This is a genomic window from Sphingomonas sp. Root241, assembly GCF_001428865.1.
GTDB lineage: Bacteria > Pseudomonadota > Alphaproteobacteria > Sphingomonadales > Sphingomonadaceae > Sphingomonas.
Window position 1 is genome coordinate 57,672 of sequence record NZ_LMIV01000003.1, and the last position, 395,072, is coordinate 452,743.

Here is a 395,072-nt window from a genome sequence, read left to right on the forward strand (position 1 = left end):
TCGCGCTCCATTCGGCCGCGCGCGGGATCGGCAGTTTCGGCATCCTCCGCGCCACCCTCGGGGTCAGCGAGGCGGGCAACTGGCCCGGCGCGGTCAAGGTCAATGCCTTGTGGTTCCCTTCATCCGAGCGCGCGCTTGCACAGGGCATCTTCAATTCGGGCGCGGCGATCGGCGCGATCATCGCGGCGCCATTGGTCGCCCTGCTGTTCGGCCAGTTCGGCTGGCGGGCTACGTTCGTGGTGGTCGGCCTGCTCGGCATGCTCTGGCTGCTGCCCTGGTTCTGGCTCTATCGCGGCGACCCCGGCGCGCATCCCTGGCTGAGCGAGGCCGAACGCGCGCATATCGCCGGCGACGGCCAGCGCCACGCCGACGCCGGTCCAGCGCCGCGGCTCGGCGAGCTGCTCCGCCACAAGCAGAGCTGGTCGATCATCGTCGCCCGCTTCTTCCTCGATCCGGTGTGGTGGCTGTTCGTCTCCTGGCTGCCGATCTACCTCGCCGAGACCTTCGGGTTCGACGTCCAGAAGATCGGGCTGTTCGCCTGGGTGCCGTTCGTCGGCGCGATGTTCGGCAGCCTGTTCGGCGGCTGGCTGGCGGGCCGGCTGATCCGGTCGGGCTGGAGCGTGCTCAAGGCGCGCAAGGCAGTGATCACGCTGGGCGGAGCGATCATGCTGCCTGCGCTATTGCTAACCATTCGCGCCGCGGACCCACTCTACGCGGTGCTGCTGATCGCCGCAGTGCTGTTCGGCTTCCAGGTCGCGATCAACAACATCCAGACGCTGCCGAGCGATTTCTTCGGCAGCGGCGGCGCGGGCTCGCTCGCCGGCTTCAGCGGCACCGCGGCAGTCGCGGGTACGCTGATCACCACCTGGCTCGTGCCGGTCATGACGCGGCACGGCTACGCATCGATCTTTGCGCTGGCGGCGGCGATCGTGCCGCTTTCGGTGCTCGCAATATGGTTGCTCGGAGGGAGGACCGCGCCGGTTCCGCTCGCCGGGCGGGTAAAAGGGATGGAAGAATGAAGTTCAAGGACAAGGTCGCATTGGTCACCGGCGGCGGTCGCGATATCGGGCGTGCGGTCTCGCTGCGGCTCGCCGCGGAGGGGGCCAAAGTCGCGATCAACTATTGCAATGACCGCGCTTCCGCCGAAGCGACGGCGCGCGAGATCGAAGCCGCGGGCGGCACCGCCGCGGTGTTCCAGGCGGATGTGAGCAAGGCGGATCAGGTCGCGACGCTCGTCGCCGGCGTGCAGGCGAAATTCGGCGATCGCATCCATGTGCTGGTCAACCTCGCCGGCGGCATGGTCGCGCGCCGCAAGCTCGAGGAGATGGACGAGGCCTTCTACGACCAGGTCATGGACCTCAACCTCAAATCGGTGTTCCTCGTCACGCGCGCAGTGAAGCCGCTGATGGGAGGGGGCGGCGCGATCGTGAACGTCTCTTCGCTCGCCGGGCGCGACGGCGGCGGCCCCGGCGCGTCGCTCTATGCGACTTCGAAGGGCGCGCTGATGACACTGACCCGCGCCTGGGCGAAGGAGTTCGGGCCCGAGGGCATCCGCGTCAACGCAGTGTGCCCGGGGCTGATCGGTACCAGTTTCCACGACATCTTCTCGAAGCCCGAGGGCCGCGCCGCGGTGGCGGCAAACACGCCGCTGCGCCGCGAGGGGCATCCGGATGAGGTAGCGGACGCGATCGCCTATCTGGCATCGGACGAGGCGCGCTTCCTGACGGGCGTGAACCTCGACGTGAATGGCGGGCTCGGTTTCTCATGATCCGCGGGCTGCTCGGCCTCGCCTGCGCATTCGCCTTGCCCGCGAATGCGCAGGAGCGCGCACGCACCGATGCGCCGCCGCTCCAGCCCTACAAGATCATCCTGATCGGCGATTCGACGATGGCGCCGCACAGCGGCTGGGGCTCGGCTTTTTGCGGCGGCCACGTGAAGTCGTCGGTCGCATGCCTCAATCTCGGGCGCGGCGGCCGCAGCACGCGCAGCTATCGGGCGGAGGGATCCTGGGACATCGCGCTCGCCGAGGCGGCGATCCCGGGCTATCGGGCGCGCTACGTCCTGATCCAGTTCGCGCACAACGATCAGTCGAGCAAGCCCGAGCGCTGGACCGACGAGAAGACCGAATTCCCGGCCAATCTCCGCCGCTTCGTTGCCGAGGTGCGCGCGGCGGGCGCCGTGCCGGTGCTGCTCACGCCGCTGACCCGGCGGATGTTCAAGGACGGCAAGCTCGACAACAATCTCGCCTCATGGTCGGACGAAGTGCGCAAGGTTGCCGCGGAGATGAAGGTGCCGCTGGTCGACCTCAATGCGCGCAGCGCGGCGGCGGTGAGCAGGCTGGGTGCGGTGGAGGCGACGAAGCTGGCGCAGGAGCCGCCTGATCCGCAGGAACTGGCGGCTGCCCGGTCGGGCACCACCTTGCCGCCCAAGCCGGCGCCGCAGGGCGATCCGCCGCCTCCGGCCGGTACGCAGGGCGCGCGCGCCACGGTCGTCCGCAAATTCGACTATACGCATGTGGGAGAGGCGGGGGCGGATCTCTTCGCGCGGCTGGTTGCGCAGGATCTCGCCGTCGCCGTGCCGGAACTGAGCGGACAGCTTCTTCCCTGAAGCTGCCGGGTTGTGGGTAGAGAACCCATTTAAGCTGTCAATTTTGACTAGGCTGTATCGACATTCAACTCTTTCCCCCTCCCTGTGAGGGAGGGGTTAGGGGTGGGTAAGGAAAGCCGGGCTCGATGCCCGGCCTTTCCTTCTTCTCGAGCCGCTCGATGGGCTCGCTGACGCTCGCACCCACCCCCTGCCCCTCCCTTGCAGGGAGGGGAGTTGCGCGGCTGAATGTCGATCCGTCCTGGCAGGCTACTCCCCATTTCGTCATCCCCGCTTTCGCGGGGATGACGCGGTTTGGATATGAGGCCTCAATCTGTCGCGATCAGGCGAATTCGGCCATCCTGCCGCTGCCGCCGAACACTTCCACCTTGCCGCCGCTGGCGCGGCGCCGCTGGAGCCAGTCCTTGAGCAGCTCGGCGCAGGTGTGATCGATCGCCGAACAGCGCGAGAAGTCGATCCGGACCGGCGCCTGGCGCGGCAGGCGATCGAGCCGTTCGGACAGCTTGGGCAGCGCGAGGAACGTCGCCGCGCCGTCCAGCGCCAGCGTATGGCCTTCCGCTTCCTCGCTCTGCTCCACCCGCAGACGCAGACGCCGGAAGTGCGGCAGCAGCTCGATCATCGACAGCGCGATACCGACCAGCACGCCGGTCAGCAGGTCCTCGACCACCACCAGCGTGAGCGTCACTGCCCAGATCATCGCCGGCAGCACGCCATAGTCGCGCAGCAGATGCTTGGCATGGCTGAAATTCACCAGCCGCGCGCCGGTGACGACCAGCACCGCGCCGAGCGCGGCCATCGGGATCTCGCGCAGCAGCCAGGGCAGCAATGCGACGAAGCCGAGGATCCACACGCCGTGGAGCATGGTCGAGAGCCGCGTCGTGGCGCCGGCCTGGACGTTGGCCGAGCTGCGGACGATCACGCCGGTCATCGGCAGCGCGCCGGCGGCACCGCACAGCAGATTGCCCACGCCCTGCGCGCGGAGCTCCTTGTTATAGTTGGTGCGGACACCGTCGTGCATGCGGTCCACCGCCGCCGCGGAGAGCAGGGTCTCGGCGCTGGCGATGAAGGCGATGGCGAAGGCCGCACCGATCACCGAGGGGCTGAGCAGGATCGCGAAAGTACCAGCATCGGGCAATGCGATCGCCGCGGCGATATTCTCCGGCACCACCACGCGCGTGACGTCGAGGCCGAGTCCGAAGGCAAGCAGGGTGCTCGCCATCACGCCCATCAGCGCGCCGGGGACGAGCTTGAGCGCCGCCGGCCGCCATTTCTCCCAGCCGAGCATGACGCCGATCGTCACCAGCGCAAGCGCGAGCGCGATTTCCGCCGCCGCCATGTTGGGCGACAGGCCGAGCAGGCGCCCGGGCATCGCCGCGAGATTCTCGAGCCCGCTGGGCAGCGGCTTCGAATCGAACAATACGTGGAACTGGCCGATCACGATCAGCACGCCGATGCCGGCGAGCATGCCGTGGACGACGGCGGGCGAGATCGCGCGGAACCAGCCGCCGAGGCGGAACACGCCGGCGACGACCTGGATCAGTCCAGCGAGCATCAGGATCGGGCCGAGCGCCGAGAGACCCTGGTCGCGGACCAGCTCGAACACGATAACGGCGAGGCCGGCGGCCGGGCCGCTGACCTGCAACGGCGAACCTGCCAGCGCACCGACGACGATGCCGCCGATGATGCCGGTGATCAGGCCCTTTTCGGGCGAGACGCCCGATGCGACGGCGATGCCCATGCAGAGCGGCATCGCGACGAGGAAGACGACGATCGAGGCGGTTAGGTCCCGAACGTTCCAGCGGGCCTTGGCTTCCGGCTCGGCGCTCGCCGCGTTGGCGAAAGCGGTACTCATTCCGCCGCCTCCAGCCGCTCGGACGCGAGGCGCGGCGAAGCCGGCAGTGCGATCGGCAGCGGCGCGTCCTCGTGCATCGGCTGGAACTGGTTGGTGACGCCGTCCAGCGCGAACACCTGACCGGCGCCGATGTCGAAGAACCAGCCGTGCAGCGCGATCTCGCCGCGCGCGATGCCCGCCGCGACCGACGGGTGGGTACGCAGATGATTGAGCTGCGCGACGACGTTCTCGAGGCTGATCGCCCGGACGCGTTCGCCGTTTTCCATCTCGGGATAGGCTTCGTTCACCACCTGCTCGGCTGCGCAGCTATGCCTCAGCCAGGCGGCGACGTTGGGCATCTTTTCGAGGCCCGCCGGGTTGGCCACCGCCTTCATCGCGCCGCAGTCGGAATGACCGCAGACGATGAGATCGCGGATTCCCAGCACCATCACGGCATATTCGACCGTGGAGGTCACGCCGCCATTCTGCATCGCATATGGCGGCACGATGTTGCCCGCGTTGCGGCAGACGAACAGATCGCCGGGCGCGGCCTGCATGATATGTTCGGGCACCACGCGCGAATCCGCGCAGGAGATCATCAGCGCCTTGGGGCGTTGTCCGTCGGATGCCAGTCGGGAGTAGAGGTCGCTCTGGTGCGGAAAATCCTGCTTCGCGAAGCTCAGCACGCGTCCCATCAATTCGTTCACGATTCCGTACTCCTTGCCAGCTCGCACTACGGCGAGCGTCAGGAGGGGAGTTAGGGGCCGTGTTTTGCTGCGGCGCAGCTTGCCTGTAAGGAATTGTTGCCCGGCGGCGGGCTGTTTCAGGTGAGCGGCAGGCGGATCTCTGCGCTCAAACCGCCGCTGCTGCGATTGCGTAAAGTGAAGGTGCCGCCTTCGGCCTCGATTGCGCGGGCGACGATCGAGAGGCCGAGCCCGAGACCCAGCGTGTCCCTCGTCCGCGCCTGGTCGAGACGGACGAAGGGCTGCATCACCGTTTCGATCGATTCGGCGGGAATGCCCGGGCCGTCGTCCTGAACGCGCAGCACGATCTCGGTTTCGGTGCCCCGCAGGACGATCGACACGTGCTCGGCATGATGGACGCCGTTCTCGACCAAATTGACCAGAGCCCGCTTGAGCGCGCCCGGCCGGACGGCGCGTTCGAGATGATCCGGGCCGTTATAGCGCACGTCGCCGCCACGATCGCGGGCGTCGTCGGCCACCGTCTGGCAGAGTGCGGCGAGGTCGACGCGGACGCGCGGCTCGGCTTCGTCCTCGCCGCTCAGATAGGCGAGCAGCGATCCGATCATCGCTTCCATCTCGGAAATGTCGGACTGGATCGCCTTGTGGGTCTCGGCATCCTCGACCGCATCGGCGCGCAACCGCAGCCGCGCGAGCGGCGTGCGCATGTCATGGCCGACCGCGGCGAGCGCCTGGGTGCGGTCCTCGATCAGCCGGTGGATGCGCGCCTGCATGCGATTGAACGCGCGGATGACGCGGCGCAGCTCGCGCGGGCCCGCCTCGGCCAATTCCTCGGGCTCGTCGCTGCCGACGCGCTCGGCGGCCTGTGCGAGCTGGCGCATCGGCAGCAGGGTCCTGCGCACCAGCACGCCGCCGATCAGGATGATCAGCACCGCGGGCGCGAGCCCGAGCAGGATGCGGTCGAACGAGAAGCTCAATTCGTGCACCGGCTCGCGCGTGGCGAATTGCATCTTGCTCCCGTCGGGCAGCATGACGCTGCCCTCGATCACCGCTTTGCGGCCGTTGCCCACCAGCCGCAGGTGCGGATTGGCGCCGGCGAGGCTCGGCTCCCATTCGACCACCTGCTTGTGGATGCGATCGAGGTTCGGCGCGATCCGCAGCCGGGTGGGCAGCGTCGTGCTCCAGCGGACTTCGTAGCGGCTGGTCGTAAGGTCCGCGGCCAGCGCGGCGCGCCCTTCGGGGGGCTCCTCCGCCAGCAGTTTCCGGGCGATCACCAGATGCTCGGCGAGCCTGCGTGCCTCGTCGTCGCGCACCGAGAGCTGGCTCGCGCGCTCATAATAAAAGGTGCTGGCGCCGAACTCGATCAGGATGGCGAGCAACAGGATCGCGAAGACGCGCCCCATCAGCCCGAGCGAAGGGCGCAGCAAACGCTTCAATCGCGGGTCACCGCCACGTTCAGCATGTATCCGACGCCGCGCACCGTGACGATCGGCGCCTTGCCGTGCGCGTCGGACAGTTTGCGGCGCAGTCGGCTGATCAGTACGTCGACGCTGCGATCCGAGCTGTCTCCCAGCCGCATGCGCGAAAGCTCGATCAGCCGTTCGCGCGCGATCACGCGCCCTGCATTGTCGCAAAGGCTGACCAGCAGGTCGAATTCGGCGCCGGTCAGCTCGACGATCGCGCCGCCCGGCGATTTGAGCTCGCGGCGGGGCAGGCTGACCGTCCAGCCGTCGAATTGCAGCCGTCCCTGCACCTGATGCGAAGGCGAAGGCTCGGAACCGTTGCCGCGGCGGAGCACGGCGCGGACGCGCGCGATCAGCTCGCGCGTGCCGAACGGTTTGGCGAGGTAATCGTCCGCGCCCAGCTCGAGCCCTATCACGCGGTCGGTCTCGCTCGCTTTGGCCGAAATGAAGATGATCGGCACGCGGCTGCGTTCGCGGAGCATGCGGCACAGGTCGATGCCGCTGGTTCCGGGCAGCATGATGTCGAGGATGACGAGATCGACCGGCGACGCGTCGAACGCCGCCCACATCTCGGCCGCGGTCGCCACCGGACGCACCCGATAGCCATGCTCCTGCAGCGCGCGCGCAGTGAGCGTGCGCAGCGGCGGATCGTCTTCGACCAGGATGATCGACGGCGGGACAACGGACTGATGAAGCATCATCCCCGAAACTAGGGGGCTCGGCGCGCGGGAACAACCCTTGCACTGCAGCATGACACCCTCAGCAACGTTTCCTTACGTTCGCGCGAAGCGGGAGCAATACGCCCCGCCTAGATGAATCCTCGACACGATGTTTAGAGGAGACAAGGAATGTTGCTTGCAGCCCTGGCGATGATCACCTTCGCGGAAACCGATGCCGCGCCGAAGCCGGTCCAGTACCGCAGCCACGAAGTCTCGGTCGGATTGAAGGCGGGCTGCAAGGTCCAGCAGGTCCACACGCCGGCCGGAAAGATCGGCAATCATCCGGCAATCCTCCGCTGCCCCGCACCCGTCGAAGGTCTCGCGAGCAAGACGGCCGGCCGCTGAGGCGACCCACTTATCCTCGTGACCTGCCCTGCGGCAGGAAGGAACCCAGATGCTCTTTGCCCTGCTGCTCGCCCAGACGGCGGCGCCGCTCGAACTCACCTGCGTCGGCGGCGGCGCGGCGAACAAGGCCGATACCGAGACGGTCTATGGCGCCGAGAATAGCGGCAACAGCGCGTGGCCGACGATGCACGAGCGGCGCCGCGAAGGCTTTCGCGATCGTGTCGAGATCCGGATCGATGGCGAACAGGGCCGGATCCGCTTGCCGCAGGCTATGGTGGCAGCCGGCGGCGACGGCTGGTTCAGGCTCGGCGATTTGAAGCTGAGCGAGCGGACGCTCACCGCCGCCGCGGCAGTCGATCTGATGAACAACCCGCAGGTCCGTATCGATCGCGCGACGGGCGCCATCCGTATCAGCGGCGCCGCGGGCAATTATGACGGCGTCTGCCAGGGCGGTCCGACTTCGTAGCGCCACCGCCGCGGAGGATTGCGGATATCCCTCGGCGGCGCACTCAAAATGCGGCTTGAGCGCATGCGCGAATTGCTGGAGGAGGCCGGTCGATCTTCGCCTGACAGGGAAACTCCATGCCTTCCGGACTTGTAGCGCTGCTGGACGACATTGCCGGCATCACCAAGCTCGCCGCCGCCTCGCTCGACGATGTCGGCGCGGCCGCCGGCAAGGCCGGAGGGAAGGCTATCGGCGTGGTGGTCGACGATACCGCGGTGACGCCGCGCTACGTCATCGGCCTGTCGCCCCAGCGCGAATTGCCGATCATCGCCAAGATCGCGGCGGGATCGCTGCGCAACAAGCTGCTGATCCTGTTGCCCGCCGCATTGGTGCTGAGCGCCTTCGCGCCCTGGGCGATCACGCCGCTGCTGATGTTGGGCGGCGCGTTCCTGTGCTTCGAAGGCGCCGAGAAGGTGCTCGAGGCATATAGCGGGGAATCGCATGCGGAAGTCGAGACCGTGCCGATGGAAGCGGCCGAGCTCGAGCAATCGAAGGTAAAGGGTGCGATCCGCACCGATCTCATCCTGTCGGCGGAGATCATGGCGATCGCGCTGGCCGATGTGGCGGAATCGCCGATCCTCACCCAGGGCGTCGTCCTCGCGATCGTCGGCATCGGCATCACGATCGGCGTCTATGGCGTGGTCGGGCTGATCGTGAAGATGGACGATATCGGCCTGCACCTCGCCGAGCGCCGCAGCGCGGCGACGCGCGCCATCGGCCGCGGGCTGGTCAAAGCCATGCCGGCGCTGATGGAGTTCGTGTCGATCGTGGGGACCGCCGCGATGATCTGGGTCGGCGGCGGGATCCTCATCCACGGGCTCGAGGTGCTCGGCGTCCACGAGCCCGCCGGCACGATCCATCACGCGGCCGAGGCGGTGATGCACGCCACGGGAAGCCTCGGCGGCATCGCGGGATGGCTCGTCACCGCGATCGCCTCGGGCCTGTTCGGCCTGTTGGTCGGCGGCGTGCTCGCGTTCGGCCTGCACAAGATCCGGCATTAGGGCGGGGCATCTATTGGAACGTCACCCCCGCGAAAGCGGGGGCCCATCTCCGACAGTTTCCGCAAGCGCACCGGTGCATTTTGCCGCTCGCTCGGGAGATGGGTCCCCGCTTTCGCGGGGATGACGGAATTTTGAGGATGCCCTCAACGTGGTCAGTCAGGCCCGATCTCAGACATTGAAGCGGAACAGCATCACGTCGCCGTCCTGGACGACATATTCCTTGCCTTCGGAGCGCAATTTGCCGTGGTCGCGCGCGCCGGCCTCGCCCTTGAACTGGACATAATCGTCATAGGCAATCGTCTCGGCACGGATGAAACCGCGCTCGAAATCGGTGTGGATCTCGCCCGCCGCCTGCGGTGCCTTGGCGCCGACCTCGACGGTCCAGGCGCGCGCTTCCTTGGGGCCGACGGTGAAGAAGGTGAGGAGATGGAGCAATTTATAGCCCGCGGTGATCACGCGGGCGAGGCCGGTCTCCTCCAGCCCCAGCTCGGCGAGGAACTCGCCGCGATCCTCGGGCGGCATCGTCGCGATCTCGGCCTCGATCGCGGCGGAGACGACCACTGCCTCGGCGCCCTCGGCCTTCGCCTTGGCGAACACCTTGGCCGATAGTTCGTTGCCGTTCGCCGCGTCTTCCTCGTTGACGTTGCAGACATAGAGGACGGGCTTGCCGGTCAGCAGCTGTGCCTGGGCGAAGATCCGGGCCTCCTCGGCGTCCTTGGGTTCGGTCAGCCGTGCGGGCTTGCCCTCGCGCAGCAGGTCGAGTGCCTGGCCGAGCACCGATGCGGCGATCTTCGCCTCCTTGTCGCCCTGCTGGCCCTTCTTGATGTAATTGGGCACGCGCTTCTCGAGGCTCTCGAGGTCGGCGAGCATCAGCTCGGTCTCGACGGTTTCGGCATCCGCGATCGGATCGACCTTGTTGTCGACGTGCTGGATATCGTCATTCTCGAAGCAGCGCAGGACGTGGACGATCGCGTCGACTTCGCGGATGTTGCCGAGGAACTGGTTGCCGAGGCCTTCGCCCTTGCTCGCGCCGCGCACCAGCCCGGCGATATCGACGAAGCCGAGCTGCGTCTCGATGATCTTGGCCGACCCGGCGATCTCGGCGAGCTTGTCGAGCCGCGGATCGGGCACCGCGACGTTCCCGACATTGGGCTCGATCGTGCAGAACGGATAATTCGCCGCCTGTGCCGCGGCGGTCTCGGTCAGCGCATTGAAGAGCGTGGACTTGCCGACGTTCGGAAGCCCGACAATGCCGCAGCGAAAACCCATGGAAGTCTTATCCTGTGTTGAAGGGCCGGACGTCGCCGGCGAGTTGCCGGCTCGATAGGCGCAAAGCGCGGCGGTTTCCAGTACGGAGCAAGCGCGCGTGGAGGACGCCACGCGCGCCGCGACGGCAAAGCGATGCGGGTGAGCCGCGTCGGCTACGTCATGGCAATGTATCGCTGCTTGACGCGGCCCCGTTCATCTGGGGTACAGGGGCGCCAAGCCTTTTCGGCATGTTCGAGTATTCAAGGAGCAGGGAATGATTCGCCGTCACATGATCATGAGCGCCGCCGCGGCGACGCTGGCGCTTGCAAGCTGCGGCGGCAACGATCCGACGCCTACCCCTTCGCCCACTCCGACGCCCACGCCGACGCCGACTGCGTCGCCGACCTATACTGCGTTCCCGTTGGCGGCCGCGGCGTCGTTCAACACGATCAACGCCTCGACCAGCTATACCGGCGATCCGGCGGGTGCAGTGGTGCTCGGCGCCGCCGCCACCGAGGTGGGGCTGTCGAGCCGCGTCAGCCTGGCGACCAGCAACGCGATCGCCACGGCGACCTATGTGATCAACGAGAATGGCGAGGAATCGCGTTTCGTCAACGCCAACGTCACCGTCCAGCCGGCGCCGGCAGTGACCGAGTTCGTGTTCCGAACCACCGACGCGGCGACTGCGGGCAAATTCTCGCAGCTCGAATTCCTCAACAACACCATCCCGTCGCAGGTGACCAGCAACGCCAATCTGCAGCTGGCCAATCTCAGCTACGCCAATTGGTGGCGCGGCGATTCCACCACCGGCGCCAAGCGGATCACCACGTCGGTATTCGGTTATCAGACCGTGCTGACCGACGTGCCCAAAACAGGCACCCAGGCCTATACTTCGACCGTCGTCGGCCGACTGGTCGGCGTCAACGGCGGCGTCACCACGGTTGCGCGTGTCGGCGGCACCGTCACGGTTTCGGTCAACTTCTCGACCGGCCTCGTCGATCTCACGCTGACGCTCAACCAGACGCCGGAAGGCGGCGGCGCCACGACCGCTTACGGAACGTTCACCGCGCAGGGCGCAATTCCGACCGGGCAGAACCAGTTCCAGGGCAGCTTCACCGGCAGCGCGACGCTTTCGGGCACGCTCACCGGTGGCTTCTTCGGTTCGCAGGGCAAGGAGATCGGCATCGCCTTCGCGGGTGCGGGCACGGTCGGCGGAGGCAACCAGCGTCTCGTCGGCGTGGTTGTCGGCAAGAAGTAAGGCCTGCCTTTACAAGACGTGGAAGGGGCTCCGGGAAACCGGGGCCCCTTTTCCGTGGCCTTGGGCCGTATCGACAGCCATTTCCCTCTCCCGACGGGAGAGGGTTGCGCAGACTTGGTCTCTGCACAGCCGAGACTAAAGTTGAGGGCTCATACTAAAACACGTCATCCCCGCGAAAGCGGGGACCCATCTCCTGAGCGAGCGGCAAAACGCACCGGTGCATTTGTGGAAACTGTCGGAGATGGGTCCCCGCTTTCGCGGGGATGACGGTAACGGGCTGCGATGGACGCGGTACAGCTGCTATGAATCAACGGCTCGTATAGGTTCTCACCCTAGTCCTGCAGCCGCAGCGCGATTTCGCTCATGAAGCGGGCGTCGTTGCCGCCCGCCAGCCACGCCGCTTCCGCCGCGATCGCGCCCAGCATGTCGGTGAGCGGCTCGATCTCCGCCTTGGCATAGTTGCCGAGTACATAGCTGGTCACCCGGTCCTTGTGCCCGGGATGGCCGATGCCGATCCGCACGCGGCGGAAGTCCGGGCCGATATGCGCGTCGGTCGAGCGCAGGCCGTTATGCCCCGCGGTGCCGCCGCCCATCTTCACCTTCACCTTGAAGGGGACGAGATCCAGCTCGTCGTGGAAGACGGTGATGTCGGCCGGGGTCAGTTTGTAGAAGTCCATCGCCGCGCGCACGGCGCGGCCGCTCTCGTTCATGAAGGTGCCGGGCTTGAGCAGGATCAATTTGTCGGTGCCGATCCGTCCTTCCTGCGTCCAGCCCTGGAACTGCTTCTTGGGCGTCGAGAAATCATGCACCTCGGCGATGGCGTCCACGGCCATGAAGCCGACATTGTGCCGGTGCATCGCATATTGCGGGCCTGGATTGCCCAGGCCGACCCAGAGCTGCATGCATCAAACCCCAAAAAGAAAATCGCCCCCGCACCTAGGGCGCGGAGGCGATTTTTTGAACTGCGAAGTTCGCTTGGGCGATTACTCGCCTTCGCCCTCGGCCGCAGCTTCTTCGGTTGCGGTCTCGGTGTCGCCTTCGCTCGACTTGAGCGCCGACGGGGCCACCACGGTCGCGATGGTGAAGTCGCGGTCGGTGATCGCCGAGGTCGCGCCCTTGGGCAGGGTCACCGCCGAGATGTGGATCGAATCGCCGACTTCGACGCCCTTGAGCGAGATCTCGATCTGGTCGGGGATCTCGGCCGCGTCGCACACCAGCTCCAGCTCGTGACGGACGACGTTGAGCACGCCGCCGCGCTTGATGCCGGGCGCTTCTTCCTCGTCGGTGAACACGATCGGCACGTTGACGTGCACGCTGGCATGCTCGGAGATGCGCAGGAAATCGACATGGATCGGACGATCGCTCACGACGTCGAAGGCGACGTCCTTGGGCAAGGTGCGCTCGCCATTGACCATCACGACCGAGTTCATGAAGTGGCCGGTCATCAGCAGCTTCATCAGCTCGCGTTCGCTGACGTGGATGCCAACGGGGTCTGCCTTGTTGCCGTAGATAACGGCGGGGACGCGGCCTTCACGACGAAGCGCCCGGGAGGCTCCCTTGCCAGCCCGGTCGCGCGTCTCGGCCGACAGCGTAAGCGATTCGCTCATGTGTCGTTCCAATGCGCTAAAGTGTTTCAGTTCCCATGCCGGACAGGCCTCCAGGGATGACCCTGTCGCAGCAAGCGCGCGCCTCTAGCCGAAAGGGGGCGCAAAGGCAAGGTCACCAGTTCCTCCCCGGCACGGGGAGGGGGACCCCCGCCGAAGGCGGTGGTGGAGGGGGCTCTCCACCACCGAATTCCTTTGTGGCGCTCCCCCTCCACCAGCCTGCGGCTGGTCCCCCTCCCCGTGCCGGGGAGGAATTTCGATCACACCAGTTCGGGCAGCAACTCGTCGAGCTTGTCGAGGCTCTGGCTCCAGCCTTCCTTCATGCCCTTGAGCGCCGGGATCATCCGCTCGCTCACCTGCGTGACGAGGGTGGTCATGTGCATCAGCGTCCCGCCGCCTGGAGCATCCTCGAACACGAAGGTATCCTCATGTTCGATTCCCCAGCTCCCGTCGTCTTCCTGGAAGGCGCGCAGCACGAAACGCATGCGGTTCGGGCGGTCGACTTCGAGGAATTCGCCATAGACCGGGTTGGTGCCGAAGGGCTCCGGGCCGCGCATATCGATGCGGATCTTGCCGCCCGGGCGCACGTCGGTTTCGCAGACCGGCGCGTCGAATTCGCGCGGGCCCCACCAGCGGGCGAGATGCTCGGCCCTGGTCAGGCAGTCGAACACCAGTTCGCGCGGCGCGGCGAAGGTGCGGACGATCGTCATTTCAGTGCCCACACCGGGTTCGGTCACAGTCATTTCTTCTCTCCTTCTTCCTGCAGTCGCTTCAGATACAAATCGAGGTCGTCGAACTTCTCCTCCCAGAAGCGGCGATAGGCATCGAGCCATTCGCTCGCCGCCTTGAGCGCTTCCGGCTCGAGCTTCGCCGGGCGTTGCTGCGCCGTGCGGCCGCGCGAGATCAGCCCGGCGCGCTCGAGCACCTTCAGATGCTTGGTCACTGCCGGCCCGCTCATCGCGAAGGGGCGGGCGAGTTCGCCCACCGAAGTCTCGCCGCGCGCCAGCCGCGCGAGGATCGCGCGCCGGGTCGGATCGGCCAAGGCCGCGAATGTCGCGCTCAATGCGTCGGGTGTCGGGCTCATATAACCTCCTAGTTAGATAACCTATCAGTTAAATAACGGGGAGAGTCAAGCCTCCACGCATCACATGCGTGATTTTTTTGGAAATGGGGGTGATCGGAGAGAGGAGCGGCTGCGAGGCTTAGTAGCGGACGCGTTCCGCCTTGAGCCCGCGCTTCGCCAGCTCCGCCTGCACTGCCGCCGGTCCGGCGAGATGTCCCGCGCCGACCGCGACGAACACGACGCCCGGCCGCTTCATCCGCTCGCTCAGCCACGCCGCCCATCGGGCGTTGCGCTTCGCCAGCAGCGCGTCGGCCAGTTCGGGTGCGCGGCCGAGATCCTCGTTCATCATCCGCGCCAGCCCGTCGGCATCGCCCGCGCTCCACAATGCGACCATGCGGTCGATCGTCTCGCCCGCTTTGGGCAGATCGTCGATCGTATCGATCAGCAGCGCGCGCTGCGCCGCCAGCGGCAGGCGATCGAAATAGCCGAGCTGCTCGCGCGCGGTCTCCAGTCCGGTGACGGGCTTGCCCGCCGACTTCGCCGCCGCGGTCAGCACCGCCTCCGCACCGTCCTTCTCGTCATAGCCGAGCTGCCGCAGCGGCGCCGCCGAGAGCATCGTCGCCGCCAGCCACGGTTCGGCGCGATCGAGCGCGCCCGGCGCCAGCCCAATCTCGGGCAGCGCGGCCCGGAACTTCGCCGCCTCGGCGGGCGGAAGCTGGTCGGGCAGGGAAGGCCCCGCGGGCGACATCCCCAGCTCGCTGACCAGCGCCTGCATCTCGGGCTGCTCCGGCATCACCAGCTCGAGCACGAGTTCGTTGCTGGCGTCGAACGCGGACTTCACGCCCTCGTCGAACCAGCTCAGCCCGGGCTTGAGCATGTGCACCGTGCCGAACAGATAGATCGTCGTGTCGGCGTCCCTGACCACCCACAAGGCAGGATCGGCGTGGTTCGCCGGCTTCTCCGGCCCCTTCGCCTCGCACCCGCCCAGCGCCAGCAGCGCCGCTCCGATCAGCCATTTCCGAAACATCGCGCGACAGGAGGCGATCACTGCATCCTTGTCAACGTGGGCGCACCACGCCAAAGCACCGCGCATATGTCCGAACCCCTAAGCTTCCAGCGCATGATCCTGAAGCTCCACGATTACTGGAGCGAGCGGGGCTGCGTGATCCTCCAGCCCTACGACATGCGCATGGGCGCCGGCACCTTCCATCCGGCGACGACGCTCAAGGCGCTCGGCCCCGATCCGTGGAACGCGGCCTTCGTCCAGCCCTGCCGCCGCCCGACCGACGGTCGCTATGGCGAGAACCCGAACCGGCTGCAGCATTACTACCAGTACCAGGTGATCCTGAAGCCGAGCCCGCCCGATCTGCAGGAGCTCTATCTGGGCAGCCTCGCCGCGATCGGGATCGACTTCACGAAGCACGACATCCGCTTCGTCGAGGACGATTGGGAATCGCCCACGCTCGGTGCCTGGGGCCTCGGCTGGGAAGTCTGGTGCGACGGGATGGAAGTCACCCAGTTCACTTATTTCCAGCAGATGGGCGGCTTCGATTGCAAGCCGGTGGCGGGCGAACTCACCTACGGGCTCGAGCGCCTCGCCATGTACATCCAGAACAAGGACAGCGTGTACGACCTCGCCTTCAACGACGCGGGCGTCAGCTATGGCGACGTGTTTCTCGAGAACGAGAAGCAGATGTCGAAGTGGAACTTCGAGATCGCCGACACCGAGGCGCTGTTCGATCTGTTCCGCAAGGCCGTCGCCGAATGCGAGAACTGCCTGAAGGCCGAGCTGCCGATCCCCGCGTACGAACAGGCGATCGAGGCGAGCCACGTCTTCAACCTGCTCAACGCCCGCGGCGTGATCTCGGTCGCCGAACGCCAGGCCTATATCGGCCGCGTCCGCGATCTGGCGAAGGGCTCGTGCGAAGCGTGGATGGCGAAGAACGGGTGGGCGGCGTGATGATCATACCAAGCCGCCAGACGAAGAAGAATTTGTTCACGCAAAGGCGCAAAGGCGCGAAGCGTGGCCTCCGCCGCGTCAGCGGCTTCCCAAATCACGCCCGTGCGAGGTCGCATGCGATCATTAAGGCGGCTGACGGCGTCGTAAAGCGTGCACTCTTGGCGCCTTTGCGCCTTTGCGTGAACCAATCTTTCTTCTTTGGCGCCTCAGCGCCTTCGCGTGAACAACTATGACCGAAGACTTCCTTCTCGAACTGCGCTGCGAGGAAATCCCCGCGCGGATGCAGGAAAAGGCGCGTGCCGATCTGGCGTCGCTGTTCGAAGCGCGGCTCAAGGCGCTCAACCTGCCGTTCGAGGCCATCGAGAGCTACGCCACCCCGCGCCGCCTCGCACTGATCGTCCGCGGTGTCGCCGAAACCACCGCGGCGATGACCGAGGAGCGCAAGGGTCCCCGCGCCGACGCGCCCGACGCCGCGATCCAGGGCTTTCTCCGCTCGACCGGGCTCACCCGCGAGCAGCTCGTCGCGCGCGACGACGGCAAGGGCGGGCAAATTCTGTTCGCCGTGATCGAGCGGCCGGGCATGGTCGCGGGCCCGGTGCTCGCCAGCGCGATCAGCCATGTCATCCACGCTTTCCCCTGGCCCAAGTCAATGCGCTGGGGCGCGGCGTCGCAATCGACCGAGAGCCTGCGCTGGGTGCGCCCGCTGCAGGGCATCATCGCCTTGCTCGGCGACAAGCTGGTCCCGGTCGAGATCGCGGGGATCAAGAGCGGCACGCAGACCGTCGGCCATCGCTTCCACCATCCCGGCGTGATCACGATCGGGTCGGCAAACGACTATGTCGAGAAATTGCGCGCCTGCCACGTCGTGGTCGACGGCGCCGAACGCCGCGCGATCATCGCGGTCGGCGCCACGATGGCCGCACGGAAAGCGGGCCTCACGCTGGTCGAGGACGAAGGGCTGCTGTTCGAAAATGCCGGGCTCACCGAATGGCCGGTGCCGTTGCTCGGCCGTTTCGATCCCGAATTCCTCTCGGTCCCGCCCGAAGTGATCCAGCTCACCGCGCGCGTAAACCAGAAATACTTCGTCTGCCGCGACGCCGACGGCAAGCTCGCCAACGCCTTCGTCTGCACCGCGAACATTGACGCGAGCGACGGCGGCGCGAAGATCGTCGAAGGCAACCAGAAGGTGCTGGCGGCGCGTCTGAGCGATGCGCGGTTCTTCTACGATACCGACTTGAAGGTGCCGCTCGAGGAGCAGGCGAAGAAGCTCGAGAAGATCGTCTTCCACGAGAAATTGGGCACAGTGGCGGACAAGGTGGATCGCGTGGCGAAGCTCGCGCGCTGGCTGGTGGAAGAGGGCATCGTCACAGAAAAGCCCCTCCCCTTCAGGGGAGGGGTTGGGGGTGGGGCCTCGCCGTCTCACCGAGACCCTTCGCCCGAGGACAGGCCCCACCCCAACCCCTCCCCTGAAGGGGAGGGGCTTAATTTGGCAGACCTCGCCGAACGCGCCGCGCGCCTCGCCAAGGCCGATCTCGTCACCGGAATGGTCGGCGAGTTCCCCGAGCTCCAGGGCCTGATGGGCGGCTATTACGCCGCCGCGCAGGGCGAGGACCCGCAAGTCGCAGAAGCGATCCGCGATCACTACAAGCCGGTCGGGCAGGGGGACGACGTCCCGACCGCGCCGGTGACGGTGGCGGTGTCGCTGGCGGACAAGCTGGATACGATATGCTCGTTCTTCTTTGAGGAAATGCCGCCTACGGGCACACGCGACCCTTACGCGCTGAGGCGTGCAGCATTGGGCGTGATTCGCGTTGTTCTTGATACCCGCACGCGACTTCCTCTTGGCGGCGTTGTTGCCAATACGGTTGGCCGCGTCGCTGCCATGCAGATGGGACGATTGGCTCGCGAGAAGGTCGAAGCATTAATCTCCGCCATGGAGGAATTAGAGGGGCCGCTTTCCCCTTCAGACCGCGCCGATATTCTTGAACATTATGGAGACCATCTCCGGAATCGCGAATTTGCTGAACGTCTTCTGCAGGAGCCGTTCGATAGAACTAAAGCGCAGGTTGCAGACTTCTTCGCCGATCGCCTCAAAGTCCAGCGGCGCGAAGCCGGCGTCCGCCACGATCTGATCGACGCGGTGTTCGCGCTCGGCGGCGAGGACGATCTCGTCCGCCTGCTCGCCCGCGTCCACGCGCTGCAGGCGTTCGTCAGCACGCAGGACGGCAAGAACCTCCTCGCCGGCTACAAGCGCGCGGCGAACATCCTCAAGAAGGAAGGCTATTCTCCTCCCTCTCTCCGCTTGCGGGGAGAGGGCCGGGGAGAGGGGGACTCTTCCGCGAGCCTTTCGCCCGAGGATATGCCCCTCTCCCCGGCCCTCTCCCCTGAAGGGGAGAGGGAGTTTGCGCTGTCCTACACGCCGGAACCCGAGGAAGCGGATCTCGTCGCAGCCCTCGCCGCGGCCGAGCCCAAGGCAAGCGCAGCGATCGAGCGCGAGGATTTCGAAGCCGCGATGGCCGCACTCGCCACGCTCCGCGCCCCGATCGACGCCTTCTTCGACAAGGTCACGGTCAACGATTCCGACCCGGCAAAGCGGGAAAACCGGCTCAACCTGCTCGCGCGGATGCGTGATGCAGTGCACAAAGTCGCCGATTTCTCGAAGATCGAAGGCTGATTTATCCGACTTATTGCGCAGACGGAACGGCACGATTTTGGCTAGTCTTTACGAACCTTTGGCCATCCGCCGCGCGTCTGGAACCTGACAACGCAATCAGAGCTTCCGCCTTGTTCGCAGTCGCGGTAGGCGCCTCCCGTCCCGGGGCGGCGCCTCCAGCATAAGGATCAGGGATGACGCAGTACGTATACCGCTTCGGCGGTGGGGTTTCGGACGGCGGCAACGGCGACAAGAACCTGCTCGGGGGCAAGGGCGCCAATCTCGACGGCATGGCCTCAATCGGCTTGCCTGTCCCCCCCGGCTTCACGATCAGCACCCCCGTCTGCGCACTCTATTACGATTCCGGCGAGTCCTTTCCGGACAGCCTCAAGGCCGAAGTCGCCACCGGCATCACTCATATCGAGGGCGTGACGGCCAAGAAGTTCGGCGACCCCGCCGATCCCTTGCTCGTCTCCGTCCGCTCGGGCGCCCGCGTGTCGATGCCCGGCATGATGGACACCGTCCTCAATCTCGGCCTCAACGACGCGACCGTGCAGGGCCTCGCCGCCACTTCGGGCGACGATCGCTTCGCCTGGGACAGCTATCGCCGCTTCATCCAGATGTATTCGGATGTCGTCCTCGGGCTCGATCACGGCCGCTTCGAGGAAGCGCTGGAGATCGCCAAGGAAGATAACGGCTTCAGCCTCGATACCGAGCTGAGCGCCAAGGACTGGCAGAAGCTCGTCGCCGAATACAAGGCCATCGTTGAGGAACTCTGGAGCAAGCCCTTCCCGCAGGACGTGCACGACCAGCTCTGGGGCGCGATCGGCGCGGTGTTCGGATCGTGGCAGTCCGAGCGCGCCAAGGTCTATCGCCGCCTCAACGACATCCCCGGCGACTGGGGCACCGCGGTCAACGTCCAGGCAATGGTGTTCGGTAATATGGGCGAGACGTCGGCCACCGGCGTCGCCTTCACCCGCGATCCCGCCAAGGGCGACAACGCTTATTATGGCGAGTTCCTGATCAACGCGCAGGGCGAGGACGTGGTCGCCGGCATCCGCACGCCGCAATATCTGACGCGGGCCGCGCGCGAGGCGGCAGGGGCCAAGCCGCTGTCGATGGAAGAAGCGATGCCCGAGGTCTACGCCCAGCTCGCCGGCGTCTTCGAGACGCTCGAGACCCATTATCGCGACATGCAGGACATCGAGTTCACCGTCGAGCGCGGCAAGCTCTGGATGCTCCAGACGCGCAGCGGCAAGCGCACCGCGAAGGCGGCACTCAAGATCGCAGTCGACATGGCGAACGAAGGCCTGATCACGCAGGAAGAGGCGATCCTGCGCGTCGATCCGATGGCGCTCGATCAATTGCTCCACCCGACGCTCGATCCCAATGCCACGCGCGACGTGCTGACCAAGGGCCTGCCGGCCTCGCCGGGCGCCGCTTCGGGCTTCGCCGTGTTCGACAGCGACACCGCCGAGAAGCGCGCCGCCGCGGGCGATTCGGTGATCCTCGTCCGCGTCGAGACTTCGCCCGAGGACATTCACGGCATGCATGCGGCCAAGGGCATCCTCACGGCGCGCGGCGGGATGACCAGCCACGCTGCGGTGGTTGCGCGCGGCATGGGGCGGCCCTGCGTTTCGGGCGCGGGGACGCTGGCGATCGTCGCCAAGGAGAAATTGTTCCGCGTCGGCGGGCGCGAAGTGCGCGAGGGCGACACGATCACGATCGACGGCGCCACCGGCGAAGTGATGTTCGGCGCGGTGCCGACCGTCCAGCCCGAGCTGTCGGGCGATTTCGGCACGTTGATGGTCTGGGCCGATACCAAGCGCCGGCTCAAGGTCCGCGCCAATGCGGAGACGCCGCTCGATTGCCGCACCGCGCGCGAGTTCGGTGCCGAGGGCATCGGTTTGTGCCGCACCGAGCATATGTTCTTCGAAGGCTCGCGGATCACTGCGGTGCGCCAGATGATCCTCGCCTCGGACGAGAAGGGGCGCCGCGCGGCGCTCGACAAATTGCTGCCCGAGCAGCGCAGCGATTTCGTCGAGATCTTCGAAGTGATGGCGGGGCTGCCCTGCACGATCCGCCTGCTCGATCCGCCGCTCCACGAATTCCTGCCCCATGAGGAAGCCGAGTTCGAGGAAGTCGCCAAGGCCGCCGACATCGACGTCGAGACGCTGCGTCGCCGCGCTGCCGAGCTCCACGAGTTCAATCCGATGCTCGGCCATCGCGGTTGCCGCCTCGGGGTGACCTATCCCGAGATCTACGAGATGCAGGCGCGCGCGATCTTCGAGGCGGCGGTGCTGGTCGCGGAGAAATCGGGCGCGGCGCCGATCCCCGAAGTGATGATTCCTTTGGTCGCCACGCGGCGCGAGCTCGAGCTGATGAAGATCGTCGTCGACAAGGCCGCCGAGGCCGTGTTCGCCGAGAAGGGCCGTCGTATCGAGTACCTCGTCGGCACGATGATCGAGCTGCCCCGCGCTGCGCTGCGTGCGGGCGAGATTGCCGAAATCGGCGAATTCTTCAGCTTCGGCACCAACGATCTGACCCAGACCACTTTGGGCGTGAGCCGCGACGATGCCGCGCGTTTCCTGACCACCTATGTCGAGAAGGGCATCTATGCCCGCGATCCGTTCGTCAGTCTCGACGTCGAGGGCGTGGGCGAGCTGATCGCGCTCGCGGCCGAACGGGGCAGGGCGACGCGGCCCGGGATCAAGCTCGGAATCTGCGGCGAACATGGCGGCGATCCCGCCTCGATCGCGTTTTGTGAGGCGACCAGCCTCGATTATGTCTCCGCCTCCCCCTACCGCGTGCCTATAGCCCGCCTGGCAGCCGCCCAGGCGGCCCTCAAGGCCTGATAATCCTCCCATGCTCCGGCCTTCGCCGGAGCTCTGCGGGATTTCAGTAAGGGTCCACCGGCCCGGTCGGCGTTACGGGGGTTACCGCGCGCAGGCGGGCATTCTCCGCCTCCAACTCGCGTAAGCGCCGCTGTGCCTCGCGCAGTTCGGCGCCGGTCTCGTCGCGATAGGTGCGGTGGCGCAGCTCTTCGTCCTGATAGCGCTCGCGCCACTTGCTGCGGCCCGAGCGCGCGGCGAGGCCGAAGAAGAATCCGGCCAGCAGCGTGATGCCCAAGGCGATGAACTGCGTGACGGTGTCGAAAGGCAATCCCTGCATCGCTCGATCTCCTCATGGCCCCGCGCGCGGGCTGACTCGTCCGCAACGTCTATGCCACCGTAACGATCGAAACGGGAATTAGTGCATCAGGGCGTCGTTGATCGAGCAGGCCGCAGGGCCGAGGATCACAATGAACAGCACCGGCAGGATGAACAGGATCAGCGGCACCGTCATGATCGCGGGCAGGCGCGCGGCCTTTTCCTCGGCGCGCATCATGCGCTCGTTGCGGAATTCGCTCGAGAGGACGCGCAGCGCCGAAGCGAGCGGGGTGCCGTATTTCTCGGTCTGGATCATGGTCGTGACCACGCCGCGGATCGCATCGAGATCGATGCGGTTGGCAAGATTCTCGAACGCCATGCGGCGATCGGTGAGGAAGCCCAGCTCGATCGCGGTCAGCGAGAATTCCTCGCCGAGCTCGGGATAGGCCTTGCCGAGTTCCTTTGAGACGCGGGCGAAGGCGGCGTCGACGGTGAGGCCCGCCTCGGCGCAGATCACCAGCAGGTCGAGCGCGTCGGGAAGCCCCTTGCGGATCGCGTGGCTGCGCTTGGTGATCTTGTTTTTCAGATAGATGTCCGGCGCCTTGTAGCTCAGGATGAAGCTGACCGCGACGAGGCCATATTTCTTGAAGGCGCTCCAATCGAGGAACATGTCGGTGCCGTAGACCATGTACAGGATCGGCCCGCCGATCACGATCGGCAGGACCAGTCGGCCGAAGATCACGGCGACCGCCCATTCCTTGCGGCGGATGCCGGCCTGGAGCAGCTTGGTTTGCGCGACCTGGATCTGGCTCTCCTGCAGCACCTTCATCGAAGACAGCAGCGAGCGAATCCGGTCGGTCGTCTCGTTCTTCTGGACCAGCTTGGCGCGGCGCTTGGACGTCGAGGCGGTGATGCCTGCCTTGAGCTGTTCGCGCCGGTCGTTGAGCGCCTTGACGCGCTTCGCCATCGGATCGCGCACCGTGGTGGCGGTGTAGATCGCGAAGAAGACCGCGGAGGCGGCGACGGCACTCAGGAGGGTCGCGACCCAGAGGACGTCGACGCCGAGCAAAGTGGGGCCGGTGGGCGTTGTCATCATCAGATCTCGAAATTGACCATCTTGGCCATGATGAAGGCGCCCAGCGCCATCCAGATGAGCCCACCGCCGCCGGCGATCATCAGGCGCTCATCCTTGAAGAAGTTGGCCATGTAGTTGTTGTTGATGAACCACACCATGGTGAACACGATGAACGGCAGGGATCCGACGATCAGCGCCGAAGCCTTGGATTCCGACGACATCGCCTTGATCTTGAGCTTCATCTGCGCGCGCTTGCGCAGCACGTCGGCCAGGTTGCCCAATGTCTCGGCAAGGTTGCCGCCCGTCTCGCGCTGGATCGCGATAGTGATGGTGAAGAATTGGAATTCAGGCGTGCCGAGCCGGTCCGCGGTTTCCTGCAGCGCGGCGTCGAGGGTGCGGCCGATCTTCATCTTGTCGGACACCGAGCGGAACTCCTCGCCGACCGGGCCGGCGACTTCCTGGCCCACGACACCCATCGTTTCGGTGATCGGAAGACCCGAGCGCAGGCCGCGCACGAGCAGTTCGATCGCGTCGGGGAATTTCGCTGTGAACTTGGTGATGCGGCGCTTGATGAAGAAGCTTACCACCTTGTGCGGCAGGCCGATGCCAAGGAACAGCGAGAGGAACAGCGCCAGCCAGATCGGCGCGCCGTTGAGATAGAGCAGCGCGCCGGGCACGATGATCAGCCCCAGCGTGATCATGCCGTACTGGCTCAGCGTCCAGCTCTTGCCGGTCATGTTGAGCCGCTTCTGGAGCAAGGCAGGATTGGGCAGGAAACGCGAGGCGGCGAGGTCCATCCCCGTTGCGCTCCTGGCGGTAACGCGTCGGATCTGCGCTTCCATCGCCGCTGCGCCGGCGCTGCCCGAATGGCGCTCGCGCACTCCGGTCAGGCGCCGCGCACTTGCGCGCGCGGCGTTCGGCCCGGAAAAAGCGAGCACCATCAGCGAGAGCACCATGAAGGTGCCCCCACCAAGCATCAAAACCGGCAGCAGTTCCACGCCGACGTGCCTCCGAACCCGTTAACCCGCGCAGCCTAGGCGCGGATTGGTTACTTCTTTGCCTTTGACGGCATCTTGACCTTGATCTTGTCGAACAAGGAGCTGCCCTTCGATCCCTTGGCGGGCGTGGCCTTGTCGTCACGCTCGCCGGAATCGGTGATGACGGTGATCCGCGTTGCGAGGTCCGCCAGCGGTGCCAGCGACTTGGCCGATTTGCCCGCTTCGGCGAGCGGTTTGCCGAGCTTGGCGGCCTGGGCCGCGAATTTCTGCTCGAACGGGATCAGCACGTCGATCTTGCGCTCGATCGAGCCTTCGAAGTCCTTGCGGCTGATCTCGAGCACCGCCTGCGGCTGGACCTTGTTGGCGACGACGATGACCTGGGTCTGCGGCGCGTTCGACTTGAACCAGCTGAGGATGCGGATCGCGTCGCGCGCGGCGGCGAGCGTGAGCTCGGTGACGAGTACCGCAACCTGCACGTCGGTGATCAGATGCGGATGGTTGACCAGCATGTTGCGCGGCAGATCGACCACGGTGCATTCATACGCCCCGCGCATCTCTTCCTGCAGCTGATAGAATGCGGCGCCGTCGGTCAGAACCGGGGCGTTGATCGGCGCCTCGGCCGAGAGCACGGCGAGCCGATCCGAGGCCTTCACCATCGCGCGCTCGATGAACAGGCCGTCGATGCGGCTCGGATTCTCGATCGCATCGGTCAGGCCGCGGCCGGGCTCGAGATCGAGCGCGAGCGCCCCGGTGCCGAAATGCACGTCGAGGTCCAGCAACGCGGTCGTGCGCCTGTGCTTGTCGCTCAGCAGCCACGCCAGCGAAGTCGCGATCGTCGATGCGCCGCAACCGCCGCGCGTGCCGATCACCGCCACCGCGCAATGCGGCACGTCGCTGCCCGGCTCGGCGAGCTTGGGCGCGTTGAGCGCGGCCTGCGCTTGGGAAAAGGTGTCGCGCAGTGCGTCCGGGTTGAGCGGCTTGAGCAGATAGTCATGGATCCCGCTCGCGACGAGGTCACGATACAGGCGCACGTCGTTGACCTGTCCCGATGCGATGACGATCGTGCCGGGCTCGCACACTTCGGCGAGAGCGTTGATGTCGTTGAGCGGATCGCCCGATTCGGAAAGGTCGACGAACAGCACGTTCGGGCTCGCCGAGACCGACAGGGTCTGTACGGCGTTGCGCAGCCCGCCCTTGTTGACCTTTTCGGGCGACCAGCCGAGCTCGACCGCGATCGGGCGCAGCGCCTCGGCCGTCGCCTCGTCGCAGACGAAGGCGACGAACGGCTCGCGATGGCCGGTACGCGAGGGATTGAAGGGCGCGTTCACTTGGTGCCTCCGTCGGTCTTCACGGTGCCGCCGCTGCCCGAGGGCTTGGCGCCACGTAATGCATTGATCGCCTTGTTGCCGGTCATCTGATCGCTGACCGGCGAACCGGAGGCGCCACGGACCAGATCGCCGGGATCGGCGACCATCGCGGCAAGATTGCTGTTGGTTGCGCAGCCGTAGTTGGAGCTGGTGCTCGCCGAGAAGTCAGGCGCATAGACGCGCGAATAATCGGGGCAGTTGGGAACGCTGGCGGTCATCCGCGTGACCACCACGCGCACGGTACCCGGGGCGATCTGCCCGACCGTGACCGGTGCCTGATCCGACAGGATCAGGCCGTATTGGTTTGCCTGCGCCGCGATCTCGTCACGCGCGCTGGTGCCGTTCCCACCGTCGTCGATCGCTACGCGATCGCCGTAGCGAAGCCCCATCGACTGAAGCCAGCCTGCGAGCCGCTGACCTTCGCCGCGTGCAAGCCCGTTGCCCGCGGTCTGGACGTCGAAGACGTAATCGTTTCGTTCGACCACCGGCTGATACACCGAGTCGACGCCGCCATTATAGGTCCCGCACGCGCTGAGCAGCGCGATCGGAGCCAGGAGGAGGGGAGTGAAGCGCGACAACATTGCGATCTCCTCAGGACATCAGAAGCCGAAGCCGGGGACAGCGGAGCCACCCTTTTTCGGCTTGGACGGGGCGGGCGCAGCCTTGGGAGGCTGCCTGACCGGATTGGCGGGGACGGGCATCGCCGGCCCCGGCGCGAACGCTCCGACCGCCGGCGTCGCACTGCTGGGCGCCATGGTCGGCTTGGGCCGGTCGCCGCCGGTGTCGCCGGCGCTCAGCTGGCCGCCGAAGATCCGTTGAAAATCGTTGGGTGCGCGATAACCGTCGGTCGGCAGCACGATCTGGTTCGCGTTGACCGGCTTCACCAGATACGGCGTGATGACGATCATCAGCTCGGTCTCGTTGCGCTGGAAGCCGTTCGAGCGGAACAATGTTCCCAGGATGGGGACGTCGCCCAATCCGGGAATCTTGCTGATCGAGTTGTTGTGGGTGTTCTGCAGCAGGCCGCCGATCACCATGCTTTCGCCCGAACCCAGCTCGACCGTGGTCTCGCTGCGGCGCGTGCTCAGCGCAGGGATGATGGTGCCGTTGAACTGAACGGCGCCGGACGACGAAAGCTGCGAAACTTCCGGACGGACGCGAAGCGAGATACGGCCATCTGCCAGCACGGTTGGCGTGAAGGCCAGGCTCACGCCATATTGCTTGAATTCGATCGACACCGCGCCGAGCGCCTGGGCGATCGGAATAGGGATTTCGCCGCCGGCCAGGAAGGTCGCGGTCTCGCCCGAGAGCGCCGTCAGGTTCGGCGTGGCCAGCACGGTCACCTGGCCCATCGTCTCGCCCATGTCGATTGCGGAGAGCACGTCCATGCCGAACAGCTTGCCCGCCAATCCGAGGGTCGAGAAATCGTTGCCCTTGGCGATGTTCGTCACGTCCGTGGCGCGCGGATTGAGGAACTGGCCGGTCGACGGATCATAGGGTCCTTCGATGTAGCCGCCGTTCGGGGTCGGAATGCGCGCGATCGGGAAACCGGCCAGCTGGCCGGCGGTGAAGGCGCCGGGGTTGCGCCCGGTGGCTACGCCGAAGGTGAAGCCGCCTGTCTGGTCGCGGGTCGCGATATTGACGCCGACATTCTTGGCGAAGCTGCGGTTCACTTCGGCGAAGCGCACCTGAAGGTTCACCTGCAGCGGCGTCGCCGTCTTGAGGCGATTGATAACGCCGATCTTGAGCGGCGTCGCCGGATCGGAGATGTTGATGCCGGGGTTGAGCAGCGAAGTCACCAAGCGCTGGGCCTGCTCGCTGTCGTCCGGAGACGCGACCGTTCCGGTGAGCACTGCGATCTGCCCGACGGTGGTCACCTTGATGTCCGCATCGGGCATCGCCGCCCGCATCATGCGATCGATCGAAGTGATGTTCTGGCTCACCCGGACGTTGGTCGAATAGACCACGGTGCCGCTGGCGGTGGTCGCGAAGATCGTCGCCTCGCCGTTTTCCTTGCCGAACAGATGGATCTGGCGCGGGTTGGCGACGTACACGTCGGCCACCCCCGGATTGGAAGTCCATACGTTGGCGACGTTGGCGGGAAGCGTGATGAGCTCGCCCTGGCCGACCGAGAGAAGAACCTCGCTGGTCGGGCGCTGTGCGCCGACCGGAAGATTCCCTACGCGTGCCTGTGGGCGCGACTGGGCCATCACTTGGGCGGGCAGGCTCATCGCCAGGGCCGCCGTCACCGTGGCGCCAAGCGCCCGGTTCAGGAGTGTGTTGCTGCGCATCTAGTTCTTACCCCCGACCTCAATCTCGGTCACAGCGTTGCCCCGGGCAACATTGACCACCGGCCCCTTCTTGACGGGCACACCCCCCGGATAACTGCCGGGCATCGGCTGTGCGCCGCTGCGATCGCTGGACTTGCCGGGGACCGTGCTGCGCTGAAAGCGCGACACGTCGGCGCCAGTGGCGAAGCCGCCAGCACCTTCCATCGGACGGGCCGCGACACGCGCCAGCATTTCCTTTTCCTTCTTGGGATCGCCATCGGTGGGCACGTCGACCTCACCGCTGGCGATCGCCTGCTCGAGATCGCTTTGGTTATCGGCGATCGATCGCAGCGACAGCGAGAGCGAACCGACGGTCTGCGCAACGGCGAGCTTCTCGGCGATCTTGGGCGTCGCCTCGACGGTAACCGTCGAGAACGTGTTGACGACGGTATTACCCTTGTCGTCGGTCTGCTTGTCGGTCTTCTGGTCGGTGGCGAGCACCCGCAGGTTGCGCAGGATCGTCTCCGATGCCTTGAGCGGCGGACCATCACCGCCGCCGGCGACCGTCTGGGTCAGCACCAGGTCGATGCGATCGCCCGGGAAGACGAAGCCCGACACATTGGCACCTTGTGCGGACACTGGAACCGTGACGGCACGCATGCCGGGCCCGAGCGCAGCGGCGAGGAAGCCGCGATCGCCGGGCTTGACCAATGCACCCTGCGTGATCGGCTGGCCCGCGGGAATGGCGAAACGGACGACGGTGCCCTGCAGCTTGGCGGGCTCGGACTCGCCTTTGATGTAATAGGCGCCTTCGATCAGTTCCTTCGGCCAGGCGACGAACTTCACCGACGTGGCGTCGAGGATCGTGCCCACCGGAAGCGCGCGCGTGGCGACCATCACTTCGGTGGTGTTCTGCGGAGCAGCAGCTGGAATGGCATTTGCGACGGGCGCTGGCGCACCCATCAGGATGTTGCGTGCCATGAACGCCGTGATCGCTGCGACCACGAGTGCGCCTACGAGCAGAATGAGCTTGCGTGCATCCATTTCGCTTCAAGCCTTTTCAATTACATCGCCGGTTGAGTTGCTCCGGCGTTAAGCATCACGTGAACTGGTTAAGAATCGGTTCGCGAAGAACGAGCAGTGCCGAAATGGCGATCGCCACTCCGTACGGAGTCTCCGGGACGATGCCGCGCTTGCGTGCCGCACGGGCCCCGACGAGCAGCAGCACGCCCAGGCCAGTGACGAGCGCCATCGCCACGATCGCAGTTGCGATGGGCTGGCCGAGCAGCGCGCGCGCGACGCTGAGCCGGCTCGAATAGACGAGCGCGACCGCCGCCGCGGCGGCCGCAAGGATGGGTGCGATCGTGCGCCACGGCAGTTTGCGGAGCCCGCCGCTGAGCTGGGTCCAGCGGTCGGCGACCATGACGATCGTCAGCGCACCGCCGACCAGCGACATCAGCACCAGCATGTAGATCAGGGGCTGTACCGGCAGCCACAGCGCCAGCGCGCCGAGCATCTTGACGTCGCCGCCGCCCATCTGTCCGATCGCGAAGGCGCCGATGAAGAAGATGAAGACGATGCTGGCCACGCCGATTTGGGTGGCGACGTCCGGCCACAGGGCCAGCCCGTTGGCCCACCACCAGGCGGGCGCGAGCAACGCGATCGCCGCGTTCTTCCAGTTGGCGATGTTGCGCGAACGCGCGTCCTCGATCCCGGCTGAGACCAGAAGCAGGCCGAGCGCGCCCAGCAGCAAGGTTAGAAACACATCCCCCATCCCGCCTAAGGCCTAGACGACATGGCTTATCAAAACGTAACCAGCCTCCATGGCAACTTCCCTTAAGGACCGCCGCGCCCTTCCTGCCGGCGCCCGCATCGATCATTGGGCCGCGCCGGACGGCTGGAAGCATCGGGTGTTCGACTGGCGCGCCGAGGGGCAGGCGACCCGAGGCTCGATCCTGTTCCAGGGCGGCCGCGGGGACATCTTCGAGAAATATCTCGAAACCTTCGCGCACTGGCATGCGGCAGGCTGGAACGTCACATCGTTCGACTGGCGCGGGCAGGGCGGCTCGGGCCGGCTAACGCCCGCGAAGAATTGCGGTCATATCGAGGATTATGGCGACTATATCCGCGACCTGACGGATTTCTGGGCGGCGTGGGAACCGGCTAATCCGGGCCCGCGAGCGGCGATGGGGCATTCGATGGGGGGGCATCTCGTGCTGCGCGCGCTGGTGGAAGGCGCGATCCGGCCCGACGCCGCGGTGCTGGTAGCGCCGATGCTCGGCTTCAAGCCCGGCATCTTCGGCCCGTTCGCCGAGCGCGCCGCGCGCTTCCTCGGAGGCCTCGGCGACACTGCACGGCCCGCCTGGAAGGGGAACGAGAAGCCCTACACCACCGAGACCCGCGCCTCGCTGCTCACGCACGATCCCGATCGCTATGCCGACGAGATCTGGTGGCAGACCGAGCATCCGGAAATCCTCACCGGGCCGCCGAGCTGGCGCTGGGTGATCGAGGGGTTTCGTTCGATGCGCGAACTCGCCGCCGATCCGCGGCTCGAAGCGATGCGCGTGCCGACCTTGGTGCTGGTTGCGGAAAAAGACGGGCTGATCGACGGCAAATCCGCGCTCAAGATCGCGCCACGCCTGCCCGATGTCCGCCTGATCACCTTCGGCAAGGAGAGCGCACACGAAATCCTCCGGGAAACCGAGGCCGTGCGTGACCGTGCGCTAAGCGAGATCGATGCCTTTCTCGACGCGAGGGCAGCGGCGCGGTGAAGCGCTACGATATCGCCATAGTCGGCGCGGGGATCGCCGGCGCGAGTCTCGCCGCCGAAGTCGCGCCGCATGCCAGCGTGCTGCTGCTCGAGGCCGAGGATCGCCCCGGATATCATTCCACCGGGCGTTCGGCAGCCTTCTGGTCCGAGACGTACGGCGGGCCTGACATCCAGCCGCTCACCACGGCGTCGGGGCCGCTGCTAGCGGCGGGCGGGTTCCTCGAACCGCTCGGATCGCTCCATATCGGCCGCACCGAAGAGCGGTCGGCAATCGATGCTTTCCTCGTGGAGTTCGAAGGCTCGGGCGTCGAGCTGCGCGCGGTCGATCCGCGCGATATGCTTCCAGGTCTGCGCCCCGAATGGACGCTCGGCGTATACGAGCCGACTTGTGAATATATCGATGTCGGCGGGCTGCATGGGGCATATCTCGCCGCCGTTCGTCGCGCCGGAGGCGAACTCGCCGTCTCGGCCAACCTCGAAGGCGCGACGCGCGCGAATGGCCGTTGGTTGCTGGACACGCGCACCGGACGATTCGAGGCCGACATCCTCGTCAACGCCGCCGGTGCCTGGGCGGACCCGGTTGCGGCGATCGCAGGAGCCAGGCCGCTCGGCATTCAGCCCTATCGCCGCACGATGCTCCAGCTCCGCACCGATCCTGCGCCGCCCGAACATTGCCCGCACGTCGCGCATATCGGCGGCAGCTTCTACTTCAAGCCCGAGGCAGGCGGGCGGCTGTGGCTCAGCCCGCATGACGAGACTGCCTGCGATCCATGCGATGCCGCGCCCGAGGAACTCGATGTCGCGATCACGATCGATCGCTTCGAGCATGTCGTCGACTGGCGCGTCGCGGCGCTCGAGCACAAATGGGCGGGCCTGCGCAGTTTCGCCCCTGATCGGCTCCCGGTCTACGGCTTCGATCCGGCGGTCCAGGGCTTTTTCTGGTGCGCGGGACAGGGAGGCTTCGGCATCCAGACCGCACCCGCCGCGGCGAAACTTGCGGCGGCGTTGCTGCTCGGCAAACCGCTGGGCGCAGAAGTCGCTCATCTCGACGCAGGTCGATACGCGCCCCGGCGATTCTGATCCATGGTTGCGGCTCCGCAACGAAACAACGGAGGGGCTCATGGCGCACAAATTCGTGATCGAGCAGAACAAGGCGGGCGAGTATGTCGCCAAGTTCAAATACAATGCCGAGACGATCTTCTGGACCGAGGGCTACACGTCCAAGGCGTCGGCAAAGAATGCGATCGAGTCGATCCTCAAGAACGGCCCGGACGCGCCTGTCGACGAGGGGTGACGCCGGCAGGCTGCGCGATTGCCGTTACGGAAACGGGCAGTTGATCGGAAACTGAGGATTTCTGCAGCTTTCCGATGAATTCGCTCGCTGCGAATCGCGTCCGGTGGTACTTTGTGGACCATGCAAGGTACTGCGCGCCCATATCAATTTCCCATCGATGTCTCCCGCGACGACATCGACTTCATGGGCCACGTCAACAATGCCAGCTATCTGAAATGGGTGCAGGAGGCGGTGATCAGCCACTGGCGCGGGCTCGCTCCGCCCGAGGCGGTCGCCCAGCATCTCTGGGTCGCGCTCAAGCACGAGATCACCTATCGCCGCCCGGCCTTTCTCGACGATGATGTCGTCGCGACGGTGTTGCTGGAAAAGGTCCAGGGCGCGCGCGCATTCTACGAGACAGTGATCAAGCGCGGATCGGAAGTGCTCGCGGAGGTCAAATCGAGCTGGTGCTGCCTCGACGCCGAGACACTGCGCCCGGCGCGGCTGGCGCAGAACGTGATCGAGCGCTTCTTCACCAAGCCGGACTGAGACGCCCGCGGCCCCAGGATAGTTGAAGCCGGCCGAAACATGCCAAGGCAAGGCTGCCCAGCCGCCGGACACGCTGCTAGCTCCAATATGGCATCCACACGTTTCTCAGGCGCATCAGGGCCTCGAGGTAGAAATAGTCGCCCCAGATGCATGCCTCGTCGACTCCCGCGCCGTTCGGCATGTGGTATACCGCATGCAGCAGCAGTGCGTTCGATCCCTCGATCGGTGCTGCATATCCGTGGCCAAGGGATTGGACGATGCGCCACGCCCATGCGGCGTAGGTGTCACGCCGCACGTCCGAAACAGGCAGCGCCTTCACCAGTTCGAGCAGTCCGCATGCCGCGATCGTGGCCGCGGAGCTGTCGCGGGGGGTGGTGGTGTCGTCGGTGAAGACGAGGTCCCAGCAGCAGATCCCATCCGCGGGAAGGCGATTGAGGAAGTAGTTCGCAAGCCGCGCGGCGAGTTCGACATAGGCTTTGTCGCCCGTGTGCAATCCGCCCAGTGCGAAGCCGTAGATGCCCCAGGCCTGGCCGCGGGCCCAGCAACTGTCGTCCGAAAACCCCTGATGCGTGCTGCCAAAACGCGGCTGGCCGGAGGCTGTATCGATGTAGAAGGTGTGGAAGGTCGACGCATCCGGCCGCACCAGATAGCGCGCGGCCTGGCGCAGGTGGCGGGTGGCCGCATCCCCGAAGCTCGGATCGCCGGTCTCCCTGCCGGCCCAGAAGAGCAGCGGCAGATTGAGGTTGCAATCGATGATCATGCGGCCGCGCTGGGCCGGATCGCGCATGTCGCCCCACGCCTGGATGACGTTCGCGACACCGTCGAACCGCCCGAGCAACAGCTTCGCCGCCTCCAGCCCCGCGGCGCGCCCGGCCTCGCTTCCGGTGAGCTGATGCGCGGCGCATGCCGACAACGTATAGAGGAAGCCGAGGTCGTGATGATCGACATTGACCCGCCGTTTCACGCGATCGAGGAACGATGCGACATTCTCGTCGGCCGCCGCGCGATAGGCGTCGCGCCCGGTCATCTGCCAGGCGAGCCAGAGCATCCCGGTCCAGAAGCCGTTCGTCCATTCGACATTGTCGATCGGCGCATAGGTTCCGCTTTCGCTGGAAGGCGCGGGGAAGTGGTCCCTGAACTGCGGCATCGTCCTGTCGAGCCGGGCCAGCGCCTGCGCGATCAGCGCGTCCAGTTCGGCGGGCTCGGAAGGGCGCAGCTCCAGCGTCGCGAGCGGCTCGTCTGCGATCTCGTTCATCGGGCGGCCGATCCCAGCGGGCGCACGTCGGCGCCACCCGATGGATCGAGCGGCGCGACGGTCGGCGGCTCGGTGGCGGACGATGCCCGACCGGTCTCCCGCGGCGTCGGTGACAAGGCGAACCACGACACGGTCCAGAAGACCAGCGCCATCGCCGCTATCAGGAAGTAGGTGTTCTGGAACCCGAGACGGTCATAGCCGATTCCGGCCAGCGGGGAGAGGATGGCGAGCCCGAGGGAATGCCCGAAGCTGACGCCCACCATGTACACCGTCGCGGCATGCCGTGCTTCGAAATGGTAGGCGATGTACCGGAAGAGCGAGACGGCGAGGATCGGCAATTCGATCGCGTGCATCATCTTGCACGCCGAAATGGTGGCGGGGCCGATCGCCAGTCCCGACGCCGCGATGCGCAGGATCATGATCGCCGTGGCGATCATCAGGCCTCGCGTGGCGCCGATGCGCCGAACCAGGAAAGGCGCGAGGAACATGCCGCCGGCTTCCACGAATATCTGCGCGGAATTGAGATAGCCGAACATCGCGTTCCCCGCCTCGGGCGTCGGGAACAACGACGAGAAGTAGAAGGGGAATTGCTGGTCGTAGACCAGATACAGATTGGTCACGCCCAGGATGAGCACCATGAAGCCCCAGAATTTGGGCTGCGTGAAGAGAACCGCCGAATCCCGCGGTGTCAGCCGATCCGCGAGCAATTGCTCGCCGGCGTCCCTCTCCACGCGCGCGGCCGCCAGGATCGGCAGCAATACGATGCCCGCGACGCTGGCCAGGACGAAGTTGATGCCCGGGTCGATATTGTACAGCTCGCCGGAGAACATGGCCGCGCTGGCGAAGCCGAGCGAGCCCCACAGGCGCACCCGGCTATACTCGAACCCATATTTGCGGCCCACGCGATCGACATAGCTTTCGAGCGCATAGCTCCCGGCGATGAAAGTGACGCCGAGATAGATGCCGCCGATCACTGCGCCGATCACGATGTTCCACCGCAGCAGCGGCGCATAGACGAAGCTGAAGAACAGCCCCGAGAGCACGACCAGCAAGGCGATGGCGGCGGGCACGACCCGGCGAAGGCCCATGCGGTCCGAGAGGTAGCCGTAGAGCGGCTGCGCGCACATGGCGCCAATGAAGTTCGCCGAGAAAACCGTTCCTGCCTCGACGCCGTTCAGACCGAGCCCGCGCGTCAGCCAGATGGACAGCAGCGACATGGTCATCGCCTGCGCGAAGAAGAAGCAGAACAGGAACGCGCTCAGCGCCGCGTAATTGCGCCTCGTGTCACCCATCGCGGCTTCCTCTCTTTCTGTTATCGATATCATATATGCCGCGCGCAGCGGCTCGGGGCAAGCGCGAAGCGATTGACCATGGATGAATTTCTGTTATCGATATCAGAAGGGTGTGCCCTGTGAGCACGCCTCAACGATAACAGAAGGCTGGGTGCTAACCAATGGCGAAGAGAGACGAGCCGGATAGCGGCAACGGCTCCAAGCGGAGCAGCGTCACCATCCATGACGTCGCGCGCCATGCGGGCGTTTCGTCGATGACCGTCTCTCGCGTGATGAACGGCGGCAAATATGTCAGCAAGGAGATGCAGCGAAAGGTCAACGCTTCGATCGAGGCGTTGAGCTATTCGCCGAACCTCACCGCGCGCAGCCTGAAGAGCGATGTCCGCATCGGGGCGCTCTACACCAATCCGAGTTCGTCGAATCTCGGCGCCTTCCTGATGGGTGCCTTTCGTCAGAGCGGCTCCAGCGGGTGCCAGTTCATGATCGAGCCGGGCGTCACCGAGGAGGAGGCGCTGGAGGGGCTCGAACGGTTGATCGAAGCCGGCATTGGCGGGATCATCCTTCCACCGCCTTTGTGCGACTCCGCTGAGATGCTCGCGAGAGTCGCGGCCGCCGGCGTGCTTCCTCTGTCCTTCGCCACCGCGATCCCCCGCGAGAATATTTCGGCGATCGTCGTCGACGACTATAAGGGCGCGTTCGACATGACTCGTCACCTGATCGCGGCCGGGCATCGGGCGATCGGGTTCATTCAGGGCGACCCCCACCATTCGCCCTCGCAGAGGCGGGAACAGGGCTTCCGGGCAGCGCTTGCGGGTGCGGGGGTCCGGATCAAGCCCGAGTGGATCGTTCCGGGCCTCTTCACCTACAAGTCCGGTCTCGACGCGGCGCATCAGTTGCTGGGCATCTCGCCTCGCCCGACGGCGATCTTCGCGAGCAATGACGACATGGCCGCTGCCGTATCCGCCGTCGCCCAGGGAATGGGCCTGTCGGTGCCGCGGGACCTGAGCATCGCGGGTTTCGACGACGCCCCCGTCGCCTCGACCGTCTGGCCCGAACTGACGACGATCAGGCAGCCGATCGCCGACATGGCCGCCACCGCCGTGGCGATGCTCGCCGAGCAGGTGCGCCAGGTCCGCAGCGGCGGTGACGGGAAAGCCAGTCATGTACGGGAAATGCTGACGCTGGTGGAACGCAACTCCACCGGACCTGCGCCCGAAACCCGCGAGTGAGCGCCGGGGAGGGATCTGACGCGGCTCCCGGGGATCCTATCAAGGGGGGGAAGGCTTTGCAGACCTGCTCGCTGATTGAGACGCGACCCCTTGGATGAGAGTTCATATTCCTCCCGCCTCACCCGGCGTTGAGCGGCACTTATATACTTAACGGACTAGATGCAGATTCGTAACCGATATGGCGACGGGCCGGCACTCTCGAATTGATATAAGCTCGGAGGCGTTTAGCCTTCTTCCGAGCTTGGAGTGGCTTGAGGTGTAGCCGGAAATTCTGGAAGCGGCGGAAGCGCTACTCGACGCTTCTGAAGGTCCAGGAGTAGAGCCATCGACTGTCGAAACGATGCTGCAGCTTGTGTTCGCGTCTCATCGCTTTCCGTATGCTGAATAAGCCAGCGATCCTTGAAATAGATCGCCACTTCATTTGCTTCCTTGGCCAGCAAGTTCAGGCGGTCATAGAGGCCCTGCAAAGCGGCGGCGGATATCAGCACTTCGTCAACGTTCGTGCGCCTTTGTGGTGTTTCAGCGACCTCCGCATCGGGATGCACCAAGCGGACGTGGATAACGCCATCTCGCAGTTTTTTATGATCGCCCACGTGAGTCAGGGTCTGCTTCACAAGGTTCTGTGTTTCAACAGGGATCGTGCCGTCAAATAAGCACACCGACGCTCGGATAATTCCAAGCTTGGCATCCATCCCGTTCACCCGGCCGGAAACCTCCAACCACATACTAGGATGCAGTTCGAGAGCCATGCCTAGCGCAGCGTCTATTGCGCCTTCCAGCCAGTTCCACGCTAAGCTGATAGCCCCGATCAGTTGCAACCGCTTGGCATCGACATCGGTTAGGAAATCGAATTCCTGATAGACACGATTAGATTCTGTGGAGCGACGGCGCATGAGGCCTCCGATGGAAAACGAAGACTAGAAGAACAGCCAACCAGACCAACAGCGGGACGAACTGTTGCGCCGTGCTCCCGCGACTCCCCCGATCAGCAATGAGGATATCCTCAAGCGCTCGAAGGAGTCTCACTGAAAGTATCGCTTGCGCCTCGTGCCTATTGGACGCGGCGTTTCGTAGATTTTAGAAAGCGAGCGTATCAGGTTGCCGGTAAGCCAACCGCGACGTCCTCACCCCTAAAGCGGCTCGAACAGGATCGCCTGGCCGCCGCTCGGCGCGAGCTCGAGCTCCAGCCGGTCCGAGGCGTGGACATCGCGGCTGGAGATCGCGACGGGCGTCTCCCTCGGTTGCGCCGCCGGGGGGCCGTCCGAGAACATGGTTGCGCGCCATCGGCCCTGTCCGAGGAAATCGAGCGGTATCTGGAGGTTTCGTGCCGCTTCGTTGGTCATGGCGCCGAGGAACCAGCGCCCGCCACGCCGCCGCGCGACGGCAACATGCTCGCCGATCGCGCCTCCGAGCGCGACGGTCTCGTCCCAGCTCGTCGGGCATGCGTCGAACCAGCGCAGCTCGGGCCAGGCGGCGTCCGACGCATATTTGTCCGGCGCGTCGTACCAATAGAGGAAGGTGAGCGGATTGTAATAGACCGCCGCCATCGCGAGCTGATGCGCGTTGGTCGTCTGGTTCCGCTCATGGGCGTAGCAGATCGTATAGTCGATCGGCCCCGCGAGCGCGCGCGTGAAGGGCAGCGTGACGTTGTGCCGGGCGGTCGGGAACTGCTCGTTGCCGCGTACACCCTCGAGCGCGATATAGTTGGGCAGCGTGCGCTCCAGACCCGCCGGTCTCAGATTGTCATGGAGGTTCACCATCAACCGGTGACGCCCGCAGCGCTCGATCAGGTTGTAGATGAAATCCACATCTTCCTGGCGGCCTTCCCAGACGAAGCCGAACTTGATGCCGGCCACGCCCCAGTCGCGATAGGTGCGGACGATCGCGTCGAGCTGCCGCATCGCGGGTACGCGATCCACGTAGAGGATCATCCCGATCCCTTTGGCCTTCGCCGCGGCGATGATCCGCGCCATGTCGAGCCCGGCGATCGGTACGGTGGCGTCGCTCGGATCGGTGCCGTCGCCATACCAATGGGCGTCGAACTCGACGAACTCGAGCCGGCGTTTCGCTGCGAAGTCGATACAGGCGAGCGCGCGCTCGGTGGTGTACGGCTTGCGGATGCGGAAGGCGCGGCCCGGGCGCACCCAGGAGACGTCCCCGAGCCGGTTGGGCGTCGCGAGCGACTGGACCAGCCCCGCCCGCTCGAGCAGCTTGGCCGGGCTGAGCGATATCAGCACCACGCGCCACGGCGTCTCGAACGGGGCGTCCACGGCAAAGACGGGAGCGGCGTGCGTGTCGCCCGGGCCGGAATAGCCAGTGGCGCGCCCCGGGAAGCGCATGAGGTGCGTGACGATCGTGTCGCGCCCGGCCCCCTGGAACATGGTCCGGGGATAATGGAGCCGATCCGCCTCGCAGACGCTGAGGGCGATGCCCTGCGGCGTCGCGACATGGAGTGGGGGGTCCGCCAACGGGCCCTGGTCGGTGCTGGCGGTGAGGTCCGGATGTGGGGGCGGGACGAGCGCCTCCGGTGCCGACACCGCATATTCGCCTTCGTCCCGGCTGCTCCACACGCGCGAGCCGCTGGGGAAGCGCAAATGCGTGGCCTCTCCGCCGAGGCGAAAGGCCCGTGGTGCCAAGAGGACGTAGCGCACCGCCACGCCGTGGTCGTGCGCGGCGAGGCGAATGGCGAATTGCAGCGCCCGGTCCGGATCCTCGAATACGATTTCGAGCTCGTTCCGGATGCCGTCATAGATTTCGGCGATTCCGTAAGGCGGGCGCCAGCGCTCGCCGCGCCGGTGCATGCGGTGGCGCAGGTATCGCGCGCCGGGCCCGAGCGATTTCCCTTCGTGGAGGATCAACGCCAGCCGGGATGTTTCGAGGACGGGCATGCCGTCCATGCTCGCCGACCAGCAGGGGAAGGGCTCCGCGGCATGCGGCAAGGCTAGCGCGGCGCGAATCCTCCCATTCGGCGAACGGACCTCCAGCAGCCGCGCCGGGCGGACGGTCGCGGCAGCGTCACCCGCCGCCGTCGCAGCGATGGCGCCCGAAATCAATTCGCGTCGACCGATCAGCATCCCATCTCCTCTCCCCCGCCGCGTTTCGCGATCATGGGTATCAACTATCTCTTGCGCAGGCACGCCGGACGCGTCATTCTGGTATCGATAACAGACGTACTGGATACGGCAAGTCGCAAAGAGGGGATGGGCAGAAATGTCAGCTGGCCAACTGGACGGGCGGAGTATGAGGCGGGGCATTCGACTGCTCGCGGCGCTTTGGGCGGCGCAGGTCCCCGCGGACGCACAGCCGAACGACGGGCGCTGGTTCCCGGATCGCGGCGACGGAACCTATGCCAATCCCGTCCTGGCCGGCGACTATTCCGATCCGGATGTCGTGCGCGTCGGCGACGATTTCTACCTGACGGCGTCTTCCTTCACCAATGCTCCGGGCCTTCCGATCCTGCACTCGCGCGACCTGGTGAACTGGACGCTGATCGGCCATGCCCTGCCGGCCGTCCCGCCCGTGGCGCATTTCCGCACGCCGCGGCGGGGCGGCGGAGTCTGGGCGCCGGCGATCCGCCATCGCGGCGGGCGTTTCCTGATCTATTATCCGGATCCGGACTTCGGGATCTTCGTGCTGACCGCCGCCGATCCGCGCGGCCCCTGGTCCGCGCCCAAGCTCGTCGACGCGACCAGGGGGGCGATCGATCCCGCGCCATTCTGGGACGACGACGGCACCGGCTGGCTCGTCCATGCCTATGCGGGCAGCCGTGCGGGCATATCCAATATGATCGTCCTGAAGCGGCTCAACGCGGACGGCACCAAGACGGTGGGGAAGGCGCGCACGATCATCGACGGCGCCACGCTGCCGCCCGTGGCGACGAGTCTCGGCCTTCGCCCCTGGCAGACCACCGAAGGCCCCAAGCTCTACAAGCGCGGCGGCTGGTATTATGTGTTCGCTCCCAGCGGCAGCGTGAAGGGGGGATGGCAGGGCGTGTTCCGCAGCCGACGCATCGAGGGTCCCTATGAGGGGCGCAATGTCCTCGACCAGGGCGCGACCGAGATCAATGGACCGCATCAGGGCGCGTGGGTCACGACGCCGTCGGGCGAGGACTGGTTCGTGCATTTCCAGGATCGCGACAGCTATGGCCGCGTCGTCCATCTGCAGCCGATGCGCTGGCGCCAGGGATGGCCGGTCATCGGCGCCGATCCCGATGGGGACGGGCGGGGCGAACCCGTGCTCCAGCACCAGAAGCCGAATGTGCACCCGCAGCCGCGAACCGCGCCGGTGGCCGACGACGCGTTCGAGGGGCCGCTGTCGCTCGCCTGGCAATGGAACAGCAATCCGGGCGAGGACTGGTGGTCGCTGGTCGCCGGCAGGCTGCGCCTCAAGTCGATAAGTGGCTCGGCCAACCTCTACGAGGCGGGCAATCTGCTGTCGCAGAAGCTGCCGGGGCCGGCTTTCACTGCGACGACATTGCTCCGGTTCCGGCCGCTCCGGGCGGGAGAGCGTGCGGGACTGGCGATAATGGGGCAGCGTTACGCGTGGATCGGACTCGAGCGGCGCGGCAACGAGACGCAGCTCGTCCAGGGATGGCGCGACGGCGTCGAGCCCGCGATGGCCGAGCAGCGCAGCTTCGGGCCGGTGATCGCCGGCAGCGCGCCGATATGGCTGCGGCTTCAGGCGGAACCCGTGACGGTGCAGGTCGCCCCACCCGGATTCGAGCCCTATTGGCCGTCGATGCTGCGCGAGACGCACGCGCGGGTGCGGTTCAGCTACAGCCTCGACGGCGAGCATTTCGTCGCCTTCGGTCCGGCGTTCGAAACCCGGCCGGGCCGCTGGGTCGGCGCGCAGATCGGCCTTTTCGCGCAGGCGCAGGATGGCACGCCCGCCAGTGTCGCGACATCGGTCGGCTTCGCCGACTTCGACTCGTTCGGGATAACGCGATGACGCATGCGCGAATCTGCACGATGCTGCTCTGCGCCCCGCTTGCGCTGGCCTGCCTTCCAGCGGCGGCGCAGACGGCCGATGGCGGGCTGCGCATCCACGAACCGCCTGCGGGCAAGGCGTTCTGGTCGTACCTCAACGACGATTTCACCGTTCGGGTGCGCATTCCGGGCGGCGTGTGGCGCGATCTCTACGAATATGACGTGAAGGTCGATCTGGATCGGCCGCAGGATGCCTCGATGGTGTTCTTCGACATCGCGGGCCCGGTCGAGGTCGCGGTGAAGAAGAACAACGGCGACGTGCGTCGCGTTCAGGTCCGCCCGGACTCCGCCGGGGTGCGCGCGAAGCTGGTGGGCAACACCGCCTATTTCCGGCTCGAGAAGCCCACGAACATCTCGGTCGAGTTCGACGGCGACCGGCTGCACAATCTGCATCTCTTCGCCAACGCGCCGGAGCCGGAGCTGCCGCCGCCGGGGCCGGGTGTCGTCTATTTCGGTCCGGGCGTCCATCCGCTTCCCGAGGGGCAGAAAACGTTCCGCATTCCTTCCAACACCATCGTCGTGCTTGCCGGCGGGGCGCTCGTGCAGGGCAATATCGAGATACGCGACGCGGAGAATGTGCGCATCGTCGGTCACGGCATCATCGATCACCCGCAAGAAGGCATCACCATCGCCAATTCGCGCAACGTAACGGTGGACGGGCCGATCGTCCTCAATCCGAACCATTATACGCTTCTGTGCGGCCAGTCGGCGGGCGTCACCATCCGCAACCTCAAATCGTTCAGCGCCGCCAGCTGGAGCGACGGGCTGGACTTCATGAGCTGCTCCGACGTCCGCGTCGACGGCGTCTTCATGCGCAATTCGGACGATACGATCGCGATCTACGGCGGCCGCTGGGATTACAAGGGCGACGCGCGCCATTACCGGATCGCCAATTCGATCCTCTGGGCCGATGTCGCCCATCCGATCAATATCGGCCTGCACGGCACTCCCGATGCTGCGGAGGTGCTCGAGGATATCGAATTCCGCAATATCGACATCCTTGGCCATGACGAGGACGACCGCGACTATCAGGGCGCGATGGCGATCACCGACGGGGACAATAATCTGGTGCGCGACGTTCGCTTCGAGGACATCCGGATCGACGATATCCAGGAAGGGATGCTGTTCAACTTCCGGGCCGTGTTCAACGCAAAGTACAGCCACGCCCCAGGGCGCGGAATCGAGAACATCACCCTCCGCAACGTCCACTTCAAGGGCGGGGACATCAATCGTCCCGTCATCGCCGGCCATTCGGAGGACCGCCGCGTTCGCGGCGTCAGAATCGAGAATGTCACCGTCGGCGGCAAGCGGATCAGGCGTTCCGACATCGATGTCGGGCCGTTCGTGGACGATCTCGTCGTCCGGTAGCGGCGCGAGGACTCGGGCTCGCAACAGGAATCCACATTGCGGCCGCCCCCGGGAAAATACGGAGCACGTGACGATTCACCAAGAACCCTGTTGACATATTCTGTTATCGATATCAGAAGTTCTGCTACCGATAACAGACCGGCGGCCGAACGGGCCAGCCAGGCGGGTAGGGAGAGCGGATTCTGCGGAGGTGATGAACCTCCTCTCCCGACTCTCGGCTGGACAGGGAGATTAGGAGAGGATCATGAGAACGCTTTCTAAATTGGCCGCCGCGCTTTTGTGCACTTCAGCTGCCGTCCCGGCCTGGGCGCAGGATGTTCCGCAGCCGGCGGACGCGACGTCGGGGCAGGAGACGGCAACGGATACCGACGCGATCGTCGTCACCGGAATCCGCGAGAGCCTGCAATCCGCCGCGCAGCGCAAGAAGAACACCAATGAGGTGATGGATACGATCAGCGCCGAGGATATCGGCAAGCTGCCCGACAACAATGTCGCCGCCACGCTCTCGCGCGTTCCCGGCGTGCAGGCCTATCGCTTCGGTGGCGAATCGGCATCGCCGGTCGGGCAGGGCAGTGGCCTCACGATCCGCGGCCTTTCGGGACAGACCTCGTCGCAGGTCGACGGACGCGCCTTCATCACCGCGGGCGGCCGCGAATTCAACGTCGAGGGCGCCAGCCCCGGCCTGGTCGCCGGCATCGACGTCTACAAGAATCCCTCCGCCGAACACATCGAGGGCGGCATCGGCGGCCTCATCAACATCCGCACGCGCCGGCCACTCGATTTCACGGGCACCGTCGTGTCGGGCTCGGTCGGCGGTCGCTACAATGATCTCGGCAAGAAGGTGGAGCCCGAGCTTTTCCTGCTGGGCTCGAGCCGGTGGAATGTCGGCGACGGCGAGATGGGGCTCCTTCTCGTCGGATCCTGGTCCCGCAGCTTCAACCGCGGCGACAACAATCCGGCCGGCGGCGGCACGTCGATCCGGCGGGCGATCCGCGGCAACAGCCCCGAATATGCCGCCAATGTCGGCACCGGGCTCAACCTCAACTCGGCTTATGTGGGCAGGTCGGACGTCGTCTATCTCGCCGATGTCGCCAATCCCTTGGCGCTCTCGGCCACCGATCGCGGCAATCTCGTCTCGACCGTGACCGAGGGGCACAACGTCTTCCAGGAAGATTATCTGCGCACCCGCAAGGGGCTGGCCGGGTCCTTCCAGTACAAGCCGACGCCTCGCCTCGAATTCTATATCGACGGCAACTACACCTATTACCAGTATCACCAGAACTACCGGTTCCTGAACATCGCCAACTCGCGCTATGTCCAGAATGCCGCGACCGTTCCGTTCACGATCGACGAGATGCTCGCCAACCGGAACAGCAACGGCGGCACCAACGAGCTCCTGTCGGGTACGCGTCTTGCCTCAGGCACCTTCCTCGGCTCCACCGCCGCCTCGATCGGCGGCGACGAGAAGAGCGACTATATCTCTTATCTGCTCGCCGGTGGCGTGAAGTGGCAGGTGACCGACGAGTTCGACGTCCATTTCGACTATTCGTACGTCAAGGCCGACCGCTCGACCGACAATCGCTCGGTCACTGCCGCCAGCCGTGCCGGCCTGGCGTGGGACGTCACCCGCGACCTCACGACCAAGCCCGCGCAGCTCGGTATTTCGGGTCCCGACCTCGCCAGTCCCGCCAACTGGGTGTTCAACAACTATTCCAATGGCAACAACCAGGCATGGGACGACAAGTCGGGGGCCGCCGCGCTGGATCTGCGCTATCGGCCGCGCGATTCCTTCATCAAGGCCCTGAAGGTCGGCGCCCGCTATTCGGTGCTCGAAAGTCAGTACAACAATTATTCGTTCGGCCGGAACCTGACCACCGACGGCGCGTCGCTCGCCCCGAACCAGTCGAACGGGATCGCGATCCTGCCTTATGCGGACATGTTCGAGATCGCTCCGTCCAATTTCATGAACGGCGCGATGGGCTATAGCGGCGGCTATCTGACCTTCTCGCCCGACGCGCTGCTCGGCGACAATGTGCGCGCACGCTTCCCCAATGCGGGAATCCTTCCCGAGGACAATCTCGCGGAGAATCTGCTGAGCCGTCGCTACATCCGCGAGCGGACCTATGCGGTTTACGGTGCGGCGGACTTCGCGTTTCTCGACGATCGGATCCAGGGCAATATCGGCGTCCGGGCCGTCCGCGCGGAAGGCTTTGCACGCGCCATGGTCAACTCGCAGGCGTCGCCCACTTCGCCGGTCGTCATCGTCCCGAACGAGAGCGACTCGTCGCGCTGGGATGTGCTGCCGAGTGCGAACCTCTCATGGCGCATCACGCCGGATACGATCCTGCGTCTCGGCTACGGCAAGGGGATCACCCGCGCCAGCACCGACGCACTGAACCCGGCGATCTCGGTGAACACCGTCACGGGCACCGGCAACAAGGGCAATCCCGATCTCGGGCCGCAAAAGGCGGACAATTTCGACATCTCGCTCGAGCATTATTTCTCGCCGGTCAATTATGCCGCGGTCGCCCTGTTCTACAAGAACGTGAAGGGCTTCTTCAGCGGCATCTCCCAGTGCGAGACGGTGCCGACCTATCCGGCCTATACCGGCACCGCCGCCAACAACTGCACCGGCGGGCAATATTACATCAATCAGACGGTGAACGCGCAGAACGGCTGGGCCAAGGGCGTGGAGGTCTCGGGTCAGACGTTCTTCGACTATGATTTCGTGCCGAAATTCCTGCACAATTTCGGCGTGTCGGGGTCGTTCACCTATGTCGACACCAAGAACCCGCTGATCCTGAACGGGATACTGACCGACACGCCGCAGCCCTTTACCTCCAAATATAATTGGACGGCCTCGGGCTTCTACGAGGACGACGTCCTCACTGCGCGCGTGGTCTATACCTATCGCTCGGAGTCGATCCTGTTCAACGTCGCCGGAAACCCGATCGACGGGCGCTATATCCGCCCATTCGGGCTGCTCGACGCATCGGTGAGCTTCAAGCTCATGCCCGAGCTGACGTTGTCGCTGAATGCCGAGAACCTCACCAAGGTCGCGGCCGATCGCTTCGTCGGCGAGCCGGGCATGACCACCGGGATCGAGCGCCAGCATTTCTACAACGGCCGCAATTTCAGCGCGGCATTGCGCTTCCGTTTCGGCAATTGATGCGATTGTCCTTTTTCGAGGCGTGAAGCGGAGCTCGACTCCCAAACCTCGGGCGCAAGGCGGGCTGCGATCGATGATCGCAGCCCGTTTTCTTTTGGGGCGAGATCTCCGGAAGCAGCTCGCCGATGCCGATCGACATACCAGACCGTCGGCAGGGAGTAGGTCGGGGAACTCATACTAAAAACACGTCATCCCCGCTTTCGCGGGGACGACGAAATAGGGGCAGCCTGTGAGACAAATCAACAGGTTGAACGGTTTCTCAATCTAATAGTCGACGTAATAATCCTTGGGGAAGGCCTCGCCGCCAAAGGCCTTTTTGGTCGTCCATGGCAGGTCGGGCGCGGTCCAGTAGCTGTCCTTTGCGGGAAGGCCCAGCGCAATGAGGCTCTCAGCGGCGATATACATGCTGCCAGCGTTCGAGTAGATATCGCCGAGCGTCGGCTGATGGCCGGCGAAGCCGATCGTGAGATAGCCTTTTCCGTCGAAGTTCGAGGGATTGCGGAAGATCGCGCGTTGCGCCGCGAGCGTCGCCGAGCGGACCTGGCCTTCGGGCAAGGATTTGGGGAGCTTCTTGCGCCAGGCGAGCAGCCCCAGCGGCTGGAAGACGGCCGTGCGATAGGTGAGCGACCGCCCGATTGGCGCATAGCTGCCGTCCGGTCCGATCAGCCGCTCGAGATGCTCGCCGAACCGCTGCATCCTTCTGTATGCCTGCTCGAGCAGTTCCGGCGCATTGAGTTTGTTGAACCTGGCGCCGGTCGCGACGAGCACCTCGAGGATTTCCACGAGCATGGGGTGGATCACATAGGAATTATAGTGATCGAAGTGGAAGCGCGGCCCATCGGCATACCAGCCGTCGCCCACATACCATTCGTTGATCTTGCGAACCGCGAGGTCGATCCGGATCGGGTCCCACTGCTCGCCGATCGAGAGCAGGAACGCCTCGTTCATCGCCGCGAAGAGCAGCCAATTGGTGTAGGGCGGCGGCACCCGGCGCAGGCCCTGGATTTCCTGCACCACCCGTTGCCTGGTAGTCGCATCGAGCGGATCCCAGAGCTGCTTCGGCGCGCGCAGAAAGGCATTGGTGAAATAGGCCGAATCGACGAGCGGCTGGCCTTCGGCTTTCCATAGGAGATAGTCGGGGCTCGCCGGATCGACCGAGTGCGCGTAGCTGGCGATCGCCTGCCGGCGCAGCTTCGCGCGCAGCCGCCCCTCGGGCATATCGTCATCCGGAAGCGCCAACCAGGGCGCGATCCCGGACATCAGCCGCCCGAAACATTCGAGATACGCCACCTTGGGATTGCGCCCGTCCCAGGTCGGACTGAGCTCCGGCGTGAAGGCCGCGTGCAGCCGACCTTCGGACATCGGGCCCAATACCGGTTCCGCCATGGCGGCGAGGATTTCGAGCATATAGCCCCGGTCGCCCGCGCCGCGGGCGGCGGGCTTGCGCTGCGCGGCGGCGATGCCCGGCGCCGTCGCGGCAAGGGTTCCGGTGGCAAGAGCGGAGGCGAGGAAACGGCGGCGTTCCATTGGGCGTATGTCCTTGCTGGTGCGCGCGATCAGCGCGGCAAGCGGAAGTCGAGCGGCTCTGCGGCGGCGTAGCGATCCCAGGCTTCACGGCTGCGGAAGCCGCCTTCGCCCAGGCTCCAGGCCGAGCCGGAGTAATAGACGAACGGCTTGCCCGGCGTGACTCGCAGCAGCACGAGGTGATTGTCGGCATCCTGTCGTATCTCGGCGATCATCGCCGGATCGACCCGCAACGCGACCGCCATGCGCCCATGGCCCCGATCCTCGGGTCCCCACCAGGAGAGCAGGCCGCGCGCGCGGTCGACGGTCAGTTCCCCGCCATCGCCGGTGGTGCGCTTGCCGATGCCGATGCCCACGAGCAGCGGCTCGGGCTTGTCGGATCGGATCGTCGACACCATCCGCGTAAAATGCGTGCCGAGCGGAAGGGTGAACCGCCGCTTCTCCCATACCTTGCGGGTAACATCGACTGGCCAGGCGGCATAGTCGACTTCGAAGTCGGCGACGTTCGGTCCGTTCTTCAGGATCCGGTAGCTGCGATAGTTGCGCGAGGTCCACAGCTTGTTGTCGAACCAGATGCCGAGGCCTCCGGCGCCGCGTCCGGTGCCGACATTGTAGAAGTCGAGTCCCTCGCCATGATATGCGTGCTGGTCGCCTGTGCGCAGCTGCCGGTCCATGAAAGGCCAGACCACGTTCTTGCCCCAGCTGTCGATTCCCGACCCGGAGGGCGGCTCGGCCGCCTCCAGTGCATGGCCGTAGATGCGATGCGCGGTGCGATCATTCTCCCAGAGGAGATCGCCGTACCGATAGTCGGCAAGCACGACTGCCGCCTTTGGCGACCGGTCGGCCGCGGGCGGCAGCGGACTTGCGATCGGCGGCATGTCCTGGGCGAGACTCGTGCCGGCGAGCAGCACGACGGTCGCCGCGGCGCAAAGCCGGCGGTTCATTGCAGGCTCTCAGCCGCTGCGGGCCTGGCTTTGTCAGGCGTGGTGCCGTCGCCTGCGAAGGGCGTCAGCGTGAAGCCGTAGCGTATCGGCTTCAGCGGGACGCGGTATTGCGGCAAGGGCCGCCCGCCGGCGTCCCAAGCATTGTCCCCGCCGACGCCGGACTGGATCGCGTCGATCATCAGCGAAACCTCCCCATGCGGCACGATGTCGGTGCTCCGCCGCGTGCCCGGGGGACGGCGGGAGAGATCGTCATAGGGAAACGCCAGCGCGTTCATCGACAGCGGCGCATCGCCACCGACGCGCAGCCCGCCATGGCCCGGCTGGAGCAGCTCCATCCAGCGGACGTCCACTTTGTTGCCGGTTTCCTGGGGGCGCATATAATCGTGCGGCTGATCGGCGATCCTGCCCCGCCACAGCCCCAGCGGCGCCCCCGTCTTGCGGTCTTGGTAGCTTTCGTGCGGGCCGCGGCCATACCAGGAGAGCGTGTCGATGCGCGTGGGCATCGAGAAGAACATCCCCACGCGCAGCGGATCGGGCAGGTCCGGCTTGAGCGGCGTGAAATCGCCTTCGATCCGGACCGATCCGTCGCCCGCCATGCGATAGCGGGAGACGAACGTGGCGGCACCGTCGCCAACCGAATAATGGACCGTCACCTCGGCCGCATCGGCGCCGAGCCGGCGCGCCGTGATATCCGTCACGATGCGCTCCGCCGAAGCCCGTTTCCACAGGCCGTGCGATTTCTCGAGCCCCGTGCCGATATCGTTGTCGGTCAGCGCGCGGTAGAAATTGGGCGCGCCACCCTGGAGAAGGGGTTGTCCGTTGACGGAATAGCGCTCGATGAGGCCGGTCTTGCGGTCGAGGACCAACTCGGCGCCCGGGGCTGCGAGGCGGATTTCCCCCTGGCTATCGGTGAGCGTGAGGTTGCCCGAGAGCGCCGGCGTGCTCGCCGGCTCCCGCCCGAGCACGAATTGCTCCCATCCGATCACCGTCGCGGCGTCCACTGCGGGAATTGCCCCGGCCTTGGCGCGGGCGCTCACCGTCAGCACATATTCGGCGCCGGGCCTGCGGGCGAAGGATGGCAGCGCCAGCGCAGCCGTCTCGTGGCCCCGCGCCGGTGTGTGGAGTGCCGGAAGCTGCCCCGTCGCCACCGGCACCCCGTCCTCCAGCACCTCGAAGCCGAAATCGTAGTCCGACAGGTCGACGAAGTCATGCCGGTTGGTGATCGTCACCGTGCCGGCCGCGGCGTCGAAGTTCGAGAACTGGATCGGCGAATAGACCTTTCGGATCTCGAACAAATGCGGATTGGGCGTGCGGTCGGGCTGGTACAGGCCGTCGCCGAACTCGATGTCGCCGCCAGGATTGGGCCCATATTCGCCGCCCGTGCCCCAATATCGGCGGCCGTCGGCAGTGTATCGATACATGGATTGATCGACCCAATCCCAGACGAACCCGCCCTGGAGCTTGTCGGGATGCGCGTAGATCGCGTCCCAATATTCCTTGAGGTTGCCGCCCGAATTGCCCTGCATATGGGCATATTCGCACTGGATCATCGGCTGGCGGAACGCCCAATTCTCCGCATAGTCGATCATCTTTTCGACGCTGTCGTACATCGGCGCATAGATGTCGGCATAGTCGTTGGGCCGGTGATCGGACACGCCGGCCCAGGTTCCCCAGCCGAGATAGCTGACGAGACGCGCCGGATCGCGCGCCTTGACCGCCGCAGCCGCCTTGTTGAAGTTCGGTCCGATCCCCGCCTCGTTGCCCAGGGACCAGAAGATGATCGAGGGGTGGTTCTTGTCACGCTCGACCATGTTGGTCACCCGGCTGACATGGGCTCCCTCCCATGCGGGATCGAAGCCGATCTGATAGCGCCCGCGCACCTCCGGATGCTTGTTCGCCCAGTCCATGTAACCATGGCTCTCGATATTCGCCTCATCCATCACATAGAGCCCGTATTTGTCCGCGAGCTCGTACAGGCGCGGATCGTTCGGGTAATGCGAGGTGCGCAGCGCATTGATGTTCGCGCGCTTCATCAACTGGATGTCGCGCTCCATGGATTCGTAAGAGATGACGTGGAACGTCTCGGGATCATGCTCGTGGCGGTTGACGCCGCGTATCGTGATCGGTCGGCCGTTGACGCTGACCAGGCCGTTCCTGATCTCCACCGTGCGAAAGCCGATGCGGCTGTAGGTCGACTGGATGATCTTGCCCTTGGCGTCGTACAATTCGACGAGCAGCATGTAGAGATTCGGGGTTTCCGCGGTCCATGGCTTCACGTCGGCGATGGTCGCCGCGAGAGTCACCGTCCGCTCCCCGGTTCCGGCGGATACCGGCTTCGAGATCTCGGCGATTTGCCGGTCGCCGTCGAGAAGGATGGCCTTGGCGACAGCCGCTTCGCGGCCGGGAGACACCGCCACATCGACGGCCAGCTTCCCGTTTCGATACTGCGCATCCAGCCCGGCATGGACGAAGAAGTCGCGGACGCGGGTTTTGGGAGCGGCCATCAGGAAGACCTCGCGCTCGATCCCGGAGACGCGCCAGAAGTCCTGATCCTCGAGATAAGACCCGTCCGACCAGCGGAAGACCTGGATCGCCACCGTGTTCCTGCCGGGGCGCACGTAGCGCGTCACATCGAACTCGGAAGGAAGCTTGGAATCCTCGGAATAGCCGACCTTCTCGCCATTGACCCAGACGTAATAAGCCGAGCCCGCCGCGCCGATGTGCAGGATCACGTCCGAGCCGTTCCAGTTGGCGGGCACCTCGACGTCGCGGCGGTAGGAGCCGACCGGATTGGTGGCATGCGGAATGAGCGGCCGGTTCGCCGGAAACGGATAGGTGATGTTGTTGTAGCGCGGCTGGTCATAGCCTTCGGTCTGCCAGTCCGCCGGCACCTTGATCTCCTTCCACTTCGAAACGTCGAAGGAAGGCTGTTCGAAGCCGGTCGGCAGTCGATCGGCGCTCGGGGAAAATGAGAATTTCCATTGTCCGTTCAGCGGCAGGAAGCGTTCGGATTTCGTACGGTGACCCGCCACTGCCTTCTCTCGAGTCTCGAAAGGAAAGCCGGTCGCACGCGCCGGCAGCTTGTTGGTGGCGTATACGGCCGGATTTTCCCAATCGGGCCGATCGGGGGATATCTGCGGTTGAACCGGCGGTGCGGGATCCTGGGCCGGGAGCGCGGACGGGATTCCCGCAAGGAGGAGTGCCGTAAGTGCGCGGATTGATCGCATAAATCCTCTTCCCGCCGGTCTGAAGCCGGATCGACTAGCATCTTCATTGGTGATACGGACGCGTAGCTTCCGGAGATTAGTATGACAAGTCAAGTTGAGAGCAGGCAGAAGGCAGCTGGCGACTCGACTGAGGAGGGCGGCAGGACCGGCTCGCTGACCGATGAGTTGTTCGCGAAGCTCGAGGCCCGCATCCGTTCGGGCGAGCTGAAGGCGGGCACGCGACTGCCGCCGCAAAAGGAGATCGCGCTTTCGGAGAATGTCAGCCGCACCGTGGTAAGGGAGGCCGTGGCCCGGCTTTCCGCTCACGGGCTGACGGTTTCACGCCAGGGGGCGGGGGTCTTTGTCGCGGAATCGGCGGAGTATCGCGCTTTCCAGATCACACGCGACGAACTTCACGAACTCGCGGACGTGATCAAGCTGCTCGAGATGCGTCTGGCGGTCGAGACGGAGATGGCCGGTCTTGCGGCGGCTCGTCGTACAACTGCCGATATCGGGGCGATCCGCGAAGCGCTCGAGCGCATGATAGAAGTGGGCGACGACCCGTTGGCGTCCGCGGAGGCCGACAGTGCTTTCCATCTCGCGATCGCGCATGCGACCCAGAATGAATATTATGTCCGCTTCGTCGAGTTCCTCGGGCTGCGCCTCGTGCCGTCGCGAAGTCTTTACCTCGGCGACAAGCCGGAGGAGGTCCACCAATCCTATGCGGCCAAGGTCCTCGCCGAACATGAGGCGATCGTCGATGCGATCGTCCGGATGGATTCGGCCCGGGCCCGCGAGGCAGCGCGCCAGCACATGCACGAAAGCCTCACGCGCCACTCGACGCTAAGTGCAGCTCTGCGGATGAAGGGGGCTTCGCAAGGCGAGGCGACGCATTCAGACTGAGCGACTGCCAAGGTGGCCGCCCGTTGCGGATGCATCAGCGTGTCTCTTGAGTGTTGTCATACCATTCTCTTGCTGGCGTCGTCGGCTAATGCATCCGGCAAGCTGCCAAGAAATGCCCGAATTCCCTCTAAAGCCGGCATTCATGTCACGTGCTCGATGGCGGGTAATCGTCTGCTGATTGACGCCGGCTCGGCAACTTGTCATATAACTCTCGGCACGCACGGCTGACCGTGAACGTGGTGGGAGAGGTAAAATGGGGAAGAACATTCTTACGTGCGCCGTCTCGGCTGGCGCTCTCATCGTGATGCTCGCCGGCGCGCCAGCCTTTGCGCAGGCCGCGGATCCGGCCCCCGCGACGCCGCAGGACGCACCCGCGCCCGAAGCGCAGGACGAAGCGGGCGCCGCAGATGATATCGTCGTCACCGGCTTCCGCGGCAGCCTCAACAAGGCCGTCGAGCTGAAGCGCGAATCGATCAGCTTCCGCGATTCGATCGTCGCCGAGGATATCGGCAAGTTTCCCGAAGCGAACGTGGCCGACTCGCTCCAGCGTATTCCGGGCGTCATCCTGTCGCGCGACGGGGCCTCGAACGAAGGCCAGCGGATCAGCATCCGCGGCCTCGGCTCCGATTTTACCGTCACGACGATAAACGGCGCGCCCGTCCGCACGACTTCGGCGCAGAACGTCGGCAGTTCGAGCCGCGACTTCAACTATGACGTGTTCCCGTCCGAACTGTTCGGCCGGGTGGACGTGTACAAGTCGCCGCTCGCCAATCTCGAGGAAGGCGGCATCGGCGGCGTTATCGACCTGCAGACGCCGCGTCCTTTCGACAACAACGAGCGGGTGATCCGCTACACGGCGCAGGCCAATTACAACACCCAGTCCAAGGAATGGCGTCCGCGCGGCTCGCTGCTGCTGAGCGATACGTGGGGCAATTTCGGCGCGTTGTTCGGCGTGGCCTATGCCAAGAACGTCAATCAGCGTTCTGGCTTCCAGTCGACCGGCGGCGGCACCAGCGGCTACAATTCGTCTGCGCTCGGTAGCCGTCCCTATCATGTGCCGCCGGGAACGACGCTGCCCGCGAATACCAGCGGCCCGTTTAATTTCGAGCTCAACCTCGACAGCCCGCTGGCCAATCTGGGCGGTCTCACGCGCTCGCAGGTGGAAAACGGCTATCTTCCGCGCTTCTATCGCATCTACGCTTCCAACACCGAACGCGAGCGCCTCGGCTTCGTCGGGTCGCTTCAGTACAAGAGCGACCGTTTCGAAGCGAGCATCGACGGCATCTTCTCCGAGCTGACCGATCAGACCGACGAGTTCACCTTCGGCGTACCCGTGCGCAACTCGCGGACGGTTGCGGGCACCACCAGTGCCCCCGGCACGGGAACCAATTCCGGCCTGATCCCGCTCGACGTGCACCTCGATGAATACAACAATCTGTACGGCACGTTCGGGAACTCGAGCATCCTCACCGAGAGCTTCTACCGCGACACGAAGACCAAGTTCAAATACGGCATCGTCCGGGCGTCCTATGCCGTTACCGATACGATGAAGCTCTCGGCGCAGGCGAATTTGAGCGAAAGCAAGGCGGTCTATTCCGAGAACCGGATCGTCTCGAACATCTACGGCATCACGACGACCTTCGATCCGACCGGAAACGTTACCTACCCGACGATCAGCTCGCCCGTCGACTTCACCAATACGGCGAACTACCGGTCACCCTCACTCGGCTTCGCGATCAACGACGAGCTCGACAAGGAAAAGACTGCCCGGGCAGTCCTGGACTGGACCCCGATCGATAGCGGAGACCAGCTGCTTTCGCTCAAGCTGGGCGGCAGCTACGTGTCGACCACCAAGCGGGTCCAGCGGCAGGACGGCAGCAGCATCGCCTCGACGCGCGCAATTCCGCAAGGCGGCACCTTCGCGACCAATCCGACGGGTGTCTTCGCGAACATGGATCCCTTCGTCCAGTTCGGTGAATTGGCCAATGGCGGCAACTCGGGATATCCGTCGCAATTCGCGACCTTCTCACGCGATTTCGTGATGAATGTCCTCGACGCAAACGGCGCCAACCGGGCGGCGATTCCCGCTCTCAACCAGGCCTTCTCCGCCGAGGAGATCGTCAAGTCCGCCTTCTTCGAGACCAGCTTCAAGTTTCCGATCGCTGGTCATCCGCTGCGCGTCAACTGGGGCGTTCGCTTTTCGGATACCCGAACGCTCATCGACAATTATCAGACGGGCCCCGGCGGCGTCGGATTCGTTCCCGCAAAGCGCGAGGGCGGCTATCAGAACTTCCTCCCGTCTGCGAACCTGACGTTCGATATCACGCCGAAGTTCGTGTTGCGGGCATCCGCGGGCCAGACGATCACGCGCGGCTCACTGGCCACCATCGCGGCGGGCACCCGGGTGCCGAACATATTCAACCCCGCCGTCACTGTCGGCAACCCGGACCTGCGGCCCCAGCTCGCGAGCACCTACGATGCCGCGCTCGAATGGTACTTCGCTCCCGGCGGACTGCTCAGCGCCGGCGTGTTCCAGAAGAATATCGTCGATCGTCCTTTCTCGGTGGTGGAACGTGTCCCGTTCGGCACGTTGGGCATACCCTCGAACCTTTTCAATTGCGCTTCGCTGGGCGCTGGAGCTTGTCCGCCCGCTCTCGGCGGAAGCACCATCGATCCCAACTTCCTGTTCGATCGTACGATCACGGTGAACCAAAGCGAGCTGAAGCTTAAGGGTCTTGAGCTGGCCTATCAGCAGAACTTCACGTTCCTGCCGAAGCCCTTCGACGGCCTGGGCATCACCAGCAGCTTCACGCTGATCGATCAGCAGGGTGACGACTTCGTTCTGAGGAATGGCGATCGCATCTCGATGCAGGGCGTTCCTGACTATGCGTACAGCGTGACGGCGTTCTACGAGAAGGGCCCGCTTTCGATCCGCGGCTCGTATAATTACCGTGCGAAGACCGGCCAGAACTCGCAGAATACAGGCAACGACCAGGTTCCCTATCTCGCTCCGCAGGGGTTCCTCGATGGGACGATCAGCTACAAGCTCAATGATCTCTTCGAGTTGCGCATCGACGCGCTGAACATCACGAACGAGAATGTCTACTTCTACTACGAAAACCCGACCCAGCCGGACGGCAACGGCCAGAGCCGTCGCGATAATTCGTACTTCAATGGAACGACGATCTCGTTCGGCATTCGCGGCAGGTTCTAGGCTCCCCCTTAGGAGCGCCGGGCTCACGTCCGGCGCTCCTGCTTTTCCCAGGAGCAGCTGGCAGATGCCCAAAATCCATGCCGCGCCGGGCGATCTCGAGGAAATCGAATGAAACGGTCCGCACTCGCCGCAGCATTGCTGCTGGCAATCCCCTCGCCGACGTTCGCCCAGCCAGTGCCAGCCGCGACGCAGGCATCGGCGCTCGATGCCGCGGTTCGTCTCGCGGACTGGCAGCTCGGCCGCATGGGCGGTTCGGGCGTATCGCGCGTGACATCCGAGACCCGCAAGCCCCGGGCCTGGGAGCAGGCGGTATTCTGGGTCGGGATGACCGCGCTGGCCGATGCCGGCGCGCCGCCGCGGATCCGTCAGGCGATCCTCGACATGGGGCGTGCGAATGCGTGGACCCCGGGGGAGAAACCCTATTTCGCGGACGACCATGCGATCACGCAATCCTATCTATGGTCGGCCCGAAATGGCGCCGGGCCAGCCGCGCGGCTCCCGACCAAACGGGTCTTCGATCAGGTTGTGGGCAAGCCGGCCGCGGTATCGCTGGCATTCTACGTCCCGCCCGAGGGCTATGGCGCGGCCGAATGCCTGACGCGCTGGTGCTGGTGCGATGCGCTGTTCATGGCGCCGGCGGCGTTCATCGAACTTTCGCGCCAGACCGGTGACCGGCGCTATGCCGACTTCGCACTGCGTGAATTCTGGGCGACGACCGCTTTCCTCTACGACCCCGCGGAGCGTCTCTACTATCGGGACAGCCGCTTCTTCGAGCGCCGCGACGCCAAAGGCCGCAAGGAGTTCTGGAGTCGTGGGAATGGCTGGGTGTTCGGAGGAATGGCGCGGATCATTCCCCTGCTCCCCAAGGGATCCCCGGATCGCCGCCGGATGGAGGCGCTGTTCAGGGACATGGCGGAGCGCATCAAGGCGCTGCAGAAGCCGGACGGCTATTGGGCCCCCTCGCTGCTGGCGCCCGAAGGCTCGCCGCCCGAGACGAGCGGGACGGCGTTCTACACGTATGGTCTCGCCTGGGGTATCAACGCGGGCCTCTTGCCCAGCCGCGAATACGAACCGGTGGTGCGCCGCGGCTGGTCGGCGCTCGGCCGTGCCATCCAGCCGGATGGCAGGCTCGGCTTCGTCCAGCAGGTGAGCGACCGTCCCGAGAAGGTCGAGGCCACCGACACGCAATATTACGGCGTCGGTGCCTTCCTCCTCGCGGCTACCCAGATGGCCGCGCTCGACAAGCGCAGTCGGTGACGGTCGGGGGATCGACCTTGTTTCAGAAGACCTATTACGCGGCCCACCCGGAGATGATGGCAGGCGCCTCGAACGGGGACCTGCGTGACCGGCATCTCGTTACGGGCCTCTTCCGACCCGGCGAGATCGTGCTGACCTATTCGCATGGCGAGCGCTTCGTGATCGGGGGCGCCGTTCCCGCAGGGCAGGTTCTTCGGCTCCCGGATCATACCGAACCCCAAAGCGCCGCCGGGCACCCGTTGCTGGAGCGCCGCGAACTGGGAATTGTGAACATCGGCAAGGGGGGCGGCACCGTATGTGTCGACGGCGAATCCGTTCAGCTCGCGAAATACGAGGCGTTGTACGTGCCGATGGGTTCGCGCGAGGTCACCTTCTCGGGAGACGGCGCGCGCTTCTACCTGCTCTCCGTGCCGGCACACGCGGCCTTTCCTCTTCGCAAGATCACCGCGGCCGATGTCGAGCCGCTTCAGCGCGGCAGCCTCGAGACTTCGAATGCGAGGACCATCTATCAATTGCTCCTGCCGCACACCTGCCAGAGCGCATCGCTCTGTATGGGTCTAACGCGCCTCGATCCCGGTAGCGTCTGGAACACCATGCCGCCGCACGTCCATGAGCGGCGCTCGGAGATCTACCTCTATTTCGACCTCGAAGATGATAATCGCATCTTCCATTATATGGGCCCGCCCGACGGTCTCCGGCACATCGTGATGGGGAATGAAGAAGCCGTCATCTCGCCGCCCTGGTCTGTCCATATGGGCGCGGGAACCAGCAACTACGCCTTCATCTGGGCGATGGCGGGCGAGAATCTCGACTATAACGACATGGACATCGTGGACATCTGCCAGTTGTCATGACGGCACGACGTCAAGGCGTTGCTTCTTTCCCTCTCCCCTTGTGGGAGAGGGAGGGAGCCGACGAAGTCGGCGGAAGGAGCATCAGGTAAACAGCGCCCCGCGCTGTTTAGCCCATGCCGGGGGCATGGGCGGCCTGATGCTGGGGAGTGAGACTCACCCCCTCATCCTTCCCACTCGCTGCGCGAGCGGGCCCATTCCTTCTCCCACAAGGGGAGAAGGAGCTTTGTCCGCATCCCACCAAGAGAGGACGTCCGCCAGAAACGGCGCGGGTGCGTCCTCCGGTCGTCCGGCAGGTTTGAACGTGTTCCTAGTTTCGGCCCTGACGGTTAGGGATCGAATTCAAGAGGAACGGCATCCCAGAGCGGAAAATGAAAACAACTTCGTTTATTATTGCGAAGCGACGGTCTTAGTGAGAGTTTCGGCGCACGGTGCGGGCGGTTTCGTTTCACCGGAACACAAATCTGATGGACCGCGACGAAGCGGCCGTTGAGAATGCGATCGCTCGCGTGGAGACGATCGAGCGAAGGGAGAGACCTGATGGGTAGATTGTCGATTGCGGGCCTTTGCCTTTTGGCACTGATGACCACGCCGGCCCTGGCCGGCCAGAAAGCAACAGCACCCAACACGCTCACGGCCAGCGAACGCGCCGAAGGCTGGCAGCTGCTGTTCAACGGCCAGGATCTTAGCGGTTGGCGCTCATTTGGCGGCGGCGCGGCATCGCCCAACTGGGCGGTGCGCGACGGAGCGCTCGTTCTGACGTCGAAAACCGGCGAGATGAGCGGAGGCGACCTCGTCACCGCCGACAGCTACGGCGCCTTCGAACTGACGCTCGACTGGAAGGTCGAGCGCGGCGGCAACAGCGGCGTGTTCTACCTCGCCCGCAACGCGCCCGGGACAAGGAACATCTACGAGACCGGAATCGAGATGCAGGTCCTCGACAATGCCGGCCATCCCGACGGGAAGATCCCGTCCCACCGCGCCGGTTCGCTCTACGATATCACGGTGCCGCCGCTGAGCGCGGCACACCCCGCCGGGACCTGGAATCATGCGCGGCTACGTGTCGAGCAAGGCCGCATTCGCCAATGGCTGAACGGCACGCTGACCGCCGACGTGCCCTTCGGGAATGACGCTTGGCGCAAGCGTGTGGCGGCGTCGAAGTTCGCCTCGATGCCGCTGTTCGGCACGTTTCCGAGCGGGGTGATCGGCCTCCAGGATCATGGCGAGCCGGTCGCGTTTCGCAACATCAAGATCCGCAGGCTCGGAGCGAGCGCCCGATGACGGCGGCGGCGTTGGATCCGGCGGCAGCCACCGCAGATGTCATCATCGTCGGCTCGGGTGCTGCGGGGGGCATGGCGGCCTATAGCCTGACCAAGGCGGGCCTGCGCTGCCTGATGCTCGAGGCAGGTCGCGACTATGACCCCCAAGCCGAGGTCAACATGATGGCGCCCGAGAGCGACGCTCCCCTGCGTGGGGCGGCCACGCCTGACAAGCCGTTCGGCTATTTCGACGCGACCGTGGGGGGCGGTTGGGAGGTTGACGGCGAGCCCTACACCATGCGCGAGGGCACGGACTTTCGCTGGTACCGCTCGCGGATGTTGGGCGGGCGAACCAATCATTGGGGCCGGCACGTGCCGCGATGGGGCCCGTACGACTTCAAGCCCTTCTCGCGGGATGGGCTGGGAGTGGATTGGCCGATCGGCTATGACGATATCGCGCCGTTCTACGACCGTGTCGAACGGATGATCGGAGTCAATGGCGGGCGGATCGAGCTCGAGAACCACCCCGATTCGGCGCCGGGCTGCCTGATGCCGCCGCCCAAGCCTCGCGTCCCGGAAATGCTCCTCAAGGCGACGTGCGAAAGCATGGGGATTCCGGTGCGGACCGCGCACACGGCGGTGATCACGCGCGACATGCCCGACAAGGTCGCGCCGCGCAGTGCCTGCTTCAACGCGACGCCGTGCACCCGCGGCTGCACGATCGGCGCGATGTTTCAGACCACGACGTCGTTCCTGCCGATGGCGAAGGCCACCGGCGAGCTGACGATCGTCACCGATGCGATGGTCTCGAAGGTGACGATGGCGAGCGCGGGTCGCGCCGCAGGGGTCGAATATGTCGATCGCAAGACTGGCGCCCGCCACCAGGTTCAAGCGCGGGCAGTAATCCTGGCGGCGGGAACCTGCGAGACGACGCGGCTGCTGCTCAATTCCGGCGACAAGCCCGCCGGCCTCGCCAACGCCTCTGGCCAGCTCGGCCGCAATCTCACCGATTCGACCGGCGCGTCGTTTCGAGCTTTCGTGCCCGCGCTTGCTGGGCGGCCGCGCTACAATGAGGACGGCATCGGCGGGCAGCACATCTATATTCCGTTCTGGCTGTACCAGGAACAGAAGCGTGGCGAGCTGGACTTTGCGCGCGGCTATCATTTCGAGATCGGCGGCCGGTTCGGCATCCCGCCCGCTGCGGCTCTGCCGCGTGTTTGGGGAGCGGGGTTGAAGAAAGCAGTCCGTACCGCCTCGGGCGCAACGATCGCGATGGTGCTGCGCGGCGAAATGATCCCCAACAAGGACACGTTCTGCGAGATCGATCCGGGCGTGAAGGACCGGTTCGGCATTCCGGTACTGCGCTTCGCCTTTCGTTGGTCGCAGCACGAGCTGAACCAGGTCGCGCACGGGCAGCGAACCGCACGCGCCGTGTTCAAGCGGATGAACGCCACGCCCCTCGATCCCGAACTGCCACCTGAAAAGCTCATCACCGCCGGCGGCGAGATCATCCACGAACTGGGCACCGCGAGGATGGGCGCCGATCCACGTTCCTCGGTAGTCGACAGCTATGGCCAGACCTGGGATGTCGGCAATCTGGTGCTGATGGACGGCGCGATCTTCGCCTCGGGCGCGCACAAGAACCCGACGCTCACCATTCTCGCGCTGGCGTTGCGTGCATCCGAGCGCCTCGCCGCTCGCTTCAAGTCAGGAGCAATCGCATGACACCGTCGCGCCGCGAGACGCTGCAGTGGATGATGACCGCCGCGGCGCTATCGCTCGCCCGCTGGACGCCGCCCGCGATGGCGGCAGGGCAGGGCACTCCGCCGCCGTTTGTCGTCGCCGACTGGCCTGCCACACTGCCCCCGCCGCCGTCCGCGCAGGGCTATGGCCGCGATCCGGATCTCATGGCGCCCAAGGTGCCGTGGCCGCTGACGCTGAGCGAGGCGCAGCGCGCGACGGTCGATCTGCTGGGCGACTTGATCCTGCCTGCCGACGAGCAGTCCCCGGGAGCCGGCAAGCTCGGCGTCGGGGCGTTCGTGGACGAGTGGATCAGCGCGCCTTATCCGACCCAGCGGAAGGATCGGGAACAGGTGCTCGGCGGGCTGATCTGGCTCGACGCGCAGAGCCGGGCACTGCACAAGACTGCGTTCGATGCGATCACCCCGGCCCAGCGCGCCGGACTGCTCGATGCGCTGACAGTCACCGCGCCCGCCGCCGGGATGGCGAGGCCGGTCGCGTTCATGGACACGCTACGCCATCTTTTCGTGCTCGGATTCTACAGCCTGCCCGAAGGCAAGGCGGACATGGGCTTTATCGGCGACCAGCCGACGCCAGGCGACTATCCCGGTCCGAGCCCCGAGGCGCTGGCGCACTTCAAAAACATACTCGCTGGACTAGATTTGCCGGTCTCGTAATTCTCGACGCCTGGCGAAGGTGCCTTGGCTTTGGTGGCGCCAATATGGTCGGGAATCGTCCAAGTTGTGGTCTAAAACCGGACAACTTATGGTGTGGTTCCCACCCGCTGGGCCAGGGCGGCGTCGCTGGCGAGCTTGTCGGCGCGCTCGTTATCGGGGTGGCCGGCATGGCCCTTGACCCACACCCATTCGACGCGGTGCGGCTTCGATGCCGCGAGCAGTTCCTGCCAGAGTTCGGCATTCTTGACGGGCTTCTTGTCCGACGTCCGCCAGCCGTTCTTGAGCCAGCCGTGGATCCATTTGGTGAGGCCGTCCATCACGTAACGGCTGTCGGTCGACAGCGTGACGCGGCATGGGCGCTTGAGTGCCTTCAGCCCCTGGATCGCGGCCATCAGCTCCATGCGGTTGTTAGTGGTGTGGGGCTCGCCGCCCGACATTTCCTTCTCGACGCCGCCCATGCGCAGCACCACGCCCCAGCCGCCGCGCCCGGGATTGCCCTTGCACGCGCCGTCGGTGGCGATCTCGACATGCTGAAGCTCGGTCACGCGAAGACCGCCGCTCCATTTTCGGCGTAGAAATCGAGCCGGTGCAGATAAGCGAGCGGATCCTTGCGGGTGACGAGCGCGTCGGCGGGCGTGTTGAGCCAGTCCCACATGCGGGTCAGGAAGAAGCGGATCGCAGCACCTTCGGCCAGCACGGGCAGCGCCGCGCGCTCCTCGGGAAGCAATTCGAAATTCGACGCATAGCCTTCGACCAACCCCGCGCCGACCGCAGCGTCGTATCGCGCGCCGGCGGCATCGAATGCCCACGCACCGTGCATCACAGCCAGATCGTACGCGCGCACTTCGGTGCAGGCGAAATAGAAGTCGATCAGCCCGGTGACACGATCGCCGAGCATCAGCACATTGTCGGGGAACAGATCGGCATGGATCGCGGCGCGCGGCAGGTCGCGCGGCCAGCTTGTCAACAATTTGTCCAGAGCCTTGTCCACATGATCGTAGAGGCCAGGCCGGATCGCGTCCATTTCGCGGCCGCACCGCTCGAACAGCGGCCGCCAGTCGTCGGGGCCGAGCGAATTGGGGCGTTCGAGGGTGAAATCGCGCAACGCCTCGTGCATCCGGCCCATCGCGGCGCCGGCGGCGTGCGCCTGTTTCGGCGTGGGGTGCGAGACCGACACGCCCGACAGGAACTGGATCAGGCAGGCAGGGCGGCCCTCGATCTCGTGGATCGTCCGGCCTTCGAGATCGGGCACGGCCGGTGGGACCGGCAGGCCGCGATCGGCGAGGTGATCGAGCAAGGCGAGGAAGAAGGGCAGGTCGTCGGCCGAGACGCGCTTTTCGTACAGCGTCAGGATGAAGCGGCTCTTGGTCGTGTCGACGAGATAGTTCGAATTCTCGACACCCTCGGCAATGCCCTTGGCCGAAACCAGTTCGCCCATGTCGAAGCGCGCGAGAAAGTCCGCCAGTGCCTCGGCGGAGACTTGCGTATAGACGGCCATCAGGCGGCTTCGAGGCCGCGGGGCAGCTTGAAGGCGATGTTCTCGGCGACCGTCTCGACTTCGCGCTCGGACACCTCGAAACGCGTTCCGATCCGCTCGACGACCTCGCGCACCAGCAATTCGGGCGCCGAGGCGCCGGCGGTGATGCCGACCTTGCGCACGCCCTCGAACCAGGCGAAATCGATATCGTCGGCGCGCTGGATCAGCGTCGAACGCGTGCCGTTGCGCACCGCCACTTCGACGAGCCGCATCGAATTGGACGATTTGGGCGATCCGATCACCAGCACCATGTCGACTTGCTCGGCGAGCGCCTTGACCGCGCTCTGGCGGTTCGACGTCGCATAGCAGATGTCGTCGGCGCCGGGCGCGAGGATCGCGGGGAAGCGCCGTTTGAGCACTGCGAGCACTGCCGCCGTGTCATCGACGGAGAGCGTCGTCTGGGTGAGGAAAGCGAGGTTCTCGGGATCGCCGACAACCACCGCTTCGGCATCCGCGACGGTCTCGACCAACGTCATCGAGCCTTCGGGCACCTGGCCGAAGGTGCCGATCACCTCCGGATGCCCGGCATGGCCGATGAACAATATGTGCCGTCCCGACGCGACCAGCCGTTCGGCCTGGCGGTGGACCTTGGAAACCAGCGGGCAGGTGGCGTCGAGATAGGAGAGGCCACGCTCGGCGGCCTTGGCCGGGACCGCCTTGGGCACGCCGTGCGCCGAGAACACCACCGGCACGCCGTCGGGTACCTGGTCGAGCTCCTCGACGAAGATCGCGCCCTTCGCCTTTAGGCTGTCGACGACATATTTGTTGTGGACGATCTCGTGGCGCACATAGACCGGCGCGCCATATTTCTCGATCGCCAGCTCGACGATGCGGATCGCGCGGTCGACGCCCGCGCAGAAGCCGCGCGGCGCGGCGATGAGCAGTTCGAGCGGCGGTTTGGCGGTCGCGTCCATGGCGAAGCGGGCTCTACGCGATTGCTTGCGCGGGCGAAAGGCGGTTCCTATGGTGCCGCCGTTTCCGGGCCTCGCTTGTGCGCGGCCCGTTGTTCCGTCTGAAAGGTGTATCGCCCGTGTCGCTCGCCAAGCTCGCCGTTCCCATCATGATCCTGCTGGCCGCCGGCGGCTGCTCCCGCACCGGCGAGATTACCGAGGGCGGCATCTCCGCAGTCCGCTCGGCCTGCCCGCATGTCGGGATTCCCGCCGGCACCGGCGACGTCACCTTGTTCAACCCGGCGACCAGCCGCGAGGCGACGGCGATCGACGTGACCGCGGTGCTCACCAACCTCCAGTCGACCTGCGACGAGACCGGGCCGCAGATCCAGGCCAATCTGACCTTCGACATACTCGCCCGCCGCAACCAGCCCGGGCCGGCGCGCGACGTGACCTTGCCCTATTTCATCACCGTGGTGCGCGGCGGGACCTCGGTCACCGCCAAGCGGGTAGGCCAAGTGACCGTGCGCTTCGCCGACGGGCAGATTCGCGCACAGACCACGGGTCAGGCTACGGCCAGCATCGATCGCGCGGCGGCGACGCTGCCCGAGGAGGTGCGCAAGCGGCTGACCGAAAAGCGCAAGGCGGGCGATCAGGCCGCGGCGATGGACCCGCTGGCCGATCCGGCGATCCGCTCGGCAGTGCTCTCGTCCACTTTCGAGGCGCTGGTCGGCTTCCAGCTCACCGAGGATCAGCTGAAGTACAACGTCACGCGCTGACCTGTTTCCCCTCCCTCCAAGGGAGGGGTTAGGGGGTGGGTAAGAAAAGGCCGGGCTCGATGCCCGGCCTTTTCTTTTGTCGAGCCGCGGTGAAGGGCTCGCTGCGCTCGCACCCACCTCCAGCCCCTCCCTTGCAGGGAGGGGAGTCTGTGGAGCGGCTAGCGGCAGAGTTTCGCGATTGACTCGGATCATCACGACAGCCAAGGCTGCGCGTGTCGATGGCGGGCAACCGGCATAGGCACGCGCGGGAGAGTGGTGGTCCTTCGAGGGCCGCCCGCCGAAGGAGCAACCGCCCCGGAATCTCTCAGGCACCAGGGACCGCGCGCGCTGTGACACTCTGGAAAGCGCCGCCGAAGAGGCGGCCACCGAAGGGGTAAGCGGATGCTCTCTGAAGAGAGTGGCGCGAAAGCTCTCAGGTTCCGTGACAGAGGGGGCGAGGGACTTTGCCGCGCATGTGCGTGGTTCAGTATCTCGTTCAGCCTCGCGCGGAGTATCTGGAATGAGCCACGACCCCATCGAAGACGGCGAAGAAGCGCTGGAGCTCCTGCAACTCCCACTCGACAGCTGGCACCGCGCGCGGGGCGGGCGGATGGTCCCGTTCGCGGGCTATGAGATGCCCGTCCAGTATGAAGGCATCATGGCCGAGCATCTTTGGACGCGCGAGCATGCCGGGCTGTTCGACGTCAGCCATATGGGCCAGCTCACTTTCTCCGGCGAAGGTGTCGAGGCCGCGCTCGAGGCGCTGATGCCGGCCGACATCCAGGCGGCGAAGCTTTCCCACCCGGTCTATTCGCTGCTGATGGCGGAGAATGGCGGCATCCTCGACGATCTGATGCTGACGCGCCTCAAGGAAGGCGAGGTCTACATGGTCGTCAACGGCGCCTGCAAATGGGACGACATCGCCCATTTCCGCGAGTTCCTGCCCGACGAGATCGGCATGAACCACATGGAAGACCACGCTCTCCTCGCCCTCCAAGGGCCCGAGGCAGTGACGGCGCTCCAGCGCGTGATCCCCGGCGTCGAGAACCTCGTCTTCATGCAGGGCGCGCCGTTCCAGTGGCAGGGCCACGATTTGTGGATCAGCCGCTCGGGCTATACCGGCGAGGACGGCTTCGAGATCTCGGTTCCGGTCGAGGGCGTCGAGGCGCTCGCCGACGCGCTCACCGCGCAGCCCGAGGTCAAGCCGATCGGCCTGGGCGCACGCGATTCGCTGCGGCTGGAGGCCGATCTGCCGCTCTACGGCCACGATCTCGATACCGAGACCACGCCGATCTCCGCCGCTCTGGGCTTCGCGATCAAGAAGCGCCGGCGCGAAGGGGGCGGCTTCCCCGGCCATGCGCGCATCATGATCGAGCGCGAGCAGGGGCCGATCGTCAAGCGCGTCGGGCTGATCGTCGAGGGCCGCCAGCCGGTGCGCGAGGGCGCCGCGGTGGTCGACGCCGAGGGCACCGAAGTCGGCAAGGTCACCTCGGGCGGCTTCGCGCCCACAGTCCAGAAGCCGATCGCCATGGCCTATGTGCCGACCGCGCTCGCCGTGCCCGGCACGCGCATCACGCTCGCCCAGCGCGGCAAAGTCCATCACGCGGAGGTCGTCCAGATGCCCTTCGTCCCCCATCGTTATGTCAGGAAGGGAAGCTGACTCATGCGTTATTTCACGGAAGATCATGAGTGGATCCAGGTTGACGGCGATGTCGCCACCGTCGGCATCACCGACTATGCGCAGAGCCAGCTCGGCGACATCGTGTTCGTAGAGACTCCCGAAGAGGGCAAGACCGTGAGCAAGGGCGACGATGCCGCGGTGGTCGAGAGCGTCAAGGCGGCGTCCGATGTTTACGCGCCGGTCGCCGGCACGGTGATCGAAGGCAATGCCGCGCTCGCCGACAACCCTGCGCTGGTCAACGAGGACCCCGAAGGGGAGGGCTGGTTCTTCAAGCTGACGCTGGCCGATGCGGGCGAGCTCGACAGCCTGATGGACGAGACTGCCTACCAGGATTTCGTGAGCAAGCTTTAACTACGTCATCCCGGCGAAAGCCGGGATCTCGTGCCGCTCGGCGCGACCTTGCGAGCGTCGCGCCTGCCGCCTGAGACCCCGGCTTTCGCCGGGGTGATGGTTTCAGGGAATTGTAATGCGCTATTTGCCCCTTACCCAATCGGACCGCGAGGCGATGCTCGCCACGATCGGTGCCCGGTCGATCGACGACCTCTTCGTCGACGTACCCGAAATCGCCCGGCTCGATGGTCCGATCCACGGCCTGCCCAATCACGCGAGCGAGCTCGCGGTCGAGCGGCACATGTCGGCGCTGGCCAGGAAGAACCTCGCCGCGGGCGACGTGCCCTTCTTTCTCGGCTGCGGGGCGTACAGGCATCATGTGCCGGCGTCGGTCGATCACATCATCCAGCGCGGCGAGTTCTTGACCGCCTATACGCCGTATCAGCCCGAGATTGCGCAGGGCACGCTGCAGGTGATGTTCGAATTCCAGACGCAGGTCGCACGGCTGCTCGGCTGCGACGTGGCGAATGCGTCGATGTACGACGGCTCGACCGCCTGCTGGGAAGCCATCACGATGGCGCGGCGGGTGACGAAGCGCGGCAAGGCGATCCTCTCGGGCGGGCTGCACCCGCATTACGTGTCGGTCGCGAAGACGATGGCCAAGTTCACCGGCGACCAGCTGGTCACCTCGCTGCCGACCTTCTCGCCTGAGCCCGACACGCTGGACCTGATCAATTCGATCGATGACGACACCAGCTGTGTCGTGGTCCAATATCCCGACATCCTCGGCCGGATCGAGGACATGAGCGCGCTCGCCGAGGCATGCCACGCGAAGAAGGCCTTGCTGGTCGCGGTGGTGACCGAGCCGGTGGCGCTGGGGGCGATTCGGTCGCCGGGCGAGATGGGCGCGGACATCGTCGTCGGCGAGGGCCAGTCGATCGGCGTCGGGCTGCAGTTCGGCGGGCCCTATGTCGGGTTGTTCGCCTGCTCGGAGAAACTGGTGCGGCAGATGCCGGGGCGGTTGTGCGGCGAGACCGTCGATGCCGAGGGCAAGCGCGGCTTCGTGCTGACGCTGTCGACCCGCGAGCAGCATATCCGCCGCGAGAAGGCGACCTCGAACATCTGCACCAGCTCGGTGCTCTGCGCGCTGGCGATGTCGGCGCACATGACCCTGCTGGGCGAAGCAGGCCTGCGCCGGCTCGCCGAACTCAATCATGTCGCGGCGAGCGCCGCCGCCGACCGGCTCGCCGAAGTCGATGGCGTCGAACTGGTCACCGACCGGTTCTTCAACGAGTTCACGCTGAAGCTCTCGAAGGAAGCACGCCCGGTCGTGCGCACCCTCGCGGACAAGGGCATCCTGGCCGGCGTGTCGCTCGGCCGGCTCTATCCGGATGCGGCGGAGCTGCAGAACGGGCTCGTCGTCGCAGTCACCGAAACCACCACCGAGGAGGACGTCGAGACGCTTGCCTCCGCGCTCGAGGAGGCGCTGGCATGACCTTCCTCTCTTCCGTTCGCCCTGAGCTTGTCGAAGGGCTGTTTTCCTCTCTCTACCGCCTCGCAGAAGAAGGACGGGGCTTCGACAAGCTCAGCCCGAACGGGGTTGGTGCGGTCCGCAATCAAGAGGCGCTGGCATGACGATCAACCGGAGCGGCTGGCGCCCCACCACTCCGCAGGCCGGCGAGGCCTCGGGCGAGACCTTCACCGGCAACCGCGCGCTGATGCTCGAGGAGCCGTTGATCTTCGAGATCGGTTCGACCGAGACCACCGGTGTCGACTTCGCGGAGGCGCCCTCGGGCAAGTCGCGCCTGGGCGGGCTCGAACGCTCGAAGGCGATCGGGCTTCCCGGCCTGTCCGAGCCCGAGGCGGTGCGGCATTACACCCGCCTCAGCCGACAGAATTACGCGATCGACCTCGGACTTTTCCCGCTCGGCTCGTGCACGATGAAGCACAATCCGCGATTGAACGAGCGGATGGCGCGGCTGCCCGGTTTCGCCGATCTCCACCCGATGACGCCGGTCGATGCCTGCCAGGGCGCGTTCGAAGTGATCCATCAGCTAGCGCATTGGCTGGTGACGCTGACCGGCATGCATTCGGTGGCGATGAGCCCCAAGGCCGGAGCCCATGGCGAACTCTGCGGCGTGCTGGCGATCCGCGCGGCGCTCGACGCCAAGGGCGAGCAGGCGCGCAAAGTGCTGCTGGTCCCCGAGAGCGCGCACGGCACCAATCCCGCCACGGCGGCGTTCGCGGGTTTCTCGGTCGAGGACATTCCCGCGACCGAGGCCGGCCGGGTCAATCTCGAAGCGCTCAAGGCGCGCCTCGGCCCCGACGTTGCCGGCGTGATGATCACCAATCCCAACACTTGCGGCCTGTTCGAGCCCGACATGCGGGCGATCTCGGACGCGGTGCATGCGGCGGGCGGCTATGTCTATTGCGACGGCGCCAACTTCAACGCGATCGTCGGCCGGGTCCGCCCGGGCGATCTCGGCATCGATGCGATGCACATCAATCTGCACAAGACCTTCTCGACTCCGCATGGCGGCGGTGGGCCGGGTTCGGGGCCGGTGGTGTTCTCCGAAGCGCTGACACCCTATGCGCCGCTGCCGTTCGTCGAGAAGCAGGGCGATCATTTCGCCTTGGTCGAAGAAGAGACCGCGGGCGAGCACCATGCGTCGAGCTTCGGCCGGATGGTCGCGTTCCATGGCCAGATGGGCATGTTCACGCGCGCGCTGACCTATATCCTCAGCCATGGCGCCGACGGCCTGCGCCAGGTCGCCGAGGATTCGGTGCTCAACGCCAATTATATCCTGCGCTCGATGGAGGATGTGCTCGACGCGCCCTTCGCGAAATCGGGTCCGTGCATGCACGAGGCGATCTTCAGCGATAGGGGCCTGCCCGAGGGATTCTCGACGATCGATATCGCCAAGGGGCTGATCGACGAGGGTTTCCACCCGATGACGGTCTATTTCCCGCTGGTCGTCCACGGGGCCATGCTGGTCGAGCCGACCGAGACCGAAAGCAAGGCTACGCTGGACCAGTTCATCCACGCCTTCCGTTCTGTGGCCGAAAAGGCTAAGGGCGGCGATCTCGCGATCAAGACCGCGCCGCATTTCGCGCCGCGCCGGCGACTCGACGAGACGCTCGCCGCGCGCAAGCCGGTGTTGGTCTACAAGGAGCCCCAACGGGCGGAAGCGGCGGAATAGCCGCGCAGGAGTTTGAATACCGAATGACGTATAACGATACTTTCCGTGACCGCGCCGGACGCTCGGCCGATGCCAAGAAGGCGCTGCTCGAAAAGCTCAAGGCCGCTCCCAAGCTGAGCGAGGAAGAGCTGGCCGAGCGCAAGGCGGCGCGCCTCGCCCGTGAAGCCGCGGTGGAAGCGGAGCGCGAAGCGAAGCTGGCGGCGATCGAGGCGCAGAAGGCGGCGGTCGAGCAGGCCAAGGCGGATGCCGAGGCGGCGCGTCTCGCCGAAATCCGCGCAGCCGAAGAGCGGGCTGCCGCCAAGCTGGCCGAAAAGGCCGCGGCGGCCGAGGCGGCCAAGGCCAAGATGGCCGCGGCGCTGACGCTTCCTCCGCGCGGCAGCGACAGCCGCTATCCGGCGCGCAAGGGCGGCAAGTAACGGCCTCGGCCATGCCGGTCTGACCAGCTCTGGCACAAGCGGCGCCCGCTATGGCCCGCTTGCCAAGTGCCGCGCGCTCGCCAAAACAGGGCGTCATGAACGCCGCGCATCCGCAGTCCGACTGGCTTCGCCTCGCGATCCCGATCGTCATCCTTATCGCCGTCATGGCCTTTCGGATGCGGCGGATGAGTCGCGAGCGGCCGCTCAAGATCGAGCGGCTGTGGATCGTGCCGGCGATCTATATCGTGGTGGCCGCGGTCGCTTATTGGGCGCACCCGCCGGTGGGGTTCGCCTGGCTCTGGTGCCTGATCGCGCTGGCGGCGGGTGTGGCGCTGGGCTGGCAGCGCGGCCGGATGATGCGGATCAGCGTCGATCCGGAGACGCATGAAGTGTCGCAGCGCGCATCGCCCGCCGCGATGCTGCTGATCCTCGTGCTGATCCTGGTCCGGACAGGTGCGCGCGAGATGGCGCCCGGAATGGCGCTCGACGTGATGACGCTGACCGACGTGCTGGTCGCCTTCGCATTGGGGCTGCTGGCGACGCAGCGGCTCGAGATGTGGCTGCGCGCGCGCAAGCTGCTCGCCGCGGCGCGCGGCGCATGAGCATGCGGCGCCATGCCCCCGCCACCTTGCGCAACCGCGAGCCGATCGCGGCGGTGCTCGCCGAAACGCTCCCGGCGCGCGGGCTGGTGCTCGAAGTGGCGAGCGGGAGCGGCGAGCATGCCGCCTTCTTCGCCGAACGCTTCCCCGATCTGACGTGGCAGCCGAGCGATCCCGACACCGACGCGCTGGCCTCGATCGCCGATTGGTGCGCGGGGCTGGCCAATGTGCCGCCTCCGCTGGCGCTGGACGCGGCGGAAGCGGCGTGGCCGGCGACGGCGGCGGACGCGATCCTCTGCGTAAACATGGTACATATCAGCCCGTGGGAAGCGACGCTCGGGCTGATGGCAGGGGCGGGGCGGTTGCTCACGCCGGGCGCGCCGCTGATCCTCTACGGGCCCTATCGCCAGCGCGATGTGCCGACCGCCGAATCGAACGAGGCATTCGATGTCTCGCTCAAGAGCCGAAACCCGGCCTGGGGGTTGCGGCATGTCGAGGACGTCTCGGCCGCTGCGGCGGCGTGCGGTCTATTGCTCGAACGCATCGTCGCGATGCCGGCGAACAATCTCAGCCTGGTGTTCCGCCGCGAATCATGAGGCGGCGGCGTCGCTCGCCCCTTCGGTGTTGCGCAGGTGGAGCACCCGCTCGCGCCACACGATGTAGAGCCCGCTGGCGATGATGATCGGCGCACCGAGCCAGGTCCAGGGCGTTGGCCAGGCGCCGAAGATCAGCCAGCCGTAGAAGGTGCCCCAGATCAGGCTCGAATAGTCCATCGGGATGACGGTCGAGACCGGCGCGAATCGGACCGAGGCAGTCAGGGCGAGCTGGGCGACGCCGCCGACGAGCCCGATGCCGATCAGGTTCGCCCAGGTCAGCCAGTCATGCGATTGGAGCTGGAAGATATAAGCGACGCCAAGCGGGGGCAGCGACAGGACGGAGAACCAGAAGACGGTGGTGCCGGCGCTCTCGGTCTTGCCGATCTGCCGGAGCGTGATCGCCACGATCGCGACGAACAGGGCGGCCATCAGCCCGACAAAGGCGCCGAACAGCGGGAATGCGCCGCTCCCCGGCTGCGCGACGACGAGCACGCCGGCAAAACCGATCACCACTGCGCCCCAGCGGTGCCAGCCGGTCTTCTCGCGAAGCACCAGCGCGCCGAGCAGGGTCGCGAAGATCGGCACGGTGAACTGGAGCGTGGTCGCTTCGGCGAGCGGCAGCAGCAGCACCGCGCCGAACGTGAAGACCATGCCGGTGAGCCCGATCGCGGTGCGGGTGACATGCGCGCCAAAGCGCTGGGTGCGGATGGAGCCGAGGCCGGGGCCGGCCATGATCCAGGCGGTGACGATCGGCACCGCCCAGAGCTGACGGTGGAACATCGTCTCGACCAGGGTCGCGCCGCGCGTCTCGGCGAGCTTGATCAGCGCCGACATGGTGGAGAGGCAGGCGATCGCGAAAAGGCGCAGTGCCAAGCCCTTGAAGGCGCTATCTGTTCTGGAGGATGCCACGCGGTCCGGTTAGGGGGCGGTGCTGCGGCACACAACCCTGCGCTTGCCCTTATTCGCGCGATGTCATCCAGCGCCACCCCTTGACCCCTCCGCGACAAGGAGGGGAAATTGACGGTGATCCCGACCCAAGGCACCCGCAGTCAGAAAATCCCTGGAAATGTAGGATTTGTTCTGAAAGATGCTCGCGGATGGGCAAGCAAGCGGCCTCTCCCTCATGCGATCGATCTCCTGACACGGGCGAAGGTTGTCACCCGTGTAAACGGCGATTCGTGTCAACCGTGTCAATTGACACGCCCCGCCCGCGCACCCGCCATTGCGGGCTTCGAGCGCGGGCCTTAGAGGCACGGCCATGATCAAGCACGCTCTCAACGTCACTCGCGAAGCCGATTTCGCCGCATGGTACCAGGCCGTCATCTCGGAGGCCGATCTGGCCGAGGAGAGCGGGGTGCGCGGATGCATGGTCATCCGGCCATGGGGCTATGGCATCTGGGAACGCATCCAGCGGCTGCTCGACGATCGCATCAAGGCGACCGGCCACGAGAATTGCTATTTCCCCTTGTTCATCCCGCTCTCGTATTTCGAGAAGGAGGCCGAGCATGTCGAAGGCTTCGCCAAGGAAATGGCGGTTGTCACCCATCACCGGCTGAAGAGCGACGGCCATGGCAAATTGGTGGTCGATCCCGACGCGAAGCTCGAGGAGCCTCTGGTCGTCCGGCCGACTTCGGAGACGGTGATCGGCGCGGCCTTTTCGCGCTGGATCCAGTCGTGGCGCGATTTGCCGGTGCTGATCAACCAATGGGCGAACGTCGTGCGCTGGGAGATGCGCACGCGGATGTTCCTGCGCACCAGCGAGTTCCTCTGGCAGGAGGGCCATACCGCGCATGCCAGCGAGGCCGAGGCGCGCGAAGAGACGCTCAAGATGCTCGAAGTCTATCGCGGCTTCGCCGAGGATTGCCTCGCGATGCCGGTGGTCGCGGGAGAGAAGCCCGAGAATGAGCGCTTCCCGGGCGCGGTCTCGACGTACAGCATCGAGGCGATGATGCAGGACGGCAAGGCGCTCCAGGCAGGCACCAGCCACTTCCTCGGCACCACCTTCTCGAGCGCGCAGAACATCAAGTTCCAGAATGCCGAGGGGCAGCAGGAACTGGCGCAGACTACGAGCTGGGGCGTTTCGACCCGGATGATCGGCGGCGTGATCATGGTGCATGGTGACGATGACGGGCTGCGCGTGCCGCCGCGCGTCGCGCCGTGGCAGATCGTGATCGTGCCGATGCTGCGCGACCAGCCCGAGGACGCGGAAATCATCGAATATTGCAAGACGCTCCAGCAGGAGCTGGCGGTGTTCAGCGTGTTCGGCGAGCCGGTGCGCGCGTTGCTCGATCTGCGCCCGGCCAAGGCCGCGACCAAGCGCTGGGGCTGGGTGAAGAAGGGCGCGCCGATCGTGATCGAAGTCGGCGGGCGCGACGTCGCCGGCGGCAACGTCTCGGTGATACGCCGCGACCGGCTCTACCGCGAGGACGGCAAGCTCGACAGCGCAGTGGTGGCGCGCGGGCAGCTGGTCGACGAGGCGACGCAGATGCTGGAGAGCATCCAGCAGGCGCTGCACGCCCAGGCGCGCGAGCGGATGGATAGCAATATCCGCCGCGACATCAGCGACTTCGCTGCGCTGGAAAAGGCGTTCGAGGGTGCGAAGCCGGGCTGGGTCGAAGTCAATTGGTCGAAGCCGAGCGGCGCCGAGCTCGACAAGGTGGTCGAGCGGCTGAAGGCGTTGAAGCTCACCTTCCGCAACGTGCCGGGCGACGCTGCGCCGGCGGAAGGCGCGTGCATCTTCACCGGCGCGCCCGCGGTCGAACGCATCCTGGTCGCGCGTGCCTACTGACCTTCCCGTCCCCTGTGCCCCCATCGTCATCCCGGCGAAGGCCGGGATCTCAGGCGATGGCGCGGGGAAGGAGCCGCACGAGATCCCGGCTTCCGCCGGGATGACGGCGTATTGATGCGCGCGCTTTTCTCCACTCTCCTCTACCAAGAGCCACTCGGCGACGATGCGCTGATCGAGGAGCTCGAGGCCTCGTGCCTCCAGCTCGCCGAGGACGACAAAGCGGGGCGCGGTTGGGCGAAGGAGCATGGCTATCAGGGCTATACGTCCTACGCGTCGCTGAACGACCTGCCGATCCGCGATCCCGCGTTCGCAGATCTCAAGCGGCTGCTCGACAGGCACGTCGCCAAGTTCGCCGATGCGTGCGGGTTCGAGCTGGGGGGCAAGAAGCTCAAGCTCGACAGCCTTTGGGCCAATGTCCTGAACGGCGGCGGCGGGCATAGCGGGCATGTCCATCCGCACAGCGTGATCTCGGGGACGGTCTACATCGCGCTGCCGGCGGGATCGCGCGGGCTGCAGCTCGAAGATCCGCGGCTGCCGATGATGATGGCGGCACCGCCGCGGCGTCCCGATGTGGCCGAGGCGCTGCGCAGCTTCGTCGAAGTGGTGCCCGAGCCGGGCACGGTGCTGCTGTGGGAGAGCTGGCTGCGGCACGAGGTGCCCGCCGGATCGGGCAAGGGCAAGAGGATCAGCGTAAGCTTCAATTATCGCTGGTGACGGGGAGGGGACATGGTCGATCGACGGACGGTGCTTGCCGGCGCGCTGATGCTGCCGATGGCGGCGCGGGCGGAGGACAGCTGGGACGCGATCGTCGATCCGCGCACCGACACCCTCGGCAAGGCGCTGGAGCAGGCCGCGGCGGCAGGCGGGCGGCCGTTCCGGATTCTCGTGCGCGAAGGCGTGCTGATCGAGAAGCTGACGATCACCGTGCCCAACGTCACGATCGTCGGCAGTGGGCAGGGGACGATACTGAGCTTCGGCACTTATGCGGGGCTGAAGCATCCCGACGGTAACAACTGGGGCACGTTCCGCACCGGAACGCTGACGATCGCGGCACCGGGAACGACGCTGCGCAACCTGACCATCCGCAACAGCTTCGATTATGTCGGCGCCAAGCGCGACAATGCCGGCAACGGCGCGCAGGCAGTCGCGCTGGTGATCGGGCGCGAGGCGGACCGGACCCTGGTCGAGCATTGCTGGCTCGAAGGCTATCAGGACACGCTCTACGTGCAGGGCCGCTCGCGGATCGCCGATTGCCGGATCGTCGGCGGAGTCGACTTCATCTTCGGCGGAGCGGCGGCATGGTTCGAAGGCTGCGAGATCGTCACGCGCTTTGTGCCGGGCGCGACCGAGTTCGGCTTCCTCACTGCACCGAGCACGCCGCAGGATCAGCCCTTCGGATTGGTCCTCTCGCAATGCCGGCTGACGCATGAACGTGGCGTGCCACCGCGTTCGGTATGGCTCGGCCGGCCCTGGCGCGCGGGCGGCAACATGGCACTGACCGGCCAGTCGGTGTTCCTGAACTGCTGGATGGATGCGCATATCCGGCGCGAGGGCTGGACGTGGATGGGCTACAAGGGGCCGGGCGGCGAGCAGCGCCGGCTGACCCCGCAGGAAGCGCGGCTGTTCGAATATCGCAGCCGCGGGCCCGGAGCCGGGCCGGCTTCGCCGACGCGGCGGATGCTGAGCGTGGCCGATGCGGCGAAATTCACCCGCGCCAACGTGCTCGGCGATTGGGACGGGGGTGCATAAAGGCTTGCTTTGCGTTAGCTTTCGCGGCGGGGGCGATTGGAGGAAGCGATGTCTCGCATGACCTTGTTCGCCGCGGCGCTGGCGGTATCCATCCCGGCCGCGGCACTCGCACATCATGGCTGGAGCTCGTATGACGAGACCAAGCCGATCACCGTCACCGGCAAGCTGCAAAGCGTCGCCTGGACCAACCCGCATGGCAGCGCGACGATGCGCTGGCAGGGCAAGCAGTGGCATGTCGTGCTTGCGCCGGTCGCCCGGATGGAGGCGCGCGGTCTCAGCTCGGCGATGATCGACAAGGGCCAGACGGTGACGCTCACCGGCTATGCCCGCAAGGACGGGACGGCCGAGATGCGGATCGAGCGCATCAAGGCGGGCGGCAAGACGGTCGAGCTGCGCTGAGGCGTGGAAGCGGCGCTGCTCGCTTTTGCCCAGTGGCTTGACGCAGTGGGCGTGGGGCCATGGGCGCGCGGCGGCGCCTGGGCCTATCCGCTGGTCAACAGCCTGCATCTGCTGGGGCTGGTGATGCTCGTCGGCGGGATCGGCGTGGTCGATCTGCGGCTCGCTGGATTGTGGCGCGACGTGCCCGCCGCGGCGCTGTCCCGCGCGCTGACCCCGGTGGCGCTGGGCGGGCTGGCGCTGCTGGTACTCAGCGGCACCGTCCTGTTCGCTTCGGACGGCATGGCGCTGGCGCGTTCGGTGACCTTTCACCGCAAGCTGGTGCTGATCGCGCTGGCGCTCGCCAATGCCCTGCTGTTCCGGCTGGTCTGGCAGCGGCGGGTGGAGGCGGGCGGCGAGGTGCCGCCGCTGATCGGGCGGACGAGCGCGCTGGCGTCGTTGCTGATGTGGCTGGGTGTCGGGACGTTGGGGCGGCTGATCGCCTATAGCTGAGCCCGGCTCAGCAGATAACGAGAGTCAGTGCGCGCATCAGGCCGCGGTCGATCGGTGCGTCGAAGCGGCAGCCGATATGGTTGCCGTCGTTCCAGATCACCGTGGCGGAGACCGGCAAACTGTCCTTGAGGCGCAGCCAGACGCGTTCGCCTTCGGGATGCTCGCTGGTGCAGGCGAGGCGGCAGCCATAGACCGAGAGATCCCGCAATATCGCCTCGATCGAGACGTTGCCCTGCTTGCGCACAGTGGCATGCGTCACGGTGATGCGATGCCGCGGCTCGCTGCGCTGTTCGACCAGCGCAGGTCCCACTGTCCGGAATTGCGATAGCCGCGTCGCCATAACCCTCCTGCCCCCTGCAGAGTGCTAAAGGCGGAGTTATCAACAAATGGTTAAGCGAATGTTGCGGCCCAATATTTGGCGAATGCATCGCGCTCGGCGGCGGTCATGTGGAGGCCGAGCTTGGAGCGGCGGAACAGCACGTCCTCGGGGGTGCGCGCCCATTCGCAGGCGTGCATCCACCGCGCTTCAACTTCGGTGAGACCGGCGCCGAGGGGTGCGCCCATGCCCGCTTCGTCATGGATGTCGTGGAGCATCTCGCCGAGCTGACTGCCATAAGCGTGCGCCATCCGCCGCGAGCGATCCTCGCCGAGAAACGGCCAACGCGCGCGGACCTGCGCCAGATGTCGATCGAATCCGGCGATGGCGCCGCCGGGGAAGACGCGGGCGCGGGTGCGGCAGCGCGGCTCGATGCCGAGCAGCGGGCCGATCTTCTCCATCGCCTCTTCGGCGAGCGCGCGCGCGGTGGTGATCTTGCCGCCGAAGACCGAGAGCAAGGGAGCGCCTTCGTCGTCGAGTTCGAGGACGTAGTCGCGGGTGACCGCCTGTGCCTTTGTTGCCCCGTCGTCGTGCAGCGGGCGGACGCCTGACCAGTTCCAGGCGACATCGGCGGGGGTGGTCTGGCGCGTGAAATAGCGGTTCACTGCGTCGCAGAGATATTGGATTTCCTCGGGAGAGCAGACCGCGTCCTCTGGGCGCTCGACCGAAACGTCGGTCGTGCCGATCTCAGTGAAGCCGCCTTCATAGGGGATCGCGAAGACGATGCGGCGATCGGGCTGCTGGAGGATATAGGCATGATCGCCCTCGAACAGGCGCGGGACGACGATATGGCTGCCCTTGACCAGCCGGACTTGCGAGCGAGTCTCGATGGCGAGGCTGTCGAGTAAAGTTCGCACCCATGGGCCGGCGGCGTTGACGAGGCAGCGAGCCTCGACAACGCGGCCGTCGGAGAGCTTTGCCTGCCAGAGGTCGCCGGTGCGGACTGCGGAGATCAGCGCGGTACGCGTCGCGATCTCGGTGCCGTGCGCGGCGGCATCGCGGGCATTGGCGAGGGTGAGCCGGGCATCGTCGACCCAGGCGTCCGAATAGACGAAGCCGCGATGCTCGCCGGCGAGCGGATCGGTGAAGGCAGTGTCGGAGGGGTGGAGGCTCCGCGAGCGGGGCAGCGAGGATTGGCCGGCCAGCAGGTCGTAGAGGTAGAGTCCGGCACGGACCATCCACCAGGGGCGGACCGCATGGGCGTGCGGCAGCACGAAGGTCATCGGGCGGATCAGATGCGGCGCGGCTTCGAGCAGGCGCTCGCGCTCATGGAGCCCCTCGCGCACCAGCCGGAACTGCCAGGTCTCGAGGTACCGCAGCCCGCCATGGATCAGCTTGGTCGAGGCGGAACTGGTATGGCCGGCAAGGTCGTCCTTCTCGACGAGCAGGATCGACAGCCCGGCGAGCGATGCCTCGCGGGCGATCGCGCAGCCGTTGATCCCGCCGCCGACGATGAGGAGGTCATAGGGCACGGTATCAAGTTACGCAGTTGGACAAGTCGCCGCGAGTCCCTATCTTCAGGGCCAATGACAAAATCAAAGACACGAACGGGTCTGCCCACCAGGGAGCAGATCCTCGATTTCATTTCCACATCGCAGACACCTGCCGGCAAGCGCGAGATCGCCAAGGCGTTCGGGCTGCACGCGCAGGACAAGATCGCGCTCAAGTCGCTGCTCAAGGACATGGCAGACGAAGGGCTGATCGACAGCGCCCCCGGCCGCGCCTTCCACAAGATGGGCGGGGTTCCCAAGGTGACCGTGCTGCGGATCACCGACGCCGATGGCGACACGATCTGGGCAGTGCCCGAGCGCTGGGAGGCCGAGGGCATTCCGGTGCCGCGGCTCCGCGTCCGTGAGCGCGGCAAGCGCGGCGCGCTGGGTCCGGGCGACCGAATCCTCGCGCGGACCGAAGAGGCCGGCAACGGCTGGATCGCGCACCCGATGAAGAAGCTCGCGCGCAGCGAGGAGCAGATACTCGGCGTCGTTCACGAAGAGGGCGGACGGCTCTACCTCCAGGGCGTCGAGAAGAAGGACCGGCATAGCTATCCGATCTCGGAGCGCAACGGTGCCGAGCCGGGCGATCTCGTCCTCGCCAACAAGGCGGGCAAACCGCCGCGCATCTTCGCGCACGTCACCGAGCGGCTGGGCGATCCCTTCGCGCCGCGCAGCTTCTCGTTGATCGCGATCCATCGCCACGGCATCCCCAATGTCTTCTCCGACGATCTGCTGGCGGAGGCCGAGCGGATATCGAAGCAGCCGCTGGGCGAGCGCGAGGATCTGCGCGACCTGCCGATCGTCGCGATCGATCCGGCCGATGCGCGCGACCATGACGATGCCGTCTGGGCGACGCCCGACGACGATCCGAAGAACGAAGGCGGCTGGAAGGCCGTGGTCGCGATCGCCGACGTCAGCTTCTATGTCCGGCCGGGCTCGGAACTCGACCGTGAGGCGCGCAAGCGCGGCAATTCGGTCTATTTCCCCGATCGCGTCGTGCCGATGCTGCCCGAGATCCTCTCGGCCGAAGTCTGCTCGCTCAAGGAGGGCGAAGACCGCGCGGCGCTGGCGTGCCACCTCCAGGTGGGCAAGCACGGCGAACTCAAGTCGTGGCGCTTCAGCCGCGCAGTGGTCAGCCTCGCGGCGAACATCGCCTATGACGACGCCCAGACGATCATCGATGGACCGAAGAGCGAGCGGGCCTTGCTCGACGATCGATTCGCCCCCGGCGCGGAGAAGCGTGGCGCGATCGAGCCTGCGCTGCGCCACCTCTGGGACTGCTGGCGCGCGCTCAACAAGGCCCGCGAGAAGCGCGAGCCGCTCGATCTCGATCTGCCCGAGCGGCGGATCGTGCTCGACGAGATGGGGCGCATTCTGTCGGTTGCGCCGCGCGAGCGCCTCGATGCGCACAAATTGATCGAGGATTACATGATCGCGGCGAACGTCGCCGCGGCCAAGGCGCTCGAGGCGAAGAAGGCGCCGGTGATGTACCGCATCCACGAGCCGCCGGCGCGCGAGAAGCTCGTCGCGCTCAAGGAGTATCTCAAGACCTACGACATGGAATTCGCGCTGGGGCAGGTGATCAAGCCCGCCACGTTCAACCGCATCCTCGAACAGGTGGGCGAGGCGGACTTCCGCGACGAAGTGATGCAGCAGGTGCTGCGCAGCCAGACCCAGGCCTATTACGGGCCCCAGAATGCCGGGCATTTCGGGCTTTCGCTGGGCAGCTATGCGCACTTCACCTCGCCGATCCGGCGCTATGCCGATCTGATCGTCCACCGCTCGCTGGTCGATGCGTACAAGCTCGGGCCAGGCGGGCTCACGCCCGAGGAAGCCGGGTCGATGGAGCGGATCGGCGAGAGCATCTCGACGCTCGAACGCCGGGCGATGGAGGCCGAGCGCGAGACCGTCGATCGCTATGTCGCCGCCTATCTCTCGGCGCATGTCGGCGAAGTGATGGATGCGCGGATCACCGGGGTGCAGAATTTCGGCTTCTTCGCGACGATCGACGGGATCGGCGGCGACGGGCTGGTGCCGGTGCGCGATCTCGGCACCGAATATTTCCGCTACGACGAAGCGAGCCAGCGTCTGATCGGCGAGGATACCGGCGAATTCTTCGCGATGGGCCAGCGGCTCAAGCTGCGGCTGGCCGAGGCGAACCCGATCTCGGGCGCGCTGCGTTTCGAGCTGCCCGACGGTTCGGCGTCGAGCGGCGGTGGGCGCGAGGAGCGGGGCAGGGGACCCAAGCGCGTGATCAAGCATCGCGGGCGGCCGGCGAACATCCGGCACCAGGGGCGCAAGCGATAGGCTGTTGAGGCCGAGCGGCTTTCGTGTCAGCCTCCGCGCTTGATGCGGGGAGGGCGATCGTGATTGCAGCGTCATCGGTTCCGTCGATCGTCGCAGGCCTCGTGTCGCGCGCGCGCCGCAAGATTGCTTCGCATTTCTTCTTCCATCACGCGATCGATGCCGAAGACGCGGTCGCCTATGTGCCCCAGAGCCCTATCGAGCGGCGCCAGTTCGAGCGGATGCGGGGCACGGGCGTAATCCGCGAAGCGAGCGCCGGGCGCTACTGGATCGACACCGCCGCCTATCAGGCCGAGATCGACGCACGGCGGCGCAAGCTGGTGCCGATCGTGATCGTCCTCGCCGTGATCATCGCCGGGCTGATCCTGTTGGGCTATCGCGGCTGAGCGGGCGAAAGGTCAGATAGACTTCAGCCACGAGACTCCCCTCCCTGCAAGGGAGGGGCTGGGGGTGGGTGCGAGCGTAGCGAGCCCATCGAGATGCTTGGGAGAAGAAGGAAAGACCGGGCATCGAGCCCGGCTTTCCTTACCCACCCCTAACCCCTCCCTAAAAGGGAGGGGAATTTGAATATCGGTACGCCCAGTCCCTGTCTTCTGAAGGGCGCGCGTACGCGTCAAAGCGCGTTTGACCGGCCTTAACTTGACTCCTTTGGCCGAAACGCGATTCATTTTGTAACATTCTTGCGCACAATTCTCGCGCAATCCAATTTATCCACCAGATTGAAAGAGCGGCGGCGACGAGCCGACCGGCCGATCCCAGCACTCGAAATCCTACATTGCAAGCGCGGTCATTCGATCGTGAAAGTCAGCCCCGCATGTGCCTCGAGCCGCTTCCTGAGCGGCTCGGCCATCAGCGCGCCGGGGGTCCAGATGCCGCCTTCGCCCGCCACGTCGTGGATCAGGCAGAGCGCGCTTTCGGCGATCATCTTGCTGGTCGATCCATAGCCCGGATCGCGATCGCCCTTCACGCTTGCGGTGAGGCGCTCGCCCGACGGCATCTCGGCGATGAAGGCGATGTCGTAATAGCCGGTCTCGCGCTCTTCCTTGCCCGGGCCTTCGCCGGGGGCGGGGCCCTTGTCCGAGTTCATCGGGTTCATCTTGGCGATCGCCTCGGCCGCGGCCTTGCCGATATCGCCGATGCCGGGCGCGACCATCATCTCGTCATATTGGAAATCCTCGCCATAGGGATGGCCGGCGAGGAAATTGGTGCGGTGGACGTTCTTGGTGTTGATCACCGCCATCATGAACGGCGCGACCCAGCCGCCCACGGCTTCGTCATATTCGGGCAGCACGCCCTTGGGCTGGCTAGGTCCCTCGAAGCCGGGGGTGAGCGCGAAGGGATCGATCAGCGCCTTGAACACCGCGGGATCCTTCATCGCCGCGGCGGCGGTCGCCTTGCCGCTGGCGAAGGTGCCGCCGGAGAAGGTGCCCTTCATCGCGCGGACCCGGCCCTTCACGCGCGGCGCGGGCTTGCCGAACTTCGCGATCGCCGCCTGCTCGACGGTCCATACGCCAAGATCGAACGGGATCGAATCGAAGCCGCACGAGAAGACGATCCGCGCGCCGCTAGCCTTGGCGGCGTCCTGATATTTGCCGATCATTTCGTGCATGAAATTGGGCTCGCCGCACAAATCGACATAGGCGGTGCCGGTCTCGACACAGGCCGCGAGCAAGGGCTCGCCATAGAGCTGATAGGGACCGACGGTGGTGATGACGACCTGCGCGCGGGCAGTGAGTGCCTTCAGCGCGGCGGGATCGTCGGCATTGGCGGTGAGCAGGGGTGTGTCGGCGGGCGCGCCGATCTCGTCGCGGACTTGCTCGAGCTTGGTCAGCGAACGGCCGGCCATCGCCCATTTCACTTGGCGATAGTTCGCCGCGAGATATTCGGCGACGAGGCGGCCGGTGAAGCCGGTGGCGCCATAGACGATGATCTCGAACTCGCGGTCGGCCATTTCTCTCTCCCGTTATGCTTCGTCGTCAGCATACCCGATCTTCTGAAATGGGAAAGCCGGCTGCTTTCGGCGCGGGCGCTTTCTCCCGAGCCGGGTCAGACCGCGTCGTTGAACTGCAGCGCCGCGAGTCGCGCATAGAGGCCGCTCGTGCCGACCAGCTCGGCATGGGTGCCGGTCTCGACGATGCGGCCTTCGTCCATCACGATGATCCGGTCGGCGGCGCGCACGGTGGCGAGCCGGTGCGCGATGACCAGCGTGGTGCGGTTCTCCATCAATCGCTCGAGCGCGTCCTGGACGAGGCGTTCGCTTTCGGCATCGAGCGCCGAGGTCGCCTCGTCGAGCAGCAGGATCGGGGCGTCGCGGAGCAATGCGCGGGCGATCGCGATGCGCTGGCGCTGGCCGCCCGAGAGGCGCGCGCCGCCTTCGCCGAGGAAGGTGTCGAGCCCCTGGGGAAGCTCGCGCAGGAAATCACCGGCATTGGCGGCCTCGGCCGCGGCCCAGATCGCCTCGTCGCCGGCGTCCCATGCGCCGTAGCGGAGATTGTCGCGCGCCGAGGCGGCGAAGATCACCGTCTCCTGCGGCACCATCGCCATGCGAGCGCGGACCTCGGCCGGATCGGCCTGACGGATGTCGACGCCGTCGATGCGGACCACGCCCGCTTCGGGATCGTAGAAGCGCTGGAGCAACTGGAACAAAGTCGATTTGCCCGCGCCCGACGGCCCGACCACCGCGACCGTCTCACCGGGGCGAATGTCGAGCGAGTAATCGGCGAGGACCGTGGCCTCTGGGCGCGTCGGATAGCGGAAGGTGACATGCTCGAAAGCGACCGCTCCCAGCGGCGGTTGCGGGAGTGGCACGGGATTGGCGGGCGCGGCGATGTCCGGCTGCTCGCGCAACAGCTCGGCGAGGCGGCTGGCGGCGCCGGAGCCGCGGAGCAGTTCGCCATAGACTTCGGTCAGCGCGCCGAAGGATCCGGTGACGAGGCCGGCGGTGATGACGAAGGCAGTGATCGAGCCCCCCGAGATGCGGCCCTCGGCGACGCCGTACACCGCGTCCCACATGATCAGCGTGATCGCCGTGAAGAGCAAGCCGATCACGGCGGCGGTCATCACCGCGCGCAGCCCGAACCGGCGCTTGGCGGCGGCGAAGCTGCGCGTGACGGCGCCTTCGAAGCGCTCGGCCTCGCGCTTTTCCTGCCCAAAGGCCTGGACGATACGCATCGCGCCGAGAGTCTCGGAGGCGATCGAGCCGATATCGGCGACGCGATCCTGGCTCGAGCGCGAGAGGGCGCGGACGCGGCCGCCGAGCCAGACGATCGGCAGCACGATCACCGGGATGCCGACCAGCAGGAAGGCGGCGATCTTGGGCGCGAGCGTGAACAGATAGACGATGCCGCCGACGCCGGTGAGCAGGTTGCGCAGCGCGGTCGAGACGGTGTTGCCGACGACCATTTCGACGATCGCGGTGTCCGAAGTGAGCCGCGAGGCGATCTCCGACGGGCGGTTTTCCTCGAACCATTTGGGGGGCAGGCGCAGGAGGTTGCGGTGCACCGCCATGCGGATGTCGGCGACGGTGCGCTCGCCGACCCAGGAGACGAAGAAGAAGCGCACCGCGGTGGCGATCGCGAGCACGAGGACGACGAGCAGCAGGCCCTGGAAATAGACGCTGATCGTGCTCGTATCGGCACCCTTGGCGAAGCCGTTGTCGACGATCTGCTTGAAAGTGCGCGGGATCCACAAAGTCGCGACCGACGAGGCGATCAGCGCCAGCGTCGCCACCGCGAGCTGGAGCGGATAATGGCGCGTGAAGCTCCAGACGACGAGCAGGTTGCTGAGCTTGCGCCGCGATTGCGGAGCGGGCGCCGGGGCGGGATCGGACATGGCGCGCGGCCTAGCGCGATTGGCGGAAGAGGGGAACCTTCTCTTGCGCCAGCGCCCCGTCCGGAAACGGCATTGGGAACTCATCTCATATTTGGAAGATTTGGTATGACAACGTTGCACCGCAGCACGGCGCGATCTATTAGTCTGATAAGTCGCCGCCGTTCCAACGGGTGACGGTGGAAGGAATTTGATGCTCTACGACGCGTACGAGATTCAACGGTCACTCCTCGCCGGCGCCAGTGCCTGGGCCAATTTCTCCGCGGGGCTGCTCAACAATCCGGCCAATCCCTTTGCCTATTTCGGTGGCGGGCCCGTGCTCGCCTCGGCGCTCGAAGTGTTCGCGCACGCCTCCGCTCCGCGCGGCAAGCCGGATTTCGGGCTCGACTTCACTACGATCGACGGCAAGCAGATCGAAGTGCACGAGGAAATCGTGCTGCGGATGCCGTTCGGGCAATTGAAGCGCTTCGTCCGCCAGGGCGTGGAAGGCGGCCCCAAGCTGCTGATCGTCGCGCCGATGTCCGGCCATTATGCCACGCTGCTGCGCGGCACGGTCGAGCGGATGCTTCCCACGGCGGACGTCTACATCACCGACTGGCGCGACGCGAAGCTGGTGTCGCTCTCCGAGGGGCGCTTCGACCTCGACGACTATGTCGATTATCTGATCGCCTTCCTCGAGCATATCGGGGCGGAGGGCGATCCGCGTCCGCACATGCTGGCGGTGTGCCAACCCTCGGTCCCGGCCTTTGCCGCAGCGGCGCTGATGAGCGCGGACAAGCATCCGAATCGTCCGAAGACGCTGACGATGATGGGCGGGCCGATCGACACGCGCGAGGCGCCGACCGCAGTCAACACCCTGGCGACCGAGCGGCCGCACAGCTGGTTCGCGCAGAACGTGATCGCCACGATCCCGGCGACCTATGCGGGCGCGGGGCGGCGGGTCTATCCGGGCTTCCTGCAGCTCGCGGGGTTCATGACGATGAACCTCGGCAGCCACATGGTCAGCCATTGGGAGATGTTCAAACACCTCGTCCAGGGCGACGGCGAAGGCGCCGATTCGACGATGAAATTCTACGAGGAATATCGCTCGGTCTGCGACATGACCGCGGAATTCTATCTCCAGACGATCGACGTGGTGTTCCAGGCGCATTCGCTGCCCAAGGGTGAAATGCTGCACCGCGGGCGGCGGGTCGATCCTTCGGCGATCACCGATGTCGCGATCCTCGCGATCGAGGGCGAGCGCGACGACATTTCGGGGCTCGGCCAGACCAAGGCGGCGCTGACCATCGCGGACAAGCTTCCGGCGAAGCTGAAGAAATACCACATGGCGCCCGAAGTCGGCCATTACGGCATCTTCAACGGCTCGAAGTGGCGGACGAAGATCGCGCCGGTGCTCGAAAGCTGGATCGCCGCGCACGGCTGATCGCCGCGAGATCTAGTCTTGGTAGCCGAGCTGGGCGAACGTGCTCTTCAGCCAGAAGAACGACCCGGCGGCGCAGATCGCGATTATGGCGAAAAGCACCCAGCCTGTGGGCGTGAGCGTCTGCCGCTCGGCATTGCGATAGGGCAATTTGTCGCCGGCGATGAACAGAAACAGGCCGAAGACGAGCGTGAGCGGCACGAGGGCGAATATCTCGAGATGGTAGCGCACCTCGGGCACTTGTGCGCGGGCCGCCTGCAGCGGCAACCAGATGCCCCACCAGCCCAGTGCTATACCAACCGCAGAGAACAGAAGCCCGGCCAGCCGGTTCCGAAGATCAGGATTCATCGTTCTCACTCCCCTCGAACGCCGTTCGTAGAGCCGAAGCATGACAGGATGAAGCGTGTTGGCAACGGGGCCAGCTCAATCATATGCGGTGACCAAAGCGCTCCAGGCGAGGATCGCGAGCAGGCCCCAGATCATCAGCACGATCAGCACGCCACCCCAGCTCACCGGGCGTCGCGTGGCGATCTCGGCCGCAGCGCGGTGCTCGGCGAACTGCTCCCGCGGGATCATCTTCTCGAACAGCCACACCCCGATCGGGATCAGGATCACGTCGTCGAGCAGCCCGAGCACGGGGATGAAATCGGGGATCAGGTCGATCGGCGACAGCGCATAAGCGGCGATCAGCAGGCCGAGCAATTTGGCGTATAGAGGCGTCCGCGGATCGCGCGCCGCGAGCCAGACGGCGTGCGCTTCGGTGCGGATGCGGTGCGCAAGCGAGGGACCCATGGCGATGGAATCGCGCGCAAAAGGGACACTGGTCAATCCACAATCGTCATCCCCGCGAAAGCGGGGACCCATCTCCCGGGCGCGCCACAGATACAACAGTTGTTGCAGGTTGCCGCTTCTGCACGAGATGGGCCCCCGCTTTCGCGGGGGTGACGGTGTGGGGATCAACTCTCAGCGGTGGTGCCGACCACCGCGTGGCTGCCTTCCTCGCTGCCCCTGATCCTGCCGCCGAACAGCATCTTGAGCGCGCCGGAGACCGACATGTCCGTCTCCCACAATTCGGCACTGTCGATGTCGAAGCGGAGCAAGGCGAGGTTGGGATCGTCCTTGCCCCCGGGGAACCACGCCTCGACATAGCGGCTCCACAATTTGTCGATCATCGCGAAATCATTGTCGACGCGTGCGGTGCCGGCGAGGCAGGCGAAATAATCATGCCCCTTCGACACGAACTGGGCCATGGCCGGGCCGCCCTTCGCCAGCCGGTTGTCCTTGCCGACGAAGAAGAAGAGAGTGTCGACCTGATCCTTGTCGAGCTGGGCGGTGAGCGGGATGCTGTGTCCGCCGTCCATCAGCCCGATCATCACGAAGGGGCTGTCGTCCAGCTTCGACCAGAGATCCTTCTTGAGTTGGGCGGTGTCGACCATGGTGCGCTCCCGGATTGCGTTCGGGAGAGTAACGGCGTGGACGTTCAGGCGTTCCCGAGTGCGGCCGCGGCGCCGAGCAGCTCCAGATCGGTGCGGTTGACCAGCGAGACGGGAACTTCGGAGAGCTGGCGCCGGAACGCGGCCTTGGCTTCCATGCGGCGGCGAAAGCCGGGATCCATCAGCTGCGGATGGAGCGCGCGGGCGATCGCGCCGGTGAGGAAAACGCCGTCCCACGCGCCGTAGGCGAGCGCGAGATCGCCGGCGAAGCTGCCGAGATGCTCGACGAACATGCGGACCACCGCGGTGCTCACCGGATCGCGGCCGATGTTGCGCGTGACGTCCTCGGGCTTTTCGAGCTTCTTGCCGCCCGACAGCGCCTCATAAGCGAGCAGCAGGCCGGGCGCGCTGAGCAACGTCTCGATGTCGAAGGTCATGCCCTTCGACGTGCAATATTGGGCGAAGGTACGTTCGTCGGCAGTAGTCGCGGCGAACGACATATGGCCCGCCTCGGTCTGGAGCGCGTTGAGCTTGCCGCCCGCGGTGACCAGCGCCGCGACGCCGAGCCCCGTGCCGGTGCCGATCACGACATAATTGCCGCCCGCTTCGACCAGCCGCGGGGGCGGACCCTGGAGCGGCGTGAAGGCAGCGGTCGGCAACATGGTCAGCGCGAGCGCATTGGCGGCGCATTCGTTGAGCGCACGCGGACGGATGCGGAGCACCGCCTCGACGCCCGAGAGCGAGATGTACCAGCGGCTGCCGGTGAGGTTGATCAGGTCGCCACGGACGGCACCGGCGACGGCGAGTACGCTCGGCAGGCGGGCTTCGCGCAGCCCGACGTCGCCGAGATAGGAGACCAGCGCGCTGGTGAAAGTGGGGTGCTCGGCGGTCATGAATTTGCGTACGTCGCGCGGCGTCAGCCCCGCGTCGCCGCCGGTCAGGCCAAATCGAACCGATTGGCGGCCGATATCGGCCACCAGCGCCAAGTCTTCAGCCATGCGCGGCCCCTCCTGTGATTGCCCCTTTTTGTAGGGACTTTGAAGCTGATATCGCTAACATTTGTTACAGAAACAACAATGATGTTAGTCGGCAGCGCCGGCGTAAACCTCGAAGGGGCTCGTTTGTTGCGCAAGCCGCGTCGCATGCGCAGGAATCCGGGGCAGGTTGGTTGCGGGGTACCGTCGGCGGCACCCCGCCCGGCGAGTCACAGGACCTCGAACAGCCCCGCCGCGCCCATGCCGCCGCCGATGCACATCGTCACGACGACGTATTTCGCGCCGCGGCGCTTGCCTTCGATCAGCGCGTGGCCGGTCATGCGTGCGCCCGACATGCCGTAAGGATGGCCGATCGAGATCGCGCCGCCGTTGACGTTGAGCAACTCGCCCGGGATGCCGAGCTTGTCCTGGCAATAGAGCACCTGCACCGCGAAGGCCTCGTTGAGCTCCCACAGGCCGATATCGTCCATCTTCAGGTTGAAGCGTTCGAGCAATTTGGGGATCGCATAGACCGGGCCGATGCCCATCTCGTCGGGCTTGGTGCCGGCGACGGCCATGCCGACATAGCGGCCGAGCGGAGTCAGGCCGCGCTTCGAGGCGAGCGATTCCTCCATCAGCACCGAGGCCGAGCTGCCGTCCGAGAGCTGGCTGGCATTGCCGGCGGTGACGGTGCCGTTGGGGAGGACCGGGTTGAGGCCCTTGAGTCCCTCGAGCGTGGTGTCGGCGCGGTTGCCTTCGTCCTTCGAGAGCGTGACTTCCTTCTGCGAGACTTCCTTGGTCTCCTTGTTGGTCACGTTCATCGTCGCGGTAACGGGGACGATCTCGTCGTCGAACTTGCCCGCGGCCTGCGCGGCGGCGGTGCGCTGCTGCGACCTGAGGGCATATTCGTCGCAGCGGTCACGGCCGATGCCGTAGCGCGCGGCGACGACTTCGGCGGTCTGGAGCATCGGCATGTAGATGTCGTTGTGCATCGCCAGCAATTCGCGATCGGGCTCGACGCGCATCGCCGGGGTCTGGACGAGGCTGATCGATTCGACACCGCCGCCGATCGCGATGTCCATATTGTCGACGATGATCTCCTTGGCCGCGGTGGCGATCGCCATCAGGCCCGAGGCGCATTGCCGGTCGACCGACATGCCGGCGACCGAGACGGGCAGGCCGGCGCGAAGCAGCGCCGTGCGCGCGATGTTGGCGGCCTGGCTGCCTTGCTGAAGCGCGGCGCCGAAGACGACGTCCTGGACCTCGGCGGGATCGATGCCTGCGCGCTCGACCGCTGCACGAATCGAATGCGCGCCCAGCGTGGGGGCGGGGAGCGCGTTGAACGCGCCGCGATAGGCGCGGCCGATCGGGGTGCGGGCGGTGGAGACGATGACTGCGGAGCGCATTTTTGTTCCTCTCAGACGTAAATGAGCGCGATCCATTCGGCGATCAGCGCGGGTTTTTCCTCGCCCTCGATCTCGAGGGTATATTGCTGAACCTGTTCCCAGACACCGGGCTTGCGCTCGGTGAACTTCAATAACTTGAAACGCCCGCGAACGCGTTTGCCGGAGCGGACGGGAGTCAGAAAGCGAACCTTGTTCCCTCCATAATTGACGCCCATCTTCACACCTTCAACCTTCGGCGTGTCGGTCTTCGCGGCGAGCATCGGCATCAGCGACAGCGACAGGAAGCCATGCGCGATCGTACCGCCGAACGGAGTTTGCGCGGCCATTTCGGGGTTCACATGGATGAACTGGTGGTCGCCGGTCGCCTCGGCGAACTGGTCGATCATCGCCTGCGTGACCTCGACCCAGTCCGACACGCGTTCGGTGCCGATGCTTTCGGCCATCTGCTGGACGCTGATCGTATCCACCGAGATTGTTCTCCCGCGCAAATTCCTGAGTGGCGCAGCTCCATCTAGTGAACCCGGTGGGCCTATCGCAAGCGTCACTTGACCGAAAATTTGAAAATCCTGACTGACGTAGCGTCTACGCTCGCATAATCATCGCAAAGCGGCATCGTATCGCCGAACCCAATATTCTAAAGCCGTTGCTTGCCCGCCCCCGGCGGACCAGAGGTTGGCGACGCGGCGATGCTTTCGCTTGACGAAGCCGGCAACTGAAGTTCCAATTCCGAGTGGCCGGCTTGCGGCCGAGAGGGGGACGGGGCATGCGAAACTGGGGGAGCAGCGCGGCGGCGCTGGCGGTGATGTTGTGCGTGGCGGCACCAGCGGTGGCGAAGGATACGCCCAAGGCCGAGGCCCGGGCTCTTCCGCCCGCGATGGCTGCGCTGGAGAAGAGCCTGCACCCGCAGACCGGCGACGTGCGCATCCCCGAGGCCAAAGCGGTAATGCATCTGGGCGACCGCTATTATTTCCTGCCCGCCGCCGACGCGAAGCGCGTGCTCGTCGAGGGCTGGCACAATCCGCCCGAAACCGCCGAGGGCGTGCTGGGCATGGTGCTCGCCAAGGATACGACGATCTTCGACAATGTCTGGGGAGCGGTAATCACCTATGAGGACACCGGGCACGTCGCCGATACCGACGCGCAGAGCCAGGATTATGGCACCGTGCTCAAGGGCATGCAGGACGGCACCGAGTCGCAGAATCCGGAGCGCAAGCAGGCGGGCTATCCGGCGATGCATCTGGTCGGATGGGCGCAGCCGCCGGCCTATGATGCCGGCAATCACGCGCTGATCTGGGCCCGCGAACTCGCGCTGGAAGGCGATCCGGTCAACGGGCTCAACTATGACGTGCGGCTGCTCGGGCGGACCGGCGTGCTCAGCCTCAACATGCTCGCCTCGATGAAGGATCTCGGCGACGTCCGCACCGCCGCGCAGAGCTTCGGCCGCTCGGTGAGTTTCGAGCCCGGCGCGGCCTATACCGACTTCAACGCGTCGACTGACAAGTCGGCCGAGTACGGACTGGCCGGGCTGGTCGCGGGCGGCGTCGCGCTGGGCGTGGCCAAGAAGATCGGGCTGCTGGCGATCATCCTCAAATTCGGCAAGGTGATCCTGATCGGATTGGCGGCGTTCGGCGCGGCGGCGCTGGGCTTCTTCCGGAAGTTCTTCGGCCGCAAGGACGGGGACGAAGGCACGATCTAGCGGCCTTGGCCGCCGCCGTTGACGTGAAGGATGTTGCCGTCGGGGTCCCTGAACCAGATCGCGCGGAAATCGCCCTTCACGTGCACGCCGTCGCGGACTGCGTCGAAGCCTTCGGGATATTCGTCGAGGGTGACGCCCTTGGCGCGCAGATCGGCGGCGATCGCCTCGACTTCGCCGCCCGCGTCCCAGACCACGGCATTGGCCTGGTTCGTGCCGGCATAGGCGCTCTTGTAGACATTGAGCCGGGTGCCGCCGGTGTGGATCGCGAACACATCACCATGATCCTCGGCGAGCGGCAGGCCCAGTGTCTCGGTGTAGAAGCGTTTGGCGACCGCCACGTCATGGCACGGCACGATCGCGGAGCTGTTCCAGTCCGAGAGCATGGTCATTCCTCCTTGCCCTGCAACGGCGGAAAGGGGCGTTCGGGTGCAATCAGGTTGAGCTGGGTCGGATAGGCGAAGGTGATCTTGTGATCGCGGAAGCGCGCGAGGATCGCCGCGGCAACCTTGTCGCGGGCTTCGGGCGGGAAATCGATGCCCTGCGATTCGAACTCGACGTCGTAATCGAGCCCGGTCGCGCTGAAGCCGGTGATCCCGCCATGGTTGATCTTGTAGCCCGAGCTTTCCACCGCGTCGCGGAGCAGTTCGGGGAGCGAATCCACCACTTCGGGCGGCGTATCGTAGCCGAGGTTGAAGATGAACTTGAAGCGATTGCGGATGCGATCGCTGGTGTTGAGGATCTCGTTGTCGAGCAGCTTGCGGTTCGAGACGATGCGCAGTTCGCCGGCGGCACCGCGCAGCCGGGTGGACTTGAGGCCGATCTGCTCGACCACGCCTTCGCTCGATCCGAACTTGATGTTGTCGCCCAGGCGGAAGGGGCGATCGAAGATGATCGACAGCGCCGCGATGAGGTCGCCGAAGATGCCCTGCGCCGCAAGGCCAATGGCGATGCCGCCGATGCCGAGGCCGGCGACGAGGCCGGTGACGTTCACGCCGAGATTGCTGAGCACCATCACCAATGCGATCGCGAACAGCACGATCGTGACCAGCAGGCGGATGATGCCGAGCGCGCTGGCGAGGCCGGTCCCGGCATCGTCGCCGTGCGTGCGGTGCTCGACCAGCCCGAAGATGACCTCCCGCACCCAGATCGCAGCCTGGAACACCGCGGCGATGGTGAAGAGGAACTGGATGGTGGCTTCGACCATCGGCGGGGCGCCGGCATATTTCGACACCAGGCACAGCGCGACCATGATGATGAAGAAGTTGCCGGTCTTGGCGACTGCGCGCCCGAATATCGAATACCAGTTCGCCACGCCTTCGCCGCGCCTGCACAGCCGCACGCCCCAGCCGCGCGCCGCATAGAGCGCGACGACGATGGCAGTGGCGATGGCGGCGGCGATCAGGATGTTGAGCCAGTGCGACTGGACCCAGACCGACGAATCGCGAACCAGGGCTTCGGTCTGGGTCTGAATGTCGACTTCCGGGAGGATCGGGGCTTTGTTGGTGGTCATGCGATGCTCAGGCTGCCTTGGCTCGGGGAGCGGCGACGTCTTCGAGAAGGGCGATCAGTCCGCGTTCGTAACGGTTCAGGTAGCGGGTGGCTCGCGGCAGGTGCAAGCGTTCGCGAAACGCGGCCTGTGCGTCCTTGTCTTTGGCGAGTTCGATCAGCCGCGGATGGACATAGGATTTGCGCGCGATCGCCGGCGTATTGCCCAGCGCCTCCGTCACTGGATCGAGCATCGCCTTGATGCCGAGATAACCGTCGGCGGACGCGAGCGCCGCGAATGCGATGACGCTCGCGCCCCAGGTGCGGAAATGCTTGGCAGTGAAATCGTCCGCCATCGCCTCGCGGATATAGGCGTTGACGTCGGTCGAGGTGACCGGATGCGTCTCGCCGGCATCGTCGATCCAGCGGAAGAGATGCTGGCCGGGCAGATCCTGACACCGTTTGACGAAGGCGGAGAGCGTGCGATCGGTGATCGTCATCACGCGCAGCTTGCCCGATTTGGCGCGGAACTGGAGCTTTAGCGTCTGGCCCTTCACCTTCGCGTGGCGCTTGCGCAGCGTCGTCGCGCCGAAGCTTTTATTCTCCTGGGCATAGGCCTCGTTGCCGACGCGGATCGTGCCGAGATCGAGGAGACGGACGACCGCGGCGACCGCTTTCTCCTTGCACAGCCCGCGCAGTTTGAGATCGGACTCGACGCGCTCGCGCAACTTGGGAAGGTGGTGGCCGAAGGCAGCGCAGCGATCGTATTTCGCCGCCTCCTGCGCCTCGCGAAAGCCGGTATGGTAACGATATTGCTTGCGGCCCTTGTCGTCCCAACCGACCGCCTGGATATGGCCATTGGGATCGGGGCAGAACCAGGCATTGATATAAGCGGGGGGCAGGCCGACCCGGTTCAGCCGGTCGATCTCGTCGCGATCGGTGATCCGCTTGCCGTCCGGGCCCCAATAGCCCCAGCCGTGGCGCACCTTGCGCCGGGTGATTCCGGGTTCCTGATCATCGACATAGACGATGGCGTCGAGCGTCATCGGGCCTCCTCGCTTGTCGCGTTGAATGCGCGGAGCATCGCTTCGTTCCGGAAGCCGCGTATCGCCGCGTTCAACCGTGCGGTGATCCACTGCCTGCAGGTTGAACTTGCCGCGGACGCCTGAGGGTCAGACCGTTCACCCGGCGCTGCGCGGGGCGCTCCACCCAATGGTAGAGCGCCGCCGAGCTGGCGAGTACCAGCACGAGATACGCCGCGATCAACGGCGCGCCGACCGCATGCGTGTCGTCGACGAAAGCGAGCTTGAAGGCGAACCAGAGCAGGAAATGACCGAGATAGGTCGCGTAGCTGATCTCGCCGAGATAGTGGAGCGGGCGGCCTTCGAGCGGGTTGCCCGGCTTGCCGGCGGTCAGCGCGAGGCCGAGGAGCAGGGCGGCGAACGCGGCGGGGACGGCGAGCGTTTCGGGAAGGCGGCCGGCGATCCAGCCGGCGAGCAGGACCAGCGCCGCCGCGTTGCAGGCGATGGTGGGCAAGCGCCAGGTTTCGCGCCAGCGCATCCACAAGGCGGCGACCGCAGTGCCGCACGCGAACTCGAGCACGCAGCGGATCAGCCCCAGGCGCGGGATGTCGAGACCCAGGGTCGTCTCGCCGCGCATTGCGAAGACAGTGTGGAGCAGCACCAACAGCGCAGTGATCGCGGCGAGAATCGCGGGGGTGGGCACGCGGCGCCAGTCGATCGCGAGGACGAGCAGCGGGAACAGCAGATAGGCAGCGAGCTCGCAGGAGATCGACCAGGCGGGGTCGTTCCATGACAGCGTGGAAGTGAAGCCCCAATTCTGCAGGAGCAGCACGTGAAGCGGCAGTTCGGCGAGCGGGAAGTGCGGCGCATCGCGCCCGGTCGCGAGCAATATGAAGGCGAGGAGCAGTCCGAAGCCGAGCATGAACAGATGCAGCGGCCAGATGCGGGCGATCCGGCGCTTGAGGAATTCGGGAACCGCGGCGAGCCCGCCGGCCCGCAGCCGCTCCGACCAGCTCATCCAGATGACGAAGCCCGACAGCAGGAAGAAGAAGTCGACCGCCAGATACCCCTTGGCGAGCACTGCCGCGGCGGGCGCGGGCAGTCCGGCGATCGACAGGCGGATGTGGAAGAGCACGACGAACCACGCGGCAATGCCGCGTATCGAAGTCAGCGCCCGCAGCTCGGTCTTCACGCGGTGGCGACCCGGGCCTTGCGCAGCGGGCGCCACGCACTCTCGGCACGTTTGCGGCCGCAATAGGTGTCCAGCCCGATCTGCGCGCCGATCAGCATGTAGACGAAAGGCTGGAAGGCGATCGCGATGAACACCGCGCCGAGCAGATAGATGATGTGCGCGCTCTGCAGCGCCGAGGCGAGCGGGCCGATCCATTCCTGTCCGGGCTCGGGCTTGCGATAGCGGCGGCGGAGCACTTCCATGCGGAACAGCCCGGCCAGATTGATCAGCAGCCAGATGGCGAGGCCGGGATAGCCCTGTTCGCCGAGCATTTCGAAATAGGCGCTGTGATAGGCCCGGGCCTTGTCGACCTCGAGGCTGCGATCGACCTTGGCCGAGCCGCCATCCTCCTGCACCGCGACCTTTTCGTAGCGGATCTGGTTCTGGCGATAGGCCTCGAAGCCGCCGCCCAGCGGGCGCGTCTTCACATAGTCCATCGTCCACTTCCACACCGCGATCCGAGTCGAGGCCGAGGCATCGGCCTGATAGGTCTTGATGGTCTCCATCCGCTCGGTGAAGGCGGAGGGGAGGAAGGGCACGGCGACGAGGCCGATGCCGCCGAGCGCGGCGAGATAGACGAACTTGCGCTTGGTATCGCGGATCATCAGCAAGGCGAGCAGGCCGATGCAGAGCAGGCCGGTGCGCGTCGAGGTGCCGACCGGGATCAGCAGGCAGGCGAAGATCAACGCATAGGAAAAGGCCTTCACGCGCCAGTCGGGCGCGAAGATCGTGCCGTAGCGGGTGAACCAGAGGATCAGCGGGATGATCGCGATCGCCACGGTGGAGATGGTCGAGCCTTCGTAGAGACCCGAATTGTTGGTCACCATCAGGTTCAATTCGCCATAGCCGCCGCCCGAGCCGAGCGTCTTGATTCCGCCGACGATGATGATCGACGCGGCGGAGAGGACCATGAACAGCAATAGCGATTCGATGCGCAGCCGGGTGCGCAGCGTGAGCGGCAGGAAGGCGGCGAAGGCGAGCGCCTTCCACACCCATTCCCATTTGTCCTTGGCCTCGATCGGGAAATCGGCGTGGAGCGTGGTGTAAAGGCAATAACCGAGCAGCAGCACGATCAGGAACTGGCGCGGGGCGACGCGAACGTCCTTCTTGTCGTCGAACGCCAGCCAGCCGGCCACCGCGAGCGCGACCGCGAGCATCGAGATCGGGACCGAATTGAGCAGCAGATAGGTCAGCCGCTGCGGCGAGACGATATCGATATAGGCGTAAGCGAGCACGAACAGGAACGGGCGGCGAAAGCCCGTCGCCAGCAGTGCCGCGAGGAATGCGATGAAGGCGAGATCACGCACCGGGCTTGCCCCAGCGGCTCTTCTTCGGGCCGGCGGGCGGATCGTTCGGACCCGATTCGTGATCGAGGTCGGGGCGGCGCAGCAGCAGGAAGGCCGCGAGCAGCATCAGCCCATGCGAGAGCCCGAGCGATAGATTGTCGATCATGTCCGCCCGCGCGCTCCTTCTTGGGCGCGGGTGTAGTGCGGTTGGGTTGACGCGGCGTAAACTAGGGGGCGGGTTCGGCTATCGGTGGTTAGCCGCGAAAGTCACACTAGGGTCACACTGCCTGCATGGTTCTGGCCGGCCGTATTTCCTGCGCAGGCGATCCAGGATGAGGTGGACCAAGCAGCATTATACTCCCGCTTTCGCGCGAGCAGGATGAGAGGGGCGTTACGATGTCAAAGAGCTAGAGGAGGCTGTCAGGCGAAATCCTACATTGCAAGCATGTCTGCAAATGGGTGGGAAGCGGAACGGCGGCTTTCGGTCCTGCTCGACTGAAAGCTGCCTTCCCCATGGCAGCATTCGAGCATGATCATCAATCGGCGGATCCCCCCTTCTTCCTCTGTTGACCATACTTGCTCTGGCGGCCTGTCAGCGCGCGCCGGACCACCCATCACGAATGGGTAAAGCGGCGCCCACCTTGTCCATGTTGCACTCAATACTGCGTTGCGGAACTGCACATGGCGCTTTGCCCTTCACCACATTGTCGAGCGTCCTCGACTCTTGGCCGCCGCCGTGGCGCCTCTGTCTTACTCAGCGAAAAGCCGCCGCGCTGCCTCAGAACCGGAACTGTGCGCCGAGATAGAATTGTGCGCCGGTGTGACTGTAGACGAACGTGCTGTCGCGATCGGAGTCGATATACTGACGATAGGGCCGGTCGAACAGGTTCAGTCCCTCGAAGCTCAGCTTGATCTTGTCGGTGAGCTGATACGACACCGACAGATCGAAGATGAGCGACTTGTCGACGCCCTCGAGGTCCTGGAGCGGATTGTTCGCCGGCAACGCGATGATGTACGGTCCGCGATACGAGCCCGAGATGCGCGCGCTCAGCTTGCTGTCCTCATAATAGAGCGTGCCGTTGAAGGCATCGCGCGAGAGGCCGAGGAGATCGCGATCGGTCGTGTTGCTCGAACTCGCTGCAAGGAAATAGGTGATCGTCGATTTCACGTGCGTGTAGTTCGCCAGCACGCCCAGATTGCGGAGGAAGCCCGGCAGGAAGGTGAAGGCGTGCTGGTAGTTGATCTCATAGCCTTCGAGCGGCCCGCCCGGCGTGTTGCGCGCCTGGTTCACCGTGAACACCGAGACGTTGGGATCGAGGCCGCTATTGGCCAGCAGGCTCAGCGGCAGTCCGGTCTGGGCGAAGGTCATCTGCAGCGCCTGGTTCTGGATATAGGACTGGATGTCCTTGCGGAAATACGCCGCCGAGAGCAGCGAATTGGGTGCGAAATACCATTCGATCGCGGCGTCATAGGTGGTGGCGCGGATCGGCTCGAGCAGCGGGTTGCCGCTGTTGACGCTGGGTGTGCCGCTGATCACGACATTGGCGCCGGGGCTCAGGAAGCCGAGTTCGGGCCGCGTGATCACCTTCGCCACGGCACCGCGGATCAACAGCTTCGAAGTCAGGTCGGCGACCACGTTGAGCGACGGCAGCCAGTCCTCATAGCTGTTCTGCACCGTCACGAACTGCCCCAGCGATGTCGAATAGCCGGTCGAATCGAGCGAGGTGCGGGCATAGCGCATGCCGACATTGCCACGGATCGGCGCGCCCGCGGCGGACAAGTCGAAATCCACCTGGCCAAAGGCCGAGACGACGTCCTCGCGCACCCTGCGCGTGCCACCGAGATTCTGGATGAGGGCGAAATCGCCGGTGTAATTGTCCAGCCCGTAGCGCTTGGCGAAATCCTGATAGTTGATCGCGACCCATGAGCTCGGGAACACGCCTTCGCGCATGCCCTCGCCGAAGCCCTCGACCAGATGCGTCATGCCGGCGAGGTCGGACGGACTCACGGTCGGCACGAGGAAGTTGTTGGCGCGCTGATACGGCAGGATGCTGAAGTCGAACCGATCGAAATGCACGCCGCCCTTCAGCGTGAACCCCTCGGCCGCCCTCCACTTGAAGCTGCCCTCGACCATCTTGTTGACATTGTCGATGAACGACGGCGCGGCGCGGATCTCGGCGCTGCCGGGCGCCAGCGTGAACTGGTTCGGATCGGTGACGTCGAAGCCGAAGCCGATCGTCGGCTGGTTGCGGTCCTCGCGAAAATCGATGGTCTGACGCGTGTTGTTGCGGCCGAACAGGAAGGTGGTCTGCTCGGTCTGGTCGTAATTGGTGCTCGCCTTGCCCGCGAGCAGGTTCAGCCGCAGCCGGTCGGTTACGTCGAACTTGCCGTAGAGCGAGTATTGCGTGAAGCGGCTGCGGAAGCGATCATATTGGGTGTCCGAACGCACGTCGACGCCGTCGAACACGCCATAATCGATGTCGTAGACGGTCTGACCGAGATTCACGCCCTGGGTGTGGCTGACGCCCGCCTCGCGCAGGATAGCCTCGCGGATCGCGGTCTGCGGCTTGCCGAAGTTCGGCGAAGCAATCGCGCGCGCAAAGGAGAAGCCCTCGAGCCAGTTCTCCTCGCGAAACACCTTGTAATCCGAATAGAGCAGGTCCCCGCCGATCTCGATGCCGGGCGCGGGCTCCCATTGCACTGATCCGGTAATTCCGAGGCGCTTCTGGTCGTGATGGAAGCGCCCGTAGCGCGGCAGCCGTGGCAGAAAGACGGTGGACCGATTGACCAGCCCATAATTGGTGTCGTTTGCCGCGGGGCGCGGCACGCCCGTCGCGCAATCGCTGGCGGTCGTCCCCTGGCCGGGGTTGAGCGCGGGTGAAACCGGTGTCATGCCGACGGGAGAACAGAAGCCGCCGTCCACGGTGGCGGGGTTCCAGCCGCCCGAGCCGAACTGGTCCTCGTAATAGTTGCGGCGGCTATAGGCCGCGGAGGCGAGCACGCCGATCCGACCGATCCCGGTCTCCCAGGTGTTCGCGATCAGACCGCTGAACTTCGGATCGATATTCTTCGCGAGCGTATTGTACCCGGCCTGCGCACCGAGCGCCAAGGTGAAGCCCTTGTAATCGAACGGCCGGGCGACGTTCAGATCCACCGTCGCGCCCAGCGAACCTTCGATCGTCTCGGCGTCTGCGGTCTTGCGGACGACAAGATTGTTGAACAGCTCGGAAGCGAAGACATTGAAGTCGAACCCGCGCCCGGTGTTGGTGCCGCGATCGGACGTGGTCGCGCCGGAAATGGCCTGCGCCTCCATTCCGTTGATGCGTACGCGCGTGAAGCTGCCCGAGAGGCCGCGAACCGTGATCGCCCTGCCTTCCCCTCCGACGCGATTGATGGAGACGCCGGGTATGCGCTGGAGCGATTCAGCCAGATTATTGTCCGGGAAGTCGGCAATGTCCTCCGCCTTGATCACGTCGATCGCCGAGGTCTCTGCGCGCTTGGCGTTGAGCGCGCTGCCGAGGCTCGCGCGGAAGCCCGTAACTACGATCTCATTTTCCTGCGTCTCGGGTTCTGCCGCCGGAGCCGCGGCGGCGGGCGCATCGGATTGCGCGCTTTGTGCGGCCGCCGAGTTGGTCGCGAGCAACAATGCCAACGGAGAAGCTCCGCAAATCAGCGCGGCATATGCGATCCTGGCTTTAGACATCCTCATCTCTCCCCTTTTGTGCCGCGTAAGCCGTGGCGCGGCTCCGCGTTTCATTTTTCGTAACTACGTCCCACAATATGGCGAACAGGAAATGTCTGATCAATCCGGTTTCGGCGAGGAGGGCGAGAATTGCGGTCTGCTACCAATTTGCCACGCGCTGAAGGGCAGGGCCGTGTCTGAAGAAGAAAATGCCACCCCGCCGCGACGGCGGCCCTACTATCCGCGCTTCTTCATGCAGAAGACGCTATTCTGACGCGTGCGAGCGCTCGCGATTTCCAGGAACAGCCTGGCAGGCAGGCTCCCTCCCGAAGTCACGACTTCCTTTGCTGGCGGTGACCGCTTCTGGGCAGATTCTCCATGGCTCGAAATGTCTGCTTGTGGGGCGGAAGCCGCCAGTCCGCTTTTGGTCTCGGTCTTCGCTCGGACATGAGTCCCGGTTGACGCACCGTTAAGTGCTCTCGTGGCAGAGCGGGCGCATGCGGATTCTCCATATCCTCGATCACGGGCTGCCGCTCCAGAGCGGCTATACCTTCCGTACCCGGGCGATCCTGAAGGCGCAGATCGCGCGCGGGTGGGAGGTGGCGGCGGTCACCGGGCCGCGGCACGGCGCGTTCGATGCCGATGAGGAGACGGTCGACGGGATCCGGTTCCACCGTACCCCGCCGGTCGCCGCGGGGCCGCCGGTGATCGGCGAGCTGCGCGAAGTCGCGGCGTTCGCGCGGCGGATCGAAGCTGTGGCGTGTGCGTGGCGGCCGGACGTGCTCCATGCCCATTCGCCGGTGCTCGACGCGATGGCGGCGCAGCGAGTCGCCGATCGGCTCGGCCTGCCTTTGGTCTATGAGATTCGCGCGTTCTGGGAGGATGCCGCGGTCGGCAACGGCACCGGGCGCGAGGGCAGCCTGAAATATCGCGCCACCCGCGCGCTCGAGACACGCGCGGTCCGCAAAGCCGATGCGGTGGCGGTGATCTGCGAGGGATTGAAGGACGACCTCGTCGCGCGCGGAGTCGATCCGGGCAAGATCCTCGTCTCGCCCAATGGCGTGGACCTGAACCTGTTCGGCGAGCCGCTGCCTTATGATCCCGCGCTGGCGGAGCAGCTCGGCGTGGCGGGGGCCGAGACGATCGGGTTCATCGGCAGCTTCTACGATTATGAAGGGCTCGACGTGTTGATCGAGGCGATGCCCGCCTTGGTCGCGGCGCGGCCAGCGATGCATCTGATCCTGGTGGGCGGGGGCCCGATGGAAGCCGCGCTGCGCGCGCAGGCGGCGGCCTCGCCTGTGGCGGAGCGAATCCGGTTCATCGGCCGCGTGCCGCACCAGGAGGTCGAGCTTTATTACAGCGTGATCGACGCGCTGGTTTATCCGCGCAAGGCCATGCGGCTGACCGAGCTGGTGACGCCGCTCAAGCCGCTCGAGGCGATGGCGCAGCGTCGGCTGGTGGCGGCATCGGACGTGGGCGGGCACCGCGAGCTGATCCGCGACGGCGACACCGGAACGCTGTTCAAACCCGACGATCCGGCGGCGATCGCGACCGCCTTGTCACGCCTTTTCGCCGATCGCGACCAATGGGAGGCGCGGCGGGCACGGGCGCGCGCGTTCGTCGAGGAGGAGCGTAACTGGGCTGTCAATGTCGCCCGGTATCAATCTGTTTACCAAAATCTTGCAGAGTCGAATCCCATGAAGGACTCGCGCGCATCTACGGTGAACGCATGAACCTGCCGATCGCCCCCATGATCGCCGGCGTGCTCGGCGGCGCCGTGGCGCTCGGCGCGCTCATCGTGCCGATGCCGGCGCTCGAAGGCCTGGTGATGGGCAGCGGGTTGCCCGCCGTCATCGCCGCCGCCGAACCGCCGCTCGGCTTCACCGCGCGCTTCATCATGGCGTTCGGCGCGGGGGCGTCGACCGCATTATTCAGCTGGTTCGCCTTGTTCGTGCTGCTCGGTTCGCGCACCGTGACGATCGGCGATGGCGAAGAGATCGACCCCGATGCGGTGCTGACGCCGGTGCTTCGCCGCGCCGACGCGCATCCGGATGCGCCGCCACGTCCGCCGCTGCTCGCTACCCGTGATCTCGGACGGCCGTTCGACGCGTTCCGCACGCCGGCCGATATCGTGAAGATCCATGTCGAGGAAATGGACATGGTCGAGGAAATAGCGGCGCCGGTCACCGAGCCGGCCGTCGCGCCGGTCGAACAACCGCTGCCGGTCGACCTCGATCAGCCGCTCGCCGCGTTCGATCCCGATGCGATGCCCGAAGTGCCGCTCGCCGCGCCGGTCGCGCTGCCGCCGCTCAGCCGCAGCTCGAAGCCGCCGGTGTTCGACGAGACGGAGCGCTTCGAAGTGTTCGAATTGCCAACTCCGGTCCGTCCGGAGCCCCGGCCGATATCCCTGGTATCGCGCGAGGACGCGATCACTCGCCCGGAGACCGAAGCTTCGGTGCACGCGCTGCTCGAACGGCTCGAGCGCGGGGTGCTCCGCAGGAGCTTGACCCCTGCGCCGGCGCCTTCGCCCCGCGTCGAGCGCCGCGCGCGGGAACGCGGGCTCGAAGACGCGCTTGTCACGCTACGCAACATGGCCCGCCGGGCTTAACGTTCCTCCACGGTCAGGGCCTCGAGCGCGACCGTCACTCGATCGCCTTCGCGAGACATGCGCGTGATCACCAGGTCCGCCAGCAGATAATTGCGGAACGCGAATTCGACTTCGCTCAGACCCGCCAGCCAGCAATCGAGCCTGGGGCTCGCCGCGGCGGTGAGCGTCAGGCTGTGCCGCGCGCCGGTGAAGGTCGCGCTCGCCCAGCGCGTCCAGTCGCTCGCGACGACGGCCACCGGACAGCCCGCCGCCTCGGCAGCGGCGAGCAGCGCGCGCTCGAGCAAGGTGGCTGCGTCGGGGCCGCGGCTCATCGTCCGGCTCCCTGCGCGGCGAGGAACGCTTCCAGCCGCGCTTCGGTGAGCGGACGCAGCTCGCGGCCGTTGCGCAGATCGCGCACCAGCCGTGGGTCGCCGATCGCCAGCCGGCCGAACTTGGTGGCGGGCATGTTGGTCCGCCGAAGGAATTTCTCGATTTTGCGATGCACCGACATCGGGCCCTTCTCCTACGCGAGTCGCTGAACTATGATCCTGTTTTGTTCCTCAAATCCTACTTGTCTAGGAAAATTCCTACGGCTATGAGAACGAGCATGGAACCGGGTGCGCAACGCGCGGCGCTGGAGGCGCTGATGGCGGAGCAGGGCGTCAGCTTTGCCGAATTGTCGCGCGTGATCGGGCGCAACGCCGCCTATCTGCAGCAATATGTCCGCCGCGGATCCCCGCGTGAGCTGGCCGAGCGCGACCGGGCATTGCTCGCGCGCTTCCTCGGGGTGCCGGAGGCGCGGCTGGGCGGGCGCGAGGCCGAGGGGCTGACCGAGATCGCGCGGCTCGATGTGGGTGCTTCGGCGGGTCCGGGCCGGCTGGCCGAGGACGAGGCGGCGCGGCGTCCGGGCGCGTTGTCACAGGCCTTGCTGCGGCAATTGGGCGTGCGCGCCGCGGCGGCGTCGATGATCCGAGTCGAGGGCGATTCGATGGAGCCGACCTTGTCCGACGGCGACGAGATCCTTGTCGACCGGGACCGCCGGGAGGTGCGGGGGAAAGGCGGGATCTTCGTGATCCGCCTCGATGGGGTGCTGATGGTCAAGCGGCTGCGCGCGGCGGTGGGCGGCATCGAAGTGATCAGCGACAACCCGGCCTGGCCGGTGCGGATTTGCGCGGGGAGCGAAGTGGAGATCGTCGGGCGAGTGGCCTGGCTGGGGAGGGCGCTGGTCTAGGTCGAGTATACAACCTATTGATTTAACTGACGGACTGACCTCTCTCTTCGTCATCCCCGCGAAGGCGGGGACCCATCTTCGATGGTTTCCACGAACGCGCCGGTGCATTTTGCCGCTCGCTCGGGAGATGGGTCCGCGCTTTCGCGGGGGTGACGGATCTTGAATATGAGTCCCCAACCGGGGGGGCCGTGCCGAGGAGTGGTTGGCGCGGGGGATCGCCGCGCGCTAAAGCCGCCCGGCATGAAGATATTCTTCGACGGGGGATGCCGGCCCAATCCGGGCGCGATCGAAGTCGCGGTCGTCGCGGGCGGGCGGGCGACTATCCTGCGCGACCTTGGCGAGGGCACCAGCGCGGATGCCGAATGGCTGGCATTGATCCACGCACTGGCGATCGCGCAATCGCTCGCCGCGCCGGGTTTCGTCCTGCTGGGCGACGCCGCGGATGTGGTCGCCAAGGCGAATGGCGCAGTGAAGTGCCGCGGCGCCGCGCTTGCCCATCTCGAGCGGTTCCGCGCGCTGGCATCGGCCGGGCCGCCGCCGCGCATGCGCTACGTCAAACGCTCGCAGAACCTCGCCGGGATCGCGCTCGCAAGGCTGCACGGGCGATGACGCTGATCCTGTTCAACAAGCCCTATGATGTGCTGTGCCAGTTCACCGACGAAGGTTCGGGCCGGCCGACTTTGGCGGATTTCATCCAGGTGCCGGGAGTCTATCCGGCGGGGCGGCTCGATCGCGATAGCGAGGGGCTGCTCCTGCTCACCGACGACGGGAAGTTGCAGGCGCGGATCGCCGATCCAAGGTTCAAGCTGCCGAAATCCTATCTCGTGCAGGTCGAAGGCGATGTGGCCGAGGCCGCCCTCGCATCGCTGCGGCAGGGCGTCCGCCTGAAGGACGGTATGACTCGCCCCGCCGAGGCCGAGCGCATCGCTCCGCCTGCGCTCTGGCCGCGCGATCCGCCGGTGCGGTTCCGCAAGACCGTGCCCGATTGCTGGATCAGGCTGACGATCCGCGAAGGGCGCAACCGGCAGGTGCGCAGGATGACCGCCGCGATCGGCCATCCGACCCTGCGGCTGGTGCGCTGGAGCATCGGCGACTGGACGCTCGACGGAGTCGCGCCGGGGGAATGGCGGGAGGCTGGCGCTTAGCCTAGCGGGTCCGCGTCCGATCGATCAGCCACACGGCAACCAGCAGCACCAGCCCGACGCCGAGCCCCGCGACGAAGCCGATCGAGGCCTCGCCCCGGCCGGCGCCGATGATGGTGCCGGCGAGCAGGCTGACCGCGAGCAGGAAACCGCCGGCCATCGGCGTGCGGGAGGGAGGATTTGCCATGGGCGGGCCTTAGCGGGTCGTGCGGCGCGGCGCCACTGTTGGACTTAATGGTTAGCGGCGCTTCACCTTGCTGAGCCGCGAAAGCTTTAGAATCGCTGGGGTAAAGGAGAGCGCATCGAGTCTCAGGACGCGTGCAGCCGGAGTATCCATGGAATATCTGCCCTATCTCGGAGATGCGCGCGAAGTCGCCGACGCGGACGAACTGATCCGTTCGTTCGGACAGGATGCCGGCTCCGAAGCGGCGGCACGCGCCGATCGCAGCCGCGATCTCGGCAACCACATCCATTTCTGCCGCTGGCGCCAGATCGAGCGGCTGGTGCTGCTGATGTCGATCCCGCGCGCGGTGGGGACGGTGCACTAGGGGGCTCTACCAATGCGCCGGAACGGAGCCGAAACGCCGCTCGGGGGTTAAGGTTGTCCCTTCCAAGGATGCCCCGGCCCACGAATGACGCTTCCCCAAATTCTGTCGGTCGTCGTTCTCGCCGGCATGATGCTGCTCTTCATCTGGGGACGATTTCGCTACGATCTCGTCGCGATCATGGCGCTGCTGGCGGCTCTGGCGCTGGGGATCGTCAAGCCCAAGCACGCCTTTAGCGGCTTTTCCGACGACATCGTGATCATCGTCGGATCGGCGCTGGTGCTGTCGGGCGCGGTGCAGCGATCGGGAGTGATCGAGAGCGCGATGCTGGTGCTCCAGCGGCGCGTGCGGCGGGTCCGTTCGCAATTGCTGCTGCTCTGCGCGAGCGTGGGATTCGCCTCGGCGCTGGTCAAGAATATCGGCGCGCTGGCGATGATGATGCCGGTGGCGTTCCAGATGGCCAAGCGCTCGGACAGGAGCCCTGCGGTTTTCCTGATGCCGATGTCGTTCGCGTCGCTGCTCGGCGGGTTGATCACGCTGATCGGCACCTCGCCCAACATCATCGTCAGCCGCGTGCGCGAGGAGATGACCGGCGAGCCGTTCGAGATGTTCGACTATGCCCCGGTGGGGCTGGGGCTCACGCTTGTCGGGCTGATCTTCCTGCGTTTCGCTTATCGGCTGCTGCCGCGCGGCCGCCGTGCGGCGCCGACGCTCGGCGAGGCGATGGACATCCAGGACTATGTGACCGAGGCCGGGATCCCCGCCGGGTCGCCAGCGATCGACGAGACCGTATCGGCGTTTCGCGAGCGGCACGAGAACGAAGTGCACGTCACTGCGATCCTGCGCGCGGGGATGCGCAGCTCGCCCTTTCCGGACACCATTCTCAAACCCGAGGACGTGCTGATCCTCGCCGGCGCGCCCGACAGCCTCGAGCGCGTGATCGCCGCCGACGGGCTCGAGCTCGAGGGCCAGCACCGCGACAAGCCCGAGGGATCGGGCAGCGTGGGCGTGCTGGAAGCGGTGATCGGCACGGACAGTCCACTGATCGGGCGGACGGCCGGCCGGCTGGGATTGCACGAACGCTTCGGCGTGAACCTGATCGCAGTGTCGCGACAGGGCGAGAGGCTGGCGACGCGGCTGGGCGAGATCGAACTGAGCGCGGGCGATGTGATCGTGCTGCAGGGGCCGCTCGACCTGCTGTTCGAGCGGCTGGGCGAGCTCGGTTGCCTGCCGCTCGCGGAGCGGACGCTGCGGCTGGGCAGCGCACGCAAGGGGCTGCTGCCGTTGGCAATCCTGGCAGTGGCGATGCTGGCGACGGCGACGGGCATTGTGCCGGTGGCGGTGGCATTCTTCGCGGCGGCGGGACTGACGGTGGTCAGCGGCGCGCTGCCGGTTCGCGAGGCATACGACCATATCGAATGGCCGATCCTCGTGATGCTCGGCGCGCTGATCCCGGTGAGCGACACGCTGCGCACGACCGGTACGACCGACCTGATCGGCGACTGGCTCTCGCATTTCGCGTCGACCCTGCCGCCGTGGGGGGCGGTGGCGCTGATCCTCGCCGCGGCGATGGCGGTGACCCCGTTCCTCAACAACGCCGCGACGGTGCTGGTGATGGCGCCGATCGCCGCAACCTTCGCGACCGGGCTCGGCTATCGGCCGGAGGCGTTCCTGATGGCCACCGCGGTGGGCGCGGGCTGCGATTTCCTGACGCCGATCGGTCACCAGTGCAACACGCTGGTGATGGGGCCGGGCGGGTACAAGTTCGGCGATTATGCCCGGCTGGGTGCCCCGCTGTCGCTGCTGGTGCTGGCGGTGGGTACGCCGCTCATCCTATGGACGTGGCCGGTACAGTGAAGTTGGAGGCGTATATGGCACGGGCGGCGAAAATCGAGACGACGGGCGGACCCGAAGTGATCGGCTGGGCCGATGTCGAACTCCCCTCGCCGGGTCCGGGCGAAGTGCGGATGCGCAACACTGTGGTGGGCCTCAATTTCATCGACACTTATTTCCGCTCGGGGCTGTATCCCGTGCCGCTGCCGAGCGGGCTCGGGCAGGAAGCGGCGGGCGTGATCGAGGCAGTGGGCGAGGGCGTCACCGGGTTCGCGCCGGGCGACCGCGTGGCGACGTTCGGGCCGCCGATCGGTGCTTATGCGACCGAGCGCAACCTGCCGGCGTCATCCTTGTTCAGGCTGCCCGATACGGTGGACGACGAGACTGCGGCGGCGGCGTTGCTCAAGGGCTGCACAGCCGAGTTCCTGATCGAGCGTTGCGCGCGGGTGCAGCCGGGCTGGCCGGTGCTCGTCCACGCCGCGGCGGGGGGAGTCGGCCAGATCCTCGTTCAATGGCTCAAGGCGATCGGTGCCGAGGTGATCGGCACCGTCGGCAGCGAAGCGAAGGTCGCGGCGGCGCGTGGCGCGGGCGCGGATCATGTGCTGCTGTCGCGATCGGACGATATCGCCGCGCGGGTGCGCGACATCACCGGCGGCGCGGGAGTCGCAGTGGTGTTCGACGGCGTCGGCAAGGCGACCTGGGAAGCGTCGCTCGCCGCGACCCGGCGGCGCGGGCTGATCGTCAGCTATGGCAATGCCAGCGGCGCAGTGGAGGGCGTGCAACTCCGCACGCTCGCGAGCCACGGATCGCTGTTCGTCAGCCGCCCCACATCGTTCGATTATTATGTGACGCCCGAGGAACGCGCGGCGGGCGCGGGGCGGCTGTTCGCGATGCTGGAGAGCAAAGCGGTGCGCGTCGTTATCGGTCAGCGTTTCGCGCTGGCGGACGTCGCCGCCGCACACGCAGCGCTGGAAGCGGGCGAGACGACCGGCTCGACGGTGCTGCTTCCCTGATCCCAGGCCGAGGATCCATTCAAATCGTTGATTTGATGTAAGCTCTCTCCCTTTTCGTCATCCCCGCGAAGGCGGGGACCCATCTCCAACATCATCCGCGAGCGTGCCGGTGCATTTTGCCGCTCGTTCAGGAGATGGGTCCCCGCTTTCGCGGGGATGACGGATTGAGTGTGTTCTCATCCGGAGCAAGTGTTTGGTAACAATGCCAATTGACGGGATCAGGTTGCTGCTTTGCAATGGCTACGTAGCGCACATGGGAGCAGGCGGAAATTTGATATAGGAGCAAATGCGTCAATGCGGTTACAAGTCGATATCCTATACTCCCTCCAGCTCCACAAGAATCCTGGTAATTGCGTGTCCCGAAAGGAGGCAGGTGTAATCTAACTTGTCTCTACCCACTGGTAATCATTGACGCCTCTTGCTTGTTGCAGGTTTCCCCCTGTGCTAATTCGCGACGCAGGTGTCGCCGGGGGTTCGACAACGTCCGCTACAGACGGACGTGCGAACGCGCACGCTTAACGGGAACGTCTGCCGCTGATCGCGGCGGGCGGACGGGGGAACATCAATGCGCAAGTCCAGCAAGGCACGGCTATTTTCGACGTGCCTGACCGGAGCCATTCTCGCGGCGGCGTCGCCCGCCTGGGGACAGACCAGCGATGCGCCGACCTGGAAGCCGCGCGCGGAAGTCGATGCCCAGGTGGGCAAGGACATCGGCGTCTCGACCTCACTGTTCGCGCCGATCGCGCAGAACGATTCGAGCCTCGTCTATGTCGACGGCCGGATCGGCTATGACCAGCGCTTCGACCGCAACGGCTCGGCCACTATCGGGGCGCGCGTCCGCGTGGGCGAGGACGTCGCCATCGGCGTCAATGCCGGTGCCGATTTCTACCGCTCGGACATCGGCTCGCGCGATCAGGCGGCGGTGTCGATGGGGCTCGAGGGTTTCACTTCGGTGTTCGACGCCCGGGTCAATTACCGGTTGCCGCTCAGCAAGACCCGGACGATCGGCTATATCGATCCCGCTGCCTCGGGTTCGGCCGCTCTGGTGCTCGAGAACAATCGGCTGATCGAACGGCATAGCGGCTTCCGTCTCGAGGCGGTTCCGCTCCAGGGCTTCAACGGCGAGGCGGGCGTACGCCTGCCGGTGGGCGGCAACGCGAGCATCCGCGGCTCGGTGGGCGGCTTCGATTATTGGGACAAGGATGCCGACGAGAATTACCGCGGGATCCGCGGCGGGCTCGAAATGGACATCGAGGACCGGAACAGCGGCGCGCGCTTCACGTTCGGCGGCACGGTCGAACACGACAATCGCTTCGGCACCGACGCGCGGGCGACGGTGCGGCTGTCGGTCCCGTTCGGCGGCCGCTCGGGCGATCGCGGCGCCGTACCGACCGGTCTCGATCGGCAGATGGGCGACCGCGTGCGCCGCGACTATGTCGCGCGTTCGGGCAGCCGCTATCGGGACCTGACGACCAGCCGCTTCGCAGTCGACGCACGTACGGGCAACGAGTTCGGCGGCTTCTATTATGCGAGCGGCACGGGCGTCGCCGGGGCGGCGGGAACGCTGGCCACGCCGACGACGATAAACGATGCCGTGACTCGCGCGGGCGCCAATGGCGTCGTCGTGGCACTCGGCAGCGGCGGCAACATCACCACGCCGGGCGTGACGCTCGCCACCAATCAATATCTGCTCGGCGGCGCGGGCGCAGTCGATGTGCGCCTGCTCAACGGCAGCACCGCCCAGTTCGCGCTGGGCGGCACCAACGGCGTGATCGTCGGCAGCAATGCCGCGGGCGCGACGGTGACGCTGGGCCAGGGATCGGTGGTTCGCGACGTCACGATCCGCGGCGCGGGCACGGGCATTGCCGCGAACGGCGTCGGGGGATTCGCGATCGATCGGGTGATCGTCGAGAATACCGGCGGCGCGGGCATTTCGCTGACCAATACCCTGGGCTCGGTGGCGCTCACCGGCCTTACCGTCCGTGGGGGCACGGGCGCGGGCGTACTGGTCAACGGCGGCAGCAGCGTCAGCCTTGCCAATTCGACGATTTCGGGCGGTGCGGGCGCAGTCGACATCAATGATGGGGGCGCGAACCTCGCGGTCTCGCTGTCGGGCCTGACGCTATCGGCGACCGGCGGCAACGTGCTCGACATCGACGGATCGGGCGCGGGCACCGTCACCGTCACCGGCCTTTCCGGAATCACGATCCGCGGCGGCACCGGCGAGACCGGCGGCCTCAGCGTGCGTTCGGCGACCTTCGACGCCAATACCACCACGGCGGGGATCCAGACGGTCAATGCCGGGCGGATGGAAGTCGGCACCACTGCCGCGCGCGTGAACGGGCAGGGCGTGTTCCTCACCGACGTTATCGGTAGCCTGAGCTTCACCGATCTCGATATCGCCAACAGCGGCGCCACCGGACTCCACGTCGTCAATTCCAAGGTCAACGGCTTCACGCTGGCGACGCTGGACGGCACGATCGACACCGTCGGCGGCACCGCGGCGGACCTCGACCCGCTGGTCATCGACCTCAACTTCGCCAGCATCAGCTCGGTCGGCGCGGCCGGGCCGGGCGTGATCCTCAACACCGTGCAGGGCGGCGGGACCGGCGGCAACGCGCTCACCATCGGCACGCTGACGATCTCGAACAGCGGCGGCGACGGGCTGGTCATCCTCAATTCGACCGGCCTGGTGCGCGTCAATGGCGGCGCGATCACCAATAGCGGCGGCAGCTCGGTCCGGATCGGCACGCAGGGCGTCGCCGGCAGCGGCGGCAGCACCAATCTGCTGTTCGGCGCGTCGGTCACCGATCCGACCGGCACCGCCGCCATCGTCGCGATCTTCAACACATCGGGCACGCTCAACTTCACCGGACCGATCAGCGGCCGCGGACCGATCCTGGTTCGGGATACGCTGGCCGGATCGGCGATCAGCTTCGGCGCGATCACGCTCACCGGCACCGCGGGCGACGCGATTACCCTGGGTAACCTCGCGGGATCGATCAACTTCGCCGGGCTGGTGACGATTGCCAATCCGGGCGCCAACGGCATCGTCATCGGCAACGTGCCGGGCGGCGTCACCTTCGGCAATGTCGACATCACCGGGCTCGGCAACTTCACCGGCCTCGACGTGACCGGCGCGCACGGCAATGTGCTGTTCAACACGCTCGACATCACCGGCACCGGCGCCGGCAAGGGCATCGACGTCACCGGATCGACCAATGCCGGCAATGTGATCGTCCTCAACGGCAGCATCATCCAGGGTGTGAACATCGGTGTCGACCTGACCCAGGCCAACATGACCGGTCAGTTCCGCTTCGGCGACGGCAATCCGGTGCCGCTGAACAGCACGATCGCTGCCAATATCCCGATCGTCATCGCGCTGATGAACGCTTCGAACGGAAGCTATAATTTCGCCGATGCCAATCTGGTGGGCGACACCTCCAACCTGACCGGCGCTGGCTTCACGGCTTATTATGCGCGCGTCGGGGCGACGGGCGCGGGCACGCGCAGCGATCCGGGCAGCCTGGCCGGGGCGGACGCCTCGAACGCGCAATATATCGTGCTGCTCAACGATCCGGCGGGCGGACAGGACGTGTTCGACGCGGCGAGCGCGGGCGGATCGTTCGATCTCGCCGCCGGGCAATCGCTGGTCAGCTTCCTCAACGGCGATTTCGTCGCCGTCAGCGGCGCGGGCTTGCCTGCCAACCTCACCGTCAGCGGGATCGGGCCCGCCGGAATCACCAATGTCTATGCCGGCTCGGGCGGCGCGGTATTGACGACGACCACCGCCGGTTCGGCGACGGTCAACCTGTCGAACAATTCGCGGATCGACGGGCTCGTCATCCGCAATGCGGGCAATGACGTGGGTGTGGAGGGCGTCGGCGTCAGCGGCGTGACGATCGCCAATTCGGATATCGGCGGAAGCGCCGGCGCGATCGCGATCAGCGACGGCGGAGCGGCCGCATCGGTGACGCTCACCCATCTCGACCTCTCGTCCTCGGCCGGCACGACGCTGAGCCTGAGCGGGGCGGGCGCGGGAACGCTGACCGTCTCGGCGTCGGACGTCGACATCGCAGCGACCGGAACCAGCGCCGCGGCGTCGCTGATCGATCTGAACTCGGGCGGGATCGCATTCGGCACGATCTCGACGGGCATCTCGGCGGGCAGCGCGCTCACCGTCCAGGGCGTGACCGGCGGCGGCGTCGCGATCGGCAGCGTCGCGGTGGGCGGCACCGGTGCCGGTGCGGGCGTTGCGATCAGCGGCAACAGCGCCGCAGTGACCATCGGCGCCGTCAGCGTGGCGGGCAGCGCCGGCGACGCGCTTCAAATCACCGGCAACAGCGGTGCTGTCTCGGTGGGCGCCGTCAGCGCCTCGGCCAGCGGCGGCGACTCCGTCGAGTTGAGCGGCAATAGCGGTACGATCGCGTTCGGCGCACTCAGCTCGAGTGGCGCGGCCGGGGCGGGGCTGAACCTCCTGAACACGCTGGGCAACGTCACGGTCGGCAGCGCGTCGATCAGCGGCGGCGTCACCGGCGTATCGATCAACGGCGTGAGCGCGGCCGGCACCGTGACGATCGCCGGGCTCGCGGTCACCGGCAGCGGCACCGGCGTCGCGCTCGCCGATGTCGACGGCGCGGTGTCGTTCACCGGCACGACAAGCATCGCCAATCCCGGCACATCGGGCATCGTGATCGGCGCGGGCAGCGCCGGCACGATCAGCTTCGGCGATGTCGACATCACCGGGCTGGGCGCGGGCACCACCGGCGTCGATGCGCGCAATGCATCGGGCACGGTCAACTTCAATACGCTCGACATCACCGGCAGCTCGACCGCGGGCACGCGCGGCATCGACCTGACCGGCGCGGCCTTCGCCACCAATTTCACCACCACCGAGAGCGGTAGCATCACCGGCGTCGGCATCGGCGTCGATCTTACCAACGCCGCGATCACCGGCAGCTTCCGCTATGGCGACGGCTCGAACACCGATGCCGACGGCGCGGCCTCGTCGATCAACGCGGTCACGCCGATCGTCATCACCGGCATCAATGTCGGAACCGGCAGCTACAATTTCCTCGACGTCGCGCTCACCGGCGACACCAGCACGCTGACCTCATCGGCAACGCTCTATTTCGTCAAGGCCGGCGCAACCGGCGTGGGCACGATCGCGGATCCGGGCAGCCTTGCGGGCGCCGAAGCCTCCGCGGCCGATACGATCATCCTGCTCAACGATCCGACGGGCGGGCAGGACATTCTCGACGCGGCGGGCGCGGGCGGATCGTTCGATCTGGCGGCCGGACGGTCTCTGCTCAGCTTCCTGAACGGTGACACGCTGACGCTGCCGGGTGGCGCTCCGGCGAACCTGCTGCTGTTCGGCATTCCGTCGGGCCAGATCGGCAATCCCTTTGCCGGATCGGGCGCCCCGGTCCTGACCACCACGATGGCAGGCGCGAACACCGTAAACCTGGGCGGAAGCAACCTCCTCGACGGCCTGATCATCGGCAATGGCGTCAACGGGATCGGCGTGGTCGGCGACGGGGTCGCCAACATCACGATCCGCAACAGCCACATCTCGGGCCCGGGGGGTGCGATCGCGCTTTCCGATGCCGGCCTGAACGCGAGCGTGGCGCTGAGCAACCTGACGCTTTCGTCGACGGGCGGCATGGTCGCCTTCCTCGACGGGACCGGCGGCGGGACGCTGGCGGTCACCCAGTTGAGCGGCATCACCATCCTGGGCGGCAATGGCGAGACGGACGGCTTCTATGCCGACGGCGTGCTGTTCGACGCCGATCTCGCCACGGCGGGCGCGCAGGCGGTGACCGGTTCGATGACGATCGGTACGGCGGCCGCACGCGTCGACGGCACCGGCCTGACCGTCAACGCCAGCGACGGCAGCCTCGATTTCGTCACCCTCGACGTAGTGAATGCCAATGATGTCGGCGTCCTGCTCACCGGAAATCTCGACCTGACGGCGATCGTCCGCGCAGGCTCGATCGATACGCTGGGGGGCGATGCGCTGGTCGGCGTCAACGCCGCGCTGACGCTTGATTTCGGCAGCATCGTCGCCACCGATGGCGGGATCTTCATGATCAACACCGCCGCCGCCAATGCGGGTGAGCCTGTGCTCAACGTGGCCATGCTCGATCTCACCGACGGCGGTCTCCTTCTCGCCGGCAGCGGCGATTATGTGTTCACCAACGCGTCGATCACCGACAGCGCGGGCATCGCGGTCTTCCTGACCGATTCGGCCAATCTCGATTATTCGGGCGACATCACCACCAGCCTCGGCGGCGCGGTCACGCTGGCGTTCGTCTCGCACACCGGCACCGCCAGCTTCCATGACGGCACGATCGACGTGACCGACGGCGACGGCTTCCAGTTCATCGACGCCGACGGCACCTATTCGTTCACCGGTACGGCTACGCTCCATGGCGGCGACGCCGGAATCAACGTCGCGAACGGCTCCTCGGGCACCTTCTCCTTCGGCGCAGGGACCAGCGTCACCAACGGCGCGATCGCCAATTTCGTGCTGCAGAATTCGGACGCCAACGTCACTTATCTGGGCAGCCTCACCCAGGGGCTGAACACCGACAATTTCGTGGTCTTCGGCCAGACCGGCGGCGTCGTGGACTTCTCCCAAGCGACGATCAGCGCCAGCGCGGGCTCGGGGCTGCTATTCCTCGGCGCCGACGGCACCAGCATGCTGGGCGACGTCCAGCTCTCCGGCGATGCGGGCATCGAGATCGCGGGTTCGTCCGGGACGATCAGCTTCGGTAATGTCGATATCACCGCAGTCGGTGCCAACCAGACCGCAGTCGACCTGACCGGGGCGCTCGGCAACGTAACCTTCCAGACGCTCGATATCGCGGGCGCCTCCACTGTCGGCACCAAGGGCATCGACCTCAGCGGCTCGACCACCGCGGCGAACATCATCGTCAACGAGAGCAGCAGCATCACCGGTGTCGGGATCGGCGTCGATCTGACCAACGCGGCGATCACCGGCAATTTCCGCTATGGCGACGGCTCGAACGTGGATGCGGACGGCGCCGCCTCGACGATCAGCGCGGTCACGCCGTTGGTCATTGCCGGGCTGAACCCCGGCGGCACCTATGATTTCCGCGATGTCGTCCTCACCGGCGACACCACCAGCCTCCAGACCAACAAGACCGTCTTCTGGGTACAAGCGGGCGCCACCGGCGCCGGTACGCGTGCCGATCCGGGCAGCCTCGCCGCGGCCGAAGCCTCGGGTGTCGACGTTATCATCCTGCTCGACGCGGCGGGTGCCGGACAGGACGTGATCGACGCCGCCTCGGCCGGAGGCGGGCTCGACCTCGTCGCCAACCAGAGCCTGCTGAGCTTCCTGGGCGGCGACACGCTGAGCCTCGGCGGAGGCGCACCGGCCAATCTGCTGCTGTACGGCATCGCCGGCGGATCGGTCACCAATCCCTATGCGGGATCGGGCGCGCCTTTGCTCACCACCAGTCAGGCGGGTGCAACCACGGTCAATCTCGCCGCGGGCGCACTGATCGACGGCGTCCAGATCGGCAACCTCGACGCGAAGGGCGTCTATGGCGGATATCTGGCCGACGTCACGATCCGCAACAGCGTGATCTTCGGCGGCGTCAACGCGATCGAAATCGTCGGCAACGGCGGCAGTGCCGCGCTGAGCAACCTCGACCTCTCGAGCGCGACCGGCGATGTGCTGAGATTGCGCGGCGACGGCGGGAATCTCATCGTGACCCAGCTCGCCAATTTGACGATCCGCGGCGGCACCAGCGGTCGCGGCCTGTTCGGCGAGCAACTGGTCTTCGACGCGAGTGTCGCCACCGCGGGAATCCAGGCCGTGACCGGCGCGCTCACCATCGGCAGCTCGGCGAGCCGGATCGGCGGCTCGGGCCTCGTGCTCGACGATGTGACCGGCACGCTCAGCCTCATCGCGACGATCTTCAACACCGACGGCGACGGCATTTTCGCCGATGGCGGGGCCGGCGGCTTCACCTTCGCGATCACCGGCGGGACCATAGACACCGGCCTGGTCACGACCGCGGGCTCGGCGCTCAATCTTGCCAACCTTTCGGCCGACCTGCAGCTCGACAGCGTCACCTATTCGGGCCTCGATTCGGGCGTGCTCGTCAACAACGTGACCGGCGTCGGGACCGGCGGGCGCGCGCTCGACATCGATACGTTGACGGTGGCGAGCGGTGCCGACAGCGGCATCTCGCTTCTCGGCACCACCAGCGGCAATTTCAGCTTCGGCAGCGCCTCGTCGATCACGGGAACGAGCGTGGCGGGCATTGCGATCGCCAACACCGGCGCCGGCACGTTCACCTATGACGGCAGCATCACCGCCGCCACCGGCGCGCTGATCTCGGTCAGCGGCGGCGACATCGGCAACGCGACCTTCTCCGGTGCGCTGAACGCGACCGGCGGGACCGGACTGCAGTTCGACAATGCCGACGGGACCTACAATTTCACCGGCACGACGACGCTGAACGGCGGCGATGCGGGTATCGATATCGTCAACGGCTCGAGCGGTACGTTCACCTTCGGCACCGGCACATCGATCACCAGCCCGACCGGCACCGGATTGAATGTCCAGAACTCGACCGCAGGCATCACCTATTCCGGTAACTTGACCTATGCGACCGCCGGTCAGTTGGCGGTCGAGATCGTCAATCACTCGGGCGGCACGATCACTTTCCAGACCGGCACCCTCGGCGTGACCAATGGCAGCGGCGTGCGGTTCGACAATGCCGACGGCACCTATGCATTCACCGGCACCGCCACGCTTTCGGGCGTCACGGCGGGCTTCGACATCGGCAATGGCTCGAGCGGGACCTTCAACTTCGGATCCGGTACCAGCGTCGACGCAACGGTAACGGGACTGGGGCTGGCCAATTCGGCAGCGAACGTGACCTATGCCGGCACACTCACGTCCAGCGCGGGCTATGCTTTCGCTGCCTTCAGCGACCAGAGCACGCTCGACATCAGCTCGGCCACGCTGAACGTCACCAGCCTGGGTCTCAACTTCAACGATGCGGACGGCGTATACACGTTCGGGTCCTTCGCCCTTTCGAACGGCGCCTCGATCGTGGTGGCGAACGATTCGGACGGCACCCTGACGTTCGGCGATGTCGATATCACCGGAACCGGCGCGGGCCAGACCGCCGTCAATCTGACCGGCGCGATGGGGGGCGTCACCTTCAACACGCTCGACATCACCGGCACTTCGACCGTCGGCAGCCGCGGGATCAATCTGTTCGGCAACACCGGCACCGGCGACATCGTCGTCACCAACAGCAGCACGATCACCGGCGTCGGCGTGGGCGTCGACCTGACCAATGCGTCGCGCACCGGCCTCTTCCAATATGGCGACGGCGAGAGCGCGATCGACGTGGCATCGACGATCAGCGCCACCACGCCCCTCGTCATCACCGGTCTGAACGGCGGGACGGGGATCTACAATTTCGCCGACGTCAATCTCGTTGGCGACACCAGCGGCCTCGCGACAACTGCGACGGTCTATTACGTGCTCGCCGGCGCGACCGGCAGCGGCACGCTCGGCGATCCGGGCAGCCTTGCCGGTGCGGAGGCGGCTGCCGCCGACATCATCATCCTGTTGAACAACCCGGCCGGCGGGCAGGACGTGCTCGACGCGCTCGGCTCCAACGGCAACGACACGCTGCAGCTCGACGTCAATCAGGCGCTGCGCAGCTTCCTCAATGGCGATACCATCACGCTGCCCGGCGGCGCGCCGGCCAACGTGATCCTCACCGGCGTCGTGACCGGCCAGGTTACCAACCCCTATGCCGGATCGGGCGCGCCGATCCTCACCACCACCGGTGCCGCCAATACGGTGACGCTGGCCAACAACAGCCTGATCGACGGCGTCAGTATCCAGAGCGCGAGCGGCTTTGCCGGGGTATATGGCAGCGGCGTCACCACCGTCACGCTTTCCAATGCCACGCTCTCGGGTACCGGCACGGCGCTCCGGCTGCTCGACGGCGGAGCGGCCGCGACGGCCACGCTCACCAATCTCAGTCTCTCGGCGTCCGGCGGCAGCGCCGCAGTGGATTTCAGCGGCGCGGGCGCCGGCAGCCTGACCCTGACGGGTTCGGGGCTCAACGTATCGCATAGCGGTTCGGGTTCGCTGCTCACGATCGCCGACATCGTCGTCGGCGGCGGCAATCTGACCTTCGGCACCGTTGCGTCGACCGCTTCGGGCGCCGGTGTCGACCTCGGTTCGGTGGCCGGCCTCGGCACGCTCAGCTTCGGCAGCATCACCGTTGCGGGCGCTTCCGGCTCGGGGGTCGCGCTCCACAATTCGAGCGCCATCGTGAACCTCGGCGACGTGACCGTATCGGGCGCGGCGGGCGCGGGCATCCAGCTGACTTCGAACAGTGGCGCCACCACGATCGGCACCATCGACATCAGTTCGAGCGCAACGGGCATCGCGGCGAGCGGTCTCACGAGCACATTGACCGTCGGCGACGGCACGATCGACGGCGCGACCACGGCGGGCATCCTGCTCGGCGCGGGCAACACGGTTCTGCTCAGCTTCGGTAATATCGACATCACCGCACTGCAGACCGGCGCGCGTGGGGTCGATGCGCGTTCGACCGGTGGCTCCAACGTCTATTTCGAGACGCTCGACATCAGCGGCGCCTCGGCGATCGGAACGCGCGGCATCGATCTCACCGGCAACACCGGGCTCGGCAATTTCACCGTCAACGAGAGCAGCACGATCACCGGCGTCGGTATCGGCGTCGACCTCACCAACGCGTCGCGCACCGGCGGCTTCCGCTATGGCGATGGCTCGAACGTGGATGCCGATCTCGCCGCCTCGACGATCAACGCCACCACTCCGATCGTCGTCGCGGGGCTCAACGGCGCCACGGGGACCTATGACTTCCGCGACGCGACGCTGGTGGGCGACACCAGCCCGCTCGAGGTCAGCGCCTTCTTTGTCCGCGCCGGCGCGACGGGCGTGGGCAGCAGGTCGGATCCGGGAAGCCTCGCCGCCGCGGACGCGTCGACGGCCAGTTTCATCGTCCTGCTCGACGCGCAGGCGGGCGCCGGCAGCTTCGACACGATCTCGGGCACGCTGACGCTGGCGAACAACCAATCCTTGCTCAGCTTCCGCGACACCGACATCTTCAATGTCGGGGGCGGCGCGCCGCCGAACGTGTTCGTGTTCAACGTCACCACCGGCACGATCACCAATCCCAATAGCGGCTCGGGCGCTCCGCTGCTGACCTCCGCCGACGCCACCGGCACGGTGCAGCTCGCCGGCACCAGCGTGATCGACGGCGTAGTGATCGCGAACACCGGCACGGGCGCGGGCATTTATGCCAACGGCACCGCGGGCATCGCGACGATCCGCAACAGCACGATCTCGGGCGGCGGCGCGGCGGTGGACATCCGGTCGGGCGCGCTGGTGCGGACGGCCAATCTCCAGAACCTGACGCTCGCCAACGCCGGCAACCAGATGGGCGCGCTGCTCAACCTCAACGGCACCGGCGGCACGCTGACCGTCACCGGCATGTCGAACCTGTCGATCGGCACGGCGGGCGGCGAGACTGCGGGCCTGGTGTTCGACACCGTGACCTTCGACAGCGATCTCGCGACGGGCGGCATCCAGGCAGTCAATGCCGGCGCGCTCACCATCGGCACCACCGGTGCGCGCGTGCAGGGCGACGGCCTCAGCCTGACCAACGTCTCGGGTTCGCTGACCTTCAGCGATCTCGATATCGCCAATACCGGCGGCACCGGCCTGCTCGTCGCCAATTCGAAGGCGAACAGCTTCTTGCTGACCACCGCCGACGGCTCCTTCGACACGACCTTCGGCACGGCAGTCAATCTCGACCCGCTGACCGTGAACATGACGGTCTCGAGCGTCACCGCCACTAACGGCGCCTATGGCATCCAGCTCGATCAGGTCGAAGGCTTCTTCACCGTCACCGGCGCGGTCAACGTCACCAACGCCACGATCGCGGGCATCGCGGTCGAGAACAATACCGGCCAGGCCGACGCGCTCGACGCCACCTTCAGCGGTGCGGTCACGATCAACAACACGGTCGGTGCCGGCCTGTCGCTCACCAACAATGCCGGCGCCACGATCATCTTCGGTGGTGGCGGCACCGGCGTGGATGTGGTGACCACCGGCGGCGCGGCGCTCAATGCTTCGGGCGGCACACTCAGCATCGCCGGTTCGGGCAATTCGCTGACCAGCGGCACCGGCCAGACGATGACGCTGAGCGGTCTCACCGTCGGTGCGCCCGGCATCAACTTCGCCAGCGTCAGCGCGAACGGCGCGGCGACGGCGGTGGTGCTCACCAGCGTGACCGCCGCCGGCGGCGGCGCGATCAATCTCGGCACGGTCAACCTTCAGGGGATCACCAGCCGCGGGATCGACGTCAACACCGCGCTGGGCGCGGCGCTGTCGATCACCGATCTCGATATCGGTCTCAACAGCACGACCGCAGTCGCTGTCGACCTGAACGGCGCGGCGCTGGCTGCCGGCATCACCGCGAATGACTTCGATGTGACCAACGCCGCGGCGGCCGGCACCAGCATCGCCGTCGATCTGCGCGGTACTACGGGCGGGCAGGGCGTCACGCTCGGCGATAGTGCGGCGGGCGGCGCCGCCGCTACGATCGCCGGGGTCAATACCGGCATATGGCTGGACGCCACGACCAATGCGGCGTTCACCTATGGCGATGGTGAATCGGCGATCGACAGCGCCTCGACCATTTCGGCGGCCACGGGCATCAACGCGGCGGCGGCCCCGGCGGTCGGCACCTACAACTTCAGGGACGTGACCTTCGGCGCGAGCCCCGGCCTCGGCTTCGGCGTCGGCCGCACATGGTTCGTCGATTCGAACGGAGCGACCGGCGGCGGCAACGGCTCGGGCGCGGACGGCGCCAATCCGATGACGCTGGCGGCCGCCGAGCTCGCGCTCGCGGCGACCGACGTCATCGTGCTGGTCAATAACGGGATCGCGATCAGCGCCGCCGGATCGAATGGCAACGACACGCTCAACCTGCTCGCCGATACCCAAGTGCGTGGCTTCGGGCAGGGACCGCTGGCGCTCACGCTGACCGTGCCCTCGACGATCCTGCTTTCGGGCAACACGATCAACATCGCCGATCCCACCGGCAATGGCGCGGCGACGCTCACCACGGCGGCGGGCGCCAGCGTGATAACGCTGGGCGCGAGCGGCAATCACATTTCGGGCTTCATCCTCGACGGCGCGCCTGCGGGTGCGCTGCGCGGCATCGTTGACGGTGCCGGTGCCACCGGCACCGTGATCGACTTCATGACGATCCGCAATTTCAACCAGGTGAACGGCTACGGCGTCGAGATCACGCCCTCGACCAACACCGTGATCGACAACGTCACCTTCACCGGCAACACCAACGACGTCCTGCTCAACGCCGCCGGTAGCACGATCACCAACGTGACCGCCACCGGCGCCACCGGCACTTCGATCACGCTCGACAACGCCACCGGCACGACCACGCTGACCAATTTGAGCATCAGCGGCGCGGCGACCGGCCTTTCCTTCACCAATGCCGGCGGGACGATCACCGCAACCAATGTCGACATAACCGGCGCGGCGACTTCTGCGCTCACGGTCACCGGCGGCACCGCCGGCTTCACCTTCGACGGAGCGAGCTCGATCATCCAGGCCGCGGGCGGGCTGACGCTCAACGTCGCCAACCATAGCATCGGCACCTTTGCCTTTGCCGGGCTGATCAATGCGACCAGCGGCAACGGCATGCAGTTCAACAATGCCGACGGCACCTACAACTTCCCCGGCATAACTACGCTCAACGGCGGCAATGCCGGCATCGACATCTATAACGGCGCGACCGGCACCTTCGCCTTCGGCTCCGCCACCAGCCTTACGCATAACAATGCGGGCAACGCCTTCGTGCTGCTCAGCGGCGCCAACGTGACTTTCGACGGGTCGATCACCGATAATGACGGCATCGCCGTGGAGATCGATGCGCACGATGCCGGCACCGCCACGTTCAACGGTACGATCAGCAGCAGCATCGGCAACGCGAGCACGGTGATCTCGATCATCAACAGCAATGGCGGCGCGATCAACTTCAACGGCATAATGAACCTCGCCAGCACGGCGGCGTCGGTGGTCAATCTCTCGGGCAATAACGGATCGACGGTCACCTTCAACGCCGGCGGCCCGGGCCTCGACATCACCAGCACCACCGGCACCGGCATGATCATCACGGGCGGCGGCACGGTGAACGTGCTGGGCAGCGGCAATTCGATCACCACGACCAGCGGCACGCTGCTCAGCGTCACCGATACCGGCGGCACCACGACCAATGTGAACCTTTCCTTCGCCTCGGCGAGCAACACCAGCGGCGCGAACGGAATCTTCGTCCAGCGCACCGGCGCAGGCTCGATCGTCGGGACCATCAACATCGCGGGCGGCGCGATCACCGCGACCACGCGCGGCGTTTCGCTCAACGGCGACGCGCTCAACTTCACTTATGGTGGGACGATCACCACGAGCGGCGCCGCGTCGCGCACGTTCGAGGCGACCAACCGCACCGGCGGCACCGCGACGCTGTCGGGCAACATCACCGATACCAGCCTCGGCATCAGCGTTACCAGCAATAGCGGCGGCACGATCAACCTCACCGGCCAGACGATCAGCCTCAACTCCGGGACCAACGCCGCCGTGACGCTGAGCAACAACACCGGCACGACGATCAACTTCGCGCCGCTGGCGGGCGGCAATGGGCTCGATATCGTCACGACCAGCGGTGCCGGCTTCAGCGCGACGGGCGGCGGCACGGTTACGGTCAGCGGCACCGGCAACAGCATCCAGACCGCCACCGGCCAGGTCATCAATCTCACCGGCGTGAGTGCCGGCGCGAGCGGCATCAACTTCGCGTCGCTGCAAAGCACCGGTATCGTCGCCGGCATCGCCATCAACCTGAACAATCTCGACAGCGTCGGCAGCGGCGCGTTCAGCGGCGGCACCACCAGCGTCGCGGCGACCAGCGGCGGCAATGACGGCATCTTCATCGGCAACGGTACCGCCGCCAATGTCAGCTTCGGCGCGACCACGATCGGCACCGGAACCGTCAGCGGGGACGGCATCGAGATCAACGGCGCAGGCAACGGCGCGGTGACCTTCACCAGCGTCGCCATCACCAATACGACGGCGCACGGCGTTTCGATTGTCGGAGCCGCGGGAGCGACCGGTGCGATCGCGATCAATGGCGGCACGATCGGCGCGGGTGGAATCGGCGGCGATGGTGTCAACATCACCGGCGGCAGCGGAGCCGTCACCGTCGCTGCATCGATCGCCAAGACCAACGCGGGCAACGTCGTCGAGGTGAGCAGCCATACCGGCGGCGCGGTGACCTTCTCCGGGAACCTCTCCGCGACCGGTGGCGCCGCCAATGGAATCCTGCTGAGCAACAACAGTGGCGGCACGATTGCCTTCTCGGGGGCGACCAAGACGCTGACGACCGGCGCGAACAACGCGATTCAGTTCGACAACAATGCCGCCACCGGCGCAGCAGTGTCGTTCACCGGCGGCAATCTCGACATCGATACGACGAGCGGACGGGGTATCACCGGCACCTCGACCACCGCGGGCGCGGGTTCGCTGACGATCCAGGGGACGAACAACACGATCACCTCGGTCGGCGGCATCGCACTCAATCTCGTCAACACCAACATCTCCGCGGGTGGGCTCAACTTCCTGTCGATCTCTGCGAACGGCGGCGCTCGCGGCATCGTGCTCAACACCACCGGCGGGGCGGGGGGGCTCACCGTCACCGGCACCGGCACGACCGACGGCTCGGGCGGCACGATCCAGAACATCACCCAGCGCGGAATCGAATTGCTCAACACCGCATTGGTCAACATCAGCAACCTGAACCTGACCAATGCCAGCACCACCGGCCAGGCCGCAGGGCAGGATCTCGACCTCACTACGGCGAACGGCGCGATCTACATGAGCGGCGTCGCCACCGCGGTGTTCGAGAATATCAACATCACCGGCACGATCGCCGACAACGGCATCACCGGCATCAACGTCAGCAACTTCCAGCTCAACAACAGCCTGATCACCGGTGCCGGCGACGGTGCGCACGAGAGCGGCATCGAGTTCAGCAATCTCTCGGGCACCTCGTCGCTGACCAACACCGAGATCGCGCTGTCGGAGACCAACAGCCTCGACATCGTCAACACCGACGTGAACCTCAACCTGACGCTGAACAATGTGATCTTCCGCGACACGCAGACCAGCGGCATCGGCGAGGGCGGGCTCCAGTTCCGCAGCTTCAGCAGCGCCGCCGGCACGCCGACGACCAATATCGACATCATCGACAGCGATTTCCTGCGGATACGCACCCAGGGTATCCAGATTATCGGCGAGGACGATTCGGTGGTCAGCGTGGATATCACCAACAGCGTCATCGACAGCCAGACGGGGATCGGCGCCGGCATCGACATCAACGGTAATGATACCTCCACCGTGCGGTTCAACATCATCGGCAACCCGACGATCCGCTCGAGCGGCGGTGCCGCGATCAACATCACCTCGTTCATCAGCGCGAACGTGATGGGCCGGATCAGCAACAACGCCAATATCAACGTCTACAGCCAGACCCCCGCGGGGACCGGGGCATCGGGCAGCGGTGTCCGTTTGCTGGCGCAGGAGAATTCGCACCTCACCGTCGCCGTCACGGGCAACACGCTGACGCAGGGCGCCGGCAACAACAGCTCGGCGGTCGACGTGATCGCCCGCGAAGGGAGCGCCCGCCTCGATCTGACGCTGACCGGCAACATCATCGACTCGACCGACATAAACACGCTCGCCGACATCAATCTCCAGAGCGGTTCCTCGTCGGGCACCAACATCGAGACGAACCAGATCTACGCCAATATCGCGAACAACAACCTGACCGCCACCGCGGCTCCCAATCTACTGCGCCTCCGCGTGTCCGAACTCGACAACACCCACGATCCGCGGATCTTCCTGCAGGGCTTTGTCGAGGGCGGCGCAGGGATCGAGGACGACGCAGTGGCCACATGGAACGCTAACGGCAACACGCCGCTGGCCACCACCAGCAATATCGCGGTCAGCCTGTCGGGCACGGCCACCGGCCCGAGCGCCGGTACCGCGCAGATACCGACCAACCCGCTGCCCTGATAGGGGTCGGAGTCCGTCTCATTGCTCCCCGGCCTTCGCCGGGGAGCAGGGTGGTTTCGGGCAACGCGAGCCAATTGCCCCTTCAGCGCGGGGGTCTGGTTATTTCGGTTTTGCCGGCGCAGGCGCAGGCGCGGCCGGCTTGGGCGCAACGGGCAGAGGACTCCTGTCGAGCGCCGCAAGTCCCGTCGGAAAGTCGCGAAGCGTCACCGGCACGATGATCCGCTGGCCGTTGCCGGCGGTGAATCCGATCTTGAGCGTCTTGCCGCCGCGTATCGCCGCGAGCATCGCCGCGTCGACGGGCGTACCGGTATAGGCGCCGTTCTGGTCGCTGGTCTGCACCACCAGCGGCTTCTCCGCCGCTTCGTCGATCTGGACGCTGACGCCGCGCGGGAACAACACGCCGTGCGGAAGCGCGATCGTCATGTTGTGCCCGGCCTGCGGCGTGCGCTGCAGGATCACCGTCAGCAGCCTTTGCTTCTGTTCGCCCGCCAGCAGGTTCTGGACGAGGCTGCACGGTTGGTTGGCGGCCGGAGCCGGGGCGGGGGTGGGGCTCGCCGAGGGCGCCGGGCCGCATACGAGCTGCCATGCGGGTCCCGAAGCCTGTGCCGCCGGAGCGGGGGCGGCGGGCACCGTCTGGGCCTGCGTAACCGGCGCCATCCAGCTTGCGCTTGCCGCCAGAACCGCCACGATCGTCTCCATTGCCATTCCTCCCGAAATCTTTGCGCAGCCTAATGGAGATGTGGGAGGGGTCAACGAAGATGTCCGCGCCGCGGCGTTGACAGGTTCGCGCTTTCCCCTCATTCATCAGACAATTCATAAGGAGAGGGTGCTTGGCGGGCGTTCAGCTGGCCGAGGTCGGCAAGGCATATGGCGCCGTCACGGTGATCGAGCGGCTGTCGCTCGATATCGCGGCGGGCGAGTTCGTGGTGTTCCTGGGGCCTTCGGGCTGCGGCAAATCGACCTTGCTCAGGATGATCGCGGGGCTGGAGACCGTCGACAGCGGCGAGATCCGCATCGGCGAGCGCCGCGTCGACACGCTGCCGCCCGGCGCGCGCGGCGTCGCGATGGTGTTCCAGCATTACGCGCTCTACCCGCATTTGAGCGTGCGCGAGAACATGGCATTCGGTCTGCGCAACCTGCGCGTGCCGGCGGACGAGATCGCCGTCCGGATTGCGGCGGCGGCGGCGAGCCTGGAGATAGAGGTGCTGCTCGATCGGAAACCCGGTCAGCTCTCGGGCGGACAGCGGCAGCGCGTCGCCATCGCCCGCGCGATCGTGAAGCAGCCCGAACTGTTCCTGCTCGACGAGCCGCTTTCGAATCTGGACGCTGCCCTTCGCGTCCGCACCCGGCTCGAGCTCGCCCAGCTCCATCGGCGGCTCGGCACGACGATGATCTTCGTGACGCACGACCAGGTCGAGGCGATGACGCTCGCGGACCGGATCGTCGTGCTCAACGCCGGGGGGATCGAGCAGGTCGGCACGCCGATGGAGATCTATCTCCGCCCCCGGACCCGGTTCGTCGCGACCTTTGTCGGCTCGCCGAAGATCAACCTGCTGGCGGTGACAGTCGAGGCCGCGCCCTCGGGCAATGCGCGGGCGCGGCTGGGCGATGGCACGGTCGTCGACACCGCGGTGCCCTTTGCCGGCCTTCGACAAAGCGAGATGACCTTGGGACTGCGCGCCGAGACGGTGCGCGTCGCCAACGGTGGCGATGCCGCGACCCACGGCACTGCCGAAGTCGTCGAACGGCTTGGCGAACGCACCCTGGTCCACACGCTGCTCGCCGACGGCGCGCGGCTGGTCGCCGAGGATGCCGGAGTCTCCGCTGTCCGCCCCGGCGACCGCGTCGGGCTGACGATCGACGGCGCCGCCGCGCATCTCTTCGACGCGGCCGGCCTTGGCCATCATCGCACGGAGCCCGCCTGATGGCGACGGCGATCGCCGAACCGGCGGCAGCGCTCACCGTTCCCGTGCCCAAGGTCCCGGGCAGCGGCAATTGGCGCAACGCCCTGTTCGTCGTGCCGTATCTGTTCGTCTTCGTCGTCATGCTCGTCGTGCCGCTGGCGATGGGAATGTGGCTGTCGACCACCAAAAGCGACCTGTTCGGCACTGAGCGCTGGGTCGGGGCCGCCAATTTCGTCCGGCTGTTCGGCGACGCGATCTTCCTCCAGACGGTGGCGAACACCTTTTATTTCGTGCTGCTCACGGTGCCGTTCCTCACTCTCGCGGGGCTTGGCCTCGCATTAGTGCTCAACCGCCGGGAACGGTGGGCAGCGGTGCTGCGGACGATCTTCTTCGCCTCGACCGTGCTCTCCGTCACCGTCGTTACTTTGGTGTGGCGATTGGTGTTCCTGCCCGATGGCGGGCTGCTCGGGGTGACCGCGGAGGCGCTGGGCAAGACGCCGATCGCGTTCCTCAACAACGAGAAATTGGCGATGCCGGCGATCGCCGTCACTACGATCTGGTGGTGCATCGGGCTGCCGATGGTGCTGTTCCTCGCCGCGCTCCAGCAGGTGCCGCGCGACCTCTACGAAGCCGCCGCGCTCGACAATGCCTCGCGCTGGACCACGCTGACCCGGATCACCTTGCCCGCGATCCGCCGAACCTTCTTCCTCGTGATCATCATCGAAGTGATCCTGCAGTTCCAATTGTTCGGCCAGGCACAGCTGATGACATTGGGCGGCCCCAACAACGCCACGCGTCCGATCGTGCTGTTCATCTACGAAACCGGCTGGCGGCAATGGGAGCTGGGCTATGCCGCGGCGGCGGCGCAGATATTGTTCGCGATGATCCTGATCGCGGCGATGGTCCAGTATCGCATCTCCTCGCGGAAGGATGCGGCATGACGCGCAGCCGCCTCGCCATCGTGTTGGTGGTGCTTGCCGCGGTGCTGATGCTCGTGCCTTTATTGTGGGTGCTGGCGCTGTCGCTCAAGGCCAATGCGGAGCTGATGACGGACACCGCCTCGGTGTTCAACGGGCGCTACACGCTGGAGAATTACCGCACTCTCTTCGGCAACGGCAGCGTGTTCCGCTGGATCGGTAACAGCCTGATCGTCTCGTTCGGGATGACCGCGGGCGTGCTCGTCCTCGCCTCGCTCGCCGGCTACGGTTTCGCGCGGTTGGAGTTCCGCGGGCGCGACATCCTCTTCGTCGTGGTGCTGCTGGGGCTCGCGGTGCCCGAACAGGCAGTGATCATCGCGCGGCACCAGATGTTCAGCTGGCTCGGCATGCACAACACGTATCAGGCGCTGATCCTGCCCGGCCTCTCGGCGCCCTTCGGGGTGTTCCTGATGACGCAATATTTCCGCGCGATCCCCAAGGACATCGACGAGGCGGCCTTGCTCGACGGCGCCTCTCGCTTCACGATCTTCTGGCGGCTGCTGCTGCCGCTCACCGTGCCCGCCCAGGCGACGCTCGGCATCTTCACCTTCCTCCACGCCTGGAACGACTATTGGTGGCCGCTGATCTCCGCGACCAACAAGGACATGTTCACGCTCACGGTGGGCATCGCCTCGACCCAGATGAACTTCGCCCAGACCGAGGGGCTCGGCTTCCTGATGGCGCAGGCGGTGTTCGCCGGGGCGCCGATGCTGATCGTGTACCTGTTCTTCCAGAAATACATCGTCCAGGCAGTGGCGGGGGCGGCGGGGCGATGAGGCTGGGTTGGCTCTTGCCGCTGGCGGTGCTGCTCGCCGGTTGCTCGGACGCGAAGCCGGACAAGACACGGCTGGTGATCCAGCGCTTCTTCGGCGCGTGTGAAGCCGAATATGGCCGCGTCACCGACATCGCCGGGGCCGAGGGCGAGTGCGGGATCATGACCGCGATGATCAACCGCTTCGAGGCCGAGAACCCCGATGTCGATGTGGTCGAGAACGTCGTGTTCTGGCCCGGCTACGACCAACTCACGGCCCAGCTCGCCGCCAATGACGCGCCCGATCTGGTGACGATGCACGGATCGGTGATCCCGGACTATCAGGCGCGCAACCTCCTCGAGCCGCTCGACGCGGACCTCACCGCGATCGGCGCGCCGCCTGCCAGCTTCACCAATGCCGCGCGCGCCGCGGTGACCGTCGGCGGCCACGCCTGGGGGCTGCCGATCGATACCTGGGCGCCGCTGTGGCACATCAACATGAACCTGTTCCGCAAGGCCGGGCTGGTGCAGGGCGGCAAGCCGATCCTGCCGCGCTCCCCGGAGGAGCTGTTCGCGCAGGCGCGGCAATTCCGCGAACGCACCGGCAAGCCCTATCTCGTGCAGGGCGCCGCGAACGAATATGCCGGCTTCACGCGCAACTTCTACACCTTCGTGATGCAGCAGAACGGCACCTTGTTCCGGAACGGCCGCGCCAACTTCCGGACGCCCGAGGGGCGCAATGCGCTCCAGCTGTTCAAGACGATCTACGAGCGCGACTTCACCACCAAGAACCAGGATTACAGCGCCGCGGTGGCGGGTTTCCTGAACGGCGATGGCGGGGTGTTCCTCGTCGGCACCTGGATGGTCGGCACCTTCGACGCGAAGTCGCGCGAGTCCACCGGTGCGCTCGCCAATGGCGGGTACACGGTGATGCCCTACCCCAGGCTGTTCCAGCGCGAGGCGACCTTCGCCGACGGCCATAACTGGGTGATGCCGCGCAACGCTCGCCGTACTCCCGAGGAGCGCGCCGCCGCCGTCCGCTTCCTCAAATTCTTCGCGCGCCACGCCAGGCACTGGGCGCGGACCGGGCATCTGCCGGCGTTCCAGGCGATCATCGACAGCCCCGAATGGCGTGCCCTGCCGCATCGCGACAATCTCGCGATCCTCGCCACCACGGCCCAGCCCTTGCCCAAGGACGTGCGCCGCCAGTTCCCGATCGAGACGATCGTCGGTACCGAGGCCGCGGCGGCGATCTCGGGCGCCAAGCCGATCGACCAGACGCTTTCCGACATGGAGCGCCGCGTGAACGCGGTGCTCGACCATCTGTGACTCCACGAGGCTCCTTATGCTCAAGTCCCGCGTAATCGCCGATCCGGCCTTCGTCGTCGCGCCGCTCGATCGGCGCGTGTTCGGGACCTTCGTCGAGCATCTCGGGCGCTGCGTGTACGGCGGCATCTACGAGCCGGGCCATGCGACGGCGGACGCGAACGGCTTCCGCCGCGACGTGCTCGATCTCACCCGCGAGCTCGGGGTGACGATCGTGCGCTATCCCGGCGGCAACTTCGTCTCGGGCTATGACTGGGAGGATGGGGTAGGGCTCAAGGAGGAGCGCCCGGTCCGCCTCGACCTCGCCTGGGGCTCGACCGAAACCAACCAGTTCGGCACCAACGAATTCATCGACTGGTGCCGCCTCGCCGGGCTCGAGCCGATGTTCGCGGTGAACCTCGGCACCCGCGGCCCGGCCGAGGCGCAGAACTTCCTCGAATATTGCAACCACCCGGGCGGCACGCATTATGCCGATCTGCGCCGCAGCCACGGATACGAGCAGCCGCACGACATCAAATTCTGGTGCCTCGGCAACGAGATGGACGGCCCGTGGCAGACCTGCGCCAAGACCGCGCAGGAATATGGCCGCGTGGCCAAGGAAACCGCCAAGGTGATGCGCTGGACCTCGGACGGGCTCCATCTCGCGGTCTGCGGCTCCTCGGCGCGCGACATGCCGACCTATGGCACGTGGGAATATACCGTGCTCGACCATTGCTTCGAGGACGTCGACTTCATCTCGCTCCACCAATATTTCACCAACCACGAGAACGACGTGGCGCTTTTCCTCACCGCGATCGACGGGCTCGAACGCTTCATCGTCGAAGTCGCGGCGATCGCCGACGCGGTCGCGGCCAAGCGCCGCAGCCCCAAGCGGATCATGCTCTCGGTCGACGAGTGGAACGTCTGGTACCGCGCCCGCGCCGGCGAGCAATTGCGCGGCGTCGGCTGGCCCGAGGCGCCCGCGTTGCTCGAGGAAATCTACAATTTCGAGGACGCGCTCGTCGTCGGCGGCGTGCTGCTCACGATGATGAACCACGCCGATCGCGTGAAGTCGGCGTGCATCGCGCAGCTCGTCAACGTGATCGGGCCGATCATGACCCGGACCGGCGGGCCGGCCTGGCGCCAGACGATCTTCCATCCCTTCGCGCAGGCGGCGCGCTATGGCCGCGGCAACGTGCTGCGCGCCGCGGTCGAGACCGGGAGCTTTGCGGCGGGGGACGAGACGGCGGCGCCGTTGCTCGTCCAGTCGATGGTGCACGATCCCGAGACCGGCGCGGTCGCCGTCTTCGCGTTGAACCGCAGCCTCGATCAGGAGATGGCGCTGACCGCCGAGCTGCGTGGCCTCGGCGCGCGCCGTCTGGCCGAGGCATTCGAGCTCCATCACGCCGATCTCAAGGCGATCAACAGCGCCGATGCGCCCGACGAAGTCGCGCCGAAATCGCATCCGCGCGCCGAATTTGTCGACGGCGTTCTCGAGACTGTCCTGAAACCGCTCTCATGGAACGTATTCGTCACCATGCCCGTGTGATCGACAGGTTGTACGCGGCCCCTTCGCAGCGCTAGGATCGAGCCATGGTTGCAAAGGTCAAGACTGCCAAGCCGCTGAACGTCCGGGCCCGGCGCAAGTCGCTGCGCCTGCACGGTACGATCGCACGCGATCTCGGCATCCTGATCGTCTCGGGGCGCTACAAGCCGGGCGAGGTGCTCAACAACGAAGTCGCGGCGAGCGATCGGCTCCACGTGTCGCGCACCGCGTACCGCGAGGCGCTGCGCATCCTCGCCGCCAAGGGGCTGGTCGAAAGCCGCCCGCGCACCGGCACGCGAGTCAGCGATCGCGAGAAATGGCATCTGCTCGATCCGGATGTGCTGTCGTGGATATTCGAGTTCGAGCCCGACGACGAATTGCTCTACAGCCTGTTCGAGCTGCGCAAGATCTTCGAGCCCGAGGCCGCGGCGCTCGCGGCGGAGCGCCGCACCGATGCGCAATTGCAACGCATGGCGGAAGCGCTCCAGGGCATGGAGAAGCACACGCTCGCAGTGGAGGAGGGACGGATCGCCGATCAGGACTTCCACGCGGCCTTGCTGGAGGCCTCGGCCAATCCCTTCATCACCACGCTCACCACCAGCGTCAGCGCGGCGGTGGCGTGGACGACGATCTTCAAGCAGCGCAACAGCCCGCTGCGCCGCGATCCCGTGCCCGATCACCAGCGCGTCTACGATGCGATCGCGGCAGGCGATCCCGAGGGCGCGCACGCGGCGATGGCACACCTCGTCGACATGGCGTTCCTCGACACGACGCGCAGCAAGGGTCCGAAGCTCCGCCAGGCCAAGAGCCCGCGCCGCGAGGTCGCGGCGGGCTAGTCCGCTCGGCCGAGCTGGCGCTAGGCTAGCTGAACGCCGTCACCCCCGCGAAAGCGGGGGCCTATCTCCGGCGCGTTCAGCGAGCATCGCAGCTGTTGTCCTGGTGGAGCCTCCGGGAGATGGGCCCCCGCTTTCGCGGGGGTGACGATGGAAGCTCCAGCCTTCCTTCCTACTCGGCTGCGGTAGCCGGCACGTCGGCGACCGGGTTGGTCACCTTGCAGCCCCATAGCGCGTAGAACAGCACGTAGAGCGCGCAGGCCGTCGTCACCAGGAAGCCCCAGTGCAGCCCGAACGCGTCCCCGATCTTGCCCTGGAAGGCGGCGAGCGCGCCGCCCGCGATCGACATGATCAGCAGGCCCGAACCTTCCTCGGTCAGCGGTCCCAGCCCGCGGATCGCCAGTGCGAAGATGGCGGGGAACATGATCGAGAGGCCCAGGCCGACGACGATCAGGCCGTACATCGCGGCCGGTCCGGTCGCGAACACCGCCGTCAGCGAGCCGGCGATCGCGATCAGCGCGAACACCGCCAGCACCCGCTCCGGCGCGATCCGCTGCATCAGCGCCGCGCCGGCGAACCGGCCGACCATCATCCCGCCCCAGAACAGCGTGAGGTAGGTCGCGGCATTCTCCTGCGTCAGATTGGCGACGTCGGGCTGCGACGCGAAGTTGATGAAATAGCTGCCCACGCCGATCTCGGCGAGCACGCACAGCGCGATGCCGACGCAGCCGAGGATCAGGTTGCGGTGGTTGAACAGCGAGAGGCCGCGGCGCGCTTCGGCCGAAACGCGGCTGGTCGCCGATCCCAGCGCGGGGAGCTTGGCGCGGGCGATCATGACGGCGAGCGCCGCCAGCACGATCGCGACGATGAGGTAGGGAAGCTGGGTCGCCTGCGCGTCGGCGACACGCTGCTCGGCAGTGAGCTGCGTGCCATGCGCCGTCGTGCCGGCGGTAGTGCGCGCAAGAATCAGATACTTGCCGAACAGGATCGCCAGCACGTCGCCGGTGGTGTTGAACGCCTGCACCAAAGTGAGGCGCCGCTCGGCGCTCTCGGGCGGGCCGATCACCGCGACATAGGGGTTCGCCGCGACCTGCAGGAGCGCGATGCCGCACGAGACGACGAACAGCGAGGCGACGGTCACGAAGTACGAGATGAGGTACGCGGCCAGGATCATGCCCAGCGACCCGACGGTCATGACCGACAGGCCGACGGTCAGCGCGCGCTGATAGCCGATCCGCTCGATCAGCTTCGCCGCGGGGATCGATGCGAGCAGATAGCCGATGAACCAGACCGATTCGATCAATCCGGTCTCGAAATAGCTGAGTTCGAACACGCTGCGCAGGTGCGGCAGCAGCGTGCCGTTGATGACGCTGATGAAGCCCCACATGAAGAACAAGGTGGCCAGCATCGAGAGCGCGGCGCGGTACGGTACGCCTGCGACCGACGGGGCGCCGGTCGGGGGTGGGGCGGAAACGGCTGGCATGGGCTTGTTCTTCTCCTGGGGAAGGTTTGTTCTAGAGTGCGACCGGCCAGCCGTCGTCCGTCCAGTCCAAAGGCTGGATGCGGAGCGTCGGCACGCCGCGCGCTTGCGTATCATAAGCGTGGTAGACGATGTAATCCCGTTCGGGCTCGCGCAGGATCGCGATATGTCCCGGACCTGCAAAGCGCTTCGAGGGATCGAGATCGGCGTGGAGGACGAGCAGGCCGCCGCCGTCCATCATCTTCTTGCCCTCGCGATCGAGATAGGGGCCTTCCGGGTCCTTCGAACGGCCGACCACGGTGTAATAGGTGCTCGCGGCGCCCCGGCAGCAGAAGTCGAACGAAGCGAACAGATAGTGGAATTTGCCGCGGCGGATCACGAACGGCGCCTCGATCGCGCCGGGGCCGCCCCGGCGGGCGATCGCGTGGACCTTGTCGTCCTCGGCCGAACGCAGCCCGGTTGCCGGGTCGAGCCGGATCAGCTTGAGCCCCGACCAGAAGCTGCCGAATGCCATCCATTGGCGTCCCTCGGCATCGTCGAAGACATTGGGGTCGATCGCGTTGAAATCGTCCTTCTGCCCCGATCGGAACACGAGGCCCTTGTCGGTCCAGCGCGGATTCTCGAGTGAGGGACTGGTCACCAGCCCGATCGCGGAACGGTTCTTCCCGAACGTCGAGACCGAATAATAGACGCGATACTCGCCGTGCGAGAAACTGACGTCCGGGGCCCAGATCCCGCGCGCGCCGGGCACGGCGTCCTTCACCCAGGCCGGCAACTCGGTGAATATCGAGGGCGCGCGCGCCCAGTTCGCGAGGTCCTTCGACGTGCGGATATGGATCAGCCCCTTGCCGTCGCGCTCCTGGCTGGTCGTGAACAGATAGAAGGTGTCGCCCTGGCGGATGATCGCGGGATCATGAACCGGCGCGATGTCGCCGGCCATGCGCGCGTTGATCGACGGCGGCTCGGGTGGGCGGGTCTGCGCATGCGCCGCGAGCACCATCGATGCCCCCGCCAAAGCAGGAGCACCGAGCAGTGCAGCGGACAAAGCAATCCTCAAAAGCGGAACCGCACGCCGGCGCCGAAGGTGCGGTCATATTGGCGCGTATCGCGCGGCGTCACCGCATAGCCGCCGAACGAATCCTGATAGGTCTCGTTGAGCAGGTTGGTCGCGTCGACCGAGAGGGTGATCTGGGGCGTGATATCGTAGCTCGCCGAGAAATCGAGGAATGCCACCGGCGCCACTTCGACCAGCCCGCCCGGGATGTTGGCCGCGTAGGAATCGACGTACTTGCTGCGCCAATTATAGGCGAGGCGCGCCGAGAACCCGTATTTCTCGTACATCGCGACGAGGTTGTACGAATATTTCGAGATCGGAGTGATGCGTTGCATCACCGTCGGCTGGCCGGCGACCGGCGGGGCCTCCACCTCGCCATCGGCATAGGTGAAGTTGGCCTGCGCGCCGAAGCCGCTCAGGGGGCCGGGCAGGAAGTCGAAGAATTGCTGATAGGCTATCTCCACGCCCTTGAGCGAGCCCTTGTCGGTGTTGCGTGGCCGCGAAACCTGGTAGCTCTGCAGCGCGCCGCCCGCGCCGGTGGGGAAGAATTCCACCGCGGAATAGGTCTGAATATAGCCGTCGAGCTTGCGGTAGAAGGCCGAGAGCGTCAGCGAGCCCGTGCGGCTGAAATACCATTCGATCGTGCCGTCGAGATTCTTCGTCTTGATCGAGCGGAGATCCGGATTGCCGCCGCTGCCCGAGCCGAAGGTCGAGGAATTGCCGGTGGCGCCGAGTGGCGCGATGTTCGTCGCCGGGTTCAGCTGCGCGAACTCGGGCGCGGTGATCGATTCCCCCGCGACCAGGCGGAGGACCAGGTCGTCCGCCGCGCGGAACTTCAAGGTCGCGCTCGGCAGGAAGTCGAGCTCGTTGCGCTTGCCCGATACCGGCGTGACGACGCCGTTATTGACCAATGTCGCGTCGAGACTGGTGTCGTCGTTGACGACGCGCGCGCCGATCAGCAGCTCGAGCGGCAGCCCGGAATCGGTGAAGTCGAATTGGGTCTGGCCGTAGAAGGCATAGTTCTTCTCGACCAGGTCGAAATGCAGCGTCGGCGCGAAGGCGGGCGCGCCCGCCGGCCGTCCGGCGATCGCGCGAAGCCGGTCGATATTCTCGCGGATCCAATCGGTGCTCGGCAGCGCGAAGCCGTCCACCCCGACGCGCCCGCCGAGGATATCGGTCGGTCCGCCCACGCCGAAGCCGGGGTAGGACGTTCCGGCGCCGGTCAGGCCGAAGCGGTTCTCGCCGGTGCCGTCCGAAGTGCCGGTGCGCCGGGCGGTGCGGAAGCCGAACTTGAAATTCTTGAGCACGCCCGAATCGAAATCGCGGCCGACATCCCAGCGCCACGCCCATTGCTCGCTTTCCGCGAGGTTGTTCTGGTCGAACAGCGCGAACAGGTTGAGGTTCGCCGGATTGGTGAGGTCGTAGGCGCCGCCCGTCGCCGTGAACGCCTGGATGTTGGGCGTGCCGTCGACGTCGAACTGATATTGGATGCGCGGCACCACGAAATTGGCGTCGACGATGTACGAAGTGCTCGCCACGCGACTCTTGTTGTACGTGAGTTCGGTGCTGATCGTCGCCGGCCCGGGCGTCCATTTCAGGCCGGTCGCCGCCTGGTAGCCGTCGGTCTTCTGGCGGAAGGCCTGCTTGCTGGTGATCGTGAAATTGTCGGCGGTCGTCACCGTGCCGGCGACGGGACGTGCCGCGCCGATCGACGGGATGGTCACCGTATCGGACTGGCGCGTCACTGCGGTGACGTTGCCCGCTTTGGGCAGGCCGACGAAGAAGTTGACGCTGTAATCGTTGCGATAGCCGGTGAAGAGGCCGTCGGCGTAGATTTCGAGATCGGGGGAGGGCTTCCACTGCAGCGATGCGTTGAAGGCCGGGCGGGTGCGGTCGCCGTCGGTCACCAGGGCGCCGACGGTGTCGGGGATCAGCACGTTCTGCCCGCCGGTCGCGGCGTTGTTGAACGGATTGAAGCCGAAGTTGAAGGCGGTCTGGTCGCGATAGCGGCGCTTGTTGTACGATGCGCCCAGGAGGATGCCGAACTCCTGCCCTCCCGCGGTCTCCCAGCGCCCGCTGACCAGCCCGCTGCCGATATAGCTCCACGCCTCGCGCTTGTCGCTGTACAACGCCCGGAAGTTGCCAGCGATGGTGACACCGGGCTTTAAATCGAATGGCCGGCGCAGGCGGATGTCGATGCGGCCGGCGACGCCGCCCTCGACGAGATCGGGCGTGGCGGTCTTGTAGACATCGACTCCGGCGACCAATTCGGCAGGGATGTCCTGCAGCGCGACCCCGCGGCCGGTGCCAGTGAAGACCTCGCGGCCGTTGATATAGGACGTGACGTTGGGCAGGCCGCGGATCAGGACGGTGCCGGCCTCGCCGGCGCCACGCTGGACCTGGATGCCGGTCACGCGTTGCAGTGCATCGGAGACGGTGTTGTCGGGAAGCTTGCCGATGTCTTCCGCGACGATCGAGTCGGTGACCGCGGTCGCTTCCCGCTTGCGCGCCTGGGCGCTGCCGAGGCTCCCGCGGATGCCGGTGACGACGATATCGTCCTGTTGCTCCTGTGTGGCGTCGGCTGGTGTGTCGGTCTGCGCTGCTACCGGTGTCACGAACAAGGTCAACGCGACGAGCGATGCGGAACAGAGAATCCCGTGCTTGAGAGCCATTTCTTTTCCCCTCTCCTGTCGTACTCCCCGATGGGTTGGCCCATTCTGACGGAGTGCAGCGTGATTAGTCAGACAAAAATACGTGCGTCGAAAAATCCTGCAAGCGCTTTGTGACGGGTCGTGTCAGTTGCCGGTCAAGTTTCACAGAAATAGTGACTTTTTCGTCGCACTTGACCTGGCACGCAGCAAGAGTAGCCGAAGCGGGGCGGATTGATTGCGGCACAAGACGTATATAAGTCTGACTATTATTCGAATCGGAAGAGGGTCCAGAGGTTATGGCGTTCAGGCTCGTGCAGTTTCGCGACTCGACTGGTGGGCGGGGTGTCGCCGCGTTCCTCGAAGACGAGGCGGCAGTGCGGCTGAGCGGCGTGGCCGCGACCTATGAGCTGGCGCTGGCGGCGATCCGCGACGGCGTTTCGCTGGTGGACGCGGCGCGGGCACGAGCGGGGGAGGCAGTCGATCTCGCCGCCGCCGAAGCCGAGGGACGCCTGCTCGGGCCGATCGACCATCCCGATCCCGCGCATTGCTATGTCACCGGCACCGGCCTCACCCATCTCGGCTCGGCCGAGGGGCGCGACCAGATGCACAAGGCTGCGGCGGGCGGCACGCTCACCGATTCGATGCGGATGTTCAACATGGGCCTGGAAGGCGGCAAGCCGACCGACGGCAAGCCCGGCGTCCAGCCCGAATGGTTCTACAAGGGGGATGGGTCGTCGCTGATCGGTCCCGGCCAGCCGCTGCCTTCGCCCGATTTCGCGCTCGACGGGAGCGAGGAGCCCGAGATCGCCGGCATCTATGTGATCGACGATGAGGGGCGCCCCCGCCGCCTCGGCTTCGCGCTGGGCAACGAATTCTCCGACCACATCACCGAGCGCGGCAATTATCTGTGGCTCGCCCACTCCAAGCTGCGCCACGCGTCGCTCGGTGCCGAGTTGCTCGTCGGCGAACTGCCTGCCGATGTGCGCGGCACCAGCAAGATCGTGCGCAAAGGCGAGACCCTGTGGGAAAAGCCGTTCCTTTCGGGCGAGGCGAACATGTCGCACGCGATCGCCAACCTCGAGCATCACCATTTCAAATACGGACTTTTCCGCCGCCCGGGCGACGTCCACGTCCATTTCTTCGGCACCGCCACCTTGTCGTTCGCCGATGGCGTGCGGACGGAGGAAGGCGATGTCTTCGAAGTCTCGGCGGCGCCGTTCACGCTGCCGCTGCGCAATCCGCTGCAGACCGTTCCCGGCGGAGAGGCGAGCGTTCTTCCGCTTTGAATCCGGCGGACATAATCAGCTTTAACTAGACAAGATCCCGGCGTCGCGCGGGAACAAGAGGGAGAGTGAGATGAAGCTTTTGAAGCATGGCCTGCTGCCGATCGTGGCGACGCTGATGGCGTCGCCCGCGCTGGCGCAGGCTCCGGCGAGCGTCACCGTGACCGTCGACACGGGCAAGCCCGGCGCGAAGATCGAGCCTGCGGTCTATGGCCAGTTCGCCGAACATCTGGGGCGCGGCATCTACGAAGGCCTTTGGGTCGGAACCGATTCGAAGATCCCCAATACCAACGGCTATCGCAACGACGTTCTCGCGGCGCTCCGGCACCTCAAGGTGCCGGTGGTGCGCTGGCCGGGCGGCTGCTTCGCCGATGAATATGACTGGCGCGACGGCATCGGCCCGAGTGCGAAGCGGCCGGTACGCATCAACCGCCACTGGGGCGGCGTGACCGAGGACAATGCCTTCGGCACGCACGAGTTCATGAACTATTCCGAGATGCTCGGCACCGATGCCTATGTCGCAGGCAACATGGGCTCGATGAGCCCGCGCGACATGAGCCAGTGGATGGAGTACATGACTGCCGAGAAGGGCAGCCTTGCCGAGGAGCGCAAGAAGAACGGCCGCGAAAAGCCATGGGCGGTCAAATATTTCGGCGTGGGCAACGAAACCTGGGGCTGCGGCGGCAGCATGCGCCCAGAATATTCGGCGGACCTCCACCGCCGCTATCAGGAATTCGTCAATCCGCCCGCGGGCAAGAAGCTCATCAAGGTCGCCAGCGGTTCCAATGGGAGCGACTATAATTTCACCGACGTGATGATGCGCGAAGCGGGCAGCAAAATGAATGCCTTAAGCGTCCATTATTACACGCTCCCGACGGGCAAATGGGACAAGAAGGGGGCTGCAACGGGCTTCTCCGAGGACGAATGGGCCTCCACGCTCGGTCGTGCCACCTTCATGGACGAGCTGATCACCAAGCACGAAGCCATGATGGACAAGCACGACCCCGAGAAGAAGGTCGCCTTGTACGTCGACGAATGGGGCACCTGGTACGATCAGGAATCGGGTTCGACTCCGGGCTTCCTCTACCAGCAGAACAGCCTGCGCGACGCGGAAGTGGCGGCGCTGACGCTCAACATCTTCCACCGGCACACCGACCGCGTGAAGATGGCCAACATCGCGCAGATGATCAACGTGCTCCAGGCGATGATCCTGACCGACAAGGGTCGGATGCTGCTGACCCCGACCTACCACGTCTTCGACATGTACGTGCCGTTCCAGGGCGCCACGCCGTACGCGGCGGACGTGAAGGGGCCGACCTATGAGAAGGCCGGGTTCAAGGTGCCGATGGTCGACGTGTCGGCCGCCCGCGGCGCCGACGGCAAGCTGTATTTGTCGCTCACCAACACCGATCCCAACAAGGCGGCGCGGGTGACGACCAATCTCAGCGGCAATGCCCGTGGCCGCATCCTCACCGGCCCGGCGATCGACACGCACAACACGTTCGAGCAGCCGAACACGATCCAGCCCGCAGTCTATTCGGCACACAGCTCGGGCGGCAAGCTGACCTTCGACCTGCCGGCCAAGTCGATCGTCGTGGTCGCCGTCGAGTGATGCTGACGCGGCGGTTGTTCCTCGGTTCGGCGAGCGCCCTGGCGCTCGCCGGCCCGGCCTTTGCCCGGATCGTCGTCGATGAAAAGCCGATCAAGGCGAAGCCGCTGCCGCTCTCGGCGGTGCGGCTCAAGCCCTCGGTTTTTCTCGACGCGGTCGAGGCCAACCGCCGCTATCTGCTGTCGCTCTCGCCCGAGCGGCTGCTCCACAATTTCTACGCCAGCGCCGGGCTGCCGACCAAAGGCGAGACCTATGGCGGCTGGGAGGCGCGCGGAATCGCCGGCCATTCGCTCGGCCATTATCTCTCGGCGCTTTCGCTGCTTCACGCACAGACCGGCGACGCGGCGGTGCGCGATCGCCTGCGGCACATCGTGGCCGAGATGGCGCGCATCCAGGCCGCGCAGGGCGACGGCTATGTCGGCGGCACCACCGTCGAGCGCGACGGCAAGGTGGTGGACGGCAAGATCGTCTTCGAGGAGATCCGCAAAGGCGACATCCGCAGCAGCGGCTTCGACATCAACGGCGGCTGGGTACCGCTCTATACCTGGCACAAGGTCCATGCCGGGCTGATCGACGCGGTGCGCTTCGGCGACCTGGCCGAGGCGATGCCAGTGATGCTGGCGATGGCCGGCTATCTCGGCACGATCCTCGAGGGGCTCGACGATGCGCAGATGCAGAAATTGCTCGCCGCCGAGCATGGCGGGCTCAACGACAGCTATGCCGAGACCTATGCGCTGACCGGCGATCCCCGATGGCGGCGGATCTCGCAGCGCATCTATCACCAGAAGGTCCTCGCCCCGCTCGCGGCGGGCAAGGACGACCTTCCCGGCCTTCACGCCAACACCCAGATCCCCAAGCTGATCGGCCTCGCCCGGCTCTATGAGCTGACCGGCGAGCAGCGCCACGCCGATGCCGCGCGCTTTTTCCACAAAACGGTCGCCGAGCATCACAGCTACGTCATCGGCGGCAATAGCGAGCGCGAGCATTTCGGCCCGCCCGACCAGATCTCCACCCGGATCACCGAGCGCACCTGCGAGGCATGCAACAGCTACAATATGCTGAAGCTCACCCGGCACCTCTATGGCTGGCAGCCCGATGCTTCGCTGTTCGACTTTTACGAGCGGATCCACCTCAACCATTTGCTTGCGCACCAACATCCCGAAACGGGGATGTTCGTCTATTTCATGCCGCTCAGCGCGGGCGCGCGGCGGACCTATTCCATGCCCGAGGACAGCTTCTGGTGCTGCGTCGGATCGGGGATGGAGACGCACGCCAAGCATGGCGACAGCATCTACTGGCACGACGATGCGGCGCTGTTCGTCAACCTGTTCATCCCTTCCACGGCCGCGTGGAAGGAGCGAGGGCTCGAGGTCGCGCTCGACACCGCCTATCCGTTCAGCGAGCAGGTGACGCTCCGCGTGACGAAGGCGCCGCGCAGCGCGACGGCGATCGCGCTGCGCCTACCGGGCTGGTGCGACGCCCCGGCGTTAGCGGTGAATGGGAAGCCTCAGCCGCTCGAGCGCGGCACCGGCTATGCGCGCCTCGATCGTCGCTGGCGGGCAGGGGATCGGATCGAGCTCACCTTGCCGATGCGCGTCCGTACCGAGCCCACGCCGGACGATCCGCGCATGCTCGCCTATCTGAGCGGCCCGCTCGTGCTGGCGGCTGATCTCGGCCCGGCCGCCGAGGTTTTCGAGGGCCCGCCGCCTGCTCTGGTCACCGAGGACGCCGCCGCGGCGCTTGTCCCGGTCGTCGCCGCAGAGCACCGCTTCCGCCTTGTCGATGCGCGGCCTTCGGCACTGAATATGGCCCCCTTCTTCCGCCAATATGATCGTCGCACCGCGGTCTATTTCCCGCGTTTCACCGAGGCGCAGTGGAAGGACGAGGAGGCCGCTTTCCGCGCCGAGGCCGCGGCGCGCTCCGCGCTGGATGCACGCACCATCGACGTGATCCAGCTCGGCGAAATGCAGCCCGAGCGCGATCACGACTATCGCTCGAACCATAGCGACCTGTTCTCCTGGGGCGGCCGCAGCGCGCGCCAACTCCCCTGGGGCGCCGGCAACTATATGGAATTCACGCTTGCGGTGCGGCCCGGTCCGGTGCTGCTCAGCGCGCTTTATTGGGGCGAGGAAGTGAACAAGAATTTCGACATTTCGATCGAAGGCACACGCATCGCCAGCGAGCGCCGCGCCGCGCAGCCCATCAAGCGCTTCGTCGGCATCGACTATCCGATCCCGGAGGCGCTCACCCGCGGCAAGGACAAGGTGACGGTGCGCTTCGAGACGCGGGGCAGCGACGCAATGGTCTATGAAGCCCGGACGCTGGAGGCGGCGAAGTGAGCCGGCTCAGCCGCCGCGCGACGCTCGGCCTGTTCGCCGCGGTGCCGGTTGCCGCGCAGGCGCGGGCCCAGCGCAACATCCGCGCGCTCGCTCCAACGCCGCCAATGGGGTGGAACAGCTGGAACAGCTTCGCGACGACGATCAACGAGGAACAGGCGCTCGAGACCGGGCGGATCATGGCCGAGAAGCTGCTGCCCTTCGGATACGACATCTTCACCATCGACATTCAGTGGTACGAGCCGGAGGCCAGCAGCTACACCTATAACTCCAATCCCGAACCGGTGATGGACGGCTACGGCCGGCTACTACCCGCGCCGAACCGCTTCCCCTCGAGCGCCGGCGGGAAGGGCTTCGCGCCGCTCGCGGCGGAGGTGCACAGGCTCGGCCTCAAGTTCGGCATCCATCTGATGCGCGGCATCCCCCGGCTGGCGGTGAAGCAGAACCTGCCGATCTTCGGCACCCGCTACCGGGCGCAGGATATCGCGGACACGAGCAGCATCTGCCCGTGGAACCCGGACATGTACGGCGTCGACATGCGCAAACCCGGCGCCCAGGCTTATTACGACAGTGTCTTCGCCCTCTATGCCTCCTGGGGCGTCGACTTCGTCAAGATGGACGATATGAGCCGTCCGTACGACGCCCATGCACCGGAGATAGAAGCGGCGCACAAGGCGATCGTCGCCACCCGCCGGCTCATCATCCTCAGCCTTTCGCCGGGCGAGACTCCGGTACCGCGCGCCGACCACGTTCGTCGCCATGCGGAGATGTGGCGGATCAGCGATGATTTCTGGGACGAATGGCCCATGCTCGAGGCGCAGTTCACGCGGCTCGAAAATTGGAACCCGCACCGCCGATCCGGCGGCTGGCCCGACGCCGACATGCTCCCGCTGGGTCGCCTTGCGCTTGGCAAGCGGGACACCAAGTTCACCCCGGCCGAGCAGCGCACGGTCATGACCCTGTGGTCGATCGCGCGCTCGCCTTTGATCATGGGCGGCGACCTGCGTCACCTCGACGCGCCGACGTTAGCGCTTCTCACCAACCCGGAAGTGATCGCGGTCAATCAGGCCAGCACGGACAACCAGCCGCATTTCGTCGAGGACGGGATGCGCGTGTGGACGGCGCGACACGCGAATAGTGCCGATCGCTACCTCGCTCTGTTCAATATGACAGACAAGGAACGGGAGATCGGCGTCGACTTCCGCTGGCTTGGCATCACCTCGACCGTCCGAGTGCGCGACCTGTGGGAGCGCAAGGACCTGGGCAAGAAAACGGGCCGGTTCGCGGCGACGCTGCCACCGCACGGTTCTGGGCTGTACCGGCTGGGCTAGTCACCACATCGTCATCCCGGCCTTGAGCCGGGATCCCGCTTCTTCTGCCCGGCCTGAAGGCCGCGGGACCCCGGCTCAAGGCCGGGGTGACGAAGGTTTTGGGGGCGGGTCCTGCCGCGCCTCAGTGGTTGTGCCGCGGGACGCCGAAGGTCTGGGCCAGCCGCTGATACTTCACTGCAGGCTCGAGCACCGCGCCGGTCTCGGCCTGGCCGTTGATCGCGCGCTGGATCTCCTGCCATGGCGTCTGGCTCGCGGGGAATTTGAAGCCGCCCTCAGCCTCCAGGGCTTCCCGCCGCTGCGCCAGCTCTTCGTCGGAGACCAGCATGTTCGCGGTGCCCTTGCGCAAGTCGATCCGCACCCGGTCACCGGTCTGGAGCAAGGCGAGCCCGCCGCCCACCGCCGCCTCGGGCGATGCGTTGAGGATCGAAGGGCTGCCGCTCGTGCCCGACTGGCGGCCGTCGCCGATGCAGGGGAGCGCGTGGATGCCCTTCTGGATGAGCTGGACGGGCGGGCGCATGTTCACGACCTCGGCGGCACCCGGATAACCGATCGGCCCCGCGCCGCGCATGATCAGCAGTGTGCGTTCGTCGATCCCGAGCGCGGGATCGTCGATGCGGGCGTGATAATCCTCGGGGCCGTCGAACACTACGACCGGGCCTTCGAACGCGTCGGGGTCGGCAGGATCGGAGAGATAGCGTTCGCGGAACTCGGGCGAGATCACGCTCAGCTTCATGATCGCGCTGTCGAACAGGTTGCCGCGCAGCACCGAGAAACCGGCCGCCTCCTTGAGCGGCGCATCGAAGCGACGGATGACCTTCTCGTCCTCGATCACCGCGTCGCGGCAATTGTCGCCGATGCCGCGGCCGTTGACGGTCAGCGCGTCCTCGAAGATCAGCCCCTGGCGCATCAGTTCGGCGACCACCGCGGGGACGCCGCCGGCGCGGTAATAATCCTCGCCCAGATACTCGCCCGCCGGCTGGAGATTGACCAGCAAGGGCACGTCGCGGCCATGCGCCTGCCAGTCGTCGAGGCTGAGTTCGACGCCGATATGGCGGGCGATCGCGTTCAAGTGGATCGGCGCGTTGGTCGAGCCGCCGATCGCCGAGTTGACGCGGATCGCGTTGAGGAACGCCTCGCGCGTCAGCACGTCGCTGGGCTTGCGGTCTTCGGCAACCATCTCGACGATCTGGAGGCCGGTGCGGTATGCCGATTCCTGCCGGTCGCGATAGGGCGCGGGGATCGCGGCCGAACCGGGCAGCGACATGCCCAATGCCTCGGCGAGGCTGTTCATCGTCGATGCCGTGCCCATGGTGTTGCAGAAGCCGGTCGACGGCGCCGAGGTGGCGACCAGCTTGATGAAGCCTTGGTAATCGATCTCGCCCGCCGCGAGCAGCTCGCGCGCCTTCCACACGATCGTGCCGGAGCCGGTGCGTTCGCCCTTGTGCCAGCCATTGAGCATTGGGCCGACCGACAGCGAGATCGCCGGGATGTTCACCGTCGCCGCGGCCATCAGGCAGGCGGGGGTGGTCTTGTCGCAGCCCGTGGTGAGCACGACGCCGTCGATCGGATATCCGTAGAGCGTCTCGACCAGCCCGAGATAGGCGAGGTTGCGGTCGAGCCCCGCGGTCGGCCGCTTGCCGGTCTCCTGGATCGGATGGACGGGGAATTCGATCGCGATGCCGCCCGCGTCGCGAATGCCTTCGCGGATGCGCTCGGCGAGCACGATGTGATGCCGGTTGCAGGGGGAGAGGTCGCTGCCGGTCTGGGCGATGCCGATGATCGGCCTGCCCGACTGGAGTTCGTCGAGGCTGATCCCGAAATTCATGTAGCGCTCGAGATAGAGCGCAGTCATGTCGGCGTTCGAGGGATCGTCGAACCATGCGCGGGAACGAAGTTTGCGCGGCGTCATGCTGGAATCGTGCGTCATTTCGGTGTTGTGAGCCCCTCGGGCGTGTGCCCTGATTAGTCAGACTATTGGCAAGGAATTGCCGGACAAACAAGGAAAATACGCGATTTGCCGGCTAATTTGTGGTCAAGGCGCGAATGGGCGCGGCTATCGCCACTGGACCGTCAGCGGCGCACCCATCCAGGGATGCAGGATCGTGGAGAATCCCCAGGGGAGCTGATCCAGCAGGATATCGAGCACCTGCGTCTCGACGTCGAGGCTCCAGCCTTGCTCGCTTCGGGTCAATCGCCCTTCGCGCCGGAAGAAAGCCTGGCGCAGCGCGTCGATTCCGCTCTCCGCCAGCGGCGGCCAGCCCGCCAGGACCGTCGCGAGCAATGTGCCGCCCATCCGGAGCTCCCGGTCGTTGAGTATTATCCCCGCCGATATCGGTTTGCTGACCGCGACGCCGCACAGCAGCTTGTTGAGTGCGAGCTGCGGCTCGGGCGCGTCGGTGCGGGTGTCGACGAGCCATTGCAGCAGATGGACGGCGCGGTCCCGGCATTCGCCGTCGTTCCAGCGCCACGCGCCGTCCTCCACGGGCACGACATAGTCGAGCGACTGGAAGAGCCTGGGGAGGAAGGCCGAGGCGAGTACCAGCCCGGCATTGGCGATATGGATGGCCGAGAACGCGGCGTCCGAATTTTCCGGCCGCGTCTCCGCCGCTCGACGCCTGCGGTCGCGTTCGCGCAGGTCGAGGGCGATCCTGAGCGGCGCGTCGCGCATGCCCTCGAGGCTCGCCGAGAGCAGCGCCTCGATCCGCGCGCGGGCCGGGGCGGGCGGAGGAGGGACTCCCTCGGCGCCGTCGAGGAACAGGCTGGTCAGGCGCGGAATGGGGTGCCTGTGGCCGCTTGCCGCCAGGATGCATTCCCATTGCACGGTGCGGGCTAGCGGCGCACCGCCCGCCCGTCGGGCCGCCGCCAGCCGCTCGGCGGCGTGCAGCAGGCTTGCCCCCGCCGTCGGGGCGAGCAGCAGGAGCAGTTCGACCAGTTCGGTTTCGCTGAGTTCACGCGCCAATCGCCCGCGCCGGCGCGGGTCCTCCAGCGCGCGTCGGATCGCACTCAGCGGGGCATTGGGCCGAAGCATCAGCACGGCCCGCGCTTTGCCGGCAATGTCCTGCTGAAGCTGTTCCTCGGCCGGTTTCACCCCTTTTGCTTCATCGATCCGCTCTTCGGCCGGAAGGCGGTCGAGCAGGCGGCGCAGCGCCGCTTGCTCGGCGAGGCTCGCCAGCGCGAACAATTGCCGCAGCCACTCCGCCGCAAAGCCGCGCCCGCTATGGCTCCTCCAGTCGCACATGGTAGCGGCCTGCGCGAGCGCCTTGGCCAACTTGGCCGGCGCGATCGCCAGTCGGCCCGCTCGGCCGGTCAACAGTCGGGCGAGCGCTTCGGTGCGCGTGCGCTCTGCGGGCGCCATCGACGCGAACAGCAAAGGCAGGGTTTGCGCATCCGCGAGCAACGGCATCAGACGTGAGGGCGCGTCTCTGGTTTCCGCGATCGACCGCAAGGCCGTGAAGGGGCGGACGCGGATCAGTGCGGCCAGGCGCAGGTCGCCATTTTCGCGCGCGGGAGGGGCTCGGTTTCGATTCGGATCTCCGCCGATCTGCACCGGTCCGTGTGCATCGTTTGCAAAGGATGTGAGATTTCCCTGGTCGAGAAGTGTCGCCACGGCGGAAGGCAGTGTTTCGGGGGGGATCGCGCGCAATTCGGCTTTGGCACCGGATAAAAGGAGCGCGAGCCGCAGCAGTGCGGACCGGGGCAGCGGCCGGAGCCGTAGCAGCGACGCGCTCGCCTCGTGCCGGTTTTCGTCGGCCAACCGCGCACGCAGCATGCCGGGCGCCAGGCCCGAGAGGTGCGGCAATAACCGGGTGAGAATCGCCGCGGCTTCGCCGGGCGCCATTCCGTGCTTGCCGGACCAGAAGAATGCGAATTGCTCGAGCGCGGCGTGCCGCGTGGCGAGCCGTCGCGTCGTCAGTGTTTCCCGTTCGGCAGTTCCTTCCCCCACCAATCGGGCGCGGAGCGTTATCGCGGTCATGCCCCGGGCCCGGGCGAGCGCTTCCAGCGCTTTGGTTAGCAGCATCTCTGGCAAGTCGCTGTCGGCTGCTCCGGCCGCAACATCGAGCAGCGCGCGCCATTCCGCCGGCGAGCAATGCGCGGCACGTGCCAGAGCGGCGAGCGTCGCGTGCAGATGCGGCGCCAGCAATTGGCCGATTACTGCATCGGGCGCGTCCGGCTGGCCGAGCAGCAGGCACAATCGCTGCGGGTCCGCCGCTGCGAAGTTGCGTAGCACTTGCCGCGCCTCCAGCGGATCGGTCGCCATCGCGGTCGCCAGCATTTGGCGGATGCGGGCGAGGTCGGACGGACACGGGTGTTCCGCTGCTTCCGTGAATGCCGCCAGCAGCCGCGCCATCGTTCCTGACCGTGTGTAGCGCGCCGGCAGGTCCTTCGCAGTCGGGAGGTTGATGCTGTCCGAATTGCGCATCCGGGCGATCAATGCCGTCGCCAGCCGGGCCGCGATTTCGGACCGCTCGGCTGATCGTGCCGCGAGCGCAAGCAAAGCGGCGCATTCCGCACGGCCCTCAGCCAGTGCTTCGATGGCGGCGGGCAGGCCCACCACTTCGATGCTCCAGATCGCGCCGAGCGCATAGCCGAGTGGCAGCACGCCTTCGATCGCCGAAGCGAGCCTCGCTGGATCCTCATTGGCCAATCGCCGCAGTAGCCAGCGCAGCTGCCGCGGATCCGCGACCTCCACCAGCCGTGCCGCCTCGCGTTGCTCGCGCGCGGAAAGCGTGCGCCTGCCGAGCAATGCCGCCAGCTCCGAAATGCCGAACGCACCCGCCAGCAGGCCAGGCTCGTCGGCGATCAACTCTCCCAGCACCGCCACCAGCGACCCAGGCGCCCGCCTTCGTGCCAGCATCCGCGGCAGTCCCCGGCGCAATTGGGCGATCAGCGCCGCGAGAGTCGTGCCGCCGCTTCGCGCTAATTGCCGGAGCAGGCGCAGCAGGAATGCCTTGCGGTTCGCCTGCAGCCCCGATTCCTGCAGCGCATCGCGCAGCACGATCGTCCAGAGCATCTCGGCGAGTTGTGCGGGGCTCGCCGGGATCAGGCGCTCCGCTGCATGACGTTCGCGAACCTCGCCCAGATAGGCGAGGACATAGGCGGCGTGCACCGGCTCCAGCCGGTGCAGCAAAGCGGCGAGCAGCGTCTCGGGCATCTGCCGGACCAGCCGCCGGAGCAGCGCGTCGCTCGATCCCCGTCGTCGCAGCATCGCGACGAGCGCCAGCGGATCCTCCGCAATCAATTGCCCGAGCAGATCCGCCGGCAAGGTGTCGAGCGCGATGGCGTTTCCAATCGGCCAGGCGCCGTGGAGGAGATAATGTTCGAAGGCCGCGACCAGCGCCCGGCCTTCGCGCTCGTGAAGTGCCCTGCCGTCCGATCCTTTCCCCAGCGCGATCGCCAGCGCCGCGCGCAGCCTTTCGCGCAGCCTTGCTTCGGCGCGATAGAGGTCGTCGGGTGCGAAGCTGCCCAGCCTGACCTGTACGGCCGCGATGCGGACGCGCTCGCCGGGCGTGTCGAACTCGTCGAGAACCTGCTCGATCACCCGCACGAAGCGCAGCCGGTTGATTTCACCCAAGCGATTAAGCAGCGCGGGCTGCGCCAGATCACGTTCGACGTGGATGGTCAGCACCTGCTCTTCGACCAGATGATCGAGCCGCACGCGCCGCATCGCTAACCGGCCATCCGTCCGCTACTCGCAAGCTCGCGCGCAATCGCCTCGGCTATGCGCGTCTCGGGAACATAGCCGGATTCGTCGATCAAAGCGTGCACGCTCAGCCGGCGCAGGACGTTGATCATCTCGCCGCCGCTCAGTTCGTAGCGGCGTGCGAGACCCTCCAGCGACACGCCCGCGGCGAGCTTCCCGCGCGGGTCGGCGAACGCCATCTGCCAGAGCCGCAGCCGGGCCGCGGTGTCGGGCATCGGGAAATAGACCATGGCCTGAAAGCGCCGCGCGAACGCCGCGTCGATATTGGCCTTGAGGTTGCTCGCGAGGATCACGACGCCGGGACAATCCTCGATACGCTGGAGCAGATAGGCGATCTGCTGGTTGGCGTGGCGATCATTCGCGCTCTGCGTGTCGCCGCGCCTGCCGAACAGCGCGTCGGCCTCGTCGAAGAAGAGCAGCATATCGCCGTCCGCCGCCTGATCGAACAAAGCGCCGAGATTCTTCTCGGTCTCGCCCACCCATTTACTGACGACGCGCGAGAGATCGACGCGATAGACCGGCAGCCCCAGTTCCTTGCCCAATACCGCCGCGGTCATCGTTTTTCCGGTGCCGGGAGGGCCGTGGAACAGCGCGCGGTAGCCGGGCTTGAGGTGCTTGCGCAGTCCCCAATCCTCCATCAGCAACTTCTCGTTGCGGACCCAGGCGAGCAGGTCGTCGAGCTCCTCGCGCACTGCCTGCCCGACGACGACATCCTTCAGCGCATAAGGCGTCTCGAGCAATTGCGCCGGAAAAAGCGGGCCGAAGTGCGGCGCGGCGGCGGTGCCGGTGGTCAGCCGGGCTATCCAGCGTTGACTGAGGGTCAGCGGTGCCCAGGGGCCAGCTTCGCCGGGCTCCTCTGGCGTCTCGAGGATTCGTCGTGCCTGGAGCGGCGCATTGGGCGCGAACAGCTGCAACGCAGCAAGCCGTCGATCGATATTCTCGCCGGCCAGCAGAAACAAAGCGGTTTCGCGGGTCGGGCGAAACCCGCCATGTGTGCCACCCTCGACGCCGCCGAATTCGGTGAAGCGGCGCTTGCTCGCATCGTTCTGGATCAGGAAATGGTCGAGCGCCTGCGGGCGGAGATGCGGCAGCAGGGCGAGCATCAGCACGAGCCGTTCCGGGGGCGCGAGACCGGCTTCGCGCACGCCCTCAGCAAAGGGCACAGGCAGATCGCCGAGATCGGGGACGGGCACGCTCGCGAGCAGATCGCCATCCGCTTCGCGCGCGTGCAGGTCTAGGCGCAGGTCCACCATTTCGCGGAACCAGGCGATCTCGGCCTCGATCACCGCGCCGTTGGTGGTCATTCGCACGTACGCTCGCGTTGTGACCAGCGCTCCAGCAGGTCGCGGAGCTCGGCGGCGAGCTGATCGGCGGCATGCCGTTCGTCGAGCGCAAGCGCGGCATGCCAGAGGCGGTTCAGATCATGCAGCCGCCGCCATCGCGGCGGATCGAGGAAGTGGACGTGCAGTGCGATATGCGCAGGCAGCGCATCACGGATCGCCGCTTCGATCTCCGCGCGATAGCGAGAATCGTGGCGCTCCTCGTCGCGCATCGTGACCCCCACGCTGACCGCCATGGCATAAGTGAAGCGGCCTTGTTCGAGCTCACGGCGCGCGCGGGTGCGCGGGCGCAGCATCATATGCTCGATCAGGCAGATCCGGCCGCGCCGGCCGCGACCGCCCCCGAGAAGGAGATTGGTCTGGAATGCGGCGCCGGCTTCTCGGCGTATCCTGCGGCGCGCATCGGGATCGAAGCCTCGGCCTCGGCGCCTCGCCAGCATCGCGCGATGATCGAGCAAAGTCTGCTTGATCGTGACGCGATGGAGCGTGGCTGCCTGACGGGAGCCTGCGAGGCGCGGCGGTATCGGAATGCGATCGGCCGGCACGCCGTAGAGCGCGAGCAGCAAGTCCAGCAGGTCCTCACGGTGCCGCGCGGGAAGGTCCGTGGGGATCGTGCCGCCGAGCAACGCAGCGACTTCGTCCAGCCGGATGCACATGCCGCGCATCACTGCTTCGAAGATAGCGAGAAAGCCCTGGAGCTGCGCCGCCGCGGGACTCTCCGGCTTGCCGGTGCCGGCGAGGCCGTAGACGCGCGGCAGTTGCGGCCCCAGCGGCGCAAAGCGCGCGAGCGCGCGGGCGCGTCCCTCGGGCAAGACGAAGGTTTTCCGGTAGCTAGCTTTGAGCGGATGATCCGCGCGATGCGCATCCCAGCGCCGCAGCAATCGCCGCAGCACGTCGCCGCGATCGATCGCACATGCGCGCCCGTCGAGACTGAGCGCCAGCGGCAGCGTTTCGCTCTCGATCCCGGCGTCTAGGCTGCAATAGCAGTCGGAGTCGATCTGGATCGCGTCGTCGCACCAGCCGTGATCCTCTACCCATAATCGCGTATCGGACACCCGGAGCACGCCGGGTACATCGCGCAGGATCTCGGCCAGCGCCTCGCGATCTGTAGTCGCCGGCTTGTCGGTCAGCTCACCCGCGGCGATCAGGCCGTTCGTCAGCAGCGGGCCATCGGGAATCGCCGGACCAGCGGGATCCGGTCCCGAGCGTCGCGGCTCGGGCGCCAGGATCAATGCGAGCCGGAACAGCGCCTCGGCCATCACCGTTTCGGGACGCACGCCGCGATCGATCGCCACATCCGCGCTCACGGTCGTCCGCAACGGTCGGAGCACGCGGACCGAACCGATATCCTCGCAGAGCGGCCGGTTGCGCCGGAAGACGCGTCGTGTCCGGGCGACCAGATCGCGGTAATGGAGGTGCGGTTCCGGATGGACGCCGGGCAGCGGCAGCCTGGCGTGGAGGCGGATGTCGTAGAGACCTTCCGTACCGGCGCCGTCGCGCCGCGGTGTCAGCCAGACATTCGCCAGTCCCTCGACGCGGTCGAGCAAAAGGCGTCGGAAATCGGGGATCGTCACGGGCGGGGAGAGCAGCGCGCGCCAGGGGGGATAGATGCCGTCCTGCGTCGCCAGTTTCGCGCCGGCGAGCAGGTCCGCGACCGGAAGCGTCGCGCGATAGCCGAGATCGGTCAGCGCATAGCTGAGCAGCTCGACCAGCGTCACGCCCGGATCGTGCGCGTTATAGTCGGTCCAGTGCGCGCATAATTGCTGGAGCAGCCCGATCGCCTCGCTCTTTAGCGCGTCGAAATCCTGTGCGGGCGGCACCATTGGATCGCGGGCGATGACCGCGGGTATTACCATGATGCCGAGGCCATGGCGGCGACGCCGGTGACTTCGATCGCGCCGGGCACCGCCATGTGCCAGCCGGGCGGCGCGTCGCCCAATGCCACCGTCACGCGATCGAGCGCGCATACTTGCGGCAGGCGCAACAGGAACTCGGCGATCCCGGCGCGGACACGATCGATGCCGGCACCGTCGGCGAGATCGAGGCCCGGTTCGGCACCCGGCGAAAGAAAGCTGGCCAGGGCCGCCTCGACCGGGCCGGGGTCGGCATCGGCCAGGATCAGGCGAGCGGAGACATGGATGGGAATAGCGACCGGATCGACCACCGAGGTCCGGGCGAACGGGCTGGAGATTTGCGCGAGCCGATCTGCGATGGCCTCCCGTAATTGCCGTGATACTTTGGTCGCGCCGCCCGCAGCGGTGACGACCACCGTGACATTGGCGGCCGTCGCCTGTCGCGCGGGATCGCCTTCGGGGAATACCCGCACCTGCGCCACGTCGGGGAATTCGGAAAGCACCAGCCGCTCGATGTCCCAGGCGGCAAGCGCGCGACCACGGTGACGGACGCGTTCGGCCGTGCGGGCGCGCAGCATCGCGGGTGGTTCGGGCGGTTGGCCGCCGGCGGTGTCGAGCGGCTGCACCACGCGCATCATGCCGGGCAGTTTGGTCACGGTGCCAGCCGGCACGGGCGGCATTTCGGTCTCGGTGCCATGGATCAGACGGGTCGCCGGCACTGCGTCGGGGAGGATGGCGAGGATCGCGGGCGGCGTCGTCGCGTCGTTGGCGAAGGTGAGCCGAAGCCCGAACGGCTGCGCGGCGTCCGCGGGCACCGCGATCCGGAGGATGCCGGTGGCGGTGAACCCGTTGGTTTCGTCGGCCAGCAGCGCGCGGGACGGGAGCGGCGCCCAATCGTCGGCGGTCCGATAGCGATAGCCGGGGCTGAAGTCCCCTGCGTCGCTCGCTGCCAGTTGGACGAGCAGCGCCAGCACGTCGTCGGCTCGCGCACCTTCGAAATACAAATCGAGCGTCGGCATGGTGGGCCCGACGGGGAAAAGCGGCGCGCCGACGATCGGGAGTTCGACTGGGCTGTCGAGCGTTGCCGCATGGTGTAGCGTGAGCGCGTCGGCTCCCAACGAGCGCGCATAATCGAGCGCGATGCCGGAAAGCAGCGGCTGGAAGGGCGGGTTGGGCAGCAGGACGACCACCGGTTCCGGTTCCGGTTCCGGTGCCGCGGGCTCGGCTTCGATACCTTCGATCTTCTTGAAGAGCTTGCCCGGCAGCGCGACGATCACGGCGAACAGGCGCCGGAGGAAGCTCGGCCGGGTGGGGAGGGGCGCGTCGCTCCGGGCGATCATCTCGGTTGCATATTGGACGTTCGCCGCGTGGAGCGAGTGGCCGAAACCGTATGTCGGCGTAGCGAGCGTCACGCAGATATGGTCGGGCAGCGGCTCGCCGCCGTCACTGGCAGTGGCGGCGAGCCACGAACCGAGCGCAAGCGGGCCGCGTTCGGGCATCAGCGGCGGGGCCGGCTCGAACTCGGCCGCGAAGATGTTGGGAGGAGGCGCGGCGGGCACCGGCGGCGCGATGCCTAGGCTTGCGGGCGCGAACAGCGGAAGGCGTTGGGCGGCGTCCCAGCCGTGCACCGGCGCCGCGAGCGTCACTGCGAATGCGGCGTTGTCGAACGGCGGAAAGTCGAACAACTGCCCCTGCCCGTCGACGACATAGCCGCGGTAATAATCGGCGAACCCGCCATCGCCCGGCGGCAGACCGGCCCAATCGAAGCGGAGCACCAGCCGATCGAGCGGGGGGCCGGCCAGCACGGGATGATCCACGCGCAGCCAGCCCCCGGGCCAGGGCGGCGCGCCGAACGGGGCCGCGGCCGATGCGCTGGCGGGCCCGGCGGGCGTGCGTATCTTGAGGTCGGGCAGGTCCTTGATCGCGATGCGCAGCCGGGCGTCAGCGACGTGCGCTTCCGCCAGCTTCCCGGTGACGAGGGTGAGGCGCAGTGCGGGTTGGAGAATCGCATCAGCGATTTCCGGGCAGGGAGCGAGCGGCGGAAAATCGGGCGGCAGCGTGAAGCTCACGGTCAGCGTGCCCATATCGAACGAACAATCGGGCGAAAGTATGGGCAGCCATCCCTGTGCCGTCGACACGCAGAGCCTGAGCTCCGCGCCCGTCATATCGACGCCACCGAGATCGAGCTCGAGTTCCACGTGCCGCGTACCGCCGGCGAGGTCGAGCAACGGGGTGGAGAATATCGCGTTTGCTTCGAACGGCTCGCCCGGTGGCGGTGCCGCGATGCCGGTGGCCGCATCGCCGAGGCGCCCGTCCGGTCCCGGTGTCATGCGATGCAGCGTGACTCCGCCATTCTCCGGCCACCACAGCCGCGCCTCGCGGAGCACTGCGCCGGTGACGGCCAGTGGCGCATCGGTCGCGAAGGCGATGCCACGCCCGTTCGCATCCTTGCCCGCGGAGAGCAGGGTCCCCTTCGCCAGAATCGGCCGCGTCCCCGGCTTTGGCTCCACTGCCACGAGCATGCGATCAGGCTGGCTCCGCGCGGGCGCGGCGTGGAGCAATTCCTGTTGGTAGAAATCGATCAGGCGCTGCGGCACTGCGTTCAGGAGGTTGCGGGCGTGGAGGGACATTTGCGCGAAAGCTATCACCAGCGCTGGGTGCGCGCTGTGATCGCCCGCGTGCAACGTCGTCTTGAACGCCATATTCGCGCGCTTTTCGCATTCGCGCATCTCGTCGAGGAAGCGTTCCACGGCATCGGCCAGCGCTTCGAGCATGCGGCCGGCCCAGGCGCGTTCGACGGCTTCGGCGACGCCGTGTATCTCGCCCTCGATCACGGCGCGGCGCCATGGGCGGGGCGTATCCCAATGATGGTGATGGAAGTGCTCGCCCAGCTCGACCTCGCCCGCCACGACTTCGTCGAACAGGCGCTGGAGCTGCGGCCCGAGCACGCTCTCCACCGCGTCTTCGGCGAGCCGCCGGATCGATCGCCCTTCCGTCGCCTCGCCGAGGTTGGCGGGACCGAGCCAATCGTCGAGATCGTCGGCGAAGCGCAGCAGCGCCTCGACCAACTCGGTCAGGCGTCGCTCGTGCTCGCGCGAGTTGCCGATGCCGCGCGCCTGTTCGAGAAGCGCGGTCAGCGGCTCGGCGCGCGCGTCGATATCGGCGGTGGCGAGCAAGGCCAGCACGAAGCTCCGATCGGCGAGCAGGATCCTGCGCCAGTTGCCCTCCACCGCGCCGGTATCGTCGTGGAAGGGGATATCCGCGGCCAGCCTGGCGATGTCGGCGAGCAGTTCGGGCAGCCCGCGCGGATCGAGCCGTGCACGTTCGGGCGCGAAGGCGGGCGGTTCGCGGCCGGCCTGCGTCGTCCAGCGCGTGATCAACCGTGAAGGGGAAGTCATGGCCCCTCCACCAGCGTGCCCTCGTTCTTGTAGAAGGGGAAGACGAGGTTGTTGCGCGTGTTGGTCGCGCGAACGCGATAATCGATCCCGATCAGCACCAGCGCCGGATCGGCGGCGTCGACGGCGGCGGTGACGTCGAGCAAGTCGATCCGCGGCTCCCAGCGCAGGATCGCGGTGCTGACCATTTCGCGCAGCTCGCTGAGCAGGCTGGCGGTCAGATCGGCGAAGACGAAACGGTGCAGGTCGCAGCCATAGGTCGGGACCATCACCCGCTCGCCCTGCGGCGTGGAGAGCAACAGGAACAGGCTCTGGCGGATATCGGAATCGCCTTCCTCCATCTCGGTGCCGAGCGTCACGGTCGACACGCGCGGCGGAAAGCTCCAGCCGCGGCCGAGGAAGGAGACGGGGCGGGCGGCCATCGCCTATCCGCCGATCAGCACGGTCGGCAGGCCGAGCACGATGCTGCCGCCATGCGCGCAGATGTCGCCGATCCGGGCGGCGGGCATGCCGGCGATCAGCACGGTGGCCGAGCCCTTCACGATGCTGTCGGGCGGGCCGACGCACACCGCCATGTCGCCGACGCGGGCGGCGGGCAGGCTGCCGATCAGCACCGTCGGCGCGCCTGGCCCCGAGATCGGTCCGCCGACATGCGGGATCGGCGGCACGCTGGGCGTCAGCATCGGGCAGACATGCATGTCGGTGAGGCGCGCGGCGGGGGGCATCAGTTGATCTTCACCAGCGCGCCGTTGACTTCGAGGATCGCGGCGGCCTTGAGCGAGCCTGTCCCGTTGCTCGCCAATGCAAGCTGGGCGGAGCCGGTGGCGTTGATCTGCACCGCGCTCACGTCGCAATTGGCCGCGGCCTTGATCGTGAGGTTGGCGCCGCAATCGATCGTCATGTTGGTCGCCGACTTGATCGTCATGTTGGCGGCGCTGATCAGCTCGACCGTGTCGCTCTTCATCACCAGCTTGTTGGCGTTGGGATCGGTGACGATGACCGTTCCCGCCTTGTCGTCGAGCTCGACATAACGGCCGCCGGGCGTGCTCACTTTGAGGATCACATCCTTGTCGTTGAAGTTCACTTCCATCTTCGATCGCGTGACCAGTGCCTTGATGTCGTTGGTCTTTTCCGGCGTGTGGGTCGGCGCGCGCTGGTTCGAATAGACGCTGGCGAGGATCACGGCGCTCGCCGGATCCTCGTTCATGAAGCCGAGCACGACTTCGTCGTCGATTTCGGGGAAGAAGGACCAGCCGAAGCCTTCGGAGGCATAGGGTTGGGCGAGCCGTGCCCAGATCGCATTGTCGGGATCGGTGAGTGGCAGCGTCACCTGCACGCGGAAATCGCCGTTCGGGTCCTCCGCGACGGCCTTCACCTGGCCGACATGCAGTCCCCGCAGCGGCGGTGCGAGACCGGCGGCGGGCGGATCGACGATCTTCGCATCGCGGCTGGCGAAACGTTCGGCGGGCATGCCGAGATCGGCTGTGGTGTGCCAATCGCCGCCACGGATGAGGTGGCGGATTCCGCTGACGAACGCATCGCCGTTGAAGCGCTCGCCGAGCCCCGCCAGCGTGACGTGCGTGCCCGGCCTGGCCAACGCGCTGCCCTGGAACTTCACGGTGCCGGTGAACTGCGAGAGCTTGGCGCGCATGAGTGCGGCGGCCGACCATTTGCCGAGTTCGCCCTCGCCGCGCGCGGCGGCGGTCTGCTGGACATAAGCAGCGACGCCCAGCACGTCGGCGAGCGCCGCGGTCTTCAAATTGCCGGGAACGGTCACCTCGGTGCTGCCGTCGGGCGTGGCCTCGGTCACTGCCTGGTCCGAATAGCTCCACGCCCGGCTGTTCACGACGCTGTCGCCAAGCTGGGACACGGCATCGATTTGGGCGTCGAAGCTCAGGATCGATTCGCCATATTCGAGCGTGAGCACCGGGCTGGCCGAAGCGGTGGGTGCGATCACGGCGACTTCGCTGTCGTCGATCACCACCACGCAGCCGCTCGCCTCGGCGCGGAGCAGCATCAGGTCCCAGTCGGAGGCATGCGCCTGCACCATCGCCTCGACCTGGGTGGTGGCCGCGGCATTGCCGCGCACGCTGCCGCCATTGGCGGAGACCAAAGCCGAGATCAGCGCCGCATCGGTGGCCTTTTCGGTGACGGCGCTGTGCCGCGCGAGCGTCATCTTGAGCAAAGGATCGCTGGTATCGACCACCAATTGGGCCGAAGCGCCGGGAACGATGCGCAGCCCGTGGCGCACCACCACCCCCTTGTGGATCACTGCGAGGTCGGAGCCGTAGCCGGCCGAGAGCACGATCTTCGCCCCCGGCACGAAGGTCTCGGCGTCGCTGAACGGGAAGGTCTCGCTGTCGGGCTGGCCATCATAGATCACGATCCGTGCGCGGGGCACGCGATTGGCCTCCCACCAGATCTCGACCGAGGCGATCTGATCGGTGTCGATCCTGGTATCGTCGGCGGTGAGCGCGAGCTTGACCGGCAGCCCGGTCTTCGATGCAGGCGAGACCGCGTTCATCGCCCGGCCCGCGCGATCGGCGGGAAGAGCAGCGCCTGGCCGGGCTCGAGCGTGCGGAAATCGTCGAGCCGGTTATGGTCGGCGACCGCTAGATAATAGCGGCTGTCGCCATAGATGCGGTGGCAGAGCAGAGGCAGCGTGTCGCCCGCGAGCACCGTCACGACATGCGTCATGTCGGGCGAGCTGAGCTTCTGTGCCGCGCGGCCGTCCGTATTGTCGTGATAGCCGAGGAACGTCGCCTTGACCTTGGCGCGGAGCGCAGTGCCGTCGGGCGCGAACAGCGTGTAGTCGATTCCCATCGATTTGAGCCGGCCCTTGAACAACAGGCTGCCCCAGGCGAGCTGGACGTAATTGGGCGAGTGGATTTCGCCGTTGATCTCGTAGATCAGCCGCTTGAGCTCGGCGAGCTGGTCGTCGACCGATTTGGTCGGCGCGTCCGGAACGGTTCCGGTGCCGTCGAAGACGAGCGCAAGCTCCAGCGCTTCGCCCTTGTCGCGATTGAACACCACTTTCTTGCCGGTGCCGCCCGCGCCCTGCTGCTTGGTGTAGCAGACCCCCATCGCCTGCGAATATTGGTTGGGGTTGATCATCGCCTTGATCGGATTGGGGCGAGTCTTCGCCTGGCTGTTGAAGCCGGGATCGGCGAAGCCGGTAATGGTCAGCTTGTCGAGCCCGCCTTTGCCGGCCATCTCACCACTCCTGGCGGCGTGCGAGTTCGGCGAGCACCGCCTCGACGCAGCGTTCGACCAGGGCCGCCTCCTTCTCCTCCTCGTCACCTTCGTCGCAGTCGCAATCGACGAGGTCGAGCACCGAGCGCGGCCGGCTCTCTTCCTCCTGCTCGCCGGGATCTTCGGCGACGCGCATCTGGATCGCGATCTGGCGGATCTCCAATGGCATCAGGCGGCCCGCGGGAAATTCTGGCGCTGGAAGAACTGATAGCTGAGCTCTACCGTCTCGATCAGCACGTCGTTGCCCATCGCATTGAGCGGGGTGTGCTCCCAGCGCAGCGGATAGGCGCCGAACACATCCCACGCGACGAGCGGCTGGCGCTTCTCGTTGATGAGCTTGATCCCGATCGTCTTGCGGCCGCCGCCGCGCTGCTGGACCAGCCCGCCTGACAGCGCGTGCGACACCCATCCGCCGAAGGTCGATTTTTGCGTTACCACGCCGCGCTTGAGCACCAGGTTCGAATATTTGGTCCGCACCGGCAGCCGGTGGATGAAGCGGTTCTGCCCGCCCTCGACCACCTCCTCGGTCTCGAACTGCACTTCGAGCCCCGACACCTCCTGGAAGCTGGTGTCGCTTTCCGCGCCGTCGATATCGACGCGGAAAGCGAATACCGGCGGCGGCACATAGATGTCGTCGGTGCGCAGCGGCCGCTCGCGCGGATCGGCGGCAGCCTTGGCGGCAGGGGCACCGGCCGGCGGCATCAGGCAGCCTTCACCGCCAGCGTCTCATAGGCGATCTCGAGGGTTTCGATCGCGACTTCGCTGGCGTCGGACTTGAGATCGGTCGCCTGCATCTTGACCGGGAAGGCGTTGGTCAGCGTCCAGGTCATCATCGGCGACGCCTTTTCGTTGAGCAGGTTGATGATCACCGTGCGGCGCTTGATGATGTTGAGCTGGGTCTCGTTGAACCAGGTCCAGAAGATCGAATCCTTGGTGAACACGCCCTTCTTGAGCGTGACATTGCCGACGCTCCTGAGCCCCGGCATCTTGATCGGCGCGAACACCGCGCTGTCTCCGTGGCGATATTCGATCGCCTTGGTTTCGCTCTCGAGCCCGCTGATCTCGGAGAAACCCTGCGTCTTGCCGTCGCCGAGATCGATGTTGAAATAGAATTTGGGAAGCGGCCAGACTTCGTCCTGTGCACTGCCGTCAGCCATGATCTGCTCCTGTCAGAAGGGGGTTGGGAAAGGCGGCCCGGTCAGGCGCCGCCGAGCATCTGCTGCTTGAAGGTGAGCTCGATGAACTCGGCCGGGTGGACCATCTGCAGCGTCACCTGGACGCGCATCACGCCGTTGAGTACGTCATCCGGCGTCATCGTGCTGCCGAGCCCGGCGACGACATTGTACGCCTGTGCGGGGCTGTTCCCCATCAGGCCGCCCGAGGCCCAGAGGCCGTGGAGGAAGCTCTCGATCATCGAGACCACCGTGACCCAGGTCTGGGCGGTGTTGGGGCGGAAGACCATCGCGTCCAGCGCCTGCTTCACCGATTGCTCGACATAGATCATCGTCCGCCGCACCTGAATGTAGCGCCAGTCGTTCGACAGGCTGTCGAGCGTGCGCGCGCCCCAGATCAGGCTCCCGCGGCCCTGGAAGGTGCGGATCGCGTTGATCGCGAGGCCCTGAGGGGGGACGTTGAGATCGTCCTGGGCGTCGCCGGCGATCGGCAGCTTGGGCATCACCATCGTCGCGATGCCGACATTGGCGGGAGCGTTCCACACCCCGCGCGAGGCGTCGTTGGTCGCCCAGACGCCGGCGATCGCGCCGCTGGTCGGCAGCACGCCCTGCGTCGCTGCCACCGCGGCCAGCAGGTTCTGGAAGCCGGGAACGGTGGCGGTCAGTGCCGAGGTGAGCTGCTTGTGGGTGATCCCCGCCGCGACCGAAGTGGCGTCGGCGGGCTTGGGAAGCACCGCCAGCGAAGTGCCGATCTTGTCGACATAGCTGGTATAGATCGTCTGGCCCTTGGCGTTCAGCGCGGTGAGCGCCGTCGGGGTCGGAGCCGGCTTGCCGTTGTTCGCCGGAGGCTTGTCGTTGCCATTCACGACGGGTTTGTCGCCGGGATTGGCCGAGGCAGGCGGCGGAGCCGGATAGGCCGCGCTCAGCACGCCGAGCAACGCCGCCTGCAGCGTGGTCTTGTTGGTGCCGTCGGTGGCGAAGTTGGAGATGTCGATCTCGCTCGGCGACACCACCGACGTCACCAGCGGCGGGAAATAGGCCACGCCGAAACGCCACATCTCGGGCGGCACCTGTGAGGCCACGCCATTGCGGAAATCGATGATTTTCGGCTTCCAATCCTCGCGCGGCTGGATCGTGTTCGCGCCCCAAATGTCGAGCAAGGCGATCCGGTCGCCGGTCTTGGCGCAGCTGCGCAGCATGCGGGCGGTGACGTTGGCGAACTGGTCCTTGTCGGGGAGCTGGATCGCGTCGGGGATCGCGACCATCGTCGGCCCGACAAAGCTCTCGCACACGCCGAGCGCGTCCTCGAAATCGTCGGCGGAGATCGGCGTTGGAGTGTCACCGGTCTCGAACGCGCCGCACGAGATGACATAGCAGGGGCCGCCGCCATTGGCGTAGAACAGCCGCATGCTGTTGTAGAGATTGAACACCGTCTTGCCGACCTGCATCAGCGCGTACGATGTATTGCCATCGAGTGAGACATTGCCCCAATTCATGTCGGGGGAAGTCGTCGCCGCGTCGTCGTTCGCCGGGGCTTCGGCATCGGCTGCCGCGAGATAATATTTCTGCGAATAGCCGCGGCCATAGAATTGGACGAACTCGGCCATGGATTCGATGCGCTTGGGGATCAGCGTCAGTGCGCGCTTGTCGGTGTCGGTCGCCTGCTGGGTATAGCCGATGAAGCAGGGAACCGCGGTATCCACGCCGACGATCGAGGGCGGGAAGCTGTCGGGTTCCTGGATGTAGACGCCCGGTGTCTTGTATTGGCTGGCCATCGCGTATCTCCCGTTTGGGGGGCTTTCAGACGAACACGTAGATGTCGGACCAGGCCGGCGGCGGCTGGCCGCTGCGCGGGGGCGCGGCCGGGACGACGCTGTCTGTCGCGGGACCTGGAAGCCGGTCGACGAGGATGCGCGGATAGCTGCGCCCGCCCAGCGGTTTCCCGGCCAACGCGAGCTGCGCCTCGGGGCTGGCGAGGATCGCGCGCGGAGCATCGCCGGTGAGGCACGCGGCGCGGCGCCCGTCGGGGAGGAGATGGGGTGCGTCGTCGAGGCGGAAGCCGGCGTCGCTGCCGTCGGGCGCCACTATGCTCAGGCTGGCATTGTCGAGCGTGCCGCTGCGCGCCGCGACGAAATAGCGCCACCGCGTCGCCCGCGCGGCGAACGCGATCGTGTAGGTCACCGGGCGGAAGAAATCGGGCTTGCCCGATCGCGGCGTTTTCGGCGCCCGATCGATCGGCATGCCGTCCCAGCCCTCGAACAGTGCGGGATCGGCGCGGGTGAAGTGCAGGTCGAGCAGCGCCAGCGCCTGCGAACGCTGCTCGACCTGCATGCGCTCCTGCGCGGCCGGGCCCTGTTTGGCGGGATCGGGCGGCGGTTCCTTCTCGTCCTTCCCAAGCGGGGGCGGCACGCTGGTGCCGACGCCTTCCATGCCGCGCGTATCGACGATGCTCGACCGGTCGAGCCGCGCGCGCCAGTCGATCGTCAGCGCCGCCGTGCCGACCGCGCCCGGCACATTGGAGCGGCTCGACAGCCGCAAGGGCGGATCGCCGATCCGGTGGTCGGTCGGCATGTCGGTGAACACCGCGAAGCGCGGATTGGTGAGGTGTAGCGCGAACAGCAGAGGCGGTTCGTAGAGCCGTGCCCAAACATCCTGCGGCACTTGTCCGAACCGTCTCTGCAGCTTGGCGAAGATGTCGTTCGCCTGCGCCTTGACCGCGGTATCCCAGAACAGGTCGATGCCGTCGGCGCGGCGCCGTACGACATAGCCGTACAGCGCCAGCCGCTCGAGCGTGCGCCGCGTCGGCTCGACGGCGATGTCGGTGCAAACGCCGCCACTGCGATTGTAGAATTGGTGGCGGATGTGGATCGAGATGCAGCGATCGTAGCGCCCGGCCAACGCGGCGCGCGGCGGCAGCGGCGTCGGCGCGGTCGGAGGCTGCAGCGCAGTGAGCGGCAGGCTGCGCAGCGCCTGGTCGAGGAACGAGTCGAAGATCGTCGTCATCGGCTCATTCCCTGGGCTGGAGCAGGGGTGGGGGCACCTCGCGCACCGCCGGCGCCACCGATGTGATCGCCGCGCCGGCAAAGGGCAGGCGGCGCAGGCGGTAGAGCACGAAGGGTTGGCCCTTCAGCCCGGTATAAGTGGCGAGATGGCTGACCTGCCCCAGATCGAGGCTGACCAGCTCGATCGCGAGATTGCCCATCTGGCTGCCGATCTCCGGCGAGCTCGCGGCATCGAACACCGGATATTCCTGGAGATATTCGATCACGCGCGAGAGGATCGCGAGCCCCGCCACATAGCTCGCCTCGACGAAGCACGACGTGAACAGCACATAGGCGTCGATGAATTGCGGTGCGCTCGACATCGCATAATTGTCGCCCCCGCTCGCGCGGATCGGCTGGTACGATCCGAGGCTGGTATCGTGCTGGAGCGCCGCGAGCGACATCACGATCCGCCCGGCGATGTCGGGCTGCACCGTGCCGTCGAGCCCGGTCAGATTGGTCAGCCGGATCCACTCCTCGTCGCGCGCCTGCGTCGCCTGCAGCGCGGATTCGATCCGGTTGCGGACGGACAACAGAACATCGTTGATCATGACCATGGGCCAAGATCTTCCCCCTCAAGGTGCCACGCGGAACGGATGACGCCGCTGCGCCTGCACGGGCGCGGCTGGATTCGATGCGACTTGCCCTGAGCCTATCGGCGCCGGACGCGCTGGCAACAGACGACGCATCCGAAATGCTTGTCCGATACGGAGGCATGCGCCCGGCGGTGTGCGCTGCCGTAACCGTTTACGAGGCGCCTCGGCATCGCCTAACAGGCATCAGCCGTGGCCGAAAGCGCGGCGGGGAGAGGCGATGACCGATACCGTGCGCGGCCCCGTGCCGATCAAGATCGTCACCATCGTCGGCGGGGGCACCGCCGGCTGGATGACCGCGGCGATGCTCTCGCATTTGTTCCGCGGCTACGAGATCCGGCTGATCGAATCTGACGAGATCGGCATCATCGGCGTCGGCGAGGCGACCATCCCCGCGATCCGCGACTATATGCTGATGGCCGGGATCGATCAGGTCGAGATGGTCCGCGCCACCCAGGCGACGTTCAAGCTTGGCATCGACTTCGTCGACTGGCGCACCGGCGACGATCGCTATTTCCACGGCTTCGGACGGATCGGCCAGGATTTCATGTGGCTCCACCCGCACCAGCTCTGGCTCAAGCTCAAGGCCAGCGGCAAGCCGGTCGGCCATTTCGACGATTACGCGCTCAATTGCCGCGCGGGGATGGCGAACAAATTCTGCTTCCCCGATCCGCGCAACCCCACGTCGCCGATCTCGGGCATCGATTACGCCTATCATTTCGACGCCTCGCTGTTGGCGAAGTTTCTGCGTGTGCGTGCCGAGGGGAAGGGTGTCACCCGGATCGAGGGCCGGATCGTCGACGTGAAGCTCGACGGCGAAAGCGGGTATGTCGAGCATGTCGTGCTGGCGAACGGCCGCACGGTGGACGGCGACCTGTTCGTCGATTGCTCGGGGATGCGCGGGCTGCTGATCGGGCAGGCACTGGGCGTCGGTTACGAGGACTGGAGCCAGTGGCTGCTCAACGACCGGGCGCTCGCCGTACCGTGCGAGAGCGTGTCGCCGCTGACGCCCTATACAAGGGTGACGGCGCGCGCGCATGGCTGGCAATGGCGCATCCCGCTCCAGCACCGGATCGGCAACGGCCATGTGTTCGCCAGCAGCCAGATCTCCGACGACGAGGCCGCATCCGTGCTGCTCGCCAATCTCGACGGCAAGCCGCTCGCCGATCCGCGTCCGGTCGGCTTCCGCCCGGGCAAGCGCCACAAGGCTTGGGAGAAGAACGTCGTCGCGATCGGCCTGTCCTCGGGCTTTCTCGAGCCGCTCGAATCGACCAGCATCCACTTGATCCAGACCGGCATCACCAAGCTGATGGCGCTGTTTCCGCACCAGGGCTTCGCCGTGCCGGACGTGGCCGAATATAATCGCCAGCACGATTTCGAATTCACCGACGTGCGCGACTTCATCGTCGCGCACTACAAGGTCACCGATCGCGAGGACACGGAGTATTGGCGCTACCTCAAGCATATGGCGGTGCCCGACAGCCTCACCGAACGGCTCGAACTGTTCGCCTCCTCGGGTCGCTTCTTCCGCCGCGCGGCGCAGGAGCTGTTCCGCGAGGAGAGCTGGGTGCAGGTGCTGCTGGGGCAGGGGCTGAAGGTCGCGTATGACCCGATGGTCGAGATGATCCCGCAGGCGACCGTCGCCGAGTTCATGCATGACGTCCAGGAAGTGGTCGCCGACGTCGCGAACGCGATGCCCGATCACGCGGCCTTCATCGATCGGCATTGCAAGGCGCCACCACTGACTGTTGCAGGATAGGCACAGCTCACCGCGCTTGAACCGGGACTGGGCAAGCGCGTTGTTGACAGATGGCGCCAAAGGGTTTTGACATCGTTGTCGGAGATCAGAAACCGTATTGAGCGGTCATGTAACCGGTTACAATATGGGTTAGGGGAGGAATGAAGTGAGGGATTCCAGAAAGATGCGTAATGTTATCGCGCGCGGCATTTCGGCCGCGGCGCTCGCCGCTGCGTTGACGATCGGGTCGCCCGCGTCCGCACAGACCACTTCCACGCTGCAGGGTCATGTCGAGGGTGCCGCGCCGGGTGCGACGGTCACCGTCACCGACACCACGACGGGCCGCAAGGTCACCGCGACGGTCAATGCCGAGGGCAATTACGTCATCGTCGGCCTGCGCCCGAGCACCTATCAGGTGCAGCTGTCGACCGGCGGCGAGGCCGAGACGGTGGTCCTCCCCGTCGGCCAGACGGTGACCTATGATCTCGGCAGTGCCGCCGATACGGCGGGCACCGGCAACGAGATCGTCGTCACCGGCACGCGCGATCGCACCGAGACGCGCACCGCCACGGTCTCGACCAACGTCAGCCAGGCGCAGATGGAAAATCTGCCGCAGAACGACCGCAACTTCCTCAACTTCGCGGCGCTCGCGCCGGGCGTGAACGTCTCACCGACCTCGGGCGCGCGGCGCGTGCAGGCAGGCGGTGTCAGCGCCGACAACATCAACGTGTTCGTCGACGGCCTCAGCCTCAAGAACCCGATCAACCACGGCGGTGTCTCGGGGCAGAACTTCTCGCGGGGCAATCCCTTCCCGCAATCGGCGGTGCAGGAATTCAAGGTCGATACCCAGAACTTCAAGGCCGAGTACGAGCAGGCCGGTTCGGCGATCATCACTGCGGTCACCAAGACCGGCGGCAACGAATTCCACGGCGGCGCATTCGGCGAGTGGCAGCCTAAGTCGTTCATCGGGCGCCCCTATTTCGATCGTCCGGGCAACGCCAACAACCCGACCGGCGCCAACCCCAAGCCCGATTACAATCGCTGGCAATATGGCGCCGATCTCGGCGGCCCGATCATTGCGGACAAGCTGCACTTCTTCGCGGCGTTCGAGGCGACCGACCAGCGGCTGCCGTCGAGCAACGTCAATTTCTCGGCCGCGGACAATATCCCGCAGGCGATCATCAGCCAGTATAACGGCAGCTATGCCCAGAGCTTCAAGCAGCGGCTCTATTTCGGCAAGCTGACCGGATTCCTGACTGAGAAGGACACGGTCAACGCCAGCATTTTCCTGCGCCGGGAGAACAATCTCGCCGATTATGGCGGCAATTCGGTTCCCGAGCACGGGCGTGAGCTGACCAGCGACATCGACGTCTACCAGGTCGAATGGGCGCATCGCGGCGACAGCTGGCTCAACGAGTTCACCGTCGCGTACAACACCGTCGCCAACGGCACGCCGCGCACCGGTGACGGTCCCGAGATCGTGCTCACCCGCAATCCGGTCCCGAGCGGCAGCGAAGTCGCGTTCCTGGGCACCAACAGCTTCGTCCAGAACGACAACCAGAAGACCTTCACCGTCAAGAACAACACCACCTTCTTCGGCGGCGATCACGTCTTCAAGCTCGGCGGCAAGGTGACCTTCAGCCAGTATAAGCGGCTCGAGGATTCGCGGAGCAACGGCACCTATTACTTCAACGCCGGCACCTATACCGGCTTCGCCAACCAGGTTCCGACGGGCGCCAGCGTCTCGACAGTGGCGGTGCAGCCGGCAACCGCGAACAATACCCAGATCGGCCTGTTCATCCAGGATGACTGGACGCCCGACGAGCACTGGACCTTCAACCTCGGCCTGCGCTGGGATCTCGAGACCAACGCCAAGAACGAGAATTTCGTAACCCCGGCCAAGGTCGCCGCGGCGCTGGTCAACTATCCGGGCTGGAAGGCGGCGGGGATCAACCCGGGCGATTATATCTCTACCGGCGAGAACCGTTCGCCCGAATGGCTGGCCTTCCAGCCCCGCCTCGGCGTCAGCTATGACGTGAACGGCGATCGCGACCTGATCTTCTTCGCCGGCGCCGGCCGCTATTACGATCGTCCGCTGTTCATCACCGCGGGCATCGAGACGATCAAGAACTATTATCAGTCGATCACAAATGTCGCGTTCTGCCAAGGCACCGGCTATGGCGGCGCCAACCCGGCGCCGGGCAATTGCGTCAACTGGAACGAGGCGTATCGCGATCCGGACAATCTGCGCGCGCTCGCGATCGCGCAGGGAACCGGCGGCGACGTCTGGCTGCTCAACAACGATACCAAGCTGCCCTTCTCGGACCAGTTCAACATCGGTATCCGCAAGCGGTTCGGGCAGATCCAGACCTCGCTGACCTATTCGCACATCCGCAGCCACAACATCTTCCAGTTCGTGCGTGGCAACCGTCTCCCGAACGGCAGCTACACGTCGCAGGGTGATCAGTGGATCGAGGACAACTTCCCCGCGGCCGGCCAGCTTCCCGGCTTTCAGGGCAAGCTGAACATCGGCTCGAACGATGGCGATGCGGTCTATAACGCGATCTACATCACTGCGGAGAAGCCGTTCACGGCGAATGCGAAATGGGGCTTCACGGCGTCGCTGACGCTGCAGGCGCCGCGCACCAACGTCGCGCAGGAGCTCGGCTCGGACGAGTTCTACAACGGTCCGCGTCAGGATGCCTATGGCTGGCAGTGGGTCAACGGCACCGAGCGCTATCGCTTCGTCGGCACCGGTCTGTTCCGCGGTCCGTTCGACACCGTGCTCTCGGGCACACTGACGCTCGGTTCGGGTCCGGCCTTCGGCAACATCATCTTCAAGGCCAATCCGCCGGAGAATGCGTGCTGCTACGGCAATATGGGCGGCGTGTTCTTCCCGAAGGAGACCTTCGCCTATTCGAACCTCGATCTGCGCGTCGCGAAGAACTTCCACCTGCCCTGGGGGCATGATTTCGAAGTCAGCTTCGCGGCGTTCAACGTGTTCGATACGGTCAACCGCAATTATTCCGCCTGGGGCGCCGGCAGCGGCGAGAACCCGACGTTCGAAGAGAACGGCACGGTCGGCAACGCCCGCAGCTTCCAAGTCGGAGCCAAGTACCGCTTCTAAGTCCCCCTTTGAAGCGAACCACTCGGGGGAGGGAGGCATTCCTCCCCCGATTTTTGTATCAGGTCGCATGAAGCCCGAACTTCGCCGCTTCGGAACCAGCCAGAGCCCGGTCGTGGTGATCGACGGGTTCAGCGGCGATGCGCAGGCGGTGATCGACGTCGCCGCGGCGCTCGCCCCGTTCCCGTCGAGCGCGGGCACCTACTATCCGGGACTTCGCCGCATTCTGTCCGAGCGTAATCTCGATGCCTGGCATTATGTCGAGAGGCTATTGGACACCGTGGCGCCGTTCCTCGGCGGCGCCTTCGATTTTGTCCGCTTCGACTTGCTCGAGGCGAGCTTCTCGATGGTCACCGCACCACCCGAAACGCTGGGGCCGGCGCAGCGTGCGCCGCATTTCGACTCCGCCGATCCCGATTACGTCGCGATCCTCCATTATCTCGCCGACACGCCCGGCACCGCCTTCTACCGCCAGCGATCGACCGGCATCGAGGCGATCACCGAGGCCAATCGCGATGCCTTCGTCGCAGCCGCCCGGCGCGAGAGCCCGGCACTCACCGGCTATACCAACGGCTCGAACGATCATTTCGAGCAGATCGGCAGGGTCGAGGGCCATGCCGACCGGCTCGCCATCTACCAGGGCCGGCTGCTCCATTCGGGGCTGATCCCCGAGGGGTTCGACTTCAGTGCCGATCCGCGCCGCGGCCGGCTCACCGCCAATCTGTTCGTCAAAGGATATCGCGCATGATCCGCGCCAGTCTCTGCCTTGCCGCACTTGGCCTCACGGGTAGCGCCGCCGCCCAGCCGGCCAAGCGGACCTGGATCAATCCGATCGATCTCGATTACCGCTACAATTTCGAGCAGATCAACGACAACGCCTCCTACCGCACCGGCGCGGATCCCGCGATCGTGCGGCACAAGGGCGCCTATTACCTGTTCCAGACGCTGGCCGACGGCTATTGGCGTTCGACCGACCTGATCGACTGGACCTTCGTGCACCCGAGCCGCTGGCCGTTCGACAGCATCGTCGCGCCCGCCGCCTGGTCCGATGGCGAGCGAATCGTCCTCCAGCCCTCGATGATGGAGCCCGAATCGATCCTCGTCACCGACGCGCCCGAGACCGGCAGGCTCGACTTCCTCGTCCGCCGCATGCCGCCGCTCCCCGGCGCGACCAACAAGGCGCCCGAGGAGATGAAGCCCGGCGAGATCGGCCCCGGCCCCTGGGACCCGGCGCTGTTCAAGGACGATGACGGCCAATGGTATCTCTATTGGGGCTCGTCGAACGTCTTTCCGATGTACGGCGCGAAGATCGCGTTCGACGGCGGCAAGCTCATCTACCAGACCAATGCCAGGCCGATGCTTAGCCTGCATCCCGATCTCCACGGCTGGGAGCGCTTCGGTCAGGACCATTGCGCCTGCTGGGCGCCCGGCAAGCCGAGCCCCTCGTACATGGAGGGCGCCTGGATGACCAAGCAAGGCGGGCGATACTATCTCCAATACGGCGCGCCCGGATCGGAGTTCAACGCCTATGCCAACGGCACTTATGTGTCGGAAAGCCCGCTCGGGCCCTTCACCTATGCGCCGTGGAATCCGGTCGCCTATCGCCCCGGCGGCTTCGCGCAGGGCGTCGGCCACGGCTCGACCTTCCAGGACCGCCACGGCAACTGGTGGAACAGCGGCACCAGCTGGATCGGCTATAACTGGGGCATGGAGCGCCGGATCGTGATGTATCCGACACGCTTCTACCCCGACGGCCAGATGGCAGCCTCGTCACGCTTCGGCGATTTCCCGCATTTCGCCGCGACGTCGAAGGTCGACGACCCCGAGAGCCTGTTCACCGGCTGGATGCTGCTCTCGTACAGGAAGCCGGCAAGCGCCTCGACCACGATGGGTGAATTCGCGGCCGACCGCGTCACCGACGAGAATCCGCGCACCTTCTGGGTCGCGGGCGCCAACAAGGCCGGCGAGACGCTGGCGGTGGATCTCAGCGCGGCCAAGACCCTGCGCGCGATCCAGGTCAATTTCGCCGACTACAAGTCCGCTCGCTTCGCCGACGCGCCGGACATCTACACCGAGTTCGAGCTCCAGTCCTCGCTCGACGGCCAGACCTGGTCGCCGCTCGCCAGGACCGAAGGTCCGCGCCGCGATCGCCCCAACGCCTATCTCGAACTGCACGCGCCGGTGAAGGCGCGCTATGTCCGCTACGTCCACGGCCATGTCGGCGCGGCGAACCTCGCGATCAGCGACATCCGCGTGTTCGGCTCGGCGGGCGGCAAGCCCCCCGCGATGCCCGCGGGAATTACCGCAAAGCGCGGCACCGACCAGCGCAACGCGCATATCGCCTGGAAGCCGGTGAAGGGCGCGGTCGGGTACAACGTGCTCTGGGGCATCCGCCCCGATCGCCTGACGCTCAGCTATCAGCGCTGGGCCGACCAGGGCACGACCCTCGAACTGCGCGCGCTCAATGTCGGGCAGGGTTATTGGGTCGCGGTAGAGGCGTTCGACGAGAACGGTGTGTCCACGCGGTCAAGGCCGGTCCGGCTCCCGTAGGCGACCGTTTGACGAGGCGGCGGACTCGCCTAGAAGCGACCTCGTGCCGGCTCTCCTCGAAATCTGCGTCGACGATTCCATCGGGCTCCGCGCGGCGATCGCCGGCGGCGCGGACCGGATCGAATTATGCTCCGCGCTGGAGCTAGGCGGCCTCACGCCTTCGGCCGCTCTGGTCGAGCAGGCGCTGCAAGCCGGCTGTCCCACCCACATGATGATCCGCCCCCGCGCGGGCAGCTTCGTGCTGGCCGAAGGCGAGGCGGAACTGATGGTCGAGGAGATCCGCATCGCGGTCTCGCGCGGAATCGCCGGGGTGGTGGTCGGCGCATTGCGGCCCGAGGGAGGGCTCGACCTCGACGCGCTGGCGCTCTTCCGCGATGCCGCGCGGGACGCCGCGATCGTGCTGCACCGCGCGATCGATCTGGTGCCCGATCCGGTCGGGGCAGTGCGCGAAGCCGCCGCGCTCGGCTATGACAGGATCCTCAGCTCGGGCGGCGCACCGACCGCGCTTCAGGGCATGGCGATACTCGCCGCGATGGTCGCCGAAGCAGGCCAGCGGCTGTCGATCATCGCCGGCTCGGGGGTCACTCCCGACAATGTCGCGCGCCTCGTCGCGGAGACGGGCGTGCGCGAGGTGCACGGATCCGCGAGCGCTCCCGGCGCCGAACCCGATGCCGCAGTGCTGCGGCTCGGCTTCGCCACCGGCCCGCGCCGCCAGACGGACAGGAGGATCGTCGCGCAACTGCGCACGGCGCTCTCGGAACAGGAGACAGCATGAACGAAACCCTCTCGCGGCGCGGTGCGCTGGGTCTTGGCGCAGCGGCCACACTTGCCGTGGGCGCGGCCAGGGCCGCCGTCGCCGCCGATCCGGTCGCGATCGTCTCCACCTGGGATTTCGGCAGGGCCGCGAACGAAGCGGCTCTCGCACGCCTCAAGGCCGGCGGCACCGTGCTCGACGCCGTGGAGGCTGGGGCCAAGGTGCCTGAGGCCGATCCGACCAATCATTCGGTGGGCTATGGCGGCTATCCCGACCGCGACGGCCATGTGACGCTCGACGCGATCATCATGGACGAGGACGGCCGCGTCGGGGCGGTCGCCGCGCTCGAGGATGTCGTCCACGCGATCTCGGTCGCGCGGCTGGTCATGGAGAAGACGCCGCACACCCTGCTCGTCGGCGAAGGCGCCACTCGCTTCGCGCTTGCCCAGGGCATGCAGCGCACCAAATTGCTGACGCCCGAGGCGGAAAAGGCGTGGCGCGAATGGCTCAAGACCGCGCATTATCAGCCCGTCGCCAATATCGAGAACCGCTTGCCCGGACCGCCGGGTTCGAGCCTCAACCACGATACGATCGGCATCCTCGCGCGCGGCCTCGACGGCCATCTCGCGGCCGCCTGCACCACCTCGGGCATGGCCTTCAAGATGCGCGGCCGCGTCGGCGATTCGCCGCAGGCGGGGAGCGGCCTGTTTCTCGAGAAAGGTGTCGGCGCCGCCGCCTCCACCGGCGTCGGTGAGGAAGTGACCCGCATCGCCGGCACCGCCCGCGTCGTCGCCTCGATGCGTGCCGGCCTTTCGCCCCAGGCCGCCTGCGAGGAGGCAGTGAAGCACATCGCCAGGCTGCGCGGAGAAGCGATCAAGGGAATGCAGGTCGGCTTCCTCGCGCTCGGCCATGACGGCACGGTCGGCGCCTATGCGCTGCTCCCCGGCTTCACCTATGCCGTCACGCGCCATTCGGGCGCGGCGGAGGTGCTGCCCTCGGCCAGCCTGTTCGCCCAGCCGGGCTAGGCTGCGACATTCGACAAACTGACTCCCCTCTCTGCTTGCAGAGCACCGGGCCGGTCATGCCCCCGGCATGACCTAAACAGCGCGGGGCGCTGTTTACCCGGTGCTGGGCAGGGAGTGGGTGCGCGCGTCTGCGCGCCCAAAAGAATCTCCGAGCTGGCAGCAAAATGGCACCGGCCGGGGCATCGAACCCCAGCCGATGCCACCCACCCCTAACCCCTCCCTGCAGGGAGGGGGAAGAGTCGAATGCCGATACAACCTACACCTTGCCGAATTTCGCGGATGCGCGCGGCGCGCGGCCGCGAACCGCCCCACGCAGGATGCGCTGGAAGGTCGGGCATTCCATGTGGCTGGGGGCAGGGCAGGCGGCGGCGTGGCGCAGCCCGTCGCGGATCGCGCCGAGCTTGCGGATCGTCGCATCGAGTTCGTCCGCCTTGGTGGCGAGCATCTGCCGATCGATCTGCGGCCCGCCCGGCCCGAACATTCCCGCAATCTCGTCGAGTGAGAAGCCGGCCGTGCGCCCCAGCGCGATCAACGCCAGCCGTTCGAGCACTTCGGCATCGTATAGCCGCCGCAGGCCGCGCCTGCCGATCGAGGCGATCAGCCCCTTCTCCTCATAGTGCCGCAGCGCCGAGGCGCGCACGCCTGAGCGCCGCGCCACTTCTGAAATATCGAGATCCCGCACGCTATTGACCTCAAGTCGACTTGAAGTGGCACAGTGCGGCATCCAACCGCGAATCGCAAGCAGGAGGTAGGAAATGCAGGTAAAGGCACCGGAGGATCAGGCGGTATTGTGGAACGGCAGCGCCGGTCATGCCTGGGTCGACGAACAGGATCTGCTCGACCGATTGTTCGCGCCGTTCGAGCGATTGCTCGTCGAAGGTGCAAGTGCGCAGGCCGCGCGCGAAGTGCTTGATATCGGCTGCGGCACCGGCAGCACGACCGTCGCGATCGCCCGGGCGCTGGGAGAGACGGCACGCTGCACCGGCATCGATATCTCCGCCCCGATGATCGAGGCGGCCCGCGCCCGCGCCGGCTGGGAAGGCGCCTCGGCCGATTTCATCCTCGCCGACGCGGGGACCTACCGCTTCGAGCCAGACCGCTTCGATCGGATCATGTCGCGTTTCGGCGTGATGTTCTTCGCCGATCCGATCGGCGCTTTCGCCAATCTACGCCGCAGTGCGCGGCGCGGTGCGGCGCTCGACCTGATCGTGTGGCGCAGTGCAGAGGACAATCCCTTCATGACTGCCGCCGAGCGCGCCGCGGCGCCGTTGCTGCCTTGCCTCCCGGCGCGCAAGCCTGGCGAGCCCGGCCAGTTCGGCTTCGCTGATCCAGAGCGCGTCCGCTCCATTCTCGAACAAGGCGGATGGAGCGGCATCGAGATACGCCCGCTCGATATTCCCTGCGCGATGCCGGAGACCGAGCTGGAGCGCTATTTCACGAGGCTCGGCCCGCTCGGCCGGGTGATCGGCCAGGTCGAACCGCCGGTGCGCGATCACCTCATCGAGGCGGTGCGCGCCGCTTTCGATGGCTATGTCTACCAGGGTGAGGTTCGCTTCACTGCGGCATGCTGGCGGATCGCGGGGCATGCGGGCTGACCGGCTCAGCCGGCTCGGGGCAGGACTCATGTTCTTCCCTCGTCACCCCGGCCTTGAGCCGGGGTCCCGCTGCCTTTCGGATGAGAGGAAGAAGCGGGATCCCGGCTCGAGGCCGGGATGACGGAAATACTTCAATTGTCTGTTTGGGTTCTCAACCCAACCAGCCGCCCCTGAACCCGGCCAGCGTGAGTCCGCGACGGATCGCCGGTTCCTCGCGCATGTGCCGCCAGACGAAGTCGTTTCGGTAATTGGCGGCCTGGAGCAGGATCGGTCCCTGATCGATGCCCAGATGGTCGCGTGCGTACCAGCCGTGCGCCGGATCGACTGTCCCCGTCTCCAGCCGAACGTCGGCGTACCGGAAGCTCGGGTTGAATGAGTCGACGAACCCGTATTTCCCGAAGAGCCGGTCGCCATGCTCGCGGCGCAGCGCTTCGGCGCAGGGAATGACGATCTCGGGCGCGAAGGGCAGCGAGCCGAGCGCCGCAGTGGGGGACAGCGTGCCGTCGTCGCGCTCGTCGGGTTGGCCGAGCGGGCCGCGTGCGGAATAGCCGAAGAACTCGCGCGTCTCGCCCTTGAACGGCAACTTGTAATTGCCCGGCCCGTCGCACGCGGTGAGGCCCCAAATGTCCTTCGACCAGCCGTCCCAGCGCCTCGGGTTGGCGGTGCAAAAGGCGCGGTTGGCATAGGTCGAGCGTCGGCTGTTCTCGAAATAATCGAGCCCCGCCTCGCGCATTGGCGCGTCCTGGATGCCGTGATAGTCGATCCAGATCTGGCTGTATTGGTGGCCGAACAAAGGCGCGAAGGCGAGGTGGCGGGTGGCACCTTCGCCGCGCCAGCAGCGCGCGTAATTCGCGGTCCACGCTTCCCAGCTGTCCGCCGGCAGCGGGTGCTCGGGCGCGCCGAGCCCCAGCACATAGACGAACATGCCTTCATTATAGCCGACCCAACTTGCCGGGATCAGGCCGCGCTCGGGGTGCCAGCCCATCGAGACCGGCTTGCGTCCGTCCGAACGGAAGAAGTTCCAGTCGGCGCGGGCATAGATCGCCAAAGCAAGCTTGCGGATCTCGGCTTCGGCGGGATCGTCACGGTCATAATAGCGTCCTGCGAACAGCACGCCCATCAGGAGGAGGGTGGTGTCGACGCTGGAGAGCTCGACGTCACGGAAACGCGCTCCCGTTTCCATGTCGATGAAATGGTAGAAGAAGCCCTTGTGCCCGGTCTTGCCGGTCGGTTCGGGTCCCTGCGGCGCGTTCCAGAAGAAGCGCAGCGTGGTCAATGTCAGGTCGCGCGCCTCGGCACGGGTGCACCAGCCGCGCTCGACGCCGATCGGATAGGCGGTCAGCCCGAAGCCCACCGAGGCGATCGAGCAGAAGCTCGGCGTCGGCCAGCGATCGGGCACCAGCCCGTTCTTGCGGTTCACATTGTCCCAGAACCAGCGGAAGGTCCGCTCCTCGATATCCTCGTAAAAGGCCGGGAGGCTGTTCCCCGCGGGCGCGCCGTCCGGTCGGGCCATGGGCGCGCAGGCGGGGAGGGCGCCCGCCGCGGCGAGCAGCGAGGAGCGAGTCAGCAGCGCGCGTCTATCGATCATGTTCGTCCCTTTACCCCAAAAAGACGGGAGGCGACGCACGCGGCGCCGCCTCCCAGGAGGGGTTCGATGAAACCGGTTACAGCGATGGCACGCGAAAAGCGTGTTGGGCGCCGCGGGGAAAAGGGAAACCGCTCAGCCATGCGCGGGAATACGCGCGGCGGTGGTGGCGCGTGCGATCAGCGCGGGCTCGTGCAGCTCGATCGGCGCGCCCAGGCCCTTGCCCTCCAGCATGTCGATCAGCCGCGAGACCGCGCGCGCGCCGATCTCGGCGATACGCACCTCGATCGTGGTGAGCGCGAGGTAGCGCGCCAGCGGCACGTCGTCGAAGCCGGCCACCGCGATGTCCTCCGGCACGCTTTTGCCCGCCTGGCGCAGCGTGTGGAGGCAGCCGATCGCCATCATGTCGTTGGCCGCGAACACCGCGTCGCACGGTTCGTCGCTCTCGATGATATCGCGCGCCGCGGCTTCGCCCGCCTCCTCGTTGAAGTCGCCCGCGATGATCCGCACCGGCATGTCGGGCGCCAGCTCGGCCAGCGCGTCGCGGAATCCCTGCAGCCGCTCGCGCGCGTCGACATTGCCCTCCGGCCCGGCGATGTGGACGATGTGGCGATAGCCGTTGGCGAGCAGGTGCCGCACCATCGCCTGCGCGCCCGCGCGATTGTCGAGCCGCAGCGACGGCCGCGACGTGACTTCGCCCGGCGCATTGATCAGCACGGCGGGCAGCGCCGCCGGCAGCGCGCGCTCCAGCGATTCCAGCGGGATGTGCGGCGCCATCACCAGCAGCCCATCGACGCGCCCGCGCATCGCCCGTAGCGCCACCGCGGCCTGCTCGCTGTCGTCATGCATGTTGGAGAGCAACAGCAGATAGCCGCGCCGGCTCGCCTCGCGGTCCATGCCGCGCACGCATTCGGAGAAGAACTCGCCGTGCAGGTCGGGCAGCACCACGCCGATCGCGCGGGTACGCGCGAGGCTCAGGCTGCGCGCGCCGGCATGGGGGACGTATCCCAGCTCCTTGGCGGCGGCCACGATCCGCTCGCGCGTTTCGCCGCGGACATTGTTGAGGCCGTTCAGCGCGCGTGACACGGACGCGACCGAAACTTCGGCGCGGCGTGCGACATCGCGGATCGTGGCCTCGCCCATTTTGCTCCTGCTCCCGGTCTCACGCATGCCCTCTACGTTTCAGACCGCGAGGGCGATTGCAATCCTCGCCCGTCAGGAGCTATGTAACCGGTTACGGGACACCGCAACAAGCAAAAAAGGTTGCGTGCGCGGTGCCCGTGAGTCGCTTGCCGCGCCGGGTTGGGGCGCGCCCATCCGGGAGAGGAATGAAATGCTCGACACCAAGATTTCGCGACGCGCGGCGCTGCTGGGTGCAGGCGCGGTTGCGGCTTGGGTCTCCAGCCCGGCCCGCGCGCTGCTTCAGGCTGCCGCGGCGCTGCCGGTGCCCGCCTTCGTCGACGGACTGATCGCGAAGATGACCCTGGCCGAGAAAGCCGGCCAGCTCACGTTGATGCCCAGCGCCTGGGGCGGCGGCGTCGCGACGCAGCTCAATCCGCCGACCGACGGTCCCGGCTTCGAGCAGCAGCTCGAAGAAGTCCGCCAGATGCAGCTCACCGGCGTGTTCAACGGCAACGGCGCCGAGATGGCGCGCCGCATGCAGACCGTCGCGATGAAGGAATCGCGGCTCAAGATCCCGCTGCTCTTCGCCGCCGACGTGATCCACGGCCATCGCACGATCTTCCCGGTGCCGGTGGGCGAGGCAGCGAGCTTCGAACCCGACCTCGCTGAACGCACCGCGCGCATGGCCTCGTACGAAGGCGCCGCCTCCGGCATCGACTGGACCTTCGCGCCGATGGTCGACATCGCACGCGACCAGCGCTGGGGCCGCACGATGGAAGGCGCCGGCGAGGACGTGCATCTCGGCGTGCTGATGTCCGAGGCCCGCGTCCGCGGCTTCCAGCGCCCCGATCTCAAGGCGATCGATTCGATGATGGCCTGCGCCAAGCATTTCGCGGCCTATGGCGCCGCCGAGGCGGGGCTCGACTATAACACTGTCGACGTCTCGGAGCGCACGCTGCGCGAGATCTATTTCCCGCCCTTCCGCGCCGCGGTGAATGCCGGCGTGCTGTCGTTCATGGCCTCGTTCAACGAGATTTCGGGCATCCCCTCCACCGGCAACGAATGGCTGATGCGCGATGTCCTGCGCGGCGAATGGGGTTTCGAGGGCTTCGTGGTCTCCGATTACACCGGGGATATGGAGATGATCGACCACGGCTTCGCGAAGGATTCGCGCGAGGCTGCGAAGCTCGCCTTCCTCGCCGGCGTCGACATGAGCATGACCAGCGGCTTCTATCGCAAGCACCTTCCCGAGCTGGTCGAGGCGGGCGAAGTGCCGCAGGCGCGGCTCGACGATTCGGTGCGGAAGGTCCTCGCGATCAAGGCCGCGCTCGGGCTGTTCGACGATCCTTTCCGCCGCATTGATCTCAAGCGCGAAAAGGCCCGCTCGCGCACCAAGGCGGCGATCGCCCTCTCGCGGGAGGCGGGCCGCAAGTCGATCGTCCTGCTCAAGAACGAAGGCGACCTGCTGCCCTTGCCCAAATCGGGCAGGAAGATCGCGATCATCGGCCCGTTCGCGTCGGGCAAGCACGACCTCAACGGGCCCTGGGTGGTCTATGGCGGCCAGGAATATGCCGTCGATCTAGCCGAGGGCGTCCGCGCCGCCGTGACCGACAAGGACAGCGTCACCGTCACCGCCGGCTCGGGCGTCGAGGAAGCCATCCCCGGCGGGATCGATGCCGCCGTCGCCGCCGCGCGTGCGGCCGATATCGTCCTGCTTGCGATCGGCGAGAGCGAGAACATGTCGGGCGAGGCGCAGTCGCGTCCCGAGATCGTCGTCCCCGCGCCGCAACAGGCACTCGCCGAGGCAGTCGCCGCGGTCGGCAAGCCGGTGGTCGTCGTCCTCAAGAACGGCCGAGCGCTCGCGCTTCAGGGCGCCGTCGCCAACGCCCCCGCGATCCTCGTCACCTGGTTCCTCGGCACCGAGAGCGGCAACGCCACCGCCGATGTGCTGTTCGGCGACTACGGCCCCTCGGGTCGCCTGCCGAGCAGCTTCCCGCGCTCGCCGGGGCAGCAGCCTTATTATTATGCGCACAAGCCCACCGGCCGGCCCAATCCGTCGGACGACAAGCTCGAGCCGTACAAGGCGCATTATCGCGGCATTCCGAACAAGGCGCTCTATCCGTTCGGCCACGGCCTGACCTATGGCCGGATCGAATATTCGGGGCTCCAGGTCGCGCCCACCTTGGCATGGGACGGCGAGTTGACCGTCACCGCCACGATCACCAACCGCGGCACGCGCGCCGCGGAAGAGGTGGTCCAGCTCTACATCCACGATCGCGCGGCGAGCATCACCCGCCCGGTCCGCGAATTGAAGGCCTTCCGCAAGATCAAGCTCGCCCCCGGCGCGTCGGAGAGGGTGACCTTCAAGCTCAACCGCGCGCTGCTGCTCTTCTACGGCCGCGACGACAAGCCGACCGTCGAGCCCGGCACCTTCGACGTCTGGATCGCCCCCTCCGCCGAAGCGGAAGGCGTCCACGGCACATTCGAGCTGGTAAAGGGCTGACTAAGTCCCCCTCCCTTGCAGGGAGGGGAGTCAGTGAGTCCCCAAATCCTTCACGATCCGCGCGTGCGCGCCCTTGCCCAGCGGGTTGAGCAGCATCAGCCCGCAAGAAACCGCCAGCGCCGCCAGCGGCACCAAGGCGATGGTCCACCGCATCGCCGCCAGCGTCGCCGCGCTCTGCTGCACGTTCGCCACATAGCCGGCGCTGTCGAACCCGAGCCCGAGGATCGCCGTAGCCAGCCCGATCGCCACCCGCTGGAGCAACGCCGCCGCCCCGAACACGGCGCCTTCCACGCGCAACCCGGTCGCCTGTTCGCCATATTCGATCGTGTTGGGCAGCATCGCCCAGAAGGCGAAATGCAGCCCGACGATCAGCGCCTGCATGCCGACCAGGAACAGCTGCATCGCCACCGGCGTGTCGATATGCACCGCGGCGAACAGCGTCAGCCCGGCCATGCACGCGCTCGCCGCGACGAACCACAAGGCGCGCGTCCCCAGCCAGCGCTGCAGCAGCATCCACGCCGGCACCGCCACGGCGCTCACCACGCCCATCCACGCCAATGCGCTCTGACCGGCATCGTCGCTGCCGAGGAAATACTTGAAATAATAGAGCACCGATTTGTTGAGCACGGTCACCGCGACGATCATCGCCATCATCGCGAGGTTGAGCGTCACGAATGCCCGGTTGGCCAACAGGCTCGCCACGCTCGCGCGCACCGAGGGCGGGGCAGGGGCGGCGGGCACCGCATCCTCGCGATAGGTCGTGCCGACCAGCATCAATATCGCCGTACCCAGCGCCGCGAACAGTATCGCCGCCCACAAATAGCCCTGCGCCGCCGCCGCGCCGCCGCCGAGCCACATCCCGATCGGCACCGTCCCGCGCGCCACCACCACCCAGGCCAGCGTCCCGAACAGCATCCGCGCGCCCGCCACGAACGCCCGGTCGCGGCTGTCGACGCTGATCCGCGCGCCCATCGCCAGATAGGGCACGTTCAACGCGGCATAGGCTGTGCGGAACAGCAGATGTCCGATCACCACCAGCGCCAGCCCCGCGGCGCCGGTGCCCAGCGGCGCATAGGTCAGGATGCAGGCGAGGCCGAGCGGCACGCTGCCCATGATCAGCACGCGGCCATAGCCCCGTTTCGGCTGATGCCGGTCGGTCACCGCGCCCGCGACGAAATTGGCGATCCCGTCCCAGATCGATGCCGCGGTGTAGATCGCCGCCGCGGCCGTCATCGGCAATCCCAGCGCGTCGGTATAGTAGAACAGCAGGAAGAGCATGATGCTCTGCCAGTAGAGATTGAACGCAAAGTCCCCGAAGGCGAACAGGACGAGGCGCGCCTTCATGGGGAGCGCGCCCGTCACGTCACTATTCTCGTCATGCCGGACTTGTTCCGGCATCCACCGCGCCGCGCCGGAAGGGCTGCCACCTCGAGGCGAGTCGCCTGCCTCCCGGTGGACCCCGGAACAAGTCCGGGGTGACGAGAAGAGGGGATTTGCCGCGTGACCAATAGCTGCGCGCGGCTGACCGAAGCGCCGTCGTCCCAGCCTTCCACTGTCACGATCATCTCCTTCCACGGCGGGAGCGGCCCAGCCGCGCTCCGTCTGCCGCGATCGCGTAAGCCGATCAAGCAGTGCGGCTTTCCCAAGCTGCACCGATCCGTGTACCCAACACCCATGAAGACCATCGCCGATCCGGCCAACAGCCTGTCCCGCGGCCTCGCCGCGATCCGCACGCGCTTCCAGGTGCCGGAGGGCTTCCCGTCCGCGGTGCTCGCCGCCGCCGAAGCCGCCGCCCGCCGCGCCCCGACCGAGCATGTCGACCGCACCGATCGGCATTTCGTCACGCTCGATCCGGCCAGCGCCACCGATCTCGACCAGGCCTTCGCGATCGAGCCGAGCGGCACCGATCTGCTGCTCCATTACGCCATCGCCGACGTGGCGTGGTTCATCGCCGATGGCGACCCGCTCGATATCGAGGCATGGCGCCGCGGCACCACGCTCTATCTGCCCGATGGAAAGGCAGGCCTTTATCCCTCGATCCTCAGCGAAGGCGCGGCCAGTCTGTTGCCCGAAGGACCCCGGCCCGCAGTGATCTTCACTGTCCGCGTCGCGCCCGACGGCATGGTGCGTCTCGACGGTGCCGAGCGCGCCATCATCCGCAGCAATGCCAAGCTCGCTTATGACAGCGTCCGCGACGCCGATCTGCCGCCCGGTTTCGCCGAGCTGACCTCCCGTCTCCAGCACGCCGAGGCCCGCCGCGGCGCCGCCCGCGTCGATCCGCCCGAGCAGGAAGTCGCCGCGCGCGAGGATGGCGGCTTCGAACTGGTGTTCCGCCCGCGCCTCGTCTCGGAGGAGCGCAACGCCGCGCTGTCGCTCGCGGCCAATATGGCGATCGCGGACCTGCTCTCCGCACATAAGACCGGCCTGTTCCGCGTGATGGCCGAGCCCGACGACGCGGCCGTCGCGCGCCTCCGTCAGACCGCCATCGCCTTCGAACTGAACTGGCCGCCCATGGCGCCGCTCGCCCAGTTCGAGGCGACGCTCGACGGCGCCGATCCCAAACAGGCCGCCTTCATGCTCGCCGTCCGCCGCGCGGGGCAGGGCGCTTCCTATCAGCCATTTCAGCCGGACGTGGTGCCGTGGCACGCGGCGGTCGCCGCGACCTACGCCCATGCCACCGCGCCGCTCCGCCGCCTCGCCGATCGCTACGTCATTCGCGCCACGCTCGCCGTCGCCAATGGGCAGCCGGTCCCGGCGGCAGTGACCGAGGCGTTCGGGAAGCTCCCGGCGGTAATGGCGCGTGCGGATGCGATCGGCGGCCAGATCGATCGCGCCGTGATCGACCTGGCCGAGGCAGTGATGCTCCAGGGCAAGGAAGGGCAGGCCTTCGCCGCATTGGTCACCGACGCCGACGATCGCGGCGCCCGGATCCAGTTGCGCGATCTGCCCGTGGTCGCGCGGCTGGCGATGCCCGGCGCCGCGCCCGGCGACGCGATCACCGTGAAGTTGACGGAGGTCGATCCCGAACGGCAGCGGATCACGTTCGAGCCGGCCGCCTGAGCCTCACTCCAATTCCGCCAGACTCGCCGCGAGCGCGTCCTGCTGGAACGGCTTGGTCAGCCGCGGCAGATCGGGCGAGATCCCGTCGAGTTCGGCATACCCGAGAGCACGCACGGGACCGGATATCTCGCCCTGCTGCGGTCCGCATGCAACACCATCGGCCAAAACGCCCGAACATGAGAACGTTCTTGAGAACGTTCTTAATTCATGCTCTAACACACCTCGATGGAGCGACAGACTCCGGAAAAGAGGGGTGTTGGAAGGGAATGCGCATGCACGCGCAAGGCGTGCTGCCGTTCGTCTCGGCCAAGGATTGGACAGCGTTGTCAGCCTGAAAGCCGCCCCCGAAGCTTTGGTTTGTCCCCGTGAGATCGCGGTGACGAGGGGAGACGGGCGGCAATGATGTCGAATTCTGCGAGCGACGCGCATCGGCGCCGGCCGGCCGCCTGAAAAGAACGTCTGGAGCGACGGGGCGCGAAAGAACGCCCTGCCATGCAATTTGGGAGGAGCGAGAATGAATAAGGGGTTATCAGGGGTAATCGTCGGCCTGCTGGCCACCACCGCATTGGTGGCGCCGGCCTGGGCGCAGGAAGCGGTGCCGGCCGCGCCTGCCGTCCAGGACGATGCGCAGGGTGAGGAGATCGTGGTCACCGGCATCCGCGCCTCGCAACAGGCTTCGATCGACATCAAGCGCGCCGAGACCGCGATCGTCGACGCGATCTCGGCGGAGGACATCGGCAAGCTGCCCGATGTCACCATCGTCGATGCGCTGCAGCGCATCTCGGGCATCCAGATCCAGCGCAGCGCGGGCGAGGGCACCAACGTCAACATTCGCGGCCTGCCGCAGGTCATCACTCTGCTCAACGGCGAGCAGTATCTGAGCCCGGGCAATCTCGGCGAGGCACGTCCGAACCTCAACGACTTGCCCGCCCAGCTGATGAACAAGGTCCTCGTCTTCAAATCGAGCGACACTACCAACGCACTGTCGGGCATCTCGGGCACGATCGACTTGCGCACGCGCCGTCCGTTCGATCTGGACAAGGGTCTCACCGTCTCGGGCCAGGCCGAATATTCGCGCGGCGATTACACCAAGCAGAACGACTACCTGGTCAGCGGCCTGGTCGCATGGCACAGCGAGAATTTCGGCGTGATGGTCAGCGCGGTTAAGAGCAACTCGAACCTCGGCAACAACTATGCCGGCATCGCCGGCGGCCCCTTCGGCAACAACGATTGGGGCGGCGGCGGCGCCAACTGGATCGCACCGCACGGCTATGAATTCTTCAACCGTGTCGTCGAGCGCGATCGCCTCGGCATCAACGGTGCCGCGCAGCTCAAGTTCGGCGAAGGCTTCACGCTTACCGGCGAAGTCTTCCATACCGACTTCACCGAGCATAACCGCGCCGCGGGCATCAACATCTCGAACCGCTGGAGCGGTCTCGGCTGGACCAACCCGACCGTCTCGTCGGATTCCGGCCAGGTCGGCGGCAATGGCCAGCCCTGGCTCGACGTCGACGAATATGATCTCGACGTGTGGTGGCTGAACAGCTTCACCGTCAATCGCACCACCAAGTCGAAGGCGACCAACTACAACCTCCAGCTCGATTACGACAACGACAGCAACTTCAAATTCTCGGCGCGGGCGATGCGGGCGGATGCGAATTTCCGCAGCATCAACGGCCAGGTCCAGGGCGATCTGAGCAACTGGCGCCAGACAAATACCTTCACATTGTTCCGCGATCCGAACGACCCCACCCGCGGGCCCTTCTATCCGGCCAATATCGCGTCGCAATTCCCGGCGTCGCGCTACACCAACGGCGTGATTGGATCGAACGGCGGCCGCTATATCGATCCGAACCCGCTGGGCTATGGCCAGGATCCGCAGATCCATCTCGACATCAGCGGCGATCATCCGGTGCTCAGCGGCTTCAACAACCCGATCACCGGTGGCCTCGGCACGCGTCCGTTGACCGAGTATATGGCGAACCTCGACAGCTATGCGGTCGGCGCCTTTTCGTCGGAAGGCAATCAGGAGAACAATTCGGATCTCGGCGTCTTCCGGGCCGACGGCTCCTATGAGTTCGACGATGACGGGCTGTTCGGAGTGCTCAAGCGTGTCGATGTCGGCGTCCGCCGCAGCGATCGCAGCGTCCAGATCCGCGCCTTCCATCTCTTCTCGAATTTCTACGGCGGCAACGGCGCAACCGTGGCCGACGGCTGCGGCGCGCAGTGGAAGGCGATCGACGTGGTGATGAACCAGTCCGGGTGTCAGGCGGGCGAGATGGTGTCGAACCCCGCGTTCAATCCGGCCCTGCCGGTCAGCGCGACCAACCCGCAAACGGTGTTCCAGGGGTATACGGTCAATAAGCCGACCAAGCTCAATGCGTATAACAACGTCTATTTCCTCACCAATCTCGGTGGGGTGAGCTCGGGCATCCCCGGCTTCTGGGTCGCCGATCCGCGCGACTTCGACGATGCCAAGGCGTTCCACCAACGCGTGTTCGGGGGCGCCGACGAAGTCATCATCCCGGGGCGCACCTATGACGTCGATCTGGTCGAGGAGAGCGCATATGCCAACGCCTCGTTCGAGACCGGCATCTTCAGCGCGGTGATCGGTGCCAAGATCATCAACACCAAGCTGACGGTGAAGCAGAACATCACCGGCCCGACGCGCAGCTATGGCGATACCAATACCGACGAAGGCGATACCGTAACCCGGCGCAGCTACACCGATTTCCTGCCGGTGATTAACCTCAAGGCCGATGTGACGCCGAACCTGCGCCTGCGCGCATCGTTCGCCAAGACGATGATCCCGCTCGATCTGGGCAATTATGGCGGCGGCCTCACCATCTCGACTGCGGATTCGCAGGGGCCGACGCCGGCCAATCCGGATGCGGCGCCGCTCGGCGTCCGTCAGGTCACCGGCGCCAGCTCGAGCGGCAACCCGTACCTGAATCCGTGGCGCTCGAATAACTACGATCTCGCGGTCGAATATTATCTGGGCCGCGGCACGCTATTCAACGTCAGCCTGTTCAAGCTCGACATCAACAGCTTTGTGAAGACCGCCACCACCAATACCGGTCGCTTCCCGGATCAGGACGGCGTCATCCGTCGCACCGTTCCGGTGACGCAGCCGGCGCAGGGCGAGGGCGGTTCGCTGAAGGGCGTCGAGGTCGGGGCGAAGGTCTCGTTCAGCGACTTCGTCCGCGGCGGCATCCTCAGCAACTTCGGTATCGACGCGAACTACACCTATTCCGACAGCTCGCAGACCGACATCGGGCTCGATGGCGAACGCTTGCCCTTCCCGGACAACTCCAAGCATCAGGTCAATCTGATCGGCTGGTACCAGGACGATCTGCTACAGGTTCGTGTGGCGTACAGCTATCGCACGCCGCGCCTTTCGACGACCTTCGGCAATATCCCGATCTTCCAGGATACCGCGCAATATGTCGACGCGAACGTGACGCTCAACATAAATGAAAATTTCGCGATCTACGGCAACGCGTCGAACGTCTTCGGCGAGATCGAGCGATACTACTTCCAGTTCGACGAGGACTCGAAGCAGTTCCACTCGCAGAACGAATTCGAGCCGCGTTACTCGGTGGGCGTCCGCGCCCGCTTCTAAAGAGCCAACCCTCCTGGGCCGGCGGTCTTCGGGCTGCCGGCCCATTTTTCGCGGTTTCGCTTGCGATACCGCTACCAAAAAGATCAGATGTTCCGATGACGGACCGGGGTAGGGCAGAGCGAGCGATCGAACGGGTCGTCATCGTCGGCGGCGGAACCGCGGGCTGGATGGCCGCGACGGCGCTTTCGGCGCATCTCGCCGGCACCGGCGTCAAGATAACGCTCATCGAAAGCTCGGACATCGGCACCATCGGCGTCGGCGAGGCGACGATCCCCACCATCCGCCGCTTCTACGCCCAGCTCGGCATGTCCGATGCCGAGGTTATGCAGGCGTGCGAGGCGACCGCGAAGTTCGGCATCCGCTTCGTCGACTGGCTTCGCGACGGCCAAAGCTTCGTTCACCCCTTCGGCCGCTACGGGCAGGATCTGAAGGGAGTCGACTTCCACCATTACTGGCTCACGGCACGCGCCTCGGGCGACGCCGCGCCGCTCGGCGACTATTCGCTGGGCGCGCTGCTCGCAGGTTCCGGCCATGCGACGCTGCCCGCACCGAACCCCGGCTCGCAACTCGGCATCTTCGATTGGGCGCTGCATTTCGACGCCGCCTTGTTTGCGCAGCACATGCGCCGGTTCGCCGAGAAGCAGGGTGTCACGCGCCTCGATGCGCGTATTACCGACGTCAAACTGCGCGCGAATGACGGCTTCATCGAAGCGCTGACGCTCGACAGCGGCGTGGAGGTCGCCGGCGACCTGTTCGTCGATTGCTCGGGTTTCCGGTCGTTGCTGCTCGGCGAGACGCTGGGCGTAGCATATGAGGATTGGTCGCACTGGCTGCTCTGCGACGGTGCCTTTGCGGTACAAAGCGAGCGGGCAGGGCCGCCGCCTTCCTGCACCACCGTCACCGCGCGCACCGCCGGCTGGCAGTGGCGCATCCCGCTGCGCGCGCGCGAAGGCAATGGCATGGTCTTCTCCAGCCGCTTCCAGACCGATGACGACGCCCGCGACGAACTGCTGGCGAAAATTCCCGGCAAGCCGACGATGGAGCCCCGTCGCCTGCGCTTTACTCCCGGCCGTCGCGCAGTCGCATGGGCGAAGAACTGCGTCGCCCTCGGCCTCGCCTCGGGGTTCTTGGAGCCGCTGGAATCGACCAGCATCGCGCTGATCGAGACCGGCATCGAACGCCTCAAGGCTTTGTTTCCGGACAAGGATTTCGATCCCGCGGTCGTCGCCGAATATAATGAGCAGTCGGCCGAGGAAATCGAACGCGTCCGCGATTTCCTCATCCTGCATTACAAGCTGAACGGACGCAGCGACGCTTTCTGGCAGGCCTGTCGCGACATGACGGTCCCGGACACTTTGAAGCGGAAGCTGGAGCTATGGCGTGCCCGCGGCGCCTTTGCCCGTTATCGCTGGGAGATGTTTTCGCCCCCCAGCTGGCTCGCGATCTATGCCGGTTTCGAAGCCTTGCCCGATCGCTTCGACCCCGCCGTCGCCGCGGTCGATCCGGCACAGCTCACCCGCTCGCTCGAAGCCATGCGCCGCTCGCTTGCCGAGACGGTGGCCGACACGCCGACCCATCAGGAGTTCCTCGAGATCATGGACGGCGCGGCTGCAAAGGGGAGGGCGGCATGAGGGCCCCCGACGCGCTTCGGAAGATCTGCATCGTCGGCGGCGGCACCGCGGGCTGGATCGCCGCCGCGGTGATGGCGCATCACTTCAAGGGCAAGCTCTTCGAGATCGAATTGGTCGAGAGCGACGATATCGGCACGATCGGCGTCGGCGAATCCACCATCCCCCCCTTCATGGAACTGATCGCCAAGCTCGACATCAACGAGCAGGACTTCGTCCGTGCCACCCAGGCCAGCTTCAAGCTCGGCATCGAGTTCGAGGATTGGCACAGGAAGGGCGAGAGTTACTTCCACCCTTTCGGCGCGATCGGCCAGCAAGTCGAATTGAGCGAATTCTACCAATGCTGGCTCAAGGCCAGGCAGGGCGGTCAGCCCTTCGAGCTCCAGGATTTCGCCCCTGCCACGGCGATGGCGCGCACGGGCAAGTTCATGCTGCCCTTCAAGGCGCAGAAGACTCCGATCGGCGGCGCGGCCTACGCACTCCATGTCGACGCCAAGCGCGTCGCCCAGTTCCTTCGCGGCCACGCCGAGGATCGCGGAGTGAAGCGCATCGAGGGCATCGTCTCCGACGTGCGCCTCGACGATCGCGGCTTCGTCGACACGCTGGTGCTCAAGGACGGCCGCGAAGTCGGCGCCGACTTCTTCATCGATTGCTCGGGTTTCCGCGCGCTGCTGATCGAGAAGGCGCTCGGCGTCGGCTACCAAGACTGGTCTGAATGGCTGTTCTGTGACCGCGCGATCGCCGCACAGACGCGGAATGTCGGCCCGCCACGCCCCTATACGCTCGCCCAGGCGCAGGACTTTGGCTGGCGCTGGCGCATCCCGCTCCAGCATCGCACCGGCAACGGCCACGTCTTCTGCAGCGAATTCCTGTCGGATGACGATGCGACTCGCATTTTACTCGACCAAATCGAAGGCGAAATCGTCGCCGGCCCGATGGTCGTCCCCTTCAAGACCGGCGTCCGCAAGCAAATTTGGCACAAGAACGTGCTCTCCCTGGGTCTCGCCTCGGGCTTCATCGAGCCGCTCGAATCGACTGCGATCCACCTGGTCTATCGCGGCATGGATTTCTTCTTCCGCTACCTGCCCGACCGCAACTGCGACCCGCGGCTCGCCGCCGAATATAACCGCCGCATGACCGCGGACTATATCGAGATCCGCGACTTCATCGTGCTGCACTATTGCGCCACCGAGCGTGACGACACGCCTTTCTGGCGCAAGTGCCGCGACATGATTCTGCCCGATAGCCTGCAGGCGCGGATCGAGCTGTTCCGCACCAATGGGGCGCTGCGCGAGGGGCTGGACGAATTGTTCCGCGCGGCGAGCTGGCATTCGGTACTGGAAGGGATGGGCATCCACCCGGCGACGTATCATCCGCTGGTCGATCGCATCGACGAAGCCTGGCTGTACGAAGCCATGGAGAAGGTCCGCGCGCAGCTCCGGCAGGTGGTCGAGACGCTGCCGACGCATCAGGAGTTCATCGACGCGCACTGCCGTGCGGATGCCGTTGATTTGGGCAAGCCGGCGCGCTGATGCAAAAGAAGGGTGCAATCACGATCAAGCACGTCGCGGCCGAGGCGGGGGTCTCGTTCCAGACCGTGTCGCGCGTCATCAACGACGGCCCCAACGTCACGCCCGCGATGCGCGAGCGGGTGATGAACGCGGTCAACAAGCTCGGTTATGTGCCGAGCCTGGCGGCGCGGCGGCTGGGCGGATCGCGCTCCTATCTGATCCTCGCCTTCAACGATCGCCGTCCGACGCTGGACGGGTGGGAGTCTCGGCGCGGCAACGACTGGGTCGATCAGATGCTGTATGGCGGCATGATCAAATGCGCCGAGCACGGCTATCGCATGCTGTTCGAACTGGTGGATTCTCATTCCGACGAACTCGAGACGCAGGTCCAGGCGGCGATCTCCGCGTTGCATCCCGATGGCGTGATCCTCACCCCTCCGCATAGCGACGATCCGCGGATCACCGAGCTCCTCCACCGCAATGGCCTGATCTTCGCCCGCCTCGGCTCGCGCCGCGAAGGGGAGGGCTTCGCGGTCTATATGGACGACGAGGCGGCGGCGCGCGCGGCGACCAAATATCTGCTCGATCTCGGCCACACCCGCATCGCTTATGTCGAAGGGCATCCGGAATATGCGATCAGCGGCGATCGTCTGCGCGGTTTTCGCGGTGCGATCGAAAGCCGCGGGCTGCAGATCCGCCCCGAATATCTCCAGCCCGGCGACTTCACCTATGAAGCGGGGCAGCGCGCGATGGCGGCGCTGGCGAAGCTCGATCAGCCGCCTACCGCGGTGCTCGCGAGCAGCGACGAGATGGCATTGGGCGTGCTGCATGCTGCTGCGCCGCTTGGATTTTCCGTGCCGGGGGAGCTTTCGATCGTCAGTTTTGACGATACGCCGACCGTGCGAATGAGCGTGCCTTCGCTGACCGCGATACGGCAGCCGATCGCGGCGATGACCTCCAAGGCCGCGGAGCTACTAATCCAAGCCAAAATCAAGGGGTTGGAGGGCAATAGCCGCCATTTGCTGCCCTTCGATTTCATCGTCCGCGATTCGACTGCGCCGCCGCGTTGACGGGGAACAAGTACACGCCGATGTTGACACTTCCATGCCCCCATCGTTCCCCGGCCGCGGCTTCATTGTCCTCTATGCGCTTGCCTATGCGGGGCTGTTCGTAAGTTTCATTCCGTTCGTCTCCGTATTGCTCCCGCTAAAGGTCACTGCGGTCGCCGACCCCGAACACCGCGTCGCGCTGCTCAGCGCCGCGGCGTTGGGCGGCGCGGCGGTGGCGAGCGTCGCCAACCTCGTCTTCGGCGCCCTCAGCGACCGAACCTATCGTCGGCGCGGCACGCGGCGGCCGTGGATCCTCGCCGGGCTGGGCCTGCTGATCCTCGCTTACGCCCTGTTCCACTGGAGCGCCGACGGCGCGTCGATGCTGGCGGCAGTGGCCCTGTTGCAAATCGCCATCAACATGATGTTCGCCCCGGTCGGCGCGATCATGGCCGACGAGGTTCCCGACGCGCAAAAGGGGCTGGTCGCCGGACTGATGGGCGCCGCGCACCCCTTTTCCTCGCTCGTCGCGGTCGGCGTGACGCTCCGCGGGCTCGGCCCGGAAGGTGTGCGCTACGCTTTGCTCTGCGCAGTGATCGCAATACTCGTTCTGCCGCTATTGCTATTCATTCGCGAGCGCCGCGACCCGCTTCCCGAGCCACCGCCCGCACTCCGCGTCCGCCGCCGCGCCGATTTCGCGCGCATCTGGATCGCGCGCATGCTCGTCCAGATCGCCGGCAACGGACTCGGCACTTATGGCCTGTTCTACTTCCTTGCCGTGCTGGGCGAGAAGATCCCCGACAAGAGGGGGGCGGAGGCGGCCAGCGAGGGAGTCGCGGCGATCTTCGCCGGCGTCACCATCGTGGCATTGCTGCTCACGATCGCCGCGGGCCGCCTCTCGGACCGGATGATGCGCCGGAAGCCGTTCCTCGCGGTCTCGTCGATGACGATGGCGGCGGGGCTGGCGATCATGGCCGCTGCATCGAGCTGGCCGGTGGCGACGCTCGGCTTCGGCGCCGCGATAGCGGGCATGTCGGTGTTCCTCGCGATGCAATCCGCGCTGGCGATGCAATTGCTGCCCTCGCCGGCCCATCGCGGCCGCGATCTCGGCATCCTCAACCTCACCAACACGCTGCCGGCGATGGTCGCGCCCTTGCTCGCGCTGGCCCTCAGCCCCGATCAGTTGGGCTATGCGCCGTGGCTGCTCGTCCTCGCGACCGGCGTGCTGGCAGGCGGCGGGGCGGCGATGACGATCAGGACGCAGAACTGAGCGCGCGGCCTTTTTCGGACAGGCTCCGGAAAGTGATCGACCAGCGCGGCACGTCCATCGGGGCGAGGCTGTGCTCCCAATCGTGCCGCACCTCGCCCGAGAGGTGATATACCGAACGGGGGGCGACCGGCGCGGCGAAGCGATCAAACCCGCCTGGGCGCCGCCGCCGAAACCGCATCACTGCCGGATTGCCCAGCGACACGCCGACGACGTGCTCGAACACCGGCCGATCCCTGTGCCAGCCGATCCCAGCGCCCGGATCGTAGCGGATCAGCAGTGCGTGGGCGAAGTCCCCGGCCGGGAGCCCGGCAAAGTCCGCCGCCTTTTCGCGCAGCGGGAGCAACCATTCGGGCAGCGGCGTGCCCATGGTGAAGGCTCCGTCATCGAAATCGTAGCGCCAGCCGAAGCTGGTCGTCAGCCGCTTGCCCAGCCAGCCCTGGAACCGGAACGGACTCAACTCCGCGGCATCCACGGCGGCGATCAGCAGCGCTTCCTCGTCCGGCGTGACGAGGTTTTCCGCATAGGCGAAACCGGGCAGCAAAGGGGCGCCGAACAGATCGGCTGCGGGAAGGGGCATTATAACATCCGTCTCAGGCCCGGATCGGTCCGGCCGAAGCCGGGCGGTAGAGCTTCAGGTGGGGCTTAAAACCAAACAGATTTTCCGATTGCAGTTAATGCAACGACGTTTCTTGTCGAAATCCGTTCCGAATCCGATCGATAGCGGTTGCAACGAACATCTTCCGGGCTTAGCGGTGCGCGCCGTGAAAGACCAAATGATTGCTGAGATTGACCGCGCGTCTCTGTTCCTCAAGGCGCTGTCGGGTCGGAGTCGCCTGTTGCTGTTGTGCCATTTGTGGGACGGCGAGAAGTCCGTTGGCGAGCTGGCGAGGCTCACCGGCGCGCGCGATACTGCCGTCTCGCAGCAGCTCGCCTTGCTTCGCCGCGAAGGCATGGTCAACGCGCGCCGCGCCGGCCAGATGATCTTCTATTCGCTGGCCAGCGCGGAGGCGAAGCGCATGCTCGAATCGCTTCACGACCTGTTCTGCGCGGAGCCGCTCGCCAGGGCGGCCGAGTAGAATCCTCGCGCGGCGCCGGCTCCGAGCCGGAGCTGCCACCAAGCCATCCAGGGCTCCGGCCTTCGCCGGAGCACCAGGTCGTATCGACATTCAACCTAAAACTCCCTCTCCCCTTGATAGGGGAGAGGATAGCGAAGCTTAGCGCTTTAGCGCCTAGCGTAGCTTGGAGAGGGGTAGAGCGGAGCGAAGCTCCGCCGGCCGCTTTGCGGCCGCACCCCCTCACCCAGCTTCGACTAAGGCCGCGCAGAAGTGCGCGACCCAAGTCTGCGCAACCCTCTCCCCCTTTCAGGGGGCGAGGGAAGTATGGCTGAATGTCGATACGCCCCATAGTAGCTGGCGTGCCTAGGGGGCCGCCGAGTAGAGCCGCTCGACATCCTCGCGCCGCGCGAGTTCCGAGCCGGGGGTGATCAGCGCCGCCGCGCCCGCGGCGACGCCGTAGCGCAGCGCCTCTTCGAGCGACTTGCCCGAGGCGAGGGCGAGCGTGATCCCCGCGACCATCGAATCGCCCGCACCCACCGCGCTGCCGGCCGGCACTTCGATTGCGGGCATCCGCAGCTCGACATCCTCGGCCACCAGCAACGCGCCGCGATCGCCGAGCGAGACCACGATCACATCGGCGAAGCCGCGGGCGAGCAACTCGCGCGCCGCCTCGCACTCCGCGGCCGCATCGGGCAGTTCGCGGCCGACCAGTTCCTGTACTTCGCGCAGGCTGGGCTTGATCAGAAAGGCGCAGCTGCCCTCGACCGCGGCCAGCGCGTCCCCCGAGGTATCGATCACCAGCCGCGCGCCGATCCGGCCGCACAATACGCAGAGTCGGCGGAAGATCTGGGGATCGCAATCGGGCGGCAGGCTGCCGCTCGCGATCACATAAGCGGGCGGGCCTTCGACTCCGCCTACTGTCTCGAGGATATGCTCCAGCTCCTCGTCGCTCAGCGACGGCCCGGGCAGCACGAAGCGATATTGCTCGCCGCTTTCTTCCTCGTCGACCGTGAAGCTTTCTCGCGTCGTGCCGGCGATGGGCACGGGGGCGATCGGCACGCCTGATTCGCGCAGCAGCTTCTCGAACGTCGTGCCGGACGATCCGCCGCAGGGAAACACCGCGGTCACTTCGCCGCCCAAAGCGTGGACCACGCGCGCCACGTTGATCCCGCCGCCGCCCGGCTCGAAGCGTGGCGGGGTGCAGCGCAGTTTGTGTGTCGGCCGGACGTTTTCGGTGCCGGTGAAGACGTCGAGCGCCGGATTGAGCGTCAGCGTTACGATTGCGGCCATGCGTCAGCGCCGCCGATCGAGCACCGCGCGCGCCGCGGGGACGATCAAGTCCAGCGGCCGGTTGACTCGCATCCGATGCCAGCCGGCAAGCTCGCCCACCGAAAGCCGCGATTGCTCGCGCACCACCTCGACGGTCGCGTCCGAAGCGTCGCCGTCGCGCGCGCTCACCCGGGCGATGCGATCGCGCTCGGGCGCCTCCAGCCAGAGGCCGGTGAACGGCACGCGGCGGCGCAGTGCGATCGCCTCCGCCACGTCGCGCTCGCTGCGGCTCAGGAACACGGCGTCGAGGATCACCGAATTGCCGCAGGCGATGTGATCGTCGGCGGATTCGAACAATGCCTCATAGGTCTCCTCATCGCTGTGCCGCGTGTAATGCGCGGGCGGAAGGCGCGTCTCGGGCGCCAGCCCCGCCAGGCGCTTGCGGAACACATCGGATCGCAGAACGCGCGCGCCCGGCATTCGGCCCAATCGCGCGCCGAGCAATCGCGAAAGCGTGGACTTGCCCGTGCCCGAGAGCCCGCCGATCGCGACGAGGCGCGGCGGATAGGGCGCGAGAGCGGATTCCGCCAGCGCAGCATCGCCGGCTTCGGTGGCGCGCAACGACAGCAGCAGCGGCAGCGTGGCCCAGCCCGTCGCGCCCTGGGGCTCGACGTCGAGATAGCGATTGGCGAGGATATTGGCTTCGGTAGCGAGGCCGCGCTGCACCAGCTGGAGCAAGTGGCCGGCGAGGTCGAACAGGATATCCTCGGGCGCGCCGTCCTGCAGTTGCCGCACGCGTTTGGCGGTGTTGCGGCGGCGAAGCAGCGGAAGCTGGCGAGACAGCTCGCGGCGCTGGGCGTCCGACTTTGCGAGCCGTTCGATCCGCGCCAGCAACGCGGCACCGTCCCCCGGCGCCGCGCGCGCATGGGCGGCTGCCAGCGCACCGGCGAACGTATGCAAGGCGGACGCGTCGAGCCCACCTTGCTCGAGCAGGATTTCGAACGGAACACTCACTGTCGCCTGCGCCGCGGCCATTGCCGGCTCTCCCTTGCGCACCCCTTAATCGTGCTTCGCCGCCCTAGCACCGCTTTTCTGAACGGGAGCCACAATGCGTTCAAGCCGGCCGCATCGCGGCCGCGGCGAAACGCTTGGCGAACACGCCATGCAGCGGCTTGGGGCGGAACTTCTCGTCATAGGGTGTGGCGCGCTGATAGCTGCGATCGGCCCGCGGGCTGAAGCCGTTCAGCCAATTATATTTGTCGCACATCCCCCAGACGAGCACGTCCCTGAGCTGCGGATAGGCGAACATGATTTCCAGATAGGCATCGGCATAAGCGGCGACCGCCGCGTCGCGGCTCCTGACATCACTCGGCAACTGCTTGTCGTTGACGTCGAACTCGGTGATCAGCAGCTTGTAGCCCATCGCCACCACGGCATCGAGGAAGGCGCGCCATTCGCCTTGCTGCCGGCGCACGGCGCCGCGAAGGTCACCGCCGGGGACGCCGATATGCGACTGCACGCCCAGTGCGTCGACCGGCACGTTGCGCTTGCGGAAGCCTTCGAGCAGCCGGAGCACGCCGGCGCGATGCTTCTCATTGCCGGGCTCCCAGCTCATGTAATCGTTGTAGACCAGTTGCGCCTTGGGGGCGTGTTCGCGCGCGGTGTGGAAGGCGAAGTCGACCATCGCGTCGGCGTCGCCGAACGCTTTGGAGAGCGAAGTCTCGCGCTGCAGTCCGGCCTTCTCGTCGATCGTCTCGTTGACCACGTCGAAGCTGACGATGCGGTCGCCATAGAGCCGGCAGAGCGTGCGGATATGGTCGGTCAGCAGATGCTCGCCCTTGGCGCGGGGGCTGGCGCCGAAATCATACTCGTTGAGCCATTTCGGGAAGAACTGGCTCTTGTGCCACAGCAAGGTGTGGCCGCGCATCGCCATGCCCTTCGCCTCGGCATGTTCGAGCATGTCGGCGAAGCGCGTGACGTCGAACTTGACCGGATCGGGGCGCAGCCGCTGCCACTTGAACTCGTTTTCGGGCACGAGGATGCCGCAGTCGCGCTCGAGCAAGGCCGCGTAATTGGGGTTGGCGAAGGATCCCGCGTCGGCGCCCGGCGGACTCCATGCGAAGCACGAGCCGAAGCGCATACCCTTTGCCTTGGCGAGCGCGTTGAGCGATGCCGGCGCCTCGGCGAATGCGGGCGTCGCGACCGCGCAGGCCGCGGCGGCGGCGAGTATCTCGCGGCGCGTCAGTCGCGTCATTCTGTCCTCTCCTCAACTACCGGCCGTCACCACTGCCGCGACGGATTAATTCTCAATTCCTCCCTCGCGAAGCGGGGGAGGGGGACCAGCGAAACTGGTGGAGGGGGCTTGGCCGCGAGCGGCATCGCTTGTGGCCAGGCCCCCTCCGTCGCCTTCGGCGCCACCTCCCGCGGTTCCCGGGGGAGGAATTGAGCGCGGGCTGGTAGCGCTACCATGGCCAAGCTGCTACCGACAAGTCAACGTTCGGCGTAAAGACCGGGACGGTGAGAGGATGAATATGCGGCTTCTGCTTGGTTTCCTGTTGCTTCTACTGAGCGTCGCGCCGCCTGCCGCGGCGCGCGGCGAGACCGGCTATGATTTGTGGTTGCGCTATCAGCCGCTCGAATTCAGGCAGCGCGAAGTCGTTCAGCAGACCGCGAAATATCTCGTCGTGCAAGGGAGCAGTCCGACTCTCGCCGCCGCTACGGAGGAATTTCGCCGGGGGATGCACAGCCTGTTGGGCGGGTACGGCTTCGGAGTGGCAGGATCGGCGCTGCGCGACGGCGCGGTCGTCATCGGTACGCCGCAGAACTCGCCGATCATCGCATCGCTCGGGCTGAAGCTGGCCGCGATCGGGCCCGAGGGATATCTGATCCGCAGCGCGCGGTCGGCCGAGGGCACGCGCATCACCGTCATCGCCGCGAACCAGGATATCGGCGTGCTGTACGGCGTCTTCGCGTTCCTGAAGCGTGTCCAGTTGGGCCAGCCGCTCGACGATCTCGACATCTCCGATGCGCCGAAGCTCAAGGTCCGCGTGCTCAATCACTGGGACAATCTCGATCGCCATGTCGAGCGGGGCTATGCCGGCCAGTCGATCTGGGATTGGCAGAAGCTGCCGGGCTACAAGGATCCGCGCTATACCGATTATGCCCGGGCCAATGCCTCGATCGGGATCAACGGCACGGTCCTCACCAACGTCAACGCCAATGCCGACGTGCTCCGGCCCGAATGGCTGGAGAAGGTCAAGGCGCTGGCGGACGTGTTCCGGCCCTATGGCATCAAGGTCTATCTGACCGCCCGCTTCTCGGCGCCGATCGAACTGGGCGGGCTCAGAACCGCCGATCCGCTCGACCGCCAAGTCGCGGCCTGGTGGAAGGCCAAGGTCGACGAAATCTACCGCGTCATTCCCGATTTCGGCGGGTTCCTCGTCAAGGCGAACTCCGAAGGCCAGCCCGGCCCGGCCGATTACAAGCGCAGCCATGCCGAGGGCGCGAACATGTTCGCCGATGCGCTGGCCCCGCATGGCGGCGTGCTGATGTGGCGCGCCTTCGTCTATGCCGCCGAGAACCCCGACGACCGCCACAAACAGGCCTATGCCGAGTTCCAGCCGCTGGACGGCAAGTTCCGCGACAATGTCCTCGTCCAGGTCAAGAACGGCGCGATCGACTTCCAGCCGCGCGAGCCCTTCCATCCGCTGTTCGGCGCGATGCCGAAGACGCCGCTGATGATGGAATTCCAGATCACCAAGGAATATCTCGGCTTCGCGACGCACCTCGCTTACCTCGGCACGATGTGGGAGGAAGCGCTCGAGGCCGACACCTTCCGCCCGCGCAAGGGCACGACCGTCGCGAAAATACTCGCCACGCCCGTGGAGCCCGGCGCGGCGACCGGCATGGCGGGAGTCGCCAATATCGGCAGCGACATCAACTGGTCGGGCTCGCAATTCGATCAGGCGAACTGGTACGCGTTCGGCCGCTTCGCCTGGGACCCCGAAGCCAAGGCCGAGGACATCGCCCGCGACTGGGCGGCGCTGACCTGGGGCAACGACCCTGCGGTAACCGGGCCGATCGTCAACATGATGATGGGATCGCGCGAAGCGGTGGTCGATTACATGACGCCGCTCGGGCTCGGCCATCTGATGGCCACCGGCCACCATTATGGCCCGGGGCCATGGGTCTCCGACCTCGCTCGCCCCGAATGGAACCCGGTCTATTACCACAAGGCCGATGCGGCCGGGATCGGCTTCGATCGCACGCGGACCGGCACCGACGCCGTCGCGCAATATGCCCCCGAAGTCGCCGCGCAGTTCGGCGACCTCAAGCGTGTGCCGGAGAAGTTCCTGCTCTGGTTCCATCATGTCCCCTGGACCTACCGAACGGCCTCGGGCCGGAATGTCTGGGACGAGCTGGTCACGCGCTACGATCGCGGCGTCGCTGCCGTGGCGGCGATGCAGGGCGAATGGAACCGGCTCGAGGGCAAGGTCGACGCGCGCCGCTGGGCCGAGGTCCGCGACTTCCTCGCGATCCAGCGGCAGGAGGCGCAGTGGTGGCGCGACGCCTCGATCGCCTATTTCCAGTCGGTTTCGAAACGTCCGCTCCCCGCCGGCCACGCCGCGCCGCCGCACGATCTGGAGTATTACAAGGCGATCCGGACGCCGTACGCGCCGGGGAGCGGGAAGTAGCGTCCCCGCTTGCGCAGGACATTCACGGCCGCTGTAGGCCGCGGGCCAGATAGGCCTTGATGTACGCCCTGAGCTGCGGCGTCGGCTCGCCCATCACGCTGCGATGCTCGGGTGCGAGATGCGCCACGGGGTCGCCGTGGTGCCTGAAGACGAAGGTGTCGAACATCGCCTCCCACGCCGCACGCCGCTCGGCGGGGAGGTGTCCGATCGCCAGCGCCGCGTGCACCATCGCATCGAAGCGCGCCGCCGCGTCGGGTGAATCGTTCCACCAGTAATTGACGAGGACATTGAACGGCGCCAGCGCCTCGACCTGGTGCCACCACAAGGCCGGGATGTAGATCGCGTCGCCGGGTTCGAGCTCCGCGGTCATTGCTGCCGCCAGCGCTTCGCGGAAGCCCGGGAAGCGTTCGAAATCGGGGGCGTTCAGCTCGACCATGCTCGTCGGCTGCCCCGCCACGGTGCGGTCGAGCGGGCCCACGTAGAGATTGTGGATCTGGTCGGGCGGAAACAGAGTGAAGCGCCGCCGCCCCGCGACCACGCAGGCGACATTATCGGAGACGTCGAAATGCGTGGAGATGATCGAGCGGTTGCCGAGCCAGATCCGCGGCGGCGCGTCGAGCCCGGCGAGCAGAGGCAGAGGATTGGCTTCGGCGAACCCAGGAAGCATCTCCGCGGTCTCCAGCGCTCCGGCATAGACCGACGGCGCGGCCTGCTTGCCGACGATCCCCAGCAGATAACGCAGCAACTCGCCGAAGCCGCCGCGCCGCCGCTCGAAATTGAACCCGGTCATGTCGGCTGAGTAGAAGAAGCGCCCGCCGATTTCGGGCAGGCCTACGAACGCTTCCGCCGCCGCGCCGCGATCGAAGCGCAGCAGATGTTCCGCCACCGCCTCGGTCGATTGGAGGGCGGCCGTCACTGCGGGCCAGTCGCGCACGAGCCCACGGATCACTACTGGGGTGTAGCTGCCGACGATCTCTTCCCGGAACGCCGCGGGAGTGGGTACTTCGATCTCGCGGATGGGGACGGGTGAGGGGGGCATTCGTCTTCTTAGCTGTCGTTCGTTGCAGAGCCAATTTCCGTCACCCCCGCTTTCGCGGGGGGTGACGAAGAAGGATGGATTCTGGCAAAAAAAATGGCGCCGCGAGGGATGCTCGCGACGCCAGGGCAGGGTGTTTCGAATTCGGATCAGAAGCTGAAGCGCATGATGCCCGAGATCCGGCGATCGTTCATGTACCAGCCGCGCGGCACTTCGACATTCTCACCGTCGAGGCCCTGCAACACCGCCTTGGTCTTCACCACTTCGTTGAGCAGGTTCGATCCCTGGAGACCGATCTTCACATTGTCCGACAGGGAATAGAAGATCGATGCGTCGAGCTGGCCGGTCGCCTTGTTGATGATCGGGTCGTTGGGCACGATCACGTCGCGAATGGTCAGCAGGAAGTCCGATCGCCACGAATAAGTGGCGCGCAGCGAGAGCGGCCCGGCATCGAAGAACGGCGTGATGTTCACCGTGTGCTTCGAAAGCCCCTGCAGCGGCAGGCTGGCGAGGTCGACCGTGGTCACCCGGCCGGCGCCGACATCCGGGTCGGTCTCGGAGAGCGTGCTCTGGGGCACGCCGCTCGAGTCGATATAGGTGTAGTTCGCCTGCAGGCCGAAGCCCTTGAGGAAGCCCGGCAGGAAGTCGAAGGTCTGCTGATAGGCGACCTCGACGCCCTTGATCTTGCCGGTTTCCGGCGCGTTGCCCGGATTGGTGACCACCGCATCGAAGGTCTGGCCGTTGTTGGTATAGGTCGTGCGATAGGTCTCGTTGGTCAGCACGTTCTTGAGCCGCTTGTAGAAGGCCGAGACCGTCAGCTGGCCGACGCGGGAGAAATACCATTCCGCGGTCAGATCGAAATTGTCGGCTTCGACCGGCTTCAGGAACGGATTGCCGCGACTGACCGTCGCCTGCAGCCGGTAGCTGTTCGGAATGACGGTGCCGTCGGCATTGGTGTTCTGGACGGCGTTTACCGAGACGGCACCATAGTTGCGGATCAGGCCGGTGGCCGGCGGCGCGATGCCCTTGAAATAGGCTGCGCGGAACTGAAGGCCGCCGCCCACGTCGAGCTTCAGGTTCACGCTCGGCAGCCAGTAATCATAATTGGTCTTGCCGGGCGATTCGATGATCGCGCCGTTCTGGAAGTTCCGCACCGCCGTCCGCGTCGCGAGCGGGAACGAGCAATAGCCCTGGACTGCCTGCGAAGCATCGGCCGGCGGCGCGAGGCACGTAGCCTCGGTCGGCAGATAGGTGGAGCCATAGGCATATTGCTGCACGCCCTGCGAATCGCGCTTGGTCGAGCTGTAGCGTACGCCGACATTGCCGGTCAGGTGCAGGCCGTTGCCGAATTCGGTGTCGAACCGCGCCATGATGTAGGCGGCCTTGTTGGTCTCGCGGATCGGATTGATCTCGCCCGGCAGGAACCAGGTACCCGGAACCACGCCGCAGCGATTGTAGAGCGGATTCCAGCCGCCGTTGCGCATGACGCTGTTGGCCGGGTTGTCGGCCGGGCAATTGGCAACGGTCGGTTCCCATTCGCGGTTCGCCAGCGTCGCATAGGCGACATATTGCGCGTAGTTCTTGACCGTGTCCGGCCCGTAGAACAGCCGACCCTGGCCCGCGAGCGGGTTTGGCGCCTGGCCCCGGAAGAAATTGTCGAAATAATAGGGGACGTTGGAGCCGGCGAGCACCGGCGTACCGCCGTTGCCGCCGGTGACGCCGTCGACATTGTCGCTAAGCCAGACCGGGCCGTTATTGCCCCACTGTTCGGAGATGCGCCCCCAGTTATAGGTCGAGAAGCGTGCCGTCTGCTGGCGATCGGCATAGCGCGCGCCCGCCCGGATCGACTTCAGGAACCCGCTCTCGGGGAAGGCATATTCGAGATCGAGCCGTGCCGCGTCCGAATTGCCGTCACTGTCCTCGACATGGTCCATCGCGGCGCGCGGGAAGCTGTTGAACGGATCGGTGAAGCTGGTGTGGCCCGCGCCGAAATAGGCAGGCGAATATTGGGAACCCGGAGCGCCCGCAGCGCGCCCCCCGAAGCCGGCGCAGTCGTTATCGGTGCCCGGCGGATTCTGCGAATTCGCGGCGGGGCCACTGCACACCTGCGGCGGCAGAAACTGGATATTCGGATAGTCGCTGCCGTTCAGCTGGATCGACGCGTTCTGATAGGTCGAGTTCCATAGCGTATTGTCGAGAATATAGCTGCTCGACTGAACGTGCTGATAGTCGACGGTGACGCCGAGCCGCTCGTCGACGTCCCATTTGAAATTGAAGCCGTAATCGTCGGTGACCAGCTTCTCGGTATGGCTGCGCTGGATGTTGTTGCTCTGCAGACCCATCATCGGCACGCGCGCGTCGCCGGTGAACTGGTCCGCACGCCAGCCGGTCGGGCCGGTGATCGTGCCGCTGGCGAACAGGCCGTCGTCGTCGAACTGCAGCGTCGTGCCGGGCACGCGGCGCGAATCGCCGTTGCCGGAGACGTTGTCGGTCGCGATCTCGACGGTGTGCTCGTTCCACGCCTGGCGCGCGTCGGAGCGCAGGAACTGGAACACCGCTTCCATCGACCCGTCGTTGCTGCGCCACTGCGCGGCGGCCGAATAGCCGTAACGGGTGCGATCGAATTCCTGGGTGCCGATCGCCGCGCCGCGCGGGAAGAGAACGCGGCCCGCGACCGTCGTCCCGCCATTGGCGTTGACGTCGCCGTCCGAATAGAGGTTGCGGATGCGGAAGCTCGAAACCTGCAGGCGATCGGCCCGGCTCTTCAGGTTCGAATAGGAAGCGCTGGCGAGGAAACCGATCTCGCCGATCCCGGTCTGCCAGCGATTGCTGATGAGGACGTTGAGGTTGGCGCTCGGATCCTTCTGGAAGTCGCCATAGTTCATCTCGGCCGAAGCGGCGAGGACGAAGCCCTTGGCGTCGAACGGCTTGCGCGTGCGCAGATTGACCACGCCGGCGATGCCGCCTTCGATGCGATCCGCCGAAGGCGATTTGAACACGTCGACGCCGCCCATCAGCTCGGACGGCACGTCGGCGAAGCTCAAGGCGCGGCCGTTATTGGCGCTGAATGCCTCGCGGCCGTTGAACTCGGAGCGGACATAGGTGAGGCCGCGCACCACGACGCCCGATCCCTCGACCGAGAAGTGGTCGGGATCGACGCCGGCGGCGAAGCGGTTGATCGCGACGCCCGGGATACGCTGCAGCGTCTCGGTGACCGAGCGGTCGGGAAGGGCGCCGATATCCTCGGCAGTGACCGAATCGACGATCACGTCCGAGTTGCGCTTGATCTGCTGCGCGCTCTGCAGCGACTGGCGATAGCCCTGGACGACGATCTCGTCCTCGGTCTGGCCATCCTGCGTCGTAGCCGCGTCCTGCGCGGCCGGCGTGGTCTGGGCCGCCGCACCCTCGGTCTGTGCCCAGGCAGTGCCGGCCCCGAACAGGCACAATGCAGCGGCAGACACGCTCGCCCTGAGCAGTCCCGACCGCAGTTTCGCAGCTTCATCAGATGCATGAATAGCGTAATGCTTGCGCATCAAGCGTCCCCCTCCTGTGTTAGCGCTACCATCGCTTTGCGCGAATTGTTGTAGTTCTGTGACAAGGGTAAAGGAGATTCGCGGCAAAGATCAATAGAGATAGTGACACAGCTGTAAGTATGTGCTGATTTTGCAACGGTTTTTTGCTGCGATGCAGCGTGAAACCCCTGAGGATCGCTATTGCGGTTCAGAAGCTGGGAGCGCTAACATCGTGGAAGGGGAGGGAATTTTGTTCGCGTCCTTGGTTTGCTCGTCGGGATGACCGCGCCGCCGATCCGAAGCGTCGTCATCATCGGCGGCGGCACGGCGGGTTGGATGACCGCCGCGGCGCTGGCGCGAATGGTCCAGGCGGGCGTGCAGGTCACGCTCGTCGAATCGGATGCGATCGGCACGGTGGGAGTGGGCGAGGCGACGATCCCGCCGATCCAGACCTTCAACGCGATGCTCGGCATCGACGAAAAGGATTTCCTGAGCCGCACCCGGGGATCGATGAAGCTAGGCATCGAGTTCGTCGACTGGAACGCGCCCGGACACCGTTACCTGCACCCGTTCGGCGAATATGGCTTCGACATCGAAGGGGTGAAGTTCCACCAGATCTGGCACCGGCTCCACGCCGCCGGCCAGGCGAGCGCGCTCGACGATTACAGCCTGTGCGCCGTCGCCTGCCGGCTGTGCCGCTACGACGCGCCGGCGCGCGACCCGGGCTCGCCGCTTTCGCGGCTGGTCCAGGCCTATCATTTCGACGCGTCGCTCTATGCCCGTTATCTGCGCGATTATGCCGAGGTGCGCGGCGTCGTGCGGCGCGAGGGCAAGATCATCGACGTGGCGCTGCGCGGCGAGGACGGCTTCATCGAGGCGGTGACGCTGGAGGACGGCTCGCGCCTGGGGGGCGACCTGTTCGTCGATTGCTCGGGCTTTCGCGGGCTGCTGATCGAGGAAGCGCTCCACACCGGTTACGAGGACTGGACGCATTGGCTGCCCTGCGACCGCGCGCTGGCGGTGCCCACGGCCAATACGGGGCCGCTGGCGCCCTATACACGGGCCACCGCGCGGGCCGCTGGCTGGCAATGGCGCATCCCGCTGCAGCACCGCACCGGCAACGGCTATGTCTATTCGAGCGCGCATATCTCCGATGACGAGGCCGCGGCGACCCTGCTCGCCAATCTCGAGGGCGAACCGCTCGCCGATCCGCGGCCGCTCCGCTTCGTCACCGGCCGCCGGAAGCTGGCCTGGAACCGCAATTGCGTCGCGATCGGACTGTCGAGCGGGTTCCTCGAGCCGCTCGAATCGACCAGCATCCACTTGATCCAGGCGGGCATCTCGCGGCTGCTGGCGCTGTTCCCGGATTCGGGGTGGGGCGATGCCGAACGCGATACCTATAATGATTTCACGCGCACCCAATACGAGCAGGTCCGCGACTTCGTCATCCTCCATTACAAGGCGAACGCGCGCGACGAGCCGCTATGGCGCTACGTTCGCGAGATGGCGGTTCCCGAGAGCCTCACGCGCCGCATCGAACTGTTCCGCAATCGCGGGCGCGTTTTCCGGCGCGAGGACGAATTGTTCGCCGAGACGAGCTGGATCGCCGTGATGCTGGGGCAGGGGATCACGCCGCAGGGCTGGGATCCGCTCGCCGACGCGCTCGATCCGGGGCAATTGCGCCAGATGCTCGATCGCATCCGCTCTACCTTCCGCCGCACGGCCGAGGCGATGCCCGCGCATGCCGATTGGCTCGCGCGGCACTGCCCCTCCAGAGGAACCGCATGACCGACAATCGCATCCGCAGAATCGTCATCGTCGGTGGGGGCACCGCCGGCTGGATGGCGGCCGCCACCTTCGCGCGTATCCTCGGTCCCGAATATGCCAGCGTCACGCTGATCGAATCCGACGAGATCGGCATCATCGGCGTCGGCGAGGCGACGATCCCGCAGATGGCGACGTTCAACCGCATGCTCGGCGTCGACGAGAACGAATTCATGCGCGCCACCCAGGGCAGCTTCAAGCTGGGCATCCAGTTCGTCAACTGGGGGCGGCAGGGCCACACCTATTTCCACCCCTTCGGCAAATATGGCGTCGATATGCAGGGCGTGTCGTTCCACGCTTATTTCCTGCGCTTGCACCAGCTCGGCGAGGCGCCGGACGTGGATGAATGGTCGCTCCAGGCCAAGGCCGGGCAGATGGGCAAGTTCATGCGCTCGATCGATGCCGGCCGCTCGCCGCTCTCCGACATCGCTTATGCCTTCCATTTCGACGCCGGCCTCTACGCCCGCTTCCTGCGCGGCTATGCCGAGGAGCGCGGGGTGGTGCGCCGCGAGGGCAAGATCGTCGACGTCAAGCTCCGCGGCGAGGACGGCTTCGTCCAGTCGGTGGTGATGGAGGACGGCACCGAAGTGGAAGGCGATCTGTTCGTCGATTGCTCGGGTTTCCGCGGCCTGATCATCGAGCAGGCGCTCAAGGCCGGCTTCACCGACTGGTCGCACTGGCTGCCCTGCGACCGCGCCATCGCGGTGCCCTGCGAGAGCGTCGACGAATGGACGCCCTATACCCGCTCGACCGCGCACAAAGCCGGCTGGCAATGGCGCATCCCGCTCCAGCACCGCACCGGCAACGGGCATGTGTTCTGCTCCAAATACATGTCCGACGACGAGGCGACGGCGATCCTGCTCGCCAATCTCGACGGCAAGCCGCTGGCCGACCCGCGCACGGTTCCGTTCCGGACCGGGCACCGCAACAAATTGTGGATCAAGAATTGCGTGGCGATGGGATTGGCAGGCGGCTTCATCGAACCGCTCGAATCGACCGCGATCTGGCTGATCCAGAGCGGCCTGTCGCGCTTCCTGACGATGTTCCCGGACAAGCATTTCAACCAGGCCGATGTGGATCGCTACAACCGCATCATGACGACCGATTACGAGGAAATCCGCGACTTCATCATCCTCCATTACCACGCCACCGAGCGCCAGGATTCGCCGTTCTGGGATTACTGCCGGACGATGGAGATCCCCGAGCGGCTGGCCGAGAAGATGCGCGTCTTCCGCAGCCACGGCCGTGCCTTCCGCGAGAATGAGGAATTGTTCAACGACACCAGCTGGTTCGCGGTGATGCACGGCCAGTTGATGGGCGCGCAGAGTTTCGATCCGGTCGCCGAGGTGATGAGCCTCGAAGAGACACGCTCGCGCCTCGCGCATATCCGCGAGGCGATCGCCAATTCGGCCGATTACATGCCGAAACACCGCGACTTCATTCGGGAGAATTGTGCCGCATGAAACTTCTGGCCCTGCTCGCATTGCTGTTCGCCGCACCCGCCGCGGCGCAGCCCGTCGCCAGCTTCGACTGGTTCGAATATCGCGGCGAGGATCCGGTGGATCGCGCCAATCAGCCGACGCCCGATCGCTATCGCAATCCGATCCTGCAGGGCTTCTATCCCGATCCGAGCGTCACCCGCGTCGGCAAGGATTTCTACCTCGTCACGTCGACCTTCAGCTATTTTCCCGGCATCCCGGTCTTCCACAGCCGTGATCTCGTCAGCTGGACCCAGATCGGCAATGCGATCGATCGTCCCGGCCAGCTCGACTTCAAGCAGCTCGGCCTCTCTCGCGGCGTGTTCGCACCGTCGATCCAGGCGAAGGCGGGGACCTTCTACATCCTCAACACCTGCGTCGATTGCGGCGGCAATTTCGTGATCACTGCGAAGAATCCGGCGGGGCCCTGGTCCGATCCGGTGTGGCTGCCCGATCTGGAGGGCGGGATCGATCCGTCGCTGTTCTTCGACGAAGATGGCAAGACCTGGATCCTCAACAACGGCCCGCCCGAGGGTGAGCCGCAATATCAGGGCCACCGCGCGATCTGGATCCAGCAGTTCGACCTGAAGGCGATGAAGACGATCGGCCCCCGGAAGGTGCTGGTGAACGGCGGCGTCGATTTCTCGAAAAAGCCGATCTGGATCGAAGGGCCGCACATCTTCCGGAAGGACGGCTATTATTATCTGAGCTGCGCCGAGGGCGGCACCGCCGAGGGGCACAGCCAGGTCATCCTGCGCTCGAAAAGCGTGACGGGTCCCTATGAACCCAATCCGGCCAATCCCGTCCTCACCCAGCGCGATCTGCCGCGCGACCGCGGGAACCCGATCACTTCGGCCGGCCACGCCCAGCTCGTCACCACGCCCGACGGCAAATGGTGGGCAACGTTCCTTGCCGTCAGGCCCTATGCGGGTGACTTCTACTCGACCGGGCGCGAGACCTTCCTGATGCCGGTGCGCTGGGAGGATGGCTGGCCGCGGATCACCGACCCAGGACAGGCGATCCCGTGGACGGCCGCGCGGCCCGCTTTGCCGGCGCAGCCCGCGCCGCCGCTGCCGACCAACGGCGCGTTCGCAGTGCGCGACGAATTCGACGGGACGAAGCTGCCGCTTTACTGGATGATGCTGCGCAACCCGCGCACCGACTGGTTCCGCCTCGAAGGCGGCGCGCTCAAGCTGCAGGCGCGCGATGTGGGGCTCGGTGACAACGCCAATCCCTCGTTCCTCGCTCGTCGCCAGCAGCACCGGGACGCCACTGCCGAGACGGTGGTGCGCTTCACGCCGGCGAAGGACGGCGACCGCGCCGGCCTCGCCGTGTTCCAGAACGACGATTACTGGCTGTTCGTCGGGCTGAAGCGCGTGGACGGCAAGCTCGCCGTCGTCGTCGATCGCCGCGAGGGGCCCAAGGCACCCGCGGAGGGCGAGACGATCGCCGGAGTCGATGCCGACACCTTCGGCATCGCCGAAGGCCAGCCGCTGGCGCTGCGCATCGAGGTCCGCGGCAATGCCTATGCCTTTTCCTATGCCCGGCTGCTCGGCAATCCGGATGCGCCGATGCTCGCCTGGCGCCCTTTGACGCAACTCACCACCGATGCGCTGACGACGAAAACCGCAGGCGGCTTCGTCGGCTCCACCTTCGGGGTTTTCGCCGGGAGTGCGAAGTAGTGGTGAGCCTTACCATCACTCCGGCCTGCGCTCTTCCCCTCTCCCTGCAAGGGAGGGGCTGGGGGTGGGTGCGAGCGTCAGCGAGCCCATCGAACCGCTCGGAAAAGAAGGAAAGCCGGGCATCGAGCCCGGCTTTCCTTACCCACCCCTAACCCCTTCCTAAAAGGGAGGGGAATCTGAATGTCGATGCAACTAGAGCCCTGATGGAGAATCGCTTCATGCGCGCCGCCTTCCTTGCCGCCACGGCACTCACCCTAGGCGCGGCCGCTCCCCCGCCGTTGCCGGTCCATCTCAACCAGATCGGTTTCGAGCCCGGCGATGCCAAGATCGCGATCGTCGGCGGGGGATCGGCGCCGCTGGCCTGGACATTGTACGATGCCGCTGGCCGCGCCGTCCGGCAGGGCAAGGCGCAGCCTTTCGGGCAGGATGCGGCGTCCGGAGCGGAGGTCCAGCGGATCGACTTCAGCGATTTCCGCACGCCGGGCGAAGGCTATCGCCTGGTCGTCGACGGTTCGCCGAGCAACGCCTTCGCGATCCGCGATGGCATCTATGCGCCGCTCGCCCGGGACGCAGTCGCTTTCTTCTATCACCAGCGCGCGGGTGTGCCGATCGAGGCGCGGCTGGTCGGCGCGACATGGGCACGGCCGGCGGGACATCCGAAGGAAGTCGCCAAATGCTTCGCGGGGCGCGACGAGCGCGGGATCCACTGGCCGGGATGCGGCTATGCGCTCGACGTTACCGGAGGCTGGTATGACGCCGGCGACCACGGGAAGTACGTGGTCAATGGCGGCATTTCTTTATGGACCCTGCTCAATGCCTATGAACGGCGGCCGGCGGCGTTCGGCGATGCCAGCCTGAAGATCCCCGAAGCCGGCAATCGCGTCAGCGACCTGCTCGACGAAGCACGTTTCGAGATGGAGTTCCTGCTCCGTATGCAGATCGCCGATGGCGTTCGCGCGCGTGTCCCGGCCGGCGCGCCGAAGCCTGCCAAGGCGGGCAGGCCGCCCTGGGAAACCGAGCCCGCCGATTTCGCCGAGATCGATGCCGGCGGGATGGCGCACCAGAAGGTCGCCGACCGCAACTGGACGAAATTGCCGATGCCGCCGCAGGACGATCCGGAAGAGCGGCTGCTCTATCCGCCGACCACCGCGGCGACGCTCAACCTTGCCGCCACCGCGGCGCAGTGCGCGCGGCTGTGGCGGGGCGTGGACGATGCCTTCGCCGCGCGCTGCCTCGCCGCCGCCGAACGCGCGTGGAAGGCGGCGAAGCGCAACCCGCAAGTCTATGCCACCAGCAGCTTCACCGGCAGCGGCGGCTATGGCGACGGCGACGTCTCGGACGAATTCTACTGGGCGGCGGCGGAGCTGCTCGCCACTACCGGCGGAGCGGAATGTCGCGATGCAGTGACGGGATCGCGGCATTTTCGTGCCGATCTGGGAGAACCCGGCTGGCCGAGCACCGCGACTTTGGGCACGATCACGCTGGCGACCGTGCGCAATGCGCTGCCCAAGAGCGAGATCGACCGGCTTCGCGGCAGGATCGTCGCCGCGGCGGACCGCTTCCTGGCCGACGAGAAGGGCAATGGCTACGGCATCCCCTATGTGGCGAAGGATTATCCCTGGGGATCGAACTCGAGCCTGCTCAACCGCGCGATGCTGCTCGGGCTGGCGCACGACTTCACCGGCGATGCCAAATACCGCGCGGGTGTCGTCGCCGCGATGGACTATGTCCTCGGCCGCAATCCGCTCGGCCAGTCCTATGTCAGCGGCTATGGCGTGCGGCCGCTGATGAACCCGCACCACCGCTTCTGGGCGCATTCGATCGATCCGAAGCTGCCGGGGCCGCCGCCGGGGGTGCTCTCGGGCGGGCCCAATTCGACGGCGATGAGCGATGATGTGGCGGGGGCGATGCGCGGCAAGTGTGCCCCGCAGACGTGCTGGGCCGACGACGTCAATGCCTATGCGCTCAACGAAGTGGCGATCAACTGGAACGCGCCGTTGTTCTGGGTCGCGGCGTGGCTGGACGATTAGACCGTCATCCCGGCGAAAGCCGGGATCTCAGGCGGCTAGTGCAGGACGAGAGCCGCACGAGGCCCCGGCTTTCGCCGGGGTGACGGTTGGTTACTTCACGGTCAGCGTGGTGCTCTTGAGCTTCACCGAATCCGGCCCGGACGAGATCGTGAACGTCCCCGGCTCGACGACGCGCTTCATGTCGAGGTTCCAGAGCGACAGGTCGCGCGGCGTGAGCTCGAAAGTGACGGTCTTCTTCTCGCCGGGCTTGAGGCTGACGCGCTCGAAGCGCTTCAATTCCTTCACCGGCCGCGTGACGCTGGCCAGATCGTCGCGGACATAGAGCTGGACGACTTCGTCACCGGCGCGGGTGCCCGTGTTGGTCACGTCCACCGTCACCTTGACGTTGTTGTACCGCCCGATCGTCGGCGTCGCGAGCACCGGGGCGGCGATGTCGAACGTCGTGTACGAAAGCCCGTAGCCGAACGGATAAAGCGGGCTGGTCTCGGCGAAGAGATAGCCGCGGCGCGCGCTCGGCTTGTGGTTGTAGAACATCGGCAGCTGGCCGACGTCGCGTGCGATCGTCACCGGCAGCTTGCCGCCGGGGTTGGCGCGTCCGAACACCACGTCGGCGACGGCGTTGCCGGTCTCCTGGCCGAGATACCAGCCCTCGATCAGCGCCGGGGCGTTCTCGGAGAGATACTTCACCGACAGCGGCCGCCCATTGAGCAGCAGCACCACCACCGGCTTGCCGAGTGCGAAGATCTCCTTGGCGAGCTGGTTCTGCGGGCCGATCAGCTCCAGGCTGTTGCGGTCGCCGAGATGGTTGTCCGCCCAGGCCTCGCGGCTGAGCTGCTCGTTGTCGCCGAGCACGAGCAGCACGACATCCGCGTTCTTGGCGGTCTCGATCGCCTCGGCGCGCAATTTGTCGTTGGTGGCCTCGTCGACCAGTTCGACCGCGTCGGCCGCCCAGGCGCGGCTCTTGGTGAGCTTCACGCCCTCGGCGAAATCGACTTCGAACTTGCCCTTGCCCTCGGCCTTCAGTCCCTCGAGCACGCTGACGACGTGGCGCGGCACGTCGCTGTATCCGCCGATCGGCGTGTCACTGGCGTGCGTGCCGATCACTGCCATCCGCTTGATCTTGCTCGCGTCGAGCGGGAGCAGGCCCTTGTCGTTCTTGAGCAGGACGATCGCTTCGCGCGCCGCCTCGCGAGCGAGGGCGATGGCATCGGTCGTCTCGGTCTTGGCCGCGGCGGCCTTGACGTCGACATAGGGGTTCTCGAACAGCCCGGCGTTGAACTTGAGCTTGAGAATACGGCGCACCGACTCGTCGATCTGCGCCTCGCTCACCCGGCCTTCGCGGACCAGCTGAGGCAGCAACGCATAGGCCTCGGCATCGGGAGTCTCGAAGTCGACGGTCGCGTCGAGCGCGCGGACCGCGGCATCGCCGAGATTGTCGAACAGCTTGTGCCGCGTCATCAGCTCGCGGATCGCGAAATAGTCGCTGAGCACCACGCCCTTGAAGCCCCATTCCTGGCGCAGCACGTCGTGGAGCAGCCAGCGATTGGCGTGGCTCGGGATGCCGTCGATCTCGTTGTACGAGGGCATTACCGACATCACCGGCAGCTCGGTGACCGCGCGCTCGAACGGCGGGAAGAAGACTTCGCGCAGCGTCCTCTCGGAGACGTTGGCGGGGCCGATATTGGTGCCGCTCTCGGGCTGGCCGTGCCCGGTCATGTGCTTGAGCGTGACGTAGACCTTGTCCTTGGCCAGCGGCAGCGTGGTGCCCTGGAAGCCGCGGATCGCGGCGAGGCCCATCTCGCCGACCAGATAGGGGTCCTCGCCGTAGGTTTCCTCGATCCGGCCCCAGCGCGGATCGCGGGCGACGTCGACGACGGGCGCGAGCGCTAGATTGGCGCCGCGGGCGCGCATCTCGCGTGCGGCGACCGAGAAGATCTGCTCCTGAAGCTTGGGGTTCCAGGTGCTGGCGAGTGCGATCGCTTGCGGGAAGCTGGTTGCGCCGGGGGCGACATAACCGTGCAGCGCCTCCTCGTGCATGATCAGGGGAATGCCGAGCCGGGTCTTCTCGACCGCCCATTTCTGCGCGGCGTTGATGTAGCGGGCGGTATCCTCGGCGCTGCGGTTGACGGTGCCGGCGGCGGCGCCCGCAGCGGGACCCTGGGTGATCGCGCGGCGGTCATAAGGGCGCGAAATCTGGCCGAGGCCGTTGGGGAAGTTCCGGCTCGCCTTTTGCGCGTCGAACTCGCCTTCGGGCGTCTGGATCTTCTCCTTCTGGAGCCAGATCGCGACCATCTGCTGGACCTTCTCCTCCAGCGTCATCCGCTTGAGCAGGTCATCGACCCGTGCGTCGATCGGCTGCGAGGCGTCCTTGTAGAGCGGCTTGTCTGCCCGGGCGGTCTGGGTAGAGGCAGCCGGCGCGAGCGAAGGGGTGAGTGCAGTCGCGGCAATGGCGGCGAGCGCCGCGACGCGGAACCGGCGGGAAACGAGCATGTGCCTCTCCTGATGCGCGCTGCGGCGCCTTTTGTCGTATTTTGGTAGCGCTATCAGCTATCGTCGGGTGGTTGCCGGGTCAACCGTAACGCAACCGGTTTCATGCCGATTGCATTCCGCGAAACCGCACCTTATGCCTCGGGCGCAAAGGATGGGGATGAACAAACCTAGCCGAAGGAGCCGCGGTTCAGTCACCGTGCAGGACGTCGCACGCGCCGCTGGCGTGTCGGCGATGACGGTGTCGCGCGTGGTCAACGGGGGAACCAATGTGCGCGAGACCACGCGCACGGCGGTGCTCGCGGCGATCGCGCAGCTCAATTATTCGCCGAACAGCGCCGCGCGCAGCCTCGCCGCGGGCGACGCGACGCAGATCGGCCTGCTCTATTCGAATCCTTCCGCCGCCTATCTGTCGCAATTCCTGATCGGTGCGCTCGCAGCGGCACGCCGCGCCGGCTGCCACCTCGTGCTGGAAGCGTGTGAAAGCGAACGTCCGGACGAACAAGCCGAAGCCACCCGCAGCTTCGCCTCGACCAGCGTCGAGGGTGTGATCCTGCCGCCGCCGCTCTCCGAGGCCGCGCCGGTGCGCGCCGAGCTGGAGGCGGCGGGCATTCCCTGGGTGTCGGTTGCGATGGGCCTGCCGCCTGCGCGCAGCCTCAACGTCCGCATCGACGATTTCGAAGGCGCCGCGGCGATGACCCGGCATCTGCTCGACCTGGGGCATCGCGCGATCGGCTTCATCCGCGGCAACCCCAACCAGACCTCCAGCGCCGAACGCTATCGCGGCTTCGCCGCCGCGCTCGAGGAAGCGGGGATCGATATCAAGTCGGTGCCGGTGGAGCAGGGCTATTTCACCTTCCGCTCGGGCATCGTCGCGGCCGAGCGGCTGCTCGACCGGCCCGAGCCGCCGACTGCGATCTTCGCCAGCAACGACGACATGGCCGCCGCCGCGGTGGGCGTCGCGCATCGCCGCGGGCTGCACGTGCCGCAGGATCTGAGCGTGGTCGGCTTCGACGATACCTCGCTCGCCACCACCGTCTGGCCTGAACTCACCACGGTGCGCCAGCCGATCTCGACGATGGCCGAAGAGGCGCTGACCTTGCTCCTCGCCCGCATTCGCGCGCACCGTTCGGCCGAGACCGACAAGCTGGAGGAGCAGGTGCTCGACCACGAGTTGATCGTGCGGGAATCCTCCGCACCGCCCAAAGGCGCGCGCCCGCCGTCGCCGAGCCGCGGCACCGCAGCCGGACGTCGCGGCGGCGGCACGGCATCCAACTCGGGCCTGCGCTAGAGGCGCTTGCATTTCCTCGGCGTCCGGGCCACCGTTACCGCTAACACGCCGTGCCGGTCGCGCACGGGTGACCAGGAGAGGAAGTGGGGATGAATCAGACCGCCGAGAGGGCCAATATCGGCCTGATCAGCGCCATCGTCGCGGTCGCGACGATCGGCGGATTGCTTTTCGGATATGACAGCGGCGCCGTGAACGGCACCCAGCCCGGCCTCAAGGCGGCGTTCGCGCTCGACGATGCCGGCCTGGGCTTCACCGTGGGCTCGCTGCTGATCGGCTGTTTCATCGGCGCGTTCTTCGCCGGCACCCTCGCCGACAAGATGGGCCGCCGCAACGTGATGCGGCTCGCCGCTATCCTGTTCCTCATCGGTGCGCTCGTCCAGGGGCTGGCGCATGACCACAACATCTTCGTCATCGCCCGTATCCTGGGCGGCATGGCGGTGGGCGCCGCTTCGGTGCTGTCGCCGGCCTATATCTCCGAAGTCGCCCCCGCGAACATCCGCGGGCGGATGACGACGGTGCAGCAGATCATGATCATCTCGGGGCTCACCGCCGCGTTCGTGGTCAATTACTATCTCGCCGGGGCCGCCGGCGCCTCGACCAATCCGTTCTGGGGCGGGATCGAGGCGTGGCGCTGGATGTACCTGATGCAGGCGCTGCCCGCCGCGGTGTTCCTGATCGCCTTGTTCTTCATCCCGGAGAGCCCGCGCTATCTCGTGTCCAAGGGCCGCAATCCCGATGCGCTTCGCGTTCTCACGGACCTGTTCGGCCCCACCGAAGGCGGTCTCAAGCTCGCCGAGATCCAGGCGAGCTTCTCGGTAGACCACCGTCCGCGCCTGAGCGACGTGCTGACCCCCGCAGGCGGCCGCGGCTTCCTCGGCATCCGCGCGATCGTGTGGGCGGGCCTGCTGCTCGCGGTGTTCCAGCAGCTCGTCGGTATCAACGTGATCTTCTATTACGGCTCGACCCTCTGGCAGGCCGCCGGCTTCTCCGAGGCCGACTCGCTGCTCATCAACATCGTCTCGGGCGCGGTCTCGATCGCGGCTTGCTTCATCACCATCGCAGTGATCGACAAGGTCGGCCGCAAGCCGCTGCTGCTGATCGGCTCGGCAGGCATGGCGATCACGCTATTCGCGATGGTCTACGCGTTCAGCCAGGGTGCGCTGGTCGACAACAAGCTTGTCTTGCCGGGGCAGAACGGAGTGATCGCAGTGGTCGCGGCCAATCTCTACGTGATCTTCTTCAACGTCTCCTGGGGCCCGGTGATGTGGGTCATGCTCGGCGAGATGTTCCCGAACCAGATCCGCGGCTCGGCGCTTGCCGTGTGCGGCTTCGCGCAGTGGTTCGCCAATTATCTCATCGCGCAGGCATTCCCGATCATGCTGGCGGGCATCGGGCTCGCCGCAAGCTATAGCTTCTACGCCGTTTGCGCGGTGATCAGCTTCTTCCTCGTCCAGCGTTTCATCCAGGAGACCAAGGGCAAGGAACTGGAAGCGATGGAAGGCTAGCCTTCCCGCGCCGACAATTTAAGGGAGGGGCGCGGGCCGCGAGGCCTGCGCCCCTCTGCACGACAAGAGGACGATATGACCCGTACGCCCGCCCGCCCGTTCCGCTCGCGCGAATGGTTCGCCGCGCCCGGCCGCAGCGACATGGCGGCGCTCTATCTCGAGCGCTTCATGAACTATGGCATCACCCCGGACGAGCTTCGCGGCGGCAAGCCAATCATCGGGATCGCGCAATCGGGCAGCGACATCGCGCCGTGCAACCGCATCCACCTCGAGACGGTCAAGCGGGCACGGGAAGGCATCTTGGCGGCGGGCGGCGTGCCGATGGAGTTTCCGCTGCATCCGATCTTCGAGAATTGCCGCCGGCCGACCGCGGCGCTCGATCGCAATCTCGCTTATCTGGGGCTGGTCGAGATCCTCAATGGCTATCCGATCGACGCGGTGATCCTGACCACCGGATGCGACAAGACCACGCCGAGCTCGCTGATGGCGGCCTCCACTGTCGACATTCCGGCGATCGTCCTCTCGGGCGGGCCGATGCTCGACGGGTGGCACGAGGGCGAGCTGGTCGGATCGGGCACGGTCATCTGGCGCTCTCGTCGGAAGATGGCGGCGGGGGAGATCGACGAGGAGGAGTTCCTCCAGCGCGCGATGGAGAGCGCGCCGTCCTCCGGGCATTGCAACACGATGGGCACCGCATCGACGATGAACTCGATCGCCGAGGGACTGGGCATGTCGCTGCCGGGCTGCGCGATGATCCCGGCGCCGTATCGCGAGCGCGGGCAGATGGCGTATGAGACCGGCAAGCGCATCGTCGAGATGGCCTATGAGGATCTGCGGCCCTCGAAGATTCTGAGCCGCGAGAGCTTCCTCAACGCGATCAAGCTGCTGACCGCGATCGGCGGATCGACCAACGCCCAGCCGCATCTCGTGGCGATGGCGCGGCATGCGGGGATCGAGATCACGCCGGACGACTGGCGCTCGGGCTATGACCTGCCGCTGATCGTCAACATGCAGCCGGCAGGCAAATATCTGTCCGAGCGCTTCCACCGTGCCGGGGGCATTCCCGCGGTGATCGCCGAGATGCTGGCGGCGGACGCGCTGGACGGCAATGTGATGACCTGCACCGGCAGGACGCTGGCCGAGAATGTCGCGGGCGCGCCCACGAAGGACCGCGACGTGATCCTGCCCTGGAATGCGCCGCTGATGGAGAAGGCCGGCTTCCTCGTGCTCACCGGCAATCTGTTCGACATGGCGATCATGAAGACCAGCGTGATCTCGGACGATTTCCGGGAGCGCTATCTCTCGCGGCCGGGGCATGAGGGCGTGTTCGAGGGGCGGGCAATCGTGTTCGACGGATCGGACGATTATCACCACCGGATCAACGATCCCGCGCTGGAGATCGATGCAAACTGCATCCTCGTGATCCGCGGCGCCGGCGTGCTCGGCTGGCCGGGATCGGCCGAAGTGGTCAACATGCAGCCGCCCGATCATATCATCCAGCAAGGCATCATGAGCCTGCCGACCCTGGGCGACGGGCGGCAATCGGGGACGTCGGACAGCCCGTCGATCCTCAATGCCTCACCCGAGAGCGCGGCGGGGGGCGGGCTTTCGTGGCTGCGGACCGGGGACATCATCCGCATCGACCTCAATGCGGGCACCGCCGACGCGCTGGTCGAGCCCGACGAGATCGCGTGGCGCAAGGCCGAGCCGGCACCGCCGATCCCCGAGAGCAACACGCCATGGGAGGAATTGTACCGCGAGAAGGTGGGGCAATTGGGCGAGGGCGGGGTGCTCGATTTCGCGCTGAAGTACCGTCGGACCAGCGAGAAGGTGCCGCGGCACAACCACTGAGTCGCGGCTGCGTGGAGGATTGCGAAGCTTAACTTCGCACTTTGCCTGCGGTTTGTGAAATTCCGTGGCGTGGTCGCGTACGTTTGTTGCGTGTGCGGGAGCGGCTTTCTCAACGGTTCAAAGAGCGGGGCGACGCGTTGCACGCCAAATCCTACTTTGGAAGCGCGATCCGGAATGTCCGACGGCCCTGGATCGGCTAGACACGGAGCATGACGCATCCGCTTAATCGCCCGGCATGGACATCGCTGCGAACCCGTCAAGGGGCGCTGGCACGGGGCGAGGGCGCCGCGCTGCGGTACGACTCCGAATATGCCATCTTCGCCGCGACTGCCGATCATGAACCGGCCTCGCTGGCGGCGCTGGGTGTGCTGATCTCTGCCACCGGCCCGGCGATCGTGCTGCAGAAGGACGCGCTGCCGCCGGTGCCGGGGACGCGCGTCGAGAAGCATCGGATGGGCGTGCAGATGGTGGCGGAAACGCTGTCCGGCGCCGGCGAGATCGACTTCGTCGAGCTGGGTGACGCCGACGCCGCCGAGATGCTGGCGCTCGCGACGCTGACCGAGCCGGGCCCGTTCTTCGCGCGGACGCATCGGTTGGGCGACTTCATCGGCATTCGCGACCAGGGGCGGCTGGTGGCGATGGCGGGCGAGCGGATGAAGCCCGACGGGTTCACCGAGGTCAGCGGCGTCTGCACGCATCCGGACTGGCGCGGGCGCGGCTATGCCGGCCGGCTGATGCGCGTGGTGGCGGCGCGGATCCTCGCGCGCGGCGAGGCGCCGTTCCTCCATGCCTATGCCGATAATCGCGGGGCGATCGCCTTGTACGAGAGCCTGGGCTTCCGGGTGCGGTGCGAGGTGAACGTGACCGTGCTGGAGCCGGCCGGCTCGTAAGGGGGGATGGACCGAGCGCTGGAGCATACCGAGCGCTGGAGCATACTGACATTCAATCTAGAACTCCTTCTCCCCTTGATAGGGGAGAGGATAGCGAAGCTTGGCAGCTTGCTGCCTAGCGCAGCTTGGTGAGGGGTAGAGCGGAGCGAAGCTCCGCGCGGCTGCTGCGCAGCCGCACCCCCTCACCCAGCTCCGACTAAGGCTTTGCTTCGCAAAACCTAAGCGCGCGGGGCGCGATCCGACCTCACACTCCCCTTGCAGGGGGCGAGGGAAGTATGGCTGAAGTCGATACAGCCCAGCGACCCACAGCCCGCTTTCCGCTCGCTGAAGCGCGCCATCCATTGGGCCTGTGCGTTCGCAGTTCATTTCGGCTACGGCGCTGTTTCCGATCCGCCAACGGAGTGACCGCGAATTGATGCTCAAAGCTCTTTGCCTGGCTGTCACGGCGGCAAGCCTGCAGGCTGCTTCGTCGGAGACGCGCATCGATCCAAGGCTGCAAGCCGTTCTGGTCGAACGCGATCATGACGAGCATCCGGACCTCAAGGGCGTGGTGGTCCTGCGGGACGGCAGGGTCGTTGCGGAGCGCTATTATAATGGTGAGACCGCGGACTCGCTCCATGATATTCGGTCCGCGGGAAAGAGCGTCACGTCGCTCCTGGTTGGAATTGCGGTGGATCGCGGCGCGATCAAGAGCTTGACCGATCCGGTCTCCAGCTATTGGCCGGAGGCCAGACATAGTGCGATCGGCGGCGTGCCGCTCGGCGACGTTCTGACGATGCGATCGGGGCTGGCGGCGGATGACGACGATCCCGCCTCGCCCGGCAACGAGGACAAGATGGACGCGGCGGCCGATCCCTCGTCCTTCTTGCTGGCGGTGCCTGCCGCCGGTCCTCCGGGCGCCGTCTATCGGTACAATTCGGTCACTGCTTATGCGGCCGGCATCGTCGTGGCGAAGGCGACGGAGCAGCGGATGGCCGACTTCGCGCGGTCGGCCCTGTTCGGCCCCCTCGGTATCACCAAGTGGGAATGGTCGTCGGACGCGGCCGGATACACAAAGGGGCAGGGCAATCTTTCGATCACGGCGCGCGGGCTCGCGACGATCGGAGAGATGGTCCGCAACAAGGGCCGTTATCGCGGGCGCCAGATCGTCAGCGCAGCCTGGTTGCGCACGGCGCTCGCGCCAAAGGTGCGCATATCGGCCAGTGACCCCTATGCCGATGGCTATGGCTATTTCTGGTACGCGAAGGTCCAGTCCGTCGGAGGGCGACAGATTCCGGTCTCGTTCGCGTCGGGCAATGGCGGCAACAAGATCTATGTCGTTCCGAGCCGCCATCTCGTGGTGGCGATAACCTCCAGCGCTTATGGCCGCGGTTACGGCCAGCGCCGATCGGAAAGCATCCTGAAGGCGATACTTTCCGCGGATAGCGGCGTTCAGTAAGCGGCCGCGCAGTGAAAGTCAGCGGCACATAGGAGAGGACAGATGCCGCGGAAGGATTTCGACCCCGCAACGATTGAGGCAGACGGGCGGCCTGCATCGAAGGCCAGGCTCTTCGATCCGGCGCAGGAGGCTCCGTGGAGAGGCTCTCTCGAGGGGATCGCGCTGGGCGGGCCGACGACGGTGCTTACTTACGGTACCGATGAAATCGGTGTGGGGCCGCGCCTTCATGTGCACCCCTATGACGAGACCTTCATCATCATCGAAGGCCATGCGCGATTTTTCGTCGGCGATACGACGCTGGATGCAAGCGCGGGAGAAGTGGTTCTTGGCCCCGCAGGCGTGCCGCACAAATTTCAGAATCTGGGGCCTGGCCGCCTCCAGACGATCGACATTCACCACTCCCCGAGATGGATCCAGACGGATCTGGAATAGGATGCGCAGCGCCTCTTGCCTGGGCCGCGCTCACTCCTCGTCGCCGGCCATCAGGTCCATGAAGTTGCGGGCGGCTTCGCGATCGGCCTCGTCCTTGAACGCCACGTCGAGATCGGGAGCGCTGCCGAGGATGTGGAGCAATGCCCAGAGCGCGAAACGGCGGTTGCGGTCCTTTTCGAGCCCGAGATCGACGCGGATGCGATCGGTGCCGGCGGCGAGCGCATCGGGGCTGAGCGTGGCGGGGTCGGCGGTGCCGAAATAGCGGCGGAGCTGATCGTCGAAGTCCATGATTGCGTGCCTAGGCAAAAGTGGCGGCGAGGCAAGTCCAATGCGTCTCCCGGCCTCCCTCAATAATGCGCCAATACAGGAACGATTTGAGAAAGATGTGCTTGCGGGGGTACCGGGACCTGAATATCCTCCCTCAAGTATTTGGGGGGGAAGAGAAATGCAGTTAGGGGGCGGTTTTGTGCTGTTCGCGCTCGGTGCGCTCGCTGCGACACCGGCGCTAGCATCGGACAAGCAGGATTTCGAGACGTGCGACGGCCGCGTCCATCCGGGCAAGCAGAGTGACGGAATGCGCGGAGAGGCGAGCGAGAGCGCTTACTCCTTTGGCTTGTCGAGCAGCCGGCTGCCCGCGGTGGTGATCGGCGCGTGCACCCGGGCACTCGCCAGCCCGAGGCTGTTGCCCACCCAGACGCTGCGGCGGGTGCATCTGCTGCGGGCGCGGGCGGCGGCGCAGCTGGAAAGCGGCGATGCGGCCAAGGCACTTGCCGATCTCGACCTGGCGCAGGCGGCCGCCGGCGGTCTGGCCGCGGATCGCTTCTATCGTCGCAGCATGGGAGTCTCGCTCGATCTGCTGCGTGCGTTGGCGCTGGCCAACTCCGGCGACATGGCGGGGGCGCTGCCGCTTGCGCAGGCGGCGAGCGCGGCGCGTCCCTATTCGGTCGACGTCCAGCGCGTCGCGGCGACGGTGCTGCAGGCGGGTCGCCCGATCGGAACTCCCTCGCCCTCGCCGTGGAGCGCGGGCGCTCGGCTGACGCCACAGGCGGCGACGCTCGCATTGGTCAAGGAAGCCGAGATCGGCAATTTCGCCGGAGTGGTGGCGCTGTACCCGGGCATCAAGATCGATTGGCCGAGCGCGCCGCTAGCGCCCATGAGCTTCGCGATGCGCGATGTCGGCTCGCAGGGACTGGTCGTCGGCGCAATGGTGTCGCTGCACGTCGCTTATGCCCGTGCGGCGACGGGGGATGTCGCGGGTGCGCGCCGCGACCTGGCCGATCTGCGCAGCCGCGTGGCGGCAGCGCGTCCGGCGCCGACGCCGCAGGCCACGAGCACTTTCAGCTTCGGCGGGATGACGTGGGAGGCGCTCGATCGCTTTCTCGACGTGCGGGGCCGTCAGGTGGAGGCGCGCATCGCGGTGGCCGAGGCGCGGGTTCCCGATGCGATCGCGGCGCTCGTCGCGGCGCCGATGCCGCACGACGCCGCCACGATCGAGCTGCTGGGCGCACTCAAGGCGGCGGTGCCGGCGAAGGACGCCGGGCTGGTGCCCGATGTGGCGAGCTTTTCGAAGGAGCTGGCGGACGATCGGCAGAAAGCGTTGAAAGCAGTGGTTTCCGATGCGCTGCTGGCACCCGAGACGCCGCGCGCAGTGGTCGATTATGAACGCGCGCGGCCCAATATCCTCGGCGCGTTGGTCGGCGGTGCGCTAAGCCTCGGGACCAGCCTGCTCGGCGGGATCGATCGCACCGACGGATTCCGCACCAAGGTGAATCCGGACGGCACCACCAAGGTGGAATTCATCGGCAACACCCCGTCGTCGGCGCTGGTGCAGGAAATGACGTTGCTGCGGGCCGCCGAGGTGGCGCGCGCGGCGGGCAAGCCGGGCTTCGTGATCGTCGAGCGTTCGGACTATACGCGGCGGCTGACGACGTCGCGCGGGGGGATGCCGATCAGCAGCGTCGCGCAGGGCTTCAAGACCGAGCTGACGATCCGTCCGGTCGACGCCGGGATCGAGCCGGAGCGGGCGCTGGACGCGATTGCGATCATCGATGCGCTGGGGCCGCTTTACTACGAGGAAAAGCAGAAGAAGACTTGAGGCGCGGATAGGGTCGTGTTGTTTGTCCGGGTCGTGAGCCTTGGTCGGTTGGAATGTAGCGAAGGGCTTGCAAAAGCGAGGGAAATGGCCTCAAATCCCTCTCGCCGCATGAAGAAAAACGCGCTTTCCTGGCATGTTTCTCTCTCCTGCCCGGCAGGCAAGCGTCTTGGCTTGAAGATAAATAGCTTGACTTCAAGATAAATATCTTATCTTGGAGGCATCTATCTTTGCGCCGAGATTCTCGACGTCGAGAGGATTGTCTTGATGGCGAGATAGCATGGCCGAAACCGATCCCGTGGACCAGTTGATCACCTTGTGGTCGGTGGCGATGCCCGAGGTGGATACGCGCGGACTTTCGGTGCTCGGGCGGGCGCGCCGCATCACCCTCGGGGCGCGTCAGGCGATCGAGCCCCCGCTCGCGAAGCACGGGATCGACGGAGGCGGCTATGACGTGCTCGCGGCACTGCGCGCCGCGGCGCCGCCGCATCGGCTGCGGCCGACCGAGCTTTATCGCGCGCTCGGCATCTCCTCCGGCGGCCTGACCTCGCGGCTCAACAAGCTCGAGGCGGCACGACTGATCCATCGTCCCGCCGCAAGTGACGATAAAAGAAGCGTTTTCGTTGAGCTTTCGGCGAAGGGCAGGGGGTTGGTCGAGCAGGCGTTTCGCGAGGAGATGGCGCTCCAGGCGCGGCTGCTATCGGGCCTCGCCGACAAGGAACAATGGGTGCTTTCCACCCTGCTCAAGAAGCTCGAGGCGACGATGGGGCAGGGGCGGACCGTCGCCTGAACATCGGCTTATTGCAAATTGCTCGCAGTTTTATTGCGAATCCTGCGCAATAAACGGCGTCAGACGCCTTCGCGGATCAGGAATGCCTTCTGGCCGGGGACGCTGACCTCGAAACGGAACAGGTCGCCGGAATGCGGTTCCTTCGCCAGATCGCCGGGGGCGATATGCTTGTTGGCGGTGGTGGCGAAGACGGTCTTGAGGTCGGGGCCGCCGAACGCGATCTTGGTGATCGCGCTGACCGGGAACGCGACCGTCTCGATCAGCTCGCCGGCGGGCGAATAGCGGCGCACGCCCCAGCCCTTGTAGAGGCCGATCCAGACGCAGCCTTCGCTGTCGACGGTGGGGCCGTCCGGAAAGCCCTCCTCATTGGGGATGCGGGCGAACTCGCGGCGGTTCACCAGCATGCCGGAATCGTCGACATCGCAGGCGAAGATCACGCCGCCAAGGGTGTCGACATGGTAGAGAATCTTGCCGTCGGGCGAGACCGCGGGGCCGTTGGTGATCGAGACGTGCGGGCTGGCCTTCACGCAGCTGCCGTCGCTGCCGAGGCGATAGATCGCGCCGGTGATGTCACCCTCGCCATCGTCCATGCTGCCGAACCAGAGCCGGCCCTGGGGATCGACCGTGGCGTCGTTGAGGCGATTGGTCGGCAAATCAGGTTCGGGCGCGCAGATATGGGTGAAGCTGCCGTCGCGCTCGTCGAATTTGCTGAGGCCGGTCTGGAGGCCGGCGACGAAGCCGCCGCCCCCCACCGGCAGGATGAAGCCGACCTGGCCGGGCGCGTCCCAGCTGCGGGTGGCGCCGTTCGCCGGATCGTAGCGGTGGATCTTGTGGCTCTTGATGTCGACGAACCAGAGCGCCTGGTCGCGCTCGACCCAGACCGGGCCTTCGCCGAGCGGCGCCCCGAGCTGCCAGATGCTGACCGGCTCGGAAATCGCCACCTTGCTCATCTCATCGCCACCCTGCGTCCACGAAATATTCGTGGCCCGTTACCAGCCGCGCATCGTCCGACGCAAGGAACAACGCCATCGCGGCGATATCGTCGGGAACGAGACGGCCCTTGAGGCACTGCGCCTTGACGATCTCGGCCTCGCCTTCGGGCGTGTACCATTGCATCTGGCGCACCGTCTTGACGTTGCCGGGGACGATGCAGACCGAACGGATATTGTCGGGCCCGAGCTCGCGGGCGAAGCTGCGGGTGAGACCTTCGATGCCGGCCTTGCAGGTCTGGTAGAGCGTGAGTTCCTCGAGCGCGAGATGCCACGAGATCGAGCCGAGATTGACGATCACGCCGCCACCCTGCGCCTTCATGCCCGGGATCACCGACTGGGCGACGAAGAAGAGGTGGCGGAGATTCACTGCGATGCGGTTGTCCCAATATTCGGGGGTGACCTGCTCGATCGTGTGGCGATCGTCGTTGGCGGCGTTGTTGATGAGGATGTCGAAGGCGCCATGCTCGTCGACCAGCGCGGCGATCGCGGCCTGGACCGCGGCGATGTCGGTCAGGTCGCAGCGCTTGAAGACGGGAGCGATGTCGGCGCCCTTCAGGCTCTCGACCAGAGTGGCCGAATCCTCCTCGGCGATGTCGAAGAAGGTGACTTGCGCGCCCTGGCGCACAAAGCCCTCGACCATGCCCGCGCCGATTCCCGAGCCACCGCCGGTGATCAGCACGCGCTTGCCCTTGAGGCTGGGATAAATGGCCCGCTGATCGCGCGCGAGCGGCAGATGCTTGGGATCAGCTTCGGACATGGACGGTACAGGTTCCTGTGGGCGCGCGGCGCGCGTGCGGATGAATGTTGTAACGATAAAAGATGAATTCGCTAATGAAAGCGATTTTCACGCGAGCAGGCCGCGCGCAGCAAGATTGCGCATCAGATCGCGGATGCCGAACTCCCAGGGCGCGGCCGCCTTGGACGTAGTGACGCGGTTGACGAGGGCGCCGAGCTTCGGCGTGGCGATACGGACCACGTCGCCTTCCTTGTGCGTGAAGCCACGGCCCGGGTGGTCGCGGTCCTGCACCGGCGCGAACAAGGTGCCGAGGAAAAGGGCGAAGCCGTCGGGATATTGATGCTCGCTCAGCGCCTGGCGGACGAGATCGGTCGGATCGCGGCTGATCTCGCTCATCTTGTTGGTGCCGCTGAGCTGGTAGCCCTCGGGGCCGTCGATCGTGAGGTCGACCACGGCCGAGCGGACATCGTTCATGCTGAAATGATCGTCGAAGAGGCGGATGAAGGGGCCGAGTGCGGTCGAGGCGTTGTTGTCCTTGGCCTTGCCGAGGAGAAGGGCGCTGCGGCCCTCGAAATCGCGCAGATTGACGTCGTTGCCGAGCGTCGCGCCGCGGGGCGTGCCCTTGCTGTCGACGATCAGCACGACTTCGGGTTCGGGATTGTTCCAGTCGCTATCCGAGCGGATGCCGATATCGTCGCCCCAGCCGACCGCGGAGAGGACGGGGGCCTTGGTGAACACCTCGGCATCGGGGCCGATCGCCACTTCGAGATATTGCGACCACATGCCGGCGTCGATCAACGCGGCCTTGAGGCTGGCGGCCTCGGCGCTGCCGGGGACGACCGAGCGGATGCCGGAGCCGACCTTCGCCTCGAGATCGCCGCGGATCTCCGATGCCTTGTCGGCGTCGCCGCGGGCGCGTTCCTCGATCACGCGCTCGATCGCCGAGAGTGCGAAGGTGACGCCGCAAGCCTTGATGCACTGAAGGTCGATGGGGGCGAGAAGGCGCGGGCCGTTCGCAGTGCCGAGTGCCTCGACACCGCAGATGCGGGGACCGGTGACGATGGCGAGATCTTCGCGCTCGAGCAGATCGGCGACAGTCGCGGCGGTGGCGGAGACATCGTGGACGATGCCATCGCGAATCAGCACGGGAGTGGGGCCTGCATCCAGCAGGACACGCCCGATCAGGATAGCCTGCGCGTGATCGGCAGGCAGCAATTCAACCGTAGACGCTTCCAACATCCCTCGCCTTAGAAGGTTCTATTTTGATAGCGCTACCATTGGGTGGCGCAGGCGGCGCTGTCAAGTCGGCGGGCCGCTATCATAGGCAGGAATCAGATAAATCGTACGCCGGCTCCGGCGATCGACTGTGTAGATGCTAATGATAGCGACTCGCAATAACTTTGTCGCTATTGCTGGCGTCGAATCGAGGGAGGAAGCGATGAAGCGATTGCTGTTGGCCGCGTTGCTGTTCGGTGCGTGCGGTGCCGCCGAGGCGCACGAAGTGTGGATCGAGCGCGACGGCAAGGGGCCGGTGCGCATCTATCTGGGCGAGCCCGGCGACGTGCTGCCCGAGGGCGGCGATCCCGAGTTCGTCAAGCTGAAGGCGCCCAAGCTGGTATCGGCGCCCGATGCGGCGTTGGTGCGTAAAGCGGGCTATCTCGAGGCGGAGGCGCCGGCGGGCGATGTCCGTGCCTGGGACGACAATGTCTTCGCGCCCTGGGATGCCGAGGGGAAGAAGGAAGGCGTGGTCTATTACGCCCGCGCCGGCCGCAGCGATCCGCGAGCGGTTCTTCCGTTCGAGATCGTGCCGGCAGCGGCCCATGCCAACCGCTTCGTGGTGATCCGCGACGGCAAGCCGGTGGCGGGTGCCAAGGTGGTGGTGGTTACCCCCGACAAATGGTCGAAGACGCTGATTGCCGACGCGGGCGGCGCAGTCGAGATCCCGGTCCGCGAAAAGGGACGCTATCTGCTTTCCGCCACGCAGAAGGAAGGCGCGGCCACGCTACCCGGCGGCGCAGTGGACGCAGTGCATCGCATCACGACGACTACCTTCGTGGCGGGCTGAGGTTGCCGAGCACCGAATAAACGGCGGGGCGCAACTCACGGCTTTTTCTGTCACCCCGGCCTTGTGCCGGGGTCCACCGGGCCGCTGGAGAGCAGCAAGAGGCTCTTGAAATTCGCTCGCCGCACCGTGGACCCCGGCACAAGGCCGGGGTGACGTGTAGCTAGCCTTCGCGATTCCCGCGCCACGCTTCGATCGCTTCGATCACCCTCGCGCGGACCTCCTCGGGCGTGCCGAGCGCGTCGACCACGACGTGGCGATCCGGGTCGCGCGCCGCCTGATCGAGATAGGATCGGCGGATGCGCTGGTGGAAATCGAGATCGAGCGTCTCGAACCGCCCTTCGTCGATCGTCCCGGCGCTGAGGCGCTTCCTGCTCCGCGCGAGTCCGATCGCCGGATCCAGGTCGAGGACCAGGACGAGATCGGGCCAGACGTCGCCGACCGCCTCCTTGTGGAGCAAGCGGATATAGTCCTCCGACATGCCCCGGCCGGCGCCCTGATAGGCGATGGTCGATCCGACATAGCGGTCCGACACCACCGAGATGCCGCGCTCCAGCGTCGGCAGGACGACCCGCCGGACATGCTCGACGCGCGCGGCGGTCATCAGCAGCAGTTCGGAGTGCTGGTCCCAGGCGTCGTCGGTTCCGGAGAGGAGGAGCGATCGGAGCTTTTCGCCCTGCGGCGTGCCGCCGGGCTCGCGCGTCGCGATGGCGGGCGAGCCGGCTTGGTTCAGATGCGCGACGATATGGCCGACCATCCCGGATTTGCCGCAACCGTCGACCCCCTCGACCGCGTAGAACGAAGCAGCTTTGCCCATCCGCCACGCCTTAGCATGGCGGCGCGCGATGTCACGGGCGGGAGGTGGTCAGGGGAAGATCGCGCCGACCAGGGCCGCGAGTCGATCGGGCGCGCAATCGTCGAGCGCGATCTCCATCTCGGGATTGCTGCTATAACCCATCATCCGCCCGTCGCGATCGGAGCCGACGGCCAGCAGCCGCCAGCCGCCTTCCTCGCGCAGCGCGGCGAGGCCGCCGGGAGCGGGGAAGCGATCGGGATCGACGATCACCACCGCCTGGCCCGGAAGCCCGCCTCCCAGAGTGGCGCGGCAGACCTTGAGGCCGAAGGCGTGCGGCCCGGCGGCGTGCGGTGCCTCGGCCTTTTCAGTAGTGGGGGTATCGGCGATGAGGCCCTGGGGCAGCGGCGCGCCGAAGACCGGCACGAGGCGGACCGACATGGTGCCGGACGCAACCTGGACCGGCGCGACGCTGGGCATCGGGGCTTCGTCCGGCATCTTCAGCGCGGCGGCGATATCGGCGATCCGCGCCCGGCTCCGTTCGTGCCGGGCGGCGGCGCTGGCGATGGCGCCGATCGAACCGTCCAGCGCGCCGGTTTCATGCAGCGCGGCAATGTGCGCGCGCAATTCGGTCTCATTAGGTACGTCGAAGAGCCGGAACAGCGCATCGCGCGTGGCGGGGTTCCAGCGATTGAAGGTCTTTTGCGCGTTCTCGACGCGCGACAGATTGACCGGGGGCAGGCCGTAATCGCGCTCGACCGCCGCGATGGTGAGCGCGGGATCGCCGGAGCGGCGCGCGCGCAGCCCCGCGGCGAGCAGGACGGCGAAGCGTTCCTCCTCCAGATCCGCGGGCGGGCCGTCGATGAAGGGCTGCGCCCAGATCGCGATGTCGAAATCGGGGGCGTCCATATCGAGCAGCAGGTCGGCGGGCCCGATCCGAAGCGCCGCGGCGATGCGGCGGAGCTCGTCGACGCGCGGCACGACTTCGCCGCGCTCGATCTTCGACAGACGGATATAGGGGATTTCGGGAATCACGGTCGCGAGGCGAAGCAGCTTGGCGTGACCGGCGGCGCGGCGTTGCTCGCGCATGCGATTGGGGAAGACGAAGCAGCGATAAAGATCCACGGGCACTTCACGGGATGACGTATCGACGCCCCCGATCTGCTTTCCGCTGCCTTCGACCGCCTTCATGTGATCCACCCACAGTATGTTTTTTACTTTGGCGGAGCACTCTGAAGCTTATTTAGGATAATGCAAGGTTAACACCCCATCCTGAATAGAATGCGCGTCCTTATGCTTGCACATGTGTGTCGCTTTAGTGGAGCGAACGTTCCGGACGCTGCGCCAGAAGCGAGCAGGGACCCATGGGATCGAGTGCGACGATCGCCAGCAACGGCGCTTCCGCGGTCGCCTGGCGGAGCAGCCAGCCCGAGGCCGTAGGAGCCGGGTGATCGGGGGCGAAGGCGACGCCGACGCCGTCGGTGATCACGCCATAGCCCGAGGGCGGGGCGGGCCAGCGGCCGGCGAGATATTCGAGCATCTCGGCGGCGGCTTCCTGCAGCGCGCCCTCCTCTGTGTCCTCGGGGCAGAAGGCCTCGGGCGTGGCATTGATCTGGGCGACCACGCCGAAATCCGTCGACCGCCACCAGATCAGCCGCAGCGCGCCGGCGGCGTCGATCTCGAGACCCATGAACAGGCCGGCGCCTTCGGGAAGCAGCGGCAGCGCGCGGCGCGCCACTTCGCGGGCGAGCGCGGTCAGGCGGCGATTGGGGCGGGGCATCATCGCCCAGCCCTGGACACCTTTGGATTCCATCTCGCCGTACATCGGACCCCTCCCAACTCTACCTGCATTATAGGAAGATTACGGATGTGTGGGTTGTCGGATGCAATTAGTGCAGCACTGCGTTCGACGGGATCGCAGCAAGCGCGAGGGCGATCGCTTCGACACGCTCGACGCTCTCGGCCGGCGCGGCGAGGGCTACGCCCAGTTCGGCCGGCTGGATGGCGCGGACGCTGGCGAGGCGGTTGTGCGGCTGATCGGCATCGGGGAGCAGCGAGGCTGCGACCGGGGCCGGCTGGCGCCGCTTGGTCGGCGCCGCACGGCCATATTCGGCCATCAATGCGAAGCGCGGATCGGCGGAAGCGATCTCGGCGATCGTCTTGGCGGCGCGCTTGGTGATCTGGCGGACGCGTTCCTTGGTGACGCCGGTCTCGAGCGACAGATCGTCGAGCGTCGAAGCCTGGAACACGCGGCGCTCGACGATCTCGCGGTCGCGGGCCAGCTTGGCTTCGAGCTTCTCGAGCTCGGCGGGATCGATGCCGTGGGTGGCGGTGCGGAAGCGCGGGCCCTCGCGGCGCAGCGCGGCCTCTTCCCGCTTCGGGCGGGGACGGCGGCGGAGCGCTTCGATGCCCACCTTGCGCAGATGATCGACATAGGCGTCGACCAGCGAGGCGATCGCGCCGTCGGCGAGATAATCCGAAGCGGCGGCTTCGGTGCGGGCCAGGGCGTCCTCGTCCTCGATCAGCGTCTCGGGCGACATTTCCTCGCCATCGGCGCCCACTGCGAGGGCGTTGAGCGACACCGTGGTCGCCTCGACCTTCTTCGCCGAGGGGCGCTGGTCGGTCATCAGGCGGAAGCGCAGGCTCTGGAGCTCGCCGCGGATCTGCCAGTTCACGAAGGTGGTGAACTGCGCCTTGGCGGGGTCGTATGCCTCGATGGCGCGGTGCACGGCGATCGCGCAGCACTGCTCGGCATCGTCCCAATGGGCGACCAGGCCGTACTGGCGGATGAAGTGGCGGATGCGCGGGGCGATCAGCTTGAGGATCTGGGCGAAGGCACGATCGACATAGACGCGCTGGCGGTTGGTACGGTTGCCGTCAGCCGGCGTGTTTTCGATGACGGTGGCGACGGCTGCTTCGAGCGCGATCGTGATCTTCGACATTTGCGTTCCCCTGTTTCGTTGGGCGCCGTGAGGCCGCCGGTTCGACAGGGACAGAGATGCCGGTAATCCTTTAACGGATGGAAACTGATCCTATATGTATAAATACGCAGTCGGGATGCCCCGGAGCCTCGCAAGAAGCCTCGGAAATCCGCGCGTCACAGTGGTTTACAGCAAGTTTACCGCCTCGTGTGGGCAGCGATCCCGTCAACTATTTATAGGACAGTTTTTAGGATGCGAAGGCGTCGGGGCGAATTCTGCGGTCGATGAATCCCAGCAGCCACTGACGGTGCGCCTGCGTGGCGTCGCCGGTGCTGGCGATGCGTTGCGCCGCCGCCGACGAGCCGATCTGGGCGGAGAGCAGCATGCGCGCCCGCCCGGAATCGATGCCGCCGCTCAGGAACTTCCTGGCGTCGCCGAGGCCGAGATGGTGTCCCAGATAGGCGGCCTTGGCGAGCGTCTCGGCATCGGTGCGGACGCGGACGCCGCCCTTTTCGAGCCGGTCGAGATTGCATTTGGCGAGATCGGCGACGCCGAGGATCGAGGCCTGCGGATCGTAGCGCAGCGCGAGCAGTTCGGCGCGATTGCCGGTCTGGAGGCGGCCGCGCCCGTCGAGCCAGCCGCGCTCGGCGGCATATTTATTGAGCCAGGTGCCCTCGGTCTGCGCCAGGTCCTGCCAGGTGCCGCTGAGGAACTGGCCGAGGCCCGCGGCGCTCGAGCGCGGATTGCGCGAATGGGTGTTCCAGCTGCCGTCGCTGGTCTTGGCCGCCTCGGCATCGACGATCGCGGCAAGCGCGGAGGCCGGAATGCCGGTGCGCGCTTCGGCCTGGGCGAAGGTGGCGGCGTAGCGCGCATTCGGCCCGAGCTTGAGATCGCCGCTCGCCATGGTGCCGGTGGCACCCGACATAAGGTTCGGGGGCGTGTAGGTGCGCGGTTCGTCGGGATCGATCGTGCCCGCGCCGGTAGTGCCGACGCGCGGGGCGAGCTTCGCGTCGTTCGCGCTGTCGGCGGTCGGCTGGTGGCAGCTGCACGCGCAATGGCAGGCGCAATGCCCCTGCGTACCGGTCAAGCCTTCGCTGCCACCGCCGAGCAGGCCGAGCAGCGAATCCATCTTGATGTTGTTGGGCGAGAAGGGCGAGGTGTCGCGATTGTCCTTGCCCTCGCCGTCGCCGAGCGCGGCGCGCCATAAGCGGCTCGAGAGCTGCGACTGCGCTTCGGCATAGATGACCTGCGCGCGCTTTTGTGGGCTGAGCGCGGCGAGCTGGGTGGCGTTGATCATGCCGAACGCTTCTTCACGATGGCGCGGGCGCGCAGGAAGCGCGCGGCGGCGATGTCGTCGCTGGCGCTCTGCTCGCCGAGCGCGATCGTGCGCTCGGCTTCGTCCTGATAGCGTTCGGCGGCGCCTTCGATCGCGCGCATCGTGCCATAGGCTTCGACTGCCTGTGCGCGGAGACGCCCGAGCCGGGCCTGGGCGAGATAGGCGGCCTCATCGAGCCGGGCGCGTTCGGCCTTCATCCGTGCCGTCCAGGCGTCGCTGGCGATCGGCAGCGAAGTCGCCAGCGCGCGTTCCTGGAGCATCCGGGCATCGTGCGTGCGTGCCTGGGTCTCGAGCGTGGTGATGCGCTCGACCTCGACGCTGATCGACACCTTCATGGTATCGACTTCGCGGCGCTGGACGCGGAGCGCGGTGTCGAACGGCGTCATGCGGCGACTCCGAGCGGCTCGTCCGCGAGCGCCTCGCCGCCGATGATCGCGGCAAGCGTGGCGAAGTCCGCGTCGGAATTGCCCCGCTCGTGCTTGCCCTGATTGATCAGCGCCTCGATCTGCGGCGCGAGCGCGACGGCATCGTCGACCTCTTCGGACGAGCCGGCCTTGTACGCGCCGAGCCGGACCATCTCTTCCATGTCGGCATAGGTCGACAGCAGCTTGCGGGCCGCGAGGCGCGTGTCGTTCTGCGCGTCGTTCATGCAATGGGGAAGGGTACGCGACACCGATTTGAGCACGTCGATCGCGGGATAGCGGCCGCGCTCGGCGATCGCGCGGCGCATCACGACGTGACCGTCGAGGATGCCGCGCACCGCGTCGGCGACGGGTTCGTTGTGATCGTCGCCGTCGACGAGGACGGTGAAGAGGCCGGTGATCATGCCCTTGCCGGGCTCGCCGGGGCCGGCGCGCTCGAGCAGGCGCGGCAATTCGGCGAAAACCGTGGGGGTATAGCCCTTGGTCGCGGGGGGCTCGCCCGAGGCGAGGCCGATCTCGCGCTGCGCCATCGCGAAGCGCGTGACCGAATCCATCAGGCAAAGGACGTTGAGGCCCTGATCGCGGAAATGCTCGGCGACGGCGAGCGTGGTCCACGCGGCCTGGCGGCGCATCAGCGCGGGCTCGTCCGAAGTGGCGACGACGACGACCGAACGGGCCATGCCCTCGGGACCGAGATCGTCCTCGATGAATTCCTGAACTTCGCGGCCGCGCTCGCCGATCAATCCGATCACCGCGACGTCGCACTGCGTCCAGCGCGCGAGCATCGAGAGCAGCACCGACTTGCCGACGCCCGAGCCGGCGAACAGGCCGAGGCGCTGGCCGACGCAGAGCGGCACGAACAGATCGAGGGTGCGGACTCCGGTTTCGATACGCGCGCCGACACGGGCGCGGCTGGCCGCGGCGGGCGGCGCGGACTTGATCGGTTGCGGATCGGCGCCGTTGGGAAGCGCGCCGAGGCCGTCGACCGGGCGGCCGAGACCGTCGATCATGCGGCCGAGCCATGCCGAAGACGGGCGGATGCTGAATTGTCCGGCGGCGAGCTCGGCGCGCGAGCCGAGGCCCACGCCTTGCGGATCGACGAAGGGAAGGCAGAGCGCGACGTTGCGATCGAGCGCAGTCACTTCGGCTTCGACCTTGCCGTTGGCGCCTTGAATCTCCACCCGGCTGCCGATCTGTGCGACGCCGGTCAGCCCCTCGACTTCGATCAGCGCGCCGCGAACCGCGACGACGCTGCCGAAGCGGCGATCGGGCACCATGGTGCGGATCGCGCGGGCTGCGCTGGCCAGAGTCTGCACCGGTCGCGTTCCTTACGCGGCCTGGGCTTCAATGGCGACGGCCTCGAAGCCGATCAGCTCGCGCGCGGCGGTGAGGGCCTTGTAGTAATCGCCGGTCGCCATGTCGTGCGCGAAGGCGAGGCAGGCGGCGCGCGCCTCCGGCGAAGGCAGAGAGGCGACGAGGCCGCCGATCAGGCCGATGACGTTGTCCTGGTGCTGGGCGCGATTGGCCGGATCGATATAAGCGAGCATCGCCGCGAAATAGAGCTGGCGTGCCGGGGTGGTGGCCTCTTCGGGCTGCATGACTTCGCGGCCGCGCAGGATCGACACCTGGTTCTCGACTGCGATCTGGGTGCGGCCGACGGCGCGGAGCACGGCGCCGTTGACGATCGCCTTCTCGCCGTCGCGAAGCGTGATGCGGAGCATGGGAACAACCTTTCGTGTGCGTTTGTCTCCATTATAGGACGGGTGCGTCGGACAGGGCGGCGCACCCGGCAATTTTTGCCGAGTGGGCGGCGATGCGGGTGCCCGTCAGGGCATGGGGCCTATCCATAGCGCATGGCGGGAAATGGCGGTTGGCCGCCGTTGATCCTCCCCGTGCCGGGGAGGATAAAGCGAAAGCTGCCGCTTTCTCCCTCTCCCAAGGAAGAGGGAGGGGCACACTTAGCGGACGCGTTTGAAGTGGAAGTTGCGTACGAACGGCGCGCCTGTGTTGTCGACGTTGGTGGCGGATTCGGTCATCTCCCTGCCATCGGCGGAAATGGCATAGACGCGCACGGACCCAAGAACCTTGTTCTTGGACAGGCTCATGACGAGCACATTGGGCACCGGAGCGTTCACGGCGACGCTGTCGGCTTCACTCGTATCGCCTTCGCCTGGGACCGCCTTGCCATCGCGCCGATACTGGGCTGCCATGTGCCTGACGCTGTCGTCCGGCGCGGTGATGTCGACCTCCGTCCGCCACTGGCCCGCTCCGACGTCTTTGAAGGTGAAGGTCACCCGCTTCGGGGGCGGGCCATAGGTGTCGGGCATCCGCGTCAGGTCCAGCTGCCATTCACCGAGGAAGGGCGACTGCTCGGCCACCGGCTGAGACGGAGAGCCTGGCTGCGCAATCGCAGGTCCGCCGGCGACAAGGGCTGCAGCGGCGGCAGCCAGGAACAATGTTCTGAAGGAATGCGCGTACGGCATGTGACGTCTCCTTGTTTCGAGAAATGACTGGGGCCATCATTTTCCGGCGATATTTCGCGTCGCGTCGCGTCGCGGCACCGCTGGCAAGCGCACGGCCTCGATCTTCGGGACGGTGCTCCCGAAGTTCCGGCAAATTAGAGAGTCGGAACCGCTATCCGGGGTGTTCCGTCCCGGCCGCAGGCGAGAGGTGGGCGTGCCACCGCGCTACCTTCCACACGGTGGCCAATTCGATGACCAGCACGGCGCCCTGCAGCAGCGCCTGGGTGCCGTTGAGAAAGAGCACACCCATGAAGAGGACGAGCGTCGCCGCGGCCGCCAGCGTGAGCGTTGCGAGACGCGTGACGCCGGCCCAATCGCGCTCCAGCATCACCCAGGCGAGGCGAAGATGCCCGAGTCCGATCAATAGCTGAAGAAGCGCGAGCGAAGGAATGGCAGCCTGATAGACGCTGCGCAGAACGGGTTCATGCGCGCCGCCTTCCAGCAGTGCGCCGGAAAGCCCGTTCCCGCCCGGATAAAGATAGGGTAGCCCGAGTAGCGCGCATCCAATCTGAAGGGCGGCCATCGGGATCATCAGGCCGAGCACCAGCGCGTAGTTCGTGAGGGCGAAGCGGCCTTCCTCCCGCGTCAGCATCTCGCGCCACGCCGCCGCCAGGCAGCCCATCGCGAACAGCAGCGGCTTCCCTTCCGCCACCGCGGTCTCGAACTCCACTTGCATCGCAAGCGCCCATTCCCGGCGGCTCTCGCCCAGGCAGCATACTGCCAAGGCCATCACCGCGCGCGACACTGCCGCCGTCATGCGAGTGATCCTCTGAGTGGAAGATTCTCACGATCGCCTGGCATCTGCAGCGCGAGTGCAAAGCCGGCCGCAGTCAGGCGATAGGCGTGGCGGGCAGGTCGGCCGGGCTGCGCCGGTTCGCGCCACTCGGCTTCGACGAGCCCCTGATCGGTCATCCGCATCAGCAACGGGTAGAGCGTTCCCGACGAGAGGCCGGTCTCCTTCATGAGATCATATCCATGCCGCCATTGCTGGCGTTGCGCGGACAGCGAATCGAGGAGGACGCGCATCTGCTTCGAGGGTTGCCGTTTCCGAGCCATTACTGAATGCAACATATGTAGATTTAAGAGTCAACGGGGATTCGGGCGCGCCGCGCAACGATAGCGGTCATTCGCGTCGGTCGCGCATTTTCCCCCCGCCCGGCGCCCGCCCCGCTGATTTCATCCTAGAATGCTCCTGTGGCCTGCGCGATCGATCCGCGGGCGTCGTCAGGAGTGATACATTGAGCCTTTATTCCGCTCTCTATGCCGGCGTGTCCGGCCTCAGCGCGCAAGCGAGCGCAATGGCGACCGTCGCCGACAACATCACCAACATCAACACCGTCGGCTACAAGGGCGTCGAAGCCCAGTTCCGCACCATGGTCACCGACGGCCGTGCCAAGAGCAACTATTCGGCGGGCGGCGTCGCCGCGGCGCCGATCTCGATGGTTTCGAAGCAGGGCCTGCTCCAGGCCTCAGGCAGCAGCACCGATCTCGCGATCGACGGCGGCGGCTTCTTCGTGACTCGCGCCTCGTCGGATTCGACCGGCGACGTCGCTTATACCCGCGCCGGTGCGTTCCGCCCCGACGAGGAAGGCTATCTGCGCAACCCCGCGGGCCTCTACCTCTATGGCTGGCGCCTCGACGCATCGGGCGACTACACCAATACCGGTAGCGTCGAAGCGCTCGAGCCGGTGCGTGTGAGCGACCTGATCGGCACCGCTTCGCCGACCACGCGCATCCAGGCGCGCATGAACCTGCAGTCCACCACCCCGAACTATGCGGGGGCCTATACCGCCGGTGACCTGGCGTCGGGCGCGGTCACCCCGCAGTTCACGCGCTCGTTCGACGTGTCGGATTCGCAGGGCGGATCGCACCGCGTGACGATGGGCTTCATCAAGACGGGTGCGAACACCTGGCAGAGCGAAGTCTATTCGAGCCCGGCCAGCGACGTCACCGCCGCGGGCGGCGTGCTCGCCAGCGGGACGATCAAGTTCAACGGCGACGGCAGCCTCGATCGCGCGGGTTCGACCGCGGCCTTGTTCAATCCGCTCGGCGTGACCTGGACCAACAATGCCGGCTCGGTTCCGATCACGCTGGCGCTCGGCAGCGACGACGGTATCGACGGCATCACCCAGTTCGGCACCGAGAGCTCGCTGATCTCGTCGAACGTCGACGGTGGCATGCTCGGCAATCTCTCCTCGGTCGAGATCAGCAAGGAGGGCGTGGTCAACGCGATCTTCTCCGATGGCTCGACGCGTAAGGTGTTCCAGCTGCCGATAGCCACCTTCCAGAACCCGGATGGCCTCACTCGCCTCTCGGGCAACGCCTACACTCTCAGCCGCGCCTCGGGCGGCATGACGCTCAACGCTCCGGGCCAGCTCGGCGCGGGCGGGATCGCTTCCAACTCGCTGGAGGCTTCGACCGTCGATCTGGCGGGCGAGTTCACCAACATGATCCGCTTCCAGCGGGCCTATAGCGCTTCGTCGAAGATCATCACCACGGTCGACGACATGCTGCGCGAAGTGAGCGACCTGAAGCGCTGATCCTCCAATATCCGAGAACCATAAGCGATGTCGCTCAATCACATCCTCGGATCCGCGGTTTCCGGCCTGGCAGCAGCCCAGGCCGGACTCCGCTCGGTATCGAACAACATCGCCAATGTCGGGGTGTCGGGCTATGCGCGCGAGCGCGTCAACCTCACCACCGGCGTGGCCGCGGGCCAGGTGGCCGGCGTCGTGGTGGGCGAGCCTAGCCGCGTCGCCGATCGCTTCCTCGAGGCCAATGTCTATCGCCGCGCGGGCGATTATGGCCGTGCGGACGTCACCGCGGGCTATCTCGACCGGCTGCAGTCGCTGTTGGGCGAGCCCGGCGCGACCTCCGGCCTCCCGGCGCGGCTCGACGCGGTCACCGCGTCGGCGGTGGCGATGACCGGCTCGCAATCCTCGGCGCAAACCGTCGCGGTGTTCACGTCCGATGTGCAGGACGCGATCGATTCGATGCAGCAGCTCCAGACCGATGTCGATGGCCTGCGCGGCGACGTCGAGTCCGAGGTCGGCTATTCAGTCGACAAGATCAACGGCCTGCTCAAGCGCATCCACGAGCTCAACGCTACCGTCGCCGCGGCGACCGGGCTGGGCAAGAATGTCGGCGGTGCCGCCGATCAGCGGATGAGCGCGATCGAGGAGCTGAGCAGCCTGATCGCCGTCAATGTCCGCGAGCAGCCGGACGGTCGCGTCTCGATCGAGACTGCGAACGGCGCGGCGCTGCTCGACAAGAGGCTGCGCCAGCTTTCCTATCCCAATTCGGGGCTCGGCGCCGCGCAGCCTATTTATCCGACGATCGAGATCCGCTTCGCCGAGGACAGTGGCGCGATGGGGGCAGCGACGGGCGAGAAGCTCGATTCCGCTGCGGTGGGCGGCAAGCTCGGCGGGCTGCTCGATCTGCGCGATCGCGCGCTGCCGGCTTTTTCCGAACAGATGGGCGTACTCTTCTCGGGACTCTCCGAGGCGCTCAACGCCGTCTCCAACGCCGGCAGCACCGTGCCGCCGCCCGTTAGCCTGGACGGACGCCAGACCGGCCTCGTCGGCAGCGATCGGCTGGGCTTCACCGGCGCCGCGACTTTCGCGGTGACCAAGGCCGACGGAACTCTGGTCGCCAAGACCAGCATCGACTTCGGCGCGATGCCCGCCGGTGCGACGATCGACGACATGGTCACTGCGATCAACGGGGGACTGGGCGGATCTGCGACGGCGAGCTTCACCGACGGCAAGCTCAGCATCAAGGCGAACGGCGCCGGCAACGGTGTCGTCGTCGCGCAGAACGAAACCAACCCCAGCGCGCGCGCCGGCGTGGGGGTTTCGCAATATTTCGGGCTCAACGACGTGGTCCGCAGCGATTCGAGTTCGCTGGTCCCCTCCGGTCTCACCACCGGCGACGCGCACGGCTTCGCCACGGGCGAGACCGCACAGATCGTGTTGCGCGACGCCACCGGCCGGGCACTGACCAGCTATACGCTCAGCCCGACCGCCGGCGGCACGGTCGGCGATCTGGTGAGCGAACTCAATTCGAGCCCGCTCGGCGATTTCGGCGACTTCAGCCTCGACGATCGCGGGCGCATGCGCTTCGAGCCCACCGGCTCGCTTTCGGGCGCGACGCTCTCGATCCCCTCGGACTCGACCGATCGCTACGGTTCCGGGGAGGGATTCTCGTCGCTTCTCGGCCTGACCGGCGCGTCGAGTGGCCTCAAGGACGCGCAGGTGCGCCCCGAAGTGCTCGCCAGCCCGACCAAGCTGCCGCTCGCGCGTTTCCAGGAAAATGCGGTGGTGGGCGCCAAGGCGCTCGGCGCGGGCGACACGCGCGGCGCCACGGCGTTCGTGGACAAGCTGGCCAGCGCGCTCGACCTCGGCAAGGACGGCAAGACCACGATCGAGCGCTTCTCGAGCCTGTTGCTTGGCCGTGCCGGGCTCGAGGCGAGCCAGGCGGAGGATAATCTGCTCGATGCCGCGGCGCGTCGCGACGACGCGGTCAACCGGCGCGACAGCTTCTCGGGCGTCAACATCGACGAGGAACTGGCGCAGATGGTGATCCTGCAGAACAGCTATTCCGCCGCCGCCCGCGTGATCTCCACTGCGTCGGAAATGTACGACACCCTGCTCAACATGGTCTGATCGGAAACCCAATGACTCGCGTAGCCACCATTCCGCTCCAGCGCACCATGTCGAGCGCGATCCAGCGTTCGCAGGAAGCGTTGGCGGTCACTCAGCAGCGTCTTTCCACCGGCAAGAAGGCGGCGGACTTCGCCGATCTCGGCACCGAGACGGTACGCAACCTCTCGGCGCACAGCCTGCTCGCACGCCAGGATGCGCAGTCGACCGTGTCGAAGCGCGTCGCCACCACGCTCTCGATCTATCAGGGCCATCTCGAGGGTATCGAGAGTGCCGTCGGCGATCTCAAGACCGACATCCTCAAGGCGATCGGCACCGGCGACGCCGCCGGCCTGCAGGAAGCGATCGAGACTGCGTTCAGCCAGTATCGCACCTCGCTGAACGGGAACGAGGGCGGCGCGCCGCTGTTCGCCGGATCGCAGACCGAAGGTCACCCCTTTACTCCCGACACGCTCGCCGACGTCGCTTCGACAAACGCGGTCGATGCCTTCAAGGACGACGGCGTCCGCGCGAGCGCACGCGTCGCCGACGGAGTCGACGTGACCTATGGCATCACCGCCAGCGCGGTGGGCAAGGATCTGTACACGGCGTTCCGGACGCTCGCGCAGGCGGGCACGATCGGCTCCAAGCCGACGGCCGCGCAGTTCGACGCGCTCAAGCAGGCAGTGGGCGAGCTCGGCACCGGGATCGATAGCCTGCGGGCGGTCAACGCCGACAATGGCCGCAAGCAGAACCAGGTCGAGACGCTCGCCACGCGCGGCGAGGAGCGCTCGCTGCTGCTCCAGGGCGTAATCGAAACCAACGAGGATGCGGATCTGGGTCAGGTCGCGATGGACCTGGCGCAGCAGAAGACGATGTTGCAGGCGAGCTATTCGGTGTTCTCGCAGCTCTCCGATCTGAGCCTGGTCAACTATATCCGCTGATCGCCGGCGGTTTCGAATAGGGAAGGGGGTCTGCTGCACGCGCAGCAGGCCCCTTTTCGTTCTGACGCTCCCCTCCCTGGAACTACGAAGCCGCGTCGAGCAGGTCGCCGATCGCGCCGGCAGGGCTCGCCTGCGGGATCGCGGTCATCGCAGCGCCGATCGCGGCGGGATCGATGCTGCCGACCTTCCGGGTCAGCACGTCGAACGCCTGGCCGCTGGGCAGGGTCTTGAACGCCGCGGCGTAGCGCGCGCGGAGCGCCTCGAGCTGATCCTCGCGGCCGAGCATCGCCAGCGCGACGGCCTGGCGGAGCACCGCGGCCTGCGCGGGTTCGCTCAGACCCTTGGGCGCGGGGAGCGCATTCTCGCCGACGAAGTTGCCCCAGTCCTTTGCCTGCCAGCGCATTTCGGCGCGGATCGCGTGCGCGTCGGGCAGGTCATCAAGCGCGGCCATCGCCGCGTCGGTCCTGCCGAGACGGTGGAGCGCGACAGCCTCGACGCGCTTGCGGTCGTACCGCATCGCGTCCGAATAGCTGGCCTGCTCGGTGGTGCGGATCGCGTCGAGGGCGCGGTCGGGGCGGCCGGCGAGGATATGGAGTGTCGCGACCTTCACCGAGAGCGGGCCCTGCGCCACGTCCTGTGCGCGCTGGGTGAGCTGATATTGGAGCAATTCGGCGGCGCGGGCATAGAGTCCCGCGTCCTGCAGGCGGCCGGCGAGGCGAAACACGAGCGCATCGCCCTCGCCGCCCGCAGGGGCGAGCTCGCGGAAATCCCAATAGAGGCCGGCGGCTTCGGCCAGCGATACGCTGCTGTCCGGCGCCAGCGCTGCGGCGAGCGCGGCCTGAAGCTCGGCGAGCATCGGCGCAGCCTTCTTGCCGATCCTGAAATAACGGATCAGCGCGGCGCCGGCGCGGAGCTGCCCGCGCAGGTCGTGCGCCTCGGTGGCGAGGCGGAGTTCGATCTCCAGCGCGCGCTGCTCGACGGCGCCGCCGCGCCAGCCGAAGCGCAGGTCTCCCAGCTGCTTCATCGCATCGGCGGGGGACAGGCTGTGCGTGACCAGCCCGGCCTCGATCATGCCCAGCTTTGCCTGGGCGCGGACTGCGGCACCGCCGTTGCGTGCGGCACGTTCGAGCCGGAAACGACCCCCTTGCGGATCACCGGTGGCGACAAGCGCGCGGCCGCGCAGGACATTGGCCTCGGGATTCCGGTCACCGAACAGCTTGAGCCAGGCGAGCGCGGGCCTGGGCTGGCCGGCGTCGATCGCGGCACCGGCGGCGGCGAGCACGAAGGGCGCACGCGCCTCGGGGCTGCGGCCGTTGATCGCGGGCAGCGCGCAATTGACCTGGCGGATCGCATCCTCGGCGGCGCCGGCATGCGCGAAGGCGCGCAGCCGCCAGGCACAGGCCTCGGGATTGGCGGAGAGCTCTTCGGCGGAGAGCGCGGAAATCGCATCCTCGTCGCGCTCGACCAAGGTCAGCGCGACGCCGCGGGCGAGGAGATAGGAAGCGACGAGGCCGAGATCGCGGTCGCCGGACTGCATCACGTCGAGCACGCCCAGCGCCTCGGCGCCGTGGCCTTCGCCGATCAGGCCGAGCGCATAGGTCCAGCGGCGAAGCTGACGGTTCTCGGGACGCGAGGCGGCGAGCAATGCCCAGCCGGCTTCGCCGGTCTCGCCGTGCCAGCCCGAAGCGCCGGTGATCATCGGTACCTGCGCGAGCTGGGCGGCGAAGGGCGGCAGTATCGAGGGTGCGGCGCCGGTTCCCGGGCGCGACGCGGCAGCGGGCGCGGCATCGGTGCCGGCCGCATGCGGCGCGACGGTGGTGGCGCCGGCGAGCAAGGCGATGAGCGCAGTACGCATCAGCCGAGCCCGAGCGGACGGATGACCGCGACGAGCACGCCGCCGGCCGCACAGGCGAGCAGGAACAGTCCGGCCGGAAGCAGTGGAAGCCCGCTCTTCGCGGTCACGACGTCGACCGGGGCAGCCGCCGCGGCACCGATGCCTGCGCCGCCGACCACTTCGAAGGAATCAGGATCAGCCTCGATCGTCGTCGCATCGCCACGACGGCGCTGGACTTCGGCCGGATCCTGGACGACGCGCATCCTTCCCGGGCGTTGATCGTGGCTCACTGCGGCACCTTCTTACTCATTTCATTCTATTATAGAGGCATGGGCGCGCACCCGGCCGTCCGACCGAGGAGTTTTGACGTGCGTAGATCCGTGGCCACGCTCGCGCTGACGACGGCGCTGGTGCCCTTTCCGGGCGGCGGGGCACAGGCGTCCGGCGGTGGTGTCGGCACCGTTGCGGGCGGGCTCAACCTCGTGCCGATGGAAGAAGTGACCGTGCCGATCATCGAGGCCGATCGCATCGCCGGAAACATGCGCTTCAAGCTCGTGATCGAGGCAGCCAGTGTCGAGGCGCTGGCCAAGGCGGCCGGCGCGATGCCCAGATTGCGCGAAGCGACCGTTGCCGCCGCGCTCGAATTCGCCCGGCTCAACGCCTCGGGCGCGCGCGCGGTCGATGCCGGGCGCCTCGACCACGATCTCAACGCCGCGCTCAAAGCCGCCGAACCCGGCGTCTCGCGCGTGCTGATCGTCGAGATCGCCGCCAGCTATAGTTGACAGTCCTTGCCAACCATGAGGTTGGCGAAAAGCGGCGATATGGTTCGGAACCAACCTTTTGGTTGGCTTGAAAAATGGCGGATTTCCGCCGTTTTCGTGCGATCTGGCCGCATACCGGTTAGCAGTTGCTTGACGCGTTTTCGCATTTGCGTGTCAAGCGACAAGACGGCGCGTCGGCGGGCTGGGCGAGGAAAATGTCTGGCGCGCATGCGCGGAACGAAAGCGGATCAAATCCTACATTGCCAGCGAATTCGGTGCGGGCTGGTCTCCGCCGGCGGTTACGCGGCCAATCCGAGCCGTTCGCTCCACAATCCACACTTTTCGATCCGGATGACGACGTTCCGCCGCTATTTTTTTTGGGGATACAAATAGGATTTCAGTGCTTAGTTCGCCTTTTGTTCCGATTCGCAGAGCGGTGCTACGGTGGCCCGCGGGATCGGAACGGAGGATGATTTTATGTACTCTGTGAAGGACTATGGAGCTGTCGGTGACGGGGTCGCCGACGACACGCTGGCAGTGCAGGCAGCCTATGACGCAGCGGTTCAGGGGGGAGGTGGAACGCTGCTCTTTCCCACCGGGCGCTATCGCTGCAATCTCTCGATGTATTCGCGATCAGTCGATATTCGTGGCGAGGGCAGGATCGCTTCCAAACTACATGCCGCAAATCCCGCAAAAGGGATTCTGAACGCCGTCTTCCGCGAAGGGAGTTGGAACGGAGTCACCATCGCCGATCTGGAATTGTCCAATCCTTCGGCGAATAGCGGCATCGGACTCGACTACGGGAGCGATCCTTACGCTCCGTATGACGAATATTCCGGTATCGTGAACGTGGAGAGAGTCGCGTTCAACCATCTGGACCGTTGCATCTATCGACGCCACGGCCAGATCGCTCTCTGGCTGACAAACTGCAATTTTTCCGTTGCGAACTATCATATCTTTGTCGTCGGACAGCCGGAAAGTCCTGGCCGGGGTCTGATGCACGGTGGCTGCCTCTTCGTAAAACATTCGCACTTCGACGGGGCGAAACTTGCCAGCCTTTACGTCCACAGCCCCGTTGTCGGTACGGGGCAATGGTCGATCGAGGACTGTATTTTCGAGGCCAATCCCGGCTTCGTCTTGTTCGCTGACGGGTTTGCAGACAATGATCGGGTCCCTGCGCTCAACTTCGTTCGCTGTTGGAATGAGGTCAACGCCACCGCCACCAGTGTTGTAATCGAAGGGCAGAGTTATCAGCCGGCCTTTGCCCGGCTGGCAGCCTGTGAGCGTGCGATCTTCGAAGACACGCCGGTTGGCCAGATCGTCTTGCGGGACAATTCGAACCTCCTCCTCTCGCGCTGCGACATAGGTGGGCTAGGCGCCGTCGACCGCGATCCCAGTTGCTCGGTCACCATCGAGGACGCGTACCTCTACTCGGGAGAGGTGAAAGAGGTTTGCCGGAGTTTTCAGGTCGCCGGTAAGCTGCCGCCCGCAGCCGGCGGTGGCGCCTGGTGGCCCCGAATTCCGCTGAGTGCGCTGAGTCACGCTTTCGGAGCTGACACGGTATTGAAGAATGACGCCTCCGCGCCGATCGAGTTTTCGGGCTCGACAACTCGAATGACCGTCACTGGCTCCGGTCCGTCATCTCCGCCGACCCACCATGTCCAGGAGCTTTCGATCAACGTTGGCGAGACGCTCCTGCCGACCCCGCAAGCGAACTTGATGTCGGGTAATTGGTACGTGGCAAAATACATTTATCGGCACCAGGCGGGCCAGCCGATAAAAATGCAATTTACCGGAAACTCGGGCGATACAGATCAAGTGACGTTGGATAGCGCTTCCTGGCGCACGCTGGTGTGTATCTTCAAGGCGGGCTCTGCCGGTGGAGCCAACAGCTTCTATCATTTCGGGCCGAGTACCGGCACGACCGTGATCGAGATCGGCGGATACTCTCTAACCCGTTTCAGCAATCGGAACGACGCGCTGATACACGGAAATGACAGCACCCTGGCGGTGTAATATTGAGGCTCGGCACGGCGGAAACCGTGCCGAGCCTTCTTTGAAGGTTTGGCTGATTCCGGGGTCTGTCGCTCGTGGGAATCACAGACAACAGGCACGGAATAGGCTGGAGATCGCTCTTCGGCCTATTCTGTTTTCCGTACCCGATCTGCGTTCGGGGAAGGAGTCACTTCCCCTGCCGCTTCGCCGCCATCTGCTGCGGCGGCGCGGCCGCGGCCAGGCGGGCGGATTTGCGGGCCAGCGCCATGCTCAGCGCGGCGGCGCCCTTGGGCGTCATCGCGGCCATGACGAGTGCGGTCGAGCGCTCGCGCATGCGCTGGGCGACTTTCATCTGCACTTCCATGTCGAGCTGCTCGAAGACCACCGCGGCGGCCTTGGGCTTCATTGCCTGATAGATGCGGGCGAGCTCGTCGAACTGCGCTTCGGCCGGCTCGGCGGGGCCGGGCGCGCCGGGTGCGGCCGCGACCTCGGTTTCCTTCTGGCGGGCTTCGAGATCGGCCTGGAGGCGCGCCTGTGCCGCCTTGGTCGCCTGTTCGCGCAGATCCAGCCCGCGCTTGCGGCGCGCGGCCTCGGCATCGCGCTGGGTCATGTCCTGCTCGATCGAGCTGCCGAGCCGGGTCTTGGGTGCGTTGCTCTGGGTCGCCGTCGACGCGATCGTCGAGGCGTTGGCGACGACCGCGAGCGCCGAGGCGGCCGCTGTCATCAGGAGGAGGGACGGGCGGGCCATCAGGCGAGCTCGGCTTCGGGCTTGGTTTCGGCGTCTTCGCCCTCGGCTGCATCGACGGCATCGGTCGAACGCACCGCATTGGCGAGACCGACGGCATTCACGACGCGCTCGCACGCGGCATCGGCGATGCCGATCATGTCCGAAAGCTCGTCGCGAAGGTCGCGCGCCTGCTCGACGAGGCGGGCATGCTGGGCGCAATCGGTGCCGAGCGTCGACTTCATTTCCGAGAGCACCGAACGGGCGCCGCTGGTCGCCTTTTCGAGCGCCGTGACGACTTCGGTGAGCGCGCCGTCCTTCACGGTGCGCAGGGAGCGCATCATCCGCACGCTCTGCACGAGCACGGCCATGCAGAAGATCATCGTCAGCACATTGGCGAGAAGCGCGAAGTTCATGATTTCATCTTTCCGCTGGAAACATCGTTGACCAGGCGCACGGCGACCTTGCCGCGGCGCTGGCCGATCTGGGCCTGGGCGAGCGTGACGCCGCCGCAGGCGAGGTCGAGCGCGTCGTCGGGGCTCTTGTGGAGTGCGATGGTCTGGCCGACCTCGAGCGCCTTCAATTCGGCGATCGGCATGGCCTTCTCGCCGAGCACGACGTTGACGCTGACATTGGTCTTGCGGATCTCGGAGGCCATGTGCGCCTCCCAGATGCTGTCGCGGCCGCTCTTCTCGCCCATGAAGCGCTGGAGCAATTTGTGGCGGACGGGTTCGAGCGTCGCATAAGGGAACACGATCGTGAACTCACCGCCGCGGCCGAGCATGTCGACGCGGAAGGTGGCGATCGCGCAGATGTTCGACGTGCCGGCGATCGCAGCGAAGCGCGGATTGCTCTCGATACGTTCGAGATTGATGTTGATCGGCTCGATCGGCTCGAACGCGGTTGCGAAATCCTTGAGCGCGAATTCGAGCATGCGCGAGACGAGGCCGGTCTCGATCGTCGTGAAGGCGCGGCCGTCGATGAGCGTCGGCGCGCCGCCGCCGCGACCGCCGAGCAATGCGTCCACCACGGCATAGATCAGGCTCGATTCGACCGTGACGAGGCCGAAGCTCTCCCATTCCTCGACCTTGAACACCCCGACCATCGCCGGGAGCATCACGCGGTTCATGAACTCGCCGAAGCGGATCGAGGTGACGTTCTCGAGACTGACGTCGATCGCGTCCGATGTGAGGCTGCGCATCGAGCTGGCGAAGGAGCGGACCATGCGATCGCAGACCACTTCGAGCATCGGCAGACGCTCGTGGCTGATGACCTTGGATTCGATGACCGCGCGAAGGCCCTTCTTCTTCTCGACGGGACCGCCGAGATCGCCGAACAGCGCGTCGATATCCGCCTGGTCGAAGCGGACATCGCCGTCGCCGCCCATGGCTGCGACGGGCGGTTCGGGAAGGTCGAAATCGTCGAGATCGATCATTGCTGGACCAGGTCCTGAATGAGGATGTCCTTGATCACGCCCGCGCCGGCCACGTCGGTGGCGCGGACCAGCATCTCTTCCTTGATGCGGAAGACCGCGGCCGAGCCGGCGAGGTCCTCCGGACGCAATTCGCGCAGGAAGGGCTGATAGGCGTCGAGGATCAGCGGCAGCTTTTCCTTGATCCCTTCCGGCGTGCCCTTGGCGCCCGGTACGATCATGAAATGGAGCTTGAGGAAGCGCGAGGCGCCGTCGGGCGAGCGCAGGTTCACGACCATCGCCGGCACGTCGACAATGGCTTCCTTGGCGGTTTCTTCGCCGCCGTGACCGCCGCCGTCGCCTTCGGCCTCGTTCGAGACCTCGCCATGGCCGCCCTCGGCCGAGGTCTCGGCCTTGGCCGACCCGCCCGAAAGCATCATCGCCGCACCGCCGCCGCCGCCGAGCAGCAGCACGCCGGCGGCCGCGCCTATGATGATGAGCTTCTTCTTCTTCGACTTCGGCGCCGCGGGCGCTGGGCCCTCTGCACCTTCCTCGACGATCTCGGGTGACGACATTTCCCTGGCACCTTTCGAAATCAGCGCTCCGGCAACCACGCCGGCTGATTTGCCTCTATTATAGGATGGTCACCCGGCAATTTCTGCCTAGCGACAATTTTCTGAAGGGACCGTCCGGTGGACATCTCGTCTTATGTATTGCTGAGCCAGGAACAGGCGCTGCGGCGCCGGCTCGACGTGGCGGCGAACAATCTCGCCAACATGAACACGGTGGGCTTCAAGCGCGAAAAGCCGGTGTTCCGCGAATATGTCGAGCAGGGCGAGACCACGGTCACGCCCGACGCGAAGAAGACGTCGTACGTGCTCGATTACGGCGCGGTGCACGATGCCTCCTCGGGCGGCTTCCAGCTGACCGACAATCCGCTCGACGTCTTCATCGACGGTCCGGGCTATCTGAGCGTCGAGGCGCCGGGCGGCGGCACCGCTTATACGCGCGCGGGCTATGTGAAGGTGCTCGAGAGCGGCGAGCTGGCGACCGCCGGCGGCCAGAAGATCCTGGGCGAAGGCGGCAAGCCGATCACGGTTCCGCCCGAAACCGCCGGACGCCTGAGCATCGCCCCAGACGGCAGCGTGATGGGCCCCGACGGTCCGCTCGGCCGGATCACCGTGACGGTGTTCGACGAGGCGAAGATGGATCCGCGGGGCGACGGGATGTTCAACGGCAATAGCGGGCGCGAGCTCACCGCCGCCGAAACGAAGCTCAAGTCGGGCGGCGTCGAGGGATCGAACGTCAATGCGATCGTCGAGACCACCGACATGGTCGAGATCCTGCGCGCCTACCAGACAGCCACCAACCTCAACGAAAGCATGTCCGACCTTCGCAAGAAGGCGATCGACCGGCTCGGCCGCGTCGGCTGACACCCCTTTTAGAAAGGCACAATAATGCGTTCGCTCTCCATCGCTTCGACCGGCATGCTGGCACAGCAGACCAATGTCGACGTCATCTCGAACAACATCGCCAACATGAACACCACGGGATTCAAGCGTCAGCGCGCGGAGTTCCAGGACCTGCTCTACGAGCAGATCGAGCGCCCCGGCACCGCGACCGGCCCCGAGACCAAATCGCCCTCGGGCATCCAGATCGGCGCCGGCGTGAAGACCGGCGGCGTCTATCGCATCCAGCAGCAGGGCGCGCTGCAGCAGACCGAGAACCGCTACGACGTGGCGATCACCGGGCGCGGCTATTTCCAGATCACTCTGCCCTCGGGCGACACCGCCTATACCCGCGACGGCTCGTTCGGCATCTCCGACCAGGGCGAACTGGTGACGCAGGACGGTTATCCGGTGCAGCCCGGCATCACGATCCCGCAGGCCGCGGTCGACGTGACGATCTCCAAGACCGGCGAGGTCCAGGTGATCGTGGCGGGCGATCCGCAGCCGCAGACCGTCGGCCAGCTCGAGCTCGCCACCTTCATGAACGATGCGGGCCTGGAAGCTAAGGGCGAAAACCTGTTTCTCGAGACTTCGGCTTCGGGCCAGCCGACCGTGGCGGCTCCGGGCGAGCCGGGCCTCGGCACGCTGAGCCAGGGCTTCATCGAAAGCTCGAACGTCAATGCGGTCGCCGAAATCACTGCGCTGATCACTGCGCAGCGTGCCTATGAGATGAACAGCCGCGTGGTGAAGACCGCCGACGAGATGCTGGCGACGACCAGCCAGCTGCGCTGATGGGCATGCTGCTCGCACTGGCGCTGCTCGGCGCCGGTCCGGTCGAGGATGTGCAGGTCGCGGTCCTCGCCCACCCGATCGAGAAGGGCACGCGGCTCGACCGTGGCGACTTCGAGAGCGAAGCGCGGGCGCCGGCCGCGGCGCGTGGGGCGCTTTCGGCCGACGATGCGTCGGGCATGGAAGCTGCGCGCAACCTGACTGCCGGCAATATCGTCCGCCGCTCCGACCTGATGAAGCCGCAGCTCGTGCGGCGCGGCGAACCGGTGACGATCCGCATCGTCAGCGGCGCGCTGGTGATCACCGCCTCAGGCCGCGCGCTGAACGGCGGCGGGCAGGGCGAAATGGTGCGGGTGGTGACCAACGCTACCAACCGCACGCTCGATGGAACGATCGAAGGCTCCGGCACCGTCCGGATCGCCGCACCGTAATCGATAGAGGGAATCAACATGCGCAAGGTCATTCTTCTCGTGGCGCTCGGCGCCACATTGTCGGGGTGCGGTGCGGTCGGCCGGCTCCAGCAGATCGGCAAGGCACCCAAGCTTTCGGGGATCGATCCCGTGTCGACGCCCGAAGTCGAAGCGTCGCTGTCGATGCCTTCGGATCGCGGTCGTCCGACCACCGTGGCGATGCAGCAGCCCGCAGCGGCGCCCAGCGCATCGCTGTTCCGCACCGGCGCGGGCGCGTTCTTCCGCGATCAGCGCGCGGGCAAGATGGGCGACATCCTGACGATCAAGATCAACATCCAGGACAAGGCCGATCTCGGCAACAACACCTCCCGGACGCGCGGCGGATCCGAGAATGGCGGCCTCGGCGGCCTGCTCGGCATCGCGCCGGTCGCCAAGCTGCTCGGCAACAACGCCGCGGCGGCGCTGGAGACGAATTCGGGCTCGAAATATAGCGGCGGCGGCACCACCGCGCGCTCCGAGACCATCAACATGACGATGGCGGCGATCGTCACCCAGGTGCTGCCCAACGGCAATCTGATGATCCGCGGCAAGCAGGAAGTGCGCGTCAATTTCGAGATGCGCGAGCTGATCGTCACCGGCATCATCCGTCCCGAGGACATTGCGCGCGACAATTCGATCCAGCACTCGCAGATCGCCGAAGCGCGCGTGATCTATGGCGGCAAGGGTCAGCTCACCGACGCACAGCAGGCGCGCTGGGGTCAGCAGATCTACGACGCATTGTTTCCGTTCTAAACCCCCGCGAAAACGCCCCTGGGACGCGGGCAGGGCCGGAGCGCGCGTGGAAATTTTTCCACCCGCGCTCCGGCCTTTCTCGTTGCCGCGTCAATGGCTTAGCGGGGTGGGGCGATTGTTAACCTATCGCTAACCATTTAAATTCGCAGGATAATTTTGGTCATCCTATAAATTTTCCCATGATGAACTTGCAGGGCGCGAAGGCGCCAGGTCGCGGGTCGGCGCTTCCGACCCGGGCCGCAGAAGCGGCCCTAGTCCAAGAAGGAAAACATCATGGGTTTCTCTGTCAACACCAACACCGGCGCGATGGCGGCTCTCCAGAGCCTCACCGAGACCAACAAGGGCATGTCGCAGGTTCAGAGCCGCATCAACACCGGCCTGAACGTGTCGTCGACCAAGGATGACTCGGCTTCGTACACGATCGCTCAGGGCCTGCGCGGCGACATGGGCGGCCTCAAGGCCGTTTCCTCGTCGCTGAGCCGTGCCAAGAGCGTGACGGACGTCGCGGTGGCAGGCGCGGAGCAGATCTCTGACGTCGTCAACCAGATGAAGGCGAAGGCCTATCAGTCTGCTGACGCCGGCATCGATTCGGCTACCCGCACGGCGCTGAACAACGACTTCGTGGCTCTGCGCGATCAGATCACCACGATCGTCAACTCGTCGGACTTCAACGGCACCAACCTGTTGAAGGCCTCGGGCGGCACCGTGACTGCGCTGCAGTCGCTGAAGGATTCGGACACCAGCACGGCAACGACCTGGGATCCGGACTCGCTCAGCGTTGCCAACCAGGGTCTCGACCTTGGCGGTAGCGTTGTCACCGTGAGCGCCAGTGGCGACATCAGCAGCCAGGCTTCGGCCCAGGCGATGATCGACACGCTCGCGACGACGCAGGACAACCTGAAGACCAGCCTGAGCACGCTCGGCGCGGCATCGCGCAAGATCGACGCTCAGTCGACCTTCACCAGCAAGCTGTCCGACACCATCGAGGCAGGCATCGGCAATCTCGTCGACGCCGATCTCGCCAAGGAATCGGCCCGTCTGCAGGCTCTGCAGGTCAAGCAGCAGCTCGGTGTGCAGGCTCTGTCGATCGCCAACCAGGCGCCGCAGACCATCACGTCGCTGTTCCGTTAAGGTCAAGCTTTTTCCCTGGAAGCTTACCTGACGACAGAGAGAGGCCGGGACGGCAACGTCCCGGCCTCTTTTTTGCGTGTGCGGCCCATGCGCGCCGCGCAATGAAATCCACCTATCTCCGCCGTCCGAATGGTTGGCCCATCTATAATGATGGCAAGGAGATAGTCGCTTGTTCCCACGTATTCGAGAAATCACCGACGCATTCGGCGGCAAGCTGCGCGTGAGCGTGGAGGAGCATCCTTCGGGCGCGCTGGTCGTGCTCGAGCGCCCCGACATGAAGGATCGGCCGCGGATCCTGCTCGACGGCTACGGAACCGACATATTGGCGGGCTATATCATGTCGGCGCGCCTCGCCGTGCCGCATGGGCTTCCCGACGAGCATGTCGACGGCACCTTCGGCACACGCTTCGAGCTGGGGCTGGAGCCCCGGGCGGCGCTGGAGCTGAGCCAGGAAGGCGAAAGCAAGCTCGAGATCCCGGCACCGTTCTGGGACCGTCTCTACGCCGAACTCTGTCTCGTTGCGGCACATGCGCGCGAACTCGCGCGTCGCGCCGAAGCGCGCGTGCACTAAAAGTCATACCCGGGTCATTGCTACCGGTAACTTTACGTATCGGGGCATCCCCGGACTGGGGCTGAGCGCAAAGCTGATGCATTGGGCATCCGACCGCTCGGGCAAAATGAAAAGGGCTTTCACACATGAATCTTCGCGATGTCAGCCATGTTCCTGCGGATACCGGACAGAGCTTCACGGTGACGCTGACGCTGAACGTGGAGGATGTGCGCGCATTGTGGACCGCGGCGGCCGAGAAGGCGCTGCAGGCCCCCGGCATGACGCTTTCGGACGTGCTCGACACGTTCGGGCCGCGCGAGGATGCGTCGATTGCCGATTGCATCGCGATGCTGACTGCGCCGGACGCGATCGCCGGCTGCGCGCTCGACGATTTCAGCGTCCGTACCGCGCCCGTGGCGATGGTGCCCGGCGCGGTGATCCAATTGCCGGTCGATGCACGGCCACTCGCGCTGATGCCCGCCGTCAACGGCTGAGACGCACGGCACGCATCGACCAAACCTTTCCGAGCGGGGGCTCAACGCAAAAGCCAGGCTGGTTTCCACCAGCCTGGCTTTTGTCGTTCTGGATCGCGGGGGATTGCGATCCTCAAAGGGAGAAGAGACGAGCACACCGCAGAGGGGATCGGAACGGCCCGCTCGTCTCTCTGCTTTCATTATAGACGGGACGAAGCTCGTGGGTCGGTCACAAGTATCTGAAAAATACCGTTAAGTGATATTACGGAGATGCGAACTCCGCGGCGCATGCAACAAGGCGCCGGAAGCGAGGGTTTCCCGCTCCGGCGCCTGATGGCTGGTCGAAATGCGGGGGTTAGGTGCCGATGCGGACCAGATTGGCCGAGTCGCTCTTGTGGCCGTTGACGGTGACCTGGATGGCGCCGTTCTCGAGCGCGACATCGGTCACGGTTCCGACCGAATGCGAGACGATCGTGACGTCGTTGCCCGACGAATCCTTGCCTGCGAGCGCTAGCGTGTAGTCGCCACCGCCGAGCTTCTTGCCCGCGCTGGTCGTGCCGTCCCAGGTCATGCTGCCCGCCGCGGCGCCGCCTTCGACGGTGCGCGTATCGACCACCTTGCCCTTCGAATCGGTAATGGTCGCGGTCATCGTGCCGACGTCGCGCGGCGCCGACCACATCCACTGCGCCGGCGTCTCCGCGGTGAGGCCCGCGGTGCCCGAATTGGTCTCGACCACGTGGCCGATCATCGACGAGGCTTGCGTCAGATTCTGCGTGCCGAGGCTCGACAGGATCGACTTGAGCGTCGCGGTCTGCGCCATCGACTGCTCGACCTGCGAATATTGGACGAGCTGCTGCGTGTATTGCGCCGTATCCATCGGATCGAGCGGATCCTGGTTCTGCATCTGCGTAGTCAGCAGCTTCAGGAACATCGTGAAATCGGCATTGAGCTTGGACGAAGCGGGGTTGCCGGTGGTCGTTGTGCTGCTCGTGGTGTTGACGGTGGTCATGGCTGGTCCTCAGGCGAGAAGGTCGACCTGCCCGTCGCTGCGGATCGGGCGGTAAATGGGTTCGGCGATGGCCGCGTCGTCGTCGGACGACGCGAGCTGGCCGCGATTGTGCTGGCTCTGCTGCTGGGCCTGCTGGCCGCCGCTGTCGCCGCCGCGATTCTCGAAGCGGAAGCTCTGTGCGTCGGTGCGGACGCCGGCCTGATCGAGCGTGCGCGCGAGATCGGGCGTGTCCTGGCGGAGCAGGTCCATCGCCTGCGCGCTCTCGGTACGGACGGTCGCCTGCAGGCTGCCCTTGTCGTCGAAGGCGAGCGTCACTTCGATGCGGCCGAGTTCGATCGGGTTGAGGCGGATGCGCAGCGTTTCCTCGCCCAGCTCGACTTTCCGGGCGATCTCGACGCCGAGCGAATGGCCGAGATGGCCGGCACGCGCCTCGATCACCGGTTCGGCGGCGGGGGCGCTCGCGGGTGCGCTATTGTTGGCGGCGCCATGGACCGGCTGGAAGGCCGGGGTATCAGTACGGGCAAGCGCTGCCGGGCGCGCGTCAGGCTGCCCCTGCGCATCGGCATTGGTCTCGCTGCCGGTGGAATCGCCGCGTGCCGCGACGGCATTGGCGAAGTCGGTGGTCGACGGCGTGGCGGCGTTCGCGGCCGGCTGGGTGGCATTGCCCAACGGTGCATTGGCGGGGGCCGATTTGCGCGCGACCGGCGCGGCGGCGCCGTTGGCTGCCTGCATCGTCTCGCGCGGAGCGGGCTGTTGCGGCTGCGCGGCGGGCTGGGGCGGCATGCCGCCAGCGAGCAGTTCGGCCGGCACCGCGATCTTCGCGTCGATCGGCTGCGCGGGATCGGCCTCGGCGACGGTGGCACGGGGCTTGCGCGGAGTCGGCGTGGTTTCGGTCGGCTTGGCGACGACGGGGGACTCGACCACCAACGTTTCGTCGGGCTGCGCTTCGGCACCGATCAGGAGGGCGGGCGCCTGCGGCCGCGGGCCGGGCTTGGCCGTGGCAGGCTGGCCAGAAACCTCGGGAATCTCGACCGGCGTCACTGCGGGATCCGCGGCCGGCGTGTCGGTCGTGATGGTCGCGGCAGGGACGGGGGGGGCGTCCGGGGTCGGAAGCTTGGCGGCGGTAGTCATCAGCTGCGACAGCGAAGTCGGTTGCTGGAGGCCGGGCAGCGTGACGGCCACCGGATTGGCTTGCGTGTCGAGTTGCGCCTGGGCGAGGAGCGTCTGCGCCAGCTTCGCATCGAAATGGGCGGGCGGCGTGGGCGAGGCGATCAGGCCGGTCCGTTGCTGTGGAACGCCGCCCTCGATCGCGACGCCGAGCGCGTCGATGAAGCCGAGACCGGTTCCACCCATTGCCGGCGTGGATTGCATCCCCGCGCCGAGCGGATAGCCGAAGGGGTTGATCTGCATCCGGTCGCCTCTTGCTCGGCCCGCGAGAGGCCGCTCTTCATTATAGGACGGTTGTTGCGCGAACGGTCTCAACCGATCGTGCCGAGTGCGCGAATGCGGGCGCGGGCGTGGATCTCATTCTGCGACAGCACCACGGTGGCCGGGCGGACGCGTTCGATGATCGAGCGGACGAACGGCCGGATCGCGGGGCTGGTGAGCAGGCACGGGATCTCGCCGTCCTGCGCCAACCGGTCATAGGTCTCGCGGACCGACTGGATGAATTTCTGGAGCGCGGAGGGCGCCATGGCCAGCTGGCGATCGTCGCCATGGCCGAGGATCGATTCCGCGAACGCCTGGTCCCATTCGGACGAGAGCGTCACCACCGGGATCGCTTCCCCGCGGACCTGCGACGCGCTGATCTGGCGCGCGAGGCGGCCGCGGACATGCTCGGTCATCTGGGTCAAATTGGCGGTCAGCGGTGCGGCCTCGGCCACGCCTTCGAGGATCGTCGGGATGTCGCGGATCGAGATGCCTTCGGACAGCAGATTCTGGAGGATGCGCTGGACGCTCGAGATCGAGACCTTCGAGGGGACGATGTCTGCGACGAGCTTCTCGGCGTCCTTGTGGACTTCGGTCAGCAGCTTTTGCGTCTCGGTGTAGGAGAGCAGGTCGGCGATGTTGTCCTTGACCAGCTCGGTCAGGTGCGTGGTGATGATCGTGCCGCAATCGACCACGGTGAGCCCACGGAAGCCGGCCTCGTCGCGCAGCTCGCGATCGATCCATAGGGCGGGGAGGCCGAACACCGGCTCCTTGGTGACTTCGCCCGGCATGCCGACCGGGCCGCCGCCCGGATTGATCAGCAGCAGCTTCTCGAGACGGATCTCGCCGCGCGCGGCCTCGGTCTCCTTGATCGTGATGACATATTCGTTGGGCTTGAGGCCCATATTGTCGATGATGCGGACCGATGGGAGGACGAAGCCGAAATCGGTCGCCATCTGGCGGCGCAGCGCGCGGACCTGATCGTCGAGGCGCGGCTCGCGCTGCTCGTCGTTGATCATCGGCAGCAAAGCATAGCCGATCTCGATGCGGACGGCGTCGAGCGCGAGCGTCTGCGAGATGGGCTGCTCGACGATCGCCTCGCGGGCCTGTTCCTGCGCGGCGACGGCGACTTCGAGCGCGGCCCTGGCCCGGGCATTCTGGCTCATCTTCCACGCGGCATAGCCCGCGGCACCGGAGAACATCGCGAAGGGCAGGAAGGGCAGGCCCGGCATCAGCGCCAGCGCACCCATCAGAAACGCGACCATGCCGAAGGCCTTGGGATAGCGGCCGAGCTGGTCGCCCAAAGTCGCGCCGGTCTTGCCCTTGATGCCGCCCTTCGAGACGAGCAGGCCTGCGGCGATCGAGATGATCAGCGCCGGGATCTGGCTGACCAGGCCCTCGCCCACGGTTAGCGTGGTATAGGTGTGGAAGGCCTCGCCGATCGGCACGCCGTGCGAGACGACGCCGATGGTGAGGCCGACGAGGATGTTGACCGCAGTGATGAGCAAAGCGGCGATCGCGTCGCCCTTCACGAACTTCGAGGCACCGTCCATCGAGCCGTAGAAGCCGCTCTCGGCCTCGATCTCGGCGCGGCGCTCGCGCGCCTGCTCTTCGCTGATCATGCCCGCGGAGAGATCGGCGTCGATCGCCATCTGCTTGCCGGGCATCGCATCGAGGCTGAAGCGCGCCGCGACTTCGGCGATGCGGCCGGCGCCCTTGGTGATCACGACGAAGTTGATGACGATCAGAATCATGAAGATGGTGAGGCCGATGATGACCTCGCCGCCCATGAGGAACTCGCCGAACGCCCCGATCACGCCGCCGGCGGCGCCGTGGCCTTCATGGCCGTGGGTGAGGATCAGACGGGTCGAGGCGAGATTGAGGCCCAGCCGGAACATCGTCGCGATCAGCAGGATCGTCGGGAAGGCGCTCAATTCCAGCGGCTTCTCGATGAAGAGCGCCGTCATCAGGATCATCACCGCGATGGTGATCGACAGTGCGAGGCCGAGATCGAGCAGCCAGCCCGGCATCGGCAGGATCAGCATCGCGATGATCGCGATGACCGAACCGGCGAGCGCGAGATCGCGGCTCAGGCCGATACGGTTGAGGATGTTGGCGATGGCGGGGGGCATCAGATTCGCGCCTTATTCAAATATCGTCAGGGCGCCGGGGCGACGGCGATGCCGGCCTCGATGAACGTGCGCAGCTTGTTGCGCATCGTCCGGACCGAGATGCCGAGGATGCTCGAGGCCGATGTGCGGTTGCCGTGGCAGCGCGTCAGCGTCTGTAGGATCAGCTCGCGCTCGACTTCCTCGACCGTGCGGCCGACCAGGCTGTCGATCCGCAGATCGCCGGGTTCGGCGAGCTCGAGATCGAGCAGGCGGGTGCCGTCCGAACGGACGAGGTCGTCCGGCTCGATGGCGGGACCCTGCGCGAGCAGCACGGCGCGATGGATGCAATCCTCGAGCTCGCGGACATTGCCCGGCCAGCCGTAGCGGGAGAGTAATACCAATGCCGCGTCGCTGAAGGCGCGCGAGGGCCTGCCGTCGGCTTCGGCGAGACGGGCGGCGAAATGCTGCGCGAGTTGCACGACGTCGCCACCGCGCTCGCGAAGCGGCGGAACCTCGACCCGGACGAGACCGAGGCGAACCAGCAGATCGGCGCGGAAGCCACCGGCCTGCACCGCCGCCTCGAGATCCATGCTGGTCGAGGCGATCAGCCGCGGCTGGAACGGAACGATCTCGTCACCGCCGATCCGGTGGAAGCGCTGCTCCTGCATTGCGGCGAGCAGACGCGCCTGCGTTGCGGGAGCGAGGCGGCCGACTTCGCGGAGGAAGATCGTGCCATGGCCGGCCTTTTCAAGCCGGCCGATGCGCCGCGCGACGGCGCCAGGGAAGGCGCCGGCTTCGTGTCCGAACAGCTCGGATTCGAGCACGTCGGCGGCGACGCCGGCGCATTCGACGGTGTAGAGCGGATTGGTCCGGCCCGAGCTCTCGTGGATCGCGCGCGCCATGACTTCCTTGCCGCAGCCCTTCTCGCCGGTGACGAGCACGGGAGCGCCGGTCTGGGCCACCGCGGTGGCGAGCGCCACGGCGCGGGCGAGGGCGGGGTGATCGCCGATGCGGACCGGCGCCTTGCGCTCGATCACGGAGGCGATCGCCGCGGCGATCAGCTCGCGTTGCGGCGGCAGCGGCACATAGTCGCGCGCGCCGGCACGGATCGCCGCCACGGCACGCTCGGCCGAAGCCTGGATGCCGCAGGCGAGCACGGGAAGGGTGAAACGCTCCGCGCGCAGGCTGGCCATGAAACCGGCGATGTCGGCGTCGACGTCGATCATCACCATGTCGCCGCCGCCCTCGCGGAGCAGGTCGAGCGCCTGGGCCGGCGTATCGGCCATCGCCACGGCGGCGCCCGCGTCACGGGCCAGCTCGGCCGCGCGGCGGAACTCGCCGCCCGGTGCGCCGACCAATATCATGCGGATTGATCCGGGCATCAACGGTCCTGCCGAACGATTTCGGTGAGCGTGACGCCGAGTGCGTTGTCGATCAGCACGACTTCGCCGCGGGCGATCAGGCGATCGTTGACGAAAATGTCGACCGGCTCGCCGACACGGCGGTCGAGCTCGACCACCGTGCCCGAGGTGAGGTGGAGCAGCTCGCCGACGGGCATGCGCGCCCGGCCGAGAACGGCCTGCACCTTGACCGGCACGTCATGGACGGCTTCGAGGCCTTCGGCGCCTACGGGCGCGTTTTCGCCGGCGGGCAACGGTTCGAAATCTTCGAACACGGGGCCGCTCGCGTCGCTGTCGGCGGGGATGATGTCGTGGGGTTCGGTATCCATCGTCAAATCCTTACGAGTTCATCCATTGGCGGATCACCGAGGCCGCTTCGGGCGGGCTCGCATGGATCGCTTCGCCAATGCGCTTGAGGGCGGAGAGCTTGATGCGGCCGTCGACCTGGGCGAGCGCGATCTCCTGATCGAGCAGCGGTTGGTCGCCGTTGTTCATGGCTTCGAGCTGCCGCATCGCGTCGTCGTCGCCGTCGGCGGCGCGTTCGGCGAGTGCGAGCATCTCGGGGGACTGGGCGGAGAGCGGCGTCTCGCCGGCGGGCCCTTCGAGCGCGGCCATTGCGGGCTGCGGCACGATCTTGGGCTTGAGCATCCGGAGGGCGACCAGGCCGACCACGCCGATCACGATGATCTGGAGCAGGCCCCAGATCCGATCCATCGGCAACTGGGAGAAGATGCCCGAATCCTTGTCCGCCAGGCTGTCGTCATTGGCGAAGCGCATGCTTTCGACCACGACGCTATCCCCGCGCTCGGCATCCATGCCGACGGCATTCTCGACGAGGCGCTGGAGGCGCTGCATCTGCGGCTGGGGCAGGCCCTTTTCGCCACCATCGACCATCACCGCGACGGTGAGGCGCGTGACCTTGCCGGGACCGCGCAGCGTGACGGTCTTGGTCGAGCTGTTGTCATAGGTCGTGTCTTCGGAAGTTTGATTGCTGCGCGACTGCTTGCCGCTGCCGTTCGGTCCGCCGGGTGCCTGGCCCTGCGCCTCGGGGAGCTGGTTGCCGACGCTGGCGGTTTGCGCGGCGGCATCCTGCTCGCTGTTCTGCTCGCCATTCTCGACGCTGACCTGGCGCGCAATGACCTGCTTGTCGGGGTCGAACAGGTTCGATTCCTCGCGGGTCTGGTCACGATCGATCTGCGCGGAAACCTCGGCGCGTACCTTGCCCTGGCCAACGATCGGCTCGAGCAGGGCCTCGACTTCCTCGCGGAGCTTGGCCTCGACCGTCTGTTGGCGTTCGTCGGCATCGGCGCCACCGGCCGAACCGGCTTCGCCGGCACGGGCGAGCAGGGCGCCGGTCTGGTCGACGACCGACACCGCCTCGGGTGAGAGCTCGGGAACCGAGGAGGAAACGAGATAGCGGATCGAGGCGATCTGTTCGGACGAGAGGCGGCCTTTGGTCTTTACCGTCACCGCGGCGGTGGCCTTGCGGCTCTCGGCGGCGAACATCGCGCGCTCGGGCATGACGATGTGGACGCGCGCGGCGCTGACATTCTGGATGGTCTGGATCGATTTGGAGAGCTCGCCTTCGACGGCGCGGGTCTCGTTCATCTTGGCGCGGCTGGCGGAGACGCCGAAGGGCTGCTCCTCGTCGAGCACCTCATAGCCGATCTTGCCGCCCAGCTTCTCGCCGGCGAGGCTCATGCGCAGCTCGGCGAGCTTGTCCTGCGGCGCCATCACCGAAGTGCCGTCGGCCGAGAGCTGATACTCGACATTCTGCGCCTTGAGCTTCTCGGTGATCGTCGCGGCGGCGGACGGATCGAGATCGGTATAGAGATAGCCCATCTGCGGATCGGAGCCGCGCGTCGCGACGAAGGCGAGCGCGGCGAGCAGCGCGAACGCCACGCCGCCCATCAGCATCAGCCGCTTCGGGCCAAGCTGCCCGACGAGATTCTTGATCGCTTCCAAAGCCGCCCCGTGATGTGGCCAGGGGCAGGAGCGCCCCTCTCCCTTGTTTTATAGGAGGGTGGCGGGCGGCAGTTTGTGCCGGGTGGGAATTTTTTGCCTAGTGGTTCTGACTCCCCTCCCTGCAAGGGAGGGATTGGGGGGTGGGTGCGAGCGTAGCGAGCCCAGCGATGCGGCCGGAAACAAAGAAAAGGCCGGGCGTCGAGCCCGGCCTTTTCTTACCCACCCCTGGCCCCTCTCTAAGAGGGAGGGGAATTTTTCAGTTCGCGCCGGCGGGGCTCGGCAGCAGAGTCTCGAGCTCGTCGAGCACCGCCTGGCGGCGCGCATTGGCGTCGAGGGCGAGGCCGCCTTGCTCCCAGCCGATCAGCGCATCGCCGATCGCGACGGTGACGTCGCCGACCACATTGAGGTTGAGCTTGCGGCGATCCTGGGACTGCCGATCGGCGATGCGCGCCTCGATCGCCTCGATCAGATCGGGATGGACGCGGATCTCGAGCTCGGTGCCGCGGGCAACCTGGCTCAACGCGCGGCCGATGGCGGCGTCGATCGCTTCGGCGGGCGCCGCGTCGATCGCCCGGCCGGCGATCATGTCGGCGGCGGCGAGGGCGATTTCGGCCGCCTCGCCGGTGACGCGCCGCGAGACATCCTCGAAGCGCTCGTCGAGCGATTCGATCCCGGCGTGGAGCGCATCGACTGCGCTCAGCAGCGCGACGTCGCGCTCGGCGCGCGCCTGGGCCAGCCCCGCCTCGAAGCCTTCGGCGCGGGCGAGGGCGATCTGCGCATTCACGTCCGAGCGGAGCAGAGCGAGTTCGGCGCGCAGTGCGGAGATCTCGAGCAGCATGTCGCCGCTCGGGATAGTCGCGCTCTCGCTCGCCGGAGTCGAGAAGATGCGGTCGAAGGCGAAGCGCTCGACGTTCTGGAATCCCATGCCCATCTCAGATGATCATCGCGTCGTCGGACTTGGGATCGACCAGCAGGATCTCGCCGCGATCGGCGAGGCTCTTGGCGAGGCGGACGAGCGAGGACTGCGCTTCCTCGCAATCGCGTGCGCGCACCGGGCCCATCGCCGCCATGTCCTCGCGCATCAGCTTGGCCGCACGCTCGGTCATCGCGCCGAAGAACATCTGCTTGAGCTTGTCGGGAGCGCCCTTCAGCGCCATCGCCATCTCGCGCTTGTCGGCGTTGCGGACGATGATCGAGATCGCCGCCGGCAACAGGTTGGACAGATCCTCGAAAGTGAACATGAGCGCGCGAATGCGCTCGGCGCTGTCGGGGGCCTTGTTGTCGAGCGCGGTCAACATCGCCTCTTCGGTCGAGCGATCGAGCGAGTTGAACAATTCGGCCATCGCCTCGTGCGGGTCGCGTTTCTGCGAGCGCGAGAGGTTGGTCATGAACTCGCTCTTCAGCGTCTGCTCGACCTGATTGATCACGTCCTTCTGGACGGTCTCCATGCGCAGCATGCGCATCACCACGTCGACCGAGAAATCGCGCGGCAGCTCGGCGATGACGCGCGCGGCATGATCGGGACGCAGCTTCGACAGGATCACCGCGACGGTCTGCGGATATTCGTGCTTGAGCGCGCCGGCGAGCACGGTTTCGCTGACGTTTGAGAGCTTGTCCCACATCGTCCGGCCCGAGGGACCGCGGATATCCTCCATGATCTCCTTGACCTTCTCGCCCGGCAGGATCCCGCCGAGCAATCGCTCGGTGGTCTCATAGCTGCCGTGGAGCGAGGCCATCGAGGCGACTTCGCCGGTGAACTGGATGAGCAAATGCTCGACGACCTGCGACGGGATGCGGCCGAGGCCGGCGATCGTCGAGGAGAGTTCCTTGATCTCGTCGGTGGTGAGCTGTTCCCAGATCGGGGCGCCGTGCTGCTTGCCCAGCGCCAGCATCAGCGCAGCCGCCCGCTGCGGGCCGCTATACTTCTTCAGTTCGACCGGCTCGGCAATCGGCGCCATCAAACTCATTCTGGGACCCCTCGCAGAAAAATACAGGTGTGTACGCAAGGAAGCGTTCACTCATCCTATTATAGGAGTGTGGGGGAAAGGTCGGTTTTCATGACGGTTAATTTTTCCGGCAGTCTGACGGGGTTGAGCCTGCTGACGGGAGACTCCTCGGTCTTCTCGACGGCCTTCGCTGCGATCCCCTTCGACAGCAAGGCGGTGCGTGTCGCAAAGGCGCAGTTCACGCTCGCCGAGACCACGCCGCCCTGGAAGGAAGCGACCAACACCAAATCGGCGTCGAGCCAGCTCGTTGCGATCCTCGCCTCGCGGACGATCATCGACAAGTCGAGCAGCAGCACCGCAATCCTGCCCGACGACATCAAGACGAGCTTCACGGCGTACAAGGCGCTGGAGAAGCTGCGCGTACTCGCCGAGGCGGCCACGGTGAAGACGGCGACCAGCGCACAGCGCGCCCAATATGAGAAGGCGTTCGCCAAAGGGCTCACGGACCTTCAAGGCTATCTGACCACCGCGCCGTCGGACAAGGTGAACCTCGCTTTCGGCAAGCCCAGCTCGACTGCGCAGTCGAGCAAGCTCGCCGCGACCCATGCCTATGAGACCAAGGGCGAGGGCCTGGTCAAGCTGCGCTCCGATGCGATTCCCAATCTCACCGGGCAGGAACAGTTCAGCGTCAAGATCAACCGCGGGTCGCTCAACGAGACCTTCACCATCGATCTGTCGCAGGGGACCCAGCCGCCGACGCTCGATTCGCTCGTGTCGCAGCTCAACGGCGCGATCAGCTCGACCCTGATCTACAACACCGACGGCACTCCGATGACCGACGCCGAGGGCGATCCCATCACGCGCTGGTCCGCGCGCTTCAAGCCTGCCTATGCCGACGGCAAATGGGGGCTGAAGCTTGAGACGCCCGACGGTTTGGAGCAAGTGTCGCTCGACCAGATCGGTGCGAAGGATTCGCTGGTCGTCGCGACCGGGCAGACCGCGCTCGACGCGCCGACCGCCACCCAGGTGTTCCGCCTCAACGAGCCGGACGGCGCCAGCACCCGGGTGTCGATGGGAACGATCGCGGCGCTCGACCGCGACGCGACAACGCAGAACACGCTGGCGGGCAAGACCACCACGATCACCACCACGTCCACCGATATGGACGGCAAGATCAAGACGAGCACCACCAAGACGAGCAACGTCTACGCCAGCACCGATGCTGCCGCGATCGCCACCGACGCACAGGGCTATAGCTATGTCGTCGGCACCACCGCAGGGGATCTCGGCGCCAATCAGTCGGACGGCGACAACAATCTGTTCCTGACCAAGATGGATGGGGCGGGCAATGTCGTGTGGCAGCGCAGCCTCGGTGCCAGCGGCGCGTCGACCGGCGCTGCGGTGTCGATCGGCGCCGATGGCAGCATCGCCGTCGCAGGCACGGTGACAGGCAGCTTCAACGGCGTGACTTCGGCCGACGGCAACATGGTGGTCGCCAAATACGCGGCCAATGGCGACGAGAAATTCTCCACCGTCATCCACTCGATCGGCACCGATGCCGCAAAGGCCGTGACGGTCGGCGTGGATGGCGCCGTCTATGTGGGCGGCCGTACCGCCGCCGGCAATGGCGACGCTTTCGTCGCGCGGATCGACGCCACCGGCAAGCTCGCCGAGCGCCGCACGATCGCCGGCAGCGGCTTCGACTCGATCAACGCGCTCGCGATGGATGGTGGTGGGAACCTGCTGGCCGTGGTCAGTCAGGACGGCAATGCCTCGGTAAGGAAGCTCAGCGCCTCGGCGCTGACGACCGAGCTCGGCAGTATCGATCTGGGTACCGCCGATGTCCGCGCGATCGCGGTGGCGGCGGACGGCACCATCGCCGTCGGCGGCGCGACGAGCGCGGCGCTCACCGGCAGCCAGGTCAATGCGAAGAGCGCGGACCGCGACGGCTTCGTCGCGCGGATCGATGCCGGGCTGAGCGGCGCCAGCGTGACATATCTGGGCTCCGCGGCCGACGATCAGGTCGACAGCATCGCCTTTCTGGGCAACGATCTCTACGCCGGCGGCCGCACCACCGGCGACCTCGCCGCCCCGCGGCGCGGGCCGACCGACGGCTTCGTCGCACGCCTCGATGCCGCCACCGGCGCGATCGAGAACACCAGCCAGTTCGGCCAGGCTCTGCTGCGCACAGAGCCGGTCCGCATCGCCGCCGATATGGGCGGTGCCAATTCGATTTCGGCGCTCGGCTTCGCCCGCGGCACGGTCAACGCGGCAGTGTCGGAAAAGCTGACCACCCAGACGACGATGCGTGCCGGCGACTTCTTCTCGATCAAGGCCGATAGCGGCGCGGTGCGGAAAGTCACGATCGAGGCCGGCGACACGCTGAAGACGATCGCTGCCCGCATGCAGGGGATGCTCGGTGCGTCCAAGGGCACGGTGACCGCGACCGTGGTCGACGGGGTCCAGCAGTTGCGCGTCACGATGAAGCCCGGGCACGAGCTCGAGCTCATTCCCGGCGGCACCGACACCGATGCGCTCGCCAAGCTCGGGATCGAGCCGCAGCGGATCGCGACGCAGGCGGCATTGCCGAGCAGCGCCCCCAAGGTCCGTCCCGGCGGCAATTTTGGCATGGATCTGAGCGATGCGCTGAGCCTGGTCACCCTCGACAATGCCAAGGTGGCGATGAAGAAGGTCGAGGAAGCGATCTCGATGACGCAGACCGCCTATCGCTCGCTCTACTGGGACGATGGCAAGGCAAAGATGGTCGATGGCATCAAGAACACCGCCACCGGCACCCAATCCACTGCACGCGAGAGCGCGCAGCTCGCAAATTATCAGGCGGCCCTGAACCGGCTCAATTCGGGCGCCCCCTCAACGCTGGGATTCTGATCGTCATGAACACGCCACCGATCCTCGCCGGCATCCGCGAGCGGATGCAGAATCTGTCCGAGCGGCAGCGCGTCGTCGCGACCAACATCGCGAACAGCGAGACGCCGGGCTACAAGGCCCGCGAAGTGTCCGAGCCGAATTTCGCCTCCCTGGTCGGCGGCAGCGGCATGATCGCCGCGCCGCGCGTGCAGCTGACCGATCGGATGAAGAGCCTTGGCGCGATCCAGCCGATCGGCACCGGCCTGATCCTAGACAAGGACATCACCGAAACCAAGCCCGACGGCAACAACGTCACGCTCGAAAACCAGTTGCTCAAGATGGGCGAGATCCAGGCCGATTTCACGGCGATGACCGGCCTGTATCGCAAGCAGATGTCGATGCTGAAGACCGCGGTGGGCGGCCGCGGCTGATAGCCCCCCGGGGGTGTCCCGCAATCGGCCGGCTATGCGAGCCTCTTCTCGAAAAAGAAGTCGGCATAGGGATCGTCGTTGAACCGCTCGATCTCGGTCCACCCCAGTCGGCGATAGAGATGCAGCGCGCCCGCGAGCGCGCGGTTCGTGTCGAGGCGAAGCGTCGTGATCGAGAGCTCGCGCGCCGTCGCCTCGACTTCCTCCATCAGGCGATATGCGAGGCCAAGGCCGCGCGCGGCGGGCGAAACCCAGAGGCGCTTGATCTCCGCTTCGCCATTTCCATTCCCCTTGAGCCCCACGCATCCGACCGGCAAGTCATCGGACATTGCAAGGAGGAACGCGCCTTGTGGCGGCACCATCCGCTCGGGGTCCGGATCGCGGGAGAGGGTTACGTCGAAGCCGCCCTCGAAGCTGCCCGCCAGCTCTTCGTAATATTGCCCGAGGCAATAGCGCGACACCTCCGCCCGCGGATCCTCCACGCGAAAAGCGATCCGATCGCTCGCCAGCGCGGACGCGACCAGATCGAGCGCGGAGAGCAGGGCCTCATGGTGTCCGTGCCTGTCGAGCAGGGCCTTGGCGCGTTCGTTGGAGAGGCGCTCATATGCAAGGAACTCGCGCACACCTGTGCTTGTCATCGACACCGTCCGGCGCCGTGCGTCATCGGAGCATGGCGTCGTGACGATCAGCCCTTCTTCTTCCAGCCCGCGCAGCAGCCGACTCATGAGCCCGCTATCGAGGCGCAGGAAATTGCGAATTTCCGCGAGGTCCGATCGCCCATGACCGATCGCGTTCAGCACCCGCGCCGCACCAAGCGGTCGTCCGCGGCCCAGGAAGGAGCTGTCGAGAGCCCCGATTTCGGTGGTGACCGCGCGCGCAAAGCGGCGGAAACGGGCAACGGGATCGAGCATTGTCTGACTTTAGTCAGGTAATTCCGGCGTTACAAGGTTGGCACGAACATTGGACGGAAAGCGACCGTCGAACGGAGGCGCGGGATATCCTTCGCCAGCGTCGAAACTATTCGCTCGTGGCCTGTGTTTCGGAGGGGGCGGGGGTGCCGGTATGCCAGCCATGGCCGTCCTTGAACATCGGCTTGCCGCAGCCGGTGCAGTGGCTGCGCACGACTGGCCCGTCATACCAAGCGTGACGCCTGTCTCGATGGTGCGAACCAAACAGGCATCGCGGCAATTGCAGGACGTTCATCGCCGACCTCCCCAACCGGCTCATTCCGATTCGGAGCATACACCCTGCACGCCACTTTCATATAGTGGCGAGATATTCTTCCGGACGGGTTCGGGACGATCGCGAATCCCGATTTCGGGACCAGCTATCTGCCGACTTACAGCTTGGCGTTGATCGAGATCGGCGCCGGCGCGTCCATACCGCCCAGCCCGCCGCACGCGCCGTAGGTGGTGCTGCGAGTGCCGGTGAGCCGCTGTGCTTCGGCGGCGATCGCCCCCATCATCTCGACCGAAAGCTCGATCTGGCGCGACAGGATCTGCTGGTTGACGGCCGATGCGTCGCGCAGGTTGCGGCTGGCTTCGGCCAATTCGGCGCGCAGTTCGGGCTCGATCGCTTCGGCCCAATCGTCGGGCCGCTCGCGCTTGAGCTTTGCGACGTCGGCCTCGATGCGACCGGTGAGGCGGAGCTTGGCCGCGGCTATCTCGCCCAGTTCGGGCATATAGGCCTTGCGCGCGAGCTGCTCGCTCTCCTCTTCCATGAGCGCAGTGAGCGACACCATCGCGTCGATGAGCTGAGCGGTCATTATTTTCCCTGCTGGAGCTTGAGGATCTGATCGAGCACGACCGGCGCGAGGCCGACGCCGCCGCGGTTCGCGATTTCGGTGCCGAGCTTCTCGGCGAGCACGCCGCGGAACATGTCCTCGCCGGCGCCGCCGTTGAATTCGCCCTTTTCGACGCTTTCGAGCATCATCTGGGTCATCTGGCCGAGAAAGACGGCCTCAAAGTTCTTCGCCGTATCGGCGTTCTTCGGATCGACTTTCCGGATCGGCTTGGCGGCGGGCGTCGCCGAAAGCGCATTGAGATCGTTCATCATTGTACCTCGATCTCGGCCTGGAGCGCGCCGGCGCTCTTCACTGCCTGCAGGATGGTGATCAGGTCGCGGGGCGAGACGCCGAGCGTGTTCAGGCCGCTGACCAGGGACTGGAGCGAGGCGCCGCTGACCACCGCGAGATGCGCGCCGTTGCCGTCGTCGACCTGCACCTGGGTGCGCGGGACGACAATGGTCTGGCCCTGCGAGAACGGCTCGGGCTGCGAGACCTGCGGCCGCTCGGAGACGGTGATGGTCAGCCCGCCCTGGGCGATCGCCACGGGCGTGATGCGGACATCATTGTTCATCACCACGGTGCCCGAGGCTTCGTTGATCACGACGCGCGCGGGCTGATCGACCTTGATCTCGAGATCGCCGATGCGGGTGACCAGATCGATGACGTTGCCGACGAAATTCGCGGCGGGCGCAACCTGCACCGTGCCCGGATCGAGCACTTGCGCGCTGCCGGGGAAACGGCCGTTGATCGCGCTGGAGATGCGGTCGGCAGTGGCGAAATCGGGGTTCTTGAGCGCGAGCTTGAGGCTCGTCGCCGACTGGAGCGAATAGGGGACCTCGCGCTCGACGATCGCGCCGCCGGCGATCCGCGCCGAAGTGGTGACGCCGCGGCTGACGCTCGCGGCGGCGCCCTGGCCCTTGAAGCCGGAGACTGCGACATTGCCCTGCGCGACAGCATAGATCTCGCCGTCGAGCGCGCGGAGCGACGAGGCGATCAGCGTGCCGCCCTGCAGACTCGATGCGTCGCCGAGCGCGGCGACCTGGACGTCGATCCGCGAGCCGGAACGCGAGAAGGGCGGCATGGTCGCAGTGATCGAGACCGCCGCGACGTTCTGGGTGCGCATGTTGGTGCCGCGCACGTTGACGCCCATGCGCTCGAGCATCGCCTGCATCGATTCCTCGGTGAAGGGCGCGTTGCGCATGCGATCACCGGTGCCGGCGAGGCCGACGACGAGGCCGTAGCCGACGAGCTGGTTCTCACGGACATTCTCGACATCGACGATGTCCTTGATCCGCGTCTGCGCGAGGGCGCCCGGGCTGGCGATCAGCGCGAGGAGCATGAGCAGGAGCGGAGCGGCAAACCGGTGCATAAACCCTCGGGGAAAGTGGAAAAACCGCGGTAACTCTCTTATAGAAGAAAGGTGGCCAATGCGGGCCGAGAGGACCTGATTTCGTGCGCATCGACAACCTGACGCCGCTGATGGCGCGCAGCCTGCTGGCCGCGCTGCCGAAGGCCGCGCCCGGCTTTCCGATCGCAGGGGATGAGCCAACGGTGCGCGCGGCGCCGATGCAGGGTGCAGCCACCAACCAGCCGGTGCCTTCGGTGGCGATGCTGGTGACGCTCGCCGCGGCCGATCCGGCGATCGAGCGCCGGCGCAAGCAGGCCGTAGATGCCGAGCGGGGCGTGGATGCGCTCGACAAGCTCCACAAGGAACTCGCGACGGGCACGCCGAGCGTCGAGCGGCTCCGCGAGGTCGTCGAATGGTCGGAGAATTTCGAGGCGTCGGACGATCCGGTGCTCGCCGGAATCCTGTCGGATATCGAGCTGCGCGTTCGCGTTGAGCTCGCCAAGCTCGATATTCAGGCCTGAGCTCTAGCGAAATGTAGTACGCTCATTCCTCCCTCGCTCCGCAGGAGCGGGGGAGGTGGCGCGCGTAGCGCGACGGAGGGGGCGGCGAGGCGAAGCCGCGCCGTCCTGAATTATCGGCACGCGACGGACGCGCTTGTGGCGCGCGCCCTCCACCATTTGCTGCGCAAATGGTCCCCCTCCCCCGGAGCTGCGCTCCGAGGGAGGAATATTGAAGGGATCACTTCACCAGATCGAAGCGATCGGCGTCCATCACCTTGGTCCAGGCGCGCACGAAGTCGCGCACGAACTTCTCGCCCGCATCGTTCGAGGCATAGACTTCGGAGATCGCGCGGAGCTGCGAGTTGGAGCCGAACACCAGATCGGTGCGCGACGCGGTCCATTTCTGGTCGCCCGAGGCACGATCGGTGCCGACGAACTCCTCGTCGCTCGTTTCCGACACCTGCTTCCACGCCGTGCCCATGTCGAGGATGTTGACGAAGAAGTCGTTGGTGAGCTGGCCCAGCCGGTCAGTGAACTGGCCGTGCTTGCCTGCCTTGGCGTGGTTGGCGCCCAGCACACGCAGGCCGCCGACCAGCACGGTCATCTCGGGCGCCGAGAGATTGAGCAACTGGGCGCGATCGACCAGCAATTCCTCGGTCGGCACGTTGAACTTGACCGAGAGATAGTTGCGGAACCCGTCGGCCCGCGGCTCGAGCGGGGCGAAGCTCTCGGCGTCGGTCCAGTCCGCGGTGGCGTCGCCGCGGCCCGAGGTGAACGGCACGGTCACGTCGTGGCCCGCTGCCTTTGCGGCTTGCTCGACACCCAGATTGCCGCCGAGTACGATCAGGTCGGCGATGCTGACATTGCCGAAGTCCGCCTTAATGCCTTCGTAGACGGCGAGAACCCTGGCGAGCTCGTCCGGTTCGTTTGCACCCCAATCCTTCTGCGGGGCGAGGCGGATGCGCGCGCCGTTGGCGCCGCCGCGCTTGTCCGAATTGCGGAAGGTCGAGGCGGAGGCCCAGGCGGTCTTGACCAGCTGCTGGACGGTGAGGCCGGAGGCGGCGATCTTGCCCTTGAGCGTGGCGACGTCGGCGTCGCTGAGCTTCGTGCCGGCGGGGATCGGATCCTGCCAGATCAGATCCTCCTGCGGCACTTCGGGGCCGAGATAACGGCTCTTCGGCCCCATGTCGCGATGGGTCAGCTTGAACCAGGCGCGGGCGAAGGCATCGGCGAAATAGGCCGGGTCGCTGCGGAACTTCTCGAGGATTTTCCGATACTCGCCATCGTCCTTGAACGCCTTGTCGGCGGTGGTCATCATCGTCGGGACCTTCTTGCCCGGCGTGTGCGCGGCGGGGGCGAGGGTCTCCTCGGGATTGCCGACCGGCTGCCATTGCTTGGCGCCCGCGGGGCTCTTCACCAGCTCGTATTCGTGGTCGAGCAGCATGTCGAAATAGGTCATGTCCCATTTCGTCGGCGTCGGGGTCCACGCGCCTTCGATACCCGAAGTGATGGTGTGATCGCCCATGCCGCTCTCGTGCGTCGAGATCCAGCCGAGACCCATCTGCGCGATATCGGCACCTTCGGGCTCGCGCCCGACCTTCGAGGCATCGCCCGCGCCATGCGCCTTGCCGAAGGTGTGGCCGCCGGCGGTGAGCGCCGCGGTTTCCTCATCGTTCATCGCCATGTTGGCGAAGGTCCGGCGAAGATCGCGCGCCGAGCCCTTGGTGTCGGGCTTGCCGCCTGGACCTTCGGGATTGACGTAGATCAGGCCCATCTGGATCGCGGCGAGCGGCTCTTCGAGCGCCATTCCCGCCTCGTCGTCGATACGGGTCTTGTTGTCGGGATGGCCGACCCATTGCTCCTCGGTGCCCCAATAGATGTCGCGCTCGGGCTCGAAGATATCCTCGCGGCCGCCGGAGAAGCCGAAGGTCGGGCCGCCCATCGATTCGATCGCGACATTGCCGGTGAGGATGAACAGGTCCGCCCAGCTGATCGCCGCGCCGTATTTCTTCTTGATCGGCCAGAGCAGGCGACGCGCCTTGTCGAGATTGCCATTGTCCGGCCACGAATTGAGCGGGGCGAAACGCTGCGATCCGGAGGAGGAGCCGCCGCGGCCGTCGCCGGTGCGGTAGGTGCCGGCCGAGTGCCAGGCCATCCGGATGAAGAATGGGCCGTAATGGCCATAATCAGCCGGCCACCAGGGCTGGCTGTCGGTCATCAGCGCCTTCAGGTCCGCCTTGAGCGCCCAGTAATCGAGCTTCTGGAAGGCCTCGCGATAATCGAAGTCCGGATCATGCGGATCGGGCGAAACGCCGCCCTGGGTCAGGATCTCGAGGCTCAGCGCCTCGGGCCACCAGTCGCGATTGGTGCGGCCGAGCAATCTGCGGAGCGCGGCGGGCTCCTTGCTGGGGTCGCTGAGCGGGCTGCCGGTCGTCGGTGCGTCCATGGCTCGAATCCTTCCTGCGGTGGAGACTTGCCGGCAGGGTAGGTCGGTACGGCGAAGGGCGGTAACGATTAAAACCGCTCAGCACGAACGCCAAAATAAATGACGCAGTGCAGCAGTGGAGGCAGTTTAATCCGCCGTCACCCCCGCGAAAGCGGGGGTCCATCTCCGGCGAATGCCACGAATATCACGGCTGTTGTACGCTGGGACAGGATAGGAGATGGGTTCCCGCTTTCGCGGGGATGACGAGAGGCGGGGGGTGAGCGATGCCCTAGCGTTTCGCTTTCGCGATCTTGAGCACGTAGCTGATCACTTCGGCCACCGCGGCGTAGTGCTCGACGGGGATCGGGTGGTCGATCTCGGCCGAGGCATAGAGCGCGCGGGCGAGGGGGCGGTTCTCGACCAGCGGGATATTATGCTCGCCGGCGATCTCGCGGATCTTGAGCGCGACATTGTCGACGCCCTTGGCGACCACCACCGGGGCGTTCATCGCCCCGTGATCATATTGGAGCGCGACGGCATAGTGCGTCGGGTTGGTGATGATCACGCTCGCCTTGGGCACGTTCGCCATCATCCGGCCCTTGGCGCGCTGCATCTGGAGCTGGCGGATCTTGCCCTTGATCTTGGGGTCGCCCTCGGACTGCTTGTACTCGTCCTTGATCTCCTGCTTGGTCATCCGCATCCGCTTGAGGAACGAGAAGCGCTGCCAGGCGAAGTCGAACATCGCCAGCGCGCCGACCAGCATCGCGATCGGTACCAGCATCGCCCAGACGATGTCGTGCGTGGCCGTGCCCATCGCGACCATGTCGGCGCCGACGAGCCGGTCGATCGTCGCGGCATGCGGCCAGGCGATCCACGCGCCGATGCCGACGACGAGGCAGAGCTTCGCGAGCGTCTTGAAGAACTCGACCAGCGATTGCTTGCTGAAGGTGCGCAGGAACCCGGTCACCGGATTGAGCTTGGACCATTTGGGCTTCACCCGGCTGAACGACAGCATCGGTCGGCCCTGCAGGAACCCGCCGAGCAACGCGAAGCCGAACAGCGCCGCGAGGATCGGCGTGAGGGTAGTGAAGATTGCCCCGAAAACGCCCGTGGCGAAATCCTGCGCGCCGGCGGGCTCCATGCGGAAATCGTCGGCGCTCCCCCACAGGCGCACGAACAGCGATCCCATCCTCTGCATCGTGTACGTGCCGAGGCCGCCCATCACGACGAGCGCCGCGACGAACATCGCCGCGTGCTTCATCTCGGGGGCCATCGGCACTTCGCCGCGTGCGCGGGCGTCCTCGAGCTTCTTGTCTGTCGGGGATTCAGTCTTGTCTTCCTGATCCGTATCGCCCGACATCACCAGCCTCCCTGCATCGCGTCACCCATCGCGGTGGCGAAGACGGTGAGCATGGTGCCGACGGTCGCGGCGAACAGGCTGAGCCCGAGCAGCAGGTTGAGCGGCTGGGCGATGAAGAAGACCTGGATCGCCGGCGCGATGCGCGCCGACAGGCCGAGCGCGACGTTGAAGACGATACCATAGACGATCAGCGGCGCGGCGAGGCTGATGCCGAGCGTCATCGAACGGCCCACCGCGGCGATGGCGAGCTGGGCGAAATCCTGCATCGGGGGCAGGCCGCCGATCGGGAAGCTCTGATAGGAGTGGATGATCGCGCCGAGCCAGAGGTGATGGACCTGCATGCCCATGCACACCAAGGCGGCAGCGATGCCGACGAACTTGGAGAGCAAAGGGGCCTGACCCGATTGCGCGGGATCGAAGATCACCGCGGAGGAGAGGCCGACCTGCATGCTCACGATCGATCCTGCCATCGAGATCGCGAAGAACAGGATCTTGACGATCATGCCCATCGCCAGCCCGGTCATCAGCTCGGTGACCAGCACCGCCGGGAGCACCGCGCCGCCCTGCAATGCCGCGCGCGCGGGTTCGCCGAGCGCGCCGTAGAGCGCCGCCGACATCGCGAAGGCGATCATCATCCGGATACGGCCGGGGATCGTGTCCTCGCCGAACACGGGAAGCAGCATCAGCACCGCGCCGACGCGCGCGAACACGATGAAGAAGGCGGAGACCTGAAATTCCAGGTCGGCGGGCATGGTCATCCGGTGATGATCAGGTCGCTGATCTTGGCCATGAAGCCCGACAGCGCCTGCCCCATCGTCGGCAGCATCAGCAGGAAGACCAGCCCCATTGCGAGCAGCTTCGGCACGAAGGTGAGCGTGGTCTCCTGGATCTGCGTCAGCGCCTGAAGCAGGCCGATGACGGTGCCGACGATCAGCGACGTCAGCAGCAACGGGCCCACCACCGTGAGCACGAGCAGCAAAGCCGCCTCGGCAAGCTGGATGACCTCGCTCGGCGACATGCGTCAGATCTGCATCCGCATGATGTCGGTATAGGCGCTGACCACGCGGTCGCGGACGGCGACCATCGTGTCGAGCGCGGTCTCGGCGGCGCCGATCGCAGTGACGACGTCGATCAGATCGCCCTTGCCGGCGACCTGCATGGCTGAGGCGTGTTCGGCGACGCGCATCTGCTGCGCGGTGCCGGTGACGAGGTCCTCGACCATCGAGCCGAAGCCCGAAGCGCCGTCGGTCTTGCCGGCCGGCGATTTGCCGAGGGCGCCGCCGATCCCTGCGACCTTGCCATAGGCAGAGGCCGCATCAAGTGCTCCGATTGACATGCGATTTTTCCCTTATTTGAGAAGGTCGATGGTGCGCATCGTCAGGCTCTTGGCGGCCTCGATGGCATTGAGATTGGCTTCGTAGCTGCGCTGTGCGGCCTTCATGTCGGCGCTCTCGACGAGGCCATTGACGTTGGGCTTGAGCACATAGCCTTCCTTGTCCGCGGCCGGATGGCCCGGCTGATAGACGCGGGTGAAGTCCGACTTGTCGGTCTCGATGCCGTTGACCTTGACGCCGGTGGCGCCGGTGGCGCGGTCGACCTCGGCCTTGAAGCTCGCGACGCGGCGGCGATAGGGATCGCCGCCCGGGGTCTGGGCCACCGAATCCTGGTTGGCCAGATTCTCCGCGATCACGCGCATCCGGAGCGACTGGGCGCGAAGCCCCGATTCCGAGACGCCGAGCGATGCCTTCAAGTCCATTGGGTCAAGCTCCAGTGCAGGCCGAGCGGCCGTTTCCTCCATTGTAGGCAATTCTTGCCGGGCGCGGGTTTGGAGCGCTGAAAAAACGCAGGCCCTTTTCTTCCCTCTCCCCTTTGGGGGAGAGGGTTTGCGCAGACTTAGGCCGCGCTCCTTCAGCGCGGTCTTAGTCGGAGCTGGGTGAGGGGGTGTGGCCGCGAAGCGGGCACTCGGCGCTGCGCGCCGATCTACCCCTCACCCAACCTCCGCTAGGCGCCACGGCGCCAAGCTGCGGTAACCCTCTCCCCTATCAAGGGGAGAGGGAAAGAAGGGGCGACACACGAATGTCGATCCGCCTAGGCAAAATTTGCCGGGTCATGCGCCGGGGGCCGGACATTGCTTCCTATAAGGCAATCAGAAAGGGGCGCGCATGTCCGTACTCGACGATATTATGATCGACCTGTCCATCGTGCTCGGCTCGGCCGAAGTGCCGATCCGGCAGATGCTCAAGATGAGCCGCGGGGCGATGATCCCGCTCGATTGCGGCCAGGACGATCCGAGCCTGGTCTATGTCAACGGCGAGCTGGTGGCCAAGGGCCGCATCCTCGTCGACGGCGACCAGATGTCGCTCGAAATTTCCGAACTCGTGAAGAAGCCGCGCCACTGATGGATATCCTGTCGATGATCCGCACCGTGGGTGCGCTGGGCGTCGTGCTCGGCATGCTTGCCGGTGCGCTCTGGGTAGTGCGTCGCTACGACATCAAGCTGCCGGGGCGCGTTTCCGGCTCGGCACGCAAGCGCGTCGAGCTGGTCGAGCGCCTCGCGGTCGATGCCAAGCGCTCGGTCGCGCTGATCCGCCGCGACGGCTGCGAGCACCTCATCCTGATCGGCCCCGAAGGCCATGTGACGCTCGAGACCGGTATCGTCGCGCCCGAACCTGTCGCTGCAAAGGCGTCTGAGCAGCCGGTACCCCCCGCCGACTTCCAGGCGGACCTCGCGGCGTTCGCCGGCAGCTTCGGCAAGCTTGTCGATCTCTCTCGCGCGAAGATCGCGGCGGCCCGCGGCGCCAATGACGACGATCTCGACGACGAGCCGACCGATCCCTCGTCCGTCGACGCGACGATCGTCGAGCTGCCCGCGTCCACGCCCCGCAAGCGCACCCGCCGTCCGCGCGACACCAAGCGCTGGAACCGCGCCGCGGTGCGCGAGGCGCTCAATGGCTGATTCAAATCCCGTTCGCCCTGAGCTTGTCGAAGGGCGTCAAGCCGCAAGCGCTTCGCCCATGGAAAGCCGGCCTTCGACAGGCTCAGGCCGAACGGGGCAGGGGGCGTCGTTCGCGGCATTAGCCAAGCGCGTCCTGAAGACCGCCGCCTTGCTCGCGGTGCTGCTGCCGGTAGCGGCGCACGCGCAGGCGGCCGGCGGCACCACCATCAACCTCGGAGACGCCACCGGCGCCGGGGGCGGCCAGCTCTCGGCCAAGGCGATCCAGCTGGTGCTGATGCTGACCGTGCTCAGCCTCGCGCCGGGGCTGTTGATGACGATCACCAGCTTCACCCGCATGGTGGTGGCGCTGTCGCTGCTGCGCACCGGCATCGGCGCGCCCGGCGTGCCGCCCAACCCGGTGATCATCAGCCTGGCGCTGTTCCTGTCGTTCTTCGTGATGGCGCCGACCTTCGAGAAGGCGTGGAACGAGGGCGTCGACCCCTATACCAAGGGCAAGATCACCGAGCAGGTCGCGTTCGAGAAGACCGCCGAGCCGTTCCGCAAGTTCATGCTGGGCCAGGTGCGCGACAGCGATCTCAAGCTGTTCGCCGATCTGGCGCAGAAGCAGATCCCGACCCGCGCCGAGACGCCGCTGACCACTTTGGCGCCGGCGTTCATGATCTCGGAGCTGCGTCGCGCCTTCGAGATCGGATTCCTGCTGCTGCTGCCGTTCCTCGTGATCGATCTCGCGGTATCCGCGGTGCTGATGGCGATGGGCATGATGATGCTGCCGCCACCGACGATATCCCTGCCGATGAAGATCATCTTCTTCGTACTGGTCGATGGCTGGGCGCTGGTGGCGGGCTCGCTGGTGAAGAGTTTCGCGACGTAGCGATGCTTCCTCGCCCAGTATTTTAGTCTTCTCCCCTCCCTGCAAGGGAGGGGCTGGGGGTGGGTGCGAGTGAAGCGAGCCCTTCACTACGGCTGGAGAAAAGAAAAGGCCGGGCATCGAGCCCGGCCTTTTCTTACCCACCCCTAACCCCTCCCTTGCAGGGAGGGGGATTCGCCGTCCACTCAGCTATCCAGATTGCAATGCTCCAGCCAGGGGGCGAGATCGTTGTACGAGATCGGCTCGAGGAAGATCAGGCCGGCCTTGTCCTCGCTCGACCAGCGTGTCGTGCAGCGGCGCGAGGGGAGGCCGGGGACCGAGAGGATGATCTCCGTATCCTCGCGCGGCGGCTTGGACAGCGTGATCCGGGCGCCGCTCTGCGAGATGTTCTCGAGCGTGACATCGATAGGGCGGCCGAAGCAGGTGATCCGCGCGGCGCACGTCACGTCGAAGCGCGGTGCACGCGGCGCCGGGCCGCAGAAGCGATCGAGCCCCGCCTTGGCCTGGGCAAGGATGTAATCGACGTCGATCGGCTGAGTGAATTCGACGCCGGCGCGGCCTTCGCTGCTCCAGACGACGCTGCCCTGCAGCCGATCGCCGCTGCGCAATTCGACCGTCACCCAATTGCCGTAGCCGAGCGTATAGTGCGTTTCGAGCATCATGCCCGTTACCGAGACGTTGCGGACCCGACAGAGATGCTCGATCGTGCCGCTGCACAGGAGCTTGCCGACCAACAGCGTCGTTACGGTGCGTGGTGCGCGATCGAGCGCGAGGCCCGCTTCCGCAGACTGGGCCTTCGTCAGATTCACGACTGTCCTCCGTGGTCGAGGCGACTCCTTCGTCGTGCAACATAGGCACCAGAAAGGAGGCGCTGTAATCTCCGTAAAGTTGCGGCCCGGGTCATGCCGGGTTCGCCTGGGTGACGGCGACCTTCCGCAGAACGCCGGCGCCGAACGCCTCGGGACCAGCGGCCATGACGACCTTCCGAAAGGTCTCGATATCGGGAATGAGCCCGTCAGGGCCCGCCGCCATCGGCGTGCGATAGGTGCGCATGTTGATCGCGTGGAGCAGCAGCGGCAGCCGCGCGGCGACGAACTCGGCCTGATCGGCGGGCACTTCGAGCTGAACCTGAAACTGGACATAGCCCGACAGGCGGCCATCGGCGAAGACGAGCGGCGCGAGGATCTTGCCCGCATCGACGAAGCTCGGCTCGACATCGCCATAGCTTACTTCGGCGGCCGGCGCCTTGGGGCCGAGCAGCATCACGGTGGCATATGCGGCGCCACCGCCCAGGCCGAGGCCTGTGAGGAGTATGAAGAGCAAAAACAGGATCTTCTTCATCGTCTCTGCCTCAGAACTTGAAGCTGGAATCGCTGGGGAGCGCCGAGGCTTCGGCCTTGAGCACGATCGTGATGCGGCGGTTCTCTGCGCGATCGGGCTGGTCCGGATAGACCGGCCGGGTGGCGCCCATCGCGACGATCTCGGCGAAGCGATCGGGCGTCATGCCCGAGGCGATCAGCGCCGACCGGGCGGCGAGCGCGCGTTCGCCCGACAGGTGCCAATTGGCGTCGCTCTGGCCGCCGGTGCCGTCGGTATGACCCTCGATCGCGATCTGCGCGCCCGAGGTGGCGAGCTTGGCCGCGACCTTCGTCAGCATTCCGCGGGCGTAGGCGTTGAGCTGGGCGGTATTGGCGCGGAACATCGATTGCTGGTCGGTATCCATCAGCGTGATGCGCAGCCCGTCGCGGCTCGGATCGATCTTGACGTTGCGTTTCGCCTGCGGGTCCGGCGATGCTGGATCCAGCGCGATCTGCAGCTCGGAGGCGAGCACGCGCATCGAGGCATCGGGGACGTTCGCCGTGCCGCCGCTCGCGGCGCCCGCAACGGCGGCGTCGCTGGTGGGCGTACCCTGCGCCTTGCTGTCGTCGGTCGAGTTCTTGCGCGAGCGCCCGCCCGCACCCTCCGTCGTACCCTGGAGCGGGGTCGTCGGAGAGGCTTCGCCCATGGTCGGCGTGAAATATTGGGCGAGACCCTTCAGCCGCTCCTTGTCGGGATTGGAGATCAGCCAAAGCAGCATGAAGAACGCCATCATCGCGGTCACGAAGTCGGCATAGGCGACCTTCCAGGCGCCGCCGTGATGCTTGCCGGCAACTTTCTTGATCTTCTTGACGACGATTGGACGCTCGTTGGGAAAACTGGCCATGTCAGCAGCCTCGCAGCGCCGTCCGGAGACGATCCTGCACGACGCCGAGGCGGACATGGCCGATCGCGCTCAGCGAATCCTCGCCGCCGGCGATGCGTTCGAGCAAGTTCACGCACTCGTCGGCATGCTGGACCAGATAGTCGAACGACTGGAGCTGCTCGAGATAGGACGCGGCGAAATGCTCGTCGGCGACGAGCACTTCGGCGAGCCGCTCGAGCATGTCGCGCATCTCGCGCAACTCGCCGGCGATCACCATGTGGAGCGCACCCGAATAGGGATCGTAACCCTGGAGCGGCTGCGCGGGCAGGGGCTGGGCGGGCACAGGCATACACGACATCAGAACAGCTCCAGATCGCCGCCGGCGACCGGCAGGGGCAAGGGGTTGACGGGACGTTCCGGGACGCGATCCGCGACCCGGGTGCAGCGGCTGCGGCCCTCGAAAGGGAGGAACTCGATCTTGCGCGCCGAGGAGCCGCCAACGTCGCTATGCGCGACCTCGATGCCTTCGGTCTTCATGAAGCGATGCGCGAACGCCGCGTTCGAGGATCCGATCGAACCGAGGCCCGACACGATGTTGGCGCCGCCATAGAGGTGCGCGCGCAGGCGATTGCGCATCGCGCCCTTCGCCATCATGCCGTTGATCAGCAATTCCATGGCGTGGACGCCGTAACGCTGCATGTCCCCGGCGGAGACACGGTGGTCGGCGCTCGGTTCGCCCAGCAGGAAATGGTTCATCCCGCCGACCTTGGCGACCGGATCGTAGAGACACGCAGCGACGCAGCTTCCCAGCAGCGTCGACACGACGACGTCGGGCTCGACCACGATGGCATTCTCACCTTGCACGATCGAGACCCGCCGCATCAGGTCAGCTCGCCGAAGACGCGTTCGATCTTTTCCTTGAGCGCCGCGGGCGCGAAGGGCTTGACGACGTAGTTGTTGACGCCGAGCGCCGCCGCCTTCTGCACGATCTCCTTGTCGGCCGAGCCGGTCAGCATGATGAACACGGTCTTGCCGATGACCGGATCGGTGCGCACGGCTTCCAGGAACTGGAGGCCGTCCATCTCGGGCATGTTGAAATCCGAGATGACGAGGTGGACGCGATCGCTCTTGATCGCCGACAGCGCCTCGGGCGCACTCGCCTTGTCGCGTACATCCTTGAAACCCAGATCCTGCAATGCGCGGCGGATCATCGCACGCATGCTGGTCTGATCGTCCACGACCATCACCTTGATTGCTGCAGCAGCAGGCATCAGACGCTCCCAACCTTCTCACGGCATGCCTTGAGGATCGCCTCAGGCATGCCAGACAATCCAACTTCCTTCTCGACCGCGCCGAGTTCCTGCGCGGCGCGGGGCATGCCCCAGACGACGCAGGTGTCACGGCTCTGGCCGAGCGTACGGGCACCTGCACGGCGCATCGCCAGCAGGCCTTCCGCGCCGTCCTGACCCATCCCGGTCAGGATCGCCCCGACCGCCGCTCCACCGAGCGGCGCCACCGAGCGGAACAGCACATCGACCGAGGGGCGATGACCGGTGACGAGATCCCCGGGACGCAGCTTGATGCGCCCGGCGACGCCGCCGACCAATTCCATGTGCGTCTCCCCCCCAGGTGCAATATAGACGGTTCCAGGCTGGACCGTTGCGCCTTCGGTAGCTTCGACGACCCGGACGCGGCATTCGGCGTCCAGGCGCTTCGCGAAGCTTTGGGTGAAGCTCGCCGGCATATGCTGGACGATCAGCACCGGAGGGCAATCCGCGGGCAATGCCGGCAACAGCGAGAACAGGGCCTCGACGCCGCCGGTCGACGAACCGATCGCGATCAGCTTGCCCGCGGCGGCGCCGGCGATGCTGGGCTGCTGGGGCAGGCGGGAGGGTCCGGCGCGCGCCACCGAACGGGCCGCGGTCTTGACCTTCTCGCAGAGCAGAGTCGCGTCGCGCTCGATGTCCTCGGGCGTGCCGCTCGGCTTGGTGACATAGTCGACCGCGCCGAGGCGCAACGCCTCGATCGTGACTTCGGCACCGCGCGCGGTGAGCGTCGAGCACATCACCACCGGCATCGGCCGGAGGCGCATGATGCGCTCGAGGAACGACAGCCCGTCCATCCCGGGCATCTCGACGTCGAGCGTCAGCACGTCGGGGTTGAGCGTCTTGATCATGTCGCGCGCCGCGAAAGGCTCGGGCGCCATGCCCACCACCTCGATCTCGGGATCCGCCGAGAGCATGCGCTTCAGCGTCGCCCGCATCGACGCGCTGTCGTCGACGATAAGGGTACGTACCGGCCTCATGCCCGGGTCTCCGGCTTGGCGTAAATGGTGTGGCCGCAGGACTTCATCCGGCTGGCCGCCGGTCCGATCAGACGTTCGGAATGGCCGATATAAAGGTGGCCGCCATTCGCGAGCTGGTTGACGAAGCGTCCTTCCAGCTCCTCCTTCGCGGCATCGCCGAAATAGATCATCACGTTGCGGCAGAAGATCACATCATACTGCGCCTTTAGCGGCCATTTATCGAACAGGTTCAGAACCCGTGCGGTGACCAGCTGGCGTGCTTCCTCGGCCATCACGAAGCCACCGGGCGCTGGCCGCATCCAGGTGCTGCGATAGGGTTCGGGGACGCCCGACGCGACGTTCTCCGCATAGAAGCCGCGCGCGACGGAATCGACCACGTGCGGCGCGATGTCGGTGGCGAGCAGGCGGACGTCGGCACTGCGCAGCCAGGTCGCGGACGTGCGGTCCGGGCCCAGCAGGCACATCGCGATCGTATAGACCTCCTCGCCCGACGAGCAGCCGGCCGACCAGATCCGGATCGGGCCCTGCTTGCGCTTGAGCACGGGCAGGACGGTATCGCGGAAATGATCGAAGTGATGCGGCTCGCGGAAGAAATGCGTGTGGTTGGTGGTCAGCGCCACTACCATCGCATGGCGCTCCTGCGCATCGGACTGGACCAGCGCGACATAGTCCGAGAAGCGGGCGAGGCCATGTTCACGCAGGCGCCGCGCCAGACGCGACTGGACGAGCGTGGTCTTGGCTTCGCTCAGCTCGATCCGGGCGTCGCTGTGCATGATCGCGGCGATCGCGGCGAAATCGCGGGGCAGAAGCTCCGCATTCGCCGCAGCCATCGCGTTGCCGCCGGCGAGCGCCGCGGCGCCCCCGGCGGGGCTCACGCTGCGAGATCCAGATGCTTGGTGAGGCTCAGCGCGTCGAGATCGAGCAGCAGCACCATCGTGCCGTTCTCGTCGCGGGTGCCGTCCTTGGCGCGGGTGGTGATGCGCACCAGCCCGTCGATCACGCTGGCTTCGATCGTCTCGACATCGGGGGCCGGCTGGATCTCGCTGCGGCTGATCCCGACGATGTCGTTGACTTCGTCGACCAGGAAGCCGGCCTGTTTGCCCGCGATGCTTACGACGAGGATGCACGAGCGCGCATGGATCGCGCTCGGCTCCCAGCCCAGCCGCTCGGCGAGGCCGACGACCGGGATGACGTTGCCGCGCAGGTTGCTCACGCCCTTGATGAAGGTCGGAACGTTGGGCAGCGGGGTGGGCTCGTCCCATTCGCGGATCTCGATGAGCGCACCCATGTCGATCCCGAAGGTCTGCTTGCCGAGCGTGAAGGTGACGATCTTGCAGTCGCTCGCGGTTTCAGTGGTGGTGGTCATGCGGCCAGTCCTTTGGGGGTGTAGCGATTGGTGGAGGCGACGAGTGCCTCGATATCGAGGATGAGCGCGATCGAGCCGTCACCGAGGATGGTGGCGCCGCCCAGCCCGCGGATCGGGTGGAGATTCTGGTCGAGGCTCTTGATCACCACTTCGCGGCGATCATCGATCGTATCGACGACGAGGCCGACCTTGCCGTGCTCGCTCTCGACGATCACGACCAGCGAGTCCTCGACGAGGCGATCGTCGTTGAGCCCGAAGATCTCGGTCGCACGCTTCACGGGCACATATTCGCCGCGCATGTCGATAACCTCGGTGTCGGGCGACGTGCGCTTGACCTGGCCCGGTTCGGGCTGGACGGTCTCGAGCACATGCGCGAGCGGGAGCACGAAGCGCTGGCTGGCGAGCCGGACGATCATGCCGTCGAGGATGGCGAGCGTCAGCGGCAGGATCATCGTGAAGGTCGTGCCTTCGCCGGGGACCGAATGGATCTCGACACGGCCGCCGAGCGCTTCGACGTTCGAGCGGACCACGTCCATGCCGACGCCGCGACCCGAGATGTTCGAGATCGTCTCCGCGGTCGAGAAGCCCGGCGCGCAGATCAGCTGGTCGATCTCTTCATTGGAGAGGACCGCGTCGGGCGAGATGATGCCCTTCTCGATCGCCTTGGCCCGGACGCGCTCGCGGTTGATGCCGCGGCCATTGTCCTGGACGCGGACGAAGATGCGCGCGCCCTTCTGCTCGGCGGACAGCTTGATCGTGCCCGTGGGCGACTTGCCGGCGGCGATGCGCTCTTCGGTGCCTTCGAGACCGTGGTCCGCTGCGTTGCGGATCATGTGGGTGAGCGGGTCGCCGATCTTTTCGATCACGCCCTTGTCGACTTCGGTCGTCTCGCCGACGGTTTCGAGCTCGATCTGCTTGCCGGTCTCGACCGAGAGGTCGCGCAGCATGCGCGGCACGCGGCTGAAGGCTTGCTTGATCGGCTGCGCGCGCAGCGACATGACATTGTCCTGGATCTGGCGCGTGAGACGCGCCAGCTCGGGCAGCTCGACGCGCTGGCGGTCGGCGGGCGACAGCCGGTCGGCGAGGATCGAGTTGCGGATCACCAGTTCGCCGACGAGGTTGAGCAGCAAGTCGAGCTTGGCGAGGTCGACGCGGATCGTCTGCGAGGCTTCGCTCGCCGGCTTGGGTGCGGCGCTCTCGACCGGGGCCGGAGCGGGCGTCGGCGTCATCGGCGTCGCGGCGAGGTCCGCCACCACTTGCTGCACCTGTGCGGTGAGGTCCTCGATCGAAGCCATCACGGGCACGAACGGGATGAAGTCCTCGACGACCGGTTCGGGCTCGGGCTCGAACGCGGGGGCCGGGATAGGCTCGAAGACCGGGGCGGGGGCCTCGACTTCGTTGCGGGTCACTTCGATCAGCGAATCCGGGGAGACGAAGTCGAAGCAATCGTCGATATCGTTCCGCGGCACATCGCCCGGCATGCTGAGCACCCAGGTGAAATAGGCATCTTCGGGATCGAGATCGCGCAGCGGCGGCACGTCCGACACGTCGACCGACTCGATCGTCGCGCCGAGCGTTTCGAGCTCGCGGATGAGCAGCATCGGTTCGCTAGCATTGGCGAGCGCCGCGCGCGACGGCTTGAAGCGGATCGTCCAACTCGCGGCCGAAACCACTGGTGCGGCCGGCGCGTCGAAATCGTCGAGCGAGAAGGCGACCGGCGTGAAGCCGAATTCGTCCTCGGCCGCGGCCGGCGCGGGTGCCGCTTCGACCACGGGGGCGGGAGCAGGCGCAGCGCCGCCTTCGTCCGCCGCGCCCTTGTCGGCGAGAACCTTTTCGAGCGCGGCGAGCGCGGCGGCGTCGTTGGGACGCGGCGCGAGGCCCTTGGCGGTCTCGACGTGATCCGAGAGCACGTCGAACGAGCTCAGCATCACCTTCACGACACCGGGAGTGGGCGCGATCTTGCCCGCGCGAACCTCGTCGAGGACGTTCTCGAACTTGTGCGCGAAGGCCGTCAGGTCGGCATGGCCGAACGCGCCGGCCCCACCCTTGATCGAGTGGACCGCACGGAACACGCCGGCGATCGTCTCGGCGGAGACGTCGCCGGCCTGCATGGCCGAAAGGCCCTGCTCGGCGGTCGTGAGACCCTCAGTGCATTCTTCGAAGAAGATTGCCTGGATTTCGTCGAGCTCGTCGCTCACGGGCAGACGCGGCGGATCGCCGCCCCCAGCTTGGTGGCTTCGAAGGGCTTGGTGATCCAGCCGGTCGCGCCGGCCGAGCGGGCGCGGGCCTTCTTCTCGTCCGAGAACTCGGTCGAGAGGACGAGAATCGGCGTGCCGCGGAACTCGTGCCGGGCCCGGACCGCCTCGATCAGTTCGAACCCGTCCATCTTCGGCATGTTGATGTCGGTGATCAGCAGGTCGGGCTTGACCTCTTCCATGCGCTCGAGCCCGTGCTGGCCGTCATTCGCGCTTTCGATGCGATAGCCCTGCGCGGTCAGCGAGGTCTTGAGCAGCATGCGCATGCTGGCCGAGTCATCGACGGTAAGGATCAACTTGCTCACTGAACGTCTCCGGATTCGAGGCCGATCGCGGCGGCCAGACGGCAGCTGTTCACGCGATTGACAAAGGCTTGGCTGGGATTGGCGATGCGGAAGCCCTGGCCGTTGGCCGCAGCCTCGTTGCGCGCGGCGACGAGGAGCTGGAGCACGGCCTGGCCGACGCTCTCGACCTGCGACGCATCGACTTCGATCGTGTCGTCGAGGTCGGCGGCGAGGACGAAGCGGACGCGCAGGTCTTCCGCAGTGACGGTGGTGCCGTGCGCGGGCAGGCGCAGCGAGCGGTCATCCGCCTCAGGCAGTTGCAGGGTTGAGTCCATTTTTCGCCTCGTCGAGAGCAGTTTCGAGTTGCTGGAAGGTCGGCGCATAGGCCGACGGCGTCATGCGGCGCGCGATCTCGATCGCGACCTGAACAGGCTGGTTCTGGGCATAAGCGACCACCGCGGTCTTCACGATGAAGAAGGGCTTGGCGTCCTCCTCGATCGTCTCCATCAGCTTCGCGGCGAGCGGGCCGACGACGCAATAAGCGAGGAGCACGCCGAGGAAGGTGCCGACGAGCGCGCCGCCGATCATCGCGCCGAGGATCTCGGTCGGCTGATCGATCGAGCCCATCGTCTTGATGACGCCGAGCACCGCGGCGACGATGCCCAGCGCGGGCAGGCCGTCCGCCATGATCTGGAGCGCGTGTTGCGGGCCCGCTTCCTCGTGGTGATGCTTTTCGATATCGGCTTCCATCGCCGCCTCGATCTGATGCGGATCCTCGAAGCTGACCGTCATCATGCGCAGGTAATCGCAGATGAACTCGACGAGGTGATGGTCCTTGAGCAGCCGCGGATAGGGGCTGAAGAGCGAACTTTCATCGGGCCTGTCGAGGTGCGGCTCGATCGCGGTGGCGCCGCCTTTCTTGAAGGTCGACAGCACGCTGAACATCAGCGTCAGCAGGTCCTTATAGTCCTGCGCCTTCCAGCGGCCGCCCTTGAAGGCGCGCATGACGCCGCCGCCGGCCTTCTTCACCGTCGCCATCGAATTGGAGACGATGAAGGCGCCGATCGCCGCGCCGGCGATCGCCATCATTTCGTGCGGCAACGCGTGCGCGATGATCTCGAACTTGCCGCCCGAGATCACGAAGCTACCGAAGACGCAGCCCAGGATGATGAGGAAACCTACGCCGTTCAGCATGACGGTGCCGCTATTCTTTCTCTGGTGTTTCCAGAATTATAGGAAGGATTTGGCGGGCCGCGTTGCGACCCGGCCCGTTTTTGATCAGGCGGCCTGCTGGTCCTGCCATTCGATGACCGTCAGGTAGTTGCGCAGACGGTTGAGCTCGAGCGACGCGATCAGCTTGTTGTCGTGATAGGGGTGGACGACCTGCGCGACCTCGGCCGCCCAGGGAGCGGTGCTGTCGAACAGGATCCCGAGCCCGAACACCGCCGGAATATGCGCCCAGGCGAGCGGACGCTCGGGCGTGCGCGCCTCCTCGAGGAAATCTTCGACCGCTGTGAGCACGCCGTTCTTCGCGCCGCCTTCGTGCAGCGCGACGGCGAACTGGCCGTTGCCGCGGAAGCCGCGATGGTCGCGCACGCCGGGGGCGCCGATGGTGACGCCGCCGTCGAAACTGTGCGGGTGCAGCCACTCGCCGGGAATGCGATCCGGCGCGTAGTAGAAGTCGCGGCGCGCGCAGGGCCAGCTGACGTCGTGCATGATCGCGAGCAGCGGCTTGCCGTCGCGTTTGGCATTCTCGTCGGCGATGCGCAGCTCGTTGCGCACGGTGTAGTAATTATGGTCGCCGTCGATCACCCAGGCATCGACATCGGAGACGTCCGACATCGCGTCGAGGCTCGGCGCGGCGACGTGGCGCACGCTCGGGCATTTGGCGACCCAGTCGAGGAATTCCTGCTTGGGGCAGGGATCGATGCTGGTCAGGCTGCCGCCGGTCACCTCGGCATAGGCGGCGAGCTGCTGCGACATGCCGCCGAACTCGGCGCCGACTTCGGCGAGATTCCTCGCGCCGGCGGCGTGCAGCACGCCGAGGATCACGTCCGAGAATTCGGACATCGAATGGATCAGCAGGTTGCTCATGCGGAGGCTCCGTTGGCGAGAAGTACGTTGTGCGTGGCGGGCGCGGGCTTGGCCTCGCGCCTGGCGATCGGGCGGAAGACGACGGCGAGCATCATCTGGCGGTCGCCCTGCCGCGGCGGCGGAGGGACCATCATGAACGAATATTCGTCGGCGCAGTGGAACAAATGCGGCGCGGCCTGGGTCATGCCTTCGAGCGAGGGATTGCCCTCGGTCTCGCCATTGTCGGCGACGGCCTTGTCGCTGAGGAAGCGATCGACCGGCATGAACGTCACGCTGTCGACCTGGACGTAATCGAACAGCTGGCCGAACTGGATGCCGACCGAGAAGCGGCAATCGCCCACCGGGATCGGCGCGATGTAATAGCCGTCATGCGTCGGCGTCGCGGTGACGTTGCCGGTCGAGACATCGCGTCCGTCCGCCACGATCAGCGGCAGCGAGATCGTCTGGTCGATGAAGTCGGCATATTTGAGTGCGAGCCCGAAGCGCTTGTGCGCGAGCAGGCTGAGCTTGAGCGCGAGGCCCTCACCCTGCAGCTCGGCGGGGAGGTACATGCGATCGGCGCCCTTCATGTAGAACAGGCCGCGCTGGCGCAGGCCTTTCCGGGCGATCTCGCTGTCGAACAATGCGACGGTGTTGTCGACGCCGAGGTTCACGTCGTGCTCGAACTGGCCGAGCACGGCGAGTTCCTCCGCGACCGGCATGTACATCAGCCGGCCCATCACCGCGGCGGCGCCCCGGCGCCACATCGCGGCATGGTTCACCGATGCGCTGCGGATCGTGATTTCGGCCTGGGTGCGCGCGAAGCGGATCGCGCCCGCCTGGATCCGCTCGCGGATCGCCGACTGGCGCGACTTGATGCTGTTGCCCTTGCGGATCGCGGCGCCGTCGGCGGCATAGTCGACCACCGAACCCTGCGCGGCGGTGCACAGCTGCTCGAGGACGGCGACGTTGGTGCAGAGTGCTTCCAGCGTATAGCCGTCATAATGGTCGTGGCCGATGAAACCGCGCTTGTCATAGCCGGCGCGGAACTGTTCGCGCAGCAGCAGGTAGCGGCCGGCGATATGCACACCGAAGCTGCGCACCAGCAGCGCTTCGATCTCATTCTGGACCGAACCGTTATAGCCGAGATCGACCAGCATCAGCGTGTCGCCCGGCTGCGGATCGACCGTGCGGCGGACATGCGCGACCAGCCGCTCGGCGAACGCGGTCGACGCCTTGACGATGCGGCGGATGCGTGAGGGCGTGGTGATTGCATTGAAGAAGGCCTGCCCTCGGATCGCGGCGTTGCCGCGCGGCAGCTTCTTGACGATCGCCTCGACCTCGTCTTTCGGCAGCAGCATCTGCCTGGCGACCACGACCGGATCGCCCTCGACTTCGATCTCGAGGTAGCGCTGGACCGCTTCCGCATCGACGAAGGTCGAGGCAGTGGCGGTGAAGCGGCTGATCTCCACCGCGTGGCCCGCCTGGCCGCTGCGCGCCTGGTACATCAACTGGGGCAGATGGCCGTCGCGCATCAGGAACACGTGGTGGACCTTGCCGCCATGCTTGGCCTGCAGCGCCTCGGCCTCGTCGGCGAGCCAGCGGTCGAAGCCGTGGAGCACGGGACCCAGCGTCGCGAAGCCGAACGCTTCGGCCTGGTCGGCGATCACCGGCTCTTCGACCGACAATGCGGCGCGGTGCGGCTGGTGGGTGAGGGCGATCTCGCTGGCGGCCGGATGGAGCATCGTGCCGACGGCGGCTTCTAGGCGCAGGCGCTGCTCGGTGCTCTCGGCGAACTGCTTGAGGTGGAGCGTGTGCACGCCGAACGGCGCAACCCCGCCCACGTCGGCGCGCTTGTTGTCGCCGATGTGGAGGATCTCGTGCGGCTTGACCGTCAGTTCCTCGAGGACGAACTCGTACAGCCCCTCGCTCTTCGCCTTGCCATAAGTGGCCGAGCAGAAGACGCGGTCGATCAGCGCGGCGACGTCGTCCCCCGCGGCGGCGGCGATCAGGCCGCGCAGCTGGTCGGGGTTGAGATAGGTGTCGGAGACGATGATGACTTGCAGCCCGCGGCTCTTCGCGGTGCGCATCAGCTCGACCGTCGGGCGGAAGGCGAAGCAGTGCGCCGCTTCCGCGTCGATCTCGTTCCGGACGCCCGCGGTGCGCATGTCGGCGCAGCCATTGGGCAGCAGCTCGCGATAGATTTCCTCGATGCTGACTTCGCCGCGCTTCTCGCGCAGCTCGGCGGCGAGGCGCGCGCGCTCCTCGGCCCATTGGCGCTGGGTCACCGTGGTCTCGGGGAGTGCCCCGAACAGATCCTTGGGCGCATGGGTATCGCGCCACAGCAATGTGTCGAAGCAATCGAGCGAGAGGAGCTTGATGCCGTCGCGCCCGTTGAGCGCGCCTGGCAGGGCGTGCGGAAGAATAAAGTCGGCCAATGCAGTTTCCCTGGAAAATGCGCCCTGCATCGGTGGACGCATGATTCTTATAGGAAGAGCGAAGACCAGGTCGGCAAAATCTTCCTAGAATGAGGGGTCTGCAAAGGAGCCAGCATGACTCTCACTGCCTACCAGACCGCCCGAAGCCGGGCGGAAACGCCGCGCTCGGCCGAATTCCGGCTGATGAGCGAGATCACCGGCGAAATGATGGATGCCGAAACCGCCGGATTGAAGGGAGCGATGCTGATGCCTCCGCTCCACCGCAACCGCGAGATGTGGTCGGCCTTCGCCACCGACTGCGGCGCGACCGGCAACGGCCTGCCGCGCGAGCTGCGTGCCCAGATCATCTCGCTCGGCCTGTGGGTCGAGCGCTTCACCAGTGACGTCGTCGCCGGACGCGAACCGATCAGCGAATTGATCTCGGTGAACCGCACGATCATGGACGGGCTGCGCGGCCAGCGCCTCGCTGCCTGAGCTGTTCCCTCATTTATTCCGAAAGGGCGTCGCGGCTGGCCGCGGCGCCCTTTTTGTTTGCGCAGCGGCGATCCGATCTCGCTGTTCGCGCTCGCGATCCAGCCAATCAGGATAAGATAACAAGGCCGTTGGCTTGAAATTCCAATGGCCGGAAGCGGTGGTTAGCCGCGAAAGGTCACACTAGGGTCACACTGCCTGCATGGTTCTGGCCTGTTTCTGCGCAGGCGATCCAGGACGGTGTGAACCAAGCAGCGCTTCACTCCCGCTTTCGCGCGAGCAGGATGAGAGGGGCGTTACGATGCCAAAGAGCTAGAGGAGGCTGTCAGGCGAAATCCTACATTGCAAGCACGTCTGCAAATGGGTGGTTAGCCGACCTGCGGCTTTCGGAGGCAAGCGGACGATAGCTGCCGTCCCGAAAGCGATGGTGTTTCGGGAAAACCTGAATAGCGCTTCAAATGCCACGGATCGACGGTCCGCTGTATGCCTATCGTCAAGATTGAGCGCGTGAGGATTCGCCCTTACCGTCTGGGACAAATTTCGAGCGACCTAAAAGGGAATCAGAATGCGCGTCAGTATGGCGAAGAAATCTTGGACGCTACGCCATTTGCTAGCAGCCCTCCTCCTGACTTGCCCCGGCAACGCTGACGCGAACGAAAACCGAGCCACGCGAATCCGCGAAATAATGGAGGATGCCGCTGACAACGGCACGTTCAATGGCAACGTGTTGGTGGCGAAGGAAGGCCGTATAATCTTTCAGAACTCGTATGGGTACGCCGATGCTGCACGGTCGAGAAAGCTCGACGCTGAAGCCCTATTCAATATAGGCTCCATCACGAAAGAGTTCAGCTCGTCGGCCCTTTTGCAGTTACAGCAGAGGAAGAAGCTTTCTTTGACAGTACCGGTCAGAGTGTACCTGCCCGATCTCCCCACTTGGGCGAACGCAGTGAAAATTTCAAACACCATAAATTATACGAGTGGTATGCCGGATGTGTTATGGAAGAGTATTCGAACGGATGATGACATTATAAACGGAATCCGCTCGATTACGCGGCTGAATTTTCTCCCTGGCACATCGTATGACTACAACAATAATAACATATTCCTTCGTCAAATGATTGTCGAGCGCATTACCCGGATGGGTTACAAGCATTATATCGAACGGCATCTATTCAAACCTTGCGGTATGAATAATTCCTTCATAACCCCAGTCATCCCTTCGTCAAAGGTCGCGCAGGGTTTCAAGGTCGGCTATGTAGCCGACAAACCAGAGCTTCCCATAACGGGCGGCGCTTACCTTACTGCCAAGGATATGTTCAAGTGGTCACAATGTCTTAATGCAGGTAGGCTGATCCAGACATCATCAATCCTATCTCTCGGCGCTAGTTTCAATGATGACGCACAGTCATCTTTGGGCGATGCGACGTATTCAAATGGCAAGATGGTCCGACATGTTCATGATGGCCGGTCCGGGAGTTTTGAGGCGCTTTTGATATTCGATCTGCGCAACAGAACTACCATTGTTCTCTTGGCGAACAGTTACAGGGGCAAGTTGTTCGAAATTGCGGAAGCTATCGAATCGGCAATTTCGTGAGGATGATCAACGTTCGGTGAGCACCAGGGCGAGGTAGTGCGTCGCGAGCTCGTTGATACGCTCCCGAACAGGAAGGTCCAGCGGTACAGCCGAGGGCAGGATCGATCTTACCGATGCGGCTCGCGGACCGCTCCTCAAAACCTGTTCCCTATTGAGCTCCCGCAAAACAGTCCGTTGAACATGGAGAAACGGAACTGCTGCGGGTCAACCGAACGGCCGGTTTCGGAGCGCTGCGCTGATCTGCCGAATGACCGATTCTGGGGCGGTTCTTGTCGTGGGGCCCATCGATGAGCGAATGTCCGCTTCCGGGTGTCACGCCAGGCGACCTGAACGACTGACTTTGGGGCGTTAGCTGCCGGTCCAGTTTATGGGTTCACGACTTGAAAACCCTCCCTGCTTCGCGAGGGGTACTGAAACGGAAAAGGGCGCCGCAGCTTCTGCCACGGCGCCCTCTTTTCTTTAGGCGAACGGGACTAGAACGAAGCCCAGTCGTCCGAGCCGCCGCTGCCATTGGCCATTGCGGCAACGGGGAGTGCCTTGACCGGCGAGACATAGCCGTTCGACTTTGCCGCCGCCCTCGCAGGCTTCGCCGGAGCATTCGTTCGCACCGCGGCGACGCGGGCGCCGTTGCCGACGTTGAACCGCGACGCCTGCTCGCTGAGCGCGGCGACTTCGCCCGACAGGTTGCGCGCGGCAGCCGACGTCTCTTCCACCATGGCGGCATTCTGCTGGGTCGACTGGTCCATCGTCCCGATCGCGACGCTGATCTGGGCGATCGCAGTCGACTGGGCCTGGTTGTCGGTCGCCATCTCGCCGAGCAATTTGTGGACCTCGCCCACGTCGCCCGAAATGTCCGCCAGCGCAGAGTCGACCTTCTGGACCATCTCCACTGCCGCGACGATGTCGGTCTGGGTGGCGGTGAGCTGGTCGCGGGCCCGGCCGGCCTCTTCCTCGGCACGCATGGCGAGTGCAGAGACGAGGTCGGCGACGACCGCGAAGCCGCGGCCCGCCTCGCCGGCGCGGCCGGCTTCCACTGCGGCGTTCATCGCGAGCACGCGCGTCTGGAAGGCGATCTTGTCGAGACCCTCGATCACGCTGTCGATGCCCTTGGCGCTGTCGGCCACACGGGTCATCGCCTGCACGGCCTCGTCGGCGATATTACGGCCGCCCGAGACCGTGGCGATGGCGCCGTCGGCGCGCTCGACCGTGCGGCCTGCGGATTCGGCCGTCGCCTTGAGGCGGCCGTTCATTTGCGAGACCGCGGCCGAGGTTTCCTCGAGGCTCGCGGCATTGGCTTCGGTACGGCGCGCGAGTGCTTCCGATGCTTCGGCGATCTCGCTCGAACCCGTGCGGATCGTAATGGCGCTCTCCATCACCGTGCCGATCAGGTTGCGAAGCTCGGCCACGGCGCCGTTGAAATTGACCTTCACCGATTCATAGGCCGGGGAGAATGCCGCATCGATCTCGCTGGTCAGGTCGCCCTGCGCCAGCTTGCTCAGGCTCGATTCCAGCGTCTCGACGACGCGCTGCTGCTCGGCATCGGCGATCTTCTTGGCCGCGTCGGACTTCTCCTTCTCGATCGCCGCCTCGCGGAACACCAGGACCGCCTTGGCCATCGCGCCGATCTCGTCGCCGCGTTCGGTGCCCGGCACGTCGGCGGCGTTGTTGCCCTCGGCGAGCGTCTTCATGCGTGCCTGGAGGTTGGCGATGGGCGCGGTGATGCCCAGCCGCGACACGAGCAGGCCGATGCCGATCGCGACTGCGATCGCGATCAGGCTGACGACGAGCATGGTGGTGGAAGTGCTGCTCGCGCTCGCCGAAAGATCGCTCGAAAAGGCCTTCGCGTCGGCGATGCGCTGATCGTTCGCCTTGATGAGCTCCGTCGCCATCGTCAGCGCCTTGGTGTCGAGATCCGCGAGGATCGCGCGCGCGGCGTCATCCTCGTCGCGGCTGCCATGACGGATCGCCTCCACGGCACCCTTGTGGATATCCTCGAACGTTCCGCGGATCGTCGCGATCTCGGTGGCGAGGCTCGGATCCAACTGCTTGACCTCGTCGAATATCTTGACAGCGGCTTCGTATGACGCGCGCTCTTCTTCGGCGGCAGCACGTCCTGCCGCGGATCCGCCCGGATAGGTCATGACGCGGTAGCTGGCATAGAGCATCTGCGAGCCGAGGCGGTTCGCACGAGCGAGCTTGGTGGTGATCGGGAGCTTGACGTCGACCAGCACCGCATAATCGGCGTCGGTCTTCTTGAGCGCGCGCGATCCATAGAAGGCGACGCCCAGCGTGATCAGGCCGAGCATCAGCAGCAGCCCCAGGATCTTCACGGGAATTTTGATGCGGGCGAGGATGTCAGCCATAGGATAGCCTTTTCTATTCAGGTGCGTGCAGCGCTCGCTGTTCGCGGCATTGAGTCAGTACCTTATAGAGGATGGGCCGAGCCCAGAGGTCCGGCCGGGCGGGATCCGTGCCTAGGGATTTTTCCGGATGCGGGAGGCGCACCGCCTCGGCGCGAGCCCTTTTTCCGGCATGATGGCAGGGACCAGTTCGTCGCCGCGCCACAACGGCCCGGTCGCCGCGCCTATAAAGAGGAGATCAATCCCCCTTCATTCCCCGGAGCATGCCGTGATCTCGACTTTCCCTTCGCCCCTGTTGCGCGGTGCGCTCATGGGCTTTTGTGCGATGACGGCGTTGCCGGCGTTCGGGCAAACCGCGGGCGAGAAGAAGGATGGCGGGGTACAGCTCAGCATCGATGCCACCGCGCGGGCGCGTGTCGAGGTGATCGGGGGCCAGTTCCGTCCCAACGTTGCGCCGGACGACGTGTTCGTCTCGTTCCGTACCACCGTGGCCGCGAAGGCCGAGCTCGGCCCCGTCGCGGTCGGCGGCGAGGTCGTCGATGCGCGCGGCTATGGCCAGCGCGACCGTTCGTCGGTCCGGACCGGCGAAGTCAACGCACTCGAACCAATCCAGGCCTATGTCGCGTATCGCGCCTCCGACGCCTTCGCCAAGGGTGCGACCGCGACGGTCACGGCCGGGCGCTGGTCGCTCGACATTGGTTCGAGCCGGCTCGTCGGCCGCACCGATTTCCCCAACACCGTTCAGTCCTATCTCGGCGGCCTCGTCGACTGGCGCAGCAAAGGCAAGGACCGGATCGTCGCATTCTGGGCAAAGCTCTTCTCGGCGCTTCCCGACGATGTCGCCGGGATCGAAGACAATGCGATCGAACTCGATCGCGCAGGCGGGAACATGACCTTCTTCGGCGCCAGCGCGATGCTGGCCAAGGCGTTCGGCAACGTCAGCGCGGAGGTCTATGGCTATCGCCTGGCCGAGGATGACCGCACGACGCGGCTGACGCGCAACCGCCATCTCGTCACGGCGGGCATGCGCCTGCGCCGCGCGCCGGCCAAGGGGCAGTTCGATTTCGAAGGCGAAGGCGCCTGGCAGTCGGGCACCACCCGGGCGACCACCGCCGCCAGCGACGTCCGCGACCTCGATGTCCGCGCCGGATTCGCGCATGTCGAGGCGGGATGGACAGTAGCCAAGGGTTGGACGCCCCGCGTCTCGGCGATGTTCGATTATGCCTCGGGCGACGGGCGCGATGCCGGCACCTGGGGCCGGTTCGACACGCTGTTCGGCGCGCGCCGCGCCGATTTCGGCCCGGTCGCGCTCTATGGTCCGGTGGGGCGCGCGAACCTGATCTCGCCGGGGCTGCGGCTCGAGGCCAAGCCTTCGAAGCGGGTCGACTTCATGACCTCGCTGCGCGGGCTGTGGCTGGCGCAGGCGACCGACAGCTTCGCCTCCACCGGCGTGCGCGACCGCAACGGTGCCTCAGGACGCTATGCCGGAATGCAAATCGAGGCGCGCGCGCGTCGCTGGCTGGTGCCCGAGCGGCTGCGGCTCGAGGTTGGCGGCGCATATCTGGCCAAGGGCCGCTTCCTCGAGGACGCGCCCAATGCGCCCGCAACCGGCGATACGCGCTACATCCATATGGACCTCGCCGCCAGCTTCTGAACGGGGCGGGCGGTCTCAGTTCTTCGGAAACAGTCCCGCCGCGAACGCGATGCGCAGCGCTTCCGAGAGGCTGCGCACTTCGAGCTTCTCCATCAGGTTGGCGCGATAGATTTCCACCGTGCGGGGACTGATGTCGAGCTCATAAGCGATGATCTTGTTCGATCTGCCTTCGATCAAGCCCTTGAGGACATCGGTCTCGCGCGGGGAGAGCTTGGCGATCTTCGCCTCGGCCGCGCCGACCCGGTTCGCGGCTTCGTTGTCCTCCTCGAGCCGGGAAAAGGCATTGTCGATCAGCTGGAGCAGCGTTTCGGCTTCATAGGGCTTTTCGATGAAATCGAGCGCGCCGGCCTTCATCGCCTGCACCGCCAGGCCGACATTTCCCTGGCCGGTGAGAACGATCGGCACGAAGCGCGGGCTGCCGTCGAGCGCGGTCAATACGTCGAGGCCGGTGGCGCCGGGCATATGGAAATCGAGCAGCAGCACGCCGGGATCGAGTTCGTTCACGTCCTGGAGGAAGGCATCGCCCGATCGGAACCCCCGGACGATCAGATCCTGGCGTATCGACAACAAGCTATGGAGCGAGGCGCGGACAGCGTCATCGTCGTCCACGATGTAGATCGTTCTGCTCATCCTTCCACACCCTCCTCAATGGCGGGCAGGGTGAAGCGGAAGCTCGCTCCTCCCTCGGGCCGGTTCTCTGCGCTCAGCGTCCCGCCATGTCCTTCAATGATACGCTTGCTGATCGAAAGTCCAATACCCATTCCACCTCCATTACCTTTCGTGGACGTAAAGCGCGAGAATAGTTGCTCCAACACATGGGGAGGAATTCCGGGCCCAGAATCGCTCACGACAATTTCAACCAACTGATCATTGGGCTTGTGGGAAGAAATGGTGATGTGCCGATCCTGCGGACCTGAAGTCCGCAGAGCCTCCATGGAATTGCGAAGAAGGTTGACGAGGACCTGCTGTACCTGAATCCGATCCGCGAAAATAAATGGTGCTTCTGAATCGAGCTCGTAGCTTACCCGGATGTGGAATTGACCTGTTCCGACCAATACCAGATCGACGGCGTCGTGGACCGTGCGCTCAACCGATTCGGTGCGCATCTCGACTTCCCCACGCGCCATGAATGCTCGCATTCGTCGAATGATTTCCCCCGCACGCTGGGTTTGTTCGGAGCCCATACGGAGCAGATCGACGACGCGCTCGCCGCTCTCACCTTTTTCGAGCAACATGCGTGCGGCGGCGAGAAAGTTGGAAGTGGCGCTCAGCGGCTGATTGAGTTCATGTGCGAGATCCGCCGCGAGCTCGCTCATCGCGCTCTGACGTGAGACGTGCGCGATCTCGGCGCTCAGTTCGCTCAAGCGCTCCTCGGTGGCGAGCTGCTTGGCGAGGTTGCGCACGAACACGGTCAGAAGCGTCTGGCCGTCGCTACGGGCGACGCCGGCACGCAACTCGATCGGAAAACGGCGGCCATCCGCCGCTTCCGCAGTGCCCTTCATCACTTCGTTGACGATCCCTTCGCCGGTTTTCATATAGCGATTCAATGCCGCCATGTGCACCGTGCGCCGATCGGCGGGGACCAGCATCTGCGCCGATCGGCCGAGCACATCCGCCGCGCGATATCCCCAGAGCTCCTCCGCTGCGGTGCTGAACTGCATGATCGTGGCGTGCTGGTCGAGCACCACCATCGCGTCCGGAACCGTCTCCAGCACCGAGCGGAGCTGGGCCTCGCGCCGCCGGAGTGCCGACTCCCGCTCTTCGCGCTCGGTCACGTCGAGGATGACGCCGACCGCGCGCACCAGATTGCCTTCGGCGTCGTAAAAGGCCCGCGAGGAGCCTTCCACCGCGCGGATTCCCCCTTGCGGCTGGAGGAAACGGTATCGGAAGCTGAACTTGTCGGCCCGATCGCGGACCGTGCGCGCGAGCGTGTCGAGAATGTGCTGGACATCCTCCGGCTCCACCTGCTTGCGCCAGCTTTCGAAATCCGACAACAGGCCCGGCATGAGGCCGAGGCGTTGTTCGGTACCGGGCGACCATTCCAGCTTGCCGCTCGGCAGGTCCCATTCGAATACGCCCAGCTCGTGCGCGGAGGTCGCCAGCGCCAGCCGTTCCTCGCTGACCTTCAGCGCTTCGGTCGCGGCCACGCGCTGGGTGATGTCGGTAACCTTGAGCAGAACGACGGAGGCGGCCCCGGGGTTCTCGACCTGATGCGTGCGCTCGAGGACCGAGATCTCGCGCCCGTCGCGGCAGATCTCCACCAGTTCGTATCCATCCTCGCGGTTGCCGCGCGTCGCGGAGTCGAGGCGGCACTGTGAACGCAGCAGCAGATATTTGTTCTGCCCGAGCGCCTCGCCCGACGACCAGCCGTAGAGCCGCTCGCATCCGGCCGACCAGTGCGTGATGCGTCCCTCCGGCGTCGTCAGAACGACCGTCGTATGATCGAGGGCTTGGCTCAATTCCACCATCGCCGCTTGCCCCCGCGCGACCCGGATGACGGCCCAATAAGCCACGAGTGCCACGATCAGGACGTTGCAGAGCGCAACCAGTGCCTCTGATGCCAGCGGGGGCAGCAGGCCATAGCGCCCGATCAGCAATTCAAGGATCGATGGTACTACCGGCACGATCACCGCGACGGGCACCAGGACACGGATGATGCGCCAGTCGCCGCTTCGTATCATCAGCGACCGGACCCACAGCAATCTGCTGTGAAGAATGAGGAAGGCAATCGCCAGCAACAGGGTCGCGATGGCCGCGGGCAGCGAGACCGAGAAGATCTGGATCTCCCTCCTGGTCGGGCTCGAGAACAGGACGAGCATCGCCGTGGCCGCGGTCAGCGCAAGCGTGATCGCGGCGATCAGGCTGCTGGCTTCGCCCGACAGCCATTTGCGCACCCGCGCCCCATAGCCGGCTGTGGCGAGGAGGACGAAGATCGTGGTGGGGCTGGGCCCGGGTCTGCCGGGATGCGGTGCTTCATAGGTCGACACCAGATTCCAGAAAAACAGGCGATCGGTACCGAAATCCAGAGCGAGCGCGTTCTGGAGGATCGAAGCCAACGCGATCAGCAGCGGCACGAGCCAGAACGCCGAAGCGAGTCGGTCGCGGTCGAATATGGAAGCCAGAAAGCCGCATGCGAGGCAGAAATAACCGATCGCGGTGAGCGGCCAGATCGGGAAATCGTCGAAGCCGAACCCGCGAAGTGCGGGAACATCGAACACCCATCCGGCGAAGGCGATCAGACTACACAGAGCCGCGAGCGCAACAAGGCCTGCCGCGACATTTCTTGCCGGAGGTGGCAGCCCTTCGGCCGACGCACCGGGACGGTTACTGACTCGCAAAATACCTGCCCCCTGTACAGGGTAAAGCGAAGTACCCTTGCCTTAACACCGATTAATTCTTTGTGGAAAGCTCCTAACATCCGATGTGGGCATTCTTGTCGGCATATGATTTTCCGTGAAATTTCAACAATCAGGCCGCGCTTGCCAAAACTGGCGTTTGCCACGATCAAAGCGTCGCGCCGCGAGCGCAACGAACAGGGAAGGAGTCGCGCTTGTTTCGACCGGTCTTGATCCTCGGTGCCGTCCTGGCGCTGGCTGGCTGCGCCGAAAGCGGCAGCAGGCCGCAGAGCAGTTCCGCCGAGCCAGCTACTTCCGGGCCGGGCAAGGGCAGGGGCTATTCGCACGATCCGTTTCCTTCCACCTATCACGCCTATCCGGGCGCACCGACGCTGGTGACCAACGTCACCATCTTCGACGGCGAGGGCGGGCGAATCGACAATGGTTCGGTGCTCTTCCGCGACGGCAAGATCATCGAAGTGGGGCAGACGGTGAATGCAGGATCGGACGCGACCGTGATCGACGGCCGCGGCAAATATCTGACTCCCGGCGTGATCGACATCCACAGCCACCTCGGCGACTATCCTTCGCCGGGCGTCGAAGCGAATTCGGACGGAAACGAGATGACCTCGCCGGTCACGCCCGAGGTGTGGGCCGAGCATAGCGTTTGGCCGCAGGACCCCGGCTTCGGCCGCGCGCTCGCCAATGGCGGCGTGACGACGCTGCAGATCCTCCCCGGTTCGGCCAATCTGTTCGGCGGCCGGTCGGTGACGGTGAAGAACGTCTATGCCCGGACGATGCAGGGGATGAAGTTTCCCGGCGCGCCCTACGGCCTGAAGATGGCGTGCGGTGAGAACCCGAAGCGCGTCTACGGCGGAAAGGGACGCGCCCCCTCCACGCGGATGGGCAACATCGCAGTGGATCGCGCGACCTGGGCCAAGGCGGTCGAGTATAAGCGCCGCTGGGACAAATATGAGGACAAAGGCGGCGAGGCGCCGACCCGCGACCTCGCCATGGATACCTTGCGCGGCGTGCTCGAGGGCGAGATCCTCGTCCAGAACCATTGCTACCGCGCCGACGAGATGGCTGTCGTCATGGATATGGCGAAGGAGTTCGGCTATCATGTGGCGGCGTTCCACCACGCGGTCGAAGCCTACAAGATCGCCGACCTTCTCAAGGCCAACAACACCTGCGCCGCGGTCTGGGCCGATTGGTACGGCTTCAAGATGGAAGCGTATGACGCGGTGCCCGAGAACCTCGCCATCCTCGAAAAGGAAGGCGCCTGCGCGATGATCCATTCGGACGACGGCAACGGCATCCAGCGCCTCAACCAGGAAGTGGCCAAGGCGCGCGCATCGGGCAGGAAGGCCGGCTTCGACATATCGGAAGCCGCCGCCTGGCGGTGGCTGGCGATCAACCCCGCCAAGGCGCTTGGTATCGCCGACAGGACCGGCAGCCTCAAGCCCGGCAAGATGGCCGATGTCGTGCTGTGGAACGGCAATCCGTTCAGCGTCTACACCCGGCCGCAAATGGTCTGGGTCGACGGCGCTTTGCTCTATGACGCGAACAATCCGAAGCTGCGGCCGGTTTCCGATTTCGAACTGGGCCAGCCGGGCGAGGGGGATGTGAAGTGATCAGGACGCTGCTTCTTTGCGCGGGCGCCACGCTCGCACTTGCCGCTCCCGCCGCCGCGCAGACCGTGGCGATCACCAACGCCAAACTCGTGATCGGAGACGGTTCGGGGCCATCCGAAGGCGGCACCGTCGTGATCCGCGACGGCCGCGTCGTCGCCGCCGGCGCCGGCGTGGCCGCGCCCGCGGGCGCACGCGTCGTCGATGCGGGTGGCCGTTGGGTGACTCCGGGCATCTTCGCCGGCTTCACCCGGATGGGCATCGTCGAGGTCGACGCGGTCGACGGCACCAACGACACGTCGGGGGGAACCTCGCCCTTCAATGCGGCGCTCGATGTCACGCCGGCGGTCAACCCTAAGAGCAGCCCGATCGCGATAAACCGCCTCGAAGGCGTGACTCGCGCGGTCGTGGCGCCCGACAACAGCAAGGGGTCGATCTTCGCGGGGCAGGGGGCGGTGATCGACCTCGGTGCCGATATGGACCCGGTCGCCAAGCCGCGCGCCTTCCAGTTCATGGAATATGGCGAAGCGGGCGCGCGCGCCGCAGGCGGCAGTCGCCCCGCGGCCTATGCGATGCTCAAGAACGCATTGTTCGAAGTGCGCGACTATGTCCGCAGTCCCGCCAGCTTCAACGATCGCGGCAAGGACGCGCTGCTGACGCGCGCCGATGCCGAGGCGCTGGTGCCGGTGGTGCAGGGCCGCGTGCCGCTGCTTGTCCATGTCGAGCGTGCTTCCGACATCCAGACGATCCTCGGGCTGAAGCGCGAAGTGCCCACGCTCCGGCTGGTGCTCGTCGGCGTCAGCGAGGGCTGGACCGTCGCGCGCGAAATCGCCGCGGCGGGCGTCCCCGTGATCGCTTCGGCGCTGGTCGATCTGCCGGAGAGCTTTGAGCAACTCGCAGCGACTCAGTCGAATATCGGCCGGATGAAGGCGGCGGGTGTGCTCGTAGGGATCGGCACGATCAATCAGGACGAAGCGCGTCAGGCGCGCTGGGAAAAGCAGTTCGCGGGCAATCTCGTGGCGCTCGGCCGCATTCCCGGCGCGAGCGGGCTCAATTGGGGCGAGGCGTTCGCGACGATCACTTCGCGGCCGGCGGAGGCGTTGGGCCTCGGCGACGAACTGGGGTCGCTGAAGCCCGGCCGGCGCGGCGATATCGTGATCTGGGACGGCGATCCGCTGGAGATCGGCACTTCGGCGGTGAACGTGTTCATCGACGGCGTCGAGCAGCCGATGACCAGCCGCCAGACCCGGCTGCGCGAACGCTATTGGGATCCGAAGGAAGGTCCGCTCCCCAAGGCGTACCAGCACTGACGGGCGTTCGCCCCGGAACCTTCACGACAGGTGCGGCATTGGCGCTGCAACCGCAGAGCTTTGACCGGCGCCGCCTCGGCAGCCGGCGGACGGGAGAGTGCAGATGATCAAGCGCATTGCCTTGCCGGCGCTCGCGGCGCTGGCGCTCGCAGGATGCGGACCGACCGGGCCGGCGAATACGGTTACGGCCGACAATGCCGATGTCGAGGCCAATGCCGTCGGCAACGAAGCCGCACCGGGCAACGCGCTCGCCGCTGTGCTCGGCATGTCCGATCGCCAGCGCAACGTCGTCTTCATCCGCGCGCTGATGGACGCTGGGATCGGATGTCAGCACGTGACCTCGTCCGAACGCCTTCCCGATCAGGACGGCAAACCGCTGTGGCGCGTAAACTGCTCGGACAAGACCGCGTACATGATCGGCATCACGCCGGATGGCACCGCCAACATCGTCAGCCGGTCGGATCGGTAAGCGACGCGAATAAGAGGAACTACGCGCTGCTAGGTGCCAACATCGCTGGCGGCTCTACGAGATCGCCGTGCTCATCGAAGCTGGTAGCCATCTTCTGAATGAATTTCAGAGTGCAAAGTACAATAAAGCCAGCTTCGGCGTCGGTATAGACTCCTTCCACGTGCATCACTTCGTTGCGCCATGGATTCTTGACGGCATCCAGGGTGGCATAAAGCGCCTCAAGGAAGGCGCCTTCGCCGCCCGGGAGCCGTTTCGAAGCCGGAAAATCGGTGTCTATTTTAAGTTTTATGGATCTCAGGAAGACACCCCAATTCCGCTCCGCCGGCTTTACTGGGTCGGGGATGCCAAGGCGGGTCGCGAATGCTCGAATGCCGATTTCGAGCATTCGCATAGCGTGGAAAACCGCAGCGGTTGGCCGTAGCACGAGAACGCATTTTGCTGCTTCCTCGCAGTCAAACCATAAGCTCGTGAACCGGCTCGCGGTGGGCTCTCCGAGCAGTTCAACGGCAGTTCCCAGTAACGAAAGCTGTTCCGGGCGGACCACAAAAAGTCGGATAAACCCTAAATGGTCCGCGAACCGACGCTCTATGTCTTCAATTTGCTTATGAATGTCGCCGTATGAAAGGCTTCTGTCAGCCTCGACCAATTGTGTGTGGAGGCGGTTAGCAGCCACCCATGCAGATTGAGCCGCGATGGTCGCGAGATGTTCTCGCATAGTATCAATCGTGCCCGCCATCCGATCTTTGACATCGGGCCTAGCAAGCTCCGCTGCGTCAGACTGGAAGTTCGCCAACACGGTCGCCAGACGCCTGATTTCGACAACCACGGACACAAATTCGAGCGGCGGTAGTTCGAGCATATCGAAATATCTCATAGTCGGCGGGATGACATCATGCCTCTCGCCACCGCGCTGAGTACGCGAAATATTAAAACATCGAAAGAAAAGGGGGAGGCTCCTTGCGGAACCTCCCCCAAGTAGGGCCGAAGGGTGGGCCGGAACGTTCAGAGATCGACCACGCCACCGTCATCCTTGGTGATCACCACCACGGCCGAGCGCGGGCGCACGGTGGCGCCGGCGGTGCCGGTTGCCTGGCTGTCGGGCCAGTGGCTGGTCGGGGCGGCCGGCGTGCCGCCTTCGCCCGGATGCTGGATGCCGACGAACAGGGTGCGGCCGTCGGGCGTGGTATCGATCCCGGTGATCTCGCATTCGACCGGGCCGACGAGGAAGCGCTTGAGATTGGCGCCCGGCGCCGCGCCGACGCGGGTCGCCTGAGTTGCAGTCACGCCGCCTGTGCCGGTGTTGGTGATCGTGCGCGCGCCGCCGTCGCCCACCTTGCCGGGCAGCGCCGCGAGCAGCATGCAATTGGTCACGTCGGTATAGGCGCCGTCGTCGGTCTCGATCCACAGCAGCGGCTTGTTCTGTCCCGCGGCGTTGCTCGTCCGGCTGAACCAGAGCCCGTCGGGGCTCGAGAAGTCATTGTCGGCGGTCAGCCCGGAGATGTTGACATTTGCCGGGTCGAGATCCGCCCCCGCACCGAACAGATAGATGTCCCAGGTGAAGGTGGTCGCTTCAGTGGTGTCGCCAGCTTCGCGCAACCGGATGATATGGCCGTTCGGATTCCCGAACTGCGCGGTGTTGGTCGGGCCGAACGGGTCGTTGTAGTGGCGCGGGTTCGCGGCATCGGTGCCGCCCAGCGGGCGCAACGCGGCATTGTTGTTGGTGAGGGTGAGATAGACTTCGCCGGTGACGGGGTTCACCGCGGTCCATTCGGGGCGGTCCATCGGCGTCGCTCCGACCACGTCGGCGGCGAGGCGCGCATTGACGAGGACGTCGGCCTGATCGGCGAAGGGATAAGTGGCCGCGGCTGAGGTGATGCCGTTCTGACCGAACACCAATGGCAGCCATGTGCCGGTGCCGTCGGCGTTGAACTTCGCCACGTAGAGCGTACCGGAGTCCATATATTTGTCGCCGGTTGCGAGCCGGTTGGTCGCGGTCGCATCGGCCGCCACCCAGGCAGTGGCCGAGACGAACTTGTAGAGATATTCGCGCCGCGAATCGTCGCCCATGTACCAGGCCGGCTTGCGGCCGGCGACGAACGCGCCCGGCCAGCAGCCTTCATGGCCGAGCCGGCCGAGGGCGGTGCGCTTCTTCGGCACCGACGTGGGAGCGTAGGGATCGATCTCGACGACCCAGCCGAGCTGGTTGGGCTCGTTGCGGAAGTCGGCGGTGGCCGATGCGCCCGTCGCCCGCGCATCCCAGCGGCGGAAGGTCGTGTTGGCGGTGTCGGCCGCAGTCACGGTCGACCATCCGAAGTTGCCGGTGGAGCTCGTCACGCCGTAGCGGCTGAGCGCCGTCAGTTCCTTGGCGGTGCGCGCCGCATTGTCGCCGCTGCGGCGGAAATAGCCCGCCCAATTTTCCTCGCAGGTCAGTGCGGTGCCCCAGGGCGTGGTGCCGTTGGCACAGTTGTTGATCGTGCCGCGGCCGTCGGTGCCGGCGGTCGAGAAGACCGTCTTGAGCAGGTCCGAACCCCGCGCCGGACCGCTGAAGGTCATCGGCGTGTTGGGCGTGATGCGGCGGTTCAGGCTGCTGTTCTGGACCACGCTCCACGCGCGATTGGCGCCTTCGACCGCTTCGGTGACGCTGACGCCGTGATTCTCGATCTCCTTCAGCGCCTCGGCCTCGGGGCGCACGCCGCCCACGTTGGTCGCCCCTGCGGGGTGGAGGTACTGCTGGTTGATGTTCTCGTGGTTCTGCACGAGCAGGCCGCGGGTCGAGCTGGTCTCATCGCGTGCGGTGCCGGTGGCGGCGAGGCCGTACCAGTAGAGCGCGTCGCCATGATCGCCGATGCGCTGGGCGAAATTGGTGTCGGTGCCGTCATTCTTGTAGGCCGGTACGCCCGCGGCGATCGGATCGCCGGTGCGGTTGATCACCTGCACCTTGTAGCCCGCGGGTACGCTGACGACGTCGAGCTTGTTCTTGGCGATGGCGGTGAAGCCGAGCTCAGCGGGATTGACGGTGACGGTGGTCGTCGCCGTCACCGCGGTGGCTCCGGTCGCGGCAGCGAACTGGAAGGTCAGCACCGTCGCGCTCGCCACACTCGGCGCCAGGAAGGTCGCGGTCGCGCCGCCTGCGCCGTTCAGCGTCACTGCCGGACCGCCGGTCTGAGTCCAGGCGTAGGCGGTGGCGCCGCTCGCGGTACCGGTAAGGGTAACCACCCGGCCGGTGTTCGCCGTCGCGGCTGCACCGGCGCTCACCGTCGGCGCGGGATCGCTTTTCGCATCCGCGGAATCGCAGGCGGAAAGCACGGAACCGCCGAGCGTTGCGGCGAGGATCGCCGAGCCGCCGCGCAGCGTCTGGCGGCGCGAAAGGCGCTGCGCCGCGAGTTCATTCAGAGTGACGGTGTCGGTGCGGTTGGTGTCGGTGTCACCATCGGTGTAACCGAAGGACGCGGGCGTCAGATCGTTCATGGAAAACCCCCAGGCACCCGGATCAGGTGTGACCCGGTTCTCCCTGCCTTTGGAAGGGCGGCCTTACGGCTTGATGGAAGCGGCGTGGCGGGGCGATGACTCTTTGCGGACGCGATTGTGACGCTTTGCCCTGAGCGTCGCCAACGGCTAATCGGCAGGCGATGCAGGATCCCAAGCCCATGCCGAGCCTAGCCCAGCGCCTATCGGCCTTCGCGCGCCGCGCGCCGGCCGGCGGCGTGGGCAAATGGCCCGAGGGCAGGGTGGCGATGGTGGTGGCGCTGTTGCTCCTCGCCGGGCCGCTGCTCACGATCGGTGGCGCGCGCCTGCTCGCCGAGCGGCAGCGCACGACCGCCACCCGGATCGAAGCCGAAGCCGCCCCGCGCATCGCCGCCGCCGAAGCGGCGATCGAGGCGCGATCGCAACTAGGTGCGATACTTGGGCGCCGAACCCTGGGCGCCACGGTGGAGGCGCTCGCGCGGGCGCTCCCGGCGGACGCGACCCTGGTTCGCGCCGAACGCAATGCGCAGGGCCGGCTCGCGCTCGAGATAGCCACCGCCGATCCCGACAGGCTGCGCGCCGCACTGCGTCGGGCTCCTGCATTCACCCGGTTGCGCAATACCGGCCAGCGACAGGCCGATGCCGCGATGATCGTGCTTCTCGAAGGCACGACGGAATGAGGCCGTCTCCGCTCCTGTTCGGGATCGGCGCCGGCCTGATCGGCCTGCTCGCGCTGTCGCCGTTCACGGGTGCTGCGCTGGGCGATCTCGCGGTGGAGCGGGCGCAGCACGCCCGGATCGTGCAGGCCGCGGCGCTGCCCGCACGACAGGCTCCGATCCTGGCCAGGGGGAGCGCGCTCGACGCCATGGATGCCGCGGCCGGGCGGGCGGCGATGATGGCGCGCATTCAGCGGCTGGCGAAGGCCGGCGGCGTGCTCGTCGAGGAAACCAGCGCGGCGGACGCACCCGAGGGGCTGGTGGCGCTGCGAGTGCGCGCGTCGGGTGCGGAGAAGGCGGTACTCGCGCTTGCCGATGCGTTCGAGCGCGAGCGGCCGGTGATGCGCTTTCGAAGCTGGACGCTCGAGCCGATTGCGGGTGGTGTGCGGCTCACCGCCGAAGCGGTGGCGGCGCGATGACCACGCGTCGCGACAGGATCGTCGTCGGGCTCGCCGGCGGGTTCGCGGTGCTGATGCCGCTGCTGTTGCTGACGGGCAGGGTCGGTCCCTCCACTTCGCCCGAAGCGCCGCGACCGATACCCACGCCTTTGTCGGAGAGCCCCTCGCCACTGCTCGCGGCGGCGTTCGAGCGCCCGCTGTTCGCGGCCCCCGCGCCGGCCGAGGACGCTGCGCTGCCCGCCGATGCGCCCGCGTTGATCGGGATCGTCGGTCGTCTCGGCGAGGATGCGGTGGCGCTGGTCCGCACTGCCGACGGCGCCACGCGCGCGTTGAAAGTGGGAGAGAGCGTCGATGGCTGGCAGCTCGCCAGCCTCGCGATCGACGCCGCCTTCTTCACACGCGGCGCACAGCGCGTCCGCGTGCCTTTGCCTGTGGGATAAACCTCTCTTACTCCCCTCCCTGCAAGGGAGGGGCCGGGGGTGGGTGCGAGCCGAAGGCGAGCCCTTCCACAGCGTCTCGACAAAAAGAAAAGGCCGGGCATCGAGCCCGACCTCTTCTTACCCACCCCTAACCCCTCCCTAAAAGGGAGGGGAATAGCTGGACCTCAATAAATCCCGTCGATCTCGACCGTCAGCCGCGGCGTCGGGGGAGCGAGCAACAGGCTGGAGCGCCGCGTGCTGGCGATTTCTTCCGAGCGCAGCCGCGCATATTTGTCCTTCGCCGCCGCCGCCGCGTCCGCGGGATCGCGCAGGATCGTCGGCTTGAGGAAGATGAACAGGGTGCGCTTCTGCCGGCTCTCGCGGCGGCTCTTGAACAGCTCGCCGACGATCGGGATGTCGCCGAGGATCGGCACCTGCTGGCGCGAATCCTGCCGGTCGTCGGTGATCAGCCCGCCGAGCACGATCGTCTGGCCGTTGTCGGCGAGCACCGTGGTGTTGATCGCGCGGCGATTGGTGACGAGGTCGGACGCCGCCTGGGTCTGCGCCTCGGCGATCGACGATGCCTCCTGGTTGACTTGCAGCCGGATCGTGTCGCCCGCGTTGATCCGCGGCAGCACGCGCAGGGTGATGCCCACGTCCTTGCGCTCGATCGTCGTATAGGGCGCGACCGAGGTCGAATCGGTCAGCACCGAACCGGTGACGAAGGGCACATTCTGGCCCGAGACGAACTCGCCCGCGACATTGTCGAGCACCGTGATCTGCGGCGTCGAAAGCAGATTGGCGCGCGTCGACGTGCCCAGCGCCTGGACGAGGATCGAGAAATCGTCGCCGATGCGGATATTGCCGGTCAGCCCGTTGCTGATCAGCGCGCCCGCGGGAACGTTGAGCGCCTTGAGGATCGAGCCGAGCGACGTGCCCGCCTGATCGAACGACGTGCCCACGCCCTGCGGCTGGAGCGCCGCGCCGCTGGTGCCCAGCTGGACGCCCAGCGCCTCGGCGTCGTCGCCGGTGATCTCGGCGATCGCCGCCTCGATCAGCACCTGCGGGCGCCGCACGTCGAGATCGGTGATCAGCTGCTCGATCGATGCGATCGCGCTCGGGGTACCGCGCACCACCACCGCATTGAGCTCGGGCGCGGGCTGGACGGTCAGATCGGGCGTGGAAAAGCCCCGCGGCGTCTCCGCGGGCTTGTTCTCCATCACCGGCTGCGTGGCCGCGTTCGCCGCCTGCATCGCATTGCCCAGTCCGCCGCCGGTCGAGGCCGCGCTGTTGGAAAGCGCGGAGATGTTCGGCGATCCGCTCAGCCGCGCGAAGGGATTGCTGTTGGAGCCTGACAGGCTTCGCGCGACCGGATTGTCGGTGCTCTCGCCCTGGCCGAGCACGCCGCGGAGCACTTCGGTCACGGTCTCGGCATCGGCATAATTCAGCCGGAACATGCGCGTGATCGGCGTCGCGCCGCCGGGCTGATCGAGCGAGGCTGCGATTCGACGCGCCTCGGCGACCGCGGCGGGGGTGCCGCGGATGATCACCGTGTTGCTGCGGCCATCGGCGGCGACGCGCGCGCCGGTGCCGCCCTGCTGATCGCCCAGCACGGTCTGGAGCGACTGGGCGACGTCGGCGGCATTGCCATTGCGCAGCGTGATCGTCGCGAAGGTCGCGCCGCTGCCGCCGTCCAGCTGGTGGGCGATCGCCTCGACGCGGCGGACATTGTCGGCATAATCGGTGATGACGATCGCGTTGGGGCTGGTCAGCGGCTCGACACTGCCGAAGGTCGCGACCAATGGACGGACGACGCGCGCGACATCGGCGGAGGGAACGTTGGCGAGGCGGACCATCCGCGTCACCAGTTCCTGCCCGCCCGCTGCCCGGCTGGGTACACCGCCGTCGCGCACGGCATTGGCCGCGGGGACGATGCGCCATGCCCGGCCCGAACGCACTGCCGAGAAGCCGTTGGCGCGCAGCACCGACTGGAACAGTTCCCACACTCCCGAAGGCGAGAGCGGCGTCGCGGAGGTGACCGTGACCACGCCCTTGACCGCGGGATCGAGGATCAGCGTGCGGCCGGTGATGCGCGAGATCTGGTCGGCGACGTCGGCGATCTCGACTCCGCGCATGTTGATCACGATGTCGCCCGGCTGGTCCTGCTCGGCAGCATTCTGCGCGACGGCGACACTGTCCAGCGCGATGCCGGCGAGCGCGAGGGCGGCGAGGGTGGAGCGAATCTTGTGCACTAGTGTCTCTTTATCGGAGCGGCACGGTAAGCGTGAGGCGCTTTCCGTCGCGGAGGATCTGGATCTGGGCGGTGCCGCTGGTCTGGGCGGACGCGAATGCGGCGTTGGCGGCGTTGGGATCGCCGAGCGAAGTGCCGTTGACCGATTGGATCACGTCGCCCGCGACCATTCCGGGCGGGCCGTTATCGCCGATGCGAAAGCCGCCGCTGACCGGAGTCGCGTCGAAACGCTGGAGCAAACCGGCGGCAGCTGCCGCGGGCGGGGCGGCGGGAGGGGGGGGCGCACCAGCCCCGTTAGCCGGCGCACCCGGCTGGGGCGTCGTCTGCGCCGCCTGGTTCTGCGCCGCCTCGTTCTGCGCGGCCTGACGCTGCTCGGGCGACAGCGTCGGGTCTGGGAAAGCGAGATATTCGGTGCGCCCGCCGATCGCGAGGATGATGCGGTCGCGCAGGATCGACTGGATGGTCGCGCCGCTCACCACCTCGCCGACATGGAAGGGCGCCGCTGCCGCGCCGCTCACCGCGATGAATGCGGTAGAGAGCGAGGCGGGGGTCGCGGCGATCACGCCCTTGAGCTCGAGCGGCAGGCTGGTCGCCTGCGAGGCATCGGCCGCCGCGCCCTTGCCGAACGGCGCGAGCGCGATCGCGGGCGCGATGTCCGGCGCCACGGCCGGCCCGCTGCGGCCCGAAGGCACGGTGATCGCGCCGGTGCCGGCATGCCCCGCCAGCCGCCAGGTCAGCCCGGCGAGCGCGAACGCCACCGAGATCACGACGAGCCCGGTGAGGATGTCGAGCGCAGAGCGCGCTTGGCGCGGCGTGAGGGAAAGGGCAGGGCTCATCCCCTCCGTCCGTCCACGAAGCCGTCGAGCGATGCAAGGGGGACGCTGTCCTGCGCCGGGAATACGTCGATCCGCACGCGCTGGATTTCGGGATCGTCGGTGCCGCTGCGCGCGACCGCGACGCGCCATAGCTGGCCGAGCATCTCGACCTGATCGGTGTTGGCGGCAGGCGCCTTCGCTTCCAGTTCGGCGAGCCGGTTCTCTGCCACCCACATCGCCGCGGTGCGTCGTTCGAGGCCGCGGGTGGAGTCTATGTGCGATTCGACGGTGCGCATCAGGCCGACGGCAGCGATGGCGAGCACTGCGAGTGCGACGAGTGCCTCGATGAGGGAGAAGCCGGCCTCCGTGCCCACTTCGTCACCCCGGACTTGTTCCGGGGTCCACCGGGCGGCCAGCGACAACAGCGCGGTTCCAGCAGGAGCCTCACAGCCAGCATGCACAGGCGCGGTGGATGCCGGAACAAGTCCGGCATGACGAGAAATAGGAGTGTCGCGCATCACGCCTTCGGCGCCGGCGCCGGCGCGGGCGCCGCTTGCGCGGTCAGGCCGTCATACGTCACCAGCCAGCGCTGCGATCCGCTCTCGACCGTGGCCGACATCGGCCGTCCCGCGCCGTCGACGCCGAGGATCACCGGTGGCCGCACGCTGAGCGTCACCACCATGCCGCCCGGCAAACGGTGAAACCCGAATGCATCGTCGCTTCGCGCGATCATCTGGCCATTGGCGCCGATCGTCGCGAAGCCATAGCCGTGCTTCTCGACCGTGAAGGCCATCATCCGGTCGCCGAGCATCGCGTCGTCGGCGGCGGCCTGGAGGCGGGTCGCGAGGCGGCGGGCCTCGGTCTCGACGCTCGGCGCGCGGGTGACGCTGCCGATGCCGAGCGTCACTGCGCCCGCCATCACCGCGATGATGACGAGCACGATCATCATTTCGAGCAGAGTGAAGCCCGCGTCGGTACGATCGTCGGCCCGCTGCTCCCCCCGCACGCGCGTCAGCCCTTGCCGTCGATATCGGCGTCGACGCCTTCGCCGCCCGGCTTGCCGTCGCGCCCGAGCGAACGGATCGTGAAGCTCATCCCGTCGGATTGATATTCATAAGGCTTCTGCCACGCATCGAGCGGCGGCGCCGAAAGATAGCCGCCTTGTGCCCAGCTGCCCGGAACCGGCGCCGTCGTCGGCTTCTCGACCAGAGCCTTCAGCCCCTGTTCCGAGGTCGGGTAGGTGCCGTTGTCGAGGCGGTACATCTTGAGCGCGGCATTGATGCTGGTGATGTTGGACCGGGTGGTGGTCGCCCGGGCTTCGTCGGGCCGCCCCATCACGTTGACGGTGATCAGGCCGGCGATCACGGCGATGATCACCAGCACGATCATCATCTCGAGGAGCGTGAAGCCCTGCTCGCCCTTTGCGCCGGGGGCGTCCTTCGGGATTGTGCGGCGCTTGCTGTTCTGCCTAAGCAGTGCGATGTCACTAAACTGTTTCAAAACTATGCGCATCCCCGCCCCATGCGTCCTTCCCATGAAGCAAATGTGACAGCCTCCGCTCGTGCCTTGGGAGCGCCCGACGCGTCGGAACCGCTCGCCGCGGGTGTCTGGACGCTGGCGGGCGGTCGGCTGATCATAGCGGAGGTGGGCCTGCCTGCAACCGTGCTGGTGCCGAGCGAGCAGGTGCGGTTGCTGGCGGTGGATTTGCCGTTGCCGAGCCGCACCAAGCGCCTGCAGGCCCTGCCGTTCGCGATCGAAGACCGCATCGCCGAGCCTGTCGACTCGGTTCACATCGTGCTTGGTGAGGAAGTCGCGCCGGGTCGTTACCTAGTGGCGGTGGTCAAGCATGAGGTTATGGCGCGCTGGGTTGCGATTGTGGAGGAAGCGGGGCTAGGTCACGCAGCGATCGTACCCGATGTGTTCGGGCTGCGCCGGCCGGATGAGGGACTTTGGGCAGTGCTGCTCGACTCGGATCGGGCGATTGTTCGGGCGGGCGATGGAACCGGCTTTGCCATACCGGCTATCCCGACCAAATTGTTGCAAACGGCGTGGGACGCAGCTGGCAAACCGCCCGCTATCGCCTTGGGACTGCCACTTCCTGAAGAGATGTGGGGTGGAGAGGGCGCTACCGATACGCCGAGCAACGCCGCCTATTCCGGTTTCGACTTGCGCCAAGGCATTTACGCCCGCCGCCGTGCGGCTTTGACCAATGTCTGGCGCCGCCTCGGCTGGATCGTGGCGCTGGGTGCGGCGGCGCATGTCGTGATCGCCACTGCCGACACGGTCATGCTGCGGACGATCGCCGACCGTCGCGAAGCCGATACGCGCGCGCTCGCCGCCATTGCCGCGCCGGGCGCCAATCTCGGCGGCGATCTCGCCGCGAGCGTCGCCGATCTGTTGCCGGCCGGCGGCAGCGCGCCGCCCGACACGTTCCTGCCGCTGCTCACCCGCGTATCGGGCGCATTGGGGCCGCTCTCGGGCGCGATCAACGTCCGCGCGATCAATTATCAGGCCAATGCCCTGACGCTCGACCTCGACGGAACCGAACCCGGGCTCGTCGGTCGTATCGACGCGGCGCTGCGCGCGTCGCGCGTGCCGGGAAGCGTAACCCGCTCGCCCGACGGCAGCATCCGCATTACGGCGAGCAACGCATGAGAGTCGTCATCGCCCGCGTGCCCGCGCTCGACGCCGCGCTGATCCGCTTCGACAATTGGTGGAGCGGCCTCAGCCGGCGTGAGCGCGTGCTGGTTTCGGTACTCGGCGGGCTGCTCGCGTTCGCGGTGCTGGTCTATGGCGTGATCAAGCCGCTCCAGGCGGCGCGCGCCGATGCGCTCGCGGACATTCGCACCTATGAGACGCTCAGCGCCCGCATCCGCGCGGCGGGCACGTTGACGGCGGTACGTCCGGCGCGGCGGCAGGGCGCACCGGCACAGATCGTCAGCAGCTCCGCGACCGGCTTCGGGCTGACGGCCGCTCCGGAAGTCATCCCCGGCGGGATCCGCGTGGCGATCGCCGATGCGAGCTACGACACGCTGATGGCGTGGCTCGCCGATCTCGGCGCGTCGAGCGATCTCCGGGTCAAGCGCCTCTCGATCCAGCGCCGCCCGACCCCGGGCCGCGTCTCGGCGAGCGTTGATTTCGGGGCATGAACGAGACGCTGATCCTCGACGACGCTCCGGCGACCTTGCCCTACAGCTTCGCGCGCAAGAACGGCGTGCTGCTTCGGGCCGGGCCCGCCGGCGTGGAGTGCGTCCACCGTGCCGGCGCCGGCCTCGACGCCCTGCTGGAGGTCCAGCGCGTCGCGCCCGGCGCAAGCTATGTCGCAGTGAGCGACGAGGCTTTCGACGCGGCGCTGGGCGCCATCTATAGCGGCGGGGCGGGCGCGGCGGCCGATTTCGACCTCGGGGACATGGATTTGGCCGCGCTCGCCGACAGCGCCGCCTCGGTCGACGACCTGCTCGACACGCGCGACGACGCGCCGGTGATCCGCCTGATCAATGCGCTGCTGCTCGAAGCGATCAAGGAAGGCGCCTCCGACGTCCATATCGAGACGCAGGAGAAGCGCCTCGTGGTCCGTTTCAGGGTCGACGGCGTGCTGCGCGACATGATCGAGCCGCCGCGCGCGCTGGCGCCGTTGCTGGTCAGCCGCATCAAGGTGATGGCCAAGCTCGACATCGCCGAGCGGCGCGTGCCGCAGGATGGGCGCGTGACGCTTCGCATCGGCGGACACGATGTCGACGCGCGCGTCTCGACCATCCCGACCCAGCATGGCGAGCGCGTGGTGATGCGCCTGCTGGAGAAGGGCTCGCTGCGGCTCGACATGGAAGTGCTCGGCATGAGCGCGCGCGACCGGACCGTGTTCAACCGCCTGCTCGAGCGCCCGCACGGCATGCTGCTCGTCACCGGCCCCACCGGCTCGGGCAAGACCACGACGCTCTATGCCGCGCTCAACCGGTTGAACGATCGCAAGCGCAACATCATGACGGTGGAAGATCCCATCGAATATGAGCTGCCGGGCATCGGCCAGACCCAGGTCAATCCGCGCACCGATTTGACCTTCGCCCGAGGGCTGCGCGCGATCCTGCGGCAGGATCCGGACGTGATCATGGTCGGCGAGATCCGCGACCAGGAGACCGCGCAGGTCGCGGTGCGATCGTCGATGACCGGGCATTTCGTGCTCTCGACCTTGCACACCAACAGCGCGATCGGATCGGTGACTCGGCTGATCGACATGGGCGTCGAACGCTATCTGCTCGCGCCGATGCTGGTCGGGCTGGCGGCGCAGCGGCTGGTGCGCAAGCTCTGCCCGAGCTGCCGGCGCGAGGATGTCGCGCGCGATGCCGATTCGATCCTGCTCGGCGGAGCGATCCGGCCGGGCGAGACGTTGTGGCGCGCGGAAGGCTGCGCCGAGTGCCATCAGGAGGGCTATCGCGGCCGTGCCGGGCTGTACGAAGTCGTCGCGGTCGACGATCAGCTCCAGAAGATGATCCATGACGGCGCCTCGGAAGCCGATCTCGAGGCGCGTGCCCGGAAGGACAATCTGAGCCTGCTCGACGACGGTCTCGCCAAGGTGCGCAGCGGCGTGACCACGGTCGAGGAAGTCGCGCGCGTCGTGAGGGACGAAGCGTGATCCTGCACTTTCATAACCCCGACACCCTTCTTCGTCACCCCCGCGAAAGCGGGGGCCCATCTCCTGCACACGCCACGCACATCACCGCTGTAGTATTCAGCTCAGCTTCCCGGAGATGGGCCCCCGCTTTCGCGGGGGTGACGGTCGGGATGAGGGGTTAGATGCCGGCCTATTCTTATCGCGCCGCCGATCGCACCGGCGCCAGCAAGAAAGGCATCATCGAGGCGTCGAGCCCCGCCGCGGCCCGCGCTCTGCTGCGCGAGCAGGCGTTGCTGCCACTGTCGGTGGAGGCGGCCGCGGAGCGGAGCAGGTCGTTCGGCAGCATCGAACTGCCGCGGTGGCGTCGTTCGGGCATCTCGTCCAAGGCACTCGCCACCGTCACGCGCCAGATCGCCACGCTCGCCGGATCGGATATCGCCATCGAGGAGGCGCTGCGCCTCGTCGCCACCCAATCCGAGCAGACGCAGGTCAGTTCGCTGTTGCTCGACGTGCGCGGTGCGATCCTCGACGGACGCAGCTTTGCCACGGCCCTTGCGCAGCATCCCAAGGCATTCCCCGAATTCTACCGCGCCTCGGTTGCGGCGGGAGAGGCATCAGGGCGGTTGCCCGACGTGCTCAATCACTTGGCCGAATTCGTCGAGAACCGGCAAGCCAATAGCCAGAAGCTCCAGCTGGCGCTGCTCTATCCCGCGCTGCTCGCCGCCGTCTCGTTCGGGATGATGGTGCTGCTGATGGTCTATGTCGTGCCCGACATCGTCCGCGTATTCGTCTCGCGCGGCGCCGACCTGCCGTTGCTCACGCGGATGATGATCGCGATCAGCTGGTTCCTGCAGAATTTCGGGCTGTACCTGCTGCTCGCAGTGGCGGCGGGCGGACTGTTCGCGGCGCGCTGGATGCGCGTGCCCGCCAATCGATTGCGGTTGCACCGCATGTTCACCGAACGCCGCCCGTTCCGTCGCTTCAGCCGGCAGATCAATGCCGCCCGCTTCGCCGGGAGCCTTGCGACCTTGGTGGGAAGCGCGGTGCCTTTGGTCGAGGCTCTCCACGCGGCGGCGGCCGTGACTCCCAATCGCTGGGTGCAGGAAAAGGCGCTGGGCGTCGCGCAACGGGTGCGTGAGGGCATTTCCCTGCGCGCGGCGATGCAGGAGGCGGGAGTGTTCCCGTCGATGCTGGTGGCGATCGTCGCGAGCGGCGAGTCGAGCGGCCGGCTCGCCCCGGCGCTGGGCCGCGCCGCGCACGAGCTCGAGCGCGAACTCGATACCTTGGTCTCGACGCTCGTCGCACTGGTCGAGCCGCTGGTTCTGCTGGTGATGGGCGGGCTGGTGCTGCTGATGGTGCTCGCGATCCTGCTGCCGATCATTAACCTCAACAATCTCGTGACGCTCTGACCCGATCGCCGCGGCTGTTCCGGTCCTCACAAATGGTTAATGCGGTTCTCCGTCTAATAGCGGAATTTCAAGGGGATAGCCGGCAGGTTACGCCGGTTTGACCGGAGAAATTCATGATCACGCAATTCCACACCGAGCATCGCGAGATCGTCGCGCTCGCCAATCGGCTCATCAGGATCATCGATCCTGACAATCCTCCTTCGATCGAGGCTCTGACCAAGATTCGCGTCGAACTGGCGGCGAGTTCCGATACGCATCTGGTTCGCGAGGCCAAGTTCGTCGAGCGGACGCTGGGCATGCGGGACGATGTGATCGCGCAGGGAATCGGCAAGCGCTACAAAGCGGGGCTGATGGACCTGCAGCTTACCTTGGCGTCGCATACGGGCAGGTGGAACCCGGTTGCAATTCGAGCCGATTGGGCCGGTTACCGCTCGGCGGTCCGGGATCAGCTCGCATTGTCGATCGAACGGATCAAATGGGAGGAACGCGTGGTGTTTCCCTTGATCCAGCATCTCGAGCCGGGCGCGACTGAAACACGGCAGTTCGTCGAGTTCATCTGATCACCGGCCATGGTCGTAGCGCAAACGCGCGACCTACATCTGCCCCTGGATCCGCGCGCCCGCCGGTAGCCCGAGGAACGGCATCATCGTGGCGCCATCGGGCGTGACCGACAGGTCGACCGCGCCGCTTTCGGACAGTTCGAACGTCACCAGCGTCCGGCGACGCTGCGCCATCGGGGCGACGCGGATCAGCGATCGATTGCCGATATGCTCGGCAGTGAGGAACAGCGCGGGGATCGCCGATGCCGCGCCGGCGTTCTTGGGGCGGCAGCTCCCGGGATCGCTCGTCGCGTTACCGTTGATCATCCGGGCCCCGCCGCCGATCGCGATGCGCTCCATCTCGACCTGCATCACCAGGTCGCACGTGAAGGGGAGGTTGGGCTGGAGCGCCTGAAGCAAGGTGCCGTCGGCCGATCCGCTGACCTTGTCGAGCACCGTGCGCCCGCCAAAATGCGCCAGCACGCGTCCGCCCAAATCGGTGTTCGGGCCCGTCGCCTTCCAGTCGGCGGCGTACGCCAGGCTGGTCAGCGAGCGGAGCGGCGCCATCTGCCATTCGAACTTCGCGCCGCCCGCGACTCCGACTTCGCCATTCCATACCGTACCCGCCACGCCGGTGCGCCACGGCCGGTTCTTGAGCACCGCGCTGGCAGGCAGAGTGACGATCAAGGCGAGCAGATACGCCCCTATGCCGATCGCGGCGAAGACGATAATACGCCGGCGTGCCACACCCCCCATATCCGGAGTCGGCAATGGACCGGCGGTCCCTGCTGAGGTTGCTGCAATCAGGCCTGGTCGCGTCAGCGGCATCGGTCGTGCTTCCCTCGCATGCTCTTGCAACAGCCGAGAAGAAGGACAAGCGCCCTGTCGCCCTGCTGGTGCCGCTCACGGGACCGCGAGCGCGGCTGGGCCTTAGCATGCGGCAGGCGGCGTTGCTCGCGGAAAACAGCCAATATGTCCTGACCTTCGACACCGGCGGAACCGCCGCGGGAGCGGCCGCCGCGGTGGGGCAGGCGCTGCGCCAGAAGCCTGCCTTGATCCTGGGCCCGCTCTCCGCCGAGGAAGTTCCGGCGGTGAGCAGCAGCGTGGCGGGCCGCCTGCCGATCATCGCGTTCAGCAACGATGCGGTGCTGCGCGCGCCGGGAACCTATATCTTCGGGATTACCGCGCGGCAGTTGACCAGCGCGATCCTGCGCTACGCCCGCTCGCGCGGCGTCAAGAATGTGGCGGTAATCGACGACGGCACGCCGTGGAGCGCCGCGGCTTCGCTGGCCGCGGGACAGATGGAAGGGGAACTCGGACTTCGCCTGCGCGTGCTCGAAGTGAAGGCGGGGCAGCCGCTGCCGGCGGCGGGTGACGCGCCTGATGCGGTGTTGCTGCCCGGAAGCGGCCCGGCAGTGCTCGCGGCTGCGCGCGGTCTCAAGGATACAGGCATCCAGCTGCTCGGCACGCTGCAGGGGATCGACAACCGGCCCGAGGCGCTGGAAGCGCTCGACGGCGCGTGGATCGCCAGCCCGGATCCGGCGGCGTTCGGCACTTTCGCGAGCGAGTTCGCGGCGCGCAACGGCGGCGATGCCGGCACGATCACCGCGCTCGCTTACGACGCTGCGGGGATCGCCAATGCATTGCGCAATTCCAATACGCTGAACGCCGCGGGGCTGCTCGACAGCAAGGGCTTCCGCTGCGTGACCGGGCCGGTGCGCTTCCGCACCGATGGATCGGTGGCGCGCGATTTCGCAATTCTCGTGGCGCGTCCGCACGGCTACGAACCGGTGGCGGTGAGCTCGGGGTCGTGAACCCCTTTTGCGGGACGCCGCACCGACCTTCTGACAAAGACTCCGGCTTCACTCTGATCGAGTTGATGATCTCGCTTGGGCTGTTCGCACTGATCGCGGTCGCCGGGTTGGCGCTGGTCGAAGGCATCATCAACGTGCAGGGGCGTACCGAGAAGCGGTTCGATCGGCTCGCCGATCTCCAGCGGACGATGTTCGTCGTCTCCAGCGATGTCGAGCAGATCGCGGACGGGCCGATCTCCGGAGGCGGCGCCAACCTCTCCTTCACGCGCTCCGCGCCCGGCATGGGCGGCGCTGCGGTGCCGCTGCGTTATGGCGTTGTCGGCGGGGCGCTGGTCCGCAGCGTCGGCCCTGCGCCGCAGCTCGTGCTCGCCGGTGTGGCGAATGCGCGCTGGCGCTTCTGGGACGGAGGCTGGGTCGATCGCTGGCCGGCCAACGACGCAAGCAAGGATCGCTGGCCGCGTGCGGTGGCGCTGGAGATGCAGGTGGCGGGTCCCGGCGGCACGCCCGGATCGCTGCGGCGCGTAGTCGCGCTGCCGGTGCGGCCCGAGGTGCCGAAGCAATGAGGCCGCGCGAAAACGAAGAGGGGATGATCCTCGTCAACGTGCTGATGTTCGTCGCGATCGCCGCCGGCCTTGTCCTGCTGATGATCAATCGCGAGGAGCTCGCGCTCGACCGAGGCCTGCGCACCCGCGAGGCGGCGCGGGCCTTGGCAGTCGTGCGCGGCGGCGAGCTCTCGGCAGTGGTGGCATTGCGCCGCGATGCCGAGCAGGCACCGGAGGTCGATCATGTCGGCGAGCCCTGGGCGAAGCTCTCGGAGAACGGCGCGCCGATCGAGGGCGGCAGCTTCGATCTCGCGATCGCCGATGCCGAGGGGCGTTTCAACATCAATTCGGTGCGCACTGGCGAGGTCGCTTCGACGATCCTGTTCCAGACGATCGGCAATGAAGTGGGCCTGAAGCCCGAGCAGATCGTCGCCGCGATCGAATATGTGCGGTTGAAGGGGCCGGTCACCGATCTCAGGCCGCTGCGGCTCGCGGGTGTCGAGCCCAAGGTGGCGGACCGGCTGGAGAAGCTGGTGACTGCCCTGCCGGGAACCACCACGCTCAACCTCAACGCGGCAGATCAGGAGATGCTCGCCTTGCTGTTCCGCGATCCGCTGATCGCGCAGCGGCTGGTCGCGATACGGGATCGCCAGGGTTTCCTCACCGCCAAGGATCTGGCCGACCAGAATGTCTCGCTGCCCTGGGGCACCTCGTTCCGCTCGAACACGTTCTGGGTACGCACCCGCGCGACAATCGGGAGCACGAGCCAGCAGGCAGCGACCCTGATCCAGCGACGGCGGACACCGGACGGCGCGGTCGAAGTCGTGCCCGTCGAACGCTGGCGCAACGCCGCGGTGCCGCCGGGCGCACCGGCGCTGGCGAAAGGCTAAAGCACGATCCGGAACAGCGCGCCGCCGTCCGGCGCGTCGGTGACGTCGATCGCGCCGCCATGCGCGATCACGATCTGGCGGGCGAGGTTGAGACCGACGCCGGTGCCCGCGGCGCGCGTGGTGAAGAAGGGCAGGAATACATCCTGCCGCAGGCTCTCGGGAACGCCGGGGCCGTTGTCTTCGACTTCGATCACCGTAGCCTTGCTGTCACCGGACAGGCGCAGCGCCAGTCGCGGCTGATCGACCGCGTGCATCGCCTGTGCGGCATTCTGCATCAGGTTGATCACTACCTGCGCGAGCAGATCGGGATCGGCGTCGAGCGTGAGACCGTCAGGCACGATTTCGACCGCGAGCGGCACTTCCGGCGCCTTTGCCGCGAAGATCCGGGCGAGTTCGTCCGCCCAGGGGCGCGCCGCGAAGGTCTGGCGCTTGATCTGGGGTGTCTGCGCCACTGCGCGATAGGCTTCGATGAAGTTGCTCAACCCCTGCGCGCGGCGGGCCAGCGTTTCGACCGCGGCGCGCGCATCGCCCACGCGAGGGTCGGCTGAGAGATCGGGATCGCCGAGCAGATCGGCGGCAGTCGACGCGAGCGAGGTCACCGGCGTCAACGAATTGAGGATCTCGTGGGTCAGCACGCGGACGAGATCGGTCTGCGCCGCCATCTCGACGGCGTCGAGCGTCCCCTGGATCGGCTGGACGCTGATCGCGCGGGTGCGCTGGCCGAGCCGTTCGAGTGTCGCCGCGCGCACCAGCATCCGCTGCGGTCGTCCGGCGATATTGAGTATCAATAGCTCTTCGCCTTGCGAGCCGTTCGCAAGGCGCCGGGCGAAAGTGGCGCCATAGCTGGCGAAGTCCTCGGGCAGCGTGCCGTGCTCGCCGGCGAACAGTCGCCGCGCCGCCTTGTTGGCGAGCGTTACATGACCACCGGCGCTCACCGTCAACACTGCCACCGGCATGTCGTCGACCAGGGCATCGAGATAACGCAACTCGCCCGCGACGCGGTCCTGATCGGCCCGGAAACGACCCAGCACTTCGTTGAGCGATGCCCCGAGTTCGCCGAAGCCGGCACCGCCCTGTGTGTCGAACTGGAGCGCGGTATCGCCGAACTTGATCGCTTCGAGGAAGCGCGCGACCGTCCGATTGGTGCGCGTGACGTGCCGCCACAGTCCTGCGAAGGTCGCCGCGGCGATTGCGAGCGCGACGATCCGCGCCGCGCCCAGGCCTGGGGTCGCGAACGCGGCGATGCACGCCAGCAGCGCCGTCACCAGCGCCCCGATCCAGGCGATCAGCCCGATCGTGAAGCGCCGGTCAAAGCCCATGCTTCTCCATTCGCCGATAGAGCGCGGCGCGTGACAGTCCCAGCTCGTGCGCGGCGAGCGAGATGTTGTAGCCGTGCTTCTTGAGCGCCTCTTCCACGAGCCGGCGCTCGACGCGTTCGAGGTTGAGATCGTCCGCCGGCCGGGGCGCGACGATCGCCGAGGGGGCGATCCGCTGGGCGCCGGAGACCAGCGCGAAATCCTCGGGCTCCAGCGGCACGTCACGCGCCAGGATCACCGCGCGTTCGAGCGCATGCCGCAGCGCGCGAACGTTCCCCGGCCAGTCATGGCTCAGCAACGCGGTGCGCGCCGCCGCGCTCAACTGAGGATGAGGGCGGCCGTAGCGCTTTGCATAATGATCGATAAAATGCTCGATCAGCTCGGGCACGTCCTCGAGACGCTCGCGCAGCGGCGGCAGGTCGATCTCGACGGTGTTGAGCCGGAACAGCAGATCCTGCCGGAAATGGCTCTCGTCGCGCAGCTTTTCGGGCGGCAAATTGGTCGCGGCGATCACGCGGATATTCACCGGCACCGGCTTGTTGGCGCCGACTGGGGTGACCTGGCGCTGCTCGAGCACAGTCAGCAATTTGGGCTGGAGCCGCAGCGGCAGATTGCCGATCTCGTCGAGGAACAGGGTTCCGCCATCCGCCGCCTGGATGCGCCCGACGCGATCGGCGCGCGCATCGGTGAAGGCGCCCTTCACATGGCCGAACAGCTCGGAATCGATCAGGTCTTCGGAGACCGCGCCGAGATCGACCGTCAGCATCACTTCGTTCGCGCGCAGCGACTGGCGGTGGAGCTCGCGTGCGACCAGTTCCTTGCCGGTGCCGTTCTCGCCGAGCACGAGGACATTGGCGTCGGTCGGTCCCGCGCGGGAGATGAGCGAGTGCACCCGCGCCATTGCCGGCGACTGGCCGAGCAGCGCCGAGCCCGCGACCACCGATGAAGCCGGGGCCGGCGCCGCTCCGCCGGCCACCGCAGCCTTGCGCGATCGCCGCAGCGAGGCCGCGGTGCGCACCGTCGCGAGCAATTTGTCGTTGGACCAGGGCTTGGAGACGAAATCGGTCGCGCCGCGCTTCATCGCCGCCACCGCGACCTGCACCCCGGCATGCGCAGTGATCATCACCACCACCATCTCGGGATCCATGCCGAGCAGCTTTTCGAGCCAAGCCAGGCCTTCGGCCGCGTCGGTCGCGCCGCGCGCGAAATTGGCGTCGAGCAGCACCGCGTCGGGCGTGCGCGCCTGGATGAGCGGAAACGCCTCGTCGGGACTGCGTACCGTGGCGACGTCGCTGAACAGCCGGCGCAGCAACAGCCGCGACGCCATCAGGATGTCGTCGTCGTCGTCGATCACGACGCAATAATCGAATTCGGGCCCGCTCCCCATGCCGTCCACTCCCGTACAGCGGCTGTTCGTTACCGGACAATCAATTTGCGTGCCAAAGATCGGTTTCGAGATCCCAAAGCGTCACCCCCGCGAAAGCGTAGGGCCCATCTCCCGGACGAGCCACATGCAATTCCCGCAGTGATTGAGGCAGTTGCGGGAGATGGGCCCCCGCTTTCACGGGGGTGACGAAAGAAACTGGCACGGCTCCTGCTCATGCTTCTGCCGACGATGTCGAGCGGGGATCAAGCGTGTGTCTGGGAAACCTTCCGGAAAATTGGCGGGAAACGCCGTGCTGCTGGCCGTGCTCCTCTGCGCCATGCTCGCATTTGGCGGCAGACCGCAGGCCGCGCTCGACATCGCGGTGCGCGAGCAAAGCGGGCACGCCCTTCTCCGGCTCGGCTTCGCATCGATCAGCTTGGCGTTCGATTTCGGACAGAAGTGTCCGAATTCGAACGCTTGTGCGGGTGCGATCCTGTGATCAATCTCGCAACCTGCCTCCGCACCCGGCTTGGCACGGGGGTTGCTAAGTCATGACCATGGGTGTCGTTCGGATGCAGAAAAGTGGAGACCGCCCGATCGCAGGGGACGGGATGGACCAGGTCGTCGAGACGCGGAAGCTCTCGAACCGGGTCAAGGCCGCGATCGTTGGGGGCGTGGTGCTGGTGGCGGCGTTGCTGTTCTGGTGGTTTGCGCCGTCGGGCTCCAGCCAGACGGTCGGCGCTGATCATGTCACCATCTCGACGGTGACGAAGGGCACGTTCGACGATTTCATCCCGTTGCGTGCGCGCGTCACGCCTCTGCTCACCGTCTATATCGATGCCGTCGAGGGCGGGCGCGTCGAGAAGATGCTGGTCGAGGACGGCGCGACGGTCGCGCAGGGCCAGCCGATCGCCTTGCTCTCCAATGCCGAGCTCCAGCTCTCGACTCTCGCGCGCCAGACCGAAGTCGAGCAGCAGATCAACAATATGCGCAGCCAGGAACTGGCGCTCGCCCAGACGCGGCTCTCGAACGAACGTGCCGTGCTCGCGGCCGAGACGGTCAATGACAAGGCGCGCCGCCAATATGAGCGCGAGAGGCCGCTTGCCCAAAAGGGCTTCGTCTCCGCCAAGCAGTTCGCCGATACCCAGGCCGATTACGAGCTAAGCCAGCGCACCCTTGCCGCGCTGAAGCGCAGCCAGGCCACCGACGCCCGGCTGCAGACCAGCCAGCTCTCGCAGCAGCAGGCGGCGGCGCAATCGATGCAGTCCGGTCTGTCGATCGCCCGCGCGAACCTCGACGCGCTCCAGCTTCGCGCGCCGGTCGCCGGACAGCTCTCGGGCTTCTCGGTGCAGGTCGGCCAGTCGCTCCAGCGCGGCGAGCGCGTCGGGCAGATCGACAGCCCGGGCCGCAACAAGCTGATCGCCGGCGTCGACGAATTCTATCTCGGTCGCGTCCAGCTCCAGCAGAAGGCGAGCCTGGACTTCGGCGGCAAGCGCTATGACGCGAAGGTCACCAAGATCTACCCGCAGGTGCAGAACGGCCAGTTCCAGGTCGATCTGCAGTTCGTCGGGGCCGAGCCGGCCAATATCCAGCGCGGCCAGACGATGCAGGCACGGCTGACGCTCGGCGATCCGACGCCGGCTCTGCTCGTCCCCAACGGCGCCTTCTACAACGAGACCGGCGGCAACTGGATCTTCGTCGTCACGCCCGACGGCGGCAGCGCAGTGAAGCGCCAGGTCCGCCTCGGTCGCCGCAACGCCGAATTCATCGAAGTGCTCGAGGGCCTCGAAGCCGGCGAGAAGGTGCTGACCTCGCCTTACACCGGCTACACCGACAAGACGCGCCTGGACCTGACCAAATAATTCCAACGAAAGGGATTTTCATGCTGACGATGCGCGAACTCTCCAAGGTCTACCGGACCGATACGGTCCAGACGACCGCGCTCGACGCGATTGATCTCGACATCGCCGAGGGCGAGTTCGTCGCGATCATGGGGCCTTCGGGGTGCGGCAAATCGACTCTGCTCAACATGATCGGGATGCTCGATAGCCCGTCGAGCGGCTCGTACGTGTTCAACGGCAAGGAAGTCGCCGGCCTCTCCGAGAGCAAGCTCGCCGATGTGCGCAAGGAGAGCATCGGTTTCATCTTCCAGAGCTTCAATCTCGTCGACGAGCTGTCGGTCCGCGACAATGTCGAGCTCGCCTTGCTCTACCACAATGTATCCGCCTCCGAGCGCAAGCGCCGGGTCGACGAAGTGATGGACAAGGTCGGCATTGCGCACCGCGCGCGGCACCGGCCGAGCCAGCTCTCGGGCGGGCAGCAACAGCGCGTCGCCGTCGCCCGCGCGCTCGTCGCCAGCCCCAAGCTGATCCTTGCCGACGAGCCGACCGGCAATCTCGACACGCACCACGGCGAGGAAGTGATGCGGATGCTCCAGACCTTGAACGGCGAAGGCTCGACCATCGTGATGGTTACGCACTCGCCCGCGCATGCCGATTACGCCGGCCGCATCGTCTCGATGCTCGACGGCCGCATCCTGCAGGAGCGGCGGCGCGCGGCGTGAAGAAGTCTCCCTCTCTCCGCTTGGCGGAGAGAGGGCGGGGGAGAGGGCGGTGATCTGACGTACCCTCGCGGATCGCGTCTTCTCCCCACCCCCGAGGGAACGGCGCAACAAGGGGAGCTCGGAATGTGGCGTAACTACCTGATGATCGCGCTCCGGCTGCTGGCGCGGAACCGCGTCTATGCCGCGATCAACATCGGCGGTCTCGCGCTCGGGCTCGCCGGCTGCCTGCTGATCCTCAATTATGTCCGCTACGAGAGCAGCTACGACACCTGGCTGCCCGACAGCGGCAGGCTCTATCAGGTGCAGAGCAAGCTCAACCTTCCCGGCCAGCCTGCCGCGAATGCCCAGATGAGCCCGTTCGTCCTCTACGAGAAGCTGCCCGGCGGTTTCCCGCAGGTCGAGGCGGTGACGTCGCTCACGCCCGGCAAGACCGTCACCGAGCATGACGGCCAGCCGCAGTTCCTCGATTCGACCACGGTCGACCCGACCTTCTTCAAGGTCTTCGATCTCCCCTTCGCGCAAGGATCGGCGGCGACCGCGCTCCCCGACACCAATTCGATCGTGCTCACCGAGAGCGAGGCGATCCGGCACTTCGGCACCGCCGACGCCCTGGGCAAGCTGCTGAGCCTCGGCGCCGGAGCGGGCAAGCGGGACTATCGCGTCACCGGTGTTCTGCGCGATCTGCCGCGGAATACCAGCCTGCGCCTGAGCCTCCTCTTCCGCCGCGATATCAACCAGATTCCGGTCGAGCTGCGCGGCTGGGGGAATTTCAACCAGCATCATTACGTCAAGCTGCGCCGCGCAGGTGACGCGGCGGCACTCAATGCCGGACTTCCCGCCTGGGAAAAGCGCACGATCCCCGACGAGGTGATCGACGGCAAGCCGGCGACGATGTCCGACCTCATCGATCTCCGGCTGGTGCCCCTTGCCGATGTCCATCTCGGCACAACGCAGGATGGCGCGCTGACGCCCGGCGGCGATCCCCGCACGCTGCGCACCTTCGCGGTCGTCGCGCTGCTGACGCTCGTCATGGCGGTGATGAACTTCGTCAATCTGTCCACTGCGCGCGCCACCCAGCGCGCCCGCGAAGTATCGCTGCGCAAGGTCCTGGGCGCCTCGCGCGGCCAGTTGATCGTGCAGTTCCTCGGCGAGAGCGTGGTGATGGCGGCAGTGGCGATGCTGCTCGCGCTGGCGATCGCCGAGCTGGCGACGCCGTGGATCGGCAGCTGGATCGGCGCGGATCTCCACATCGCCTATCTGGGCCCATCGGGCATGCTGCTGCCCGCGCTGGGGCTGTTCCTGGCGACCGGCCTGCTCGGCGGGCTCTACCCGGCCTTCTATCTCAGCCGCTTCCATCCGGCCGAGGTGCTTCGCGCCAACAAGTCCTCGGTGGAGACGCCGGGCAATGGCCGGTTCCGCACGGCGCTGGTGATGATCCAGTTCGCTATCGCGATCGGGCTGATCGCCTCCACCTGGGTGATCTATTCGCAGACCCGCTATGTCGAAACGGTCGACCCCGGTTATCGCCGCGACGGGCTTATCCAGATCACCAATGCGTGGCGCTTCACGCAGGGCAGCGAGTATGAAGCCGCGCGCGCCGCGATGCTGGCGATACCCGGCGTCACGCGGGCAGGGCGCACCGGAACGGGGCTCGCCTCGTCCCAAAAGTCGATCCGTCTCGTGCAGGCACCCGGCGCCGCCGACTATCTGTCGATGGGGCTCTATAGCATCGATGCCGACTTCCTCGAGACGATGGACATTCGCTTCGTCGCCGGGCGCCAGCTTGGCGATCGCTTCGCCTCGGATCGCATTCTCAACGGCAACGAACAGGCGCTCGCGGCGCGGGGCCTCAACGTGGTGATCAATCGCGCCGCCGCGGCCAAATTCGGTTTCCGCAGTCCTCGAGCGGCGATCGGGCAGACGGTGCGGATATCCACCGGCGGGCTCGTGATGGTGCCCTCCACGGTGGTCGGTGTCGCCGAGGACACGCGCTTCCGCACTGCCCGCGACGCGATCGAGCCTGCGGTCTACGCCTACGATCCGGAGCACACCAACCAGGTCCTGGTCCGCTTCGCCGCCGCCCGGCCAGGCGAGGTGATGGCGGCGCTGAACAAGGTCTGGCGCAAGTTCGAGCCCGAAATCCCGTTCGAGGCACGCTTCGTCGACGATATCGTTCGCGAGCTATATGCCGCCGACCGGGCTCGCGGCGCGCTGTTCGCCGGCTTCTCGGTGCTGGCGGTGCTGATCGCCTGTCTCGGCCTGTACAGCCTAGCCTCGTTCGCCACCGAGCGGCGCACCAAGGAGATCGGCATTCGGAAAGTGCTCGGCGCCAAGGTACGCGACATCGTGCGGCTGCTCGCCTGGCAGTTCTCCAAGCCGGTAGTGCTCGCCAACCTGATCGCGTGGCCGGGCGCATGGTGGGCGATGCGCGAATGGCTCAACACGTTTGACATCCGCATCCCGCTGACGCCTACGCCCTTCGCATTGGCCGGGCTGCTCGCATTGCTGATCGCGATCGTCACGGTCGCCGGACAATCGCTGCGGGTCGCCCGCACCAATCCCATCCACGCGCTTCGCTACGAGTAGGAACCAGACCATGTGGCGCAATTACGTGACCGTCGGCCTGAGGGCGTTGGCCAAGAACAAGGTCTATGCCTTCATCAACATCTTCGGCCTGTCGCTCGGCATCGCCGCGTGCCTGCTGATCCTCACCTTCGTGCGCTACGAGTTCAGCTATGACAGCTGGCTGCCGGGCGCGAAGGATGCCTATCAGCTCCAGGATTTCTACAAGCCGACCGAGCAGGGCGGCGAGGAATACAAGCTGCAGGTGACGAGCTACGCGTCGGGTACCGCGCTGCAGAAGGATTTCCCGCAGGTCGAGAAGCGCGTCTACATCACCAATCAGGGCTTCACGTTCGTCCTGAAGGGCCAGGCCTATCAGCCCGAGGGCGCCTATTTCGCCGACGGCAACATCTTCGACATCCTCCAGCTGCCTTTCGTGCGCGGGGATGCGGCGCACGCGCTCGACGATCCGCGCGCGCTGGTGCTGAGCGAGACCGAGGCGAAGAAATATTTCGGCACCGAAGACCCGATCGGCAAGACGATCACCGTGCTGAGCTCGGACCTCAAGGAGGATTATCGCGTCACCGGGGTGTTCAAGGACTTGCCCAAGAACACGCATCTGCGCATCGGCGCGGTCGCACGCTTCGATCCGCAGACCTATTTCGCGAAGATCCCGAACTTCCTGACCTCATGGAACTCGCAGGGCGGCTATGTCTATGTGAAGCTGCGTCCGGGCACCGACGCGAAGCAGCTGATGGCGCAGTTTCCGGCCTGGGAGAAGCGCAACATCCCGAACGATCCCGCCGATGGCGGCCCGGTGACCAATCCGGGCGATCACCAGGATTGGCGCCTCACCAACGTGCGTGACGTCCATCTGGGTGAGGCGCAGAATGCCGGGCTGGCGCCGGGGAGTGACAAGCAGACGATCCTCACCTTCGCGGTGGTGGCGCTGATGATCCTCGGCATGGCGTGCATCAACTTCACCAATCTCGCCACGGCGCGGGCCTCGCAGCGCGCGCGGGAAGTGGCGTTGCGCAAGGTGCTCGGCGCCACACGCGGCCAGCTGATCGTCCAGTTCATCGGCGAATCGATTCTCGTCGCGGGAATCGCGACTTTGGTCGCACTGGCGCTCGCCGAGCTGGCGCTGCCGTTGCTCAACAACTTCCTCGATGCCCAGATGCAGATCCATTATCTCGGATCGCAGGGTATCTTGCTGCCGGTGATCCTGCTGGCGATCCTCGTCGGTCTCGCCGGGGGCGTCTATCCGGCGCTCTATCTCTCGCGCTTCCAGCCGGCGCGCGTGCTCAAGGCCAACAAATCGGCCGCCGATGCCGAGGGCAACGGCCGGCTGCGCAACCTGCTGGTGGTCGGGCAGTTCGCGGTGTCGATCGGACTGATCATCTGCACCGCGATCGTCTATTCGCAGACGATCTACGCGCGGACGATGGACGCCGGCTACAAGCGCGAAGGGCTGATCCAGGTCGCCGGGATCAGCGAGCCCCAGGTCGAGGCGGTGGTGCGGGCGCTACGCGAAGAGGTCCGCCAGATTCCCGGCGTGACCGAAGTGGGGCGGACCACCATCGGAGTCGCCCCCGGGAACAATTCCATGACCTCGGCGCGGCTTCCCGGCCATACCGACTATGTCCAGCTCGGCGTCTATGGCATCGATCCCGGCGTCAAGGACGCGCTCGGGATGAAGCTGCTCGCCGGCCGCAATTTCTCCGAAGCGATCGCGATGGACGATGCGACCACGCCATCGCCGACAGATATTGCCGCGGAGAAGGCGCTGGTCGCGCGCGGCACCAACGTCATCCTGTCCGAAATGGCGGCCAAAAGGCTAGGCTTCAACACGCCGCAGGCCGCGATCGGCAAGCAGGTCCAGATCGGCTTCACCGTGCCCGAGGCGGGCAATTGGGTGCCCGCGACCGTGGTCGGCGTGACGAGCGACGTGCGCTATCGCAGCGTCCGCCAGCCGCTCCAGCCGATCGTCTATTTCTACCAGACCCGCGGCTATTTCACCTTGCTCGTCCGCCATGCCGGCGATGCCAAACCGGTTCGGGACAAGATCGAGGCGATCTGGAAGCGGCTGGTGCCCGAACTGCCCTTCGAGGCGCGCTCGGTGACCGAAGTGGTCCACAATCTGTACACGGGGGACGAAAAGCGCGCACAGCTGTTCGGGATGTTCGCGATCCTGGCTGCGGTGATCGGCTGCCTGGGACTGTTCGGGCTCGCCTCGTTCACCGCCGAACGTCGCACCAAGGAGATCGGTATCCGGAAGGTGCTCGGTGCACGCACGCGGGATATCGTCCGGCTGCTGGTTTGGCAGTTCAGCCGACCGGTGCTGATCGCGAACCTGATCGCCTGGCCGGTGGCCTGGTGGGTGATGCGCGACTGGCTCAACCAGTTCGACATCCGCGTCAGCCTGACGCCAACCCCGTTCGTCCTCGCGGGACTGCTGGCGTTGCTGATCGCCATCGGCACGATCGGCGCGCACGCCTTCCGCGTCGCGCGCACCAATCCGGTCCATGCCTTGCGCTACGAGTAGGCGCGTCAGTTCAGGGCATGGTCCGGGCGGGCGAGGAGGCAACTCCTCGCCCGCTTCACATGCGGGGGAAGGAATGCGCCGAAGGGTTCTTGCATTGCCCTTCGCCGTTCTTATCCTGATCAAACCATGATGTTCACGACCTTCAATCGCGCGGCAGCGTTCCCGCTCCTCTGAGCGGGTGACGAACAATCTCGATCGGCGGCACTTCGCGGCGCCGCTGCGAATGCCTGCACAATCGATTGGAGAAACTTCATGGATCTCGAGCCCGCGCCTGCGCTGAGCGCCGCCGCCATCACATCCTTCATCAACCATGGCTTCATCCGTATCGACGGAGCATTCCCGAGAGAGGTCGCCGAGGAAGCGCGCGCCATCCTCTGGCGCGACACCGGCTGCGATCCGCACGACCGGTCGACCTGGACCCGGCCCGTCGTTCGGCTTGGCCACTATGGCCAACCGCTGTTTCGGGAGGCCGCGAACACGATGCTGCTCCACGCTGTGTTCGATCAGCTTGTCGGGCCGGGCCGGTGGCTGCCATGCCAGGTTCTCGGCACCTTCCCGGTACGCTTTCCGTCCAGCGAGGATCCGGGCGACGCGGGCTGGCATATCGACGTCAGTTTCGGCACCGACACTCCGGATTTCATGGAATGGCGCGCGAATATGCATAGCCGCGGGCGCGCGCTTCTCATGCTGTTCCTGTTTTCGGACGTCGGCGTCGACGATGCGCCGACACGCATCCGCGTGGGCTCGCATGTCGATATCGCCCGGCAGCTAGCCCTGGCAGGCGAAGCCGGATTGACGCTGCGTGAACTGGCATCGGACGGCTTCGCGCGCTCGCAGGGCCGGCGAGAGGTGCTGGCCACCGGCGAGGCCGGGACGGTCTATCTGTGCCATCCTTTCCTCGTTCATTCGGCGCAGCAGCACCGGGGAACCGAGCCGCGCTTCATGGCGCAGCCTCCATTGCTTCCGCGCGAGCCCATCTGCCTCGACCGCGCGGACGGCGACTATTCGCCTGTCGAGCAGGCGATCCTGAACGCAATCGCGACTTCTGAGGGGTAGTCGGAACGAGGGTCGTTCACCGGGAATGCACCGGACTTCGCTTTGGCAACGGAGGAGGGGATGTCGCCCCAAGCCGCTGTTTCCGTTTGGAATAAAATGGTCGGGAAGAGAGGATTCGAACCTCCGGCCCCTGCCTCCCGAAGACAGTGCTCTACCAGGCTGAGCTACTCCCCGACGGAGTATCGATTCAGCGCCTTCGAAGGGCGAACCGATGCTGGAGCGGCGCCTATAACCATGCCGATTGAGTCGCGCAAGCGTTGGCGGTCACGGATTTCTGGCGGCGAGCAATGCATCGATGCTGGTGAATTTCTCGCGCGGGGAACCTTCGCGCGCCGCCGCCTTCTCGGCGGCCTCGATCTTCTGCCAGTCGCGGAAGGTCACGACTTCGACGCCGCGCCCGGCGAGCAATGCGTCGAGGCCGGCGCGCCCCTGCTTTCCCGAACCCTCGCCGATATCTGCGGCGATCTTGTCGGCGATGGCGAAGCCGTCGGGACGGTTGGTGCCGATCGTCCCGGTCGGCCCGCGGCGCGCCCAGCCGACCGCATAGAGTCCGGGCAGCACGCGCCCCTCCTCATTGGCGAAACGGCCCGAGCGATCGTCATAGGGCACGCCTTCGATCGGCGGGGTGCGATAGCCGATGCAGCTCACCACCAGGCTCGCGGGTATTTCGTAGCGCTCGCCGGTACCGTTCGCGTGGCCCTCGCCGTCGAGCGCAGTGCGTTCGACCACCACGCGTTCGACCTTGCCTTCACCCTCGACGGCTACGGGCATCGCGAAGAAATCGAAGACGATGTGGACGGGCTTGTCCGCGCCATTGGCGAGGGCGAAGTTGCGCAGGTGCGTGACCGATTTGCGCTGCCCGGGATCGAGCAGCGAATCGGTGTCGAGAGGGGGCAGGTCCGCCGGATCGACGATCGGGCGTGCGCGCTCGAGCTCGCCGAGTTCGCCGAGTTCCTTCGGCGTCATGGCGATCTGATGCGGGCCGCGGCGGCCGAGGAGCGTGATGGTGTCGATGTGGGCGCCCTGCAGCGCAGTGAGCGCGTGGCCGACGATATCCGAGCCGGCGAACTCCTCCCTGGTCTTGGCGAGGATCCGCGCGACATCGAGCGCGACATTGCCGTTACCGATCACCACCGCCGGGGCATGGAGCGGCGGTGCGAGATCGGCATAATCGGGATGGCCATTATACCAGCCGACGAACGCCGCCGAGCCTACTACGCCGGGCAGCGCGGCGCCGGGGATGTCGAGCTTGCGGTCGTGCGGCGCGCCGGTGGCGAGCACCACGGCGTCGTAGAGGCCGCGCAACTCGTCGATCGACACGTCCTGGCCGATGGTGACGTTGCCGACGAAGCGGACATTGTCGGTGAGCGCGACGGCCTCGTACCGCCGCGACACGCCCTTGATTGACTGGTGATCGGGGGCGACGCCGGTGCGGATCAGCCCGAAGGGCACGGGCAGGCGATCGATGATGTCGACCCGCACATTCTCGCCGAATGCCTTCTGGCAAGCTTCCGCAGTATAATAGCCGGCCGGCCCGGAGCCGATCACCGCGATGTGGCGCATATTGTCCTCTCGCATTTTGGGACAGCCTAGCGCGACAATTCAGCAGGGCAACCCACTCGACCCCCGCGCGAAGTTGCTGCTACGAAACGTTCGTGAGCCCGATCGAAGCCGCCGCCACCCTGTTCGGGCTGATCAACGTGACGCTGGTGGTCCGGCGGAGCATGTGGAACTACCCGTTCGCGCTGGCGATGGTTTCGCTCTACGCGTGGATATTCTTCCATCAGAAGCTCTACAGCGACGCGCTGCTCCAGCTCTTCTACATCGCCGTGAACCTCTATGGCTGGTGGAACTGGACCCGTTCGCGTGCCCGAACCGGCGAAGTGCGCGTCGAGCAGCTCGGATATGCCGCGCGGCTCGGCTGGCTTGCGGGCTGTGTCGCCGCATCGGCGGTATGGGGGGCAGTGATGCATCGCTACACAGATGCCGCCTTCCCCTGGTGGGACGGCAGCATCGCGATGTTCAGCATCGCCGCGCAGATCCTCCAGTCGCGCCGCAAATGGGAAAGCTGGGTGCTGTGGATCCTCGTCGATCTGGCCGCGGTGCCCTTGTTCGCCCTAAAGGGGCTCTGGCTCACCGCCGGGCTCTATGTCGTCTTCCTCGCCCTGTCCGTCTGGGGCCTGATCCATTGGACCAAAGCCAAAGCATGATCCCGCGCACCATCTGCCTCCACGGCCCCGAAAGCGTGGGCAAGACGACGATCGCCAGGCGATTGGCCGAGCATTTCGGCGGCGAGATGCTCGACGAATATGGTCGCGATTATGCCGAGGCGCACGGCATCATGTTCACGATGCGCGACCTGATCGAGATTGCCCAGAACCACGACGCCGGCGCCCGCATGCTGCTGGCGGAGGGCGCCGATCCGCTGATCCTCGACACCGATCCGCTGATGACCGCGGTGTGGGCGGACATGCTGTTCGCCAAACGCGATCCCTGGTTCGACGCGTGGGACAACACCGCGGACCTGTATTTGCTGTTCGACATCGACTTGCCATGGATCAAGGATGGTACGCGGATGTTCGGTACCGAGCCGCTCCGCCGCCGTTTCTTCGAACTGTCCAAGGCCGAGCTCGAGCGCCGCGGCGTGCGCTGGGTGCTGGTCAGCGGGCAGGGTGAGGCGCGGTTCGAGGCGGCGCTGGCGGCAATCGCGGCCTATCGGCCCTAGACGGCGCGCAGCCCCTTCGCATCGTGCGCCGCCCCTGCTAACGCCGCGCGATTATGGCGACCGAACTTTCAAAGATCCGCAATTTCTCGATCATTGCGCATATCGACCACGGCAAATCGACCTTGGCCGACCGGCTGATCCAGCGCACCGGTGGGCTCTCCGAGCGCGAGATGTCCTCGCAAGTCCTCGATAATATGGATATCGAGAAGGAGCGCGGGATCACCATCAAGGCGCAGACGGTGCGCCTCGACTGGAAGGGCCATACGCTCAACCTGATGGACACGCCGGGCCATGTCGATTTCGCCTATGAAGTCAGCCGCAGCCTCGCCGCGTGCGAGGGCGCGCTGCTCGTCGTCGACGCGGCGCAGGGCGTAGAGGCGCAGACGCTCGCCAACGTCTATCAGTCGATCGAGCACGATCACGAGATCATCCCGGTGATCAACAAGATCGACCTCCCCAGCGCCGAGCCCGAGAAGGTCCGCCACGAGATCGAGGAGATCATCGGCATCGACGCCTCGAACGCGGTGCTCGCCAGTGCCAAATCGGGCATCGGCATCGAGGAGATCCTCGACGCGATCATCGAGCGCATCCCGGCGCCCAAGGGCGATGCCGACGCGCCGCTCAAGGCGATGCTCGTCGACAGCTGGTACGATCCGTATCTGGGCGTCGTCATCCTCGTCCGGGTGATCGACGGCACGATTCGGAAGGGCCAGCAGATCAAGTTCATGGCCGCGGGCACGACGCATCTCATCGACCGCGTCGGCGCCTTCCGCCCCAAGATCGAGCAGCTTCCCGACCTCGGCCCCGGCGAGATCGGCTTCATCACCGCGCAGATCAAGGAAGTCGCGCAGGCGCGCGTCGGCGACACGCTGACCGACGCGAAGCGCCCGACCGCGGAGGCGCTGCCGGGCTTCAAGGAAGTCCAGCCGGTGGTGTTCTGCGGCCTCTTCCCGGTCGACGCCGCGGACTTCGAGAAACTCCGCGAGAGCATCTCCAAGCTGCGCCTCAACGATGCGAGCTTCAGCTTCGAGATGGAGACCAGCGCGGCCTTGGGCTTCGGCTTCCGCTGCGGGTTCCTCGGGCTGCTCCACCTCGAGATCATCCAGGAGCGGCTGACCCGCGAATATGATCTCGACCTGATCACCACCGCGCCTTCGGTGGTCTACAAGATCAAGCTCACGCACAACAATGGCGAGATCGAGCTGCACAATCCGGCCGACATGCCCGATCCCACCAAGATCGAGGAGATCGAGGAGCCGTGGATCCAGGCAGTGATCTATGTGCCCGACGAATATCTCGGCTCGATCCTGAAGCTGTGCCAGGAACGGCGCGGCATCCAGAAGAACCTGACCTATGTCGGCGGTCGAGCGCAGGTAACCTATGAGCTGCCGCTCAACGAAGTGGTGTTCGACTTTTACGACCGGCTGAAGTCGCTCTCAAAGGGCTATGCCAGCTTCGATTACGAACAGATCGGCCACCGCCCCGGCGATCTGGTGAAGATGGGCATCCTGGTCAATGAGGAGCCGGTGGATGCGCTGAGCATGATCGTCCACCGCGCGACCGCCGAAGTGCGCGGGCGCGGCATGGTCGAGCGGCTGAAGGAGCTGATCCCGCGCCACCTCTTCAAGATCCCGATCCAGGCGGCGATCGGCGGCAAGGTGATCGCCCGCGAGACGATCAGCGCGATGCGCAAGGACGTCACCGCAAAATGCTATGGCGGCGATGCCACGCGTAAACGAAAACTGCTGGAGAAGCAGAAGAAGGGCAAGGCGAAGATGCGCGAATATGGCAGCGTGAGCATCCCGCAAGAGGCCTTCATCGCGGCGCTCAGGATGGGCGAGGAGTGAGGCGCGCGCGGCGCCGCTTTGCCGCGGCGGCGCTCCAGTGATAGAGCAGGGCGATGGCCGCGGCATCGATCCCTTGCAAGACCAGGCTCTCGATCGGGCTCGCCTTGCTCGTCCTCGTCTGGCCCGCGTCCGCCGTCGCTCAGCCGGGCGAACGCATGCCGACGCGAGAGGATATCGAAATAGCGATCAATCTCGACCGTATCCGCGACGATTGCGCGGGCCCGGGCCCCGATGACGGCTGTCCCATGATCGCGATCGATCATCTGGAGGTTCGGGGCGAGCGTTGCGCCCCGGCGAAAGATACGGATCCGAACATGCTGAAACGCTTCGGCGCTGTGTCGGCGGCGCTGTGCCGGTTCGAATCCAGCTATGTACCCAACTCTATACGGAGGGGCGGCAGGAACTGGCGCGCCGATGTGGAGACTCTTTTCCTCTATCCCGAGGGGGGAGGATGGCGCTCTGGAAACGACGAGCGGGCCTCGCGCATCCGCTACGTCAGCCCGAGTACACCCTAGCGGCCGTGGTGGCCGGGGTGTAGTCTCGCCCATCAGCCGTGTCCGCAACGGAGGCCTTATGAAGCTCGCTATTTTTGCGTCTGCTCTGGCATTGGTCGGATCGCCGCCGGCCTACGCAGCGGACAAAATCGGTGAGAGCTGCAGCGGGACCGAGACCGTGCAGATCGGATCACAGGCCCCGCAGACCGTTCCCTACGCCATCACCTTGAGTGCCGATCTGGCTGCGAAGGCTTACTGCTACGACAAATGCGGGCCGGACCAGACCTATGCCATCAGCGACAGCACCCCGACGCTGGTCAAACTCGCCGATCTGGATCGCGGCAATCAGAAGCGCCGGATCACGTTCGATCGTCGATCGGCGAGGCTGACCGACTATCAGGCCTTCGATGTCGGTTTGGGACCGGTCGTCAGAAATGCGACCGCGACATGCAGGGCCGCGCCGTTTCATGAACCGGCATCCCTTGCGCGGGTTCAAACGCACTAACTCCAGAGTTTGAATGCCGGCATTCAGCGCCTCTGGCCCGACGGCGCCGGGAGCGGTGCGGGACGATCGGCCGCGCGGGGATGCTCCGGCAGGCGCGAGCGTGGCTCGGTGGATGCGTACTGCGCAAGCAGCCGCGCCATTCGACGTACGGAACTCATGTCACGACCCTCCCCCGGGTTCTTCATCCCGGCAGGGGGCAGAATCCCGGTGCGGAAACTGCGTTCCGAACAATCGAGGTTAACCGGCTGGAACGATGGTGTTTTGCTGTCCAATCGAGAGCGAACCCCTGGCTGGGGCACGGCTCACCCCATCGCCGCGCGCAACTCCGCCATGCGTGCGTCGATCGGCGCGATTCGCTGCTGATCCTCGGGGGAGAAGAGCGGCAGCACGTCCATCCCCGGCTCCCAATAGGGGCGCGTGATCTCGCCGCGCTTCGCCACCAGCGCGATATATTCGCGGACCAGCGCTTCATGGCCGTCGGGGGCCATGATGTTGGGGCGGAAGGTGGCGGGATCATAGGGCGCGGAGGGATCGGGCAGGAACAATACGCGCGGCGGATCGCCGGCCTGCGGCGTGACGTCGAGCAGGTCGCCGTCGGGGCGGCGCCAGACGGCGTGGTGCTCGGCCTCGAACCAGCGGCCGGGCCAGCGCCAGATCGCCCAGCCATAGACCGCCTCGCCGCCGTGCCGCAGCGCCTGCGCGACCGAATTGTCGAAGCAGTAAGCGGGCTTGGCGTCGGGGGCGGGCTCGACGCGGACGTAGAGCGGGACCTCGCGCGAGATCGTCTCGCAGAAGGCGCGGGTGGCCGAATCGATCTGTTCCGGGGGACCGAGGATCATCGCTCCGGGCTAGCCCGCGCGGGCGGCGGCGTCCATGCGGAAGGCTTTACGAAATAGAAGGTTCGGCGCGGCTAATCTCTTCCGATCATGCCGGCGCGACCGGCAGGAATGGAGCTGGGGGAAGACTATGGATCGGCTGCCGCTGATCGCGCCGCGACCGCCGAAGCTGAGCGGGATGGCCGATGCGCTCGCGGAGATCGAGGCGCGCGGAATCTATTCGAACGGCGGACCGGTGGTGCGCGGGTTCGAGGCTGCTGCGACGGCTTCATTGTTCGGCGGGGCGGGCGATTGCCTGGCGGTGGGCAATGCGACGCTCGGGCTGATGCTGGCGATCCGCCATGCCGCGGGGCCGCGCGCGGGCAAGGGTAATTTCGCGCTGATCCCCGGATTCACCTTTGCCGCGACGGCGCATGCGGCCGAATGGGCGGGACTGACGCCCTTGCTGTGCGACGTGGACCCGGAGGACTGGGCGGCGAGCGCCGAGGCGGAGGCGCGGGCGTTTGAGAAATATGGCGACCGGATCGCGGCGGTGGTGCCCTATGCGACCTTCGGCGCGGGGATCGATCTGGCGCGCTACCGGGGCTATGCCGAGCGCGGCGTGGGCGTGGTGATCGATGCCGCGGCCTCGCTGGGCGCGCTGGATGCCGATGGGCGCCAGTTCGGGGCGGGCGCCCCCTTTGCCGTGGTCTATTCGATGCACGCGACCAAGGTGTTCGCGACGGCCGAGGGCGGGCTGATCCATTCGGGCGATGCCGCGCTGACCGAAGCGCTGCGGCGGATGAGCAATTTCGGCTTTGCCGGCGGGCGTTCGGCCGAGGGGCCGGGGTTCAACGCGAAATTGCCTGAAGTGCTGGGGCTGGTGGCGCGGGCGAAGCTCGACGAGATCGAGGCCGTGGCGGCGCACCGGATGAAGCTCGACGCGGTCTATCGCGCAGCTCTGGGCGGATTCGCCGCCGAGAAGGGCTTCGAATTCCAGGAACTGCGCGGATCGCGGCCGGCATTGCAATTCCAGTCGCTGCTGCTGCCGCGCGCCTTTGCCGGGCATCGCCGTGCGATCATCGAGACGCTGGCTGAGCAGGGGATCGGCGCTGCGCATTATTTCAGTCCGCATCTGGGCGAGCAGCCCTGGTTCCGCGCGCACGGCGTGAGCGAGCCGCTGCCGGTGTGCGACGATGTCGGCGCGCGGGTGCTGTCGCTGCCGGTGACCGACGGGATGACCGAGGCCGACGTCGAGCGGGTCTGCTCCGCGCTGATCGACGCGTGCGCGGCATCGGGGCTCAAGAGCCTGCCGGGTGCCGAGCGGCGCGGCGCGCACGTCCATGCGGCGCTGCTCGTCGGCGGCGGGCCCGCGGGCACGGCGTTGCTGACTGCGGCGAGCAAGAGCGATGCGCTGGTGCGGCTGGCCAATGCGGGGCTGGCGGTGGTCGAGCGCGACGCGGTGCTCGGGCGCGGCGAGATCGGCACTTATGCGATCACTTCGGACAGCACTGCCGAGACGTTCCTCACTGCCGTGAAGGACAACGCGCACGACGGCATCGCCGCGCTCGAGGCGCATCCGTCGGGGCAGGAAGTCGCGATGCATGCCGGCAAACTGGGCGTGCCGCTGGCGCGGACGACGCCGTTCCTCGAGGCGACCGGTGCGCAGTTGGGCATGATCGTCGCGGGGCAGGGTGGCACCGTGGTGACGCGCAGCGAAGTGATCGAGGCGCGGCGCACCGCGGACGGGATCTGGGCGTCGCGGGTCCGCAACCGGGTGACCGGCGAAGTGCGGGTGATGCGTGCCGAGAAACTGGTCATCGCGACCGGCGGCTATCAGGCACGCGCGAATGTCGAGGCCGAGCAGATCGCTGGAGTCGCCTTGGGCGCGCTGGCCGGCGAGCGGCTGATGGCGGGCGACGAATTCCTCCGCATCGGCGGGCTCGATGCGTTGCGGGCGCGGATCGCCGGGACCCCCGCGCCGCGGATCGCGATCGTCGGCGGATCGACCAGCGCGCTCGCTGCGGCCGCATTGATCCTCAAGGCGGCGCCGGCGCTGCCGCTCGGGGCGGGGGCACTCGCGCTCTACCATCGCCGGCCGCTGCGGCCCTTCTACCGCTCGGCGGAAGAGGCGCGGGCCGACGGGTTCACCGATTTCGGGGCGCAGGACATCTGCCCGGTGAGCGGATTCGTCTATCGCTTGGCGGGTTTCCGGCTCGAAGCGCGCGAGCTGGTGCTGCGGATGCTCGGCGTCGGCGGGCGGGCGCCCGATCCGCGCATGGCACTCCGGCAGATCGGTGCGCTCGATGATGATGCGGTGCGTGCGGAGATCGAGGGCGCGGACGTGGTGATCGGAGCGCTCGGCTACCGCCCGCGCGCATTGCCCTTGTTCGATCAGGACGGCAGCCGGATCGCGCTCGCCGCCGATGCGCCAGGGCGGCCGCGGCTGGTCGATCAGCAGTGCCGCGTGATTGACGCCGAAGGGTGGCCGGTGCCTGGCGTGTTCGGCATCGGGCTCGCTTCGGGACATGTGCCCGACGGGCGGCTGGGCGGCGAGGCGAGCTTCAGCGGCAAGGCCAACGGCCTGTGGCTGTGGCAGAACGATATCGGCCAGATGATCGTCGACCAGTTGCTCGGCAACCAGGCGCAGGCGGTCGCATGAGCGGGGCGCCCATCGTCTCGGTCATCATGGCGGTTTACAACGGCGCGGCGCTGCTGCCCGAGACGCTGGCCAGCCTTCAGGCGCAAACGTTCGGCGACTGGGAGCTGGTCGCGGTCGACGATTGCTCGACCGACGACAGCGCCGCGGTGCTGGAGCGGCTCGGCGACCCCCGGGTGCGCGTGATCCGTTCGGAGGCCAATGGCGGGCCGGTGGTGGCGCGCAACCGGGCGTTCGCCGAGGCGCGCGGGCTCTATGTCGCGGGGCTCGACCAGGACGATATCAGCCTGCCCGAACGCTTCGCGCGCCAAGCGGCGTATCTCGACGCGCATCGCGACGTCTCGCTGGTGAGCTGTGCGACTGATTTTCTGGTCGACGGCAAGCGGCTGCCCGGCAACTGGCCGCGGCCGCTGACTCCGGTGCTGATCGACTGGCTGATGCTGGTGCAGAACCCGATCGCCTGGTCCTCGGTGATGTTTCGTGCCGATGCCGCGCGCCGGCTCGATCCGTTCGAGCGGCCCGGGATGCGCTATGTCGAGGATTTCGACCTTTACCAGCGGCTGCGGCCGTTCGGGCGGCTGGCGCAGGTCGACGAGGTGCTGATGCTCTATCGCTGCCATGCCGGGGGCGCTTCGAACGTGTTCAACTGCACGATGCGCGCGCACGCCGAATTGTTGCTGCGCGAGCGGCACCAGGCGCTGCTGGGCGAGGACGCGCCGGACATCGCAGCGCTGCTGGTGCGCCATGTCATGGCACGCGAGCCGGTGCCCGATGCCGAGACGCTCAACCGGCTGTTCGCCGGCATCGGCCTGTTGCGCGCAGCGTTCGGCGAAGCCAATCCGGGCGAGGAACTCGCGGCAGTCGACCGCGAGATTTCGCAGCTCTGGTGGCGCGTGTGCCGCGCCAGCGTGCGCGCCGGATCGCTGTTGATCCACAACACGCTCGGCAGCCAATCGCTGCCGCTCGGCCAGGCGGCCGATCTCGTCGCCAGCCAGATGATCGGCGGCATGCGGGCGATGAAGCGGGGGCTGACGGGGCGCTGACAGGGCGGGGCGGGGCGAGTGGAGTCTGCTGACAGAACCGGCCATTCGCTCCGCCCGGTCTGCATCGTTTCGTCGCAGGGTGCGCTCGAACCACCCGTCCAATCAACGGCCTTCCAAGAGCTGTTCATCTGCTGGACAGGTTAACCTGAACACGCAAGGCCGATGGGGGGGCAATTTGAAGGAGTTGCTCAATGCGTGTCATTTCCAAGAGACCAGGAGTTCGCTTCCTGGTGGCCTTGCTGGCCGCGTCTGCGTCGAGCAGCGCGTTTGCGCAGCAGGAACCGCCGCAGCAGCAGGAGCCGCAGCAGCAGCAGCAGCAGAGCCCGGCCGGTTCCAATATCGTCGTATATGGTGAATCCGCGCCTGCGATGACCGAAGGGCCCGAGGTGAAGGGCGTCATCATTGCGCGCAACGACGACAAGATGAAAGTCAAGACCGCCGACGGCAACAGCGTAGTCATCGCCGTCAATGATTCTACCAAGATCAAGGCCGGAGGCGGCCTGTTCAGCAGCACCAGCAAGCTCGGCGCAGATTCGCTGCTCAACGGGCTGCCGGTTACTGTCAAAACGTTGCAATCGGGTAGTGATCTGGTGGCGAGTCAGATCAGTCTTCGGAAGAACGACCTCAAGACCGCGTCGATGATCCGCAACGCGACCGACCAACGCTTCGAGGAACAGACCGCGGCAACGGAATCGCTGCGCGGTCGCCTGGGCGACATCGACAAATATAATATCAAGGGCACCACCAACGTGCACTTCGATACCGGCAAGGCGGAACTGTCCGATCAGGACAAAGCCCAGCTCTGCACAACGGCCACCACGGCCGAGGCAACGGAAAATGCCCTGATCCTGGTGGTCGGCTACACGGATTCGACCGGCAGCGACGACGTCAATCAGGAGCTCAGCGAAAAGCGGGCCAACCGCGTGATCAACTATCTCCAGCAGAAGTGCGGCTGGAAGCCGTATCGTATGCTCACCCCGACCGGCATGGCCACGGCGGACCCGTTGGCGAGCAATGACACCGCCGAAGGCAAGGCGCAGAACCGCCGCGTCGCCGTGAATATCCTGGTCAGCAAGAGCGTCGACGTTGCCGACAACAATATGTGAACTACTTGGGGGGCGGGCTTCGCGTCCCGCGGCACGTTTGTAAGCGGAACGCTGCAAGGAAACTCCGCATCGGGCCGGGAGCGGCAGTCCGCTCCCGGCCAGACCTCCCTTCCAGGCGTCGAGCTCGCTAAACCACGCCAAATGGACGCGTAGCGGCCATATCTCCCTTGCGGGTTCAACCACTCGGAAGGCCCGGGGTCCTTGCCCCGCAGGTGGCGCTTGCGTCATAGCGGCAGGGAGGAGGCGAGGGCATGCGGATCGACCGGCGCGAATTTCTGATCGGCGTGGCTGCGGCGGCCGCCTTGGCCCCGCGGGCGTTCGCCGCACAACGCGGGCCGTTGGTGCTCGCGGCGGCGAGCCTGCAGGAATCGCTGAACGCGGCGGCGGATGCATGGGCTCGGCTCGGTCATGCGCGGCCGGTTCTGTCGTTTGCCGCTTCGTCGGCGCTGGCGCGGCAGGTCGCGGCTGGCGCGGCTGCGGACCTGTTCGTGTCGGCCGACGAACCGTGGATGGACGATGTCCAGCGGCGCGGGCTGATAGTGCCGGGTACGCGCGCCAATCTGGTCGGCAATCGGCTGGTGGTGGTGCAGCCCGCGAGCGTACGGCCTGTGGCTGCGACGGTTCCGCTCGGGCGGGTATTGGCGAGCGGGCGCGTCGCGCTGGCCGATCCCGGCTCGGTGCCTGCCGGGCGCTATGCGCAGGCGTCGCTGACCAGGCTCGGGCTGTGGAACGGCATTGAGCCGAGGGTGGTGCGCGCCGAGAATGTCCGCGCGGCGCTGGCGCTGGTCGAGCGCGGCGCGGCCGATTGGGGCGTGGTCTACGCCACCGACGCGCGTGCGTCGGGGCAGGTGCGCGCGGTGCGGATGCTCCCCGCGAATAGCCATCCGCCAATCCGATATCCGCTGGCGCGGCTCAAGGCTTCGACCAGCGCGGATGCCGAGGGTTTCCGCCACTTCCTGCTCTCGGGCGCGGGCAAGGCGATCTTCGCGCGCTTCGGGTTCACGGCGGCGTGAGATGCTGACGCCCGAGGAATGGGGCATCGTCGCTTTGTCGCTCAAGGTGGGCGGCGTGGCGGTGCTGGTCAGCCTGCCGCTGGCGTTCGCATTGGCTTGGCTGCTCGCGCGGGTGCGGTTTCCGGGGCGGGTGCTGCTCGACGCGCTGGTGCATCTGCCGTTGGTGGTTCCCCCGGTGGTGACCGGCTGGCTGCTGCTGCTCACCTTCGCTCCCGCGGGACCGATCGGCGCGTGGCTGGAGAGCTGGTTCGGGGTAAGCGTCCTGTTTCGCTGGACCGGCGCGGCGGTCGCGGCGGGCGTGATGGCGCTGCCGTTGATGGTGCGCGCGATCCGCCTGTCGATCGAAGGTGTCGACCGGCGGCTCGAACAGGCGGCGCGGACCTTGGGGGCGGGGCGCTGGCGGACCTTCGCGACGGTCACGCTGCCGCTCAGCCTGCCTGGGGTGATTGCCGGCGTGGTGCTCGGCTTCGCGCGCGCGCTGGGTGAGTTCGGCGCGACGATCACTTTCGTCTCCAACGTCCCCGGCGAGACCCAGACGCTGCCGCTGGCGATCTACGCCGCATTGCAGACTCCCGGCGGCGAGGCCCTGGTGCTGCGGCTGGCGGGGGTTTCGGTGCTGCTCTCGCTGGCGGCCCTGGTCGCCTCCGAACTGATCGCGCGGCGCGCGGGGCGGGGGCTGCATGTCCTTTGACATCGACGTCGCCAAACGGCTGGGCGATGCCGAGATCGCCTGCCGGATCGAGGGCGGTGCCGGGCTGACGGTGCTGTTCGGACCTTCGGGTGCGGGCAAGACCAGCGTGCTCAACATGGTGGCGGGCCTGGTCGAACCTGATCGCGGGCATGTGCGGGTGCGCGGCGAGGATCTGTTCGATGCCACGCTAGGGCTCGATCTGCCGCCCGAGCGGCGGCGCGCGGGCTATGTGTTCCAGGAAGCGCGGCTGTTCCCGCACAAGCGCGTGCGTGCGAACCTGCTTTATGGCCGGCGTAGCGGCGAGGGCGCCGTCGATGTCGATGAGACGATCGCCTTGCTCGGGTTGGCGGGGCTGCTCGACCGCTGGCCGCGGACGCTGTCGGGCGGCGAAGCGCGGCGCGTGGCGATCGGGCGGGCGCTGCTTTCGAACCCGCGTTTCCTGCTGCTCGACGAGCCCCTGTCGTCGCTCGACCGCGCGCGGCGCGAGGAGATCATGGGTCTGATCGAGCGGCTGCGCGACGCGCTGGGGCTGCCGATCCTGATGGTCACCCACGACCGCGCCGAGGCCGAGCGGCTGGGTAGCCGGATCGTTGAGATCTGATATTCCTCCCTCGCGCAGCGGGGGAGGTGGCACGCGAAGCGTGACGGAGGGGGACCCACCGCAAGCGATGCATGTGCGGCTACGCCCCCTCCACCACTCGCTTTGCGAGCGGTCCCCCTCCCCCGGAGCTTCGCTCCGAGGGAGGATTTAAGCTGCGCTCGCCCCCACCAATGCCGCCAGGGCCTTGTTCAGCGGCGTCGGTATGCCGTGCTTCGCGCCGAGCCGGACGATCACGCCGTTGCGCGCATCGAGCTCCATCGGGCGGCCGGCGACGAAATCGGCGTGGAGCGAATTGACCGAATCCGGATGCGCTTTCCGCGTCCATTCGACGACCTGATCGGCAAGCTCGTCGGGCAAGGTCGCGCCTTCGGCCCGGCCGACCGCGATGCATTCGCGGACCAATCCGCGCATCACTTCGGCCACACCCTCGTCATTGGCGACCTCGGCCGCGCGGCGGGTGATCGCGCTGACGATGCCCGAGCAGTTGATCGCGAGCTTGCGCCATGCCGCGGTGGTGAAGTCGGGCGTTGTCGCGGCGTGGATCACCGTATCCGCGAACAGGGCCGCGAACGCCTCGCCTGTTACGCCCTCGGGCACCAGGATCGTGCCGTCGCGGCGCTGGACGAGGCGGCCGGGGGCAGTGCGTTCGGCGGGTAGGTCGATGATCACCGGGACAATGTGTTCGGACGGCACCATCGGGAAGCGCTCGCGCTGCTCGACGCCGTTCTGGATCACCGCCAGCCGCGTCGCGGGTGCCATCAGCCCCGGCAGCCATGCTGCTGCGGCCGCGCAGTCATAGGTCTTGGTGGTCGTGAGCACCCAATCGACTGGGGTCGCTTTCGCGGGTTCGGTGAGGATGCGGGGCGCTGCGCGGATCACGCCTTGGGGAGTCTCGACCTCGAGATCGGTCAGCGGCGTGCGCGCGCAGACGGTCACATCATGGGTTTGCGCCAGCCACGCGGCGAGCGTCCCGCCGATCGCGCCGGCGCCGATGACTGCGATCCGCGTCATCCCATGCCGCCGATATAGTCCATCTTGCCCAGCGGCACGCCCTTGTGGCGCAGGATGCCGTAGGCGGTGGTGACGTGGAAATAGAAATTGGGGAGCGCGAAGCCGAGCAGATAGTCGCGGCCCTTGAAGTGGAAGCTGCGCGACGGAGTCTTCAATTCGACGTCCGCGTCCTCGCGCCCGTCGATCGCCTCGCGCGGGACCGAGTTCAGGAACGCCACCGTCGCGGCGATGCGCGCCTGGAGGTCATCGAAGCTCGCTTCGGTATCGGGCATCGCCGGCGGCTCGATCCCGGCGAGGCGTGAGGCGGCGAACTTGGCGGAGTCGCTCGCGCGCTGGATCTGTCCGGTCAGCGGCGCCATGTCTTCATAGAGCCGCGCACTGAGCAGATCGTCATGCGCGATGCCGTGTTCGTCGGCATGCGCGCGCGCCTTTTCGAGGAATGCGGCCATCGCCTTGAAGCCGCGGAGGAAGACGGGGACCGAGAGGTCGTGGAGATGGGTTGCCATGCGCGCCGGAATAGGGCGGGGAGCGCAGCTTGGCTAGCCGGGCTGAGGCGTCGGCCAGACGATCGTCAGCGCATCGGCGAAGCGGAGCCGGTGGACGACCGCGCCAGCCTCATCCTCCACGTCGATCATCTGGTCGAGGTCGAGCTGGCCCGTCCGAACCTCTGCGCCGAGCAGGCCACGAGCCTCGACGAGAGTCGCCGTGACGATCGCTTCGTGGCTGTCCAGCTCGCGTCCCTCGGGATCGAGCAGAACGTCGATCCCATCGCGCAAATGGAAATAATATAGCGGCATCACGGCGTTCCGATGAGCGGGAGCGCAAAGTCCTCCAGCCGCCAAGGCTCGATCTCGAAACTTGGCGATGGATGATTCTACTCCGATCTCCGCGTCATTCAACTCAAACACAACATTTGTTCGGTTTATATAGAGCCTCGTATGTTATGGCAGTGGTATCGCCATACGATATCTCGGCCATTGGCGACTGAGAGAGGCTCGTGCTCCCGCCCAGAACAGCGGGAGTATGTTGCAATGGCAGATGCTGACCACCCGCTCAGTCCGTTGATCCGGCGGCTCGACCGCAATCATTCGCTGACGCACGAAGATCGCGATGCGCTGCTGGCGCTTCCCTATAAATTACGCTGGCTGGAAGCGGCCACCTATACCGTGCGCGAGGGCGATAAGCCGCGGACCTGCGGCGTACTGGTTTCGGGCTATGCGTTCCGCCAGAAGATCACCGGCGACGGCGCGCGCCAGATCATCGGGCTGCACATCCCCGGCGAGGCGCTCGATTTCCAGAATTTGTTCCTCGAAGTCTCGGACCACAACGTCCAGATGCTTACCCGCGCCGAGATTGCGGACGTCCCCATGACGGCGTTCCAGCAGATCGCGCTGGAGCGGCCCAATGTCGGCAGGGCGATCCAGGTGACATCACTGGTCGAGGCGTCGATCTTTCGCGAATGGGTGCTCAATGTCGGCCGCCGGGATTCGCGTAGCCGGCTGGCACATCTGCTCTGCGAATTCGCGTTGCGGCTGGAGGCGAATGGCTTGGCGCGGCCCGACCATGGCTATGAGCTGCCGATGACGCAAGAGCAGCTCGCCGACGCAACCGGCCTGACGTCGGTGCACGTCAATCGCGTGCTCAAGGTGCTGGAGACGGAGGGGCTGATCGTCCGCAATCGCCGCAACATCAGCTTCCCCGATTGGCGGCGGCTGCGCGAGGTGGGCGATTTCAACCAGCGCTATCTGCATCTGCGCGATCGCGAGGAACTGGGCGTCTTTTAGGGCCGAAGGTCCGATGGACGCGTGTTTCAGAACCCCGATCCGTCCAGGCGATGTGACTCGACACACCGCCCCGGACACGCTGGTGGTGCTCGACCGGCGGTGCCTCCGCGACGTCGGCGATTTCGGCAAATGCCATTCGCACCATGCGGTGTGAGGAGTCGCGCCGAAAACCCCTTGCAGCTTGAACAAAGTTTGGCCTAGCTTCGGCTAAATGCCGGGGGGCTCCGTGATCTATCTGTCAAGAATGGCTGCGTACGCGGCCGTGATTTCCGTGTCGATCGGCGGTGCCGCTGCGCAGGTGTCGGCGCCGCAAGCCGGCGAAGCTGCCGTCGCCGGCATCGTTCGCTTGCCGGCGTTGACGCCGGTGGAATTCGAATTCGCCGGCGCTTTGAACTCGAAGACCAGCAAGATCGACGACATGTTTCCGATCCGTCTGACTGCGCCGATCGTGATCGATGGGGTGATCGCCGTTCCGGCCGGCACCACCGGCGAAGGCCAGGTCGTCCATGCCGCCAAGGCCGGCGGGGCGGGGAAAGCGGGCGAGCTGATCGTGACGGTTCGCTATCTCGAGCATCGGGGCGTTCGGATCCCGCTGCGCCGCTTCCGCATGGGAGGGCTGGGCATCGGTACCGATCGGCGCGACGGTGCACTGGGGGTCAGCATGGTGATCCCGTTTTCTGGATTTCTCATGCGCGGAGGCGAGAAGACGATCGAGGCAGGGGCTCGCGCCAATGCGATTATCGCCACCGACATTGAAATCCCGACGGCGCCCGAGGCGGCTCCGGCGGGTGAGACGCAATCATGAGGTTCAACGGGAGGGGAGTAGGAATGAGGGTATTTATCGGATCGACGCTGCTGCTGGCGTCTATCGCATGCGCTACGCCGGCCAGCGCACAGGAAGCGGCCCCTACGGTCGAAACGGCGGCCATCCCGGCGGCTGCGCCCACCCCCCCGGCACCTGCTCCGGCGATCATCACCAAATCCGGTACGATCGGCGAGGCGCCGGCGGGCAAGGCGCAGATCGTGTTCTGGCGCCCCGGCAGCCTCATGGGAATGGCGCTCGGCTGCACCGTGCGCGAGGGCGAAGGCGCCGGGGAGATCGAGGTCGCTCGGCTAGGGGCGGGGAAATATTGGGTCCACACCGCCGAACCCGGCAAGCACGTTTATTACACTACCGGCGAGGCGACCGATCGGCTCAACATGGAGCTGGAGGAAGGCGAAACCTATTTCGTCCGCTGCTCAATCGGCATGGGCATCATGTCCGGCCGGGCCCAGGTATCGCCATCGGATCGCGCGACCTTCGCCGATCGCGCGAAGAAAATGAAGCTGTGGAACAAGAAGGACGAGAAGGAAAAGGCTGCGAAGACCAGCTGACCGTCTGATCGCCGACAAAGAAAAAGCCGCCGTCCGGTCTCCCGGGCGGCGGCTTTTCTTTGTTCAGCGCGTGAGCGGCCGAACGGAAGCGATCACTCGCTCTCGTTCAGATACTCGCCGGCGTCCGCGTCGGTGCCGTGGCCCGAGGGGACCACGCTGGCCAGCGCATCGTCGCCGGTGCCGCCGGCGTCGCGGGTCGAGCGGGCCAGTTCGGCGGCATGCTCTTCCGCGGCCGAGTTCGGCGCGATCAGCGAGGCTTCGTTCATGCGGCGCTGGGCCACACGAAGCGCCGCGTCACGCGACGAGGCTGCGACACGCAGGCGGTTCATGCCCGCGCCGGTGCCGGCGGGGATGAGACGGCCGACGATCACGTTCTCCTTGAGGCCGAGCAGGGTGTCCTGCTTGCCCTGGACCGCCGCCTCGGTGAGGACGCGGGTGGTCTCCTGGAACGACGCCGCCGAGATGAAGCTGCGGGTCTGCAGCGACGCCTTGGTGATGCCGAGCAGGATCGGCTTGCCCTGTGCGGGGGCCTGGCCCTTTTCGAGCTTTGCGTTGACCTCGTCCATTTCGTCGCGATCGAGCTGCTCGCCCACGAGGAGCGTGGTGTCGCCGGACTCGATGATCTCGACCTTCTGCAGCATCTGGCGAACGATCACCTCGATGTGCTTGTCGTTGATCTTCACGCCCTGCAGTCGATAGACTTCCTGGATTTCCGACACGAGATATTCCGCGAGCGGCTCGATGCCGAGCACCTCGAGAATGTCGTGCGGATCGGGCGAACCGCCGATCAGGTTGTCGCCACGCTTGACGTAGTCGCCTTCCTGGACGTCGATCACCTTCGACTTCGGAACCAGATACTCCACGACCTCGCCGCCGTCCTCGGGCATGATCCCGATCTTGCGCTTGGCCTTGTAGTCCTTGCCGAACACGACGCGGCCCGAGACCTTCGCGATGATCGCGTTCTCCTTGGGCTTGCGTGCTTCGAACAGCTCGGCGACGCGCGGCAGACCGCCGGTGATGTCGCGGGTCTTGGCGGACTCGCGGCTGACACGGGCCAGAACGTCACCGCCCTGAACCTGTGCACCGTCTTCGACCGAGAGCACCGCGCCTGCCGCCAGCATGTAACGGCCGGCCTCCTCGGCGCTTTCGCCGGTGAGGGTCAGGCGCGGACGCAGATCCTCCTTCTTGGCGGAGATGCCGCGATTCTCGGTGACGACGCGCTGGGCGATGCCCGTCGCTTCGTCGACCTGCTCGGTCATCGTCTTGCCTTCGATCACGTCGACATACTTCACGGTGCCGGGGTTCTCGGTGATCACCGGCATGGTGAACGGATCCCACTCCGCCATGCGGTCACCCGCAGAGACGATGTGGCCGTCGTCGAACAGCACATACGCACCGTAGGGGATGCGGTGCACCGCCAGCTCGCGGCCGTCCATGTCGACGATCGCGATCTCGCCCGAGCGGCTGAGCACCACGCGGCGGCCACGCTGGTCGACGATGATGCGCAGATCGCGATACTCGATCGTGCCGTCGACCGGCGCTTCGAGGTTCGACTGCTCGTTGAGCTGCGCCGCGCCGCCGATGTGGAAGGTCCGCATCGTCAGCTGGGTGCCCGGCTCGCCGATCGACTGCGCCGCGATGACGCCGACCGCTTCACCGATGTTCACCGGGGTACCGCGGGCGAGGTCACGCCCGTAGCACTTGCCGCAGACACCGATCCGCGCTTCGCAGACCAGCGGCGAGCGGATCTTCATCCCCTGGATGCCGATGGCTTCGATCTGCGTGATCATCGCCTCGTCGAGCAGCGTGCCCGAAGGGATGATGACTTCGTTGGTCTTGCTGTCGACCACGTCCTCGGCGGTGGTACGGCCGAGGATGCGCTCGCCGAGCGACGCGATGGTCGAGCCGCCCTGCACGATGGCACGCATCTCGAGCGCGCGCTCGGTGCCGCAATCCTCCTCCATGACGACGCAATCCTGCGACACGTCGACAAGGCGGCGGGTGAGGTAGCCCGAGTTGGCGGTCTTCAGCGCGGTATCCGCGAGGCCCTTGCGGGCGCCGTGGGTCGAGTTGAAGTACTCAAGGACGGTCAGGCCTTCCTTGAAGTTCGAGATGATCGGCGTCTCGATGATCTCGCCCGAAGGCTTGGCCATCAGGCCGCGCATGCCGGCGAGCTGCTTGATCTGCGCCTGCGAACCGCGGGCACCCGAGTGGGCCATCATGTAGATCGAGTTGATGTCCTTCTCGCGGCCCTTGTTGGGGCCGTCCTCGTAGCGCTTCACCGCCTTGATCTCGTCCATCATGGCGCCGGCCACCTGATCGCCGCAACGGCTCCAGGCGTCGATCACCTTGTTGTACTTCTCCTGCTGGGTGATCAGGCCGTCCTGATACTGCTGCTCGTAATCCTTCACGAGCGCGCGGGTCTCGTCGACCAGGCCCACCTTGGCGTCCGGGATGATCATGTCGTCCTTGCCGAACGAAATGCCCGCCTTGAACGCATGGCGGAAGCCCAATGCCATGATCGCGTCGGCGAACAGCACGGTCTCCTTCTGGCCGGTGTGGCGGTAGACCTCGTCGATCACGTCGCCCACGTCCTTCTTGGTGAGGAGGCGGTTGACGGTCTCGAACGGCACCTTGTGCGACTGCGGGAGCGTCTCGCCAAGCAGCATGCGGCCCGGCGTCGTCTCGTAGCGCTTCATGCTGACGACGCCATTCTCGTCGGTCTGCGGCACGCGGCTGATGATCTTGGTGTGCAGCGTAACCGCACCCGCGTTCAGCGCCTGGTGGACCTCCGACATGTCGGCGATCAGCATGCCCTCGCCGGGCTCGCCTTCCTTCATCATCGACAGATAATAAAGGCCGAGGACCATGTCCTGCGACGGCACGATGATCGGCTTGCCGTTCGCGGGGCTGAGGATGTTGTTGGTCGACATCATCAGGACGCGCGCTTCCAGCTGGGCCTCGAGGCTCAGGGGGACGTGCACGGCCATCTGGTCACCGTCGAAGTCGGCATTGAACGCCGAGCAGACCAGCGGGTGAAGCTGGATCGCCTTGCCTTCGATCAGCACCGGCTCGAACGCCTGGATGCCCAGACGGTGGAGCGTCGGCGCGCGGTTGAGGAGGACCGGGTGCTCGCGAATGACTTCGTCGAGGATGTCCCAGACTTCCTTGCGCTCCTTCTCGACCCACTTCTTCGCCTGCTTGAGGGTCATCGACAGACCCTTGGCGTCGAGGCGGGCGTAGATGAACGGCTTGAACAGCTCGAGCGCCATCTTCTTCGGCAGGCCGCACTGATGCAGCTTGAGTTCTGGACCGGTCACGATGACCGAGCGGCCCGAATAGTCGACGCGCTTGCCGAGCAGATTCTGGCGGAAGCGGCCCTGCTTGCCCTTGAGCATGTCGGACAGCGACTTGAGCGGACGCTTGTTGGCGCCGGTGATCGTGCGGCCGCGGCGGCCGTTGTCGAACAGGGCGTCGACGGCTTCCTGCAGCATGCGCTTTTCGTTGCGGACGATGATGTCCGGCGCACGCAGCTCCATCAGGCGCTTGAGGCGGTTGTTGCGGTTGATCACGCGGCGATACAGATCGTTGAGATCAGAGGTCGCGAAGCGGCCGCCGTCCAGCGGCACCAGCGGGCGCAGCTCGGGCGGGATGACCGGAACGACGTCGAGGATCATCCACTCCGGGCGATTGCCCGAATCGATGAAGCTCTCGACGACCTTGAGGCGCTTGATGATCTTCTTGGGCTTGAGCTCGGACTTGGTGACCGCGAGCTCCTCCAGAAGCTCCTTGCGCTCGCCTTCGAGGTCGAGGTCCATCAGCATCTGCTTGACGGCTTCGGCACCGATGCCGGCCGAGAAGGCGTCCTCGCCATACTCATCCTGCGCGTCGAGCAGCTCGTCCTCGGTGAGGAGCTGATACTTCTCGAGCGGGGTCAGGCCCGGCTCGATGACGATATAGGCTTCGAAGTACAGCACGCGCTCGAGCTGCTTGAGCTGCATGTCGAGCAGCAGGCCGATGCGCGACGGCAGCGACTTCAGGAACCAGATGTGCGCGACCGGGGCGGCGAGCTCGATATGGCCCATGCGCTCGCGGCGGACCTTCGAGACGGTGACCTCGACGCCGCACTTCTCGCAGACGATGCCCTTGTACTTCATGCGCTTGTACTTGCCGCACAGGCACTCGTAATCCTTGATCGGACCGAAGATGCGCGCGCAGAACAGGCCGTCACGCTCGGGCTTGAACGTGCGATAGTTGATGGTTTCCGGCTTCTTGATCTCGCCGAACGACCACGAGCGGATACGGTCCGGCGAGGCGATGCCGATCTGGATCTGGTCGAAGGTCTCCGGCTTGGCCACCGGGTTCGCGAAGTTGGTCAGTTCGTTCATTTCTGTTTCCTCATGGGAGGACAATTTCTCTGGGCAAAGGGGAACAAGTGTCACTCCGAAGTTGACACTCGATCCTGTCCTTATTCCGCAGCGATCTGGACGCCGTCGCTATCGAAGCCCGGCTCGTCGTTCTTGAGTTCGACGTTGAGGCCCAGCGAGCGCATTTCCTTGACGAGCACGTTGAAGCTCTCGGGAATGCCGGCCTCGAAGGTGTCGTCGCCCTTGACGATCGCTTCATAGACCTTGGTGCGGCCGACCACGTCGTCGGACTTCACCGTCAGCATCTCCTGCAGGGTATAGGCTGCGCCGTACGCCTGCAGTGCCCAGACCTCCATCTCACCGAAGCGCTGACCACCGAACTGCGCCTTACCACCCAGCGGCTGCTGGGTGACGAGCGAGTAGGGGCCGATCGAACGCGCGTGGATCTTGTCGTCGACCAAGTGGTGCAGCTTGAGCATGTAGATGATGCCCACGGTGACCTTGCGATCGAACGCCTCGCCGGTGCGGCCGTCGAGCAGGGTCGACTGACCCGAGGTGTCGAGGCCCGCCAGGGCCAGCATCTCGGAAACGTCGGCCTCGCGTGCGCCGTCGAACACCGGAGTCGCCATCGGCACGCCCGGCTTCAGATTGGTCGCCAGCTCGATGATCTGATCCGAGCTGCGTGCCTCGATCTCGGCGGCATAATGGTCGCCATAGACTTCCTTGAGGCGCGACTTGACCGCATCGGGCATCTGCCCGCCGGTCGCGTCGGGATTGGCATGGCGCCAATCCTCGAGCGCGACGCCGATCTGCTGGCCGAGCTGACGCGCGGCCCAGCCGAGATGGGTCTCGAAGATCTGACCGACGTTCATGCGCGAAGGCACGCCCAGCGGATTGAGCACGAGATCGACCGGCGTGCCGTCCTCGAGGAACGGCATGTCCTCGGCCGGCAGGATGCGCGAGATGACGCCCTTGTTGCCGTGACGGCCGGCCATCTTGTCGCCCGGCTGCAGCTTGCGCTTCACCGCGACGAACACCTTGACCATCTTGAGCACGCCCGGCGGCAGCTCGTCGCCCCGCTCCAGCTTCTCGCGGCGATCGTCGAACTTCTCGCGGATGCGCTTCACGGCCTCGTCATACTGGCCCTTCACCGCTTCCAGGTTCGACTGCATCGCGTCGTCCTGGACCGAGAACTTCCACCATTCGTGACGATCGACGCTGTCGAGCAGGTCGGCGTCGATGGTGGCGCCCTTCTTGAGGCCCTTCGGCGCCGCCGTGGCGACCTGACCGATGAGCATCTCCTTCAGGCGCGACCAGGTGGCGCGATTGAGGATGTTGCGCTCGTCGTCCGAGTCCTTCTTCAGGCGCTCGATCTCCTCGCGCTCGATCGCCAGCGCGCGCTCGTCCTTGTCGATGCCGTGGCGATTGAAGACGCGGACGTCGACGATCGTGCCGGCAACGCCCGGGGGCAGGCGCAGCGAGGTGTCGCGCACGTCCGAGGCCTTTTCGCCGAAGATGGCGCGGAGGAGCTTCTCTTCCGGCGTCATCGGCGATTCGCCCTTCGGCGTGATCTTGCCGACGAGGATGTCGCCCGGCTCGACCTCTGCACCGATGTACACGATGCCCGCCTCGTCGAGGTTGCGAAGCGCTTCCTCGCCGACGTTCGGGATGTCGCGCGTGATGTCCTCGGGCCCGAGCTTGGTGTCGCGGGCCATCACTTCGAACTCGTCGATATGGATCGACGTGAACACGTCGTCCTTCACGATCCGCTCGCTGATGAGGATCGAATCCTCATAGTTGTAGCCGTTCCACGGCATGAACGCGACGAGCGCGTTGCGGCCGAGCGCGAGCTCGCCGAACTCGGTCGACGGGCCGTCGGCGATGATGTCGCCGGCGTTGACCACGTCGCCCACCTTCACCAGCGGACGCTGGTTGATGCAGGTCGACTGGTTCGAGCGCTGGAACTTCATCAGCGTGTAGATGTCGACGCCGCTCTGGGTGGCTTCGACATCACCCGAGGCGCGGATCACGATGCGGGTCGCGTCGACCTGGTCGACGACACCCGAACGGCGTGCGCCGATCGCGGCGCCCGAATCGCGGGCGACGGTCTCTTCCATGCCGGTGCCGACGAAGGGCGCTTCCGCCTTCACCAGCGGCACGGCCTGGCGCTGCATGTTCGAGCCCATCAGCGCGCGGTTGGCGTCGTCGTTTTCCAGGAACGGAATGAGCGACGCGGCGACCGAGACGAGCTGCTTGGGGCTGACGTCCATCAGTGTGATCTGCTCAGGGAGCGCCATCAGGAACTCGCCCGCCTGACGCGACGAGACCAGCTCCTCGGTGAAGCGGCCTTCTTCGTCGAGCTCGGCGGAAGCCTGCGCGATCGTGTGCTTGGCCTCTTCCATCGCCGACAGATAGACGACGTCGTTGGTCACCTTGCCGTCGATGATGCGACGATAGGGCGTCTCGATGAAGCCGTACTTGTTGACGCGGCTGAACGAGGCCAGCGAGTTGATCAGGCCGATGTTCGGGCCTTCGGGCGTCTCGATCGGGCAGATGCGGCCATAGTGCGTCGGGTGAACGTCGCGGACTTCGAAGCCCGCGCGCTCGCGGGTGAGGCCGCCCGGCCCGAGCGCCGAGACGCGACGCTTGTGCGTCACTTCGGAGAGCGGGTTGGTCTGATCCATGAACTGCGAGAGCTGCGACGAGCCGAAGAACTCGCGCACCGCTGCGACCGCGGGCTTCGCGTTGATCAGGTCGTTCGGCATGACCGTGGACACGTCCACAGAGCTCATGCGCTCCTTAACGGCGCGCTCCATGCGGAGCAGGCCGACGCGGTACTGGTTCTCGAGCAGCTCGCCCACGGAGCGAACACGACGATTTCCGAGATTGTCGATGTCGTCGACTTCGCCCTTGCCGTCCTTGAGGTCGACGAGGGTCTTGACCACGGCGAGGATGTCCTCGGTGCGGAGCGTCGTGACGGTGTCCTCGGCGTCGAGGTCGAGGCGCATGTTGAGCTTGACGCGGCCGACGGCCGAGAGGTCGTAGCGCTCCGGATCGAAGAACAGGCCGGCGAACAGCGATTCCGCGGTTTCGAGCGTCGGCGGCTCGCCGGGGCGCATGACGCGGTAGATGTCGCTCAGCGCCTGCTCGCGCTCCTCGGCCTTGTCGACCTTGAGCGTGTTGCGGATCCACGGACCCGTCGAGATGTGGTCGATGTCGAGCAGCTCGAGGCGCTCGATGCCGGCCTTGTCCAGCAGTTCGAGATTCTCGGCCGACACTTCGTCGCCCGCCTCGATGTAGATCTCGCCAGTCGATTCGTTGATCAGGTCATAGGCGCTGTAGCGGCCGAAGATTTCCTCGGTCGGGATCAGCAGCGTCTCGAGGCCATCCTTGGCGGCCTTGTTCGCCGCGCGCGGCGAGATCTTCTGGCCGGCGGGGAACACGACTTCGCCCGACTTGGCGTCGACGATGTCGAACATCGGCTTCGCGCCGCGCCAGTTCTCGGCGGCGAACGGGATCTGCCAGCCGCCCGGACCGCGGACATAGGTCACGCGGTTGTAGAAGTGGTTGAGGATGTCCTCGCTGTTGAGGCCGAGGGCGTAGAGCAGCGTCGTGACCGGCAGCTTGCGCTTGCGGTCGATACGGACGTTGACGATGTCCTTGGCGTCGAACTCGAAATCGAGCCACGAGCCGCGATACGGGATCACGCGGGCGGCGAAGAGATACTTGCCGCTGGCGTGGGTCTTGCCGCGGTCATGATCGAACAGCACACCCGGCGAACGGTGCATCTGCGAGACGATCACGCGCTCGGTGCCGTTGATGAAGAAGGTGCCGTTGCCCGTCATCAGGGGCATGTCGCCCATGTAGACGTCCTGCTCCTTAATATCGAGGACCGAGCGGGCTTCCGTATCGGGATCCACCTCGAACACGATCAGGCGCAGCGTGACGCGCATCGGCGCCGCATAAGTGATGCCGCGCTGACGGCATTCTTCGACGTCGAACTTGGGGTTCTCGAGCTCGTAATTGACGAAGTCGAGCTCGGCGGTGCCGGCGAAGTCGCGGATCGGGAATACCGAGCGCAGCGTCTTCTCGAGGCCCGAGACGTAGCCGATCGAGGGATCGCTCCGCAGGAACTGTTCGTAGGATTCGCGCTGAACCTCGATCAGGTTCGGCATCTGCACCACTTCGTGGATGTCGCCGAACACCTTGCGGATGCGGCGCTTCATCGTGCCGCTTTCGATCGCTTTGGTAGCCATGGGTGTTTTGTGCCTCGTCAGCCGTAAAATCACTGCCCCTTTCCGGGGCCGGGACGTGCGAAAGGACGCGAAAAGGCCGCGCGACTTCCTTCTCGGAATTCGGCAGCTTTCAGCGTCCTATGAACTCCACAACTCCAATTCGCACGATGCACTGCGCGACGGCGCATCATTTCCCGGTGCTGTGGTGTGAGTGGCGATATAGGGAACGGGGCCGCGTCTGTCAAACCGGCGGTGGAACCTTTTTGCCTTTGGAAAGTGCGGCGATTTTGCGGCTGAACGCTGAATTAACGGTGTAATTCGCCGCTCGCGGGCCACGTTCCGGCGCACGTCGCGGTGCCGAGGCCGGGTTCCATTCATTTAACCTTCGTTATGATGAAGAAACCACTCCTCAGCCCCCGCGCCGCGCTGTTTATCGGTGCCGCGCTCCTAGCAACCCCGGCCTTCGCGCAGGAAACGCCCGCGACCCAGACCGTGACGCCGCCGCCGATCCTGGTGACGCCGGCGCCGGCTCCGGCACCCGCGACGGCGCCGCGCGTCGAGATGGCGCCGTCGGCACCCATCGTCCAGCCCGCGCCGCCGCCAGGACCGGTGCCCGGCACCGAAGTGACGCCGCGTGCCGAGACACGGGCTGCACCCCGTGCCGAAACGCGTGCCGCAGCGCGGCCGGCACCCGCCCGCCAGACCACCCGCACCACGACGACGACCACGCGCCAGGCCGCTCCGGCACCTGCGCCGGCTGCCGCTCCGGCCGCGCCCGCCGCTCAGGCGCCGGCGCCCGCTGTCGAGGCACCTGCGCCGACGGCCGTGACTCCGGCGCCCGAGACCGCCGCGCCGCCGCCGGCCGTCGAGACGACGCAGACCGAGACGAGCAGCGGTCCGGGCCTTGCCTGGCCGTGGCTGCTCGGCGGCCTGCTGCTGGTGCTCGCGGGTGCCGCTGCGCTGCTGCTGATGCGCCGCCGCCGGGACGAGCCGGAATATGTAGCGGAGACCGTGGTTCGCGAGCCCGAAGCGCCGCGCGCTTCTGAAGCGCCGGTTGCCGCTGCCCCGATCTCGGCGCCGCGTCGCGAACCGGAGCTGACTCCGTTCATGGCTGCGACGGCCGCCGCCGCTACGCCCGCCGCCGCCGCCGCGGAACCGGAGACCTTCGCCGAGGCGCGTACCGAGGCCGAGCTCGCCGAGCCGGAGCGCGAGGACCTCGCCGGCGTCACCGACGCTCCCGCGCCGGTCTCGAACCGCCCGTGGCTCGAGTTCGGGCTGCGCCCGGTCCGTGCCGGCACCAGCGAGGAAGAGGCTCTGGTCGATGTCGAGCTGACCGTCGGCAATTCGGGCGACGTTCCCGCCCGCGACGTCCGCATCTCGACCTTCATGCTCGCCGATGCCGAGTCGGGCGAAATGGAGAGCCTGCTCACCGGGGATCGCGGCGACACCGCCGTGCCGCCGGTCACGATCGAGCCCGGCGACGGCACGCGCATCGACGCGCACCTCGCAGTGCCCAAGGGCGAAATGGGCCGGGTGTTCAACCCGGTCGTGGTCGCCGAGGCGCGCTATACGCTTCCCGACGGCAGCGAGGGCCGCACCTCGGCCCGGTTCAAGATCGGGCGCCCGTCGCCGGTAGCGGAAGGGGTGGGTCCGATCGGCGCGACTCGGCCGCACATGGTCGAGAGCGTGGAGGCGGAACTGCTGGGAACCCCCGAACACGCCTGAACTCCCGGACAAACCCAGGAAACACGAGCCTGTCCTTACCTTGGTGGGGGCAGGCTCTTCCTTTTGGTGCGGCTTTGGACGTATCGGTCTGGCTTCCCAGGGAGACACAGATCAAAATGAAAAAGTCGCTCGTCGCATTTCTCGCCGCCACTGCGCTGATCCCCGTGGCCCATGCCCAGCAGACCGCGGCCCCTTCCACCTTCAACGACATTCCGGCGAAGTTCGACCCGCCAGCCCAGCCTTCGGACTTCATCAAGCGCGAAGTGATGATCCCGATGCGCGACGGCGTGAAGCTCTACACCGTCATCGTCATCCCCAAGGGCGCGAAGAACGCGCCGATCCTGTTCACGCGCACGCCCTATAACGCCGCCGGCCGCGTCAAGCGCACCGATAGCACGACGATGATCAACGCGCTGCCCGAAGGCGACGAGGTGTTCGTGCGCGACGGCTATATCCGCGTGTTCCAGGATATCCGCGGCAAGTACAAATCCGAGGGCGAATATGTGATCACGCGCCCGCCGGTCGGCCCGCTCAACCCGACCAAGGTGGATCACACCACCGACGCGTGGGATTCGATCGACTGGCTGGTCAAGAACACCCCCGAGAGCAACGGCAAGGTTGGCATGCTCGGCTCGAGCTATGAGGGCTTCACCGTGGTGATGGCGCTGCTCAACCCGCACCCGGCACTCAAGGTCGCCGCGCCCGAGAGCCCGATGATCGACGGCTGGATGGGCGACGACTGGTTCCATTACGGTGCCTTCCGCCTCGCCAATATCGGCTGGATCGGCTCGCAGACCGGCTACAAGGGCGACGGCAAGGCGCCCAACCGGCCCGAATGGGACGATTACGAGACCTTCCGCCGGATCGGATCGGCGGGCGAGTGGGCGAAGCAGTTCGGCTATGACCAGCTGCCGGCGTGGAACAAGATGAGCCAGCACGTCGCCTATGACGAATTCTGGCAGGGCCAGGCGCTCGACAAATTGCTTGCCGCCAATCCCTCGAACGTGCCGACCCTGTGGGAGCAGGGCATCTGGGATCACGAGGACATGTACGGCGCGATCCACGCCTTCGAGGAGATCCAGAAGACCCGCGCGGGCGACAAGAACTTCCTGCTGATGGGGCCGTGGCGCCATTCGGGGTTCAACTATAATGGTTCGTCGCTCGGACAGCTCAATTTCGAAGGCGACACGGCACTTCAGGCGCGGCGCGACATATTGCTCCCGTTCTTCAATGCGTATCTGAAGGACGGCGCACCTGCCTTCACGCCCGCCAAGGCGAGCTTCTACAATACCGGCGAGAACCGCTGGGACTATCTGAGCAAATGGCCGCTCGCTTGCGAAACCGGCTGCGACGCGAAGCTCACGCCGATCTATTTGAAGCCCGCCGAAGGGCTCGGCTTCGACAAGCCAGGGGCGGGATCGGACTCCTATGTCTCCGATCCTTCCAAGCCGGTCCCGCATCTGCCGCGCCCGGTGAACTTCGGCGACGGCCGCTGGTCGACCTATCTCGTCACCGACCAGCGCTTCGTCGACGGCCGCACCGACGTGATGACCTATGTCACCGAACCGCTGACCGCCCCGGTCCGCGTCTCGGGCGCGCCGCTGGCGGACCTCTTCGCGAAGACCACGGGCACCGACGGCGATTTCGTGGTCAAGGTGATCGACGTCTATCCGGACGAGATGGCGACGAAGAAGGAAATGGGCGGGTTCCAGCTGCCGATCGCGATGGACATCTTCCGCGGCCGTTACCGCAATTCCTTCGCCAGGCCCGAGCCGATCCCGGCGAACAAGGTGCAGGAGTACAAGTTCCGCCTGCCGACGGTGAACCACGTCTTCCAGCCGGGGCACCGGATCATGGTGCAGGTCCAGTCGAGCCTGTTCCCGGTCTATGACCGAAACCCGCAGAAATACGTCCCCAACATCTTCTTCGCGAAGAAGTCGGATTACCAGAAGGCGACGGTGACGCTCGTTTATGGCGGGGCGCAGTCGAGCGCGGTGCTGCTGCCGGTGGTGCCGCTCGATCAGTCGGCAGCGAAGGCGAAGTAAGGCGCGCGGGCGGCAAAGGCTGCCGCCCGGCACAGCGGCGCGCGCACTGCGATCAATGGGTCGGCAGGGTCTTTCCCACGGTGTTCGGCGCGTTGGTCTCGTCGCGCCGCGCGGCTTGCCTTAGCCATTCGTCATAGCTGTGCTGCAACGCCTCTGGCGGTTCGGTCATCTGCGTGACCAGCGCCAGGGCGTTGCTCGCCGGATCGTCGATCTCGAAGGGATCGCGTTCGCGAAACGCCGTGTAGACGCGCTTCAGCGCGCCCTTCTCCTGCAGATAGAGCGCGAAATAGCGCGCGGTGGCCAGGTGCGTCGCCACGCGTTCGGTCGGGCCCATGAAGCCGGTGCTGCTGCTGCCGGTCATGTCGAAGGCGAACCACGGGCTCGTTATGACGCTCTCGAGCGAGGGCCGCATCTCCCAGGCAATGTCGAGCACGCGTCCCCGCCAGTTCGGCAGCCCCACCTGCCGGCCGTCGCGGAAGGCCGAGACTTCGTAGAGGCTGGCGATGCCCTCATCGAGCCATTGCGGAATGTCTCCGAAGGAGGCGCGCACGAGCAGATGGAACAGCTCGTGGAGCAGCGTGCCCGCCTGGGTGCCGCGGATCATCGCGACCGTGGAAAGGTCTTCCTGGAACGCATAGCCGAGCGTCACCGGGTTGACGTCCAGCCCATGGATGTCGCGCGCCGCGCGGCGCACTCCGGCGATGTCGGGAGTGAGATAGAGAGTGAGGTGGTAGTCGGGCGGCTCGATGCCATATTCGGATCGCAGGAAGCCGACATAATTGTCGAGTATCGTCGCGATCGTCCCGAGCTGCGCATCGGTCTGGCCAGCGGTGGTCACGAACGCATAGCGGCCGATCACCTTGATCCGTGCGCCGACCGGCGCGATGTCACGCAACGTCGCGGGCACCCGGGCGGCCTCGCTCAGTGGCACCAGCCGCCGCTCCAGTTCCGCCGGATCGATCGCGCGCAGCTGGCGTGCGGGATAGCTGGCGACCGCGTCGCGGGTCGAATACATCTTGCCGCGGGCGGACGCCCCGGCCGGAACCAGCCGCTGCAACGCGCTCCGGTCCTGCGGCGATACCACCGCGAGCTGGCCCGCGGCCCGGCAGCGATCGCGCTCGCTCGTCACCCGCAGTTTGTTTTCGCTGCTGAGCGCATAATTGTAGAGAATGAGGTTCAGCATCCGCGCGCCCCGGTCGCGCTGTCCCGATATCCGGCATGCGCTGGTGCCGAGCATATAATCGATCTCGGGAGTCCGGCCGTATGGTGCTCGGCGCCATTCCGAAAGCGGGGGGAAGGCCTGGCGATAAAGTGTCTCCAGCCAGTGCTGCCGGCCTTCGCGGTATTTCTCCCGCTGGGCGTGCGCGTCCGGCGCCATCGCCGCGAACGTGCACGCTGCTGCAAGGCTAGCGATCAGGTACCGCATTGTTCTCTCCATTCGATACGCCGTGGAGCTCCGCATCTTCCGCGCGTCGTGCTTCAGGGTCCGACAAGTCGCGGGGCGGGGGCAAAGCGGCCTCGCTCGCCTGGCGTGCGCCGATATAGACGGGCACGTCGCTGGTCGTGAATTCGAAGCTCGCGGTCAGCGTCACGATCATCAGCACCGTCCCGAGCACCGCGAGGACGATGCCAGGCGAGCTGGTGGCGAGCGCGTTCTTGAGTCCGGCCTGCTCCATCGAGAGCTGGGTCTGCTCCTCGCGCAGCCTGGCGAGGATGAAGACCGCGCCGACAAAGGCCAGGATCATCCCGGTCAGGAAACCCAGGTGGCGCGTCCAGGCGCGGAGCAGGAGCGTCGCGTTGACCTGCGCATAGCGATGGCGAAGCGTCTCCTGCTCGAGCAGCACCAGCGTCTTCCAGCGCAGATAGTCCTGGTCGGTCGCGCCTGCTCCCGCCTGCGCCTCGAACCTGATCAGCGCCTGCTCGATCTGCCCGCTGGGCTGGAACGATACTGCAGTGCCCAGGCGGTTAAGTTGAATCACCGAGGATGCGAAGAAGAAGATCGCCATGAGCGAGATCGCAATAATCGCGAATGGAAGCAGCCGACGTTGCCACCGGGCGAGTTCGCGGGCTTCGAAAGCTGGCGCAGGCTGGTTCATGCGGTTCCCCCCGACTCGATCTAGCATAATGGCACCTCCAACGCATCGTTTGTTTGCCTGATGGCGAAGCAGGGGTGGCGGTTACTTGCGGATGCCGCGCCGCCAGCTCCGGCGGCGGAAGCGACGATAGGGCTTCCCGTAGTTCCGGCGTATCGCTACGCTAATACAGTAGGTGATTCTGGGGAAGGTTCGGAAGTCATGAGGAAGTGGAGCCTCGCGCTTGCCCTGGCGGCGGCCGCAATCCCTGCGGCGGCACTCGCCCAGCCGGCCCGGTCGGCAGCGGCGAAGCTGCATGTCGACATGCAGTATTTCACGCTGCCCAACGGCCTCAAGGTCGTGCTGTCCAGGGATCAGATCGCGCCGACGGTGACGATCGCGACCTATTACGGCATCGGCTTCCGCGTCGAACCCAAGGACCGCACCGGCTTCGCGCATCTGTTCGAGCATCTGATGTTCCAGGGATCGAAGCATGCGCCCAAGGGCGTGTTCGACCAGACGGTGACCAATTCGGGCGGGATCAACAACGGTTCGACCCGTTTCGATTTCACCAATTACTATGAGGTTCTGCCGTCGAGCGCGCTCGAGCGGATGCTGTGGCTCGAGGCCGATCGCATGGCGAACCCCGCGATCGACCAGACCGTGCTCGCCAACCAGCAGGGCGTCGTCGGCAACGAGGTCAAGGTCAACGTCCTCAACCAGCCCTACAGCACCTGGCCGTGGATCGACCTGCCGATGCTGGCCAACACCAATTGGTATAACAGCCACAATTTCTACGGCGATCTGAAGGAGATCGAAGCGGCGACGGTGCCCGACGCCAAATCCTTCTCCGAGGCATTCTATCGCCCCAGCAACGCCGTGCTCGTGATCGCCGGCGACATCGACTATGCCGCCACCCGCGCGATGATCGAGAAATATTTCGGTCCGATCGCGAAGAAACCCGCAGTGGTTCAGCCCGACATCTCCGAGCCGCGCCAGACCGCGGAGAAGTTCAGGAGCCGCGTCGACGCGCTCGCGCCCAAGCCGGGCTATGCCGCGGGCTATCATGTGCCCGATCGGGGAACGCCCGAATGGTATGCGATGGGGCTGATCGACCAGATCCTGCTCCAGGGCGACGACAGCCGGCTGTACCGCAAGCTGGTGCAGGAAACGGGGATCGCCGGCGAAGTGGGTGGCGGGATCAACGGCGATCTCGGCGACATGTTCGATTATCGCGGGCCGATGCTGTGGAGCTTCAGCTTCACGCACGATCCGACGCACAGCCGCGACCAGATCACCAAGGCCGTCGACGACGTCATCGAAGGCATCCGCACCAAGCCGGTGACCGCCGCCGAGCTGGAGCGCGCGCGCACGAAGATGCGCTCGGACCTTTACGGCACGATCGACAGCGGCGGGCGGATCGGGCTGATCAACCTGCTCGCGGTCTATGCCCTGTTCGACAATGATCCGCAGGCAGTGAACCGCATCGAAGAGGGCTTCGCCAAGGTGACGCCCGTGCTGATCCAGAAGACCGCGCAGGAATATCTGCGGCGCACCAATCGCTCGATCTACGTCATCGAACCCGGCGCTGCGAAGGCTGCCGGTGCACAAGGAGGCAAGTGATGCGGCGCACGCTCATCGCACTCTCGCTGGCTCTCGCCGCCGCCATGCCTGCGCTGGCGCAGGATTTCCCGCCGCCTCCGCCGGTGGGCGAGCCCAAGCCGTTCAAGCTGCCCGCGACCGAGACCTTCACGCTCGCCAACGGCATGCAGGTAACCCTGGTGCCCTATGGCATCGCGCCCAAGGCAATGGTGTCGCTCCGCGTCCGCGCGGGCAACGCCGTCGAAGGTGAACAGACCTGGCTCGCGGATCTCACTGCCGAAATGCTCAAGGAAGGCGCCGCGGGCCGCTCCTCGGCCGATCTCGCCACCGCCGCGGCGGGCATGGGCGGCGAACTCGGCGTCGGCGCGGGCACGCAGACGACGCAGATATCGATCAACGTGTTGTCCGAACATGCGCCGGAGGCAGTCGCGCTGATTGGCGACGTCGCGATCCGCCCGACATTGCCGCCCGGCGAGCTCGCCCGGATCAAGGCCAATCTCGCGCGCCAGCTGTCGGTCGCATTGTCGCAGCCGGGCACGCTCGCCGACGCGGCGCTCGCCCGGACGATCTACGGCCCGAACCATCCTTATGGCCGCACGATCCCGAGCCAGGCGCAACTCGCCGCTTATACGATCGATGACGTGAAGCGCTTCCATGCCGGCCAGTTCGGGGCGAAGCGCGCGCATCTCTACATCGCCGGACGCTTCGATGCAGCGGCGGTCAAGGCTGCGATCACGAAGGCGTTCGGCGGCTGGGCCGCGGGTCCCGCGCCGCTCGCGCTCGCTGCGCCGCACCAGCCGGGGCCCCGCGTCGTGCTGATCGACCGCCCCGATGCGCCGCAGACCACGCTCCGGCTCGCCTTCGATGCGTCGCTCGCGGGCAGCGAAGCGGACATCCCGCAGCGTGTGACCAACGAGCTGCTCGGCGGCGCGTTCAGCTCGCGCATCACCACCAATATCCGCGAGACCAAGGGCTATACCTATTCGCCTAATTCGGCAGTGGCGTTCGGCCCCGGCGACGCGCTGTGGACCTTCGACGCCGATGTGACGACGAACGTCACCGGCGCCGCGCTGACCGAGGTCTTCAAGGAAATCCGGCGGATGCAGAGCGAGCCCGCGCCGATCGAGGAATCGAAGGGCATCCGCACCTATATGGCGGGGCTGTTCGCGATCTCGAACTCGACCTCGTCGGCGCTGGCCAACACGCTGGCGACGCGCGACTTGCTCGGCCTGCCCGGCGACTGGACCGATCGCTACGTGCCCGCCGTGCTCGCGGTCGAGCCCGCGGCGATGATGGCTTCGGCGAAGGCGAGCTACCCGCTCGACAAGCTGACCCTAATCGTGGTCGGCGATCTCAAGACCGTCGAGCCCCAGCTCAAGGCATTGCCGGAGCTGGCCAATGTTCCGTTTCAGCGGGTAACCGTGCCATAAGCGGCGAAGCGGTGCCGGAACGCGCCGCGTGCAGCTGAAATTCACGTTGGAACGGCTAGAGACGCTGTGGTGAATCGCGGGAAGTATCGGATCGGCGGCCAGTTCGGGCTCGCCGCGGCGGCGTTGGCTGCGGGCATCGCCGCGCCTGTCGTGCATGCACAGCAGACCACAACGCCGGCTCCAACCCCGGCGCCGACACCAACGCCCAGTCGTCCACCCAACCTGATGTACCTGCCCAATGTGACGCCCGAGCGCTTCACATTGGGCACGCCGTCGCCGGCTCCCGCGCCGACACCGACCTTGGTGACGCCTCCCGCACCCGTCGCGACGGCCACCCCGCGCGCGACAGCACCGGCCCGTTCGACATCGAGGCCGAGCGCCACCCGGGCGCCCGTAACCCAGGCCACGCCGCCCGCCGGCATCGCCCCGACCGGAACTCCGGTTGCGGTGCCGAGCCCGATCGCGACGGCCGCGCCTGCACCTGCTCTCCCTGCACCCGTCGTGCCGGCAACCCAGCCGGCGGGAACGCCCGGCTGGCTGTGGATGCTGATCGGTGCCGGAGCGACTGCGCTCGTGTTCGGCGGCATCTGGGCCCTGCAACGCCGCCGCCGTGCCGGAGAGCTGGAAGAATATGAGGCCGCCGCGCCCGCGCCGGCACTCCCTCCGCCCGCAATGCCTGCGCGTCCGGTCGGTCCCCCGCCGGGGATCGCGCCCAAGGCCGCGCCGCCGCCTGCGGCAGCGCCATCGGGCGAGCCCTTCGAGATCATCCTCCGCCCCGCGCGCATCGAAGTGACCGAACGCGACATAGTGCTCGAGTGCGAGCTGCTGATCGGCAACACCCAGGCCTCGGCCGCGGAGAATGTCCGCGTCAACATGGCGATGATGACCGCCAGCCCCGATCAGGACCGCAACATCGCGGGCTTCCACGCCAATCCGATGGTCGATCCGGCGGGGACCCCGTTCGATCTCGCCGCCGGCGCGGGCGGGCGCATGCCGATGCGGCTGGCGCTGCCGCGCGAGCTGATCCACGTCGTCGAAGTCGCCGGCCGCCCGATGTTCGTGCCTTTGGTGATGATCGAGCTCAAATGGCGCGCCGGGATCAGCATCCGCCGCTTCGGCGCGGACTTCATGGTCGGCACCGCGGGGCAGGGGGGCAAGGTTGGCCTGATCTGGCTCGATCGCAACCAGCAGGCGCGCGAGCTGGCCGCCACCCGCTATCTCCCGCGCCAGGCGGTGGCGGCCTGAACCTCCGCGTCAGTCGAGCACGCGGCCGACCCGCACCAGCGTCCCGCTCGGATCGCTCACTGCGAACTCATAGGTGCCCCACGGCTTTCGGTGCGGTGCGCCCTTCTCGATGATCAGCTCGCGCACCCGATCGGCGACTGCGTCGACATCCTCGACATAGAGATAGAGGCCGAAGGGGTTGTCCTCGACCTTCTCCGGCCATCCCTCGACATGGTTGAGGTGCAGGTGCCAGCCGCGCCCGTCGGCGAGGATGCGGTAATGGCCGTGATCGCTCACCACCGCGAAGCCGAGCCGCTGGTAGAAAGCCTCGCTGGCGTCGAGATCGCTGCTCGGCACGATCGCCACCACGCGATGTAGGTCGGTCATTGCATCGCTCCTGAGAAACTACGCGCACCGTGCATCAGCGGCGCGGTTCGTGCGAGAGCGAAACCGGCCGGAAACGCTGCTGCCGGACGGAGCCCCGCAAAAGTCCGGAAGCGAGGCGGACAAATGCGCTAGAAAGCCGCGATGGACGGACGGAATCTCGATCCGCGCGTCAAGCGCAGCCGTGACGCGATCGTCGCGGCGTTCGTCGAACTCGCCTTCCGGCAGCGCTACGACACGATCCGCACCGCCGATCTGATCGCCCGTGCCGGCGTCGGCCGCTCGACCTTTTACGAGCATTTCCGCGGCAAGGACGAAGTGCTGCTGGCGGTGATGGCGCCGATCCTCCAGCCGCTGGCCAGCGCGGCACTGGGCCGCGCGAGCAAGGTCCAGGTGCGCGCGATGCTCGAGCATGTCTGGCAGCAGCGCGGCTTCGCGCGGATCATCCTCGGCGGCGGGACGGGCATGAAGCTCCAGCGCCGGCTGGCCGCGATGATCGAGGCGCGGCTGGTGGTGGTGCCGGACGCCGCGCCGCCGCCGATGGTCGCAATGGCCGCCGCGGCGGCGCAGCTGACGATGCTGCGGATGTGGGTCGCCGGCGAAGCGGCTTGTGCGCCCGCGGACCTCGCGGCGCAGATGCTCGCCTGCGCGCGCCTGGCTCCGGAGGCCTGATTTGCCATTGCCTTGACCGGGGCGATGCGGGAGGCTTCGGACGATGACGATCTTCCGCTTCGACTGCTTCGTGCTGGACATGGGCGATCGCCAGCTCAAGCGGGAGGGCGTGCCGGTGGAGCTCAATGCCCGCTATCTCGACGCGCTGGCGCTGCTGGTGCGTGAGCAGGGCAGGCTGGTGTCGAAGGACCATTTCCTCGATCAGGTCTGGCGCGGCGTGCCCGTCACCGACGAAGCGCTCACCCAGTGCATCAAGACGCTACGGAGGCAGCTCGGCGACAATGCCGCCAGCCCGCGGCTGATCGAGACCGTGCCCAAGCACGGCTATCGCTTCATCGCGGCGGTCGAGGCGGACATCGAGCCGCCGGCGCTCGAGCCCCGATCGGCGCCGGCACGCGCCGGAGCCGGGCGGTGGCGCCGCTTCCTGCTGCTCGGCGGCGCGGGCACGATCGGCGCCGGGATCGCCGGGCTTATCGGCGGCATCTTCTACGGATTCGCCGGCGCCTCGCAGCCGCTCCAGCCGGGCATGGGCGCAGTCTCGGTGCTGCTGGTCGTGACGTGCCTCACCATCCTCGTCGCATTGGTGGGCGGGGCAGGGGTGGCGTTCGGCATCGCCGCGGCGGACTTCGCGCCCGCGCGCCGCTGGCACTGGAGTGTGGCCGGAGGCGCGATCGGCGGGCTGGTCGTGGGTGGGGTGGTCAAGCTGCTCGGGCTCGACGCGTTCAACCTGCTGCTCGGCCAGTCGCCGGGCGACATCACCGGCGCGGCGGAGGGCGCAATGCTGGGCGGCGCGGTCGGCCTGGGAAGCTGGCTCGGCGCGCACTGGGGCGGGCATTCGCTACGCCGCGCAGTCGCGGCGGCGGGGCTGGTCGGCGCAGTCGCGGGGATGCTGGTGCCGCTGCTCGGCGGACGGCTGATGGGCGGCAGCCTCGACCTGCTCGCGCGCCATATCCCCGCCTCGCGCCTGCGCCTCGATCAGATCGGCGGGCTGTTCGGCGAGAGCGGCTTCGGGCCGATCGCCCAGCTCGTGACCGGCGCGCTGGAAGGCGGACTGTTCGCCGCCTGCATCGCCGGCGCGATGCTCCTCGCGCGACGGGATCTCGACGCGGGGCGGCGGTGAGGCCGGTGTCCGCTGTTGATGGTTAGCCGCGAAAGGTCACACTAGGGTCACACTGCCTGCATGGTTCTGGCCCGTTCCTGCGCAGGCGATCCAGGAGGGTGTGGACCAAGCGGCGCTATACTCCTGCTTTCGCACGAGCACGATGAGAGGGGCGTTACGATGTCAGAGAGCCAGAGGAGGCTGTCAGGCGAAATCCTACATTGCAAGCATGTCTGCAAATGAGTGGAGAGCGGCTGGTCCGCTTTCGAGTTTGCAGATCGAGTTAGCGGCCGCGAGGCTCGGCCCTTTGATACAGCCAGCCCTCCGCCACTACGTGCGTCTACAAACGGGAGGAAGTCCCTCGATTTGACAACCAAGGCCTCACCTATGCGCTAAGCCGGATCGTCACTACACCCGTCACGGCGAGCAGCGGAATTTGAGGAGAGCGTGGTGCGTCACTGGACTTTGTCGGCCGCGATCGGAGCTGCCATCTTGATCTCTAGCTCAGGCTCAGCGAGCCCGGCGCAAGATGTGGTTTCAGGCAGCTATGTCCTGGACCGGGAACGGAGCGACGACGCCTTTCAAGCGATCGAGAGCGCTATTGCCGGCCTTTCCAACGCCAAGCGCCCTCTCGCCCGCATGAGGCTGCGCAAGTCCATTGCGGTAAATAGAATGAGAATTTCGATTGCAGGAAGTCGAGTCGGAATCGCATATGATGACAAAGCACCTTTCGTCGTCAGGATAGGCGGAGAGCCGGTCAAGTGGAAGCTCATTGAAGTGCTTGTTTTCGATGTGTCGGCAAAAGTTAATGGTGAAGCTATTTCTCTAACATTCCGCGGCGAAGACAGCGAGCGGGTTACAACTTATCGCATTGTTGGTCAGGACTTGGTGGTGGATACCACCATGACGAGTCCATTGCTCTCTACACCAATTGTTTATAAGCAAATCTTCAATCGAACGAACTGACAGGATTTACGAGGAAAACTTTCTGGTGAGAAACCGTCGAACGGTCTTCGTCTCGTAGATGCAGATGCGGGTCAAGATGATCTCGCCAAGGTCTGCTTTGAGGCGCGCTACGATCGTGAACGAACGGCAGCAACTGGGGCGTTAGCTGCCACCTGCCGCTCTGGCTGCTATCCTCCGCAATCACCCGCACACACGCAAAGAAAAAGGGCGGCCCCATCGGAGCCGCCCTTTCTTTCTCTGCCGTGAAGCAGAAGCTGGATCCCCGCCTGGGCGGGGATGAGTCCTTCGCGCTTATGCGCGCAAGCTCACTTGACCTCGACGGTCGCGCCGGCTTCTTCGAGCTGCTTCTTGATCTTCTCGGCCTCGTCCTTGTTGACGCCTTCCTTGACGGCCTTGGGAGCCGACTCGACCAGCGTCTTGGCTTCGGTCAGGCCCAGGCCGGTGATGGCGCGGACTTCCTTGATGACGTTGATCTTCTTGCCACCGTCGCCGGTGAGGATCACGTCGAACTCGGTCTTCTCTTCAGCTGCCGGAGCAGCGGCGCCGGCGCCGCCAGCGGCAGGAGCCGCGACTGCAGCGGCGGCCGAAACGCCCCACTTCTCTTCGAGAAGCTTCGAGAGCTCGGCGGCTTCGAGAACGGTCAGCTCGGACAGAGCGTCAACCAGCTTGTTAAGGTCAGCCATGATAAACTCCAATCAAATCAGATAGGTTAGGGAATTGGTCTCGAAAAAAGGTCCGCTTACGCGGCTTCCTTCTCCGCATATGCCGAAAGAACGCGCGCGATCTGCGCGGCCGGTGCCTGCGTGATGGTTGCGAGCTTGGTCGCGGGAGCAACGATGAGCCCCACGATCTTGGCACGCAGTTCATCCAGCGACGGCAGCGTGGCGAGCGCCTTCACGCCCTCCACGTCGAGCAGCTGCGCGCCCATTGCTCCGCCGACGATCTCGAGCTTGTCGTTCGTCTTGGCGAATTCCGCGATGATCTTGGCCGCAGCCACGGGATCGGCGGAAGTGGCGAGCGCCGTCGGACCCGTGAGCAGGTCCGCGATCACCGAATAATCGGTGCCCTCGGCGGCAATCTTGGCAAGCTTGTTCTTCGAGACCTTATAGCTCGCACCGGCTGCGCGCATCTTGTTGCGGAGGTCCGTCGATTGCTTGACGGTCATCCCGAGATTGCGGGTGACAACCACCACGCCGACCTCGTTGAAGGTGCGATTCAGCTCGGCAACGGCATCAGCCTTTTGGGAACGATCCATGCCGGTCTCCTCGTTATGAAGCACCCTGACGGGGGCTCCGGTTACAAATTGTCCGAGGGGCACGATCGTCGCGGCCAGAGGCTTCCCTGGCGTGACCCGAACGCTCCGCGCGAGGCGGACCGTCGGTGAAAAATCTGTCCCCGTCTTGGCGAGAAATCAAGACCGGCAAATCCCGGTCACTCGCTGTCTCGGACGGAACGCAGGCGAGGCAAGCCCCATCTGCGAAGGCGCGCACATAACGAAATCGGGGGAGGAGTCAACTGGTCCCACGCCCGTCACCCCCGCGAAAGCGGGGGCCCATCTCCGGGATGCGCAGCAAATGCAACGGCCGTGGGACGGCTTGGTGGTGGCAGGAGATGGGTCCCCGCTTTCGCGGGGATGACGGTGATTAGGTCAGCCCGGATAGCCGCCCACTTCGCGCTCGTCGTCGATCACACGGCCCTTGCCGCTGCGCACCTCGGCGACGATCCGCCGATCCACCGCGTCGCGGTCCCACGGCCGAGCGCCCGCTTCGGCGAGCACCCATTTTTCAACCGTGCGCGCCGGCCGCGCCTTGAACCCCTCGGGCCAGAACGGCGGACGAGGCAGGGGGATGATCTTCGGCTTGCGGTTCGAGATCACTTCGATCGGCACCATCGGGCGCCCGCCCGAGAGGGTGAAGATATTGTCGCGGTCGAACAACTCGAGGTCGCCTTGCCCTTCGACGATCAGGAAGGGCAGGTCCTCCCGCGTCGAAGGACCCCCGCGCACGACATTGCCGACGATCGCCAGCCGCCCGACGGTCCACGGGTGCCCGACCCATTCTTCCTCGTTGAGCGCATAATGCATGCAGCGATTGCCGGGATCGTAGATCAGGTTGTTCGCGGTCAGCGCCTGCGCACCACCCTTGAACAGCTGGTTGCGCTCGTAGTTGTGCGCATAGAGATTGCCCGCGATCAGCACTTCGGTGACGTTGTCGTGGATCAGCGTTCCCTTCGAATGCTCGCCCTTGGCGTGGCTCGACTTCGACAGCCCCTCGGCGACGATATTGCGCGTGAAGGTGATCCGCCGCGAGGTGTGCTGGCGCCATGCCTCGACGGTGTCGCCGCCGGCGAAGCGCGGACCCGAGGCGGACAGGTTCTCGTCGGTCGCCCAGGCGAAGGAGCAGTGATCGACGACGACGTCGTGCGCCGCATTGGTCGAGAGCCCGTCGACTTCCCAGCCGCTCTTGGGCGCCGCGCCGTCCGCGCCGGCGCGCACCCGGATATGCTGGATCACCACGTCGTGCGTCGAAACCGAGATGCCGCCGCGGATCAGCGTGATGCCGGGGGAAGCGGCGCTCGTCCCGTCGATCGTGACGAAGGGGTCGCGGATCGACAGGCTCTTTCGTCCCAGATCGATCACGCCCGCGACATCGAACAGGATCCGTCGTGGCCCGGTTACCGCCAGCGCCGCGCGCAGCGTGCCGAGACCCTCCGAGGCGAGGCTGGTCACGCGCAGCACGCGTCCTCCGTCGCCGCCTTTGGTCCTGGTCCAGCCGCTGCTCGGCGTCAGCGCCTGCGCGCCCGCGAAAAGCGGCGCATGCCCTGCGGCCAATGCCGCGCCGCCTACAAAGCTCCGCCGGTTCAGCCGCAAACCCGCTCTCCCTCGCTGCGCGGTGGTCATGCTTAACGAAAGGCCAAGCTGTGCCCCTGCGGAACAGTCCAAAAACCATGCTAGCCAGGGGCGGTTTCGCCAGCAATATCGCTGCGCATGACGACTCGATCCTCGCTCCGAGGCGCTCTCATGCTCCTCCTCGCACTAGTTGCGATGCCCTCCGCCGCGCTCGCCGCTGCGCCAGCCGCTGCTTCGAAGGTCCCGATCGTGCTGGCGATCCTGACGCCGGACAGCCCGCTCCAGGAAGGCGAGTATCTGTGGGAGCCCGAACGCGCGCCGACCGGCAAGCTCGAGATCGTCGCCGATGTCGCCCGCGACACGCTCTACGTCTATCGCGGCGGCGTCGAGATCGGCCGCACGATCCTGATCTATGGCGCCGACGAGAAGCCGACGCCGATCGGCAGCTTTCCGATCCTTCAGAAGAAGGTTCACCACATCTCGAACCTCTACAATGCCCCGATGCCGTACATGATGCGGCTGACCTGGGGCGGCGTCGCGCTCCACGGCAGCGGCGAGACGGTCGACAATCGCTATGCGACGCACGGCTGCATCGGCCTGCCCGACGAATTCGCCGCCCTGCTCTTCCGCGCCGCGAAGCTGGGCGACCGCGTGACGGTCACGCGCAACTGGCTGCCGCAATTCTACGGCGCCTGAGGCCTATCGAAATTCAACCTGTAGACTCCCCTCCCTGCAAGGGAGGGGCTGGGGGTGGGTGCGAGCGTAGCGAGCCCTTCGAACGGCTCGGAAAAGAAGGAAAGGCCGGGCATCGAGCCCGGCTTTCCTTACCCACCCCTAACCCCTCCCTTGCAGGGAGGGGAATTTGAATGTCGATAGGCCTCAGGCCGCCTCAGAAGTTCGCCTTGCGCAGCAGGCGTTCGCGCAGGTCCTGCATCACCACCGCCTGTGCCGCGGCGACCCGGTCGTCTTCGCCCAGCACCCTGCCGAGATGTTCGAGCACCTGGCTGGCGCGATCGAGATTCTGGAGCACGCGCGAATGCCGCTGCAGCATCACCGGATCCTCGATCAATTCCTCGCCGAGCGCGTCGATCAGGCGCTGCACATAGATGATCTCTTCGGCGATGCGCCGCTCGAGCTCCCCGGAGGATATCGCGGTTCCGGTGGAGGTGGCGGGCTCGGAAGGGAGTGCCGCACCCGATCGGACGACGCTTTGGATCGCGTCCACGCGCGCCTGGCCCTGTTGGCCGGCGAACACCGCCGCGCGCTTGCCGGTGACCCATTCGTCCACCGACGCGGCGACATTGTCGAAACGGATCCCGCAGCGCCCGCCCGCGCACCAGACCACGCTGGCCGAGACCTGGATGTCGGCGCGAGTGAGGACGAGCGAGGCGCCGGGCCCGGGCAGCGCCGCGCCGTCCAGCATCGCGCCGGTTTCGGAGAGATTGCGGATGCGCACCGGCGCCCTGCTGCCCCCCGATTCGATCGACGCGGCCAGCATCAGGTTCTTGCGCGTCGCGCGCGGTTGATCGGCGCCTTCGGAAGGCGCGGACGCTGGTTCGTCGGACTGGGAACTCGTCACGCTTCGTTCCGTTCTGCGCGCGCACCTCGGCAGGCGGGTGCGCCGCCGACGACATCGTACATGGTTAGCGCCGGGCCCATCAATCCATTGTATTGCACCCGGAGCGCCAACGGCCTCTTCTTCCAAGAAAATCCGTGGCATGAAGCGGCGGACCGGCGGATTCAGCCGGTTCGCCCGCCCTCGATCAGCGCTTGTGCCCGTACGCGCTCGGGCGTTTCATAGGCGCCGTTGGCGACCGGCAACAGCATGCGGCGCGCCGCCGCGGTGTTGCCGCGGCGAACCAGCGCCTCGCCGAGCAGCAACCGCGGGCCCGGCGCGGCGGGCACGGTGTCGACGACTTTCATCAGTCCCTCGATGGCGATGTCGGGCGGCGCCTCGCCCGCCTCGGCGAAGCTGCGATAATAAGCGAGCAGCGGCAGCGGATTGTCGGGGTCGGCGCGGTTGGCGCGGGCGATCTCGGCGCGCGCCGCCTTGAGCTTCGCCCGGCGCTCGGCGGGAGACGCAGCTAGTGCCTGGCCGAGAAGTGCGCTGCCCCGCCACGCGCGCGCGTCGCTGCTGTTCGGGTCCGCGGCGAGCCCGCGATCGGCCGCGCTCAGGCATTCGGGCGCATTGCCGCTGCGGCATTCGGCTTCGGCGAGCAGCAATTGCGCCTGGAGATTGGCCGGGTAGCGCGCCGCGTCCCCGCGCAAGCCCCTCAGCCACGCGTCGCGCGCCACGATCGCCTTGGCATCGGCGCCGGGCGGCACGATGCGCGAGCCGAGCTCCAGCCGCCCCTTGACGAAGGCCGCTTCGCCTTGGGTCAGCTGCCGGACCATCGGCTCCGCGACCCGATCGGCGGGGTAGGTCATCTGCTCATAGGGCATTTTCTTGTTGTCCCACGCGGCGAGATCGCGCTGGAGCTGGTCGAGGTCGCCCAAGGCTGCAGCCGCTTGCACGGGCGGGTCGCCAGCGGCGATTCTGGCGAGATAGGCGCGCAGCTGCGGCCGCCGCGCCTCGTCGAAGAAGAGCATGTGCGCCAATGCCCAGGCATGAAACGGCGTCCACCGGCTGTCGGCGCTGCTCTTCACCGGGTAAGTGCCGGTCAGCACGTCCTTCACCGGCGCGCCGCGCACGCTGTTCAGGACGCGGCCATAGCCTTCGGGCGCGCGGCCATAGGATATCTGCCCGTCGCCCTTGACCTCGATCGTCGAGAACAATTCGCCGAAGCCGTCGACATACCAGCGCGGATAGGCATTGGGGAAATGGGTGAGCAGCCAGTTGCGCGCGAAGGCGGCATAGATCCGCCCCTCGGCCGCGACCGGCACCGAGACCTCGTTGACCGCGACGGCGAATGGATCGTTCTTCTTCGCGAAGCCCGCGCCGGTGCCGATCGGACCGGCGAGATGCGAACTCAGCCCGGCGTCGTTGGCGGTGGGATCGGGCACGCCGCCGCTGGTCGCGCGGATCAGGTCGGGAAGGAGCCCGGCGAGGCTGGCGCCGCGCTCGAGCTGGACGCGCGTGTCGTAGCGCGTCGCGGCGAGCACCGGCCCGTCCTCGCGCGGATCATAATAGCCCTGCACGTCGAAGCCGCTGCGCCAGGGGCCCGGCGTGAAGCGCAGGTTGCGCAGGTCCATCGCGTCGAATTCGCGCGAATCCCCGACCAGGGTGACCCGCAGTTTCCGAGTGTCGTCGGGTTGGTCGACTCGCCCGAGCAGCACCGAGAGCAGGAAGTGCAGCCGCTCCAGATTGTGCGCGATGCGGCGCAATTCGGCTTCGCTGCCGTCGCTGGTGACGACGACGTGATCCGTCTCGGCCTCGCGCCAGCGGCTGAGCTTCTCCAGTCTGCCCTGCACGACGATCGTATCGTCCTGCGGCGGTGCGGTCTGGGCCGCAAGGGGAACGGGCAGGGCAAGCAGCCAAAGCCCGCCGGCTAGCATCGCACGCCGCATATATTCCTCCTGTTTCGCAGGAGTATGCCGCCGATCGGCGAAAAGGAAAGGCGGCGCTTCGCGACCGCGCGAATCTCCGTCAGACTCCCTTGCCGACGACGTCCAGCACGGCGCGGGCGAAATCTTGCGGCGCCTCCTGCGGCAGATTGTGCCCGATGCCGCCGGCGATGGTACGGTGCTCGTAGCGGCCCGTGAACTTCGCGGCATAAGCGGAAGGCGGCGGATGCGGTGCGCCGTTGGCGTCGCCCTCCATGGTGATCGTCGGCACGCCGATCGTCGGTGCGGCCGCGAGCCTCGCCTCGATCGCGTCGAAGCGCGGCTCGCCCTCGGCCAGCCCGAGCCGCCAGCGATAATTATGGATCACCACCGCGACATGATCGGGGTTGTCGAAGGCCACTGCCGAGCGATCATAGGTCGCGTCGTCGAAGCGCCATTGCGGCGAGGCGAGCCGCCAGATCAGCCGGTTGAACGCGCGACGATCCTTCTCGTAGCCGAGCCGGCCGCGCTCGGTGGCGAAATAGAATTGGTACCACCATTGCAGTTCGGCTTCGGGCGGGAGCGGCTGCTTTCCCGCCTGCTGGCTGCCGATCAGATAGCCGCTCACCGCAACCAGAGCGGTCACGCGTTCGGGCCACAGAGCCGCGACGATGTCCGCGGTGCGCGCGCCCCAATCGAACCCGGCGAGCGTGGCGCGCCGGATCTTGAGCGCGTCCATCAGATCGATCACGTCGGTGGCCAGCGCGGCCGGCTGGCCGTTGCGCAGCGCCGCGGCGTCGCGGAAGCGCGTCGCGCCATAGCCGCGCAGAAACGGCATGATCACCCGCTGCCCGCGCGCCGCGAGGATCGGCGCGACCTCGGCAAAGGCGTGGATGTCGTAGGGCCAGCCGTGCAGCAGGATCACCGGCGCACCGTCCACCGGGCCGAGTTCGGCATAAGCGACGTTCAGCGCCCCCGCGTCGATGTGGCGGAGCGGAGGCAGTTCCGGAACCGCAGCGGCGGCGGGCACGGCGCTCAACGCCAGCACCCCCGGTGCGGCGAGCGCCAATGCGGCCCCGCAAAGTGCGCGGCGATGCATGTCGATCGGTTCATGCGATGCGTCCCTTTCCAATTCGGCCTCCCGAGCATGTCAGTCGCCCGCATCGCTAGCGGCTTGCCCTACGCGACGGAATAGGGGGCGTGGCGCACACAGGAAGAAGGGGCCGGAATTGCTTCCGACCCCTTCAAATTCACTTGGTGCTTCAGTGCCGGATCAGACCGCAGCGATTTCCGCCGCGTCGACCTTGACGCCCGGGCCCATCGACGAGCTCAGCGCGACCTTGCGCAGATACTTGCCCTTGGCGCCGGCCGGCTTGGCCTTGATCACCGCATCGACCAGCGCGTCGAAGTTCGCGCGCAGGTCTTCCGCAGGGAACGACGCCTTGCCGATGCCCGAATGGATGATGCCGGCCTTCTCGACGCGATACTCGACCTGACCGCCCTTGGCGGCCTTCACGGCCTCGCCGACGTTCATGGTCACGGTGCCGAGCTTCGGGTTCGGCATCAGGCCCTTGGGGCCCAGCACCTTGCCGAGGCGACCGACCAGGCCCATCATGTCGGGCGTGGCGATGCAGCGGTCGAAATCGATCTTGCCGCCCTGGATGATTTCCATCAGGTCCTCGGCGCCCACCACGTCCGCACCTGCGGCCAGCGCTTCCTCGGCCTTGGCGCCCTTGGCGAACACGCCGACGCGGACGGTCTTGCCGGTGCCCTTGGGCAGCGTGACGACGCCGCGGACCATCTGGTCTGCGTGACGCGGATCGACGCCGAGGTTGAGCGCGACTTCGACGGTCTCGTCGAACTTCGAGGTCGCGTTGGCCTTCACGATCGAGATCGCTTCATCGACGCCGTGGAGCTTCTCCGCGTCGACGGTCCAGGTCTTCTGCTTCTTGGTCAGCTTTGCCATGATCTCAGCCCTCCACCACTTCGAGGCCCATTGCGCGGGCGGAGCCTTCGATGATCTTGGTCGCTGCCTCGATGTCGTTGGCGTTCAGGTCCTTCATCTTGACCTGGGCGATCTCGCTCAGCTGCGAGCGCTTGATCTTGCCGGCAACCTGCTTGCCCGGCTCCTTCGAGCCCGACTTGAGGTTGATCGCCTTCTTGATCAGGTAGGTCGCCGGCGGCGTCTTGGTCTCGAACGAGAACGAACGGTCCGCATAGACGGTGATCACGGTGGGAAGGGGGGTGCCCTTTTCCGCGTCGCCGGTCTGGGCGTTGAACGCCTTGCAGAATTCCATGATGTTCACGCCGCGCTGACCCAGAGCAGGGCCGATCGGCGGCGAGGGGTTCGCGGCGCCCGCGGGCACCTGCAGCTTGATATAGCCGGTAATCTTCTTTGCCATGTCACTCTCTTTCAGGGGGCCTTGCGGACCCCGATCAAGTTTAGCGGTTCAGACGGACGCCGAGGCGTCCTCCCGCAGGGTTTCCATTGCTATAGCTTTGGAAGCCGGCGCCCCTAGCGCAAAGACAGGCCGGGCGCAACAGGAGAGCGCGGCGGGTTATGGAAAAGGCCGGAGCTTTCGCCCCGGCCTTTCGTATCTCGCAGAGCTGAAGGCCCAGCCCCGTTACTTGATGCGTTCGACGTCCTCGAAGCCCAGCTCCAGCGGGGTGGCGCGGCCGAAGATCGAGATCGAGACCTTGACCCGGCTCTTGTCGAAATCGAGCTCCTCGACCACGCCCGAGAAGGTCGCGAAATTGCCGCTGGTGACCTTGACCGTGTCGCCGATGTCGTAATCGACATGGACGCGGGCCTTGGGCGCCGCGGAGGCAGCCTCTTCCTTGGTGTTGAGGATGCGCGCGGCCTCGGCCTCGCTGATCGGCTGAGGCTTGCCCGAGCTGCCGAGGAAGCCGGTCACCTTCGGCGTGTTCTTGACGAGGTGATAGACGTCGTCGTTCATCTCGAGCTTGGCGAGGACGTAGCCCGGGAAGAACTTCCGCTCGGACTGGATCTTCTTGCCGCGGCGAACCTCGGTGACGGTCTCGGTCGGGACCTCGACGGCCTCGACCAGACGATCGAGGCCGAGACGGGTCGCGTCCGCCATGATCTGATCGCGAACCTTGCCCTCGAAGCCCGAATAGGCGTGGATGATGTACCAGCGCGCCATGTTTGCCGTGTTCCTTACTGGGCGAGACGGAGGAGACCGCGGACGACCGCGTCGAAGAACGAATCCACACCCAGGAAGAAGATGCCGAGCAACGATGCCATGATCAGCACCATCACGCCGGTCATCACGGTTTCCCTGCGCGACGGCCAGACGACCTTGCCGGTCTCGGCACGCACCTGGCGCATGAATTCGAGGGGACTGGTCTTCGCCACTGGGGGCATCCTCGTCAAAAAATTGGCTCCTTCGGCGAGGCATGGGTCCGCTGCCGGCTCCTTCGGGGAAGGACCGGCGTTTTCCCATCACGCTGTCGGATTGGGACGGGTATCTAGCGAGGCGGGGGGGCAAAAGCAAGCGCGCTCGCGATGGCTCGGCTTCCCTGTTTTCGCCTTCGGAAAGCGGGCCCGATAATTACGGGTCCGGCGATAAGTCGGGGATATCGGCACGAGGAAAAGCGCCCCGGACAAGCCGGAGCGCTCTGGTCTTGCGGTCCTTTTGGAGCCTTAGGGTGAGAACCTATACAAGCTGTTGATTTGACTACGAGTTGATCCCCCTCTTCGTCATCCCCGCGAAAGCGGGGACCCATCTCCAACAGTTTCCACGAGCGCGCCGGTGCATTTTGCTGCCCGCTCAGGAGATGGGTCCCCGCTTTCGCGGGGATGACGGATTCTGAATATGAGTCCCGACCCTAGGGACTGTCGGGCGAATCGTCGCCGCCGAAGATGTTGATCACCTTTGTCGCCTCGAGCAGCGCGACGATCGCGACGACGCCGATCACCGCGAAAAGACCAGGCCCGGGCAGCAGCTTGTTCTCCTTGGCCCCCGGTGTGCTGGCGCGCGCCTCGACCGCAGGTGCGTTACGCAGGCTCAGCGCCGAGGCCGATCCGGCCTGCGCGGCCGTCGATGCGAAGACCATCGTTGATGCGGCGGCGATTACCGCCAGCTTCTTGTACATGCACAGGATCCTCTGCCTAGATCAGCGCCACTGCGGCAAAACCGCCGGCAAGCAGGATCAGAAATCCCCATGCGAACAGGTTCAATCGTTTTTCGATGAACGCTTGCACAGGCTCGCCGAACCGCTTGAGCAATGCCGCGATGATGAAGAAGCGCGCGGAGCGGGTAATCGTCGCAAGGAGCACGAACAGCGGAAAGTTGAAGTGAAACAGGCCGCTGGCAATGGTGACCAGCTTGAACGGGATCGGAGTCAGGCCCTTCAGCAGGATGATCGCGGCGCCATATTGATCATAGCCGTGGCGCAGCGCCTCGATCTTGCTTTCCATGTGATAGAGCTGGACCAGCCACTGGCCGATGCTCTCCATCAGATAATAGCCGATGGCATAGCCGAACATCCCGCCGATCACCGAGGCGACGGTGCACACGGTGGCGATCAGATAGGCCTGGTCGCGCCGCGCGAGGACCATCGGCACCACCATGACGTCGGGCGGGATCGGGAAGAAGCTGCTCTCGGCGAACGAGACCACGGCCAGGCTGCGGAGCGCGTGGCGGTGATGCGCCATGCGCAATACCCAGTCGTACATCGGGCGGAACATGCGGACTCCAGCGAATGCGTGCGGCGCGTTCCTGCCCTATTCGCATCCGCAGCGAAAGCCGCAATCCGGACGAAGCGATGGCGAAAGCGTTATCCGGTTGCGTCGAAGGTTCGCGGAAAAAACTCTCTCACCGCATCGCGGGCGGCGGCCGCTTCGCCGCACAGCCATTCGCGAAACAATCCGATCTTGCGGCTGTTCTGGCGCGATACCGGATAGGTCAACCAAAAGGATCGCCCCGCCGGCACGACCATGTCGTGCGCCGGCACCAATCGCCCGGAATCGATTTCGGCGCGGAACAGGATCGGCGAAGCGATGACCACGCCGTGACCTGCGAGGGCCGCCGCCACGTCGAGATGTTCGGCCGAGAAACTGGTGCCGAAGCGTGACGGCGGCGGACATTCCTCGTGACCCAGCGCCCTGTACCAGAGCGACCACCAGTCCGGGCGGCCGAGCAACGGCACCGTGAGCGGCGCTCGCGGATCGTCGATCCCGGCTGCGGCGGCTTTCAGTTCGGGAACGCAGAGCGGCATGAAGAGGCTCGGGAAGAGCGCGATGGTACGGAGGCCCGGCCAGCTGCCGTCGCCATTGCGGATGGCGATGTCGAAGCGGCCCGCGGTGAGGTCCTCGGCCGCCTCCGAAACATCGAGCTCGACGCGGATGTCCGGGTGCAGCGCGCGGAAAAGACCGAGCCGCGGCGTGAGCCAGCTGGTGCCGAAGGTGGGCAAGGTGGTCAGTGACAGCCGCCCTTCGTCCAGTTCGGCGGCGCGCGCGAAGCTGGCGCGGAGGGCGGCGAACGCCTTGCCCGCCTCCGTCGCGATCAAGCTTCCCCCGTCGGTGAGCTCCACACGGTGGGGATGCCGCCGGAACAGCGTGACGCCGAGCTGCGCCTCGAGCTGCCGCACATGATAGCTCACCGATGCCGAGGAGGTGCCGAGCTCGTGCCCGGCCTTGGTGAAGCTCCCGAGCCGCGCCGCCGCCTCGAAGGCGCGGATTGCGGCGAGCGAGGGTAGCGGCCGATCGAGCATAAGTCTGACTTAGCCTCTCGACCCAAGCTTCGCATAGCCAGAATCCATGCGGGGATGTCTTCTGCGCGCCGGAACGAGAGGGTGAGGAGATGGCCGTGCTGGAAGGTTTGCCAGGAGTGTTGCGACGCAGGGATGTGATCCTCGGTGCGGCGACGGCGGGCGGAGCGCTCGCGATTCCCGCATCGGCCTCGGCGCTACTGGGCGTCGAGGGTGCCGCGCATGCGCATGACTGGGACTGGCTCGTCGGCAACTGGGACGTCTGGCACCGCCGCCTCAAGGACCGGCTCGCCGGGAGCAACGAATGGCAGGAATTCACCGGCAAGAGCGCATTGTGGCTGGCGCTGGACGGGCTCGCCACGATCGACGACAATATCGTCGATATTCCGAGTGGCACCTATCGCGGCCTCACCGTGCGCGCTTTTGATCCGAAGCGGGAACAATGGGCGATCTGGTGGGTCGACGGCCGCAACCCGACCGTGATCGATCCGCCGGTGCGCGGCGGCTTCGTGGGCGACAAGGGCGTTTTCACCGGCCCCGACACCTTCAAGGGCAGGCCCGTCACCGCGCGCTTCCGCTGGCTCGATATCCACAGCGCCCGCCCGCATTGGGAGCAGGCGCTGTCGACCGACGGCGGCAAGAGCTGGGAGATCAATTGGGAGAATTTCTTCACCCGCACCGCGCCCGTGGCGACGCCGCTGCCGGCAGTGTCCGATCGCCGGCGCGATTTCGATTTCCTCCATGGCAGCTGGTCGGTCCAGCACCGCCGCCGCAAGCAGCGGCTCATGGGGAACGATGATTGGGAGGCGTTCGCGGGGAGCTTCACGAACTGGCCCGTGCTCGGCGGCCAGGGCAATATCGGCGACAATCACTTTGCGCGCGCCGGCGGGGCGCATCGCGGGCTGGGCTTGCGCACCTTCGATCCGGCCACCGGCGAATGGTTGAGCTGGTGGCTCGACGGGCGCGACCCGACCGCGTTCGCGCCGCCTGTTCGGGGCCGTTTCGTCGATGGCGTCGGCATCTTCGCGGGAGACGACGTGCAGGATGGCCGTCCGGTGAAGACGCGCGTGCGCTGGTCCGGGATCACGCCTAGTGCCGCGCGCTGGGAGCAAGCCATGTCCGGCGATGGCGGCGCCACATGGGAAACCAACTGGATCAGCGATTTCAGGCGGAAGGCATGATCTCCGTTCGACACGCATTGCGGGCGGCGGCGTGCCTGATCCTGCTCGGCGGGGCTTCCGCGGGCGGGCGGGCGGCGCGAGTGGCGATCACCGGCGCGGCCGAACCGTTTGCGCCGGGGGTCGCCTCGACCCGTTATTCGGAAATCCGCCTGACGCTGAGCCCCGACGGCCGGACCGCCTTGTGGTTCAGCCGCGATCGGCTCGGCGGCCCGGGCGGCTACGACATCTGGGTCTCGCGCCGATCCGGCGGCCAATGGCGTCCCGCCGTGCCGGTATCGTTCAACAGCGCCGGGCGCGATTTCGATCCCGCCTTCTCCGCGGACGGACGGTTCGTCTATTTCTGCTCGGACCGGGCGGGAGGATCGGGGGGCGACGATATCTACCGCGTGCCGGTGACCGGCCAGGGCTTCGGGGCGCCGGTCAATCTGGGACCGGAGGTGAACAGCGCCGGCAAGGAGTTTGCACCGATGCTGTCGCCGGATGGCGCTACACTGCTGTTCTCGAGCGACCGGAGCGGAGGGGCAGGCGGCCACGACCTCTTCACTGCGCACCGGGCGGGCGATGGCTTCGCTGCCGCCAAGCGGCTGGTCGGCGCGCTCAACACCGCGGCGAACGAGTTCGACGCGACCTTCCTGCGTGACGGCGCGACCATCGTCTTCGCGCGGGCGATGGATTTCCGCAGGGACCGCGTCGACCTGCTTTTTGCCGTTCCGTCCATACAGGGCTATGATGTGGGAACGATGCTGCCGGCGGCGGTCAACAATGACCACGATACCTATGGCCCGATGCTCGACTGGTCCGATCGAAGCCGGCTGATTTTCTCGGGACAGCGCGGCGAAGGCGGAATGGACCTCTATCGCGTTCGCTATCGTATCCTGCATTCGGGAGGGTGAAATGATCGAGATCGTGGTGCGCGGCTTGCTCTGGTTTTCCGCGATCGGCTGCGGGCTGATCGGCGGGCTCTATTTCGCCTTCTCCACCTTCATCCTGCAGGCGTTCGACCGTCTCGGCGCGGAGCGTGGCGCGCAGGCGATGAACGCAATCAATGTCGAGATCGTGCGATCGCTCTTCATGCCGCTCTTTCTCGGCACCACGCTGACAAGTCTGGCGCTCGTCATAGTCGGCGTGGTCCGCCGCGAGCCCGGCGGGGCGGCGATGCTGACGGGTGGCGCGATCTACGTGATCGGGATGTTCGTCGTCACGCTCGCCTTCAACGTTCCACTCAACAATATGCTGGCTGCGGCGGGCCGGGATGGCGGCGCGGCCTGGTCGCTTTATCTGCGGCGCTGGGCATCGTGGAATCACCTCCGCACGTTCGCCTCGACGCTTGCGTGCGCGCTTTTCGTGGTCGCGATCGCCACCGATTGACGACGCGGTGGCGCAGCGTCGGCGGCTTCGCGCTCGAGACAATGCGCGCATCGTCCCACGACCTCCACGATCGGCCGCGTCACGCGAAATCTGCAGCGTTCGGCGACGTCCTCGATTTTCAGGAACGACTCCTCGTTTGCGATCCGCCCGACCGAGCCGCAGGTGGTGCAATGGAGATATATTTCGTTGGGCGAGCGCGTCGGCACATATCCCCGGCTCAGGAGCAGCTTGTGCAAAGTGCCGCGTTCGACGAGCTTGCGCAAAGCGCGGAAAACCAGGCTGACGGTGACAATTTCACCTTGTTCCCGCAGTATTTCAGCGAGCATCAGGCCAGTCAGCGGGCGCCCTTCGCGCTCGAGAAGCGCGACGAGAAACTCGTCCAGCTCGCCCGCTGCGCGCCGCTTGCTAGCCATGGCGATGCGGCCAATGGCGCCTGCGCAAGTTTACGATGTGTGCGCTAGCGAGGCATAGGCCTCCGCCGATCGTCATTGCCGTTTCGATGGGCGTTTCGGCGAAAGCCAGCGCGCCGGCCAGCATCAGCGCCAGTCCGGTGCCGCCCAGCAATAGCGTTTCGCCTCGGCCATGGCGGCGAAGGCCGGCGACCAGCGCTATGGCCGATGTCGGGATTGCGAATGCCAGCATCCACAGATGGAAGCTCTCGGGTATCGCGATTGCCCGCGACAATGCGGGCAGCGCCGCGAGGAGAAGCGGGAGTCCTGCGCAATGGATCAGGCACAGAAACGAAGCGCCGATCGCGGTTCGATCGAGCCAGGTGATGACGGAAGCACGCGCAACCTGTTCGTGGTGCATGCTCTTCTCCAAACATGAGTGGCGGGCGGCGGCGCCTCCCGCATCGCGCATGAGGCGCGAATGCGGACCGGCACCGCCGCCCCCTTCAGCTTCGCCTAGAAGCCGACGCGCACCGTCGCCCGGAGGTCGCGCCCGCTGAGCGGGGCGAAGTCCTTGAGGAAGCTCGAATGCCGCCGGGCCTCCACATCGAAGATGTTGTTCGCGCTCAGCAACAGCGAGATCTTGTCGTTGCCGGAGAACGGCTTGAACCCGATCGAGGCGTTCACGAGCGTATAGTCGGCCGTGGGAGTCTCGAACGGCGCAATGCGATTCTGCTCGAAGACATGCTCGGCCTCGGCGCGTGCGGTGACCCGATCGGATTGCGCCTCGATGCCGCCCAGCACGCGGGCGGGCGGAATGCGCGGCACCGGGCCTTCGTCGACGATCGAGGCGTGCACATAATCGCCCAGCGCATCCACGTTGATAGCGTAGCTGCCGATCTGAGCGAGGCGGAACGAAGCGTCGGCCTCGAAGCCGTAATAACGCGCATCTGCCTGCTGATACTGGAAGCAGGGAAGGTCGACTTCGCGACCGCTGGGTGCCGCGGCCGCTTCGCAGACCGCCGGATCGACCTGGTTCTCCGAGATGTAGTTGGAGAACCAGTTGTAATAAGCCGATGCATCGAGGCTGAAGCGGTCCTGGTGGACGTGGAGCGTACCTTCCAGGCCCCAGGATTTCTCGAGCTTGAAATCCTCGTTGCCGACTTCCCACGATTGGGTGCCGGCATGGCCGCCACGCGCGAAGAGTTCCTCGCCCGACGGTGCGCGCTCGGTACGCGAGGCGTTGAGCCCGATCCGTACGCCGTCTGCCAGTTCGTAGGAGAGCCCGGCCGAGCCGGAGACCGCATTGAAATGCCGCGTGCCGGAGAAGAAGCGAGCGTCGCCGAGGAGCGGCGTTGCCGCAAGGTCGGTGGATTCATAGCGCAGGCCGCCCTCGGCCCGGAGCGCGCCGAACTCCAGCTGCTGAAGCGTGAACACGCCCAGCTGGCTGGTGCGGTTCTTGGGGAGGAAGGCCTCGTCGCCGACCACGTTGAAATCGCGGTGGAAATATTGCACGCCCGAAGCGCCGCTCCAATCGCCGCGCTTCGCCTGGACCAGTTCGAGGCGGCTCTCGATGCCCTTGTTGTAGAAGGCGGTGCCGATCTCGCCATCTTCCTCGAGCTCGAAATGGCGATAATTGGCATAGCCTGCGCGGACGCGGATCTTGTCGAGGAAGCCGCCGCCGGTTTCGACTTCGCCGCGCAGGTCCACCCGGTTCTGGATGACGCTCAGCCGCGGCGCTTCCTGCTCCTGTCCGGACTCGGTCGCGTAGCGGATGGGCACGCCGTACAGGCTGTCATAATGGCTGTACGAAATGCCGAGATTGCCCGTGTCGGTGATCAGCGCCGCGCCGACGCCTGCGGTCCAGGTTCGCGCCGCGGTGTTGGGAAGCGTGTCCTTGAGCGCGGCGGATGCCGCGAAATCCGGATCGTCGGGCGTGGTTGGTCCGGCGGCTGCCGCCAGCGCTGCTGCCCGCGCACTCGGCGAGAGGACATAGCCGCCGATATCGAGGTCGTCGCTCTTGAGATACGAGCCGTCGGCGTGGAGCACGATCTTGCCGAGCCCGACATCGCCGGCGGCCCCGACCGAACGCTCGTTCGCGGCCGAGCCGTAGCTGCCGATCGCGTTGACGCGGTAGCCGTTCTCGGGAACCGCGCGCGGGATGCGGCTGTCGATCACATTGACCACGCCGCCGACCGCCGAAGAACCGTAGAGCAATGCCGACGGGCCGCGAACGATCTCTACGCGATCGGCAAGCAGGGGATCGATGATCACCGCGTGATCGACCGAGGTGTTCGACACGTCGATCGAGCCGATCCCGTCGGTGAGCACACGGATGCGCTCGCCCTGGAAGCCGCGCAGGATCGGGCGCGACGCGCTGGGGCCGAAGGAAGTCGCCGAGACGCCGGGCTGCCTGGCGAGCGTCTCGCCGATGCTCGGCCGAAGATCGCGGGTGAGTTCCTCGCCCGAGACGACCGAGGTGCCCGCGAGCACGTCGCGCTCGCTGGTCGGCAGGATGCCGGTGACGACGATCTCGTCGCCCTTGCTCACGCCCTTGTCCTGCCCGTCGGGCGCGGCATCGGCGGGGGTGGCCGGCGAGGAGGGGGAATTGTCGGGATCGGCGGCCCGCGCGGCGGCGGGAAGGGCAAGCGCTAGCGAGGCTGCGCTCAGCAGAAACAGGTGACGCATTTGTTCAACTCCAGGAACCTTGTCAGTTTTTTCGGAGGAGCCGCATGCGGTACGCGCAATGATGCGCGCAGCCGTCAGGGCGTTCCTCGGGCCTGAAGTTGATGGGGCGGCGCGCGGCTCTGCCAGAGATGCGACCGGCTCGCGCGTTGGAACTGGAGCGGTCGGAACGCCGCGGTGAAGAAGGTGGGGGCGGCGGGGGCCGCAAGGGTGACAGGTGTCGGCAACAGCGCCGGACCAGCGCTCGCTACCTCAAGGCAGATCGGACAGGTTTTGGGTGAATCGGGCGCGGGGTCATCGCGTCCGGTCTTGTTCGCAAGGCTGCGTTCGGACTGCGAGGTGTCGAGCCCAACCGGCCGGTGCTGATGCGCCTGTGTGAGGACGCTCTGCCAGAGAAGCGCCAGCAGCAACGCGCAAAGCACGACGAGCCGCTTCGCCCGGCGGGGCCCGGCAGCGCGCGCATCCCCCTGCGGCCGGCCTGCGGCAGCACGAGCCGCAGCGGCTCGATCGAGGGAAGGGATGCGGGTCAAAACGGAACCGGCCTCAGCTTGGGTGCAGTGCGGCACACTTGATATGTTGTATAGTCTCATCGCGCAAGTCGCAATCCGACTGCGGCCTCGCCCGAGAAACGCCGCGGCGCAACAATGCGAGGGTCGACCGCGAGTCCGAACAATGCAGGTTGGATGCAACATATCATGATTTGCGGCGCCGAGACGCTTGCCCAATCCACCGGGAATTGTCGTTCAGGGCCGTTTCCTCAGAGCCCGGAGGCTGGCTTCGGGCAGGCCATCTTCGCGTACGCAAACCAATCCAGATGTTGATAACGCCTAAATTATTCATGCCTGCAGACAACGCGACTTCTGTATCTCATGCCGGCGCTCTGCGTGTGATATGAAGAGTCACGCCGGAGACGAGGCGACAATCGATACTATGCCTTACGCGCGAGGGCCGGCGTCGATACTATACGACGGCATCGAGGAGATTCCTGAATGCGCATGATCGGGCAAGACGACGAGGTCGAGGCAATCATCGCGCGGACGGCGCTCAAATATGATCTTTTGCCGTACCAATCCCGGGCATTTCCGCAAAGTCATCCGTCGCGGATCGGCGCCATCGCAAGCCTGTTCGGACTTGCCGCCGCACCGCTCGAAACCGCGCGGGTGCTCGAGTTGGGCTGCGCAGCCGGGGGCAACATCATCCCGCATGCGCTGGCCTGCCCCGATGCAAGCTTCATCGGCATCGACCTCGCACGTACACAAGTGGCGGCAGGCAGGACGCGAATCGCGAAGCTCGGCCTGACCAACGTTGAAATTCGCTGCCAGAGTTTCACCGAGATCGGCGACGAGTTGGGCAGCTTCGACTATATCCTCTGCCACGGGGTCTACAGCTGGGTGCCGCCGGCGGTACAGGACGCGATCCTGCGCATCATCCGGGCGCGGCTTTCGCCGGTCGGGGTGGCTTATGTCAGCTATAATGTCCTGCCGGGCTGGCGGATGCTTCAACCGCTTCGAGACGCGTTCCTGCTGCAAGTCGCGGACGAAGTGGATTCGCTCGGCCGTGTCGCCAAGGCACGAGAATTGCTGAGCTTTCTTGCGGGGGCGACACCCGACAAGGGGCCTTATGGCGATATGCTGCGGAGTTGGTCGGAGCGATTGGCGACGCTGTCCGACGATTATGTCGCACACGAGTTCCTCGAGGAAATGAACCAGCCGAGCACGGTGCGCGACTTCGCCGCGAATGCAGCGCGCAACGGGCTCGGCTTCCTCGCCGAATGCGATCTCGCTTCGATGATCCTCGAAAATTACGGGACCGAGGTCGCACGCCAGGTGCGTGCCCGTTCGAACAACGACCTCGTCGAATCAGAACAATATCTCGATCTGCTGTCCGGCCGCACCTTCCGGCAAACCTTGCTCGTCGCGAGCGAAAGGCAGGCGACGCTCAATCGCGTGCTGAAACCGGCGAGTATCGCGCCGTTCCATTTCCTAACGCAGAGCGGCACTCGCGTGGAGGAAAAAGGCGGCCAATATGTCGTGACCGATATCTCGGGTCGTTCGCTGTCCACCAGCTCGCGTGCTGTAGCCGAAGGGATCGGTCATCTCGTCGCAGCGTTTCCGTCATCCTCGAGCCTCGACGATTGTATCGATGCGGTCACCGACGATGAGGGCGCGGCACGCGAGATGGTGGCAGACGCGCTCTACCGGATGCTGCTGGTCGGCATGGTCACGCTTTCATCGGAGCCGGTGCGGGCAGGGCGGGGCGGCGACAGGCCCGAGGCCATTCGACTGGCACGTGCCGACGCCGCTGAGGGCGCCCTGTCGACGACCAACCTGCGTCACGAGACCGTGACTCTCGATCCCGCCACGCGGGTGTTGCTGCCGGCCATGGATGGCAGCCTCGATCAGCCGGCACTTGCCCGTCGGCTTGCCGCCGAAGCGGTGGCAGGTCGTATCGCGTTCACCCGGAACGGCGAGACGGTGAGCGACGCCGAAGCGATCAGCCAGGTCGCAACCGAACATCTGACGACCTTGCTGGAAGGCATGGCGAATGCCGGGCTTTTGCAAAGTTGCGCAACCATTGATTGACACTGACAAAACCGGTCCATAACGATAAATAAAAAGAGACGAGGCCCGGCCGTGCCGGATCTGGTCCAGGGCGCATAGTTGACTGCACGGATCAGGGGGCAGACTAATGGCGCGGACTCACGACACTCGTTTTTCGGCAAAGACGAAGAACGACGGCTCGAACCGGTCGGCATCGCGCGGCACGCTGCGTTCGCAGGCGAGCCGGTTCGCACTGCACTCCACCATCGGCATGTCCGCGGTCGCCGGCGTGAGCCTGATTGCCCCGGCACAGGCTTGGGCGGATTGCACCGTCGGTGGGCTGACGGTCCAGTGCAGCGACACCGTCACGACCAACACGACCTTCCCCGCCAATCCTCCCGTCGATCGCGAATATCAGGGGGCTTCAGGCTCGCCGATCGTGGTGATCGTCGATTCCGGCAAGATCGTCAGTGGCAACGGCCTCGCGGTATCGAATAGCGGCACCGGCGGCGTCACCGTCACCAACAACGGCACGATCAGCGTCGACGCCGGCAACACGCCCACCGCAGGCGGCACTGCGGCGCTCAGCGTCAACGCAGCGGGCGGGACTATCGATGTCAGCGGCGGCGACATCATAAACAACGGCAATGGCAACGCGCTCGACGCGGTGCAGACCGCCGGTGCGGGCACCATTGTCCTCGACATAGCCGGCAACATCTCGTCGGCTTCGGGCGAGGGCATCACCGTCCGTAACGTGACGACCAGCACCGGCGTGGTGGTGGTCACCGGCGGTACCGTCACGGCAGGCAGTGGAGACGCCATCGACGTTCAGACGCAGATGCTCACCGGCGATGCGGTGATCACTGCGTACGGGGACATCAAGGCGAGCAATGCCGGAATCGTTGCCGCGATGATCCAGGGCGGTGCGACCGGCGCGGTGAGCGTGCGGGCCGAGGGTGCGATCGACGCGCGCTTCGGGATCGACGCCGAGAACTTCGGCTCGGGCGGCACGGATGTGACGACGATCGGGCCGGTGACGGCGACGACGGGCAACGGCATCTTCGCCAAGGCTGCCGGCGGCAATGTGAGTGTGAGCGCAGGCGATGTGAGTTCGGTCGGCAACACGGGCATCATCGCGCGCCAGACCAACGCGGCCGGGCTCGGCGGCATATTCGTGATTGCGGGCGATGTTTCGGGCACGACCGGCATCGAGGCGACCAATTCCGGGGCCGGTCCCATCGAGGTGGTCGCGACCGGGAACGTGACCGGCACGCTTGGCGAAGGCGTTATTGCGACCGGCAACGATGCAGTCAGCGTCGCGGTGGCGGGCACCGTGACGGGCGCAACGACGGGCTTGCTGGTGACCGGCGGCACGGGCGGGGCGGGCAATATCGATGTCAGCGCGGGTGGTGTCGCGGGCGGCACCGGCAATGCCGTGACGATCCAGAACAACGGCGCGGGCAGCGTCTCGGT

The 395,072-nt window shown here is 66.2% G+C and carries 333 protein-coding genes, 1 tRNA gene and 1 riboswitch (1 of these 335 only partly in view); of the genes, 161 read left to right on the top strand and 173 right to left on the bottom strand.

The window, feature by feature from the left end; translation table 11 throughout:
* The 3 genes in view from ASE13_RS15590 to ASE13_RS15600 are tightly spaced (each overlapping or abutting the next) and all read left to right on the top strand, a layout consistent with a single transcriptional unit that may run on beyond the window.
* On the top strand, nt 1-1,019 hold the 3' portion of the coding sequence (locus ASE13_RS15590; RefSeq protein WP_056618079.1) for an MFS transporter. It extends 259 nt beyond the left edge of the window; only the last 1,019 of its 1,278 coding nucleotides appear in the window; its start codon lies beyond the left edge, outside the window; its stop codon occupies nt 1,017-1,019.
* A complete protein-coding gene (locus ASE13_RS15595; RefSeq protein WP_056618082.1) occupies nt 1,016-1,768 on the top strand; it encodes an SDR family NAD(P)-dependent oxidoreductase in 753 nt (250 codons plus the stop codon). The genes ASE13_RS15590 and ASE13_RS15595 overlap by 4 nt, the downstream gene beginning before the upstream one ends.
* Complete coding sequence (locus tag ASE13_RS15600) at nt 1,765-2,607, top strand: rhamnogalacturonan acetylesterase (protein ID WP_056618085.1); 843 nt, start codon at nt 1,765-1,767, stop codon at nt 2,605-2,607. The genes ASE13_RS15595 and ASE13_RS15600 overlap by 4 nt, the downstream gene beginning before the upstream one ends.
* A gap of 319 nt (nt 2,608-2,926) precedes the next feature.
* Here ASE13_RS15600 and ASE13_RS15605 read toward each other — a convergent pair whose 3' ends face one another.
* The 4 genes from ASE13_RS15605 to ASE13_RS15620 all read right to left on the bottom strand — a co-directional run bounded on the left by ASE13_RS15605 (nt 2,927) and on the right by ASE13_RS15620 (nt 7,297).
* Nucleotides 2,927-4,456 (bottom strand): SulP family inorganic anion transporter, encoded by a 1,530-nt coding sequence (locus ASE13_RS15605; protein WP_082596905.1) that lies wholly within the window; start codon nt 4,454-4,456, stop codon nt 2,927-2,929.
* Complete coding sequence (locus ASE13_RS15610) at nt 4,453-5,142, bottom strand: carbonic anhydrase (RefSeq protein ID WP_056618089.1); 690 nt, start codon at nt 5,140-5,142, stop codon at nt 4,453-4,455. Before ASE13_RS15610 ends, ASE13_RS15605 begins: the two co-directional genes overlap by 4 nt.
* Nucleotides 5,143-5,258: 116 nt before the next feature.
* On the bottom strand, nt 5,259-6,572 hold the full coding sequence (locus tag ASE13_RS15615) for an ATP-binding protein (RefSeq protein WP_156404933.1): 1,314 nt from the start codon (nt 6,570-6,572) through the stop codon (nt 5,259-5,261).
* Nucleotides 6,569-7,297, bottom strand: a complete 729-nt coding sequence (locus ASE13_RS15620; RefSeq protein WP_056618961.1) for a response regulator transcription factor — start codon at nt 7,295-7,297, stop codon at nt 6,569-6,571. Before ASE13_RS15620 ends, ASE13_RS15615 begins: the two co-directional genes overlap by 4 nt.
* Before the next feature lie 150 nt (nt 7,298-7,447).
* Between ASE13_RS15620 and ASE13_RS15625 the strand changes: the two genes are divergently transcribed.
* From ASE13_RS15625 to ASE13_RS15635, 3 genes are all read left to right on the top strand, one after another.
* The gene (locus ASE13_RS15625; protein ID WP_156404934.1) at nt 7,448-7,663 is read left to right on the top strand and encodes a hypothetical protein; all 216 of its coding nucleotides are present in this window, start codon (nt 7,448-7,450) and stop codon (nt 7,661-7,663) included.
* A 49-nt stretch (nt 7,664-7,712) separates the two neighbouring features.
* Nucleotides 7,713-8,129, top strand: a complete 417-nt coding sequence (locus tag ASE13_RS15630; protein WP_056618095.1) for a hypothetical protein — start codon at nt 7,713-7,715, stop codon at nt 8,127-8,129.
* A gap of 116 nt (nt 8,130-8,245) precedes the next feature.
* Entirely contained in the window at nt 8,246-9,169 is a 924-nt protein-coding gene (locus tag ASE13_RS15635; protein ID WP_056618098.1) for a DUF808 domain-containing protein, read from the top strand.
* A gap of 168 nt (nt 9,170-9,337) precedes the next feature.
* Here the strand turns inward: ASE13_RS15635 and ychF are convergent, their stop codons facing one another.
* Nucleotides 9,338-10,438 carry a redox-regulated ATPase YchF gene (ychF, locus tag ASE13_RS15640; protein WP_056618103.1) on the bottom strand — a complete coding sequence of 367 codons (1,101 nt, stop codon included), beginning with the start codon at nt 10,436-10,438 and terminating at the stop codon, nt 9,338-9,340.
* Nucleotides 10,439-10,691: 253 nt separating this feature from the next.
* On the opposite strand from ychF, the gene ASE13_RS15645 reads away from it, so the two are divergent.
* Nucleotides 10,692-11,675 carry a hypothetical protein gene (locus ASE13_RS15645; RefSeq protein ID WP_056618106.1) on the top strand — a complete coding sequence of 328 codons (984 nt, stop codon included), beginning with the start codon at nt 10,692-10,694 and terminating at the stop codon, nt 11,673-11,675.
* 332 nt (nt 11,676-12,007) lie between these two features.
* On the opposite strand, the gene pth is transcribed toward ASE13_RS15645, so the two are convergent.
* From pth to ASE13_RS15670, 5 genes are all read right to left on the bottom strand, one after another.
* Nucleotides 12,008-12,577: an aminoacyl-tRNA hydrolase gene (gene pth / locus ASE13_RS15650; RefSeq protein ID WP_056618109.1), complete on the bottom strand. Its 570-nt coding sequence runs from the start codon at nt 12,575-12,577 to the stop codon at nt 12,008-12,010.
* 81 nt (nt 12,578-12,658) lie between these two features.
* Nucleotides 12,659-13,282, bottom strand: a complete 624-nt coding sequence (locus ASE13_RS15655) for a 50S ribosomal protein L25/general stress protein Ctc (protein ID WP_056618112.1) — start codon at nt 13,280-13,282, stop codon at nt 12,659-12,661.
* 257 nt (nt 13,283-13,539) lie between these two features.
* Nucleotides 13,540-14,022 carry an SRPBCC domain-containing protein gene (locus tag ASE13_RS15660; RefSeq protein WP_056618115.1) on the bottom strand — a complete coding sequence of 161 codons (483 nt, stop codon included), beginning with the start codon at nt 14,020-14,022 and terminating at the stop codon, nt 13,540-13,542.
* Nucleotides 14,019-14,363, bottom strand: a complete 345-nt coding sequence (locus ASE13_RS15665; RefSeq protein ID WP_056618118.1) for an ArsR/SmtB family transcription factor — start codon at nt 14,361-14,363, stop codon at nt 14,019-14,021. The genes ASE13_RS15660 and ASE13_RS15665 overlap by 4 nt, the downstream gene beginning before the upstream one ends.
* Before the next feature lie 118 nt (nt 14,364-14,481).
* Nucleotides 14,482-15,369, bottom strand: coding sequence for a TraB/GumN family protein (locus ASE13_RS15670; RefSeq protein ID WP_056618121.1), 888 nt, complete (start codon nt 15,367-15,369; stop codon nt 14,482-14,484).
* A 66-nt stretch (nt 15,370-15,435) separates the two neighbouring features.
* On the opposite strand from ASE13_RS15670, the gene ASE13_RS15675 reads away from it, so the two are divergent.
* The 3 genes from ASE13_RS15675 (at nt 15,436) to ppdK (ending at nt 21,810) form a co-directional block, all read left to right on the top strand.
* Nucleotides 15,436-16,302: a glycine--tRNA ligase subunit alpha gene (locus ASE13_RS15675; protein ID WP_235537012.1), complete on the top strand. Its 867-nt coding sequence runs from the start codon at nt 15,436-15,438 to the stop codon at nt 16,300-16,302.
* Nucleotides 16,303-16,531: 229 nt separating this feature from the next.
* Nucleotides 16,532-18,976 carry a glycine--tRNA ligase subunit beta gene (gene glyS, locus ASE13_RS15680; RefSeq protein ID WP_056618127.1) on the top strand — a complete coding sequence of 815 codons (2,445 nt, stop codon included), beginning with the start codon at nt 16,532-16,534 and terminating at the stop codon, nt 18,974-18,976.
* A gap of 173 nt (nt 18,977-19,149) precedes the next feature.
* The gene (gene ppdK / locus ASE13_RS15685; RefSeq protein ID WP_056618130.1) at nt 19,150-21,810 is read left to right on the top strand and encodes a pyruvate, phosphate dikinase; all 2,661 of its coding nucleotides are present in this window, start codon (nt 19,150-19,152) and stop codon (nt 21,808-21,810) included.
* 43 nt (nt 21,811-21,853) lie between these two features.
* Here ppdK and ASE13_RS15690 read toward each other — a convergent pair whose 3' ends face one another.
* From ASE13_RS15690 to ASE13_RS20425, 8 genes are all read right to left on the bottom strand, one after another.
* Nucleotides 21,854-22,126 carry a hypothetical protein gene (locus ASE13_RS15690; RefSeq protein WP_056618133.1) on the bottom strand — a complete coding sequence of 91 codons (273 nt, stop codon included), beginning with the start codon at nt 22,124-22,126 and terminating at the stop codon, nt 21,854-21,856.
* Nucleotides 22,127-22,204: 78 nt separating this feature from the next.
* A complete protein-coding gene (locus ASE13_RS15695) occupies nt 22,205-23,197 on the bottom strand; it encodes a type II secretion system F family protein (RefSeq protein WP_056618136.1) in 993 nt (330 codons plus the stop codon).
* A gap of 2 nt (nt 23,198-23,199) precedes the next feature.
* Entirely contained in the window at nt 23,200-24,177 is a 978-nt protein-coding gene (locus tag ASE13_RS15700) for a type II secretion system F family protein (RefSeq protein WP_056618139.1), read from the bottom strand.
* Between the two features lie 50 nt (nt 24,178-24,227).
* Nucleotides 24,228-25,505: a pilus assembly protein CpaE gene (locus tag ASE13_RS15705; RefSeq protein ID WP_056618142.1), complete on the bottom strand. Its 1,278-nt coding sequence runs from the start codon at nt 25,503-25,505 to the stop codon at nt 24,228-24,230.
* The gene (locus tag ASE13_RS15710) at nt 25,502-26,125 is read right to left on the bottom strand and encodes a CpaD family pilus assembly protein (RefSeq protein WP_056618145.1); all 624 of its coding nucleotides are present in this window, start codon (nt 26,123-26,125) and stop codon (nt 25,502-25,504) included. Before ASE13_RS15710 ends, ASE13_RS15705 begins: the two co-directional genes overlap by 4 nt.
* An 18-nt stretch (nt 26,126-26,143) precedes the next feature.
* On the bottom strand, nt 26,144-27,835 hold the full coding sequence (locus ASE13_RS15715; protein WP_056618148.1) for a type II and III secretion system protein family protein: 1,692 nt from the start codon (nt 27,833-27,835) through the stop codon (nt 26,144-26,146).
* Complete coding sequence (cpaB, locus tag ASE13_RS15720) at nt 27,836-28,858, bottom strand: Flp pilus assembly protein CpaB (RefSeq protein ID WP_056618150.1); 1,023 nt, start codon at nt 28,856-28,858, stop codon at nt 27,836-27,838.
* A 55-nt stretch (nt 28,859-28,913) separates the two neighbouring features.
* Nucleotides 28,914-29,579: a prepilin peptidase gene (locus ASE13_RS20425; protein ID WP_321164353.1), complete on the bottom strand. Its 666-nt coding sequence runs from the start codon at nt 29,577-29,579 to the stop codon at nt 28,914-28,916.
* 58 nt (nt 29,580-29,637) lie between these two features.
* On the opposite strand from ASE13_RS20425, the gene ASE13_RS15730 reads away from it, so the two are divergent.
* From ASE13_RS15730 to ASE13_RS15740, 4 genes are all read left to right on the top strand, one after another.
* On the top strand, nt 29,638-30,585 hold the full coding sequence (locus ASE13_RS15730) for an alpha/beta fold hydrolase (RefSeq protein ID WP_056618153.1): 948 nt from the start codon (nt 29,638-29,640) through the stop codon (nt 30,583-30,585).
* Complete coding sequence (locus ASE13_RS15735) at nt 30,582-31,664, top strand: NAD(P)/FAD-dependent oxidoreductase (RefSeq protein WP_056618156.1); 1,083 nt, start codon at nt 30,582-30,584, stop codon at nt 31,662-31,664. Before ASE13_RS15730 ends, ASE13_RS15735 begins: the two co-directional genes overlap by 4 nt.
* A gap of 40 nt (nt 31,665-31,704) precedes the next feature.
* A complete protein-coding gene (locus ASE13_RS19545; RefSeq protein ID WP_082596912.1) occupies nt 31,705-31,878 on the top strand; it encodes a YegP family protein in 174 nt (57 codons plus the stop codon).
* A 120-nt stretch (nt 31,879-31,998) separates the two neighbouring features.
* Nucleotides 31,999-32,406 carry an acyl-CoA thioesterase gene (locus ASE13_RS15740; RefSeq protein WP_056618159.1) on the top strand — a complete coding sequence of 136 codons (408 nt, stop codon included), beginning with the start codon at nt 31,999-32,001 and terminating at the stop codon, nt 32,404-32,406.
* A 76-nt stretch (nt 32,407-32,482) separates the two neighbouring features.
* Here the strand turns inward: ASE13_RS15740 and ASE13_RS15745 are convergent, their stop codons facing one another.
* Together ASE13_RS15745 and ASE13_RS15750 are read right to left on the bottom strand one after the other, a co-directional pair.
* Nucleotides 32,483-33,661, bottom strand: coding sequence for a glycoside hydrolase family 88 protein (locus ASE13_RS15745; RefSeq protein WP_056618162.1), 1,179 nt, complete (start codon nt 33,659-33,661; stop codon nt 32,483-32,485).
* Complete coding sequence (locus ASE13_RS15750) at nt 33,658-34,953, bottom strand: oligosaccharide MFS transporter (RefSeq protein WP_082596914.1); 1,296 nt, start codon at nt 34,951-34,953, stop codon at nt 33,658-33,660. Before ASE13_RS15750 ends, ASE13_RS15745 begins: the two co-directional genes overlap by 4 nt.
* Nucleotides 34,954-35,114: 161 nt before the next feature.
* Between ASE13_RS15750 and ASE13_RS15755 the strand changes: the two genes are divergently transcribed.
* Nucleotides 35,115-36,182, top strand: a complete 1,068-nt coding sequence (locus ASE13_RS15755) for a LacI family DNA-binding transcriptional regulator (RefSeq protein WP_082596917.1) — start codon at nt 35,115-35,117, stop codon at nt 36,180-36,182.
* A gap of 224 nt (nt 36,183-36,406) precedes the next feature.
* Here the strand turns inward: ASE13_RS15755 and ASE13_RS19940 are convergent, their stop codons facing one another.
* Nucleotides 36,407-37,075, bottom strand: coding sequence for a hypothetical protein (locus tag ASE13_RS19940; protein WP_156404935.1), 669 nt, complete (start codon nt 37,073-37,075; stop codon nt 36,407-36,409).
* Between the two features lie 237 nt (nt 37,076-37,312).
* Entirely contained in the window at nt 37,313-39,256 is a 1,944-nt protein-coding gene (locus ASE13_RS15765; protein ID WP_056618168.1) for a glycoside hydrolase family 97 protein, read from the bottom strand.
* Between the two features lie 166 nt (nt 39,257-39,422).
* On the opposite strand from ASE13_RS15765, the gene ASE13_RS15770 reads away from it, so the two are divergent.
* The 3 genes from ASE13_RS15770 to ASE13_RS15780 all read left to right on the top strand — a co-directional run bounded on the left by ASE13_RS15770 (nt 39,423) and on the right by ASE13_RS15780 (nt 45,704).
* Nucleotides 39,423-41,129 carry a glycoside hydrolase 43 family protein gene (locus ASE13_RS15770; protein ID WP_082596922.1) on the top strand — a complete coding sequence of 569 codons (1,707 nt, stop codon included), beginning with the start codon at nt 39,423-39,425 and terminating at the stop codon, nt 41,127-41,129.
* On the top strand, nt 41,126-42,535 hold the full coding sequence (locus tag ASE13_RS15775; protein WP_156404936.1) for a glycosyl hydrolase family 28 protein: 1,410 nt from the start codon (nt 41,126-41,128) through the stop codon (nt 42,533-42,535). The genes ASE13_RS15770 and ASE13_RS15775 overlap by 4 nt, the downstream gene beginning before the upstream one ends.
* Nucleotides 42,536-42,779: 244 nt before the next feature.
* Nucleotides 42,780-45,704 (top strand): TonB-dependent receptor, encoded by a 2,925-nt coding sequence (locus tag ASE13_RS15780; protein ID WP_056618173.1) that lies wholly within the window; start codon nt 42,780-42,782, stop codon nt 45,702-45,704.
* A gap of 264 nt (nt 45,705-45,968) precedes the next feature.
* Here ASE13_RS15780 and ASE13_RS15785 read toward each other — a convergent pair whose 3' ends face one another.
* From ASE13_RS15785 to ASE13_RS15795, 3 genes are read right to left on the bottom strand one after another with little or no spacing between them, the layout of a single operon-like run.
* Nucleotides 45,969-47,231 (bottom strand): DUF2264 domain-containing protein, encoded by a 1,263-nt coding sequence (locus ASE13_RS15785; RefSeq protein ID WP_056618176.1) that lies wholly within the window; start codon nt 47,229-47,231, stop codon nt 45,969-45,971.
* Nucleotides 47,232-47,260: 29 nt separating this feature from the next.
* A complete protein-coding gene (locus tag ASE13_RS15790; protein WP_056618180.1) occupies nt 47,261-48,172 on the bottom strand; it encodes a DUF4861 family protein in 912 nt (303 codons plus the stop codon).
* Entirely contained in the window at nt 48,169-51,399 is a 3,231-nt protein-coding gene (locus ASE13_RS15795) for a glycoside hydrolase family 2 TIM barrel-domain containing protein (RefSeq protein WP_056618183.1), read from the bottom strand. The genes ASE13_RS15790 and ASE13_RS15795 overlap by 4 nt, the downstream gene beginning before the upstream one ends.
* Nucleotides 51,400-51,480: 81 nt before the next feature.
* On the opposite strand from ASE13_RS15795, the gene ASE13_RS15800 reads away from it, so the two are divergent.
* The 7 genes from ASE13_RS15800 (at nt 51,481) to ASE13_RS15830 (ending at nt 61,279) form a co-directional block, all read left to right on the top strand.
* Nucleotides 51,481-52,281, top strand: coding sequence for a FadR/GntR family transcriptional regulator (locus ASE13_RS15800; protein WP_056618186.1), 801 nt, complete (start codon nt 51,481-51,483; stop codon nt 52,279-52,281).
* A 253-nt stretch (nt 52,282-52,534) separates the two neighbouring features.
* The gene (locus ASE13_RS15805; RefSeq protein WP_082596925.1) at nt 52,535-55,495 is read left to right on the top strand and encodes a TonB-dependent receptor; all 2,961 of its coding nucleotides are present in this window, start codon (nt 52,535-52,537) and stop codon (nt 55,493-55,495) included.
* A gap of 108 nt (nt 55,496-55,603) precedes the next feature.
* On the top strand, nt 55,604-56,752 hold the full coding sequence (locus tag ASE13_RS15810; RefSeq protein WP_056618192.1) for a glycoside hydrolase family 105 protein: 1,149 nt from the start codon (nt 55,604-55,606) through the stop codon (nt 56,750-56,752).
* A 17-nt stretch (nt 56,753-56,769) separates the two neighbouring features.
* Nucleotides 56,770-57,606 (top strand): 5-dehydro-4-deoxy-D-glucuronate isomerase, encoded by an 837-nt coding sequence (gene kduI / locus ASE13_RS15815; RefSeq protein ID WP_056618970.1) that lies wholly within the window; start codon nt 56,770-56,772, stop codon nt 57,604-57,606.
* A 579-nt stretch (nt 57,607-58,185) separates the two neighbouring features.
* Nucleotides 58,186-58,884, top strand: coding sequence for a DUF1080 domain-containing protein (locus tag ASE13_RS15820; protein WP_162254706.1), 699 nt, complete (start codon nt 58,186-58,188; stop codon nt 58,882-58,884).
* Entirely contained in the window at nt 58,881-60,587 is a 1,707-nt protein-coding gene (locus ASE13_RS15825; RefSeq protein WP_056618195.1) for a GMC family oxidoreductase, read from the top strand. Before ASE13_RS15820 ends, ASE13_RS15825 begins: the two co-directional genes overlap by 4 nt.
* Nucleotides 60,584-61,279, top strand: a complete 696-nt coding sequence (locus tag ASE13_RS15830) for a gluconate 2-dehydrogenase subunit 3 family protein (protein WP_056618197.1) — start codon at nt 60,584-60,586, stop codon at nt 61,277-61,279. Before ASE13_RS15825 ends, ASE13_RS15830 begins: the two co-directional genes overlap by 4 nt.
* 86 nt (nt 61,280-61,365) lie before the next feature.
* Here ASE13_RS15830 and rnhA read toward each other — a convergent pair whose 3' ends face one another.
* The 3 genes from rnhA to ispH are packed head-to-tail and all read right to left on the bottom strand — an operon-like array spanning nt 61,366 to nt 63,730.
* Nucleotides 61,366-61,824 carry a ribonuclease HI gene (gene rnhA / locus ASE13_RS15835; RefSeq protein ID WP_056618198.1) on the bottom strand — a complete coding sequence of 153 codons (459 nt, stop codon included), beginning with the start codon at nt 61,822-61,824 and terminating at the stop codon, nt 61,366-61,368.
* A complete protein-coding gene (thrB, locus tag ASE13_RS15840; protein WP_056618201.1) occupies nt 61,821-62,777 on the bottom strand; it encodes a homoserine kinase in 957 nt (318 codons plus the stop codon). Before thrB ends, rnhA begins: the two co-directional genes overlap by 4 nt.
* Nucleotides 62,777-63,730, bottom strand: a complete 954-nt coding sequence (gene ispH / locus ASE13_RS15845; RefSeq protein WP_056618207.1) for a 4-hydroxy-3-methylbut-2-enyl diphosphate reductase — start codon at nt 63,728-63,730, stop codon at nt 62,777-62,779. The genes thrB and ispH overlap by 1 nt, the downstream gene beginning before the upstream one ends.
* Before the next feature lie 146 nt (nt 63,731-63,876).
* Between ispH and ASE13_RS15850 the strand changes: the two genes are divergently transcribed.
* The 9 genes from ASE13_RS15850 to ASE13_RS15885 all read left to right on the top strand — a co-directional run bounded on the left by ASE13_RS15850 (nt 63,877) and on the right by ASE13_RS15885 (nt 71,286).
* A complete protein-coding gene (locus ASE13_RS15850) occupies nt 63,877-64,485 on the top strand; it encodes a hypothetical protein (protein ID WP_082596976.1) in 609 nt (202 codons plus the stop codon).
* 235 nt (nt 64,486-64,720) lie between these two features.
* A riboswitch (glycine riboswitch) is annotated at nt 64,721-64,816 on the top strand.
* Nucleotides 64,817-64,984: 168 nt separating this feature from the next.
* Nucleotides 64,985-66,124: a glycine cleavage system aminomethyltransferase GcvT gene (gene gcvT, locus ASE13_RS15855; protein WP_056618212.1), complete on the top strand. Its 1,140-nt coding sequence runs from the start codon at nt 64,985-64,987 to the stop codon at nt 66,122-66,124.
* Nucleotides 66,125-66,127: 3 nt separating this feature from the next.
* Nucleotides 66,128-66,496, top strand: coding sequence for a glycine cleavage system protein GcvH (gene gcvH / locus ASE13_RS15860; protein WP_056618216.1), 369 nt, complete (start codon nt 66,128-66,130; stop codon nt 66,494-66,496).
* 115 nt (nt 66,497-66,611) lie between these two features.
* A complete protein-coding gene (gene gcvPA, locus ASE13_RS15865) occupies nt 66,612-67,970 on the top strand; it encodes an aminomethyl-transferring glycine dehydrogenase subunit GcvPA (protein WP_056618219.1) in 1,359 nt (452 codons plus the stop codon).
* Nucleotides 67,967-68,110 carry a hypothetical protein gene (locus ASE13_RS19945; RefSeq protein ID WP_156404938.1) on the top strand — a complete coding sequence of 48 codons (144 nt, stop codon included), beginning with the start codon at nt 67,967-67,969 and terminating at the stop codon, nt 68,108-68,110. Before gcvPA ends, ASE13_RS19945 begins: the two co-directional genes overlap by 4 nt.
* Nucleotides 68,107-69,675, top strand: coding sequence for an aminomethyl-transferring glycine dehydrogenase subunit GcvPB (gene gcvPB, locus ASE13_RS15870; RefSeq protein WP_056618221.1), 1,569 nt, complete (start codon nt 68,107-68,109; stop codon nt 69,673-69,675). Before ASE13_RS19945 ends, gcvPB begins: the two co-directional genes overlap by 4 nt.
* Nucleotides 69,676-69,698: 23 nt before the next feature.
* A complete protein-coding gene (locus ASE13_RS15875; RefSeq protein WP_056618223.1) occupies nt 69,699-70,091 on the top strand; it encodes a DUF6481 family protein in 393 nt (130 codons plus the stop codon).
* Nucleotides 70,092-70,186: 95 nt separating this feature from the next.
* Nucleotides 70,187-70,693: a CcdC protein domain-containing protein gene (locus ASE13_RS15880; RefSeq protein ID WP_056618227.1), complete on the top strand. Its 507-nt coding sequence runs from the start codon at nt 70,187-70,189 to the stop codon at nt 70,691-70,693.
* Between the two features lie 2 nt (nt 70,694-70,695).
* Nucleotides 70,696-71,286: a DUF938 domain-containing protein gene (locus ASE13_RS15885; protein WP_414885413.1), complete on the top strand. Its 591-nt coding sequence runs from the start codon at nt 70,696-70,698 to the stop codon at nt 71,284-71,286.
* Here ASE13_RS15885 and ASE13_RS15890 read toward each other — a convergent pair.
* On the bottom strand, nt 71,281-72,159 hold the full coding sequence (locus ASE13_RS15890; protein ID WP_414885414.1) for a DMT family transporter: 879 nt from the start codon (nt 72,157-72,159) through the stop codon (nt 71,281-71,283). The genes ASE13_RS15885 and ASE13_RS15890 overlap by 6 nt on opposite strands.
* Nucleotides 72,160-72,544: 385 nt before the next feature.
* Between ASE13_RS15890 and proS the strand changes: the two genes are divergently transcribed.
* The 5 genes from proS to ASE13_RS15915 all read left to right on the top strand — a co-directional run bounded on the left by proS (nt 72,545) and on the right by ASE13_RS15915 (nt 76,711).
* Nucleotides 72,545-74,074 (top strand): proline--tRNA ligase, encoded by a 1,530-nt coding sequence (proS, locus tag ASE13_RS15895; protein ID WP_056618235.1) that lies wholly within the window; start codon nt 72,545-72,547, stop codon nt 74,072-74,074.
* A gap of 114 nt (nt 74,075-74,188) precedes the next feature.
* Nucleotides 74,189-74,788, top strand: a complete 600-nt coding sequence (locus ASE13_RS15900) for a TIGR02466 family protein (protein ID WP_056618237.1) — start codon at nt 74,189-74,191, stop codon at nt 74,786-74,788.
* 12 nt (nt 74,789-74,800) lie between these two features.
* Nucleotides 74,801-75,823, top strand: a complete 1,023-nt coding sequence (locus tag ASE13_RS15905; RefSeq protein ID WP_056618240.1) for a pectinesterase family protein — start codon at nt 74,801-74,803, stop codon at nt 75,821-75,823.
* 48 nt (nt 75,824-75,871) lie between these two features.
* Nucleotides 75,872-76,222 carry a DUF6152 family protein gene (locus ASE13_RS15910; RefSeq protein ID WP_056618977.1) on the top strand — a complete coding sequence of 117 codons (351 nt, stop codon included), beginning with the start codon at nt 75,872-75,874 and terminating at the stop codon, nt 76,220-76,222.
* A gap of 3 nt (nt 76,223-76,225) precedes the next feature.
* Nucleotides 76,226-76,711, top strand: coding sequence for a DUF6644 family protein (locus ASE13_RS15915; RefSeq protein ID WP_200955753.1), 486 nt, complete (start codon nt 76,226-76,228; stop codon nt 76,709-76,711).
* Between the two features lie 7 nt (nt 76,712-76,718).
* On the opposite strand, the gene ASE13_RS15920 is transcribed toward ASE13_RS15915, so the two are convergent.
* Nucleotides 76,719-77,051, bottom strand: a complete 333-nt coding sequence (locus tag ASE13_RS15920) for a PilZ domain-containing protein (RefSeq protein ID WP_056618241.1) — start codon at nt 77,049-77,051, stop codon at nt 76,719-76,721.
* Nucleotides 77,052-77,101: 50 nt separating this feature from the next.
* Nucleotides 77,102-78,559 carry a glycerol-3-phosphate dehydrogenase gene (gene glpD, locus ASE13_RS15925; RefSeq protein ID WP_056618243.1) on the bottom strand — a complete coding sequence of 486 codons (1,458 nt, stop codon included), beginning with the start codon at nt 78,557-78,559 and terminating at the stop codon, nt 77,102-77,104.
* 54 nt (nt 78,560-78,613) lie between these two features.
* Between glpD and rnr the strand changes: the two genes are divergently transcribed.
* Together rnr and ASE13_RS15935 are read left to right on the top strand one after the other, a co-directional pair.
* Entirely contained in the window at nt 78,614-80,887 is a 2,274-nt protein-coding gene (gene rnr, locus ASE13_RS15930; protein ID WP_056618245.1) for a ribonuclease R, read from the top strand.
* Nucleotides 80,888-80,946: 59 nt separating this feature from the next.
* Nucleotides 80,947-81,270 carry a hypothetical protein gene (locus tag ASE13_RS15935; RefSeq protein ID WP_156404939.1) on the top strand — a complete coding sequence of 108 codons (324 nt, stop codon included), beginning with the start codon at nt 80,947-80,949 and terminating at the stop codon, nt 81,268-81,270.
* Nucleotides 81,271-81,671: 401 nt separating this feature from the next.
* Here the strand turns inward: ASE13_RS15935 and ASE13_RS15940 are convergent, their stop codons facing one another.
* Entirely contained in the window at nt 81,672-82,835 is a 1,164-nt protein-coding gene (locus ASE13_RS15940) for a saccharopine dehydrogenase family protein (protein WP_056618249.1), read from the bottom strand.
* Nucleotides 82,836-82,930: 95 nt separating this feature from the next.
* Nucleotides 82,931-84,715 (bottom strand): ABC transporter transmembrane domain-containing protein, encoded by a 1,785-nt coding sequence (locus ASE13_RS15945; RefSeq protein WP_056618254.1) that lies wholly within the window; start codon nt 84,713-84,715, stop codon nt 82,931-82,933.
* Nucleotides 84,716-84,905: 190 nt separating this feature from the next.
* Between ASE13_RS15945 and ASE13_RS15950 the strand changes: the two genes are divergently transcribed.
* Nucleotides 84,906-86,135 (top strand): polyhydroxyalkanoate depolymerase, encoded by a 1,230-nt coding sequence (locus tag ASE13_RS15950; protein WP_056618256.1) that lies wholly within the window; start codon nt 84,906-84,908, stop codon nt 86,133-86,135.
* A gap of 12 nt (nt 86,136-86,147) precedes the next feature.
* Here the strand turns inward: ASE13_RS15950 and ASE13_RS15955 are convergent, their stop codons facing one another.
* The 6 genes from ASE13_RS15955 to ASE13_RS15980 all read right to left on the bottom strand — a co-directional run bounded on the left by ASE13_RS15955 (nt 86,148) and on the right by ASE13_RS15980 (nt 90,388).
* Nucleotides 86,148-86,480 carry a hypothetical protein gene (locus tag ASE13_RS15955; RefSeq protein WP_056618259.1) on the bottom strand — a complete coding sequence of 111 codons (333 nt, stop codon included), beginning with the start codon at nt 86,478-86,480 and terminating at the stop codon, nt 86,148-86,150.
* 75 nt (nt 86,481-86,555) lie between these two features.
* Nucleotides 86,556-86,924 carry a YkvA family protein gene (locus ASE13_RS15960; protein ID WP_056618262.1) on the bottom strand — a complete coding sequence of 123 codons (369 nt, stop codon included), beginning with the start codon at nt 86,922-86,924 and terminating at the stop codon, nt 86,556-86,558.
* 164 nt (nt 86,925-87,088) lie between these two features.
* Nucleotides 87,089-87,568 carry a pyridoxamine 5'-phosphate oxidase family protein gene (locus ASE13_RS15965; protein ID WP_056618265.1) on the bottom strand — a complete coding sequence of 160 codons (480 nt, stop codon included), beginning with the start codon at nt 87,566-87,568 and terminating at the stop codon, nt 87,089-87,091.
* Nucleotides 87,569-87,612: 44 nt separating this feature from the next.
* Complete coding sequence (locus tag ASE13_RS15970) at nt 87,613-88,563, bottom strand: glucokinase (RefSeq protein WP_056618268.1); 951 nt, start codon at nt 88,561-88,563, stop codon at nt 87,613-87,615.
* A gap of 206 nt (nt 88,564-88,769) precedes the next feature.
* Nucleotides 88,770-89,945 carry an acetyl-CoA C-acyltransferase gene (locus ASE13_RS15975; protein WP_056618271.1) on the bottom strand — a complete coding sequence of 392 codons (1,176 nt, stop codon included), beginning with the start codon at nt 89,943-89,945 and terminating at the stop codon, nt 88,770-88,772.
* An 11-nt stretch (nt 89,946-89,956) separates the two neighbouring features.
* On the bottom strand, nt 89,957-90,388 hold the full coding sequence (locus tag ASE13_RS15980) for a MaoC family dehydratase (protein ID WP_200955768.1): 432 nt from the start codon (nt 90,386-90,388) through the stop codon (nt 89,957-89,959).
* A gap of 320 nt (nt 90,389-90,708) precedes the next feature.
* Here ASE13_RS15980 and ASE13_RS15985 point away from each other — a divergent pair, with 320 nt between their 5' ends.
* On the top strand, nt 90,709-91,641 hold the full coding sequence (locus ASE13_RS15985; RefSeq protein ID WP_056618276.1) for a DUF2167 domain-containing protein: 933 nt from the start codon (nt 90,709-90,711) through the stop codon (nt 91,639-91,641).
* On the opposite strand, the gene ASE13_RS15990 is transcribed toward ASE13_RS15985, so the two are convergent.
* The 7 genes from ASE13_RS15990 to ASE13_RS16015 all read right to left on the bottom strand — a co-directional run bounded on the left by ASE13_RS15990 (nt 91,638) and on the right by ASE13_RS16015 (nt 100,317).
* Nucleotides 91,638-92,030, bottom strand: coding sequence for a VOC family protein (locus ASE13_RS15990; RefSeq protein ID WP_235537013.1), 393 nt, complete (start codon nt 92,028-92,030; stop codon nt 91,638-91,640). The genes ASE13_RS15985 and ASE13_RS15990 overlap by 4 nt on opposite strands.
* On the bottom strand, nt 92,027-93,151 hold the full coding sequence (locus ASE13_RS15995) for a mechanosensitive ion channel family protein (protein WP_056618279.1): 1,125 nt from the start codon (nt 93,149-93,151) through the stop codon (nt 92,027-92,029). The genes ASE13_RS15990 and ASE13_RS15995 overlap by 4 nt, the downstream gene beginning before the upstream one ends.
* Before the next feature lie 7 nt (nt 93,152-93,158).
* Nucleotides 93,159-94,172 (bottom strand): DNA topoisomerase IB, encoded by a 1,014-nt coding sequence (locus tag ASE13_RS16000; RefSeq protein ID WP_056618283.1) that lies wholly within the window; start codon nt 94,170-94,172, stop codon nt 93,159-93,161.
* A 70-nt stretch (nt 94,173-94,242) separates the two neighbouring features.
* The gene (locus ASE13_RS16005) at nt 94,243-95,340 is read right to left on the bottom strand and encodes an acyltransferase family protein (protein ID WP_056618986.1); all 1,098 of its coding nucleotides are present in this window, start codon (nt 95,338-95,340) and stop codon (nt 94,243-94,245) included.
* Nucleotides 95,337-96,686, bottom strand: a complete 1,350-nt coding sequence (locus ASE13_RS16010) for a putative O-glycosylation ligase, exosortase A system-associated (RefSeq protein ID WP_056618286.1) — start codon at nt 96,684-96,686, stop codon at nt 95,337-95,339. Before ASE13_RS16010 ends, ASE13_RS16005 begins: the two co-directional genes overlap by 4 nt.
* The gene (locus tag ASE13_RS20185) at nt 96,679-96,831 is read right to left on the bottom strand and encodes a hypothetical protein (protein WP_200955754.1); all 153 of its coding nucleotides are present in this window, start codon (nt 96,829-96,831) and stop codon (nt 96,679-96,681) included. The genes ASE13_RS16010 and ASE13_RS20185 overlap by 8 nt, the downstream gene beginning before the upstream one ends.
* A gap of 612 nt (nt 96,832-97,443) precedes the next feature.
* Nucleotides 97,444-100,317 carry a TonB-dependent receptor gene (locus ASE13_RS16015; RefSeq protein ID WP_056618292.1) on the bottom strand — a complete coding sequence of 958 codons (2,874 nt, stop codon included), beginning with the start codon at nt 100,315-100,317 and terminating at the stop codon, nt 97,444-97,446.
* Between ASE13_RS16015 and ASE13_RS20065 the strand changes: the two genes are divergently transcribed.
* The 3 genes from ASE13_RS20065 to ASE13_RS16025 all read left to right on the top strand — a co-directional run bounded on the left by ASE13_RS20065 (nt 100,295) and on the right by ASE13_RS16025 (nt 102,955).
* Entirely contained in the window at nt 100,295-100,621 is a 327-nt protein-coding gene (locus ASE13_RS20065; protein ID WP_162254707.1) for a hypothetical protein, read from the top strand. The genes ASE13_RS16015 and ASE13_RS20065 overlap by 23 nt on opposite strands.
* A gap of 223 nt (nt 100,622-100,844) precedes the next feature.
* A complete protein-coding gene (locus ASE13_RS16020) occupies nt 100,845-102,080 on the top strand; it encodes a TIGR04063 family PEP-CTERM/XrtA system glycosyltransferase (protein ID WP_056618297.1) in 1,236 nt (411 codons plus the stop codon).
* On the top strand, nt 102,077-102,955 hold the full coding sequence (locus tag ASE13_RS16025) for a hypothetical protein (protein ID WP_056618301.1): 879 nt from the start codon (nt 102,077-102,079) through the stop codon (nt 102,953-102,955). The genes ASE13_RS16020 and ASE13_RS16025 overlap by 4 nt, the downstream gene beginning before the upstream one ends.
* Here the strand turns inward: ASE13_RS16025 and ASE13_RS16030 are convergent.
* Nucleotides 102,952-103,266 carry a hypothetical protein gene (locus ASE13_RS16030; RefSeq protein ID WP_056618305.1) on the bottom strand — a complete coding sequence of 105 codons (315 nt, stop codon included), beginning with the start codon at nt 103,264-103,266 and terminating at the stop codon, nt 102,952-102,954. The genes ASE13_RS16025 and ASE13_RS16030 overlap by 4 nt on opposite strands.
* Nucleotides 103,263-103,445, bottom strand: a complete 183-nt coding sequence (locus ASE13_RS16035; RefSeq protein WP_056618309.1) for a hypothetical protein — start codon at nt 103,443-103,445, stop codon at nt 103,263-103,265. The genes ASE13_RS16030 and ASE13_RS16035 overlap by 4 nt, the downstream gene beginning before the upstream one ends.
* A 96-nt stretch (nt 103,446-103,541) precedes the next feature.
* Between ASE13_RS16035 and ASE13_RS16040 the strand changes: the two genes are divergently transcribed.
* The 3 genes from ASE13_RS16040 (at nt 103,542) to ASE13_RS16050 (ending at nt 105,310) form a co-directional block, all read left to right on the top strand.
* Complete coding sequence (locus ASE13_RS16040; protein ID WP_056618312.1) at nt 103,542-104,165, top strand: helix-turn-helix transcriptional regulator; 624 nt, start codon at nt 103,542-103,544, stop codon at nt 104,163-104,165.
* A 240-nt stretch (nt 104,166-104,405) separates the two neighbouring features.
* Nucleotides 104,406-104,774: a reverse transcriptase-like protein gene (locus tag ASE13_RS16045; RefSeq protein WP_056618314.1), complete on the top strand. Its 369-nt coding sequence runs from the start codon at nt 104,406-104,408 to the stop codon at nt 104,772-104,774.
* Nucleotides 104,771-105,310, top strand: a complete 540-nt coding sequence (locus ASE13_RS16050; protein WP_056618316.1) for an rRNA large subunit pseudouridine synthase E — start codon at nt 104,771-104,773, stop codon at nt 105,308-105,310. Before ASE13_RS16045 ends, ASE13_RS16050 begins: the two co-directional genes overlap by 4 nt.
* A gap of 1 nt (nt 105,311) precedes the next feature.
* Here ASE13_RS16050 and ASE13_RS19955 read toward each other — a convergent pair whose 3' ends face one another.
* On the bottom strand, nt 105,312-105,494 hold the full coding sequence (locus ASE13_RS19955) for a hypothetical protein (protein ID WP_156404942.1): 183 nt from the start codon (nt 105,492-105,494) through the stop codon (nt 105,312-105,314).
* Between the two features lie 148 nt (nt 105,495-105,642).
* Here ASE13_RS19955 and ASE13_RS16055 point away from each other — a divergent pair, with 148 nt between their 5' ends.
* The 4 genes from ASE13_RS16055 to ASE13_RS16070 all read left to right on the top strand — a co-directional run bounded on the left by ASE13_RS16055 (nt 105,643) and on the right by ASE13_RS16070 (nt 125,901).
* The gene (locus tag ASE13_RS16055) at nt 105,643-105,855 is read left to right on the top strand and encodes a hypothetical protein (protein ID WP_056618319.1); all 213 of its coding nucleotides are present in this window, start codon (nt 105,643-105,645) and stop codon (nt 105,853-105,855) included.
* Nucleotides 105,856-105,939: 84 nt separating this feature from the next.
* Complete coding sequence (locus tag ASE13_RS16060; protein ID WP_056618321.1) at nt 105,940-107,709, top strand: SLC13 family permease; 1,770 nt, start codon at nt 105,940-105,942, stop codon at nt 107,707-107,709.
* A gap of 14 nt (nt 107,710-107,723) precedes the next feature.
* Nucleotides 107,724-108,698, top strand: coding sequence for a quinone oxidoreductase family protein (locus ASE13_RS16065; RefSeq protein ID WP_056618990.1), 975 nt, complete (start codon nt 107,724-107,726; stop codon nt 108,696-108,698).
* Nucleotides 108,699-109,263: 565 nt separating this feature from the next.
* Nucleotides 109,264-125,901 (top strand): beta strand repeat-containing protein, encoded by a 16,638-nt coding sequence (locus ASE13_RS16070; RefSeq protein WP_056618327.1) that lies wholly within the window; start codon nt 109,264-109,266, stop codon nt 125,899-125,901.
* Between the two features lie 99 nt (nt 125,902-126,000).
* Here the strand turns inward: ASE13_RS16070 and ASE13_RS16075 are convergent, their stop codons facing one another.
* Nucleotides 126,001-126,600 carry an invasion associated locus B family protein gene (locus ASE13_RS16075; protein WP_056618330.1) on the bottom strand — a complete coding sequence of 200 codons (600 nt, stop codon included), beginning with the start codon at nt 126,598-126,600 and terminating at the stop codon, nt 126,001-126,003.
* 131 nt (nt 126,601-126,731) lie between these two features.
* Between ASE13_RS16075 and ASE13_RS16080 the strand changes: the two genes are divergently transcribed.
* From ASE13_RS16080 to ASE13_RS16105, 6 genes are read left to right on the top strand one after another with little or no spacing between them, the layout of a single operon-like run.
* Complete coding sequence (locus tag ASE13_RS16080) at nt 126,732-127,826, top strand: ABC transporter ATP-binding protein (protein ID WP_056618339.1); 1,095 nt, start codon at nt 126,732-126,734, stop codon at nt 127,824-127,826.
* A complete protein-coding gene (locus ASE13_RS16085) occupies nt 127,826-128,746 on the top strand; it encodes a carbohydrate ABC transporter permease (protein WP_056618345.1) in 921 nt (306 codons plus the stop codon). The genes ASE13_RS16080 and ASE13_RS16085 overlap by 1 nt, the downstream gene beginning before the upstream one ends.
* Nucleotides 128,743-129,558: a carbohydrate ABC transporter permease gene (locus ASE13_RS16090; protein ID WP_056618347.1), complete on the top strand. Its 816-nt coding sequence runs from the start codon at nt 128,743-128,745 to the stop codon at nt 129,556-129,558. The genes ASE13_RS16085 and ASE13_RS16090 overlap by 4 nt, the downstream gene beginning before the upstream one ends.
* Nucleotides 129,555-130,862 carry an extracellular solute-binding protein gene (locus tag ASE13_RS16095; protein WP_056618350.1) on the top strand — a complete coding sequence of 436 codons (1,308 nt, stop codon included), beginning with the start codon at nt 129,555-129,557 and terminating at the stop codon, nt 130,860-130,862. The genes ASE13_RS16090 and ASE13_RS16095 overlap by 4 nt, the downstream gene beginning before the upstream one ends.
* A 16-nt stretch (nt 130,863-130,878) precedes the next feature.
* Entirely contained in the window at nt 130,879-132,387 is a 1,509-nt protein-coding gene (locus ASE13_RS16100) for an alpha-N-arabinofuranosidase (protein WP_056618354.1), read from the top strand.
* 44 nt (nt 132,388-132,431) lie between these two features.
* The gene (locus tag ASE13_RS16105) at nt 132,432-133,220 is read left to right on the top strand and encodes a FadR/GntR family transcriptional regulator (RefSeq protein WP_056618355.1); all 789 of its coding nucleotides are present in this window, start codon (nt 132,432-132,434) and stop codon (nt 133,218-133,220) included.
* 169 nt (nt 133,221-133,389) lie between these two features.
* On the opposite strand, the gene ASE13_RS16110 is transcribed toward ASE13_RS16105, so the two are convergent.
* Genes ASE13_RS16110 through ASE13_RS16120 form a run of 3 tightly spaced genes read right to left on the bottom strand, consistent with a single transcriptional unit; the run spans nt 133,390 to nt 138,423 of the window.
* On the bottom strand, nt 133,390-134,700 hold the full coding sequence (locus ASE13_RS16110; RefSeq protein ID WP_056618360.1) for a sugar MFS transporter: 1,311 nt from the start codon (nt 134,698-134,700) through the stop codon (nt 133,390-133,392).
* Between the two features lie 31 nt (nt 134,701-134,731).
* Nucleotides 134,732-135,697, bottom strand: coding sequence for an arabinan endo-1,5-alpha-L-arabinosidase (locus tag ASE13_RS16115; protein WP_056618993.1), 966 nt, complete (start codon nt 135,695-135,697; stop codon nt 134,732-134,734).
* A gap of 53 nt (nt 135,698-135,750) precedes the next feature.
* A complete protein-coding gene (locus ASE13_RS16120; protein ID WP_056618363.1) occupies nt 135,751-138,423 on the bottom strand; it encodes a TonB-dependent receptor in 2,673 nt (890 codons plus the stop codon).
* A 275-nt stretch (nt 138,424-138,698) separates the two neighbouring features.
* On the opposite strand from ASE13_RS16120, the gene araD1 reads away from it, so the two are divergent.
* The 4 genes from araD1 (at nt 138,699) to ASE13_RS16140 (ending at nt 144,961) form a co-directional block, all read left to right on the top strand.
* Nucleotides 138,699-139,688 (top strand): AraD1 family protein, encoded by a 990-nt coding sequence (gene araD1 / locus ASE13_RS16125; protein ID WP_056618367.1) that lies wholly within the window; start codon nt 138,699-138,701, stop codon nt 139,686-139,688.
* A gap of 70 nt (nt 139,689-139,758) precedes the next feature.
* A complete protein-coding gene (locus ASE13_RS16130; protein ID WP_056618371.1) occupies nt 139,759-141,297 on the top strand; it encodes an alpha-N-arabinofuranosidase in 1,539 nt (512 codons plus the stop codon).
* Nucleotides 141,297-143,633: a glycoside hydrolase family 127 protein gene (locus ASE13_RS16135; RefSeq protein WP_056618376.1), complete on the top strand. Its 2,337-nt coding sequence runs from the start codon at nt 141,297-141,299 to the stop codon at nt 143,631-143,633. The genes ASE13_RS16130 and ASE13_RS16135 overlap by 1 nt, the downstream gene beginning before the upstream one ends.
* Nucleotides 143,630-144,961 carry a glycoside hydrolase family 27 protein gene (locus ASE13_RS16140; protein ID WP_056618384.1) on the top strand — a complete coding sequence of 444 codons (1,332 nt, stop codon included), beginning with the start codon at nt 143,630-143,632 and terminating at the stop codon, nt 144,959-144,961. Before ASE13_RS16135 ends, ASE13_RS16140 begins: the two co-directional genes overlap by 4 nt.
* Before the next feature lie 121 nt (nt 144,962-145,082).
* On the opposite strand, the gene ASE13_RS16145 is transcribed toward ASE13_RS16140, so the two are convergent.
* From ASE13_RS16145 to ASE13_RS16215, 15 genes are all read right to left on the bottom strand, one after another.
* On the bottom strand, nt 145,083-146,888 hold the full coding sequence (locus tag ASE13_RS16145) for an IlvD/Edd family dehydratase (protein ID WP_056618387.1): 1,806 nt from the start codon (nt 146,886-146,888) through the stop codon (nt 145,083-145,085).
* 126 nt (nt 146,889-147,014) lie between these two features.
* Nucleotides 147,015-150,626 (bottom strand): contractile injection system tape measure protein, encoded by a 3,612-nt coding sequence (locus ASE13_RS16150; protein WP_056618388.1) that lies wholly within the window; start codon nt 150,624-150,626, stop codon nt 147,015-147,017.
* A 2-nt stretch (nt 150,627-150,628) separates the two neighbouring features.
* Nucleotides 150,629-151,966: an ATP-binding protein gene (locus ASE13_RS16155; RefSeq protein ID WP_056618393.1), complete on the bottom strand. Its 1,338-nt coding sequence runs from the start codon at nt 151,964-151,966 to the stop codon at nt 150,629-150,631.
* On the bottom strand, nt 151,963-153,858 hold the full coding sequence (locus ASE13_RS16160; protein ID WP_156404943.1) for a hypothetical protein: 1,896 nt from the start codon (nt 153,856-153,858) through the stop codon (nt 151,963-151,965). Before ASE13_RS16160 ends, ASE13_RS16155 begins: the two co-directional genes overlap by 4 nt.
* The gene (locus ASE13_RS16165; protein ID WP_156404944.1) at nt 153,852-157,253 is read right to left on the bottom strand and encodes a baseplate J/gp47 family protein; all 3,402 of its coding nucleotides are present in this window, start codon (nt 157,251-157,253) and stop codon (nt 153,852-153,854) included. Before ASE13_RS16165 ends, ASE13_RS16160 begins: the two co-directional genes overlap by 7 nt.
* Nucleotides 157,250-157,672, bottom strand: a complete 423-nt coding sequence (locus tag ASE13_RS16170) for a GPW/gp25 family protein (RefSeq protein ID WP_056618408.1) — start codon at nt 157,670-157,672, stop codon at nt 157,250-157,252. The genes ASE13_RS16165 and ASE13_RS16170 overlap by 4 nt, the downstream gene beginning before the upstream one ends.
* Before the next feature lie 3 nt (nt 157,673-157,675).
* On the bottom strand, nt 157,676-157,975 hold the full coding sequence (locus ASE13_RS16175) for a PAAR domain-containing protein (RefSeq protein WP_056618413.1): 300 nt from the start codon (nt 157,973-157,975) through the stop codon (nt 157,676-157,678).
* The gene (locus ASE13_RS16180; RefSeq protein ID WP_056618416.1) at nt 157,975-159,774 is read right to left on the bottom strand and encodes a phage baseplate assembly protein V; all 1,800 of its coding nucleotides are present in this window, start codon (nt 159,772-159,774) and stop codon (nt 157,975-157,977) included. The genes ASE13_RS16175 and ASE13_RS16180 overlap by 1 nt, the downstream gene beginning before the upstream one ends.
* A complete protein-coding gene (locus ASE13_RS16185) occupies nt 159,771-160,463 on the bottom strand; it encodes a CIS tube protein (RefSeq protein ID WP_056618419.1) in 693 nt (230 codons plus the stop codon). Before ASE13_RS16185 ends, ASE13_RS16180 begins: the two co-directional genes overlap by 4 nt.
* 1 nt (nt 160,464) lies before the next feature.
* Nucleotides 160,465-160,671, bottom strand: a complete 207-nt coding sequence (locus tag ASE13_RS16190) for a DUF5908 family protein (protein WP_056618422.1) — start codon at nt 160,669-160,671, stop codon at nt 160,465-160,467.
* Complete coding sequence (locus ASE13_RS16195) at nt 160,671-161,204, bottom strand: phage tail protein (protein ID WP_056618425.1); 534 nt, start codon at nt 161,202-161,204, stop codon at nt 160,671-160,673. Before ASE13_RS16195 ends, ASE13_RS16190 begins: the two co-directional genes overlap by 1 nt.
* Nucleotides 161,204-161,659, bottom strand: a complete 456-nt coding sequence (locus ASE13_RS16200) for a phage tail protein (RefSeq protein WP_025560025.1) — start codon at nt 161,657-161,659, stop codon at nt 161,204-161,206. Before ASE13_RS16200 ends, ASE13_RS16195 begins: the two co-directional genes overlap by 1 nt.
* A 41-nt stretch (nt 161,660-161,700) precedes the next feature.
* Nucleotides 161,701-163,449 carry a phage tail sheath family protein gene (locus ASE13_RS16205; RefSeq protein ID WP_056618428.1) on the bottom strand — a complete coding sequence of 583 codons (1,749 nt, stop codon included), beginning with the start codon at nt 163,447-163,449 and terminating at the stop codon, nt 161,701-161,703.
* A gap of 25 nt (nt 163,450-163,474) precedes the next feature.
* Complete coding sequence (locus ASE13_RS20070) at nt 163,475-164,677, bottom strand: hypothetical protein (RefSeq protein ID WP_056618431.1); 1,203 nt, start codon at nt 164,675-164,677, stop codon at nt 163,475-163,477.
* A gap of 4 nt (nt 164,678-164,681) precedes the next feature.
* A complete protein-coding gene (locus tag ASE13_RS16215) occupies nt 164,682-165,266 on the bottom strand; it encodes a Pvc16 family protein (RefSeq protein ID WP_162254708.1) in 585 nt (194 codons plus the stop codon).
* Nucleotides 165,267-165,528: 262 nt separating this feature from the next.
* Here ASE13_RS16215 and ASE13_RS16220 point away from each other — a divergent pair, with 262 nt between their 5' ends.
* The 6 genes from ASE13_RS16220 (at nt 165,529) to ASE13_RS16245 (ending at nt 174,499) form a co-directional block, all read left to right on the top strand.
* On the top strand, nt 165,529-167,067 hold the full coding sequence (locus ASE13_RS16220) for a tryptophan halogenase family protein (RefSeq protein WP_056618437.1): 1,539 nt from the start codon (nt 165,529-165,531) through the stop codon (nt 167,065-167,067).
* Nucleotides 167,068-167,230: 163 nt separating this feature from the next.
* Nucleotides 167,231-170,173: a TonB-dependent receptor domain-containing protein gene (locus ASE13_RS16225; RefSeq protein ID WP_056618440.1), complete on the top strand. Its 2,943-nt coding sequence runs from the start codon at nt 167,231-167,233 to the stop codon at nt 170,171-170,173.
* Nucleotides 170,174-170,240: 67 nt separating this feature from the next.
* Complete coding sequence (locus ASE13_RS16230; protein ID WP_056618443.1) at nt 170,241-170,918, top strand: DUF6445 family protein; 678 nt, start codon at nt 170,241-170,243, stop codon at nt 170,916-170,918.
* Nucleotides 170,915-172,720 carry a family 43 glycosylhydrolase gene (locus tag ASE13_RS16235; protein WP_056618446.1) on the top strand — a complete coding sequence of 602 codons (1,806 nt, stop codon included), beginning with the start codon at nt 170,915-170,917 and terminating at the stop codon, nt 172,718-172,720. Before ASE13_RS16230 ends, ASE13_RS16235 begins: the two co-directional genes overlap by 4 nt.
* A gap of 43 nt (nt 172,721-172,763) precedes the next feature.
* Nucleotides 172,764-173,495: a copper homeostasis protein CutC gene (locus tag ASE13_RS16240; RefSeq protein WP_056618449.1), complete on the top strand. Its 732-nt coding sequence runs from the start codon at nt 172,764-172,766 to the stop codon at nt 173,493-173,495.
* Entirely contained in the window at nt 173,492-174,499 is a 1,008-nt protein-coding gene (locus tag ASE13_RS16245) for a N(4)-(beta-N-acetylglucosaminyl)-L-asparaginase (RefSeq protein ID WP_056618451.1), read from the top strand. The genes ASE13_RS16240 and ASE13_RS16245 overlap by 4 nt, the downstream gene beginning before the upstream one ends.
* A 256-nt stretch (nt 174,500-174,755) precedes the next feature.
* Here ASE13_RS16245 and ASE13_RS16250 read toward each other — a convergent pair whose 3' ends face one another.
* Nucleotides 174,756-175,157, bottom strand: coding sequence for a helix-turn-helix domain-containing protein (locus ASE13_RS16250; protein ID WP_235537015.1), 402 nt, complete (start codon nt 175,155-175,157; stop codon nt 174,756-174,758).
* 97 nt (nt 175,158-175,254) lie between these two features.
* Between ASE13_RS16250 and ASE13_RS16255 the strand changes: the two genes are divergently transcribed.
* On the top strand, nt 175,255-176,094 hold the full coding sequence (locus ASE13_RS16255; RefSeq protein WP_056618457.1) for a class I SAM-dependent methyltransferase: 840 nt from the start codon (nt 175,255-175,257) through the stop codon (nt 176,092-176,094).
* Between the two features lie 151 nt (nt 176,095-176,245).
* Here the strand turns inward: ASE13_RS16255 and ASE13_RS16260 are convergent, their stop codons facing one another.
* On the bottom strand, nt 176,246-177,682 hold the full coding sequence (locus ASE13_RS16260; RefSeq protein WP_056618461.1) for a glucoamylase family protein: 1,437 nt from the start codon (nt 177,680-177,682) through the stop codon (nt 176,246-176,248).
* Nucleotides 177,683-177,814: 132 nt separating this feature from the next.
* Nucleotides 177,815-178,849, bottom strand: coding sequence for a LacI family DNA-binding transcriptional regulator (locus ASE13_RS16265; protein ID WP_414885428.1), 1,035 nt, complete (start codon nt 178,847-178,849; stop codon nt 177,815-177,817).
* A 163-nt stretch (nt 178,850-179,012) separates the two neighbouring features.
* On the opposite strand from ASE13_RS16265, the gene ASE13_RS16270 reads away from it, so the two are divergent.
* On the top strand, nt 179,013-181,304 hold the full coding sequence (locus tag ASE13_RS16270; RefSeq protein WP_056618464.1) for a glycoside hydrolase family 3 N-terminal domain-containing protein: 2,292 nt from the start codon (nt 179,013-179,015) through the stop codon (nt 181,302-181,304).
* 30 nt (nt 181,305-181,334) lie between these two features.
* Here ASE13_RS16270 and ASE13_RS16275 read toward each other — a convergent pair whose 3' ends face one another.
* The gene (locus tag ASE13_RS16275; RefSeq protein ID WP_056618467.1) at nt 181,335-182,702 is read right to left on the bottom strand and encodes an MFS transporter; all 1,368 of its coding nucleotides are present in this window, start codon (nt 182,700-182,702) and stop codon (nt 181,335-181,337) included.
* A gap of 276 nt (nt 182,703-182,978) precedes the next feature.
* On the opposite strand from ASE13_RS16275, the gene ASE13_RS16280 reads away from it, so the two are divergent.
* From ASE13_RS16280 to ASE13_RS16305, 6 genes are all read left to right on the top strand, one after another.
* Nucleotides 182,979-184,364, top strand: coding sequence for an RNB domain-containing ribonuclease (locus ASE13_RS16280; RefSeq protein WP_056618471.1), 1,386 nt, complete (start codon nt 182,979-182,981; stop codon nt 184,362-184,364).
* A gap of 514 nt (nt 184,365-184,878) precedes the next feature.
* Entirely contained in the window at nt 184,879-187,986 is a 3,108-nt protein-coding gene (locus ASE13_RS16285) for a TonB-dependent receptor (protein WP_056618472.1), read from the top strand.
* Between the two features lie 95 nt (nt 187,987-188,081).
* Nucleotides 188,082-189,617, top strand: coding sequence for a tryptophan halogenase family protein (locus ASE13_RS16290; protein ID WP_056618475.1), 1,536 nt, complete (start codon nt 188,082-188,084; stop codon nt 189,615-189,617).
* Nucleotides 189,614-191,146 (top strand): tryptophan halogenase family protein, encoded by a 1,533-nt coding sequence (locus ASE13_RS16295; protein WP_056618479.1) that lies wholly within the window; start codon nt 189,614-189,616, stop codon nt 191,144-191,146. The genes ASE13_RS16290 and ASE13_RS16295 overlap by 4 nt, the downstream gene beginning before the upstream one ends.
* Entirely contained in the window at nt 191,146-192,195 is a 1,050-nt protein-coding gene (locus ASE13_RS16300) for a LacI family DNA-binding transcriptional regulator (RefSeq protein WP_056618482.1), read from the top strand. Before ASE13_RS16295 ends, ASE13_RS16300 begins: the two co-directional genes overlap by 1 nt.
* A gap of 34 nt (nt 192,196-192,229) precedes the next feature.
* On the top strand, nt 192,230-193,441 hold the full coding sequence (locus ASE13_RS16305; RefSeq protein WP_056618484.1) for an MFS transporter: 1,212 nt from the start codon (nt 192,230-192,232) through the stop codon (nt 193,439-193,441).
* Here the strand turns inward: ASE13_RS16305 and ASE13_RS16310 are convergent.
* Nucleotides 193,425-194,018 carry an alpha-ketoglutarate-dependent dioxygenase AlkB gene (locus ASE13_RS16310; protein WP_056618488.1) on the bottom strand — a complete coding sequence of 198 codons (594 nt, stop codon included), beginning with the start codon at nt 194,016-194,018 and terminating at the stop codon, nt 193,425-193,427. The two genes, ASE13_RS16305 and ASE13_RS16310, sit on opposite strands and share 17 nt — an antisense overlap.
* A gap of 196 nt (nt 194,019-194,214) precedes the next feature.
* On the opposite strand from ASE13_RS16310, the gene ASE13_RS16315 reads away from it, so the two are divergent.
* The gene (locus ASE13_RS16315) at nt 194,215-194,517 is read left to right on the top strand and encodes an ArsR/SmtB family transcription factor (RefSeq protein WP_056618998.1); all 303 of its coding nucleotides are present in this window, start codon (nt 194,215-194,217) and stop codon (nt 194,515-194,517) included.
* A gap of 342 nt (nt 194,518-194,859) precedes the next feature.
* On the opposite strand, the gene ASE13_RS16320 is transcribed toward ASE13_RS16315, so the two are convergent.
* The 3 genes from ASE13_RS16320 to ASE13_RS16330 form a co-directional block, all read right to left on the bottom strand.
* Nucleotides 194,860-195,786, bottom strand: a complete 927-nt coding sequence (locus ASE13_RS16320; protein WP_056618491.1) for a 1-phosphofructokinase family hexose kinase — start codon at nt 195,784-195,786, stop codon at nt 194,860-194,862.
* Between the two features lie 3 nt (nt 195,787-195,789).
* Entirely contained in the window at nt 195,790-196,800 is a 1,011-nt protein-coding gene (locus ASE13_RS16325) for an AAA family ATPase (RefSeq protein WP_056618494.1), read from the bottom strand.
* A gap of 79 nt (nt 196,801-196,879) precedes the next feature.
* Entirely contained in the window at nt 196,880-198,019 is a 1,140-nt protein-coding gene (locus tag ASE13_RS16330) for an endo-1,4-beta-xylanase (protein ID WP_056618497.1), read from the bottom strand.
* A 271-nt stretch (nt 198,020-198,290) separates the two neighbouring features.
* Here ASE13_RS16330 and ASE13_RS16335 point away from each other — a divergent pair, with 271 nt between their 5' ends.
* Nucleotides 198,291-200,459, top strand: a complete 2,169-nt coding sequence (locus ASE13_RS16335; RefSeq protein ID WP_056618500.1) for an alpha-glucuronidase family glycosyl hydrolase — start codon at nt 198,291-198,293, stop codon at nt 200,457-200,459.
* A 22-nt stretch (nt 200,460-200,481) separates the two neighbouring features.
* Here the strand turns inward: ASE13_RS16335 and ASE13_RS16340 are convergent, their stop codons facing one another.
* Complete coding sequence (locus ASE13_RS16340) at nt 200,482-201,498, bottom strand: cupin-like domain-containing protein (protein ID WP_056618503.1); 1,017 nt, start codon at nt 201,496-201,498, stop codon at nt 200,482-200,484.
* A gap of 146 nt (nt 201,499-201,644) precedes the next feature.
* Nucleotides 201,645-204,956, bottom strand: a complete 3,312-nt coding sequence (locus ASE13_RS16345; RefSeq protein ID WP_162254709.1) for a TonB-dependent receptor — start codon at nt 204,954-204,956, stop codon at nt 201,645-201,647.
* A gap of 330 nt (nt 204,957-205,286) precedes the next feature.
* Here ASE13_RS16345 and ASE13_RS16350 point away from each other — a divergent pair, with 330 nt between their 5' ends.
* The 4 genes from ASE13_RS16350 to ASE13_RS16365 all read left to right on the top strand — a co-directional run bounded on the left by ASE13_RS16350 (nt 205,287) and on the right by ASE13_RS16365 (nt 212,021).
* Complete coding sequence (locus ASE13_RS16350; RefSeq protein WP_056618509.1) at nt 205,287-206,795, top strand: tryptophan halogenase family protein; 1,509 nt, start codon at nt 205,287-205,289, stop codon at nt 206,793-206,795.
* The gene (locus ASE13_RS16355; protein ID WP_056618512.1) at nt 206,792-208,294 is read left to right on the top strand and encodes a tryptophan halogenase family protein; all 1,503 of its coding nucleotides are present in this window, start codon (nt 206,792-206,794) and stop codon (nt 208,292-208,294) included. The genes ASE13_RS16350 and ASE13_RS16355 overlap by 4 nt, the downstream gene beginning before the upstream one ends.
* Entirely contained in the window at nt 208,291-209,991 is a 1,701-nt protein-coding gene (locus ASE13_RS16360) for a glycoside hydrolase family 43 protein (protein ID WP_056618515.1), read from the top strand. The genes ASE13_RS16355 and ASE13_RS16360 overlap by 4 nt, the downstream gene beginning before the upstream one ends.
* A gap of 203 nt (nt 209,992-210,194) precedes the next feature.
* Nucleotides 210,195-212,021: a glycoside hydrolase family 9 protein gene (locus tag ASE13_RS16365; protein WP_156404946.1), complete on the top strand. Its 1,827-nt coding sequence runs from the start codon at nt 210,195-210,197 to the stop codon at nt 212,019-212,021.
* A 90-nt stretch (nt 212,022-212,111) separates the two neighbouring features.
* Here the strand turns inward: ASE13_RS16365 and ASE13_RS16370 are convergent, their stop codons facing one another.
* A complete protein-coding gene (locus ASE13_RS16370; RefSeq protein ID WP_056618518.1) occupies nt 212,112-214,511 on the bottom strand; it encodes a glycoside hydrolase family 3 N-terminal domain-containing protein in 2,400 nt (799 codons plus the stop codon).
* A 157-nt stretch (nt 214,512-214,668) separates the two neighbouring features.
* Between ASE13_RS16370 and ASE13_RS16375 the strand changes: the two genes are divergently transcribed.
* The 6 genes from ASE13_RS16375 to ASE13_RS16400 all read left to right on the top strand — a co-directional run bounded on the left by ASE13_RS16375 (nt 214,669) and on the right by ASE13_RS16400 (nt 221,915).
* Complete coding sequence (locus ASE13_RS16375; protein ID WP_056619003.1) at nt 214,669-215,799, top strand: LacI family DNA-binding transcriptional regulator; 1,131 nt, start codon at nt 214,669-214,671, stop codon at nt 215,797-215,799.
* A gap of 89 nt (nt 215,800-215,888) precedes the next feature.
* Nucleotides 215,889-217,304, top strand: a complete 1,416-nt coding sequence (locus ASE13_RS16380; RefSeq protein WP_056618521.1) for a sugar porter family MFS transporter — start codon at nt 215,889-215,891, stop codon at nt 217,302-217,304.
* A 75-nt stretch (nt 217,305-217,379) separates the two neighbouring features.
* Entirely contained in the window at nt 217,380-219,155 is a 1,776-nt protein-coding gene (locus tag ASE13_RS16385) for an IlvD/Edd family dehydratase (protein ID WP_056618524.1), read from the top strand.
* Between the two features lie 209 nt (nt 219,156-219,364).
* Nucleotides 219,365-220,045, top strand: a complete 681-nt coding sequence (locus ASE13_RS16390; protein ID WP_056618527.1) for a GNAT family N-acetyltransferase — start codon at nt 219,365-219,367, stop codon at nt 220,043-220,045.
* Nucleotides 220,046-220,460: 415 nt separating this feature from the next.
* On the top strand, nt 220,461-221,483 hold the full coding sequence (locus tag ASE13_RS16395; protein WP_056619006.1) for a serine hydrolase domain-containing protein: 1,023 nt from the start codon (nt 220,461-220,463) through the stop codon (nt 221,481-221,483).
* Between the two features lie 42 nt (nt 221,484-221,525).
* Nucleotides 221,526-221,915 carry a cupin domain-containing protein gene (locus ASE13_RS16400; protein WP_056618529.1) on the top strand — a complete coding sequence of 130 codons (390 nt, stop codon included), beginning with the start codon at nt 221,526-221,528 and terminating at the stop codon, nt 221,913-221,915.
* A gap of 30 nt (nt 221,916-221,945) precedes the next feature.
* On the opposite strand, the gene ASE13_RS16405 is transcribed toward ASE13_RS16400, so the two are convergent.
* The gene (locus ASE13_RS16405; RefSeq protein ID WP_056618532.1) at nt 221,946-222,203 is read right to left on the bottom strand and encodes a hypothetical protein; all 258 of its coding nucleotides are present in this window, start codon (nt 222,201-222,203) and stop codon (nt 221,946-221,948) included.
* Between the two features lie 178 nt (nt 222,204-222,381).
* Here ASE13_RS16405 and ASE13_RS16410 point away from each other — a divergent pair, with 178 nt between their 5' ends.
* Nucleotides 222,382-224,010 carry a hypothetical protein gene (locus ASE13_RS16410; RefSeq protein ID WP_056618535.1) on the top strand — a complete coding sequence of 543 codons (1,629 nt, stop codon included), beginning with the start codon at nt 222,382-222,384 and terminating at the stop codon, nt 224,008-224,010.
* Nucleotides 224,011-224,287: 277 nt separating this feature from the next.
* Complete coding sequence (locus ASE13_RS16415) at nt 224,288-224,797, top strand: MarR family winged helix-turn-helix transcriptional regulator (RefSeq protein ID WP_056618537.1); 510 nt, start codon at nt 224,288-224,290, stop codon at nt 224,795-224,797.
* Between the two features lie 59 nt (nt 224,798-224,856).
* On the opposite strand, the gene ASE13_RS16420 is transcribed toward ASE13_RS16415, so the two are convergent.
* The 3 genes from ASE13_RS16420 to ASE13_RS16430 form a co-directional block, all read right to left on the bottom strand.
* On the bottom strand, nt 224,857-225,747 hold the full coding sequence (locus tag ASE13_RS16420) for an SMP-30/gluconolactonase/LRE family protein (RefSeq protein ID WP_200955756.1): 891 nt from the start codon (nt 225,745-225,747) through the stop codon (nt 224,857-224,859).
* 1 nt (nt 225,748) lies between these two features.
* Nucleotides 225,749-226,546, bottom strand: a complete 798-nt coding sequence (locus tag ASE13_RS16425; protein WP_056618540.1) for an SDR family NAD(P)-dependent oxidoreductase — start codon at nt 226,544-226,546, stop codon at nt 225,749-225,751.
* An 87-nt stretch (nt 226,547-226,633) separates the two neighbouring features.
* Nucleotides 226,634-227,764 carry a fumarylacetoacetate hydrolase family protein gene (locus ASE13_RS16430; protein ID WP_056618543.1) on the bottom strand — a complete coding sequence of 377 codons (1,131 nt, stop codon included), beginning with the start codon at nt 227,762-227,764 and terminating at the stop codon, nt 226,634-226,636.
* 199 nt (nt 227,765-227,963) lie between these two features.
* Here ASE13_RS16430 and ASE13_RS16435 point away from each other — a divergent pair, with 199 nt between their 5' ends.
* On the top strand, nt 227,964-228,590 hold the full coding sequence (locus ASE13_RS16435) for a DUF4198 domain-containing protein (protein ID WP_156404947.1): 627 nt from the start codon (nt 227,964-227,966) through the stop codon (nt 228,588-228,590).
* 160 nt (nt 228,591-228,750) lie between these two features.
* On the opposite strand, the gene tmk is transcribed toward ASE13_RS16435, so the two are convergent.
* The 11 genes from tmk to ASE13_RS16490 all read right to left on the bottom strand — a co-directional run bounded on the left by tmk (nt 228,751) and on the right by ASE13_RS16490 (nt 237,607).
* Complete coding sequence (gene tmk / locus ASE13_RS16440) at nt 228,751-229,404, bottom strand: dTMP kinase (RefSeq protein ID WP_056618546.1); 654 nt, start codon at nt 229,402-229,404, stop codon at nt 228,751-228,753.
* Between the two features lie 48 nt (nt 229,405-229,452).
* Nucleotides 229,453-230,571 carry a helix-turn-helix domain-containing protein gene (locus tag ASE13_RS16445; RefSeq protein ID WP_056618549.1) on the bottom strand — a complete coding sequence of 373 codons (1,119 nt, stop codon included), beginning with the start codon at nt 230,569-230,571 and terminating at the stop codon, nt 229,453-229,455.
* Nucleotides 230,572-230,695: 124 nt separating this feature from the next.
* Nucleotides 230,696-231,205 carry a hypothetical protein gene (locus ASE13_RS16450; protein WP_056618552.1) on the bottom strand — a complete coding sequence of 170 codons (510 nt, stop codon included), beginning with the start codon at nt 231,203-231,205 and terminating at the stop codon, nt 230,696-230,698.
* A gap of 64 nt (nt 231,206-231,269) precedes the next feature.
* On the bottom strand, nt 231,270-232,322 hold the full coding sequence (locus ASE13_RS16455; RefSeq protein ID WP_056618555.1) for a sigma factor-like helix-turn-helix DNA-binding protein: 1,053 nt from the start codon (nt 232,320-232,322) through the stop codon (nt 231,270-231,272).
* A 226-nt stretch (nt 232,323-232,548) separates the two neighbouring features.
* The gene (locus ASE13_RS16460) at nt 232,549-233,598 is read right to left on the bottom strand and encodes a hypothetical protein (RefSeq protein WP_056618558.1); all 1,050 of its coding nucleotides are present in this window, start codon (nt 233,596-233,598) and stop codon (nt 232,549-232,551) included.
* Nucleotides 233,595-234,023: a hypothetical protein gene (locus ASE13_RS16465; protein ID WP_056618561.1), complete on the bottom strand. Its 429-nt coding sequence runs from the start codon at nt 234,021-234,023 to the stop codon at nt 233,595-233,597. Before ASE13_RS16465 ends, ASE13_RS16460 begins: the two co-directional genes overlap by 4 nt.
* Entirely contained in the window at nt 234,020-235,375 is a 1,356-nt protein-coding gene (fliI, locus tag ASE13_RS16470) for a flagellar protein export ATPase FliI (protein WP_056618564.1), read from the bottom strand. Before fliI ends, ASE13_RS16465 begins: the two co-directional genes overlap by 4 nt.
* A 12-nt stretch (nt 235,376-235,387) precedes the next feature.
* Nucleotides 235,388-235,780: a flagellar biosynthesis repressor FlbT gene (locus ASE13_RS16475; RefSeq protein WP_056618566.1), complete on the bottom strand. Its 393-nt coding sequence runs from the start codon at nt 235,778-235,780 to the stop codon at nt 235,388-235,390.
* Nucleotides 235,781-236,017: 237 nt separating this feature from the next.
* A complete protein-coding gene (locus tag ASE13_RS16480; RefSeq protein ID WP_235537016.1) occupies nt 236,018-236,542 on the bottom strand; it encodes a hypothetical protein in 525 nt (174 codons plus the stop codon).
* 151 nt (nt 236,543-236,693) lie between these two features.
* On the bottom strand, nt 236,694-237,338 hold the full coding sequence (locus tag ASE13_RS16485) for a hypothetical protein (protein ID WP_056618569.1): 645 nt from the start codon (nt 237,336-237,338) through the stop codon (nt 236,694-236,696).
* Nucleotides 237,335-237,607: a PadR family transcriptional regulator gene (locus tag ASE13_RS16490; protein ID WP_056618572.1), complete on the bottom strand. Its 273-nt coding sequence runs from the start codon at nt 237,605-237,607 to the stop codon at nt 237,335-237,337. Before ASE13_RS16490 ends, ASE13_RS16485 begins: the two co-directional genes overlap by 4 nt.
* Nucleotides 237,608-237,819: 212 nt before the next feature.
* On the opposite strand from ASE13_RS16490, the gene ASE13_RS16495 reads away from it, so the two are divergent.
* Genes ASE13_RS16495 through ASE13_RS16505 form a run of 3 tightly spaced genes read left to right on the top strand, consistent with a single transcriptional unit; the run spans nt 237,820 to nt 242,165 of the window.
* Nucleotides 237,820-239,121 (top strand): flagellar hook protein FlgE, encoded by a 1,302-nt coding sequence (locus tag ASE13_RS16495; protein ID WP_082596946.1) that lies wholly within the window; start codon nt 237,820-237,822, stop codon nt 239,119-239,121.
* 27 nt (nt 239,122-239,148) lie between these two features.
* Nucleotides 239,149-241,245, top strand: coding sequence for a flagellar hook-associated protein FlgK (locus ASE13_RS16500; protein WP_056618575.1), 2,097 nt, complete (start codon nt 239,149-239,151; stop codon nt 241,243-241,245).
* Nucleotides 241,246-241,256: 11 nt separating this feature from the next.
* Nucleotides 241,257-242,165 (top strand): flagellin, encoded by a 909-nt coding sequence (locus ASE13_RS16505; protein ID WP_056618578.1) that lies wholly within the window; start codon nt 241,257-241,259, stop codon nt 242,163-242,165.
* Nucleotides 242,166-242,247: 82 nt separating this feature from the next.
* Here the strand turns inward: ASE13_RS16505 and ASE13_RS16510 are convergent, their stop codons facing one another.
* On the bottom strand, nt 242,248-244,020 hold the full coding sequence (locus tag ASE13_RS16510; protein WP_056618581.1) for a hypothetical protein: 1,773 nt from the start codon (nt 244,018-244,020) through the stop codon (nt 242,248-242,250).
* Nucleotides 244,020-244,289: a hypothetical protein gene (locus ASE13_RS16515; protein ID WP_156404948.1), complete on the bottom strand. Its 270-nt coding sequence runs from the start codon at nt 244,287-244,289 to the stop codon at nt 244,020-244,022. Before ASE13_RS16515 ends, ASE13_RS16510 begins: the two co-directional genes overlap by 1 nt.
* Before the next feature lie 78 nt (nt 244,290-244,367).
* Between ASE13_RS16515 and ASE13_RS16520 the strand changes: the two genes are divergently transcribed.
* Nucleotides 244,368-244,781, top strand: coding sequence for a hypothetical protein (locus ASE13_RS16520; protein WP_235537017.1), 414 nt, complete (start codon nt 244,368-244,370; stop codon nt 244,779-244,781).
* Nucleotides 244,782-245,237: 456 nt separating this feature from the next.
* On the top strand, nt 245,238-246,776 hold the full coding sequence (locus ASE13_RS16525; RefSeq protein WP_082596987.1) for a glycosyl hydrolase family 28-related protein: 1,539 nt from the start codon (nt 245,238-245,240) through the stop codon (nt 246,774-246,776).
* A gap of 166 nt (nt 246,777-246,942) precedes the next feature.
* On the opposite strand, the gene ASE13_RS16530 is transcribed toward ASE13_RS16525, so the two are convergent.
* Genes ASE13_RS16530 through fliL form a run of 4 tightly spaced genes read right to left on the bottom strand, consistent with a single transcriptional unit; the run spans nt 246,943 to nt 249,465 of the window.
* Complete coding sequence (locus ASE13_RS16530; RefSeq protein WP_235537018.1) at nt 246,943-247,479, bottom strand: MotE family protein; 537 nt, start codon at nt 247,477-247,479, stop codon at nt 246,943-246,945.
* 23 nt (nt 247,480-247,502) lie between these two features.
* Complete coding sequence (locus tag ASE13_RS16535) at nt 247,503-247,895, bottom strand: DUF6468 domain-containing protein (protein WP_056618592.1); 393 nt, start codon at nt 247,893-247,895, stop codon at nt 247,503-247,505.
* Nucleotides 247,892-248,914, bottom strand: a complete 1,023-nt coding sequence (gene fliM, locus ASE13_RS16540; protein WP_056618595.1) for a flagellar motor switch protein FliM — start codon at nt 248,912-248,914, stop codon at nt 247,892-247,894. The genes ASE13_RS16535 and fliM overlap by 4 nt, the downstream gene beginning before the upstream one ends.
* Nucleotides 248,911-249,465, bottom strand: a complete 555-nt coding sequence (gene fliL, locus ASE13_RS16545) for a flagellar basal body-associated protein FliL (RefSeq protein WP_156404949.1) — start codon at nt 249,463-249,465, stop codon at nt 248,911-248,913. Before fliL ends, fliM begins: the two co-directional genes overlap by 4 nt.
* Nucleotides 249,466-249,582: 117 nt before the next feature.
* Between fliL and ASE13_RS16550 the strand changes: the two genes are divergently transcribed.
* The 7 genes from ASE13_RS16550 to ASE13_RS16580 all read left to right on the top strand — a co-directional run bounded on the left by ASE13_RS16550 (nt 249,583) and on the right by ASE13_RS16580 (nt 254,504).
* Nucleotides 249,583-250,323: a flagellar hook-basal body complex protein gene (locus tag ASE13_RS16550; RefSeq protein ID WP_056618598.1), complete on the top strand. Its 741-nt coding sequence runs from the start codon at nt 249,583-249,585 to the stop codon at nt 250,321-250,323.
* Between the two features lie 24 nt (nt 250,324-250,347).
* Entirely contained in the window at nt 250,348-251,130 is a 783-nt protein-coding gene (flgG, locus tag ASE13_RS16555; protein WP_056618601.1) for a flagellar basal-body rod protein FlgG, read from the top strand.
* 5 nt (nt 251,131-251,135) lie between these two features.
* Nucleotides 251,136-251,558, top strand: coding sequence for a flagellar basal body P-ring formation chaperone FlgA (gene flgA / locus ASE13_RS16560; protein WP_321164354.1), 423 nt, complete (start codon nt 251,136-251,138; stop codon nt 251,556-251,558).
* An 18-nt stretch (nt 251,559-251,576) separates the two neighbouring features.
* On the top strand, nt 251,577-252,329 hold the full coding sequence (gene flgH / locus ASE13_RS16565; RefSeq protein ID WP_056618607.1) for a flagellar basal body L-ring protein FlgH: 753 nt from the start codon (nt 251,577-251,579) through the stop codon (nt 252,327-252,329).
* A 273-nt stretch (nt 252,330-252,602) separates the two neighbouring features.
* Nucleotides 252,603-253,460: a flagellin gene (locus ASE13_RS16570; RefSeq protein WP_056618610.1), complete on the top strand. Its 858-nt coding sequence runs from the start codon at nt 252,603-252,605 to the stop codon at nt 253,458-253,460.
* A gap of 169 nt (nt 253,461-253,629) precedes the next feature.
* Nucleotides 253,630-254,031 (top strand): hypothetical protein, encoded by a 402-nt coding sequence (locus ASE13_RS16575; protein WP_029935686.1) that lies wholly within the window; start codon nt 253,630-253,632, stop codon nt 254,029-254,031.
* Between the two features lie 125 nt (nt 254,032-254,156).
* Nucleotides 254,157-254,504, top strand: a complete 348-nt coding sequence (locus ASE13_RS16580) for a hypothetical protein (RefSeq protein ID WP_056618613.1) — start codon at nt 254,157-254,159, stop codon at nt 254,502-254,504.
* Nucleotides 254,505-254,838: 334 nt separating this feature from the next.
* Here the strand turns inward: ASE13_RS16580 and ASE13_RS16585 are convergent, their stop codons facing one another.
* From ASE13_RS16585 to ASE13_RS16620, 8 genes are all read right to left on the bottom strand, one after another.
* Complete coding sequence (locus ASE13_RS16585; protein ID WP_056618615.1) at nt 254,839-255,492, bottom strand: flagellar hook assembly protein FlgD; 654 nt, start codon at nt 255,490-255,492, stop codon at nt 254,839-254,841.
* 9 nt (nt 255,493-255,501) lie between these two features.
* Complete coding sequence (locus ASE13_RS16590; RefSeq protein WP_056618618.1) at nt 255,502-256,902, bottom strand: flagellar hook-length control protein FliK; 1,401 nt, start codon at nt 256,900-256,902, stop codon at nt 255,502-255,504.
* 68 nt (nt 256,903-256,970) lie between these two features.
* Nucleotides 256,971-259,052 carry a flagellar biosynthesis protein FlhA gene (gene flhA / locus ASE13_RS16595; RefSeq protein ID WP_056618621.1) on the bottom strand — a complete coding sequence of 694 codons (2,082 nt, stop codon included), beginning with the start codon at nt 259,050-259,052 and terminating at the stop codon, nt 256,971-256,973.
* A 26-nt stretch (nt 259,053-259,078) separates the two neighbouring features.
* A complete protein-coding gene (locus tag ASE13_RS16600; RefSeq protein WP_056618624.1) occupies nt 259,079-260,413 on the bottom strand; it encodes a sigma-54-dependent transcriptional regulator in 1,335 nt (444 codons plus the stop codon).
* Nucleotides 260,413-260,760: a flagellar motor switch protein FliN gene (gene fliN, locus ASE13_RS16605; protein WP_056618628.1), complete on the bottom strand. Its 348-nt coding sequence runs from the start codon at nt 260,758-260,760 to the stop codon at nt 260,413-260,415. Before fliN ends, ASE13_RS16600 begins: the two co-directional genes overlap by 1 nt.
* A 10-nt stretch (nt 260,761-260,770) precedes the next feature.
* Nucleotides 260,771-262,396 (bottom strand): flagellar basal-body MS-ring/collar protein FliF, encoded by a 1,626-nt coding sequence (gene fliF, locus ASE13_RS16610; protein WP_056618630.1) that lies wholly within the window; start codon nt 262,394-262,396, stop codon nt 260,771-260,773.
* A gap of 256 nt (nt 262,397-262,652) precedes the next feature.
* The gene (locus ASE13_RS16615; protein WP_056619027.1) at nt 262,653-263,321 is read right to left on the bottom strand and encodes a FliH/SctL family protein; all 669 of its coding nucleotides are present in this window, start codon (nt 263,319-263,321) and stop codon (nt 262,653-262,655) included.
* Nucleotides 263,322-263,328: 7 nt separating this feature from the next.
* Complete coding sequence (locus ASE13_RS16620; protein WP_056618633.1) at nt 263,329-264,363, bottom strand: flagellar motor switch protein FliG; 1,035 nt, start codon at nt 264,361-264,363, stop codon at nt 263,329-263,331.
* A gap of 123 nt (nt 264,364-264,486) precedes the next feature.
* On the opposite strand from ASE13_RS16620, the gene ASE13_RS16625 reads away from it, so the two are divergent.
* Complete coding sequence (locus tag ASE13_RS16625) at nt 264,487-267,231, top strand: hypothetical protein (RefSeq protein WP_321164355.1); 2,745 nt, start codon at nt 264,487-264,489, stop codon at nt 267,229-267,231.
* A gap of 5 nt (nt 267,232-267,236) precedes the next feature.
* The gene (locus ASE13_RS16630; protein ID WP_056618639.1) at nt 267,237-267,641 is read left to right on the top strand and encodes a flagellar basal body protein; all 405 of its coding nucleotides are present in this window, start codon (nt 267,237-267,239) and stop codon (nt 267,639-267,641) included.
* Between the two features lie 32 nt (nt 267,642-267,673).
* Here the strand turns inward: ASE13_RS16630 and ASE13_RS16635 are convergent, their stop codons facing one another.
* The 4 genes from ASE13_RS16635 to ASE13_RS16650 all read right to left on the bottom strand — a co-directional run bounded on the left by ASE13_RS16635 (nt 267,674) and on the right by ASE13_RS16650 (nt 270,763).
* Nucleotides 267,674-268,549: a helix-turn-helix domain-containing GNAT family N-acetyltransferase gene (locus tag ASE13_RS16635; RefSeq protein WP_056618642.1), complete on the bottom strand. Its 876-nt coding sequence runs from the start codon at nt 268,547-268,549 to the stop codon at nt 267,674-267,676.
* A 428-nt stretch (nt 268,550-268,977) separates the two neighbouring features.
* The gene (locus tag ASE13_RS16640) at nt 268,978-269,403 is read right to left on the bottom strand and encodes a hypothetical protein (RefSeq protein WP_056618646.1); all 426 of its coding nucleotides are present in this window, start codon (nt 269,401-269,403) and stop codon (nt 268,978-268,980) included.
* Nucleotides 269,403-269,690 carry a rod-binding protein gene (locus ASE13_RS16645; protein ID WP_056618655.1) on the bottom strand — a complete coding sequence of 96 codons (288 nt, stop codon included), beginning with the start codon at nt 269,688-269,690 and terminating at the stop codon, nt 269,403-269,405. Before ASE13_RS16645 ends, ASE13_RS16640 begins: the two co-directional genes overlap by 1 nt.
* Nucleotides 269,690-270,763: a flagellar basal body P-ring protein FlgI gene (locus ASE13_RS16650; RefSeq protein WP_235537019.1), complete on the bottom strand. Its 1,074-nt coding sequence runs from the start codon at nt 270,761-270,763 to the stop codon at nt 269,690-269,692. The genes ASE13_RS16645 and ASE13_RS16650 overlap by 1 nt, the downstream gene beginning before the upstream one ends.
* Nucleotides 270,764-270,876: 113 nt before the next feature.
* On the opposite strand from ASE13_RS16650, the gene ASE13_RS16655 reads away from it, so the two are divergent.
* Nucleotides 270,877-271,293, top strand: a complete 417-nt coding sequence (locus tag ASE13_RS16655) for a flagellar assembly protein FliX (protein ID WP_056618659.1) — start codon at nt 270,877-270,879, stop codon at nt 271,291-271,293.
* Between the two features lie 217 nt (nt 271,294-271,510).
* On the opposite strand, the gene katG is transcribed toward ASE13_RS16655, so the two are convergent.
* The 6 genes from katG to flgC form a co-directional block, all read right to left on the bottom strand.
* A complete protein-coding gene (gene katG / locus ASE13_RS16660; RefSeq protein ID WP_056618661.1) occupies nt 271,511-273,718 on the bottom strand; it encodes a catalase/peroxidase HPI in 2,208 nt (735 codons plus the stop codon).
* A 268-nt stretch (nt 273,719-273,986) separates the two neighbouring features.
* A complete protein-coding gene (gene flhB / locus ASE13_RS16665) occupies nt 273,987-275,057 on the bottom strand; it encodes a flagellar biosynthesis protein FlhB (RefSeq protein ID WP_056619031.1) in 1,071 nt (356 codons plus the stop codon).
* Nucleotides 275,057-275,815, bottom strand: a complete 759-nt coding sequence (fliR, locus tag ASE13_RS16670; RefSeq protein ID WP_056618664.1) for a flagellar biosynthetic protein FliR — start codon at nt 275,813-275,815, stop codon at nt 275,057-275,059. The genes flhB and fliR overlap by 1 nt, the downstream gene beginning before the upstream one ends.
* Complete coding sequence (locus tag ASE13_RS16675; RefSeq protein ID WP_025560639.1) at nt 275,812-276,075, bottom strand: flagellar biosynthetic protein FliQ; 264 nt, start codon at nt 276,073-276,075, stop codon at nt 275,812-275,814. The genes fliR and ASE13_RS16675 overlap by 4 nt, the downstream gene beginning before the upstream one ends.
* A gap of 3 nt (nt 276,076-276,078) precedes the next feature.
* The gene (locus tag ASE13_RS16680; protein WP_056618667.1) at nt 276,079-276,393 is read right to left on the bottom strand and encodes a flagellar hook-basal body complex protein FliE; all 315 of its coding nucleotides are present in this window, start codon (nt 276,391-276,393) and stop codon (nt 276,079-276,081) included.
* A 12-nt stretch (nt 276,394-276,405) separates the two neighbouring features.
* The gene (gene flgC, locus ASE13_RS16685) at nt 276,406-276,813 is read right to left on the bottom strand and encodes a flagellar basal body rod protein FlgC (RefSeq protein ID WP_025560637.1); all 408 of its coding nucleotides are present in this window, start codon (nt 276,811-276,813) and stop codon (nt 276,406-276,408) included.
* 406 nt (nt 276,814-277,219) lie between these two features.
* On the opposite strand from flgC, the gene ASE13_RS16690 reads away from it, so the two are divergent.
* Genes ASE13_RS16690 through fliP form a run of 3 tightly spaced genes read left to right on the top strand, consistent with a single transcriptional unit; the run spans nt 277,220 to nt 278,884 of the window.
* Entirely contained in the window at nt 277,220-277,456 is a 237-nt protein-coding gene (locus ASE13_RS16690) for a FliM/FliN family flagellar motor switch protein (protein ID WP_056618669.1), read from the top strand.
* Nucleotides 277,456-278,013: a FliO/MopB family protein gene (locus ASE13_RS19555; RefSeq protein WP_082596949.1), complete on the top strand. Its 558-nt coding sequence runs from the start codon at nt 277,456-277,458 to the stop codon at nt 278,011-278,013. The genes ASE13_RS16690 and ASE13_RS19555 overlap by 1 nt, the downstream gene beginning before the upstream one ends.
* Nucleotides 278,014-278,071: 58 nt before the next feature.
* Nucleotides 278,072-278,884 (top strand): flagellar type III secretion system pore protein FliP, encoded by an 813-nt coding sequence (gene fliP, locus ASE13_RS16700; RefSeq protein ID WP_082596951.1) that lies wholly within the window; start codon nt 278,072-278,074, stop codon nt 278,882-278,884.
* Nucleotides 278,885-279,066: 182 nt separating this feature from the next.
* Here the strand turns inward: fliP and ASE13_RS16705 are convergent, their stop codons facing one another.
* The 15 genes from ASE13_RS16705 to ASE13_RS16775 form a co-directional block, all read right to left on the bottom strand.
* Entirely contained in the window at nt 279,067-279,690 is a 624-nt protein-coding gene (locus tag ASE13_RS16705; protein ID WP_056618672.1) for a PilZ domain-containing protein, read from the bottom strand.
* Between the two features lie 91 nt (nt 279,691-279,781).
* Nucleotides 279,782-280,222 carry a hypothetical protein gene (locus ASE13_RS16710; RefSeq protein WP_056618676.1) on the bottom strand — a complete coding sequence of 147 codons (441 nt, stop codon included), beginning with the start codon at nt 280,220-280,222 and terminating at the stop codon, nt 279,782-279,784.
* 10 nt (nt 280,223-280,232) lie between these two features.
* A complete protein-coding gene (locus tag ASE13_RS16715) occupies nt 280,233-281,084 on the bottom strand; it encodes a flagellar motor protein MotB (RefSeq protein WP_056618678.1) in 852 nt (283 codons plus the stop codon).
* Between the two features lies 1 nt (nt 281,085).
* Entirely contained in the window at nt 281,086-281,421 is a 336-nt protein-coding gene (locus ASE13_RS16720; protein ID WP_056618682.1) for a hypothetical protein, read from the bottom strand.
* Entirely contained in the window at nt 281,421-281,945 is a 525-nt protein-coding gene (locus ASE13_RS16725; protein ID WP_056618685.1) for a chemotaxis protein CheD, read from the bottom strand. The genes ASE13_RS16720 and ASE13_RS16725 overlap by 1 nt, the downstream gene beginning before the upstream one ends.
* The gene (locus tag ASE13_RS16730) at nt 281,945-282,334 is read right to left on the bottom strand and encodes a response regulator (protein ID WP_025560625.1); all 390 of its coding nucleotides are present in this window, start codon (nt 282,332-282,334) and stop codon (nt 281,945-281,947) included. The genes ASE13_RS16725 and ASE13_RS16730 overlap by 1 nt, the downstream gene beginning before the upstream one ends.
* A complete protein-coding gene (locus tag ASE13_RS16735) occupies nt 282,334-283,368 on the bottom strand; it encodes a protein-glutamate methylesterase/protein-glutamine glutaminase (protein WP_056618689.1) in 1,035 nt (344 codons plus the stop codon). Before ASE13_RS16735 ends, ASE13_RS16730 begins: the two co-directional genes overlap by 1 nt.
* Complete coding sequence (locus ASE13_RS16740) at nt 283,365-284,243, bottom strand: CheR family methyltransferase (RefSeq protein WP_235537020.1); 879 nt, start codon at nt 284,241-284,243, stop codon at nt 283,365-283,367. The genes ASE13_RS16735 and ASE13_RS16740 overlap by 4 nt, the downstream gene beginning before the upstream one ends.
* Nucleotides 284,240-284,734 (bottom strand): chemotaxis protein CheW, encoded by a 495-nt coding sequence (locus tag ASE13_RS16745; RefSeq protein ID WP_056618692.1) that lies wholly within the window; start codon nt 284,732-284,734, stop codon nt 284,240-284,242. Before ASE13_RS16745 ends, ASE13_RS16740 begins: the two co-directional genes overlap by 4 nt.
* Nucleotides 284,731-286,932, bottom strand: coding sequence for a chemotaxis protein CheA (locus ASE13_RS16750; RefSeq protein ID WP_056618695.1), 2,202 nt, complete (start codon nt 286,930-286,932; stop codon nt 284,731-284,733). The genes ASE13_RS16745 and ASE13_RS16750 overlap by 4 nt, the downstream gene beginning before the upstream one ends.
* Nucleotides 286,929-287,294, bottom strand: a complete 366-nt coding sequence (locus ASE13_RS16755; protein WP_056618698.1) for a response regulator — start codon at nt 287,292-287,294, stop codon at nt 286,929-286,931. The genes ASE13_RS16750 and ASE13_RS16755 overlap by 4 nt, the downstream gene beginning before the upstream one ends.
* Nucleotides 287,291-287,608, bottom strand: coding sequence for an STAS domain-containing protein (locus tag ASE13_RS16760; RefSeq protein WP_056618701.1), 318 nt, complete (start codon nt 287,606-287,608; stop codon nt 287,291-287,293). Before ASE13_RS16760 ends, ASE13_RS16755 begins: the two co-directional genes overlap by 4 nt.
* Nucleotides 287,583-288,467 carry a flagellar motor stator protein MotA gene (gene motA, locus ASE13_RS16765; RefSeq protein ID WP_056618704.1) on the bottom strand — a complete coding sequence of 295 codons (885 nt, stop codon included), beginning with the start codon at nt 288,465-288,467 and terminating at the stop codon, nt 287,583-287,585. Before motA ends, ASE13_RS16760 begins: the two co-directional genes overlap by 26 nt.
* An 84-nt stretch (nt 288,468-288,551) precedes the next feature.
* Nucleotides 288,552-289,367 (bottom strand): class I SAM-dependent methyltransferase, encoded by an 816-nt coding sequence (locus tag ASE13_RS16770; RefSeq protein WP_056618707.1) that lies wholly within the window; start codon nt 289,365-289,367, stop codon nt 288,552-288,554.
* Nucleotides 289,364-291,826: an HAD family hydrolase gene (locus tag ASE13_RS16775; RefSeq protein ID WP_235537021.1), complete on the bottom strand. Its 2,463-nt coding sequence runs from the start codon at nt 291,824-291,826 to the stop codon at nt 289,364-289,366. The genes ASE13_RS16770 and ASE13_RS16775 overlap by 4 nt, the downstream gene beginning before the upstream one ends.
* Before the next feature lie 72 nt (nt 291,827-291,898).
* On the opposite strand from ASE13_RS16775, the gene flaF reads away from it, so the two are divergent.
* Both flaF and ASE13_RS16785 read left to right on the top strand, forming a co-directional pair.
* Nucleotides 291,899-292,258, top strand: coding sequence for a flagellar biosynthesis regulator FlaF (gene flaF / locus ASE13_RS16780; RefSeq protein WP_056618712.1), 360 nt, complete (start codon nt 291,899-291,901; stop codon nt 292,256-292,258).
* Between the two features lie 562 nt (nt 292,259-292,820).
* Nucleotides 292,821-293,849: a serine hydrolase domain-containing protein gene (locus ASE13_RS16785; RefSeq protein WP_056618714.1), complete on the top strand. Its 1,029-nt coding sequence runs from the start codon at nt 292,821-292,823 to the stop codon at nt 293,847-293,849.
* Between the two features lie 473 nt (nt 293,850-294,322).
* Here ASE13_RS16785 and ASE13_RS16790 read toward each other — a convergent pair whose 3' ends face one another.
* Nucleotides 294,323-296,212 (bottom strand): methyl-accepting chemotaxis protein, encoded by a 1,890-nt coding sequence (locus ASE13_RS16790; protein ID WP_056618717.1) that lies wholly within the window; start codon nt 296,210-296,212, stop codon nt 294,323-294,325.
* A 307-nt stretch (nt 296,213-296,519) separates the two neighbouring features.
* Between ASE13_RS16790 and ASE13_RS16795 the strand changes: the two genes are divergently transcribed.
* The gene (locus tag ASE13_RS16795; protein WP_056618720.1) at nt 296,520-297,863 is read left to right on the top strand and encodes an alginate export family protein; all 1,344 of its coding nucleotides are present in this window, start codon (nt 296,520-296,522) and stop codon (nt 297,861-297,863) included.
* A 15-nt stretch (nt 297,864-297,878) separates the two neighbouring features.
* On the opposite strand, the gene ASE13_RS16800 is transcribed toward ASE13_RS16795, so the two are convergent.
* Nucleotides 297,879-298,493, bottom strand: a complete 615-nt coding sequence (locus ASE13_RS16800; RefSeq protein ID WP_056618723.1) for a response regulator transcription factor — start codon at nt 298,491-298,493, stop codon at nt 297,879-297,881.
* Nucleotides 298,490-301,081, bottom strand: coding sequence for a PAS domain S-box protein (locus ASE13_RS16805; RefSeq protein ID WP_235537022.1), 2,592 nt, complete (start codon nt 301,079-301,081; stop codon nt 298,490-298,492). The genes ASE13_RS16800 and ASE13_RS16805 overlap by 4 nt, the downstream gene beginning before the upstream one ends.
* A gap of 332 nt (nt 301,082-301,413) precedes the next feature.
* On the opposite strand from ASE13_RS16805, the gene ASE13_RS16810 reads away from it, so the two are divergent.
* The 3 genes from ASE13_RS16810 (at nt 301,414) to ASE13_RS16820 (ending at nt 304,608) form a co-directional block, all read left to right on the top strand.
* Complete coding sequence (locus ASE13_RS16810; protein ID WP_056618726.1) at nt 301,414-302,832, top strand: amidohydrolase; 1,419 nt, start codon at nt 301,414-301,416, stop codon at nt 302,830-302,832.
* Nucleotides 302,832-304,139 (top strand): amidohydrolase family protein, encoded by a 1,308-nt coding sequence (locus tag ASE13_RS16815; protein WP_056619044.1) that lies wholly within the window; start codon nt 302,832-302,834, stop codon nt 304,137-304,139. The genes ASE13_RS16810 and ASE13_RS16815 overlap by 1 nt, the downstream gene beginning before the upstream one ends.
* 103 nt (nt 304,140-304,242) lie before the next feature.
* Entirely contained in the window at nt 304,243-304,608 is a 366-nt protein-coding gene (locus ASE13_RS16820) for a hypothetical protein (RefSeq protein WP_056619046.1), read from the top strand.
* Nucleotides 304,609-304,627: 19 nt separating this feature from the next.
* Here the strand turns inward: ASE13_RS16820 and ASE13_RS16825 are convergent, their stop codons facing one another.
* Together ASE13_RS16825 and ASE13_RS16830 are read right to left on the bottom strand one after the other, a co-directional pair.
* Nucleotides 304,628-305,467 (bottom strand): hypothetical protein, encoded by an 840-nt coding sequence (locus ASE13_RS16825; protein WP_056618729.1) that lies wholly within the window; start codon nt 305,465-305,467, stop codon nt 304,628-304,630.
* 143 nt (nt 305,468-305,610) lie between these two features.
* Nucleotides 305,611-308,076: a PhoX family protein gene (locus tag ASE13_RS16830; RefSeq protein WP_056618733.1), complete on the bottom strand. Its 2,466-nt coding sequence runs from the start codon at nt 308,074-308,076 to the stop codon at nt 305,611-305,613.
* 161 nt (nt 308,077-308,237) lie between these two features.
* Here ASE13_RS16830 and ASE13_RS16835 point away from each other — a divergent pair, with 161 nt between their 5' ends.
* From ASE13_RS16835 to ASE13_RS16845, 3 genes are read left to right on the top strand one after another with little or no spacing between them, the layout of a single operon-like run.
* Complete coding sequence (locus tag ASE13_RS16835; protein WP_056618735.1) at nt 308,238-308,753, top strand: hypothetical protein; 516 nt, start codon at nt 308,238-308,240, stop codon at nt 308,751-308,753.
* Nucleotides 308,750-309,208: a hypothetical protein gene (locus ASE13_RS16840; protein WP_056618739.1), complete on the top strand. Its 459-nt coding sequence runs from the start codon at nt 308,750-308,752 to the stop codon at nt 309,206-309,208. The genes ASE13_RS16835 and ASE13_RS16840 overlap by 4 nt, the downstream gene beginning before the upstream one ends.
* Complete coding sequence (locus tag ASE13_RS16845) at nt 309,205-309,627, top strand: hypothetical protein (protein ID WP_056618742.1); 423 nt, start codon at nt 309,205-309,207, stop codon at nt 309,625-309,627. The genes ASE13_RS16840 and ASE13_RS16845 overlap by 4 nt, the downstream gene beginning before the upstream one ends.
* A 164-nt stretch (nt 309,628-309,791) precedes the next feature.
* On the opposite strand, the gene gspD is transcribed toward ASE13_RS16845, so the two are convergent.
* The 5 genes from gspD to gspG form a co-directional block, all read right to left on the bottom strand.
* A complete protein-coding gene (gene gspD, locus ASE13_RS16850) occupies nt 309,792-311,858 on the bottom strand; it encodes a type II secretion system secretin GspD (protein WP_235537023.1) in 2,067 nt (688 codons plus the stop codon).
* 10 nt (nt 311,859-311,868) lie between these two features.
* On the bottom strand, nt 311,869-312,693 hold the full coding sequence (locus ASE13_RS16855; RefSeq protein WP_056618744.1) for a type II secretion system protein N: 825 nt from the start codon (nt 312,691-312,693) through the stop codon (nt 311,869-311,871).
* Nucleotides 312,690-313,046: a type II secretion system minor pseudopilin GspI gene (gspI, locus tag ASE13_RS16860; protein WP_056619052.1), complete on the bottom strand. Its 357-nt coding sequence runs from the start codon at nt 313,044-313,046 to the stop codon at nt 312,690-312,692. Before gspI ends, ASE13_RS16855 begins: the two co-directional genes overlap by 4 nt.
* Before the next feature lie 143 nt (nt 313,047-313,189).
* Complete coding sequence (locus ASE13_RS16865; RefSeq protein WP_235537024.1) at nt 313,190-313,678, bottom strand: prepilin-type N-terminal cleavage/methylation domain-containing protein; 489 nt, start codon at nt 313,676-313,678, stop codon at nt 313,190-313,192.
* Nucleotides 313,679-313,683: 5 nt separating this feature from the next.
* A complete protein-coding gene (gene gspG, locus ASE13_RS16870) occupies nt 313,684-314,172 on the bottom strand; it encodes a type II secretion system major pseudopilin GspG (protein WP_235537025.1) in 489 nt (162 codons plus the stop codon).
* Between the two features lie 66 nt (nt 314,173-314,238).
* On the opposite strand from gspG, the gene gspL reads away from it, so the two are divergent.
* The 5 genes from gspL (at nt 314,239) to ASE13_RS16895 (ending at nt 319,250) form a co-directional block, all read left to right on the top strand.
* Nucleotides 314,239-315,327, top strand: a complete 1,089-nt coding sequence (gene gspL / locus ASE13_RS16875) for a type II secretion system protein GspL (protein WP_235537026.1) — start codon at nt 314,239-314,241, stop codon at nt 315,325-315,327.
* Nucleotides 315,324-315,821, top strand: a complete 498-nt coding sequence (gene gspM, locus ASE13_RS16880; RefSeq protein WP_056618751.1) for a type II secretion system protein GspM — start codon at nt 315,324-315,326, stop codon at nt 315,819-315,821. The genes gspL and gspM overlap by 4 nt, the downstream gene beginning before the upstream one ends.
* Nucleotides 315,818-317,302 (top strand): type II secretion system ATPase GspE, encoded by a 1,485-nt coding sequence (gene gspE / locus ASE13_RS16885; RefSeq protein ID WP_056618754.1) that lies wholly within the window; start codon nt 315,818-315,820, stop codon nt 317,300-317,302. The genes gspM and gspE overlap by 4 nt, the downstream gene beginning before the upstream one ends.
* A gap of 161 nt (nt 317,303-317,463) precedes the next feature.
* Nucleotides 317,464-318,690, top strand: a complete 1,227-nt coding sequence (locus ASE13_RS16890; RefSeq protein ID WP_056618757.1) for a type II secretion system F family protein — start codon at nt 317,464-317,466, stop codon at nt 318,688-318,690.
* 113 nt (nt 318,691-318,803) lie between these two features.
* Nucleotides 318,804-319,250, top strand: coding sequence for a hemerythrin domain-containing protein (locus ASE13_RS16895; protein WP_056618760.1), 447 nt, complete (start codon nt 318,804-318,806; stop codon nt 319,248-319,250).
* Between the two features lie 33 nt (nt 319,251-319,283).
* Here the strand turns inward: ASE13_RS16895 and ASE13_RS16900 are convergent, their stop codons facing one another.
* On the bottom strand, nt 319,284-319,976 hold the full coding sequence (locus ASE13_RS16900) for a hypothetical protein (RefSeq protein ID WP_235537027.1): 693 nt from the start codon (nt 319,974-319,976) through the stop codon (nt 319,284-319,286).
* A gap of 23 nt (nt 319,977-319,999) precedes the next feature.
* Here ASE13_RS16900 and ASE13_RS16905 point away from each other — a divergent pair, with 23 nt between their 5' ends.
* From ASE13_RS16905 to ASE13_RS16915, 3 genes are read left to right on the top strand one after another with little or no spacing between them, the layout of a single operon-like run.
* Nucleotides 320,000-321,043, top strand: a complete 1,044-nt coding sequence (locus ASE13_RS16905) for an ABC transporter substrate-binding protein (protein ID WP_056618763.1) — start codon at nt 320,000-320,002, stop codon at nt 321,041-321,043.
* Entirely contained in the window at nt 321,040-321,606 is a 567-nt protein-coding gene (locus ASE13_RS16910; RefSeq protein WP_268801308.1) for a type II secretion system protein GspJ, read from the top strand. Before ASE13_RS16905 ends, ASE13_RS16910 begins: the two co-directional genes overlap by 4 nt.
* The gene (locus tag ASE13_RS16915; RefSeq protein ID WP_056618766.1) at nt 321,603-322,475 is read left to right on the top strand and encodes a general secretion pathway protein GspK; all 873 of its coding nucleotides are present in this window, start codon (nt 321,603-321,605) and stop codon (nt 322,473-322,475) included. Before ASE13_RS16910 ends, ASE13_RS16915 begins: the two co-directional genes overlap by 4 nt.
* On the opposite strand, the gene ASE13_RS16920 is transcribed toward ASE13_RS16915, so the two are convergent.
* Both ASE13_RS16920 and ASE13_RS16925 read right to left on the bottom strand, forming a co-directional pair.
* Nucleotides 322,472-323,794: a sensor histidine kinase gene (locus ASE13_RS16920; protein WP_056618770.1), complete on the bottom strand. Its 1,323-nt coding sequence runs from the start codon at nt 323,792-323,794 to the stop codon at nt 322,472-322,474. The genes ASE13_RS16915 and ASE13_RS16920 overlap by 4 nt on opposite strands.
* Nucleotides 323,784-325,178, bottom strand: coding sequence for a sigma-54-dependent transcriptional regulator (locus ASE13_RS16925; protein ID WP_056619067.1), 1,395 nt, complete (start codon nt 325,176-325,178; stop codon nt 323,784-323,786). The genes ASE13_RS16920 and ASE13_RS16925 overlap by 11 nt, the downstream gene beginning before the upstream one ends.
* 289 nt (nt 325,179-325,467) lie before the next feature.
* On the opposite strand from ASE13_RS16925, the gene ASE13_RS16930 reads away from it, so the two are divergent.
* The 6 genes from ASE13_RS16930 (at nt 325,468) to ASE13_RS16955 (ending at nt 333,883) form a co-directional block, all read left to right on the top strand.
* Nucleotides 325,468-325,656 carry a hypothetical protein gene (locus tag ASE13_RS16930; protein WP_056618774.1) on the top strand — a complete coding sequence of 63 codons (189 nt, stop codon included), beginning with the start codon at nt 325,468-325,470 and terminating at the stop codon, nt 325,654-325,656.
* Nucleotides 325,657-325,714: 58 nt separating this feature from the next.
* A complete protein-coding gene (locus ASE13_RS16935; protein WP_056619071.1) occupies nt 325,715-327,019 on the top strand; it encodes an efflux RND transporter periplasmic adaptor subunit in 1,305 nt (434 codons plus the stop codon).
* Between the two features lie 20 nt (nt 327,020-327,039).
* Nucleotides 327,040-327,720, top strand: a complete 681-nt coding sequence (locus ASE13_RS16940) for an ABC transporter ATP-binding protein (RefSeq protein ID WP_056618778.1) — start codon at nt 327,040-327,042, stop codon at nt 327,718-327,720.
* A 123-nt stretch (nt 327,721-327,843) separates the two neighbouring features.
* Nucleotides 327,844-330,306, top strand: coding sequence for an FtsX-like permease family protein (locus ASE13_RS16945; RefSeq protein WP_056618781.1), 2,463 nt, complete (start codon nt 327,844-327,846; stop codon nt 330,304-330,306).
* Between the two features lie 10 nt (nt 330,307-330,316).
* Nucleotides 330,317-332,827 (top strand): ABC transporter permease, encoded by a 2,511-nt coding sequence (locus tag ASE13_RS16950; protein ID WP_056618784.1) that lies wholly within the window; start codon nt 330,317-330,319, stop codon nt 332,825-332,827.
* 252 nt (nt 332,828-333,079) lie between these two features.
* Nucleotides 333,080-333,883, top strand: a complete 804-nt coding sequence (locus tag ASE13_RS16955) for a phytanoyl-CoA dioxygenase family protein (RefSeq protein WP_056618787.1) — start codon at nt 333,080-333,082, stop codon at nt 333,881-333,883.
* Nucleotides 333,884-333,980: 97 nt separating this feature from the next.
* Here ASE13_RS16955 and ASE13_RS16960 read toward each other — a convergent pair.
* Nucleotides 333,981-334,057, bottom strand: a tRNA-Pro gene (locus ASE13_RS16960).
* Between the two features lie 90 nt (nt 334,058-334,147).
* Nucleotides 334,148-335,446, bottom strand: coding sequence for an FAD-dependent oxidoreductase (locus ASE13_RS16965; protein ID WP_056618790.1), 1,299 nt, complete (start codon nt 335,444-335,446; stop codon nt 334,148-334,150).
* A gap of 92 nt (nt 335,447-335,538) precedes the next feature.
* On the opposite strand from ASE13_RS16965, the gene pnuC reads away from it, so the two are divergent.
* The 5 genes from pnuC to ASE13_RS16990 are packed head-to-tail and all read left to right on the top strand — an operon-like array spanning nt 335,539 to nt 339,454.
* The gene (gene pnuC / locus ASE13_RS16970) at nt 335,539-336,093 is read left to right on the top strand and encodes a nicotinamide riboside transporter PnuC (RefSeq protein WP_056618794.1); all 555 of its coding nucleotides are present in this window, start codon (nt 335,539-335,541) and stop codon (nt 336,091-336,093) included.
* Nucleotides 336,090-336,608 carry an AAA family ATPase gene (locus ASE13_RS16975; RefSeq protein ID WP_056618796.1) on the top strand — a complete coding sequence of 173 codons (519 nt, stop codon included), beginning with the start codon at nt 336,090-336,092 and terminating at the stop codon, nt 336,606-336,608. Before pnuC ends, ASE13_RS16975 begins: the two co-directional genes overlap by 4 nt.
* A gap of 53 nt (nt 336,609-336,661) precedes the next feature.
* Nucleotides 336,662-338,455: a translation elongation factor 4 gene (lepA, locus tag ASE13_RS16980; RefSeq protein ID WP_056618799.1), complete on the top strand. Its 1,794-nt coding sequence runs from the start codon at nt 336,662-336,664 to the stop codon at nt 338,453-338,455.
* Between the two features lie 53 nt (nt 338,456-338,508).
* On the top strand, nt 338,509-338,970 hold the full coding sequence (locus tag ASE13_RS16985; protein ID WP_056618802.1) for a hypothetical protein: 462 nt from the start codon (nt 338,509-338,511) through the stop codon (nt 338,968-338,970).
* 58 nt (nt 338,971-339,028) lie between these two features.
* Nucleotides 339,029-339,454, top strand: a complete 426-nt coding sequence (locus ASE13_RS16990) for a hypothetical protein (protein WP_156404953.1) — start codon at nt 339,029-339,031, stop codon at nt 339,452-339,454.
* Between the two features lie 302 nt (nt 339,455-339,756).
* Here the strand turns inward: ASE13_RS16990 and ASE13_RS16995 are convergent, their stop codons facing one another.
* Nucleotides 339,757-340,293 carry a hypothetical protein gene (locus tag ASE13_RS16995; protein ID WP_056618812.1) on the bottom strand — a complete coding sequence of 179 codons (537 nt, stop codon included), beginning with the start codon at nt 340,291-340,293 and terminating at the stop codon, nt 339,757-339,759.
* Nucleotides 340,294-340,420: 127 nt separating this feature from the next.
* On the opposite strand from ASE13_RS16995, the gene ASE13_RS17000 reads away from it, so the two are divergent.
* The 6 genes from ASE13_RS17000 (at nt 340,421) to ASE13_RS17025 (ending at nt 347,382) form a co-directional block, all read left to right on the top strand.
* Nucleotides 340,421-342,931 carry a DegT/DnrJ/EryC1/StrS family aminotransferase gene (locus tag ASE13_RS17000; protein ID WP_056618815.1) on the top strand — a complete coding sequence of 837 codons (2,511 nt, stop codon included), beginning with the start codon at nt 340,421-340,423 and terminating at the stop codon, nt 342,929-342,931.
* Complete coding sequence (locus ASE13_RS17005; protein ID WP_056618818.1) at nt 342,928-343,971, top strand: glycosyltransferase family 2 protein; 1,044 nt, start codon at nt 342,928-342,930, stop codon at nt 343,969-343,971. The genes ASE13_RS17000 and ASE13_RS17005 overlap by 4 nt, the downstream gene beginning before the upstream one ends.
* 191 nt (nt 343,972-344,162) lie before the next feature.
* Nucleotides 344,163-345,077 carry an OmpA family protein gene (locus ASE13_RS17010; protein ID WP_056618821.1) on the top strand — a complete coding sequence of 305 codons (915 nt, stop codon included), beginning with the start codon at nt 344,163-344,165 and terminating at the stop codon, nt 345,075-345,077.
* Between the two features lie 251 nt (nt 345,078-345,328).
* On the top strand, nt 345,329-346,090 hold the full coding sequence (gene modA / locus ASE13_RS17015) for a molybdate ABC transporter substrate-binding protein (protein WP_056618826.1): 762 nt from the start codon (nt 345,329-345,331) through the stop codon (nt 346,088-346,090).
* 1 nt (nt 346,091) lies between these two features.
* The gene (gene modB / locus ASE13_RS17020; protein WP_056618829.1) at nt 346,092-346,781 is read left to right on the top strand and encodes a molybdate ABC transporter permease subunit; all 690 of its coding nucleotides are present in this window, start codon (nt 346,092-346,094) and stop codon (nt 346,779-346,781) included.
* The gene (locus ASE13_RS17025) at nt 346,771-347,382 is read left to right on the top strand and encodes an ATP-binding cassette domain-containing protein (RefSeq protein WP_056618831.1); all 612 of its coding nucleotides are present in this window, start codon (nt 346,771-346,773) and stop codon (nt 347,380-347,382) included. The genes modB and ASE13_RS17025 overlap by 11 nt, the downstream gene beginning before the upstream one ends.
* A 147-nt stretch (nt 347,383-347,529) precedes the next feature.
* Here the strand turns inward: ASE13_RS17025 and ASE13_RS17030 are convergent, their stop codons facing one another.
* The 3 genes from ASE13_RS17030 to ASE13_RS17040 are packed head-to-tail and all read right to left on the bottom strand — an operon-like array spanning nt 347,530 to nt 349,190.
* Nucleotides 347,530-348,393: a 2-dehydropantoate 2-reductase gene (locus ASE13_RS17030; RefSeq protein WP_056618834.1), complete on the bottom strand. Its 864-nt coding sequence runs from the start codon at nt 348,391-348,393 to the stop codon at nt 347,530-347,532.
* Nucleotides 348,390-348,899 (bottom strand): DUF1993 family protein, encoded by a 510-nt coding sequence (locus ASE13_RS17035; RefSeq protein WP_056618836.1) that lies wholly within the window; start codon nt 348,897-348,899, stop codon nt 348,390-348,392. Before ASE13_RS17035 ends, ASE13_RS17030 begins: the two co-directional genes overlap by 4 nt.
* A gap of 33 nt (nt 348,900-348,932) precedes the next feature.
* Nucleotides 348,933-349,190 carry a DUF6894 family protein gene (locus tag ASE13_RS17040; protein ID WP_056618839.1) on the bottom strand — a complete coding sequence of 86 codons (258 nt, stop codon included), beginning with the start codon at nt 349,188-349,190 and terminating at the stop codon, nt 348,933-348,935.
* A gap of 234 nt (nt 349,191-349,424) precedes the next feature.
* On the opposite strand from ASE13_RS17040, the gene ASE13_RS17045 reads away from it, so the two are divergent.
* From ASE13_RS17045 to ASE13_RS17055, 3 genes are all read left to right on the top strand, one after another.
* Entirely contained in the window at nt 349,425-350,177 is a 753-nt protein-coding gene (locus ASE13_RS17045) for a Crp/Fnr family transcriptional regulator (protein WP_056618845.1), read from the top strand.
* A 244-nt stretch (nt 350,178-350,421) separates the two neighbouring features.
* Nucleotides 350,422-350,982 carry a hypothetical protein gene (locus ASE13_RS17050; protein WP_056618849.1) on the top strand — a complete coding sequence of 187 codons (561 nt, stop codon included), beginning with the start codon at nt 350,422-350,424 and terminating at the stop codon, nt 350,980-350,982.
* Between the two features lie 23 nt (nt 350,983-351,005).
* The gene (locus tag ASE13_RS17055; RefSeq protein WP_056618852.1) at nt 351,006-351,551 is read left to right on the top strand and encodes a hypothetical protein; all 546 of its coding nucleotides are present in this window, start codon (nt 351,006-351,008) and stop codon (nt 351,549-351,551) included.
* A gap of 92 nt (nt 351,552-351,643) precedes the next feature.
* Here ASE13_RS17055 and rpoC read toward each other — a convergent pair whose 3' ends face one another.
* Together rpoC and rpoB are read right to left on the bottom strand one after the other, a co-directional pair.
* A complete protein-coding gene (gene rpoC / locus ASE13_RS17060) occupies nt 351,644-355,939 on the bottom strand; it encodes a DNA-directed RNA polymerase subunit beta' (RefSeq protein ID WP_056618854.1) in 4,296 nt (1,431 codons plus the stop codon).
* An 80-nt stretch (nt 355,940-356,019) separates the two neighbouring features.
* Nucleotides 356,020-360,174, bottom strand: coding sequence for a DNA-directed RNA polymerase subunit beta (gene rpoB / locus ASE13_RS17065; RefSeq protein WP_056618856.1), 4,155 nt, complete (start codon nt 360,172-360,174; stop codon nt 356,020-356,022).
* Between the two features lie 372 nt (nt 360,175-360,546).
* Here rpoB and ASE13_RS17070 point away from each other — a divergent pair, with 372 nt between their 5' ends.
* The gene (locus ASE13_RS17070; RefSeq protein WP_156404954.1) at nt 360,547-361,878 is read left to right on the top strand and encodes a hypothetical protein; all 1,332 of its coding nucleotides are present in this window, start codon (nt 360,547-360,549) and stop codon (nt 361,876-361,878) included.
* Between the two features lie 116 nt (nt 361,879-361,994).
* Entirely contained in the window at nt 361,995-363,923 is a 1,929-nt protein-coding gene (locus ASE13_RS17075; RefSeq protein WP_056618860.1) for a CocE/NonD family hydrolase, read from the top strand.
* Between the two features lie 52 nt (nt 363,924-363,975).
* Here the strand turns inward: ASE13_RS17075 and ASE13_RS17080 are convergent, their stop codons facing one another.
* Both ASE13_RS17080 and ASE13_RS17085 read right to left on the bottom strand, forming a co-directional pair.
* Nucleotides 363,976-365,349 carry a hypothetical protein gene (locus tag ASE13_RS17080; protein WP_156404955.1) on the bottom strand — a complete coding sequence of 458 codons (1,374 nt, stop codon included), beginning with the start codon at nt 365,347-365,349 and terminating at the stop codon, nt 363,976-363,978.
* On the bottom strand, nt 365,330-366,019 hold the full coding sequence (locus ASE13_RS17085; RefSeq protein WP_056618866.1) for a hypothetical protein: 690 nt from the start codon (nt 366,017-366,019) through the stop codon (nt 365,330-365,332). The genes ASE13_RS17080 and ASE13_RS17085 overlap by 20 nt, the downstream gene beginning before the upstream one ends.
* Before the next feature lie 198 nt (nt 366,020-366,217).
* On the opposite strand from ASE13_RS17085, the gene ASE13_RS17090 reads away from it, so the two are divergent.
* The 3 genes from ASE13_RS17090 to ASE13_RS19560 all read left to right on the top strand — a co-directional run bounded on the left by ASE13_RS17090 (nt 366,218) and on the right by ASE13_RS19560 (nt 370,272).
* Nucleotides 366,218-367,618, top strand: coding sequence for a M16 family metallopeptidase (locus ASE13_RS17090; protein ID WP_056618870.1), 1,401 nt, complete (start codon nt 366,218-366,220; stop codon nt 367,616-367,618).
* Nucleotides 367,618-369,027, top strand: a complete 1,410-nt coding sequence (locus ASE13_RS17095) for a M16 family metallopeptidase (RefSeq protein WP_056618873.1) — start codon at nt 367,618-367,620, stop codon at nt 369,025-369,027. The genes ASE13_RS17090 and ASE13_RS17095 overlap by 1 nt, the downstream gene beginning before the upstream one ends.
* A gap of 69 nt (nt 369,028-369,096) precedes the next feature.
* On the top strand, nt 369,097-370,272 hold the full coding sequence (locus ASE13_RS19560) for a hypothetical protein (protein WP_156404956.1): 1,176 nt from the start codon (nt 369,097-369,099) through the stop codon (nt 370,270-370,272).
* Between the two features lie 9 nt (nt 370,273-370,281).
* Here the strand turns inward: ASE13_RS19560 and ASE13_RS17105 are convergent, their stop codons facing one another.
* Nucleotides 370,282-370,638, bottom strand: a complete 357-nt coding sequence (locus ASE13_RS17105; RefSeq protein WP_056618878.1) for a VOC family protein — start codon at nt 370,636-370,638, stop codon at nt 370,282-370,284.
* 141 nt (nt 370,639-370,779) lie between these two features.
* Here ASE13_RS17105 and ASE13_RS17110 point away from each other — a divergent pair, with 141 nt between their 5' ends.
* The 3 genes from ASE13_RS17110 (at nt 370,780) to ASE13_RS19965 (ending at nt 373,372) form a co-directional block, all read left to right on the top strand.
* Nucleotides 370,780-371,307 carry a TetR/AcrR family transcriptional regulator gene (locus ASE13_RS17110; RefSeq protein WP_056618880.1) on the top strand — a complete coding sequence of 176 codons (528 nt, stop codon included), beginning with the start codon at nt 370,780-370,782 and terminating at the stop codon, nt 371,305-371,307.
* 43 nt (nt 371,308-371,350) lie between these two features.
* Entirely contained in the window at nt 371,351-372,427 is a 1,077-nt protein-coding gene (locus tag ASE13_RS17115) for a winged helix-turn-helix domain-containing protein (protein ID WP_056618883.1), read from the top strand.
* Between the two features lie 429 nt (nt 372,428-372,856).
* Nucleotides 372,857-373,372: a hypothetical protein gene (locus ASE13_RS19965; protein WP_156404957.1), complete on the top strand. Its 516-nt coding sequence runs from the start codon at nt 372,857-372,859 to the stop codon at nt 373,370-373,372.
* 305 nt (nt 373,373-373,677) lie between these two features.
* Here the strand turns inward: ASE13_RS19965 and rplL are convergent, their stop codons facing one another.
* The 3 genes from rplL to ASE13_RS17130 all read right to left on the bottom strand — a co-directional run bounded on the left by rplL (nt 373,678) and on the right by ASE13_RS17130 (nt 376,202).
* Complete coding sequence (rplL, locus tag ASE13_RS17120) at nt 373,678-374,055, bottom strand: 50S ribosomal protein L7/L12 (RefSeq protein WP_056618886.1); 378 nt, start codon at nt 374,053-374,055, stop codon at nt 373,678-373,680.
* A 56-nt stretch (nt 374,056-374,111) separates the two neighbouring features.
* Entirely contained in the window at nt 374,112-374,627 is a 516-nt protein-coding gene (gene rplJ, locus ASE13_RS17125) for a 50S ribosomal protein L10 (RefSeq protein ID WP_056619075.1), read from the bottom strand.
* Between the two features lie 393 nt (nt 374,628-375,020).
* On the bottom strand, nt 375,021-376,202 hold the full coding sequence (locus ASE13_RS17130; protein ID WP_056618892.1) for a polysaccharide lyase family 1 protein: 1,182 nt from the start codon (nt 376,200-376,202) through the stop codon (nt 375,021-375,023).
* 189 nt (nt 376,203-376,391) lie between these two features.
* Between ASE13_RS17130 and ASE13_RS17135 the strand changes: the two genes are divergently transcribed.
* The gene (locus ASE13_RS17135; protein WP_235537028.1) at nt 376,392-376,916 is read left to right on the top strand and encodes a L,D-transpeptidase family protein; all 525 of its coding nucleotides are present in this window, start codon (nt 376,392-376,394) and stop codon (nt 376,914-376,916) included.
* Nucleotides 376,917-377,109: 193 nt separating this feature from the next.
* Here ASE13_RS17135 and ASE13_RS17140 read toward each other — a convergent pair whose 3' ends face one another.
* The 10 genes from ASE13_RS17140 to ASE13_RS17185 form a co-directional block, all read right to left on the bottom strand.
* The gene (locus tag ASE13_RS17140) at nt 377,110-377,799 is read right to left on the bottom strand and encodes a PilZ domain-containing protein (protein ID WP_056618894.1); all 690 of its coding nucleotides are present in this window, start codon (nt 377,797-377,799) and stop codon (nt 377,110-377,112) included.
* A 161-nt stretch (nt 377,800-377,960) separates the two neighbouring features.
* Nucleotides 377,961-379,727 carry a tetratricopeptide repeat protein gene (locus tag ASE13_RS17145; RefSeq protein WP_056618897.1) on the bottom strand — a complete coding sequence of 589 codons (1,767 nt, stop codon included), beginning with the start codon at nt 379,725-379,727 and terminating at the stop codon, nt 377,961-377,963.
* A 79-nt stretch (nt 379,728-379,806) separates the two neighbouring features.
* Nucleotides 379,807-380,802, bottom strand: coding sequence for an alpha/beta fold hydrolase (locus ASE13_RS17150; protein WP_056618900.1), 996 nt, complete (start codon nt 380,800-380,802; stop codon nt 379,807-379,809).
* A gap of 174 nt (nt 380,803-380,976) precedes the next feature.
* A complete protein-coding gene (rplA, locus tag ASE13_RS17155; protein ID WP_056618902.1) occupies nt 380,977-381,669 on the bottom strand; it encodes a 50S ribosomal protein L1 in 693 nt (230 codons plus the stop codon).
* A 4-nt stretch (nt 381,670-381,673) separates the two neighbouring features.
* Nucleotides 381,674-382,105, bottom strand: a complete 432-nt coding sequence (gene rplK, locus ASE13_RS17160; RefSeq protein WP_029935539.1) for a 50S ribosomal protein L11 — start codon at nt 382,103-382,105, stop codon at nt 381,674-381,676.
* Nucleotides 382,106-382,327: 222 nt separating this feature from the next.
* Nucleotides 382,328-382,867 (bottom strand): transcription termination/antitermination protein NusG, encoded by a 540-nt coding sequence (gene nusG, locus ASE13_RS17165; protein ID WP_029935537.1) that lies wholly within the window; start codon nt 382,865-382,867, stop codon nt 382,328-382,330.
* 14 nt (nt 382,868-382,881) lie between these two features.
* On the bottom strand, nt 382,882-383,079 hold the full coding sequence (secE, locus tag ASE13_RS17170; RefSeq protein ID WP_200955758.1) for a preprotein translocase subunit SecE: 198 nt from the start codon (nt 383,077-383,079) through the stop codon (nt 382,882-382,884).
* Nucleotides 383,080-383,552: 473 nt separating this feature from the next.
* Nucleotides 383,553-383,819 carry a hypothetical protein gene (locus ASE13_RS17175; protein ID WP_056618908.1) on the bottom strand — a complete coding sequence of 89 codons (267 nt, stop codon included), beginning with the start codon at nt 383,817-383,819 and terminating at the stop codon, nt 383,553-383,555.
* A gap of 16 nt (nt 383,820-383,835) precedes the next feature.
* Entirely contained in the window at nt 383,836-384,414 is a 579-nt protein-coding gene (locus tag ASE13_RS17180; protein WP_056618911.1) for a YqaA family protein, read from the bottom strand.
* Between the two features lie 89 nt (nt 384,415-384,503).
* On the bottom strand, nt 384,504-385,439 hold the full coding sequence (locus tag ASE13_RS17185; protein WP_056618914.1) for a LysR substrate-binding domain-containing protein: 936 nt from the start codon (nt 385,437-385,439) through the stop codon (nt 384,504-384,506).
* 119 nt (nt 385,440-385,558) lie between these two features.
* Between ASE13_RS17185 and ASE13_RS20190 the strand changes: the two genes are divergently transcribed.
* The 3 genes from ASE13_RS20190 to ASE13_RS17200 are packed head-to-tail and all read left to right on the top strand — an operon-like array spanning nt 385,559 to nt 387,985.
* Nucleotides 385,559-386,617 carry a hypothetical protein gene (locus ASE13_RS20190; RefSeq protein ID WP_235537029.1) on the top strand — a complete coding sequence of 353 codons (1,059 nt, stop codon included), beginning with the start codon at nt 385,559-385,561 and terminating at the stop codon, nt 386,615-386,617.
* The gene (locus tag ASE13_RS17195; protein ID WP_200955762.1) at nt 386,614-387,510 is read left to right on the top strand and encodes a TolB family protein; all 897 of its coding nucleotides are present in this window, start codon (nt 386,614-386,616) and stop codon (nt 387,508-387,510) included. Before ASE13_RS20190 ends, ASE13_RS17195 begins: the two co-directional genes overlap by 4 nt.
* Nucleotide 387,511: 1 nt before the next feature.
* Nucleotides 387,512-387,985, top strand: a complete 474-nt coding sequence (locus tag ASE13_RS17200) for a DUF1772 domain-containing protein (protein ID WP_056618919.1) — start codon at nt 387,512-387,514, stop codon at nt 387,983-387,985.
* Here ASE13_RS17200 and ASE13_RS17205 read toward each other — a convergent pair.
* The 3 genes from ASE13_RS17205 to ASE13_RS17215 all read right to left on the bottom strand — a co-directional run bounded on the left by ASE13_RS17205 (nt 387,919) and on the right by ASE13_RS17215 (nt 391,062).
* Entirely contained in the window at nt 387,919-388,398 is a 480-nt protein-coding gene (locus ASE13_RS17205) for a hypothetical protein (RefSeq protein WP_056618922.1), read from the bottom strand. The two genes, ASE13_RS17200 and ASE13_RS17205, sit on opposite strands and share 67 nt — an antisense overlap.
* Nucleotides 388,391-388,795: a MerC domain-containing protein gene (locus ASE13_RS17210; protein WP_056618925.1), complete on the bottom strand. Its 405-nt coding sequence runs from the start codon at nt 388,793-388,795 to the stop codon at nt 388,391-388,393. Before ASE13_RS17210 ends, ASE13_RS17205 begins: the two co-directional genes overlap by 8 nt.
* Nucleotides 388,796-388,890: 95 nt before the next feature.
* The gene (locus tag ASE13_RS17215; RefSeq protein ID WP_056618927.1) at nt 388,891-391,062 is read right to left on the bottom strand and encodes a TonB-dependent receptor; all 2,172 of its coding nucleotides are present in this window, start codon (nt 391,060-391,062) and stop codon (nt 388,891-388,893) included.
* A gap of 986 nt (nt 391,063-392,048) precedes the next feature.
* Here ASE13_RS17215 and ASE13_RS17220 point away from each other — a divergent pair.
* Together ASE13_RS17220 and ASE13_RS17225 are read left to right on the top strand one after the other, a co-directional pair.
* On the top strand, nt 392,049-393,641 hold the full coding sequence (locus ASE13_RS17220) for a methyltransferase regulatory domain-containing protein (protein WP_056618930.1): 1,593 nt from the start codon (nt 392,049-392,051) through the stop codon (nt 393,639-393,641).
* Nucleotides 393,642-393,747: 106 nt separating this feature from the next.
* Nucleotides 393,748-395,072: beta strand repeat-containing protein (locus ASE13_RS17225; RefSeq protein WP_200955764.1), on the top strand; the 1,325-nt coding region annotated here is incomplete at its 3' end.

What these genes read in the sequence shown, in the direction of transcription:
- ASE13_RS15595 (WP_056618082.1), top strand. Translation starts at nt 1,016, where the DNA reads ATGAAGTTCAAGGACAAGGTCGCATTGGTCACCGGCGGCGGTCGCGAT.
- ASE13_RS15600 (WP_056618085.1), top strand. Translation starts at nt 1,765, where the DNA reads ATGATCCGCGGGCTGCTCGGCCTCGCCTGCGCATTCGCCTTGCCCGCG.
- ASE13_RS15605 (WP_082596905.1), bottom strand. Translation starts at nt 4,456, where the DNA reads ATGAGTACCGCTTTCGCCAACGCGGCGAGCGCCGAGCCGGAAGCCAAG.
- ASE13_RS15620 (WP_056618961.1), bottom strand. Translation starts at nt 7,297, where the DNA reads ATGCTTCATCAGTCCGTTGTCCCGCCGTCGATCATCCTGGTCGAAGAC.
- ASE13_RS15625 (WP_156404934.1), top strand. Translation starts at nt 7,448, where the DNA reads ATGTTGCTTGCAGCCCTGGCGATGATCACCTTCGCGGAAACCGATGCC.
- ASE13_RS15630 (WP_056618095.1), top strand. Translation starts at nt 7,713, where the DNA reads ATGCTCTTTGCCCTGCTGCTCGCCCAGACGGCGGCGCCGCTCGAACTC.
- ASE13_RS15635 (WP_056618098.1), top strand. Translation starts at nt 8,246, where the DNA reads ATGCCTTCCGGACTTGTAGCGCTGCTGGACGACATTGCCGGCATCACC.
- ychF (WP_056618103.1), bottom strand. Translation starts at nt 10,438, where the DNA reads ATGGGTTTTCGCTGCGGCATTGTCGGGCTTCCGAACGTCGGCAAGTCC.
- ASE13_RS15645 (WP_056618106.1), top strand. Translation starts at nt 10,692, where the DNA reads ATGATTCGCCGTCACATGATCATGAGCGCCGCCGCGGCGACGCTGGCG.
- pth (WP_056618109.1), bottom strand. Translation starts at nt 12,577, where the DNA reads ATGCAGCTCTGGGTCGGCCTGGGCAATCCAGGCCCGCAATATGCGATG.
- ASE13_RS15655 (WP_056618112.1), bottom strand. Translation starts at nt 13,282, where the DNA reads ATGAGCGAATCGCTTACGCTGTCGGCCGAGACGCGCGACCGGGCTGGC.
- ASE13_RS15660 (WP_056618115.1), bottom strand. Translation starts at nt 14,022, where the DNA reads ATGACTGTGACCGAACCCGGTGTGGGCACTGAAATGACGATCGTCCGC.
- ASE13_RS15665 (WP_056618118.1), bottom strand. Translation starts at nt 14,363, where the DNA reads ATGAGCCCGACACCCGACGCATTGAGCGCGACATTCGCGGCCTTGGCC.
- ASE13_RS15670 (WP_056618121.1), bottom strand. Translation starts at nt 15,369, where the DNA reads ATGTTTCGGAAATGGCTGATCGGAGCGGCGCTGCTGGCGCTGGGCGGG.
- ASE13_RS15675 (WP_235537012.1), top strand. Translation starts at nt 15,436, where the DNA reads ATGTCCGAACCCCTAAGCTTCCAGCGCATGATCCTGAAGCTCCACGAT.
- glyS (WP_056618127.1), top strand. Translation starts at nt 16,532, where the DNA reads ATGACCGAAGACTTCCTTCTCGAACTGCGCTGCGAGGAAATCCCCGCG.
- ppdK (WP_056618130.1), top strand. Translation starts at nt 19,150, where the DNA reads ATGACGCAGTACGTATACCGCTTCGGCGGTGGGGTTTCGGACGGCGGC.
- ASE13_RS15690 (WP_056618133.1), bottom strand. Translation starts at nt 22,126, where the DNA reads ATGCAGGGATTGCCTTTCGACACCGTCACGCAGTTCATCGCCTTGGGC.
- ASE13_RS15695 (WP_056618136.1), bottom strand. Translation starts at nt 23,197, where the DNA reads ATGACAACGCCCACCGGCCCCACTTTGCTCGGCGTCGACGTCCTCTGG.
- ASE13_RS15710 (WP_056618145.1), bottom strand. Translation starts at nt 26,125, where the DNA reads ATGTTGTCGCGCTTCACTCCCCTCCTCCTGGCTCCGATCGCGCTGCTC.
- ASE13_RS15715 (WP_056618148.1), bottom strand. Translation starts at nt 27,835, where the DNA reads ATGCGCAGCAACACACTCCTGAACCGGGCGCTTGGCGCCACGGTGACG.
- cpaB (WP_056618150.1), bottom strand. Translation starts at nt 28,858, where the DNA reads ATGGATGCACGCAAGCTCATTCTGCTCGTAGGCGCACTCGTGGTCGCA.
- ASE13_RS15730 (WP_056618153.1), top strand. Translation starts at nt 29,638, where the DNA reads ATGGCAACTTCCCTTAAGGACCGCCGCGCCCTTCCTGCCGGCGCCCGC.
- ASE13_RS19545 (WP_082596912.1), top strand. Translation starts at nt 31,705, where the DNA reads ATGGCGCACAAATTCGTGATCGAGCAGAACAAGGCGGGCGAGTATGTC.
- ASE13_RS15740 (WP_056618159.1), top strand. Translation starts at nt 31,999, where the DNA reads ATGCAAGGTACTGCGCGCCCATATCAATTTCCCATCGATGTCTCCCGC.
- ASE13_RS15745 (WP_056618162.1), bottom strand. Translation starts at nt 33,661, where the DNA reads ATGAACGAGATCGCAGACGAGCCGCTCGCGACGCTGGAGCTGCGCCCT.
- ASE13_RS15750 (WP_082596914.1), bottom strand. Translation starts at nt 34,953, where the DNA reads ATGGGTGACACGAGGCGCAATTACGCGGCGCTGAGCGCGTTCCTGTTC.
- ASE13_RS15755 (WP_082596917.1), top strand. Translation starts at nt 35,115, where the DNA reads ATGGCGAAGAGAGACGAGCCGGATAGCGGCAACGGCTCCAAGCGGAGC.
- ASE13_RS19940 (WP_156404935.1), bottom strand. Translation starts at nt 37,075, where the DNA reads ATGCGCCGTCGCTCCACAGAATCTAATCGTGTCTATCAGGAATTCGAT.
- ASE13_RS15765 (WP_056618168.1), bottom strand. Translation starts at nt 39,256, where the DNA reads ATGCTGATCGGTCGACGCGAATTGATTTCGGGCGCCATCGCTGCGACG.
- ASE13_RS15770 (WP_082596922.1), top strand. Translation starts at nt 39,423, where the DNA reads ATGAGGCGGGGCATTCGACTGCTCGCGGCGCTTTGGGCGGCGCAGGTC.
- ASE13_RS15775 (WP_156404936.1), top strand. Translation starts at nt 41,126, where the DNA reads ATGACGCATGCGCGAATCTGCACGATGCTGCTCTGCGCCCCGCTTGCG.
- ASE13_RS15780 (WP_056618173.1), top strand. Translation starts at nt 42,780, where the DNA reads ATGAGAACGCTTTCTAAATTGGCCGCCGCGCTTTTGTGCACTTCAGCT.
- ASE13_RS15785 (WP_056618176.1), bottom strand. Translation starts at nt 47,231, where the DNA reads ATGGAACGCCGCCGTTTCCTCGCCTCCGCTCTTGCCACCGGAACCCTT.
- ASE13_RS15790 (WP_056618180.1), bottom strand. Translation starts at nt 48,172, where the DNA reads ATGAACCGCCGGCTTTGCGCCGCGGCGACCGTCGTGCTGCTCGCCGGC.
- ASE13_RS15795 (WP_056618183.1), bottom strand. Translation starts at nt 51,399, where the DNA reads ATGCGATCAATCCGCGCACTTACGGCACTCCTCCTTGCGGGAATCCCG.
- ASE13_RS15800 (WP_056618186.1), top strand. Translation starts at nt 51,481, where the DNA reads ATGACAAGTCAAGTTGAGAGCAGGCAGAAGGCAGCTGGCGACTCGACT.
- ASE13_RS15805 (WP_082596925.1), top strand. Translation starts at nt 52,535, where the DNA reads ATGGGGAAGAACATTCTTACGTGCGCCGTCTCGGCTGGCGCTCTCATC.
- ASE13_RS15810 (WP_056618192.1), top strand. Translation starts at nt 55,604, where the DNA reads ATGAAACGGTCCGCACTCGCCGCAGCATTGCTGCTGGCAATCCCCTCG.
- ASE13_RS15820 (WP_162254706.1), top strand. Translation starts at nt 58,186, where the DNA reads ATGACCACGCCGGCCCTGGCCGGCCAGAAAGCAACAGCACCCAACACG.
- ASE13_RS15825 (WP_056618195.1), top strand. Translation starts at nt 58,881, where the DNA reads ATGACGGCGGCGGCGTTGGATCCGGCGGCAGCCACCGCAGATGTCATC.
- ASE13_RS15830 (WP_056618197.1), top strand. Translation starts at nt 60,584, where the DNA reads ATGACACCGTCGCGCCGCGAGACGCTGCAGTGGATGATGACCGCCGCG.
- thrB (WP_056618201.1), bottom strand. Translation starts at nt 62,777, where the DNA reads ATGGCCGTCTATACGCAAGTCTCCGCCGAGGCACTGGCGGACTTTCTC.
- ispH (WP_056618207.1), bottom strand. Translation starts at nt 63,730, where the DNA reads ATGGACGCGACCGCCAAACCGCCGCTCGAACTGCTCATCGCCGCGCCG.
- ASE13_RS15850 (WP_082596976.1), top strand. Translation starts at nt 63,877, where the DNA reads ATGATCCTGCTGGCCGCCGGCGGCTGCTCCCGCACCGGCGAGATTACC.
- gcvT (WP_056618212.1), top strand. Translation starts at nt 64,985, where the DNA reads ATGAGCCACGACCCCATCGAAGACGGCGAAGAAGCGCTGGAGCTCCTG.
- gcvH (WP_056618216.1), top strand. Translation starts at nt 66,128, where the DNA reads ATGCGTTATTTCACGGAAGATCATGAGTGGATCCAGGTTGACGGCGAT.
- gcvPA (WP_056618219.1), top strand. Translation starts at nt 66,612, where the DNA reads ATGCGCTATTTGCCCCTTACCCAATCGGACCGCGAGGCGATGCTCGCC.
- ASE13_RS19945 (WP_156404938.1), top strand. Translation starts at nt 67,967, where the DNA reads ATGACCTTCCTCTCTTCCGTTCGCCCTGAGCTTGTCGAAGGGCTGTTT.
- gcvPB (WP_056618221.1), top strand. Translation starts at nt 68,107, where the DNA reads ATGACGATCAACCGGAGCGGCTGGCGCCCCACCACTCCGCAGGCCGGC.
- ASE13_RS15875 (WP_056618223.1), top strand. Translation starts at nt 69,699, where the DNA reads ATGACGTATAACGATACTTTCCGTGACCGCGCCGGACGCTCGGCCGAT.
- ASE13_RS15880 (WP_056618227.1), top strand. Translation starts at nt 70,187, where the DNA reads ATGAACGCCGCGCATCCGCAGTCCGACTGGCTTCGCCTCGCGATCCCG.
- ASE13_RS15885 (WP_414885413.1), top strand. Translation starts at nt 70,696, where the DNA reads ATGCGGCGCCATGCCCCCGCCACCTTGCGCAACCGCGAGCCGATCGCG.
- proS (WP_056618235.1), top strand. Translation starts at nt 72,545, where the DNA reads ATGATCAAGCACGCTCTCAACGTCACTCGCGAAGCCGATTTCGCCGCA.
- ASE13_RS15900 (WP_056618237.1), top strand. Translation starts at nt 74,189, where the DNA reads ATGCGCGCGCTTTTCTCCACTCTCCTCTACCAAGAGCCACTCGGCGAC.
- ASE13_RS15905 (WP_056618240.1), top strand. Translation starts at nt 74,801, where the DNA reads ATGGTCGATCGACGGACGGTGCTTGCCGGCGCGCTGATGCTGCCGATG.
- ASE13_RS15910 (WP_056618977.1), top strand. Translation starts at nt 75,872, where the DNA reads ATGTCTCGCATGACCTTGTTCGCCGCGGCGCTGGCGGTATCCATCCCG.
- ASE13_RS15920 (WP_056618241.1), bottom strand. Translation starts at nt 77,051, where the DNA reads ATGGCGACGCGGCTATCGCAATTCCGGACAGTGGGACCTGCGCTGGTC.
- rnr (WP_056618245.1), top strand. Translation starts at nt 78,614, where the DNA reads ATGACAAAATCAAAGACACGAACGGGTCTGCCCACCAGGGAGCAGATC.
- ASE13_RS15940 (WP_056618249.1), bottom strand. Translation starts at nt 82,835, where the DNA reads ATGGCCGACCGCGAGTTCGAGATCATCGTCTATGGCGCCACCGGCTTC.
- ASE13_RS15945 (WP_056618254.1), bottom strand. Translation starts at nt 84,715, where the DNA reads ATGTCCGATCCCGCCCCGGCGCCCGCTCCGCAATCGCGGCGCAAGCTC.
- ASE13_RS15950 (WP_056618256.1), top strand. Translation starts at nt 84,906, where the DNA reads ATGCTCTACGACGCGTACGAGATTCAACGGTCACTCCTCGCCGGCGCC.
- ASE13_RS15955 (WP_056618259.1), bottom strand. Translation starts at nt 86,480, where the DNA reads ATGAATCCTGATCTTCGGAACCGGCTGGCCGGGCTTCTGTTCTCTGCG.
- ASE13_RS15960 (WP_056618262.1), bottom strand. Translation starts at nt 86,924, where the DNA reads ATGGGTCCCTCGCTTGCGCACCGCATCCGCACCGAAGCGCACGCCGTC.
- ASE13_RS15965 (WP_056618265.1), bottom strand. Translation starts at nt 87,568, where the DNA reads ATGGTCGACACCGCCCAACTCAAGAAGGATCTCTGGTCGAAGCTGGAC.
- ASE13_RS15970 (WP_056618268.1), bottom strand. Translation starts at nt 88,563, where the DNA reads ATGGCTGAAGACTTGGCGCTGGTGGCCGATATCGGCCGCCAATCGGTT.
- ASE13_RS15975 (WP_056618271.1), bottom strand. Translation starts at nt 89,945, where the DNA reads ATGCGCTCCGCAGTCATCGTCTCCACCGCCCGCACCCCGATCGGCCGC.
- ASE13_RS15980 (WP_200955768.1), bottom strand. Translation starts at nt 90,388, where the DNA reads ATGGCCGAAAGCATCGGCACCGAACGCGTGTCGGACTGGGTCGAGGTC.
- ASE13_RS15985 (WP_056618276.1), top strand. Translation starts at nt 90,709, where the DNA reads ATGCGAAACTGGGGGAGCAGCGCGGCGGCGCTGGCGGTGATGTTGTGC.
- ASE13_RS15990 (WP_235537013.1), bottom strand. Translation starts at nt 92,030, where the DNA reads ATGACCATGCTCTCGGACTGGAACAGCTCCGCGATCGTGCCGTGCCAT.
- ASE13_RS15995 (WP_056618279.1), bottom strand. Translation starts at nt 93,151, where the DNA reads ATGACCACCAACAAAGCCCCGATCCTCCCGGAAGTCGACATTCAGACC.
- ASE13_RS16000 (WP_056618283.1), bottom strand. Translation starts at nt 94,172, where the DNA reads ATGACGCTCGACGCCATCGTCTATGTCGATGATCAGGAACCCGGAATC.
- ASE13_RS20185 (WP_200955754.1), bottom strand. Translation starts at nt 96,831, where the DNA reads ATGATCGACAATCTATCGCTCGGGCTCTCGCATGGGCTGATGCTGCTC.
- ASE13_RS16020 (WP_056618297.1), top strand. Translation starts at nt 100,845, where the DNA reads ATGCGGATTCTCCATATCCTCGATCACGGGCTGCCGCTCCAGAGCGGC.
- ASE13_RS16025 (WP_056618301.1), top strand. Translation starts at nt 102,077, where the DNA reads ATGAACCTGCCGATCGCCCCCATGATCGCCGGCGTGCTCGGCGGCGCC.
- ASE13_RS16030 (WP_056618305.1), bottom strand. Translation starts at nt 103,266, where the DNA reads ATGAGCCGCGGCCCCGACGCAGCCACCTTGCTCGAGCGCGCGCTGCTC.
- ASE13_RS16035 (WP_056618309.1), bottom strand. Translation starts at nt 103,445, where the DNA reads ATGTCGGTGCATCGCAAAATCGAGAAATTCCTTCGGCGGACCAACATG.
- ASE13_RS16040 (WP_056618312.1), top strand. Translation starts at nt 103,542, where the DNA reads ATGGAACCGGGTGCGCAACGCGCGGCGCTGGAGGCGCTGATGGCGGAG.
- ASE13_RS16045 (WP_056618314.1), top strand. Translation starts at nt 104,406, where the DNA reads ATGAAGATATTCTTCGACGGGGGATGCCGGCCCAATCCGGGCGCGATC.
- ASE13_RS16050 (WP_056618316.1), top strand. Translation starts at nt 104,771, where the DNA reads ATGACGCTGATCCTGTTCAACAAGCCCTATGATGTGCTGTGCCAGTTC.
- ASE13_RS19955 (WP_156404942.1), bottom strand. Translation starts at nt 105,494, where the DNA reads ATGGCAAATCCTCCCTCCCGCACGCCGATGGCCGGCGGTTTCCTGCTC.
- ASE13_RS16055 (WP_056618319.1), top strand. Translation starts at nt 105,643, where the DNA reads ATGGAATATCTGCCCTATCTCGGAGATGCGCGCGAAGTCGCCGACGCG.
- ASE13_RS16060 (WP_056618321.1), top strand. Translation starts at nt 105,940, where the DNA reads ATGACGCTTCCCCAAATTCTGTCGGTCGTCGTTCTCGCCGGCATGATG.
- ASE13_RS16065 (WP_056618990.1), top strand. Translation starts at nt 107,724, where the DNA reads ATGGCACGGGCGGCGAAAATCGAGACGACGGGCGGACCCGAAGTGATC.
- ASE13_RS16070 (WP_056618327.1), top strand. Translation starts at nt 109,264, where the DNA reads ATGCGCAAGTCCAGCAAGGCACGGCTATTTTCGACGTGCCTGACCGGA.
- ASE13_RS16075 (WP_056618330.1), bottom strand. Translation starts at nt 126,600, where the DNA reads ATGGAGACGATCGTGGCGGTTCTGGCGGCAAGCGCAAGCTGGATGGCG.
- ASE13_RS16085 (WP_056618345.1), top strand. Translation starts at nt 127,826, where the DNA reads ATGGCGACGGCGATCGCCGAACCGGCGGCAGCGCTCACCGTTCCCGTG.
- ASE13_RS16090 (WP_056618347.1), top strand. Translation starts at nt 128,743, where the DNA reads ATGACGCGCAGCCGCCTCGCCATCGTGTTGGTGGTGCTTGCCGCGGTG.
- ASE13_RS16095 (WP_056618350.1), top strand. Translation starts at nt 129,555, where the DNA reads ATGAGGCTGGGTTGGCTCTTGCCGCTGGCGGTGCTGCTCGCCGGTTGC.
- ASE13_RS16100 (WP_056618354.1), top strand. Translation starts at nt 130,879, where the DNA reads ATGCTCAAGTCCCGCGTAATCGCCGATCCGGCCTTCGTCGTCGCGCCG.
- ASE13_RS16105 (WP_056618355.1), top strand. Translation starts at nt 132,432, where the DNA reads ATGGTTGCAAAGGTCAAGACTGCCAAGCCGCTGAACGTCCGGGCCCGG.
- ASE13_RS16110 (WP_056618360.1), bottom strand. Translation starts at nt 134,700, where the DNA reads ATGCCAGCCGTTTCCGCCCCACCCCCGACCGGCGCCCCGTCGGTCGCA.
- ASE13_RS16115 (WP_056618993.1), bottom strand. Translation starts at nt 135,697, where the DNA reads ATGGTGCTCGCGGCGCATGCGCAGACCCGCCCACCCGAGCCGCCGTCG.
- ASE13_RS16120 (WP_056618363.1), bottom strand. Translation starts at nt 138,423, where the DNA reads ATGGCTCTCAAGCACGGGATTCTCTGTTCCGCATCGCTCGTCGCGTTG.
- araD1 (WP_056618367.1), top strand. Translation starts at nt 138,699, where the DNA reads ATGGCGTTCAGGCTCGTGCAGTTTCGCGACTCGACTGGTGGGCGGGGT.
- ASE13_RS16130 (WP_056618371.1), top strand. Translation starts at nt 139,759, where the DNA reads ATGAAGCTTTTGAAGCATGGCCTGCTGCCGATCGTGGCGACGCTGATG.
- ASE13_RS16135 (WP_056618376.1), top strand. Translation starts at nt 141,297, where the DNA reads ATGCTGACGCGGCGGTTGTTCCTCGGTTCGGCGAGCGCCCTGGCGCTC.
- ASE13_RS16145 (WP_056618387.1), bottom strand. Translation starts at nt 146,888, where the DNA reads ATGACGCACGATTCCAGCATGACGCCGCGCAAACTTCGTTCCCGCGCA.
- ASE13_RS16150 (WP_056618388.1), bottom strand. Translation starts at nt 150,626, where the DNA reads ATGCGGCGCGTGCGGCTCGATCATCTGGTCGAAGAGCAGGTGCTGACC.
- ASE13_RS16155 (WP_056618393.1), bottom strand. Translation starts at nt 151,966, where the DNA reads ATGACCACCAACGGCGCGGTGATCGAGGCCGAGATCGCCTGGTTCCGC.
- ASE13_RS16160 (WP_156404943.1), bottom strand. Translation starts at nt 153,858, where the DNA reads ATGGTAATACCCGCGGTCATCGCCCGCGATCCAATGGTGCCGCCCGCA.
- ASE13_RS16165 (WP_156404944.1), bottom strand. Translation starts at nt 157,253, where the DNA reads ATGACTTCCCCTTCACGGTTGATCACGCGCTGGACGACGCAGGCCGGC.
- ASE13_RS16170 (WP_056618408.1), bottom strand. Translation starts at nt 157,672, where the DNA reads ATGGCCGCCCGCCCCGTCTCCTTCCTCGGCCGCGGCTGGAGCTTTCCG.
- ASE13_RS16175 (WP_056618413.1), bottom strand. Translation starts at nt 157,975, where the DNA reads ATGCCCCCCGCCGCGCGCCTCACCGACATGCATGTCTGCCCGATGCTG.
- ASE13_RS16180 (WP_056618416.1), bottom strand. Translation starts at nt 159,774, where the DNA reads ATGAACGCGGTCTCGCCTGCATCGAAGACCGGGCTGCCGGTCAAGCTC.
- ASE13_RS16185 (WP_056618419.1), bottom strand. Translation starts at nt 160,463, where the DNA reads ATGGCCGGCAAAGGCGGGCTCGACAAGCTGACCATTACCGGCTTCGCC.
- ASE13_RS16190 (WP_056618422.1), bottom strand. Translation starts at nt 160,671, where the DNA reads ATGCCATTGGAGATCCGCCAGATCGCGATCCAGATGCGCGTCGCCGAA.
- ASE13_RS16195 (WP_056618425.1), bottom strand. Translation starts at nt 161,204, where the DNA reads ATGCCGCCGGCCGGTGCCCCTGCCGCCAAGGCTGCCGCCGATCCGCGC.
- ASE13_RS16200 (WP_025560025.1), bottom strand. Translation starts at nt 161,659, where the DNA reads ATGGCTGACGGCAGTGCACAGGACGAAGTCTGGCCGCTTCCCAAATTC.
- ASE13_RS16205 (WP_056618428.1), bottom strand. Translation starts at nt 163,449, where the DNA reads ATGGCCAGCCAATACAAGACACCGGGCGTCTACATCCAGGAACCCGAC.
- ASE13_RS20070 (WP_056618431.1), bottom strand. Translation starts at nt 164,677, where the DNA reads ATGACGACGATCTTCGACTCGTTCCTCGACCAGGCGCTGCGCAGCCTG.
- ASE13_RS16215 (WP_162254708.1), bottom strand. Translation starts at nt 165,266, where the DNA reads ATGATCAACGATGTTCTGTTGTCCGTCCGCAACCGGATCGAATCCGCG.
- ASE13_RS16220 (WP_056618437.1), top strand. Translation starts at nt 165,529, where the DNA reads ATGACCGATACCGTGCGCGGCCCCGTGCCGATCAAGATCGTCACCATC.
- ASE13_RS16225 (WP_056618440.1), top strand. Translation starts at nt 167,231, where the DNA reads ATGCGTAATGTTATCGCGCGCGGCATTTCGGCCGCGGCGCTCGCCGCT.
- ASE13_RS16230 (WP_056618443.1), top strand. Translation starts at nt 170,241, where the DNA reads ATGAAGCCCGAACTTCGCCGCTTCGGAACCAGCCAGAGCCCGGTCGTG.
- ASE13_RS16235 (WP_056618446.1), top strand. Translation starts at nt 170,915, where the DNA reads ATGATCCGCGCCAGTCTCTGCCTTGCCGCACTTGGCCTCACGGGTAGC.
- ASE13_RS16245 (WP_056618451.1), top strand. Translation starts at nt 173,492, where the DNA reads ATGAACGAAACCCTCTCGCGGCGCGGTGCGCTGGGTCTTGGCGCAGCG.
- ASE13_RS16255 (WP_056618457.1), top strand. Translation starts at nt 175,255, where the DNA reads ATGCAGGTAAAGGCACCGGAGGATCAGGCGGTATTGTGGAACGGCAGC.
- ASE13_RS16260 (WP_056618461.1), bottom strand. Translation starts at nt 177,682, where the DNA reads ATGATCGATAGACGCGCGCTGCTGACTCGCTCCTCGCTGCTCGCCGCG.
- ASE13_RS16265 (WP_414885428.1), bottom strand. Translation starts at nt 178,849, where the DNA reads ATGCGTGAGACCGGGAGCAGGAGCAAAATGGGCGAGGCCACGATCCGC.
- ASE13_RS16270 (WP_056618464.1), top strand. Translation starts at nt 179,013, where the DNA reads ATGCTCGACACCAAGATTTCGCGACGCGCGGCGCTGCTGGGTGCAGGC.
- ASE13_RS16275 (WP_056618467.1), bottom strand. Translation starts at nt 182,702, where the DNA reads ATGCCGGAACAAGTCCGGCATGACGAGAATAGTGACGTGACGGGCGCG.
- ASE13_RS16280 (WP_056618471.1), top strand. Translation starts at nt 182,979, where the DNA reads ATGAAGACCATCGCCGATCCGGCCAACAGCCTGTCCCGCGGCCTCGCC.
- ASE13_RS16285 (WP_056618472.1), top strand. Translation starts at nt 184,879, where the DNA reads ATGAATAAGGGGTTATCAGGGGTAATCGTCGGCCTGCTGGCCACCACC.
- ASE13_RS16290 (WP_056618475.1), top strand. Translation starts at nt 188,082, where the DNA reads ATGACGGACCGGGGTAGGGCAGAGCGAGCGATCGAACGGGTCGTCATC.
- ASE13_RS16295 (WP_056618479.1), top strand. Translation starts at nt 189,614, where the DNA reads ATGAGGGCCCCCGACGCGCTTCGGAAGATCTGCATCGTCGGCGGCGGC.
- ASE13_RS16300 (WP_056618482.1), top strand. Translation starts at nt 191,146, where the DNA reads ATGCAAAAGAAGGGTGCAATCACGATCAAGCACGTCGCGGCCGAGGCG.
- ASE13_RS16305 (WP_056618484.1), top strand. Translation starts at nt 192,230, where the DNA reads ATGCCCCCATCGTTCCCCGGCCGCGGCTTCATTGTCCTCTATGCGCTT.
- ASE13_RS16310 (WP_056618488.1), bottom strand. Translation starts at nt 194,018, where the DNA reads ATGCCCCTTCCCGCAGCCGATCTGTTCGGCGCCCCTTTGCTGCCCGGT.
- ASE13_RS16315 (WP_056618998.1), top strand. Translation starts at nt 194,215, where the DNA reads ATGATTGCTGAGATTGACCGCGCGTCTCTGTTCCTCAAGGCGCTGTCG.
- ASE13_RS16320 (WP_056618491.1), bottom strand. Translation starts at nt 195,786, where the DNA reads ATGGCCGCAATCGTAACGCTGACGCTCAATCCGGCGCTCGACGTCTTC.
- ASE13_RS16325 (WP_056618494.1), bottom strand. Translation starts at nt 196,800, where the DNA reads ATGGCCGCGGCGCAGGCGACAGTGAGTGTTCCGTTCGAAATCCTGCTC.
- ASE13_RS16330 (WP_056618497.1), bottom strand. Translation starts at nt 198,019, where the DNA reads ATGACGCGACTGACGCGCCGCGAGATACTCGCCGCCGCCGCGGCCTGC.
- ASE13_RS16335 (WP_056618500.1), top strand. Translation starts at nt 198,291, where the DNA reads ATGAATATGCGGCTTCTGCTTGGTTTCCTGTTGCTTCTACTGAGCGTC.
- ASE13_RS16340 (WP_056618503.1), bottom strand. Translation starts at nt 201,498, where the DNA reads ATGCCCCCCTCACCCGTCCCCATCCGCGAGATCGAAGTACCCACTCCC.
- ASE13_RS16350 (WP_056618509.1), top strand. Translation starts at nt 205,287, where the DNA reads ATGACCGCGCCGCCGATCCGAAGCGTCGTCATCATCGGCGGCGGCACG.
- ASE13_RS16355 (WP_056618512.1), top strand. Translation starts at nt 206,792, where the DNA reads ATGACCGACAATCGCATCCGCAGAATCGTCATCGTCGGTGGGGGCACC.
- ASE13_RS16360 (WP_056618515.1), top strand. Translation starts at nt 208,291, where the DNA reads ATGAAACTTCTGGCCCTGCTCGCATTGCTGTTCGCCGCACCCGCCGCG.
- ASE13_RS16365 (WP_156404946.1), top strand. Translation starts at nt 210,195, where the DNA reads ATGGAGAATCGCTTCATGCGCGCCGCCTTCCTTGCCGCCACGGCACTC.
- ASE13_RS16370 (WP_056618518.1), bottom strand. Translation starts at nt 214,511, where the DNA reads ATGCTCGTTTCCCGCCGGTTCCGCGTCGCGGCGCTCGCCGCCATTGCC.
- ASE13_RS16375 (WP_056619003.1), top strand. Translation starts at nt 214,669, where the DNA reads ATGAACAAACCTAGCCGAAGGAGCCGCGGTTCAGTCACCGTGCAGGAC.
- ASE13_RS16380 (WP_056618521.1), top strand. Translation starts at nt 215,889, where the DNA reads ATGAATCAGACCGCCGAGAGGGCCAATATCGGCCTGATCAGCGCCATC.
- ASE13_RS16385 (WP_056618524.1), top strand. Translation starts at nt 217,380, where the DNA reads ATGACCCGTACGCCCGCCCGCCCGTTCCGCTCGCGCGAATGGTTCGCC.
- ASE13_RS16390 (WP_056618527.1), top strand. Translation starts at nt 219,365, where the DNA reads ATGACGCATCCGCTTAATCGCCCGGCATGGACATCGCTGCGAACCCGT.
- ASE13_RS16395 (WP_056619006.1), top strand. Translation starts at nt 220,461, where the DNA reads ATGCTCAAAGCTCTTTGCCTGGCTGTCACGGCGGCAAGCCTGCAGGCT.
- ASE13_RS16400 (WP_056618529.1), top strand. Translation starts at nt 221,526, where the DNA reads ATGCCGCGGAAGGATTTCGACCCCGCAACGATTGAGGCAGACGGGCGG.
- ASE13_RS16405 (WP_056618532.1), bottom strand. Translation starts at nt 222,203, where the DNA reads ATGGACTTCGACGATCAGCTCCGCCGCTATTTCGGCACCGCCGACCCC.
- ASE13_RS16415 (WP_056618537.1), top strand. Translation starts at nt 224,288, where the DNA reads ATGGCCGAAACCGATCCCGTGGACCAGTTGATCACCTTGTGGTCGGTG.
- ASE13_RS16420 (WP_200955756.1), bottom strand. Translation starts at nt 225,747, where the DNA reads ATGAGCAAGGTGGCGATTTCCGAGCCGGTCAGCATCTGGCAGCTCGGG.
- ASE13_RS16425 (WP_056618540.1), bottom strand. Translation starts at nt 226,546, where the DNA reads ATGTCCGAAGCTGATCCCAAGCATCTGCCGCTCGCGCGCGATCAGCGG.
- ASE13_RS16430 (WP_056618543.1), bottom strand. Translation starts at nt 227,764, where the DNA reads ATGTTGGAAGCGTCTACGGTTGAATTGCTGCCTGCCGATCACGCGCAG.
- ASE13_RS16435 (WP_156404947.1), top strand. Translation starts at nt 227,964, where the DNA reads ATGAAGCGATTGCTGTTGGCCGCGTTGCTGTTCGGTGCGTGCGGTGCC.
- tmk (WP_056618546.1), bottom strand. Translation starts at nt 229,404, where the DNA reads ATGGGCAAAGCTGCTTCGTTCTACGCGGTCGAGGGGGTCGACGGTTGC.
- ASE13_RS16445 (WP_056618549.1), bottom strand. Translation starts at nt 230,571, where the DNA reads ATGAAGGCGGTCGAAGGCAGCGGAAAGCAGATCGGGGGCGTCGATACG.
- ASE13_RS16450 (WP_056618552.1), bottom strand. Translation starts at nt 231,205, where the DNA reads ATGTACGGCGAGATGGAATCCAAAGGTGTCCAGGGCTGGGCGATGATG.
- ASE13_RS16455 (WP_056618555.1), bottom strand. Translation starts at nt 232,322, where the DNA reads ATGTCGAAGATCACGATCGCGCTCGAAGCAGCCGTCGCCACCGTCATC.
- ASE13_RS16460 (WP_056618558.1), bottom strand. Translation starts at nt 233,598, where the DNA reads ATGATCAACGCCACCCAGCTCGCCGCGCTCAGCCCACAAAAGCGCGCG.
- ASE13_RS16465 (WP_056618561.1), bottom strand. Translation starts at nt 234,023, where the DNA reads ATGACGCCGTTCGACACCGCGCTCCGCGTCCAGCGCCGCGAAGTCGAT.
- ASE13_RS16475 (WP_056618566.1), bottom strand. Translation starts at nt 235,780, where the DNA reads ATGCTCCGCATCACGCTTCGCGACGGCGAGAAGGCGATCGTCAACGGC.
- ASE13_RS16480 (WP_235537016.1), bottom strand. Translation starts at nt 236,542, where the DNA reads ATGCCGTACGCGCATTCCTTCAGAACATTGTTCCTGGCTGCCGCCGCT.
- ASE13_RS16485 (WP_056618569.1), bottom strand. Translation starts at nt 237,338, where the DNA reads ATGACGGCGGCAGTGTCGCGCGCGGTGATGGCCTTGGCAGTATGCTGC.
- ASE13_RS16490 (WP_056618572.1), bottom strand. Translation starts at nt 237,607, where the DNA reads ATGCGCGTCCTCCTCGATTCGCTGTCCGCGCAACGCCAGCAATGGCGG.
- ASE13_RS16500 (WP_056618575.1), top strand. Translation starts at nt 239,149, where the DNA reads ATGTCGCTCAATCACATCCTCGGATCCGCGGTTTCCGGCCTGGCAGCA.
- ASE13_RS16505 (WP_056618578.1), top strand. Translation starts at nt 241,257, where the DNA reads ATGACTCGCGTAGCCACCATTCCGCTCCAGCGCACCATGTCGAGCGCG.
- ASE13_RS16510 (WP_056618581.1), bottom strand. Translation starts at nt 244,020, where the DNA reads ATGCGTACTGCGCTCATCGCCTTGCTCGCCGGCGCCACCACCGTCGCG.
- ASE13_RS16525 (WP_082596987.1), top strand. Translation starts at nt 245,238, where the DNA reads ATGTACTCTGTGAAGGACTATGGAGCTGTCGGTGACGGGGTCGCCGAC.
- ASE13_RS16530 (WP_235537018.1), bottom strand. Translation starts at nt 247,479, where the DNA reads ATGACAGCGGCCGCCTCGGCGCTCGCGGTCGTCGCCAACGCCTCGACG.
- ASE13_RS16535 (WP_056618592.1), bottom strand. Translation starts at nt 247,895, where the DNA reads ATGAACTTCGCGCTTCTCGCCAATGTGCTGACGATGATCTTCTGCATG.
- fliM (WP_056618595.1), bottom strand. Translation starts at nt 248,914, where the DNA reads ATGATCGATCTCGACGATTTCGACCTTCCCGAACCGCCCGTCGCAGCC.
- fliL (WP_156404949.1), bottom strand. Translation starts at nt 249,465, where the DNA reads ATGTCGTCACCCGAGATCGTCGAGGAAGGTGCAGAGGGCCCAGCGCCC.
- flgG (WP_056618601.1), top strand. Translation starts at nt 250,348, where the DNA reads ATGCGTTCGCTCTCCATCGCTTCGACCGGCATGCTGGCACAGCAGACC.
- flgA (WP_321164354.1), top strand. Translation starts at nt 251,136, where the DNA reads ATGCTGCTCGCACTGGCGCTGCTCGGCGCCGGTCCGGTCGAGGATGTG.
- flgH (WP_056618607.1), top strand. Translation starts at nt 251,577, where the DNA reads ATGCGCAAGGTCATTCTTCTCGTGGCGCTCGGCGCCACATTGTCGGGG.
- ASE13_RS16570 (WP_056618610.1), top strand. Translation starts at nt 252,603, where the DNA reads ATGGGTTTCTCTGTCAACACCAACACCGGCGCGATGGCGGCTCTCCAG.
- ASE13_RS16580 (WP_056618613.1), top strand. Translation starts at nt 254,157, where the DNA reads ATGAATCTTCGCGATGTCAGCCATGTTCCTGCGGATACCGGACAGAGC.
- ASE13_RS16585 (WP_056618615.1), bottom strand. Translation starts at nt 255,492, where the DNA reads ATGACCACCGTCAACACCACGAGCAGCACAACGACCACCGGCAACCCC.
- ASE13_RS16590 (WP_056618618.1), bottom strand. Translation starts at nt 256,902, where the DNA reads ATGCAGATCAACCCCTTCGGCTATCCGCTCGGCGCGGGGATGCAATCC.
- flhA (WP_056618621.1), bottom strand. Translation starts at nt 259,052, where the DNA reads ATGCCCCCCGCCATCGCCAACATCCTCAACCGTATCGGCCTGAGCCGC.
- ASE13_RS16600 (WP_056618624.1), bottom strand. Translation starts at nt 260,413, where the DNA reads ATGCCCGGATCAATCCGCATGATATTGGTCGGCGCACCGGGCGGCGAG.
- fliN (WP_056618628.1), bottom strand. Translation starts at nt 260,760, where the DNA reads ATGGATACCGAACCCCACGACATCATCCCCGCCGACAGCGACGCGAGC.
- ASE13_RS16615 (WP_056619027.1), bottom strand. Translation starts at nt 263,321, where the DNA reads ATGGGATTCCAGAACGTCGAGCGCTTCGCCTTCGACCGCATCTTCTCG.
- ASE13_RS16620 (WP_056618633.1), bottom strand. Translation starts at nt 264,363, where the DNA reads ATGAGTTTGATGGCGCCGATTGCCGAGCCGGTCGAACTGAAGAAGTAT.
- ASE13_RS16630 (WP_056618639.1), top strand. Translation starts at nt 267,237, where the DNA reads ATGAACACGCCACCGATCCTCGCCGGCATCCGCGAGCGGATGCAGAAT.
- ASE13_RS16635 (WP_056618642.1), bottom strand. Translation starts at nt 268,549, where the DNA reads ATGCTCGATCCCGTTGCCCGTTTCCGCCGCTTTGCGCGCGCGGTCACC.
- ASE13_RS16640 (WP_056618646.1), bottom strand. Translation starts at nt 269,403, where the DNA reads ATGACCGCTCAGCTCATCGACGCGATGGTGTCGCTCACTGCGCTCATG.
- ASE13_RS16645 (WP_056618655.1), bottom strand. Translation starts at nt 269,690, where the DNA reads ATGAACGATCTCAATGCGCTTTCGGCGACGCCCGCCGCCAAGCCGATC.
- ASE13_RS16650 (WP_235537019.1), bottom strand. Translation starts at nt 270,763, where the DNA reads ATGCTCCTCGCGCTGATCGCCAGCCCGGGCGCCCTCGCGCAGACGCGG.
- katG (WP_056618661.1), bottom strand. Translation starts at nt 273,718, where the DNA reads ATGGACGCACCGACGACCGGCAGCCCGCTCAGCGACCCCAGCAAGGAG.
- flhB (WP_056619031.1), bottom strand. Translation starts at nt 275,057, where the DNA reads ATGTCGGGCGATACGGATCAGGAAGACAAGACTGAATCCCCGACAGAC.
- fliR (WP_056618664.1), bottom strand. Translation starts at nt 275,815, where the DNA reads ATGACCATGCCCGCCGACCTGGAATTTCAGGTCTCCGCCTTCTTCATC.
- ASE13_RS16675 (WP_025560639.1), bottom strand. Translation starts at nt 276,075, where the DNA reads ATGTCGCCGAGCGAGGTCATCCAGCTTGCCGAGGCGGCTTTGCTGCTC.
- ASE13_RS16680 (WP_056618667.1), bottom strand. Translation starts at nt 276,393, where the DNA reads ATGTCAATCGGAGCACTTGATGCGGCCTCTGCCTATGGCAAGGTCGCA.
- flgC (WP_025560637.1), bottom strand. Translation starts at nt 276,813, where the DNA reads ATGGACTTGAAGGCATCGCTCGGCGTCTCGGAATCGGGGCTTCGCGCC.
- ASE13_RS16690 (WP_056618669.1), top strand. Translation starts at nt 277,220, where the DNA reads ATGTCCGTACTCGACGATATTATGATCGACCTGTCCATCGTGCTCGGC.
- ASE13_RS19555 (WP_082596949.1), top strand. Translation starts at nt 277,456, where the DNA reads ATGGATATCCTGTCGATGATCCGCACCGTGGGTGCGCTGGGCGTCGTG.
- fliP (WP_082596951.1), top strand. Translation starts at nt 278,072, where the DNA reads ATGGAAAGCCGGCCTTCGACAGGCTCAGGCCGAACGGGGCAGGGGGCG.
- ASE13_RS16710 (WP_056618676.1), bottom strand. Translation starts at nt 280,222, where the DNA reads ATGAAGAAGATCCTGTTTTTGCTCTTCATACTCCTCACAGGCCTCGGC.
- ASE13_RS16715 (WP_056618678.1), bottom strand. Translation starts at nt 281,084, where the DNA reads ATGGCCAGTTTTCCCAACGAGCGTCCAATCGTCGTCAAGAAGATCAAG.
- ASE13_RS16720 (WP_056618682.1), bottom strand. Translation starts at nt 281,421, where the DNA reads ATGTCGTGTATGCCTGTGCCCGCCCAGCCCCTGCCCGCGCAGCCGCTC.
- ASE13_RS16725 (WP_056618685.1), bottom strand. Translation starts at nt 281,945, where the DNA reads ATGCGGCGGGTCTCGATCGTGCAAGGTGAGAATGCCATCGTGGTCGAG.
- ASE13_RS16730 (WP_025560625.1), bottom strand. Translation starts at nt 282,334, where the DNA reads ATGCCTGCTGCTGCAGCAATCAAGGTGATGGTCGTGGACGATCAGACC.
- ASE13_RS16735 (WP_056618689.1), bottom strand. Translation starts at nt 283,368, where the DNA reads ATGAGGCCGGTACGTACCCTTATCGTCGACGACAGCGCGTCGATGCGG.
- ASE13_RS16745 (WP_056618692.1), bottom strand. Translation starts at nt 284,734, where the DNA reads ATGACCACCACCACTGAAACCGCGAGCGACTGCAAGATCGTCACCTTC.
- ASE13_RS16760 (WP_056618701.1), bottom strand. Translation starts at nt 287,608, where the DNA reads ATGGACTCAACCCTGCAACTGCCTGAGGCGGATGACCGCTCGCTGCGC.
- motA (WP_056618704.1), bottom strand. Translation starts at nt 288,467, where the DNA reads ATGCTGAACGGCGTAGGTTTCCTCATCATCCTGGGCTGCGTCTTCGGT.
- ASE13_RS16770 (WP_056618707.1), bottom strand. Translation starts at nt 289,367, where the DNA reads ATGAGCAACCTGCTGATCCATTCGATGTCCGAATTCTCGGACGTGATC.
- ASE13_RS16775 (WP_235537021.1), bottom strand. Translation starts at nt 291,826, where the DNA reads ATGCGTCCACCGATGCAGGGCGCATTTTCCAGGGAAACTGCATTGGCC.
- flaF (WP_056618712.1), top strand. Translation starts at nt 291,899, where the DNA reads ATGACTCTCACTGCCTACCAGACCGCCCGAAGCCGGGCGGAAACGCCG.
- ASE13_RS16785 (WP_056618714.1), top strand. Translation starts at nt 292,821, where the DNA reads ATGCGCGTCAGTATGGCGAAGAAATCTTGGACGCTACGCCATTTGCTA.
- ASE13_RS16790 (WP_056618717.1), bottom strand. Translation starts at nt 296,212, where the DNA reads ATGGCTGACATCCTCGCCCGCATCAAAATTCCCGTGAAGATCCTGGGG.
- ASE13_RS16795 (WP_056618720.1), top strand. Translation starts at nt 296,520, where the DNA reads ATGGGCTTTTGTGCGATGACGGCGTTGCCGGCGTTCGGGCAAACCGCG.
- ASE13_RS16800 (WP_056618723.1), bottom strand. Translation starts at nt 298,493, where the DNA reads ATGAGCAGAACGATCTACATCGTGGACGACGATGACGCTGTCCGCGCC.
- ASE13_RS16820 (WP_056619046.1), top strand. Translation starts at nt 304,243, where the DNA reads ATGATCAAGCGCATTGCCTTGCCGGCGCTCGCGGCGCTGGCGCTCGCA.
- ASE13_RS16825 (WP_056618729.1), bottom strand. Translation starts at nt 305,467, where the DNA reads ATGCTCGAACTACCGCCGCTCGAATTTGTGTCCGTGGTTGTCGAAATC.
- ASE13_RS16830 (WP_056618733.1), bottom strand. Translation starts at nt 308,076, where the DNA reads ATGAACGATCTGACGCCCGCGTCCTTCGGTTACACCGATGGTGACACC.
- ASE13_RS16835 (WP_056618735.1), top strand. Translation starts at nt 308,238, where the DNA reads ATGCAGGATCCCAAGCCCATGCCGAGCCTAGCCCAGCGCCTATCGGCC.
- ASE13_RS16840 (WP_056618739.1), top strand. Translation starts at nt 308,750, where the DNA reads ATGAGGCCGTCTCCGCTCCTGTTCGGGATCGGCGCCGGCCTGATCGGC.
- ASE13_RS16845 (WP_056618742.1), top strand. Translation starts at nt 309,205, where the DNA reads ATGACCACGCGTCGCGACAGGATCGTCGTCGGGCTCGCCGGCGGGTTC.
- ASE13_RS16855 (WP_056618744.1), bottom strand. Translation starts at nt 312,693, where the DNA reads ATGAGCCCTGCCCTTTCCCTCACGCCGCGCCAAGCGCGCTCTGCGCTC.
- gspM (WP_056618751.1), top strand. Translation starts at nt 315,324, where the DNA reads ATGAGAGTCGTCATCGCCCGCGTGCCCGCGCTCGACGCCGCGCTGATC.
- gspE (WP_056618754.1), top strand. Translation starts at nt 315,818, where the DNA reads ATGAACGAGACGCTGATCCTCGACGACGCTCCGGCGACCTTGCCCTAC.
- ASE13_RS16890 (WP_056618757.1), top strand. Translation starts at nt 317,464, where the DNA reads ATGCCGGCCTATTCTTATCGCGCCGCCGATCGCACCGGCGCCAGCAAG.
- ASE13_RS16895 (WP_056618760.1), top strand. Translation starts at nt 318,804, where the DNA reads ATGATCACGCAATTCCACACCGAGCATCGCGAGATCGTCGCGCTCGCC.
- ASE13_RS16905 (WP_056618763.1), top strand. Translation starts at nt 320,000, where the DNA reads ATGGACCGGCGGTCCCTGCTGAGGTTGCTGCAATCAGGCCTGGTCGCG.
- ASE13_RS16915 (WP_056618766.1), top strand. Translation starts at nt 321,603, where the DNA reads ATGAGGCCGCGCGAAAACGAAGAGGGGATGATCCTCGTCAACGTGCTG.
- ASE13_RS16920 (WP_056618770.1), bottom strand. Translation starts at nt 323,794, where the DNA reads ATGGGCTTTGACCGGCGCTTCACGATCGGGCTGATCGCCTGGATCGGG.
- ASE13_RS16925 (WP_056619067.1), bottom strand. Translation starts at nt 325,178, where the DNA reads ATGGGGAGCGGGCCCGAATTCGATTATTGCGTCGTGATCGACGACGAC.
- ASE13_RS16935 (WP_056619071.1), top strand. Translation starts at nt 325,715, where the DNA reads ATGGGTGTCGTTCGGATGCAGAAAAGTGGAGACCGCCCGATCGCAGGG.
- ASE13_RS16940 (WP_056618778.1), top strand. Translation starts at nt 327,040, where the DNA reads ATGCTGACGATGCGCGAACTCTCCAAGGTCTACCGGACCGATACGGTC.
- ASE13_RS16945 (WP_056618781.1), top strand. Translation starts at nt 327,844, where the DNA reads ATGTGGCGTAACTACCTGATGATCGCGCTCCGGCTGCTGGCGCGGAAC.
- ASE13_RS16950 (WP_056618784.1), top strand. Translation starts at nt 330,317, where the DNA reads ATGTGGCGCAATTACGTGACCGTCGGCCTGAGGGCGTTGGCCAAGAAC.
- ASE13_RS16955 (WP_056618787.1), top strand. Translation starts at nt 333,080, where the DNA reads ATGGATCTCGAGCCCGCGCCTGCGCTGAGCGCCGCCGCCATCACATCC.
- ASE13_RS16965 (WP_056618790.1), bottom strand. Translation starts at nt 335,446, where the DNA reads ATGCGCCACATCGCGGTGATCGGCTCCGGGCCGGCCGGCTATTATACT.
- ASE13_RS16975 (WP_056618796.1), top strand. Translation starts at nt 336,090, where the DNA reads ATGATCCCGCGCACCATCTGCCTCCACGGCCCCGAAAGCGTGGGCAAG.
- lepA (WP_056618799.1), top strand. Translation starts at nt 336,662, where the DNA reads ATGGCGACCGAACTTTCAAAGATCCGCAATTTCTCGATCATTGCGCAT.
- ASE13_RS16985 (WP_056618802.1), top strand. Translation starts at nt 338,509, where the DNA reads ATGGCCGCGGCATCGATCCCTTGCAAGACCAGGCTCTCGATCGGGCTC.
- ASE13_RS16990 (WP_156404953.1), top strand. Translation starts at nt 339,029, where the DNA reads ATGAAGCTCGCTATTTTTGCGTCTGCTCTGGCATTGGTCGGATCGCCG.
- ASE13_RS16995 (WP_056618812.1), bottom strand. Translation starts at nt 340,293, where the DNA reads ATGATCCTCGGTCCCCCGGAACAGATCGATTCGGCCACCCGCGCCTTC.
- ASE13_RS17000 (WP_056618815.1), top strand. Translation starts at nt 340,421, where the DNA reads ATGGATCGGCTGCCGCTGATCGCGCCGCGACCGCCGAAGCTGAGCGGG.
- ASE13_RS17005 (WP_056618818.1), top strand. Translation starts at nt 342,928, where the DNA reads ATGAGCGGGGCGCCCATCGTCTCGGTCATCATGGCGGTTTACAACGGC.
- ASE13_RS17010 (WP_056618821.1), top strand. Translation starts at nt 344,163, where the DNA reads ATGCGTGTCATTTCCAAGAGACCAGGAGTTCGCTTCCTGGTGGCCTTG.
- modA (WP_056618826.1), top strand. Translation starts at nt 345,329, where the DNA reads ATGCGGATCGACCGGCGCGAATTTCTGATCGGCGTGGCTGCGGCGGCC.
- modB (WP_056618829.1), top strand. Translation starts at nt 346,092, where the DNA reads ATGCTGACGCCCGAGGAATGGGGCATCGTCGCTTTGTCGCTCAAGGTG.
- ASE13_RS17025 (WP_056618831.1), top strand. Translation starts at nt 346,771, where the DNA reads ATGTCCTTTGACATCGACGTCGCCAAACGGCTGGGCGATGCCGAGATC.
- ASE13_RS17030 (WP_056618834.1), bottom strand. Translation starts at nt 348,393, where the DNA reads ATGACGCGGATCGCAGTCATCGGCGCCGGCGCGATCGGCGGGACGCTC.
- ASE13_RS17035 (WP_056618836.1), bottom strand. Translation starts at nt 348,899, where the DNA reads ATGGCAACCCATCTCCACGACCTCTCGGTCCCCGTCTTCCTCCGCGGC.
- ASE13_RS17040 (WP_056618839.1), bottom strand. Translation starts at nt 349,190, where the DNA reads ATGCCGCTATATTATTTCCATTTGCGCGATGGGATCGACGTTCTGCTC.
- ASE13_RS17045 (WP_056618845.1), top strand. Translation starts at nt 349,425, where the DNA reads ATGGCAGATGCTGACCACCCGCTCAGTCCGTTGATCCGGCGGCTCGAC.
- ASE13_RS17050 (WP_056618849.1), top strand. Translation starts at nt 350,422, where the DNA reads ATGGCTGCGTACGCGGCCGTGATTTCCGTGTCGATCGGCGGTGCCGCT.
- ASE13_RS17055 (WP_056618852.1), top strand. Translation starts at nt 351,006, where the DNA reads ATGAGGGTATTTATCGGATCGACGCTGCTGCTGGCGTCTATCGCATGC.
- rpoC (WP_056618854.1), bottom strand. Translation starts at nt 355,939, where the DNA reads ATGAACGAACTGACCAACTTCGCGAACCCGGTGGCCAAGCCGGAGACC.
- rpoB (WP_056618856.1), bottom strand. Translation starts at nt 360,174, where the DNA reads ATGGCTACCAAAGCGATCGAAAGCGGCACGATGAAGCGCCGCATCCGC.
- ASE13_RS17070 (WP_156404954.1), top strand. Translation starts at nt 360,547, where the DNA reads ATGAAGAAACCACTCCTCAGCCCCCGCGCCGCGCTGTTTATCGGTGCC.
- ASE13_RS17075 (WP_056618860.1), top strand. Translation starts at nt 361,995, where the DNA reads ATGAAAAAGTCGCTCGTCGCATTTCTCGCCGCCACTGCGCTGATCCCC.
- ASE13_RS17080 (WP_156404955.1), bottom strand. Translation starts at nt 365,349, where the DNA reads ATGCGGTACCTGATCGCTAGCCTTGCAGCAGCGTGCACGTTCGCGGCG.
- ASE13_RS17085 (WP_056618866.1), bottom strand. Translation starts at nt 366,019, where the DNA reads ATGAACCAGCCTGCGCCAGCTTTCGAAGCCCGCGAACTCGCCCGGTGG.
- ASE13_RS17090 (WP_056618870.1), top strand. Translation starts at nt 366,218, where the DNA reads ATGAGGAAGTGGAGCCTCGCGCTTGCCCTGGCGGCGGCCGCAATCCCT.
- ASE13_RS17095 (WP_056618873.1), top strand. Translation starts at nt 367,618, where the DNA reads ATGCGGCGCACGCTCATCGCACTCTCGCTGGCTCTCGCCGCCGCCATG.
- ASE13_RS17105 (WP_056618878.1), bottom strand. Translation starts at nt 370,638, where the DNA reads ATGACCGACCTACATCGCGTGGTGGCGATCGTGCCGAGCAGCGATCTC.
- ASE13_RS17110 (WP_056618880.1), top strand. Translation starts at nt 370,780, where the DNA reads ATGGACGGACGGAATCTCGATCCGCGCGTCAAGCGCAGCCGTGACGCG.
- ASE13_RS17115 (WP_056618883.1), top strand. Translation starts at nt 371,351, where the DNA reads ATGACGATCTTCCGCTTCGACTGCTTCGTGCTGGACATGGGCGATCGC.
- rplL (WP_056618886.1), bottom strand. Translation starts at nt 374,055, where the DNA reads ATGGCTGACCTTAACAAGCTGGTTGACGCTCTGTCCGAGCTGACCGTT.
- rplJ (WP_056619075.1), bottom strand. Translation starts at nt 374,627, where the DNA reads ATGGATCGTTCCCAAAAGGCTGATGCCGTTGCCGAGCTGAATCGCACC.
- ASE13_RS17135 (WP_235537028.1), top strand. Translation starts at nt 376,392, where the DNA reads ATGCTCCTCCTCGCACTAGTTGCGATGCCCTCCGCCGCGCTCGCCGCT.
- ASE13_RS17145 (WP_056618897.1), bottom strand. Translation starts at nt 379,727, where the DNA reads ATGCGGCGTGCGATGCTAGCCGGCGGGCTTTGGCTGCTTGCCCTGCCC.
- ASE13_RS17150 (WP_056618900.1), bottom strand. Translation starts at nt 380,802, where the DNA reads ATGCATCGCCGCGCACTTTGCGGGGCCGCATTGGCGCTCGCCGCACCG.
- rplA (WP_056618902.1), bottom strand. Translation starts at nt 381,669, where the DNA reads ATGGCAAAGCTGACCAAGAAGCAGAAGACCTGGACCGTCGACGCGGAG.
- rplK (WP_029935539.1), bottom strand. Translation starts at nt 382,105, where the DNA reads ATGGCAAAGAAGATTACCGGCTATATCAAGCTGCAGGTGCCCGCGGGC.
- nusG (WP_029935537.1), bottom strand. Translation starts at nt 382,867, where the DNA reads ATGGCGCGCTGGTACATCATCCACGCCTATTCGGGCTTCGAGGGCAAG.
- ASE13_RS17175 (WP_056618908.1), bottom strand. Translation starts at nt 383,819, where the DNA reads ATGTACAAGAAGCTGGCGGTAATCGCCGCCGCATCAACGATGGTCTTC.
- ASE13_RS17180 (WP_056618911.1), bottom strand. Translation starts at nt 384,414, where the DNA reads ATGTTCCGCCCGATGTACGACTGGGTATTGCGCATGGCGCATCACCGC.
- ASE13_RS17185 (WP_056618914.1), bottom strand. Translation starts at nt 385,439, where the DNA reads ATGCTCGATCGGCCGCTACCCTCGCTCGCCGCAATCCGCGCCTTCGAG.
- ASE13_RS17195 (WP_200955762.1), top strand. Translation starts at nt 386,614, where the DNA reads ATGATCTCCGTTCGACACGCATTGCGGGCGGCGGCGTGCCTGATCCTG.
- ASE13_RS17200 (WP_056618919.1), top strand. Translation starts at nt 387,512, where the DNA reads ATGATCGAGATCGTGGTGCGCGGCTTGCTCTGGTTTTCCGCGATCGGC.
- ASE13_RS17205 (WP_056618922.1), bottom strand. Translation starts at nt 388,398, where the DNA reads ATGGCTAGCAAGCGGCGCGCAGCGGGCGAGCTGGACGAGTTTCTCGTC.
- ASE13_RS17210 (WP_056618925.1), bottom strand. Translation starts at nt 388,795, where the DNA reads ATGCACCACGAACAGGTTGCGCGTGCTTCCGTCATCACCTGGCTCGAT.
- ASE13_RS17215 (WP_056618927.1), bottom strand. Translation starts at nt 391,062, where the DNA reads ATGCGTCACCTGTTTCTGCTGAGCGCAGCCTCGCTAGCGCTTGCCCTT.
- ASE13_RS17220 (WP_056618930.1), top strand. Translation starts at nt 392,049, where the DNA reads ATGCGCATGATCGGGCAAGACGACGAGGTCGAGGCAATCATCGCGCGG.